At 52.4% G+C, this 461,373-nt stretch carries 417 protein-coding genes, 13 tRNA genes, 1 other RNA gene, 5 pseudogenes, 1 riboswitch and 1 other annotated feature (2 of these 438 running past the window's edge); of the genes and pseudogenes, 221 read left to right on the top strand and 215 right to left on the bottom strand.

Features of this window, described 5'->3' with window-relative positions:
- From phoB to malZ, 5 genes are all read left to right on the top strand, one after another.
- On the top strand, positions 1 to 356 hold the 3' portion of the coding sequence (gene phoB / locus LY264_RS18730; RefSeq protein ID WP_003830970.1) for a phosphate response regulator transcription factor PhoB. The gene continues 334 nt to the left of window position 1, outside the view; only the last 356 of its 690 coding nucleotides appear in the window; the start codon falls outside the window, past its left edge; it ends in the stop codon at positions 354 to 356.
- A 50-nt stretch (positions 357 to 406) separates the two neighbouring features.
- On the top strand, positions 407 to 1,702 hold the full coding sequence (gene phoR, locus LY264_RS18725; RefSeq protein WP_003830971.1) for a phosphate regulon sensor histidine kinase PhoR: 1,296 nt from the start codon (positions 407 to 409) through the stop codon (positions 1,700 to 1,702).
- Between the two features lie 405 nt (positions 1,703 to 2,107).
- Complete coding sequence (gene brnQ, locus LY264_RS18720) at positions 2,108 to 3,427, top strand: branched-chain amino acid transporter carrier protein BrnQ (protein WP_048226310.1); 1,320 nt, start codon at positions 2,108 to 2,110, stop codon at positions 3,425 to 3,427.
- 81 nt (positions 3,428 to 3,508) lie between these two features.
- Positions 3,509 to 4,882 carry a proline-specific permease ProY gene (proY, locus tag LY264_RS18715; RefSeq protein ID WP_003021504.1) on the top strand — a complete coding sequence of 458 codons (1,374 nt, stop codon included), beginning with the start codon at positions 3,509 to 3,511 and terminating at the stop codon, positions 4,880 to 4,882.
- Between the two features lie 138 nt (positions 4,883 to 5,020).
- Positions 5,021 to 6,838, top strand: coding sequence for a maltodextrin glucosidase (gene malZ / locus LY264_RS18710; protein WP_048226308.1), 1,818 nt, complete (start codon positions 5,021 to 5,023; stop codon positions 6,836 to 6,838).
- Here malZ and LY264_RS18705 read toward each other — a convergent pair.
- Positions 6,832 to 7,734, bottom strand: coding sequence for a LysR family transcriptional regulator (locus LY264_RS18705; RefSeq protein ID WP_003830973.1), 903 nt, complete (start codon positions 7,732 to 7,734; stop codon positions 6,832 to 6,834). The genes malZ and LY264_RS18705 overlap by 7 nt on opposite strands.
- 273 nt (positions 7,735 to 8,007) lie before the next feature.
- On the opposite strand from LY264_RS18705, the gene LY264_RS18700 reads away from it, so the two are divergent.
- The 3 genes from LY264_RS18700 (at position 8,008) to LY264_RS18690 (ending at position 11,258) form a co-directional block, all read left to right on the top strand.
- Positions 8,008 to 8,649 carry a hydrolase gene (locus LY264_RS18700; protein ID WP_003021513.1) on the top strand — a complete coding sequence of 214 codons (642 nt, stop codon included), beginning with the start codon at positions 8,008 to 8,010 and terminating at the stop codon, positions 8,647 to 8,649.
- Positions 8,650 to 8,822: 173 nt separating this feature from the next.
- Positions 8,823 to 9,368: an antibiotic biosynthesis monooxygenase gene (locus LY264_RS18695; RefSeq protein WP_003830975.1), complete on the top strand. Its 546-nt coding sequence runs from the start codon at positions 8,823 to 8,825 to the stop codon at positions 9,366 to 9,368.
- A gap of 21 nt (positions 9,369 to 9,389) precedes the next feature.
- The gene (locus LY264_RS18690) at positions 9,390 to 11,258 is read left to right on the top strand and encodes an amidohydrolase (protein ID WP_048226306.1); all 1,869 of its coding nucleotides are present in this window, start codon (positions 9,390 to 9,392) and stop codon (positions 11,256 to 11,258) included.
- Positions 11,259 to 11,325: 67 nt separating this feature from the next.
- Here LY264_RS18690 and LY264_RS18685 read toward each other — a convergent pair whose 3' ends face one another.
- Both LY264_RS18685 and acpH read right to left on the bottom strand, forming a co-directional pair.
- The gene (locus tag LY264_RS18685; RefSeq protein ID WP_003021524.1) at positions 11,326 to 11,928 is read right to left on the bottom strand and encodes a peroxiredoxin; all 603 of its coding nucleotides are present in this window, start codon (positions 11,926 to 11,928) and stop codon (positions 11,326 to 11,328) included.
- A gap of 168 nt (positions 11,929 to 12,096) precedes the next feature.
- A complete protein-coding gene (gene acpH, locus LY264_RS18680; protein ID WP_048226304.1) occupies positions 12,097 to 12,678 on the bottom strand; it encodes an ACP phosphodiesterase in 582 nt (193 codons plus the stop codon).
- A gap of 90 nt (positions 12,679 to 12,768) precedes the next feature.
- Here acpH and queA point away from each other — a divergent pair, with 90 nt between their 5' ends.
- From queA to LY264_RS18645, 7 genes are all read left to right on the top strand, one after another.
- On the top strand, positions 12,769 to 13,833 hold the full coding sequence (queA, locus tag LY264_RS18675) for a tRNA preQ1(34) S-adenosylmethionine ribosyltransferase-isomerase QueA (protein ID WP_032942525.1): 1,065 nt from the start codon (positions 12,769 to 12,771) through the stop codon (positions 13,831 to 13,833).
- Between the two features lie 208 nt (positions 13,834 to 14,041).
- A complete protein-coding gene (gene tgt / locus LY264_RS18670; protein ID WP_003021535.1) occupies positions 14,042 to 15,169 on the top strand; it encodes a tRNA guanosine(34) transglycosylase Tgt in 1,128 nt (375 codons plus the stop codon).
- Between the two features lie 22 nt (positions 15,170 to 15,191).
- Positions 15,192 to 15,524, top strand: a complete 333-nt coding sequence (gene yajC, locus LY264_RS18665; RefSeq protein ID WP_003021544.1) for a preprotein translocase subunit YajC — start codon at positions 15,192 to 15,194, stop codon at positions 15,522 to 15,524.
- Positions 15,525 to 15,551: 27 nt separating this feature from the next.
- A complete protein-coding gene (secD, locus tag LY264_RS18660; protein ID WP_003021547.1) occupies positions 15,552 to 17,399 on the top strand; it encodes a protein translocase subunit SecD in 1,848 nt (615 codons plus the stop codon).
- Between the two features lie 10 nt (positions 17,400 to 17,409).
- Complete coding sequence (gene secF, locus LY264_RS18655; protein WP_003021550.1) at positions 17,410 to 18,381, top strand: protein translocase subunit SecF; 972 nt, start codon at positions 17,410 to 17,412, stop codon at positions 18,379 to 18,381.
- Positions 18,382 to 18,551: 170 nt separating this feature from the next.
- A complete protein-coding gene (locus LY264_RS18650) occupies positions 18,552 to 18,917 on the top strand; it encodes a VOC family protein (protein ID WP_048226302.1) in 366 nt (121 codons plus the stop codon).
- Between the two features lie 23 nt (positions 18,918 to 18,940).
- Complete coding sequence (locus LY264_RS18645; protein WP_048226300.1) at positions 18,941 to 19,633, top strand: helix-turn-helix transcriptional regulator; 693 nt, start codon at positions 18,941 to 18,943, stop codon at positions 19,631 to 19,633.
- Between the two features lie 45 nt (positions 19,634 to 19,678).
- Here the strand turns inward: LY264_RS18645 and LY264_RS18640 are convergent, their stop codons facing one another.
- A complete protein-coding gene (locus tag LY264_RS18640; RefSeq protein ID WP_003021561.1) occupies positions 19,679 to 20,542 on the bottom strand; it encodes a nucleoside-specific channel-forming protein Tsx in 864 nt (287 codons plus the stop codon).
- Positions 20,543 to 20,840: 298 nt separating this feature from the next.
- A complete protein-coding gene (locus tag LY264_RS18635) occupies positions 20,841 to 21,380 on the bottom strand; it encodes a SadB/YajI family lipoprotein (RefSeq protein WP_020996578.1) in 540 nt (179 codons plus the stop codon).
- A 153-nt stretch (positions 21,381 to 21,533) separates the two neighbouring features.
- Here LY264_RS18635 and nrdR point away from each other — a divergent pair, with 153 nt between their 5' ends.
- From nrdR to pgpA, 6 genes are all read left to right on the top strand, one after another.
- Complete coding sequence (gene nrdR, locus LY264_RS18630) at positions 21,534 to 21,983, top strand: transcriptional regulator NrdR (protein WP_003021571.1); 450 nt, start codon at positions 21,534 to 21,536, stop codon at positions 21,981 to 21,983.
- A 3-nt stretch (positions 21,984 to 21,986) separates the two neighbouring features.
- The gene (gene ribD, locus LY264_RS18625; RefSeq protein WP_008783929.1) at positions 21,987 to 23,090 is read left to right on the top strand and encodes a bifunctional diaminohydroxyphosphoribosylaminopyrimidine deaminase/5-amino-6-(5-phosphoribosylamino)uracil reductase RibD; all 1,104 of its coding nucleotides are present in this window, start codon (positions 21,987 to 21,989) and stop codon (positions 23,088 to 23,090) included.
- Positions 23,091 to 23,180: 90 nt separating this feature from the next.
- Positions 23,181 to 23,651 carry a 6,7-dimethyl-8-ribityllumazine synthase gene (ribH, locus tag LY264_RS18620; RefSeq protein ID WP_003021575.1) on the top strand — a complete coding sequence of 157 codons (471 nt, stop codon included), beginning with the start codon at positions 23,181 to 23,183 and terminating at the stop codon, positions 23,649 to 23,651.
- Between the two features lie 19 nt (positions 23,652 to 23,670).
- The gene (gene nusB, locus LY264_RS18615) at positions 23,671 to 24,090 is read left to right on the top strand and encodes a transcription antitermination factor NusB (protein WP_000801129.1); all 420 of its coding nucleotides are present in this window, start codon (positions 23,671 to 23,673) and stop codon (positions 24,088 to 24,090) included.
- Positions 24,091 to 24,167: 77 nt separating this feature from the next.
- Positions 24,168 to 25,145: a thiamine-phosphate kinase gene (gene thiL, locus LY264_RS18610; protein ID WP_008783930.1), complete on the top strand. Its 978-nt coding sequence runs from the start codon at positions 24,168 to 24,170 to the stop codon at positions 25,143 to 25,145.
- Positions 25,123 to 25,641 carry a phosphatidylglycerophosphatase A gene (pgpA, locus tag LY264_RS18605; RefSeq protein WP_003021578.1) on the top strand — a complete coding sequence of 173 codons (519 nt, stop codon included), beginning with the start codon at positions 25,123 to 25,125 and terminating at the stop codon, positions 25,639 to 25,641. Before thiL ends, pgpA begins: the two co-directional genes overlap by 23 nt.
- A 99-nt stretch (positions 25,642 to 25,740) precedes the next feature.
- Here pgpA and yajO read toward each other — a convergent pair whose 3' ends face one another.
- From yajO to xseB, 4 genes are read right to left on the bottom strand one after another with little or no spacing between them, the layout of a single operon-like run.
- Positions 25,741 to 26,715 (bottom strand): 1-deoxyxylulose-5-phosphate synthase YajO, encoded by a 975-nt coding sequence (gene yajO / locus LY264_RS18600; protein WP_008783931.1) that lies wholly within the window; start codon positions 26,713 to 26,715, stop codon positions 25,741 to 25,743.
- 56 nt (positions 26,716 to 26,771) lie between these two features.
- On the bottom strand, positions 26,772 to 28,634 hold the full coding sequence (gene dxs, locus LY264_RS18595; protein ID WP_003830996.1) for a 1-deoxy-D-xylulose-5-phosphate synthase: 1,863 nt from the start codon (positions 28,632 to 28,634) through the stop codon (positions 26,772 to 26,774).
- 24 nt (positions 28,635 to 28,658) lie between these two features.
- The gene (gene ispA, locus LY264_RS18590) at positions 28,659 to 29,558 is read right to left on the bottom strand and encodes a (2E,6E)-farnesyl diphosphate synthase (protein WP_048226298.1); all 900 of its coding nucleotides are present in this window, start codon (positions 29,556 to 29,558) and stop codon (positions 28,659 to 28,661) included.
- Positions 29,559 to 29,801, bottom strand: a complete 243-nt coding sequence (xseB, locus tag LY264_RS18585; protein WP_003021586.1) for an exodeoxyribonuclease VII small subunit — start codon at positions 29,799 to 29,801, stop codon at positions 29,559 to 29,561.
- Positions 29,802 to 29,997: 196 nt separating this feature from the next.
- On the opposite strand from xseB, the gene thiI reads away from it, so the two are divergent.
- On the top strand, positions 29,998 to 31,446 hold the full coding sequence (thiI, locus tag LY264_RS18580) for a tRNA uracil 4-sulfurtransferase ThiI (RefSeq protein WP_008783933.1): 1,449 nt from the start codon (positions 29,998 to 30,000) through the stop codon (positions 31,444 to 31,446).
- Positions 31,447 to 31,511: 65 nt separating this feature from the next.
- On the opposite strand, the gene LY264_RS18575 is transcribed toward thiI, so the two are convergent.
- From LY264_RS18575 to panE, 3 genes are read right to left on the bottom strand one after another with little or no spacing between them, the layout of a single operon-like run.
- The gene (locus tag LY264_RS18575; protein WP_048226296.1) at positions 31,512 to 32,594 is read right to left on the bottom strand and encodes a hypothetical protein; all 1,083 of its coding nucleotides are present in this window, start codon (positions 32,592 to 32,594) and stop codon (positions 31,512 to 31,514) included.
- A gap of 32 nt (positions 32,595 to 32,626) precedes the next feature.
- Positions 32,627 to 33,217 carry a protein deglycase YajL gene (yajL, locus tag LY264_RS18570; RefSeq protein WP_008783935.1) on the bottom strand — a complete coding sequence of 197 codons (591 nt, stop codon included), beginning with the start codon at positions 33,215 to 33,217 and terminating at the stop codon, positions 32,627 to 32,629.
- Positions 33,180 to 34,091, bottom strand: a complete 912-nt coding sequence (gene panE / locus LY264_RS18565; protein ID WP_032942532.1) for a 2-dehydropantoate 2-reductase — start codon at positions 34,089 to 34,091, stop codon at positions 33,180 to 33,182. Before panE ends, yajL begins: the two co-directional genes overlap by 38 nt.
- Positions 34,092 to 34,265: 174 nt before the next feature.
- Between panE and LY264_RS18560 the strand changes: the two genes are divergently transcribed.
- Positions 34,266 to 34,757 carry a YajQ family cyclic di-GMP-binding protein gene (locus tag LY264_RS18560; protein ID WP_003831002.1) on the top strand — a complete coding sequence of 164 codons (492 nt, stop codon included), beginning with the start codon at positions 34,266 to 34,268 and terminating at the stop codon, positions 34,755 to 34,757.
- Between the two features lie 46 nt (positions 34,758 to 34,803).
- Here LY264_RS18560 and LY264_RS18555 read toward each other — a convergent pair whose 3' ends face one another.
- The 8 genes from LY264_RS18555 to LY264_RS18520 all read right to left on the bottom strand — a co-directional run bounded on the left by LY264_RS18555 (position 34,804) and on the right by LY264_RS18520 (position 43,742).
- Positions 34,804 to 36,168, bottom strand: coding sequence for an MFS transporter (locus LY264_RS18555; RefSeq protein WP_032942533.1), 1,365 nt, complete (start codon positions 36,166 to 36,168; stop codon positions 34,804 to 34,806).
- 221 nt (positions 36,169 to 36,389) lie between these two features.
- On the bottom strand, positions 36,390 to 37,280 hold the full coding sequence (gene cyoE / locus LY264_RS18550) for a heme o synthase (protein WP_003831005.1): 891 nt from the start codon (positions 37,278 to 37,280) through the stop codon (positions 36,390 to 36,392).
- An 11-nt stretch (positions 37,281 to 37,291) separates the two neighbouring features.
- The gene (locus LY264_RS18545; protein ID WP_003831006.1) at positions 37,292 to 37,621 is read right to left on the bottom strand and encodes a cytochrome o ubiquinol oxidase subunit IV; all 330 of its coding nucleotides are present in this window, start codon (positions 37,619 to 37,621) and stop codon (positions 37,292 to 37,294) included.
- On the bottom strand, positions 37,621 to 38,235 hold the full coding sequence (locus LY264_RS18540; protein ID WP_003831007.1) for a cytochrome o ubiquinol oxidase subunit III: 615 nt from the start codon (positions 38,233 to 38,235) through the stop codon (positions 37,621 to 37,623). The genes LY264_RS18545 and LY264_RS18540 overlap by 1 nt, the downstream gene beginning before the upstream one ends.
- Positions 38,225 to 40,216 (bottom strand): cytochrome o ubiquinol oxidase subunit I, encoded by a 1,992-nt coding sequence (gene cyoB, locus LY264_RS18535; protein WP_003831008.1) that lies wholly within the window; start codon positions 40,214 to 40,216, stop codon positions 38,225 to 38,227. Before cyoB ends, LY264_RS18540 begins: the two co-directional genes overlap by 11 nt.
- Before the next feature lie 19 nt (positions 40,217 to 40,235).
- On the bottom strand, positions 40,236 to 41,183 hold the full coding sequence (cyoA, locus tag LY264_RS18530) for a cytochrome o ubiquinol oxidase subunit II (protein ID WP_032942534.1): 948 nt from the start codon (positions 41,181 to 41,183) through the stop codon (positions 40,236 to 40,238).
- 460 nt (positions 41,184 to 41,643) lie between these two features.
- Positions 41,644 to 43,119: a muropeptide MFS transporter AmpG gene (ampG, locus tag LY264_RS18525; protein WP_048226292.1), complete on the bottom strand. Its 1,476-nt coding sequence runs from the start codon at positions 43,117 to 43,119 to the stop codon at positions 41,644 to 41,646.
- Between the two features lie 44 nt (positions 43,120 to 43,163).
- Positions 43,164 to 43,742 (bottom strand): lipoprotein, encoded by a 579-nt coding sequence (locus tag LY264_RS18520; RefSeq protein WP_032941838.1) that lies wholly within the window; start codon positions 43,740 to 43,742, stop codon positions 43,164 to 43,166.
- Positions 43,743 to 44,048: 306 nt separating this feature from the next.
- Between LY264_RS18520 and bolA the strand changes: the two genes are divergently transcribed.
- The 9 genes from bolA to fadM all read left to right on the top strand — a co-directional run bounded on the left by bolA (position 44,049) and on the right by fadM (position 54,470).
- The gene (gene bolA / locus LY264_RS18515; protein WP_003021619.1) at positions 44,049 to 44,366 is read left to right on the top strand and encodes a transcriptional regulator BolA; all 318 of its coding nucleotides are present in this window, start codon (positions 44,049 to 44,051) and stop codon (positions 44,364 to 44,366) included.
- 344 nt (positions 44,367 to 44,710) lie between these two features.
- Entirely contained in the window at positions 44,711 to 46,009 is a 1,299-nt protein-coding gene (gene tig / locus LY264_RS18510; protein ID WP_003021622.1) for a trigger factor, read from the top strand.
- A 247-nt stretch (positions 46,010 to 46,256) separates the two neighbouring features.
- Positions 46,257 to 46,880 (top strand): ATP-dependent Clp endopeptidase proteolytic subunit ClpP, encoded by a 624-nt coding sequence (gene clpP, locus LY264_RS18505; RefSeq protein ID WP_003021624.1) that lies wholly within the window; start codon positions 46,257 to 46,259, stop codon positions 46,878 to 46,880.
- Positions 46,881 to 47,006: 126 nt separating this feature from the next.
- Positions 47,007 to 48,281, top strand: coding sequence for an ATP-dependent protease ATP-binding subunit ClpX (gene clpX / locus LY264_RS18500; RefSeq protein ID WP_003831013.1), 1,275 nt, complete (start codon positions 47,007 to 47,009; stop codon positions 48,279 to 48,281).
- Positions 48,282 to 48,465: 184 nt separating this feature from the next.
- Positions 48,466 to 50,820 carry an endopeptidase La gene (gene lon, locus LY264_RS18495; protein WP_003831014.1) on the top strand — a complete coding sequence of 785 codons (2,355 nt, stop codon included), beginning with the start codon at positions 48,466 to 48,468 and terminating at the stop codon, positions 50,818 to 50,820.
- 208 nt (positions 50,821 to 51,028) lie between these two features.
- Positions 51,029 to 51,301 carry a nucleoid-associated protein HU-beta gene (hupB, locus tag LY264_RS18490; protein WP_003021629.1) on the top strand — a complete coding sequence of 91 codons (273 nt, stop codon included), beginning with the start codon at positions 51,029 to 51,031 and terminating at the stop codon, positions 51,299 to 51,301.
- Positions 51,302 to 51,569: 268 nt separating this feature from the next.
- Complete coding sequence (gene ppiD, locus LY264_RS18485) at positions 51,570 to 53,444, top strand: peptidylprolyl isomerase (protein WP_048226289.1); 1,875 nt, start codon at positions 51,570 to 51,572, stop codon at positions 53,442 to 53,444.
- Positions 53,445 to 53,590: 146 nt separating this feature from the next.
- Positions 53,591 to 53,965: a helix-hairpin-helix domain-containing protein gene (locus tag LY264_RS18480; protein WP_048226287.1), complete on the top strand. Its 375-nt coding sequence runs from the start codon at positions 53,591 to 53,593 to the stop codon at positions 53,963 to 53,965.
- Positions 53,966 to 54,071: 106 nt separating this feature from the next.
- Positions 54,072 to 54,470, top strand: coding sequence for a long-chain acyl-CoA thioesterase FadM (gene fadM / locus LY264_RS18475; RefSeq protein WP_003021636.1), 399 nt, complete (start codon positions 54,072 to 54,074; stop codon positions 54,468 to 54,470).
- 105 nt (positions 54,471 to 54,575) lie between these two features.
- On the opposite strand, the gene queC is transcribed toward fadM, so the two are convergent.
- Positions 54,576 to 55,271: a 7-cyano-7-deazaguanine synthase QueC gene (queC, locus tag LY264_RS18470; protein WP_003021638.1), complete on the bottom strand. Its 696-nt coding sequence runs from the start codon at positions 55,269 to 55,271 to the stop codon at positions 54,576 to 54,578.
- Positions 55,272 to 55,336: 65 nt separating this feature from the next.
- Entirely contained in the window at positions 55,337 to 57,037 is a 1,701-nt protein-coding gene (locus LY264_RS18465; RefSeq protein WP_071692493.1) for an SgrR family transcriptional regulator, read from the bottom strand.
- 144 nt (positions 57,038 to 57,181) lie between these two features.
- On the opposite strand from LY264_RS18465, the gene cof reads away from it, so the two are divergent.
- A complete protein-coding gene (gene cof / locus LY264_RS18460) occupies positions 57,182 to 58,000 on the top strand; it encodes an HMP-PP phosphatase (protein ID WP_032942541.1) in 819 nt (272 codons plus the stop codon).
- A gap of 50 nt (positions 58,001 to 58,050) precedes the next feature.
- On the opposite strand, the gene LY264_RS18455 is transcribed toward cof, so the two are convergent.
- Entirely contained in the window at positions 58,051 to 59,106 is a 1,056-nt protein-coding gene (locus tag LY264_RS18455; protein ID WP_122984023.1) for a PLP-dependent cysteine synthase family protein, read from the bottom strand.
- Between the two features lie 116 nt (positions 59,107 to 59,222).
- Between LY264_RS18455 and decR the strand changes: the two genes are divergently transcribed.
- The 5 genes from decR (at position 59,223) to amtB (ending at position 65,174) form a co-directional block, all read left to right on the top strand.
- Entirely contained in the window at positions 59,223 to 59,681 is a 459-nt protein-coding gene (decR, locus tag LY264_RS18450; protein WP_003831023.1) for a DNA-binding transcriptional regulator DecR, read from the top strand.
- A gap of 44 nt (positions 59,682 to 59,725) precedes the next feature.
- Positions 59,726 to 61,498: a SmdA family multidrug ABC transporter permease/ATP-binding protein gene (locus LY264_RS18445; RefSeq protein ID WP_020996575.1), complete on the top strand. Its 1,773-nt coding sequence runs from the start codon at positions 59,726 to 59,728 to the stop codon at positions 61,496 to 61,498.
- Positions 61,491 to 63,269: a SmdB family multidrug efflux ABC transporter permease/ATP-binding protein gene (locus LY264_RS18440; RefSeq protein WP_008783952.1), complete on the top strand. Its 1,779-nt coding sequence runs from the start codon at positions 61,491 to 61,493 to the stop codon at positions 63,267 to 63,269. Before LY264_RS18445 ends, LY264_RS18440 begins: the two co-directional genes overlap by 8 nt.
- A gap of 248 nt (positions 63,270 to 63,517) precedes the next feature.
- Complete coding sequence (gene glnK, locus LY264_RS18435) at positions 63,518 to 63,856, top strand: P-II family nitrogen regulator (protein ID WP_003021657.1); 339 nt, start codon at positions 63,518 to 63,520, stop codon at positions 63,854 to 63,856.
- Positions 63,857 to 63,887: 31 nt separating this feature from the next.
- Complete coding sequence (gene amtB / locus LY264_RS18430; protein WP_008783954.1) at positions 63,888 to 65,174, top strand: ammonium transporter AmtB; 1,287 nt, start codon at positions 63,888 to 63,890, stop codon at positions 65,172 to 65,174.
- 50 nt (positions 65,175 to 65,224) lie between these two features.
- On the opposite strand, the gene tesB is transcribed toward amtB, so the two are convergent.
- Positions 65,225 to 66,085 carry an acyl-CoA thioesterase II gene (gene tesB / locus LY264_RS18425; RefSeq protein ID WP_003831027.1) on the bottom strand — a complete coding sequence of 287 codons (861 nt, stop codon included), beginning with the start codon at positions 66,083 to 66,085 and terminating at the stop codon, positions 65,225 to 65,227.
- A 212-nt stretch (positions 66,086 to 66,297) separates the two neighbouring features.
- Between tesB and LY264_RS18420 the strand changes: the two genes are divergently transcribed.
- Positions 66,298 to 66,867, top strand: a complete 570-nt coding sequence (locus LY264_RS18420; RefSeq protein ID WP_003021666.1) for a YbaY family lipoprotein — start codon at positions 66,298 to 66,300, stop codon at positions 66,865 to 66,867.
- A gap of 31 nt (positions 66,868 to 66,898) precedes the next feature.
- Here LY264_RS18420 and LY264_RS18415 read toward each other — a convergent pair.
- Positions 66,899 to 67,288: pseudogene (locus tag LY264_RS18415) on the bottom strand (MGMT family protein).
- Positions 67,289 to 67,372: 84 nt separating this feature from the next.
- Here LY264_RS18415 and ffs point away from each other — a divergent pair.
- The 3 genes from ffs to LY264_RS18400 all read left to right on the top strand — a co-directional run bounded on the left by ffs (position 67,373) and on the right by LY264_RS18400 (position 68,134).
- An RNA gene (gene ffs, locus LY264_RS18410) (signal recognition particle sRNA small type) lies at positions 67,373 to 67,469 on the top strand.
- Between the two features lie 198 nt (positions 67,470 to 67,667).
- Positions 67,668 to 67,919 (top strand): hypothetical protein, encoded by a 252-nt coding sequence (locus LY264_RS18405; protein ID WP_048226285.1) that lies wholly within the window; start codon positions 67,668 to 67,670, stop codon positions 67,917 to 67,919.
- Complete coding sequence (locus LY264_RS18400; protein WP_249457364.1) at positions 67,916 to 68,134, top strand: hypothetical protein; 219 nt, start codon at positions 67,916 to 67,918, stop codon at positions 68,132 to 68,134. The genes LY264_RS18405 and LY264_RS18400 overlap by 4 nt, the downstream gene beginning before the upstream one ends.
- A 59-nt stretch (positions 68,135 to 68,193) precedes the next feature.
- On the opposite strand, the gene yczR is transcribed toward LY264_RS18400, so the two are convergent.
- Positions 68,194 to 69,621: a MocR-like transcription factor YczR gene (gene yczR / locus LY264_RS18395; RefSeq protein WP_048226282.1), complete on the bottom strand. Its 1,428-nt coding sequence runs from the start codon at positions 69,619 to 69,621 to the stop codon at positions 68,194 to 68,196.
- Between the two features lie 86 nt (positions 69,622 to 69,707).
- Between yczR and yczE the strand changes: the two genes are divergently transcribed.
- Both yczE and LY264_RS18385 read left to right on the top strand, forming a co-directional pair.
- Positions 69,708 to 70,337: a membrane protein YczE gene (yczE, locus tag LY264_RS18390; RefSeq protein ID WP_048226280.1), complete on the top strand. Its 630-nt coding sequence runs from the start codon at positions 69,708 to 69,710 to the stop codon at positions 70,335 to 70,337.
- 64 nt (positions 70,338 to 70,401) lie between these two features.
- The gene (locus LY264_RS18385; RefSeq protein ID WP_048226278.1) at positions 70,402 to 70,755 is read left to right on the top strand and encodes a DUF1428 domain-containing protein; all 354 of its coding nucleotides are present in this window, start codon (positions 70,402 to 70,404) and stop codon (positions 70,753 to 70,755) included.
- Between the two features lie 51 nt (positions 70,756 to 70,806).
- Here the strand turns inward: LY264_RS18385 and LY264_RS18380 are convergent, their stop codons facing one another.
- A complete protein-coding gene (locus tag LY264_RS18380; RefSeq protein WP_071692491.1) occupies positions 70,807 to 72,360 on the bottom strand; it encodes an EAL domain-containing protein in 1,554 nt (517 codons plus the stop codon).
- A 188-nt stretch (positions 72,361 to 72,548) separates the two neighbouring features.
- Between LY264_RS18380 and LY264_RS18375 the strand changes: the two genes are divergently transcribed.
- A complete protein-coding gene (locus LY264_RS18375; RefSeq protein WP_008783961.1) occupies positions 72,549 to 72,809 on the top strand; it encodes a type B 50S ribosomal protein L31 in 261 nt (86 codons plus the stop codon).
- A 1-nt stretch (position 72,810) separates the two neighbouring features.
- The gene (gene ykgO, locus LY264_RS18370; RefSeq protein ID WP_005125190.1) at positions 72,811 to 72,951 is read left to right on the top strand and encodes a type B 50S ribosomal protein L36; all 141 of its coding nucleotides are present in this window, start codon (positions 72,811 to 72,813) and stop codon (positions 72,949 to 72,951) included.
- A gap of 78 nt (positions 72,952 to 73,029) precedes the next feature.
- On the opposite strand, the gene LY264_RS18365 is transcribed toward ykgO, so the two are convergent.
- The 6 genes from LY264_RS18365 to acrA form a co-directional block, all read right to left on the bottom strand.
- Positions 73,030 to 73,500, bottom strand: coding sequence for a YlaC family protein (locus LY264_RS18365; protein ID WP_020996574.1), 471 nt, complete (start codon positions 73,498 to 73,500; stop codon positions 73,030 to 73,032).
- A 116-nt stretch (positions 73,501 to 73,616) separates the two neighbouring features.
- A complete protein-coding gene (gene maa / locus LY264_RS18360; RefSeq protein WP_003835924.1) occupies positions 73,617 to 74,168 on the bottom strand; it encodes a maltose O-acetyltransferase in 552 nt (183 codons plus the stop codon).
- Between the two features lie 181 nt (positions 74,169 to 74,349).
- A complete protein-coding gene (locus LY264_RS18355) occupies positions 74,350 to 74,568 on the bottom strand; it encodes an HHA domain-containing protein (RefSeq protein WP_002892050.1) in 219 nt (72 codons plus the stop codon).
- Positions 74,569 to 74,595: 27 nt separating this feature from the next.
- Positions 74,596 to 74,970, bottom strand: coding sequence for an Hha toxicity modulator TomB (tomB, locus tag LY264_RS18350; RefSeq protein WP_003021733.1), 375 nt, complete (start codon positions 74,968 to 74,970; stop codon positions 74,596 to 74,598).
- A gap of 488 nt (positions 74,971 to 75,458) precedes the next feature.
- Positions 75,459 to 78,608 (bottom strand): efflux RND transporter permease AcrB, encoded by a 3,150-nt coding sequence (gene acrB, locus LY264_RS18345; protein WP_008783964.1) that lies wholly within the window; start codon positions 78,606 to 78,608, stop codon positions 75,459 to 75,461.
- A gap of 22 nt (positions 78,609 to 78,630) precedes the next feature.
- Positions 78,631 to 79,824, bottom strand: coding sequence for a multidrug efflux RND transporter periplasmic adaptor subunit AcrA (acrA, locus tag LY264_RS18340; RefSeq protein WP_048226274.1), 1,194 nt, complete (start codon positions 79,822 to 79,824; stop codon positions 78,631 to 78,633).
- Between the two features lie 141 nt (positions 79,825 to 79,965).
- Between acrA and acrR the strand changes: the two genes are divergently transcribed.
- Both acrR and mscK read left to right on the top strand, forming a co-directional pair.
- On the top strand, positions 79,966 to 80,616 hold the full coding sequence (gene acrR / locus LY264_RS18335; protein WP_003831045.1) for a multidrug efflux transporter transcriptional repressor AcrR: 651 nt from the start codon (positions 79,966 to 79,968) through the stop codon (positions 80,614 to 80,616).
- Between the two features lie 128 nt (positions 80,617 to 80,744).
- Positions 80,745 to 84,110 (top strand): mechanosensitive channel MscK, encoded by a 3,366-nt coding sequence (mscK, locus tag LY264_RS18330; RefSeq protein WP_048214782.1) that lies wholly within the window; start codon positions 80,745 to 80,747, stop codon positions 84,108 to 84,110.
- Positions 84,111 to 84,181: 71 nt separating this feature from the next.
- Here the strand turns inward: mscK and rsmS are convergent, their stop codons facing one another.
- Entirely contained in the window at positions 84,182 to 84,346 is a 165-nt protein-coding gene (rsmS, locus tag LY264_RS18325; protein WP_071692490.1) for a pleiotropic regulatory protein RsmS, read from the bottom strand.
- Between the two features lie 14 nt (positions 84,347 to 84,360).
- Complete coding sequence (gene priC / locus LY264_RS18320) at positions 84,361 to 84,888, bottom strand: primosomal replication protein N'' (RefSeq protein WP_048214780.1); 528 nt, start codon at positions 84,886 to 84,888, stop codon at positions 84,361 to 84,363.
- A gap of 69 nt (positions 84,889 to 84,957) precedes the next feature.
- Between priC and LY264_RS18315 the strand changes: the two genes are divergently transcribed.
- The 8 genes from LY264_RS18315 to hemH all read left to right on the top strand — a co-directional run bounded on the left by LY264_RS18315 (position 84,958) and on the right by hemH (position 93,198).
- On the top strand, positions 84,958 to 85,335 hold the full coding sequence (locus LY264_RS18315; RefSeq protein WP_048226271.1) for a DUF454 family protein: 378 nt from the start codon (positions 84,958 to 84,960) through the stop codon (positions 85,333 to 85,335).
- A gap of 193 nt (positions 85,336 to 85,528) precedes the next feature.
- Entirely contained in the window at positions 85,529 to 86,080 is a 552-nt protein-coding gene (gene apt / locus LY264_RS18310; RefSeq protein ID WP_003021759.1) for an adenine phosphoribosyltransferase, read from the top strand.
- A 210-nt stretch (positions 86,081 to 86,290) separates the two neighbouring features.
- Positions 86,291 to 88,219 carry a DNA polymerase III subunit gamma/tau gene (gene dnaX / locus LY264_RS18305; RefSeq protein ID WP_003831049.1) on the top strand — a complete coding sequence of 643 codons (1,929 nt, stop codon included), beginning with the start codon at positions 86,291 to 86,293 and terminating at the stop codon, positions 88,217 to 88,219.
- Positions 87,552 to 87,616 (top strand) — a sequence feature (DnaX frameshifting element). It overlaps the preceding gene by 65 nt.
- A 57-nt stretch (positions 88,220 to 88,276) precedes the next feature.
- The gene (locus tag LY264_RS18300; RefSeq protein WP_003021764.1) at positions 88,277 to 88,606 is read left to right on the top strand and encodes a YbaB/EbfC family nucleoid-associated protein; all 330 of its coding nucleotides are present in this window, start codon (positions 88,277 to 88,279) and stop codon (positions 88,604 to 88,606) included.
- Positions 88,606 to 89,211, top strand: a complete 606-nt coding sequence (gene recR / locus LY264_RS18295; RefSeq protein ID WP_003021767.1) for a recombination mediator RecR — start codon at positions 88,606 to 88,608, stop codon at positions 89,209 to 89,211. Before LY264_RS18300 ends, recR begins: the two co-directional genes overlap by 1 nt.
- A gap of 110 nt (positions 89,212 to 89,321) precedes the next feature.
- Positions 89,322 to 91,196, top strand: coding sequence for a molecular chaperone HtpG (htpG, locus tag LY264_RS18290; RefSeq protein ID WP_032942554.1), 1,875 nt, complete (start codon positions 89,322 to 89,324; stop codon positions 91,194 to 91,196).
- 231 nt (positions 91,197 to 91,427) lie between these two features.
- Complete coding sequence (adk, locus tag LY264_RS18285; protein ID WP_003021773.1) at positions 91,428 to 92,072, top strand: adenylate kinase; 645 nt, start codon at positions 91,428 to 91,430, stop codon at positions 92,070 to 92,072.
- A gap of 163 nt (positions 92,073 to 92,235) precedes the next feature.
- Positions 92,236 to 93,198, top strand: a complete 963-nt coding sequence (hemH, locus tag LY264_RS18280) for a ferrochelatase (RefSeq protein ID WP_003831052.1) — start codon at positions 92,236 to 92,238, stop codon at positions 93,196 to 93,198.
- On the opposite strand, the gene aes is transcribed toward hemH, so the two are convergent.
- Positions 93,195 to 94,154 (bottom strand): acetyl esterase, encoded by a 960-nt coding sequence (gene aes / locus LY264_RS18275; protein ID WP_003831053.1) that lies wholly within the window; start codon positions 94,152 to 94,154, stop codon positions 93,195 to 93,197. The two genes, hemH and aes, sit on opposite strands and share 4 nt — an antisense overlap.
- Before the next feature lie 152 nt (positions 94,155 to 94,306).
- Between aes and gsk the strand changes: the two genes are divergently transcribed.
- On the top strand, positions 94,307 to 95,611 hold the full coding sequence (gene gsk / locus LY264_RS18270) for an inosine/guanosine kinase (protein ID WP_071692489.1): 1,305 nt from the start codon (positions 94,307 to 94,309) through the stop codon (positions 95,609 to 95,611).
- 45 nt (positions 95,612 to 95,656) lie between these two features.
- Here gsk and ybaL read toward each other — a convergent pair whose 3' ends face one another.
- Positions 95,657 to 97,336, bottom strand: coding sequence for a YbaL family putative K(+) efflux transporter (ybaL, locus tag LY264_RS18265; protein ID WP_048214776.1), 1,680 nt, complete (start codon positions 97,334 to 97,336; stop codon positions 95,657 to 95,659).
- Positions 97,337 to 97,561: 225 nt separating this feature from the next.
- A complete protein-coding gene (gene fsr, locus LY264_RS18260) occupies positions 97,562 to 98,782 on the bottom strand; it encodes a fosmidomycin MFS transporter (protein ID WP_003021788.1) in 1,221 nt (406 codons plus the stop codon).
- A gap of 174 nt (positions 98,783 to 98,956) precedes the next feature.
- Between fsr and ushA the strand changes: the two genes are divergently transcribed.
- Positions 98,957 to 100,609 (top strand): bifunctional UDP-sugar hydrolase/5'-nucleotidase UshA, encoded by a 1,653-nt coding sequence (ushA, locus tag LY264_RS18255; RefSeq protein WP_048226268.1) that lies wholly within the window; start codon positions 98,957 to 98,959, stop codon positions 100,607 to 100,609.
- Between the two features lie 107 nt (positions 100,610 to 100,716).
- Here ushA and ybaK read toward each other — a convergent pair whose 3' ends face one another.
- The 3 genes from ybaK to copA all read right to left on the bottom strand — a co-directional run bounded on the left by ybaK (position 100,717) and on the right by copA (position 104,846).
- On the bottom strand, positions 100,717 to 101,196 hold the full coding sequence (gene ybaK / locus LY264_RS18250) for a Cys-tRNA(Pro)/Cys-tRNA(Cys) deacylase YbaK (protein ID WP_003831056.1): 480 nt from the start codon (positions 101,194 to 101,196) through the stop codon (positions 100,717 to 100,719).
- A 200-nt stretch (positions 101,197 to 101,396) separates the two neighbouring features.
- Positions 101,397 to 102,191, bottom strand: a complete 795-nt coding sequence (locus LY264_RS18245) for a TraB/GumN family protein (RefSeq protein ID WP_048226266.1) — start codon at positions 102,189 to 102,191, stop codon at positions 101,397 to 101,399.
- 153 nt (positions 102,192 to 102,344) lie between these two features.
- The gene (gene copA, locus LY264_RS18240) at positions 102,345 to 104,846 is read right to left on the bottom strand and encodes a copper-exporting P-type ATPase CopA (protein ID WP_032942557.1); all 2,502 of its coding nucleotides are present in this window, start codon (positions 104,844 to 104,846) and stop codon (positions 102,345 to 102,347) included.
- Positions 104,847 to 104,955: 109 nt separating this feature from the next.
- Between copA and cueR the strand changes: the two genes are divergently transcribed.
- Entirely contained in the window at positions 104,956 to 105,366 is a 411-nt protein-coding gene (cueR, locus tag LY264_RS18235; protein WP_048226264.1) for a Cu(I)-responsive transcriptional regulator, read from the top strand.
- Here the strand turns inward: cueR and LY264_RS18230 are convergent.
- From LY264_RS18230 to LY264_RS18215, 4 genes are read right to left on the bottom strand one after another with little or no spacing between them, the layout of a single operon-like run.
- Positions 105,363 to 106,079 (bottom strand): DUF3142 domain-containing protein, encoded by a 717-nt coding sequence (locus LY264_RS18230; RefSeq protein ID WP_048226262.1) that lies wholly within the window; start codon positions 106,077 to 106,079, stop codon positions 105,363 to 105,365. The two genes, cueR and LY264_RS18230, sit on opposite strands and share 4 nt — an antisense overlap.
- Complete coding sequence (locus LY264_RS18225) at positions 106,049 to 108,193, bottom strand: PA5441 family protein (protein WP_048226261.1); 2,145 nt, start codon at positions 108,191 to 108,193, stop codon at positions 106,049 to 106,051. Before LY264_RS18225 ends, LY264_RS18230 begins: the two co-directional genes overlap by 31 nt.
- Positions 108,194 to 108,212: 19 nt before the next feature.
- Positions 108,213 to 108,671 (bottom strand): NfeD family protein, encoded by a 459-nt coding sequence (locus LY264_RS18220; protein ID WP_048214771.1) that lies wholly within the window; start codon positions 108,669 to 108,671, stop codon positions 108,213 to 108,215.
- The gene (locus tag LY264_RS18215; protein WP_003831073.1) at positions 108,668 to 109,585 is read right to left on the bottom strand and encodes an SPFH domain-containing protein; all 918 of its coding nucleotides are present in this window, start codon (positions 109,583 to 109,585) and stop codon (positions 108,668 to 108,670) included. Before LY264_RS18215 ends, LY264_RS18220 begins: the two co-directional genes overlap by 4 nt.
- Before the next feature lie 133 nt (positions 109,586 to 109,718).
- Between LY264_RS18215 and fetA the strand changes: the two genes are divergently transcribed.
- Entirely contained in the window at positions 109,719 to 110,396 is a 678-nt protein-coding gene (fetA, locus tag LY264_RS18210) for an iron efflux ABC transporter ATP-binding subunit FetA (RefSeq protein WP_048214770.1), read from the top strand.
- Entirely contained in the window at positions 110,383 to 111,162 is a 780-nt protein-coding gene (gene fetB, locus LY264_RS18205) for an iron efflux ABC transporter permease subunit FetB (protein ID WP_048214769.1), read from the top strand. The genes fetA and fetB overlap by 14 nt, the downstream gene beginning before the upstream one ends.
- A 106-nt stretch (positions 111,163 to 111,268) precedes the next feature.
- Here fetB and LY264_RS18200 read toward each other — a convergent pair whose 3' ends face one another.
- From LY264_RS18200 to tesA, 3 genes are all read right to left on the bottom strand, one after another.
- Positions 111,269 to 112,123, bottom strand: a complete 855-nt coding sequence (locus LY264_RS18200; RefSeq protein ID WP_048226259.1) for a co-chaperone YbbN — start codon at positions 112,121 to 112,123, stop codon at positions 111,269 to 111,271.
- A gap of 58 nt (positions 112,124 to 112,181) precedes the next feature.
- The gene (locus LY264_RS18195) at positions 112,182 to 112,952 is read right to left on the bottom strand and encodes an SDR family oxidoreductase (RefSeq protein WP_003835790.1); all 771 of its coding nucleotides are present in this window, start codon (positions 112,950 to 112,952) and stop codon (positions 112,182 to 112,184) included.
- A 163-nt stretch (positions 112,953 to 113,115) separates the two neighbouring features.
- Positions 113,116 to 113,733 (bottom strand): multifunctional acyl-CoA thioesterase I/protease I/lysophospholipase L1, encoded by a 618-nt coding sequence (gene tesA / locus LY264_RS18190; RefSeq protein ID WP_087051704.1) that lies wholly within the window; start codon positions 113,731 to 113,733, stop codon positions 113,116 to 113,118.
- Between tesA and ybbA the strand changes: the two genes are divergently transcribed.
- The 6 genes from ybbA (at position 113,701) to LY264_RS18160 (ending at position 120,965) form a co-directional block, all read left to right on the top strand.
- Positions 113,701 to 114,387, top strand: a complete 687-nt coding sequence (gene ybbA / locus LY264_RS18185) for a putative ABC transporter ATP-binding protein YbbA (protein WP_008783992.1) — start codon at positions 113,701 to 113,703, stop codon at positions 114,385 to 114,387. The genes tesA and ybbA overlap by 33 nt on opposite strands.
- A complete protein-coding gene (ybbP, locus tag LY264_RS18180; protein WP_048226255.1) occupies positions 114,384 to 116,798 on the top strand; it encodes a putative ABC transporter permease subunit YbbP in 2,415 nt (804 codons plus the stop codon). The genes ybbA and ybbP overlap by 4 nt, the downstream gene beginning before the upstream one ends.
- Before the next feature lie 186 nt (positions 116,799 to 116,984).
- The gene (locus LY264_RS18175; RefSeq protein WP_008783995.1) at positions 116,985 to 118,118 is read left to right on the top strand and encodes a porin; all 1,134 of its coding nucleotides are present in this window, start codon (positions 116,985 to 116,987) and stop codon (positions 118,116 to 118,118) included.
- Between the two features lie 284 nt (positions 118,119 to 118,402).
- Positions 118,403 to 119,233 carry a MetQ/NlpA family ABC transporter substrate-binding protein gene (locus LY264_RS18170; RefSeq protein ID WP_038638419.1) on the top strand — a complete coding sequence of 277 codons (831 nt, stop codon included), beginning with the start codon at positions 118,403 to 118,405 and terminating at the stop codon, positions 119,231 to 119,233.
- Between the two features lie 63 nt (positions 119,234 to 119,296).
- On the top strand, positions 119,297 to 120,313 hold the full coding sequence (gene sfbB / locus LY264_RS18165; RefSeq protein WP_048226253.1) for a virulence-associated ABC transporter ATP-binding protein SfbB: 1,017 nt from the start codon (positions 119,297 to 119,299) through the stop codon (positions 120,311 to 120,313).
- Entirely contained in the window at positions 120,306 to 120,965 is a 660-nt protein-coding gene (locus LY264_RS18160; protein WP_003831085.1) for a methionine ABC transporter permease, read from the top strand. The genes sfbB and LY264_RS18160 overlap by 8 nt, the downstream gene beginning before the upstream one ends.
- Here LY264_RS18160 and mnmH read toward each other — a convergent pair whose 3' ends face one another.
- Both mnmH and allS read right to left on the bottom strand, forming a co-directional pair.
- Positions 120,966 to 122,060, bottom strand: coding sequence for a tRNA 2-selenouridine(34) synthase MnmH (gene mnmH, locus LY264_RS18155; protein WP_048226251.1), 1,095 nt, complete (start codon positions 122,058 to 122,060; stop codon positions 120,966 to 120,968).
- A 69-nt stretch (positions 122,061 to 122,129) separates the two neighbouring features.
- Positions 122,130 to 123,056, bottom strand: coding sequence for an HTH-type transcriptional activator AllS (allS, locus tag LY264_RS18150; RefSeq protein WP_003831088.1), 927 nt, complete (start codon positions 123,054 to 123,056; stop codon positions 122,130 to 122,132).
- 227 nt (positions 123,057 to 123,283) lie between these two features.
- Here allS and allA point away from each other — a divergent pair, with 227 nt between their 5' ends.
- From allA to glxK, 10 genes are all read left to right on the top strand, one after another.
- Entirely contained in the window at positions 123,284 to 123,766 is a 483-nt protein-coding gene (gene allA / locus LY264_RS18145) for an ureidoglycolate lyase (RefSeq protein ID WP_048226465.1), read from the top strand.
- A gap of 75 nt (positions 123,767 to 123,841) precedes the next feature.
- Positions 123,842 to 124,663: an HTH-type transcriptional repressor AllR gene (allR, locus tag LY264_RS18140; RefSeq protein ID WP_237857272.1), complete on the top strand. Its 822-nt coding sequence runs from the start codon at positions 123,842 to 123,844 to the stop codon at positions 124,661 to 124,663.
- 84 nt (positions 124,664 to 124,747) lie between these two features.
- Positions 124,748 to 126,529, top strand: coding sequence for a glyoxylate carboligase (gcl, locus tag LY264_RS18135; RefSeq protein ID WP_048226247.1), 1,782 nt, complete (start codon positions 124,748 to 124,750; stop codon positions 126,527 to 126,529).
- A gap of 12 nt (positions 126,530 to 126,541) precedes the next feature.
- Positions 126,542 to 127,318: a hydroxypyruvate isomerase gene (gene hyi / locus LY264_RS18130; protein WP_048226245.1), complete on the top strand. Its 777-nt coding sequence runs from the start codon at positions 126,542 to 126,544 to the stop codon at positions 127,316 to 127,318.
- 101 nt (positions 127,319 to 127,419) lie between these two features.
- Positions 127,420 to 128,298 carry a 2-hydroxy-3-oxopropionate reductase gene (gene glxR, locus LY264_RS18125; RefSeq protein WP_048226244.1) on the top strand — a complete coding sequence of 293 codons (879 nt, stop codon included), beginning with the start codon at positions 127,420 to 127,422 and terminating at the stop codon, positions 128,296 to 128,298.
- A 68-nt stretch (positions 128,299 to 128,366) separates the two neighbouring features.
- On the top strand, positions 128,367 to 129,617 hold the full coding sequence (locus tag LY264_RS18120) for an MFS transporter (protein WP_048226242.1): 1,251 nt from the start codon (positions 128,367 to 128,369) through the stop codon (positions 129,615 to 129,617).
- Positions 129,618 to 129,714: 97 nt separating this feature from the next.
- Positions 129,715 to 131,175 carry an allantoin transporter gene (locus tag LY264_RS18115; RefSeq protein ID WP_048226240.1) on the top strand — a complete coding sequence of 487 codons (1,461 nt, stop codon included), beginning with the start codon at positions 129,715 to 129,717 and terminating at the stop codon, positions 131,173 to 131,175.
- Between the two features lie 74 nt (positions 131,176 to 131,249).
- Positions 131,250 to 132,611, top strand: a complete 1,362-nt coding sequence (gene allB / locus LY264_RS18110; RefSeq protein ID WP_048226238.1) for an allantoinase AllB — start codon at positions 131,250 to 131,252, stop codon at positions 132,609 to 132,611.
- 58 nt (positions 132,612 to 132,669) lie between these two features.
- Positions 132,670 to 133,968: a uracil/xanthine transporter gene (locus tag LY264_RS18105; RefSeq protein ID WP_048226236.1), complete on the top strand. Its 1,299-nt coding sequence runs from the start codon at positions 132,670 to 132,672 to the stop codon at positions 133,966 to 133,968.
- A 20-nt stretch (positions 133,969 to 133,988) separates the two neighbouring features.
- Positions 133,989 to 135,137, top strand: a complete 1,149-nt coding sequence (glxK, locus tag LY264_RS18100) for a glycerate 3-kinase (protein ID WP_048226234.1) — start codon at positions 133,989 to 133,991, stop codon at positions 135,135 to 135,137.
- Positions 135,138 to 135,216: 79 nt separating this feature from the next.
- On the opposite strand, the gene allE is transcribed toward glxK, so the two are convergent.
- The 3 genes from allE to allD are packed head-to-tail and all read right to left on the bottom strand — an operon-like array spanning position 135,217 to position 138,319.
- Complete coding sequence (gene allE, locus LY264_RS18095; RefSeq protein WP_048226232.1) at positions 135,217 to 136,002, bottom strand: (S)-ureidoglycine aminohydrolase; 786 nt, start codon at positions 136,000 to 136,002, stop codon at positions 135,217 to 135,219.
- A gap of 10 nt (positions 136,003 to 136,012) precedes the next feature.
- A complete protein-coding gene (gene allC / locus LY264_RS18090; protein WP_048226230.1) occupies positions 136,013 to 137,248 on the bottom strand; it encodes an allantoate deiminase in 1,236 nt (411 codons plus the stop codon).
- A 21-nt stretch (positions 137,249 to 137,269) separates the two neighbouring features.
- Complete coding sequence (gene allD, locus LY264_RS18085; RefSeq protein WP_048226228.1) at positions 137,270 to 138,319, bottom strand: ureidoglycolate dehydrogenase; 1,050 nt, start codon at positions 138,317 to 138,319, stop codon at positions 137,270 to 137,272.
- Between the two features lie 316 nt (positions 138,320 to 138,635).
- On the opposite strand from allD, the gene LY264_RS18080 reads away from it, so the two are divergent.
- From LY264_RS18080 to LY264_RS18065, 4 genes are read left to right on the top strand one after another with little or no spacing between them, the layout of a single operon-like run.
- A complete protein-coding gene (locus LY264_RS18080) occupies positions 138,636 to 140,303 on the top strand; it encodes an acyl-CoA synthetase FdrA (RefSeq protein ID WP_048226226.1) in 1,668 nt (555 codons plus the stop codon).
- A 9-nt stretch (positions 140,304 to 140,312) separates the two neighbouring features.
- Entirely contained in the window at positions 140,313 to 141,572 is a 1,260-nt protein-coding gene (locus LY264_RS18075) for a YlbE family protein (protein WP_071692488.1), read from the top strand.
- Positions 141,573 to 141,583: 11 nt separating this feature from the next.
- Entirely contained in the window at positions 141,584 to 142,393 is an 810-nt protein-coding gene (locus LY264_RS18070; protein WP_048226221.1) for an oxamate carbamoyltransferase subunit AllH family protein, read from the top strand.
- Between the two features lie 3 nt (positions 142,394 to 142,396).
- Positions 142,397 to 143,290, top strand: a complete 894-nt coding sequence (locus LY264_RS18065) for a carbamate kinase (protein WP_048226219.1) — start codon at positions 142,397 to 142,399, stop codon at positions 143,288 to 143,290.
- 38 nt (positions 143,291 to 143,328) lie between these two features.
- On the opposite strand, the gene purK is transcribed toward LY264_RS18065, so the two are convergent.
- The 4 genes from purK to ppiB form a co-directional block, all read right to left on the bottom strand.
- On the bottom strand, positions 143,329 to 144,396 hold the full coding sequence (gene purK / locus LY264_RS18060; RefSeq protein ID WP_048226217.1) for a 5-(carboxyamino)imidazole ribonucleotide synthase: 1,068 nt from the start codon (positions 144,394 to 144,396) through the stop codon (positions 143,329 to 143,331).
- Positions 144,393 to 144,902 carry a 5-(carboxyamino)imidazole ribonucleotide mutase gene (gene purE, locus LY264_RS18055; RefSeq protein WP_048226215.1) on the bottom strand — a complete coding sequence of 170 codons (510 nt, stop codon included), beginning with the start codon at positions 144,900 to 144,902 and terminating at the stop codon, positions 144,393 to 144,395. Before purE ends, purK begins: the two co-directional genes overlap by 4 nt.
- Positions 144,903 to 145,140: 238 nt before the next feature.
- Positions 145,141 to 145,863 (bottom strand): UDP-2,3-diacylglucosamine diphosphatase, encoded by a 723-nt coding sequence (lpxH, locus tag LY264_RS18050; RefSeq protein WP_048214761.1) that lies wholly within the window; start codon positions 145,861 to 145,863, stop codon positions 145,141 to 145,143.
- Between the two features lie 2 nt (positions 145,864 to 145,865).
- Positions 145,866 to 146,360: a peptidylprolyl isomerase B gene (ppiB, locus tag LY264_RS18045; RefSeq protein WP_003021875.1), complete on the bottom strand. Its 495-nt coding sequence runs from the start codon at positions 146,358 to 146,360 to the stop codon at positions 145,866 to 145,868.
- A 173-nt stretch (positions 146,361 to 146,533) separates the two neighbouring features.
- Between ppiB and cysS the strand changes: the two genes are divergently transcribed.
- Positions 146,534 to 147,919: a cysteine--tRNA ligase gene (gene cysS / locus LY264_RS18040; protein WP_003831109.1), complete on the top strand. Its 1,386-nt coding sequence runs from the start codon at positions 146,534 to 146,536 to the stop codon at positions 147,917 to 147,919.
- Positions 147,920 to 147,996: 77 nt separating this feature from the next.
- Here cysS and LY264_RS18035 read toward each other — a convergent pair whose 3' ends face one another.
- From LY264_RS18035 to folD, 3 genes are all read right to left on the bottom strand, one after another.
- A complete protein-coding gene (locus tag LY264_RS18035) occupies positions 147,997 to 148,521 on the bottom strand; it encodes a metal-dependent hydrolase (RefSeq protein ID WP_048214760.1) in 525 nt (174 codons plus the stop codon).
- A 125-nt stretch (positions 148,522 to 148,646) separates the two neighbouring features.
- Complete coding sequence (ybcJ, locus tag LY264_RS18030; RefSeq protein WP_003831111.1) at positions 148,647 to 148,859, bottom strand: ribosome-associated protein YbcJ; 213 nt, start codon at positions 148,857 to 148,859, stop codon at positions 148,647 to 148,649.
- A gap of 1 nt (position 148,860) precedes the next feature.
- Positions 148,861 to 149,727: a bifunctional methylenetetrahydrofolate dehydrogenase/methenyltetrahydrofolate cyclohydrolase FolD gene (gene folD / locus LY264_RS18025; protein WP_003831112.1), complete on the bottom strand. Its 867-nt coding sequence runs from the start codon at positions 149,725 to 149,727 to the stop codon at positions 148,861 to 148,863.
- A gap of 575 nt (positions 149,728 to 150,302) precedes the next feature.
- On the opposite strand from folD, the gene fimA reads away from it, so the two are divergent.
- The 6 genes from fimA to sfmF all read left to right on the top strand — a co-directional run bounded on the left by fimA (position 150,303) and on the right by sfmF (position 156,372).
- Positions 150,303 to 150,857 carry a type 1 fimbrial major subunit FimA gene (fimA, locus tag LY264_RS18020; protein ID WP_032934356.1) on the top strand — a complete coding sequence of 185 codons (555 nt, stop codon included), beginning with the start codon at positions 150,303 to 150,305 and terminating at the stop codon, positions 150,855 to 150,857.
- Positions 150,858 to 150,934: 77 nt separating this feature from the next.
- The gene (gene fimI, locus LY264_RS18015; RefSeq protein ID WP_032942585.1) at positions 150,935 to 151,468 is read left to right on the top strand and encodes a type 1 fimbrial protein subunit FimI; all 534 of its coding nucleotides are present in this window, start codon (positions 150,935 to 150,937) and stop codon (positions 151,466 to 151,468) included.
- Positions 151,469 to 151,509: 41 nt separating this feature from the next.
- Complete coding sequence (fimC, locus tag LY264_RS18010) at positions 151,510 to 152,202, top strand: type 1 fimbria chaperone FimC (RefSeq protein ID WP_048226213.1); 693 nt, start codon at positions 151,510 to 151,512, stop codon at positions 152,200 to 152,202.
- Between the two features lie 7 nt (positions 152,203 to 152,209).
- Positions 152,210 to 154,831, top strand: coding sequence for a fimbrial biogenesis usher protein (locus tag LY264_RS18005; protein WP_171846085.1), 2,622 nt, complete (start codon positions 152,210 to 152,212; stop codon positions 154,829 to 154,831).
- A gap of 4 nt (positions 154,832 to 154,835) precedes the next feature.
- A complete protein-coding gene (fimH, locus tag LY264_RS18000) occupies positions 154,836 to 155,843 on the top strand; it encodes a type 1 fimbria D-mannose specific adhesin FimH (protein ID WP_048226209.1) in 1,008 nt (335 codons plus the stop codon).
- A gap of 34 nt (positions 155,844 to 155,877) precedes the next feature.
- Positions 155,878 to 156,372 (top strand): fimbria assembly protein, encoded by a 495-nt coding sequence (sfmF, locus tag LY264_RS17995; protein ID WP_240498928.1) that lies wholly within the window; start codon positions 155,878 to 155,880, stop codon positions 156,370 to 156,372.
- Between the two features lie 49 nt (positions 156,373 to 156,421).
- Here the strand turns inward: sfmF and fimZ are convergent, their stop codons facing one another.
- The 3 genes from fimZ to fimW all read right to left on the bottom strand — a co-directional run bounded on the left by fimZ (position 156,422) and on the right by fimW (position 159,343).
- On the bottom strand, positions 156,422 to 157,054 hold the full coding sequence (gene fimZ / locus LY264_RS17990; RefSeq protein ID WP_003831119.1) for a fimbria biosynthesis transcriptional regulator FimZ: 633 nt from the start codon (positions 157,052 to 157,054) through the stop codon (positions 156,422 to 156,424).
- A gap of 586 nt (positions 157,055 to 157,640) precedes the next feature.
- Positions 157,641 to 158,363 carry a fimbria biosynthesis regulator FimY gene (gene fimY, locus LY264_RS17985; RefSeq protein ID WP_032942589.1) on the bottom strand — a complete coding sequence of 241 codons (723 nt, stop codon included), beginning with the start codon at positions 158,361 to 158,363 and terminating at the stop codon, positions 157,641 to 157,643.
- A gap of 386 nt (positions 158,364 to 158,749) precedes the next feature.
- Positions 158,750 to 159,343: a fimbria biosynthesis transcriptional regulator FimW gene (gene fimW / locus LY264_RS17980; protein WP_008784010.1), complete on the bottom strand. Its 594-nt coding sequence runs from the start codon at positions 159,341 to 159,343 to the stop codon at positions 158,750 to 158,752.
- Between the two features lie 34 nt (positions 159,344 to 159,377).
- On the opposite strand from fimW, the gene LY264_RS17975 reads away from it, so the two are divergent.
- Both LY264_RS17975 and LY264_RS17970 read left to right on the top strand, forming a co-directional pair.
- Complete coding sequence (locus LY264_RS17975; protein WP_048226205.1) at positions 159,378 to 159,557, top strand: hypothetical protein; 180 nt, start codon at positions 159,378 to 159,380, stop codon at positions 159,555 to 159,557.
- A 39-nt stretch (positions 159,558 to 159,596) separates the two neighbouring features.
- Positions 159,597 to 159,673 (top strand) — tRNA-Arg (locus LY264_RS17970).
- 37 nt (positions 159,674 to 159,710) lie between these two features.
- Here LY264_RS17970 and torS read toward each other — a convergent pair.
- Positions 159,711 to 162,476, bottom strand: coding sequence for a TMAO reductase system sensor histidine kinase/response regulator TorS (gene torS, locus LY264_RS17965; protein ID WP_071692486.1), 2,766 nt, complete (start codon positions 162,474 to 162,476; stop codon positions 159,711 to 159,713).
- 82 nt (positions 162,477 to 162,558) lie between these two features.
- Between torS and torT the strand changes: the two genes are divergently transcribed.
- Positions 162,559 to 163,590, top strand: a complete 1,032-nt coding sequence (gene torT / locus LY264_RS17960; protein ID WP_048226203.1) for a TMAO reductase system periplasmic protein TorT — start codon at positions 162,559 to 162,561, stop codon at positions 163,588 to 163,590.
- On the opposite strand, the gene torR is transcribed toward torT, so the two are convergent.
- A complete protein-coding gene (gene torR, locus LY264_RS17955; protein WP_020996565.1) occupies positions 163,563 to 164,255 on the bottom strand; it encodes a two-component system response regulator TorR in 693 nt (230 codons plus the stop codon). The two genes, torT and torR, sit on opposite strands and share 28 nt — an antisense overlap.
- A 131-nt stretch (positions 164,256 to 164,386) precedes the next feature.
- Between torR and torC the strand changes: the two genes are divergently transcribed.
- From torC to torD, 3 genes are read left to right on the top strand one after another with little or no spacing between them, the layout of a single operon-like run.
- Complete coding sequence (torC, locus tag LY264_RS17950; RefSeq protein WP_003831126.1) at positions 164,387 to 165,565, top strand: pentaheme c-type cytochrome TorC; 1,179 nt, start codon at positions 164,387 to 164,389, stop codon at positions 165,563 to 165,565.
- The gene (torA, locus tag LY264_RS17945) at positions 165,555 to 168,095 is read left to right on the top strand and encodes a trimethylamine-N-oxide reductase TorA (protein ID WP_048226201.1); all 2,541 of its coding nucleotides are present in this window, start codon (positions 165,555 to 165,557) and stop codon (positions 168,093 to 168,095) included. The genes torC and torA overlap by 11 nt, the downstream gene beginning before the upstream one ends.
- Positions 168,092 to 168,706 (top strand): molecular chaperone TorD, encoded by a 615-nt coding sequence (torD, locus tag LY264_RS17940; protein WP_048226199.1) that lies wholly within the window; start codon positions 168,092 to 168,094, stop codon positions 168,704 to 168,706. Before torA ends, torD begins: the two co-directional genes overlap by 4 nt.
- A gap of 55 nt (positions 168,707 to 168,761) precedes the next feature.
- Here torD and uspF read toward each other — a convergent pair whose 3' ends face one another.
- Complete coding sequence (uspF, locus tag LY264_RS17935; protein ID WP_003831130.1) at positions 168,762 to 169,190, bottom strand: universal stress protein UspF; 429 nt, start codon at positions 169,188 to 169,190, stop codon at positions 168,762 to 168,764.
- A 530-nt stretch (positions 169,191 to 169,720) separates the two neighbouring features.
- Here uspF and LY264_RS17930 point away from each other — a divergent pair.
- The gene (locus LY264_RS17930; protein WP_008784017.1) at positions 169,721 to 170,815 is read left to right on the top strand and encodes a NapC/NirT family cytochrome c; all 1,095 of its coding nucleotides are present in this window, start codon (positions 169,721 to 169,723) and stop codon (positions 170,813 to 170,815) included.
- 20 nt (positions 170,816 to 170,835) lie between these two features.
- Complete coding sequence (locus tag LY264_RS17925) at positions 170,836 to 173,280, top strand: trimethylamine-N-oxide reductase 2 (protein ID WP_048226197.1); 2,445 nt, start codon at positions 170,836 to 170,838, stop codon at positions 173,278 to 173,280.
- 69 nt (positions 173,281 to 173,349) lie between these two features.
- On the opposite strand, the gene LY264_RS17920 is transcribed toward LY264_RS17925, so the two are convergent.
- The 5 genes from LY264_RS17920 to cusR all read right to left on the bottom strand — a co-directional run bounded on the left by LY264_RS17920 (position 173,350) and on the right by cusR (position 177,689).
- The gene (locus tag LY264_RS17920) at positions 173,350 to 174,153 is read right to left on the bottom strand and encodes an MBL fold metallo-hydrolase (RefSeq protein ID WP_048226195.1); all 804 of its coding nucleotides are present in this window, start codon (positions 174,151 to 174,153) and stop codon (positions 173,350 to 173,352) included.
- An 83-nt stretch (positions 174,154 to 174,236) separates the two neighbouring features.
- The gene (locus LY264_RS17915) at positions 174,237 to 174,740 is read right to left on the bottom strand and encodes a hypothetical protein (protein ID WP_048226193.1); all 504 of its coding nucleotides are present in this window, start codon (positions 174,738 to 174,740) and stop codon (positions 174,237 to 174,239) included.
- A gap of 372 nt (positions 174,741 to 175,112) precedes the next feature.
- A complete protein-coding gene (locus LY264_RS17910) occupies positions 175,113 to 175,439 on the bottom strand; it encodes a hypothetical protein (RefSeq protein WP_048214749.1) in 327 nt (108 codons plus the stop codon).
- A gap of 125 nt (positions 175,440 to 175,564) precedes the next feature.
- A complete protein-coding gene (locus tag LY264_RS17905) occupies positions 175,565 to 177,016 on the bottom strand; it encodes a Cu(+)/Ag(+) sensor histidine kinase (protein ID WP_048226191.1) in 1,452 nt (483 codons plus the stop codon).
- Positions 177,006 to 177,689 (bottom strand): copper response regulator transcription factor CusR, encoded by a 684-nt coding sequence (gene cusR, locus LY264_RS17900; protein ID WP_048226190.1) that lies wholly within the window; start codon positions 177,687 to 177,689, stop codon positions 177,006 to 177,008. The genes LY264_RS17905 and cusR overlap by 11 nt, the downstream gene beginning before the upstream one ends.
- A gap of 195 nt (positions 177,690 to 177,884) precedes the next feature.
- On the opposite strand from cusR, the gene LY264_RS17895 reads away from it, so the two are divergent.
- From LY264_RS17895 to LY264_RS17880, 4 genes are all read left to right on the top strand, one after another.
- Positions 177,885 to 179,267 (top strand): efflux transporter outer membrane subunit, encoded by a 1,383-nt coding sequence (locus LY264_RS17895; RefSeq protein WP_048226188.1) that lies wholly within the window; start codon positions 177,885 to 177,887, stop codon positions 179,265 to 179,267.
- Positions 179,268 to 179,299: 32 nt separating this feature from the next.
- Complete coding sequence (gene cusF / locus LY264_RS17890; RefSeq protein ID WP_048226186.1) at positions 179,300 to 179,647, top strand: cation efflux system protein CusF; 348 nt, start codon at positions 179,300 to 179,302, stop codon at positions 179,645 to 179,647.
- A gap of 76 nt (positions 179,648 to 179,723) precedes the next feature.
- On the top strand, positions 179,724 to 181,016 hold the full coding sequence (locus tag LY264_RS17885; protein WP_008784024.1) for an efflux RND transporter periplasmic adaptor subunit: 1,293 nt from the start codon (positions 179,724 to 179,726) through the stop codon (positions 181,014 to 181,016).
- 11 nt (positions 181,017 to 181,027) lie between these two features.
- Positions 181,028 to 184,171 (top strand): CusA/CzcA family heavy metal efflux RND transporter, encoded by a 3,144-nt coding sequence (locus LY264_RS17880; protein WP_048226184.1) that lies wholly within the window; start codon positions 181,028 to 181,030, stop codon positions 184,169 to 184,171.
- 52 nt (positions 184,172 to 184,223) lie between these two features.
- Here the strand turns inward: LY264_RS17880 and rclR are convergent, their stop codons facing one another.
- Positions 184,224 to 185,078, bottom strand: a complete 855-nt coding sequence (gene rclR, locus LY264_RS17875; protein WP_048214745.1) for a reactive chlorine-specific transcriptional regulator RclR — start codon at positions 185,076 to 185,078, stop codon at positions 184,224 to 184,226.
- A 237-nt stretch (positions 185,079 to 185,315) separates the two neighbouring features.
- On the opposite strand from rclR, the gene rclA reads away from it, so the two are divergent.
- The 6 genes from rclA (at position 185,316) to LY264_RS17845 (ending at position 190,354) form a co-directional block, all read left to right on the top strand.
- Positions 185,316 to 186,641, top strand: a complete 1,326-nt coding sequence (gene rclA, locus LY264_RS17870; protein ID WP_048226183.1) for a reactive chlorine resistance oxidoreductase RclA — start codon at positions 185,316 to 185,318, stop codon at positions 186,639 to 186,641.
- 171 nt (positions 186,642 to 186,812) lie between these two features.
- Positions 186,813 to 187,043 carry a reactive chlorine resistance periplasmic protein RclB gene (gene rclB / locus LY264_RS17865; RefSeq protein WP_048226462.1) on the top strand — a complete coding sequence of 77 codons (231 nt, stop codon included), beginning with the start codon at positions 186,813 to 186,815 and terminating at the stop codon, positions 187,041 to 187,043.
- 11 nt (positions 187,044 to 187,054) lie between these two features.
- Complete coding sequence (gene rclC, locus LY264_RS17860) at positions 187,055 to 187,615, top strand: reactive chlorine resistance membrane protein RclC (protein WP_008784029.1); 561 nt, start codon at positions 187,055 to 187,057, stop codon at positions 187,613 to 187,615.
- A gap of 572 nt (positions 187,616 to 188,187) precedes the next feature.
- A complete protein-coding gene (locus LY264_RS17855) occupies positions 188,188 to 188,883 on the top strand; it encodes a flagellar brake protein (protein ID WP_048226180.1) in 696 nt (231 codons plus the stop codon).
- A gap of 21 nt (positions 188,884 to 188,904) precedes the next feature.
- A complete protein-coding gene (locus LY264_RS17850) occupies positions 188,905 to 189,486 on the top strand; it encodes a helix-turn-helix transcriptional regulator (protein ID WP_171846098.1) in 582 nt (193 codons plus the stop codon).
- 100 nt (positions 189,487 to 189,586) lie between these two features.
- Positions 189,587 to 190,354, top strand: coding sequence for a putative bifunctional diguanylate cyclase/phosphodiesterase (locus LY264_RS17845; protein ID WP_048226179.1), 768 nt, complete (start codon positions 189,587 to 189,589; stop codon positions 190,352 to 190,354).
- 145 nt (positions 190,355 to 190,499) lie between these two features.
- Here LY264_RS17845 and LY264_RS17840 read toward each other — a convergent pair whose 3' ends face one another.
- From LY264_RS17840 to LY264_RS17830, 3 genes are all read right to left on the bottom strand, one after another.
- Entirely contained in the window at positions 190,500 to 199,844 is a 9,345-nt protein-coding gene (locus tag LY264_RS17840; protein ID WP_048226177.1) for an autotransporter outer membrane beta-barrel domain-containing protein, read from the bottom strand.
- A gap of 196 nt (positions 199,845 to 200,040) precedes the next feature.
- Positions 200,041 to 200,619 (bottom strand): helix-turn-helix transcriptional regulator, encoded by a 579-nt coding sequence (locus LY264_RS17835; RefSeq protein WP_008784033.1) that lies wholly within the window; start codon positions 200,617 to 200,619, stop codon positions 200,041 to 200,043.
- A gap of 617 nt (positions 200,620 to 201,236) precedes the next feature.
- A complete protein-coding gene (locus tag LY264_RS17830; protein ID WP_048226175.1) occupies positions 201,237 to 202,412 on the bottom strand; it encodes a coiled-coil domain-containing protein in 1,176 nt (391 codons plus the stop codon).
- 300 nt (positions 202,413 to 202,712) lie between these two features.
- On the opposite strand from LY264_RS17830, the gene LY264_RS17825 reads away from it, so the two are divergent.
- The 6 genes from LY264_RS17825 to LY264_RS17800 all read left to right on the top strand — a co-directional run bounded on the left by LY264_RS17825 (position 202,713) and on the right by LY264_RS17800 (position 210,010).
- Positions 202,713 to 203,798, top strand: coding sequence for a YncE family protein (locus tag LY264_RS17825; RefSeq protein ID WP_048226174.1), 1,086 nt, complete (start codon positions 202,713 to 202,715; stop codon positions 203,796 to 203,798).
- Positions 203,799 to 203,944: 146 nt separating this feature from the next.
- On the top strand, positions 203,945 to 205,339 hold the full coding sequence (gene pheP / locus LY264_RS17820) for a phenylalanine transporter (RefSeq protein WP_008784036.1): 1,395 nt from the start codon (positions 203,945 to 203,947) through the stop codon (positions 205,337 to 205,339).
- Positions 205,340 to 205,518: 179 nt separating this feature from the next.
- Entirely contained in the window at positions 205,519 to 206,760 is a 1,242-nt protein-coding gene (locus tag LY264_RS17815) for an MFS transporter (RefSeq protein ID WP_048226172.1), read from the top strand.
- 15 nt (positions 206,761 to 206,775) lie between these two features.
- Entirely contained in the window at positions 206,776 to 207,804 is a 1,029-nt protein-coding gene (locus tag LY264_RS17810) for a sugar phosphate isomerase/epimerase family protein (RefSeq protein ID WP_048226170.1), read from the top strand.
- On the top strand, positions 207,801 to 208,952 hold the full coding sequence (locus tag LY264_RS17805; protein WP_048226168.1) for a Gfo/Idh/MocA family protein: 1,152 nt from the start codon (positions 207,801 to 207,803) through the stop codon (positions 208,950 to 208,952). The genes LY264_RS17810 and LY264_RS17805 overlap by 4 nt, the downstream gene beginning before the upstream one ends.
- 77 nt (positions 208,953 to 209,029) lie before the next feature.
- Positions 209,030 to 210,010: a LacI family DNA-binding transcriptional regulator gene (locus LY264_RS17800; RefSeq protein ID WP_003831159.1), complete on the top strand. Its 981-nt coding sequence runs from the start codon at positions 209,030 to 209,032 to the stop codon at positions 210,008 to 210,010.
- A gap of 3 nt (positions 210,011 to 210,013) precedes the next feature.
- Here LY264_RS17800 and LY264_RS17795 read toward each other — a convergent pair whose 3' ends face one another.
- From LY264_RS17795 to LY264_RS17780, 4 genes are all read right to left on the bottom strand, one after another.
- On the bottom strand, positions 210,014 to 211,258 hold the full coding sequence (locus LY264_RS17795) for a mechanosensitive ion channel family protein (RefSeq protein ID WP_048226165.1): 1,245 nt from the start codon (positions 211,256 to 211,258) through the stop codon (positions 210,014 to 210,016).
- Between the two features lie 65 nt (positions 211,259 to 211,323).
- A complete protein-coding gene (gene nfsB / locus LY264_RS17790; RefSeq protein ID WP_048226163.1) occupies positions 211,324 to 211,977 on the bottom strand; it encodes an oxygen-insensitive NAD(P)H nitroreductase in 654 nt (217 codons plus the stop codon).
- A 119-nt stretch (positions 211,978 to 212,096) separates the two neighbouring features.
- Complete coding sequence (locus LY264_RS17785) at positions 212,097 to 212,465, bottom strand: MmcQ/YjbR family DNA-binding protein (RefSeq protein WP_048226161.1); 369 nt, start codon at positions 212,463 to 212,465, stop codon at positions 212,097 to 212,099.
- Entirely contained in the window at positions 212,465 to 213,046 is a 582-nt protein-coding gene (locus LY264_RS17780) for a TetR/AcrR family transcriptional regulator (RefSeq protein ID WP_048226159.1), read from the bottom strand. Before LY264_RS17780 ends, LY264_RS17785 begins: the two co-directional genes overlap by 1 nt.
- 190 nt (positions 213,047 to 213,236) lie before the next feature.
- On the opposite strand from LY264_RS17780, the gene LY264_RS17775 reads away from it, so the two are divergent.
- Both LY264_RS17775 and LY264_RS17770 read left to right on the top strand, forming a co-directional pair.
- Positions 213,237 to 214,349, top strand: coding sequence for an MBL fold metallo-hydrolase (locus tag LY264_RS17775; RefSeq protein WP_048226157.1), 1,113 nt, complete (start codon positions 213,237 to 213,239; stop codon positions 214,347 to 214,349).
- Positions 214,350 to 214,366: 17 nt separating this feature from the next.
- Positions 214,367 to 214,708, top strand: coding sequence for a RamA family antibiotic efflux transcriptional regulator (locus tag LY264_RS17770; RefSeq protein WP_003021996.1), 342 nt, complete (start codon positions 214,367 to 214,369; stop codon positions 214,706 to 214,708).
- Positions 214,709 to 214,729: 21 nt separating this feature from the next.
- Here the strand turns inward: LY264_RS17770 and LY264_RS17765 are convergent, their stop codons facing one another.
- Both LY264_RS17765 and LY264_RS17760 read right to left on the bottom strand, forming a co-directional pair.
- Positions 214,730 to 214,978, bottom strand: coding sequence for a DUF1158 family protein (locus tag LY264_RS17765; RefSeq protein ID WP_048214732.1), 249 nt, complete (start codon positions 214,976 to 214,978; stop codon positions 214,730 to 214,732).
- A gap of 66 nt (positions 214,979 to 215,044) precedes the next feature.
- On the bottom strand, positions 215,045 to 216,163 hold the full coding sequence (locus tag LY264_RS17760; RefSeq protein ID WP_048226155.1) for a YbdK family carboxylate-amine ligase: 1,119 nt from the start codon (positions 216,161 to 216,163) through the stop codon (positions 215,045 to 215,047).
- A gap of 142 nt (positions 216,164 to 216,305) precedes the next feature.
- Here LY264_RS17760 and LY264_RS17755 point away from each other — a divergent pair.
- Together LY264_RS17755 and LY264_RS17750 are read left to right on the top strand one after the other, a co-directional pair.
- Positions 216,306 to 216,995 (top strand): annotated as a pseudogene (locus LY264_RS17755) (GNAT family N-acetyltransferase); the annotation flags it as partial.
- On the top strand, positions 216,987 to 218,003 hold the full coding sequence (locus LY264_RS17750; protein WP_326929193.1) for an alpha/beta hydrolase: 1,017 nt from the start codon (positions 216,987 to 216,989) through the stop codon (positions 218,001 to 218,003). The pseudogene LY264_RS17755 and the gene LY264_RS17750, both read left to right, overlap by 9 nt.
- Here the strand turns inward: LY264_RS17750 and entD are convergent.
- Both entD and LY264_RS17740 read right to left on the bottom strand, forming a co-directional pair.
- The gene (gene entD / locus LY264_RS17745) at positions 217,993 to 218,646 is read right to left on the bottom strand and encodes an enterobactin synthase subunit EntD (RefSeq protein ID WP_048226153.1); all 654 of its coding nucleotides are present in this window, start codon (positions 218,644 to 218,646) and stop codon (positions 217,993 to 217,995) included. The genes LY264_RS17750 and entD overlap by 11 nt on opposite strands.
- Before the next feature lie 48 nt (positions 218,647 to 218,694).
- On the bottom strand, positions 218,695 to 220,968 hold the full coding sequence (locus LY264_RS17740; protein WP_071692485.1) for a TonB-dependent siderophore receptor: 2,274 nt from the start codon (positions 220,966 to 220,968) through the stop codon (positions 218,695 to 218,697).
- Positions 220,969 to 221,221: 253 nt separating this feature from the next.
- On the opposite strand from LY264_RS17740, the gene fes reads away from it, so the two are divergent.
- The 4 genes from fes to wzz(fepE) all read left to right on the top strand — a co-directional run bounded on the left by fes (position 221,222) and on the right by wzz(fepE) (position 227,938).
- Positions 221,222 to 222,439, top strand: coding sequence for an enterochelin esterase (fes, locus tag LY264_RS17735; protein ID WP_075552826.1), 1,218 nt, complete (start codon positions 221,222 to 221,224; stop codon positions 222,437 to 222,439).
- A 30-nt stretch (positions 222,440 to 222,469) separates the two neighbouring features.
- A complete protein-coding gene (locus LY264_RS17730) occupies positions 222,470 to 222,688 on the top strand; it encodes an MbtH family protein (RefSeq protein WP_048226149.1) in 219 nt (72 codons plus the stop codon).
- Positions 222,685 to 226,575, top strand: coding sequence for an enterobactin non-ribosomal peptide synthetase EntF (gene entF, locus LY264_RS17725; RefSeq protein ID WP_071692484.1), 3,891 nt, complete (start codon positions 222,685 to 222,687; stop codon positions 226,573 to 226,575). The genes LY264_RS17730 and entF overlap by 4 nt, the downstream gene beginning before the upstream one ends.
- Positions 226,576 to 226,804: 229 nt before the next feature.
- Complete coding sequence (wzz(fepE), locus tag LY264_RS17720) at positions 226,805 to 227,938, top strand: LPS O-antigen length regulator Wzz(fepE) (protein WP_048226145.1); 1,134 nt, start codon at positions 226,805 to 226,807, stop codon at positions 227,936 to 227,938.
- 46 nt (positions 227,939 to 227,984) lie between these two features.
- Here wzz(fepE) and fepC read toward each other — a convergent pair whose 3' ends face one another.
- Genes fepC through fepD form a run of 3 tightly spaced genes read right to left on the bottom strand, consistent with a single transcriptional unit; the run spans position 227,985 to position 230,775 of the window.
- Positions 227,985 to 228,782, bottom strand: a complete 798-nt coding sequence (gene fepC / locus LY264_RS17715; protein ID WP_032942652.1) for an iron-enterobactin ABC transporter ATP-binding protein — start codon at positions 228,780 to 228,782, stop codon at positions 227,985 to 227,987.
- Complete coding sequence (gene fepG, locus LY264_RS17710; protein WP_008784056.1) at positions 228,779 to 229,771, bottom strand: iron-enterobactin ABC transporter permease; 993 nt, start codon at positions 229,769 to 229,771, stop codon at positions 228,779 to 228,781. The genes fepC and fepG overlap by 4 nt, the downstream gene beginning before the upstream one ends.
- Positions 229,768 to 230,775, bottom strand: coding sequence for a Fe(3+)-siderophore ABC transporter permease (gene fepD, locus LY264_RS17705; protein ID WP_048226143.1), 1,008 nt, complete (start codon positions 230,773 to 230,775; stop codon positions 229,768 to 229,770). Before fepD ends, fepG begins: the two co-directional genes overlap by 4 nt.
- Before the next feature lie 109 nt (positions 230,776 to 230,884).
- Between fepD and entS the strand changes: the two genes are divergently transcribed.
- Positions 230,885 to 232,120 carry an enterobactin transporter EntS gene (entS, locus tag LY264_RS17700; RefSeq protein WP_003831193.1) on the top strand — a complete coding sequence of 412 codons (1,236 nt, stop codon included), beginning with the start codon at positions 230,885 to 230,887 and terminating at the stop codon, positions 232,118 to 232,120.
- Positions 232,121 to 232,180: 60 nt separating this feature from the next.
- On the opposite strand, the gene fepB is transcribed toward entS, so the two are convergent.
- Entirely contained in the window at positions 232,181 to 233,137 is a 957-nt protein-coding gene (gene fepB / locus LY264_RS17695; RefSeq protein WP_048226141.1) for a Fe2+-enterobactin ABC transporter substrate-binding protein, read from the bottom strand.
- A gap of 187 nt (positions 233,138 to 233,324) precedes the next feature.
- On the opposite strand from fepB, the gene entC reads away from it, so the two are divergent.
- The 7 genes from entC (at position 233,325) to LY264_RS17660 (ending at position 240,735) form a co-directional block, all read left to right on the top strand.
- Positions 233,325 to 234,500: an isochorismate synthase EntC gene (gene entC / locus LY264_RS17690; protein ID WP_048226140.1), complete on the top strand. Its 1,176-nt coding sequence runs from the start codon at positions 233,325 to 233,327 to the stop codon at positions 234,498 to 234,500.
- Between the two features lie 31 nt (positions 234,501 to 234,531).
- Complete coding sequence (gene entE / locus LY264_RS17685) at positions 234,532 to 236,142, top strand: (2,3-dihydroxybenzoyl)adenylate synthase EntE (protein ID WP_048226138.1); 1,611 nt, start codon at positions 234,532 to 234,534, stop codon at positions 236,140 to 236,142.
- A gap of 13 nt (positions 236,143 to 236,155) precedes the next feature.
- Positions 236,156 to 237,013: an isochorismatase gene (locus tag LY264_RS17680; RefSeq protein ID WP_048226136.1), complete on the top strand. Its 858-nt coding sequence runs from the start codon at positions 236,156 to 236,158 to the stop codon at positions 237,011 to 237,013.
- On the top strand, positions 237,013 to 237,768 hold the full coding sequence (gene entA / locus LY264_RS17675; protein ID WP_048226134.1) for a 2,3-dihydro-2,3-dihydroxybenzoate dehydrogenase EntA: 756 nt from the start codon (positions 237,013 to 237,015) through the stop codon (positions 237,766 to 237,768). The genes LY264_RS17680 and entA overlap by 1 nt, the downstream gene beginning before the upstream one ends.
- A gap of 2 nt (positions 237,769 to 237,770) precedes the next feature.
- Positions 237,771 to 238,184, top strand: coding sequence for a proofreading thioesterase EntH (entH, locus tag LY264_RS17670; protein WP_003022055.1), 414 nt, complete (start codon positions 237,771 to 237,773; stop codon positions 238,182 to 238,184).
- Between the two features lie 184 nt (positions 238,185 to 238,368).
- Complete coding sequence (cstA, locus tag LY264_RS17665) at positions 238,369 to 240,474, top strand: pyruvate/proton symporter CstA (protein ID WP_008784063.1); 2,106 nt, start codon at positions 238,369 to 238,371, stop codon at positions 240,472 to 240,474.
- A gap of 63 nt (positions 240,475 to 240,537) precedes the next feature.
- Positions 240,538 to 240,735 (top strand): YbdD/YjiX family protein, encoded by a 198-nt coding sequence (locus tag LY264_RS17660; protein WP_008784064.1) that lies wholly within the window; start codon positions 240,538 to 240,540, stop codon positions 240,733 to 240,735.
- Positions 240,736 to 240,844: 109 nt separating this feature from the next.
- Here LY264_RS17660 and LY264_RS17655 read toward each other — a convergent pair whose 3' ends face one another.
- Complete coding sequence (locus tag LY264_RS17655; RefSeq protein ID WP_048226132.1) at positions 240,845 to 241,933, bottom strand: oxidoreductase; 1,089 nt, start codon at positions 241,931 to 241,933, stop codon at positions 240,845 to 240,847.
- Between the two features lie 132 nt (positions 241,934 to 242,065).
- Here LY264_RS17655 and LY264_RS17650 point away from each other — a divergent pair, with 132 nt between their 5' ends.
- Positions 242,066 to 243,226, top strand: coding sequence for a pyridoxal phosphate-dependent aminotransferase (locus LY264_RS17650; RefSeq protein WP_048226130.1), 1,161 nt, complete (start codon positions 242,066 to 242,068; stop codon positions 243,224 to 243,226).
- Here LY264_RS17650 and LY264_RS17645 read toward each other — a convergent pair whose 3' ends face one another.
- The 4 genes from LY264_RS17645 to dsbG form a co-directional block, all read right to left on the bottom strand.
- Positions 243,227 to 243,844 (bottom strand): IbrB-like domain-containing protein, encoded by a 618-nt coding sequence (locus LY264_RS17645; protein ID WP_048226128.1) that lies wholly within the window; start codon positions 243,842 to 243,844, stop codon positions 243,227 to 243,229.
- Positions 243,829 to 245,052, bottom strand: coding sequence for a phosphoadenosine phosphosulfate reductase (locus LY264_RS17640; RefSeq protein ID WP_048226126.1), 1,224 nt, complete (start codon positions 245,050 to 245,052; stop codon positions 243,829 to 243,831). The genes LY264_RS17645 and LY264_RS17640 overlap by 16 nt, the downstream gene beginning before the upstream one ends.
- Before the next feature lie 160 nt (positions 245,053 to 245,212).
- Entirely contained in the window at positions 245,213 to 246,109 is an 897-nt protein-coding gene (citR, locus tag LY264_RS17635; RefSeq protein ID WP_048226124.1) for a DNA-binding transcriptional repressor CitR, read from the bottom strand.
- A gap of 203 nt (positions 246,110 to 246,312) precedes the next feature.
- A complete protein-coding gene (dsbG, locus tag LY264_RS17630; protein WP_048226122.1) occupies positions 246,313 to 247,059 on the bottom strand; it encodes a thiol:disulfide interchange protein DsbG in 747 nt (248 codons plus the stop codon).
- 374 nt (positions 247,060 to 247,433) lie between these two features.
- Between dsbG and ahpC the strand changes: the two genes are divergently transcribed.
- Together ahpC and ahpF are read left to right on the top strand one after the other, a co-directional pair.
- Entirely contained in the window at positions 247,434 to 247,997 is a 564-nt protein-coding gene (gene ahpC, locus LY264_RS17625; RefSeq protein WP_002894394.1) for an alkyl hydroperoxide reductase subunit C, read from the top strand.
- 154 nt (positions 247,998 to 248,151) lie between these two features.
- Positions 248,152 to 249,717, top strand: a complete 1,566-nt coding sequence (gene ahpF / locus LY264_RS17620; RefSeq protein ID WP_048226121.1) for an alkyl hydroperoxide reductase subunit F — start codon at positions 248,152 to 248,154, stop codon at positions 249,715 to 249,717.
- 82 nt (positions 249,718 to 249,799) lie between these two features.
- Here the strand turns inward: ahpF and uspG are convergent, their stop codons facing one another.
- Together uspG and rnk are read right to left on the bottom strand one after the other, a co-directional pair.
- A complete protein-coding gene (gene uspG / locus LY264_RS17615; RefSeq protein ID WP_003022101.1) occupies positions 249,800 to 250,228 on the bottom strand; it encodes a universal stress protein UspG in 429 nt (142 codons plus the stop codon).
- Positions 250,229 to 250,411: 183 nt separating this feature from the next.
- Complete coding sequence (rnk, locus tag LY264_RS17610) at positions 250,412 to 250,822, bottom strand: nucleoside diphosphate kinase regulator (RefSeq protein ID WP_005120853.1); 411 nt, start codon at positions 250,820 to 250,822, stop codon at positions 250,412 to 250,414.
- Between the two features lie 275 nt (positions 250,823 to 251,097).
- Here rnk and LY264_RS17605 point away from each other — a divergent pair, with 275 nt between their 5' ends.
- Positions 251,098 to 251,928 (top strand): alpha/beta fold hydrolase, encoded by an 831-nt coding sequence (locus LY264_RS17605; RefSeq protein ID WP_003831266.1) that lies wholly within the window; start codon positions 251,098 to 251,100, stop codon positions 251,926 to 251,928.
- Between the two features lie 96 nt (positions 251,929 to 252,024).
- Entirely contained in the window at positions 252,025 to 252,648 is a 624-nt protein-coding gene (locus tag LY264_RS17600) for a flavin reductase family protein (RefSeq protein WP_048214703.1), read from the top strand.
- A 41-nt stretch (positions 252,649 to 252,689) separates the two neighbouring features.
- Here the strand turns inward: LY264_RS17600 and rna are convergent, their stop codons facing one another.
- The 8 genes from rna to citC all read right to left on the bottom strand — a co-directional run bounded on the left by rna (position 252,690) and on the right by citC (position 260,344).
- Positions 252,690 to 253,496, bottom strand: coding sequence for a ribonuclease I (rna, locus tag LY264_RS17595; RefSeq protein WP_048226459.1), 807 nt, complete (start codon positions 253,494 to 253,496; stop codon positions 252,690 to 252,692).
- Between the two features lie 110 nt (positions 253,497 to 253,606).
- Entirely contained in the window at positions 253,607 to 255,070 is a 1,464-nt protein-coding gene (gene citT, locus LY264_RS17590) for a citrate/succinate antiporter CitT (protein ID WP_048226119.1), read from the bottom strand.
- A 25-nt stretch (positions 255,071 to 255,095) separates the two neighbouring features.
- On the bottom strand, positions 255,096 to 256,001 hold the full coding sequence (citG, locus tag LY264_RS17585; RefSeq protein WP_003831272.1) for a triphosphoribosyl-dephospho-CoA synthase CitG: 906 nt from the start codon (positions 255,999 to 256,001) through the stop codon (positions 255,096 to 255,098).
- Positions 255,970 to 256,524 (bottom strand): citrate lyase holo-[acyl-carrier protein] synthase, encoded by a 555-nt coding sequence (gene citX, locus LY264_RS17580; RefSeq protein ID WP_003831273.1) that lies wholly within the window; start codon positions 256,522 to 256,524, stop codon positions 255,970 to 255,972. Before citX ends, citG begins: the two co-directional genes overlap by 32 nt.
- Positions 256,525 to 256,527: 3 nt before the next feature.
- Positions 256,528 to 258,060, bottom strand: coding sequence for a citrate lyase subunit alpha (citF, locus tag LY264_RS17575; protein ID WP_048226115.1), 1,533 nt, complete (start codon positions 258,058 to 258,060; stop codon positions 256,528 to 256,530).
- 9 nt (positions 258,061 to 258,069) lie between these two features.
- Positions 258,070 to 258,978 carry an aldolase/citrate lyase family protein gene (locus LY264_RS17570; protein ID WP_003831275.1) on the bottom strand — a complete coding sequence of 303 codons (909 nt, stop codon included), beginning with the start codon at positions 258,976 to 258,978 and terminating at the stop codon, positions 258,070 to 258,072.
- Positions 258,975 to 259,271: a citrate lyase acyl carrier protein gene (gene citD / locus LY264_RS17565; protein WP_003831276.1), complete on the bottom strand. Its 297-nt coding sequence runs from the start codon at positions 259,269 to 259,271 to the stop codon at positions 258,975 to 258,977. The genes LY264_RS17570 and citD overlap by 4 nt, the downstream gene beginning before the upstream one ends.
- Complete coding sequence (gene citC, locus LY264_RS17560; protein WP_048226113.1) at positions 259,268 to 260,344, bottom strand: [citrate (pro-3S)-lyase] ligase; 1,077 nt, start codon at positions 260,342 to 260,344, stop codon at positions 259,268 to 259,270. The genes citD and citC overlap by 4 nt, the downstream gene beginning before the upstream one ends.
- A gap of 391 nt (positions 260,345 to 260,735) precedes the next feature.
- On the opposite strand from citC, the pseudogene dpiB reads away from it, so the two are divergent.
- Both dpiB and dpiA read left to right on the top strand, forming a co-directional pair.
- A pseudogene (dpiB, locus tag LY264_RS17555) lies at positions 260,736 to 262,398 on the top strand (sensor histidine kinase DpiB).
- Positions 262,367 to 263,047: a two-component response regulator DpiA gene (gene dpiA, locus LY264_RS17550; RefSeq protein WP_003831279.1), complete on the top strand. Its 681-nt coding sequence runs from the start codon at positions 262,367 to 262,369 to the stop codon at positions 263,045 to 263,047. The pseudogene dpiB and the gene dpiA overlap by 32 nt, the downstream one beginning before the upstream one ends.
- Positions 263,048 to 263,163: 116 nt before the next feature.
- On the opposite strand, the gene dcuC is transcribed toward dpiA, so the two are convergent.
- Positions 263,164 to 264,549, bottom strand: coding sequence for an anaerobic C4-dicarboxylate transporter DcuC (dcuC, locus tag LY264_RS17545; RefSeq protein WP_003022136.1), 1,386 nt, complete (start codon positions 264,547 to 264,549; stop codon positions 263,164 to 263,166).
- 462 nt (positions 264,550 to 265,011) lie between these two features.
- Between dcuC and pagP the strand changes: the two genes are divergently transcribed.
- Together pagP and cspE are read left to right on the top strand one after the other, a co-directional pair.
- Positions 265,012 to 265,575 carry a lipid IV(A) palmitoyltransferase PagP gene (gene pagP, locus LY264_RS17540; RefSeq protein WP_003831280.1) on the top strand — a complete coding sequence of 188 codons (564 nt, stop codon included), beginning with the start codon at positions 265,012 to 265,014 and terminating at the stop codon, positions 265,573 to 265,575.
- A gap of 189 nt (positions 265,576 to 265,764) precedes the next feature.
- A complete protein-coding gene (gene cspE / locus LY264_RS17535) occupies positions 265,765 to 265,974 on the top strand; it encodes a transcription antiterminator/RNA stability regulator CspE (protein ID WP_000034825.1) in 210 nt (69 codons plus the stop codon).
- A gap of 52 nt (positions 265,975 to 266,026) precedes the next feature.
- Here the strand turns inward: cspE and crcB are convergent, their stop codons facing one another.
- A complete protein-coding gene (gene crcB, locus LY264_RS17530; protein ID WP_003831281.1) occupies positions 266,027 to 266,410 on the bottom strand; it encodes a fluoride efflux transporter CrcB in 384 nt (127 codons plus the stop codon).
- 90 nt (positions 266,411 to 266,500) lie between these two features.
- On the opposite strand from crcB, the gene LY264_RS17525 reads away from it, so the two are divergent.
- Both LY264_RS17525 and tatE read left to right on the top strand, forming a co-directional pair.
- Entirely contained in the window at positions 266,501 to 267,289 is a 789-nt protein-coding gene (locus LY264_RS17525) for a deaminated glutathione amidase (RefSeq protein ID WP_048214698.1), read from the top strand.
- 128 nt (positions 267,290 to 267,417) lie between these two features.
- Complete coding sequence (gene tatE, locus LY264_RS17520) at positions 267,418 to 267,621, top strand: twin-arginine translocase subunit TatE (protein ID WP_003022699.1); 204 nt, start codon at positions 267,418 to 267,420, stop codon at positions 267,619 to 267,621.
- Between the two features lie 98 nt (positions 267,622 to 267,719).
- Here the strand turns inward: tatE and lipA are convergent, their stop codons facing one another.
- From lipA to LY264_RS17470, 10 genes are all read right to left on the bottom strand, one after another.
- The gene (gene lipA / locus LY264_RS17515; RefSeq protein ID WP_003022702.1) at positions 267,720 to 268,685 is read right to left on the bottom strand and encodes a lipoyl synthase; all 966 of its coding nucleotides are present in this window, start codon (positions 268,683 to 268,685) and stop codon (positions 267,720 to 267,722) included.
- A 206-nt stretch (positions 268,686 to 268,891) separates the two neighbouring features.
- A complete protein-coding gene (gene lipB / locus LY264_RS17510) occupies positions 268,892 to 269,533 on the bottom strand; it encodes a lipoyl(octanoyl) transferase LipB (protein WP_003831286.1) in 642 nt (213 codons plus the stop codon).
- Between the two features lie 114 nt (positions 269,534 to 269,647).
- Positions 269,648 to 269,911, bottom strand: coding sequence for a DUF493 family protein YbeD (ybeD, locus tag LY264_RS17505; protein ID WP_003022706.1), 264 nt, complete (start codon positions 269,909 to 269,911; stop codon positions 269,648 to 269,650).
- Positions 269,912 to 270,017: 106 nt separating this feature from the next.
- On the bottom strand, positions 270,018 to 271,229 hold the full coding sequence (dacA, locus tag LY264_RS17500) for a D-alanyl-D-alanine carboxypeptidase DacA (RefSeq protein WP_003022711.1): 1,212 nt from the start codon (positions 271,227 to 271,229) through the stop codon (positions 270,018 to 270,020).
- Between the two features lie 142 nt (positions 271,230 to 271,371).
- Entirely contained in the window at positions 271,372 to 272,481 is a 1,110-nt protein-coding gene (gene rlpA, locus LY264_RS17495; protein ID WP_032942683.1) for an endolytic peptidoglycan transglycosylase RlpA, read from the bottom strand.
- Positions 272,482 to 272,491: 10 nt separating this feature from the next.
- Positions 272,492 to 273,604 carry a peptidoglycan glycosyltransferase MrdB gene (gene mrdB, locus LY264_RS17490; RefSeq protein ID WP_003022718.1) on the bottom strand — a complete coding sequence of 371 codons (1,113 nt, stop codon included), beginning with the start codon at positions 273,602 to 273,604 and terminating at the stop codon, positions 272,492 to 272,494.
- Between the two features lie 2 nt (positions 273,605 to 273,606).
- A complete protein-coding gene (mrdA, locus tag LY264_RS17485; protein WP_003831292.1) occupies positions 273,607 to 275,508 on the bottom strand; it encodes a peptidoglycan DD-transpeptidase MrdA in 1,902 nt (633 codons plus the stop codon).
- 30 nt (positions 275,509 to 275,538) lie between these two features.
- Positions 275,539 to 276,006 carry a 23S rRNA (pseudouridine(1915)-N(3))-methyltransferase RlmH gene (gene rlmH / locus LY264_RS17480; RefSeq protein WP_003022725.1) on the bottom strand — a complete coding sequence of 156 codons (468 nt, stop codon included), beginning with the start codon at positions 276,004 to 276,006 and terminating at the stop codon, positions 275,539 to 275,541.
- Positions 276,007 to 276,009: 3 nt separating this feature from the next.
- On the bottom strand, positions 276,010 to 276,327 hold the full coding sequence (rsfS, locus tag LY264_RS17475; protein ID WP_003022728.1) for a ribosome silencing factor: 318 nt from the start codon (positions 276,325 to 276,327) through the stop codon (positions 276,010 to 276,012).
- A gap of 254 nt (positions 276,328 to 276,581) precedes the next feature.
- Positions 276,582 to 277,193, bottom strand: coding sequence for an adenosylcobalamin/alpha-ribazole phosphatase (locus LY264_RS17470; RefSeq protein ID WP_048226110.1), 612 nt, complete (start codon positions 277,191 to 277,193; stop codon positions 276,582 to 276,584).
- Between the two features lie 96 nt (positions 277,194 to 277,289).
- Here LY264_RS17470 and cobD point away from each other — a divergent pair, with 96 nt between their 5' ends.
- Positions 277,290 to 278,384 (top strand): threonine-phosphate decarboxylase CobD, encoded by a 1,095-nt coding sequence (gene cobD, locus LY264_RS17465; protein WP_048226457.1) that lies wholly within the window; start codon positions 277,290 to 277,292, stop codon positions 278,382 to 278,384.
- On the opposite strand, the gene nadD is transcribed toward cobD, so the two are convergent.
- The 4 genes from nadD to leuS are packed head-to-tail and all read right to left on the bottom strand — an operon-like array spanning position 278,359 to position 283,229.
- The gene (gene nadD, locus LY264_RS17460; protein ID WP_103015104.1) at positions 278,359 to 279,000 is read right to left on the bottom strand and encodes a nicotinate-nucleotide adenylyltransferase; all 642 of its coding nucleotides are present in this window, start codon (positions 278,998 to 279,000) and stop codon (positions 278,359 to 278,361) included. The genes cobD and nadD overlap by 26 nt on opposite strands.
- Before the next feature lies 1 nt (position 279,001).
- On the bottom strand, positions 279,002 to 280,033 hold the full coding sequence (gene holA / locus LY264_RS17455) for a DNA polymerase III subunit delta (RefSeq protein ID WP_032942687.1): 1,032 nt from the start codon (positions 280,031 to 280,033) through the stop codon (positions 279,002 to 279,004).
- Positions 280,033 to 280,632, bottom strand: a complete 600-nt coding sequence (gene lptE, locus LY264_RS17450; protein ID WP_249457361.1) for an LPS assembly lipoprotein LptE — start codon at positions 280,630 to 280,632, stop codon at positions 280,033 to 280,035. Before lptE ends, holA begins: the two co-directional genes overlap by 1 nt.
- 14 nt (positions 280,633 to 280,646) lie before the next feature.
- Complete coding sequence (gene leuS, locus LY264_RS17445) at positions 280,647 to 283,229, bottom strand: leucine--tRNA ligase (RefSeq protein ID WP_122984021.1); 2,583 nt, start codon at positions 283,227 to 283,229, stop codon at positions 280,647 to 280,649.
- Positions 283,230 to 283,464: 235 nt separating this feature from the next.
- Between leuS and LY264_RS17440 the strand changes: the two genes are divergently transcribed.
- Entirely contained in the window at positions 283,465 to 283,947 is a 483-nt protein-coding gene (locus LY264_RS17440) for a zinc ribbon-containing protein (RefSeq protein WP_003022748.1), read from the top strand.
- Between the two features lie 106 nt (positions 283,948 to 284,053).
- On the opposite strand, the gene rihA is transcribed toward LY264_RS17440, so the two are convergent.
- The 10 genes from rihA to miaB form a co-directional block, all read right to left on the bottom strand.
- The gene (gene rihA, locus LY264_RS17435; protein WP_048214692.1) at positions 284,054 to 284,989 is read right to left on the bottom strand and encodes a pyrimidine-specific ribonucleoside hydrolase RihA; all 936 of its coding nucleotides are present in this window, start codon (positions 284,987 to 284,989) and stop codon (positions 284,054 to 284,056) included.
- A 116-nt stretch (positions 284,990 to 285,105) separates the two neighbouring features.
- Positions 285,106 to 285,831 (bottom strand): glutamate/aspartate ABC transporter ATP-binding protein GltL, encoded by a 726-nt coding sequence (gene gltL / locus LY264_RS17430; RefSeq protein WP_003022754.1) that lies wholly within the window; start codon positions 285,829 to 285,831, stop codon positions 285,106 to 285,108.
- The gene (gltK, locus tag LY264_RS17425; RefSeq protein ID WP_038638772.1) at positions 285,831 to 286,505 is read right to left on the bottom strand and encodes a glutamate/aspartate ABC transporter permease GltK; all 675 of its coding nucleotides are present in this window, start codon (positions 286,503 to 286,505) and stop codon (positions 285,831 to 285,833) included. The genes gltL and gltK overlap by 1 nt, the downstream gene beginning before the upstream one ends.
- Positions 286,505 to 287,245, bottom strand: coding sequence for a glutamate/aspartate ABC transporter permease GltJ (gene gltJ, locus LY264_RS17420; protein WP_003831316.1), 741 nt, complete (start codon positions 287,243 to 287,245; stop codon positions 286,505 to 286,507). Before gltJ ends, gltK begins: the two co-directional genes overlap by 1 nt.
- Positions 287,246 to 287,404: 159 nt before the next feature.
- Entirely contained in the window at positions 287,405 to 288,313 is a 909-nt protein-coding gene (gene gltI, locus LY264_RS17415; RefSeq protein ID WP_003022762.1) for a glutamate/aspartate ABC transporter substrate-binding protein GltI, read from the bottom strand.
- Between the two features lie 412 nt (positions 288,314 to 288,725).
- Positions 288,726 to 290,264, bottom strand: coding sequence for an apolipoprotein N-acyltransferase (gene lnt, locus LY264_RS17410; RefSeq protein WP_048226106.1), 1,539 nt, complete (start codon positions 290,262 to 290,264; stop codon positions 288,726 to 288,728).
- A gap of 24 nt (positions 290,265 to 290,288) precedes the next feature.
- A complete protein-coding gene (gene corC, locus LY264_RS17405) occupies positions 290,289 to 291,167 on the bottom strand; it encodes a CNNM family magnesium/cobalt transport protein CorC (RefSeq protein ID WP_003022770.1) in 879 nt (292 codons plus the stop codon).
- 158 nt (positions 291,168 to 291,325) lie between these two features.
- Positions 291,326 to 291,799 carry an rRNA maturation RNase YbeY gene (gene ybeY, locus LY264_RS17400; protein ID WP_048214688.1) on the bottom strand — a complete coding sequence of 158 codons (474 nt, stop codon included), beginning with the start codon at positions 291,797 to 291,799 and terminating at the stop codon, positions 291,326 to 291,328.
- Positions 291,796 to 292,842 carry a PhoH family protein gene (locus tag LY264_RS17395; RefSeq protein ID WP_003022776.1) on the bottom strand — a complete coding sequence of 349 codons (1,047 nt, stop codon included), beginning with the start codon at positions 292,840 to 292,842 and terminating at the stop codon, positions 291,796 to 291,798. The genes ybeY and LY264_RS17395 overlap by 4 nt, the downstream gene beginning before the upstream one ends.
- 206 nt (positions 292,843 to 293,048) lie before the next feature.
- Entirely contained in the window at positions 293,049 to 294,479 is a 1,431-nt protein-coding gene (gene miaB, locus LY264_RS17390) for a tRNA (N6-isopentenyl adenosine(37)-C2)-methylthiotransferase MiaB (RefSeq protein ID WP_003831327.1), read from the bottom strand.
- Between the two features lie 145 nt (positions 294,480 to 294,624).
- Here miaB and ubiF point away from each other — a divergent pair, with 145 nt between their 5' ends.
- Positions 294,625 to 295,800, top strand: coding sequence for a 3-demethoxyubiquinol 3-hydroxylase (gene ubiF / locus LY264_RS17385; protein WP_048214686.1), 1,176 nt, complete (start codon positions 294,625 to 294,627; stop codon positions 295,798 to 295,800).
- A gap of 104 nt (positions 295,801 to 295,904) precedes the next feature.
- Here ubiF and LY264_RS17380 read toward each other — a convergent pair.
- The 12 genes from LY264_RS17380 to nagB form a co-directional block, all read right to left on the bottom strand.
- A tRNA-Gln gene (locus LY264_RS17380) sits at positions 295,905 to 295,979 on the bottom strand.
- Positions 295,980 to 296,015: 36 nt separating this feature from the next.
- Positions 296,016 to 296,090: transfer RNA gene (locus tag LY264_RS17375), tRNA-Gln, on the bottom strand.
- 43 nt (positions 296,091 to 296,133) lie between these two features.
- Positions 296,134 to 296,210, bottom strand: a tRNA-Met gene (locus LY264_RS17370).
- Between the two features lie 21 nt (positions 296,211 to 296,231).
- Positions 296,232 to 296,306, bottom strand: a tRNA-Gln gene (locus LY264_RS17365).
- 37 nt (positions 296,307 to 296,343) lie between these two features.
- A tRNA-Gln gene (locus LY264_RS17360) sits at positions 296,344 to 296,418 on the bottom strand.
- A gap of 23 nt (positions 296,419 to 296,441) precedes the next feature.
- Positions 296,442 to 296,526, bottom strand: a tRNA-Leu gene (locus tag LY264_RS17355).
- Between the two features lie 8 nt (positions 296,527 to 296,534).
- Positions 296,535 to 296,611 (bottom strand) — tRNA-Met (locus LY264_RS17350).
- Between the two features lie 223 nt (positions 296,612 to 296,834).
- Positions 296,835 to 298,499, bottom strand: coding sequence for an asparagine synthase B (gene asnB / locus LY264_RS17345; RefSeq protein WP_008784099.1), 1,665 nt, complete (start codon positions 298,497 to 298,499; stop codon positions 296,835 to 296,837).
- Positions 298,500 to 298,750: 251 nt separating this feature from the next.
- The gene (gene nagD / locus LY264_RS17340; protein WP_003022792.1) at positions 298,751 to 299,503 is read right to left on the bottom strand and encodes a ribonucleotide monophosphatase NagD; all 753 of its coding nucleotides are present in this window, start codon (positions 299,501 to 299,503) and stop codon (positions 298,751 to 298,753) included.
- 57 nt (positions 299,504 to 299,560) lie between these two features.
- Positions 299,561 to 300,781, bottom strand: a complete 1,221-nt coding sequence (gene nagC, locus LY264_RS17335) for a DNA-binding transcriptional regulator NagC (RefSeq protein WP_003022796.1) — start codon at positions 300,779 to 300,781, stop codon at positions 299,561 to 299,563.
- Between the two features lie 8 nt (positions 300,782 to 300,789).
- Entirely contained in the window at positions 300,790 to 301,938 is a 1,149-nt protein-coding gene (nagA, locus tag LY264_RS17330; protein WP_048226105.1) for an N-acetylglucosamine-6-phosphate deacetylase, read from the bottom strand.
- Between the two features lie 61 nt (positions 301,939 to 301,999).
- On the bottom strand, positions 302,000 to 302,800 hold the full coding sequence (nagB, locus tag LY264_RS17325) for a glucosamine-6-phosphate deaminase (protein ID WP_048226101.1): 801 nt from the start codon (positions 302,798 to 302,800) through the stop codon (positions 302,000 to 302,002).
- A gap of 342 nt (positions 302,801 to 303,142) precedes the next feature.
- Here nagB and nagE point away from each other — a divergent pair, with 342 nt between their 5' ends.
- The 4 genes from nagE to LY264_RS17305 all read left to right on the top strand — a co-directional run bounded on the left by nagE (position 303,143) and on the right by LY264_RS17305 (position 309,172).
- Positions 303,143 to 305,092, top strand: a complete 1,950-nt coding sequence (gene nagE / locus LY264_RS17320; protein ID WP_003831342.1) for a PTS N-acetyl glucosamine transporter subunit IIABC — start codon at positions 303,143 to 303,145, stop codon at positions 305,090 to 305,092.
- A 187-nt stretch (positions 305,093 to 305,279) separates the two neighbouring features.
- The gene (gene glnS / locus LY264_RS17315; protein WP_048226099.1) at positions 305,280 to 306,947 is read left to right on the top strand and encodes a glutamine--tRNA ligase; all 1,668 of its coding nucleotides are present in this window, start codon (positions 305,280 to 305,282) and stop codon (positions 306,945 to 306,947) included.
- A gap of 436 nt (positions 306,948 to 307,383) precedes the next feature.
- Positions 307,384 to 308,790 carry a chitoporin ChiP gene (chiP, locus tag LY264_RS17310; protein ID WP_008784105.1) on the top strand — a complete coding sequence of 469 codons (1,407 nt, stop codon included), beginning with the start codon at positions 307,384 to 307,386 and terminating at the stop codon, positions 308,788 to 308,790.
- Between the two features lie 49 nt (positions 308,791 to 308,839).
- Entirely contained in the window at positions 308,840 to 309,172 is a 333-nt protein-coding gene (locus LY264_RS17305; RefSeq protein WP_008784106.1) for a ChiQ/YbfN family lipoprotein, read from the top strand.
- A 51-nt stretch (positions 309,173 to 309,223) separates the two neighbouring features.
- Here LY264_RS17305 and tcuC read toward each other — a convergent pair whose 3' ends face one another.
- From tcuC to ybfF, 9 genes are all read right to left on the bottom strand, one after another.
- Positions 309,224 to 310,519, bottom strand: coding sequence for an MFS transporter (tcuC, locus tag LY264_RS17300; RefSeq protein WP_048226097.1), 1,296 nt, complete (start codon positions 310,517 to 310,519; stop codon positions 309,224 to 309,226).
- 53 nt (positions 310,520 to 310,572) lie between these two features.
- A complete protein-coding gene (tcuB, locus tag LY264_RS17295) occupies positions 310,573 to 311,712 on the bottom strand; it encodes a tricarballylate utilization 4Fe-4S protein TcuB (protein WP_048226096.1) in 1,140 nt (379 codons plus the stop codon).
- Entirely contained in the window at positions 311,699 to 313,102 is a 1,404-nt protein-coding gene (gene tcuA / locus LY264_RS17290) for an FAD-dependent tricarballylate dehydrogenase TcuA (protein ID WP_048226094.1), read from the bottom strand. Before tcuA ends, tcuB begins: the two co-directional genes overlap by 14 nt.
- 97 nt (positions 313,103 to 313,199) lie before the next feature.
- Positions 313,200 to 314,126 carry a tricarballylate utilization LysR family transcriptional regulator TcuR gene (tcuR, locus tag LY264_RS17285; protein WP_048226092.1) on the bottom strand — a complete coding sequence of 309 codons (927 nt, stop codon included), beginning with the start codon at positions 314,124 to 314,126 and terminating at the stop codon, positions 313,200 to 313,202.
- A 128-nt stretch (positions 314,127 to 314,254) separates the two neighbouring features.
- Positions 314,255 to 314,701, bottom strand: a complete 447-nt coding sequence (gene fur, locus LY264_RS17280) for a ferric iron uptake transcriptional regulator (RefSeq protein ID WP_003022836.1) — start codon at positions 314,699 to 314,701, stop codon at positions 314,255 to 314,257.
- Complete coding sequence (locus LY264_RS17275) at positions 314,694 to 314,780, bottom strand: ryhB-regulated fur leader peptide (protein ID WP_100247215.1); 87 nt, start codon at positions 314,778 to 314,780, stop codon at positions 314,694 to 314,696. The genes fur and LY264_RS17275 overlap by 8 nt, the downstream gene beginning before the upstream one ends.
- A gap of 210 nt (positions 314,781 to 314,990) precedes the next feature.
- Positions 314,991 to 315,521 carry a flavodoxin FldA gene (fldA, locus tag LY264_RS17270; protein ID WP_003022839.1) on the bottom strand — a complete coding sequence of 177 codons (531 nt, stop codon included), beginning with the start codon at positions 315,519 to 315,521 and terminating at the stop codon, positions 314,991 to 314,993.
- Between the two features lie 155 nt (positions 315,522 to 315,676).
- Entirely contained in the window at positions 315,677 to 315,964 is a 288-nt protein-coding gene (gene ybfE / locus LY264_RS17265) for a LexA regulated protein (RefSeq protein WP_003831362.1), read from the bottom strand.
- A gap of 128 nt (positions 315,965 to 316,092) precedes the next feature.
- Positions 316,093 to 316,866 carry an esterase gene (gene ybfF / locus LY264_RS17260; protein WP_048226455.1) on the bottom strand — a complete coding sequence of 258 codons (774 nt, stop codon included), beginning with the start codon at positions 316,864 to 316,866 and terminating at the stop codon, positions 316,093 to 316,095.
- A gap of 194 nt (positions 316,867 to 317,060) precedes the next feature.
- Here ybfF and seqA point away from each other — a divergent pair, with 194 nt between their 5' ends.
- Together seqA and pgm are read left to right on the top strand one after the other, a co-directional pair.
- Positions 317,061 to 317,603, top strand: a complete 543-nt coding sequence (seqA, locus tag LY264_RS17255; RefSeq protein ID WP_048214679.1) for a replication initiation negative regulator SeqA — start codon at positions 317,061 to 317,063, stop codon at positions 317,601 to 317,603.
- Positions 317,604 to 317,627: 24 nt separating this feature from the next.
- Entirely contained in the window at positions 317,628 to 319,268 is a 1,641-nt protein-coding gene (pgm, locus tag LY264_RS17250) for a phosphoglucomutase (alpha-D-glucose-1,6-bisphosphate-dependent) (protein WP_048226090.1), read from the top strand.
- A gap of 96 nt (positions 319,269 to 319,364) precedes the next feature.
- Here the strand turns inward: pgm and kdpE are convergent, their stop codons facing one another.
- Genes kdpE through kdpF form a run of 6 tightly spaced genes read right to left on the bottom strand, consistent with a single transcriptional unit; the run spans position 319,365 to position 327,146 of the window.
- A complete protein-coding gene (gene kdpE, locus LY264_RS17245; RefSeq protein ID WP_048226088.1) occupies positions 319,365 to 320,042 on the bottom strand; it encodes a two-component system response regulator KdpE in 678 nt (225 codons plus the stop codon).
- Positions 320,039 to 322,723 (bottom strand): two-component system sensor histidine kinase KdpD, encoded by a 2,685-nt coding sequence (gene kdpD, locus LY264_RS17240; protein ID WP_032942706.1) that lies wholly within the window; start codon positions 322,721 to 322,723, stop codon positions 320,039 to 320,041. Before kdpD ends, kdpE begins: the two co-directional genes overlap by 4 nt.
- 10 nt (positions 322,724 to 322,733) lie before the next feature.
- The gene (gene kdpC, locus LY264_RS17235; protein ID WP_048226085.1) at positions 322,734 to 323,300 is read right to left on the bottom strand and encodes a potassium-transporting ATPase subunit KdpC; all 567 of its coding nucleotides are present in this window, start codon (positions 323,298 to 323,300) and stop codon (positions 322,734 to 322,736) included.
- Positions 323,301 to 323,308: 8 nt separating this feature from the next.
- Complete coding sequence (kdpB, locus tag LY264_RS17230) at positions 323,309 to 325,357, bottom strand: potassium-transporting ATPase subunit KdpB (protein ID WP_048214675.1); 2,049 nt, start codon at positions 325,355 to 325,357, stop codon at positions 323,309 to 323,311.
- A 20-nt stretch (positions 325,358 to 325,377) separates the two neighbouring features.
- Positions 325,378 to 327,057, bottom strand: a complete 1,680-nt coding sequence (gene kdpA / locus LY264_RS17225; protein ID WP_048226084.1) for a potassium-transporting ATPase subunit KdpA — start codon at positions 327,055 to 327,057, stop codon at positions 325,378 to 325,380.
- Complete coding sequence (gene kdpF / locus LY264_RS17220) at positions 327,057 to 327,146, bottom strand: K(+)-transporting ATPase subunit F (RefSeq protein WP_001670793.1); 90 nt, start codon at positions 327,144 to 327,146, stop codon at positions 327,057 to 327,059. The genes kdpA and kdpF overlap by 1 nt, the downstream gene beginning before the upstream one ends.
- 308 nt (positions 327,147 to 327,454) lie before the next feature.
- Here kdpF and LY264_RS17215 point away from each other — a divergent pair, with 308 nt between their 5' ends.
- From LY264_RS17215 to phrB, 3 genes are all read left to right on the top strand, one after another.
- Positions 327,455 to 327,661 carry a YbfA family protein gene (locus LY264_RS17215; protein ID WP_003022870.1) on the top strand — a complete coding sequence of 69 codons (207 nt, stop codon included), beginning with the start codon at positions 327,455 to 327,457 and terminating at the stop codon, positions 327,659 to 327,661.
- Positions 327,662 to 327,758: 97 nt separating this feature from the next.
- Positions 327,759 to 328,313 (top strand): DUF1722 domain-containing protein, encoded by a 555-nt coding sequence (locus LY264_RS17210; protein WP_100247216.1) that lies wholly within the window; start codon positions 327,759 to 327,761, stop codon positions 328,311 to 328,313.
- An 18-nt stretch (positions 328,314 to 328,331) separates the two neighbouring features.
- A complete protein-coding gene (gene phrB, locus LY264_RS17205) occupies positions 328,332 to 329,750 on the top strand; it encodes a deoxyribodipyrimidine photo-lyase (RefSeq protein WP_048226082.1) in 1,419 nt (472 codons plus the stop codon).
- 253 nt (positions 329,751 to 330,003) lie between these two features.
- Here the strand turns inward: phrB and LY264_RS17200 are convergent, their stop codons facing one another.
- Positions 330,004 to 331,485 (bottom strand): MFS transporter, encoded by a 1,482-nt coding sequence (locus LY264_RS17200; protein WP_048226080.1) that lies wholly within the window; start codon positions 331,483 to 331,485, stop codon positions 330,004 to 330,006.
- Between the two features lie 289 nt (positions 331,486 to 331,774).
- Between LY264_RS17200 and ybgI the strand changes: the two genes are divergently transcribed.
- The 8 genes from ybgI to nei are packed head-to-tail and all read left to right on the top strand — an operon-like array spanning position 331,775 to position 338,070.
- Positions 331,775 to 332,518 carry a radiation resistance protein YbgI gene (gene ybgI / locus LY264_RS17195; protein WP_003831390.1) on the top strand — a complete coding sequence of 248 codons (744 nt, stop codon included), beginning with the start codon at positions 331,775 to 331,777 and terminating at the stop codon, positions 332,516 to 332,518.
- 15 nt (positions 332,519 to 332,533) lie between these two features.
- Positions 332,534 to 333,190 (top strand): 5-oxoprolinase subunit PxpB, encoded by a 657-nt coding sequence (pxpB, locus tag LY264_RS17190; protein WP_003831391.1) that lies wholly within the window; start codon positions 332,534 to 332,536, stop codon positions 333,188 to 333,190.
- On the top strand, positions 333,184 to 334,116 hold the full coding sequence (gene pxpC / locus LY264_RS17185) for a 5-oxoprolinase subunit PxpC (RefSeq protein ID WP_048214672.1): 933 nt from the start codon (positions 333,184 to 333,186) through the stop codon (positions 334,114 to 334,116). The genes pxpB and pxpC overlap by 7 nt, the downstream gene beginning before the upstream one ends.
- A complete protein-coding gene (gene pxpA, locus LY264_RS17180; protein ID WP_008784130.1) occupies positions 334,106 to 334,840 on the top strand; it encodes a 5-oxoprolinase subunit PxpA in 735 nt (244 codons plus the stop codon). Before pxpC ends, pxpA begins: the two co-directional genes overlap by 11 nt.
- 55 nt (positions 334,841 to 334,895) lie before the next feature.
- Positions 334,896 to 335,618 carry a DUF969 domain-containing protein gene (locus tag LY264_RS17175; RefSeq protein ID WP_003831395.1) on the top strand — a complete coding sequence of 241 codons (723 nt, stop codon included), beginning with the start codon at positions 334,896 to 334,898 and terminating at the stop codon, positions 335,616 to 335,618.
- A complete protein-coding gene (locus tag LY264_RS17170) occupies positions 335,615 to 336,610 on the top strand; it encodes a DUF979 domain-containing protein (protein WP_008784131.1) in 996 nt (331 codons plus the stop codon). Before LY264_RS17175 ends, LY264_RS17170 begins: the two co-directional genes overlap by 4 nt.
- 9 nt (positions 336,611 to 336,619) lie before the next feature.
- Positions 336,620 to 337,264, top strand: coding sequence for a pyroglutamyl-peptidase I (gene pcp, locus LY264_RS17165; protein WP_003831398.1), 645 nt, complete (start codon positions 336,620 to 336,622; stop codon positions 337,262 to 337,264).
- 14 nt (positions 337,265 to 337,278) lie between these two features.
- Positions 337,279 to 338,070 (top strand): endonuclease VIII, encoded by a 792-nt coding sequence (gene nei, locus LY264_RS17160; protein ID WP_048214670.1) that lies wholly within the window; start codon positions 337,279 to 337,281, stop codon positions 338,068 to 338,070.
- On the opposite strand, the gene LY264_RS17155 is transcribed toward nei, so the two are convergent.
- The 3 genes and pseudogenes from LY264_RS17155 to LY264_RS17145 all read right to left on the bottom strand — a co-directional run bounded on the left by LY264_RS17155 (position 338,067) and on the right by LY264_RS17145 (position 340,886).
- Positions 338,067 to 339,113 carry an AbrB family transcriptional regulator gene (locus tag LY264_RS17155; RefSeq protein WP_048226078.1) on the bottom strand — a complete coding sequence of 349 codons (1,047 nt, stop codon included), beginning with the start codon at positions 339,111 to 339,113 and terminating at the stop codon, positions 338,067 to 338,069. The two genes, nei and LY264_RS17155, sit on opposite strands and share 4 nt — an antisense overlap.
- 175 nt (positions 339,114 to 339,288) lie before the next feature.
- Positions 339,289 to 340,572: a citrate synthase gene (locus LY264_RS17150; RefSeq protein ID WP_008784136.1), complete on the bottom strand. Its 1,284-nt coding sequence runs from the start codon at positions 340,570 to 340,572 to the stop codon at positions 339,289 to 339,291.
- Positions 340,573 to 340,775: 203 nt separating this feature from the next.
- Positions 340,776 to 340,886, bottom strand: a pseudogene (locus LY264_RS17145) (hypothetical protein).
- 383 nt (positions 340,887 to 341,269) lie between these two features.
- Here LY264_RS17145 and sdhC point away from each other — a divergent pair.
- From sdhC to sucD, 8 genes are all read left to right on the top strand, one after another.
- Complete coding sequence (gene sdhC / locus LY264_RS17140; protein WP_003831406.1) at positions 341,270 to 341,674, top strand: succinate dehydrogenase cytochrome b556 subunit; 405 nt, start codon at positions 341,270 to 341,272, stop codon at positions 341,672 to 341,674.
- Positions 341,668 to 342,015, top strand: coding sequence for a succinate dehydrogenase membrane anchor subunit (sdhD, locus tag LY264_RS17135; RefSeq protein ID WP_003831408.1), 348 nt, complete (start codon positions 341,668 to 341,670; stop codon positions 342,013 to 342,015). The genes sdhC and sdhD overlap by 7 nt, the downstream gene beginning before the upstream one ends.
- Complete coding sequence (sdhA, locus tag LY264_RS17130) at positions 342,015 to 343,781, top strand: succinate dehydrogenase flavoprotein subunit (protein ID WP_003831409.1); 1,767 nt, start codon at positions 342,015 to 342,017, stop codon at positions 343,779 to 343,781. Before sdhD ends, sdhA begins: the two co-directional genes overlap by 1 nt.
- 15 nt (positions 343,782 to 343,796) lie before the next feature.
- On the top strand, positions 343,797 to 344,513 hold the full coding sequence (gene sdhB, locus LY264_RS17125; RefSeq protein WP_003022921.1) for a succinate dehydrogenase iron-sulfur subunit SdhB: 717 nt from the start codon (positions 343,797 to 343,799) through the stop codon (positions 344,511 to 344,513).
- Between the two features lie 264 nt (positions 344,514 to 344,777).
- Positions 344,778 to 347,579 carry a 2-oxoglutarate dehydrogenase E1 component gene (sucA, locus tag LY264_RS17120; RefSeq protein WP_003831411.1) on the top strand — a complete coding sequence of 934 codons (2,802 nt, stop codon included), beginning with the start codon at positions 344,778 to 344,780 and terminating at the stop codon, positions 347,577 to 347,579.
- Positions 347,580 to 347,593: 14 nt separating this feature from the next.
- Complete coding sequence (gene odhB, locus LY264_RS17115) at positions 347,594 to 348,817, top strand: 2-oxoglutarate dehydrogenase complex dihydrolipoyllysine-residue succinyltransferase (protein WP_003022925.1); 1,224 nt, start codon at positions 347,594 to 347,596, stop codon at positions 348,815 to 348,817.
- 90 nt (positions 348,818 to 348,907) lie between these two features.
- Entirely contained in the window at positions 348,908 to 350,074 is a 1,167-nt protein-coding gene (sucC, locus tag LY264_RS17110; protein WP_003022927.1) for an ADP-forming succinate--CoA ligase subunit beta, read from the top strand.
- Positions 350,074 to 350,943, top strand: a complete 870-nt coding sequence (gene sucD / locus LY264_RS17105; RefSeq protein WP_003022929.1) for a succinate--CoA ligase subunit alpha — start codon at positions 350,074 to 350,076, stop codon at positions 350,941 to 350,943. The genes sucC and sucD overlap by 1 nt, the downstream gene beginning before the upstream one ends.
- 97 nt (positions 350,944 to 351,040) lie before the next feature.
- Here the strand turns inward: sucD and LY264_RS17100 are convergent, their stop codons facing one another.
- From LY264_RS17100 to otnK, 8 genes are read right to left on the bottom strand one after another with little or no spacing between them, the layout of a single operon-like run.
- On the bottom strand, positions 351,041 to 351,694 hold the full coding sequence (locus LY264_RS17100; protein WP_048214664.1) for an aspartate/glutamate racemase family protein: 654 nt from the start codon (positions 351,692 to 351,694) through the stop codon (positions 351,041 to 351,043).
- Entirely contained in the window at positions 351,691 to 352,110 is a 420-nt protein-coding gene (locus LY264_RS17095) for a GlcG/HbpS family heme-binding protein (protein ID WP_032942726.1), read from the bottom strand. Before LY264_RS17095 ends, LY264_RS17100 begins: the two co-directional genes overlap by 4 nt.
- A 5-nt stretch (positions 352,111 to 352,115) precedes the next feature.
- Positions 352,116 to 353,462, bottom strand: coding sequence for a bile acid:sodium symporter family protein (locus LY264_RS17090; protein ID WP_020996543.1), 1,347 nt, complete (start codon positions 353,460 to 353,462; stop codon positions 352,116 to 352,118).
- Between the two features lie 21 nt (positions 353,463 to 353,483).
- Positions 353,484 to 354,296: a beta-keto acid cleavage family enzyme gene (locus tag LY264_RS17085; RefSeq protein WP_008784143.1), complete on the bottom strand. Its 813-nt coding sequence runs from the start codon at positions 354,294 to 354,296 to the stop codon at positions 353,484 to 353,486.
- A gap of 28 nt (positions 354,297 to 354,324) precedes the next feature.
- Positions 354,325 to 355,101 (bottom strand): hydroxypyruvate isomerase family protein, encoded by a 777-nt coding sequence (locus LY264_RS17080; protein ID WP_020996542.1) that lies wholly within the window; start codon positions 355,099 to 355,101, stop codon positions 354,325 to 354,327.
- The gene (locus LY264_RS17075) at positions 355,082 to 355,891 is read right to left on the bottom strand and encodes a DeoR/GlpR family DNA-binding transcription regulator (protein WP_008784145.1); all 810 of its coding nucleotides are present in this window, start codon (positions 355,889 to 355,891) and stop codon (positions 355,082 to 355,084) included. The genes LY264_RS17080 and LY264_RS17075 overlap by 20 nt, the downstream gene beginning before the upstream one ends.
- 6 nt (positions 355,892 to 355,897) lie before the next feature.
- The gene (gene otnC, locus LY264_RS17070) at positions 355,898 to 356,542 is read right to left on the bottom strand and encodes a 3-oxo-tetronate 4-phosphate decarboxylase (RefSeq protein ID WP_048226074.1); all 645 of its coding nucleotides are present in this window, start codon (positions 356,540 to 356,542) and stop codon (positions 355,898 to 355,900) included.
- Positions 356,539 to 357,795 (bottom strand): 3-oxo-tetronate kinase, encoded by a 1,257-nt coding sequence (gene otnK, locus LY264_RS17065; RefSeq protein WP_048226072.1) that lies wholly within the window; start codon positions 357,793 to 357,795, stop codon positions 356,539 to 356,541. The genes otnC and otnK overlap by 4 nt, the downstream gene beginning before the upstream one ends.
- 372 nt (positions 357,796 to 358,167) lie before the next feature.
- On the opposite strand from otnK, the gene LY264_RS17060 reads away from it, so the two are divergent.
- On the top strand, positions 358,168 to 359,061 hold the full coding sequence (locus tag LY264_RS17060) for a PocR ligand-binding domain-containing protein (protein WP_048226070.1): 894 nt from the start codon (positions 358,168 to 358,170) through the stop codon (positions 359,059 to 359,061).
- On the opposite strand, the gene cobA is transcribed toward LY264_RS17060, so the two are convergent.
- Positions 359,040 to 359,828, bottom strand: a complete 789-nt coding sequence (gene cobA, locus LY264_RS17055; RefSeq protein ID WP_003831416.1) for a uroporphyrinogen-III C-methyltransferase — start codon at positions 359,826 to 359,828, stop codon at positions 359,040 to 359,042. The two genes, LY264_RS17060 and cobA, sit on opposite strands and share 22 nt — an antisense overlap.
- A gap of 405 nt (positions 359,829 to 360,233) precedes the next feature.
- Here cobA and LY264_RS17050 point away from each other — a divergent pair, with 405 nt between their 5' ends.
- The gene (locus LY264_RS17050; RefSeq protein ID WP_003022936.1) at positions 360,234 to 361,136 is read left to right on the top strand and encodes a LysR substrate-binding domain-containing protein; all 903 of its coding nucleotides are present in this window, start codon (positions 360,234 to 360,236) and stop codon (positions 361,134 to 361,136) included.
- Positions 361,137 to 361,218: 82 nt separating this feature from the next.
- Here the strand turns inward: LY264_RS17050 and cobO are convergent, their stop codons facing one another.
- The 10 genes and pseudogenes from cobO to glmS form a co-directional block, all read right to left on the bottom strand.
- Entirely contained in the window at positions 361,219 to 361,821 is a 603-nt protein-coding gene (gene cobO, locus LY264_RS17045; protein ID WP_003022939.1) for a cob(I)yrinic acid a,c-diamide adenosyltransferase, read from the bottom strand.
- Between the two features lie 9 nt (positions 361,822 to 361,830).
- Positions 361,831 to 363,483 (bottom strand): class I fumarate hydratase, encoded by a 1,653-nt coding sequence (locus LY264_RS17040; RefSeq protein ID WP_048226068.1) that lies wholly within the window; start codon positions 363,481 to 363,483, stop codon positions 361,831 to 361,833.
- A 109-nt stretch (positions 363,484 to 363,592) separates the two neighbouring features.
- Positions 363,593 to 364,594, bottom strand: coding sequence for a glutaminase A (glsA, locus tag LY264_RS17035; RefSeq protein WP_032942734.1), 1,002 nt, complete (start codon positions 364,592 to 364,594; stop codon positions 363,593 to 363,595).
- Between the two features lie 119 nt (positions 364,595 to 364,713).
- Positions 364,714 to 365,995, bottom strand: a pseudogene (locus LY264_RS17030) (dicarboxylate/amino acid:cation symporter); the annotation flags it as partial.
- Between the two features lie 169 nt (positions 365,996 to 366,164).
- The gene (locus LY264_RS17025; RefSeq protein WP_003831425.1) at positions 366,165 to 366,482 is read right to left on the bottom strand and encodes a DUF4387 domain-containing protein; all 318 of its coding nucleotides are present in this window, start codon (positions 366,480 to 366,482) and stop codon (positions 366,165 to 366,167) included.
- Positions 366,479 to 367,849 (bottom strand): acyclic terpene utilization AtuA family protein, encoded by a 1,371-nt coding sequence (locus LY264_RS17020; RefSeq protein ID WP_003022951.1) that lies wholly within the window; start codon positions 367,847 to 367,849, stop codon positions 366,479 to 366,481. The genes LY264_RS17025 and LY264_RS17020 overlap by 4 nt, the downstream gene beginning before the upstream one ends.
- A gap of 3 nt (positions 367,850 to 367,852) precedes the next feature.
- Positions 367,853 to 369,094 (bottom strand): methylaspartate ammonia-lyase, encoded by a 1,242-nt coding sequence (locus tag LY264_RS17015; RefSeq protein WP_008784155.1) that lies wholly within the window; start codon positions 369,092 to 369,094, stop codon positions 367,853 to 367,855.
- Positions 369,094 to 370,539, bottom strand: a complete 1,446-nt coding sequence (locus tag LY264_RS17010; RefSeq protein WP_003831428.1) for a methylaspartate mutase subunit E — start codon at positions 370,537 to 370,539, stop codon at positions 369,094 to 369,096. The genes LY264_RS17015 and LY264_RS17010 overlap by 1 nt, the downstream gene beginning before the upstream one ends.
- A gap of 18 nt (positions 370,540 to 370,557) precedes the next feature.
- Positions 370,558 to 371,946, bottom strand: coding sequence for a methylaspartate mutase accessory protein GlmL (glmL, locus tag LY264_RS17005; RefSeq protein WP_003831429.1), 1,389 nt, complete (start codon positions 371,944 to 371,946; stop codon positions 370,558 to 370,560).
- Positions 371,946 to 372,395 (bottom strand): methylaspartate mutase subunit S, encoded by a 450-nt coding sequence (glmS, locus tag LY264_RS17000; protein ID WP_003022963.1) that lies wholly within the window; start codon positions 372,393 to 372,395, stop codon positions 371,946 to 371,948. The genes glmL and glmS overlap by 1 nt, the downstream gene beginning before the upstream one ends.
- A 1,217-nt stretch (positions 372,396 to 373,612) precedes the next feature.
- On the opposite strand from glmS, the gene cydA reads away from it, so the two are divergent.
- The 18 genes from cydA to pnuC all read left to right on the top strand — a co-directional run bounded on the left by cydA (position 373,613) and on the right by pnuC (position 385,487).
- Complete coding sequence (gene cydA / locus LY264_RS16995; RefSeq protein ID WP_008784156.1) at positions 373,613 to 375,181, top strand: cytochrome ubiquinol oxidase subunit I; 1,569 nt, start codon at positions 373,613 to 373,615, stop codon at positions 375,179 to 375,181.
- Positions 375,182 to 375,196: 15 nt separating this feature from the next.
- A complete protein-coding gene (gene cydB, locus LY264_RS16990) occupies positions 375,197 to 376,336 on the top strand; it encodes a cytochrome d ubiquinol oxidase subunit II (RefSeq protein WP_048226067.1) in 1,140 nt (379 codons plus the stop codon).
- 14 nt (positions 376,337 to 376,350) lie between these two features.
- On the top strand, positions 376,351 to 376,464 hold the full coding sequence (cydX, locus tag LY264_RS16985) for a cytochrome bd-I oxidase subunit CydX (protein ID WP_003022970.1): 114 nt from the start codon (positions 376,351 to 376,353) through the stop codon (positions 376,462 to 376,464).
- Positions 376,464 to 376,757 (top strand): cyd operon protein YbgE, encoded by a 294-nt coding sequence (ybgE, locus tag LY264_RS16980; RefSeq protein ID WP_048214655.1) that lies wholly within the window; start codon positions 376,464 to 376,466, stop codon positions 376,755 to 376,757. The genes cydX and ybgE overlap by 1 nt, the downstream gene beginning before the upstream one ends.
- A gap of 275 nt (positions 376,758 to 377,032) precedes the next feature.
- Positions 377,033 to 377,437 (top strand): tol-pal system-associated acyl-CoA thioesterase, encoded by a 405-nt coding sequence (ybgC, locus tag LY264_RS16975; protein ID WP_003831439.1) that lies wholly within the window; start codon positions 377,033 to 377,035, stop codon positions 377,435 to 377,437.
- Positions 377,434 to 378,126 carry a Tol-Pal system protein TolQ gene (gene tolQ / locus LY264_RS16970; protein WP_003022976.1) on the top strand — a complete coding sequence of 231 codons (693 nt, stop codon included), beginning with the start codon at positions 377,434 to 377,436 and terminating at the stop codon, positions 378,124 to 378,126. The genes ybgC and tolQ overlap by 4 nt, the downstream gene beginning before the upstream one ends.
- Positions 378,127 to 378,129: 3 nt before the next feature.
- Entirely contained in the window at positions 378,130 to 378,558 is a 429-nt protein-coding gene (gene tolR / locus LY264_RS16965; protein WP_003022978.1) for a colicin uptake protein TolR, read from the top strand.
- Positions 378,559 to 378,622: 64 nt separating this feature from the next.
- On the top strand, positions 378,623 to 379,879 hold the full coding sequence (gene tolA / locus LY264_RS16960) for a cell envelope integrity protein TolA (RefSeq protein WP_008784157.1): 1,257 nt from the start codon (positions 378,623 to 378,625) through the stop codon (positions 379,877 to 379,879).
- Between the two features lie 128 nt (positions 379,880 to 380,007).
- A complete protein-coding gene (tolB, locus tag LY264_RS16955; protein ID WP_003022981.1) occupies positions 380,008 to 381,300 on the top strand; it encodes a Tol-Pal system beta propeller repeat protein TolB in 1,293 nt (430 codons plus the stop codon).
- Positions 381,301 to 381,334: 34 nt separating this feature from the next.
- Positions 381,335 to 381,853, top strand: a complete 519-nt coding sequence (pal, locus tag LY264_RS16950) for a peptidoglycan-associated lipoprotein Pal (protein WP_003022983.1) — start codon at positions 381,335 to 381,337, stop codon at positions 381,851 to 381,853.
- A gap of 9 nt (positions 381,854 to 381,862) precedes the next feature.
- Positions 381,863 to 382,654, top strand: coding sequence for a cell division protein CpoB (cpoB, locus tag LY264_RS16945; RefSeq protein WP_003831441.1), 792 nt, complete (start codon positions 381,863 to 381,865; stop codon positions 382,652 to 382,654).
- 165 nt (positions 382,655 to 382,819) lie between these two features.
- Positions 382,820 to 382,895, top strand: a tRNA-Lys gene (locus LY264_RS16940).
- 137 nt (positions 382,896 to 383,032) lie between these two features.
- Positions 383,033 to 383,108, top strand: a tRNA-Val gene (locus LY264_RS16935).
- 3 nt (positions 383,109 to 383,111) lie between these two features.
- Positions 383,112 to 383,187: transfer RNA gene (locus LY264_RS16930), tRNA-Lys, on the top strand.
- A 45-nt stretch (positions 383,188 to 383,232) separates the two neighbouring features.
- Positions 383,233 to 383,308 (top strand) — tRNA-Lys (locus LY264_RS16925).
- A 32-nt stretch (positions 383,309 to 383,340) separates the two neighbouring features.
- Positions 383,341 to 383,416, top strand: a tRNA-Lys gene (locus LY264_RS16920).
- Positions 383,417 to 383,697: 281 nt separating this feature from the next.
- On the top strand, positions 383,698 to 384,741 hold the full coding sequence (nadA, locus tag LY264_RS16915; RefSeq protein ID WP_048226064.1) for a quinolinate synthase NadA: 1,044 nt from the start codon (positions 383,698 to 383,700) through the stop codon (positions 384,739 to 384,741).
- Positions 384,742 to 384,767: 26 nt separating this feature from the next.
- Complete coding sequence (gene pnuC, locus LY264_RS16910) at positions 384,768 to 385,487, top strand: nicotinamide riboside transporter PnuC (protein WP_048214653.1); 720 nt, start codon at positions 384,768 to 384,770, stop codon at positions 385,485 to 385,487.
- Here pnuC and zitB read toward each other — a convergent pair.
- Together zitB and LY264_RS16900 are read right to left on the bottom strand one after the other, a co-directional pair.
- Complete coding sequence (gene zitB, locus LY264_RS16905; RefSeq protein ID WP_048226062.1) at positions 385,484 to 386,425, bottom strand: CDF family zinc transporter ZitB; 942 nt, start codon at positions 386,423 to 386,425, stop codon at positions 385,484 to 385,486. The genes pnuC and zitB overlap by 4 nt on opposite strands.
- Before the next feature lie 113 nt (positions 386,426 to 386,538).
- Positions 386,539 to 386,913, bottom strand: a complete 375-nt coding sequence (locus LY264_RS16900) for a YbgS-like family protein (RefSeq protein ID WP_003022994.1) — start codon at positions 386,911 to 386,913, stop codon at positions 386,539 to 386,541.
- A 317-nt stretch (positions 386,914 to 387,230) separates the two neighbouring features.
- On the opposite strand from LY264_RS16900, the gene aroG reads away from it, so the two are divergent.
- Entirely contained in the window at positions 387,231 to 388,283 is a 1,053-nt protein-coding gene (gene aroG / locus LY264_RS16895; RefSeq protein ID WP_003831449.1) for a 3-deoxy-7-phosphoheptulonate synthase AroG, read from the top strand.
- Between the two features lie 108 nt (positions 388,284 to 388,391).
- Here aroG and gpmA read toward each other — a convergent pair whose 3' ends face one another.
- From gpmA to modE, 7 genes are all read right to left on the bottom strand, one after another.
- Positions 388,392 to 389,144 carry a 2,3-diphosphoglycerate-dependent phosphoglycerate mutase gene (gene gpmA / locus LY264_RS16890; RefSeq protein WP_003022999.1) on the bottom strand — a complete coding sequence of 251 codons (753 nt, stop codon included), beginning with the start codon at positions 389,142 to 389,144 and terminating at the stop codon, positions 388,392 to 388,394.
- Between the two features lie 232 nt (positions 389,145 to 389,376).
- Positions 389,377 to 390,417, bottom strand: a complete 1,041-nt coding sequence (gene galM, locus LY264_RS16885; protein ID WP_048226060.1) for a galactose-1-epimerase — start codon at positions 390,415 to 390,417, stop codon at positions 389,377 to 389,379.
- On the bottom strand, positions 390,411 to 391,559 hold the full coding sequence (gene galK / locus LY264_RS16880) for a galactokinase (protein ID WP_042309665.1): 1,149 nt from the start codon (positions 391,557 to 391,559) through the stop codon (positions 390,411 to 390,413). The genes galM and galK overlap by 7 nt, the downstream gene beginning before the upstream one ends.
- 3 nt (positions 391,560 to 391,562) lie before the next feature.
- A complete protein-coding gene (galT, locus tag LY264_RS16875; protein WP_032942745.1) occupies positions 391,563 to 392,609 on the bottom strand; it encodes a galactose-1-phosphate uridylyltransferase in 1,047 nt (348 codons plus the stop codon).
- 9 nt (positions 392,610 to 392,618) lie between these two features.
- Complete coding sequence (gene galE / locus LY264_RS16870) at positions 392,619 to 393,635, bottom strand: UDP-glucose 4-epimerase GalE (protein ID WP_003831462.1); 1,017 nt, start codon at positions 393,633 to 393,635, stop codon at positions 392,619 to 392,621.
- A 217-nt stretch (positions 393,636 to 393,852) separates the two neighbouring features.
- A complete protein-coding gene (gene modF, locus LY264_RS16865; protein WP_048226056.1) occupies positions 393,853 to 395,325 on the bottom strand; it encodes a molybdate ABC transporter ATP-binding protein ModF in 1,473 nt (490 codons plus the stop codon).
- Between the two features lie 67 nt (positions 395,326 to 395,392).
- Positions 395,393 to 396,181, bottom strand: coding sequence for a molybdenum-dependent transcriptional regulator (gene modE / locus LY264_RS16860; protein ID WP_032942748.1), 789 nt, complete (start codon positions 396,179 to 396,181; stop codon positions 395,393 to 395,395).
- 129 nt (positions 396,182 to 396,310) lie between these two features.
- Here modE and LY264_RS16855 point away from each other — a divergent pair, with 129 nt between their 5' ends.
- The 4 genes from LY264_RS16855 (at position 396,311) to modC (ending at position 399,168) form a co-directional block, all read left to right on the top strand.
- Positions 396,311 to 396,460: an AcrZ family multidrug efflux pump-associated protein gene (locus tag LY264_RS16855; RefSeq protein ID WP_020996536.1), complete on the top strand. Its 150-nt coding sequence runs from the start codon at positions 396,311 to 396,313 to the stop codon at positions 396,458 to 396,460.
- A gap of 184 nt (positions 396,461 to 396,644) precedes the next feature.
- Positions 396,645 to 397,418, top strand: a complete 774-nt coding sequence (gene modA, locus LY264_RS16850) for a molybdate ABC transporter substrate-binding protein (protein WP_032942749.1) — start codon at positions 396,645 to 396,647, stop codon at positions 397,416 to 397,418.
- On the top strand, positions 397,418 to 398,107 hold the full coding sequence (gene modB / locus LY264_RS16845; RefSeq protein WP_008784169.1) for a molybdate ABC transporter permease subunit: 690 nt from the start codon (positions 397,418 to 397,420) through the stop codon (positions 398,105 to 398,107). Before modA ends, modB begins: the two co-directional genes overlap by 1 nt.
- Positions 398,108 to 398,109: 2 nt before the next feature.
- Positions 398,110 to 399,168 carry a molybdenum ABC transporter ATP-binding protein ModC gene (gene modC, locus LY264_RS16840; protein WP_048226054.1) on the top strand — a complete coding sequence of 353 codons (1,059 nt, stop codon included), beginning with the start codon at positions 398,110 to 398,112 and terminating at the stop codon, positions 399,166 to 399,168.
- On the opposite strand, the gene LY264_RS16835 is transcribed toward modC, so the two are convergent.
- Positions 399,169 to 399,987: a pyridoxal phosphatase gene (locus LY264_RS16835; protein ID WP_048226052.1), complete on the bottom strand. Its 819-nt coding sequence runs from the start codon at positions 399,985 to 399,987 to the stop codon at positions 399,169 to 399,171.
- 165 nt (positions 399,988 to 400,152) lie between these two features.
- On the opposite strand from LY264_RS16835, the gene pgl reads away from it, so the two are divergent.
- A complete protein-coding gene (gene pgl / locus LY264_RS16830; protein WP_020996535.1) occupies positions 400,153 to 401,148 on the top strand; it encodes a 6-phosphogluconolactonase in 996 nt (331 codons plus the stop codon).
- A gap of 56 nt (positions 401,149 to 401,204) precedes the next feature.
- Here pgl and LY264_RS16825 read toward each other — a convergent pair whose 3' ends face one another.
- The gene (locus tag LY264_RS16825) at positions 401,205 to 402,155 is read right to left on the bottom strand and encodes a LysR family transcriptional regulator (protein WP_048214645.1); all 951 of its coding nucleotides are present in this window, start codon (positions 402,153 to 402,155) and stop codon (positions 401,205 to 401,207) included.
- Positions 402,156 to 402,333: 178 nt separating this feature from the next.
- On the opposite strand from LY264_RS16825, the gene LY264_RS16820 reads away from it, so the two are divergent.
- The 3 genes from LY264_RS16820 (at position 402,334) to LY264_RS16810 (ending at position 407,232) form a co-directional block, all read left to right on the top strand.
- Complete coding sequence (locus LY264_RS16820) at positions 402,334 to 403,386, top strand: 4-oxalomesaconate tautomerase (RefSeq protein ID WP_048226050.1); 1,053 nt, start codon at positions 402,334 to 402,336, stop codon at positions 403,384 to 403,386.
- A 79-nt stretch (positions 403,387 to 403,465) separates the two neighbouring features.
- Complete coding sequence (locus tag LY264_RS16815; protein WP_048214643.1) at positions 403,466 to 404,899, top strand: anion permease; 1,434 nt, start codon at positions 403,466 to 403,468, stop codon at positions 404,897 to 404,899.
- Between the two features lie 68 nt (positions 404,900 to 404,967).
- Positions 404,968 to 407,232 carry a hydratase gene (locus LY264_RS16810; protein WP_048226048.1) on the top strand — a complete coding sequence of 755 codons (2,265 nt, stop codon included), beginning with the start codon at positions 404,968 to 404,970 and terminating at the stop codon, positions 407,230 to 407,232.
- A 95-nt stretch (positions 407,233 to 407,327) separates the two neighbouring features.
- Here LY264_RS16810 and LY264_RS16805 read toward each other — a convergent pair whose 3' ends face one another.
- The gene (locus LY264_RS16805; protein ID WP_048216339.1) at positions 407,328 to 408,611 is read right to left on the bottom strand and encodes a putative acyl-CoA thioester hydrolase; all 1,284 of its coding nucleotides are present in this window, start codon (positions 408,609 to 408,611) and stop codon (positions 407,328 to 407,330) included.
- A 224-nt stretch (positions 408,612 to 408,835) separates the two neighbouring features.
- On the opposite strand from LY264_RS16805, the gene hutI reads away from it, so the two are divergent.
- The 5 genes from hutI to hutH all read left to right on the top strand — a co-directional run bounded on the left by hutI (position 408,836) and on the right by hutH (position 415,148).
- Positions 408,836 to 410,059, top strand: a complete 1,224-nt coding sequence (gene hutI, locus LY264_RS16800) for an imidazolonepropionase (protein ID WP_048226045.1) — start codon at positions 408,836 to 408,838, stop codon at positions 410,057 to 410,059.
- Positions 410,056 to 410,997, top strand: a complete 942-nt coding sequence (hutG, locus tag LY264_RS16795; protein ID WP_071692380.1) for a formimidoylglutamase — start codon at positions 410,056 to 410,058, stop codon at positions 410,995 to 410,997. The genes hutI and hutG overlap by 4 nt, the downstream gene beginning before the upstream one ends.
- Before the next feature lie 87 nt (positions 410,998 to 411,084).
- Positions 411,085 to 411,804: a histidine utilization repressor gene (locus LY264_RS16790; protein WP_003831502.1), complete on the top strand. Its 720-nt coding sequence runs from the start codon at positions 411,085 to 411,087 to the stop codon at positions 411,802 to 411,804.
- A gap of 136 nt (positions 411,805 to 411,940) precedes the next feature.
- On the top strand, positions 411,941 to 413,626 hold the full coding sequence (gene hutU / locus LY264_RS16785) for a urocanate hydratase (RefSeq protein ID WP_048226042.1): 1,686 nt from the start codon (positions 411,941 to 411,943) through the stop codon (positions 413,624 to 413,626).
- Between the two features lies 1 nt (position 413,627).
- A complete protein-coding gene (gene hutH / locus LY264_RS16780; protein WP_048226039.1) occupies positions 413,628 to 415,148 on the top strand; it encodes a histidine ammonia-lyase in 1,521 nt (506 codons plus the stop codon).
- 95 nt (positions 415,149 to 415,243) lie between these two features.
- Here the strand turns inward: hutH and LY264_RS16775 are convergent, their stop codons facing one another.
- On the bottom strand, positions 415,244 to 415,720 hold the full coding sequence (locus LY264_RS16775) for a kinase inhibitor (RefSeq protein ID WP_048214637.1): 477 nt from the start codon (positions 415,718 to 415,720) through the stop codon (positions 415,244 to 415,246).
- 57 nt (positions 415,721 to 415,777) lie between these two features.
- Complete coding sequence (bioA, locus tag LY264_RS16770) at positions 415,778 to 417,067, bottom strand: adenosylmethionine--8-amino-7-oxononanoate transaminase (protein ID WP_048226038.1); 1,290 nt, start codon at positions 417,065 to 417,067, stop codon at positions 415,778 to 415,780.
- 76 nt (positions 417,068 to 417,143) lie between these two features.
- Between bioA and bioB the strand changes: the two genes are divergently transcribed.
- Genes bioB through bioD form a run of 4 tightly spaced genes read left to right on the top strand, consistent with a single transcriptional unit; the run spans position 417,144 to position 420,768 of the window.
- Complete coding sequence (bioB, locus tag LY264_RS16765) at positions 417,144 to 418,184, top strand: biotin synthase BioB (protein WP_048226036.1); 1,041 nt, start codon at positions 417,144 to 417,146, stop codon at positions 418,182 to 418,184.
- The gene (bioF, locus tag LY264_RS16760) at positions 418,181 to 419,338 is read left to right on the top strand and encodes an 8-amino-7-oxononanoate synthase (protein ID WP_048214635.1); all 1,158 of its coding nucleotides are present in this window, start codon (positions 418,181 to 418,183) and stop codon (positions 419,336 to 419,338) included. The genes bioB and bioF overlap by 4 nt, the downstream gene beginning before the upstream one ends.
- Positions 419,322 to 420,077, top strand: coding sequence for a malonyl-ACP O-methyltransferase BioC (gene bioC / locus LY264_RS16755; protein WP_048226034.1), 756 nt, complete (start codon positions 419,322 to 419,324; stop codon positions 420,075 to 420,077). The genes bioF and bioC overlap by 17 nt, the downstream gene beginning before the upstream one ends.
- Positions 420,070 to 420,768, top strand: coding sequence for a dethiobiotin synthase (bioD, locus tag LY264_RS16750; RefSeq protein WP_048214633.1), 699 nt, complete (start codon positions 420,070 to 420,072; stop codon positions 420,766 to 420,768). The genes bioC and bioD overlap by 8 nt, the downstream gene beginning before the upstream one ends.
- Here bioD and LY264_RS16745 read toward each other — a convergent pair.
- On the bottom strand, positions 420,734 to 421,456 hold the full coding sequence (locus tag LY264_RS16745) for an ABC transporter ATP-binding protein (RefSeq protein ID WP_048214632.1): 723 nt from the start codon (positions 421,454 to 421,456) through the stop codon (positions 420,734 to 420,736). The genes bioD and LY264_RS16745 overlap by 35 nt on opposite strands.
- Before the next feature lie 768 nt (positions 421,457 to 422,224).
- Here LY264_RS16745 and uvrB point away from each other — a divergent pair.
- Complete coding sequence (uvrB, locus tag LY264_RS16740) at positions 422,225 to 424,246, top strand: excinuclease ABC subunit UvrB (protein ID WP_008784186.1); 2,022 nt, start codon at positions 422,225 to 422,227, stop codon at positions 424,244 to 424,246.
- Positions 424,247 to 424,403: 157 nt separating this feature from the next.
- On the opposite strand, the gene yvcK is transcribed toward uvrB, so the two are convergent.
- On the bottom strand, positions 424,404 to 425,312 hold the full coding sequence (gene yvcK, locus LY264_RS16735) for a uridine diphosphate-N-acetylglucosamine-binding protein YvcK (RefSeq protein WP_003831525.1): 909 nt from the start codon (positions 425,310 to 425,312) through the stop codon (positions 424,404 to 424,406).
- Between the two features lie 329 nt (positions 425,313 to 425,641).
- Positions 425,642 to 425,787: riboswitch (molybdenum cofactor riboswitch) on the top strand.
- Between yvcK and moaA the strand changes: the two genes are divergently transcribed.
- From moaA to LY264_RS16705, 6 genes are all read left to right on the top strand, one after another.
- Complete coding sequence (moaA, locus tag LY264_RS16730) at positions 425,775 to 426,764, top strand: GTP 3',8-cyclase MoaA (RefSeq protein WP_043015675.1); 990 nt, start codon at positions 425,775 to 425,777, stop codon at positions 426,762 to 426,764. Its footprint overlaps the riboswitch before it by 13 nt.
- Positions 426,765 to 426,783: 19 nt before the next feature.
- Entirely contained in the window at positions 426,784 to 427,296 is a 513-nt protein-coding gene (gene moaB / locus LY264_RS16725; RefSeq protein WP_043015676.1) for a molybdenum cofactor biosynthesis protein B, read from the top strand.
- 2 nt (positions 427,297 to 427,298) lie between these two features.
- On the top strand, positions 427,299 to 427,784 hold the full coding sequence (gene moaC / locus LY264_RS16720) for a cyclic pyranopterin monophosphate synthase MoaC (protein ID WP_003035188.1): 486 nt from the start codon (positions 427,299 to 427,301) through the stop codon (positions 427,782 to 427,784).
- The gene (moaD, locus tag LY264_RS16715; RefSeq protein WP_048226032.1) at positions 427,777 to 428,022 is read left to right on the top strand and encodes a molybdopterin synthase sulfur carrier subunit; all 246 of its coding nucleotides are present in this window, start codon (positions 427,777 to 427,779) and stop codon (positions 428,020 to 428,022) included. The genes moaC and moaD overlap by 8 nt, the downstream gene beginning before the upstream one ends.
- A 1-nt stretch (position 428,023) precedes the next feature.
- The gene (moaE, locus tag LY264_RS16710) at positions 428,024 to 428,476 is read left to right on the top strand and encodes a molybdopterin synthase catalytic subunit MoaE (RefSeq protein WP_008784190.1); all 453 of its coding nucleotides are present in this window, start codon (positions 428,024 to 428,026) and stop codon (positions 428,474 to 428,476) included.
- Positions 428,477 to 428,517: 41 nt separating this feature from the next.
- Positions 428,518 to 429,222: a Bax inhibitor-1/YccA family protein gene (locus tag LY264_RS16705; protein WP_003831536.1), complete on the top strand. Its 705-nt coding sequence runs from the start codon at positions 428,518 to 428,520 to the stop codon at positions 429,220 to 429,222.
- Positions 429,223 to 429,263: 41 nt separating this feature from the next.
- On the opposite strand, the gene LY264_RS16700 is transcribed toward LY264_RS16705, so the two are convergent.
- Genes LY264_RS16700 through LY264_RS16690 form a run of 3 tightly spaced genes read right to left on the bottom strand, consistent with a single transcriptional unit; the run spans position 429,264 to position 432,225 of the window.
- Positions 429,264 to 430,226, bottom strand: coding sequence for a lysylphosphatidylglycerol synthase domain-containing protein (locus LY264_RS16700; protein ID WP_048226030.1), 963 nt, complete (start codon positions 430,224 to 430,226; stop codon positions 429,264 to 429,266).
- Positions 430,226 to 431,467: a cardiolipin synthase ClsB gene (clsB, locus tag LY264_RS16695; protein WP_048226028.1), complete on the bottom strand. Its 1,242-nt coding sequence runs from the start codon at positions 431,465 to 431,467 to the stop codon at positions 430,226 to 430,228. Before clsB ends, LY264_RS16700 begins: the two co-directional genes overlap by 1 nt.
- Positions 431,464 to 432,225, bottom strand: a complete 762-nt coding sequence (locus tag LY264_RS16690) for an endonuclease/exonuclease/phosphatase family protein (RefSeq protein ID WP_048226026.1) — start codon at positions 432,223 to 432,225, stop codon at positions 431,464 to 431,466. Before LY264_RS16690 ends, clsB begins: the two co-directional genes overlap by 4 nt.
- Before the next feature lie 132 nt (positions 432,226 to 432,357).
- On the opposite strand from LY264_RS16690, the gene LY264_RS16685 reads away from it, so the two are divergent.
- Complete coding sequence (locus LY264_RS16685; protein ID WP_003831542.1) at positions 432,358 to 432,768, top strand: YbhQ family protein; 411 nt, start codon at positions 432,358 to 432,360, stop codon at positions 432,766 to 432,768.
- Here LY264_RS16685 and LY264_RS16680 read toward each other — a convergent pair.
- The 5 genes from LY264_RS16680 to cecR all read right to left on the bottom strand — a co-directional run bounded on the left by LY264_RS16680 (position 432,730) and on the right by cecR (position 438,476).
- Entirely contained in the window at positions 432,730 to 433,836 is a 1,107-nt protein-coding gene (locus LY264_RS16680; RefSeq protein WP_008784194.1) for an ABC transporter permease, read from the bottom strand. The two genes, LY264_RS16685 and LY264_RS16680, sit on opposite strands and share 39 nt — an antisense overlap.
- Before the next feature lie 115 nt (positions 433,837 to 433,951).
- A complete protein-coding gene (locus LY264_RS16675) occupies positions 433,952 to 435,085 on the bottom strand; it encodes an ABC transporter permease (protein ID WP_003831545.1) in 1,134 nt (377 codons plus the stop codon).
- Positions 435,078 to 436,814, bottom strand: coding sequence for an ATP-binding cassette domain-containing protein (locus tag LY264_RS16670; RefSeq protein ID WP_003831546.1), 1,737 nt, complete (start codon positions 436,812 to 436,814; stop codon positions 435,078 to 435,080). Before LY264_RS16670 ends, LY264_RS16675 begins: the two co-directional genes overlap by 8 nt.
- Positions 436,807 to 437,802 (bottom strand): secretion protein HlyD, encoded by a 996-nt coding sequence (gene hlyD, locus LY264_RS16665; RefSeq protein WP_048226024.1) that lies wholly within the window; start codon positions 437,800 to 437,802, stop codon positions 436,807 to 436,809. The genes LY264_RS16670 and hlyD overlap by 8 nt, the downstream gene beginning before the upstream one ends.
- Positions 437,799 to 438,476, bottom strand: coding sequence for a transcriptional regulator CecR (gene cecR, locus LY264_RS16660; protein ID WP_003831550.1), 678 nt, complete (start codon positions 438,474 to 438,476; stop codon positions 437,799 to 437,801). The genes hlyD and cecR overlap by 4 nt, the downstream gene beginning before the upstream one ends.
- A gap of 221 nt (positions 438,477 to 438,697) precedes the next feature.
- Here cecR and rhlE point away from each other — a divergent pair, with 221 nt between their 5' ends.
- The 4 genes from rhlE (at position 438,698) to LY264_RS16640 (ending at position 444,537) form a co-directional block, all read left to right on the top strand.
- Positions 438,698 to 440,044: an ATP-dependent RNA helicase RhlE gene (gene rhlE, locus LY264_RS16655; protein WP_003831551.1), complete on the top strand. Its 1,347-nt coding sequence runs from the start codon at positions 438,698 to 438,700 to the stop codon at positions 440,042 to 440,044.
- Positions 440,045 to 440,140: 96 nt separating this feature from the next.
- Positions 440,141 to 442,291: an ATP-dependent DNA helicase DinG gene (gene dinG, locus LY264_RS16650; protein ID WP_048226022.1), complete on the top strand. Its 2,151-nt coding sequence runs from the start codon at positions 440,141 to 440,143 to the stop codon at positions 442,289 to 442,291.
- 29 nt (positions 442,292 to 442,320) lie between these two features.
- A complete protein-coding gene (ybiB, locus tag LY264_RS16645; RefSeq protein WP_071692211.1) occupies positions 442,321 to 443,289 on the top strand; it encodes a DNA-binding protein YbiB in 969 nt (322 codons plus the stop codon).
- A 162-nt stretch (positions 443,290 to 443,451) separates the two neighbouring features.
- Positions 443,452 to 444,537, top strand: coding sequence for a malate/lactate/ureidoglycolate dehydrogenase (locus LY264_RS16640; protein ID WP_048226018.1), 1,086 nt, complete (start codon positions 443,452 to 443,454; stop codon positions 444,535 to 444,537).
- A gap of 97 nt (positions 444,538 to 444,634) precedes the next feature.
- On the opposite strand, the gene ybiJ is transcribed toward LY264_RS16640, so the two are convergent.
- From ybiJ to mcbA, 5 genes are all read right to left on the bottom strand, one after another.
- A complete protein-coding gene (gene ybiJ, locus LY264_RS16635; RefSeq protein WP_003831561.1) occupies positions 444,635 to 444,895 on the bottom strand; it encodes a DUF1471 family protein YbiJ in 261 nt (86 codons plus the stop codon).
- A 300-nt stretch (positions 444,896 to 445,195) separates the two neighbouring features.
- Positions 445,196 to 445,462, bottom strand: coding sequence for a DksA/TraR family C4-type zinc finger protein (locus LY264_RS16630; protein ID WP_032942775.1), 267 nt, complete (start codon positions 445,460 to 445,462; stop codon positions 445,196 to 445,198).
- Between the two features lie 75 nt (positions 445,463 to 445,537).
- A complete protein-coding gene (gene ybiX / locus LY264_RS16625; RefSeq protein ID WP_048226017.1) occupies positions 445,538 to 446,215 on the bottom strand; it encodes a PKHD-type hydroxylase YbiX in 678 nt (225 codons plus the stop codon).
- Positions 446,216 to 446,258: 43 nt separating this feature from the next.
- Positions 446,259 to 448,544, bottom strand: a complete 2,286-nt coding sequence (locus LY264_RS16620; RefSeq protein WP_048226452.1) for a catecholate siderophore receptor Fiu — start codon at positions 448,542 to 448,544, stop codon at positions 446,259 to 446,261.
- A 294-nt stretch (positions 448,545 to 448,838) separates the two neighbouring features.
- A complete protein-coding gene (gene mcbA, locus LY264_RS16615) occupies positions 448,839 to 449,099 on the bottom strand; it encodes a DUF1471 family periplasmic protein McbA (RefSeq protein ID WP_003035239.1) in 261 nt (86 codons plus the stop codon).
- Between the two features lie 210 nt (positions 449,100 to 449,309).
- Between mcbA and rlmF the strand changes: the two genes are divergently transcribed.
- Positions 449,310 to 450,236, top strand: coding sequence for a 23S rRNA (adenine(1618)-N(6))-methyltransferase RlmF (gene rlmF, locus LY264_RS16610; protein WP_048226015.1), 927 nt, complete (start codon positions 449,310 to 449,312; stop codon positions 450,234 to 450,236).
- On the opposite strand, the gene ybiO is transcribed toward rlmF, so the two are convergent.
- The 6 genes from ybiO to rhtA form a co-directional block, all read right to left on the bottom strand.
- On the bottom strand, positions 450,233 to 452,470 hold the full coding sequence (gene ybiO, locus LY264_RS16605; protein WP_071692212.1) for a mechanosensitive channel protein: 2,238 nt from the start codon (positions 452,468 to 452,470) through the stop codon (positions 450,233 to 450,235). The genes rlmF and ybiO overlap by 4 nt on opposite strands.
- Positions 452,471 to 452,588: 118 nt before the next feature.
- Complete coding sequence (gene glnQ, locus LY264_RS16600; RefSeq protein ID WP_048226011.1) at positions 452,589 to 453,311, bottom strand: glutamine ABC transporter ATP-binding protein GlnQ; 723 nt, start codon at positions 453,309 to 453,311, stop codon at positions 452,589 to 452,591.
- Entirely contained in the window at positions 453,308 to 453,967 is a 660-nt protein-coding gene (gene glnP, locus LY264_RS16595) for a glutamine ABC transporter permease GlnP (protein ID WP_003035248.1), read from the bottom strand. The genes glnQ and glnP overlap by 4 nt, the downstream gene beginning before the upstream one ends.
- Positions 453,968 to 454,104: 137 nt before the next feature.
- Positions 454,105 to 454,851, bottom strand: coding sequence for a glutamine ABC transporter substrate-binding protein GlnH (gene glnH / locus LY264_RS16590; protein ID WP_048226008.1), 747 nt, complete (start codon positions 454,849 to 454,851; stop codon positions 454,105 to 454,107).
- Positions 454,852 to 455,216: 365 nt separating this feature from the next.
- Positions 455,217 to 455,720 carry a DNA starvation/stationary phase protection protein Dps gene (gene dps / locus LY264_RS16585; RefSeq protein ID WP_003035253.1) on the bottom strand — a complete coding sequence of 168 codons (504 nt, stop codon included), beginning with the start codon at positions 455,718 to 455,720 and terminating at the stop codon, positions 455,217 to 455,219.
- Positions 455,721 to 456,023: 303 nt separating this feature from the next.
- A complete protein-coding gene (gene rhtA, locus LY264_RS16580) occupies positions 456,024 to 456,911 on the bottom strand; it encodes a threonine/homoserine exporter RhtA (protein WP_008784209.1) in 888 nt (295 codons plus the stop codon).
- A gap of 411 nt (positions 456,912 to 457,322) precedes the next feature.
- Between rhtA and ompX the strand changes: the two genes are divergently transcribed.
- On the top strand, positions 457,323 to 457,838 hold the full coding sequence (gene ompX, locus LY264_RS16575; RefSeq protein WP_048214619.1) for an outer membrane protein OmpX: 516 nt from the start codon (positions 457,323 to 457,325) through the stop codon (positions 457,836 to 457,838).
- A gap of 140 nt (positions 457,839 to 457,978) precedes the next feature.
- Here ompX and LY264_RS16570 read toward each other — a convergent pair whose 3' ends face one another.
- Positions 457,979 to 459,559 carry a phosphoethanolamine transferase gene (locus tag LY264_RS16570; protein ID WP_048214618.1) on the bottom strand — a complete coding sequence of 527 codons (1,581 nt, stop codon included), beginning with the start codon at positions 459,557 to 459,559 and terminating at the stop codon, positions 457,979 to 457,981.
- 276 nt (positions 459,560 to 459,835) lie between these two features.
- Complete coding sequence (gene mntS / locus LY264_RS16565; RefSeq protein ID WP_048226006.1) at positions 459,836 to 459,964, bottom strand: manganase accumulation protein MntS; 129 nt, start codon at positions 459,962 to 459,964, stop codon at positions 459,836 to 459,838.
- Positions 459,965 to 460,150: 186 nt separating this feature from the next.
- Here mntS and mntR point away from each other — a divergent pair, with 186 nt between their 5' ends.
- Together mntR and LY264_RS16555 are read left to right on the top strand one after the other, a co-directional pair.
- Positions 460,151 to 460,624 (top strand): manganese-binding transcriptional regulator MntR, encoded by a 474-nt coding sequence (mntR, locus tag LY264_RS16560; protein ID WP_003831586.1) that lies wholly within the window; start codon positions 460,151 to 460,153, stop codon positions 460,622 to 460,624.
- Positions 460,621 to 461,373 carry the 5' portion of an anion transporter gene (locus tag LY264_RS16555; protein WP_048226004.1) on the top strand. 357 nt of this gene lie beyond the right edge of the window, so 753 of the gene's 1,110 nt are visible here — the first part of the coding sequence; the start codon lies at positions 460,621 to 460,623; its stop codon lies beyond the right edge, outside the window. Before mntR ends, LY264_RS16555 begins: the two co-directional genes overlap by 4 nt.

The raw sequence follows: 461,373 nt of genomic DNA, 5'->3' as shown, positions 1-461,373 counted from the left end.
TGGTGGCGCGTATTAAAGCTGTGCTGCGTCGTATTTCCCCCATGGCGGTGGAAGAGGTTATTGAGATGCAGGGGCTGAGTCTTGATCCCACTTCGCATCGCGTGATGACCGGCGAAGAACCGCTGGATATGGGGCCGACCGAATTCAAACTGTTGCACTTCTTTATGACTCACCCCGAGCGCGTCTACAGCCGTGAACAACTCCTCAATCATGTCTGGGGAACCAATGTCTACGTAGAAGACCGGACAGTGGATGTGCATATCCGCCGCTTACGTAAAGCGCTGGAGCACAGCGGACACGATCGAATGGTGCAGACAGTTCGCGGGACGGGATATCGTTTTTCGACCCGCTTTTGACTGACAAGAATCAGGGCCTGATGGATTAGGCCGTTTATGGAGTAAGACGTTTGCTAGAACGATTGTCATGGAAAAGGTTGGTACTGGAGCTGATCCTGTGCTGCATACCGGCATTTATCCTTAGCGCTTTTTTCGGTTACCTGCCCTGGTTTTTACTGGCGTCGGTAACGGGCCTGCTTATCTGGCATTTCTGGAATCTATTACGTTTATCCTGGTGGTTATGGGTCGACAGAAGTATGACGCCGCCGCCGGGGCGAGGCAGTTGGGAGCCGTTGTTATATGGGCTGCATCAAATGCAGCTTCGCAACAAAAAGCGCCGTCGAGAACTGGGTAACCTGATTAAACGTTTTCGCAGCGGGGCGGAATCCCTACCCGACGCGGTGGTGTTGACCACCGAAGAAGGCGGTATCTTCTGGTGTAACGGACTGGCTCAGCAGGTTCTGGGACTGCGTTGGCCGGACGATAGCGGGCAAAATATTCTTAACCTGCTGCGCTACCCGGAATTCACACAATATCTGAAAACGCGCGATTTTAGCCGGCCAATCAATCTGGTGCTCAATACCGGACGGCATCTGGAAATTCGCGTGATGCCCTATACCGATAAGCAATTGTTGATGGTGGCGCGCGACGTTACCCAGATGCACCAGCTGGAAGGTTCACGGCGTAACTTTTTCGCCAACGCCAGCCATGAGTTGCGCACACCGCTGACGGTGCTGCAAGGCTACCTGGAAATGATGCAGGAGCACCCGCTGGAAGGGACAACGCGCGAAAAAGCACTGCATACCATGCGTGAACAAACGTACCGTATGGAAGGCCTGGTGAAGCAGCTGCTGACGCTGTCAAAAATTGAAGCTGCGCCGACGTTGCAGCTGAATGAGAAAGTCGATGTGCCCATGATGCTGCGCGTGATCGAGCACGAAGCGCAAACCCTGAGCCAGCATAAACATACGTTTACCTTTGATGTCGATAACAGCCTGAACGTGCGAGGCAACGAGGAGCAGTTGCGTAGCGCTATCTCGAATCTCGTGTACAACGCGGTGAACCACACACCAGCGGGAACGCACATTACCGTACGCTGGCAGCATGTGGCGTCGGGGGCGGAGTTTTGCGTGGAAGACAACGGTCCGGGCATTGCCCCCGAGCATATTCCACGTTTGACTGAACGTTTTTATCGTGTGGATAAGGCGAGATCGCGACAAACGGGCGGTAGCGGGCTGGGTCTGGCTATCGTGAAACATGCGCTGCATCATCACGACAGCCGTTTGAACATCGAAAGCGAACCAGGCAAAGGGACGCGATTTAGTTTCATGATCCCGGAACGTTTCATTGCCAAAAGTAACGGCTAAGACGTATTCGTAAGATAATCTTTCCAAAAGCCAGCGCAAGCTGGTTTTTTTTATGTGGTCAATAGATGCCTCCTGAATTTCACGACGTTTGATTGTTTTTTGTTCGAACTATTACCCATACCTTTTTCCATGAAATGGTGTTTTGTGCTAACCCTATTTTTCATATCGCTATATTGTTCTGGTTTTTGGATCCCACCTTGCTTTAAAACGTTATAAGCGTTTAAATTGCGCTCCAGGTGCTGTCATACCGACTGCATTTACGCGGTAAATCGAAAAACTATTCTTCGCCGCGCCAGGTCGGGAGTGTTTCCCGCTGGAATTGAGCAAAAATGCCGCTGTATTGTCCCCCAGGGAAAGGCAAAAATTTACTATTTTCAACACCACATCCACAGGCAGTAAGACTTTATGACCCATCAGTTAAAATCGCGCGATATTATCGCTTTGGGATTTATGACATTTGCACTGTTCGTTGGTGCAGGTAACATCATCTTCCCCCCAATGGTTGGTTTGCAGGCAGGTGAACACGTCTGGACTGCGGCTTTTGGCTTTTTGATTACGGCCGTTGGCCTGCCGGTACTTACCGTTGTCGCGCTGGCGAAAGTCGGCGGTGGTGTGGACCGACTGAGCACGCCTATCGGTAAAGTTGCCGGTCTGCTGCTGGCGACCGTTTGCTATCTGGCCGTTGGGCCGTTATTTGCTACCCCGCGTACCGCGACGGTCTCTTTCGAAGTCGGGATTGCACCGCTGACTGGTGACTCTGCGCTGCCGCTGTTTATCTATAGCGTTATCTATTTCGCGATTGTCATTCTGGTTTCGCTTTATCCGGGCAAACTGCTGGATACGGTGGGCAATTTCCTGGCACCGCTGAAAATTCTGGCACTGGTGGTCCTGTCTGTCGCTGCAATCATCTGGCCAGCTGGCCCGATCAGTAATGCGATGGAAGCCTATCAAACTGCGGCGTTTTCTAATGGCTTCGTGAACGGGTATCTGACCATGGATACGCTGGGCGCGATGGTGTTTGGTATTGTTATCGTTAACGCCGCTCGCTCGCGTGGTGTTACTGAAGCGCGTCTGCTGACCCGTTACACCGTTTGGGCGGGTTTAATGGCGGGTGTGGGCTTAACGCTGCTGTATCTCGCGCTGTTCCGTCTGGGTTCAGATAGCGCGATTCTGGTCGATCAGTCTGCTAACGGCGCGGCGATTCTGCATGCGTATGTTCAGCACACCTTTGGCGGTGCAGGAAGCTTCCTGCTGGCGGCGCTGATTTTCATCGCCTGTCTGGTCACCGCGGTTGGCCTGACCTGTGCGTGCGCAGAGTTCTTTGCCCAGTACGTTCCACTGTCTTATCGTACGCTGGTATTTATCCTCGGCGGCTTCTCGATGGTGGTTTCTAACCTGGGTCTGAGCCATCTGATTCAGATCTCTATTCCGGTGCTGACGGCTATCTATCCGCCATGTATCGCACTGGTTGTATTAAGCTTTACCCGCTCATGGTGGCATAATTCTTCCCGCGTCATTGCACCTGCGATGTTTATCAGCCTGATTTTTGGTATCCTTGATGGCATTAAAGCTTCTGCAATTGGCGACGTGTTACCGGCCTGGACCCAGCGTTTACCGCTGGCGGAGCAGGGGCTGGCGTGGTTGATGCCAACAGTCGTGATGGTGGTCCTGGCAGTTATCTGGGATCGCGCCGCGGGTCGACAAGTGACCTCCAGCGCACACTAATATCACTGACAATAAGTTTTAACCACGGGGCTATTAACATGGCCCCGTGGTTTTTTTATTGTGTTAACAGGTTAGGAATCGATGGAAAGTAATAACAAGCTAAAGCGTGGGCTGAGCACCCGGCACATCCGCTTTATGGCATTAGGTTCAGCAATTGGTACCGGGCTGTTTTACGGCTCGGCCGACGCTATCAAAATGGCGGGGCCAAGCGTATTGCTGGCCTATATTATCGGCGGTGTCGCGGCGTACATTATTATGCGTGCGCTGGGCGAAATGTCTGTTCATAACCCGGCAGCCAGCTCCTTCTCGCGCTATGCGCAGGAAAACCTCGGACCGCTGGCAGGCTACATTACCGGCTGGACCTACTGTTTTGAAATCCTGATTGTCGCCATTGCCGACGTGACAGCCTTCGGCATATACATGGGCGTCTGGTTCCCGGCGGTACCGCACTGGATTTGGGTACTCAGCGTGGTGCTGATTATCTGCGCCATCAACCTGATGAGCGTGAAGGTATTTGGTGAGCTGGAGTTCTGGTTCTCGTTCTTCAAAGTCGCCACCATTATCATCATGATTGTCGCCGGTTTCGGTATCATCATTTGGGGGATTGGCAACGGTGGGCAACCTACCGGTATCCATAACTTATGGAGCAACGGTGGCTTCTTCAGCAACGGCTGGCTCGGCATGGTGATGTCGCTGCAAATGGTGATGTTTGCCTATGGCGGGATTGAGATTATCGGGATTACCGCAGGCGAAGCCAAAGACCCGGAAAAATCTATTCCGCGCGCCATCAATTCCGTACCAATGCGTATCCTGGTGTTTTATGTGGGGACGCTGTTCGTCATTATGTCTATCTACCCGTGGAACCAGGTGGGTACCGACGGTAGCCCGTTCGTTATGACGTTCCAGCATATGGGCATTACCTTTGCTGCCGGGATCCTCAACTTTGTGGTTCTGACTGCGTCGCTGTCGGCTATTAACTCTGACGTCTTCGGTGTGGGGCGTATGCTGCACGGCATGGCGGAGCAGGGCAGTGCCCCGAAAATGTTCGCCAAGACGTCGCGTCGTGGCGTGCCGTGGGTGACGGTAATGGTGATGACTATCGCGCTGCTGTTTGCGGTGTATCTTAACTACATCATGCCGGAAAACGTCTTCCTGGTGATCGCCTCTTTGGCGACTTTCGCCACGGTATGGGTGTGGATTATGATCCTGTTGTCGCAGATTGCTTTCCGTCGTCGTCTGCCGCCGGAAGAGGTCAAAGCGCTGAAATTTAAAGTTCCGGGTGGGGTAACGACGACCGTTGTTGGCCTGATTTTCCTGGTCTTTATCATCGCGCTCATCGGCTATCATCCGGATACCCGTATTTCGCTGTACGTCGGCTTTGCGTGGATTGTCCTGCTGCTGGTCGGATGGGGATTCAAGCGCCGTCGCGAGCGCCAACTGGCTGAAGCACAGTAATATTTTTGCCGGGTAGCTTTGCGTTACCCGGCAAGTTTCTCCTCCCCCGAACTCCTCCCCCAATAAACGTTAAGATGATGAGTGATCCTGCACTTCGCTATGGCAAGGTGACGTCATTATCATCAAAGGGGATACGTGATGTTGAACGCCTGGCACCTTCCGGTTGCCCCATTTGTTAAGCAAAACAAAGATCAACTGACGATTACATTATGGTTGGCGGGGGAAAATCCACCCCAGCGGGTGACGCTACGCGCAGAAAACGATAACGAAGAGATTTCGCTGGCTATGCACAAGCAGCGTAGCCAGCCGCAGCCGGGCGTGACCGCGTGGCGAGCGGCGATCGATCTCTCCAGCGGGCAGCCTCGTCGACGCTATAGCTTTAAATTACTTTGGCCCGATCGTCAGCTATGGTTCACCCCGCAGGGATTCGGCCGTTTTCCGCCTGCTCGTCTGGAGCAGTTTGCGGTTGATGTGCCGGATAATGGTCCGCAGTGGGTTGCCGATCAGATTTTCTATCAAATTTTCCCGGACCGTTTTGCCCGCAGCCAGTCGCGTGAAGCGGGACAGGATAATGTCTATTACCACCACGCCGCCGGACACGACATCGTGCGGCGCGAATGGGACGAACCGCTTACGGCTCAGGCCGGTGGCTCTACGTTTTATGGCGGCGATTTGGACGGCATCAGCGAAAAGCTACCGTACCTGAAAACGTTAGGGGTCACGGCGCTGTATCTGAATCCTGTATTTACCGCCCCGAGCGTGCATAAATACGATACCGAAGATTACCGTCATGTTGATCCGCAATTTGGCGGCGACAGGGCGCTACTGCGTCTGCGGCACAACACCCAACAGCAGGGCATGCGTCTGATTCTCGACGGCGTCTTTAACCATAGCGGCGATTCGCACGCCTGGTTTGACCGACATAATCGGGGAACAGACGGGGCGTGCCATAACCCAGAATCCCCCTGGCGCGATTGGTATCATTTTTCAGCCGACGGCGTTGCGCTCGACTGGCTGGGATATTCCAGCTTACCTAAGCTGGACTTTTCCTCGGAAAGCCTGGTGAATGAAATTTATCGTGGTGAAGACAGTATCGTCCGCCACTGGCTGAAAGCGCCGTGGAGTATGGACGGCTGGCGTCTTGATGTGGTGCATATGCTGGGAGAGGCCGGAGGCGCACGTAACAACCTACAACATGTGGCCGGAATTACGCAGGCGGCAAAAGAAACCCAGCCAGAGGCGTATGTGGTGGGTGAGCATTTTGGCGATGCGCGCCAGTGGTTGCAGGCTGATGCAGAAGATGCCGCCATGAACTATCGCGGCTTTACTTTCCCCCTCTGGGGATTCCTCGCCAATACCGATATCTCATACGACCCGCAATCCATTGATGCCCAGACCTGTATGGCGTGGATGGATAACTACCGCGCGGGGTTGTCGCATCAGCAACAGCTGCGGATGTTTAATCAGCTCGACAGCCATGATACCGCCCGCTTTAAATCTCTGCTCGGTAAAGACGTCGCACGGTTACCGCTAGCGGTGGTATGGCTGTTTACCTGGCCTGGCGTGCCCTGTATTTACTACGGTGACGAAGTGGGGCTGGACGGGAACAACGATCCGTTTTGTCGCAAAACGTTCCCGTGGCAGCCTGAAAAACAGGACGCTACTCTGCTGGCGTTGTATCAGCGGTTGGCAAAATTACGCCACCAGAATCAGGTGCTGCGCCACGGTGGTTGTCAGGTGATTTACGCCGAGGATAACGTGGTGGTGTTTGTTCGCGTGCTAAACCGACAGCGCGTACTGGTGGCGATTAACCGTGGCCACGCTTGTGAAGTGGTCCTGCCAGCCTCGCCATTACTGAGCGTGAGTCAATGGCAGCACAAAGAGGGCAACGGCATGCTTGCCGACGATATCCTGACGTTGCCGGCGATTTCCGCCTCAGTATGGATAGGTCATTGATATAAGCGCGCAATTTCCGGGCTTGCCAGCAGCGTTTCCCGCCACCACCGCTGTGCCAGCCCATCGCGGTTATTGCGCCATGCCATATAAGCCACGTCTTTTTGGCGAAATGAGATAACCGTTTTTTCCACCAGCTCGCCCGTGGTAAGCCACGGGCTGGCAATATGGCGGGGGAGAAATCCGCAGCCCATACCGGCTCGTAGTAGCATCACCTTACTGTGGAAGTCATCGACGCGGATTTGCGCCTGTTCCTCCATCAGATTGGTTTGTAACGGATGGCAGAAGCGGGCGCTGTCGCTGATAACAATCGCCCGATGCAGGCATAACTGTTCGTTGGTCAGGCCGTCTGCTGCTGCTGCCAGCGGATGCTCAGGCGCAACGACAAACACATTGTCCAACGTGCCGAGCATTTTATAGGACCAGGCTGCAGACGTTGGCGGTTCATTAATTGCCCCCAGAATAATATCGGCTCCATTATGGGTCAGCTCTTCCCAGGAGCCCGCCAGCGTATGGTGGGTAAAACTGAGGCGAGTTTGTTTATTCAGCGCATGAAATTCATCGATAATGGGCAACAGCGCGGCGAAAGGGAAGGAGTCGTCCAGCGCAATTGCCAGCTCTTTTTCCCAGCCTGAACTCAGCTGTACCGCCTGCTTTTCGAGATCTTTTGCCGCATTCAGCAGCAAACGCCCTTTTTCCAGCATCATCTGTCCGGTATCGGTAAATTTTGCCCGGTGCCCGGAACGGTCAAGCAGCTCGATATTCAAATCGCTTTCCAGCTTTTGAATCATATAGCTGAGTGCGGCAGGGGTTTTAAACAGCGACTCGGCCGCTGCGGCAAATGAACCCTGTTTGTCGAGTGCGTCGAGAATAAGCAAAACATCCAGATTAATGCGCATAAGCAGAAAATATCCTGAAAATTAAACCCTTCTGTTGTACCGAATGAAGAAAAACAATGCCAGTGAATAAATTAGATGAGTCATGCGCATTTTTTTGATGTTGTTTAGGATATATCGCAACACAAAATTAATAGTTTCACAGGATGGTAAGTTTTCTTTAATAACTCGTTAGAAATTTCCCGCTATACTCAACAAGCTTTCTGATTCAGGATCCTGCTGCTGACGGCAGATACAGACCGTTGCCTTTTAACTTATTGATTAAGAAGGTGTGCTATGTCTATTCGGGAACTGATTGACCCTCAAAATTCTACGCTTATTTTTATTGATCATCAGCCGCAAATGTCATTCGGTGTGGCGAATATTGATCGCCAGACTTTAAAAAATAATACCGTTGCATTAGCGAAAGCCGGGAAAATATTCAATGTTCCGGTGATTTATACTTCTGTAGAAACTAAAAGTTTTAGCGGATATATCTGGCCGGAATTGTTAGCGGTTCATCCTGATGTCAAACCCATTGAACGCACCTCAATGAACTCCTGGGAAGATGCGGCGTTTGTGAAAGCGGTGGAAGCGACCGGGCGTAAAAAACTGATTATCTCCGCGCTGTGGACCGAAGTATGCCTGACTTTTCCGGCGCTAATGGCACTGGAGGCAGGCTATGAAGTTTATGTGGTAACGGATACCTCCGGCGGCACGTCCGTAGATGCTCATGAGCGTTCTATCGACCGCATGGTACAGGCAGGTGCCGTACCCGTAACCTGGCAACAGGTTCTTCTCGAGTACCAGCGCGACTGGTCCCGCAAAGAAACCTACGACGCCGTAATGGATCTGGTACGCGAGCACAGCGGCGCCTACGGTATGGGCGTGGATTATGCCTATACCATGGTGCATGGCGCGCCGGAACGTAAAGCTTAAATACACGTCATCCTTCATGTTGCATCTTTGTTGGCTTCGCTTGCGTACCCCGGTCACTTACTTATGTAAGCTCCCGGGGATCCACAACCTTGCCGCCTCGATGCACCATGAATGATTTTGTGTATTGCTTTTCTGGCCTAAGTGGCCTGTTTCCTCTCAACAAGGAACCCTTCATGGCTCAGAACAAACATGTGACGTTGGTAATTACTCATACTCTGCTACCTGAGCAGGCGCAGAGGTATGAGCAGTGGCTGGGGAAAATCATGCCTGTAGCGGCTGAATTTCCCGGTCATCTCGGGGCGAACGTGATTCGCCCGGCAGATGGCAACAACCTGTGGAACATCATTATCCGCTTCGACACGCTTGAGCATCTGTATAGCTGGACCCAGTCCGATACGCGCCGCGTGTTGGTCGAAGAGATTGCTCCACTGCTGGCTGAAGGTGACAAAACCGAAATTCGCACCGAAGCAGCATTCTGGTTTACGCCGCCCGCGCCCCATGTACGCCAGCCCAAACGCTGGAAACAGTTTCTGATAACCCTGCTAGTGATATTTCCCAGCACCAATCTGGTGCCGTGGTTGACCGGCATTGTGCTGCCTGCAATGAAGGGCTCGTTACTCCTGCATCTCATCAATGATGCCTTTGTGGTTGCGCTGGTGGTCTGGTTCTGGATGCCCATCGTAACCCGTCTGTTTGCCGGATGGCTGAAAAAAGCCTGACCGGTATCTCAGGAGATTGTTATGTCTCAAACTGCCACACTGATTCTGACACACGGAAAAATTCATACTCTCGACAGGCAAAGTCCGCAGGTCGAGGCGGTGGCGATCGCCAACGGAAAGATCCTGGCGACCGGTAGCCACGAACGGGTAATGAGCTTTGCCGCCGAAGGGACGCAGGTTGTCGATCTGCAAGGACATACGGTGATTCCGGGCCTGAACGATTCGCACCTGCACCTTATTCGTGGTGGACTGAATTACAACCTGGAATTGCGTTGGGAAGGCGTACCGTCACTGGCGGACGCGCTACGCATGCTCAAAGACCAGGCTGACAGAACGCCGTCGCCACAATGGGTACGCGTGGTGGGCGGCTGGAGTGAATTCCAGTTTGCCGAACGTCGCATGCCAACCCTCGAAGAACTGAATGAAGCCGCTCCGGATACTCCGGTTTTTGTTCTGCATCTCTACGACCGGGCTTTGCTCAACCGCGCCGCGCTGAAAGCGGTTGGCTATACCAAAGCGACGCCGGATCCGGCGGGCGGTGAGATTGTGCGTGATAGCAACGGCAACCCGACCGGAATGCTGATCGCTAAACCGAACGCGATGATCCTTTACTCGACGCTGGCAAAGGGACCAAAACTGCCGCTGGAAATGCAGGTTAATTCGACCCGCCAGTTTATGCGTGAACTGAACCGTCTGGGACTGACCAGCGCCATCGATGCGGGAGGCGGCTTCCAGAACTACCCGGAAGATTACGAGATCATTGAGCAGTTACACGCCAACAAACAGATGACGGTGCGTATTGCCTACAATCTGTTTACCCAGCGTCCAAAGCAGGAACTGGAAGACTTTGAACGCTGGACCGATATGCTCAAGCCAGGGCAGGGAACCGACTTCTATCGTGCCAACGGGGCAGGGGAAATGCTGGTCTTTTCTGCAGCGGATTTTGAAGACTTCCTTCAGCCACGTCCGGATCTGCCGGAGGGTATGGAAGATGAGCTGGAGCGCGTGGTTCGTCACCTGGTGGAGCATCGCTGGCCGTTCCGCCTGCACGCCACCTACGATGAATCTATCAGCCGAATGTTGGACGTATTTGAGAAAGTTAATCGTGATATCCCGTTCAATGGCCTGCACTGGTTCTTCGATCACGCCGAAACAATTACCGAACGGAACATCGAGCGTGTAAAAGCACTGGGCGGCGGGATTGCGGTCCAGCACCGTATGGCGTTCCAGGGAGAGTATTTTGTCGATCGCTACGGCAAAGACGCGGTTAAACATACGCCGCCGGTGGCGAAAATGCTGGCGGCTGACGTTCCGGTTGGGCTGGGGACTGACGCCACCCGCGTGGCCAGCTACAACCCGTGGACCGCGCTGTACTGGCTGGTTTCGGGCCGTACCGTTGGCGGGATGGCAATGTACGATGATAACAACCGTCTACCGCGTGATGTGGCGCTGGAACTGTGGACGGCCGGTAGCGCCTGGTTTTCCAGCGAACAGGGTAAGAAAGGGCGCATCGAGAAAGATCAACTGGCCGACCTGGTGGTGCTGTCTAAAGATTACTTCAGCGTGCCGGAAGAAGAGATCAAAGGTATTGAGTCGGTGATGACCGTTGTTGATGGCAAAGTGGTTTACGCCGCCGGGCATTTCACCCCGCTGGCACCACCTGCTATTCCGATTGTGCCGGACTGGTCGCCAGTGGTGAAGGTGCCGGGGCACTATCGCTCAGCGCCACCTGCTGCGGCGAAAATTGGCGCAATGGTGCAGATGCACCAGTGCTGCGGTAGCTGCGATGTACACGGTCACCAGCATGATATTGCGCGGAAATCGGGGATTCCGGTGTCAGATGACCGGGCTTTCTGGGGCGCGCTTGGCTGTTCCTGCTTTGCGTTTTAATCGCTTATCGGATCTGCTAACAATAAAAAAGGCCCGCATTTGCGGGCCTTTTGTCGATTCATGCCAATTACAGGCTGGAAACGTTCTCGGTCAGGTATTTTGCCACGCCGTCCGGAGACGCGTTCATACCTTCTTTACCTTTTTCCCACTGTGCCGGGCAAACGTCGCCGTGCTCTTCGTGGAATTGCAGCGCGTCAACCATGCGCAGCATTTCGTCGATGTTACGACCCAGCGGCAGATCGTTAACCACCTGGTGGCGAACAACGCCGTTAGCGTCGATCAGGAAAGAACCGCGCAGCGCAACGCCCGCTTCCGGGTGCTCGATGCCGTAGGCTTTCTGGATTTCGCGTTTGATGTCAGCAACCATTGCGTATTTCACTGCACCGATGCCGCCTTTGTCGACAGGGGTGTTACGCCATGCGTTGTGGACAAATTCAGAGTCGAAGGAAACACCAACAACTTCAACGCCGCGCTTCTGGAATTCTTCGTAACGTTTGTCGAATGCGATCAGTTCTGACGGGCAAACGAAGGTGAAGTCCATCGGCCAGAAGAACAGAACGGTAGTTTTACCGTTGGTATGCTGTTTGAAGTTGAAGTTTTCAACGATCTCACCGCTACCCAGTACCGCAGCTGCTGTGAAATCCGGAGCCTGACGAGTTACCAGTACCATATAATTCTCCTGCAATGTTAAGGGTTTTTTGGAACGCAACGCGGGCCAGTATAGAGAGTGTTCGTGAATAAGACAAAGAGGCGCTGGCAATCAATGAGACAGGTTTTGTCTATCAATCTTTTGCCGGACGGCGGCTACAGCTTATCCGGCGGGGAATGCGGGCTGCGATCAAAGGGTTCTACGTCGCGCCTGTTCCATCATTTGCGGATAAAACTGCCAGAATCGTTCTTCTAACGCATCGTAATGCGTATCGAGGTCATACCATGAGTCGCGTAGGGCATCGAGCCGTGGACGGCGGCTGGCCATGCCGTTCAGGACGTTCTGGATAAAATCCATATCCCGATAACGCTCAAGCCATTTTTCTGACCATATATAGTTGTTCAGATTGATAAAGCGCGGCGGCGATTCCGGCAAAATAGTGGTTACCTGGGTACGGGCATAGCGCACAAAGTCCGTCAGCGGGAAGTCAGGGGAGATTTCCGACCAATGACGCGACAGAAAATGATCCCACATAACGTCCAGCGTAATCGGCGCGACACGGCGTGTTTCGCTACGAAACCACTCTTTGGCTTCACGCACCTGCGGTAAGTTATCGGTCATCACGTCGATACGACGATGCATGAAGATGCCTGCTACCACATCAGGCGAGTAGTGCGTTTCCGGATTACCCCGGACAAAATCGGCCAGCAGATTGCCGGAAAGCGAGCTATCGGCAAGATGAGCGAGATGCAAATGTGCAAGAAAATTCATAGTTAAACGTTTATCCAGAGGGGTAAAGGTTGCAGGGAGAACGCCCCGGCACTAGACTACCCGCCTCTTATTTTAGTCTGAGTCAGTGTCATGCGCGTTACCGATTTCACCTTTGAACTACCCGAATCCCTGATTGCCCACTATCCGCAAGCTGAGCGCAGTAGCTGCCGCTTGCTGTCTTTGGACGGGCCGACGGGCGCGCTGACGCACGGTACTTTCACCGATTTGCTCGATAAGCTCAACCCTGGAGACTTGCTGGTCTTTAACAACACCCGCGTAATTCCTGCGCGTCTGTTTGGTCGTAAAGCCAGCGGCGGCAAGATTGAAGTGCTGGTCGAGCGTATGCTGGATGACAAACGTATTCTGGCGCATATTCGTGCCTCGAAAGCGCCGAAACCGGGTGCCGAGCTGCTGCTGGGGGACGACGAAAGTATTAAAGCGACGATGGTCGCCCGCCATGACGCGCTGTTTGAAGTTGAGTTTAACGACGAACGCAGCGTGCTGGATATCCTCAACGCCATCGGCCATATGCCGTTGCCGCCGTATATCGACCGTCCGGATGAAGACGCCGACCGCGAGCTGTACCAGACCGTATACAGCGAAAAACCGGGTGCCGTCGCTGCGCCGACCGCGGGTCTGCATTTTGACGATCCGCTGCTGGCTAAACTGCGCGATAAAGGCATTGAAATGGCGTTCGTCACCCTGCACGTTGGAGCGGGTACTTTCCAGCCGGTGCGCGTAGACACCATCGAAGACCACATTATGCATTCTGAATATGCGGAAGTGCCGCAGGATGTGGTGGACGCGGTGCTGGCGGCGAAAGCGCGCGGTAATCGCGTGATAGCCGTGGGAACAACGTCCGTTCGCTCACTGGAAAGTGCGGCGCAGGCGGCCAAAAACGATCTCATCGAGCCGTTCTTCGGCGATACGCAAATCTTTATTTATCCAGGCTATAAATATCAGGTGATTGATGCTCTGGTCACCAACTTCCACCTGCCGGAATCGACGCTGATTATGCTGGTTTCCGCATTTGCTGGTTATAAAAACACCATGCACGCCTATCATGAAGCGGTAAAAGCGGAATATCGCTTTTTTAGTTACGGGGATGCCATGTTTATCACGTACAATCCGCAGGCTATTTCTGAGCGACCGTGAGAAGGCTATCTCACTTGCCATTTTGATGTCGGGCAGTGCTCGCCATCCTCACGTACTGCGTGTACGCTCCGGTGGCTGTGCGCTGGTCGCCCCCAAACTGGCTGCGCCGATTGCGCCTTCGCCAGTGGGTTAATATATTTTTACTCCGTGGAGTGATTCCGTGGGGAAAGTTTAATCATCAGACTGTCTCTCTGATGCAGGAGAAAAAATGAAATTTGAACTGGATACCACAGACGGTCGCGCGCGCCGCGGCCGCCTGGTTTTTGATCGTGGCGTAGTAGAAACGCCTGCTTTTATGCCAGTCGGTACTTACGGCACAGTAAAAGGCATGACGCCGGAAGAAGTTGAAGCGACCGGCGCACAGATTATCCTCGGCAATACTTTCCACCTGTGGCTGCGCCCGGGTCAGGAAATCATGAAACTGCACGGCGATCTGCACGATTTCATGCAGTGGAAAGGGCCGATCCTCACCGACTCCGGCGGCTTCCAGGTGTTCAGCCTGGGCGATATCCGTAAGATAACCGAGCAGGGCGTGCATTTCCGTAACCCGATCAACGGCGATCCGATTTTCCTCGATCCTGAGAAGTCAATGGAGATTCAATACGATCTCGGTTCCGATATCGTGATGATCTTCGACGAATGTACACCGTATCCGGCCGACTGGGACTATGCTAAACGCTCAATGGAGATGTCTTTGCGTTGGGCGAAGCGCAGCCGTGACCGTTTTGATAGCCTCGGCAACAAAAATGCGCTTTTTGGCATCATTCAGGGCAGTGTTTACGAAGATTTACGTGATATCTCCGTCAAAGGTCTGGTAGATATCGGCTTTGATGGCTACGCTGTCGGCGGTTTGGCTGTCGGTGAGCCGAAGGAAGATATGCACCGCATTCTGGAACATGTTTGCCCGCAGATTCCGGCAGATAAACCGCGTTACCTGATGGGCGTCGGCAAACCAGAAGATCTGGTTGAAGGCGTGCGTCGCGGTATCGATATGTTTGACTGCGTGATGCCAACGCGAAATGCCCGTAATGGTCATTTGTTTGTGACTGACGGCGTGGTAAAAATTCGTAACGCGAAACATAAAAGCGACACCAGTCCGCTCGATGCTGAGTGTGATTGTTACACCTGTCGCAATTATTCGCGCGCTTACTTGCATCATCTCGACCGTTGCAACGAAATATTGGGCGCGCGACTCAACACGATTCATAACCTTCGCTACTACCAGCGTTTGATGGCGGGTTTACGCAAGGCTATTGAAGAGGGTAAATTAGAGAGCTTCGTGACCGATTTTTACCAACGTCAGGGTAGACCAGTTCCACCTGTGAACGTTGATTAATTTTAATAATGAGGGAATTTGAATGAGCTTTTTTATTTCTGATGCGGTAGCGGCAACAGGTGCTCCGGCGCAGGGCAGCCCGATGTCTCTGATTCTGATGCTGGTGGTGTTTGGTCTGATTTTCTATTTCATGATCCTGCGCCCACAGCAAAAGCGTACCAAAGAACACAAGAACCTGATGAACTCCATTGCGAAAGGCGATGAAGTACTGACTAACGGTGGTCTGGTGGGTCGCGTGACTAAAGTAGCAGAATCTGGCTACATCGCTATCGCGCTGAACGACACCACTGAAGTGGTTATCAAACGTGATTTCGTAGCTGCCGTTCTGCCGAAAGGCACCATGAAGGCGCTGTAATTTATTGTTTTCCCAAAGGGAACTGCCGTGTTAAACCGTTATCCTTTGTGGAAGTATGTCATGCTGATCGTCGTTATTGTCGTCGGTCTGCTCTATGCGCTTCCCAACCTGTATGGTGAGGATCCGGCTGTTCAAATCACTGGCGTGCGCGGTGCCGCCGCCAGTGAGCAAACGCTGATCCAGGTCCAGAAAACGTTACAAGAAGATAAAATCACACCTAAGTCTGTGGCTCTGGAAGAGGGTGCTATTCTCGCGCGCTTCGACTCCACTGATACCCAACTGCGCGCACGTGAAGTATTAATGGGCGTACTGGGCGATCAGTACGTCGTGGCGCTTAACCTTGCTCCGGCAACCCCGCGCTGGCTGGCTGCCATTCACGCAGAACCGATGAAACTCGGTCTTGACCTGCGTGGCGGCGTTCACTTCCTGATGGAAGTGGATATGGACACCGCGCTGAGTAAGTTGCAGGAACAAAATATCGATAGCCTGCGCAGCGATCTGCGTGAAAAAGGCATTCCTTATACTACCGTTCGCAAAGAAGATAACTACGGTCTGAGCATCACTTTCCGTGATAGCAGCGCCCGTGATGAAGCGATCTCTTACCTGAGCAAACGTCACCAGGATCTGGTTATTTCCAGCCAGGGCAGCAATGCTCTGCGTGCGGTAATGACCGATGCGCGCCTGAGCGAAGCCCGTGAATACGCAGTACAGCAGAACATCAACATTCTGCGTAATCGTGTTAACCAACTGGGTGTTGCTGAGCCCGTGGTACAACGTCAGGGTGCTGACCGCATTGTGGTCGAACTGCCGGGTATTCAGGATACCGCGCGTGCGAAAGAAATTCTGGGCGCAACCGCGACGCTGGAATTCCGTCTGGTAAATACCAACGTTGACCAGTCTGCTGCGGCATCCGGGCGTGTACCGGGTGATTCGGAAGTGAAACAATCTCGCGAAGGTCAGCCGGTTGTGCTGTACAAGCGCGTGATCCTGACCGGTGACCATATCACCGACTCCACTTCCAGCCAGGACGAATACAATCAGCCGCAGGTTAACATCTCGCTGGATAGCGCAGGTGGTAACATCATGTCCAACTTCACCAAGGACAACATCGGTAAGCCGATGGCGACCCTGTTCGTGGAGTACAAAGACAGCGGTAAGAAAGATGCCAACGGTCGTGCAGTACTGGTGAAACAGGAAGAGGTGATTAACATCGCCAATATCCAGTCTCGCCTGGGTAACAGCTTCCGTATCACCGGTATCAACAACCCGAACGAAGCACGCCAGCTTTCCCTGCTGTTACGTGCCGGTGCGTTGATTGCGCCGATTCAGATTGTTGAAGAACGTACCATCGGCCCAACCCTGGGTATGCAGAACATTAAACAGGGTCTGGAAGCATGTCTGGCCGGTCTGGTGGTGTCTATCCTGTTCATGATCTTCTTCTATAAGAAGTTCGGTCTGATTGCGACCAGTGCGCTGATTGCTAACCTGGTGCTGATTGTCGGTATTATGTCGTTGCTGCCGGGGGCTACGCTGAGTATGCCGGGGATTGCGGGGATCGTCTTGACCCTTGCCGTCGCGGTCGATGCGAACGTACTGATCAACGAACGTATCAAAGAAGAGTTGAGTAACGGGCGCTCGGTGCAGCAGGCCATCAATGAAGGTTATGCGGGCGCATTTAGCTCCATCTTTGATGCGAACATTACGACGCTGATCAAGGTCATCATCCTGTACGCAGTTGGCACCGGGGCAATTAAAGGGTTCGCGATTACTACCGGTATTGGTGTGGCGACGTCGATGTTTACCGCGATTGTCGGTACACGTGCCATCGTAAACCTGTTGTATGGCGGCAAGCGCGTCAAAAAGCTGTCAATCTGAGGAGTGCGAAGTGGCACAGGAATATACTGTTGAACAATTGAACCACGGCCGTAAAGTCTGGGACTTTATGCGCTGGGACTACTGGGCTTTCGGCATTTCAGGTTTCCTGCTGATTGCGGCCATCGTGGTGATGGGCGTACGCGGGTTTAACTGGGGTCTCGATTTCACCGGTGGTACGGTTATTGAAATCACGCTGGAAAAACCGGCCGATATGGACGTGATGCGCGATGCGCTGGAGAAAGCGGGCTTTGTTGACCCGCTGCTGCAGAACTTCGGCAGCAGCCACGACATTATGGTGCGTATGCCGCCAACTGAAGGCGCAGACGGCGGTCAGGTGCTGGGTAGCAAAGTGTTGAGTGTGATTAACGAATCCACCAACCAAAACGCTGCGGTGAAGCGAATTGAATTCGTGGGGCCGAGCGTGGGTGCAGACCTGGCGCAAACCGGTGCAATGGCGCTGATGGCGGCGTTGATCTCAATCCTGGTGTACGTCGGTTTCCGCTTTGAGTGGCGACTGGCGGCAGGGGTAGTTATCGCGCTGGCGCACGACGTGATTATCACACTTGGGATCCTGTCGTTGTTCCATATCGAGATTGACCTGACTATCGTCGCATCACTGATGTCGGTAATCGGTTACTCGCTGAACGACAGTATCGTTGTATCTGACCGTATTCGTGAAAACTTCCGCAAAATTCGTCGCGGTACGCCTTACGAAATCTTTAACGTGTCACTGACTCAAACGCTGCACCGTACGTTGATTACGTCCGGTACAACGTTGATGGTTATTCTGATGCTGTTCCTGTTCGGTGGTCCGGTACTGGAAGGCTTCTCGCTGACGATGCTGATCGGTGTTTCCATCGGTACTGCGTCTTCTATCTACGTGGCATCGGCGCTGGCGCTGAAGCTGGGTATGAAGCGTGAGCACATGCTGCAGCAGAAGGTCGAGAAAGAAGGGGCGGATCAACCGTCGATTCTGCCTTAACCCATCCAGGAGTGTAGATACTGGAATCCCGATCGCAAGGTCGGGATTTTTTTTGCCTGTGAATTAGCGACAGGTAATTATCTTTTCCTGTCGCCACACTACTGACAGTATGCTGTCAGTAGCCCTGTCATATAGTCCTCCTGAGATTACCCACACAGGCAGGAGGAAGTATGAGCAATGTAATTAATTGGTTTGAAATCCCCGTGGTACAAATGGATCGCGCCATCGCTTTTTATGAGCCAGTAATGCAGGTTTCTTTGCGCCGGGAGAACATGGACTGCGCTGAGCTCGCCGTATTTCCGCATCAGGATCCCGCTCCCGGCGGGGCGCTGGCTAAATTTGACGGTATTACGCCTTCAGCGCAGGGCACTATTATTTATCTGCATACGGACGATTTGGCTGCAACGCTTGAACGCGTCGCCACTGCTGGCGGTCAGTGTGTGTTTGGCCCACTCGAACTGGGGCAGGACATTGGTACGATTGCGCTATTTACTGACAGCGAAGGCAATCGTGTTGGTTTACATCAACCCGCGTAATATTTTCAGCACTGAGGATTAAAATGAGCAGACGCGCCGACCGCTTGTTTCAGATTGTGCAAATCCTGCGTGGCAGGCGAGTGACAACGGCGGCGCTGCTGGCAGAGCGTCTTGAGGTTTCTGAACGGACGATTTATCGCGATATCCGCGATCTCTCTTTATCCGGTGTGCCTATTGAAGGCGAAGTGGGCAGCGGATACCGCTTAATGGCCGGGTTTGATCTACCGCCGTTGATGTTAACGCATCACGAATCAGAAGCATTGATGGTAGCGATTCGATTGCTGAAAACATGGGGTGGGGATTCACTCTCACAGGCGTTGGAATCCGCGCAGGAAAAAGTGTTGGCGATATTGCCGCCAGAGAGTCGGCGCAGAGCCGAGCAAACGCGGATTTTCGCGCCAGATTTTGGTAATCAGCCGCATTCACGTAGTGCCTTCGATCTCATACATCGCGCGGTTTCAGCACAGCAGGTGCTGGCGCTGCATTATCGTGATGAGTCCGGGAATCTCACCTGGCGCGACGTTCAGCCGCTGGGATTATTTTTCTGGGGCGAGCACTGGCTGCTGGTTGGCTGGTGCGAGAAGCGTGACGATTATCGTTGCTTTCGCGTTGATCGATGTCTGAAGATTACGCCACTCGACAGGCATTTTCGCGAATCGGCAGATCGCTCGCTAAGTGACTTTTTGCGTAAAGTACGCTGTGAAGACCAGCCATAAAAAAGCCAGCGGTTAAGCTGGCTTGTCTGCGAAACAGTGTCTGGATTAGAAGTTGTAACCTACGACCAGGTAACCACCCCAACCGGTAGATTTCGCGCTGAAGTCGCCTTCGCCCCAGTTCAGGGTATCTCCACCTTTCCACTGGCCGCCGTTATGGAAGTAACGCGCTACGACGGAGTAGTGCCAGTGATCGTAGTTCAGCGCCAGGACGTGGCTGGATGCGATAGAGTTGCTGGTGCGGTTCGGATCATCACCCAAATCTGAGCCCCAGTCGAAGTTGGTGAAGCCGATGTAGGTCAACTGGCCGCCCCAAACCTGGGTGATCGGCACAAAGTATTTAACTTTGAAACGGTAGCCATCCCACTCGTTTTCGTTGGATGCGCCATAGTTCTGCCACTGGTATTTAGCATATACGTTCAGGGACAGACCCATCGGCAGACCGGTATCGATATCGGTACCCAGACCCATATACCAGGTGCTCTGGCGGCTGGCTTTGTTATCACCCATATCGTAGATGTAGTTGTTGGCGAAATACCATTCTTTGAACGGACCAAAGCTCAGGTCAGCACCGGTCAGTTTGTCGATGGAGAAACGCGGTTCGATTTCCATAAACAGCGGGGAACCGTCAGACCAAATACCTTTATCGTTGCCGTTACCCCAGTCGAAGGTTTTCGGAATATCGATGTAGCCATAGAAGTCAAACCAGTCTTTTTTGGCAAACGCTTCGTATTCCAGATACACGTCGTTGTTCAGTTTCGGGGAGAAACGGGTGTGATAGCTACCCACCACGTTGACACTCTGGTGCCACCAGTCGGACAGATATTGCGGTTTGTCATTTTCTGCTGCGTTGGCAGTAAAAGACGAGGAGAGCGCCAGCACTGCACCGGCTGCAAGTAATGTTTTTTTCATATGTATGCCACTGTTTGAAATCCCTTTCGGGAGTGAAAAATGCGCAATTTGCGTTTCTAAATATTTCGTAATTCTTCGGAGCCTATTATAAAAATCATTGTTCACAAAAATATGTCTTGTTTCACAGTTCTATCATTTACGTAATCGATTGCGTTCACGTTTGCGTACTTTAGGCGGCGAATTGTACTGGCTCCCATGAATGTTGCCAAGTTTTACCAGAAATATCGGTTATGTCAGGGGAGTAACAAAAAGAAGCAGAGTGATGTTGCGGAACGCACAAAACGTTCCGCAAAAAAGTTTATTGGCTAACAGGCTGGACGTCGTGGATGCGCACAAATCCTAACTGATCTGGAGTGAGGCCATTTATCTGTAACGGAATGTCTACGTCGCTGGGAGCAAGAATACTCGCCGGAGCGTTGACCAATTGGTTATGAACGTTCACTTCCTGATAGTTGTCCGTGGTGCCCTGAATTTGCCCGTACTCGACGGTGGCGCTAAAGGCGGGTAAAGGCGTGTTGGATTCACCCTGAATTCGTAGAGTCAGGCGAGTACCATCAGCGTTCGGCGCAATGTTCACCAGCGACATGCGTAAGGTGCCAATCTGGCTGTCCAGTCGTGCCGGGGTTTTGGAGCCGGGCAGCAGATAGGCACCGCTGGTTGATTTTGCATTCAACATATTTTGTTGCGTAATTTTTACCGTTTCCTGATTAAGCTGCGTCATCTCTTTATTCAACGTGCTAACGCTTTGATGCATCTGGCGTACTTCGCTTTGCTGTGCGCAGGCGCTAAGACTAAAGAGACTTCCCACCAGGAGAATTCTTAGGTAACGTCTTGTCATTGTGATTACTTCCTTCATTGTCGCGATAGCATAATGGTAGTGTGCACTGAGCACGAAGGCATCGATCCTTTGTCTCAAAAGCGCAGCGCCTTTGTTGTCACGGCAGATCAGGGTAAAATAGATTCTGTTAACCACTGAGGTACAGGACGCCGTATGCATTGCCCATTCTGTTTCGCCGTAGACACTAAGGTAATTGACTCTCGTCTTGTAGGCGAGGGCTCCTCGGTACGCCGCCGTCGGCAGTGTCTGGTTTGTAACGAACGTTTCACCACTTTTGAAGTGGCTGAACTTGTCATGCCGCGCGTTGTGAAAAGCAACGATGTGCGTGAACCCTTTAATGAAGAAAAGCTGCGCAGCGGCATGCTCAGAGCGCTTGAGAAACGGCCTGTCAGCGCAGATGACGTCGAAATGGCGTTAAACCATATCAAATCACAGCTGCGTGCGACGGGTGAGCGTGAGGTGCCGAGCAAGATGATTGGCAACCTGGTGATGGAGCAGTTGAAAAAGCTCGATAAAGTCGCTTACATCCGCTTTGCCTCTGTCTACCGGAGTTTCGAAGATATCAAAGAATTTGGCGAAGAGATTGCTCGCCTACAGGACTAAGCCATGCAGGATGAATTGTACATGGCGCGCGCGCTAAAGCTTGCTGCGCGCGGACGTTTTACCACTCACCCCAACCCCAACGTGGGCTGCGTGATTGTGAAAGATGGGGAGATCGTCGGTGAAGGATATCATCACCGCGCGGGCGAACCGCATGCAGAAGTTCATGCTCTGCGGATGGCTGGAGAAAAAGCGCAGGGGGCAACTGCCTACGTGACGCTTGAACCCTGTAGTCATCATGGTCGCACGCCGCCGTGTTGCGATGCGCTGATTGCGGCGGGGGTGTCGCGTGTGGTTGCGGCGATGCAGGATCCCAATCCGCAGGTCGCAGGACGTGGGCTCTACCGTTTGCAGCAGGCGGGTATCGACGTCAGCCACGGGCTGATGATGAGCGAAGTTGAGCAATTGAATAAAGGCTTCCTCAAGCGCATGCGTACGGGATTCCCATATCTTCAGCTTAAGCTTGGCGCGTCGCTTGATGGCCGTACAGCGATGGCCAGCGGTGAAAGCCAGTGGATTACCTCGCCACAGGCGCGCCGCGATGTGCAACGCTTGCGCGCGCAAAGTCATGCCATTTTAACCAGCAGTGCGACGGTGCTGGCAGACGACCCTCAGCTTACCGTGCGTTGGTCGGAGCTTGGGGAGTCAACTCAGGCGAGTTACCCGCAGGAAGAGCTGCGTCAGCCAATCCGCATTGTTCTTGATAGCCAGAATCAGGTCACACCGGCGCACCGAATTGTGCAACAGCCTGGAGAAACCTGGATTGTCCGGACTGAAGACGACCCTCGTAGCTGGCCGGAGACGGTGCGCAGCCTGAAGGTGCCGGAACATAACGGACATCTGGATCTGGTGGTGCTAATGATGCAACTGGGCAAACAGCAAATTAACAGCATTTGGGTTGAAGCTGGCCCAACGCTCGCCGGGGCATTATTACAGGCCGGTTTGGTCGATGAGCTAATCGTGTATGTTGCGCCTAAACTGTTAGGCAGCGATGCGAGAGGATTATGTGTGCTTCCAGGCCTTGAGAAACTGGCTGACGCACCCCATTTCAAATTCAATGAGATACGCCAGGTGGGCCCGGACGTTTGCCTGCATTTAACGACTGCGTGAGGCTTTCTGATTTAGAGGAAGCAGCGCACAGAATATTATGATAAAATCCGCCCCCCTTACGGGGCCATAAATCGAACCCGAAGGAAGAATATGAACATTATTGAAGCTAACGTTGCTACCCCGGACGCTCGCGTCGCCATCACCATTGCGCGTTTCAACAACTTTATCAATGACAGCCTGCTGGAAGGTGCTATCGACGCCCTGAAACGTATTGGCCAGGTTAAAGATGAAAACATTACCGTTGTTTGGGTTCCAGGTGCATATGAGCTGCCACTGGCCGCTGACGCACTGGCAAAAACCGGTAAATACGACGCGGTGATTGCGCTCGGTACGGTGATCCGTGGCGGTACCGCGCACTTCGAATATGTGGCTGGCGGTGCAAGCAATGGCCTGGCGCATGTCGCTCAGGACAGTGGCATTCCGGTAGCCTTCGGTGTTCTGACCACCGAAAGTATTGAACAAGCCATCGAACGTGCTGGCACTAAAGCCGGTAACAAAGGCGCAGAAGCTGCACTGACTGCGCTTGAAATGATTAATGTATTGAAAGCCATCAAGGCCTGATTTTTGTAAGGGGAAATCCGTGAAACCTGCTGCTCGTCGCCGCGCCCGTGAGTGTGCCGTCCAGGCGCTCTACTCCTGGCAGTTGTCCCAGAACGACATCGCTGATGTTGAATACCAGTTCCTGGCGGAACAGGACGTTAAAGATGTCGACGTTCTGTATTTCCGTGAACTGCTGTCCGGGGTGGCGACTAACAGCGCGTACCTGGATGGATTAATGAAGCCTTACCTGTCTCGTCTGTTGGAAGAGCTGGGTCAGGTAGAAAAAGCCGTACTGCGTATTGCGCTGTTTGAATTGTCTAAACGTAGTGATGTGCCGTACAAAGTGGCCATCAACGAAGCGATTGAACTGGCAAAAACCTTCGGCGCTGAAGATAGCCACAAATTCGTGAACGGCGTACTGGATAAAGCAGCACCTGTGATTCGCCCCAACAAAAAGTAATCCCGAGGCCGGCTGGATGGTGGAACCTGTTTCCGCTGTCCCCGGCTTTTTCTTTTTTTTCTGCTGAGGCATAACGTATGGCATGTGGCGAGTTTTCCCTGATTGCCCGTTATTTTGACCGCGTAAGAACTTCTCGTCTTGATGTCGAAACCGGTATTGGTGACGACTGCGCACTTCTGAACATCCCTGAAAAACAAACGCTGGCGATCAGTACCGATACGCTGGTGGCAGGCAACCACTTCCTCCCCGACATTGATCCGACCGATCTCGCCTGGAAAGCGCTGGCGGTGAATTTGAGCGATCTGGCGGCGATGGGGGCGGATCCTGCGTGGCTGACGCTGGCGCTCACGTTACCTGACGTCGATGAAGCCTGGCTGGAAGCCTTCAGCGATGGCCTGTTTGAACTCCTCAATTACTATGATATGCAGCTGATTGGTGGTGACACCACGCGTGGGCCGCTGTCGATGACGCTGGGTATCCATGGCTACGTCCCCGTTGGGCGGGCCTTAAAACGTTCCGGCGCGAAACCGGGTGACTGGATTTATGTTACCGGCACGCCGGGCGACAGTGCGGCCGGGCTGGCGATTTTGCAGAACCGATTGCAGGTTGCAGATGCAACAGACGCGGACTATCTGCTGCAACGCCATCTGCGTCCCACGCCGCGTATTTTGCAGGGACAAGCCCTGCGCGATCTGGCCAGTGCGGCTATCGATCTCTCCGATGGCCTGATTTCCGATTTGGGACACATCGTTAATGCTAGCGGCTGTGGCGCACGGGTTAACGTTGATGTGCTGCCATACTCCACGGCATTGTCACAGCACGTTGAGCCGGAACAGGCCCTGCGTTGGGCGCTCTCGGGAGGTGAAGATTATGAGTTATGCTTTACCGTACCGGAAATTAATCGTGGTGCGCTGGAAGTGGCGCTGGGAAATCTCGGCGCAGCGTTTACCTGCATTGGGCAGATGAGCGCGGACGTGGAAGGCATTCACTTTACGCGCGATGGAAAACCCGTCACGTTTGACTGGAAAGGATATGACCATTTTGCCGCGCCTTAAAAAAGATGTCGCCAAAAGCCGCCTGAGTATGCGCAATCCGTGGCACCTGTTAGCCACCGGTTTTGGCAGCGGGCTGAGCCCAATTGTTCCAGGCACGATGGGATCGCTGGCGGCGATCCCTTTTTGGTATTTAATGACTTTTCTGCCGTGGCAGCTGTATTCGCTGGTGGTGATGTTATCTATCTGTATCGGCGTTTATCTGTGCCATCAAACGGCGAAAGATATGGGCGTGCACGATCACGGTAGTATTGTCTGGGACGAGTTTGTCGGGATGTGGATTACCCTGATGGCGCTGCCGACCAACGACTGGCAGTGGGTTGCCGCCGGATTTGTGATTTTCCGTATTCTGGATATGTGGAAGCCGTGGCCGATTCGTTGGTTTGATCGCAACGTGCATGGCGGGACGGGGATCATGATCGACGATATTGTGGCCGGGATACTCTCTGCCGGAATTTTGTATTTTATCGGTCATCACTGGCCGGTAGGTATCATTTAACCCTTTTCAGCGGCTATTGTAGGCCCGATAAGCGCCGCGACATCGGGCGATCAGTGCCGGATGCGCTATGCTTATCCGGCCTACAATCTACAACCTCGCTTATTTAAATCCCACCACCGGATGCTGTTTGTACGGCGTTTCCAGCTCGGCAATCTGCTCCGGCTTCAATGTTAAATCTACCGCGTTGAGCAACTCATCCAGCTGTTCCTCACGCGAAGAGCCAATAATTGGCGCTGCCACGCCGGGTTTGCTCAGCAGCCAGGCCAGCGCAACCTGTGCCCGTGTTACACCCAGCTCTTCACTGACACCGGTCAGTCGTGCGGCGATTTGCGCGTCGTTTTCATCGCTCTCGTTGTACAAATTTTTACCGACTTCATCGGAAACCAGACGTGCGGTTGTTTCTCCCCAGGGACGCGTCAGGCGACCGCGCGCCAGTGGGCTCCATGGGATAACAGCCACGCCTTCCTGATAGCAAAGCGGTAGCATTTCGCGTTCTTCTTCGCGGTAGATTAGGTTGTAGTGATCCTGCATGCTGACGAACTGCGCCCAGCCGTGTTGCTTCTGTAAGGCCAGAGCCTGGGCAAACTGCGAAGCGTGCATGGATGAGGCGCCAATATAGCGAGCTTTACCGGCTTTCACGACGTCGTTTAGAGCCTCCAGCGTTTCTTCGATTGGCGTGTTGTAATCCCAGCGGTGAATTTGCAGGATGTCCACATAGTCCATACCCAGGCGTCTGAGGCTATCGTCGATTGAGCGCAGGATTTGTGCGCGGGATAAACCTTCCGCTAAATCATCCACCTGGTGAAAAACCTTGGTAGCGACCACGACATCTTCGCGGCGGGCGAAATCACGCAGCGCGCGGCCGACAATCTCTTCGCTGCTGCCAGCGGAGTAGCTGTTGGCGGTATCGAAAAAGTTAATGCCACCCTCAAGGGCGTGTTTGATTATCGGGCGGCTGCTTTCTTCAGGTAGCGTCCAGGCGTGATTGCCGCGATTGGGTTCGCCAAATGTCATGCAACCCAGGCAAAGGCGGGAGACCCGTAGGTCGGTTTTTCCTAAGATGTTGTATTTCATCAATCCACTCCTGCTTAGCTCGTGATGAATTAAGCATAGCAGGAGCGGGGAGGGGATTATGCCAGCCAGGCCTTGATTTTGGTCTCAATTCCGGCGGCATTCAAACCCAGATCGGCACGGGCTTCATCCTGAGTTCCCTGCGGGATGAAGAAGTCTGGTAGGCCAATGTTCAGCACCGGGACGGGCTTACGATGGGCCATCAGCACTTCGTTTACGCCGCTGCCAGCACCACCCATAATGGCGTTCTCTTCAATGGTAACCAGCACCTCGTGTTGGGCAGCCATTTCAAGGATCAACGTTTCATCCAGTGGTTTTACAAAGCGCATATCGACCAGCGTGGCGTTCAGCGACTCTGCGACCTGAGCGGCTTCCGGCATCAGGGTGCCGAAGTTGAGAATCGCCACTTTTTCCCCGTGACGTTTCACGATGCCTTTACCAATTGGCAGTTGTTCCAGCGGGGTCAGCTCAACGCCTACCGCGTTGCCGCGTGGATAGCGCACGACCGTTGGACCGTCGTTGTAGTGATAGCCGGTGAACAGCATCTGGCGGCATTCGTTTTCATCACTCGGGGTCATGATGACCATTTCCGGGATGCAGCGCAGGAAGGAGAGATCGAACGCCCCCTGGTGGGTTTGCCCATCTGCGCCAACAATCCCTGCCCGGTCAACGGCGAACAGGACCGGCAGTTTCTGGATGGCTACATCGTGCAGCACCTGATCGTAGGCGCGTTGCAGGAAGGTCGAGTAAATGGCTACCACCGGCTTGTAGCCGCCAATCGCCAGACCGGCAGCAAACGTCACCGCGTGCTGCTCGGCAATCGCCACATCGAAATAGCGATCCGGGAACTTACGTGAAAACTCCACCATTCCGGAACCTTCGCGCATCGCCGGGGTGATTGCCATCAGCTTATTGTCTTTCGCTGCGGTCTCGCACAGCCAGTCACCGAAAATTTTTGAATAGCTCGGCAGGCCGCCACTGCTTTTCGGCAGGCATCCGCTGGACGGATCGAATTTTGGTACCGCGTGGAAGGTTATCGGATCTTTTTCCGCAGGCTCATAGCCACGACCCTTTTTGGTCATGATGTGCAGGAACTGCGGGCCTTTCAGATCGCGCATGTTTTTGAGCGTAGTAATAAGCCCCAGCACGTCGTGACCGTCCACCGGACCGATATAGTTAAAGCCCAGTTCTTCAAACAGAGTTCCCGGCACAACCATACCTTTAATGTGTTCTTCGGTACGTTTAAGCAGTTCTTTAATCGGCGGCACGCCGGAGAAGACTTTCTTCCCGCCTTCGCGCAGCGAGGAGTAGAGTTTGCCTGAGAGCAGCTGTGCCAGATGATTGTTCAGCGCGCCAACGTTCTCTGAAATCGACATTTCGTTGTCGTTGAGGATAACCAGCATGTCGGGCCTAATATCGCCCGCGTGGTTCATCGCTTCAAACGCCATCCCTGCGGTAATGGCACCATCACCAATCACACACACGGTACGGCGCTCTTTACCTTCTTTCTCGGCGGCAACGGCAATACCGATACCTGCGCTGATGGAGGTTGAAGAGTGCCCAACGCTCAGTACGTCATACTCGCTTTCACCGCGCCATGGGAACGGATGCAGGCCGCCTTTCTGACGAATGGTGCCGATTTTATCGCGGCGACCAGTCAGAATTTTGTGCGGATAAGCCTGATGTCCCACATCCCAGATTAACTGGTCAAACGGGGTGTTGTAGACATAGTGCAGCGCGACGGTGAGTTCCACCGTGCCCAGACCAGAGGCGAAGTGCCCGCTGGAACGGCTTACGCTGTCGAGCAAATAGCGGCGCAGTTCGTCGCAAAGCTTTGGCAGGCTCTCTTTTGGCAGCAGACGTAACTCCTGGGTGGAGTCGACCAGCGCCAGGGTCGGGTATTTGGCTATATCAAAACTCATCGCAAGCTCATGGGATATGTTGGTTTATTTATCACGCTGGATTATGTAGTCCGCTAGCGCTTCCAGTGCCGAGGTATCGAGTGACTGTGCGGCCAGCAGACTTAGCGACTGGCGGGCGTCCTCGATTAAATCCCGGGCTTTATTCTGGGCTTGCTCAAGACCCAGAAGTGCAGGATAGGTACTTTTGCCAAGCTGCTGGTCAGCACCCTGACGTTTACCCAATGTTGCAGTATCGCCTACCACATCCAGGATGTCATCCTGAACCTGGAAAGCCAGACCGATGCTTTCTGCGTATTTGTCGAGTATTGGCAGGCATTCTCGCCCTTTATCGCCAGCACTTAATGCCCCCAAACGCACGGCGGCGCGAATCAATGCTCCGGTTTTATGGCGGTGAATCCGCTCCAGCGCATCCAGCTCAACCTGCTGACCTTCCGCTTCCAGATCCAGCGCCTGACCGCCGCACATACCGGCGATGCCACTGGCCTGAGCCAGTTCAGAGATCATCGCGATGCGGTCACGGTCAGTGACTTCCGGCATTGGGGCGTCGCTGATAATGGAGAATGCCAGCGTTTGTAGCGCATCTCCGGCCAGGATCGCATTTGCCTCGCCAAATTTTACGTGGCAAGTCGGCAGACCGCGTCGCAGGTCATCGTCATCCATCGCGGGCAAATCATCGTGCATCAGCGAATAGGCATGAATGCATTCGACGGCGGCAGCGGGAGCATCAAGCGTACTCAGGCTGACCCCAAACATCTGACCGGTCGCATACACCAGGAACGGGCGCAGGCGTTTACCGCCTAATAATGCGCCATATTGCATGGTTTCTACCACGGGAGTGTTCTGAAAGGGCAGTGGCGCGATAAAACGGCTCAGTGCCTGGTTGGCCTGCTCAACGCAAGCCTGTAGCTGCTGCGTAAAATCCATTTACTCATTATCCGGTGTAAAAGGCGTAAGGGCGGCGTCTTCAGTATCTGACAGCAGGATTTGTACGCGCTGTTCAGCCTGTTGCAATTTGACCTGTCCCTGACGCGCCAACTGTACGCCACGTTCGAATTCGTTCAACGCTTCTTCTAACGGCAGGTCGCCGCCTTCCAGACGGGTAACAATTTGTTCCAGCTCGCTCAGCGCGGTTTCAAAACTGGCGGGCGCTTCATTTTTCTTCGGCATAATGAATGTCTGACTCTCTGTATTGGCAGCACAAGACTATGGTAACGGACTCGCACTGATAAGCAAATAACGCGCAATGTGCACAGTAGCCGCGTGATGGTGATATACTTGCGCGCCTGGATGCAGTCGCGGGTATGGGCTGCTGTATTTTTTTCCATTACAAGTCATTCAGACTTGCCTAAGAACCATTGCCGCCATGAAGTTTATCATTAAATTGTTCCCAGAAATCACCATCAAAAGCCAATCTGTGCGTTTGCGCTTTATAAAAATTCTGACAGGGAACATTCGTAACGTTTTAAAGCACTATGATGAAGACCTTGCCGTTGTTCGTCACTGGGATCACGTTGAGGTTCGCGCTAAAGATGAAAGCCAGCGCCTGGATATTCGCGACGCGCTGACCCGTATTCCGGGTATCCACCACATTCTCGAAGTAGAAGACGTGCCGTTTACCGATATGCACGATATTTTCGAGAAAGCACTGGTTCAGTATCGCGATCAACTGGAAGGTAAAACCTTCTGTGTTCGCGTGAAGCGTCGCGGGAAGCATGAGTTTAGCTCCATTGAGGTGGAACGTTATGTTGGCGGTGGACTGAACCAACATATTGAATCTGCACGCGTGAAGCTGACGAAGCCGGATGTGACCGTTAATCTTGAAATCGAAAACGACCGTCTGCTGCTGGTTAAAGGCCGCTATGAAGGTATTGGTGGTTTCCCGATTGGTACGCAGGAAGACGTACTGTCGCTGATCTCCGGTGGTTTCGACTCCGGCGTATCGAGCTACATGCTGATGCGTCGCGGCTGCCGCGTACACTATTGCTTCTTCAATCTCGGCGGCGCCGCGCATGAAATCGGTGTTCGTCAGGTGGCACATTATCTGTGGAATCGCTTCGGTAGTTCGCATCGCGTGCGTTTTGTTGCTATCAACTTTGAACCGGTGGTCGGTGAGATCCTGGAGAAAGTTGATGACGGCCAGATGGGCGTGGTTCTCAAACGTATGATGGTACGCGCGGCGTCGAAAGTCGCTGAGCGCTACGGCGTACAGGCGCTGGTAACCGGTGAAGCACTGGGCCAGGTGTCCAGCCAGACGCTGACCAACCTGCGTCTGATCGATAACGTTTCTGACACCCTGATCCTGCGCCCGCTTATCTCCCATGATAAAGAGCACATCATCAACCTGGCGCGTGAAATTGGTACCGAGGACTTTGCCCGTACCATGCCGGAATACTGCGGTGTGATTTCAAAAAGCCCGACGGTGAAAGCGATCAAAGCGAAGATTGAGGCCGAAGAAGAAAACTTCGATTTCTCTATCCTCGATAAAGTGGTTGAAGAAGCGAACAATATCGATATTCGCGATATCGCCCAGCAGACGCAGCAGACCGTGGTAGAAGTGGAAACCGTGAGCGGTTTCGGCCCGAATGACGTAATCCTTGATATCCGTTCTGTGGATGAACAGGATGATAAACCGCTGAAGGTTGAAGGTGTGGACGTCGTTTCTCTGCCATTCTACAAGCTGAGCACTAAATTCGGCGATCTGGACCAGAGTAAAACCTGGCTGCTGTGGTGTGAACGCGGGGTGATGAGTCGCCTGCAGGCGCTTTATCTGCGCGAGCAGGGCTTTGAAAATGTGAAGGTGTATCGCCCGTAATTGAGTAAACATCGTGTTGTAGGCCGGATAAGGCGGTTACGCCGCCATCCGGCAATATAACGATATTATTCAAAACGAACGGGAAGCGTCTTCCCGTTCGACTCCCAGACCCCCTGATAGACACCGTCTTTTAACTCTAGCGTTATCTTCTCTTGCGTTTGTTCAGCCGCAGATGTCTTCAGTTCATAATGTTGATTGTCGGCTGTGTCGCATTTGCCGGTCAATTCAATCGGTGCGCCAAATTTTTGGTAAAAGTAAGCCCCTTCAAAAAAATCACCGTATTTGCAGTCCACCTTCAACACAATACGCATGCTTTTTCCCAGCGTGCCGTACATGACTTTGCCGTCAATGCCGGGCGCTGGCGAAACTGGTGTTGTACTCTTTGCGGTAGTCAGATATTGGCCGTACGGTGTGAGCTGATTTTGCAGTTCCGCGGTTGGGATTTTCGTTGTGAAATCACCCAACTCGTCGAGCGCACGGCTGGCGTGGTTGCTACAGCGTCCGTTCAGGAAAGCCAGGTGGTCTTTTTGCAGGGAGAATTTGTCGATGTAGTACAAACCGTCGGTGTAGGTTGCGCACGATGCGTAGAATTCGGCATAGTTAAAATCTTCACCTTTATCTTCTTTTATTTGTTCTGGTGTTTGCGAATTATGCGCCGTAACAAAGGTATCGATTTGGCCGCGGATATCTTTTCTGATGCGGGTGTTTAATTCGGCGATTGTAGCCCGGGAAAAGAGATCGTTAAGGGTAATTGCCGCACCGCTGGCTAAATCGAAGCTAATCGGCACATTGTACGACTCGCAATACGCCCCGCAACCTTCGCTAAACATGTTGAGCGTCAGGATTTTTGCGTCGCGATACTCAACCGTGTAGTCAAGGTTTGCGGTGGGATTCATGGCTGATTTCGCAAACTGATTTACTGTTGCCTGTGGAGTATTGCCCGGTAGCTGATTGATAAAGCTTGCGAAAATATAATCGTTAATGCGTTTTGCAACGTTGGGGTTATCCGTCGAGGAAAACCATGGCAAGCGATACTGCATTTCAGTGCTTCCGGGATAGCGATATTCAATACTCTTTATTTCGAGTTGTGTCGCTGTGGCATAACCGGAAAGGAGCAGTAAAGCCACTCCACTCAGATATCCTTTCATTATGATTCCTTATAAGGGAGTGGCTCGAAGATTTACTCGTAATAGTTATAGATTCCCGCGGCCATCACCAGTTGTGACGCCACCTCGTGAGCTTTTTCGCGACTCACCAGAAGATCAATGATTTTCAAACCGAAATCAATGGAAGTCCCCGGCCCCTGGCTGGTTAACAGGTTGACGCGAGGATCCCATACGACGCGCTTGTCCTGCCACTGGTCAGCGGGAATTTGGTCTTTCAGCGCCGGAAAACCGGTCATGTTACCGATGGGGAAAATATCGTGTGGGACGAGTACGGTGGCGGCCGCGGCGCAAATTGCCGCGACAATGCGCCCGGAGCGATGAAACTGTTTCACGGTTTCGATAAGCAGCGGGCTGTCGCGAAAACACTCGGCGCCTTTAATACCGCCCGGCAGCACGATAATGTCGAAATCGCCGTCAGCAACTTCGACTAATGGCGCATCCGCCAACAGCTTCACTCCGCGTGAGCAGACGATCGTCAGGTCGCCATCGCTGGCGACGCTGGCGGTCGTGACCTTAATTCCGCCGCGAACCAGCAGATCGATAGTGGTGACCGCTTCGGTCTCTTCACTACCAGGGGCGAGACATACCAGTGCTTGAGCGCTCATACTCACTTTCCTTTCTCTTTACCATTTCAAACAGTTGGGCGTTTTCCGGGACGGCGATGCCGTGCGCGCGGGCGCGTTTTAACAAATATCCGGTAATGTAGTCGATCTCTGTATGACGCAGGGCACGAATGTCTTGCAGCATTGATGAGATATTTTCCGCCGTACTGTCAATCACTTGCTCGACATAATAGCGTAAATCATCCACAGATGTATGGTGGCCTTCGCGTTCAATGACCGCGGCCACTTCCTCGCAGATGAGTGCTATTTTTTCAGGATGATGGCGTAACTCGCCGTTTGGGCAATCCCATAATGCGGTCAGCGGGTTAATGACGCAGTTGACGGCCAGCTTTCGCCACAGTTCGGCGCGAATAGTGTCGTGCCAGGCGACGTCCGGTAGCACCTCTTGCAGGACTTCAGCCAGATAACTGAAATCACCGTCTTGTTCACGCGCAGGACCAATGCGCGTTGTTCCCTGAGCGACATGAATGATGACGTTGCCGTCACGGCGTGCTGCGTGGGTGGTGGTACCTATCAGCAGAGGTTGCTTAATGTTATGCAGCTCTTCAATTGTCCCCATGCCGTTGTGAATCAGCAGAATGGGAGTGGTTTCAGGCAGAATTGCGGCCAGGCCTTTTACCGCATCAGAAACCTGCCAGGCTTTCAGGGTGACCAGTAGCAGGTCGCTTTTTGCCAAAAAGTCGGGGTCGTTTGCCGTCAGGGATTCATTAAAAACTGACCCATCCGTGTCGATCAGGTTTACGCTGCAATAGGGTTGCGGTACGCGTAGCCACCCTTGCACCTCATGTCCATGTTTGCATAGCGCGGTAAGCCAAAGCTGTCCTAGCGCTCCACATCCCAGTACGGTAATTTTCATTCTTCCTCCTCACCTGCAACAGCACCAGGTGTTAATCCATATCGGCCGTACCCCATTATTGTTCGCAGGTATCAGCACCACGTACAATTAAAGGATACAGCCTAGTATAGCGCTGTCTGTTGGGTAACTTTGCAGGTATTATGCTTCGCATCAAAAATGAAGGGAGAGGAAAAGATGCCATCTTTCGATATTGTCTCTGAAGTTGATCTTCAGGAAGCCCGTAACGCGGTAGATAACGCCAGCCGCGAAGTGGAGTCACGCTTTGATTTTCGTGGCGTTGAAGCGACTTTTGAGCTGAATGAGTCAAATAAGACGATTAAGGTGCTGAGCGAATCTGATTTTCAGGTCAATCAGTTGCTGGATATTCTGCGTGCCAAGCTGCTCAAACGCGGTATTGAAGGCACGTCGCTGGACGTACCAGAAACCTTCGTGCACAGCGGTAAAACCTGGTTTGTTGAAGCTAAGCTGAAACAAGGCATTGAAAGCGCAGTGCAAAAGAAAATCGTTAAGCTGATCAAAGACAGCAAACTGAAGGTGCAGGCGCAGATTCAGGGCGAAGAAATCCGTGTAACCGGCAAGGCGCGAGACGACCTGCAATCCGTTATGGCGCTGGTTCGCGGCGGCGACCTCGGTCAACCGTTCCAGTTCAAGAACTTCCGCGATTAAGTCGTTATGTCAGATGGCGTAAGCCGCCATCTGACAAATCTCATCTTTACGCTTGCCTGATGGCCTGCTCAACCTCAAATCGATTGGTGACTTTGCTGTCGATTTTCACGTAGGCCGAATGTTCTTTCGCGACAATTAACACTTCGCTTATCCCTTCTTTAGCCAGCAGACGCTGCTTCAGGGTGTCATCCGCAGCAATTTCAGGTGGGATTTCCACCCGCAGGCTGCTGACATACGGCGGCTCTTTCATTGTACTCGCCACCAATAACCACACTGCCGCCAGAAGCGCACCGGCCAGGAATACGGCCTGACCATCAAACATTTCAACCACCCAACCGCCGAGCGAACCGCCAATCGCCACGCCAAGAAACTGGCTGGTGGAGTAAACGCCCATTGCCGTGCCTTTATAGCCCGCCGGAGACTCTTTACTGATAAGCGAGGGGAGGAGGGCTTCCATCAGGTTGAAGGCGAGGAAGAATATCTGCACGCCCGCAATCAACCCCCAGAAACGCACGTTAGCGCTCCACAATACAATCTCTGCAATAAGTATCAGTAACACGCAGGCGAGGAACACGCGTTTCATGCGGCGCTTCACTTCGGCGTAAATGATGAACGGCACCACGGAAACAAAAGACAGCAGCATCGTCACCAGATAAATTTTCCAGTGCTCTGCGGCGGGGAAGCCTGCTTTCGCCAGTTGGCCCGGTAAGGCGACGAAGGTAGACATCAGCAAAATGTGCAGACACATGATGCCGAAGTTGAGCTTAAGCAGTTTAGGTTCCGCCAGCACTTTGCTGAAGCTGCCTTTTACCATGCCCGACTCGCGGTTCAGCACGTGGGTAGTGCTATTGGGAACGACCCAAATGGTCAGCACGATACCTGTGGTAGCAAGGGCTGCAATCATCCAGAACAGCGCGTGTAGCCCCAGCGCATGGGTAACGATTGGTCCCAGCACCATCGCAATGGCGAAGGTGATACCAAAGCTGACACCGATAAACGCCATCGCTTTGGTACGGTTTTGCTCACGGGTTAAGTCGGAAAGTAGCGCCATTACGGCAGCAGCAATCGCGCCAGAGCCTTGCAAGGCCCGGCCAAGAATAATTCCCCAGATTGAATCGGAGAGAGCAGCAATTATGCTGCCGAGAACAAATACCGCCAGCCCGCCGACAATAAGCGGCTTACGACCGATGCGGTCAGAGAGCAGGCCAAAGGGGATCTGGAAGACGGCTTGAGCCAGACCATATATGCCGATGGCAAGGCCTATCAGCGCTTCGCTGGCACCCTGTAGCGCCATACCGTACGTGGTCAGAACTGGCAGGACCATAAACATGCCAAGCATGCGCAACGAGAATACGGTCCCTAAACCCCAGGTGGCGCGCAACTCACCGGGCGTCATTTTGTAATCGTTCATTCCCACCTCTGTATTAATTTCGCGCCTAGTGTAAAGCGCTAAGCAGGCTGGGTAAATATGCGCTTTATTAACAAATGTTGGGGTTGTGAGGGGCGTCGGCTGGAAACGAAAATGCCGGATGACGATACTCACGTATCTTACCCGGCCTACAAGCAATGTGCTTTTTTGTAGGCCGGATAAGGCGTCAGTCGCCATCCGGCATAGAAGATGTGACGATTAACTTACCAGACGTAAGTCAGCAGGTTCTGCGAGTTTGGCACCATAAAGTCGACGGACATCATCACGGAAAGCGCGGTAATGGCGATGATGGAGAAACCGAACAGCTTGCGCGCCCAGACTCTGTCATCTTCCACTTTATAACCACGTAGCGCCATGCCCAACCACCAGACGCTCACCGCCGCGGCAACAATCAGGTATTTATAACCTGCATAGCCGCCCAGGGTTAGCATCAGCGTGGCGATAGCAAACGCCACGATGTACAGCGTGATATGGTTCTTCGCGACCGAAATACCTTTCACCACCGGCAGTACCGGGATGTTGGCAGCCTGATAATCCTTGAAGCGGAAAATCGCAATCGCGTAAGAGTGCGGCATCTGCCACAGGCTGAAAATAGCCAGCAGAATCAATGCACCGCTATCGAACTCACCGGTTACGGCACAGTAGCCAATCACCGGCGGCGCAGCGCCGGAGAGTGAGCCAATCAGCGTGCCATAAACGGAATGGCGCTTCATGTACAGGCTATAAACGCCCACATAGACCACGAAGCCCATTACCCCCAGCCAGCAGGCCAGAGGGTTCGCGCCAAACCACAGTAGCATAAAGCCAGCAATACCCAGCAGGGTGGCGTATACCAGCGAGACCGCAGGGGAAATCAGACCTTTAACCAGCACGCGGTTTTTGGTCCTCTCCATCTTCCTGTCGATATCCCTGTCGATGTAGTTGTTAAATACACAACCCGACGCCACAACCAGTGACACCCCAACCAGCGTGTAGATAAACAGGGGATAATCAATGCTGCCTTTCGAGGCCAGCAGGAATCCCCCAATCACCGAGATCAGGTTGCCAAAGATGATGCCTGGTTTCGTTACTTGCAGGTATTGCTTAAACATCATAATCGCCGCTCTTAGTGCATCATCATGTTGTAGTTAAGGTTCCACATAATCCAGATGGAGCCCACAACCAGGATGGCGATGATTAGCACAGTAAAGACAAAGGCCGTCATGTTCCAACCTTCATCAGATTTGCTATTCATGTGCAGGAAGCACACCAGGTGCACCAGAATCTGTACCACTGCCATTGCCAGAATAGTTCCCAGAATGACGGCCGGTGAGGCAGAACCTGTCATCACCATCCAGAACGGAATGACCGTCAGGATGATCGACAGGATAAAACCTGTCATGTAGGTTTTTACGCTGCCATGGGATGCGCCGCCGCTCTCGTTAGAATGACTCATTACATCGCCCCCATCAGATAAACAACAGTGAACACACAGATCCACACCACATCCAGGAAGTGCCAGAACAGGCTCAGGCACATGATGCGGGTACGGTTAGTACTGGTCAGACCGCGACGAGCAACTTGTACCATCAGCACCGCCATCCAGATAAGACCGGAGGTGACGTGCAGACCGTGCGTACCGACCAGCGCGAAGAACGCAGACAGGAAGCCGCTGCGATCCGGGCCCATACCGTTAACAATCAGGTGATGGAATTCATAGAGTTCCATCCCGATGAATCCGGCACCGAACAAGAAGGTCAACGCCAGCCAGGAGATAACCTGGCTCTTGTTGTTCTTGTACATGGCAATCGCTGCCATGCCGTAAGTAATGGAGCTGAATAACAGCAGGAATGTTTCAACCAGAACGAACGGCAGTTCAAAAATGTCCTTACCTGTCGGGCCACCTGCGGTGCCGTTCACCAGAACGGCATAGGTTGCAAACAGAATAGAGAACAGAATGCAGTCGCTCATCAGGTAGACCCAGAATCCGAAGATCTTGGTCTGGCCTGCATCGTGGTGCCCGTGTTCGTGCGCGTGGGCAGTCGCGTGCGTTAAAGTATCAGTTGCCATTTTTCAGCCCTGCCTTAGTAATCTCATCGAAATGCTGATTTTCCAGTTTTTCGACTTCCGGGACCGGCACGTAGTAATCCACGTCTTCATCAAAGCTTTTCACAATCCAGCTGATGATCATGCCTGCGAAGCTTGCAATCGCCAGCCACCAGATATGCCAGATCATGGCGAAACCAAACAGTGTCGCGAAGGCGGTAATGACGATACCGGCACCGCTGTTCTTCGGCATATGAATTTCTTCATAGTGCGCAGGCTGCTTGTACGCTTCACCTTTTTCTTTCATTTCCCAGAAGGCATCACGCTCGTGAACGTGCGGCACAACGGCAAAGTTATAGAACGGAGGCGGGGAAGAAGTTGCCCACTCCAGCGTACGACCACCCCATGGGTCACCGGTCAGGTCACGGTTCTGCTCGCGGTCGCGAATAGAAACGAAGATCTGAATCAGCTGGCACAGGATACCCAGTGCAATCAGCGCGGCGCCGCATGCGGCAACGACCAGCATCGGATGGAACTGTGGATCAATCTGCTGGCTGAGGCGACGGGTCATACCCATGAAGCCCAGCACGTACAGTGGCATAAATGCTACGAAGAAGCCGATGATCCAGAACCAGAATGCGCGTTTACCCCAGGTTTCGTTCAGCGTGAAGCCAAACGCTTTTGGCCACCAGTAGGTCATACCAGCGAAGCATCCAAATACGACGCCGCCGATGATAACGTTATGGAAGTGCGCAATCAGGAACAGACTGTTGTGCAGAACGAAGTCCGCACCCGGCACCGCCAGCAGTACACCGGTCATGCCGCCGACTGAGAAGGTGACGATAAAGCCAATCGTCCACAGCATTGCTGAGTGGAATACGATACGGCCCTGATACATGGTGAACAGCCAGTTGAAGATCTTCACCCCGGTCGGGATGGCGATAATCATGGTGGTGATACCGAAGAAGGCGTTTACGTTAGCGCCTGCACCCATGGTGAAGAAGTGGTGCAGCCAAACAACGAACGACAGAACGGTGATACACACGGTTGCCCACACCAGCGAGGTGTAACCAAACAGACGTTTACGTGAGAAGGTTGCCGCGATTTCGGAGAACACACCGAAGACTGGCAGAACCAGAATGTACACTTCCGGATGGCCCCAGGCCCAAATCAGGTTGATGTACATCATCATGTTGCCGCCCATATCGTTGGTAAAGAAATGGGTGCCCAGATAGCGATCCAGGGTCAGCAACGCGACGGTAACCGTCAGGATTGGGAAAGAAGCGATAATCAGGATGTTTGCACACAGAGATGCCCAGCTAAACACCGGCATCTTGAACATGGTCATTCCTGGTGCACGCATCTTAATGATGGTCACAAAGAAGTTGATACCGGTCAGAGTTGTACCAATACCGGACAACTGGACTGCCCATATCCAATAGTCGACCCCGACGCTTGGACTGTACTCTATTCCTGAAAGCGGCGGATACGCCAGCCAACCGGTCTGCGCGAATTCACCCACGCCCAGAGAAAGGTTAACCAGGATTACGCCGACAACGGTGAACCAGAAGCTCAGGTTGTTCAGGAACGGGAATGCAACGTCACGTGCGCCGATCTGCAGCGGAACCACCAGGTTCATCAGACCGATAACAAATGGCATTGCCACGAAGAAGATCATAATCACGCCGTGAGCCGTGAAGATCTGGTCGTAGTGGTGAGGAGGCAGGAAGCCCGCTTCACCTGCAGAAGCCAGCGCTTGCTGACTACGCATCATGATGGCGTCGGCAAAGCCACGAATCAACATGACGATTGCGACGATGACATACATGATGCCAAGGCGTTTGTGGTCAACAGAAGTCAGCCACTCTTTCCACAGGTAGGTCCACTTACCGAAGTAAGTGATAAGGCCCAGTAAGGCCGCACCACCGATGATAATGGCAGCAATCGTAACCATGACAATAGGTTCATGGAACGGAACTGCATCCAGCGTCAATTTTCCGAACATCGTATTCTTCCTCGGCCCCTTAGTGAGCGGATTCCGCGTGGCTCATGTCCATGCCTTCCATTCCTTCGTGTGCGCTGTGCTCACCTTCGGGTTGGGTCATGTCCATGCTCTTACCGTGAGCCATAAATTTGTTAATAACGTCTTTAAACAAATCCGGTTTCACGTTGGAGAAGTATTCCACCTGGTTGTATTCGCTTGGCGCAGCCACTTTCTCGAACGCTGCCATGTCGCTCATGGTGTTCGTGGACTGTTTAGCTTTAGCAACCCATTGGTCGAATTCGGCGCGGTCCTTTGTTGCGATAGCCTTGAACTTCATACCGGAGAAGCCTGGTCCGCTATAACTTGCGGAGATACCATCATAAGTACCGACTTCGTTGGCGATCAGATGCAGTCGAGTCTGCATACCGGCCATGGCATAAATCTGGCTACCCAGACGCGGGATAAAGAAGGAGTTCATCACGGAGTTGGAAGTCACTTTGAATTCAACCGGAGTATTCGCCGGGAAGGCGATTTCATTCACGGTAGCGATACCCTGTTCCGGATAGATGAAGAACCATTTCCAGTCCATGGAAACCACTTCGATGGTAATGGGCTTCTCGTCATGCGCCAGCGGTTTGCTTGGCTCAAGAGCGTGAGTGGTTTTCCAGGTCAGAACGGCAAGGAAAATGATGATTAAGATCGGCACCGTCCAGACCACAGCTTCCACTTTATTGGAGTGTGACCAGTTCGGGCTGTACTTCGCATCTTTATTGCTTGCACGATACTTCCAGGCAAAACCAACAGCCATCAAGATGGCGGGAATAACGACAATCAACATCAGGCCAAATGCCGTCAGTATCAATGACCGTTGTTCCAGTCCAATCTGTCCTTTAGGGTCAAGCAGCGCAGAATTACAGCCACTGAGTAATGCAGTGCCTGCAATTAATGACAACCATCCCAAACTTTTATTGTATTTCCTGAGTCTCATTTAACGACCTCAATTCCACGGGACCGGGTGGCGTTTAAAGTGTGAGGGCATTTTACGGGAAGGTTACATTACTGTAAACATCTCTAGATCTGTGTTACTGGGTTCTGCCGTGCATGTCACATATGTTGCAATATATGTCGCTTTGGCTTTAAGAACCTGTTGCAACATCACGTTATAACGAAAGCGGGCAGGTGGGGGGCGTACTGAGGGCAATTGGTATAACCAATACGAAAATAAAACAATTGCTTAACAATTGATTATCAATAAACGGACAATTGAGGAACAAAAAATAAATCTTTCGTGGCTGAATCGAGTAAGGAAAATAGTATATATAAAAGGCGTCAATAATTTCCAAATTCTTTGGCGCACAAAATAACAAATATTATTTTTAGTAGTTGTTGCTTATTTCGCCGTTATAATTACGCAGGGTGATTACAACGGCAATATTAATGCGGTTTTTTTACGCCAGACGGGTTTTGCGCAATGCCAGATAATCAAGCAATCCACCAAAAACGACCCCGCAGACCGCGACCACCACTGAGACTTCAAGCAGTTCCGGCAGGAAGGAGAAGTTGGTGTAATCCAGCGCGTTCATGGTTAACAGCAGCAGCCAAACCAGCAGCAGGCAGCAGCCCGCAACTAGCGTCATTAATGCCAGACTGTATGCTCCACGAAATTCCGTGCGCGGAATGAAGCTTTCATTTTGCCAGCTATGTTCCAGGGTCTGGCGACATACCAGCAGCAGTATCAGACCGGGGATCGCGGCAAACACGGAGAACAGATAAAACGTCGGCCAGCCGTGTGCTTCGACAAACCAACCCGCTACCGGGCCAACGTAAACGCGACCAACGGCTGAAAGCGCGGAGAGCAGGGCGAACTGGGTCGCTGAGAAGGACTTATTGCACAGCGTCATTAATAAAGCGACAAATGCCGCCGTGCCCATTCCGCCGCACAGGTTTTCAAAGAAGACGGCCGCCGCCATGCTGAACATGTGTTTGTCAGTGATGGACAGTAGCCAGTAGCCCGCATTCGACGCCCCTTGCAGGATGCCGAAAATAAGCAATGCGCGGAACAGAGAAAGGCGCTGCATCAGGATCCCACCGTACAGCGCGCCAACAATGGTGGCCAGTAGCCCCAGTGTCTTATTCACCACGCCAACTTCACCCGCATCAAACCCAACGCCGCGGATTAAAAAGGTGGTGGTCAGGCTCATGGCGAAAGCATCCCCGAGCTTATACAGCACAATAAGCAGCAGGATCAGCCATGCGTTGTTACGACCAAAGAAGTCTCGCAGCGGAGCCGCAACCGCCTGTTCCAGCGTTTTAGGCGCCGGAATGGTGTCAGTCGGTTCAGGTGCTAACAGGGTGGCGATGATACAGGGAATCAACAGCGCAGCCATCAGCCAGTACATCCCTTGCCAGCCCAGCCAGCGATCGGCCATCCATAAGGCCAATCCGCCTGAAACCAGCATCCCTAGTCTATAGCCCAGCACGCTAATAGCCGCGCCGGTGCCGCGGTCTTCTGCGGGCAAAACGTCGGTTTTCCAGGCATCAAAGACGATATCCTGCGATGCCGAGCAAAAAGCGATCACTACTGCGAGTGCGGCCATCCAGCGTAACTGTGTGCCAGGCTCCAGAAAGCCCATCGCGGCGATAGAAATTAACAACAGCACCTGGGTCGCCAGCAGCCAGCCGCGACGTCGACCTAAAAACGGTGGCGTGTAACGGTCCATCAACGGGGACCAGAGAAATTTAAATACGTAGGCCTGACCGACCAGGGAAAAGAAACCGATGGTTTTAAGATCGATATTCTCGACGGTCATCCACGCCTGAAGCGTACCGGAGGTGAGTGCGAGCGGTAAACCGGAGGCGAACCCCAGAATGAGCAGGATAGCTGAACGTGGTTGCTGAAAAATACGTAAGTATTGACTGGACATGGGCTTCTATAGGCCCGACGAACGCCGGGCCATATGGGCAGAAATTAACGAGCGTTCTGCTTGATGAAATCGTGAACGCTGGTGTCCTGAGACATATCAGCGATGGTGTCGGTCAGTACGCTGTTAACGGCGTTAGCGATATTTTTGTTAGAGGCCTGCAGGGCACCTTCAACAGAATAGCTTGCGCGGTAGTTTTTGGTCATCTTGTTGCCATTAGCGGCGGTCGCGATGATGGCGATGTCTGCTTTGGTGGCGATGTTATAGCGCACGCTACCCTGAGACACGTCAGCATACAGCTGGTTAACAATGATTTGCAGGTTGACTGCACCGTTTGGTCCAATCATATAACCACGTGCTGTCATCTGTTTTTCCAGTACTTCTTGCAACAGGAAACGCAGGTCGCGGGACGCGGTCAGGGTCACCAACTGGTTGTCGCGGGTGACTTTTGCCAGCGCTTGATCCTGGCGCTGGTCGGCTCCGTTGATGCTAACGGTCACGCCCATCAGGCTCGGGTCCTGCTGTGGCAGGGTAATTTTCGGGGAGACTTCAATAGTGGTCGGCGGTGTTGCGCATCCAGCTAACATAAACAGCGCGACAAACGGGACGAGGATTTTTTTAAACATGCCAGGGCTCTCAGCGAATCTAAATTGTATGGTTAGAGAAAATTCCCGCCATCATAACATCGCCAACGATGAGGGGAAGTGGGTAACGCATGTAAATTCATTGTGTTGTCCGTTTTATGACTTTGTGGAGACTATAAACGGACTTTTTGCAATAAATTGGAGTGAGGAATCAGTGAACTTCATCCGTTTGAATGAGAAAATCAGACAAGCGCTAATTTTTTGTTGCTAAGGTGTAATGAAAACGGTAAAAGCGGCTAGTATTTAAAGGGATGGGTGACATCTCAGCGTTGTCGGAGGAAAAATTTCATGATGATTCGTGAGCAAATAGAAGAAAAATTAAGGGCAGCGTTCGAACCCGTGTTCCTCGAAGTTGTGGATGAAAGCTATCGTCACAATGTCCCGGCTGGTTCTGAAAGCCACTTTAAGGTTGTACTGGTTAGCGATCGCTTTACAGGTGAACGTTTTCTTAATCGTCATCGGATGATTTACAGCACGTTAACGGCGGAGCTTTCCACAACCGTTCATGCGCTTGCCCTGCATACCTACACTATTAAGGAGTGGGAAGCGTTGCAGGATACGATTTTTGCATCGCCTCCGTGTCGTGGAGCGGGAAGCATCGCGTAAAAACGGATTTGCAACAACCGACGCTTTTCCAGTATGTTGCTACAGATTATGTGAAAACGGCCTGCGGGCCGTTTTGTTTTGTCTGAATTCTGGGGCTGTCGTACAGTATTCAGACAAAAATTAGCCGGGAATTGTGAAAAAAGCCGCAGCAACGCGCGATAACCGTTCTCGACTCATAAAAGTGATGCCGCTATAATGCGCGTCTTATTTTTCGGAATGTCTTCGGGATGATTCTGACGACAGGGAATGTGATTGCTTATGAGAACATCCCAGTTCCGCGAAGCCAACAACCTGTGCTTGCGGAGAAGAGTTGACCGAGCACTGTGATTTTTTGAGGTAACAAGATGCAAGTTTCAGTTGAAACCACTCAAGGCCTTGGCCGCCGTGTAACGATTACTATCGCTGCTGACAGCATCGAGACCGCTGTGAAAAGCGAGCTGGTCAACGTAGCGAAGAAAGTGCGTATTGACGGTTTCCGCAAAGGAAAAGTACCGATGAATGTTGTTGCTCAGCGTTATGGCGCGTCTGTTCGCCAGGACGTTCTGGGTGACCTGATGAGCCGCAACTTCGTTGACGCGATCATCAAAGAAAAAATCAATCCGGCTGGCGCACCGAACTACGTTCCGGGCGAATACAAACTGGGTGAAGATTTTACTTACGCGGTAGAGTTTGAAGTTTACCCGGAAGTTGAGCTGACTGGCCTGGAAGCAATCGAAGTTGAAAAACCGGTTGTTGAAGTTACCGACGCTGACGTTGACGTAATGCTGGACACCCTGCGCAAGCAGCAGGCTACCTGGAAAGACAAAGACGGCGCTGCTGATGCAGAAGACCGTGTAACCATCGACTTCACCGGTTCTGTAGACGGCGAAGAGTTCGAAGGCGGCAAAGCGTCTGACTTCGTACTGGCGATGGGCCAGGGTCGTATGATCCCGGGCTTTGAAGAAGGCGTTAAAGGCCACAAAGCTGGCGAAGAGTTCACTATCGACGTGACCTTCCCGGAAGAGTACCACGCTGAAAACCTGAAAGGTAAAGCTGCGAAGTTCGTTATCAACCTGAAGAAAGTTGAAGAACGCGAACTGCCAGAACTGACTGAAGAATTCATCAAACGTTTCGGCGTTGAAGATGGTTCCGTAGCAGGTCTGCGCGCTGAAGTCCGTAAAAACATGGAACGCGAGCTGAAAGGCGCTGTGCGTAACCGCGTTAAGTCTCAGGCGATCGAAGGCCTGGTAAAAGCTAACGACATCGACGTTCCGGCTGCTCTGATCGACAGCGAAATCGACGTTCTGCGTCGTCAGGCTGCGCAGCGTTTCGGCGGCAACGAGAAACAAGCTCTGGAACTGCCGCGTGAACTGTTCGAAGAACAGGCTAAGCGTCGCGTAGTTGTTGGTCTGCTGCTGGGCGAAGTGATTCGTACCAACGAACTGAAAGCTGACGAAGATCGCGTTAAAGGCCTGATCGAAGAGATGGCTTCTGCTTACGAAGATCCGAAAGAAGTTGTTGAGTTCTACAGCAAAAACAAAGAGCTGATGGACAACATGCGTAACGTCGCTCTGGAAGAGCAGGCTGTTGAAGCCGTTCTGGCGAAAGCTAAAGTGACTGAAAAAGCCACTTCCTTCAATGAACTGATGAACCAGCAGGCGTAATTCGTCGCTTTTTTAGCTCGAATTTCGTACGCAAGCCCGTCACCTTTTGGTGGCGGGTTTTTTTTTGTCACGCATTTTGCATGGGAAGAGTGCGAAAACAGCGTTTCAGTGTTAGCGTTACAACAAAAGATTGTTATGCTTGAATTATGGCGATGTCGTACCCATTACTGAGGGACTAGCTGATAATCCGTCCATAAGGTTACAATCAGCACAGCAGGTTTTTTCAAATTTTATCCAGGAGACGGAAATGTCATACAGCGGCGAACGAGATAACTTTGCACCCCATATGGCGCTGGTGCCGATGGTCATTGAACAGACCTCACGTGGTGAGCGCTCTTTTGATATCTATTCTCGTCTACTTAAGGAACGCGTCATTTTTCTGACCGGCCAGGTCGAAGACCATATGGCTAACCTGATCGTGGCGCAGATGCTGTTCCTGGAAGCAGAAAACCCAGAAAAAGATATCTACCTGTACATCAACTCCCCTGGTGGAGTGATCACTGCCGGGATGTCTATCTATGACACCATGCAGTTTATTAAGCCGGACGTCAGCACCATTTGTATGGGCCAGGCGGCCTCAATGGGCGCGTTCCTGCTGACCGCCGGGGCGAAAGGCAAACGTTTTTGCCTGCCTAACTCTCGCGTCATGATCCACCAGCCTCTGGGCGGTTACCAGGGCCAGGCAACGGATATTGAAATTCATGCCCGTGAAATCCTGAAGGTAAAAGGGCGCATGAACGAACTTATGGCGCATCATACGGGTCAATCTCTTGAGCAGATTGAACGTGATACCGAGCGCGATCGCTTCCTCTCCGCTTCTGAAGCGGTAGAGTACGGTCTGGTTGACTCGATTTTGACCCATCGTAATTAATGCCCAGTGCGCAGGTGTGCCGCTATAATTACCTGGAGCGGCACAACGCTGACTAGCGTCTTGCGCCTGAGAATGGCATTTGCGTCGTCGTGTGCGGCACAAAGAACAAAGAAGAGGTTTTGACCCATGACAGATAAACGCAAAGATGGCTCGGGCAAATTGTTGTACTGCTCTTTTTGCGGCAAAAGCCAGCATGAAGTGCGTAAGCTGATTGCCGGTCCATCCGTGTATATCTGCGACGAATGTGTTGATTTATGCAACGACATCATTCGCGAAGAGATTAAGGAAGTAGCACCGCACCGTGAACGCAGTGCGCTGCCGACGCCACATGAAATTCGCAACCACCTGGACGATTACGTTATCGGTCAGGAGCAGGCGAAGAAAGTGCTGGCGGTCGCGGTATACAACCATTACAAACGTCTGCGCAACGGCGACACCAGCAATGGCGTCGAGTTGGGCAAAAGTAACATCCTGCTGATTGGCCCGACGGGTTCCGGTAAAACGCTGCTGGCTGAAACGCTGGCGCGCCTGCTGGACGTTCCGTTCACCATGGCTGATGCCACCACGCTGACCGAAGCCGGTTATGTGGGTGAAGATGTTGAAAATATTATTCAGAAGCTGTTGCAGAAGTGCGATTACGACGTGCAGAAAGCACAGCGAGGGATCGTCTATATCGACGAGATCGACAAGATTTCGCGTAAGTCTGATAACCCATCTATTACCCGTGACGTTTCCGGCGAAGGTGTACAGCAGGCGCTGTTGAAACTGATCGAAGGGACGGTTGCTGCCGTTCCGCCACAGGGTGGTCGTAAACATCCTCAGCAGGAATTCCTGCAGGTTGATACCTCCAAGATCCTGTTTATCTGCGGTGGTGCCTTTGCCGGTCTGGATAAAGTGATTGCTAACCGTGTTGAAACCGGCTCCGGCATTGGTTTTGGCGCAACGGTAAAAGCACAGTCTGATAAAGCCAGCGAAGGTGAACTGCTGTCGCAGGTTGAACCGGAAGATCTGATCAAATTTGGTCTGATCCCTGAGTTCATCGGTCGTCTGCCGGTTGTGGCAACGCTGAGCGAGCTGAGCGAAGAAGCGTTGATCCAGATCCTCAAAGAGCCGAAAAACGCCCTGACCAAGCAGTACCAGGCGCTGTTCAATCTTGAAGGTGTCGATCTGGAATTCCGTGAGGAAGCGCTGGATGCGATCGCTAAGAAAGCGATGGCGCGTAAAACCGGTGCTCGTGGTCTGCGTTCTATCGTCGAAGCCGCGCTGCTCGACACCATGTACGATCTGCCTTCTATGGAAGACGTCGAAAAAGTGGTGATCGATGAGTCGGTGATTGGCGGTCAGAGCAAGCCATTACTGATTTACGGTAAGCCGGAAGCGCAGCAGGCATCTGGCGAATAATTCATCAATTCATACAGACATTTAATTAAAAAGGGGGGATTTTATCTCCCCTTTTATTTTTCCGTAAACATGGCGTTGAATGTGTGGGAAACATCCCCATATACTGACATACATGTTAAAGGTGGTGTGAAGCACAGTCGTACCACCTGATTACCTGGCGGAAACTAAACTAAGAGAGAGCTCTATGAATCCTGAGCGTTCTGAACGCATTGAAATCCCCGTATTGCCGTTGCGCGATGTGGTGGTTTATCCGCACATGGTCATACCCTTATTTGTAGGGCGGGAAAAATCTATCCGTTGTCTGGAAGCGGCTATGGACCATGATAAAAAAATCATGCTGGTCGCACAGAAAGAAGCGTCAACGGATGAGCCGGGTGTAAACGATCTTTTCACCGTCGGGACCGTGGCCTCTATTTTGCAGATGCTGAAACTGCCTGACGGCACCGTAAAAGTGCTGGTCGAGGGGTTACAGCGTGCGCGTATTTCTGCGCTGTCTGACAACGGCGAGCATTTCTCTGCGAAAGCAGAGTACCTTGACTCGCCTGCTATTGATGAGCGCGAACAGGAAGTGCTGGTGCGTACCGCTATCAGCCAGTTCGAAGGCTATATCAAGCTGAACAAGAAAATCCCACCAGAAGTGCTGACGTCGCTGAACAGCATTGACGATCCTGCACGTCTGGCGGATACCATCGCTGCACACATGCCGCTGAAGCTGGCTGACAAGCAGTCCGTGCTGGAGATGTCCGACGTTAACGAACGTCTGGAATATCTGATGGCGATGATGGAGTCTGAAATCGATCTGCTGCAGGTTGAGAAACGCATTCGCAACCGCGTGAAAAAGCAGATGGAAAAATCTCAGCGCGAGTACTATCTGAACGAGCAGATGAAAGCTATTCAGAAAGAACTCGGTGAGATGGACGATGCACCGGACGAAAACGAAGCGTTGAAGCGTAAAATTGACGCGGCGAAAATGCCGAAAGAGGCAAAAGAGAAAGCGGAAGCAGAACTGCAGAAGCTGAAAATGATGTCTCCTATGTCGGCGGAAGCGACCGTGGTGCGTGGCTACATCGACTGGATGGTACAGGTGCCGTGGAATGCGCGTAGCAAGGTCAAAAAAGACCTGCGTCAGGCGCAGGAAATCCTCGATACCGACCATTATGGTCTGGAGCGCGTCAAAGACCGTATCCTTGAGTATCTCGCGGTTCAAAGCCGTGTAAATAAAATCAAGGGGCCGATCCTGTGTCTGGTTGGACCGCCGGGGGTAGGTAAAACCTCTCTGGGGCAGTCCATCGCTAAGGCAACTGGGCGTAAATACATCCGTATGGCGCTGGGCGGCGTGCGTGATGAAGCCGAAATTCGCGGTCACCGCCGGACCTATATCGGTTCTATGCCGGGTAAACTGATCCAGAAAATGGCCAAAGTGGGCGTTAAAAACCCGCTGTTCCTGCTTGATGAGATCGACAAAATGTCTTCCGACATGCGTGGCGATCCGGCTTCCGCACTGCTTGAAGTGCTGGATCCAGAGCAGAACGTGGCGTTCAGCGATCACTACCTGGAAGTGGACTACGATCTCAGCGACGTGATGTTTGTTGCGACCTCTAACTCCATGAATATTCCGGCACCGTTGCTGGATCGTATGGAAGTGATCCGTCTGTCCGGTTATACCGAAGACGAAAAGCTGAACATTGCCAAACGTCACCTGTTGCCGAAACAGATTGAGCGTAATGCGCTGAAAAAAGGTGAGCTGACGGTCGACGATAGCGCCATTGTGGGCATTATTCGTTACTACACCCGTGAAGCAGGTGTGCGTAGTCTGGAACGTGAAATCTCTAAACTGTGCCGTAAAGCGGTGAAACAGCTGCTGCTGGATAAATCGCTGAAACATATTGAGATCAATGGCGACAACCTGCACGACTATCTGGGTGTACAGCGCTTTGACTATGGCCGCGCGGACAACGAAAACCGCGTTGGTCAGGTGACGGGTCTGGCGTGGACGGAAGTTGGCGGCGATCTGCTGACCATCGAAACCGCCTGCGTACCGGGTAAAGGTAAGTTGACCTACACCGGTTCTCTGGGTGAAGTCATGCAGGAGTCGATTCAGGCTGCGCTGACCGTGGTGCGTGCGCGTGCGGAAAAACTGGGTATTAACCCGGACTTTTACGAAAAACGCGACATCCATGTTCACGTACCTGAAGGGGCTACGCCGAAAGACGGTCCAAGTGCGGGTATTGCTATGTGTACTGCGCTGGTTTCTTGTCTTACCGGTAACCCAGTTCGCGCCGACGTGGCGATGACGGGTGAGATCACTCTGCGTGGTCAGGTTCTGCCTATCGGTGGTTTGAAAGAAAAACTGCTGGCGGCACACCGTGGCGGCATTAAGACGGTCTTAATTCCCGATGAGAACAAACGTGACCTGGAAGAGATTCCGGACAACGTAATTGCCGATCTTAATATTCACCCGGTGAAACGTATTGAGGAAGTTCTGACTCTTGCGTTGCAAAATGAACCCTCTGGAATGCAGGTTGTGACGGCAAAATAGTGACCTCGCGCAAAGAGCATTAATAAAAACAGGGCTGGCAGGCCATTTCGGGCTTGCCAGCCTTTTTTTGTATAGCTAATTTAGATAACGGATTGGGCTTGCCATCATTAACGGGTGTTGTAAGGGCATGGCAGGCCTGATATAACTGCTGCGCGGTCGCACTTTGAAGGATTCAGGTGCGATATAAATTATAAAGAGGAAGAGAAGAGTGAATAAATCTCAACTGATCGACAAAATTGCTGCAGGGGCTGATATCTCTAAAGCTGCGGCTGGACGTGCGTTAGATGCAATTATTGCTTCTGTTACTGAATCTCTGAAAGAAGGTGATGACGTAGCGCTGGTAGGTTTTGGTACTTTTGCCGTTAAAGAGCGTGCTGCCCGTACTGGTCGCAACCCGCAAACAGGTAAAGAGATCACCATCGCCGCGGCTAAAGTACCGGGCTTCCGTGCAGGTAAAGCACTGAAAGACGCGGTAAACTAAGTGATTTCCCCTTTGGGGATGTGACGAAGTACAAGGGCGCATCGACTGATGTGCCTTTTTTATTTGTAATTCCGGTACTTTCTACGCGTTGTGGGCTGACAATTGCCCCTGTTTCTTGTCACAATAGACCTTTGTGCGCAGCGTTCAGGAAACGCTATGCTGCGTGAAGCATATATACTCAAAATCCTTGTTGCCGTTGTTGTCATCAACGCGGGGGCAGCAGAAAGGATAACGCGTATAGTCATCTACAGCGGAGTGTGGTTACACCATGATGGACAGCTTACGCACGGCTGCTAACAGTCTCGTGCTCAAGATTATTTTCGGTATCATTATCGTGTCGTTCATTTTGACCGGCGTGAGTGGTTACCTGATTGGCGGGGGCAATAACTTCGCCGCCAAAGTGAATGGCCAGGAGATAAGCCGCGGGCAGTTCGAGAATGCGTTCAACAGTGAACGTAACCGCATGCAGCAACAGCTGGGCGATCAATACTCCGAGCTGGCCGCGAACGAAGGTTATATGAAAACGCTGCGTCAGCAGGTGCTGAATCGTCTTGTTGACGAAGCACTGCTGGATCAGTATTCCCGCGAGCTTAAGCTCAACATCAGCGACGATCAGGTTAAACAGGCCATTTTCGCCACGCCTGCGTTCCAGGTGGACGGCAAGTTTGATAACAACCGCTACAACGCGATTGTCAATCAAATGGGAATGACTGCAGACCAGTACGCTCAGGCATTACGTAATCAGCTTACGACACAGCAGCTGATTAACGGTGTTGCCGGTACGGACTTCATGCTGAAAGGCGAAACGGACGAACTGGCGGCGCTGGTCGCGCAGCAGCGTATCGTGCGCGAGGCGACGATTGACGTTAACGCACTGGCCGCGAAGCAGTCTGTTACCGAGCAGGAAGTTGCCAGCTACTACGAGCAGAATAAAAACAACTTTATGACGCCGGAACAGTTCCGCGTGAGCTACATCAAGCTGGACGCTGCTGCTATGCAGGAGACGGCCAGCGATGCTGATATTCAGTCTTACTATGACCAGCATCAGGATCAGTTCACTCAGCCGCAGCGTAACCGCTACAGCATCATTCAGACCAAAACGGAAGATGAAGCCAAAGCGGTACTGGGCGAGCTGAACAAAGGCGGTGATTTTGCTGCGTTGGCGAAAGAAAAATCTGCCGATATCATCTCTGCCCGTAAAGGCGGCGATATGGGATGGCTGGAAGATTCCACCACCCCGGATGAGCTGAAAAATGCTGGTCTGAAAGAAAAAGGCCAACTGTCTGGCGTAATTAAGTCTTCCGTTGGTTTCCTCGTTGCACGTCTTGACGACGTACAGCCCGCGCAAGTTAAACCGCTGAGCGAAGCCCGTGACGAAATTGCGGCAAAAGTGAAGCAGGAAAAAGCGCTGGATGCGTACTATGCGCTGCAGCAGAAAGTCAGCGACGCGGCCAGCAATGATAACGAATCTCTGGCGGGTGCAGAGCAGGCTGCGGGTATGAAAGCGGTTGAAACGGGCTGGTTTAGCCGTGACAGCCTGCCGGAAGAACTGAATTTCAAACCAGTCGCTGACATCATTTTCAATGGTGGTCTGGTTGGTGAGAACGGTACGCCTGGCAGTAACTCCGATATCATCACCGTGGACGGCGATCGTGCGTTCGTGCTGCGTATTGCAGAGCACAAAGCTGAAGCCGTGAAGCCACTGGCTGAAGTGAAAGAGCAGGTAACTGCGCTCGTTAAGCACAATAAAGCAGAGCAGCAGGCGAAGCTTGATGCCGATAAACTGCTGGCGGATCTGAAAGCCGGTAAAGGCGATGAAGCGATGAAAGCGGCGGGTCTGAGCTTTGGCGAGGCGAAAACGCTGAGCCGTACGGGTCAGGATCCGCTGAGCCAGGCTGCCTTTGGTCTGAGCCTGCCGGCGAAAGACAAACCGAGCTACGGCGTCGCGAACGACATGCAGGGTAACGTTGTTCTGTTGGCGTTGGACGAGGTGAAAGCCGGTTCTATGCCTGAAGCGCAGAAGAAAGCGATGGTTCAGGGGATCACTCAGAACAACGCGCAGATTGTCTTCGAAGCGCTGATGAGCAACCTGCGTAAAGCCGCAAAAATTAAAATCGGTGATGCGCTGGAACAGCAGCAATAACCGAGGCAGTTCGCAAAAAATTGCAAAAAGTTGTATCTACCAAAGGCCGCTTTCGCGGCCTTTTCCATTTCTGATATTTGCCGTTTGTCTGCCGTTCTGCACCTCGCTATCGTGATTCCACTGTTAACAAACAAGGAGAAAACAGTATGAAACATGGAATCAAAGCTCTGCTTATCACTCTTTCATTGACCTGCGCTGGTATGGCCCAAACCGCATTGGCGGCTGAGCCTGTCGCCAAAAGCCTGGCGACTCAAACCAAAGCGGAAAACTCAGGGGCGGCACAAAGCAAAGCCACACTGCCCGCTAAAGCAAGTGACGATGAAGGCACCAGGGTAAGCATCAACAGCGCTTCTGCGGAGGATTTAGCGCGAGTTATGAATGGCGTGGGTCTAAAGAAAGCGCAGGCGATTGTGAGCTATCGTGAGGAGTACGGGCCGTTTAAAACGGTGGACGATTTAAAGCAGGTGCCGGGCATGGGTAGTTCGCTGGTTGAGCGTAATCTGGCAGTTTTAACACTTTAATAACTTGCAGAGCGCTGAAAGTTTGCCAGACTGTAGAGGTCATACCAGTTATGACCTCTTTACCCTAAAGTCTGTTCCTATAAAAACAACGTAAGGCTCCTGCGCTATGCAAACACAAATCAAAGTTCGTGGTTTTCATCTTGATGTCTATCAGCACGTTAACAATGCCCGCTATCTGGAGTTTCTGGAAGAGGCCCGCTGGGATGGTCTGGAAAACAGCGACAGCTTTCAGTGGATGACCGCACACAACATCGCTTTTGTGGTCGTGAATATTAATATCAACTACCGCCGTCCTGCGGTGCTGAGCGACCTGCTGACTATCACCAGTCAGGTTCAACAGTTAAATGGCAAAAGTGGTGTGTTAAATCAGACCATTACCCTGGAGCCGGAAGGGCAGGTGGTGGCTGATGCGCTGATTACGTTCGTCTGCATTGATTTGAAGACGCAAAAAGCGCTGCCGCTGGAAGGGGAGTTGCGCGAAAAACTGGAGCAGATGGTGCAGTAGTGGCTGCGACTGCCGGAAGGCGACGCTCAAGCGTCTTATCCGGCCTACAAGAGTTGCTGCAACTGCATGTAGGCCGGATACGCAAAGCGCCATCCGGCAATACAATCATTTTAACCCGGTTTTCTGTTTCATTGCCGCCATCACTGCCGGTTTATCCGCCAGATAATGGTTCAGGCCGTTGGCACGCAGATTACACGCCGCACAGTGACCACAACCGTCACCTTTGATGCCGTTATAGCAGGTCAGCGTTTCTTCGCGTACCAGGTCCAGCTTGCCCCAGTAATCGGCCAGTGCCCAGGTTTCGGCTTTATCGATCCACATCAGTGGGGTTTCAAAGCGAATATCTTTCGCCATCCCCAGGCTTACAGCATGGTTCAGGGCTTTAACGAACTCATCGCGACAGTCCGGATAGCCGGAGAAATCGGTCTCACAAACGCCGGTAATGACCGCCTCTGCCTGCACCTGGTACGCGTAAATTGCTGCCAGCGTTAAGAACAGAATATTGCGTCCTGGCACAAAGGTATTGGGAATGCCGTTCGCATCCGGTTCGTAATCGGGTACCGGAATGTTATCGCGGGTCAGGCTGCTGACAGCCAGTTCACTGAGCAATGTGACATCAAGTACTTTGTGCGCTCGCGCGCCAAGTTTTAAGGCCAGGTCACGTGCGACATCAATCTCAGCGCGATGGCGCTGACCATAATCAAAGGTCACGCAGTGCACTTCATCATACTGATGCAGCGCTTGCGCCAGACAAGTCGTGGAGTCCTGACCTCCACTGAATACAACAACGGCACGTTTCATGGCTTTTCCTGACAAAATAACGAAGCCCTTATGGTAGCGCCTGGGCGTGCCGCCCACCAGCTTCTTCACGCTGAAGGAGGTGGCAGCCAGGCTTCGGTAAACTCGAACCAGCCACGAGGATTCAGGCGTACGCCGTTCACGCCCGGTGGCGCGCTGATGCGATAGTGATAATTGAATAGTGGCGTCAGGGTAGCGTCATGCATTAGCGTAGCGAAAACTTGCTGTAAAGCCGCGTGGCGATCGTCCTCATCGGCCTGAATTTGTAGGGCATCCAGGGTCGTTTGCAAATGTGTGTATGCGGGCGCATTCAATACATGTGACCAGAGCTGATCGCAGCGCAACCACTGTTCGAGAGTATATTCAGGTGCCTCACCAATCAGCCTGTCGCCCATCATCAGGTCGGCCTGGGCTAAGGGATGATCGCCATCCCAGTTTTTAGCATTATGAAAAATAAGCGTTAATTCACAGCCGAGCAGCGCCAACGCCTGGCGAAGCTGTTCAGCCATAGCGTGAAGTTCTACCGGCAGGTGATAAGCCAGCGTCAGCTTTTCCGGTAATGCCACCTCATCGAGTTCATCCCATTGCGGGATAGTCCATCCGGGGAGCAGTGCATTGCTTGGCGTGATCAGATTTTCATCCACTTCAAGCGTTTGTAGCAGGGAAGAACGGTGGATGATATTGATCAGTCTACGGGCCTGCTGCGTATTCAGGCGCGCGCTTTTTCTGAGCGTGAGATAGCAAAAACCAAGACTGATCCCGCTGCTTACCTGGCTTAGCATAGGCAACTCTTCGGGTTTACCAATCGCAATTTGCACCGGATGGCGACAGCTGGTGCCCAAATCCTGGGAGAAGAGCAGCGGGGTTATCCAGTATTCAATGGCTTTTAGCAGCGGATGACTCAGATGGTAGTGATCGTGACTCTCGATACGCACCAGCTCAGGAGTAAACAGCGTCAGCCGGAACGGGCCGGTACCCACAAACGGGTGCTCAGGATGCGCCAGGTGACTGCTGTAGCTTGCCAGACGGTGCGCCAGCCAGAAGTCGGGACGATGCAGAATAAAGGTCAGACACTGGGGATGCGTCACCTCAATGCGCTTTACGCTGATAAACAGCTTATTCAGCGCGGGGAGTTCTAACAGCTTCAGCAACTGCTGATGTAGCTGTGTGCTGCTGACCGCATCGCCGTTATGCCAGTACAGGGTGGAACGAATATAGAAATCCCAGCGCAGGCCGTCAGCGGAGATATTCCAGTGGTGGGCTAAGTCTCCACAGGGACGTTGCGTAGTGCTGTCAAACCGGGTCAGGCCAGAGAAAACTTGTCCAGCGAGGTGTTGCTCCGCGCGACCGGGGAGAAAACCGGGGTGCAAGGGGTCGAGCGGGCGGTAATAGGGTATACGCAGGGTTGGCGTGTCGTTTTGCCACTGACCGCCCATAAACGGTTGTAGCAGTGTTCTCAATTCGCCCGGGGCCAGCTGAGCCAGTTCCAGTACGCTAAGCTGCTCGCCCTTTTGCAGGGCCTGTTCCATCATGGTGTTGCGCAGTGAATCTGGCGTCACTAAAAACCGCAGCTGCCCGCGTTTCCCGCGCCCCGACTGGGCATGCCACTCCAGCCAGCCCGCATCCTGCGCTTGCTTTAGCAGGGTACGCACATGGCGTTCGCTACAAAAACAGCGTTCGGCCAGTTCCCCGACGGTCACCGACTGCGGTTCGCCGTTCGAGGGCAGCCATAGGCGTTGGTACTGGTTCAGGCGATTAAGCAGACGCATTAATACTTTTTCCTTCAGGATGTTCGTTAACGGTGTATGCGTAGAGAAACCCGGAACAATTCATTTTATCTATTCACTATTACTTCCGTATATCTCAGGTGATACTGGATCACAAGTTAACCGCGTCACAGTGTGGAGAAAGAAATGGCTCGTCTGGCTGCATTTGATATGGATGGCACCCTTTTGATGCCGAATCACCATTTAGGTGACGAAACGCTTTCAACGCTGTCGCGCCTGCGTGAACGCGATATTACTCTGACATTTGCTACCGGCCGACATGTGCTAGAGATGCGCCATATTTTAGGCTCGATCTCACTGGACGCCTTTTTGATTACGGGTAACGGCACGCGCATTCACTCTCTTGAAGGCGACGTGTTACACCGTCAGGATCTGGATCCGAATGTTGCGGATATTGTGTTGCATCAGAAGTGGGACACTACCGCAAGCATGCATGTCTTTAATGACAATGGCTGGTTCACCGGACAAGAGATCCCCTCACTGCTGCAGGCGCATGTGTATAGCGGATTTCGCTACCAGATCGTCGATGTGAAACGTATTCCGGCGCATCAGGTCACGAAAGTCTGTTTCTGCGGCGATCATGACTCTCTGATCCAATTGCGCATTCAACTGAATGAAGCGCTGGGTGAACAGGCGAATCTCTGTTTTTCCGCGTTTGATTGCCTTGAGGTGCTGCCGCTGGGCTGTAATAAAGGATCGGCATTGGCGGTGTTGAGCGACTATTTAGGTTATTCAATGGCCGAGTGTATGGCGTTTGGCGATGCCATGAACGATCGCGAAATGTTAGGCAGCGTTGGGCGCGGCCTGATTATGGGTAACGCGATGCCGCAACTGATTGCTGAACTGCCTCATTTATCGGTGATTGGACATTGCCGTAATCAGGCAGTGTCACACTTTTTGACGCATTGGCTGGACAATCCACATCTACCTTATTCCCCCGAATGAGAGATCCCTTCCAGCAAGCCAGACTTCGCGTCTGGCTTTTTTTTATCCTATTAATGGGTGTTCAGTAGTCGGGCGAGCTCCGCTTTCCACGGCGTTAAATCACCGATGTGTGCATCGACCCACTGTGGGTTGTAGTAGGTTTCCAGATAGCGTTCGCCGCTGTCACACAACAGCGTCACCAGTGAGCCGCTTTCTCCAGCATCGCGCATACGGGCGGCAAGTTGCAGCGTTCCCCACATATTGGTGCCAGTTGAAGCGCCGACTTTGCGGCCCAACTGCGTTTCCAGCCAGTGTGCGGTGGCCACGCTTGCGGCATCCGGCACGCGCAGCATTTCATCGACCACGTCAGGAATGAAAGACGGTTCGACACGCGGGCGGCCAATGCCTTCAATTTTACTTCCTACCGGACTGCGTAACGTGGCATCGCGATCCTGCCAGAAGGGCAGAAAGACCGAGTTTTCCGGGTCTACCACCATCAGTTGAGTATCGTAGCCCTGACAGCGAATATAGCGGCCAATGGTTGCTGAGGTGCCACCGGTTCCGGCGCTCATCACAATATGGCGGGGAACGGGGTTGGGCTCGCACTGCATCTGACGAAAGATGCTGTCGGCGATATTATTATTGCCGCGCCAGTCGGTGGCGCGCTCAGCGTAAGTGAACTGGTCCATGTAATGACCGTTCAGCTCACGCGCCAGTTGCTCAGAGGCCGCATAGATTTCGCAGGCGCTTTCCACGAAATGACAGCGACCGCCGTAAAATTCAATCTGTTCAACTTTACGTTTTGCCGTACAGGAAGGCATGACGGCAATAAATGGCAACCCTAACAGTCGAGCGAAATAAGCTTCAGAGACCGCCGTTGAACCGGACGATGATTCAATGATGGTGGTGCCTTCTTTGATCCAGCCATTGCACAATCCGTACAGAAACAGTGAGCGTGCCAGACGATGCTTCAGACTCCCGGTCGGATGCGTGCTCTCATCTTTTAAATAGAGCTGAATGCCCGGGAACGCCGGTAGCGACAGGCGAATGAGATGCGTATCCGCAGAACGCTGATAATCCGCGTTGATTTCATTGATGGCGTTTTTAACCCAGGAGCTATTCATCATTAATAGATATCCATTTGTCATTTTGTGCCCAGAATAGCGAAAAGCACGGAAAAAATTGTTGCCATTTAGCCTTTAAAATAGAATGTAAGGAGAAAATTCTTCTCTGTGGAGTGGATATGTTAGACAAAATTGACCGCAAGCTACTCGGCTTACTGCAACAGGACTGCACCCTTTCTTTGCAGGCATTAGCAGATGCCGTTAATCTGACTACCACCCCCTGCTGGAAACGTCTCAAACGACTTGAGGATGACGGTATCCTGCTGGGCAGAGTCGCCCTGTTGGATCCAGAAAAACTGGGGCTGGGACTCACCGCGTTTGTGCTGATCAAAACTCAGCATCACAGCAGCGAATGGTATTGCCGCTTTGTCACTGAAGTGACCGGAATGCCCGAGGTTCTGGGGTTCTGGCGTATGGCAGGGGAGTATGACTACCTGATGCGAGTGCAGGTTGCTGATATGAAAAGCTATGATGAATTCTATAAGCGCCTGGTGAACAGCGTACCGGGCCTGTCTGACGTCACCTCCAGCTTTGCCATGGAACAGATTAAATACACAACTGCTCTACCTATTGAATAATTCTCCCGGCGCTTATTGCCGGAAATCTTGTCAGGACATAACGCGTGCGATTATTTGCTCAATTAAGCTGGTACTTCCGCCGGGAGTGGCGTCGCTACCTCGGGGCAGTGGCCCTGCTTATCATCATCGCTATCCTTCAGCTTATTCCGCCGAAAGTGGTCGGGATCATTGTGGATGGCGTGACGACTCAACGCTTCACCACCGAGCGGCTGCTGATGTGGGTGGGGACAATTGCCCTGATTGCCGTGGTGGTTTATTTGCTGCGTTATGTCTGGCGCGTGCTGCTGTTTGGCGCATCCTACCAACTGGCGGTTGAGCTGCGGGAAGATTATTACCGTCAGTTGAGTCGCCAGCATCCAGAATTTTATCTGCGGCACCGTACGGGCGATCTGATGGCGCGGGCAACCAACGATGTCGATCGCGTCGTATTTGCCGCCGGAGAAGGGGTGCTGACGCTGGTAGATTCGCTGGTTATGGGGTGTGCGGTGCTGATCGTGATGTCAACGCAGATAAGCTGGCAACTGACGTTGATTGCGCTGCTGCCGATGCCGGTGATGGCGTTGATGATCAAACGTTACGGCGATCGACTCCATAACCGTTTTAAGCTGGCGCAGGCGGCGTTTTCCAGTCTCAACGATCGTACTCAGGAAAGCCTGACCAGTATTCGTATGATCAAGGCCTTTGGGCTGGAGGATCGGCAGTCGGCATTATTTGCCGCAGATGCTGAAGATACCGGTAAGAAAAACCTGCGTGTGGCGCGCATTGACGCCCGCTTTGATCCTACGATTTATATCGCCATTGGTATGGCTAACCTGCTGGCGATTGCCGGGGGAAGCTGGATGGTGGTTCACGGCTCGCTGACGCTCGGGCAGCTCACCAGCTTTATGATGTATCTCGGTCTGATGATTTGGCCGATGCTGGCGCTGGCCTGGATGTTTAACATCGTCGAACGCGGCAGCGCCGCGTATAGCCGAATTCGCGCCATGCTGGCAGAAGCGCCGGTAGTGGATGACGGTACTGAACCGGTGCCGGAAGGACGCGGCGAGCTGGCGGTGGCGATTCGCGAATTTTGTTACCCTCAAACCACCCACCCGGCGCTGGAAAATGTGAATTTCCAGCTCAAACCTGGACAGATGCTGGGCATCTGTGGTCCGACCGGCGCGGGAAAAAGTACGGTACTGTCGCTGATCCAGCGTCATTTTGATATCACCCAGGGCGATGTGCGCTTTCATGATATCCCATTAACGCGCTTACAGCTGGATAGCTGGCGCAGCCGACTGGCGGTTGTCAGCCAGACACCATTCCTGTTTTCCGATACCGTCGGTAATAACATCGCCTTAGGACGCCCGCAGGCCACGCAGGAAGAGATCGAGCATGTGGCGCGCCTTGCCAGCGTTCATGAGGATATTTTACGTCTTCCTCAGGGCTACGACACCGAAGTGGGCGAACGCGGGGTGATGCTGTCTGGCGGGCAAAAACAGCGTATTTCTATCGCTCGAGCGTTACTGCTGAACGCTGAAATTCTGATTCTGGATGATGCGCTGTCGGCGGTGGATGGTCGTACCGAACATCAGATCCTACATAACCTGCGCCAGTGGGGCGAAGGCAGAACCGTGATTATCAGCGCACACCGTTTATCGGCTTTGACGGAAGCCAGCGAGATTATCGTGATGCAGCATGGGCATATTGCTCAGCGCGGTGAGCATGAATCTTTAGTGCAACAGCCCGGTTGGTATCGCGACATGTACCGCTATCAGCAACTTGAAGCGGCGCTGTCTGATGCACCAGAGATAAACGAGGAGGCGGCTAATGCGTAGTTTCGGGCAATTATGGCCAACTCTGAAAAGACTGCTGGCGTATGGTTCCCCATGGCGAAAACAGCTGGCGATTGCGGTCGTCATGTTGTGGGTGGCTGCGGCGGCGGAAGTCAGCGGTCCGCTGCTGATTAGCTATTTTATCGATAACATGGTGGCGAAGAACAATCTGCCATTGGCGATGGTTGCCGGGCTGGTTGCGGCCTATGTCGGTCTGCAACTGCTGGCGGCAGGTCTGCATTACGCGCAGTCATTGCTGTTTAACCAGGCGGCGGTTGGCGTAGTACAACAGTTACGCACCGACGTAATGGACGCTGCGCTGCGCCAGCCGCTCAGCGCTTTTGATACTCAGCCCGTCGGGCAGCTTATCTCCCGCGTGACCAATGATACTGAAGTTATTCGCGACCTGTACGTGACGGTGGTCGCAACGGTCCTGCGCAGTGCGGCCTTAATCGGCGCGATGTTGGTGGCAATGTTCAGCCTGGAATGGCGCATGGCGCTGGTGGCAATGGCCATTTTCCCGGCCGTGCTGGTGGTGATGGTGATTTACCAACGCTACAGCACCCCGATTGTGCGTCGGGTACGCGCTTATCTGGCGGATATTAACGATGGCTTTAACGAAGTCATCAACGGCATGAGCGTTATCCAGCAGTTCCGCCAGCAGGCAAGATTTGGCGAGAGAATGGGCGAGGCAAGCCGCTCGCACTATATGGCGCGTATGCAAACCCTGCGACTGGATGGTTTTTTGCTGCGTCCGCTGCTGAGCCTGTTCTCGGCGCTGATCCTCTGCGGTTTGCTGATGCTGTTCAGTTTTACCTCTGGCACCTCCATCGAGGTTGGCGTGCTGTACGCGTTCATCAGCTACCTCGGCCGTTTGAACGAACCGCTGATCGAGTTGACCACCCAGCAATCAATGCTGCAGCAGGCGGTTGTCGCTGGTGAGCGAGTGTTCGAACTGATGGACGGGCCTCGTCAACGCTATGGTGAAGACGATCGCCCGCTCAAAAGCGGAGACATTGAGGTGGATAACGTTTCATTTGCCTATCGCGACGACAACCTGGTGCTGCAAAACATCAGTCTGTCCGTGCCTTCGCGCAGCTTTGTGGCTTTGGTCGGACACACAGGCAGCGGCAAAAGCACGCTGGCCAGCCTGCTGATGGGATATTACCCGCTGACGCAGGGGGAAATCCGCCTTGACGGACGTCCGTTGTCTTCTCTGAGCCACGGTGCGTTACGTCAGGGCATCGCGATGGTGCAGCAGGATCCGGTGGTGATGGCGGATACCTTCCTGGCAAACGTCACGCTGGGTCGCGATATCTCAGAAGAGCGGGTCTGGCAGGCGCTGGAGACTGTGCAACTGGCAGAACTGGCTCGGGGTTTGAGCGAGGGGATCCATACCCGGCTGGGCGAGCAGGGCAATAATCTCTCCGTTGGGCAGAAACAGCTGCTGGCGCTGGCGCGGGTATTGGTTGAAACGCCGCAGGTGCTGATCCTCGATGAAGCCACGGCCAGTATTGATTCCGGTACTGAACAGGCCATTCAGCACGCGCTGGCAGCGGTCCGTGAACACACTACGCTGGTGGTGATTGCGCATCGGTTATCGACGATTGTCGATGCGGATACCATTCTGGTGCTGCATCGCGGTCAGGCGGTTGAGCGTGGTACACACCAGCAATTACTGGCGGCGCAAGGCCGTTACTGGCAGATGTATCAGCTGCAGCTGGCGGGCGAAGAGTTAGCCGCCAGCACGCAAGAGGATTCTGTTATCGCCTGACGGCGCAGTGCTTATCCGGCCACGCGGTATCGTAGGCCGGGTAAGGCGTTTACGCCGCCATCCGGCAATCAACAATCTGGTGCAAAAATGTAACGCACTATGCACCGTTATAGTGCGTTTTTTCTTTTTCTCTCCCGATAGTACCCGGCGAACCTGAATCATTCCGCGTTTTTCATTCCTGGCACACCCCTTGCAATATTCCTCTCGTGTATCTGCAGCCACTACTGAATTCTGACTGGAGGGGATCTATGAAGCTGGTTACCGTGGTAATCAAACCGTTCAAACTGGAAGACGTCCGTGAAGCACTGTCGTCTATTGGTATTCAGGGGCTGACCGTCACCGAAGTGAAGGGGTTTGGCCGACAGAAAGGTCATGCTGAGCTGTACCGTGGGGCTGAATATAGCGTCAATTTTCTGCCAAAGGTGAAGATTGATGTGGCGATTGCCGACGACCAACTGGATGGCGTGATTGATGTCATCAGTAAGGCGGCATACACCGGAAAAATTGGCGACGGCAAAATCTTCGTCGCCGAGCTGCAACGTGTGATTCGTATTCGTACCGGCGAAGCCGACGAAGCCGCACTGTAACTTCTGGCACACAGTGATAGGAAACCAAAAAATGAAGATAGCAACGATGAAAACGGGTATTGCTTCACTGGCACTACTGCCGGGACTGGCGATGGCGGCACCGGCGGTTGCGGATAAAGCAGATAACGCTTTTATGATGATCTGTACCGCGCTGGTGCTGTTTATGACTATCCCTGGCATTGCGTTGTTCTACGGCGGTTTGATTCGCGGTAAGAACGTACTGTCGATGCTGACTCAGGTGACGGTGACATTCGCTCTGGTTTGTATTCTATGGGTGGTTTATGGCTACTCACTGGCCTTTGGCGAAGGGAATAATTTCTTCGGCAACTTCAACTGGGTATTGCTGAAGAACATCGCGCTGACGGCGGTCACGGGGAGCTTCTACCAGTACATTCACGTTGCTTTTCAGGGATCTTTTGCCTGCATCACCGTTGGGCTGATTGTCGGGGCGCTGGCTGAGCGTATTCGTTTCTCTGCGGTGCTGATTTTTGTGGTGGTGTGGTTAACGCTGTCGTACATCCCCATTGCACATATGGTCTGGGGCGGCGGATTGCTGGCTTCTCACGGCGCACTGGATTTTGCCGGCGGGACGGTCGTGCACATCAACGCAGCGATTGCCGGTCTGGTTGGTGCGTATCTGATTGGTAAACGCGTCGGTTTTGGCAAAGAAGCCTTTAAACCGCATAACCTGCCGATGGTCTTCACCGGTACCGCTATTCTCTACATTGGTTGGTTTGGCTTTAACGCCGGTTCAGCGGGAACGGCGAATGAAATTGCCGCACTGGCCTTCGTCAATACCGTGGTCGCCACCGCCGCCGCCATCCTCGGATGGATCTTCGGTGAATGGGCGCTGCGTGGCAAACCGTCTCTGCTGGGCGCCTGTTCTGGCGCTATTGCGGGTCTGGTGGGCGTAACACCTGCATGTGGCTACATCGGTGTCGGCGGGGCGCTGATTATCGGTGTGGTTGCGGGGTTGGCTGGCCTGTGGGGCGTAACCATGCTGAAGCGTTTTCTGCGCGTGGACGATCCGTGTGATGTGTTTGGCGTGCACGGCGTGTGCGGTATTGTTGGCTGCATCCTGACCGGGGTTTTCGCTGCCAGCTCACTGGGCGGCGTGGGCTTTGCTGAGGGAGTGACCATGGGGCATCAGCTGCTGGTGCAACTGGAAAGCGTGGCGATCACCATCGTCTGGTCCGGCGTGGTGGCCTTCATTGGCTATAAGCTGGCGGATATGACGGTGGGTCTGCGCGTACCGGAAGAGCAGGAACGCGAAGGTCTGGATGTGAACAGTCACGGCGAGAACGCTTACAACGCTTGATGTTTCAATCTGCCGGATGGTAACGCTTTTGCGCCACCATCCGGTAATTCTCAATTGCGATTACGCATTACCCCTTCCTGCACGGTAGAGGCGACCAGCACGCCGTCCTGCGTATAAAACTCCCCGCGTACAAAACCTCTGGCACCGGAGGCAGAAGTACTCTCGACGTTATACAACAACCACTCATTAATATTGAACGGACGGTGGAACCACATTGAATGGTCAATGGTGGCGATCTGAATCCCTTTTTCCAGAAAACCAATCCCGTACGGCTGCAGCGCTACAGGCAGGAAGTTCAGGTCTGAGGCATAACCCAGCAGATATTGATGGACGCGCAGATCGTCCTGCAGCTCGCCGTTTGCACGGATCCATACCTGGCGCGCCGGAGGTGCGACGTGACCTTTTAAGGGGTTATGAAATTCAACCGGGCGCACTTCCAACGGACGATCGTTGATAAATTTTTCTTTCAACAGCGGCGGCAGTAAATGCGCCACTGAGCGGGCAATTTCTGTTTCTGATTTCAGCTCATCGGGACCCGGCGCATCCGGCATGGTTTTCTGATGTTCAAATCCGTCTTCCGGTGCCTGGAAAGAGGCGGTCATGTAAAAAATGGGTTTACCATTCTGAATTGCGGCAACGCGGCGCGCGCTGAAGCTGTTACCATCACGCAAGACTTCAACATCATAGATGATAGGCTTTTGGCTATCGCCGGGGCGTAAAAAGTAGCTGTGGAAGGAGTGCACCAGACGCTCTTCCGGTACGGTTTCTTTGGCGGCATACAGCGCCTGACCGACAACCTGTCCCCCAAAAACCTGACGTAACCCTAAGTCTTCACTTTGGCCCCGAAAGAGTCCTTCTTCAATTTTTTCCAGATTTAACAATGTCAGCAAATTTTTCAGCGCCAGACTCATACGTGCTCTCCAGGTTATATCGATCTCGCAGCGAGGTAGGCAGAGTATAACGCAATTTTGAAAGTGGTCCGATGGGTGCAATTGTCTGAATTAAAGGCCTATTACAGGCAAAAACAGCTGTCTTGTGCCACACTTAGTCACGTTATGTTTTTGTTAACCACTCTTCTGGCGAGGATAGTTCTCGCTGGTGCATAGATGATAAGGAGAATTTAATGAAACTCGTGCACATGGTAAGTGGTTTAGCGGTTGCGGTCGCTCTGGCGGCCTGTGCTGATAAAAGTGCAGATATTCAGACACCTGCGCCAAGCCCTAATACGTCAATTGCTGACACACAGTCTAAAATTCAACAGCCAAACGTTTCTGGTACGGTATGGATCCGCCAGAAAGTGGCCTTGCCACCCGATGCGGTGCTGACCGTCACGCTGTCAGATGCGTCGCTGGCCGATGCACCGTCAAAAGTGCTGTCGCAAAAAGCGGTCCGTACTGAAGGTAAGCAGGCGCCATTCAGCTTTGTATTACCATTTAACCCGGCAGATATTCAGCCTAACGCCCGTATTCTGCTGAGTGCGGCAATTACGGTTAATGACAAACTGGTCTTTATTACTGATACCGTTCAGACGGTCATTAATCAGGGTGGTACGAAAGCTGACCTGACGCTGGTCCCTGTACAGCAAACAGCAGTACCGGTTCAGGCAAGCGGTGGGGCAGCCACCACGGTGCCGTCAACGTCACCAACCCAGGTAAATCCCTCTTCTGCCGTTCCTGCTCCCACGCAGTACTAAGGCAGTCGTAACCCTCTCCGTCTGGAGAGGGTTAGTACACCCAGCGATAGCGCTGTAAATCTATCTGCCCGCTTCCTGAAACCACTATTCCTTCTGCCAGCAACGCCTGACGCTGCCGTTGTAAGTCGGGGCCGGTCAGCGAAATGGCACCATGACGATTAACCACCCGATGCCAGGGCAAAGTGCTGCCTTCGGGGAGACGCTTAAGCACGCCGCCGACCTGGCGCGCAGCGCGCGGCGAACCGGCAAGCCTGGCAACATCGCCATACGTGGTGACGAAACCTTCGGGGATTGACGCGACGATTTGCCAGACGCGTTGGGGGAAAGTGTCTTGTATATCCATTATTTATTCCTGCGCTAATCCTCCAGCATAATGCCGAATGGCGAGGGAGTGAAGCCGCATTGCACAAGAAAACAGCATCCGATGCTGGATGGGTTGCAATTACAGGGTGCAGCAGTGATAATGCGCCTGCGCGTTGGTTAACAACGCTCTCAATGGGGGCTCTGTTGGTTCTCCCGCAACACTACTCTGTTTACCAGGTCAGGTCCGGAAGGAAGCAGCCAAGGCAGATGACGTGTGTGCCGGGATGTAGCTGGCAGGGCCCCCACCCAATTCTGCCGTCCGGCAATTTCCCTTCCGCTTATCTTCTTTTCTTTGTCATCGTATTGTCATTTTATTGTCATCAAATGCTGTCAATGTGTTTCGGGGATGTTATTTGATGCTTTTGCCGCCGCCATCGCGCTGTAACGACAGGGTCTTACATTCGGTGTGTTTTGGCTGACCACAAGGATTTTCTACGATGTTGACCGCTGTATTGAATGTCAAAATTGATGAGGCGCTAAAAGAAAAGCTTCGCCATTACGCTGAAGTGCATAACGAAAATTTAAGTGTTGCGACGGAAAAACTGCTGCTGATTGCGTTTACCGCCGTTGAAGAGGCGGGAGTCTCCGCTGAAGATATCGATAGCCAGCATACGGAAGAGTCCGTAGTTGAAGCACTGACTCCTAAAGAAATCAAAGCGTTGCGCAGACTACTGAAGAAGAAAAAATGAAACAACAACCGCTCTCAACTGCCTGTAATTACGGCGAAGCTTGTGATTTACTACGCTCCGGTTATGTGAAACATGTTAGTCTGAGCTGGAACGTCGGCAGCGATGAGTTCTTCCGTATTGCCTCAGACTGGTGTGATGCCGGGGCAAAAATTAAGAAAGACGGTGAAAATTTCGTGATTTCACTGAAGGGTTTTCCGGTTCCCCCTCAGCGGTAATATCACCGGGACTCTCTCATCCATCCCGGCTTATAAGGGCGAGTCCTTTGACTCGTCGCTTAAATTATTTTGCGTACTTTCCCGCTGTTGGCCTGCAAACGCAGGTTATCCCAAATGGGTTGTAACACCCTGAAGGCGGCACGCGCTGTGTCATCCGGCAACGTGAAAGGCATACGCAAAAAACGATCGAATGCGCCATCAAGGCCAAACCGCGTACCGGTTCCTAACTGAATGCCTACGCTTTCGGCGCGCGTAGCGAACAGCGTTGCCAGCGTATCGGGCAGTTCAACCCAAAAAGAGAGTCCTCCCTGTGGCTGGGTAAACTGCCACTCCGGGAAATGTGCGTTCATCAGGCTCGAGCACAGATCGCGCTGCGATGTGAGTAGCCGTCTTCTGTCAGGAAGAAAGTCGGCGGCGTTATCCAGCAGCCAGCTGGTGGCGAGTTGTTCAAGCACCGGGGAGCCTAAATCGAAGATGTCGCGGGTTTGTACCAGCGCCGCAATGGTTCGCGCCGACGCCCGGATCCAGCCCAGACGTAATCCCCCCCAAAAGCTTTTCCCGGCCGAACCCAACAGAATGATCGGCGCGTCGCGATTGAATGCGGCAAGTGGCGGCGGCGGCGGGGCGTCATACCACAGGTTCACCATCGTCTCATCGACCACCAGGGTTGTGCGGGTTCGTTCGGCAATATCCGCCACGACCTGGCGAGTTGCAGCGTCCATGCAACGCCCGGTCGGATTGTGAAAGTCCGGCATCAGGTAGGCCATTCTCGGTGCGGTTTGCGCGATGGTGGCGACCAGACCCGCGGTATCCCAACCGTGCTCGGGTAGCGACACACCGACGGGACGACAGGATGCGCCTTGAATCGCGGCAATCGCCAGCGGATAAGTAGGGTGATCAACCACCACGCGATCGCCGGGGCCGGTGAGCAAACGCAGGATCAGCGCCAGGCCGCTGACTGCACCATTCACGACCATGATTTCATCGGGCTGCGTCGGGAGCCCGCGATCGCAATAATGCCGGGCGATGGATTCACGTAATACCGACAACCCCTGCGGCAGATACCCGGAGCTCAGCAAATGCTGTGGCATAGCAAACAGCGCCTGCTGGTAAGCCTGATGAATTTCGGGACCGGCACTTAGCGCCGCCGTGGACAAATCAAGTGCTGTGCCGGTACTGGTCCGGGTTGGCACATGGCGAATATGTTCCGGCAGGATCACCCGTGAGCCGCTACCATGACGGCTTTCCAGATATCCCTCTTCACGCAGTTGCGCCATAGCGCTGGCGACGGTAGTTCGACTTACTTGCAGGACTACGGCGAGCTCGCGTTCACCCGGTAAGCGGCTATCCAGCGCCAGTCGACCATCGAGAATAAGCAGACGTAACGCTTCTGCCAGCTGTCGCCAGATGGGCGTTCGCGAGGGGCTTTCCAGCCAGTGTCCGAGCAGGCGTTGCAAAGACTGACTTCCATAACGGCGAGATGACATAGCAGTCCACTTTTTGAAAACTGGACATTAATCATAGTGCCAATTGCGGTGAAGATGAAAGTTATCCGAGAGTGGGAGGGAAATGCATGCTGCGTCGTTTACTTCAGTTATATATCGGGCTGACACTGTACGGTGTATCGACGGCGATGTTTGTCCGTGCTGATTTAGGGGCCGATCCGTGGAACGTGTTTCACCTGGGTGTAGCCAATTTATTGTCGATGAATATCGGCGTGGTGATTATTGCCGTGGGCGTGTTGGTGTTGCTGGCGTGGATACCGCTGCGCCAGCGTCCAGGCTTTGGCACGCTGAGCAACGTGATTATGATCGGGCTGGCGGCAGATGCCGCGCTGCTGGTGATTCCTGGATTTGAATCTCTGCTGGCGCGCAGTGGGCTGCTGGTGTCAGCGGTAATATTGAATGCGTTAGCAACCAGTCTGTACATTGGCGCAGGTTTTGGTGCCGGTCCGCGTGATGGTCTGATGACCGGTATCCACGCGCGTACCGGCTGGCCAGTACGACGAATTCGAACCGCAATCGAAGTGTCGGTGCTGCTTATCGGTTGGTTGCTGGGTGGAACCGTGGGCGTTGGTACGGTGCTGTATGCCTTGGCTATCGGACCGTTGATTCAGCTTTGCCTGCCGTGGTTTCGGCATCAGCCGCAGTCATGTACGCGTATCAGGAATGCACCTGGGGCGCGATCGCCTACTGGCGACTAAACTTAACCTCGACTGACGCGGCCGGAATCGGCTTGCCGCGCAGTACACTTCGGAGGTTTTTCTCATGAAGTATGTTGATGGCTTTGTGGTTGCCGTACCCGCTGAAAACAAGGAGGCGTACATTGCGATGGCGGCAAAAGCAGCTCCGCTTTTCAAGGAGTTCGGTGCATTGCGCATAGTGGAGTGCTGGGCAGATGATGTCCCCGACGGCAAACTGACCGATTTTCGCATGGCTGTGAAAGCACAGGAGCATGAAGAAGTGGTATTCAGCTGGATTGAATACCCTTCCAAAGAGGTCCGCGATGCGGCGAATCAGAAGATGATGTCCGATCCCCGTATGAAGGAGTTCGGTGAATCTATGCCATTTGACGGCAAGCGAATGATCTACGGTGGATTTGCGCCCATTATGGAAGAGTGATGTGACTGGCTGTGCGGCGTGCCGCCAGCCATCTCAACATCAACAGCAATGTTAAAGCCGTTTTTCTGCCCACAGAATAAATTCCGCCTTCGGCAGCGCTTTGCTGTAAAGCCAGCCCTGACCGTACTGCACGCCATGCTGGCGTAGCCAGGCTTCCTGATTCTCGGTTTCGATACCTTCCGCCACCATCTCCAGCTTCAACGTTTTCGCTATCTCGATGATATGCGGCGTCACGTTGTTGTACTCCAGTGCATCAACGAACGATTTGTCTATCTTCAGGATGTCGACATCCAGATCCTGTAAATAGCTCAGGCTGGAATAGCCGGTGCCAAAGTCATCAATATAGATTGAATGACCCGCCTGACGGTATTTGGCAATAAACGGCGCGCTGTTTTTCGGGTCGGCAAACTCGCGTTCGGTTAGTTCCAGCGCGATTTGCGTAGGCTTAAGTTGCCAGTGGTTCACTTTCTGACTTAACAGAGCAGGAAGCGTTTCGGAGGCCAGATCGGCTGACTCAAGATTGATGGATATATGCTGGTCTGGATGCTGACGCAGCCATTTACCTAAATCTTCAAATACGCTTTCAATAATCAACCGTGTGAGAGGCTCTGTCAGCCCGGTTTCATGCGCCAGCGCGACGAAAACTTCCGGCGACAGATAGCTTCCGTCGGCCTGCTGCCAGCGAGCCAGCGCCTCTGCTCCAACCACTTTCCCCGTTTTGAGCGAGATAATTGGTTGGTAGTGGACTTTGATGTCCCGATGCTGGATAGCGTCCTGTAATTGGTGATGGGGCGACTGTAAGCGGCGCAAAATACGCAAAACAAAGGCGGCGGTGAGCAAGCCTATAAGAATGCCTGCCGGGAGCCAGATCAGTGCCTGCCGGTGCCAGGTTTTTTGCAATGGCAGGGTAGATGCCCAGGTTACGATCGTAATACCCAACTCAGGAAAGGGGCGGGCGTTATAAATGCTGCCATCTTTTTTAAAATGAGTAATCGATTTTTCTTGCTGTACATGCTGCAAAACGTCCGATGGCAGATCGGCGCTACTGGCAACAACAACGTTGCGCACGGTGCCAATGATAGTCACTTCAATCGGCCATGAGCCAAAAGGGATGACGTCAATGAAAGAACCCGGATCGACCATCACAACATAATGTTCGCTCCCTAATGCTGCCATAAAGCGCTTGATGCCCAAATCATTTTGCGTGGTAAGCCATGCGCGATATCCATCAGGCGTGACTTTCATTGCGGGTGGAAATGCGTCTGCCTGGCTTCTTTTTTCCAGAGATGAGCATTGCGGAACATTATCTTTGAGGTACAGCACTTCCTGAATATAGCGGTAGCTATAGGACAAACGACGCATTTCCAGCAAATGCTCGTCACTGCAAGGCACCCCCTGAAATGCTTCAATATGGCGTAATGCTTTTTTCGCCTGCTCGCCTACGCGTTCCGTACGTAATGCGACTCGTGTTGAGAACATGTCGAGTTCATCGATAAATTTCGTTTCGACCTGACGATGTGCCAGCCACAGGCTTAAACCTACCGGCGCGAGGATAGAAAGGAACAGTACCCCAGTCACCAGGCTTATCAGATGTCGTGTTGTCACAGTGATATCCTTATTTACACAGCGTAGGGAAAGTATATCCGAAACCCCAAAAAGCTATTCGATTGGCATCATATATTTACGGCCATTTATCATCCCGTTTGACTCCCTGTAGCGTAAATCAGGTTGTGGTTTGTACAAGAGTGGTGTATTTTGATGGTTATGTTATAACGTATCAAATTGAGGTTGCCATGAAACCGGATATTCATCCTTTTTACCGTACCGTAGTGTTTCACGATACCAGTGCCAATGAATTCTTTAAGGTCGGTTCGACCATCAAGACTGAGCGTGAAATTGAGTTTGAGGGGAAAATGTACCCGTACGTGACCCTCGATATCTCTTCTAAATCACATCCGTACTATACCGGGAAACAAAAAACCTTTGATAATGAAGGTAGTGCAGCACGTTTCCAAAAACGTTTTGGTCATTTTATTGGCGTTAAGCGGGGTTAAAATGCAGGTACTCAATTCACTTCGCAGCGCAAAACAGCGCCATCCTGACTGCCAGATAGTAAAACGCAAAGGGCGTTTGTACGTTATCTGCAAAACGAATCCGCGCTTTAAAGCAGTACAGGGGCGTAAAAAAAGGCGTTAGTTTCTTTGCCAGCATTTCAGGGATTAAAGTGCGTTACCTTCGCAGGAACGCACTTTTTTTATCTGTGCTGAGATATCGTTACTGGCTGGTCTGGGCGCGGGTAAGCGTAAAGACATCGTAAAACGAGAGTTCGCCTTTGCGCGATATCATCTTTTGCAGCTGTGCTTTATGTTCGCTATCCACGGACGGTGAGTGCAGGATAGTATCGATGAGAGAGGAGGGGACAAAGCGCGTGTTGTACCATTCTCCGTTATAGCAAACTCTAAAATCCAGAACGTCGATATCTTCAAAGCGGTATCGTGGCGCAACGTCGAAAAAGAAAAAGCCGTTGAGTACAACGAACAGTACCACCAGCAGCCATACCGAATCGACTAACGTTTCTGACTGTAGCATCACCGCCAACGTGGCAAACCACGCAACATACATACCGATAAACAGCCCTGGGTGTTTGCGAATAAAGCTGATGCTAAAGCGCGGTTTGTTGTCGCGCTTCTCGCGAATATTTAAGTCGTCGATTGTTTCAGTAAGCAGGCGCTGTATTTCTGTCATCTCTTGCCTTCGTGATATCTGCAAAATTCAGGAGGGATCGCCTTATTTTAAAAGGGGATACCCTTTGAAGAAAGTAACAGATTAACCGCAATTTAGCATAACAGTTACATTTAAGATCACAGCGTTTTGATGATCCTTGCGGGATTGCCCCCAACCACGGTGTTTGCCGGAACGCTTTTAGTGACCACTGCGCCTGATGCCACAACCACGTTATCGCCCAGCGTGACGCCGGGATTGATCACTGCACGGCCACCTATCCAGACATTATTGCCGATAGTCACGGGCTTCCCGAACTCCAGGCCACTGTTGCGCTCGGTAGCATCCAGCGGATGGGTCGCGGTATAGATATGAACGCCTGGTGCCAGCATGCAGTTGTCGCCAATATGAATTGGACAGACGTCGAGCATAACGCAGTCGAAATTAGCGTAAAAGTCTTTACCAAGATAGATGTTATAACCGTAATCACAACGGAAAGAGGGTTCAATATAGGCTCCCTCACTCTGACCTAACAGATCGTGCAGGATTGCCTGACGCTCATTTTTTTCATCGGGTGCGGTGAGATTGTAGCGATGGATCAACTGACGAGCGCGTAGTCGGTCACTGCGCAGCGTTTCATCTGCCGGGCGATAGTATTCGCCGGCGATCATTTTTTGCTTTTCATTACGCATTACGAATTCCCTGTGTACTGAAGGTTATTTCAGCACAGTAAAACGTAATGCAGAAAAGGGGAACGTTCCCGCTTCTTTGCTGTGATCATAGTCACGCGATTTTAATTAAATAACCATTGTAAATACGAAAATGGTCAGCCAGACAACTGTACCGCTATACCTGACTTAACCTTGAGTGCAATTAGCGAATGAATTTCCAAACAGAAGTTGGAATCTTGTCGTAAAGCTTATTCATGGTCAATTCAGCAAGGCGATGATCTGCTGCTGAGTAAAATACAGCCAGTTCGTTGTCGGACAATTCATATTTATTTTTTTCAATAACGCGCTCTAGCGTATCAATTGTCTGGCAACGTCGCAGGCGCATCAAATAATCTGTTTTAGTTAATGGTTTATCGGACATAACTCTTACCTATGATTGTAATAATTTTTAACAAGACAAACTTACAGGATTAGCCCTGGTGGCATTGACAAAACAGCGAAACAGTCGATTACCTGACTTCCGCCATTTCTGCAGATCCTGCGTATTAATACCATAACTGCTGAACAACATAAAAGTGTCATCCAGGTATTCATCTATCTGCGCGATCAGCTTATTGTCCTCATTGTACTTAATTTTATAATTAAGTGCGAAGGTTGCAATATGCTCTATCAGTTCATTGAGCTGCAAGCTGGTTGCAGAGGTAGGGTCATTAACCCAGCCATGGTTACTTTGTTCAAGGTTTGCAAGACAGTCATGATACAGAGTTTCGCAGAGAAATTTAAGCTGCGCGATATCATGTCTTTTGGGTGAGTACTCATCCATAACGCATCCCCTTCTTAGTGGCTTAAACTAACCGAACACCTTTCGGGATGGATACAACAACTACCTGGAACTTGCCCGCGACTCCTGATGATTTAACTATAATCTACTCTAAAAAAGATTTCATCGTCATATCACGAAAAATTACAATTATGTAAAATTATGATGCTACGTCATTTTTACATTTTAACAGATAAATGCCGCTATTCGAAATGGGACAATTTCTTTATTCTTCGGGCAATCATCGGGTTATCTTGTTTAGGTTTAGCAACGAAAGGCAACAACCGACAATGTGAACCAGTGGATAGGATTAATCTTAATATTTATTAAAGTAAATAAGAACTCTCGCTGTTTTTTTAAGAATAGCCTTTAAGGCTGCAAGGATTATATCGCTTATTTATCCGATAGAAAATAAACGGAATGGCAATAAGTGATTTTTATGATTTTTCCAGAAAAAAGGCCGCTTGCGCGGCCTTATCTTTAGAGATGTATCAATGATGCTCTACTGAGTGGCTATGCTCAATATCTTCATTTTTGCGGCTAAAGCGGCGGCGTACCACCACAAAGAACACCGGAACAAAGAAGATAGCCAACACGGTAGCCGTCACCATCCCGCCCATTACGCCAGTACCAACGGCGTTCTGTGCACCGGAACCTGCGCCGGAACTGATGACCAGCGGCATTACGCCCAGAATAAAGGCCAGTGACGTCATCAGGATTGGACGTAAACGCATGCGTACTGCGTCCAGCGTCGCCTCTATCAGACCTTTACCCTCTTTATCCATCAAGTCTTTGGCGAATTCGACGATAAGTATCGCGTTCTTCGCCGACAACCCAATGGTTGTGAGCAGGCCTACCTGGAAGTAAACGTCGTTGGTCAGGCCGCGGAACGTTGCTGCCAGCAATGCACCGATAACACCCAGCGGTACAACCAGCATTACGGAGAACGGAATTGACCAGCTCTCGTACAGCGCTGCCAGACACAAGAACACGACGATCAATGAAATGGCATACAGGGCAGGGGCCTGGTTGCCGGACAGTCGTTCCTGGTAGGACATACCGGTCCAGTCATAACCGATACCGGATGGCAGTTTGCTGGCCAGTTGCTCCATCATGGCCATGGCTTCACCGGTACTTTTACCCGGAGCGGCCTGACCTAAGATTTCCATGGACGGCAGACCGTTATAGCGTTCCAGACGCGGTGAACCGTATTCCCAACGTGAGGTAGAGAAGGCGGAGAACGGTACCATCTGTCCATCGCTGCCGCGGACATACCAGTTTCCAATATCTTCCGGCAACATACGGTATTTCGCTTCAGACATGACGTAAACTTTCTTCACACGACCACGGTCGATGAAGTCATTCACGTAGCTTCCGCCCCATGCTGCACCCAGCGTTGTATTAATATCACTAATGGAAACGCCCAGAGCCTGCGCTTTTTCCTGATCGATATCGATCTTGAACTGCGGCGTATCTTCCAGACCGTTAGGACGAACACCGACCAACAGATCAGGATGCTTCGCGACTTCACCAAACAGTTGGTTACGCGCCTGAGTCAGCTTCTCATGGCCCAGACCAGCCTGGTCAATCAACTGGAAGTCGAAACCGGTCGCGGTCCCTAACTCCACAATCGCTGGCAGGTTAAAGGCAAAGACCATCGCGTCTTTGATCTGCGAGAATGCGCCCATTGCACGTTGAGTAATCGCTTCAACTTTGTTCTCTTTACCTGGACGTTCACTCCAGTCTTTCAAAGAGACGAATGCGATACCGGTGTTCTGACCACGACCTGCAAAACCGAAGCCGTTAACGGCAAACACCGATTCAACGTTCGCTTTTTCTTTGGTCAGATAGTAATCCGTCATTTCGTCCAGCACCTTCTGGGTACGCTCTTGCGTTGCACCCGCAGGCAGCTGAGCCATAGACAGGAATACCCCCTGGTCTTCGTCTGGCAGGAACGAACTTGGCAGACGAACGAACAGATAGGCCATGCCCACGACGATGATCAGATACAGCGCCAGATAACGACCGGTGCTGCGCAGAATACCGCCTACGCTATCGGTGTAATGGTGCGTACTCTTATCGAACATGCGGTTAAACCAGCCGAAGAAGCCTTTTTTGCCTTCTCCGTGATCGCCTTTAGCAATCGGTTTGAGCATGGTCGCACACAGGGCAGGGGTCAGAATCAACGCCACCAGCACAGACAACGCCATCGCGGAAACAATGGTGATGGAGAACTGACGGTAAATTGCACCGGTAGAACCTCCGAAGAACGCCATTGGGATAAACACCGCTGACAGTACCATCGCGATACCCACCAGTGCGCCCTGAATCTGGCCCATTGATTTACGCGTTGCTTCCTTCGGCGGTAGTCCTTCCTCAGCCATTACACGTTCAACGTTCTCGACCACAACGATGGCGTCATCCACCAACAGGCCGATGGCGAGTACCATCCCGAACATCGTCAGGGTGTTTATCGAGAAGCCGAAAATCGCAAGGACGGCAAACGTACCCAAGAGCACCACCGGCACGGCGATAGTCGGAATCAGCGTCGCGCGGAAGTTCTGCAGGAACAGATACATTACCAGGAACACGAGGATGATTGCTTCCGCCAGCGTTTTCACTACTTCGTGAATAGAGATTTTCACGAACGGTGTGGTGTCATACGGGTAAACGATCTTCAGACCTGACGGGAAGAACGGTTCCATCTTCTTCAGTTCATCGCGGATAGCGTTTGCTGTATCCAGGGCGTTAGCACCTGTTGCCAGCTTGATACCCAGACCGGATGCCGGTTTACCGTTGAACTTCGCAATGATGTCGTAGTTCTCACCGCCCAGTTCCACTTTCGCCACGTCACGCAGACGAACCTGGGAACCATCCTGATTCACTTTCAGCAGAATCTTGCTGAACTCATCAGCGGAGGTCAGACGGGTTTGCGCGATGATAGACGCGTTAAGCTGCTGGCCTTTCACCGGTGGCGTACCACCTAATTGACCGGCTGCAACCTGGGCGTTCTGCGCTTTGATGGCGCTGATTACATCAACCGGCGTCAGCTGGAAGTTGTTCAGTTTGTTCGGATCCATCCAGATACGCATCGCGTACTGAGAACCGAACAGCTGAACATCACCCACACCTGAAGTACGGCTGATGGCATCCTTCATGTTGGCGCCAACGTAGTCGGAAATATCCTCCTGCGTCATGGTGCCGTTGGTGTTGATAACACCGACAACCATCAGGAAGCTGCTGGATGACTTCTCAACGCTAACCCCTTGTTGCTGTACTTCCTGAGGCAGCAACGGCATGGCCAGCTGCAGTTTGTTCTGCACCTGTACCTGCGCGATATCCGCATCAGTACCAGACTGGAAGGTTAGGGTGATCTGCACGGTACCCGTGGAGTCACTGTTAGAGGACATGTACATCAGGTTATCGATACCGTTCATATTCTGTTCGATAACCTGCGTAACAGTATCCTGTACTGTTTTGGCATCAGCGCCAGGGTAGGTCGCGGAGATCGTCACTGCTGGCGGTGCAATAGTCGGATATTGCGCTACCGGCAATTTGAGGATCGCGAGCCCCCCTGCCAACATGATGATAATGGCGATCACCCACGCAAATATTGGGCGATCGATAAAGAAATTAGGCATGTCTTAACGGCTCCTGTTTAAGTTAAGACTTGGACTGTTCAGGCTGGCTACCGCTTTCGCCTTGCTGGTTGTTATCAGCGGTGATTTCCTGCGCTTTTACCTGCGCGCCAGGACGTACTTTCTGCAGCCCAGTAACAATCACGCGGTCGCCCGGCTTAAGTCCATCAGTGACTAACCATTTGTCACCAATCGCTTGTGCGGCGACAATTTGACGAGTTTCAACTTTGTTGTCTGCACCGATAACTAATGCACTGGCATCGCCACGCGGTGTACGGGTAACACCTTGCTGTGGAACCAGTAATGCAGTTGGGTTAATCCCTTCTTCCAGACGTGCACGGACGAACATACCCGGCAGTAAGGTGTGATCCGGGTTAGGGAAGATGGCGCGTAACGTAATCGACCCGGTGGTTTGATCAACCGTCACATCAGAAAACTCCAGCGTACCGGACTGCGGGAATTTAATGCCGTCATTGGTTACCAGTTCGACTTTCGCTTTGCCATTCTCTTGCTTCAGCGTGCCGTTGGCCAGCTCCTGTTTCAGGCGCAAGAAGTCGTTGCTTGACTGCGTCACGTCCACGTAGATCGGGTCCAGCTGCTGAACGGTCGCCAGTGCGGTCGCTTGACCGTTTTGCACCAGAGCACCTTCCGTAACGGATGATTTACCAATGCGGCCGCTGATCGGCGACGTCACTTTGGTATAGGCCAGATTGATGCGTGCAGTTTCTACTGCGGCTTTCGCGGCGACAACGGCGGCATTTGCCTGCTGTGCGTCTGCCAGCGCGCTATCGTAATCCTGTTGACTGATGTACTTAGTACCCAACAGTTTCTGATAACGTTTAACCGTCAGTTGAGCGATATTTGCTGCGGCTTGTGCTTTGGCCAGATCGCCTTTTGCGCTTTCATAAGCGGCCTGGTAAGTCGCAGGATCAATCTGATAGAGAGATACACCCGCTTCGATGTCACCACCTTCAGTGAAATTACGCTTCAGGATAATACCGCTAACCTGAGGGCGAACTTCTGCAATGCGAAACGCACTGGTGCGACCCGGAAGCTCGGTTGTTATCTGTAGAGGTTCAGTTTTGAGTGTAACAACTCCAACCTCTGGCATCTGCTGGCCCCCTTGTTGGGCCTGTTTGTCGTCACATCCTGTTAGCGCTAAGCTGCCTGAGAGCATCAGAACGACTGCCAGAGGCGTTAACCCTCTGTTTTTGTTCATATGTAAACCTCGAGTGTCCGATTTCAAATTGATCAATGGCTTAAAGCCCATAAACCCATTGCTGCGTTTATATTATCGTCGTGCTATGGTACATACATTCACAAATGTATGTAAATCTAACGCCTGTAAATTCACTGACATATGGCACGAAAAACCAAACAACAAGCACAGGAAACACGACAGCATATTCTCGATGTTGCTCTGCATTTGTTTTCGCAACAAGGGGTATCATCCACCTCGCTTGCGGAGATCGCAAAAGCCGCTGGTGTCACGCGTGGCGCAATCTATTGGCATTTCAAAAACAAGTCGGATTTATTCAGTGAAATCTGGGAGCTAGCAAAACCTAACATTGATGAGTTAGAGACTGAGTATCAGGCAAAATTCCCCGACGATCCACTATCAGTATTAAGAGAAATTTTAATTTACGTTCTTGAAGCTACCGTGACAGAAGAACGCCGACGTTTGTTGCTGGAAATTATATTCCACAAATGCGAATTTGTCGGGGAAATGGCCTCTGTTCAGTTAGCTCAACGCCATCTTTGTATTGAAAATTACGATCGTATCGAACAAACATTGCGGCACTGTATGGATGCCAATATGCTGCCGGAAAACCTGAACACACGTCGCGTGGCGGTCCTGTTGCGTAGCTATATTACCGGAATCATAGAAAACTGGTTATTTGCCCCCGAATCGTTTGATCTGAAAAAAGAAGCTCGGGAATACGTCGCAGTGCTGCTGGAGATGTGCCTTATGTGCCCAACTCTGCGGCTTGGCGTGGCTGAAATCCACTAAATGTTTTGGGCCTGTACCAGGAATTCTCCTGGTCGTTTTGCCTGCTGCTATTCTGCCGGTCACAGCCGTGATATTCTTGCCGCTTGACTATTTTCGGTCACTTTTCCGGTTCAGAAACGTTCATTCTCATGACTATGTTGCAGCTCTATAAACGTTCACAGCATCTTATTGCTATTACCATTCTTTTCTTCATTCTCTTGCTATCTTGCCAGTCGTCTGCTTTTGCGCGGGCGCAACAGAGTGGTGAACTGCCGACGAAAGCGGATATTCAGAGCCAACTGGATGCACTGAGTAAACAAAAAGATCTCTCCGCGCAGGATAAGCTGGTCCAACAGGATCTCCTCGATACCATCGCCACGCTGGATAAAATCGATCGCGTGAAAGATGAGACCGTACAGCTTCGTCAGAAAGTTGCCCAGGCGCCGGAGAAAATGCGTCAGGCGACGGATGCGTTAAATTCGCTCAGCGATGTCGATAACGACGATGAAACGCGAAAAACGCTGAGTACACTCTCCTTACGACAGCTTGAGTCGCGCGTGGCACAGGTTTTGGATGATCTGCAAAGCTCGCAAAACGATCTTGCTGCCTACAACAGCCAATTGGTGTCGCTGCAAACGCAGCCAGAGCGTGTGCAGAATGCGATGTACACCGCGTCGCAGCAAATGCAGCAAATCCGCAATCGACTCGATGGCACCAATGTGGGAGAGGCGGCGTTACGCCCCAGCCAGCAGGTGTTGCTGCAGGCGCAGCAGGCGCTGCTGAATGCGCAGATCGACCAACAGCGTAAGAGCCTCGAAGGTAATACTGTTTTGCAGGATACCTTGCAAAAACAACGTGATTACGTAACAGCTAACAGTAACCGGCTTGAACATCAGCTCCAGCTTCTGCAAGAAGCGGTGAACAGCAAACGACTAACGTTAACCGAAAAGACGGCTCAGGAAGCGGTAACGCCGGATGAAGCCGAACGTATTCAGTCAAACCCGTTAGTGAAGCAGGAACTGGACGTTAACCATCAGCTCAGCCAGCGTCTGATTGCCGCGACCGAAAACGGCAACAACCTGATGCAGCAGAATATCAAAGTCAAAAACTGGCTTGACCGCGCGCTGCAATCCGAACGCAATATTAAAGAACAGATCGCCGTCCTGAAAGGCAGTCTGCTGCTGTCGCGTATTCTGTATCAGCAACAACAAACACTGCCGTCGGCGGATGAACTTGCCGATATGACCAACCGGATCGCCGATTTGCGTCTGGAGCAGTTTGAAATCAACCAGCAGCGTGATGCGCTATTCCAGAACGATGCGTTTGTCGCCAAACTGGAAGAAGGGCACAGCAACGAAGTCAATGGTGAAGTCCATGATGCCCTGCTGCAGGTTGTGGATATGCGCCGTGAACTGTTGGATCAGCTGAACAAGCAGCTGGGCAACCAGTTGATGATGGCGATTAACCTGCAAATCAATCAACAGCAGCTAATGAGCGTGTCGAAGAACCTGAAAGGGATCCTCACGCAGCAAATCTTCTGGGTTAATAGTAACCGTCCGATGGACTGGGACTGGATCAAAGCCTTCCCGCAAACGCTAAAAGACCAGTTTAAGTCGATGAAAATCACGGTGAACTGGGAAAAAGCCTGGCCCGCCGTCTTTATTGCGTTCCTGGCGGGGCTACCGCTGCTGCTTATTGCCGGGTTAATCCGCTGGCGTTTGAAATGGTTGAAAGAGTATCAGGCGAAATTAGCCGCCGCAGTAGGGAATCTGCGTAATGACAGTCAGCTCAATACGCCAAAAGCGATTCTGATCGATCTGATCCGAGCGTTGCCGGCGTGCCTGATTATCCTCGCCGTGGGCCTGATTCTGCTTACCATGCAGTTGAATATCAGCGACCTGCTGTGGGCGTTCAGTAAGAAGATGACAGTCTTCTGGCTGGTGTTTGGTCTGTGCTGGAAGGTGCTGGAAAAAGATGGCGTGGCAATTCGTCATTTTGGTATGCCAGCGAAGCAGACCAGCCACTGGCGCCGCCAGATTGTGCGTATTAGCCTGGCGCTGTTACCGCTCAACTTCTGGTCGGTCATTGCTGAGCTGTCGCCGCTTAATTTGATGGACGATGTGCTGGGTCAGGTAGTTATTTTCCTCAACCTGCTGCTGATCGCCTTCCTGGTATGGCCAATGTGTCGTGAAAGCTGGCGCGACAAAGAGTCGCATGGCTTGCGTCTGGTTACCATTACTGTCCTCTCAATTATCCCGATTGCATTAATGGTGCTGACGGCGACAGGGTATTTCTACACCACGTTGCGCCTGGCCGGTCGTTGGATTGAAACGGTCTATCTGGTTATCCTCTGGAACCTGCTGTATCAGACGGTACTGCGTGGATTGAGCGTGGCGGCACGGCGTATCGCCTGGCGCCGTGCCTTAGCGCGTCGTCAGAACCTGGTGAAAGAAGGGGCGGAAGGAGCCGAGCCGCAGGAAGAACCGACCATTGCGCTTGAGCAGGTGAACCAGCAAACGCTGCGCATCACCATGCTGGTAATGGTTGCCCTGTTTGGTGTTCTGTTCTGGGCTATTTGGTCTGATTTGATAACTGTATTCAGCTACCTCGATAGCATTACGCTCTGGCATTACAACGGCACCGAAGCGGGAGCTGCGGTGGTGAAAGACGTCACCATGGGCAGCCTGCTGTTTGCGATTATTGCGTCAATGGTCGCGTGGGCGCTGATCCGTAACTTACCCGGCCTGCTGGAAGTGCTGGTGCTGTCGCGACTGAAGATGCGTCAGGGCGCTTCGTATGCGATCACCACGATCCTTAACTACGCGATCATCGCCATCGGCGCGATGACGGTCTTCGGATCGCTCGGTGTTTCGTGGGACAAGCTACAGTGGTTGGCAGCAGCCCTGTCGGTTGGTCTTGGTTTTGGCTTGCAGGAAATCTTCGGTAACTTTGTTTCGGGTCTGATTATTCTGTTTGAACGCCCGGTCCGCATCGGCGATACCGTGACTATCGGTACGTTCTCAGGAACGGTCAGCAAGATCCGTATCCGTGCCACCACCATTACCGACTTCGATCGCAAAGAGGTGATCATCCCGAACAAAGCATTTGTGACGGAGCGTTTGATCAACTGGTCGCTTTCCGATACCACCACGCGCCTGGTGATCCGCATCGGCGTGGCCTACGGTTCGGATCTGGATAAAGTGAAGAAAGTGCTGTTGCAGGCGGCGATGGAACACCCGAAAGTGATGCACGATCCAGAGCCTGCGGTGTTCTTTACCGCCTTCGGCGCCAGCACGCTGGATCATGAACTGCGTTTATACGTGCGTGAACTGCGCGATCGTAGCCACACGGTTGATGAACTGAACCGTGCGGTCGATCGTTTATGCCGTGAAAACGACATTGATATCGCCTTTAACCAGCTCGAAGTGCATCTGCATAACGCAAAAGGTGATACCGTGACCGAGGTTAAGCGTGACATCATTAAAGGTGATGATCCGACGCCTTCGGTAGGTTAATAGAAAAACTCATCAGGCCTGCGAGCTTCGATTCATTCGTAGGCCTGATAAGTGCAACGCTATTAGGCATTTCAGCTATGGCGCTTTTTTGAAGAAGAGAGCTGTTTCTTTTCGTAATCCCGTTTAACAATCTCCAGCGCCTTCAGTACGGTTTCAGGCGCAACCTGATTTTCCTCAAGTAAAACAATCAAATCGACGGCCAGTTTGACCTCGTCCGGGGCGTTCTCTAATGACATAAATTCTCCGGGGATTAACGGGTTAAACGCGCCAGCACGTTTTCTATTCTTGCCAGAGCATGGCGACAGCGCGCCAGTCGCGCCTCGAATGCTTCTACTTCACGATGCAGTTTTTGCTGTTCTTCAAAGCCGGTAGCTTGAGCCAGACGCTCTTTGCGTTCACGCGTCATTTCAACCAGACGGCGTTCAAATTCCTGATGTTGGACCCGTTTGCGCTGCCAGCGCGCCAGACCTGGAGAAGCGCTGTCCCACTCTCGAAGGGACCAACTGGCGGTTTCACGTGAAATCGCCTCTAACTGTGAGGCAAGGTGTTCCGCAAGCCAGGTGATTTGTGGGAGTTGCTGCTGCTCAACTGCGCGGCGCAGGGCAGTAAGATTATCGTCAGCTTCTTCCAGGCAGGCCTGCAGCAACGTGCTGCGCGTGTGAAACAGATGCCTGTCAAAGCGGGCGCTAAGCGTTGTGTGGTGCGCCAGCGGGGCGCAATGTTGTCGCAAGCGGTTAAGCTGGTTTTCGAGCGTCTGTAACAGCATGGCGGTTTTCACAACAACACTCCGATGAAAATGAGAACCGTTATGCTAAAGTAGCGATTCTCTGTGTTAAGTACTCATATTATGCAACGCATTATTCTAATCATCATTGGCTGGATAGCGGTAGTGCTAGGTACGCTGGGCGTTGTATTGCCTCTGTTGCCGACGACGCCGTTTATACTGCTGGCCGCCTGGTGTTTTGCCCGCTCATCGACGCGTTTTCACGACTGGTTGCTTTACCGTTCGTGGTTCGGCGGGTATTTGCGCCACTGGCAAAAACACCGTGCGATGCCGCCGGGAGCAAAACCGCGCGCTATTTTGTTGATCCTGGTGACGTTTGGCATTTCACTGTGGCTGGTCAATATGATGTGGGTGCGCGGCCTGCTGCTGGTTATTCTCGCCTGTTTACTGATTTTTATGTGGCGGATCCCGGTGATTGATGAAAAACAACAAAAGCAGTAAAGCGCAATAATCGCTGTTGCAATTGTCTCTCACAGCCAGTAAATTCGACCGTTTTCGAGCACAGGCGCAGGTGGTCAAAGGTTAAGCAAGTGTAACCTTGGCTCTTATATAGACACAAAATCATTCAAGATACGTCGAGGATGAAGTGTTTAGTGCGCAGTGAAGTAATACTGTATTAATCAGGCACAAACTTATGACCGCGACAGCACAGCAGCTTGAGTTTCTCAAAAATAGCATCAAAAGCATCCACGACTACCCAAAACCGGGCATTCTCTTTCGTGATGTCACCAGTTTACTGGAAGACCCGAAAGCCTACGCCCTCAGCATTGAATTGCTGGTTGAACGCTACAAAAATGCGGGTATCACTAAAGTGGTTGGCACCGAAGCGCGTGGCTTCCTGTTTGGCGCGCCGGTAGCGTTGGGGCTGGGCGTCGGCTTTGTTCCGGTACGCAAACCCCGTAAGCTTCCGCGTGAAGTTATTGCTGAGACCTATGAGCTGGAATACGGCACCGATCAGCTGGAAATCCACGTTGATGCCATCAAACCTGGCGATAAAGTGCTGGTTGTGGACGACCTGCTGGCAACTGGCGGCACGATTGAAGCGACCGTGAAGCTGATCCGCCGTCTGGGTGGTGAAGTTACCGATGCTGCTTTTATCATTAACCTGTTTGATCTGGGCGGCGAACAGCGTCTGGAAAAACAGGGGCTGACCTGTTATAGCCTGGTTCCATTCCCGGGCCACTAATTTAGGGCTATCTTTTTTGCCATTTTGGCCCCGGTCAGTGCTCGAAATCCTCACGTACTGCGTGTACGCTCCGGTTTCTGTGCGCTGCCCGAAACCAAACTGACTGCAACGATAACGCCCGAATATAACGTGTCAACCTCGCCGTCTCTGCGAGGTTGTGTTAGCATTATCCCCCTGTGAATCCACCCTCCAGCCTTTCAGAGCCTGCCAATGAGTTATCAGGTCTTAGCCCGAAAATGGCGCCCACAAACCTTTGCTGACGTCGTCGGCCAGGAACATGTGCTGACGGCACTGGCGAACGGCTTGTCGTTAGGGCGTATTCATCATGCTTATTTGTTTTCCGGCACCCGTGGCGTCGGGAAAACCTCTATCGCCCGCTTGCTGGCGAAGGGATTAAACTGTGAAACCGGCATCACCGCTACGCCGTGCGGCGTGTGCGATAACTGCCGGGAAATCGAGCAGGGGCGTTTTGTCGATCTGATTGAAATCGACGCCGCCTCACGCACCAAAGTCGAAGACACCCGTGACCTGCTGGATAACGTCCAGTATGCGCCTGCGCGCGGTCGCTTTAAGGTCTACTTGATCGACGAAGTGCACATGCTGTCGCGCCACAGTTTTAATGCCTTGCTGAAAACGCTCGAAGAGCCGCCCGCGCACGTTAAGTTCCTGCTGGCGACTACCGATCCGCAGAAGCTGCCGGTGACTATCCTGTCGCGCTGTCTGCAATTCCATCTTAAAGCGTTGGATGTCGAACAGATTCGCCATCAGCTTGAGCATATCCTCAAAGAAGAGCATATCGCCCATGAACCACGTGCACTGCAACTGCTGGCTCGCGCCGCGGACGGCAGCCTGCGTGATGCGCTGAGCCTTACCGATCAGGCGATCGCCAGCGGCGATGGTCAGGTCTCGACCGAGGCGGTAAGCACCATGCTCGGCACGCTGGACGACGACCAGGCGCTCTCGCTCGTTGAAGCGGTTGTGGCTGCGGACGGCGAACGCGTTATGGCGCTGGTAAACGACGCCGCCGCGCGCGGTATCGAATGGGAAGCGCTGCTGGTTGAGATGTCGGCTTTGCTGCATCGTATTGCCATGGTTCAGCTTTCGCCTGCCGCGCTCGGCAGCGATATGGCCGCCATTGAACAGCGTATGCGTGAACTGGCGCGAATTGTTCCGCCAACCGATGTGCAGCTTTACTACCAAACTTTGTTAATCGGCCGCAAAGAACTGCCGTATGCGCCGGACAGGCGAATGGGCGTCGAAATGACGCTGCTGCGTGCGCTGGCTTTTCATCCGCGCATGCCGCTCCCGGAACCTGAAGTTCCACGACAGTCATTTGCCCCGGTCGCACCCACTGCGGTGATGACCCCGACGCAGGTGCAGCAGCAGCCTGCGCCTGCACAACAGCAACAGAATGTGCCGCTCTCCGATGCCACCAGTCAGGTGTTGGCGGCGCGTAGCCAGTTGCAACGCGCTCAGGGAGCAACCAAAGCAAAAAAGAGTGAACCGGCAGCCGCTTCCCGCGCGCGGCCGGTGAATAATGCTGCGCTGGAAAGACTGGCTTCGGTGTCGGAACGTGTTCAGGCGCGTCCGGCGGTCTCTGCGCTGGAAAAAGCACCGGCGAAGAAAGAAGCGTATCGCTGGAAAGCGACCAATCCTGTTGCAGAAGTTAAAGAAGTCGTTGCCACGCCGAAAGCGCTGAAAAAAGCGCTTGAGCATGAAAAAACGCCGGAACTGGCGGCAAAGCTTGCGGCTGAAGCCATTGAACGCGACCCGTGGGCCGCCCAGGTGAGTCAGCTCTCGCTGCCTAAACTGGTGGAGCAGGTGGCGCTTAATGCGTGGAAAGAAGAGAATGGCAACGTGGTTTGCCTGCACCTGCGTTCCACGCAGCGACACCTAAATTCCAGCGGCGCGCAGCAAAAACTGGCTGAAGCACTGAGTTCCTTAACGGGGTCAACGGTTGAATTGACCATCGTTGAAGATGATAATCCAGCGGTGCGTACGCCGCTGGAGTGGCGTCAGGCCATTTATGAAGAGAAGCTCGCGCAGGCGCGTGAGTCGATTATTGCGGATAATAACATCCAGACACTGCGTCGTTTTTTCGATGCGGAGCTGGACGAAGAGAGTATTCGCCCCATTTGATCGTGAGCCTAATGGTTTGACGGTCGTCATCCCTTAACGTGATTGAGAGAGAAGCCTATGTTTGGTAAAGGCGGTCTGGGTAACCTGATGAAACAGGCCCAGCAGATGCAAGAAAAAATGCAGCAGATGCAGGAAGAAGTCGCCAAGCTGGAAGTGACCGGCGAATCTGGCGCGGGTCTGGTAAAAGTGACCATTAACGGCGCGCACAACTGCCGTCGCGTGGAGATCGATCCAAGCCTGTTGGAAGACGACAAAGAGATGCTGGAAGATCTGGTTGCTGCGGCATTCAACGACGCGGCGCGTCGCATTGAAGAGACGCAGAAAGAGAAGATGGCCTCTGTTTCCTCCGGAATGCAGCTGCCGCCTGGCTTTAAGATGCCGTTCTGATGCAAACCAGCCCGCTGTTAACTCAGCTTATGGAAGCACTGCGCTGTCTGCCGGGCGTTGGCCCGAAGTCGGCGCAGCGCATGGCGTTCACGCTACTTCAGCGCGATCGCAGCGGCGGGATGCGTCTGGCACAGGCGTTAACGAAGGCAATGTCGGAAATCGGCCATTGTGCCGATTGCCGCACCTTCACAGAGCAAGACGTCTGCAACATTTGCTCGAACCCGCGTCGCCAGGAAAACGGTCAGATTTGTGTGGTGGAGAGTCCGGCGGACATCTACGCCATTGAGCAAACCGGGCAATTTTCCGGACGTTACTTCGTGCTGATGGGACACCTGTCGCCGCTGGACGGTATTGGCCCTGATGATATCGGGCTGGATCGTCTCGAACAGCGACTGGCGTCTGAGCAAATCAACGAACTGATCCTGGCGACCAATCCCACGGTCGAAGGAGAGGCGACCGCCAACTATATTGCTGAGCTTTGCATGCAATATGGCGTTGAAGCCAGCCGTATCGCCCATGGCGTTCCGGTAGGCGGCGAGCTGGAAATGGTCGATGGCACCACGCTGTCGCACTCTCTGGCAGGGCGACACAAGATTAAATTCTGAACAAACGGAGGCCGCGACGGCGGCTTCCGCTTGAAATCCTTCCCGCTTGTCCCCATTTCACCCTCAACGTGTTTTTACCATTGAAAATGGCATTGTTGAGGTAGATCTACATGAAAGGACAAGAAACTCGTGGTTTTCAGTCAGAAGTAAAACAGCTTCTGCACCTGATGATCCATTCTCTGTATTCCAATAAAGAAATCTTCCTGCGTGAGCTTATCTCTAACGCCTCGGATGCGGCAGACAAGCTGCGTTTCCGCGCCCTGTCTAACCCGGACCTGTATGAAGGCGACGGTGAGCTGCGTGTACGTGTTTCCTTCGATAAAGATAAGCGTACGTTGACCATTGCCGATAACGGCGTGGGGATGAACCGTGATGACGTTATCGATCATCTGGGGACCATTGCGAAATCCGGTACTAAATCTTTCCTCGAATCCATGGGATCCGATCAGGCGAAAGACAGCCAGTTGATCGGCCAGTTCGGGGTGGGTTTCTACTCTGCGTTCATCGTGGCGGACAAAGTCACCGTGCGTACCCGCGCTGCGGGCGATAAGCCGGAAAACGGCGTGTTCTGGGAATCTGCGGGCGAAGGTGAGTACACCGTTGCCGACATCACCAAAGACGATCGCGGCACCGAAATCACCCTGCATCTGCGTGAAGGCGAAGATGAGTTCCTTGATGACTGGCGCGTACGTTCCATCATCAGCAAATATTCCGACCATATCGCGCTGCCGGTAGAGATCGAAAAATCCGAAGAAAAAGACGGCGAGACCGTGGTTTCCTGGGAAAAGATCAACAAAGCGCAGGCGCTGTGGACCCGTAACAAGTCGGAAATCAAAGACGACGAATACAACGAGTTCTACAAGCACATCGCCCACGACTTCACTGACCCGCTGACCTGGAGCCACAACCGTGTGGAAGGTAAGCAGGAGTACACCAGCCTGCTGTACATCCCGTCCCAGGCTCCGTGGGATATGTGGAACCGCGATCACAAGCATGGTCTGAAACTGTACGTCCAGCGTGTGTTTATTATGGACGACGCCGAGCAGTTCATGCCGAACTACCTGCGCTTTGTGCGCGGTCTGATAGATTCCAACGATCTGCCGCTGAACGTTTCCCGTGAGATCCTGCAGGACAGCACCGTCACCCGTAACCTGCGCAGCGCGCTGACCAAACGCGTACTGCAGATGCTGGAAAAACTGGCGAAAGACGACGCGGAAAAATACCAGACCTTCTGGAAACAGTTCGGCCTGGTACTGAAAGAAGGCCCGGCGGAAGATCACGCCAACCAGGAAACGATCGCTAAGCTGATGCGCTTCGCGTCTACGCACACTGACTCCTCCGCACAGACCGTGTCGCTGGAAGACTACGTGTCGCGGATGAAAGAAGGGCAGGAGAAAATCTACTACATCACCGCAGACAGCTATGCGGCAGCGAAGAGCAGCCCGCACCTGGAACTGCTGCGTAAGAAAGGCATCGAAGTGCTGCTGCTTTCTGACCGCATCGATGAGTGGATGATGAACTACCTGACCGAGTTCGACGGTAAGGCATTCCAGTCTGTTGCCAAAGCTGACGAGTCCATCGACAAGCTGGCGGATGAAGTTGATGAATCGGCAAAAGAAGCGGAAAAAGCGCTGACGCCGTTCGTTGAGCGCGTGAAAACCCTGCTGGGCGACCGCGTGAAAGAAGTGCGTCTGACTCACCGTCTGACCGACACGCCAGCCATCGTCACCACCGATGCGGATGAAATGAGTACCCAGATGGCGAAACTGTTTGCCGCTGCGGGCCAGGCCGTACCGGAAGTGAAATATATCTTTGAACTGAACCCGGACCACGTGCTGGTAAAACGCACGGCGGATACCCAGGACGAAGCGCAGTTCAAAGAATGGGTCGAACTGCTGCTGGATCAGGCGCTGTTTGCTGAGCGCGGCACGCTGGAAGACCCGAACCAGTTCATCCGTCGTATGAACCAGTTGCTGGTGTCCTGATACCCGTAATGTAATGCCGGATGGCGTTAACGCTTATCCGGCCTACAGCATCTCGTAATAGTATGCCGGATACGGTGTTTCCACCGCCATCCGGCATTTTCTCGCCTTATTTTTAATTTTCCCACCGTTAACCGTTTCAGCGTCGGGCGTCTTTCTTGAGCCAATTGCGTGATGGTGGTATCGTTTAGCGCTTTTTAAAAAATATCGACAACCTTTAAGGGGATTTTCGTAATGCGTATCATTCTGCTTGGCGCTCCGGGCGCGGGTAAAGGAACTCAGGCTCAGTTCATCATGGAGAAGTATGGTATTCCGCAAATCTCCACCGGTGATATGCTGCGTGCCGCCGTGAAATCTGGCTCCGAGCTGGGCAAACAAGCGAAAGACATCATGGACGCCGGTAAGCTGGTGACTGATGAGCTGGTGATCGCGCTGGTAAAAGAGCGTATTGCTCAGGAAGACTGCCGTAATGGTTTCCTGCTGGATGGCTTCCCGCGTACTATTCCGCAGGCAGACGCCATGAAAGAAGCGGGCATCAACGTGGACTACGTTCTGGAGTTCGATGTTCCTGACGAACTGATCGTTGACCGTATCGTGGGTCGTCGCGTACACGCTGCTTCTGGCCGCGTTTACCACATCAAATTCAACCCGCCTAAGGTTGAAGGTAAAGACGACGTGACCGGCGAAGAGCTGACCACCCGTAAAGACGATCAGGAAGAAACTGTACGTAAGCGCCTGGTGGAATACCATCAGATGACCGCTCCGCTGATCGGCTACTACTCTAAAGAAGCGCAGGCGGGTAACACCAAATACGCGAAAGTTGATGGCACTCAGGCCGTTGCTGACGTGCGCGCAGCGCTGGAAAAAATCCTCGGCTAATTTTTTCGCGTAATAAATCTCTTATCAGGCCTGCCATTATCGCGTAGGCCTGATAAGCGTAGCACCATCAGGCAAATTCTCGTCTTACCTCTCACAGCAATTAGTTCTTCTTTATCGCTTTTCCGCTACAATTATCAACAATTTGAATCGATAAGAGGCGGTAATGCGTCAGACGAAAACCGGTATCCTGCTGGCAAACCTCGGCACTCCCGATGCCCCAACCCCCGAAGCCGTTAAGCGCTACCTGCGCCAGTTTTTAAGCGATCCACGCGTAGTTGATACGTCACCTGCACTGTGGTGGCCGCTTCTGCGCGGGGTGATTTTACCGTTGCGTGCGCCACGCGTAGCCAAGCTGTACCAGTCAATCTGGATGGAAGACGGTTCCCCGCTGATGGTTTATAGCAAGGCACAACAGCGGGCGCTGGCAGAACGCCTACCAAATACCCCTGTTGCGCTGGGAATGAGCTACGGTTCGCCGTCGCTTGAAAGCGCGGTCGATGAACTGTTGGCAAGCGGGGTTGAACACATGGTGGTGTTACCGCTGTACCCGCAATATTCCTGTTCGACGGTGGCGGCCGTCTGGGACGAGCTAGCGCGTATCTTAGCGCGTAAACGCGGTATTCCTGGCGTTTCATTTATTCGTGATTACGCCGATGACAGCAGCTACATCGATGCGCTGGCGAAGAGTGCCCGGGATTCATTTGCTCAACACGGTGAACCTGATTTGCTGCTGCTCTCCTATCACGGCATTCCGCAGCGTTACGCCGATGAAGGCGATGACTACCCGCAGCGCTGTCGCGATACCACTCGTGAACTGGTTTCAGCGCTTGGCCTGCCGCCAGAAAAAGTAATGATGACCTTCCAGTCTCGCTTTGGTCGCGAACCGTGGTTGACGCCGTATACCGACGAAACGTTAAAAATGCTGGCGGAGAAAGGGACACAACATATCCAGGTTATGTGTCCGGGCTTCTCGGCAGATTGCCTCGAAACGCTGGAAGAGATAGCGGTACAAAACCGGGAGATTTTCCTCGAAGCTGGCGGTAAGCAATATGAGTATATTCCGGCGCTTAATGCCGCACCGGAACATATCGAAATGATGGTTAAACTGACCGACGCTTACCGTTAAAGCTGGGCTCTGAAGTAACGAGCGCCTTCCCGTAATGCATCGTCGGCGGTTTTCATCATTCGCGAATAGTGCAGGAAGGCGTGCAGCGTACCGGGGTACATTTTGTACTGGCAGGGCTGCTGATGCGCCTGCAACGTCTGGAATAGTAAGCGGCTATCGTCAATCAGCGGATCAAACTCAGCGCCAGCGATAAAACACGGTGGCACGTCACGCGTCAGATCGTTATTAAACAGGCAATAATACGGTGACTCGCGATCGTCAGCGCTACGCAGGTACGCGTTTTCGTACATCTGCAAGTCCTCGCGGGTTAACCCATCCCACGCTCCGCCCATCAGCCGTCGACTCAGTGAATCTTGCAGGCCGTAAAGCCCATACCACAACAGCACTCCAGCCACCTTGCCGCAGACAATGCGTTTATCCCGTAGCCACAGCGCGCTGGCAAGCGCCAGCATGGCTCCGGCGGAATCGCCCGCAAAACCGATATGATTCACATTAAGAGAATAGTCGCCAGCGTGCTGATGAAAATACTGGCAGACGGCGGCAATCTCTTCGATGGCTTGCGGGAAACGGGCTTCTGGCGCAAGCGAATAGTCGATACCAATTACCGTGCACTGCGTATAGCGCGCCAGCAAGCGCATAATACGGTCGTGGGTATCCAGATTACCGAGAATAAAACCGCCGCCGTGCAGATAATACAACGTTGCCAGGCTATGAGGCTGCGGTGAGTAAATACGTGTGGCCACGGGGCCGCATGCGGTAGAAATAACGCATTCGCGGGTATTCATCTCTGGGGCATCGGCATTCCACAACTGCCGTTCATGAATGTAGTGTTGGCGCTGGGCCACGAAGTCATCTGCAGCGGGCCACGGCGGCAGATCGTCGCGATGAAAATTCACCACGCTTTTCATTTCATCCGAAATTCTGTCGAGTACGGGGATCTTGTTTTCCGGCTTCATAAAACGCTCCTTGTGAAGGTGAGTTATTGTAGAAATTAATCCCGTATAAACTGCGATCTCACCGTCTGATATTGAAACTTAGCGCCGCATCGCATGCGTGGCAGGGAATGTGCTACCATGCATCGCTCAGTTAACCACCCGTAAAATCGACCATGAAATTTCCCGGTAAACGCAAATCCAAACACTATTTTCCCGTCAGCGCGCGCGATCCGTTGCTGCAACAAATTCAGCCAGAAAATGAAACCAGCGCAGCCTGGGTGGTAGGTATCGACCAGACGCTGGTGGATATTGAAGCCAAAGTGGATGATGACTTTGTAAAACGTTATGGATTAAGCGCCGGGCATTCTCTGGTGATTGCCGATGATGTCGCAGAAGCGCTCTACCAGGAACTGGTGCGTGAAAATTTGATCACCCATCAGTTTGCGGGCGGTACTATCGGTAACACGATGCACAACTACTCCGTACTGGCGGATGACCGCTCGGTGCTGCTGGGCGTGATGTGCAGCAATATCGAGATTGGCAGCTATGCGTACCGCTATTTATGCAATACCTCCAGCCGTACCGACCTGAACTACCTGCAAGGCGTTAACGGACCGATTGGCCGCTGCTTTACGCTGATTGGCGAGTCAGGTGAGCGTACCTTCGCAATCAGCCCTGGGCATATGAATAAACTACGGGCGGATAGCATCCCTGAATCGGTGATTGCCGGCGCGTCCGCGCTGGTGCTGACGTCCTATCTGGTGCGCTGCGAACCGGGTGAGCCGATGCCGGAAGCGACCATGAAGGCGATTGAATATGCCAAAAAACACAATGTGCCGGTGGTTCTGACCCTGGGCACCAAATTCGTCATTGCCGATAACCCGCAGTGGTGGCAGGCATTCCTGAAAGAGCATGTCTCTATTCTGGCGATGAATGAAGAAGAGGCTGAAGCGCTGACCGGCGAGAACGACCCGCTGCAGGCGTCTGATAAGGCGCTGGATTGGGTGGATCTGGTGCTGTGCACGGCGGGTCCGGCGGGTCTGTATATGGCGGGCTTTACGGAAGAAGAAGTTAAACGTAAAACCCAGCATCCGCTGCTCCCTGGTGCTATTGCCGAATTTAACCAGTACGAATTCAGCCGCGCCATGCGCCATAAAGACTGTACCAATCCGCTGCGCGTGTATTCGCACATTGCACCGTATATGGGCGGGCCTGAGAAGATAATGAACACCAACGGCGCAGGTGACGGCGCGCTGGCGGCATTGCTGCATGATATTACCGCCAACAGCTATCACCGCAGCAACGTGCCTAACTCCAGCAAGCACAAGTTCACCTGGCTGACCTATTCGTCGTTAGCCCAGGTGTGTAAGTATGCTAATCGCGTGAGTTATCAGGTGCTGAACCAGCATTCACCGCGCCTGACGCACGGTTTACCGGAACGTGAAGACAGTCTCGAAGAGTCGTACTGGGACCGTTAAATCTTGCATAGGCCGGATAAGCGATAACGCTATCCGGCACGGACATTAACTGGCCGTAGCAACTTCACCTGCAGGCGGCGTTTCAATCAGCTCCAGCATGGTGCGGGCGATTTCACGCTCACCCATGACGACCTGGTTGGCGCCGCGTTCGGTAATATATTCCACCTCATCGTCATAATGCGCGCGGGCGATAATCTCAATCGACGGGCATTTCTCACGTGCAGAAGCGACAATTTCACCCGCTTCATAACCATTGGGAATGGTCAGCAGCAGCCAGCGCGCGCAATCCAGATGCGCCAGATTCATAATCTCTTCGTTGGCGGCATTTCCCAGTACCGCGCGGATCCCACGCTCGCGCAGTTCATCCACCCGGGTACGTGAGGTTTCGATCACCACCAGCGGGATCCCCGCAGCCATCAATTTCTCACCCAGCAGGCTGCCGACGCGACCAAAGCCAACCAGCAAGGCATGATTGCAGATATCCACCGGAATTTGCTTCTCTTCTTCGATGGCCTCTTCCAGCGTCTGCTCTTCCAGCGTTTCTGTTTTGGCGAGGTATTTTTCTAACACCGCAAATAGCACCGGGTTGAGCATGATGGACAGGATTGCCCCGGCCAGCACCAGATTCTGTCCGGCCTGCGGCAGCAGGTTCAACGCCATTCCCAGACCCGCCAGGATAAAGGCAAATTCACCAATCTGCGCCAGGCTGGTGGCAATGGTGAGCGCTGTGCGTTGGGAGTGACCAAACAGGCGCACCAGGAAATAGGCGGCAAGGGATTTACCAAAGATGATAATCGCCAGCGTGCCCAGTACCGCCAACGGCTGCTGGATCAGAACTAACGGATCGAACAGCATCCCGACGGAAACGAAGAACAACACGGCGAACGCATCGCGCAGCGGCAGAGTATCATGCGCCGCACGGTGGCTTAGTTCAGATTCATTTAGCACCATACCGGCGAAGAACGCGCCCAGCGCAAAGGAGACATCGAACAGCTCTACTGCGCCAAAGGCGATACCTAAGGCGAGGGCGAGGACAGAGAGGGTAAACAGTTCACGTGAACCGGTTGCGGCGCTGCGGGCCATAATCCACGGTACCAGGCGACGACCCACCAGCATCATAATCGCGATAAACGCCACCACCTTGCCGATGGTAATGCCCATATCGACGGCCAGCGAGGCGAAGCCGACGTCTTCTTTTTCCAGCATCCCGGCGACGGCTGGCAGGAGAACCAGCGTCAGCACCATCATCAGATCTTCGACAATCAACCAGCCAATGGCAATTTGCCCGCGCTGGCTGTCAATGAGCTGTCGTTCTTCAAGCGCGCGCAGTAGCACCACGGTACTGGCGGTTGAAAGACACAGACCAAACACGATCCCCACCATCAGTGACCAGCCCAATATGGCGGAAAGCGCCATACCCAGCAGCGTTGCCACCGCTATCTGGGCAATCGCGCCGGGAATGGCGATAGACTTTACCGCCATCAAATCCTTCAACGAAAAGTGCAGCCCCACGCCAAACATCAGCAGAATAACGCCAAGCTCGGCCAACTCAGGCGCGAGCTTAGTATCAGCAACAAAACCAGGTGTAAATGGACCGGCCAGAACGCCCGCTAACAGATATCCCACCAGAGGAGAAATACGTAGTTTATTGGCAATCATGCCTAATATAAAAGCGAGCACAAGGCCGCCGACAATGGTGGTGATAAGCGGGGTGGCGTGATGCATTCCGTCTCCTTTGGTTGCTGTGATGATCCTAAAAACCCAAACTACGAGTAATAGTTTATGACAATTTTAATGTTTATGTTTATGAATAATTATTGAATTTTGAAGAAAACGGGATTTTACGCGCAAAAAAGCACGGATCGGAAAAGTACGGTGATATGTGAGAGGTAAAGGCTGATGGCTACTGCAAGTAATGACGGCCAAAATTTACTTTTGGCCGTCAGAAAATCAGGCTTTGTGTCGGTTATCAGGTAAGAATATGGTCAGTATCCCCAGAAGTGGCAGGAAAGCACATATTTTGTAGACCAAATCGATGCTGGTATGGTCGGCTATTAGCCCTAGCACCGCGGCTCCCAAGCCGCCCATGCCGAAGGCAAACCCGAAAAATAGCCCAGAAACCATGCCGATACGCCCAGGAAGCAGCTCCTGCGCGTAGACCAAAATAGCAGAAAACGCCGATGCGAGGATAAAACCAATGATCACGGTTAAAATCCCGGTCCATTCCAGCGTTGCGTAGGGTAAAACGAGGGTAAATGGCGCAACTCCGAGGATAGAGCCCCAAATAACATATTTTCTGCCAATTTTATCGCCTAATGGTCCGCCAATCACCGTCCCGGCCGCGACGGCAAACAGGAAGGCAAACAGATGAAACTGGGCGTTTTGTACCGATAATCCGAATTTTTGCATCAGATAAAAGGTGTAATAGCTGCTGATGCTCGCCATATAGAAGTATTTGGAGAAAATCAGCACCAGCAGGATGCTTACCGCCAGCACCACTTTATTGCGCGGTAACGGATTTACGATGGCGACTTTCGGTTTTCCTTTACTCATCCGATGCTGCGCGGCATACCAACGGCTGATTTGTGCCAGGACGACAATCGCTAATAACGCAGCCAGAACAAACCAGGCCACATTACCCTTACCATATGGCGCTATGATGACAGCTGCCAGCAAGGGCCCCAGAGAGCTGCCGAAGTTGCCGCCAACCTGGAAAATTGACTGCGCCAGGCCGTGACGACCGCCGGAGGCCATGCGCGCCACGCGGGACGATTCCGGATGAAATACCGAAGAGCCGGTGCCAACCAGCGCCGCGGCGAGCAGCACCATATGGAAGCTGCCGGCCATGGCCAGCAAAACAAGTCCGCTCAGCGTGAAGCACATCCCAATGGGCAGCGACCACGGCATCGGGTATTTGTCCGTCCAGTAACCCACCACCGGTTGCAGCAGCGAGGAAGCAAGCTGGAAGGTTAGGGTGATCATCCCGATCTGCATAAACGTTAGCGAGAACTCTGACTGCAATAGCGGATAAATCGCCAGGATCAGCGACTGAATCATATCGTTTAGCAGATGGGAGAGGCTGATCGCTCCTAAAATGCCAAATGAGGTGCGTGCTTTAGCAACCGACGCTGACGCGCCAGCCACAGGCTGGGTTGGTTCACTTATTGCCATAGAAAGTCACTTCTGTTTGGGTTGCGATTATGAGGGTAATCTATTTTGTTATTATTACCTGACTAACATACCTGCGGAAGGTGTTTGAAGGAAGTCTCATTTCTGAAAACATTTTCGACTATTATTTCATATCATTGTAATTTCAGTCGTTGATTTTGGCTCAGGGAGAGAAATATGAAGTTTTTAAAACGGGGCGTGGCGCTGGCGTTATTAGCCGCATTTACGCTGGCAGGTCAGCCAGCGCAAGCGTACGAAAAAGATAAAACCTACAAAATTACCATTCTGCATACCAACGATCATCACGGTCACTTCTGGCGCAGCGAATACGGAGAATACGGACTGGCGGCGCAAAAAACGCTGGTGGACAGTATTCGTAAAGAGGTGGCAGAGGAAGGGGGAAGCGTACTGCTGCTTTCCGGTGGCGACATTAATACCGGCGTACCGGAGTCCGATCTGCAGGATGCGGAACCTGATTTTCGTGGGATGAACCTGATTGGCTATGACGCAATGGCGGTCGGAAACCACGAGTTTGATAATCCCATGACCGTACTGCGCCAGCAGGAAAAATGGTCCAAATTCCCGTTTCTCTCGGCCAATATCTATCAGAAAAGCACTGGCGAGCGTTTGTTTAAGCCGTGGGCCATCTTTAAGCGCCAGGATTTAAAAATTGCCGTACTCGGTTTAACCACCGACGATACGGCAAAAATAGGCAACCCCGAGTTCTTTACCGATATTGAGTTCCGTAAACCTGCTGATGAAGCCAAACTGGTTATCCAGGAACTGAATATGGGTGAAAAGCCAGACATCATTATCGCGACCACCCATATGGGACATTATGACAACGGCAACCACGGCTCGAACGCCCCTGGCGATGTCGAAATGGCGCGTAGCCTGCCGGCGGGATCGCTGGCGATGATTGTCGGTGGTCACTCGCAGGATCCGGTGTGTATGGCTTCAGAGAACAAGAAGCAGGTTGATTACGTACCGGGTACGCCGTGTGCGCCAGACAAGCAAAATGGGATCTGGATTGTGCAGGCGCACGAGTGGGGGAAATATGTGGGCCGGGCGGACTTTGAGTTCCGTAACGGCGAAATGAAAATGGTCAACTACCAGCTCATTCCCGTCAACCTGAAGAAAAAAGTGACCTGGGACAACGGTAAAAGTGAGCGCGTACTCTATACCCCGGAAATAGCTGAAAATCAGCAAATGCTTTCGCTGCTGACGCCGTTCCAGAATAAAGGTAAAGCGCAGCTCGACGTGAAAATTGGTAGCGTCAATGCGCGCCTCGAAGGCGACCGAAGCAAAGTCCGTTTCGTGCAGACCAACATGGGACATTTGCTGCTGGCTGCGCAAATGGCGCGAACCAGCGCTGATTTTGGCGTGATGAGCGGCGGTGGCATCCGTGATTCCATCGAAGGCGGTGATATCACCTATAAGAGCGTACTGAAAGTACAGCCGTTCGGAAACATCGTGGTGTATGCCGACATGAGCGGGAAAGAGGTGATTGACTATCTGACCGCCGTGGCGCAAATGAAGCCGGACTCCGGGGCCTATCCGCAGTTTGCCAACGTCAGCTTTGTGGCGAAAGACGGCAAGCTTAACGATTTGAAAATCAAAGGCGAACCCGTTGACCCAGCCAAAAATTATCGTATGGCGACCCTGAGCTTCAACGCAACCGGCGGCGATGGCTATCCGCGCATTGATAATAAACCAGGCTATGTGAATACCGGGTTTATTGATGCGGAAGTGCTGAAAGAGTTCGTGCAGAAGAACTCACCGCTGGATGCCAGTGTGTATGAGCCGAAGGGTGAAGTTACCTGGCAGTAACAGGGCGGAGTGCCGGATGGCGGTGCGGGCACCTTATCCGGCCTACAGGTCAGTGCGATTTGTAGGCCTTAAAGCTGCGCGCCATCAGGCAATCATTCTATAACCGCTTAATCGCGACGAGCGATGTCGGCGAATTTCGCATCCAGAATTTTCGCCAGATCGCCGGCTGCCAGTTCGATATCCAGCCCGCGTTTGCCGCCGGAAACATAAATGGTGTCAAACGTCTGGGCAGGGGCATCAATGAGCGTTGGCAATCTCTTTTTCTGTCCTAATGGGCTGATCCCCCCCACCAGATAACCGGTGGTTCGTTGCGCAACCATTGGATCGGCCATATCGACCTTTTTAGCCCCCAGCGCCTTAGCGACCTTTTTGAGATCCAATTGACCGGCTACAGGCGTGACCGCAACCGCCAGATGCTTCATATCGCCATTCACGGCAACCAGCAGCGTTTTGTAGACCTGGTCCGCATTCAGACCTAACTTGCGCACCACTTCATCACCAAAGTTCGTCTCGGACGGATCGTGATCGTAGGTGTGGATCTGGAAAGAAATTTTGTTTTTTTCGAGTAATTTAACGGCGGGTGTCATAGCAATTTTCCTGGACCAGACAAAATACGACTCAAGCATACGCCTGATGTCTGTCTAAAAAATAGTACCATCTTGCGCAATAGTATTGGCAGGATGATGACTTTGAGCGACAATCGAACTACACCGATGCTTTAAGCATTGGGATCATAATAATGATGAAATTCCTCTTTGACGGGCCAATAGAAATATTGGCCATTTTTTTACCTTAACATCTCCGGCAAATTTCCTTCTCCGTACAGATGCAACGCGCCAACGGCCACGACGTAATGACCAGCAGGCATCGCTCTGAGCCGATCGCGCCAGGCTGTGTTGCGTTGATGCATCAATACGTCATACAACGACTGGCTAAAGGTATTGGGAAGCGTCAGTTCGCTATTGCGTGGCGGTGTTTTAAGCCACCAACCCATCATCTGTTGCAACAATCTGGCATTGGTATGCCAGTGCGTCAGAGTATCGTCCAACAAGGCCAGCCCGTTATCAGGCAACTGACATAACAGCTCGATTTGGCTGGATGCGCCTTCCAGTTCGATGACGGGTTTGTGCGCTTGTTTTGCCGCTTTCAGCAATTGGTAATCAATTCCGTATTCCGCCCGTAGCCCCAACTGCTGTGCCTGTGTCGCCTGTAATACCATGGCGATTTGCCACAACGGCTGAGTAGATAACAGGGATGGGGAAATGCCCAGTTCGTTGGTGACTTTACGCAGGTTTTCTAACTGCTCCGGGCTGATACGTTCTTCGAGTGCGGCAAATGCAGGAAGGTTAGCAAACGGCGCGTCGTCACCGGAAACATCTGCTTCGACAATCAGCGCGTCGGCATGGTTGAGTTTTTTGAGTAATTTGGCAGGCAGAGGTGCCATATCGCGACTGCCCATGTGAATACTGCCAATCAGATGAAAATGGCGGTTGCCGGGCAATGAAATGTCGATGGCAGGCCAGGTATAGTGGTTGCCGCGCAGCGCGGTGAAAAATGTTTTTACCCGGTATAACAGATCCATACGACCTCCCTAAGTAGACTTTCATGCTAGCGCGTGGTCCTGGAAGGTGCAATGCGAGAATCGCCGGATGGCGACGCGAAATCGTCTTATCCAGCCTACAATGTTACCTGCACTTTGTAGGCCGGATAAGCGAGAGCGCCATGCGGCAGAGGGTTACTCTTTCGGTTTGAAGCGCAGCAGTCGGTTAGCGTTGCTCACCACAGTAATGGAGGAGAGCGCCATCGCCGCCCCAGCAACGACCGGATTCAGCAGTGTTCCGGTGAACGGCCACAGGATCCCAGCGGCAACGGGGATACCGATGCTGTTATAAATAAACGCGCCGACCAGATTCTGCTTCATATTACGCAGCGTTGCCCGGGAGATAGACAGTGCATCCGCAACGCCCATCAGGCTATGACGCATCAGCGTAATCGCGGCGGTTTCAATCGCCACATCGCTGCCGCCACCCATGGCAATTCCGACATCGGCCTGAGCCAGCGCAGGTGCATCGTTGATACCGTCACCCACCATGGCAACCTGACGTCCCTGGCTTTGCAGACGTTTAATCGCCTCGGCTTTACCATCCGGCAGAACACCGGCTATCACCTCATCAATACCGGCTTCTTTGGCAATAGCGTTAGCCGTGGTTGGGTTGTCACCGGTAAGCATCACCAGACGATACCCGTTGCGGTGCAGGCGCTGAAGTGCTGCCACGCTGTCGCTACGCAGTGGATCACGCACCGCTAACAGCGCCGCCGCTTTGCCATCAATCGCCAACAGGACCGGGGTTGACCCCTGGGATGCCTGAGCGGTGATTTCAGCTTCCATTTCAGTGGTATCTACCTGCTGTTCATTAAGCAGCGCCTGGTTACCCAGCAGCAGCGTATGACCTTCCGTTTCGCCACTGACGCCTAAACCACGCAGCGTACGGAAACCATTGACCTGTGGCAGCGTAACATCACCGGCTTTGTCCAGTATCGCTCTGGCCAGCGGGTGGCTGGAGCCCTGTTCAAGGGCCGCAGCCAGACGAATTGCCAGCGCTTCATCGGTGTTGCCAAACGTTTTGATGGCGACAACCTGCGGTTTACCTTCTGTCAATGTCCCGGTCTTATCAAACACGACGGTATCGAGCGTGCTGGCGCGCTGCAGCGCATCGGCATCACGTACCAGAACCCCAAACTCAGCGGCACGACCCACACCGGAAATAATCGACATCGGCGTCGCCAGGCCCAGCGCACAAGGGCAAGCAATAATCAGTACGGTGGTGGCTATCACCAGCGTATAAACAATTTGTGGTGCCGGCCCGAAGAAATACCAGATTGCCGCACTCACCAGCGCAATGACGACGACGACCGGAACGAACACTGAGGAGATACGGTCAGCCAGTTTACCAATCTCCGGTTTACTGCTTTGCGCCTGGCGCACCATACGAATAATGCGTGACAGCGTGGTGTGGCTGCCAACGGCACTGGCGCGGAACAGCACGCTGCCGTCCTGTACGACCGTACCGGCGTGGACGCTATCGCCTTCGCCTTTTTGTTGCGGAATAGGCTCTCCGGTCAGCATGGCTTCATCCAGCCAGGCTTCGCCCTGAGTGATTTCGCCATCTACCGGAACGCGGTCACCGGTGGTCAGGCGCAGCAACATTCCCGCCTGAACGTCTGCCAGCGGCACGTTCTTTTCACCTTCGTCGGTAACAACACGCGCGGTCGGCGGCGTCAGATCGAGTAATTTTTCCAGTGCTTTGGACGAGCGCTGACGAGCCCGCGCTTCCAGCATGTGCCCGAGGTTAATCAGACCGATAATCATCGCACTGGCTTCATAATAGAGGTGTCTTGCTTCCATCGGGAACCATTGCGGCCAGAGGTTGACGCTCATGGAATAAAGCCATGCCACCCCCGTACCCAGTGCCACCAGTGTATCCATGGTCGCGGTGCCGTTCATCAAGCTTTTCCACGCATTGCGGTAAAAATGACCGCCCGCGAAAACCATCACGGCAAGCGTTGCCAGACCAATCGTCAGCCACAGGCTGCGGTTGTCGGCAGTGACCATCATGTTTTCACCAATCATTCCCCATACCATGACAGGGATACCTAACAGCAGAGCGACGGCCGCCTGCCAGCGAAAACGTTTCATGGTTGCCACGGCGGTTTCTTGCTGACGCTCGCGGCGCTTAACATCATCTTCAATGGCTTCTGCGCCGTAGCCCGCTTTTTCCACCGCTTTCACTAACTGGTCGGCGGACGCACTGCCCATTACCAGCGCAGTACGTTCCGCCAGGTTTACCCGTGCCTGCGTGACACCCGGTACGCTTTGCAGAGCATCTTGTACGCGGATAACACAGCTGGCGCAGCTCATGCCGTTTAACAGCAACTGTTGGCTGTCATCATCAGCCGTAGCTGCCGGAAGCTCGGAAGGGACCGCTGCCAGTGCTTCCGACGGGATTGATGACTCCGTCAGCGGTTTAGCCTTTGGGTGGCTTAACTCCGCGCCGTAACCGGCTTGTTTGATGGTTTCAATCAGCGCTTCAGCACTGGCGCTCCCGGTGATGTGCGCTTCAGTCACAGTGACATCCGCTTGCTCAACGTCCGGGCGTTGCTCCAGACTCTCTTTAACGCGTTTTACGCAGTGACCACAGGACAAGCCGTCCAGGGTTAGATCGATGGTTTGAGACATAACAAATTTCCTCTATGATTGGTCTGAGATTCATTGACCTTAGCAATCGTTTTGACTAACTGTTATAAAGGTTAAACCTTCCATCAAGGGGAAGGTCAAGGGGGGAGATGTGAATATATCCGATGTTGCTAAAAAAACCGGTTTAACCAGTAAAGCGATTCGCTTTTATGAAGAGAAAGGGCTGGTGACGCCGCCGCTGCGTGGTGAAAATGGCTATCGCACATACAGCCAAAAGCATTTGAATGAACTGATGCTGCTGCGTCAGGCGCGGCAGGTTGGGTTTAACCTGGAAGAGTGCGGCGAGCTGGTAAACCTGTTTAACGATCCGGCGCGTCATAGCGCGGATGTGAAAAAGCGCACCCTGGAAAAGGTGGCTGACATTGAGCGGCATATCAGAGAATTGCAGGCCATGCGCTTGCATTTGCTGGCGCTGGCAGACAGTTGCCCTGGCGATGACAGTGCTGAATGTCCGATCATGGATAATCTCTCCGGTTGCAGTCATCACAAAGCGAAGGCTTAACGGCGAGAGGGATTAAGCATAAACACCACCGTGCCGCGGTACCACGGGGATTTCTCAAGCTGCGCTTCAGCCAGTGGGTCCCGGTTACCGTTTTGCACCAGTCCCAGCTTAAATGGAATGCGCAGGCGGCTCAGCGCGGGTAGATACGCCTGATAATTCGTCACTGTGTGACGCCCCTGATAGCTTTGCACCACCAGTTCATCGACCGCCAACGCGTTCAGCGTAGCGACGTCGCCCGTTTTTGCCCAATCCAGTAGTCCGGTTACGCCTAGCGCAAACTCGGCCGGGAGCTGTTGGCGCAGTTGCTGCAGAAAGTGGGCGTAGTCGGTCAGTTGATGGGTCGCTGCGTCAAAATCAACCTGCAGGCCAACGACGTGATTCCCGGCGGTCTGCCAGCGCTGCATCAACCGTATGATACGCGCCGGGATCTCTTCCGGTACGTCGAGGGTTGTAAAGCGTACGGTCAGCCAGATTGAGGGAAAAGACAGACGACTGACCGGCAGTCCGAGGCGCTGGAACACCACGTTACCGGAACGAACCAGTACCTCGCCCTGGTGCAGATAAACCGTTTGCGCGTCTTTCAGCTCGTCACTGGCTTTCACCCCAGACCACAGCCAGAAGGCTGAATGTTCACGGGCGGCGACGATATCCGCTGCCTGTGCCTGGCCGAGAAGCAGTGCGGTTACCAGTAATATTTGAGTTTTTGCGCCCACGGGCTTCCCGGATACTGCGTTTTCAGTTGGGTGAACCAGCCCTTACGCTGCAGTTTATCCACGTCTTCACCGCCGCATTCGTTAGCGCCTGATGGCGCATAGCACATGATGGCGCGATACAGCGCGAAGCTCTTATCTTCGACTTCCGCGGTGGGCGAGGTAATTACCTGCTGATAGTAGCTTTGCCTGTCGAACTGGCCGAAAGGTTTCTTGCGCGAGATAGCTGATTCAAGCACATCGTTGCCAGCGCTGTTTTTCCACAGATCAACATGTGTTTGCGTGGTGCGGAAGAATTCGCCAAGGCAGTTCAGCGCGTGAGCATCATCCGCTTTTTTGCTCAATACCGTTACCGTTTCATTGAGGCTGCGGCACGTATAACCCGCCTGCGCCGTGTCGCCATTCCAGTCGAATATGCTCAGGTTAACGTCATCAAACGCTTCGCCAATGACCGGTGATGTAATCGCGCTGGCCAGTTTTCTGTCAGTAAGCCAGTCGCCAAAACGATTCTCTGTAAGATCCCGCACCAGCAGCGTATGCAGCGCAATGGTACGCTCTTCGTTATTCGGGCCATGAACGGCCTGCTGGCGCAGCAGTTCTGGCGTGGCCTGCGTTTTCAGCACCTGCGAGCGAAAGCGCAGGTTGGTCACCGCGCTATTCGGTGCGAAAACTGCCGCCACATCGCCGTTATATACCAGCGTGGCGGCAAGCTTAGCCTGCACATATTGCTGCTGTTCGTTATCCTGGCTGAGTTTTAACAACTGCTGCCAAAAATCGCGCGCCTCGGCCCATTTCTTCTGGCCCATCAACGCTTCGCCGTACAGCACCTGTTCGCTGAAGGCGAGGGTATCGTGAGCGGCAAGTTTCTGCGCTGGCGTAACTGTCTGAATAATTGCCGCGTAGTTGCCCGTTGCCAGCCACAGATTCAGTTGCAGGTCGCGCCATAGCGGCAGTTTTTGGCTCTGTTCAAACACCGGTTTGCTGGCGTCGAGCTGTGCCTGCGTCAGCGTGGGTTTGCTGTTGTTATCCAGGCGCAGCGCGCGTAGCAGTTCGATATAGCTGACTCGCGGCGCGTCGGGGAAGGCCTCAACGACGGACTGGTCGTAGAACGCCATGCCATAGACATTATCGTATTCGATGACATTTTCGCGCAGTTGCCGTGCGTCAGCCGACTGCTTCAGCGTCTGTTCATACAACCCGGCCAGCTGCGGCCATGACTGTAAATACCAGTTGATGCGACGCAACATGCCTCGTGAAGAGTCAGCGTAGAGTCCTTGGGGAAAACTCTGCAGATAGGCCTGCGCCAACTCTTGAGCCTGAGTGGCATCCTCGCGATTAATTTTCGCAATATCAAAATCGCCGTACTCGCCCACGCTGTTCTGACTGCTCTTGTTCAACGCCGTGCGCATCAGCATGTATTGCGCGGTCTCTGCCAGCCACGGACGGTCGCTTGTAGCAAGCTGAGTGAAATCCCGTTCGGCACTGGCATAATCACCGGCATAGAAACTGGCTGCTGCTGCCAGATAGCTTTTATAGGGCAGAGCTTGAGAATCTGCCGGGAAGGTGGCAAGAGAAGACTCAATTTGCTCGCGGGTTGCTCCGGAAAGCAGTCCTGTACGCGCCTGGGCTAAGGCCTGACGCTGTTCCGCTGTTAATGTGGAATCGGCCAACAGCGCGGCAAAAAAGGCGCTAACGCTCTCGGCGTTATTCGAAACATGACGGTTCTCTAGCTCAGCGTCATTGATGTTTATTTCGTCGGCGCTAATGTTCAGCTCGGCCATCTGTCGGGAGAGAGGGCTGTCCGCGGCGGATGCCTGAGCTGCCGCTGTTTGCGGGGCAGCCTCATCCCATTGCGGGTGATAGGCAAAATAGAAATCGCGGGAGCGAGTGATGTCTGCGGGCATCGACTGCACGGGCAGAGCAAATGATTTTTCCTGGCTCAGCAGCCGCAGCAGGTTGTCGCGGCTGTCGTTTTCAGGGTTAAAGGTTGGCGTGCCTTTCAGCAGGCAGCTGTCGTCGCTCCATTTGCAGTCTTCCATATCGAACGAAGCGAATGCCTGCGGGGCGGCGGTCAGCAATGTGCAAAGGGCAAAGGCAAGGGGTGTCTTCCTGACCATAGTCTTATTTCCTGTCTTTTTAGTGTGATACCGCTTTTATAATCAGGGTGATTCCCTCAACGGCAATGACTTCAACCTGCGTTCCGGCGCTCAAATCGTCACGGGCGCTAACGGGCCAGGAACTGTCGCCGACGCGCATATGTCCGCGACCATTGACCAGGTCAGTTTCCAGAGTAAATCGACGGCCAACTAACTGTTGTCCACGTTGGTTAAGATGGCTATCGGCTGGCTGCTGCTCCTGAACGCGCCTTGCCAGCCACTTCCACCACAGCCAGGCCGCCAGCAGGGTGAGGGCAGCGAACATTGCCCCCTGCCACGCCCAGTCTAGTGGAACGAGCCAGATGACCAGACCGGTAATCACCGCTGCCACGCCGCTCCACAGCAGATAGCCGTTGCCGCCCAGCATCTCGGCGGCCAGTAACAGACCACCGAGGCTGAGCCAGAAGATATGCGGGTGCACCAGAATCATCGCTATCATGATTTTTTCCGCTCGCTGGCGCTGTCCTTAACCAGTTCGGCGATCCCGGCAATGGAACCCATCAGGCTGCTGGCATCCAGCGGCATCATCACCACTTTGCTGTTATTCGACGAGCCGATATGCTGCAGCGCTTCGGTGTATTTCTGAGCCACGAAGTAGTTCACGGCCTGAATATCCCCGGCGGCAATGGCTTCAGACACCATCTGTGTTGCGCGGGCTTCTGCTTCTGCGGAACGTTCACGCGCTTCAGCCTGTAAAAATGCGGACTGACGTTCACCTTCCGCGATGAGGATTTTCGACTGCTTCTCACCTTCGGCCTTAACGATTTCTGCCTGACGGATCCCTTCGGCTTCAAGAATGTAGGCGCGCTTGGTACGTTCGGCTTTCATTTGCGCGTTCATGGCGTCGATAAGTTCTGCCGGAGGACGCACGTCGCGGATCTCAATACGGGTGATTTTGATGCCCCAGGGATTGGTTGCCTCATCAACGATATGCAGCAGGCGCGTGTTGATGTTGTCGCGCTGGGAGAGCATTTCATCGAGCTCCATCGAGCCGAGAACAGTACGAATGTTGGTCATGGTCAGGTTGATGATCGCCAGTTCCAGGTTGCTGACTTCATACGCGGCTTTCGGCGCGTCGATCACCTGAATAAAGCACACAGCATCAATCGAGACGTTGGCGTTATCTTTGGAGATGACTTCCTGAGAGGGGATATCAAGCACCTGTTCCATCATATTGATCTTACGACCAATGCGGTCCATGAACGGTACAACAAGGCTTAAACCCGGTTGCAGAGTTTTGGTGTAACGGCCAAAACGCTCTACCGTCCACTGATATCCCTGCGGGACGATTTTGACGCCTGCGCCGACGATCACCAGCGCGACAAAAATAAGAATAGGAATAAAAATGAGCATTGATGAAACCTCCTGTTGTGCTGTCCTTTACTGCCTCATTAGTCAAATTATACCCGATTTATCAAGGTGGGCTCCCCTATAATAAATTACAGGGATAGACTATCTGCACGAAAGATGTAAAAAGGGATTGGTAATGGAAGAAAGCAGCATTCTGCTTCAGTTAAAAAATGTCGCATGGCAGGCAGGGGCGACGCAGATTCTTAATAACATCTGTTTTGATCTCCGCGCCGGAGAATTTAAGCTGATTACCGGCCAGTCCGGCTGCGGTAAAAGTACGTTACTCAAGATAGTCGCGTCGTTAATTAGCCCGAGTTCCGGTGAAATCCTTTTTGAGGGTAAGGAGATATCAACGCTTAAGCCTGAAGCTTATCGCCAGCAGGTCTCTTATTGCGCGCAAACGCCCGCTTTGTTCGGTGATACCGTCTACGACAACCTCATTTTTCCCTGGCAAATCCGCGATAAACGCCCGGAACCGGATGTGTTTCTGGAAGATCTGGCTCGTTTTCAGTTGCCCGAGACGATCCTGAAAAAAAATATCAATGAGCTATCTGGTGGCGAAAAGCAGCGCGTCTCGTTAATTCGTAATTTGCAGTTTCTGCCGAAAATCCTGCTGCTTGATGAAATCACCAGCGCACTGGATGAGTCCAACAAACGTAACGTGAACGAATTAATTCACCACTATGTTCGCGACAAGAATATTGCCGTGCTGTGGGTGACGCACGATAAAGATGAGATTAATCACGCGGATAATGTCATCACTCTTCAACCGCACGCCGGAGAAATGCAGGAAGTCAGCAATGAACGAGCATAATATTACCAATGAATCCCTGGCGTTAGCGATGATGCTGGTGGTGGTCGCGATACTGATCAGCAACAAAGAAAAGCTGGCGCTGGAAAAAGATATTCTCTGGAGCGTTTGCCGGGCAGTGGTTCAGCTTATTATCGTGGGCTACGTGCTGAAATATATTTTTGGCGTCAACCATAGCATTCTGACCTTATTGATGGTGCTGTTTATCTGCTTTAACGCGGCCTATAACGCGCAAAAACGCAGTAAATATATTGATAAAGCTTTTCTCTCGTCGTTTATTGCCATTACGGCGGGGGCGGGGCTAACGCTTTCGGTGCTGGTTCTGTCAGGCTCTATCGAGTTCACGCCGATGCAGGTCATCCCGATCTCCGGCATGATTGCAGGTAATGCGATGGTGGCGGTGGGGCTGTGTTACAACAATTTGGGGCAGCGGTTTAACAGCGAGCAGCAGCAAATTCAGGAAAAACTCAGCCTCGGCGCAACGCCGAAGGTGGCTTCTGCGCCGCTGATTCGCGACAGCATTCGCGCCTCGCTGATTCCGACTATCGATTCAGCGAAGACCGTGGGGCTGGTGAGTTTACCGGGGATGATGTCGGGATTGATCTTTGCAGGTATTGACCCGGTAAAAGCGATTAAGTATCAGATTATGGTGACGTTTATGCTGCTTTCCACCGCCAGCCTGTCGACCATTATTGCCTGCTATTTAACCTATCGGAAGTTCTATAATTCGCGCCACCAACTGGTGGTGACGCCATTAAAGAAACCGTGATGTGATGCCGTATGGCGGCTACCGCCATAATCCGGCCGACGGGAATGAGGTGTTGGTTGTGTTTGTAGGCCCGATAAGCGTAGCGCCATCGGGCATGATGAACCAATTAGTACAGCAGCGCGTACAGCTGACGACGGTATTTGGAAGCCAGCGCATCGCCGGTTCCTAATGCGGCAAGGATCTCCTGGAAGGTCTTACGTGCCTGACCATCGGCAGCCGTAAGATCTTTCTTCAGGTGGCTGAACAGTAATTCCAGCGATTCCTCGTTGCGCCCGACCTGGTGCAATTGAATAGCCAACTGCGTTGCCAGCGCCGCATCCTGTGGATTGCTGGCGACCTGCTGTTGCAACTGTTGGATTTCCGGCGTATCAGCGGCCTGCTTCAGCAGTTCGATCTGTGCGATAAGCCCTTGATAGCGGGTGTCCTGATCCTGCAACGGAATGGTTTTCAGTACCGCTTCGGCTTCATCAGAACGGTTCAGGGCGATTTGCGTTTCCGCCAGCAGCAGACCGATTTCGCTGCTCTGGTTGGAGATCTGCCAGGCTTCTTTCAGCAGTGGCAGCGCATCCGCGTGATTACCGGCTTCGATGAATTCGATAGCCTGGCGTGCTTTCAGCTCTTCTTCGCTCGGCAGCACTTTCTCCAGCAGTGCGCGAATAACCTCTTCCGGTTGCGGGCCCTGGAATCCATCCACTGGCTGGCCGTTCTGGAACAGATAAACCGTAGGGATCGCGCGCAGACCAAACTGGGAGGCGATCATCTGTTCGGCGTCGCAGTCCAGCTTAGCGAGAATAAATTGACCGTTATACTGGGCGGCAAGGCTCTCCAGTACCGGCGTTAATTGCAGACAATGCTGGCTGCGCTCAGACCAAAAATAGAACAGGACCGGGGTGGTCATCGACTGTTCAAGGGTCTGCTGTAGGTTCGATTCGTTAATGTTAACAATATTCTGTGTGGACATGGAGTTACTCTCTTTTGTCGATTTCTTGTTACATGGGGGCTGACGCGCGAGCTTCAACTCAACCCTGTAAAATTTTGTCCATTATGCGGCCTGGCAGCAGGCGTTTAAGCAGCATCACTGCCCACGTCACCAGCGTAACCGGATAACGTAGCTTTGGTTTATCGCTCTCAAACGCATGACGCACTTTGGCGACAACCGCTTCTGGTCCCAGCGTAAAACGCGCGGCAATGCCGGGATTTTCCACGGGAGCATCGCTCTGGGTCTGGTTGACGTTTTCGGTAAAGCGGGTACGGATGGGGCCGGGTTCAATCAGGCTGACCTTAATCCCGCTGTGGCGCAGTTCCATACGCAGTGCGTCGGACCAGGCTTCCAGTGCATATTTGCTGGCGGCATAGGCGCCGCGTCCCGGCGTTGAGATCAATCCCATCACCGAGGAGGTCATCACAATGCGCCCTTCGCCGTGGGGTAACATGGCAGGCAACAGGCGCATGGTAAGCTGATGTGCGCCAAAGAAGTTGGCGGAAAACTGCTGTTCCATCTGTTCACGGCTGATGGTGGGCAGTGGACCATAGACACCGTATCCGGCGTTGTTAAAGATCCCATATAAACGATTATCGGTCAGGGCGATCACTTCATCGGCGGCACGATCCACGCTTTCGGGTGAATCCAGATCCAGCAACACGCCAGTGAATCCCATGCTGTTCATACGCGCGACATCGTCAGGTTTGCGACAGCCTGCCAGAATTTGAAAACCCTGGCGCTTTAGCTCAAGCGCACTTTCCAGGCCGATTCCGCTGGAACATCCTGTTATTAAGACCGATTTTTGCATAACTTTACCTGTCAGGATCTCCGTTGAATTACGAGTCGTGATTTACTATATCCGTCATACTTCAAGTTGTCTGCGCGTTGGCTACGCTCGCTCACCCCAGTCACATAGTTATCTATGCTCCTGGGAACTCTCTCACTTGCCGCCTTCATACAACTCGAATTATTTAGGATAGAAAAGGGGTGAGATGTTGCGCCATCCAGTCGGCGATAAACGGCTGGGCGTCACGGTTAGGATGAATACCATCATCCTGCATCCACTGGGGTTTCAGATAAACCTCTTCCATGAAAAATGGCAGCAGAGGAATATCAAACTCTTTGGCGAGCTTTGGATAAATCGCGCTAAAGGTTTCATTATAACGGCGACCGTAGTTTGCCGGCAGACGAATTTGCATTAGCAGCGGTTCGGCATTTGCCGCTTTCACGTCCTGCAAAATTGTTCGCAGAGTTTGTTCGGTTTGCGCAGGCGCAAAGCCGCGCAGGCCGTCGTTGCCGCCAAGTTCGACCAGTACCCAACGCGGCTGGTGCTGCTTGAGTAATGCAGGCAGACGGGCCAGGCCCTGCTGCGAGGTGTCGCCGCTAATGCTGGCATTCACCACTGGCGTTTTGGTTTGCCATTTATCATTAAGTAGCGCAGGCCACGCGGCGCTGGCGGACATTCGGTATCCGGCGCTCAGGCTGTCACCCAGAATTAATAACGTGTCCGCTGCGGCGGCGCGGAAAGTTAACAGGACCAGGAACAGGAAAGGCCAATGCCAGCGGAAAACATTGTTGAAGTTCATCATCTTAAGAAATCCGTCGGTCAGGGTGATCATGAGCTATCCATCCTTACCGGAGTTGAACTGGTTGTCAAACGCGCCGAGACCATTGCGCTGATTGGCGAGTCGGGATCGGGGAAATCCACGCTGCTGGCGATCCTCGCCGGGCTGGACGATGGCACCAGCGGTGAAGTCAGCCTGGTGGGGCAGGCGCTGCACACCATGGACGAAGAAGCCCGGGCGCAGCTGCGGGCGCGGCACGTGGGTTTTGTCTTCCAGTCATTCATGTTAATTCCGACCCTCAACGCGCTGGAAAACGTCGAACTGCCCGCGCTGTTGCGCGGCGAAAATAGCGGAAAAAGTCGTGACGGGGCAAAAACGCTGTTGGAACAACTGGGACTGGGAAAACGTCTTGATCATCTTCCGGCCCAGCTTTCCGGCGGGGAGCAGCAGCGCGTGGCGCTGGCGCGAGCGTTTAACGGGCGTCCGGATGTGCTGTTTGCCGATGAGCCGACAGGCAACCTCGATCGCCAGACCGGAGACAAAATAGCCGACCTGCTGTTTTCTCTGAACCGGGAACACGGCACCACCCTGATTCTGGTGACGCATGACCCGCAGTTGGCGGCGCGTTGCGACAGGCGCTTACGTCTGGTGAATGGACAGTTGCAGGAGGAGGCATGATTGCACGCTGGTTCTGGCGCGAATGGCGCTCGCCTTCATTACTGATTGTCTGGCTGGCACTAAGCCTGGCGGTAGCCTGTGTGCTGGCGCTGGGCAATATCAGCGATCGTATGGAAAAAGGGCTGAGCCAGCAAAGCCGTGAGTTTATGGCGGGCGATCGGTCGCTACAAAGTTCGCGTACCGTGCCGAAAGCGTGGATTGACGAGGCGCGACAGCGTGGCCTGAAGGTGGGCGAACAGCTCACCTTTGCCACCATGACTTTTGCCCGGGATACGCCGCAGCTGGCGAACGTCAAAGCGGTAGATGATGTGTATCCGATGTACGGCACACTGCAAACCAACCCGCCGGGACTGAAACCGCAGCCGGGCTCGGTGCTGTTGGCCCCACGTCTGATGGCGCTACTCAACTTAAAAGTCGGTGATTCCATCGACGTTGGCGATGCCACGTTGCGTATTGCCGGGGAGGTGGTGCAGGAGCCGGACTCTGGTTTTAATCCGTTCCAGATAGCACCGCGTCTGATGATGAACATGGCGGATGTCGAAAAAACGGCGGCGGTCCAGCCGGGAAGCCGCGTGACCTGGCGCTATAAATTTGGCGGGACGCCATCGCAACTGGAAGCCTATGAAAAGTGGCTGCTGCCACAGTTAAAGCCTGAACAGCGCTGGTATGGGCTGGAGCAGGATGAAGGGGCGCTGGGGAAATCACTTGAGCGTTCGCAACAGTTCTTGCTGCTGTCGGCGCTGTTAACGCTGCTGCTGGCGGTCGCCGCGGTTGCCGTGGCGATGAGCCATTATTGCCGCAGCCGTTACGATCTGGTGGCTATTCTGAAAACGCTCGGTGCGGGCAGAGTGCAACTGCGCAGGCTGATTGTTGGTCAATGGCTGATGGTGCTGGCGCTGTCTGGCTTGACCGGCGGGCTGTTCGGACTGCTATTTGAGCGCGTGCTGGTGCTACTGCTCAAGCCGGTTCTGCCTGGAGAACTACCGCCTGCAAGCCCCTGGCCGTGGCTATGGGCACTAGGCACCATGACGGTGATTTCGCTGTTGGTCGGGTTACGCCCTTACCGCCTGCTGCTGGCGACGCAGCCGCTACGGGTGCTGCGCCGTGACGTGGTGGCAAACGTCTGGCCGCTGAAGTTTTATTTGCCGGTGGTAGTGATAGTCGTGATTGCACTGCTTGCTGGACTGATGGGCGGAAGTCCGCTGCTGTGGGCGGTACTGGCTGGTGCGGTGGTACTGGCGCTGTTGTGCGGGGTGCTCGGCTGGATGCTGCTCAACGTGCTGCGTGGTCTGACGCTCACCTCGCTGCCGTTGCGTTTGGCGGTCAGTCGACTGTTGCGCCAGCCGTGGTCAACGCTCAGCCAGCTATCGGCATTTTCGCTTTCCTTTATGCTGCTGGCGTTGTTACTGGTACTGCGCGGCGATCTGCTCGACCGTTGGCAGCAGCAAATGCCGCCGGAAAGCCCGAACTATTTCCTGATCAACATTGCCACCGAGCAGGTGGTTCCGCTGAAGGCTTTCTTGTCGGAACATCAGGTGATCCCGGAATCGTTCTATCCGATTGTTCGGGCGCGTCTGACGGCGATCAATGAGAAGCCGACCGAAGGCAATCAGGATGAGGCGCTGAACCGCGAGCTTAACCTGACCTGGCAGGATACCCGACCGGATCATAACCCGATAACTGCCGGAAGCTGGCCGCCAAAAGAGGGCGAAGTGTCGATGGAAGAGGGGTTAGCGAAACGGCTGAACGTCAAACTCGGCGATCGAGTGACTTTTATGGGCGATACCCAGGATTTCAGCGCCACGGTCAGCAGTCTGCGCAAAGTGGACTGGGAAAGCCTGCGGCCCAACTTCTTCTTTATCTTCCCCTCCGGCGCGCTGGATGCTCAGCCGCAAAGCTGGTTAACCAGCTTTCGCTGGGAGAACGGCAACGGCATGTTGACGCAGCTTAACCGCGAATTCCCGACCATCAGCCTGCTGGATATTGGCGCCATCCTCAAACAGGTGGGCCAGGTGCTGGAGCAGGTAAGTAGAGCGTTGGAGGTGATGGTGGTACTTGTCACCGCCTGTGGCATGTTGTTGCTGTTGGCGCAGGTTCAGGTGGGGATGCGTCAACGTCATCAGGAGTTGGTGGTCTGGCGCACGCTGGGAGCAGGTAAGAAGCTGCTGCGTACCACGCTGTGGTGCGAGTTCGCCATGCTCGGGATGGTTGCCGGACTGGTGGCGGCCATCGGTGCGGAAACAGCGTTGGCGGTACTGCAAACCAAAGTGTTTGATTTCCCGTGGGAGCCAGACTGGCGACTGTGGGTAGTATTACCATTTAGTGGAGCATTGCTGCTCTCTTTATGCGGCGGATGGCTCGGTTCACGTCTGCTAAAAGGTAAAGCGCTGTTCCGTCAGTTCAGTAGTTAATTCATATTCGTGATGATTACGCACCGATTTTAAAATCGGTGCGTCTTTTTTTCTATGTAGCACAAATTGATAACTCCTTGATATTTAACAGCACAGAACAATAAAAACCCAACAACACGAGAGTATTAATAAACGTTAATATTTGTGTGCTGAATAATTGGCAGGCTATCTATCAAGGTATAAATAATGACTATAAAAAAAACAGCGCTGGCGGTATCGATCGGCGCAGCAGTGGCATTAACGACTTTCGCTTCACAGGCGGAAATCACGGTCCTGAAACAAGATCCGCAGGCGGGCAACCCGCTGAGTCGTCTTAACTTCACCGTCGGCGGCAGTATTCGTCCGCAGTTCCAGAATATGGCCGGTGACGATGGTAAGAATGGCTACAAACGTAATGGCTTCGATGGCGGTACACGTTTCCGCTTTGCCGCTGACTACTATCTGTTTGATGATATTAGTTGGGTGAGCTACTACGAGCTGGGCGTTAACTTCCCGGCGATGTTCAACTGGGATAACCACTACGCTGACGGCGCCAACGACACCACGCGACGTATGTTGTACACCGGTCTGAAGAGTGCAACCTGGGGTACGCTGACCTTCGGTCAACAGAACAGCATTTACTATGATGTAGTCGGTGCGAAAACGGATATCTGGGACTATGACATGATCGGTCAGGCGCCAGGTAACGGTATTAATGGCGACTATGATGGTTCCTACCGTACGCGCAAATCTCTAAAGTATAAGAATACCGTTGGTGATGTGGATCTCTACGCCTCTTATCTGTTCAGTGATGATTACAACCCGAACAACGGTCTGCGCTACAAGCGTAAAGGCGGCGGCTCACTGGGTGTGGATTATCACATTACCGATGACCTGACCTGGGGTACGGCGTGGAACTACACTCGCGCGGAAATGCGTGGCAACACCAGCAAAACCTACGATCAAAATATCGTCGGTACCGCACTGAGCTGGAAACCGGATAACTGGACCTTCTCAATGGGCGGCGGCTGGTATCAAAACTTCATGACCACCAAAAAAGTTTCGGTTAACGACTACTTTGCCGGTGATGCGTGGGGGCTGGAATACTTCGCGGGTTATACCTTCCCGGTTGGTCAGTATGCGCTGAAATCTGTTCAGCCTTACTTTATGGGCGATCGTATCGAATACGTGAATGGTCGTAACTATCTGCGTACCGACAACGGTGTGGGTATCAGCTTCCAACTGGATTACGGTTTCCGTGTGGATTACGAACACGTCTTTACCTCCAGCACCGACAACCTGGGCGATATGAACCTGGTGCGTCTGCGTTACGACTTCTAATCGAACGCCTGTCAAACGGAACGCCCGATGCGCTTGCGCTTATCGGGCCTACGGGAGCAGGGTGATCACGTTATGTGTAGGCCGGATAAGGCACTTGTGCCGACATCCGGCTTTTTCATGTCTTCTCTCATTTGAAAACACATTTCGCAACATCATGAAATAATTTCAAGGACAGCGGGTTGTGATCTGTGTCATGTTAGAAATCTGCCTGTTATCAGGCCAATGAGAACAACGCCGCCTGAACGGCGTGAGACATGACACCACAACGTTAAAATGGAGAAAATATGGGATTGCGTCAGAGTTTACGCGTCGCGACCGGGGCGCTGTTACTGGCCTGCGGATTACAATTTGCTCATGCGAATAGTGACCCGCATACCATCGTGTTTGGCGTCGCGCCCGGGCCGTATGGCGATATGGTGAAACAGGCCATTGCCCCTACGCTGAAAGAGAAAGGCTATAAGGTAGTGGTGCGCGAATTCAGCGACTATGTGCAGCCGAACATGGCGCTCTCCAACGGCAGCATTGATGCCAACCTGTTCCAGCACTCACTCTATTTTGACAAGTTCACCGCCGATAAAGGGCTGAAGCTGAGCAAGCTGATTGTGGTCCCGACGGCCGGGATGGGGTTTTACTCGCACAAAATCAAAAGCCTGGATGAGTTGAAAAAAGGGGATGTGATCACGCTGTCCAACGATCCGACCAACCTGGCCCGCGGTCTGCGTTTCCTGCAATCCATTGGTCTTATCACCATCAAAGACAATATCGATCCCACGAAAGCCTCCGAGCGTGATATCGCCAGCAATCCGAAAGGGCTGGTGTTTAAACCCCTGGAAGCGGCACAGCTGCCGCGCACTTTGGACGGTGTGACCGGCGCGCTGGTCAACGGTAACTTTGCCGTGGCGGCAAAACTGGATCTTTCCAGTGCCATCAAGCAAGAACATCTGGACGAAAACCTGAAAAATATCATTGCGGTACGCAGTGAAGATGCGGATAAACCGTTCGCGAAAGATATTGTTGAAGCGGTGAAGTCGCCGGCGTATCGCGCGGTGATCGACGATCCGCAAAACATCTACAGCGCCTTCCAGAAACCGGAATGGATGTCGGCAGCCCAATAATCGCTGCATGCAAGGGTTAACAGGGGCAGCGGCGACTGCCCTTTTCGCATTTCTGAGGTGGATATGATTGAGATTGAAAAGGTTTGCGTGGATTTCACCGCAGGCCGTGGACCCTCAACCCGGGCGGTTGATGACGTCAGCTTGCACATTGGCGCGGGCGAGATATTTGGTATTGTCGGGACCAGCGGCGCGGGGAAAAGTACGCTACTGCGCACCTTGAACGCCTTAACGCGTCCGAGCCAGGGAAGCGTGAAGGTAAACGGCGTAGAAATTTCTGCGCTGGAAGGAACGCAGTTACGTAAAGCGCGTCAGCGCATTGGCATGATTTTTCAGCACTTTAATCTGATGCATACCCGCACCGTAGCGCAAAACGTCGCCTTTAGTCTGAAAGCTGCCGGATGGGAACGCAGCAAAATTGGTCCACGCGTCACGGAGATTCTGGCGCTGGTCGGACTGTCTGATAAGGCGAACCGTTTTCCGGTTCAGCTCAGCGGGGGTCAGAAGCAGCGCGTTGGCATTGCCCGTGCGATTGCCAATCACCCGGATGTGTTGTTGTGTGATGAACCCACTTCCGCGTTAGATCTTGAAACCTCGGCCACGATTCTGGCGCTGCTTAAGCAGATCAACCAGCAGTTGGGGATCACGATCGTGCTGATCACTCACGAGATGAACGTGATCAAATCGATTTGCGATCGCGTGGCGGTAATGTCCGGTGGCAAGGTGGTGGAGTCTGGTGAGGTGTTTGACGTTTTTGCTCATCCGCAGCACGCGTTTACGCAGCAACTGGTGTCGCATACCCTCAATTTGACGCTGCCCGAGCGTCTGCGCCAGCATCTGCCCGGCCAGTTGCTAAAAATTCTGTTCATCGGCGATTCGGCGGAACAGCCGGTGTTGTCAGAAGTCGCGGTTAAATTTGGCGTGGCGGTGAACATTCTGCACGGCAAAATTGAATATATTGGCGAACGTGCGCTGGGGATTCTGGTCGTGCAGCTGACCGCGCCGCATAACCCTTCAGCGGTGGAAGTCGCCGTGGAACATATTCGTCAACGTACTGCACAGGTGGAGGTGATTCGTGGATGATTTATTGCCTGATTTGACGCTGGCGTTTAATGAAACCTTCCAGATGCTGAGCATCTCTACGGTGCTGGCAATTATTGGTGGTCTGCCGCTCGGTTTTCTGATTTTCGTCACCGACCGGCATTTATTCTGGCAAAACCGTTTTGTGTATCTGCTCAGCTCCGTGCTGGTGAATATCATTCGTTCGGTACCGTTTGTGATCCTGCTGGTTCTGCTGCTGCCGCTAACCCAGTTTTTGCTCGGGAATACCATTGGCCCGATTGCGGCGTCGGTCCCGCTCTCAGTGGCGGCAATCGCCTTCTATGCCCGTCTGGTTGATAGCGCGCTACGTGAAGTCGATAAAGGGATTATTGAAGCGGCGGAAGCGTTTGGCGCCAGCCCGATGCGCATCATCTGCACCGTTCTGTTACCTGAAGCGAGCGCGGGTCTGCTGCGTGGGTTGACGATAACGCTGGTGAGTCTGATCGGTTACTCCGCGATGGCTGGGATCGTTGGCGGCGGTGGAGTCGGCGACCTGGCGATTCGCTTTGGTTATTACCGCTACGAAACCCAGGTCATGATCGTCACTGTGGTGGCGCTGATTATTTTGGTGCAGGTCGTTCAGGTGCTGGGTGACTGGCTGGCAAAACGCGCAGATAAGCGCGACAGACACTGATCACTGTGCGTTAAGCCAGTCGGCAACGTCCTGCCATGTGCCGCGAAAAACGATTTTCGCGGCTTTCTTTTCCAGCTGATAACGATACATCGGGTCGTAATATTCGTTGAGCAACGGTACCAGCCAGCCCATATGGGCGTCGGTGCTGCCCGTTGCCTGCTGTTCGCGCAGAGCCTCGTCGAGCAGGGTGGTCAGCTCGGCAAAACGTTGTAAACCCAGACGACGGCGTATAGCAAACAGGCCGTGGTGCAGATACTCGCTGTACTCCTGCCAGCCCTGGCTCTCGCCATAAGCGTGGGTAAAATCGTGGTGCATCTTCACGAAATACTCTTCGCGTAGTCGCTCCAGACGACGCTCAAAAGGATCGTCCACCACTGCAATTGATGCCTGGGTCATGCGCTCGCGCAGGCATTCGGGCAGATGATTAGCCCCGATCATGCGGCCTTCATCTTCCAGTAACCACAGACTTAAATCCTGACGGCTATCGGTTTTGAGCATTTCAACCGCCAGCAGGTTTTCAAAACTCGCCTGACTCAATTGAGGTTCAACGGTGCGCCCAAACGAGGAGCCGCGATGGTGCGCCAGACCTTCGAGATCCACACCGTTTGGCTGTTGTTGCACCAGTTGGGTTTTGCCGTTCCCGGTACAGCCGCCAATTAAGACGATCGGCTTTTGCACTAATTCTTCAGTCAGCTGTATCACTGCCTGGCGCAGGGCTTTGTAACCGCCTTTAATCAGCGGATAGTCAATGCCGGACTCATGCAGCCACTGCTGCACAATATGCGAACGCTGACCGCCACGCGCGCAGCATAAATAGCCTGCAGGATTTTGACGGCAGGCATCCTGCCAGGCATGCATGCGCTGTTGGCGGGTCTCCCCCGAGACCAGTTGATGGCCGAGCGCGAGGGCGGCTTCGGGCCCCTGACGTTTATAACAGGTCCCGACGGTGGCACGTTCGTCATCGTTCATTAAGGGAAGGTTGATTGCGCCCGGCATTGCGCCCTGCTGAAATTCCACGGGGGCGCGTACATCGATTAAAGGCGTACCGGCAAGCAAAATTGCGCGGTAGTCTTGTGTTGTTTGTGTGTCTTGCATAGTAAAAAACGAAACCTCAAATCATCCTGCGTACTATTTTACGCGCCAAATGAGAGGATGACTTGATTTTCAATCGCGTGCATTGTTGAAAATTGCCAAAAATCCGGCAATTTCCGGTTTTCGCTGGGTAAACAGCGTCACAATATCGTCAACTGCTTTACCTGCGCCAAACTTATGCCATGCGAGGCTTAAGGGAGAGGGGGGACGCATGGTCGGGATGATGCTACTAACCAGTTGCCCGCTATCCAGCAGCGGCTGGCAGAGCGGCTGCGGAACGAAGCCGATACCCACCCCCGCAAGATGCGCCGCAAGCTTGGTTTCCATGTCCGGGACGATTATCTCTTTTTGACCTGGAAGGCGCCATGCGACCCGTTTGGTCAGGGTCCGTGCGCTATCCTCAATGTTAATTGCCGGAAAACGGCGCAGCTGCGCTTCCGTTAATGGACCGCTGATGTTTGCCAGCGGATGATCTGCCGACATGACAAATCGCCACTGAACAGAACCCAAAGGATCGAGGGTAAAGGTGTTTGCCATTGGTTCAGTGCCGGTGACGCCGATAGCCAGTGAAAATCCTTCGTACAGCAGAGAATCCCACACGCCCATATAAATCTGCCGGGAAAAGTGAAACTGAGTAAAGGGGTAGCGTGCGTTAAGCCAGGATAACAGGCGAGCGACGGCTTCAGGGCTGTACAGCAGATTGTTGACCACAATATTCACCTGGCGCTCTACGCCGTCGTTCACTTGTTGCAACTCGCTGGGCATGCTGTCCAGCCAGGCGAGCCAGTCTTTTGCCTGAGAAAGGAGATGAGAACCGGCGGCGGTTAACGTCACGCTTCGGGTGGTGCGAAAGAACAGCGCGACGCCGGTATTTTCTTCCAGAAGTTTAATACGGTAGCTGATGGTGGCTGTGGTTTTACACAAGCGGTCCGCCGCCCTGGAGAAACTTCCCGTTTCGGCGACGCCGATAAAGGTACGCAGTGTTTCCGGGTCAAACATCGTCAGCTACTCCCTCAATGATCTTCTACAAGCCTGATTTCTTGTTCTCTGATTTATAAGTATTTTTGCATAATAGCCTTGTTTGAATTGTGGTCTAAATCTAGTTTTGGAAAAATTTTCCAATTTTTGTGTTGATGTTAAATCACGAAGGTTTTAGATTGCATGGTATTGAAACCGCCAAGTGTTCTGACTGCGGTTCAGCGGAATTCAGTTACGAGGAAATGATGATGAAACTTGAGGTATTACCGTTAAATCAGCACACGTTCAGCGCCTATGGCGATGTCATAGAAACTGATAAACGTGATTTTTTTCATATCAATGATGGGCTCGTTGAGCGTTATCACGACCTGGCCAATGTCGAGGTCCTGGAGCAGGATCGTACGCTCATCAGTATTAATCGCGCGCAACCAGCGGCTATGCCGATTGTTGTGCATGAACTGGAGCGCCACCCGCTAGGCACCCAGGCATTTATGCCCATGAATGGCGAAGCGTTTGTGGTGATTGTCGCGCTTGGCGAGGACAAACCCGATCTTTCCACCTTAAAAGCTTTTATCACCAATGGCCAACAGGGTGTGAATTACCACCGAAACGTCTGGCATCACCCGCTGTTTGCCTGGCAAACCGTGACTAATTTTCTGACCGTCGATCGCGGTGGTAGCGATAATTGCGATGTTGAAAGTATCCCGGCACATGAACTCTGTTTTGCGTGACGCTATCGGCCTTCTTGCTTAATATGAGCATATTGTTCATTGTTTATGCTCATATTTTGGGCCGGAGTAAATGTAGTGGAGACGGAAGTAAGACGGCGTGGCAGGCCAGGACAGACGGAGCCGGTCGCGCAGAAAGGCGCTCAGGCGCTTGAGAGAGGCATTGCAATTTTGCAGTATCTCGAAAGAAGTGGAGGCAGTTCGTCAGTGAGCGATATTTCCGGCAGTCTGGATTTGCCGCTCTCCACGACTTTTCGCCTGTTGAAGGTTTTACAGGGTGCTGATTTTGTCTATCAGGATAGCCAGTTAGGTTGGTGGCACATCGGTTTAGGCGTATTCAACGTGGGCTCAGCGTATATTCATAATCGCGATGTCCTGTCGGTTGCCGGACCGTTTATGCACCGATTAATGCTGCTGTCGGGCGAAACGGTTAATGTCGCGATTCGCAATGGCACCGAAGCGGTGTTGATTGGTCAGAAGGAGTGCAAATCGATGGTCAGAATGTGCGCACCTTTGGGTAGTCGTATGCCGCTACATGCTTCTGGTGCGGGAAAAGCACTGCTTTATCCGTTGATGGAAGAAGAGCTAATGGACATCGTCGTGAAAACGGGTTTGCAGCAATTTACGCCGACCACGTTGGTAGACTTTCCGACTCTGCTGCGCAATCTGGAATTGGCGCGTGAGAATGGCTATATCGTCGATCACGAAGAGCATGTTATTGGATTGAATTGCATCGCTTCTGCTATCTATGACGATGCAGGCAGTGTCGTCGCTGCCATCTCTATTTCGGGGCCCGCATCCAGACTGACGGAAGATCGTTTTATCAGTCAGGGGGAGCTGGTACGGGATACCGCACGAGATATCAGTACGGCGCTTGGTTTAAAAGCACCCGTAGCGTAAGTCGCAGCCCGCTCAGAGGAGCGGGACTTTTTTGGATTTTTTAAAAGTTGGAAAATTTTTCCAATAAATAGAGGTAGAAAGAAAATGGCAAAAATGAGAGCCGTTGACGCGGCAATGTATGTGCTGGAAAAAGAAGGCATCACCACCGCATTTGGGGTTCCAGGAGCGGCAATTAACCCGTTCTACTCCGCGATGCGTAAGCACGGGGGTATCCGTCACATTCTGGCTCGTCACGTTGAAGGTGCTTCCCATATGGCGGAAGGCTATACGCGTGCAACGGCAGGAAACATTGGTGTCTGCCTTGGCACTTCCGGTCCGGCAGGTACTGACATGATCACCGCGCTGTATTCCGCTTCTGCCGATTCTATTCCTATTTTATGCATCACTGGCCAGGCCCCTCGCGCCCGCTTGCATAAGGAAGATTTTCAGGCTGTTGATATTGAGTCTATTGCCAAACCGGTTAGCAAAATGGCGGTAACGGTGCGTGAAGCGGCGCTGCTTCCTCGGGTTTTACAGCAGGCATTCCATGTTATGCGCTCTGGTCGTCCTGGCCCGGTGTTGATCGATTTACCTTTTGATATTCAGGTTGAAGAAATCGAATTCGATCCAGAAATGTATGAGCCTCTACCGGTGTACAAACCTGCAGCCAGCCGCAAACAGATTGAGAAAGCGCTGGAAATGCTGATTCAGTCTGAGCGTCCGGTCATCGTAGCTGGAGGGGGGGTGATTAATGCGGACGCTTGCGAACTGCTGCAACGCTTTGCTGAACTAACCAACGTACCGGTAATTCCTACGCTGATGGGCTGGGGATGTATCCCGGACGATCATGAGTTAATGGCCGGAATGGTGGGATTACAAACGGCGCATCGTTACGGAAACGCCACGTTGCTGGCCTCCGATATGGTGTTCGGTATTGGTAACCGCTTTGCTAACCGACACACCGGTTCCGTCGCGAAATATACTGAAGGGCGCAAAATCATTCATATCGACATTGAGCCGACACAAATTGGTCGCGTTCTTTGCCCGGATTTAGGCATCGTTTCCGACGCCAAAGCCGCGCTGACTTTGCTGATTGACGTTGCTCAGGAGATGCAGAAATCAGGACGTTTGCCTTGCCGGAATACCTGGGTTGATGAATGCCAACAGCGTAAGCGGACGTTACTGCGTAAAACCCACTTCGACAATGTCCCGCTTAAGCCGCAGCGCGTGTATGAAGAGATGAATAAAGCCTTTGGTCGCGACGTTTGCTACGTCACCACCATCGGGTTATCGCAAATTGCCGCCGCGCAAATGCTGCACGTATTTAAAGATCGTCATTGGATCAACTGTGGCCAGGCAGGCCCTCTCGGTTGGACACTGCCAGCGGCATTAGGAGTTTGTGTTGCCGATCCAAAACGCAATGTCGTCGGGATTTCGGGGGATTTTGACTTCCAGTTCCTGATTGAAGAATTGGCCGTAGGCGCGCAATTCAACATTCCTTACATCCATGTGCTGGTCAACAACGCCTATCTGGGATTGATTCGTCAGTCGCAGCGCGCGTTTGATATGGATTACTGCGTGCAACTGGCATTCGAAAACATCAACTCCAGCGAAGTAAACGGCTATGGCGTCGATCACGTCAAAGTGGCAGAGGGATTGGGCTGTAAAGCCATTCGCGTATTCAAACCTGAAGATCTTGCTCCGGCATTTGAACAAGCCAAAGCCCTGATGGCGCAGTATCGCGTTCCGGTTGTCGTCGAAGTGATCCTTGAACGTGTGACGAACATCTCTATGGGCAGTGAACTGGATAATGTGACCGAGTTTGAAGAGATTGCAGACGGTGCTACCGATGCGCCAACCGAAACCTGTTTTATGAAATACGAATAGATGAGGTGAAAGATGTTACGTTTCTCGGCCAATCTTTCCATGCTGTTTCTGGAATACAGTTTTCTTGAACGCTTCGATAAAGCGGCACAATCGGGATTTCGTGGCGTAGAGTTTATGTTTCCCTACGATTACGACATTGACGTATTAAAGGAAAAGCTGCAGACCAACCAACTGGAACATACGTTGCATAATCTCCCTGCCGGAGACTGGGCGGCGGGTGAACGCGGTATCGCCTGTATTCCGGGGCGCGAAGAAGAGTTTCGCGAGGGCGTGGCGGCAGCTATTCGCTATGCGAAGGCGCTTGGCAATAAGAAAATCAACTGCCTAGTGGGTAAAACGCCAGCGGGGTTTTCCGCCGAACAGATCCAGCAGACGCTGGTGGAAAATCTGCGCTATGCGGCAAATATGTTAGCGCAAGAAGATATTTTATTGCTGATTGAGCCGATCAATCATTTTGATATGCCGGGTTTCCATCTTACCGGAACTCATCAGGCGCTGGCGTTAATTGACAGCGTCGGCTGCAATAATATCAAAATTCAGTATGACATTTATCACATGCAGCGCATGGAGGGAGAATTAACCCAAACCATGACCACGTGGGCAAATAAAATAGGTCATTTGCAAATTGCAGATAACCCTCGTCGCGGAGAGCCGGGCACAGGGGAAATTAATTATGACTTTATTTTTAAGTTTATCGATAAATCAGGTTATGACGGCTGGGTTGGTTGTGAATATAAACCGCTGACCACCACCGAAGCGGGATTAACGTGGATTAATCAATATCGATAATTTGTAAGGAATTTCAGGCATCGCTATTTTTTTCCACTTTGTTGGAAGGGGTTTGTGTTGCCTGAATTCGGGAAAACCGGCAGATATATAAGAGGTTAAAAATGAAACTGGGATTTATTGGCCTGGGTATTATGGGATCGCCAATGGCGATTAATCTGGCTCGCGCTGGACATCAGCTACATGTGACGACCATTGGTCCGGTAGCGGAAGAACTGCTGTCATTAGGCGCGGTAAATGTTGAAAATGCACGTCATGTAACTGATTTTGCAGATATTATCTTCATAATGGTTCCGGACACGCCGCAGGTCGAAGAAGTGCTTTTTGGCGAGCACGGCTGCGCTAAAACCTCATTGCAGGGAAAAACAATTGTTGATATGAGTTCTATTTCTCCTATCGAAACCAAACGTTTTGCTAAGCAGGTTAATGAACTGGGCGGTGACTATCTGGATGCGCCAGTCTCTGGTGGAGAAATTGGTGCTCGCGAAGGTACCTTGTCTATTATGGTTGGCGGTGAGCCAGAGGTATTTGAACGGGTCAAACCGCTGTTTGATATTCTGGGTAAGAATATCACTCTGGTAGGTAGTAATGGTGATGGCCAAACCTGCAAAGTGGCTAACCAAATTATCGTTGCCTTAAATATTGAAGCTGTTTCTGAAGCGCTGGTATTTGCCTCAAAAGCGGGGGCAGATCCGGTTCGCGTGCGCCAGGCACTAATGGGCGGGTTTGCCTCTTCTCGTATTCTGGAAGTTCATGGTGAACGAATGATTAAACGCACCTTTGATCCCGGTTTCAAAATTGCATTGCATCAAAAAGATCTTAATCTTGCATTACAAAGTGCAAAAGCGCTCTCATTGAATTTGCCTAATACGGCTACTTGTCAGGAATTATTTAATACCTGTGCCGCGAATGGCGGTAGCCAGTTGGATCACTCGGCAATGGTTCAGGCACTTGAGTTAATGGCAAATCATAAATTGTCATGATCGTAGGTATCGCTGCACTCTTTGCAGCGATACATTTTAATCAGACACACTTTGGAAAGGTGCATGTCATGAGTGAAAAGAACAAATCCGGTATTGAATACTGGAAGAAGATCGTCGTTGTAATGAGTCTGGGTTGGGTGGCGATATGGATTTATCGCACCGTATTGACTCCTATTTATCCTGAGATTCAGGCATCGTTGGGGAATGTCAGCAATGCTGAAATTGGCGCCATTGCCAGTTTTTATTTCTTCGCTTATTGCAGTATGCAAATTCCCTGCGGAATTTTGGTCGATAAACTTGGCCAGAAAATTATGCTGATGTGTGGGTTTACGCTTTTTATTATTGGTACGCTCAGTATTGCAAAAGCCACGGGATTGGTGATGATCTATGCTGGTTCGTTAATGGCGGGAGCGGGCTGCGCCTCTTTCTTTAGTTCAGCGTATTCACTCTCTTCGGCAAATGTCCCGCAGGCTCGTCGAGCACTGGCAAACGCTATTATTAATAGCGGTTCAGCAATTGGGATGGGGATTGGTTTGATTGGTTCCAGCGTGCTGGTAAAAAGCATGAGTATGGCCTGGCAAAACGTTCTGTTCCTTGTTGCCGCTGTGCTGGTTGTGATGCTGTGCGTATTTACATTGGTAATCCGTGGCAAGGCAAAAAGCGAAACGCCTGCGTCAGACCAGAAAGCACAGACGGCTATGACGACAGAAGAGAAGAATCCACCGCTGTTTTCGGGTCTGTTGTGCAGCGTCTACTTCCTCTACTTCTGTACCTGCTATGGTTATTACCTGATTGTGACCTGGCTTCCGTCTTATCTGCAGACTGAGAGGGGATTTGACGGTGGTGCAATTGGAGTGGCTTCAGCGCTGGTTGCCGTAGTGGGTGTTCCTGGCGCATTGTTCTTTAGCCATCTGTCCGATAAGTTTCGCAACAGCAAAGTCAAAGTTATTCTTGGACTGGAAATTATGGCCGCAGCCATGCTGGTATTTACAGTGTTATCGCCGAATACCACGATGCTGATGGTCAGCCTGACTCTGTACGGTTTACTCGGCAAAATGGCGGTGGATCCGATTCTGATCTCCTTTGTCTCTGAACAGGCGTCGTCAAAAACGCTGGGCAGAGCATTCAGCCTGTTTAACTTCTTTGGCATGAGTTCAGCGGTTATTGCGCCAACATTAACCGGATTTATTTCTGATTTAACGGGTTCAAAAGAAATAAGCTTTGTCATCTCTGCTTGTCTGGTGGTAACCGGAACGCTGATTTTTGCTGGTGTTACGTTATATAAAAAGAAAGCAACACAAATTATTGCTGCTGCATAAAATATTATAAAAATTATTTGCATTATTTTCTTTATTGTTTTTGTTCCGCATAGCTAAACCCATTACAACGTTATCCGATACGTGACGAGAGGGATTTATGGAACATCAAAGAGATCTATACCAACAACGTGGTTATAGTGACGACTTATTACCAAAAACGGCCGAACAACGAAACTGGAAAACATTCAATTATTTTACATTATGGATGGGTTCTGTGCATAACGTACCTAATTACGTTATGGTCGGAGGGTTCTTTATACTTGGACTTTCCACATTTAGCATCATGCTGGCTATTATTATCAGTGCATTGTTTATTGCGTTAGTCATGGTAATGAATGGTGCCGCTGGAAGTAAATACGGTGTACCTTTTGCAATGATTCTGCGTGGCTCGTATGGCGTACGTGGAGCGCTTTTTCCCGGATTATTAAGAGGCGGCATTGCAGCAATTATGTGGTTCGGGCTGCAATGTTATGCCGGATCGCTGGCTTTTCTTATTCTGATTGGCAAGATATGGCCTGGGTTTTTAACGCTGGGCGGTGATTTTACACTACTGGGGTTGTCTCTGCCGGGATTAATTACATTTCTTATCTTTTGGCTAATTAACGTTGGTATCGGTTTTGGCGGCGGTAAAGTATTAAATAAATTTACTGCGATCCTGAACCCTTGCATTTATATCGTTTTTGGCGGAATGGCTATCTGGGCGATATCCCTGGTAGGGATTGGCCCCATTCTGGACTACATTCCGGGCGGTGTGCAAAAAGCGGGAAACAGCGGATTCCTGTTCCTGGTAGTGATTAACGCCGTGGTTGCGGTATGGGCCGCTCCGGCGGTGAGCGCATCGGACTTTACGCAAAATGCCCACTCATTCCGTGAACAGGCGTTAGGCCAGACGCTGGGTCTTATTGTCGCATACGTGTTATTTGCGATTGCCAGCGTGTGTATTATTGCCGGTGCCAGTATTCATTACGGAATGGATACGTGGAATGTGCTGGATATCGTTCAGCGTTGGGACAGTCTATTTGCCTCGTTCTTTGCGGTACTGGTTATTCTGATGACAACTATCTCAACAAACGCTACGGGTAATATTATCCCGGCGGGTTATCAGATTGCCGCTATTGCACCGACTAAATTAACGTATAAAAACGGTGTATTGATCGCAAGTATTATTAGTTTGCTGATTTGCCCGTGGAAGTTAATGGAAAATCAGAACAGTATTTATCTGTTTCTGGATATCATTGGTGGGATGCTTGGCCCTGTTATTGGAGTTATGTTAGCTCACTACTTTGTGGTTATGCGTGGCCAAATCAATCTTGATGAATTATATACCGCGAGCGGTGATTACCAATATTATGATAATGGGTTTAACCTGACTGCATTCTCCGTAACGTTAGTTGCCGTAATTCTTTCACTGGGTGGCAAGTTTATTCCATTCCTTGAGCCGTTATCGCGAGTGTCGTGGTTTGTTGGGGTTATTGTCGCATTTGTGGCATATGCCTTACTGAAAAAAAGAACGGGTGTGCAGACGGCCGGCGCACAAAAAGTTACAGGCCAGATGTGATGAAATCAGTAAGCGCATTTTATTAAAAGTGCGTTATTTATAAAAACTATCTGTATCCATACAAGGAGTTCGTTATGTCTTTTGATTTAATTATTAAGAACGGTACTGTTATTTTAGAAAATGAAGCTCGTATTGTTGATATTGCTGTCCAGGCAGGAAAAATCGCCGCCATTGGTGAGAATCTGGGGGAGGCAAAGCAGGTAATGGATGCGACAGGTCTGGTGGTTTCACCGGGCATGGTCGATGCGCATACCCATATCTCTGAGCCGGGCCGTACACATTGGGAAGGCTATGAGACCGGAACGCGTGCCGCGGCAAAAGGCGGTATCACCACGATGATAGAAATGCCTCTCAACCAACTGCCAGCGACGGTGGATCGTGAAACTATCGAACTGAAATTTGATGCGGCTAAAGGCAAGTTGACTATCGATGCCGCGCAGCTTGGCGGTCTGGTCTCATATAACCTCGATCGTCTGCACGAGCTGGATGAGGTCGGTGTCGTCGGCTTCAAATGCTTTGTTGCCACCTGCGGTGACCGCGGTATCGATAATGATTTCCGTGATGTTAACGACTGGCAGTTCTACAAAGGCGCGCAGAAGCTAGCTGAAATGGGCCAAACGGTACTGGTGCATTGCGAAAACGCGCTCATCTGCGATGAGCTTGGCGAGGAAGCTAAACGCGAAGGCCGTGTGACGGCGCATGATTATGTGGCCTCACGTCCGGTATTTACCGAGGTGGAAGCTATTCGTCGCGTGTTGTATCTGGCAAAAGTCGCCGGTTGTCGCTTGCACGTCTGTCATATCAGCAGCCCGGAAGGTGTGGAAGAAGTGACCCGCGCTCGCCAGGAAGGTCAGGATGTGACCTGCGAATCTTGTCCACATTATTTCGTGCTGGATACCAATCAGTTTGAAGAAATTGGCACTCTGGCCAAATGCTCTCCGCCGATCCGCGATCTGCAGAACCAGCAAGGTATGTGGGAAAAACTGTTCAATGGTGAGATTGATTGTCTGGTTTCCGACCACTCTCCATGCCCTCCGGAAATGAAGGCCGGTAATATCATGCAGGCGTGGGGCGGCATTGCCGGACTGCAGAGCTGCATGGACGTGATGTTTGATGAAGCTGTGCAAAAACGCGGTATGTCACTACCGAAGTTCGCAAAATTGATGGCAACCAACGCCGCAGATATTTTTGGTCTGAAGCAGAAAGGACGTATCGCCCCGGGTAAAGATGCTGACTTCGTCTTTATTCAGCCGGACAGCAAATACGTTCTGAAAAATGAAGATCTGGAATATCGCCATAAAGTCAGCCCGTATGTTGGCCGTACAATTGGCGCGCGCATTACGAAAACCATTCTGCGTGGTGATGTTATTTATGACATCGAGCAGGGTTTCCCTGTATCGCCAAAAGGTCAATTTATCCTTAAACATCAACAATAATGTGATGTGAATTAATGCCCGTCATGCTGGCGGGCATTCTCTATTTTAAGGTATGAATATGCTTCCTGTTATTAACCGCGAAAGTTTGTTATCCGGCTTTCAGTGGTTTTTCTTTATTTTTTGTAATACGGTCGTGGTCCCGCCAACGCTGGTTTCTGCTTTTCATCTCCCCGCGAACAATCTGCTAATGCTTACGCAGTACGCTTTTTTAACGACGTCGCTGGCCTGTCTTGCCCAGGTAATTTGTGGCCATCGCCGTGCCATTATGGAAGGGCCAACCGGTTTATGGTGGGGAACCATTCTGACGATTACTCTGGCTGAGGCGTCACGAGGAACCCCGCTCAATGATATCGCCACCAGTCTGGCCGTTGGAATTGTGATTTCCGCTGTTCTGACGATGATTATCGGCTTTAGTGGCTTAGGGCATCGATTAGCCCGGCTTTTTACCCCGACGGTTATGGTCTTTTTTATGCTGCTGCTCGGCGCGCAGCTGACCACCATCTTTTTTAAAGGCATGCTGGGTTTACCCTTTGGCATTGCTGATACTAGCGTCAAAATTCAACTGGCTCGCTTTAGCCTGGCAGTTGCCGTGATGTGCTTCATCCTTGCGATGATCATCTTTTTACCGCAGCGGATCTCACGCTATGCCCTGTTGGTGGGCGCAGTCGTAGGGTGGGGGCTTTGGCGATTGTGCTTTCCATCGACATCCCTACCGTCCAGCGAATTAAGCTGGCAGTGGTTCCCGTTAGGCAGCCATGGCAGACTGTTACCGGGCATTATTCTGACTGCGGTTATCACCGGTCTGGTGAATATCAGTAATACCTATGGAGCGGTGCGCGGCACAGATGTTTTTTATGCGCAGCAAGGCTCCAGCAGCTCGCGTTATCGTCGCAGTTTTATCATTTCCGGCTTTATGACGCTGGTGACAGTACCCTTTGCGGTGATTCCATTTTCACCTTTCGTCTCTTCTATCGGCCTGTTAACACAAACTGGCGACAGCTCGCGAAAATCATTTATTTGCGGCAGCGTATTATGTTTATTCGTGGCGATAGTGACGCCGCTAACCCGCTTATTTTGCGCCATTCCGCTGGCGATCAGCAGCGCCGTGATGCTGGTTTCTTATCTTCCGTTGCTTTATTCCGGTCTGGTATTTAGCCAGCAAATCACATTTACCGCACGAAATATTTATCGACTGGCGCTCCCGCTGTTTGTCGGCATTTTTTTGATGGGGCTGCCTCCGGTTTATTTACAAGATCTTCCGCTGACTATTCGGCCATTACTGAGCAATGGCTTGCTGGTGGGGATTTTACTGGCAGTGCTTATGGAAAATCTCATTCCATGGGAACGCATTAAATAACATGATGAAAAGGATTGATAATGAAAATTGTAATTGCGCCAGATTCATTTAAAGAGAGCTTAAGCGCCGACCAATGCTGCCAGGCAATTAAAGCCGGATTTTCAGCCATATTCCCTGATGCAGAATATATTTGTTTGCCGGTTGCTGACGGTGGAGAGGGAACCGTGGATGCAATGGTGGCGGCAACAGGGGGAAAAGTTATCTCTGTGGAAGTCTGCGGGCCGATGGGGGAAAAGGTCATGGGGTTTTATGGCCTGACCGGTGACGGAAAGACCGCAATTATTGAAATGGCGGCGGCGAGTGGGCTGATGTTGGTCGAACCGCAGGCGCGTAATCCTCTCCTGGCCTCAAGTTACGGTACCGGTGAGCTGATTCGGCATGCGCTGGATGCAGGTATTCGTCATATTATTCTTGGTATTGGCGGGAGTGCCACGGTTGATGGCGGTATGGGGATGGCTCAGGCGCTTGGCGTGCGTTTTCTTGATGCGCAGGGTGTGTCATTAAATGCAGGAGGCGGTAGTTTGTCTCGTCTGGCGAGCATCGACCTGCAACAGTGCGATCCGCGACTGAAAGCATGTCGCATTGACGTTGCCTGTGATGTGGATAACCCGTTGGTTGGCCCGCGCGGTGCCGCAAGGGTATTCGGCCCGCAGAAAGGGGCGACGCTTGAGATGGTTGAGATACTGGAAGAAGGGTTACTCAACTATGCCCGTGTGCTGCAAACACTGACCGGTGAGGATGTTGCTCAGGTTGCGGGCGGTGGGGCGGCCGGTGGAATGGGGATTGCAGCGGTTATCTTCCTGCAGGCCAGCATGAAGCCAGGTATCGAGATTGTGCTGCAGGCAGTACAGCTGGAGCAATCCATCAAAGATGCGGCGTTGGTTATCACCGGCGAAGGGCGTATTGATTCACAAACGGTCGGCGGTAAAGCGCCAATTGGCGTAGCGTCGGTGGCCATGCAGCATAACGTTCCCGTTATTGGTATCGCTGGGGTGTTGGGAGAAGGCGTGGAGGTGGTTCACGATCACGGTATTGATGCGGTATTCAGTATTTTGCCGCGCCTCGCTCCGTTAGCCGAAGTGCTGGCGAGCGGCGAAACCAATCTCTATCACTGTGCGCGTAATATCGCCTGTGCAATGAAACTGGGCCAGGTTGTGAATCAGCGTTAAGCATAAAAAAAGCCACGGTATTAACCGTGGCAAAACCCAACATAGCTAAATAAAAAATTATCAGGCGGGCTGTACGCCGTTAGATCTCAACATCCCGGTTGCAATCTTTAGAATAGATATAGCTGAATGCTTCACCACGACCCACGCCGTATCCGGCCTGCAGGGAATAAGCGCCCATAAAGATGTAGTCGCCTTTTTTCACAGGTATCCACTGATTGTCGAGGTTATAAACCCCCTGGCCTGAGAGAATATAGGCACCGTGTTCCTGTACGTGCGTTTCGATATAACCGTGGCTGGCGCCCGGCTCGAACGACAGAATGTGCATATTCATATCGAAGCCCAATTCTTTAGGCAGGAAATCCAGCAGGATCACGTCATCCATGCCTTCATAATGAATACGTTCTAACTGGTTGGCGTTACCGGAAACCAGCCACGGCGAATGACCTGCTACTGGTGTATAACGACGTTTATATAAAAACAGCTGGCTGTCTTCTGTTTGGGCATTGCTAAAGGTGAGCAGCTCGCCAGGCGGGCAATACAGGTATCCACCCTGAGTTAAAGCGAACGTTTTACCCTCTGCTTTTGCCTCAATTTTTCCGGAAATAACATAAACGAACGTTTCAATGCCTTCACCGCCGAAACCACTCTGGTTGCCACCGTTCTGGTGCAGTGTCACCAGATAATCAACAAACGATGCGCCCAGTTTTGGCGTTGACAGGATGGTGACGTCACAGTTTTCAAAACCCGGAATGATATTTTTAACCAGTCCATCGGGGGTTAAGAGGGCGAAGTTACCGTGTTTTACAATTGCGCGGTTAGCCAGTAAATCATCGCGGTAACCCGTGACGTTATTCAGATATCCCATTGTTGACTCCTTATTTCTGCCAGGCAAGTTGATGAAGCATTAATGCCAGAGTTTTGACCCCTTCGGCAAGGTCGTTAATATTTGTTCGTTCAGCGGGGTTGTGGCTGATACCGTTAATGCTGGGCATGAAAATCATGCAGGTCGGCACACGGGGAGCGAAAATTTGCGCATCGTGGCCCGCACCACTGTGCATCACCCGGTAGTTCAGCTGTTCCTTTTCACACAGCTCAGTCAGAGTGGCGACCAGTTTTGTGTCCATCGGGACCGGCGTTTCGTCCATCCACAAATCGATATCAATGCCGATATCCATTTCATCGCAGATGGCGCGCATGTCATTTTCCAGTTGCTGAGTAAAATCACGCAGCACTTCGGCGTCGGTATGACGGCAATCGATCGTGAAAGTCGTTTTTCCTGGCACCACGTTGACGGTGTTTGGCTGCGGCTCAACTTTGCCAAAGGTTAGTACCAGAGGATCGCCATGTTTTTTGGCTTTCTCAATCGACTGGCTACAGATACGGCTGAAGGCGTAAACGGTGTCGCGACGGTAGCTCAGCGGCGTTGTCCCCGCATGGTTGGATTCGCCGTTCAGCGTTACCGTATAGCGGCGCTGCCCGACAATCGCGCTGACAACGCCGATGGATTGACCATTGCTTTCAAGCACGCACCCTTGCTCGATGTGCAATTCAACAAAGGCTTTGATGTCAGTGCGAGCGTGAAGTGATTCTGCGGGGAGCGTAAAGCCGCAGGCGTTCATCGCATCAACAAAACGTGTGCCTTTGGCATCCTGGATGTTGCGAACGTCATCGGGATTTGCCAGCCCGAAGATGTTCTTACTGCCCCAGAAGACATACGGGAATCGACTGCCTTCTTCTTCTGCCATAGAAACTACTTCGACCGTTTTCAGCGGCGCGCCGTAGGTGGTCTTAAGCCAGTCAATCGCTAGCCACGCAGCCAGTGCGCCAAATTGGCCGTCAAGATTGCCGCCGTTGACGACGGTATCAATGTGCGAGCCACTTAAAATTACCTGTTCCGGGGATTCGCTCCCGCGCAGGCGACCGTATAAATTGCCCACTTCATCAAAACGCGTTTCCAGACCGCTGGCGTCCATCCGTTTTTTGAATTGCTGTTGTGTTTCAAGCCATTCTGGCGAGTACAGCAAGCGTGTCATCCCACCTGTAGGATCTGCGCCAAAGGAAGAGAGCCAGGGGAGGGTTTCTTCTATTGCGTGACGAAAATGGTTGATCATATGAAATTCCTGTTTCAATAATTATTGCGCAAAGGGATTTTTTGTTTCGTATGACTTCAAATAAAGGGCATCGGAAATCAGGTATTGATAGATATCGTCAACGATGTCGATACCATGGACCGCAGCATTGCGTTGATTAATATCTTGATCTTGCCCAGGGTAATAAACTTGTTTAAAACCAGGTGCAGGCGTAACGGCATTTAACTCTTGCATGGTTTGGCTGAGATGCTGACGAAATAATTGGCTGGAGGAAAAAAACTCGGGATTAATAACCAAATGCAGTTGGCCTAAATTACGCCCCGCATGCAAATCTTCATACATGGAACTGACCTGACGACCAAATGGTAATCCCAGCAGAATGCCGGATAGCACATCGATCATCATCATCAGGCCATAGCCTTTTGGCCCAGCTGCAGGTAGCAATGCATTGACAGCAAAAGGGTCGGACGTCGGCGCACCGTTTTTATCGACAGCCCAGGTATCGGGAATCGGTTCGTTACGCGAGCGGGCATCGAGAACTTTACCCCAGGCTTGCACCGTTGTGGCCATATCAAATGTCATGACATCGTCACCTTCTCCAGGTGCCGCGAAGGCTAATGGGTTGGTTCCGTAGTAAATATCCGCGCCGCCGAAAGGTACAACCATCGGGTCGGACTGGCAAACGGAGAGGCCGATAAGTCCAGCATGGGCGGCTTGTTGCACGAAGTAAGAAATGGCTCCACTGTGTCCCATTCGGCTAATTCCGACAACGGCGACACCATTTTTTTTAGCAATTTCAATTGCATGCTCCATACCAATTTTTGCAGCGACTTGCCCGGCGGCGTTATCGGCATGCAAAATCGCTGTGCAGGGACCGGTATCTTCAAAACGAAATGTGGGTTCGCGGTTGGTACCGCCTTTTGAAATGCGCTCGGCATAGTATTCAACGCGTACGGCACCATGAGAGTGAATGCCTCTGGCATCGGCATAAACCAATACCTCGGCAACCGTTGCGGCGTGCTCACGTTTTAGTCCGGCCTTGCAAAGCTTATTCTCGATAAGCTGGTGGAGTGTTTCCCGACTGATTTTCATCTGTCTTCCTTTTTAACGACGGTGTGAAGCATGACTGCCGTTAACATACCGGGAATATAAATAGAATATGTGATCCAGATACGCAAAAAAATATAGTTAGAATTTATTTGATAATCAGAGGGGATTTTCCATTTCTTTTTAAATAAATATTGCCGTTAGAAAATAACATGTAATCCTCTGGTGGTTATTAAAATTCTTTTGCTAATAAATTGTATGTGATATTAGTCACTCTATTTGTGATGCCGGATATATACCTTGAGCGACACATTAACACTACTCGTGCAATTGCCATGGGTGCAATTATTAAGGGGTTGTTATGATTCACGCCTTTATTAAAAAAGGGTGTTTTCAGGACTCTGTCAGTTTAATGATTATTTCACGCAAGCTGAGTGAGTCCGAAAATGTAGATGATGTATCGGTCATGATGGGAACGCCAGCGAATAAATCGTTGTTGGAAACGACCGGGTTCTGGCATGACGATTTTAATCAGGCGACGCCGAATGATATTTGCGTGGCGATCCGAACTGAAACTGCCGATCAAAGTATTACCCAAGCTATTCTGCAACAGCTGGATGAGTCGTTGCAGCAGTTGGCGCAGGCCACCGGGGGGAGTCAAGCGCTCCTGCAGGTCAGACGCTGGGAAAGCGCGTGTCAGAAACTGCCTGAAGCGAATATGACATTAATTTCTGTTGCTGGCGAATATGCGGCGGAACTGGCGAACCAGGCACTGGATCGCAACCTGAACGTCATGATGTTCTCCGATAACGTTACCCTGGAAGATGAAATCGCTCTGAAGCGCCGTGCGCAGGATAAAGGTCTACTGGTGATGGGACCTGACTGCGGAACTGCCATGATCGCCGGTACGCCGCTGGCTTTTGCCAACGTGATGCCGGAAGGCAATATCGGTGTAATTGGCGCCTCCGGTACAGGAATCCAGGAACTCTGTTCACAAATTGCGTTGGCCGATGAAGGTATTACTCATGCTATTGGCTTGGGGGGGCGCGATCTGAGCGCCGAGGTGGGCGGGATTAGTGCACTTACCGCACTGGAGATGCTTGGGGCAGACGACAAAAGTCAGGTGCTGGCTTTTGTGTCAAAACCACCGGCAGAAGCTGTTCGTCAGCGTATTGTTACTGCGATGAAAGCTACGGGAAAACCTGTTGTAGCACTGTTTTTAGGTTATACCTCAGCGGTTGCCAGAGACGAGAACGTCTGGTTTGCAGCAACACTGGATGATGCAGCCCGTCTTGCCTGTTTACTGGCGCGAGTGACTGCGCGACGCAGTGCGCTTTTCGCTACAGGAGATGGCGTAATCAGGGGGCTGTATACCGGAGGTACGCTGGCTGCTGAAGCGGCGGGGTTGCTGGCCGGTCACCTGAATGTCCCGGCGGATGCGGAACACCACCACGGGATGATGCTGGATGCCGCCGGGCATCAGATTATCGATCTGGGTGATGATTTTTACACTGTCGGGCGTCCGCATCCGATGATCGATCCCGCATTACGTAATCAGCTTATTACAGATCTGGGTTCGCAGCCGCAGGTGAGGGTGCTGCTGGTGGATGTTGTGATTGGCTACGGTGCGACAGCCGACCCGGCTGCATCACTGGCCCAGGCCTGGCAGAAAGCGTGTGCTGCGCGAGCTAGCGAGCAACCGCTGTTTGCCATTGCGACGGTCACCGGCACTGAGCGCGATCCGCAGTGCCGTTCACTGCAAATTGCCACGCTGGAAGATGCCGGTATCGCCGTGGTGAATTCACTGCCCGAGGCAACACTACTTGCCGCTGAACTGATTCGACCAGTTCAACCGTTATCTCATCAATCCGCACCTGCGCTACTGGAAAAAGTGGCGGTTATTAATGCCGGGTTACGCAGTTTTGCACTGGATTTACAGGCGGCAGAAAAGCCTGTGGTGCATTACCAGTGGGCGCCTGTCGCTGGCGGTAATAAAAAACTGGCTCGTTTATTAGAACGTTTGCAATAAGGGGTTCCAATGTTTACATCAGTGGCGCAAGCCAACGCTGCAGTAATCGAACAAATTCGTCGTGCGCGTCCGCACTGGCTGGATGTGCAACCAGCTTCCTCGTTAATCAGTGAACTCAATGAAGGGAAAACACTGCTTCATGCAGGACCGCCAATGCGTTGGCAGGAAATGACTGGCCCGATGAAAGGTGCCTGCATTGGTGCATGCCTGTTTGAAGGATGGGCCAATGATGAAATAGGCGCGCTGGCTTTACTGGAGCAGGGAAAAGTCAATTTTGTACCTTGCCATCATGTTAATGCCGTGGGCCCAATGGGCGGAATCACCTCTGCCAGCATGCCGATGCTGGTGGTGGAAAATATCACCGAAGGGAACAGGGCTTACTGCAATCTCAATGAAGGCATCGGCAAAGTGATGCGCTTCGGCGCGTACGGTGAGGATGTCCAGCAGCGTTTACGTTGGATGCGTGATGTTCTGATGCCGGTCTTAAGCGCAGCGCTGGGCACTCTGGAGCAGGGTATTGACCTGACCGCCATGATGGCACAGGGCATTACGATGGGCGATGAGTTCCATCAGCGCAATATTGCTTCTTCAGCCCTGTTGATGCGTACGCTGGCCCCGCAAATTGCCCGTCTGGAACATGATAAGCAGCAGATTGCTGAGGTGATGGATTTCCTTAGTGTAACCGACCAGTTCTTCCTTAACCTGGCGATGGCTTACTGCAAAGCGGCAATGGACGCCGGAGCCCAGGTGCGTTCTGGCAGTATTGTGACGGCAATGACCCGTAATGGCGACATGTTCGGTATTCGCGTAAGCGGACTTGGCGATCGCTGGTTTACCGCGCCTGTTAACACCCCGCAGGGATTGTTCTTTACCGGTTTTTCACAGGAACAGGCTAACCCGGATATGGGTGATAGCGCCATCACTGAAACCTTTGGTATCGGCGGTGCGGCGATGATTGCCGCGCCTGGCGTAACGCGTTTTGTCGGTGCCGGAGGAATGGAAGCCGCAAAATCCGTCTCCGAAGAGATGGCGGAAATCTATCTGGAGCGCAATATGCAGCTACAAATCCCCGGCTGGGATTTCCAGGGGGCCTGTCTGGGACTTGATATCCGTCGCGTGGTCGAAACAGGGATTACGCCGCTGATTAATACTGGTATTGCCCATAAAGAGGCCGGTATTGGCCAGATTGGTGCCGGTACAGTCCGTGCACCGCTCGCTTGCTTTGAGCTGGCACTGGAAGCGCTGGCTGAAAGCATGGGCATTAGCTAACAGAGGCGCGCATGATGATCATCCACCCTCTGATGGGCAGCCAGCAATCTGCGGATTTTCGCCAGTCATGGCAATTGTCTGGTGTCTGGCGACGCTCGATTAACCTTGTAGCCGAAGGGGGCGCATTGTTAACGCTGCACCGCCAGGGAAGCGGCTTTAGCCCAGGGGGATGGGTGATCCGTGCACATGACTTTGATGCGCTGCGTACGTCGTTAAGTGGTAGTGAAACCCCTCTGGCTGTCCCCGAGGGGATTGTGTTGGGACCGTATCTTTTACGTCAACCTCAGCGCTGCTGTTCATTGCAAATAACCTATCGCCCTCATGCCGCGCGCCTTGCACCGGCCTGGATGGAGCGCGGCGAGGAAACGGGATTATTTGGACCGTTAATGCTGGCGGCAAGCCTGCCTTTGTGCCCCGAGCTACGTCAGTTCCGCCACTGTTTCTTCTCGGCGCTTGCCGGTTTGTCGACAGACTGGCGGCAGTGGTTGGGCAAGGGACCTGGTTTAACGCCCAGTCATGATGACACGTTGACTGGCATGCTGTTGGCCGCCTGGTATTTTGGTGCGTTGAATAAGGATTCCGGTCACCGTTTCTTTGATTATTCCGGCAACCTTGAACAAGCGACGACCGTGGTTAGCGTGAGCTATTTGCGCTACGCGGCACTAGGGTACTTTGCTTCACCTTTACTCCACTTCACCCATGCTCTGCATCGCCAGGAAAGGCTGGATGCGGCGATAAATTCGCTGTTGGCGCTTGGGCATACCTCCGGCGCAGACACCTTGTTGGGGTTCTGGCTTGGACAACAAATCATAGAAGGATAGGGAATGAAAACGCTGGTTGTTGCTCTTGGTGGCAACGCATTATTGCAGCGCGGTGAGGCGCTAACGGCAGAAAATCAATATCGTAATATTGCCAGCGCCGTACCCGCCCTGGCGCGTCTGGCGCGTTCGTATCGCCTGGCTATCGTACATGGTAACGGACCGCAGGTTGGCCTGCTGTCGTTACAGAATCTTGCCTGGAAGGAGGTTGAACCTTACCCGCTGGATGTGCTGGTGGCAGAGACTCAGGGCATGATTGGTTATATGTTGGCGCAGAGCCTGACCGCAGAACCGGAAATGCCGCCGGTGACCACGGTGTTAACGCGGATTGTGGTATCCGAGAATGATCCCGCGTTTATGTCGCCGGAAAAATTTATCGGCCCGGTGTATTCGCCCGAAGAACAAACGCAACTGGAAGCGACTTACGGCTGGCATATGAAGCGTGACGGCAAATACCTGCGGCGTGTTGTCGCTTCGCCAGAACCTCGCCAGATCGTAGAAAGCGATGCTATTAAGCTCTTACTCAAAGAAGGGCATGTGGTGATTTGTAGCGGGGGCGGCGGCGTGCCCGTCACTGGCGAAGGATTAGGGTCTGAAGCGGTCATTGATAAGGACCTGGCGGCGGCGTTGCTGGCTGAACAGATCGATGCCGATGGTCTGGTCATTCTGACCGATGCCGATGCGGTCTATGAAAACTGGGGGACGCCGGAGCAACGCGCGATCCGTCAGGCCTCTCCTGATGAGCTGGCGCCGTTTGCTAAAGCTGATGGTTCGATGGGCCCAAAGGTTACTGCCGTAAGTGGATATGTGAAGCGACGTGGAAAACCGGCATGGATTGGCGCGCTGTCACGCATTGAAGATACGCTGGCGGGCAAAGCCGGAACCTGTATCCGTCTGTAAAAAAAGGGGGGGCGTTTATATGCACGCCCCCTATTTTCTTATTTCAGCTTTGACTGCGCCCAGATAATACTGCTGGCATATTCCGGCGGCAGCAGGGGGATAAGCGCTTCCAGCGTCGCGCTAAGGCGCGCGGTATCGCTGTCGCTCAGGTTCAGGTGACCCACCTTACGCCCTTCACGCACCTCTTTGTCATACCAGTGCAGATGCACCAGCGGCAGCTTCAGCCAGTCGTAGTTCAGGTCGCTACCAATCAGGTTTACCATCACCGAAGGGTGGTTCACCACCGGCGTCGGTAACGGCAGGTCGGTAATGGCACGTAGATGCAGCTCAAACTGGCTGATGCTGGCGCCGTTTTGCGTCCAGTGCCCGCTGTTGTGCACGCGCGGAGCTAGTTCGTTAATCAGCAGACCTTCCGGGGTGATGAAACACTCCATCGCCATCACGCCAACATAGCACAGCTCCTGCATGATGGCAGAGAGCATTGCTTCAGCTTGTTCCTGCTGTCTGGCGTTAGCCTGCGGGAACACCACGCTGGTGCGCAGAATGCCGTCCTGATGCAGGTTATGGGTCAGCGGATAGAAAACGGTGCTGCCGTCGTGCGCACGAGCGCCAACCAGTGAGACTTCTCCGGAGAAGTTGATTCCCCGCTCGACGATGCACTCGCCGTAGCAGTCGTCCGGCAGTTGCTCAGTTTCATTTGCGCGCAAGCGCCACTGTCCACGTCCGTCGTAGCCGCCGACGCGACGTTTCACAATCGCCAGCTCGCCAAGTTTGTCGAATATCGCAGACCATTCGCTTTTATCTGCCAGCAGTTGCCATGGCGCGGTCGCCAGACCGAGCTTGTCAAAAAGCTGCTTTTGCGTCAGACGGTCGGCAATAATCGGGAAGACGTCGCGGTTAACAAACGCCGGGTGGCGTGCCAGTTCGCGGGTGAGTGCCGTTTCCGGCCAGCGCTCAATCTCAGCGGTGATCACGCTTTGCTGAAAAGGGACCGCAGCCGGTTCAGCGTCCAGCCCGACGGGCCAGACCGCTATGCCCAGTGGCTCACCGGCCTGGCGCAGCATGCGCCCTAGCTGTCCGTTGCCAAGTACGCAGACCTGCTTCATGCGACACCTCGCGGGTCCGGGTTCTCCAGCACCTCGTCGGTTTGCGCTTTACGCCACTCAGCCAGACGCTGATGCAGTTCTTTGTCGTGTGTTGCCAGAATTTGTGCTGCCAGCAGGGCCGCATTTGCCGCCCCCGCTTTGCCGATCGCCAGCGTGCCGACCGGAATACCGCGCGGCATTTGAACGATAGAGTAGAGGCTATCTACGCCGCTCAGCGCTGCGCTTTGCACCGGAACGCCCAAAACTGGCACCAGCGTTTTCGCCGCAATCATGCCAGGCAAATGCGCTGCGCCACCGGCCCCGGCAATAATCACCTGATAACCGTTCTCTTCAGCGCTTTCGGCGAAGCTAAACAGTTTGTCTGGGGTGCGGTGGGCGGAGACGACTTCAACATGATGCGGAACGTCCAGGATTTCGAAGATTTCGGCGGCGAACTGCATGGTAGCCCAGTCGCTTTTGGACCCCATCACGATGGCGACACGCGCCGGATTATTGCGGGAAGACATGCGTCTGAAAACTCCTGTGGTGCACTACACTCGACTTTTGAGGCCACAGAGAATAGCATAATTCACCGCCAAGGAAAACGATTGCGCGCTTTGTACTTCACTCTTCAAGCTGCCTCTTTGTTGGCTGCATCTGCTCACCCCAGTCACTTACTTTTGTAAGCTCCAGGGGACTCACAGATTTGCCGCTTTGATGCAACTCGAATAGTTTTGTGTAAAGAGGAACTGGGTATCTGCAGAATTAAAACGGAAAGGCGATCAGTTCAACGTCGTCAGGGGTGACTTTGATCATCGAACCTTCGGTGTGCCATGCGCCTAATACCACGCGGAAAGCGGGTTGCTCATTGGCCGTAAGTTTGTGGACGGCAGGGCGGTGGGTATGGCCGTGAATTAACCACTGAACCTGATGTTTTTCCATCTCGCTAATCACGGCCTGCTGATTCACATCCATGATTTCCAGCGATTTGGTGGTGTTGGCTGCTTTGCTGTTGGCACGCATTTTCGCAGCGATTCGCTGGCGAACGAACAGCGGCAGAGCGAGGAACAGCTTCTGTAACCAGGGTTGATGCACTTTGGCGCGAAATGCCTGATAGCCTGCGTCGTCGGTGCATAAGGTGTCGCCATGCATGATCAGCACCTTGCGGCCATACAGGTCGAGCACTTTTTCTTCGGGAAGCAAGGTCATGCCGCTCGCACGGGCAAAACGTTTACCGAGCAGAAAATCACGGTTGCCGTGAATAAAAAAGCAGGGAACGCCGGAATCAGTCAGTGATTTTATCGCCGCGGCCATTTCACGATGCAGCGGATTAGGATCGTCGTCGCCAATCCAGGCTTCAAACAGGTCGCCAAGAATGTATAGCGCATCGGCCTTTCGCGCATCACCGGCTAAAAAACGCAGAAAACCGGCGGTGATCGCCGGTTCTTCTGTGCAGAGGTGAAGATCTGCAATAAACAGTGTCGCCACGATTACTCGCTGACGGTCACGTTTTCGATGATAACGTCTTCTTTTGGCACATCCTGATGCATACCGCTGCGACCAGTGGAAACGCCTTTGATTTTATCAACCACGTCCATGCCTTCAACAACTTCAGCGAACACGCAGTAACCCCAACCCTGCATGCTTTCGCCGGAGAAGTTCAGGAAGTCGTTGTCTGCAACGTTGATGAAGAACTGTGCGGTTGCGGAGTGCGGAGCCTGAGTACGCGCCATCGCCAGCGTACCACGAGTGTTTTTCAAACCGTTGTTCGCTTCGTTTTTGATCGCTTCTTTCGTGGCTTTTTGCTTCATGCCTGGCTCGAAACCGCCGCCCTGGATCATGAAACCGTTAATAACACGGTGGAAAATGGTGTTGTTGTAAAAACCTTCGCGGCAGTAGTCCAGGAAGTTTTTAACTGTTTCAGGCGCTTTATCATCAAACGTTTTGATTACGATATCGCCGTGATTAGTGTGGAAAGTAACCATTTTTGCATCCTGTTCCGATAGATTGGTGCTTCGACCCCGTCAAGGGTCAGAGTTAGGGGTGTGTTATAGCATAACCGCAAGCTGCGATCACCTCGCAAAGTGTGCTGCTTCCGGTCTAAATTATGGGTATTATACAGACTTTACTATCCACACACGTCTACACGGAATCTTCGATGTTAAAAATCTTTAATACACTGACGCGCCAAAAAGAGGAATTCAAACCTATTCATGCCGGGGAAGTCGGCATGTACGTGTGTGGTATTACCGTTTACGATCTCTGTCATATTGGCCACGGACGTACCTTCGTTTCTTTCGACGTCGTTGCGCGTTATCTGCGCTTTCTCGGCTATAAGCTGAAGTATGTGCGCAACATTACCGATATCGATGACAAAATCATCAAGCGCGCGAATGAAAACGGCGAAAGCTTTGTGGCGTTGGTCGACAGAATGATCGCGGAAATGCACAGCGATTTCGATGCGCTGAATATTCTGCGCCCGGATCTGGAGCCGCGTGCTACGCACCATATCGCTGAAATTATCGAAATCACTGAACAGCTGATTGCCAAAGGTCACGCTTATGTTGCCGATAACGGCGACGTGATGTTCGACGTGCCGACTGACCCGAACTACGGCCAGCTGTCGCGCCAGGATCTGGATCAGCTGCAGGCAGGCGCGCGCGTTGACGTGGTTGATGTGAAGCGCAACCCGATGGACTTCGTGCTGTGGAAAATGTCCAAAGAAGGCGAGCCGAGCTGGCCGTCTCCGTGGGGCGCAGGCCGTCCGGGCTGGCACATCGAATGTTCGGCAATGAACTGCAAACAGTTGGGCAACCATTTCGATATTCACGGTGGCGGTTCGGACCTGATGTTCCCGCACCATGAAAACGAAATTGCTCAGTCCACCTGTGCGCATGACGGTGAGTACGTTAATTACTGGATGCACTCAGGGATGGTGATGGTTGACCGCGAGAAAATGTCCAAATCGCTGGGCAACTTCTTTACCGTTCGCGATGTGCTGAAATACTACGACGCCGAAACCATTCGCTACTTCCTGATGTCTGGTCATTACCGTAGCCAGTTAAACTACAGCGAAGAGAACCTCAAGCAGGCGCGTTCTGCGCTGGAGCGTCTGTATACCGCGCTGCGTGGTACCGACAAATCCGTTGCGCCAGCCGGTGGCGAAGCCTTTGAAGCGCGCTTTATTGAAGCGATGGACGACGACTTCAACACCCCGGAAGCCTACTCCGTATTGTTTGATATGGCACGTGAGGTAAACCGTCTGAAGGGTGAAGATATGGCGGCGGCTAACGGCATGGCTGCGCATCTGCGTAAGCTTTCCAGCGTACTGGGCCTGCTGGAACAGGATCCAGAAGCGTTCCTGCAAAGCGGTGCGCAGGCGGATGACGGTGAAGTCGCTGAAATTGAAGCGTTAATCCAACAGCGTCTGGATGCGCGTAAGGCGAAAGACTGGGCGGCAGCTGACGCCGCGCGTGACCGTCTCAACGAGATGGGCATCGTGCTGGAAGACGGCCCGCAGGGTACCACCTGGCGTCGTAAGTAACTCTGTAATGCCCGGTGGCGCTTACGCTTACCGGGCCGTGTAGGCCGGATAAGACGCATCGCGTCGCATCCGGCAGATTAATATTTCCGATACCACCACAGCACACCCATCATTACGATTCCCGGCAGCCATACCCACATCAACTCCGACATGATCACCTGGTGCCCGTACGGCGTGGCGTAGCGTGACAGCGCGAACGGCGCGACTTTAATCACCTGCCACGGCGCGAAAAAGCGTTCATCCGACCACGGCCACAGCCAGCCGACGCCTTTGCCGCCGGTGGTGACAGAATCCAGCAGACTGTGCGACAGCAGTGAAACCGTCAGGAATAGCCAGCAGCGAATCAATCCCGCCTTAAACCATCGTCGGCCAATCAAGACGCAGAGCAGCGGTACCACGAAGGCGAACAGCAGTGAGTGGGTAAATCCCCGGTGGCCAAACACATTGCCGTAGGCGACGCCGAACTTAAATGACAACACGTCGGCATCTGGCAGCATGGCCAGAACGACGCCAGCAAACAGTAATCGTGGGGGGATGACTTTAAGTCCGAGACCTAACCCTAAACAGAGCGGAACGGCCGCGTGGGTAACGATAGTGGGCATGATGATCGCTTCGTGAGGAAAAACAACATGCTATCAGTTCACTGTGAAGTGGGGATGAAGTCATTATCTGAAAACGAGAGGGGGAAGTGGCCGGATACGGTGTTAACCTCATCCGGCACTTAGGGTCACGCCACGACGTTAATGCTGTGGCCTTCAAAGCTGACGGTCTGTCCGGCAACGATTTTGCAGCGTTTACGCGTTTCAACAACGCCATCGACCTTCACTAACCCTTCGCCAATAGCAATTTTTGCCTGGGCGCCGCTTTCGCTCCAGCCTTCCAGCTTCAGCAAATCGCAGAGTTCAACGTGTGGGTGTTTACCCAGTGAAAATGTGGCCATCTTAAACGTCCTTTACATCATGATATTCAACACACGCCTGCAGCGTGTTTTCGATAAGTGTGGCGACCGTCATTGGGCCTACGCCGCCGGGGACCGGCGTGATATATGACGCTCGTGCGGCCGCATCGTCAAAGACCACATCGCCAACAACCTTACCATTCTCCAGACGGTTGATGCCGACATCAATCACAATCGCACCTTCTTTGATCCACTCACCAGGAATAAAGCCCGGTTTACCGACGGCAACAATCAGCAGGTCAGCATTTTCTACGTGGCGGCGCAGATCTTTAGTGAATCGGTGGGTGACGGTGGTGGTGCAGCCAGCTAGCAGTAGCTCCATACTCATTGGGCGACCGACAATATTCGAGGCACCAATGACCACGGCATTCAGACCGTAGGTATCGATGTTGTAACGCTCAAGCAGGGTAACGATACCGCGCGGAGTACATGGGCGCAGACGCGGCGCGCGCTGGCACAGGCGACCGACGTTATACGGGTGGAAACCGTCAACGTCTTTATCCGGTGCAATACGTTCCAGCACTTTCACGTTGTCGATACCCGCCGGCAACGGCAGTTGTACCAGGATACCGTCGATGGTGGTATCTGCATTGAGCGTATCGATCAGCTCAAGAAGCTCCGCCTCGCTGGTGGTTTCAGGCAGGTCATAGGAGCGGGAGACAAACCCCACTTCGTCACAGGCTTTGCGTTTACTCGCAACATAAATCTGCGAAGCCGGGTTGCTACCTACCAGCACAACAGCCAGGCCTGGGGCGCGTAATCCAGCCGCTAAACGCGCCTGAACTTTTTGAGCAACCTCAGAGCGCACCTGCTGCGCAATCGTTTTACCGTCAATAATCTTTGCTGCCATCAGAGAGAGAATTCCGTCTGTTACGTTAAACCGAAGGGGATGTCACTATTTTGTCAGAAGCGGGGCGTGCTGTCAGTTTTCGTTTGCGTTTTTACGTGCGATAACGGGTGCCATGGTCAGAGCATGGGATCAGCACAGAGGCTGAAGTCTCCCAGGTAATTAATGAGCATGCGAATTAAAATTAACGTGAATGAAACAATTCATCACCCTGGTGTTTTCAGGGGTAATGCGCCATAAACCAGTCTGTTACGTACCTTTATGGGAGCATTTAAGTAATATTCACCCAGATTTTTCTTAGGTCCCAATAAGAATTGGCCAGGGTCAATAAAAGGATTTGCAGGTATTTTTCATTAATTGAAATGTTTAATTTAACCCTGTGACGAATAGTCATATTCGCGAAGATTAATTAGTGAATCAAATACTCAGGAGAGTTGGGGTAAAAGGTTAGCTAATTCTCTTGCGATATATATCTTTACAGGATGCAGAGATAATTAGCCTGACATTTAATGTCGATAATGATTCAAACGGATCCCGCAGGACGCCGGAGCCGGATGTGTGTAATTCAAGGGAAATCCATGAAACGTAAATTAATGACCTCTTCTGTTATTGCCAGCCTGATGTTAGTTGCAGGTGCAGCGGTTGCAGCCGATCCGGTAAGCGTTAGCGGCGGTACTGTGCATTTTGAAGGTGAACTGGTCAATGCAGCCTGTGCAGTCAGTACTCAGTCATCCGATCAGGTTGTCACCTTAGGCCAGTATCGTACCGCCAGTTTTACCGCAGTTGGCGATACAACGGCGCAAATTCCGTTCTCAATCGTGCTAAACGACTGTGACCCGAAAGTTGCCGCAACCGCAGCCGTGGCTTTCTCTGGTCAATCCGATATTACCAACAACAACCTGCTGGCTGTCACTTCTGCAGATAACGGTACTACTGCCAGCGGTGTCGGGATTGAAATCCTGGACAATACGTCCACCGCACTGAAGCCGGATGGAGCCACCTTCTCTACCGCTCAGGCGCTGGTAGAAGGGACCAACACCCTGCGTTTCTCTGCGCGTTACAAAGCCACAGCCACCAGCGCTACGCCGGGTCAGGCAAATGCCGACGCGACGTTCATCATGAAGTACGAATAAGCCGTTCTGATTTGCGCAAGGATGACGTTCGCCTCACTGGATGAGGCAATTTCCGGGGATGATGAAGGATGCGGCAGATGATAGGGAAAGGCGTGGCGCTGGCGGGAATGCTGTGCGTACTGCCTGTGTTTGCACATACGGTAATACTGGAAAGTGGCCGCCTTCACTTACGGGGGCAGCTCGTCAATGGTGCCTGTACGGTCGCTACCGACAGCCAAAATTTGCGGGTGCAAATGGGGCAGTATCGCACCAATGCTTTCTCCGGGACGGGAAGCTTTGCCTCGACCAGCGTGCCGTTTTCACTGCGCTTAACGTCATGCAGCTCCGATGTTTACGACCACGTTGGGATTGCGTTTGCAGGTGTGACACCAGCAGAAGATCCGCAGGTTTTTCTTGCCAGTGGTGATGCGTCTGCGGCTTCGGGGATCGGTCTGGCGTTATTTGATGAGCGCCAACGGCAAATTATTCCGAATGCGCTGCCGCTTCATTATGCACCGATTATAACGCAAGAGATGACGTTTCATTTCACTGCTCGTTATCGGGCTGTCTCGGAAAATATAACGCCGGGAACGCTTCGTTCAGACGTGTGGTTTACGTTGGTTTATCCCTGATTAATTTCCCAACGATAATCACACCAAAGGTATTTGTAGCTATGTTTAATTATCTAAAATCAGGTTTTATCCTTTTACTGGCCTTATTTTCTGCTGCCAGTGTTCAGGCTGCCGGCGGTATTGCATTAGGCGCTACCCGCGTTATTTATCCAGCTGATGCCAAACAAACGTCCCTGTCTATTAGCAATAGTGATACCAAAGAACGTTTCCTGGTCAATTCATGGATCGAGAATAGCTCAGGCGTTAAAGAAAAATCGTTTGTGGTTACGCCTCCGCTGTTCGTCAGCGAACCCAAAAGCGAAAACACGCTGCGTATCATCTATGCAGGTGTTCTGCTGCCCAAAGACCGTGAATCGCTGTTCTGGATGAATGTGAAAGCCATTCCGTCAGTCAATAAAAACAGCCTTGAGGGTAAAAACGTTCTGCAACTGGCGATTCTGTCCCGCATCAAGCTTTTTGTCCGTCCGAATAATCTGCCGCAAATTCCGGAAGATGCGCCCGGGATGCTGAAATTTTCCCGTACCGGCAACCACCTGAAAATCAATAATCCGTCAGCGTATTACGTCACCTTGGTCAATCTCAACGTGGGGAAAACGAAGGTTGATAACGTGATGGTCGCGCCGAAAAGTGATGCGCAGGTCCTGCTACCAACGGGCGTTCAGGGCAACGTCACGTTCCAGACGGTCAATGATTATGGCGCCGTGACCCCGGCCCAAACGGTTAGCGTGCGTTGAGATAACGATGAATAAGACAACGTATTTTCCTGGCCTGTTACCGGGGGTTACGCCACCGCTGGCGGGGGTGGCGTTGTCCACGCTGGCGGCGCTCTTTCCCTCTTTAAGCCATGGGGAAAGCTATTTTAATCCGGCCTTTTTATCTGCGGATACGGCAACCGTGGCGGATTTATCACGTTTTGAAAAAGGCAATCATCAGCCTGAAGGCGTTTATCGTGTGGATATCTGGCGCAACGATGAGTTTGTTGCCACTCAGGATATTCGTTTTACGAGCAGTGCGGGAAAAACCGGGGAGAAGTCTGGTGGGCTGATGCCGTGTTTTGGACTCGACTGGGTGAAGCGCCTTGGCGTCAATATCGCTGCATTTCCGGCACTCAGTAAGGATCCGAACGATACTTGCATCAATCTACCGGAGGCGATTCCAGGCAGCGAGATTGCATTTGATTTTTCTACCCTGCGCTTAAACGTCAGCCTGCCGCAGGCGTCAATGTTAAACAGCGCGCGTGGCTATATTCCGCCGGAGGAGTGGGATGAAGGGATCCCGGCTGCGCTGGTCAACTACAGCTTTACCGGCAGCCGCGGCAGTGACACTGACAGCTATTTCTTAAGTATGCTCAGTGGCCTGAATTATGGCCCCTGGCGCTTGAGAAATAACGGCGCATGGAGCTATTCCAAAGGTGACGGATACCACTCACAAAGCTGGAAAAATATCGGTACATGGCTTCAGCGCGCGATTATCCCGCTGAAGGGTGAACTGGTGATGGGCGACAGCAACACTGGCAACGACGTTTTTGACAGCGTCGGATTTCGCGGGGCGCGGCTCTATTCCTCAGACAGTATGTATCCCGACAGCTTACAGGGCTACGCGCCAACCGTTCGCGGCATTGTGCGTACCGCAGCGAAACTGACCATTCGTCAGAATGGCTATGTGATTTATCAAAGCTATGTGTCACCGGGCGCTTTTTCGATAACCGATCTCAACCCGACGTCATCCAGCGGTGACCTTGAGGTGACGGTGGACGAAAAGGACGGCAGCCAGCAGCGCTATACGGTGCCGTACTCCACGGTTCCCTTGTTACAACGAGAAGGGCGTTTCAAATACGACGTGGTTGCCGGGGATTTTCGCAGCGGCAATAGCCAGCAATCTTCACCGTTCTTTTTCCAGGGAACATTAATTGCCGGGTTACCAGAAGGCTACACCGCTTATGGCGGTACGCAGCTGGCCTCACGTTACACCGCGGTAGTTTTAGGCACCGGCCGAAACCTGGGGGACTGGGGGGCGGTTTCTGTGGATTTAACCCATGCGCGCAGTCAACTGGCGGATGACAGTACGCATCAGGGGCAGTCTTTGCGTTTTCTGTATGCAAAATCGCTGAACAACTTTGGTACAAACTTCCAGCTGTTGGGATATCGCTACTCAACGCGCGGCTTCTATACCCTTGATGACGTCGCGTATCGCAGCATGGAAGGGTATGAGTATGAATACGACAGCGAAGGCAATCGCCACGACGTGCCCGATGTGAAGAGTTACCACAACCTGAGTTACAGCAAAAAGGGCCGCTTCCAGATTAACATTTCGCAGAACCTGGGAGACTACGGCTCGCTGTATGTTTCGGGGAGTCAGCAAACGTACTGGAATACCTCAGACACCAATACCTGGTATCAGGTGGGCTATGCCAGCGGCTGGCAGGGGATTAGCTATTCACTCTCCTGGTCGTGGAATGAATCGGTAGGCATCTCCGACACCGACCGTATTCTGGCATTCAATATGTCAGTGCCGTTCAGCCTGCTAAGCGGACGGCGCTACTCGCGTGATAACGCGCTCGATCGCACCTACGCCACTTTTAATGCCAACCGCAACAGCAACGGACAAAACAGCTGGCAGAGCGGGATCGGCGGTACATTACTGGATGGGCGCAACCTGAGCTACAGCGTGAATCAGGGGCACAGCAGCACCAACGGTTACAGCGGAAACGCCAGCGCCAACTGGCAGGCGGCTTATGGCACGCTGGGCGTGGGATACAACTACGATCGCGATCAACATGACTATAACTGGCAGCTCTCCGGCGGCGTGGTGGGGCATGCGGACGGTATTACCCTCAGTCAGCCGCTGGGGGACACCAATGTGCTGGTTAAAGCACCTGGCGCGCAGGGTGTGCGGATAGAAAACCAGACCGGCGTGCAAACCGACTGGCGCGGATACGCGGTGATGCCGTATGCCACCGTTTATCGCTATAACCGCGTCGCGTTAGATACCAATTCAATGAACAACAATACCGATGTGGAAAATAACGTTAGCAGCGTCGTGCCAACGCAAGGGGCATTGGTGCGAGCAGCGTTTGATACACGTATCGGCGTGCGGGCACTGATAACCGCGAAATATGCAGGTAAACCTGTGCCATTTGGATCCGTTGTGCGTGAAAACACCAGCGGCGTGACCAGTATGGTGGGCGAAGACGGACAAATCTACCTGAGCGGCTTACCGCTAAAAGGCGAATTGCTGATCCAATGGGGGGAAAGCGCTAACGCTCGCTGCGTGGCGCACTATGCCTTGCCTGAGGAGAGTCTGAAACAGGCGGTGACGCTCACGAACGTGACGTGCGAATCTCCAACGGCACGACAGGAATAATACGATGAAACGACAAACAGGTTTGTTACTGGGAAGCGCTTTACTGCTGATGGCTAATTCGTCCTGGGCGACGGTCTGCCAAAACTCGAATGGCACACCAACGGATGTTTTTTACGATCTGTCGAACGTCTTTAACAGCAGCAATAATCAGCCGGGGCAGGTGGTGACGTTACCGGAAAAATCGGGCTGGGTTGGCGTTAATGCCACCTGTCCGGCTGGGACAACGGTGAATTACACCTATCGAAGCTATGTCACTGAACTTCCGGTTCAAAGTACCGAGGGTGGTTTTCAGTATCTGAAGCTCAATGACTACCTGCTGGGGGCCATGAGCATCACCGACAGCTATGCCGGGTTGTTTTATCCTCCGCGAAATTATATCCGTATGGGCGTTGACTCGAACGTTTCGAAGCAGAAGCCTTTTGGCGTACAGGATTCAAACCTGGTGTTTAAACTCAAAGTGATCCGCTCGTTTATTAACATGGTGCCGATCCCGCGCCAGACCATGTTCAGAGTCTATGTCACGACCAGTACCGGAGATGCGCTAAGCACGCCGGTTTATACCATCAGCTACAGCGGTAAGGTGGAGGTTCCACAAAACTGTGAGGTGAACGCAGGGCAGATTGTCGAGTTTGATTTTGGCGATATTGGCGCATCGTTGTTCAGCAAGGCGGGGGCAGGAAACCGTCCCGAAGGCATTAATCCGCAGACCAAAACGGTGGCGATAAAATGCACCAACGTCGCAGCACAGGCCTACTTAACCATGCGGGTAGAGGCCGAGAAAGCCTCCGGGCAAATGATGGTATCGGACAATCCTGACTTAGGGTTCATTGTCGCCGACAAAACCGGTAGACCGCTGACGCCCAATAATCTGTCCAGCACGATCCCATTTCAACTGGATGATAACGCCGCGGCAAACGTGAGTATTCGGACTTGGCCGGTCAGCGTGACGGGGAATAAACCTACCGAAGGGCCTTTTACTGCCCGTGGCTATCTGCGAGTAGATTATGACTAACAAGCAAACGCCAACTTCATGGGCGCTTCTGGTGATGCTGCCCATACTGACATTCAGCTCGTTGTGCCATGCGGCCTCATCGCTGGGCGAAATCAATATTGAACTGCGCGGAAACGTGGTGGACTTTACCTGTGCGGTGATTGCAAGTGACAGCAATAAGTCGGTTGAATTGGGCACCTGGCCAACAAAGCAGTTACAGACCAGCGGGGATACTACCCAACCAGTCGCGTTTACGCTGAAGCTGGAAGGCTGCCCGCCGGGATCCGCGTCAATAACGTTTTCTGGTACTCCGGCCCCGGGTACGACGTTGCTGGCGCTTGATGACGCGGTGATGGCGCAAAAGGTGGCGATCGAACTGCATGACAGCGACCGTACGCAATTACCGCTCGAGCAGGCCAGCCAAACCGTAGGGATTGATGAGAACGGCAATGCCACGCTGACCTTTTTCGCCAACTATATCGCGTTAGCAGACGGGGTTCAGCCTGGCCTCGCCAGGGCCGATGCCACATTTATGATTAACTATAACTAATCAATGCGCGGATAAAACGCTCCCGAACGAAGTCTCGCCGGGAGTGCTATTACATTAATTCATGCATTTTTGCGTAATCGATCAGCTCAACGATAGTATGTAAGCCGAGTTTGGCGTAGATGTTAGCTTTGTGAGCACTAATCGTTTTATTGCTGAGTAACAGCTGCTCAGCAATTTCCTTATTAGAAAGGCCATTTGCCAGATAACGCAAAACCGTAACTTCGCGATTAGAGAGCGGCATGTCATTCAATACACCTTTTTTCATATTTATATTGTTAATGAAGTTAAGGGTGTCTGAAGGGAAAAAAGAATATCCCGATAAAATCATTTTTACCGCATTGTAGATATCATTCAAATCCTTTCGTTTACTGACAAAACCATTTGCACCGGCCCGGATAGCACGCCCGGCATAAAAAGACTCCGATTTGGAGGAGAGAAACAGCACCCGAGTATTCTCCTGCAGAGACTTTATTCTCTTGAGTAATGTAAATCCATCTGAACCAGGTAGTTCAATATCCAGAATGACAAGATCGACAGGGTAAGTGCGCAGGTGCTCTATTGCCGTACGGCTGTCATCGGTCTTCAACACAACCTGGATATTACTGTTTTTTTCAAGTAGTACTTCTATCGACATTCTGACAATAGGGTGTTCGTCCATAATGATAACGGATGCTGGTTTCATTGTTGTATGCCTCAAACTGTATGCGTATCTTGATAATTTTATAAAACATCAGGCGTTATAATATTGTCAAATAGCCAAGGGTTGTTCTGAGGGAGAGTCGAATAAATATTATTTCATCCTTGTTTATTCGGTTGCTCTTCTACAGAACAATGAATTTGTGGAAAATCCATTTCACACTGGGAAAACTAACAATTAATCAGAAAACTATGGGGATTATACCTGCTCTGTTCTTTCGGAAAAGGCTTACAACATTCAGGTTGTTAATGTCAGTTAGGATGTTCTAAAAGATCCAGATGTGTTAATGACTATTGGCATTATTTTACTGCTGTTTGAATTATGGCAGACTGAAAAAAATTTTTAAATGGTAAAAACAATACAATAAACTAATTGTTTAGGATTTGTTAAGGTGGGAATGACGCTATTTGTGCTGATATGCACAGAATCAGTATGGTTTACTGGGGTGGTGGAAGTTAGCATAATACCAGGAATAGTTGTAAATATTAAATAGTTGTGAAATTTAGATCTTTTATCTCATATAAAAATAAGTAATTTCCTAAAAAATCTTATGGCACATAGGGTTAGGGTGTTAAATTAAATGAGCAGAGGTAACGCTGAGGCGATGTATCAGGTGCAAAAAACGCTGCCGGTTTGCTAAGCCCAGACGCGCAATCAGCTGGTTCAGGCGATAGATGATACGGTGGTAGGGGCGAGCTTGTAACAAAGCAATCTCTTTTAAGGAGTTACCTTGTAAGAGTAATTCCACCATCTCCCAATCGAGCTGGTTTATGTGCCTGGAGTGAATATAGTTAAGGACTGGCGACAATAAAGCGCGGCGCATCTCCGGGAGGCGCAGGCTACGTGACAAGATATAAAATGGACCGGACAGAGAAATAAAAGGGATTAGGTCTTCATCGTGGCGGGAAAGTAATATGAAGATTTGGATGTTATTCCGCGGTTTAATTAGCTGGCGCAGATACTCCAGAACATCAAAATAAGAGATTGTTAAACCTTCCATATCAACCACTAACTGACTAATTACCGACTCTCGCAGGCTGATTTTTGCCGATTCAATGGTCTGGAAGATCGCGGTACGTGCTCCTGAAAATAAATGTCGACCCAGCGCATAGGCCAGATAGTAATCTGTCGTAATAATCGCCTGAGATATAGTGTCACTCGGTAATGTGTATTCGAGTTTTTGCGTCAGATACTCAAGTTGGTCAAATACCTGTGATGTGTAGTGAGGATATTGCCAGGTACAGTTAGTGTTTCGTATACGGCGATGTCGATCCCGGCGTTTTGCGCTGTGCATCCTTTTCCATTCCATTTCTGTTGCGGCAGGTCTGGATAAATTGCTGGCTATAAACATCCCTGACCCAAATTTTCTCCAGCGTAAAGGCGAGTTTCCTTGTGCTGTTGGGTTTCAATGCTTCAGCAATCATCAGACTGGCAATTGCGTATCCCATCAGAATAATCTGCCGGAAGTTTTCTGATGTCTTACTCAATGCCCAAAAAGTCGTTTTATCCAGTTCAACCTCTCTATGGGATTAGATAAAATATTACCGGGTGTGTCTTTCTGTTACCCTGGAAATAGTAAGCCAGGATTATTCTGGCAGCATGGAGATAGGTACAGTAGGTGTCGATACTTAATTGGTGATGAGATTTTTCTCAATAAAAAATCAGGCAGAGAGATGCCACCTAATTTTGTAGAAAGTTCAGATGCGCCCGGATGTATCTTAAGAATTGCTGATCGTTTTTCACATGCAGCTTTTTCATAATGCTGCGACGGGTGGCTTTGGCCTGAATTTCGCTTACCGAGAGCAAGTGGGCCGTTTCGGCTAAGGTATAGCCGCTGGCGAGAAACATTAAGAACTGACGTTCTTCGATAGAAAAGTTACGAGTGGTGCAGTAATGGCAGATAGTTGCGGGCACGTTGTTGCGCAGCGCACGTTTTTGCAGGATAAGGACTAATTTTTTAGTCATTTCCTCAACGTCATCTTCCCGATAGATCAGTGGCAACATGTACAGGCAGGGCCGGAACATCAGCTTATCTTTATCGTTTCTGTTGCAGATGACAACCCGGTGTTGGCGGCGGGTATGGACCGGAATCTGATAGCAATCGGCGCTGAGCCAATCTTCATCCAGGGAAATAAACGCGATGTCAGCGCGATCGATATCCTCGACAGGCAAAAAGCAAATCTCCTGATGCCACTGATTTGCTAAATGGGAGATGATAATTTTTAGTCCATGTTCGAAGTGACTGTTTTCTTCCTTGATGGCGATACTTAACATTAAAGAGTTCCTGAACCGCTGGAGGGGTAAGGGAATGTTAAGCAAAATCATAAATATTCTAAATACATGTATCCCTAAATCTGGCGTTTCGTGGGCTGAGTTGTTACCAGGCGATTTCCTGGATACCCTTGAACAAGCAGAAAAAATCAACATTCGTTCACTTCGCCAGCAACTGAAACAAAAGGCATTGACTCAGCAGGCGCTGGCCGTATAATTCACGCGTTTCATCTGCATGAAGTAATCACTTCGCAATGCGCCCTTAGCTCAGTTGGATAGAGCAACGGCCTTCTAAGCCGTAGGTCGTAGGTTCGAATCCTACAGGGCGTACCATTCAAAATCAGTCTCTATGCTCAGCTTCAACGTACCGTTACGCGCGGGACGGTTTTTCTTTTTCCAGCCAACGTTCTACCTCATAAAGACTTTGTTGGATCTCCTCTCTGAGTGAAAAATCACCCAACGGCTGCTGTTCAAGTGCTGCACACATCGTGCTGGCTGAGCGCATTCCCATGCTGGCGCAGCTGCTTTTTAGCTGATGCGTCAGACGTTTTATCCGCTCGTCGTCATGTGCTGCGCGGGCAGCGTCAATCTCAGCTAATACAGGAAGAGTGTGTTGCTTAAAGAGCGCTAACCATTCGTGCACCTTTTGCCACCCCATAACCTGGATATCTCCAGCCAATTGCTGAAAATCTAACCGTTTGTTGTCATTTTCTGATGCAAGCGGGAGAGTCGTACTACCGTGCAGATAATGCGTAATAAGTCGACTGAGTTCATCCCGGGGGACTGGTTTTTGAATAATGCCAAGGAACAGGGTGCTGGTTCTTTGGCTTAGCGTTTCGTCGATGACGTGCGCGCTAAAGCCGATCAGGTTAAGTGCCGGATAGTCGTGGGCTAACTGCTGCGCCAGCGTGATCCCGTCGATATCAGGAAGATCGAAATCAACCAGAGCAGCATCGTAGCGTGTATCTTCCTGCAATATTTTTAGCGCCTCAGCGGCACTGCTGGCAGCAGTAACCTGTGCGCCATTGAGGATGAGCATTTCAGTACTGATACTTTGTGTAAGAGGATTATCCTCGATAAGCAATAAGCGTAAGCCCTGTAACGATATGGAGCGTTGTGCGGGTTTCATGATGGGCATCGTGGTTGCCCGCAATGGCAGACGCAACTGGAAACAACTCCCGACGCCGGGTGTGCTGGTGACGCTCAGCTCTCCCTGCATTGCCTGAGCGAGACTGGCGCTGATGGTTAGTCCGAGTCCGGTTCCACCTCGTTTACTGCTTACCTGAACAAACGGCTGAAAAATATCGTGCTGGCGGGCAGGGTCAATTCCACATCCCGTATCTTCAACCTCGATGTACCAGTTTTTGCCCTCACATCGGCTACGCAGGATGATGCGTCCCCGATCGGTAAAGCGTAGTGCGTTGTTTAATAAATTAGTAATGATTTGCCGGATGCGGCGCGGATCACCACGCAGGGAAGCGGGAACATCATCGGCAAAATCCGCAACCAGCACGACCGGGCGACCAGCAACGCGGCTGTTCATGAGTTGAAGCGTACTTTCCAGCAAGGGGTTGGGTTCAAAAGGCTCATCGCCTATCGCCACATTTTTTCCACCGGCTTCGATGGCGGAATAGTCCAGGATATCGTTGAGGATGGTCAGCAAAGACTCGCCCGAATCGGTGATTGCGCGTAGATTTTCCCGATGCTGTGCCAGGGAGGGATTGTCTGAGAGCAACTGCGCAGTGCCGAGGATACCATACAGCGGGGTGCGTATTTCATGGCTCATGGCGGCAAGAAACGCCGATTTTGCCTGGTTAGCTTTTTCAGCTTCTGCACGGGCCTGTCGGTGTTCAGATACCATAGAACGCAGCTCGGCGGTGCGAGCTTTAACCTGTGCGGCCAGATGTTCGCGATGGCTATTGAGGGCGTGAACGCTGCCGCGAAAGGCATCCATCAACCGCCCGATGGTATCCAGTTCACGAACGCCTGCGGTTTCCGGGAATGGGGAGTCAATATCCCCCTCGAGCAGACGCTGTAACGCCTGGGTTTGCTGTGCCAGTGGTCGAGTGACTGAGCGATAAACCACACGCCAAAGTATAAGAATCAGCAAACATAATGACACGCCACTTAACAGCAGCAGCAAGTGTTGCCCGCGCTGGCTGGTCTGTTTGAGATGCGCCAGTCCACTTTGATTACGCTGGCCGATGGTTTCCACCAACTGGCTGACTTCGCTACTGAAACGGGTAAATTGCTCGATATTATTCTGCGATAAGATCTGCAATTGGGTCGTGATGTCATTATCCTGGCGATAAAGGGACAGCAGCTCAACATATTGGCTAATCGTATTGACGGTGTTGGCCACCTGAGTGCGCACCACGGGATCTTCAATACGTAGTTGTCGGCGCTGAAGTACTCTGACGGCGGCATTCAACTGGTTTTCCAGCGCAGCCAGGTTATTCTGCGCCTGGTTATTCCCCAGGTTCATGACCATTTGCTGCACGCGTAGCGCACTCAGGCGCAGTTCATTCATCTGGTTATAATATTCCAGATCGATATCGATGAGCCTGTCCAGCGCGTGTTCAGCGGCCTGCCCCTGATGGCTCTCAATCAAATCGTAAATGCTGGCCTGTGTCGCACCCGCCGACGTGGCGGCATTACTGGCCTGTCCGCGTGCCATTTCGGCAACGTCAGCGGTGGCCTCAATAATTTGCTGGCTGAGTTGTTGCTGTTGAGCACGTAATTTCAGGCGTTCGCCAACCATCTCCCCCTGATGGCTTAACGATCGGGCGATTTCTTTCTCCTGCTGTTCAATGGCAGAAGTATCAAAGCCCTGTTCACGAAGGGTTTTGAGTAATGTGGTTATTTTCAGGCTCTGGGCGGTTAACATTCTCCCCTGAGCCAGCCACATATTTTCATTGTCTGCGGTGGTCAGATTTTGTGCGGAAAACAGTTCCCAGGCGCTGGCCTCGCTGAGCTGGCGCGCCATATCCATGGTTGGAATTAGCGCCTGGGTATTGGCCTGCTCAACCTGGCTGACAAAACGCAGGTTATACCAGCCTGTCAGCGTACTGATGAGAGTCAGTGCCGCCATCAGCGCAAAGCCTATCCACAGTCGTTTGGTCAGAGATAAATTCACTGTCTGGTCGCCACAGATTAAAAAGGTTGAGTCCAAAAGAGGAAAGCAACTAGGATAAAGCCTTATCAATGTTGAGGCTATCATGCGCGTATTGGTTTTCCTGTTAATCACGCTTTTTCCCGGTTTGAGTCATGCGGCCGGGTCCGCATTGCTGCGCTGGCAGGATACGCAGCAGGCAGTCCCGGAACTGCAATCGGACGTTACTGCAAACAAAGTCTGGAAACTGTGCGCACTGTATCCCAGCCTGAAAGACTCCTATTGGCTTTCCGTGAATTACGGCATGCTTGAGGCGGCGAGAAAATACGGGGTAAGTCTGAAGGTGTTAGAGGCGGGAGGGTATCGTCAGTTCTCCACGCAAAAAACACAAATCGCCCAGTGCCAGCAATGGGGAGCAGATGCCATATTGCTGGGTAGCAGCACGACGACCTTCCCGGATCTTTCCGCGCAGGTAGGCGCGTTGCCGGTCATTGAGGTAGTGAATGCGATACACGATCCGACGGTGAAAGCTCGGGTCGGCGTTCCGTGGTTCCAGATGGGGTATCAGCCGGGCCGCTATCTGGTCAAGTGGAGCGGCGGCAAACCGTTAAAGGTTCTGCTATTGCCAGGACCTGATGACGCCGGAGGCAGCCGCGAAATGGTGGCAGGATTCCGTCAGGCGATTGCCGGTAGTCAGGTGAACATCGTGGATGTGGCGTTGGGGGATAATGATATTGAAGTTCAGCGCAACCTATTGCAGGAGATGCTTGAGCGTCACCCGGATGTCGATGTGGTTGCCGGTACGGCAATTGCTGCTGAAGCGGCGATGGGAGAGAAGCGGAATCCGGGGACGCCGCTAATCGTGGTCTCTTTTTACCTGTCGCATCAGGTATATCGCGGACTTAAACGCGAAAGAATCATTATGGCTGCCAGCGATCAGATGGTCTGGCAAGGTGAACTGGCGATTCAACAGGCGATCAGGGTACTACAAGGGCAACCGGTACCGGAAAATATCAGTCCGCCGATCCTGGTGCTCACCCCGAAAAATGCCGACAGCCAGCATGTTCAACGCTCGCTGTCTCCTGGCGGGTTCCGTCCGGTTTATCTGTATCAGTACACGTCGGCCGCTAAAAAATAACCTTCGCCGTGCTGCGTCACCAGTAAATCAGCCCGTAGCTTGTGGCGCAAACGGCGGATCAGTACATCTACGGTGCGTAAGTCTGGATTGTCTACCCGTCGTGCCGAAAGCATACGCAGTAAACGTTCGCGGCTGAGAATTTCCCCCGGATTGGTGACAAAGGCGACCAGCATTTCATACTCGGCGCGGGTGAGTTTGATCGTCTCATCGCCCAGCTCCAGGGTATGCCGGGAGACATTCAGACAGTATCCGGCAAACTGATAGCAGTTATCTTTGGTCTCCGGCTGTGCCTGGCGGGCAAGATCGATACGCCAGAGCAAATTTTTAACCCGAACCACCAGTTCACGTAGCTCCAGCGGCTTGGTGACATAATCATCAGCGCCCATTTCCAGGCCAACGATCCGGTCAATTTGATCGCTACGACCTGTCACCAGAATGATCCCCACCGTTGAGCGTTCGCGCAGGGCGCGGGTCAGCATTAAGCCATTTTCGTCCGGGAGGTTGATATCCAACAGAATGAGATCGACAGGATGTTGTGACATTATTTCACGCAGACCAGCTCCGCTGGCGGTGACAGAGACATGATAACCTTCCTGTTCAAAATATGCCTGTAACCTCGCCTGGGTGACGGGTTCATCTTCAACAATGACAATGTGATGCGGCATCTTGATGGCGTTCTCTTTCTGTTCATATCTGTTCACATTGTGCCGTAAGCCATTCATCCTGACCAGTGTTGCTGTTCACATTTGAGAAATAAGATCCTCTGTAACTAAACCATAAGATTACAGGGGCTATTATGCGGAAACTATGGAGGGCGCTGCTCAGACCGAGCGCACGTTGGTCAGTGTTGGCGCTGGTCGTTATCGGGATTGTGGTCGGTATTGCGCTGATCGTCTTGCCGCACGTTGGTATTAAATTAACGAGTTCTACCGAGTTTTGCGTGAGCTGCCACAGTATGCAGCCGGTTTACGAGGAATATAAACAGTCTGCGCATTTTCAGAATGCCTCCGGGGTGCGCGCAGAATGTCATGACTGCCACATTCCATCCGATATTCCAGGCATGGTGAAACGTAAGCTGGAGGCCAGCAACGATATTTACCAAACCTTTGTTGCCCACTCTATTGATACTCCAGAGAAATTCGAAGCCAAACGCGCTGAGCTGGCGGAGCGCGAATGGGCGCGAATGAAGGAGAACAACTCCGCGACCTGTCGTTCTTGTCATGACTATGATGCGATGGACCACGCGAAACAACATCCTGAAGCTGCGCGCCAGATGAAGATTGCGGCCAAGGACAACCAATCCTGTATCGACTGCCATAAAGGTATTGCACACCAGCTTCCCGATATGAGCAGCGGTTTCCGCAAGCAGTTTGATGAGTTACGCGCCAGGGCGAACGACGATGGCGAGACGCTCTACTCTCTGGACATCAAACCTATTTATGCCGCCAAAGGTGATAAAGAACCTGCAGGCTCACTGCTGCCCGCTTCTGAAGTGAAAGTGTTAAAGCGTGATGGTGACTGGCTGCAAATTGAAATTGTGGGCTGGACCGAGAGTAATGGGCGTCAGCGCGTGTTGGCGCAACTGCCGGGCAAGCGCATTTTTGTGGCTTCCATTCGTGGCGACATCCAGCAGCACGTGAAGACGCTGGAGCAAACCACCGTTGCGGAAACGAATACGCCATGGAGTAAATTGCAGGCCACTGCCTGGATGCAGAAGGGCGATATGGTTAACGATATCAAACCTATCTGGGCTTATGCCGACTCGCTCTATAACGGAACCTGTAACCAATGCCACGGTGCACCAGAGAAAGAACACTTTGATGCTAACGGTTGGATTGGCACGTTGAACGGCATGATTGGATTTACCAGTCTGGATAAACGTGAAGAACGTACCTTGCTGAAATATCTGCAAATGAATGCCTCTGACACTACGGATAAGCCGCATGGCGATAAGGGAGAAAGCAATGAAAAATAACGATCTCTTTCAGGCATCGCGCCGACGTTTTTTGCTGCAACTGGGCGGCTTGACCGTAGCTGGTATGTTAGGGCCTTCGCTGCTCACGCCGCGTAGCGCTAATGCTGCAGAGGTGCAGGGGGCAGGCGTCAAAGAGGGGATTCTGACCGGTTCTCACTGGGGGGCGATTCGTGCCACCGTGGTTGACGGTCGTTTCATTGAGGCCAGGCCGTTCGAGCGCGATAAATACCCGTCAAAAATGATTGCCGGACTCCCGGATCACGTACATGGTGGAGCGCGTATTCGCTACCCGATGGTCCGCGTGGACTGGTTGCGTAAACGCCATCAGAGCGACACCTCGCAACGTGGAGATAACCGCTTTGTGCGCGTTTCGTGGGATGAAGCGCTGGATTTCTTCTATCAGGAGCTGGAGCGCATTCAGAAGACTTATGGTCCGAGCGCGCTGCTAACGGCCAGCGGCTGGCAATCGACCGGGATGTTCCACAATACTTCCGGGATGCTGGCGCGTGCCATTGCGCTGCATGGCAACAGCGTGAGTACGGGGGGCGACTATTCCACCGGTGCCGCTCAGGTCATTCTGCCGCGCGTGGTGGGTTCAATGGAGGTATATGAACAGCAGACCTCCTGGCCACTGGTACTCGAAAACAGCAAAACCATTGTGCTGTGGGGTTCTGACCTCATCAAAAACCAGCAGGCGAACTGGTGGTGCCCGGATCATGATGTCTACGAATACTACGAGCAACTGAAGGAAAAAGTGGCACGGGGCGAGATTTCGGTCATCAGCGTTGACCCGGTCGTCACCTCGACTCATGACTACCTGGGCCGCGACAAGGTTAAGCACATCGCCGTGAATCCGCAGGCTGATGTGCCGCTACAGCTGGCGCTGGCACACACGCTGTATACCGAGAAGCTCTACGATAAGCATTTCCTCGAGAACTACTGCGTTGGGTTTGAGCAGTTTCTGCCTTATCTGCTGGGAGAAAGTGACGGACAGCCTAAAGATGCTCAGTGGGCGGAAAAAATCTGCGGGATTGATGCTGAGACAATCCGTGAACTGGCGCGGCAGATGGCGGGGGGCAGAACGCAAATTATTGCTGGCTGGTGCGTGCAGCGTATGCAGCACGGGGAACAGTGGGCTTGGATGATCGTAGTGCTGGCCTCAATGCTTGGGCAAATTGGCTTACCCGGGGGGGGATTTGGCTTTGGCTGGCATTACAACGGCGCGGGCACCCCAGGTCGTAAAGGCGTTATCCTGAGCGGATTTTCTGGTTCTACCACCGTTCCACCGGTACATGACAGCACCGATTATAAGGGCTACAGCAGTACCATTCCGATCGCGCGTTTTATCGATGCGATTCTGGAGCCGGGCAAGAGCATTAACTGGAACGGTAAAACCGTCAAGCTGCCACCGTTGAAGATGTGCGTTTTTGCCGGGACCAATCCGTTCCATCGTCACCAGCAGATCAACCGTATTATTGAGGGCTGGCGTAAGCTGGAAACCGTTATCGCCATCGACAATCAGTGGACCTCGACCTGTCGATTCGCTGATATCGTATTGCCGGCGACGACCCAGTTTGAACGTAACGATCTCGACCAATATGGCAACCACTCCAACCGCGGCATTATCGCTATGAAGCAGCTGGTGCAGCCGCAGTTTGAAGCGCGTAATGATTTCGATATTTTCCGCGATCTTTGCCGCCGCTTTAATCGTGAAGAAGCCTTCACCGAAGGGCTGGATGAGATGGGTTGGTTAAAACGGATCTGGCAGGAAGGTAGCCAGCAGGGGAAAGGGCGCGGCGTCCATCTCCCGGCTTTCGACGTTTTCTGGAATCAGCAGGAGTACGTTGAATTCGAACATCCGCAGATGTTTGTCCGTCATCAGGCCTTCCGCGAAGATCCCGACCTTGAACCTCTGGGGACGCCGAGCGGTTTGATCGAGATCTATTCGAAAACTATTGCCGATATGCAATATGACGATTGCCAGGGGCATCCGATGTGGTTTGAGAAAATCGAACGTTCACACGGTGGGCCTGGATCGCAGCGTTGGCCGCTGCATCTGCAATCCGTCCACCCGGATTTCCGTCTGCATTCACAGCTCTGCGAGTCCGAAGCGCTGCGTAAGCATTACGCGGTAGGTGGCAAAGAACCGGTGTTTATTAACCCGCAGGATGCCAGCGTCAGGGGGATCCGCAACGGCGATATAGTTCGTGTATTTAACGCGCGTGGACAAGTGCTGGCCGGCGCGGTTGTCTCCGATCTCTACTCGCCGGGCGTGGCGCGCATCCATGAAGGTGCCTGGTACGATCCTGATAACGGAGGAGAAATCGGAGCGCTGTGTAAATACGGCAATCCGAACGTGTTAACCCTAGATATCGGTACGTCTCAGCTGGCGCAGGCGACCAGTGCGCATACTACGCTGGTGGAAATTGAGAAATATACCGGTAAGGTGGATAACGTGACGGCGTTCAGCGGCCCGATAAAAATGGTGGCGCAGTGCGAATATGTCCCGGCGGAGAAGGTGACGTCATGATGAAACACACCTCCCTGACGACAGAACAGATGGCCTGTGTTTATGCATGGTTGGCGCAAATGTTTTCCCGGGAGCGTGACGGTGAGGGATTAGCGCAATTGCAGTCCAGCGAAATGACTGAGTGGTTCACCGTACTCAAAGGTGAACCGTCGCTTGAGGCGGATGTTCTTTTGCTGGAAGCGAAAATTGCCGCGCTCAAGGTACGTGAAGACGCTACCCTGGAACTGGCGGCTGATTTTTGCAGCCTGTTCCTGATGTCGGATAAACACGCCGCGTTACCCTATGCGTCGGCTCATCTTGAAGAAGGGCCAAACTACGGGGTCATTAAACAACTGTTATCTGATGCGGGCATGCAGGTAAGCGATACGTTTAGCGAATCAGCCGATCATCTGGCGATTTTTATCGAATTGCTGAGTCATCTGCATTTTTCTCTTGGTGAGCCAGGGGGTAGCCGTCAGCGTATTGATGCGTTGCGCAGAGAAACGCTGGCGGGGCTGTTACGCTGGTTACCGGAGTTCACCGCTAAATGCCGCCGATATGATGACTTTGGTTTCTACGCTGCGCTGAGCCAGCTGCTACTGGCATTTGTCAGGCTGGATCATCAGAACTGAGTGATGGCCTGAGCCACAGAAAAACGGGAGCACATTCGCTCCCGTTTTAACCTTATCACCGCACAACCAGCACCGGGCATTTCGCGTGGCGGACTACGGCTGCCGCCGTTGAACCCAGTAAATAAGTGCTAAACCCCGGCTTGTGTGAGGCGATGACGATAAGCTCGGCGTCAACCGCCTCCGCCAGCTTGAGGATCTGATCCTTCGGCGGGCCGTAAACAACGTGGGTCTGAGTCCTGCCGGCAGGAATATTGAACTGCTTAATAATCTCTTCGAGTTTTTCGCTGGCCTTGGCCTGCAGACCACTTCTGTCCGGAAATTCGGTAGAGTAGGCCAGTCCCAGCGAGGCATAGAACGGAACGGTAGGAATAACTGCTAAAAAGTGGACCTTCGCGGTTTTGGCATGCGCCTGGACCTGCGGCACAACATGACGAGTGAGATCGGCTTCAGAGATATCAATGGGCACCAGAATTGAGCGATACATATTCACTACCTCCTGTTTGTTTTACCTCTACCCTGAGTGTAGCGAAAGTTGTTTCTGTATAATAAGTGACCAGATCAAGAATGTGTGCATCAGTGCGGGCCAATGAAATGTGTGTGTGTCGTATGTCTGGCCGTAATGTATATGTGAGCGAAATAGTAAGACAGATATCTTCATTAATACGTGTAATCGCAAAATAGAAAAGGGTTCTTTTTTATATGCTTTCATTGTATATTTAATTATATAGCGAGTGTTAACGCGGGATTAACTTCAGCGACTTTTACTGTTTATAGAATTTTTATTCTGAAGTTTGTGTGGTTAATGGATAATCAAACCTTGCATGTAGAATAAAACTCTAATTTTAAACGAAATTTGATATTTACATTTCATTCTCACTAATTATGCGAGCCCCTTCAAACTTACCCATTGGCTGATTCTTATTTCTCTCTTTGCTTGATGAATATCAATAAATAGCTGCTTTAGGATATTTATTGTCTACCTCTAAAAGGGTATTCGTCTGATGGAAATAAAAGATGAGAAAAATAAATAAAACTATCCTATGGACGATGCTGCTGTGCATTGTTCTTGGCGCAGTTATTGTTTTGGCGGGGCAATGGACATTACATAAAACCTCGAGTACAGAATTCTGTTTGTCTTGCCATACGATGCAGGCGCCCTACGAAGAATATACCGGCTCGGTTCACTTCCAGAATCAGAAAGGCATTCGCGCAGAGTGCGCGGACTGTCATATCCCGGAGGGCGGTCTGGATTTTCTGGTGGCTAAGCTGCGGGCCTCAAAAGATGTTTATCATCAGTTCATCACCAAAAAGATCGATACCCCGGAAAAATTTGAAGAACACCGTCTGGAGATGGCGCAAACCGTTTGGGCACAGCTCAAGGCTAATGATTCTGCGACCTGCCGTAGCTGCCACAGTATGGACTCCATGGATCTTGCCGCACAAAGCGCGGATGCTCAGAAGATGCACAAAATGGGCATCGCGGAAAAGCAAACCTGTATTGATTGCCATAAAGGCGTCGCCCATTTCCCACCTGAAATAAAAATGGATGACAGCGCGCTTAAAGGGCTTGAAGCGCAGTCAGCCTCCACCCCAGCTTCAGCAACTGAACTTTATGCTGTAAGCAACACCGCGTTGGGTGATCTGGGAACCGTTTACCCGGCAACAAAAATGCAGGTCCTGAAAACAACGGACAACGCGCGACTGGTCGAGATTCGCGGTAGCCAGATGCAAGGAAGTGAACAGGTTATTTACTACGCAGCAGGGCAGCGTTTGATTCTTGCCAGCCTGAGTGAAAAAGGTCAACAGTCGCTGAAGATCCTCTCCGACTGGAAAAAAGATGACTACGGCAATGCGTGGCGAGATGTCGTGCTACAGGGGGAATGGAGCGGTTCCGCTCTCGCCAGCCGCGAACCAATGTGGGATTACGCGCGCAAACTCGACAATGTGTACTGCGCAGGCTGTCATGCGCCAATTCCGGCGAATCATTTCACGCTCAACGCCTGGCCTTCAGTAGCCAAAGGGATGGGCGCTCGCACCAATATCAGTGAAACCGAACTGGATATCCTGAGCCGTTACTTCCAGTACAACGCTAAAGACATGAATAAATAAGCGATCAATCAGGAGAAATCATGAAACTCACAAGACGTGACTTTATTAAGACGGCTGGCGCGGCAACCGGGACAATGGCGATTTCTTCGGTGATCCCAATGCCAGCCTGGGCCGAAGGCCAGAATGGCGGAGCAATCCTGACGGCAGCACGTTGGGGGGCGGTATACGTGGAAGTAAAAGACGGAAAAGTGGTTTCCTCAAAAGGTGCGTTGCCGAAAACGGTGCCGAACTCATTACAGCAAACTGCGCCAGATCAGGTTCATACCAATATCCGCGTTAAGTATCCGATGGTGCGCAAAAGCTATCTGGAAAACCCGGGTAAAGCGGATGGCAAACGCGGTAACGATCCTTTCGTGCGGGTCAGCTGGGAGCAAGCGCTGAAGCTCATTCATGAACAGCACAGCCGGATCCGCAGCAGCTATGGTCCCGCTTCGATATTTGCCGGTTCTTATGGCTGGCGATCAAGCGGCGTTCTGCATAAGGCGCAAACCTTACTGCAACGTTATATGAGCATGGCCGGTGGCTACGCTGGGCATACCGGAGATTATTCAACCGGTGCCGCGCAGGTGATCATGCCTTATGTTGTGGGATCGGTTGAGGTCTATGAGCAGCAAACCACCTGGCCGATGGTGCTTGAGCACAGTCAGGTCGTGGTGCTGTGGGGGATGAACCCGCTCAACACCCTTAAGATTGCCTGGAGCAGCACGGATGAACAAGGGATCGAATACTTTAATCTGCTGAAGAAATCAGGGAAAAGCGTCATCGCCATCGATCCGATGCGTTCTGAAACCATTGAGTTCTTTGGTGAGAATGCGACCTGGATTGCGCCACATATGGGGACCGATGTGGCAATGATGTTAGGGATCGCCCATACGCTGGTGAAGAAAAACCTTCACGACAAAGCCTTCCTGGAAAAATACACTACCGGATATCCGCAGTTTGAAGAGTACCTGCTCGGCAAGAGCGATAAAGTAGAGAAAACCGCCGAGTGGGCATCTGGCGTGTGTGGCGTGCCTGCTGAGCAACTGGAAAAGCTGGCGGAAATTTTCTCCAGCAACAAAACCATGCTCATGGCAGGTTGGGGGATTCAGCGCCAGCAATACGGTGAGCAAAAACACTGGATGCTGGTGACACTGGCGGCGATGCTGGGGCAAATTGGTACCGAAGGCGGCGGCTTCGGGTTCTCTTATCACTATTCCAACGGCGGTAATCCAACGCGCATCGGTGGAGTCTTACCGGCGATCTCCGCCAAAATTGAGGGTGGGTCATCGGCAGGTAATGACTGGGCGGTTTCCGATGCGGTGACCAGCCTGCCGGTAGCGAGAATTGTCGAGGCGCTGGAAAACCCAGGCGGCAAATATCAACATAACGGTAAAGAGCAAACCTTCCCGGATATCAAAATGATCTGGTGGGCGGGCGGCGCTAACTTTACCCATCATCAGGATACCAACCGCTTAATCAAAGCCTGGCAGAAGCCTGAACTGGTTGTCATCTCTGAATGCTACTGGACCGCTGCGGCCAAACACGCCGATATCGTTCTGCCAATCACCACCTCGTTTGAGCGTAACGATCTGACCATGACCGGTGATTACAGTAACCAGCATCTGGTACCGATGAAGCAGGTCATTGAGCCGCAGTTTGAAGCGCGTAGTGATTTTGACGTCTTTGCCGATCTGGCTGAGATGCTCAAGCCGGGGGGGAAAGCTGTCTACACCGAAGGCAAAGATGAAATGGCGTGGCTGAAGCAGTTCTATGACGTCGCGCAAAAAGCCGCCCGCGCCCAGCGTGTTGCCATGCCTCAGTTCAACGCGTTCTGGCAGCAGAATAAACTGATCGAAATGCGTGAGAATGAAAAGAATAACAAATATGTGCGCTACGCGGATTTCCGCAGCGATCCGGTGATGAACGCACTCGGAACGCCGAGCGGCAAGATAGAAATCTACTCGAAAACGATTGAAGGCTATCAGTATAAAGACTGTCCGCCGCATGCGTCCTGGATTGAACCGGATGAATGGAAAGGAACTGCGGATAAAGATCAGCTGCAGCTACTGACGGCGCACCCGGCACATCGTCTGCATAGCCAGCTGAACTACGCGTCGCTACGTAAAGAGTACGCGATTGCCAATCGTGAACCGGTGACGATTCATCCGGATGACGCAAAAGCCAGAGGGATTGCCGAGGGCGATCTGGTCCGCGTATGGAATGCTCGTGGACAGGTTCTGGTTGGGGCGCACGTCAGCGACGGCATCAAACCGGGTATCATCTGTATTCATGAAGGCGCATGGCCGGATATTGAAAACGGTATCTGTAAAAATGGCGGCGCGAACGTGCTGACGGCGGATATCCCGACTTCAAGACTGGCGAACGGCTGTGCCGGGAATACCAGCCTGGTATACGCAGAAAAATACACCGGTGAAGCGCCAAAACTCACCGTCTTTGATGAGCCAGCAATTGTCACCATGTAGTGATGACTGATAAACGGGGGCCGTAAGGCTCCCGTTTTTTATTGCTGTTTGGGCTGCTTTTTACTGTTGTTACTCAGCCAGCACAATCACATCTCCCGTTGCCGGGGCGTCAGTTCCCGGTAGCCACAATCGCCCCCACGAACCGGTGCAATGACAGCCGAGCAGTTTTTCGGGTTGTTGTTGCTGAATAAATTGTCGAGTCCGCCATAGCTTAGCGGGGGAGGCGGCGCGTAAATGAAAGCCACCGACCAGGGCATAAATTTTGTTAACCCCGGTGATTTTCTGGCAATGGCGTACGATGTTTTCTATTCCCCGATGCCCGCAACCGGTAATGATGACTAACCCGCGTGCAGATTTATAGATCAATACGCCTTCGTCACTGATGTAATCTGGCTGGAGTGTTTTCTCGCTAATCACGCCATAGGACTGTGGCGTGGGGACACTGATTTCCCCGGACCACAAAAAGCGATCGCTGATAGCCAGCGGCTCGCGGGTGTATTCCATTATGAATCGAGAGTAGTTGTTATCACGCGAGAGTTTTTTTATTTTTCGTGGTGTTCCCGCAACCGTAACTGAGGCGTACCGTTCGCAGGCTATTTGGGGATGGCAAATGATACGGCTGTTATCCGCAAGCCATGGCACGCCGCCGCAGTGATCATAATGACCGTGCGACAGCACTACGGCGGTTAATTGGGTCAGGTCTACGCCCATTTGCGTAGCGTTGTGCATGAAGCTGCCATCCGGCCCGGTATCAAACAATATTGTGGTTGTTTCATCCTGAACTAACAGACTTAATCCAGGCTTGGCCAGTATTGATTTTTCTGCGCCAGCAGCGCGTCGGTTTTCAAGCAGCACCGTGAGGGTTAAAGCCATGCCTGACTCCCGTATTAAAACGGCATACTGTAATGCATCGCTTTTGAGAGCGCTGTGATCTCAGCGCTCTTTAGCGTTATCCGTTATTCACGCACAATTTTGCCTGCGTTTCCTGCATCGCTGTCATTCCAGCTACCGTGACCATTTGTTTTAATCGTATAGGTGGCATAGCCGACACGGAAGGTCATCGTATCCTTATAGGTATTTACGTCACGCACTTCATTACCATTGACGTAAACGCCGGAATCTTCGACGTGAATATCAACACTGCGTTGACCATTGGCAAATTTGGCTACGTAATTTCCGCTGAATTTGCCATCAATACCGGCATTATCGTGGTTATCCGTGTTAGTGGTATTTTGCTGTTTTTCACCATGATGATGACGATTCTGCTGGCCGTTGTTGTTCTCAATAAAGCCATGATCGCGGTTCCACTGATAGGATTTATTCACATCACAGCCATTGAGTTCGCTCATTTGCGTACAACCTGAACGCTCATACTTTTTCTGCATTGCCGGGGTAATTGCACATGCCGTAGTGGCCGTTGTCAGGCCAAGGACCAGGAGGGTCAGCAGACGTTTATTCATTTTTCACTCACTATCATCATTAAGTTTATTTATAGGAATACGAACTTTTTGGCTGTCATGTTTACGACGACGGCAGTCTCCCATTAAATATTAACGACGCATACCAGGGGGAATCCTAATTTATAATTAGGGTGAGGTGATAAATGTTGTAATACGCAACATAATAAGCAGCTGATTTACGATTTTTATACAATCTGAATAGATAGTTGGAAGGTGTTTACTTGTTAATGTGATATTTAATGAATTATTAATATTGACATTAACGATGAACAAGGACGCGGGCTTGTATATAAACAGACCCGCGTGGGGAGAGTAGTCCACAATATTCAAACTTCGCGTATTTATGGATGTCGTTGTCAATATAGTTCGTCTTTACCCCTGAGTGGAGATCTGCGCGCGGTGCTGCTCGGCCTGTACCTCATGAGCGAATGAATGGCCGTTGTTTACCGATTGGTGAACAACCATCGCTTTTTCATGTTCATTCATTTGTGAAAATGATTTCGCATTGGTTGATATTGACGATGAATTATTTGCCTGCGCGGCGTGTGCTTGTGCCATTTGTTGATGTGCAGGAGCATCGCTGTTATTCATCATTTCATGAGCCATTGCGGCCTGCTGATGCATTTTGGGTGTTTCTGCCGCATTAACGCCAGCTGAAATAAAAAACGCGATAGCTAAAAAAGAGGACATCTTATTCATCATATTTCTCCTGTTTGGGTTTACGGAAGAAAGTATAATTAATAGGGGCTGTCAGTGGCGTGACAGGATTATGACGGTTGTGTCAGACAACAGGTGATGACGGGTATAAGCGTCATCACCATAAATTACATCGCGTGCTTGGGCAGCGTCAGAATAAAGCGAGTGGCATGAGGGTCGGAAGTCACCGAGACTTTTCCTTGATGAGCAGTCACAATCGATTTCACAATCGCCAGACCAATGCCGCTGCCTTCGCCCTTACGCTGTCGTGAAGGGTCCACTCGATAAAAGCGGTCAAAGAGTCGCGGAAGATGTTGCGGGGGAATGGGGTTTCCGGGATTCTCAACGACTATCTGCACCTGGCCATCCGCCTCTTTCACCCGTACGGTTACCGACTCGCCTTTTGGCGTATAGCGCATGGCATTTGACAGCAGATTACTCATTGCCCGGCGTAACATTAATGGGTCGCCTGAAACCCAGCATGCGCGTCCTTCAAACCGTAAACCAACCTCACGCTCTTCAGCCCAGGCTTCGAAAAAGTCGAACACTTTACCGACCTCATCAGCCAGATTGAGCGCTTTTTTTTCTGGGATCAACTGATTGTTATCCGCCTGCGCCAGAAACAGCATATCACTCACCATCTTCGACATACGGCCAAACTCTTCGAGATTGGAATACAGCACATCTTCCAGTTCTTTTTGGCTGCGGGTCTGGCTGAGCGCAATTTCCGTTTGGGTGACGAGGTTAGTAATTGGCGTGCGGATCTCATGGGCAATATCCGCTGAGAAGTTCGACTGGCGTTTAAATACGTCCTCGATGCGTTCGATCATGTGATTAAACGAACTCACCAGCTGTTCCAGTTCAATAGGAACAGCTTGCGGATCGAGGCGTACATCGAGATCTTTCGAGGTGATATTTTGGATGCGACGACTGACGTTACGAATCGGTTCATGACCTTTGTATACGGCGAACAACACGATAAAGACAATCATCATGCTAATCAGCGATGCTGTCATAATCAGCTTGTTTTTCAGATCGTTAATGTAGTGCAGATGAAAGTCGATCGATAATGCCAGATACAGCGTATACGCTGGTTTTCCATCGGCAAGTTGTCCTACCGGCAGGCGAATCATTCGCCAGTTAGACGATGTTTTCTGTCCGTGGATATGTTTGGAGGTTTGCAGTGTGGGGCCTGAGATAATAAAAACATCGCTGGCATGAGCATTTTTATCGGGCCTTGCACTGGCGATAAACTGCCGGAGATCCGGCGCATTGGGCGAATGGAAAATGGCCTTCTGGTTGCTATCTTCCAGAGAAATAATGACGTTCGAATAACCCGCCACCACATTTTTTAGCGTTTCCAGGCGGCGTGATTCGAGCTCGTTGGGTTGGTTAATAATCCTCTCCAGCGTGGCGCTAATCTCTTGTAAATCGTTGATGTCCTGCTCGGCGAAGTGGACTTTCACGGAGTGGATCATTATCCATGCAAAGGCGAAAAATGAAGCAATTGTCGCCAGGCTGATAAAAAAGGTCAGTCGTGTCGCCAGCGAAAAAGGGCGTCGCCATCGTTTACTGGCCATCAGGAACCTCAAGCATATATCCCACACCGCGCACGGTCTGAATCAGTTTCGGCTCAAAATCGTTATCAATTTTGGCGCGCAGACGCTTAACGGCGACGTCGATGGCATTAGTATCGCTGTCAAAATTCATATCCCAGACCTGGGAGGCGATCAGTGAGCGGGGTAAAACTTCCCCCTGATGGCGCAGGAAAAACTCAAGCAGCGTAAACTCTTTGCTGGTCAGGGTGATGCGCGTACCGCTGCGGGTGACTTTCCTGCTGACCAGATCGACCATTAAATCCGCGACCTGAAACTGGCTTTCAACAATCACCGCAGCGCCCCGGCGCAGCAGCGTTCTGACCCGTGCCAGCAGTTCGGCGAAGGCAAACGGTTTAACCAGGTAATCATCAGCACCCAATTCCAGACCTTTAACCCGATGTTCAATGGTACCCAGTGCGGTGAGGAGAAGAATGGGCATTCCTTTGTTGGCGGAACGCAGCATCCGCACGATATCCCAGCCGTTTACATCCGGCAGCATGATGTCGAGTATGAGCAGGTCGTAATCGCCGGTCATCGCCAGGTGATACCCGTTCAGGCCGTTATCCGCCAAATCCACAACAAAACCCGCTTCCGTCAGGCCTTTCGTCAGGTATTCACCGGTTTTTTTCTCATCTTCGACTATCAAAACCTTCATCGCATTCTCCTTCTCGCGCTGGTTGTGCGGACTTTCAATTCTAGGGAAGCGGGATCGGATAGCAATCTGTTATTGGGAAAATGACAGTTTTGTCATTTTCCTGTCACCGGTTAAACAGAGTCACTTCGTTAAAGTACAAGACTATAAATTCCTACTTATTTTAGGGACATCAGTCCGGTCAGGACGAGAAGAACTATGAGCAAATTTAAGCTTCTTACTCTCAGCGCTATATTCGTGCTCGCTGGTTGTTCATTGGCGCCGGACTATCAGCGCCCGGCCTTGCCGGTGCCACAGCAATTTTCTTTAAGCCAGAATTCCCTGGTATCGGCTCCTGGTGAATACCAGGACACGGGGTGGCGAACCTTTTTTGTTGACGACCAGGTGAAGGCGTTGATTGGTGAAGCGCTGATCAATAACCGTGATTTACGCATGGCGACGCTGAAGGTTCAGGAAGCGCGAGCGCAGTATGGCGTCACGGACGCTGACCGTTATCCGCAAATCACGGCAGGCTCCAGCGGTACCTACAGCGGTAAATTAAAAGGTGATAGCAGCACCGATCGTCAATTCGAAGCTGGACTCAATCTCAGTTTCGACCTGGATTTCTTTGGGCGGCTTAAAAATATGAGTGAAGTCGAACGGCAGAACTTCTTCGCCAGCGAAGAGGCGCGTCGGGCGGTGCATATCTTATTAATTTCCAACGTATCGCAAAGTTATTTCAACCAGCGTCTGGCTTACGCGCAGTTGCAAGTTGCCGAAGAAACGCTGCAAAACTATCAGCGCTCTTACGCTTTTGTAGAGAAGCAACTGGTAACCGGTAGCACCAACGTACTGGCGTTGGAACAAGCGCGCGGCGTGATTGAAAGTACGCGTAGCGAAATTGCCAAGCGTAAAGGTGAGTTGGCACAGGCCAATAACGCGCTGCAACTGTTGCTGGGTACATACGGGAAATTACCCGATGACCAGGCGCGCAGCCGTGGGGATATTAAACCGGTAACGCTGCCGCCATCGCTTTCGTCGCAAATACTGTTGCAGCGCCCGGATATTATGGAAGCTGAGCACGGATTATTGGCGGCAAATGCCAATATCGGTGCTGCACGGGCGGCATTTTTTCCGTCGATAACGTTGACCAGTTCCGTGTCCAGTAGCAGTAGCGATCTTTCCAATTTATTTAATGCCTCCAGCGGCATGTGGAATTTTGTCCCCAAAATAGATATTCCAATCTTCAATGCCGGACGTAATCAGTCCAATCTCGACCTGGCAGAAATTCGCCAGCAACAGTCGGTAGTGAATTACGAACAAAAAATTCAGAACGCGTTTAAAGAAGTGGCGGATGCACTGGTGTTACGCCAAAGCATTGCCGATCAAATTAGTGGGCAGCAGCGTTATCTGGATTCATTGCAAATCACACTACAGCGCGCCAGAGCGCTTTATCAGAATGGCGCAGTTAGCTATATCGAAGTATTAGACGCAGAACGTTCTTTATTCGCTACGCGGCAATCGCTGCTCGATCTTAATTACGCCCAACAGGTTAATGAAATTAAACTGTTTGCTGCCTTAGGCGGCGGTTGGGTGGAGTAATCCTTAATATTAACTTTTCAGGAGCATGATGTATGAATACTACCGCCAAAGCCGTACTGTTTAGCCTTTTCTCTGTGGTTATGTTTAACGCCCAGGCCAATGAAAATCAGCATGGCGAGATGATGAATATGCAGCCAGCGGCTCAACAGGAACAACGTATTAGCGCTACCGGGGTGATTGAAGCTGTTGATATGGAGAGTAAAAAAATCACGATCAAACATGACCCTATTCCAGCGGTGAACTGGCCGGCCATGACGATGCGCTTTACGCTGGTTGCTGATACGAAGGCTGATGATATTAAGCCAGGCGATAAGGTCGCGTTTACGTTTGTTCAGCAGGGAAATCTCTCTGTGTTACGCGATATTCACATCAGTAAATAACGTTCTCGCTGGTCTCTTTTATTCTTGCCCGGGTTTTTGCGAACGCGGGCGAGACTATCGCGCAATGGAAATCACTATGGCGTCTTTAAATATTAAAAATACCGCGCTTATTCTCGGTAGCATGATTGCCGGCGGGATTATTTCTGTCGGTGTTTATACTTATTATTCATCGGCAAAAATATCGTCTGTAGCCGGACCAGTTCAGCAAAAAGAAGCCAGAAAAGTGTTGTTCTGGTATGACCCCATGTATCCGAACACGCGCTTTGATAAACCGGGTAAATCACCGTTTATGGATATGGATCTGATCCCGAAATATGCCGATGAAGAGACCGCGAACGCATCATCACCAGGCGTGCGCATCGATCCTACACAGACCCAGAACCTGGGGCTGAAAACAGAGCCAGTGCGTCGTGGACCACTGCACTACGCGCAAACTTTCCCGGCCAACGTTAGTTATAACGAATACCAGTTTGTTATTGTCCAGGCACGCTCTGCGGGCTTTATCGAGAAGGTTTACCCGCTGACCGTGGGGGACAAAATTAAGAAGGGTTCGCCGCTGATCGACCTGACTATTCCTGATTGGGTTGAGGCGCAGAGCGAATATTTATTGCTGCGGGAAACGGGCGGCAGCGCGACGCAGGTGGAAGGGATTCTGGAGAGATTACGTCTGGCTGGAATGCCTGAAGCGGATATTCAGCGCTTAAAATCGACGCGTAAAATTCAGACCCGCTTTACTCTGAAAGCGCCTATCGATGGGGTGATCACCGCATTCGATTTGCGTACCGGTATGAACATTTCCAAAGACAATGTGGTCGCGAAAATTCAGGGTATGGACCCGGTATGGGTTAGCGCGTCGGTCCCGGAATCTATCGCCTGGCTGATTAAAGATGCCTCGCAATTTACCATCACCGTGCCCGCCTGGCCGGATAAGCCTTTCACCATCAGCAAGTGGAGTATCTTACCAAGCGTTGATGCTACCACGCGTACGCTCCAGCTCCGTTTACAGGTCGATAACCCCGACGAGGCGCTCAAGCCCGGGATGAATGCTTACCTGCAACTGAAAACACAAAGCGAGCCAATGCTGCTGATCCCGTCTAAAGCACTGATTGATACGGGTACCGAGCAGCGGGTCATCACCGTTGATAACGAAGGCCGATTTGTGCCGAAACAGGTTGCGGTATTCCATGAATCCCAGGGGCTGACGGCTATCCGCTCCGGCCTGACCGAAGGCGAAAAAGTGGTGTCCAGTGGCCTGTTCCTGATTGATTCTGAAGCGAATATCTCTGGCGCACTGGACCGTATGCGCGCCCAGAACAGTAAGGCGCAAGACGCAGCCGCCATGCCAGCCCAGGCGACCCATTCACACTGAGGACATGATAAATGATTGAATGGATTATCCGTCGTTCGGTGGCAAACCGTTTTCTGGTGATGATGGGGGCGCTGTTTCTTAGCGTCTGGGGAACCTGGACCATCATCAATACGCCGGTTGATGCGCTGCCCGATCTCTCTGATGTTCAGGTGATCGTCAAAACCAGCTATCCGGGGCAGGCGCCGCAAATTGTTGAAAATCAGGTGACCTACCCGCTGACCACCACCATGCTGTCGGTACCCGGCGCGAAAACCGTGCGCGGTTTCTCGCAGTTTGGTGATTCCTACGTGTACGTCATTTTCGAAGATGGTACCGATCCTTACTGGGCGCGCTCGCGCGTACTGGAGTATCTCAACCAGGTTCAGGGAAAATTACCGGCTGGCGTTAGCGCGGAAATGGGACCGGACGCCACGGGCGTCGGCTGGATATTTGAGTACGCGCTGGTGGATCGCAGTGGGAAACATGATCTGGCGGAATTACGTTCTCTTCAGGACTGGTTTTTAAAGTATGAGTTAAAAACGATTCCTAACGTGGCGGAAGTAGCTTCGGTAGGCGGCGTGGTTAAACAGTATCAGGTCGTTATCGATCCGATGAAGCTGACGCAATATGGCATCAGCCTGGCGGACGTGAAATCGGCGCTGGATACGTCGAATCAGGAAGCGGGCGGCTCATCTGTTGAGATGTCTGAAGCGGAATATATGGTCCGCGCCAGTGGATATCTGCAAACGCTCGATGATTTTAATAACATCGTCCTGAAAACAGGGGCCGACGGTGTACCTGTTTACCTGCGCGATGTGGCGCGCGTACAGATTGGGCCGGAAATGCGCCGTGGGATCGCCGAACTGAATGGCGAAGGCGAAGTCGCGGGCGGGGTGGTTATCCTGCGTTCCGGTAAAAATGCGCGTGAGGTGATCTCTGCCGTTAAAGCCAAACTCGACACGCTGAAAAGCAGCCTGCCGGAAGGCGTAGAGGTCGTTACAACATACGATCGCAGTCAGCTCATCGATCGCGCCATTGATAACCTCAGCTACAAGCTGCTGGAAGAGTTTATCGTCGTGGCGCTGGTGTGCGCACTGTTCCTGTGGCATCTACGTTCGGCGCTGGTGGCGATTATTTCCTTGCCGCTGGGGCTGTGTATCGCGTTTATCGTGATGCATTTCCAGGGTTTGAACGCCAACATCATGTCGCTAGGGGGAATTGCCATTGCCGTCGGGGCGATGGTTGATGCCGCAATCGTGATGATTGAAAACGCCCATAAGCGGCTCGAAGAGTGGGGCCATCAGCATCCGAATGAAAAGCTTGATAACGCAACGCGCTGGAAGGTTATTACTGACGCCTCGGTAGAAGTCGGCCCGGCATTGTTCATCAGCCTGTTGATCATCACGTTGTCGTTTATCCCCATTTTCACGCTTGAGGGGCAAGAGGGGCGACTGTTCGGTCCGCTGGCGTTCACCAAAACGTATGCGATGGCAGGCGCGGCGTTTCTGGCCATCGTGGTTATCCCGATCCTGATGGGATTCTGGATCCGCGGAAAAATACCGGCAGAAAGCAGCAACCCGCTTAACCGTTTCCTGATCCGTATTTACCATCCGCTGTTGCTGAAGGTGCTGCACTGGCCCAAGACCACTATTCTGGTGGCGGTGCTTTCAATACTGACGGTTATCTACCCGCTGAATAAAGTTGGTGGTGAATTCCTGCCGCAGATTAACGAAGGCGACCTGCTGTATATGCCTTCGACATTGCCGGGGATCTCAGCGGCGCAGGCAGCGGACATGCTGCAGAAAACCGACAAGCTGATCATGACCGTTCCGGAAGTGGCGCGCGTGTTTGGTAAAACCGGTAAGGCAGAAACCGCAACAGACTCCGCGCCGCTGGAAATGGTTGAAACGACGATCCAACTGAAGCCGCAGGACCAGTGGCGTCCGGGGATGACGATGGACAAAATCATCGCCGAGCTGGACAAAACAGTACGCTTGCCGGGCCTGGCGAATCTGTGGGTTCCGCCGATTCGTAACCGTATCGACATGCTCTCTACGGGGATCAAAAGCCCAATTGGCATTAAGGTGTCGGGTAATGTTCTGGCAGATATCGACGCCACGGCCGAGCAAATTGAAGAGGTGGCCAGAACCGTGCCGGGTGTATCTTCGGCGCTGGCCGAGCGTCTGGTGGGCGGACGCTATCTCAACGTAGATATTAATCGTGAAAGAGCGGCCCGGTACGGCATGACTGTAGGTGCTGTGCAGCTGTTTGTCACTTCAGCGGTAGGAGGGGCAATGGTGGGCGAAACGGTGGAAGGGATTGCACGCTATCCTATCAACCTGCGCTATGCGCAGAGCTATCGTGATAGCCCGGAAGCATTGCGTAATCTGCCGATTCTGACGCCCATGAAACAGCAAATTACGCTGGCGGATGTCGCCGATGTGACGGTGGTTTCGGGGCCTTCGATGCTGAAAACCGAAGATGCGCGACCAACCAGTTGGATTTACATCGACGCCCGAGATCGTGACATGGTCTCAGTGGTGAACGATCTGAAAAAGGCTATTGCTGAAAAGGTCCAGTTAAAGCCGGGGACCAGTGTGGCGTTTTCGGGGCAATTCGAGCTGCTTGAGCGCGCCAGCCATAAGCTCAAGTTGATGGTGCCAATGACGCTGATGATTATCTTCGTATTGCTTTATCTGGCCTTCCGTCGCTTTGGCGAAGCGCTGCTGATTATCACCAGTGTGCCTTTTGCGCTGGTGGGCGGTATCTGGTTCCTTTACTGGATGGGGTTCCATATGTCGGTTGCAACCGGAACCGGATTTATCGCCCTGGCAGGTGTTGCTGCGGAGTTTGGCGTGGTGATGCTGATGTACTTGCGCCACGCTATTGAAGCCGAACCCGCGCTGGAAAATCCGCAAACCTTTACGGCGGACAAGCTGGATGAAGCGTTATATCACGGTGCTGTGCTGCGCGTGCGGCCAAAAGCGATGACTGTGGCGGTGATTATCGCGGGTCTGTTACCTATCTTGTGGGGGACGGGAGCAGGCTCAGAAGTCATGAGCCGCATAGCCGCGCCGATGATTGGCGGCATGATCACCGCACCATTGCTGTCGCTATTCATTATTCCGGCTGCGTATAAGCTGATGTGGCTGCACAGACACCGCGGTCAAAAATAATACTCTAAAGCGCGCGCCTGCATTCGGATTTGTTGCCGAAGCAGGCGCCGCGTTATACCTCCAGTGCCTTCACGCGTTTGCGGTACTCACCCGGCGTGCAGCCAAATTCCCGTAAAAAGACTTTATGGAATGACGATTCGCTGGCGTAGCCTACCGACTCGGCCACCACAACCAATGGCTGCGACCCACGTGACAGCATCTGGGCAGCGAATTGCAGGCGTAAAGTGGTTAATACTGCGAGCGGCGTGGAGTTTGAGACTTCACGAAATAGCTGCGCGAAGCTGGCCCGCGACATATGTGCACGTTTCGCCAATTCTTCGACGGTCCAGGCAAACGCCGGTGACTCCAGCATCATGAAGACGACAGCCCCTAGTTTGGGATGAAGCAGTAGATTCAACACGTTTTGAACGGGGGTCGCCTTGGTTAACCATTCGCGAACGGCTAAGGCGAACAGTGTGGCGCATTGTTGACTGCAGACTACACTGGAACCTGGCAGAGTACTCATGGATTCCTGTTGCATCAACGCAATCATGGCCTTGAGCCAATGGCTGACAGGGCTATTTTCATCAGGTGCCAGAACCAATACTTCCGGTAACGCAGTTAAAAAATAGCGTGAGGAAGCGTGCAATCGAAGGCTGCCACAAACAATGTGTGTTTGTTCATCGCCAGACTGGCAGAGCCGATGTGCGGAGTTTTGCGGCAGGATCACGATAGTACCGGGCCGCAGAGTAAAAGATGTCCCATCGGGCATGTCCAGTTGGGCTGCCCCTTGTGTGACCGTATGCCAGCGGATAATGGACAATTCACCTGCTGCGTGCGGCAGTTGCCAGTCCCTGCTCAGCAGGCAATTTTGATCGATCGAGCCTTGTGGGTCGTTAAGCATCAGTAATCGGCTAAGGGCATCCATGGAGACTCCTGAACATTTTTTGTTGTCGTTTATTGAAACGATATTATCTCTTTATTTTATTATTATATTAATACCTTCAAAGTGTTAGTGTAATAATTCATTCTCGAAATGTTAGTCATCTTTAAGGCTGATTTAGACGATCTGACAGTTATTGGCGAGTTGTGGATACATTGTTCTGGCAGAGTTAGAGCTATATTTCAGTTCATCAAACGAACAGTGACTTGGCGGAGAGACAGCATGAATCAGTATCAGGCGATTATTATTGGATTTGGCAAAGCGGGTAAAACGCTGGCGGCAACACTGGCCAAAACGGGTTGGCGGGTAGCGATTATTGAACAGTCAAACACCATGTATGGCGGGACATGCATCAACATCGGCTGTATCCCAACCAAAACCCTGGTACATGATGCTGAACTTCAGCATGACTTTGCCGAAGCAATGCAACGCAAGGCCTCTGTTGTCAGTTTTCTGCGCGATAAAAATTTCCATAATCTTGCCGATCTGGAAAACGTGGATGTGATTGAAGGTCGTGCTGAATTCGTTGATAACCATACTGTGCGAGTCGTGCAGTCAACAGGCGAGATTGAGCTGAGCGGCGAGAAAATCTTTATTAATACTGGCGCCCAGTCAACGATTCCAAACGTTGAGGGATTAACCACGACACCTGGCGTATTTGACAGCACCGGGCTGTTGAATTTGACGCAACGTCCAGAGCGTCTGGGCATTTTGGGCGGTGGGTATATCGGCGTTGAATTCGCATCGATGTTTGCCAACTTTGGTAGCAAAGTCACTATTTATGAAGCAGCTCCGCAGTTTTTGCCTCGTGAGAACCGGGATATTGCTGACGCTATCGCCAACATTTTACGCGACAAAGGTGTCGAGTTGATCCTCAATGCCAACGTGCAGTCGGTCTCCTCTCATGATGGTGCAGTACAGCTGCACATGCCGGAGGGGACCCAGACGGTGGATGCGCTGTTGGTAGCATCAGGTCGCAAACCGGCGACAGAAAACCTGCAATTGCAGAAAGCGGGTGTGGATGTAAACGATCGTGGTGCCATTGTTGTGAATAAATATTTGCGTACATCGGCAGACAATATTTGGGCAATGGGCGATGTCACTGGTGGATTACAATTTACCTATATTTCGCTGGATGACTTCCGTATTGTGCGCGACAACCTGCTGGGCGAGGGGTTACGTAACACGGGCGATCGTCAAAATGTACCGTATTCCGTCTTTATGACGCCGCCGCTTTCCCGCGTAGGAATGACTGAAGAACAGGCTCGCGCCAGCGGTGCGGCGGTGCAAGTCGTGACGTTGCCGGTAGCGGCTATCCCGCGAGCGCGGGTGATGAATGATACGCTTGGTGTTCTTAAAGCGGTGGTGGATAGTGAAACGAAACAAATATTAGGCGTATCGCTGCTGTGCGTGGATTCTCATGAAATGATTAATATCATCAAGACGGTTATGGACGCGGGGTTACCTTATACCACATTGCGTGACCAGATATTTACCCATCCAAGTATGAGCGAATCATTAAACGATCTCTTTTCTCTCATAAAATGATAATAACGTAGTCTGCATATTTGCCCCACCCGTGTGGGGCTTTTTTTATTTGTTTTTTATACTCCTGATACTAATTGACAGTTATTCTGGCGTTACGGATGAAATAAAATAAAGTGACATGTTTTATTATATTCCCACTGAAATAACTCGTTAATGGAAATAGAAATGAACATGTTTAAGTCTACGTTACTAATGACTGCGTTACTGACTGCTCCGGTGACATTTTCCGCGTTAGCGCAAACAGAGGTTGCCCACGTTAGCGTATCAGCCGTGTCTGGCTCTCCTTCCGTGATGGAAGATGCCATTGCGAAACTGGCGCAGGAAAAGAATGCGACTTCCTGGAAAATTACCTCAATGCGCATTGATAGCAGCACTCACGCAACGGCAATTTTGTACAAGTGAGGAGAGCCGGGATGGAAAAGTATCTTCGTATATTGGGCAAAGGCGATAGAGTTGGATTAACCTTGATTCGCCTGAGTATCGCGATTGTTTTTATCTGGATTGGTTTATTAAAATTTGTACCTTACGAAGCCGACAGCATTACGCCGTTTGTCGCCAATAGTCCGGTAATGTCATTTTTTTATGAGCATCCAGAAGAATACAAACAACATTTAACCCACGAAGGTGAATTCAAACCGCAGGCTCGTGAATGGCAGACGGCGAATAACACGTATACGTTCTCAAATGGCCTGGGCGTAGTCGAAGTTCTTATCGCTTTGCTGGTGCTGGCTAATCCTGTTAGCCGCTGGTTGGGATTAATTGGCGGCGTTCTGGCATTTGCCACACCAATTGTTACCTTATCATTTTTAATAACCACACCAGAAGCGTGGGTAATGCCGCTGGGTGATTTACACCACGGATTTCCGTACTTGTCAGGCGCCGGGCGGTTGGTGTTGAAAGACACGTTAATGTTGGCGGGAGCAGTGATGATCATCGCAGATTCATCCCGATCAATAATTAAGCAGCGGTATTGAATTTTTAACGTTGTGCCCTCTGTAAGATAGCAAGCCACTATAGTTCGATTCGGTACTTACCGGGCCAGCAGGATGCTGGCTTTTTTTCTGACTTAAGGTAAATTTATTAAGTATATATAAATTGCAATTATTCAATTTAGAAGCATAACGAGTCAGAGCTATATTTTTAGTTAATGATAGAGTGCAGTAAACATCTTCTCTTATCCCCCCGCGATAGCACGCCAACCCGCATGTTGCTTAGCCCCTCCATCATGATGGCTTTATTTTTTTCTGTACAATTCTTGCTATTTGTTATCTCAAAACCTCATTTTAAAAAATTTTGTTATTCGCTTTTGTTATAGCCAGTACGCAAGTTCGCGTGGTTTAAGGCCTGGCTTGAGCTAGAATTAATCCTGATTAAATGTTTTTACGTATCAATAACTGACTAAAGATAGTTAAAAACTTAACTTTTAACCAACTGTTTGACATGGAATCCACTATGGTAATTAAGCACCAGGGGTGGATGCTGATCTCGCGTTTTGTGAGTAACCAAAAGCGGGACATATCTTAAATATGGAAATAAGGGTTTTAGAATGAGCTTTGGCTTAGCAAAGGAAGACAAGTTTGAAATCATCGCTATCCTTCGTGAAGAGCTTCATAAGAAAACGAAACTGGAAATCCTGTGTGGAGACAGTAGCGTTATCACGCAGTTAGAGAAAGTTGATTTCGAACGGTTTGTCATCTCCGGACACGGAGACATTGTTCCTGAAAAGGTCCAATACTTTATCCTGCACAGCGAAAGCGGGATTGTAAAATTTACTGCCAGGTTCGAACAAACCTCGTCAGCAGGTGCGGAAGCAGGATTATCCTACTTCATCCCGGATATGATTTTCTTTGCCCAGCAGAGACAAAATCAGCGTTTTTCATTCCTGAAAGGCTATGACTTTTTCTGTTTTGGTCGTTACAAAAATGGAGAAAACTACTCTCTCAAGATTAAAAATATCTCGCAGGGTGGTTGTGCGTTAATCGTTAAAGATGTAAACGCCCGTTTTCTTTATAAAGATGCGGTGATTAAAAATGCATCTCTGGATTTCGATACATTTGGCAGTTTACAACTGGACTTAAAAGTGATCGATGTCGTCCCGATCAATGAATTTGATGAGGATAACCAGTTGTATTCCTGTCATCAGATCTCATGTGAGTTCGACTTTAAAAATCGTCGTGAAGAGACTGAAGTCGAGAAAATCATTATTAAATTTTTAATGAGTAACAAGATTAGAAGCTTATAAGGAACGGTGAACAGGATGTTGATGTGTGGCAGTGATAATTTTGTGGGCAATGGTATGTTTGCCTACCTGACCAGCAAACATGTACCGATACAAACATTCCAGTTTGAGGATATGTTGCATCAGTCATCATTATGCCAGCATCAAACCATGGTTTTTAATATCATTGATAATGAACAAGCGTGTTCAGACATTGTTCAGTTTTTGAATAAAAACCGATTCAAATTTTATAATAACGTCGTGGTGATTGTTGCTGATAGTTTGGTGGCGAAATTATGCGTAGAGTTATTATATGTCGAAAAAACAATAGTTTTGACTGAAAAATCTTCACTGCGTGATTTTGGTCAATTGGCAACATTATCAGTCGGGAAATGGAACCCCCGACTGTATCGTTCGCAGAAGAGATTAACCGAAAGAGAACAGCAGATCCTGAACTTACTGGTAAGTGGTTATACAGCCAAAGAAATTTCTGAGTTAGTTAGCCTGAACTATAAAACGATTCAGGCACATAAGATGAGAGTCGTCGCCAAGCTTGGCCTGACCAATACCTCTGATTTAAATAAGTTAATTGTCAGATTTACCCATCCTATGTCTTTTTTACCCTAACCTGACCATTCTTTTCTGATGTAATACACCTAATAGTAGATACAATTTGGGAGTGATTTTGACTGGTTTTTAATTTTATGATTTGTAGAGGGAGAGGGGAATGTTTAATTCCAATGAGGTGCTAACTGCGCTTGAAAAGGCTTTGAATACCAGTCAACTTTATATGGTTTATCAGCCTATTTTCAATTTGCATGCCCAGCGTATAAGCGGATTTGAAGCATTAATGCGTTGGAATAGTCCTCAGATGGGTATGATCTCTCCCGATGTTTTTATTACCTTACTGGAAGATAGCGGCAATATTATTTCCATTGAAGATATGGTTACTCACTCTCCGTGGGATGTTGCAACTTCCTGGCCTGACCCCATTGTATTATCCGTCAATATTTCCGCGCTTGAATTCTGCGATCCTCTGTTACCCCAACGCGTCAGACAAAATCTTGCCACTTCCGGATTGCCGGTCCATCGATGCCAAATAGAGGTCACGGAAACGTCACCGCTGTGTGACAGCCAGATTGCGGCTAAAAATATGAAAGAATTAAAGGCGATAGGGGTCAAGCTTGCACTTGATGATTTTGGAACCGGCCATGCTAATCTTAATTACCTGTTGAAATATCCTTTTGACACCTTAAAGATTGATAAGGAATTTGTCACCGGTATTGAGCCCGACACCCGATCAACAAAGATTGTTGAGGGTATTATTTCACTGGCGCATAATTTTGGCATTGAAGTTCTTGCCGAAGGGGTGGAAACCCAGTCCCAGCTGGAGCGGTTGATGCAGATTGGTTGTGACAAAATTCAAGGCTTTTTCATTTCTCCCCCAGTGCTGGCAGAAGAGATCCCTTCACTCTTAGCACAATATAATCGTTAATCCCTCCTTATTTACGTTTCCCAAATCCTTGATTGTTCCGCGTTGCTGTTAAGTCTGTAGGCCTGATAAGCGTAGCGCATCAGGCGGCTTTGAACGGCAAAAAAAAGCCCCCTGCAGAACAGGGGGCTGGTGAGTTTATGTCAGCTTAGAACGATTTCTTAAAGCCGATAGAGGCATTGACCGGCGCTTCTACCTGCGACTTACTGCCGCCGTTGCTGAATTGCGTACCCAGCTCACCGTAGACCTGCAGGTTTCTGTCGATGGACCATGACAGGCCGGCTGCAACTTCAGTGCTGGAGTACTGCTGTGAAGATTCCAGCGTGGTGGTGGCTACCGCATTGCTAAAGTGCGTTTTGTCTTTTGAACCCAGACCCTGCCAGACGTTTACCCTGCCGTACGGCTGGAATTTGCCATGGTTGGTGTCATAGTCAGCGACCAGACGCACGCCCAGACGCGCGGTAAAGGAATCCGCAGTATCCATTTTCACTTTCGTTGGGGTCACACCATCCAGCGTGCTGTTATCAAAGTCGCTGTACTGGTAGATCAACTGAGCCTGAGGTTCCAGACTCCATACGCTGGCACCTAAACGGAACGATTTACCCACCTCTGTCGACGCCGTCAGCGTGTTGCCTCTGACCGTATACGAGCCGTTGTTCCCGGTCGCCTCCAGGCGGGATTTATGGTTACCGTACTGCAGGACGTTATCAACATACATACCGTCACCCGAGAACCAGGTAGCATAGCCGCCGACGTAAAATGCGTTGTCGTCGATGTTACCGCCTTTGCCATCGCTGCCTGTCTTCGTGCCTTTCACGTTGCTGTCGATATCAAGGATGCTGGTATACATCCCGGCTTTCCAGCTTTCGTTAGCATACATATCAACGCCGACCTGAATGCCCATGGTATGGGAGCTGGTTTGCGTACCGGCCGCATCATCCAGTTTGGTTTTACCGGAGTAGCCAATCATTCTTGCCCAGGCGCGATTGTCTTCATCAATGCCCGGTTTAACCTCGTCACCCATACGTTGGTGCATGTTACCCAACAGGCTAATATCACCCTGACGTACGACGCTGGCGAGGCCAGAATACAGCATGGTTTCTGGACGGTATTCACTTCTCAGATACCAGTTTTCACCCTGGCCCTGAGCATTACCCGCATGCAGTTGGTACTCAAACGCACCTGCAGCCATACGATCGGCGGCAAGATGGAAGGCATCCCGCGACGTTTGTGCGGTGGTGGTTGCGCCATTGAGCGCTGTCACCACTTCGATACCATCCCCAATGGTCGGCGCGCCGAGACCAGAACCATCGACATCCAGCAGCGTGCTACCGCTGGCTTTACCGCCATCGATAATCAGACGGTCGGCAATGCCTGCGCCGCTACCATTCTGGATAGCCGCCATGTTGATAGTCCCTTTTTCGCCGGTGTAATCCCCTTTGACGGTTAAGGTTGTGCCAGTCTGCTGACCGATGAGCGAGACATCGCCACCGTTGCTCAGGCCCGCTACCGTTTGGTTGTAACCCTGAGTGTTCAACGTGGTGTCTGCGACCACATAGTGGTGAGATGCGCTACTCAGGGTGTTGGCATTACCCGCTTGCAACACGCCGTTGGCGATCAACGTCGCGCCGCTGTAGCTGTTTTCACCTTGCAGCTCGGTAATGCCGCTACCGGTCTGATGCAACTGGCCTTTACCACTGATATTGCCGGTCAGCGCCAGGGTATCGCCACGATTGACGTTGAGTACGCCGTTATCAACGACATCCCCCTGAATGCTGCCGATATCGCCGCCGTTACCCAACTGTAAAACGCCTTGTTCGATGGTGGTGCCACCGGTGTAGGTGTTATCCAGCGTCAGGGTGAGGGAACCTTTACCGGTTTTGGTCAGTTGACCATTACCTTCGACTTCCGTTAGCAGAGAAACGTCATGCCCGTTGGTGTCGAATGTCCCGCCGCCGGATTCCAGCGTCACCTGACGGGCAGTATCAAACGCTTCGCCATACTTCAGCGTACCGCCATTAAAGGTAATTCCCGTATTTGCCGCACCCAGGTTGGTATCGCCCGCTACCTGCAGCGTCCCGGAGGTGATGGTCGTTCCGCCGCTGTAGGTGTTGTCACCCGTGAGGATGAGGGTACCGAGATCGCCTTTATTCAGGCCGCCGGTACCGCGGATCACGCTGTCGATAGTCGCGGTGTAGTTGGCGCCGTCTACTGTGCCATCGCCAACGCGAATCAGGGTGTTGGCCGTATCGGTGGTAATGGCTTCGCCGCCCACGCGATAACCATCGGTGGCGAACTGCGCGCCGCTGATAATGACGTCGCCTTTGCTGTTATCGACGGTCACGTTGCCTGCTTCACCCTGGAAGACGGCAAACGCAGCATCGGTAAACGGTGCGTTCAGCGCGCCTTCCGGCGTTGATTCATCGGTCGTCCAGTTGTCGTTACCCTGGCTGGATTGCCAGATACCGTCGCCGCCGTTGATGACGCCGTTGTTTTTCAGCTCGCCATTTTCACCACCGGTGCCGTCCCAGAAGCGCAGCGTTAGTCCTGCGTGGTTGACCAGGTTGACCTGATTTTTCACCGATGTCTGCACGTACAGGCTGTCAGCCGCTTCCGGCGCGTTAGCAATATCCATCACATTGTTGGTCAATGTGCCGGTGTAGTTGATGACGCGATAGACGCCGACATCAAAGCTGCCGCCCGGTGAGGTTTCAATGTTGAGCTTACCGTCGAGCGTCAGATCGCCATTAACGTCAATCAAGTCGTTGAAAGCACCGCCCGGGGTGTAAGCCTGACCAAACTGATAATCCAGCTGTGCGTTATCACTGAGCGTCAGCGAACCGGTAGTCAGTTTACCCACGCTGTTGATAGCTGCACCCGCGGTAATATGAGCGTCGTCCAGTACATCAACCGCGCCGCCAATAATCCCGTTACCGCCGAGCGTTGCCCCGGATTTCACTGTCACCTGGCCGGTAGCCGCAGACTGATTACCGTTGACCAGCAGTACGCCTTCATTGACGTCCGTGGTGCCGGTGTATGTGTTGTCGCCGGTCAGCGTTAACGTGCCGTCACCGATTTTCACCAGGCTGCCGTCGTTGCCGCTGATAATGCCGCTGATGGTGTCATCAAGATGTAGATTACCCAGCGACAGCTCTTTATTGCCCAGTTCGACATTACCCGCGCCGGACAACGAGCCGATCGATGTTGCGCTGTCGACTGCGCTGATATCGACCTTACCGCCCGCCAGGTTTTTAACGACGGTATTTTCTGCCATCGCCAGGTCAGCAAAGGTCATCAGCCCGCTGTTGTTCACGGTGGCATTGCCGCCGCTGGCGTCTTCTTCCAGCGCCAGAGTACTGTCTTTTGACACGTTAACCGTCGCGTTGCCCGCGGTGGCGTTGTTGGTTAACACCGCTTTCGCCGTGCCCGTCAGGTTCAGCATTGCGCTCGCTGCGGTGACGTTATCTGCCAGCGTTAACAGGCTGTCGGCGATGTTCATGGTCAGGGATTTCAGGCTGGTATCTGTCCCGCTGACATTGAGCGTCGCGCCCTTATTGACGTTCACTGTGCTGCTTTCGTTACTGCCAAAGGCTCCGGTTTTGCTGACGTTGACCGTCACATTGTTGGCGTTTCCGGTACCGGCAATTTCTGTGTCGCCTTTGTAGCTGTTTGCGCGGTCGAGCGACAAGGTGCTGCCCGCATCGCTAGAGCTGCTGGTGACTTTCAGTTTACCGTCGCCGGTAATCTCACCAGTTGGCGTGAAGTGATGCGAATTGAGATCGAACACCGCTGCGTTCTCATTCGCTCCCAGCTCGATGGTGCGATTGCTGGTCAGGTCCGCGCCCAGTTGCAGCGTTGAACCGTTATTGATTGCCAGGTCAGTTCCGCTCTGGCCGAGATTGCTGTCGGAGGAGATCTGCAACGTGCCGCCATCAATGCGCGTGCCGCCGCGATACTCGTTGTCACCGCTGAGAATCAGACGGCCAAGGTCGGTTTTCACCAGCGTCAGCTTATCAGCAGTACTGGCTTCGCGGATAACAGACTCAATGGTCGCGGTATAGTTTTGCCCCGCGCCACCGGCGCCAACGCGCAGCAGCAGTTCGCCAGTTCCTGGCGTCTGGCCTGCGTGGGTCGCGTTTTCCGTGGTGGCATACGCGTTAAGCGCATCGCCTTTAACGACATAGCCATCGGCATCAAACTGTGCCCCGGAGAAGTTAACTTCTCCCGCGGCGTTGTCCACGGTAACTGTACCGCCTTTGGTGGTGAAGACGGCGAAGGACTTCTGTGCCCAAGGGGCGTTACCTTCACCGGTTGCGGTGGTCCAGTTGTTATCACCCTGGCTGCCGATTGCCATCCATTTGCCATCGCCACCGTCAATTTTGCTGTCGCCTTCAATGCCCGACGCGCCGTGGCTCTGATTGACGGTTGCGCCGTCCCAGAACTGCAGGGTAACGCCGTTGGCGTTCACCAGGTTGACCTGTTTGTCGATGGAGGTCTGGACAAAAATATTGCTCTTATCCTGACTCTCCGGTATTGCGCCTAATTCCAGCGTCTGGTTATCCAGCGTGCCGCCGTAGTTATAGATACGGTACACGCCCGGTCCGAAGTTACCGCCCTGTGAAGTGGTGACATCCAGAGTCCCGTCCAGTTGCAGATCGCCCGCGACGTTAATCAGATCGTTTAGCGCGCCGCCTGGCGTATAGGCCTGACCCAGTTCGAAAGCGGAAGTCGTTTTGCTACCAAGCTGCAGATTACCGTTAATGGATAACGTACCCGCACCACCGTCACCGGCGCTGAGGGTCGTGGCATCGTTCATCAGCACGTTGCCGCCGATAGTGCCATTACCGCCAAGTGTGGACGTGCCGCTAACGGTGGTGGCACCGCGCGCCGCGCTTTGATCGCCATTCACCAGCAGCGTGCCGTTGGTAACGGTGGTGTCGCCGGTATAGGTGTTGTTGCCGTTCAGACGGGTAATGCCGCCGCCGATTTGCTGTAGCGCGCCAATACCTGAGATCACGCCGTTGAGCAGCACGGTGTTGGCGCGATTAATCGCCAATATGCCGTTGTCGATAATGTCTGACACGGCGCTGACTTCGCCTGTATTTCCGCCGTCACCCAACTGCAGCGTACCGGTTTGAGCGATAGTGGTAGAGCCGGTGTAGGTATTGTTAGCTGTGAAGATCGTGGTACCGCCCGCCGCACGTTCGAACTTCCCGTCACCGCTGATGATACCGCGATAAATTTGCGCCGCTGAAGCATCACCCTGGGTATCGAAGATAACCCGGCTGCCTGTGCCCTGGGTCGTAACATTGTAATCGCCAATGCTTGCTGCAGTACTGGTCGGCTCGACGTGGTCGCCGGTGCTCAGGGTTGCGCCATTGTTTACGGCAATGGTTTTGCTTGCCAGTGTCAGGTTTTCTACGACGCGGACATCCGCGTTTGAGCCGCTGATGGTCAGCGAATCCCAGCCGGTGCCGATGTTGGTGCCAGTGGTCAGATTGTCGCTCGCCAGCGTACCAATCTTCGCACCTTTTGTATCGGTGAAGGTGAGGGCGTTGCCGCTACCAGCTTCAGTAGTGATGTGGCGTGTTTTATCCAGCGTCACATTGCCGATGTTGGCTTTATTGTTACCGCCAGTACCGGCGAAATTCACTTCACCCGCATAGGAGCCACTACGCCAGTTAAAGATGTCTGCACCTTCGCCGGTATTGATTACGCCGCTGGTTACACCGCCGCTGATATCAATGGTGTCATTGCCTTTGCCGGACTGAATGGCCACGGCCGTGTCGTTGATGGCCTGCAGGGTTCCCGTGTTGGTAATGGTTTTACTGCTGTCGCCGCTGGCGTCAATTACCGGTGAGGTGGTGCTGGCAGAGATAATCTTGCCGCTGTTGGTCAAGGCGCTGACGTTTTTCGCGATGATCGCCGAACCGCCTGCGTCGTTATGCACGTTAATGTCGGCATTGGTGGTGACATTACCGTTGGTATTAGCGCGGATACCGCTGCCTTCGCTGTTCAGCACCTCAATGGTGTAGCCTTTGCCGATGGTCAGATCGCCCGTCACCGAGCCGCCGTCGCGTTGTTCAAAAGCGAAGCCGGTACCTTTCCCGTTGACGTTGAGGATATTTCCAGCGCTGTCTTTATCGGTCATGGTCAACGCCACGCTGGTGCGGATGCCTGCGCCATCGTTGGAGTTTATGGTGACGTTTCGTAACAGGATATTGTTATTGTTAGCATCGTTTTGAATGCCAGCACCGTCACCCTTTGCACTGATCTCCACATTTTGCGCGGACAGAGCGCCAGCGCCTTCGGCCAGACGAATACCGTCAGCGGTGCCATCGGTAGTAATACTGTCGCCAGAAATACCGTTAATTAGCAGGCTGGCTCCTTGGGTGAGCAGAACCCCGGCAGTACCATTATCAACCTGAACTTTGCCCAGTGTATTGATCTGTGCGCTGGCACCTGAAGCTCTAACACCGATGCCGTTGCTGACATGCAGAGCGCTGGAAGAGTTATTGGTTAAGCTCCCGCCTTGTTGAACATCAACACCGATGCTGTCGACGCTGGCCAGATCAATAATCGAGTTGGTATCCAGGATCAGGTTGCCCTGATTCCTCGCCACATAGGCGATAACCTCATTGCCGCTAGCTTCAGAGGTAATCTTCGCGTTCGAGGTGAGGGTGGTGCTAGTAGGATCACCCTGCGTGCGACCATTCAACTGGTGAGCCTGACCATCCACAACCCCGGCAATGGTTCTTTCGCCGGTTAAATTGATGGTGGTTTTATCACTGATGGTCCCTTTTGCGCCGCCTTCGATTACCAGTGCCGCTGAGTCGCTGCCCTTAACGGCAAACGTTGCTTCACCAGTATCTACGCTACTGCCAGCGCCGGTGGCGAGAACGCCCACGGAATTCTTACCGTTGAGGGTAAGATCAAGGTTGGAACTGGACTGATCTTTCGGGTTAGTCGTGTTACCGGCCAGCAATGCGCCATTGGCGATACGGAAAATGGTGGTGCGATCCTGACCATTGTCATTCATCACCGCCTGACCAATATTGGCGGTAGCGCCTTTACCATACAGGTAATAACCAATCTGATCGGTGTTGTTGAATGTCGGGCTACTCAGACTGTCAACGTTAGCGATGGCGTTATCACGTACGTGCACACCGATGTTACCGGCTTTATCCAGCGTAATGTTGGAGTAAACGTTGACCACTGCCTGGCCGCTGCTGCCACCTTCAGCCCAAATAGCGTAGTTACGGTTACCGACGCCGCCTTCTCCGTCCACCACGATAGAGCCCGCAGCGCTGGTGGTGACTTCGGCATTTTTGTTATTGGCGCTAACGTGGATCCCCACGTTGTTGGTGCCATTTACGTTAATCTTGCCGTCGTTGCGGATTTCCTGATTATTTTCCGCGCCGCTGTCGCGTACGGAGATGCCGTAGTTTTTACTGCTGCCCCCGTCAGAACCTCCATTGATCACGATATTGCCGGTATTGAGAACGTTGCCTGTGGCATTCCCGACCAGAATTCCCGCGGCGTTGCGTATCCCGGTTCCCAGCGTGATCAGACCGTTGTTAATCACCTCTTTGGCACTTTTGGTCATGATCCCGGCGCTCAGACTAGAGCCGCCAGCCATCGTGACATCTTTAGACGGATCGCTTGCGTCGCGACCAAGATAAATTGAGGCATCCTGAGCGTTAGTGAAAGTGGCATTCCCGGCGACTTCTACGCCATAAGCGGTGCCTTTGGCAAAGGATGCACCGTTTTTGCGCCCGTCCACGACGTTGATATCACCGTTGTTGACCCCTTGCGCATCGTCAGACAATTGCATACCAATAGCCAGCGTCAGCGAAGAATCTGGCTCATCTTTACTCCAGGGATCGGCTGCCGACGCGGTACCAAAGTTATCGGTGGTGATCGCCTGGTTAATGGTGCCGTTGTTTGCTATTTGGCTGGCGCCTTGCCCCTGCATGCCAAATGCGCCATAGCTGTTGACGTTTTGGTTGCCGTCTTTGTCGATAAACAGCCCGGAGTTGATGATCCCGTTGTTGGTTGCCGTCGCGTCTTTTGCCAGCATGCCAATCGCCAGACTCTGCCCGGTAGACGTGCGTAATGCGTTCAGCTCGCCAAGGTTAGTGATAACCCCGCCATTAAGAGCTTTCATTACGCCATTGATACTGCCGTCAACGGCAATAATCGCATCTTTGTTCAGGGTGCCGGAGGTGCCTGCACCGTTGGCGTAAATAGCATGCAGCTCACCGCGGCCAGCGGTCGCGTTATTGCTATGCGACAAGCCGTCGGTCCAAACGTCGTAATCCCAGGTAAGCACGTCTGAAGACTTGCTGGAGTTGATCAAGCCATCAATCAGCTCCGCGTATTTTGTCTGCGCGGCGGCGACGGTTGTGATATCACCGTTTTCAACATCCAGCCACAACTGCAGTTGGCTGACCTTTTGCCCTTCAGGGTTTTCTGCTGCGTCGCTGCTTTTACCCAACAGCCAGTCGTTAAAATCGGCCAGCTCCTGCGTGCTGGTAATGTTAAATGTGCGCGTACCCGTTTCGACTACTTTACCGTCTGCATCATAGCCGTAGGACATGAGTGTTACATCATCGCCAAACACGGAGGTTTGCGCTGAACCGGCGAATGTTTTTTCAGGGATAACTGGGGCGGCGTTAAATTTTATATAGTTATCGGATTGCCAGTTAACCTGACTACCTGCGTCCTGAGCCTCAAGCAAGGAGGAGTCTTTGGCCAGTAACTCAATGGTATTGGCTTTGTCCCGGACATTGAGCGTGTCGTTGCCAATATCCAGATTGGCTATGGAGCCATTTGTCGCCAGCGCGATGCCAAATTGTTTATAGATTTTAGACAATGTTGGATCGTAGGTGTTTAATACCGAATCGCCAATCTGGGATTCAGTAAGAAAATTACTTAACTCATTGGTGTCAAATACTTTAATAGTTGTAGGTTCGCCAGGGAACGCCGGGTCGTTAATATCAAATTCTGTGCTCTGTGAAGGCGTCGACGACCGATTGTACGTCAGGTATTCCGCCAGTTCTTCAGCGGTAGTAATCGTTTTTACGCTCTGGTCAGGGCTGGTGGCCTTAAGAGTGATTTTGTTTGTTTGCAGCAGTTCTCTGATGGTCGTTGATTCAACAACGCCACTTTGACCCGGACCGATCGTTGGGATCGCGCCGCTGATATTGAGCGCCTGACCAGCAGTGATATCTTTATATAAGAACCCGTAGTCGTGGATACCCGTATAATCCCCAACGGAAATACCTGCCTGGTAGTCGGTGAAAATATTGTGATCACCGGTGTCGATAATCGGATCAGCGGAAACCTGCATTGAAGCAGCGCTTAATGCACCCGCTGCCAATACCGCAACCGTTTTACGCGAGCTGCTTTTTTTCTTTCCTTTGGTTAATTCAGAAACGACCACCCAGATACCGAGCGCCGCGTTCCAAATAATGCTGTAAACTTTGTTCATATATAACCCTCGTCTACATTCCTGTTATGCATGTGTTAATACATTGAGTTGTTGGCTATGGTTGGCACGCGGATGTGCTACCCGGTAATAGATTTTTGGGAATAGGGTTTCCTTCCGTGCGATGCGGAATTAAAAAGCGAGTCGAAAGAAAACCTTTTTAAATAATAACCGTGATAATTGTCCTTAAATAAGTCAGTTACGGCTGGCTATAGTGGGAAATGGTGTACTTGAGTCGGGTGTTATTTTTGCCGAGTTTTCTGGCAATATTGCTTTTGTACGCCCCGATGGTTTTTTCACTTTTTTGTGATGCCCCGGCGATTTGTGTCAGTGACCATCCTCGGGCAAGCATCATCATTACGTTGAATTCGTTTGCTGTGATCTTGTTGTGTAATGCTTTGATATTTTGTTGGTTATTGTTCTTTGTGATACGTGTAACGGCATGGTGTAGCCGATCAAGACTGGCATCTTGATCAAGAAACAGCATGTTCTTCCCACAAACGGTTTGAAAAAGAGTAAAAGTAGCTTCATCTGCCAAAACAATAATTTTGGTGACAGGTCGTAAAGCCATGTTGCGGATAATCCTGGCATATTTTAAAAAATCTGATTTGTCAGGATTAATGATGATGCAATCCGTTTCATAAGGAAGCATTTTGACAGCAGAGAGCGTCTGGGAGGAGTAATACGCGATATCAATATATAATGATGAGCCACGTAGGATTTCTCGCATGCCTAGCCAAGGGTAAATTGAGTCACCCAAAAAAATAGCCTTTGACATAACGATCTCCTTGAAATTTTGGTGCAAGCAGCCGCCTCTTTTTGTAGGTTAAAAAAGAGTTTCTTGCGACGCGTGAAATGTTAATTAAATCTCGTATTACGTTCTGTGTTGTGAACGTATCCTTATTAATTCCAGATTAAACAGATATTCTCTGTATTTATTAGAATCATTAACTATTCTTAAAGTAGATATTACACTTTGTTAAAATTTAAGATAAATCGTTTATTTCAGCTCTGCGTAAATGATTGATAGATTTCGCTTATGAATCGCATGAATAATGATTGAGTGGTTTCTATAAAGACAGGGTATTCCTATCTGTTTTGGAGGGAATTTACATGAAAAACATTATATTTCAGATGGATATACGTTTTTCTTAATGGGCTTACTGGTGGGTAGGAGAATTCTTAATCAAGACCAGGACAAAGTGAAGGGGCGTCGAGGGGAAGAGAGAAATATCGCTAAATTTGCAGTTATCGACCTGAAACTCGAGTATCCAGGTTGATAATTCTTAGCGTTGTGAGGTTTTTAGGGAATTATCCTATTTTTAGCTTTTTGTGCTTAATTTTAAAAACTCACTTGAAGAGGTTATTTTTTCTGATTGCTATTGCTGATAGGGCTTAGCCCGCCAACAGTTCCTGTTCAACCTGATGTACCTGCTGTTCCAGTGTATTGCGGATTTCCGTAAGCGCCCGTTGTTGATCGGAGAAGTAGGCTTCTTTATCTGTCACGGAGGTGGCAAGCCGCCAGGCGTTTTCGGCTTCCAGTTCGGTAATCTCTTTGAGCAGCGCGTTAATTTGTTCTCTGAGCTGCTGTATTTTGCTGCGTAAATGCTGCAAATCGTTCAATCGGTCACTGGCCATCATCGGTTCGAGGCCGCTTTGCAATTGAGTCAGTAGCGCCCGGACGGTGGCAAGATCGGCATTTTGGCGCGCCTGGTTAAGCTGCACCATCATCTGATGCGCTTTCTCTTTCAGATCATCGGCTACCACGTCCGGGTGGCAAAGACGGCTTGCCTGACGCCACAGGCGTTTTAACTCATTACGTTCATCAGAGGAAAGCCGCTGGTCACGGCTAAAACGATGCTGTGCATCCTGCTGCTGCTCCTGATATTCATCATATTCATGGCTGGCCTCTTCCTGTGCCTGACGGGTTGCGCTGTCATCCTGGCGAGAAAAGTCGTTTTCCAGCTCACGAATCTCCGCCAGCAGGGCGGTAATCAGTTCAGTTTGCTGCTGAATACGTTGGCGTGTTTCCACCGATTCGCGCGAATCTGAATTCTGGTTCATCCAGTGCTGCTTGAGCCTGGCTAGTTGATCAACAGCCTGGGAAATATAGTGCTGACAGGATTGATAGTCTTTTTCCCGGCGTTTTTGCTCCGCTTCCTGTTTGCGCTGGGCACTGGCGGCGAGCTGTTTACGCAGTTCGAGAATGCGGCTCATCAGCGGTCCAAGACGAAGGTGATACAGATCGTTGAAATCATCGAGGATTTGAATGCGCGTGTTACGCTTATCGATCAGGTCACGCAACTGTGTTTCGAGTGCTTTGAGTTCCAGCTTACTGGCGGCAATGGCGGGATCCTGCCACGTAGAGACTGCCCGTTGAGATTGCAGCCAGGCTGAGATTTCCCGCAGGGCATCACCAAAGCGTCGTTCTTCGATCGCCTGCACAATGGTGCCAGGTACGACTGACAAAGGCTCATTTTTAAGATGCGCCACCTGCTGGAAAATAATCTCCTCATCTTCCAGTTCAATAGCGCTTTTGACGATTTCCAGTCGTTTGATGATCTTATTCATGACAGTCATTGCCTGGCTTGGCTAAAAAACGAGTGGCTGAAGTACAACAGGTTCACCCGTTTGAAAATGTTAGAAAAACAGTAAAGCGCATTCTGTGGCCTGCGATGCCTTTTCGTCCAGAATAATTCACTGTAATTATGAAAAACCGGAAGTCGCGCGCACCTGTCTGCATCTTCAAACCTCTGTTTCATGTTTTTTTACTCTCGGGTAATTATTCTTGATTCAGTAAAGATAATGCGTATAGTTCTCATTCTCTTTTGTTATTAACTCCCTGTATTACTTCTGGTAAGGATCCCGACAATGAAAAAAACAACATCCGCGCTGGCATTGCTGATTGCTGCGGCGTTAAGCGGTTGTGCGGCGCATACCACGCCAGCCAGCAACGCCAGCGTTACGGAAAAAACAGCGCAACCTGCCGTCAGTGATGTGCAACAACGCGCGCTGGCGGATGGGTTATATGAAATGGCGCTTAGCCCGGCAGGGGATGCGTTGTACGTTGCAAGCGCCGAAGGATTTAAAGATGTGCAGGGCGGCGTGGTTTACAAGCTGGATCCAAAAACGCTTAAAACGCTCGGCTTGAGTCATACCGATATGAAAAACTTTGGTATGGCTATCTCGCCGGACGGTAAAACGGTGTATGTCACCAACTCATTGGATGGTGGCCTGAGCGCGCTGAATACCGCTGACGGCAAAGTGAAAAATCGCGTACTGTTCCCGGAACGTAACTCAGAAGGTTTCCCGTATGGTGCGCGGCAGGTGCTGCTGCATAACGGTTTGCTCTATATTGGTGCCGTGGCGGATCCGGCGGTGATTTGGGTGGTTGACGCTGAAACCCTGAAACAAAAAAACCGCATTAAAAATACGGGTAAATGGATGACCGGACTGCATTATTCAGAAGTGACGCAGCGAATTTATGCAGCTAACGGCGGCGGTGAAATTCTTGTTATCAACCCGCGTAATCAGCGCGTAGAAAAACGCTGGCAACCGCTGGGGGAACAACCTGCGCTGTTGCTGAATATGGCGGAGGACGCACAAACGGGTCGCCTGTTTGTCACCGACAACTCGAAAGCGAAGACTACCCTGGTGCTGGATATCCATACCGGTAAGCTGCTGAAAAAATTGGATGTGGGTGATTCGCTGGCGGTGAAATTTAACGCAAAACGCAACGAAATCTATATTACCCAGCGTGATTCAGGGAAATTGCTCAGCCTGAATGCGACCGATTACAGCGTGAAGAAAAGCTGGGATTTACCACCTAACCCTAACAGCTTGCTGCTCTCGGCGGATGGGCAAACCCTGTTTGTCACCGTGAAACAGAAATTTAATAAAGACCACTCTACGTCTGCGCCAGATAACGTGGTACGTATTGACCTGAATAAACAATAACAGCTCGCCTTCTTTCTATTGTTTTTCTCCCGAGCCTCGGTGCGTTGGGCAAGGAAGCCCGGCGTATCCAATCGATTGCGCCTTGCGACAACCAGGTTGAAATGTTAAAAGAAGCCCCTTCAATAAAAACCACACAGGGGAAGGGCGTGAAAAACGCGTCAACTGCATCTGACACCAGCGTGTCTGATGCCGCGTCGACGAACGAGCCGACGCTTCAACGAGGGTTGCAAAACCGCCATATTCAGTTAATTGCGCTGGGCGGCGCAATTGGTACCGGCCTGTTTTTGGGCATTGGCCCGGCTATTCAAATGGCGGGACCTGCGGTGTTACTGGGTTACGGCGTTGCCGGGATCATCGCTTTTTTGATTATGCGTCAACTGGGCGAAATGGTGGTCGAAGAACCCGTTTCCGGATCGTTTGCCCATTTTGCCTATAAATACTGGGGACCGTTCGCGGGTTTTCTGTCCGGCTGGAACTACTGGGTGATGTTTGTGCTGGTCGGCATGGCTGAACTGACAGCGGCAGGGATCTACATGCAGTACTGGTTGCCCGATGTTCCAACCTGGATTTGGGCCGCGGCATTCTTCGTGATCATCAACGCCGTCAATCTGGTCAACGTACGTCTGTATGGCGAAACGGAATTCTGGTTTGCGCTGATTAAAGTACTGGCCATTATCGGCATGATTGGTTTTGGCGTGTGGATGCTGTTTTCCGGTAACGGCGGGGAACATGCAAGCATCGATAATTTGTGGCGTTACAACGGCTTTTTTGCTACCGGCTGGAACGGATTAATTCTGTCGCTGGCAGTGATTATGTTCTCCTTTGGCGGGCTGGAGCTTATCGGGATTACTGCCGCGGAAGCGCAGGATCCACAGAAAAGCATTCCAAAGGCGGTAAACCAGGTGGTGTACCGTATTCTGCTGTTTTATATCGGTTCTCTGGTGGTGCTGTTGGCGCTGTACCCGTGGGTGGAAGTGAAATCCAACAGCAGCCCGTTCGTAATGATTTTCCATAATCTCGACAGCAACGTAGTGGCTTCTGCGCTGAACTTTGTCATCCTGGTGGCTTCGCTGTCGGTGTATAACAGTGGCGTCTACTCTAACAGCCGTATGCTATTTGGTCTCTCGGTTCAGGGTAACGCGCCGAAGTTCTTAACCCGCGTCAGCCGTCGCGGCGTACCGGTGAACTCACTGATCCTTTCCGGTGCTATTACGTCGCTGGTGGTACTCATCAACTATGTACTGCCGCAAAAGGCCTTTAGCCTGCTGATGGCGCTGGTGGTGGCAACGCTGCTGCTGAACTGGATTATGATTTGCCTGGCACATCTGCGATTCCGGGCGGCGATGCGTCGTAAGGGACGTGACACGCAGTTTAAAGCGCTGCTGTATCCGGCAGGGAACTACCTGTGTATTGCTTTCCTTGGCATGATTCTGGTGCTGATGTGTACGATGGATGAGATGCGCCTGTCAGCTATCCTGCTGCCAGTGTGGATCCTGTTCCTGTTTGTTGCCTTCAAACTGCTGCGTCGTAAGTCCCGCTAAGTTTCTACCGATCTTGTTATTACCGATCCCATCGTCAGGGTGGGATCGGATCCTCACTCAACGTTTATCGTGACCGTTCTCGCAATTTTGCTGCTGCTGACAGGATCTTTGTTTTGTAATCGATTACTTTTCTATTGAATCTAATTTGTAATCGATTACTTTTTAAGGATGGGGCAAAAATGGTGTCAACAACCGAAAGTAGTGGAAAACAGAGCGTACAGTACCGGCTGCTGGTCCCCCGGCTGTCGCTAATGATGTTCTTACAGTTCTTTATCTGGGGAAGTTGGTCCGTCACGCTGGGGCTGGTGATGAGCCAGCACAACATGTCGCTGTTGATTGGCGATGCGTTCTCAGCCGGGCCCATTGCCTCTATTCTGTCGCCATTCGTCTTAGGGATGCTGGTAGACCGCTTTTTTGCCTCGCAAAAGGTGATGGCGGTGATGCACCTTGCTGGCGCGGCAATCCTGTGGTTTGTTCCGCAGACATTGGTGGCGCAAAACGGTGCACTGTTGATTGGTCTGCTGTTTGGCTACACGTTGTGCTACATGCCAACGCTGGCGCTTACCAACAATATTGCTTTTCATAGCCTGTCGGATAAGGACAAAACCTTCCCGGTGGTGCGGGTGTTTGGCACCATTGGCTGGATTGTCGCGGGGATCTTTATCGGTGTAACCGGAATTTCGGACACCACCGGCATCTTTACGCTGGCGGCGATTATCTCTGTGATTCTGGCGCTCTACAGCCTGACGCTGCCCAACACGCCTGCACCGGCGAAAGGACTGCCGGTGAAAGTTCGTGATCTGTTTTGTGCGGATGCTTTTGCCTTACTCAAGGTCCGTCACTTTTTTGTCTTCTCGCTCTGCGCGACGCTTATCTCTGTACCGTTGGGAACCTATTACGCGTATACCGCGTCGTTTCTTGCTGATGCGGGCGTCGGCGACGTCAGTACGGCGATGTCGTTTGGTCAGATGTCTGAAATATTCTTCATGCTGGTGATCCCGTTCCTGTTCAGACGCTTGGGCGTGAAATACATGCTGTTAATCGGGATGTGCGCCTGGTTCGTGCGTTATGCCTTCTTTGCCCTCGGCATCAGCGAAGAGGGGCGATTCCTGCTGTATCTCGGCATTCTGCTGCACGGCGTGTGCTACGACTTCTTCTTCGTGGTCGGCTTTATTTACACCGATCGTATCGCCGGGGAAAAAGTAAAAGGTCAGGCGCAAAGCATGATCGTCATGTTTACCTATGGGATCGGTATGCTGCTGGGCTCGCAAATTTCAGGCGCACTTTACAACCGGCTGGTAGCGGGGCAAACCGTGCCTCAGGCGTGGACCACATTCTGGTGGATCCCGGCAGTCGCTGCCGCAGTGATTGCCGTGATTTTCCTTTTCTCTTTCAAGTATGACGACAAAGAGCAGGCGTAATTTTCAGGAGGGGTTATGAAAACCATCAAGGGGCCTGGCATTTTTCTGGCGCAATTTATCGGGGATCGCCCGCCATTTAACACCCTGGAGGGCGTGGCAAAATGGGCGGCGGAGTTGGGCTATAAGGCATTACAAATCCCGTGTAATCACAAGTCGCTGTTTGATGTCGAACAAGCTGCTGTAAGTCAGGCCTATTGTGATGATATTCGCGGGATGCTGGCCGGATATGGGTTAGTGATTAGCGAATTATCTACCCATCTTGAAGGTCAACTGGTTGCCGTCCATCCGGCTTACGATGACGCTTTTGACGGATTTGCTCCGCCGTCTGTACGCGCTAATCCGCAGGCCAGACAGGCGTGGGCCATCGAAACCCTACACCAGGCTGCTGCGGCTTCGCAAAGACTGGGGCTGACGGCACATGCCACGTTTTCAGGTTCGCTCACCTGGCCTTTCTTTTATCCGTGGCCACCGCATAATCGTCAGCGCTTTGAAGAGGCTTTTCTGGAGCTGGCGCGCCGCTGGAGACCGATTCTCGATCGCTTTGATCACCATGGGGTGGATGTTTGCTTTGAGATCCATCCCGGCGAAGATCTGCACGATGGCGTGACGTTCGAGCGTTTTCTTGCGCTGGTTGATAATCATCCTCGCTGCAACATTCTCTATGACCCGAGCCATCTGTTATTGCAGCAGATGGATTATCTTGGGTTTATCGATGTCTATCACTCGCGTATTAAAGCGTTCCACGTCAAGGACGCTGAGTACCATGCCAGTAGCCGCAGCGGTGTCTATGGCGGTTATCAGCCGTGGCTCGATCGCGCCGGGCGCTTCCGTTCTTTGGGGGACGGGCAGGTCGATTTCAAAACGATCTTCAGCAAGCTCACACAATATGATTTCCCTGGCTGGGCGGTGCTGGAATGGGAGTGTTGCCTGAAAGACGCGCAAACCGGGGCGCGTGAGGGGAGTGATTTTATACGGCGCCATATTATTCCGGTTTCTGCACGTGCATTTGATGATTTCGCCGCTGGCGATGAGGTACGCAAATGATACAGGTTGGCATTATTGGCAGCGGATTTATTGGGCCTGCACATATTGAGGCGTTGCGTCGACTCGGCGGTGTGAACGTGGTGGCGCTCTGTGATAGCTCACTGGCGGTTGCCCAGGAACGCGCAGATGCTCTTCATATTCCTCATGCCTACGGCAGCGTTGAAGCGCTGCTGGCGCATCCCGGACTGCAGGTAGTGCATAACTGTACACCGAATCATCTGCATGCCGACATCAATCGGCAGATTTTACGCGCGGGTCTGCACGTGTTTTCAGAAAAGCCGCTGTGTATGACGCCGGATGAGGCTCGTGAACTGGAAACGCTGGCACAGCAGGCTGGAGTGGTGCACGGCGTGAGCTTTGTCTATCGCCAGTTTGCAATGGTGCAGCAGGCGGCCAGTATGGTCAGAAGCGGCAGCGTGGGCAATCTGTTTGCCGTACAGGGGAGCTACCTGCAGGACTGGATGCTGCTGGAGACTGACTACAACTGGCGGGTCGATGCCGCACAGGGCGGCGATTCACGGGCGGTAGCGGATATCGGTTCGCACTGGTGTGATACGGTGCAATTCGTGACTGGAAAACGTATTGTCGAGGTGATGGCCGATTTGGCTATCGTCTGGCCGGTTCGTAAAGCCAGCATTGCCAGTAACGCCACGTTTGGCCAGCAAACGGCTGATGTGCAATTTGAGGATAAAGCGGTTACGACGGAAGATCGTGGGTCGGTGCTGGTACGTTTTGATGATGGCAGCAAAGGCTGCTTTAGCGTTTCGCAGGTGAGTGCCGGGCGCAAGAATCACCTGAGCTTTGAAATTAACGGTAGCCACTGTTCACTGCACTGGGATCAGGAAACGCCGCAACAGCTTTGGGTCGGGCACCGTCAGCAGGCGAACCAGATCCTGACGGACGACCCAGGATTGATGAATGCTGATGTAGCTGCCAGTGCGCACTTTCCGGGTGGGCATATTGAGGGCTGGCCGGATGCGTTCAAGAATATGATGCAGCAGTTCTATCAGGCTGTGTTGGCAGGCAAAATGCCCGCAACGGCGGAGCGTCGATTTGCGTCTTTTTCTGATGGTGCGGATGTGATGTATGTTATTGATGCAATTATAAAAAGCCATCAGCAGCAGCGTTGGGTATCAGTACAGCGCTAAACACGCATCCGGTTCGCCAGTCGGCGATTTTATGGTAGCCTCAACGCAAAGCGTAAACCGCAGGATGTGTCGTCGTTATGTCTATTCAAAAAATCGCCCAGCTTGCCGGTGTGTCGGTGGCGACGGTATCGCGTGTGCTGAATCACAGTGATACCGTCAAAGCCAAAAATCGCGAGCGCGTGCTACAGGCTATTAAAGAAAGCAATTATCAGCCCAACCTGCTGGCGCGTCAGCTACGTACAGCGCGCAGCTCGATGATTCTGGTGATGGTTTCCAACATTGCCAACCCTTTTTGTGCAGAGGTTGTGAAAGGCATTGAAGAGGAGGCGGAGAAGAATGGCTATCGCATTTTGCTGTGTAATTCCGGCTCGGATACAGCCCGCTCAAAATCAGCGTTGAAGCTGCTGTCGGGGAAAATCGTTGATGGCATTATCACCATGGATGCATTCTCAAAATTACCGGAACTGACTACGCTGATTGGCGATGCGCCCTGGGTTCAGTGCGCGGAATATGCTGACAAAGGCGCGGTTTCCTGCGTGGGGATTAACGATGTTGACGCCGCACAGTCGGTGATATCTCACCTGGTGGATAAGGGCTACCGACGAATTGCCTTAATCAATCATGACCTGAGTTATAAATATGCTCGTTTGCGCGAACGCGGCTATAAAGCGGCGCTGCATGCGCTGTCGCTTGAATATCAGGCTGTGGAATATGCCAGTGAATTAAGTTCCAGTGCAGGAATTGCGGCGATGAAAACACTACTTGCCGCAGAGGTGAAACCCGACGCGGTGTTTGCCGTATCGGACACGCTAGCCGCTGGTGCGATGCGCGCTATTTTCGATGCCGGATTACAGATCCCGCAGGATATCGCCGTTGTTGGTTTCGACGGTACGGAACTTGCAGAAATGGTTTCTCCACAGCTTTCGACCATTGAGCAGCCGTCACGGGATATAGGCCGCAAAGCGGTAGGATTATTGCTGAATAAAATAGAAAATCCTGACGCGCAGACGGAAAGGGTGATGATGGACTGGCGCTATATTTCACGCGCCAGTACCTGAGCTTTATCGCTGAAACGCGCCAGACAGCGCACGAATATCATTTCCGGTAGGCGACTGATGAATGCGCAAGCCAAACTCTTCAACTACGGCAAATATATGGTCGAAGATATCAGCCTGAATACTTTCATATTCCAGCCAGACCACCGTATTGGTAAAGGCATAAATTTCAATCGGTAATCCGTGATCGTCCGGCGCAAGTTGGCGCACCATTAACGTCATATCTTTGCGAATACGCGGATGATGACGCAAATACTCGTTCAGATAAGCGCGGAAGGTGCCAATATTGGTCATCCGGCGGTGATTCAATACCGATTCAGGCGCATCTAACTGCTGATTCCACTCGCTGATTTCCTGGTGACGTGTGGTTAAATACGGTTTCAGCAGGTGGGCTTTATGCAGCCGCTGACGTTCATCCTCATCAAGAAAATGGATGCTGGTGGCATCAATGCTGATGCTGCGTTTAATTCTCCGACCGCCTGAAGCCGACATTCCGCTCCAGTTTTTAAAAGAGTCTGATACCAGTGACCAGGTGGGGATAGTGGTGATAGTGTTATCCCAGTTGCGCACTTTGACGGTGGTTAAGCCAATATCGATAACAGCACCGTCTGCACCGTATTTCGGCATTTCCAGCCAGTCGCCAAGCTTTAACATATCGTTGGCGGAGAGCTGTATTCCGGCCACCAGACCGAGAATAGGGTCTTTAAACACCAGCATTAACACGGCGGCCATTGCACCCAAACCGCTTATCAGTATTGCCGGTGACTGGCCAATCAGCAGGGAAATCATCAATATTCCGACGAGGATTGCGCTGATTAGCTTGATGCCCTGAAATATGCCTTTTAGCGGCAGTTGCGACGCAGCAGGGAGTTTTTGCGACAGATTGAGAATAACGTCCAGCAGAGAAAACTGTGACAGCAGGGCGTACATCATGATCCACAGCTGTGCGCAGTTCACTAATATTTCCGCGGCTTCGCTGCCTTTCTGTAGCCAGAGTGCGGCCTGTATATTGACAATGATACCCTGCAGGGTGAATGCCAGCCGGTGAAATAACTTGTTCTGCGTGATGATTTGTAGCCACAGGCGGGAGCTGGCGTTGGCGCGCTTTTCAAATGCGCGTAATACCACCCAGTGCAAAATAACGTGAACAATAATGGCGGTGATAAAAATAATGCCAAAAATCATCACCAGCGAGGTGGTGTGATTTATTTCAATGCCGAGTTCTTCTACCTGAGATATCAATTCCTGCATAATGTCTCCTTAATAAACAGCGGTCTATGATGACCGCTGTGCGGAGCTTATGCAAATGCGGAGGATTAGACTTCCGTCAGCGTCGTTTCCAGCGGCAGACGAGATTTCGGCAGCGCGGCGTTGAAATCTTCTACGCTGTGATGACCCACAGGAACCACCACTACGCTGGTGAAACCTTTTTCTTTCAGGCCAAATTCTGCATCCATGACTGCTGAATCAAAGCCTTCGATAGGCACAGCATCCAGGCCCATCGCCGCAACGCCCAGCAGGAAGTTACCGACGTTCAGGTACACCTGTTTTGCCATCCAGTGGTTGTCATCTTTCAGTTCTTTGCGATGCATGTCGGCAAAGAAGGTGCGGCCTTTGTGGTTTGCGGCTTTCGCTTCAGGCGTGGCGAAACGACCATCGCTTTCTTCTTGATCCACCACGCGTTCCAGCCACGCATCGTCCATCGCCGTTTTGGCGCAGAACACCACGACGTGGGAAGCATCCAGCATTTTACGTTCGTTGAATACAAAGCTGCCGGCTGCGGATTTAGCCACACGCGCCTTACCTTCGTCAGTGCTGGCGACAATAAAGTGCCATGGCTGAGAGTTGGTGCTGGACGGGCTAAACTGCAGCAGCGTTTTTAATTTTTCGGCCTGCTCAGAGGTCAGTTTTTTATTAGGATCGAATGCCTTAGTGGAGTAACGTTTTAAGGCGACAGAAACAATATCCATAACTACTCCTGGTGATTTTCCATACCCTGCGGGTGCGTTTTGTTTCAGCAGGGTACAGGGTTAGCAGGAAAAAGATAAGACAGGAAAATGCAAAAACACTTATCGGGGTTAGCGATAAATCAACCTGGACGCAGGCGTTTTTGATCCCGCTTCGGCAAGCCATCGACGACGCGGTGCCAGGAATCATTCACCAGCTCTGCCAGTAATGACTCGGTAATATCGTCACCAGGATAGACTGAGATCCAGTGCTTTTTATTCATGTGATAACCGGGCTTAATGCTGGGGTAGATCTGTTGATTTAACAGTGATTTTTGCGGATCGGATTTCAGGTTAACCAGCGGGCGTCCGTGATGTTCAAACACCAGCATGAAAATCTTGCCGCCGACCTTGAACACGTCGTATTCCGGGCCAAAAGGCCAGCAGTGCTCGGTGAAAGGCAGTTCTAGCGCAAGGCGCTTTGCGCAGGCATGCAGTGTCTTTCCGTCCATTATTTTTCCTCGCGAGTCAGGGCGCGCCACATGGCTTCAAACCCCAGCGAAATGTATTCAGCCGCGCGGGCAGGATTGCGGGCAGCGAATTCCATGGTTGTTTCTGCAAGTGTTAAAAAAAGCCCGTCGCCAAAGGCGCGATACTCGTCCGACATAAATTCAGGTCGCACGGAGCGATGGCAAAGATCGCGCAGTTCCGGGAACATATCGTCAGCCTTCTGTTCTGTTTCTTTACTGATTTTCTCGCTGACGGCCAACTGGCGAATGGTGCGATGTCCGCAGGTATGATTCAGACCCCAGCTAATGTAGCTATTCCAGATGTAGTGAGTCATGGTTTTGGCATCGGTCACTGAGCGATCCAGATTTGCCATCATCGACTGACAAAGGTCTTGCTTCAAAAAGAGGTAAAGCTCGTTGATCAAATCATCTTTGGTCGCGAAATAGCGAAACAACGTTCCCTCCGCAACCCCTGCATTACGGGCTATCACGGCGGTCGAAGCCGCAACACCTGATTGTGCAAATGCTGTGGTTGCAGCTTCCAGTAATGCCAGTTTTTTGTCTTCACTCTTCGGACGAGCCACTACACTTTACCCTTAAGTCTGTAAAAAACATGATTGAATCACGGCGTTTGCTGCGCCGCAACGGCGAATGTCAAAGATTGAAAATCATCTTGACGGAGAACTTTCGATTTCTATAATGAGTGCTTACTCACTCATAATCAAGAGTCAGTCGCGCAAACCAGCGGAAAGGGGGCGCGTTTAAGGTCAGGATATGAAGCGTCTCACAGTTTGTGTGGTTGTTATTATGCTTATTGCTGCAGCTGCAAGTTTACCGTTTGTACTCAATGCCGGGTTTGGTCAGGCGCCGCAAGGGGCACAACTGAGTCAGGTTGAACAGTCACCGCACTATCGTGATGGACAGTTTCATAACCAGGTGCCGACACCGGGCTATACCGGCAACAAAGGCATGCTGGCGGCATGGTGGGAGTTTCTGGTCGCTAAGCGTGAAAATGCACGACCAGCACAACCGTTACCTATGGTCGCGACCGATCTCGCCGGGCTTTCGCCGCAGCAGGATACCCTGGTCTGGCTGGGCCATTCTTCGTGGTATTTACAGCTGGCGGGTCAACGAATCCTGATTGATCCGGTGTTCAGCAATTATGCCGCACCGTTTTCGTTCCTGAACAAGGCCTTTGCCGGTGATTATCCATGGACTGCGCAGACGATGCCGGAGATAGACCTGCTCATCATCTCGCACGATCACTATGACCATCTGGATCTCGCCACTATCAAGGCGCTAATGCCGAAAATTAAGCGGGTGATTACGCCGCTCGGCGTCGGGTCGCATCTGCGTTACTGGGGGATGCGCAGCGAGATAATCGAAGAACGGGACTGGAATCAGTCCGTCAGAGTGACGGATTCGCTGATCGTTCATGTGCTGCCTGCTCGTCATTTCTCGGGACGCGGTATCAAACGCAACCAAACGCTATGGGCGAGCTTCATGTTCGAAACGCCGGAGCAGAACGTTTATTACAGCGGCGATTCCGGCTATGGACCGCATTTTAAAGCCATCGGCGAGCAGTTTGGCTCTGTCGATTTGGCGATTATGGAGAACGGTCAGTATGACCAGGACTGGAAGTTTATTCACATGATGCCGGAAGAGACGGCTCAGGCCGCGGCAGATCTGCATGCGAAAGCCGTGTTGCCAGGGCATGCCGGCCGTTTCGTTCTGGCGAAACATACCTGGGATGATCCTTACAAACGACTGGCGCTTGCCAGCCGTCATCAGGATTACCGACTGCTGACGCCAATGCTGGGTGAACCGGTAATACTGTCCGAATCGGACCAACCGTTTACGGCCTGGTGGCAACAGGTGACACAATGAATACAGGGGAGAGCATGATGACGATTTCTGCTCAGGTAATTGATACGATTGTTGAATGGATTGATGATAATTTGAATCAGCCATTGCGCATTGATGATATTGCACGCCATGCGGGATATTCCAAATGGCACCTGCAGCGTCTTTTTATGCAGTACAAAGGCGAAAGTCTTGGGCGTTACATCCGCGAGCGCAAGCTGCTGCTGGCGGCGCGCGATCTACGCGATACCGACCAGAAAGTGTACGACATCTGTTTGAAATACGGATTCGATTCGCAGCAGACCTTTACGCGTATTTTCACCCGTACGTTCAGCCAGCCGCCGGGAGCTTATCGCAAAGAAAATCATAGCCGAACGCATTAACGGCAACGGGTTCTCGCGGGCCTAATCCGCCAGCGAGAACCAGCGCCGCCAGATAAAACGCAGCAGCAAATATTCAAGCACGCCCAGCAGTAAAAACCACAGACAAAACAGCAAAGTATAAAACTGGTTGAGATCCATCAGATGAAAAATGGCGACGAGTTTTTGCGCCAGCACCAGGCCAAGTGAGGGCGCGGGCAGCAGCAGGCAAGACAAAAAAGCCAGTAGCAGGATCCCTGCGACAGTCATCAGTGATTCAAGCGGGTGTTTCATGGCATTGTTAAACTTGAGTTAAAAAACCATTGTCCGGGATCTCTGCGGACAACGCAAATCCCACGCTTACAACCCCGCCCAAATCTCACAATGCTTTTTCACCAGACCACTCAACGATCCCCCTTCCGCCACGAAATCACGCATATTCTGTGCTTCGTCATGACCATGTTTAACCTGTAGGCGTAAGGCTTCAATCGCGCTGGTTGCGCCTACTTTATCTGCAGAGGTAGCGATATTCTCCAGTAGTCGCAATGTGTCTTCTGACAGGCGGCAACCGTCGCCGGTATTGACGTCGGTGACGATTCCCGCCATACCAAAGCGACAGGCCTGAAAACGATTGAATTTATACAAGAGGTAATCACGCTCCTGGTGTTTGAACGGGCGTTTGGTGAGTAACCAGTGGGCGGTAGCCTGAATAAGTCCTGCCATATTGACCGCATGATCAAGGGTCAGCGGTGTATCCATTACCCGAACCTCTACCGTGCCAAAGTGCGGGCTGGGGCGGATATCCCAGTGTAAATCTTTAATGCTATCAATCATGCTGGTGTAAGCCAGTCGACGGAATAGCCCCTCGAATTCCTGCCAGTTATTCACCCATGGCATCGGGCCATTATCGGGAAATCCGGAGAATATATTCAGTCGCGCGCAGGCAAACCGCGTGTCGGAGGTCTGCATATAAGGAGAAGCAGCCGAGAGCGCAATAAAATGGGGAACAAATCGCGACAGGCCGTGCAGGAGGTAAATTGCATCGTCGCCGTTTGCGCAGCCGATATGCACATGCTGGCCAAACACCGTCGCCTGCTGGATAAGATAGCCAAAATTTTCCAGGTTGCGCCGATAGCGTTCGTCATCGCAGACTTCCTGACGTTGCCATTTTTGAAATGGATGTGTGCCACCGCCACAAATGGCGAGGTGATGCTCTGCAGCAACTCGCATAATTATCTGCTGCATAGCGGACAATTCAGCATCAGCCTGGTCGATATTGCGGCAAACTCCGGTCGCCATCTCCAGCATACTTTCGGTGATATCGTGCTTCACTTCTCCGGCGGTGAGCTGCGGTTTTACGGCATCAATCAGCCGGGAGGAGTCCTGACTCAGGTCGTAACCTGGCGGATTGACCACCTGCATTTCCAGTTCAATGCCTAACGTAAAAGGGTCGGAAACATGAAAATCGGGTAGTGGCATAAGGCTCTCTTCCGCGTTGATTTTTAATCAGTATAGAAGGACTGCTGATTTTCTGTTCGTCGTCAAAATCACCCTTGTGACGCTTTGAAGGTGTAATGGCCGGTGTTATAACTATTTTTTACTTCGCTACTGGGGTTGAATCGTGCCGGAAATAAATCTTTATGGGCAGACCGTCGGCGATGTCGTGCCGGACTGGAATGGCGCTGCCGTACTGCCACGGGAAACGCTGATAGGGCAATATTGTCGACTGGTTCCCCTGGATGCCGACAGCCATGCCGCCGATCTGTTTGATGCCTACGCGCAGGCGCCGGACGATCGCGACTGGACCTGGCTTGCAAGCTCTCGCCCCACAAGCGTTGAGGCCGCAGCTTGCTGGGTGCAGGGGAAAGTTACTGATGCATCTCTGGTTCCCTATGCCGTCATTGAACAGCGTTCAGGACGAGCTGTCGGACTGGTGTGCTTTATGGCGATTGAACGGGAGCACGGTTCGGTCGAAATTGGTCATGTGACCTGGTCACCGCGTATGAAAAATACGGTTCTCGGCACCGAAAGCATCTGGCTGCTGTTACGCCAGGCATTTGCGTTGGGCTATCGTCGCGTGGAGTGGAAATGCGATTCTCTGAACACCGCTTCTCGACGGGCAGCGGAACGCCTTGGGTTTATCTTTGAAGGTCGCTTTCGCCAGAAGATTGTGCGCAAGGGGCGTAATCGCGACAGCGACTGGTTATCAATGATTGATAGCGAATGGCCCCAGTGTGACGCCGTGTTACAGCGCTGGTTGGCCGCAGAGAACTTTGATGAAAACGGCCGACAACGCCAGTCGATGGCAGAGTGCTTTTCCTGTGAGACAGCCAACGCTGAGACTGTGCAGATGCAACAGCAAGGCTATCAACAGCGCTGGCAACAGGAACACGGCTCGCTGACGCAAACACCGCCCGCGCTTCTGGCTGATTTACTCGCCGCACAACCTCGCAATCCCAACCTTTGCTACGACACGCTCAGCTCAAGAGCAGGGTTAGCAGCACTGACAAAAGCAAATGTGTCCACCTCAGAACCGATGGCGGCGATTATCAATACGGAAGTGGATACCGGAGAGCGTCGCATCCCGGTACGGATTTATCGCCCGGCACTGACCGGAGAGCCGAAGGTGGTGCTGTTTATCCATGGTGGTGGGCATCTGAGCGGTTCCGTGGAAGTGTATGACCCGGTTGCCCGTCATCTGGCGATGGCGACAGGGAATATCGTTGTGTCGGTTGATTATCGACTTGCGCCAGAAAACCCGTATCCGGCTGGTCTTTCCGATGCTAAAGCCGTAATAGAAAACGTCTGGTCGCTGCTCGAAAGTCAGCATATTCCTTACACTCGCCAACTCACGCTTATCGGCGACAGCGGTGGCGGTGCATTTAGTGCGACGCTGACGGCCTACTTTTCCCGCGAGCAGCCAGGATTTATTCATCGCCTGGTGATGATTTATCCGAGCCTGGACTACACGCTGAACTGGCCGTCGGTGCAGGAGAACGGCGCAGGAAAGCTACTGGATGAAAGCAAAATACGCTGGTATTTTCAGCAATATTTCCGCAATGGAGAAGATCGTAAACAGACGTCTCCGCTTTACCTGCCGTTGAGCCAGAATTTTCCACCCACTCTGGTAGTCAGTGGTGGGTTGGATCCTTTACGGGATGAGAATTTTGCTTTTGTCGCCAGACTGCAAGCTGAGAGGATACCCGTACAGCATGTTCACTTTCCTGGGATGACGCATGCTTATCTGATGCTGGAGGATAAAGTCCCGCAGGAAGCAAAAGCCACCTATCTGGCGATTGGTGACTTTGTTAAAAAGTAAAGTCGCACAGAGTAATGACATGGTAATCGCGTTGAAACCAATGCACGTTAATTTCCTGATTGGCGAGGTTAGGCGAAAATGATGGCATGATTTGCAATGTTAATTGCTGATTTGTGAGTGCGGTAATTTTTGCGCTGGTGAAACCTGGTAACCCGGATGCCTGAGTGGAAAACGCCTTATACAGGCTCTCCTTGGCGCTGAATGCCAGAGTTAAGGCGAGTGGAAAGGGCAATTCAGAATGATGCAAGATCGGTCGTTCGTGGTTATCGATAATACCGTCAGCCAGCTCAACTGCGGTTTGTGGCGTAAAAATAGCTTCTATATCCAGCCCTACGGGATGCGTCGATACCACCGCCAGCGCAGTTGACGCACTGTGGCTAATGCTGCCAAACAACGTTTGTGGCCACAGCGGTTGTCGCTGCCCGCCGATGCCGGGTACGGTTTTGTGACCAAATTCACGCAGCGCGTGTACTGCGGCAATACGCCCAGCTAAGTGCTCAGCTTTACGCTTACGTCCACAGGACTGAAGCTGAGAGTGGTGGGGGAGCCAGAGCAGGTCGTGCTCATAGAAGCTGTCGGGATCGAACTCGACAATGTGCAGCGTGTGGTATGCGAAAGTGAGCGGTGTGTGCGTGGTGTGCATGATAGTTATAATTTCCCTCTCCTCGCAGCGAGGAGAGGGAAAGCTTTATCAGAAGTGGGTGTTTACGCTCATGAACCACGTCCGGCCCGGTTCGTTATAGGTATTCGCGCCAGCGCCCGCCATATAGTTCCCGGTTACAATATCGCCCGTGGTCTGGGCATTACCTTCACGCCACAGACGTTTGTCGAAGACGTTATCCACGCCGCCGGTCAGGCTGACGTTTTTCGTCACATCCCAGGTCGCGCTCAGGCCGACGATGCTGTACGGGCTGACTTCACTCGCCGAACTACCGGTTACCGGTTTATCCTGGTAATCGTATTTCTTCGGCTGCTGTTTGCCGTACCAGGTGAAGGTGGACTGCAGCGACAAATCTTCGCGTGCCTGCCAGCTCAGAGTCGAGTTCAGCGTGTACTCAGGAATAATCGACAGGCGTTCGCCGGTCTCTTTATTCTTACTTTGCAGCATGTAGGTAATGTTGTTGGTCCAGTTAACGGTTTCGCTAACCGGTACGTTCAACGTCCCTTCCAGACCTTCAACCACCGCTTTAGGAATATTTTCCCACTGATAGATATCGGTGTAAGTCGTCTTGCCTTTATTGGTGATCGACGTTCTGTCGAACGGTACCGTACCTGCTTCAATTTTGTTGCGGTAATCGTTACGGAACCAGGTTACCCCAGCCAGCCAACCGTCACGCTTGAACTCAAGACCAATCTCTTTGTTGATACTGGTTTCAGCCTTCAGGTCATCGTTGCCCATCATGTAACAACCAATTCCGGTCGCGGAACCGGTGGCGTAGCAACCCTGGCCTTTACTGTACAGAATGTAGTTCGGGTTGAGCTGGTACAGGCTTGGTGCTTTATAGGCGCGCGCAATCCCCATCTTCAGGGTGAAGTCATCGCCCAGCCCCTGGGACAGGTTCAGAGATGGGCTCCAGTTGTCGCCAACGATGCTGTGGTGGTCGAAGCGCAGACCCGGCGTCAGCATGGTGCTGTCGGTCAGTTCCATGTTGTTTTCAGCAAACAGGGAGAAAATCTCTGCGTCTGAGTACGGGCTACGGTTGGTGCTGCTCGAACCGGGGATATCGCCGCCCATAAAGGTCTGCGAATTGGACAACATGTCCTTCATGCGTTGCTGGTTCCATTCAGTACCCAGCGTCAGGTTTTGGTTCACCAGCAGATCAAACGGAATGCTGATTTCACTGTGCAGCATGACGTCATTCAGGTCGGCATCGACATATTTTTGTGACGCATTCGGGTCGAAGATCCCTTCCGTACCTCCTGCCAGGCCTTCTGGTGTACGGGAGTTACGCGTATGTTCATACTGCACCCAGTTGCTGGTGGTGACGCCGTTATCCCAACCGCCGTTCCAGGTCAAAGAGTAGTTCTGGCGGTAAAGACGGTTGGTCTCTTTCCCGTAGTTATCTTTCACCAGTTGGTTGGTGTTGGTGTTTTGGGTGTCACCCGCATACAGGTTGCCCTGACGGCTATAACCGGCTTCCAGTTCCAGTGACTGGAGCGGGGCGAAATCCCAGCGCACCACGCCGTTAATGTCCTTGTTGATCACCCCTTCACGACCGGCCGGTAAGGTGTTGGCGTAAGTGCCGGTACGTTCTGACTGATGGCCCTGGTTGATGTCCCATGCGTCGGCCTGGGTTTTATCAAGATTACCGTACAGGCGGAAGCTGAAATCCCCGCCCATTGGACCATTCAGGCTAAAGTTGGTGCGTTTGGTCGAACCTTCGTCTTTGTGTTCCGGGGCGTTGAAATAGGTATCCCAGGAGCCGTGCCATTCATTACTGCCCTTTTTGGTGATGATATTCACCACACCGCCAGCTGCACCGTTGCCATAGCGTGCCGCGGCAGGACCACGCAGCACTTCAATACGCTCAATCATTTCCGGTGGAACCCAGGCGGTATCGCCACGGGTATCACGCTCGCCGCGCCAGCCCTGACGCACGGAGTTACGGCTGGTAACCGGTTTACCGTCGATCAAAATCAGGGTGTTTTCTGGCCCCATGCCGCGAATATCGATCTGGCGGTTGTTGCCGCGCTGACCGCTGGTTGAGTTACCGGTCAGGTTAACGCCAGGCATGGTTCGGATGATTTCCGACACATCGCGAGCGGGAGGGTTCTTACGAATTTCATCAGCGGTAATGGTTGAAACGCCCGGCGCCTGCAGGTTCTGCTGGGCGGCGGTAACGACGATGGTGTCTTCAGGAGAGACAGCGACGCTATCGGTTTGATCTTCTGCCATTGCTGGCAGGGCTACCCCGTAAATCCCTAAATTGACCAATAAGGCCAGTGAATGAATCTTGTTGTTCATTGTATGTCCTGCTGTTCTTTTAGCCACGAGTACCAATGTGCCGTGGTGCGGCATTTGGCCTGATGTCGCCCGCATCTGCGTAAACTATCCATTCCAGAAAAAGTACGCAGCGCCAGGTCGGTTTATAAGTGGTGAAAAACTGTACGCGCTTCCCACAGCGCGACAATACGCTATTGCAAATGCAAATAGTTATCAATAATATTATCAATATATTTCACGCTAGATCATAAAATTTCACAATAAACATGGGGTTATGGCTGTGACGACGTTAAAGATGGGAAGCGAGGCGTGGTGGCAGTCAAAAAAAGGCCCGGAGTGGGAGCGTGAAGACAACGGAAATTATCAGGTAACCTTCTGGTGGCGTGACCCGCAGGGAACGGAAAATGAGTCAGCCATTCATCGCGTTTGGGTTTATATCACCGGCATCACCGACCACCATCAAAGTGCCACCCCTCAGTCGATGCGACGCATTGATGGAACAAATGTTTGGTGCTGGAGTGTTTCCCTCAGCGCCAACTGGCGTGGCAGCTATTGTTTTATCCCAACAGAGCGCAACGATATCTTTTCCTCGCTTGTGGCAGGCGAAGCACCTGACAGAAACGTGCTGCGTGAAGGCTGGCGGCAATTGCTGCCACAGGCCATTGCCGATCCCCTTAATTCGCTGAGCTGGCAGGGTGGTCGTGGCCACGCGGTGTCTGCGCTGGAAATGCCGGAGGCACCCGTACAGCCTGGATGGGAGCGACCTGAAAACCCAGATTCACCCGCAGTTTGCTTGCAATGGCATAGCGCCAGGCTCGGCAATACGCGTCGCGTATGGGTGTTTACCACCGGTGATGCTCAACCCGAAACGCGTCCGTTGGCTATCCTGCTGGACGGACAGTTTTGGGCACAGAGTATGCCGGTCTGGCCTGCGTTGACTTCACTCACGCATCGCGGACACCTTCCTTCTGCCGTTTATCTCCTGATTGATGCCATTGATACGGCTCACCGCAGCCATGAGCTACCGTGTAATGCGGATTTTTGGTTGGCGGTGCAGGAGGAGCTATTACCACTGGTGAAGACAACGACCGCGTTTAGTGACGATCCGCAGCGCACCGTGGTGGCTGGGCAAAGTTTTGGCGGGTTGTCATCGCTGTATGCCGGGCTGAACTGGCCCGCGCGCTTTGGCTGTGTGCTTAGCCAGTCGGGCTCTTACTGGTGGCCGCATCGTGGTGGTCATCAGGACGGGGCGATCGTCGAGCAACTGAAAAGCGGGAAGGTGAGTGCTCAGGGGCTGCGTATTGTCCTGGAAGCGGGGATCCGCGAGCCCATTATTTATCGCGCTAATCAGGCGTTATATGCCCAGTTACCTTCTGCACCACAGTCTATTTTCTGGCGTCAGGTTGATGGCGGACATGATGCGCTTTGCTGGCGCGGCGGTCTGATGCAAGGGCTAATGACGCTCTGGAAACCGCTTACCGACACGATTTAACCGGACGATGTTCCACGACAGGAGTTGAGTATGGAATTCAGTAACCCCTTCGATAATCCGCAGGGCCAGTTTTACATTCTGCAAAATCCCCAGCGTCAGTTTAGCCTTTGGCCGCGACAATGCTCACTTCCTGCTGGTTGGACGGTCGCGTGCGAACCCCAATCCCAGGAAGCCTGCCAGCAATGGCTGGAAGCAAACTGGACCACGCTGACGACCGCGAACTACGTCGATGTGCAGGAGGCTCCATGACTCAGCGTTTACCGTTAGTGGCGGCTCAGCCGGGGATCTGGATGGCCGAAAAACTCTCCACATTGCCCTCGGCGTGGAGCGTGGCGCACTACGTAGAGTTAACTGGCGAACTGGACGCGTCGTTGCTGGCGAAAGCCGTTGTGGCGGGCCTGGAGCAGGCCGATACCCTGCGGATGCGGTTTAGCGAAGATAACGGTGAGATCTGGCAATGGGTGGATTCTGCGCTCGCCTTTGCGCAACCTGAAATTATCGACCTGCGCGAAAAATCCAATCCACATGAGGCGGCGCGTGCGTTGATGCAGGCAGACCTGCAGCAGGACATACGTGCTGATGGCAATAAGCCGCTGGTTTTTCACCTGCTTATACAGGTGGGAGAAAAGCGTTGGTATTGGTATCAGCGTTACCATCATTTGCTGGTCGATGGCTTCAGTTTTCCGGCCATTACCCGCCAGATAGCCGCAATTTATCGCGCATGGCTACACGGCGAGCCTACGCCAGATTCGCCTTTTACGCCGTTCGCCGAGGTGGTGGAAGAGTATCAACAGTACCGTCAAAGCGATGCCTGGCAACGCGACGGCGCTTTCTGGAGCGAGCAGCGAAAGCAACTCCCGCCTCCTGCCTCGCTGTCGAACAATCCGTTGCCGGGACGATCGGCCAGCGCGGATATTATTCGTATGAAGTTAACCGCGCCTGAAGGGGCGTTTCGTCGGCTTGCGGCACGTATGCCTGACGTTCAGCGTGCGGATCTGGCCCTCGCGCTGGTGGCATTGTGGCTGGGACGTTTATGCAGCCGAATGGATTATGCCGCCGGGTTTATCTTTATGCGGCGCATGGGGTCGGCGGCGTTGACCTCCACAGGACCGGTTTTAAACGTACTGCCATTTGGTGTGAGGCTGGATGCGGCAGAAAGCTTGCCTGTGCTTGCACAACGACTGGCCGGACAGTTGAAGAAAATGCGTCGGCATCAACGTTATGATGCCGAACAAATTGTTCGCGACAGCGGGCGTGCAGCTGGTGCTGAGCCGCTGTTTGGCCCGGTGCTGAACGTGAAAATATTCGACTATCAGCTGAATATTCCCGGCGTTCAGGCACAAACCCACACGCTGGCGACAGGGCCGGTGAACGATCTTGAGCTGGCGTTATTCCCGGATGAAAACGGTGGGCTGAGTATTGAAATTCTGGCCAATAAACAGCGCTACGATGCAGTAACGCTGGCGCAGCATGCCTCGCGTTTAATCGGGCTTATCGAGCAGTTTGCCGACAATCCGGCGCTATGCTGCGGCGACGCCGGGATGCTGTTGCTAACAGAACATGAGCGGCTGGCGAAGATTAATGACACCACCGTGGAGATCCCGTCCACTACGCTGAGCGGGCTGGTGGCACAGCAGGCCGATAAAACGCCGGATGCCCCGGCGTTGGCCGATGCCCGCTATCAGTTTAGCTATCGCGAAATGCGCCAGCAGGTCGTGGCGCTGGCGAGCCTTTTGTGTGCACGCGGCGTCAAGCCTGGCGACAGCGTCGCCGTGGCATTACCGCGTTCCGTGTTCCTGACGCTGGCGCTGCACGGTATCGTGGAAGCCGGTGCAGCCTGGCTGCCGTTGGATACCGGATACCCGGACGATCGCCTGCGGATGATGCTCGAAGACGCGAAGCCAAAATTGTTGATCGCGACCAATGAGCAACTGGCGCGCTTTAGCGATATTCCTGGGCTGGAAAGTCTGTGCTATGACTCGCCCCTGCCAGCAGAAGATGCTGCTCCGCTGGCGCTATCTCAGCCCAATCATACTGCCTATATCATTTTTACTTCCGGTTCTACCGGTAGACCAAAAGGGGTGATGGTTGGGCAAACCGCCATCGTTAACCGTCTGCTGTGGATGCAAAATCACTATCCGCTGACCGCAGATGATGTGGTGGCGCAAAAAACACCGTGCAGTTTTGACGTCTCGGTATGGGAGTTTTTCTGGCCGTTTATTGCCGGGGCAAAGCTGGTAATGGCAGAGCCTGAGGCGCACCGCGATCCGCTGGCGATGCAGCAGTTCTTTGCCCAATATAGGGTGACGACCACGCACTTTGTTCCCTCTATGTTGGCCGCTTTTGTCGCTTCACTGACGCCGGAAACCGCGTGGGAGAGTTGTGCCTCGCTGAAACGAGTATTTTGCAGCGGCGAAGCCTTGCCTGCAGATTTATGCCGTGAGTGGGAACAGTTAACTCATGCGCCACTGCACAATTTGTACGGACCAACGGAAGCGGCGGTTGATGTGAGCTGGTATCCGGCCTGGGGGGAAGACCTTGCTGCTGTAACCGGCAACAGCGTGCCGATTGGCTATCCGGTATGGAATACCGGTTTACGTATTCTGGATGCCATGATGTGCCCGGTGCCTTTCGGCGTGGCTGGTGACTTATATCTGACAGGGATCCAACTGGCGCAAGGTTATCTGGGCCGTCCGGATCTGACCGCAAGCCGCTTTATCGCCGATCCGTTTAACGTTGGCGAACGCATGTACCGTACCGGGGATGTGGCGCGCTGGCTGGAAAATGGCGCGGTGGAGTACCTTGGACGCAGCGATGACCAGCTTAAAATTCGCGGACAACGCATTGAGCTCGGCGAGATTGACCGGGTGATGCAGCAGTTGCCTGATGTCGAGCATGCCGTTGCCCACGCTTGCGTATTCAACCAGGCGGCGGCGACAGGCGGCGATGCGCGTCAACTGGTGGGGTATCTGGTGTCACAATCGGGTTTACCGCTGGATACGTCAGCGTTGCGGGAAAAGCTGTGTGAAAAACTGCCTGCGCATATGGTGCCGACGGTATTGTTGCAGCTGGCGGAGCTGCCGCTTAGCGCGAACGGTAAACTGGATCGTAAAGCGCTGCCGATGCCGCAGTTGACGTCGCGTACTTCCGGGCGTGCGCCGCGAGCAGGGACTGAAACCACCATCGCGCAGTCTTTTGCGGCTTTGCTGGGTTGCGAGGTGAATGACGTGGCGGCAGACTTCTTTGCGCTTGGCGGACATTCGTTGCTGGCGATGAAGCTGGCGGCACAGTTGAGCCGGGTTTTTGAGCGTCAGGTGACGCCGGGGCAGATTATGGTGGCCTCTACCGTTGAACAACTGAGTGCTCTACTGGAGAGCACTGATGATGAGCAGTCGCAACATATGGGATTTGAGGCACTGCTGCCGCTGCGTGAAAGTCACGGCCCAACGCTGTTCTGTTTCCATCCGGCGTCGGGTTTTGCCTGGCAGTTTAGCGTGCTGTCACGATATCTCAGCCCGCAGTGGTCGATTATTGGCATTCAGTCGCCACGACCGGATGGCCCTATGCAGACGGCGGAAAATCTTGATGCGGTATGCGAACATCACCTGACAACGTTGCTCAGTCAACAGCCTCACGGACCTTACTATTTATTAGGTTATTCGCTGGGCGGCACGCTGGCACAGGGGATCGCCGCGCGCTTACATGCCAGAGGAGAGACGGTTGCATTCCTCGGACTGTTGGATACCTGGCCGCCAGAAACGCAAAACTGGCAAGAAAAAGAGGCTAATGGGTTGGATCCAGCGGTACTGGCAGAGATCGAGCGTGAACGCGAAGCGTTTCTGGCGGCGCAGCATGGGAATGCGTCAGAGGCTTTATTTAACGCAATCGAAGGCAACTATGCCGATGCGGTTCGCCTGCTCACCACGGCACACAGCGTGCCGTTTGCAGGTCACGCTACGCTGTTCGTTGCTGAGCGCACGTTAGTACCGGGTGTCAGTCCTGAACGCAGCTGGTCGCCGTGGATATCCAGTCTGGATGTTTACCGCCAGGATTGCGCGCATGTTGATATTATTTCCCCTGCCTCATTTGAGGCGATAGGGCCTGTAATAAATGCACTGATTAATAAATCTGTGTAACAAGACGAATATTGCTATCGCGGTGATCAAACAATTCCATAATGTAAAAAATATGTTATGGAATTGTTTATTTTTGTGCGGTGCAAGGTGATGAAAGGGGTGAATAAATTCCGAATATAATTTTTGGTAGGGCGACAAGCACAAAGATTGTTTCGGATAATTCTGACTAGCTGGTAGACTTCTCCCACAGGAATGTTTTTCTTTTAGGAAAGTTTTCAGGTCACGCAACATGTCATCATTAAATATAAAGCAAGATAACGTTTCGGAATTTACTGGGTATCCTCAGCCAACGGCAAACGCAAATGAAATCGATTTAGTGAATCTAATCGAAATCTTATGGCGTGCAAGAACGAAAATTATAGCGACCGTTTTCGCCTTTGCCTGTGTGGGTATTCTGGTCTCTTTTCTGCTGCCACAAAAATGGACCAGTCAGGCCATCGTGACGCCGGCGGAAGCGGTTCAATGGCAGGGACTCGAGAATACGCTGACCAAATTGCGCGTGCTGGATATGGATATTAGCGTTAGCCGTGGTGATGTGTTTAACCTGTTTATCAAAAAATTCCAGTCGCCTTCATTGTTAGAAGAGTATCTGCGTTCTTCGCCTTACGTAATGGATCAATTGAAAGGTGCTGATATCGACGAAATGGAGTTGCATCAGGCAATTGTCAGGCTCAGTGAGAAAATGAAAGCGGTTGATACTAACCTGGGTAAGAAGAACGAAACTTCGCTGTATACCGCATGGACACTGAGTTTTACCGCACCTCAGGCCGAAGAAGCCCAGTCAGTGCTGAAGGGATATATCCAGTATATTTCTGCCCTTGTGGTGAAAGAAACGCTGGAAGATATTCGCAATAAATTGTCCATCAAAACCAGTTATGAAAAAGAGAGACTGGAGATGGATCGCGTCAGGCTCAAAAACCAGCTGGAAGCAAATATCCAGCGACTGAACTACTCGCTGGAGATCGCCAATGCAGCCGGGATTAAAAAGCCGGTCTACAGTAATGGCCAGGCCGTGAAGGATGACCCCGATTTCTCTATTTCACTGGGTGCTGACGGCATCGAACGTAAATTAGAAATAGAAAAATCAGTAACGGATGTTGCTGAAATTAACGGTGAATTACGTAATCGCCAGTATCACGTTGAGCAACTGTTAGCGATGAATGTGGGTGACGTAACATTTACGCCGTTTAAATATCAACTCTCACCTTCGCTGCCGGTTAAAAAAGACGGTCCGGCTAAATCAATGATCGTTATTCTGGCCGCATTACTGGGGGGAATAGTGGCGTGTGGTGGCGTTCTGCTGAACTATGCCATGGTGTCGCGTAAGCAAAAAATGACGTTTATTGATCAGCAACTGGTGTGATGAATTGTCGTATGGCGGCAAGCTGGCCGCCATACTGTAACGCGTGTTATTTGTTGCGTCCAAGCGGCACCACTAACGGCGTTCCGGCAACCGGATCGTCGATAATCATACAGCGCAGTCCATAGATTTTTTCAATAAGCTGCGCGGTGACGATCTCCTTCGGTGCACCCTCGGCAATTATTTTTCCGTCACGCAGCGCGATCAGATGTGTTGCATAGCGACAGGCCTGATTCAGGTCGTGCAAAACGGCGGCCAGCGTATAACCTTTTTCCCGATTTAGCTCACTCAACAGTTCCAGCAGATCGATCTGATGACTGATATCCAGCCAGGTGGTGGGTTCATCGAGCAGCATAATCGACGTTTCCTGCGCCAGCACCATCGCAATCCATGCACGCTGACGTTGTCCGCCGGAAAGGGTATCCACACTTTGTGATGCCAGATGGGTGATACCCGTCGCCTGCATGGCGTTTGAGACCGCAGTTTCATCCTCTTTCCGCCAGCGGGTAAACAGCGGCTGGTGCGGGTAGCGTCCGCGGGCAACCAGCTCCTGTACCGTAATATCTCCCGGCGTGGTGGCGTTTTGCGCCAGCAAACCTATTCTGCGGGCGACTTCTTTGCTGGCATAGTGCTGAATATGCTCGCCATCGAGCCAGACCTTGCCGTGCGCGGGCGTCATCAGACGACTCAGCGTGCGCAGTAGCGTTGATTTCCCGCAGCCGTTTGGCCCGATAATCGCGGTGAAATGGCCGTCGGGAATCGATACATTGAGGTTTTCCGCCACGGTAAACTTGCCATAACCCAGCGTTAACTGGTCGCCACGCAAACGGGCTACTGATTCGATCATTTTTTGCGGGACTCCTGAATTAACAAGACGATAAGATAAATACCGCCGAGGCTTACGGTGACAACGCCCACCGGAAGTTGATAAGGCATAAACAGCTGTTGGGCGCATAAATCCGCCATCAGCAACAGCAACGCGCCGCACAGCGCCGACAGGGTTAATCCCCAGCGCGATGTACCGCTTATACGTCGCGCGATATGCGGCGCGACAAGAGCAATAAACGAGATAGGACCGGCCAGCGCGGTGGCGGCAGCGGTCAGTACCACCGCAACCAGCATCATCATCAGACGTGAACGCTCAACGCTGACGCCAAGCGCACAGGCGCTGTCATCACCCATTTCCAGTAAGCGCATCCGGCGTACCAGCAGCGCGGCGCACACCAGCATGATGATAATCAGCGGGGCAGAAGGCCAGGTTTTGGCCCAGGTCAGGCCATTGAGCGATCCGGCGTTCCACAGCCCGGCCGTCAGCGCGGTTTCTAATGATGCTTTCAGCAGTAGCCAGGTGTTGAACGCCACCAGCATGGCGCGAATGCCGATACCGATAATAATAAGCCGGAAGGTGTCGATCCCATTGCGCCAGGCGAGCGCCCAGACCACCAGAGAGGTCAGAATCCCACCCAGCATGGCCGCCAGCGCGATAGCGGTGAGATGCTGTCCGAACAGCACCATTGCCACCAGCACACCGCTCCAGGCTCCGGTATTGAAACCCATCACATCCGGGCTGCCCAGCGGGTTGCGCATCAGCGACTGAAATATTGCGCCGCTCACGCCGAGCGCCGCGCCAATCAATAGCGCCATGAGCACGCGTGGCAAGCGCCATTCGGTCACCACCAGCGTAATACTGCGCGGCGCATCGCCGAGCAGGGCGGCAATAATTTGCTGGGTTTCCAGCGTAACAACGCCGCTACGCAGGCTCCACAAACCAATGACGAGACAACCTGCAACCAGCAGCAGGCTGCTGATTATCAGGCGGCGGGAGAGGTGCATCATGCGCCACCCCCGCGCGATTTACGGCGTACCAGAAAGATAAGCACCGGTGCACCGATAAAAGCACTGACTACCGACACGCGCAGCTCGCCGGGGACAATCAGGCGACCGATTATATCGGCAATCAGTAACAGAGTAGGCGTTGCCAGTAGGGTTACGGGCAGTGACCAGCGGTGATCCGCCCCCACCAGCCAGCGCGCCATGTGCGGCATCATCAGGCCGATAAAGGCGATAGGACCAACAATCGCGGTCGCACTGCCGCACAGTACGGTAATAACCAGCAGGCCAATAAACTGCGTGCGAGCGACTTTACTGCCAAGCGCGGTAGCGGTGTCGCTGCCAAGGCTCAGGCTATTCAGTGCCCGGCTGAGGAATAACGCGACAGCCGCAGCAATCAGTACCGGTACCAGAACAACCTTTAGCGTTTGCAGGCTACGGATATCCAGTGAACCGGCCTGCCAGAAACGCAACTGGTCGTAGACGTCCGGATTGAGCAGGGCGATGCCGGTAGATAATCCTTCTAGCACCGCGCCCAGCGCTACGCCCGCCAGCGTCAGACGTACTGGGCTTAACTGCCCGCCGCCCTGACTACCGGTAAAAGCTACGATCAGCGATGCAGCCAGCGCACCGCAAAAGGCCATCAGCAGCTGTTCTTGCGCAGAGGAAAAGCCGAACAGCGCGGCCCCCAGCACAATAGCGAAGCTGGCGCCGGAGTTGACACCCAGAATGCCGGGATCGGCGAGAGGGTTACGCGTGAGCGTTTGCATTAGTGCGCCAGCCAGGCCCAGCGCACCACCGGCGAGCAGCCCCGCCAGCGTGCGCGGCAGGCGCGCGTCCAGCACGATGGTGCAATCAGCACTTTGACAACTGCCGGTGAGCGCATCCAGCACCACGGAGGCAGGTAGCGACTTGGCGCCAATAACCAGACTTAATACCGTGGTGAGAACAAGTAATAACAATAGTCCGGGCACGGCGAAGGTGCGTGTCGCGGAAACAGAGCATGACATATCAACTTCCCTGATAATGATAGTAATTATCGTTATCGATCTTATTTGGATATGTTAGCATGTGCAGCCATCGAATGGATATTGAAAAAGTACCTGGTAAGGCTCTGTAATGAATCGACAATCCTGGCTGCTCAATCTCAGCCTGTTAAAGACCCACCCAGCATTTCGCGCTGTCTTCCTCGCCCGTTTTATTTCCATTGTCTCTCTGGGGCTACTCGGCGTGGCGGTTCCGGTACAGATCCAGATGATGACCCAGTCGACATGGCAGGTGGGTTTGTCGGTGACGTTGACCGGTAGCGCAATGTTTATTGGCCTGATGGTGGGCGGAGTGCTGGCCGACCGCTATGAGCGTAAAAAAGTGATCCTGCTGGCGCGTGGAACCTGTGGTATTGGCTTTATTGGCCTGTGTCTGAATGCGCTGCTGCCCGAACCGTCGTTGCTGGCGATTTATCTGCTTGGCTTATGGGACGGTTTCTTTGCCTCGCTGGGCGTGACCGCTTTGCTGGCAGCGACGCCAGCGCTGGTTGGGCGCGAGAATTTGATGCAGGCCGGGGCGATTACCATGCTGACGGTGCGTCTGGGATCGGTAATTTCACCGATGCTTGGTGGGGTGCTGCTCGCGACTGGCGGCGTGGCCTGGAACTACGGACTGGCGGCGGCGGGAACCTTCATTACCTTACTACCGCTGCTGAGCCTTCCTGCGTTGCCGCCTCCGCCGCAGCCGCGCGAGCATCCGCTGAAATCGCTGCTGGCAGCATTTCGCTTTCTGCTTGCCAGCCCGCTGATTGGCGGCATTGCGCTGCTCGGTGGTCTGTTAACCATGGCGAGCGCCGTGCGTGTGCTGTATCCGGCGTTGGCGATTAACTGGCACATGTCGAGTGCGCAAATTGGCCTGTTGTATGCGGCTATTCCGCTGGGGGCAGCCGTGGGCGCATTGACCAGCGGACAACTGGCGCACAGCGTTCGCCCGGGACTGATTATGCTGGCATCGACCGTGGCTTCATTTCTGGCTATCGGCCTGTTTGGCTTGATGCCTGTCTGGCAGCTTGGTGTGGTTTGTCTGGCGCTGTTTGGCTGGTTGAGTGCGGTCAGCTCTTTGTTGCAGTACACCCTGTTACAGACGCAGACACCGGAAGCGATGCTCGGGCGAATTAACGGTTTGTGGACGGCGCAAAACGTCACCGGCGATGCGATTGGCGCGGCGTTGTTAGGTGGGCTGGGCGCGATGATGACGCCGGTTGCTTCGGCAAGCGTGAGTGGATTCGGGCTGGTGATTGTCGGTCTGCTACTGCTGCTGTTGTTGGGAGAAGTGCGCCGATTCCGGCAGGTCCCCGTAAATGTCTGATCGCGTTGTGCTCTACGGTTGTAGGCCGGATAAGGCGTTAGCCGCATCCGGCGCTGACCATTAAAACAGAGCCGACAGACGTTGCAGCAGCAGCGTGGCGCTGTAGTAGTCGAGACGGAAGGTTTCCGTACCCAGGGCGTAAACGCGTTTATTCTGCACGGCTGGCAGATGCGCCAGAAGCGGATTGGCGTAAATAGCGTCGGCATCTTTGCTGTCGCCAGCAAACAGGAACAGCGCTTCGCCGTTCAGGCCTGCCGCCAGGTTCTCACCGCCAAGCTGGATGATATCGTGGCGTTTGCCCTGACTCTGGCTGGTGTGCAAGTTGGCAGGCAGCGTTGCCAGCGTGAACCCTAACTGCTCCATCAGCTTGCCTTGCGCTGACTCAGGCGTCCACAGGTTGGCGCTGTGCGCCGCGGCGGTATATACCAGCGCGCTGACCGGCTGTGGTGGCAGGGTAATATGTTGCTTAACCGCCTGAAGTTGCTTATCAAACTCGGCAATTCGCGCTGCTGCCTGTTGCTCCTGACCGGTAATTTCACCTAACTGGGTCAGCAGCGACTGCCAGCTTTTATCGTCGTAATTAATGATGAGCGTTGGCGCAATGGTGGACAGCTGATCGTATAGCGCGAGGGCAGAATCTCCCCCTGTGGCGCTTACCAGAATAAGATCTGGCATTTGAGCTGCGACGGCTTCGGCGCTTGGTTCGCCGATATACAGGCGACTCAGTTTGCGTTCTTTTGCCACTTCGCTCCATTGGCGTAAAAAGCCCTGCGCATCGCCGATGCGATTGTTCGGCGTAGTAGCGCCGCTGGCAATGACCGGGGCATCAATCGCCAGCAGCGAGCCGGTGAGGGTCACGCTGGTGGAGACAATTCGCTGCGGTTTATGTTCCAGCGTATGCGTGCCGCGGCTGTCAGTAACCTGACGCGGCCAGTCGGCGGCGTGACCTGAAGAAATTCCTGAAAGAGATAAACCTGCCAGTAAGAGCGCGGTATGGCAAAAAGAGGGGAGACTCACGAATCAGCTTCCTGTTATCAGTATGAGTAATGCTTCTCATTTTCATTGTTAGCGAGCAAGGATGCAAGCCAAAGTCGCACATTGTGCTACCACAAGAGTTGACATACCGCCGCTTTGCTTTTAGGTTAGCGACCGAAAATATAAATGATAATCATTATTAGAGCCTTTATCATTTTTGGAGGATGATATGGATATGTCACTGGCCGAGGAAAAAACGCAGACTATGCCGACGCTCGCTCCCGACAGTTTTTTCTTTATGTCGCCGTACCGTAGTTTTACGACGTCAGGATGCTTCGCCCGCTATGCGGAACCGGCAATTGATGGCGATTCGCCAGACAGCCCTTTCCAACAGAAAATGAACGCACTGTTTGCTGATGCCAAATCGCAGGGCATCGCGAACCCTGTCATGGTCGGGGCGATTCCCTTTGATACCCGCCAGCCATCATCGCTGTTTATTCCCCAATCATGGCAGAGCTTCTCTCGCACGGCGAAGCAGCAATCATCACGTTACTTTACCGCGCATCAGTCGCTGAACGTCGTTGAACGTAAATCGATCCCGGAACAGGACTTTTTTGAAGATATGGTCGCCCGGGCGGCAGCGCTGACGTCCACTCCAGAAGTCGACAAAGTGGTGTTGTCACGCCTGATCGATATCACCGCCGATGCCAACATTGACAGCGGTGCGCTGCTGGAGCGTCTGGTGGCGCAAAATCCAGCGAGCTACAACTTCCATGTACCGATCGAAGACGGCGGCGTATTGATTGGTGCCAGCCCGGAACTGCTACTGCGCAAAGAAGGCGATCGTTTCAGTTCTCTGCCGCTGGCGGGCTCAGCACGTCGTCAGCCTGATGATGTGCTGGATCGCGAAGCTGGGATCCGCCTGCTGGCGTCTGAGAAGGACCGCCATGAGCACGAACTGGTGACGCAGGCGATGAAAACGGTATTGCGCGATCGCAGCCGTGAACTGCAACTGCCTTCTTCTCCACAGCTGGTTACCACGCCGACGCTCTGGCACCTCGGCACGCCGTTTGAAGGTAAAGCCAACCCGCAGGAAAACGCCCTGACGCTGGCGTGCCTGCTGCATCCGACGCCTGCGCTAAGCGGCTTCCCACATCAGGTTGCGCGCAAGCTTATCGCCGAGCTGGAGCCGTTCGATCGTGAATTGTTCGGCGGTATTGTCGGCTGGTGTGATGCCGAAGGTAACGGTGAGTGGGTGGTGACGATTCGCTGTGCGAAGCTGCTGCGCAATCAGGTGCGTTTTTTTGCCGGAGCAGGAATTGTTCCAGCCTCTTCCCCGGTTGCGGAATGGCGTGAAACGGGGGCCAAGCTCTCCACGATGTTGAATGTTTTTGGACTGCATTAAGAGCCTTGTGGACTGGCTTTAAGGAGCAATAATGAGTATTCCTTTCACCCGCTGGCCGGAAGAGTTTGCCCGCAGGTATCGTGAAAAAGGTTACTGGCAGGATTTGCCGCTGACCGACATTCTGACCCGTCACGCCGACAGCGACCATACGGCGGTTATTGATGGTGAATGCCATCTGAGCTATCGCCAGTTGAATCAGGCCGCTGACAATCTTGCCTGCAGTTTGCGTCGCCAGGGGATCAAACCTGGCGAAACCGCGCTGGTACAACTGGGCAATGTGGCTGAGCTGTACATCACCTTCTTTGCGCTGCTCAAGCTGGGCGTGGCTCCAGTGCTGGCCCTGTTCAGCCATCAGCGTAACGAACTCAACGCCTATGCCAAACAGATTGAGCCGGCACTGCTGATTGCCGATCGCCAGCATACGCTGTTTAGCGGCGACGATTTTCTTAACGCTTTTGTGGCCGAACACAATTCAGTGCGTGTGGTGCAACTGCGCAACGATGAAGGTGAACACAATCTGCAAACGGCGATAAACCAGCCTGCGACAGATTTTTCCGCCACGCCATCGCCTGCTGATGAGGTGGCGTACTTCCAGCTTTCTGGCGGGACGACCGGGACGCCAAAACTGATTCCTCGCACTCATAACGATTACTACTACAGCGTGCGTCGCAGCAATGAGATTTGCCGCTTCACCGGGGAAACGCGTTATCTGTGCGCGATCCCGGCGGCGCATAACTACGCCATGAGTTCGCCAGGCGCGCTGGGCGTATTCCTGGCCGGCGGCACTGTGGTGCTGGCGGCTGACCCGAGTGCCACTCTGTGTTTCCCGTTGATTGAACAGCATCAGGTTAACGTCACGGCGCTGGTGCCGCCTGCGGTGAGCCTGTGGTTGCAGGCGATTGCGGAGTGGGGCAGTAATGCGCAACTGGCTTCGCTGAAACTGCTTCAGGTCGGTGGTGCGAGACTTTCCGCCACGCTTGCGGCACGTATTCCAGCCGAGATTGGCTGCCAGTTGCAGCAGGTCTTCGGCATGGCGGAAGGGCTGGTGAACTATACCCGTCTGGACGACAGTCCTGAGCGCATCATCAATACCCAGGGTCGCCCGATGTGTCCCGATGATGAAGTCTGGGTAGCAGACGCTGACGGCAACCCTTTAGCCCAGGGAGAGACCGGACGCCTGATGACGCGTGGTCCGTACACCTTCCGCGGTTATTTCAAAAGTCCTGAACATAATGCCAGCGCCTTTGACGCCGACGGCTTTTACTGTTCCGGCGATCTGATCGCTATCGATCCGGATGGTTACATCACCGTTCAGGGGCGTGAAAAGGATCAGATCAATCGCGGCGGGGAGAAGATCGCCGCTGAAGAGATTGAAAACCTGCTACTGCGCCATCCAATGGTGATCCATGCCGCGCTGGTCAGTATGGATGACGAACTGATGGGCGAGAAAAGCTGTGCCTGGCTGGTGGTGAAAGAGCCGCTGCGCGCGGTGCAGGTGCGCCGTTTTCTACGCGAACAGGGCATAGCGGAATTCAAATTACCCGATCGTGTTGAGTGCGTTGAGTCATTACCGCTGACTCCAGTGGGGAAGGTAGATAAAAAACAATTACGTCAGTGGCTGGCATCACGTTCACTGGCCTGAAGGAGAAATAGAAATGGCAATTCCTAAACTGCAGGCTTATGCGCTACCAACGGCGCTCGATGTTCCGGTGAACAAAGTCGACTGGGCATTTGACCCTGAACGCGCCGCGCTGCTGATCCACGACATGCAGGATTATTTTATCGGCTTTTGGGGCAATAACTGCCCGATGATGGAGCAGGTCGTCGCGAACATCGCCGCGCTGCGCCAGTACTGCAAAGAGCATAACATTCCGGTGTATTACACCGCTCAGCCGAAAGAACAGAGTGATGAAGACCGCGCTCTGCTCAATGATATGTGGGGACCGGGCTTGACGCGTTCCCCGGAACAACAAAAGATCGTTGAGGCGCTGGCGCCGGATGAAGCGGATACCATTCTGGTGAAATGGCGTTATAGCGCATTTCATCGCTCCCCGCTGGAACAGATGCTCAAGGAAACCGGACGTAATCAACTGATCATTACCGGGGTGTATGCGCATATCGGCTGTATGACCACCGCAACGGACGCCTTCATGCGTGACATCAAGCCGTTTATGGTTGCCGATGCGCTGGCGGACTTTAGCCGTGACGAACACCTGATGTCGCTGAAATACGTGGCGGGACGTTCCGGGCGTGTGGTAATGACCCAGGAATTATTGCCGACACCGGTCCCGACCAGTAAAGATGCGTTGCGCAGCGTTATTCTGCCGTTGCTGGATGAGTCTGAAGAGCCGATGGATGACGAAAACCTGATCGACTACGGGCTGGATTCCGTGCGCATGATGGCGCTGGCGGCGCGCTGGCGTAAGGTTCATGGTGACATTGATTTCGTGATGCTGGCGAAAAAACCGACCATTGACGCATGGTGGGCACTGCTCTCCCGTGAGGTGAAGTAATGGCTGGATTTGATTTTGCCGGGAAAACCGTCTGGGTAACCGGCGCGGGTAAAGGGATTGGCTACACCACGGCGCTGGCATTTGCGAAGGCTGGTGCTGAGGTGACAGGATTCGATCGCGAATTTCCTCAGGATAACTACCCGTTTGCGACCGAAGTGCTGGATGTGGCGAATGCCGGACAAGTAGCTGAAGTGTGCCAGCGCGTCTTCAAAGCGCGCGAGCGTTTAGATGTGTTGGTCAATGCCGCAGGTATTTTGCGTATGGGGGCCACCGATGCGCTGAGCGCTGAGGAGTGGCAGCAGACGTTTGCGGTTAACGTTGGCGGGGCGTTCAATCTGTTTCAGCAGACGATGGCGCAGTTTCGTCGCCAGCAGGGCGGGGCGATCGTGACCGTCGCGTCGGATGCGGCGCACACGCCGCGTATCGGCATGAGTGCTTACGGCGCGTCAAAAGCCGCGTTGAAAAGTCTGGCGCTGACCGTCGGACTTGAACTGGCGGGCAGCGGTGTGCGCTGTAATGTGGTGTCGCCAGGCTCGACCGACACCGATATGCAGCGCACGCTGTGGGTTAGCGATGACGCGGAGCAACAGCGCATTCGTGGATTTGGCGAACAGTTTAAACTCGGGATTCCGCTGGGGAAAATCGCCCGGCCGCAAGAGATCACTAACACTATTTTATTCCTCGCTTCCGATCTGGCCAGTCACATTACGTTACAGGATATCGTGGTGGACGGCGGTTCCACGCTGGGGGCATGACGATGATCTGGAAGCGTCATTTAACGCTGGATGAACTCAATGCCACCAGCCAGAACACGATGGTGGCGCATTTAGGCATGGTCTACACCCGGCTGGGTGATGATGTGCTGGAAGCCGAAATGCCGGTGGATAGCCGTACGCATCAGCCATTTGGCCTGCTGCACGGCGGCGCATCCGCGGCCCTGGCGGAAACGCTGGGTTCGATGGCGGGTTATCTGATGACCCGCGACGGGCAGTGCGTGGTGGGGACGGAACTCAACGCCACGCATCATCGGGCGGTATCGCAGGGGAAAGTGCGCGGTGTTTGCCAGCCGCTGCACCTTGGGCGTCAAAATCAAAGCTGGGAAATCGTCATCTTTGATGAGCAAGGACGACGCTGCTGCACCTGCCGTTTAGGCACTGCGGTGATGGGGTGAGATCACCCGGCAAAGTAAAATGAAATTGCAGAGTTAACAGGTAAATGAAGTGATCTAGTTAACAATGCAATGTAAATACTCAGTGATACTTCTGGTTTGCATGGTTGTCAGGTTGTTAAATTCAGAAAAGATGTTATAGAAACAAAATGTAACATCTCTCTGGATCGGACAACGGATAACAACTATGAACAAATCAGGGAAGTACCTCGTCTGGACAGTGCTCTCCGTTATGGGAGCATTTGCCCTCGGCTATATCGCATTAAATCGTGGTGAACAGATCAACGCGTTGTGGATAGTCGTGGCGTCGGTCTGTGTCTACCTTATCGCTTACCGTTTCTACGGCCTGTACATCGCGAAAAATGTACTGGCGCTTGACCCGACGCGTATGACGCCAGCCGTGCGCCATAACGACGGTCTGGATTATGTTCCCACCGATAAAAAAGTGCTGTTTGGTCACCATTTTGCGGCAATTGCCGGAGCGGGTCCGTTAGTTGGACCGGTGCTGGCGGCGCAAATGGGCTATCTGCCGGGGATGATCTGGCTGCTCGCCGGGGTGGTACTGGCGGGTGCGGTGCAGGACTTCATGGTGCTGTTTGTTTCTACCCGTCGCGATGGTCGTTCCCTTGGCGAACTGGTGAAAGAAGAGATGGGCCCAACGGCGGGCGTTATTGCGCTGGTGGCCTGTTTTATGATCATGGTGATTATTCTCGCGGTACTGGCGATGATCGTCGTGAAAGCGCTGACCCACAGTCCGTGGGGAACCTACACCGTGGCGTTCACCATCCCGCTGGCGATCTTCATGGGGATTTATCTGCGCTATCTGCGCCCGGGCCGCATTGGCGAAGTGTCGGTCATCGGTCTGGTGTTCCTGGTGTTTGCCATTATTTCCGGCGGCTGGGTGGCTGAAAGCCCGACCTGGGCACCGTACTTTGACTTTACCGGCGTACAGCTGACGTGGATGCTGGTGGGCTACGGTTTTGTTGCCGCCGTCCTGCCGGTGTGGCTGCTGCTGGCCCCGCGTGATTACCTCTCTACCTTCCTGAAAATCGGCACCATCGTTGGTCTGGCGGTAGGGATTCTGATCATGCGTCCGACGCTGACCATGCCAGCGCTGACCAAGTTTGTTGACGGTACTGGCCCGGTCTGGACCGGTAACTTGTTCCCGTTCCTGTTTATTACCATTGCCTGTGGTGCGGTATCTGGCTTCCATGCGCTGATCTCCTCCGGCACCACGCCGAAGATGCTGGCTAATGAAGGGCAGGCCTGCTTTATCGGCTACGGCGGAATGCTGATGGAATCCTTTGTCGCCATTATGGCGCTGGTTTCCGCGTGCATCATCGATCCGGGCGTGTACTTTGCGATGAACAGCCCGATGGCGGTGCTGGCTCCTGCGGGCACGGTTGACGTAGTGGCTTCTGCGGCGCAGGTAGTCAGCAGTTGGGGCTTTGCCATTACGCCAGACACCCTGCATCAAATCGCCAATGAAGTGGGTGAGCAATCCATCATCTCCCGCGCAGGTGGTGCGCCGACGCTGGCCGTCGGGATGGCGTACATTCTGCACGGCGCGCTGGGTGGCATGATGGATGTGGCGTTCTGGTATCACTTCGCCATTCTGTTTGAAGCGTTGTTTATTCTGACGGCGGTAGATGCCGGTACACGCGCCGCGCGCTTTATGCTGCAGGACTTGCTGGGCGTGGTATCACCGAGCCTGAAACGTACCGATTCGCTGCCTGCAAACCTGCTGGCTACAGCGCTGTGCGTGCTGGCCTGGGGTTACTTCTTACACCAGGGCGTGGTGGATCCTCTGGGTGGTATTAATACCCTGTGGCCGCTGTTTGGTATCGCTAACCAGATGCTGGCCGGTATGGCGTTGATGCTCTGTGCTGTGGTGCTGTTCAAGATGAAACGCCAGCGCTACGCGTGGGTGGCGCTGGTGCCAACGGCCTGGTTGCTAATTTGTACCCTGACCGCTGGCTGGCAGAAAGCGTTTAGCCCGGATGCGAAAATCGGCTTCCTGGCTATCGCCAACAAGTTCCAGGCGATGATCGACAGCGGTAACATTCCGGCGCAATACACCCAGTCGCAGCTGACGCAACTGGTGTTTAACAACCGCCTGGATGCGGGTCTCACCATCTTCTTCATGGTCGTCGTTGTGGTGCTGGGTCTGTTCTCCATCAAAACTGCGCTGGCAGCATTGAAAGAGGACAAACCAACGTCGAAAGAGACACCGTACGAGCCGATGCCTGAGAATGTCGAAGAGATCGTGGCGCAGGCGAAAGGCGCGCACTAATATTCTCTTAACCAACCAGCCCTCTCCTGAACGGGGAGGGCGTTTGTACGACAGGGAAACACTATGTTTGAAACACTCGCCAAAGCCGGGAAGTATTTAGGTCAAACCGCCCGATTAATGATAGGTATGCCGGATTACGACAACTATGTTGAACATATGCGCGTCACGCATCCGGACCAGACGCCAATGACCTATGAAGAATTTTTCCGTGAGCGCCAGGATGCACGATATGGCGGGAAAGGTGGCGCGAAGTGCTGTTGATTTTTTGCCGGATGGCGCTGACGCTTATCCGGCCTACAACATCGTATTGGCGTAATTTGCGTCGTAGGCCTGATAAGGCGAAGCCGTCATCAGGCAACCCGCACCATAATCACACCGTAAACGACTCTACCTTTTCGAATGCTGCGCGCAGTGTCTCCGGCGTTAACGTTACCGGCAGGGCGTGAATGGACTCCACCGGGCGCAGAGTGTGCGCAATCACTTTGTCGATTTCGGCGCGGTTATTGATGTCCACTTGCAGTTGAGCTAACCGGGTTGGCAGGTTGAATCGCTGATAAGCAGTAATTAACTGCGCCAGCACATCATCTTGTCCCAGCAGCGCGCTCTGCACCAGGATGCCGTACGCCACTTTGGTGCCGTGTAAAAACTTCTCGGTTTGTGGGAGGACGGTCAGGCCATTGTGAACAGAATGCGCTGCCGCCACGCGTGTGTAGCGCTCGCCCAGACCACCAACCATGCCGCCTCCGGCAATAATCGCATCTACCACATCGCAAAACGTGCGGCTTAGCGTGCCTTGTTGTTTGTCTGCCAGCGCCTGCTCGCTGCTTTCCAGCAGGACGTCGCGGATGGTCTGCGCAGCTTGAATACCCAGACGTACTGTCAATGGCAGTGTTTCCGGCTGAGGTGCGAGCACGACGGCTTCATACCACTTTGCCAGCGTGTCGCCGATCCCCGCCAGTAAGTATTCTTCTGGTGCATTGAGAACGATCCCGGGTTCGACCAGCACGAGGAAGTTCGCGTCAGCGAAAATTTCGAAATGTAGTGCCTGGCCCGCATCGTTATACCAGACGGAGAGCGGCGTCCAGGCAGCGCAGGTCGCCGCGATAGTAGGAATACCGACAAACGGCAGATCCAGACGACGGGCCAACGCTTTAGCGGTGTCGAGCAATGTACCGCCACCTACGCCAATCACCACACTGCGATCCTCTCCCGACTCTTTTGCCAGTTGAGCAACATCGGTTTCGCTGCAATGTCCCGTAAACAGCAGGCGTTTAGCCTCGGCAAGATGAAAAGCCTCTGGCAGGTAAGGGCAGGCTGCATCGATGGCGCGTTCACCATAAACCCACACGGCGCGTGAAAGTTGGTCGACAGAGAAAAATTCGTTCAGTCTCGACAGGCTGCCGGGATGGGAAAAATAGTTGGCTGGGCCGGTGACGACGCGAATCTCGGTATTACTCATGTTGTGTTGTCCTTTTGGCTGTCCTGTCCAGGCAGGTTATTTTTATATAGACGTCTGAACGTCTTGATTGCCAAATACTAGCATCGTGCTATAGTGGCTTCAACCACAACATCACACGCTGGGATAACAATAATGAGTAATAACCCGCTGATTCCGCAAAGCAAACTGCCTAATCTGGGCACCACTATCTTCACGCAAATGAGTGCGCTGGCGCAGCAGCATCAGGCCATTAACCTCTCGCAGGGATTTCCTGATTTTGACGGTCCACTCTTTTTGCAAGAGCGTCTGGCGTATCACGTCGCGCATGGCGCAAACCAGTATGCGCCGATGACGGGCGTGCAGCCGCTGCGCGAAGCCATCGCGGATAAAACGGCAGACCTGTACGGCTATAAACCTGACGCGAATAGTGAAGTGACTATCACGGCGGGGGCAACGGAAGCATTGTATGCCGCGATCACTGCGCTGGTGCGCCCAGGTGATGAGGTGATTTGTTTCGACCCGAGCTACGACAGCTATGCGCCAGCGGTTGAATTATCCGGCGGTGTGGTTAAACGTATCGCCCTGCAACCACCGGCTTTTCGCGTCGACTGGCAGGCGTTTGGTGCCTTACTCAGCGACCGTACCCGATTGGTTATCCTGAACACGCCACATAATCCTTCTGCCACCGTGTGGCATCACGCCGATTTTGACGCGCTGTGGCAGGCGATTAAAGAACGCGAGATCTTTGTCATCAGCGACGAAGTTTATGAGCATATCTGTTTCGCCAAACAGGGGCATGCCAGCGTGCTGGCACATTCAGAGCTGCGGGAACGCGCTGTTGCTGTTTCATCGTTTGGTAAGACCTACCATATGACTGGCTGGAAGGTCGGATACTGCGTTGCGCCAGCCGCCATTAGCGCTGAGCTACGAAAAGTGCACCAGTATCTGACGTTTTCCGTCAACACGCCGGCTCAGCTCGCACTGGCGGATATGCTACGAGAAGATCCGGCACACTACCGCGAGCTCCCCGCGTTTTATCATAAAAAACGCGACGTGTTGGTGAACGCGCTGCGTGACAGCCGGCTGGAAATTCTGCCATGTGAAGGTACGTATTTTTTGCTGGTCGATTACAGCGCCGTTTCCACGCTTGGCGACGTTGAGTTTTGCCAGTGGCTGACCAAAGAAGTGGGCGTTGCGGCGATCCCGCTATCGGTTTTCTGCGCCGATCCTTTCCCGCATAAGCTGATTCGCCTATGTTTTGCCAAGCAGGAATCGACGCTGATAGCGGCAGCCGAACGTCTGGTTTCGCTGTAGCTATTTAACCGTCCAGGCTTTGGAGAAGCGACGGTCGGCAAATAATTCTTGCAGGCCGTTAATTTGTTTCAGGCGTAAAACCTCGTCGCTGTCCATACCAAGATCCTTGCCAATTCTTTCTTCACTCCATCCCAGTTGCGATAGCTCGCGGACAATCTCGGACATGGCGTGGATTTGATGACGCCCGCGAGCGCGGTTGTGGCGAATGGTTGCCGCCATACGCTCATGGCGTTCGCGTTCTAAACAGGCAACCGGCAGATATCCTTTCAGCCTGGGCCTCAGTGAGGCTTTGGCTTTACCTAACTCGTGGCGGTGGAAACCATCGACAATTTCGTATTCTTCAGCCGTGGAGTGGACCACCACGATGGGCTGCGTGAATCCGTCAGCTTCCAGAGATTTCAGCAACAGCTTTTTCTCCGGTGGCGCAACGTTATTGGGGTTGTAGTCATTAGGTGAAATGTGATCATTTTTAACCCACAGCACGCAGTCTACAGGCTCTTCGCGAAAAGGACTGACGCTGTGTATCGCCTGCCTGAATTCATTGATGGCTTCAATTCTCTCTTTTTCTGACAGATTAGAAAGAAAGCCAACGAGTTCCTGAGTTAATCGTTGTTGCATAAGATCCCCCATTCCTGGCGTTTGGTTTTCATGCGTTCGTTATAACGTTGGTAGTTTTTGGGTTTTGTTGGGCTGAATGACAGCGCCCGACACCAGTAGTCGTTATTCAGCAGGACCTTACAGATACGCCGCCACGACGGAATATCCGCTGAGCCAATATCTCTTTCCTGAGTTTGCGGAATATTTTCCATGCCCTTTTTCTTATACCACTGCAAATAGACGGCGATTTTATTGCGATAATGTTCGGCGGTCGTTTCCGGCATGCTGTTGAGCAGCAGCATGGCATATTCCTGCCAGCTTAAATGTTCGGGTTTCAATATTTTGCGATGGCCATAAAAATGGTTATCGAGACCCGCATAAATCCCGCCGCTTTTTACACCGCTGACGCGCGCGCACATTGTCGCCCAGCGTTCAGGCTCAATAACATGGTAGAGCCACAGTCCCTGACGCTGCTCTGGCCCAAAGGGTTCGCAGATGCGCATATATCGTGTAGGAACACCGGCCTGATACATCAGGTTATACAAGGGGTTGCATGGCAACTGGGTTTTAGCAAACCAGGTCCAGATGTCGGCGGTTTTCCAGTCATAAAGTGGATAAATATACCAGGTATGCCCGCCGGGGGCGCTGGTGGTCCAGGGTTTATCATCGGCAAAGCGTTGTTTTTTCGAGTTCGCAATGGCGACAAAACGATTATATGACTCATCGGCGCGGATCCCGACCATCATCGCGGCTGGTCGTTTCTCTGAATACCAGTCAGCGAACTCGCGAACAAATTGTTCAAACGTCATGCCGGGCTGGTAAAAAGAGAAATACTCAGGATCGGTTATGGCATCTTCCGGAGGCTGGCGAACCCACGGCGTGCCCGGTTCCCAACACTGCCATTCAGGTTGAAATTGGGAGAGGGAATTTTGCGTAGTGAGCGGTAATGCGACCCAATAAAAGCGTTCGATGACATCAGAATAACGTTCGCGAAGCGCCTGTACATAGTCGATAGTGCAGGAAAACTGGGCTTCCCAGTCGATAAATAACACGTCAATTTTTTTACCTGACTGGCGGGCGCTTATGGCCGTCAGATGTAACATCAACCCAGAATCTTTACCCCCAGAGAAAGAAACGCAAATGCGTGGCAGAGCCTCAAGCGTCCAGGCAATACGTTCCTGTGCGGCTTCGAGAACGTTTTGATTCAGTGGTATTTTATAAACAGACATATCAAGTCCATATCCAGATTTTATTATTTACAGCTATAGTAAATACTTTCAATAAGATATGCTAATTTCACAAGGATGCAATACTTAAACATATTCATGGTTTAAATATTGCCGTCTAATTTATAAGAAATATATATTGTTGTGTTGTTATTTACAGAACTTATGGGGTGATTGTTTTAATGTACTCAGCAAATGATTTGTTATTAAGTGAGGAGCGATTATACATTAGAAATAGCTTAACTGACGGTAATTTGAAATCAACACTGATTTCTTTCAGGTTAAGCGCTGCGGCGTTTTGCTCATATATTATTTTGGGAATGAGACCAATAATATCTGTGCTGGCAATAATATTGGTAATAGAAGTCAACGAATCACTACTAAAACCTATTTTACGATTGAGAAAGAGATTATTAGCTGCTGACTGTTGTTCCTGGATGCTTGGTTGAGTCGTGATAAGCAATGTAAACTGCTCGCGCATGATGTCTTCAAGCGTACTGTGTTCAACCATTCTGGGATGATTGCTGCTGCATACTAATACACTTTCAACTGTTTTAAACAGGGTACATACGATAGAGCGGTTGTGCACAGGTACTGTCGAGATGATCAGATCAGCCTTGCGGTACGCCAGAATATTTTCTGCGGTTTCTGTCGACATTAATATATCGTGGTGTTCGATTTCGACATCGGAGTTTTTTCTTAATAAATTTATTAATTCCGTTACGCCCAGCGTGGTGGTGATTTGTGGACTGTAGATTACGAATTTATTTTTCAGGCTGGAACCGTGCATAATATTAATGGTTTGTTCCAGTTTATTTAAATTCTGCTCAAGGTGCTGATGAAGATTGACGCCTGTCACCGTAGGCGTAATGCCTTTGCCTGAGCGAATAAACAGGGGATCGTTAAACTGTGTACGCAGTCGCTGTAATGACTGGCTGACGGCTGAAGGGGTGATATACAGTGTTGCCGCAGCTTTACTGATGCTCAAATGTTGATAAATACATTCAAAAATTACCAACAGGTTAAGATCGAATTTTTTGAGGTCATAGAGGTTAGCCATGCATACCTTCCTGTGATGGTAATGTATTGGGTAATTCAATTATTGAATAATTTAAATTCTAATCATTCTTAGAATTTATGTTTATAGCTTAATGTATGATTAACTTAAACTAAAATAACACAGATTGCTTGATAGTTAAGATAAAAATATATTTAAAAGAGTGATTGAAATGAGAACCATAACAATCACTCATTTTGTTACCTTTATTTATTCCCCATAATAATATTTAATTTTTCCTTATCGGGTAATCCCACTTCCTGTTGTAACGTATCGTCTTTGCTCATGTAGTAGATCGCGGGCGTCACATTAGCACCTAAATCATCCATGATTTTTTGGTTGATATTCAGTACCTTCATCTGTTCTGGATGGACTGAAGCCGGGATTTCCAGCTTCATTTTCCCGCCGGATGCTTCATAGTCATGCCAGGTTTTGGCCGGATCTTTGGATGCCAGGATCGCAGCAGCAGTTGCCGGGCTTTCAGGCTTGATCACGCCAACCAGCAGCGTACGCAACTGAACTTTACCGGAATCTACCCATGGGCGCGCCTGCTGCCAGAACTGTTTGCAATAAGGACAGAAGGGATCGGCAAACACGTAAACGATGACCGGGGCCTCTTTTTTCCCGTCCAGAATCCACGACGCTTTTTCCATTCGCTGCCACATCTCACGTCCGGCAGGGGCATAGATCTCTTTTTCTATGAGCGCATTACTGAGGTTTTCGCCTTTTTCATTATACATGTAGCCGGAGATGGCATGTTTACCGTCAGGCGTGACATAGATAGTGACCCCCATGTCCTGGTATTTTCCCAGATAGCCTTTCATTCCACCCGGTGCGTCGAAGGGCTTCAGGATGGTAATTCCCTGTTTCTCAATGGCTTTAACAGGGGCAGGGAGCTCCTCTGCGTGCACGATAGCGGGGAGAAGAGTTAAGAGTAAGGTGCGTTTAAACATTGATTTTCCTTATAAAATCAGCAGGAAAGTGGGCTTAATTGCAAAACCTATCACAGCCATAGGTAAGATCGACGGTCTGTCGATTGCCCTTTCTTTAGTTGGGTGATGTAATCCCCATCGCTGTTACGACCTTTGTTAAGGTAATGTAGAGCGCAACACATAGCCAGCTCTGCTGGCACTGACGTTACCTGCGGGTAGCTCGGGTAATGAGGCTCCCTGCAAAGGGGGCCTTTTTTACTTTTATCTTTAGGTTCACAACATGAGTTTGAGTGAGTTGTTAGTTAACGCTTATTGATTTGATAAAGGAAACGCATTAGCCCTGCGAAGAGATTTTCGTTAACTTATCTCTCAACGAAAACACGGAGGAAGTACAGATGTCTTTGATTAATACCAAAATTAAACCTTTCAAAAACCAGGCGTTCAAAAACGGTGAGTTCATCGAAGTAACCGAGAAAGATACCGAAGGTCGCTGGAGCGTCTTCTTCTTCTACCCGGCTGACTTTACTTTCGTATGCCCGACCGAACTGGGTGACGTTGCAGACCATTACGAAGAACTGCAGAAACTGGGCGTAGATGTGTATTCCGTTTCTACCGACACCCACTTCACCCACAAAGCATGGCACAGCAGCTCTGAAACCATCGCAAAAATCAAATACGCGATGATCGGCGACCCGACTGGCGCCCTGACCCGTAACTTCGACAACATGCGTGAAGATGAAGGTCTGGCTGACCGCGCAACCTTCGTTGTTGACCCGCAGGGTATCATCCAGGCAATCGAAGTTACTGCTGAAGGTATCGGCCGTGATGCGTCTGACCTGCTGCGTAAAATCAAAGCCGCACAGTACGTCGCTTCCCACCCAGGTGAAGTTTGCCCGGCGAAATGGAAAGAAGGTGAAGCAACCTTAGCGCCATCTCTGGACCTGGTTGGTAAAATCTAAGTCGCGTAGTTTGTAGGCCGGATAAACGTAGTGCATCCGGCATTCCACAGGCGCAAATTTGCGCCTGTTTCATTCCAGCACCATGACGCAAGTTGCATTAATGCAGTCCCGCAAAATCGGCTTGCATGATGATGTTTTCAGAGAGGGAAGAAGAATGCTCGACACAAATATGAAAACCCAGCTCAGGGCTTACCTTGAGAAACTGACCAAACCTGTTGAGCTGATTGCGACGCTGGACGACAGCGCTAAATCGGCAGAAATCAAGGAACTGCTGACTGAAATTGCTGAACTGTCAGAAAAAGTCACCTTCAAAGAAGACAATACTCTGGCGGTGCGTAAGCCATCGTTCCTGATTACCAATCCTGGCTCTCATCAGGGGCCGCGCTTTGCGGGTTCTCCGCTGGGCCATGAGTTTACCTCTCTGGTGCTGGCGCTGTTGTGGACCGGTGGCCATCCGTCAAAAGAGGCGCAGACGTTGCTGGAGCAGATCCGCGATCTCGAGGGTGATTTTGAATTTGAAACCTATTATTCACTTTCCTGCCATAACTGCCCGGACGTGGTGCAGGCGCTGAACCTGATGGCGGTGCTGAACCCACGTATCAAACATACGGCGATTGACGGCGGTACTTTCCAGAACGAAATCACCGATCGTAACGTGATGGGCGTTCCGGCGGTATTTATGAACGGCAAAGAGTTCGGTCAGGGGCGTATGACGCTGACTGAGATCGTGGCGAAAGTGGATACTGGCGCAGAAAAACGTGCGGCTGAAGAGCTGAATAAGCGCGATGCTTATGACGTATTGATTGTCGGTTCTGGTCCTGCAGGTGCGGCGGCAGCGGTGTACTCTGCACGTAAAGGCATTCGCACCGGTCTGATGGGCGAACGTTTTGGCGGTCAGGTCCTTGATACTGTTGATATTGAAAACTATATCTCAGTACCGAAAACTGAAGGTCAGAAACTGGCAGGCGCGCTGAAAGCACACGTTGATGATTATGATGTCGATGTGATTGACAGCCAGAGCGCGAGCAAACTCATTCCAGCAGCGCAGGAAGGCGGTTTGCATCAGATTGAAACGGCCTCCGGCGCGGTGCTGAAAGCACGTAGCATTATCATCGCCACCGGCGCGAAATGGCGCAACATGAACGTTCCGGGTGAAGATCAGTATCGCACCAAAGGCGTAACCTACTGCCCTCACTGTGATGGCCCGCTGTTTAAAGGCAAGCGTGTTGCGGTGATTGGCGGCGGTAACTCCGGCGTTGAAGCGGCTATCGACCTGGCAGGTATTGTTGAACATGTGACGCTGCTGGAGTTTGCTCCTGAAATGAAGGCCGACCAGGTGCTGCAGAATAAGCTTCGCAGTCTGAAAAACGTCGACATCATTCTGAATGCGCAAACGACAGAAGTGAAAGGCGATGGCAGCAAAGTTACTGGCCTGGAGTATCGTGACCGTGTGAGCGGCGATGTTCACAATGTGGAACTGGCCGGTATTTTTGTTCAGATTGGGCTGCTACCGAACACCAACTGGCTGGAAGGTGCCGTTGAACGTAACCGTATGGGTGAAATCATCATCGATGCCAAGTGCGAAACCAGCGTGAAAGGCGTTTTCGCTGCCGGTGACTGCACCACCGTACCGTATAAGCAGATTATCATCGCGACAGGTGAAGGCGCGAAGGCCTCGTTAAGTTCGTTTGATTATCTGATTCGCACGACAGTAGCATAAAAAAAGTAAGACTCACCTGCACTATAAAAACCCCTGTCAGGCGTTAACCTGGCAGGGGTTTTCTTTAGCAAATCAGTGGCTGTTAACGAACAACCAGCACTGGCAAAGTCGCGTGTCGAACAACGCTGGAAGCGTTAGAGCCGAGCAGATGGGTGCTGATTGATGGGTTACGCGACCCAATGACAACGACATCCGCATTCAACTCTTCACCCAACTCGTTGACCACGTCACGGACGCTGCCAAAGCGGACGTGTTGTTTAATACGGGAAGGATCGATGCTGAAGTGACCGACCATCGTTTGCAGACGGGTTTCCGCTTCGTGTTGCAAATGCTCTTCAAAACGACGGACATCGGCCGCAAAGCGGTGCAGGCTTAAGCTCGCTGAGCCTGGCAGCACATGCAGCAGATGGATAACCCCTTTATCCTGGGCCAGAAATTCTGCATGGCGAATAGCCTTGTCGCTCAGTTCCATTTCGAATACATCAACAGGCATTATGATTGTGTTGTACATAAACATTCTCCTTGTCATTACATGAACACATAACAGCATAGTATTAAAAATGATTCTGTCAGTCACGACACAGATTTATGTTTTGCGAACAGGAAAGAAAGCGAGGAGCAGGGAAATCTAACCGGAAAGAGGATGCGGATGCATCCCCTGTAAGATAAAGCGCGTGGCTTTGATAAGACAGAGTTAGCGCAGGTAGTCGCCTGCAGCTTCAGGCTGGTACTCAAGCTCGATGACTTCGAGGTGCGTTGAGGTCCCGCCAGGCAGTTCCCAGTGAATAGTGTCGCCAACGCGCAGGCCCAGAAGTGCAGCGCCGACAGGTGCCATTACCGAAAGCTGTGTGCTGCTGTCAGTCATATTGGCCGGATACACCAGGGTACGCACACGGACTTCGCCATCACTCAGATTGCGGAATTTCACGCGGCTGTTCATGGTTACGACATCGTGCGGCATGGTTTCTGGAGAACACATTTGGGCACGATCCAGCTCGGCGTTCAGGGCGTCGGCAATCGGTAAACCAGCAAACGCAGGTTGCTCCAACAGGCGGTCAATGCGTTCCGCATCGAGGTCGTTAATGATGATAGTTGGTCTGGACATTTATTACTCCATGTCGTCGAAACTGCGGGTGCGCAGGTAAATAATCCCAAAAGAAAACCCTCACCGTCAGGCGGCAAGGGTTTAGCTTTTATGATGATACTGAGACTTACCCCATGTTTGAAGTGATTTAGTTCACATTCAGGTAAATCATCAATATTGTCGCATATGGTGTGATTTTAGCCGAAAAACGTGATCGTTCTCCAATTTGCATTATGCTTTTTAAGCGCTCGCTGCGGGCGCGTCAAACAACTCAGTGTTCCGCGACAGGAGATCTCATGAGCCAGTACGACAAACTTACCTTGAAAGACGGCAGCTATTTGCATTTTAAAGACTGGGGAAGTGGACAACCTATTGTGTTTAGTCACGGTTGGCCGCTGACGGCAGACGCGTTTGAAGATCAGATGCTGTTCCTTGGATCGAAAGGATTTCGTGTGATCGCCCATGACAGGCGCGGACATGGGCGTTCGGCCCAACCCTGGGATGGACATCATATGGATCAGTATGCTGACGACCTGGCTGAACTTACCGCGCATCTCAATCTTAAAGATGCCGTACATGTCGGACACTCTACCGGCGGTGGGGAAGTGGCTCGTTATATTGGCCGGCATGGGACGCAGCGGGTGGCAAAAGCGGTGTTAATTGGCGCGGTGACGCCCATCATGATCAAGACTGACTTTAACCCAAATGGCGTGCCGAAAGAGGTATTCGATGGCATCCGTGAGGGGGTTGTGAACGATCGCGCCGCCTTTTTCTATGAACTGACCGCTGCATTCTATGGCTACAACCGTCCGGGCGCAAAAGAGTCGAAAGCCGTCAGGGAAAGTTTTGTTGAACAAGGCTTACAAGGTTCCATCAAAGCGTTGTACGACTGTATACACGCGTTTTCGGAAACAGATCTGCGTGAAGACCTCAAAAAGATGACCATCCCGACGCTGGTGATCCACGGTGATGACGATCAGATTGTCCCGTTTGAAACCTGCGGAAAGGTCGCGGCGGAAATACTGCCGGACTCGCAGTTGAAGGTATATGTCGGCGGCTCGCATGGCATTTGCACCACCCATAAGCAACAGATCAACGGTGACCTGCTCAACTTTATTCAGTCGTAATCGTTGGCAGATTGTTCTACGCTGATCTTCTTTTTCCAGGGGGATGAGCGAAGCATAATTTGTGCTGCGCTGACGTTAACTTCAACAGGGAACGCTATGTATTTCTATCAACCGTCACAGGGACACGGCTTACCGCATGATCCGCTAAATGCCATCATTGGACCGCGCCCGATTGGCTGGATTGCGTCGCGTGACGGCAACGGTCGGCACAATCTGGCACCATACAGTTTCTTTAACTGTTTTAACTATCATCCGCCGATTATCGGTTTCGCCAGCAGCGGCTGGAAAGACAGCGTGCAGAATATTATCGAAACTGGTGAATTTGTCTGGAACCTGACGACTCTTGAGCTGGCCACTGCGATGAACGAAACGTCAGCCAGCTTGCCGCACGGTGAGGACGAGTTTTTTGCCGCCGGGCTTAGCAAGGCAGATAGCCGGATAGTCAACGTGCCGCGCGTGGCGCAAAGCCCGGTCAATTTTGAGTGCCGCTTATCGCAAAGCCTGCAACTGACTACCGCTGATGGCTCACCGGTTGAAACCTGGCTGGTGTTGGGGGAAGTGGTAGGCATTCACATAGATGAAACGCTCCTGGAAGACGGCATCTATCAGACGGCGAAAGCGAAGCCGGTACTGCGTGCAGGTGGGCCAACGGCGTATTATTCGATCAGTGAAACACACCGTTTTGATTTAGTTCGCCCGGATGCCCGTGCAAAACGCTAAGCTTACGAACCGACGCCAGCTTGCAGCGTCGGTCACGAGTTTCAGTATCCCACTTTGTCGATAATAAACTGTTTACCGCAGTTACCCGGATGCGGTTGCGGTAAGAATGACTGGGCAGATAACGTCTGGTTGATGTTGTCGGCTTTCAGGGATAACTGGATCTCAGTGAGATACGCTGGATTGCCGTGGCAGCTTAGCTTCACAGCTTTGACGTTCTCTTTGCCCCAGCTTTTGGCAACGGCGGCGTCAAATGCGTTACGGTTGACGGTTTTGCCGTAGTTTTCCGCCAGGAATTTGCCCACCTCGCTGTTCTTAACCTCATTATTCAGCCGTACCATCGTGCCGAAGTACGCGTCGGGATCAAAACCGAAACACGCGCCATGTTTGGCATACTCGTAACGTTCCAGACAGGATCTCCCTCCAGCGCCGGGCATTACGGCGCTGAGTTTTGCCGCGCTTTCCAGCGACAGCCCGGTTTCGGGGGCCGCACATTTACGGCTGGCGCGGGCTTCAGGCAGGTTGGGAATAGGGCGAGTCGCGCAGCCAAAACGCATCCAACGGCGATTGTCTACTCCACGGGCGGCAATGGATTTAGGCAGGCTGGGCCATAAACCGTGAACGGTCAGGAAATCCGCTTTGTCTGCGCTCTCTTTTTGCAAACGACATTCGTCAGGCTCCTGACGATTACGCTCGTGTTGGCTCTGACAAAATCCGGTTTGCCAGGAGAGAGCCAGCACGTAGCTGTCAAAATCAGCGTACTGTTTTGCCTGAAGTTCATCGGCCTGAGCTGCAGAAACTGGCAGCAGGAGTGCTGCCAGCAACGAAGAATAACGCCATGTTGATGTCATGATGATTTCGGACACTTATATAAATTCTGAATATCATCTATTTAATCATAAAAAATGCCAGTCAGGTTTAGCTGACTGGCATCATTTTCATCAGGCGTGAACAGGAATGATTAGCTCCACATTGCCAGAATCGGCCAACCGACCAGCAGAAGCATAGCGATGTAGATAACGCCGAAGATAGCACCCAGACGCCAGTAGTCTTTGGACTTCACATAACCACAGCCGTAGATGATAACGCCTGGGCCTGTTGCATATGGAGTCAGACAGCCCATGATACCGATGGACAGTACCAGCAGGATACACAGGTGTTCCATCGGCACGCCCGGGATACCTTTACCGACGGCCAGAATAACCGGCAGCATGGTGGCGGTGTGAGCGGAAAGGCTGGCGAACAGGTAGTGAGCAAAGTAGAACACCAGCACCAGAACGATCACGGTCGCGTTAGGCGAGAAGCCTTCCAGGTGCGTGCTCATAGTGTTGGCGAACCAGTCGATGAAGCCTGAACGGGTTAAACCATTCGCCATAACGACCAGCGTGGCGAGGTTAACCAGAGTGTTCCATGCGCTGTTATAACGGGTAATGTCTTTCCACGGTACAACGTGCAGCGCCAGCATCAGGGAAACGGCCAGCAAACCCACTGCGGTTGCATCAATCAGTTTACCACCGAAGACCCACAGGCCCAGGCTGAGCAGTACCAGACCAATCAGAGTTATCTCTTTACGGCTCAGTTTACCCATGCCTTTCAGTTCATCACCGGCCCAAGCGGCAACTTCAGCACTGTGAGTAACTTCTGGTTTGTACAGAACGTATGACAGCCACGGAGCAACGATCAGCAAAATAATACCGACCGGCAGGAAACTGAGGAACCACTGCAACCAGCTGATTTGAATACCGGCAATTTTATTGACGAATTCCAGCCCCAGTACGTTTGGCGCAGCGCCGGTCACGAACATCGAGGAGCTCAGGCTGGTACTGATGACCATCATCCACATCAAATATCCACCGATACGGCGCGCGGAAGGATCGTTCGGGAATGATTTAAACAGCGGCGGCAGGTTTTTGATAACCGGGAATACGGTGCCACCGGTACGCGCGGTGTTAGATGGAGTAAACGGTGCCAGCAGAATGTCGATGATAACAATCGCATAGCCCAGCGTCAGGGTACGTTTACCCATGAATTTCACCAGGAACAGCGCGATACGACGACCCAGACCGGTGACTTCATAACCCAGTGCGAAGATAAACGCACCAAACACCAACCACACGGTGGTGCTGGAGAAGCCAGCCAGACCCCATTTCAGCGCTTGCTTACCCGCTTTAAACGCCGGGTCGGCCAGTTCTGAAGCATCAAACAGCAGATAGTTGCTGCCGATAACGCAGATCGTTACGGCGATAAAGCTGATCGCTGTTGCCGGAATTGGCTCCAGGATCATACCGACGATCATCGCCACAAACACGGCAAAGTAGTGCCAGGCCTGTGGAGGCATTCCATCAGGGACGGGGATAAGAAACATGACACCCATGACGACCAGGGGGGCCAATAACTTCCATATTTTATCTTTTGCTAAAGACATGTGTGTGATTCTCCGGAAAGGATCTTTAATTGTGATAATGATGAACTTGTGAAATCTGAGCTAAGAACCAGGTGACGATCAGCAGATCGGCGCAACCTCCGGGACTGAGGTTGCGTTCAATGCACTGTTGGTCGAACTGGTGTAGATATTCGAGATCGGCAGGGGTACGAATCCCCCCTTGCTGCATCAGGGCGGTGGCCTGCTGCTGTAGCCAACGCAGACCTTCTGCGCCGCCACGTGAAGCCACGTTGGTGTCGCCGTTGATAGACATCAGCAGCAATAATGTGTCGAGTAACGCCAGTTCAGGGTCGCGGCCCTGAGTCAGCAGTGCGCGGTAGTGCGGCAGGGCATGCTGGATGACTAGCGGATATCCCGCTTCGGCTTCGCCCCGTGCGCCGGTTAATCCCAATTGCTGATAAAGACGTTGGCCAGCCGTGAGTTGTTGATTGTTCTGGCGCAGTTCGCGCTCGGTCAGGCCACGGCAAAATGTTGCTGCCGTAGAGCAAATGGTTTCAGCGGTAACAGTGAGTTGGAGCTGGTGCAGGCGGCCAATGGCGGCGCACAGCAGTCCCAGTGAAAAGATGCTCCCTTTATGGGTGTTCACCCCGGCGGTGGCGCGGAACATATCGGCTTCGCAGGCCATGCCCAGCGGGCGCAGTCCTTTCAATACATCTTCAGGCGACAGCTGTGCGCTAAACGCCCCATATTCAATAAAACGTGGCAGCCATGATTGAATCGCTTCAGCGCTGCGATGAAAATCTTCCAGCGCCATATCTTTATGCGCGCCGTTGTTAATACGATCTACCAGACCGGGTTTGGGCGACAGGTTGACTTCAGTCAACATGGCGCGCCACGCAAGCGTTGCGTAAGCATCAGGCAGATCCAGAGGGAGGACTGCGTTATTGGTTGATGTTGCGGGAATCGGCATCATGCAGCAGTGCCTCCATCTGAGTGAGTAAGTCGGAAAGCGCGTGGGTTTTACCCCGCGCACAGTCGGCAGCACTTTGCTCGCACAGCAGACAGCGGCGGGCAGGGAGTGCGAAATGACGCCGGGACAGAATTTCCCCTTCAGGGGTCAGGACATCGATGTCCCATAGCCGTCCCAGCGGGTGTGAATGCTCAAGTTCAATGGTGGCGAGCTTGAGGTCGTGGGCCGGAGCCTCAATAGACAAAAGACCTTCTGGACCGCTGGCAGAAACCAGCGCTGTTTGCTCCCTGACAATCCAGGTGGATTGTTTCGCCAACGCGAGCAAGGCGGTTACGCCGTGATTAAAGATGCGACGGGTTAATTCGCTGTCTTTAATCGGTCCCGGTGCGACGACGGTAAACGAGACCAGCGGCGCAGAGTGGCGTGTCAGCCACTCCTGTTGCCTTGCCTGTCTCTCATCGCGGCTGGCTAGCAGCTCGGGAATGGAAACCGCGTGTTGGGTGGCGTATTCAGGGAGCAGGTGCATGGTTTATTCCTTCACCTGATGCACAACGTCAATCACTGAACCATCGCGGTAACGCACAACGGCAATCACGCGGTCAGTGAATTCGATAGCGCGTGGCTGACCGGTGAGCTGCTGTGCACGTTCGCGCAGCCATTCAATGGACACCACTTTCATACCGGCGTCTTTCAGACGTTCTGCCAGTTCCGGACGTGCAGGGTTGACGGCGATACCGTGGTCAGTGACCAGAATGTCAACGCTGGAGCCTGGGGTTACGCAGGTCAGCACGTTATCAACCAGGGTCGGGATGCGTCCGCGAACCAGCGGCGCGACGATGATAGACAGCGCAGCGGCAACCGCGGTATCGCAGTGACCACCGGATGCGCCGCGCAGTACGCCGTCAGAACCGGTCAGTACGTTAACGTTGAAGCTGGTATCAACTTCCAGCGCGCTGAGCACCACGACGTCCAGACGATCGACGGATGCGCCTTTTGAGCCCCAGTTGGCATACTGGTTGGCACTGATCTCAATGTGGTTTGGATTGCGGGCCAGCGATTCTGCGGCATTACGGTCAAAGCTCTGAACGTCCAGCAGTTTGCGAATCAGACCTTTTTCGTGCAGGTCAACGATGGTAGCGGTAATGCCGCCCAGCGCGAAGTCGGCACGGATATCGCGGCTGCGCATTTTGTCTTCCAGGAAACGCGTAACGGCCAGAGAAGCGCCGCCGGTTCCTGTCTGCAGTGAGAAGCCTTCGTTGAAGTAGCCGGAATTTGCAATGACCTCAGCCGCGCTACGGGCGATTAACAGTTCACGCGGGTTGGTGGTCATGCGGGTCGCATCGGCACCAATTTTGTCAGCATCGCCAACCTGATCGATCTGCACGATCAGATCTACCTGGTCCTGCGTAATGCTGGCCGGGTTATGCGGATAGGTCAGCAGCTGTTCAGTCAGCAGGACAACCTGTTTCGCGTTTTCGGCATCTACGCGGGCATAGCCCAGTGAGCCGCAGCACGCTTTACCGGTATAACCGTTGGCGTTGCCAAACTGGTCGCAGGACGGCACGCCGAGGAACGCCACATCAATGCTGAGCTCGCCACTTTGCACCAGGTGCACACGGCCACCGTGGGAGTGAATTTGTACCGGTTCGGCCAACAGGCCACGTGAGATTTCTTCCGCCAGCGGACCACGCAGACCGGAGGTATAAATGCGGCTAACCACGCCCTGACGGATGTGCTCAACCAGTGGAGCATGGCAGTCGCTCAGAGAGCTGGAGGCCAGCGTCAGATTTTTAAAGCCCATATTGGCGATGGCGTCCATCACCAGGTTAATCGTCAGATCGCCACCACGAAAAGCGTGGTGGAAAGAGATGGTCATACCATCCTGTAAACCTGAACGACGAATAGCGTCCTCCAGGTTAGCGCACAGCTTTTTGTCGCGCGGTTTTTGCGCCTGCAATTCTACTTTTGCGGTGCTCTGATAAGCGGAAAGCTCACTTTCTGCATGACGGCTCCAGGTCGCCACGCGATCCTGGCGTTGAGACTGTTCGATTTTCTGCGTCATTTTTTTGCCTTATTCTTCGCGAATGCCGGAAAGTTCTGCACGGGAGATAACCAGAAGGGCGCGCTCGATAACCGGGCTGTCGACCATTTTGCCGTTCAGGGAAACTACGCCACGACCTTCGCGAGCAGCGGCTTCAGCGGCTTCCACAACCAGACGGGCGTGAGCCAGCTCTTTGCGCGTTGGGGCGTACAGGTTATGCAGGAGTTCGATCTGGCGCGGGTTGATGAGCGATTTGCCGTCAAAACCCAACTGCTTGATGTGTGCGGCTTCGTGCAGGAAACCGGCTTCGTTGTTGGCATCGGAATACACGGTGTCGAACGCCTGAATACCGGCAGAACGTGCAGCCTGCAAAATAGAGCAGCGGGCAAACAGCAGTTCAGTACCTTCCGGGGAGCGCTCAGTGCGCAGGTTACGTACATAGTCTTCCGCACCCAGGGCAATACCGATCAGACGTTCGGAAGCATGGGCAATTTCTACCGCGCGAGTAATGCCTAACGGCGATTCGATGGCGGCTAACAGACCGGTGCTGCCGGGTTCACGGCCACAGGCGTTTTCGATGCGCAGAATTTCGCTTTCGATGTCGATGACATCCTGCGCGGTATCGGTCTTTGGTAAACGTACGATGTCAGCACCGCCACGTACCACGGCTTCAAGGTCGTTGATGCCCCATTCGGAGTCGAGGGCGTTTACACGCACGATGGTTTCAACGTCGTGATACAGCGGATGCTGCAGCGCGTGGTACACCATGCGGCGAGCGGTATCTTTTTCACGCAACGCGACGGAGTCTTCCAGGTCGAACATCAGTGCATCTGCCGGGTAGATGAACGAGTTGCTGACCATGGCGGCATTGGCGCCCGGTACGAACAACATGCTGCGGCGAGTACGGGTTTTACGTTGTTGCAAAGATTCGGAAATCACTGGCAATCCTCCCATGGCAGTGCCGGAATACCGCCAGCGCGGGCCAGTAGTGCTTCCAGTCGCGCACGTAAAATGCAGTCCAGTGCGCCTTTATCATCAACATTCAATTGCACGCCGCGTACGTTGTAGCGGGACAGAACGTCCAGAATGGTGGCCCGGATGGCATCACCGAACTGCTTTTCGACGCTACTGTTAACCTGCAGGTCAATATCCTGCGAATCGAGTGGGGCGATGCGAATCATCACATCACCGGACTCGAGTGTGCCTGCGACGGCTGCCTGGTTTATTTTCATTTTTCACCTGTTGCTAATGCGGGGGTATTTTGGCGGACTGTCGCACCCGATGAGGCTCGCTCAACCATGCTTTGCAGATACTGCAGCGTGGCGTCAGGGACCAGGGATGCGATAGCCGTGAGATCTTTTTTAACCAGCAGCTTGCGCACCCAGGAGGCGGAAATCGGCATCTCCTGGAAGCACAGCCGCTCAATTTCCACCAGTTCAATCGGTGGGGCGGGAAGCATTGGGGTCTCCAGCCAGTAACGCATATCATTGTTATACTGGGAGGTGACGGTGCAATACGGCTCAGTACCGACGAAGCGGTGCGTGACGCCGAGAGCCGGAGCCAGATACTGGCGGAAGATTTTCAGGTCTATTTCGGTGTAGCAGTGGTTAATAACGCTCTGCTCTTTGATGAAGTAACACGGGAAGGTGGCGCGGGAAATGATGTACTCCGAACCGCGATGCACGGTTAAACGCGGAATGTCTTTTGTTCCTTTAAGCACCAGATCCAGGCGGTCTTCATACGGAAAACGTGAGGTATCTTCTTTCACCAAAAACAGATGCAGCCAGTCACATTGCGCGGCCGCCTGTTGGATCAGAAAACGGTGTCCGTTGGTGAAGGGGTTGGCGTTCATGACGATACAGCCAATTTTTTTCCCATCATGACGCTGTTTTGCCAGTGACTCGGCGTAGCGTTTCAGACGTGTGGTGCTGTTTTCCATCAATACCATAATGCCGGGAACGCTGGTGAGCGTAGAAAAACCGCACTGTTTAAACAGCGATTCGTACTCGGTTTTGGTATAGATGAAGAGGTGCGTACAATGGCGTTCATAGGCAAGGTTGATTAACTCAGTCGCCAGCGTTAGCGCTAAGCCCTCGCCACGGACAGATTCACAGATTGCGACACACTTAATAATATTCCCAGCGATACCACCGCAGGCAATCAGACGGTCGTCACGGGTGACGGTGATAAATACTTCGACGGTCGTATCTACGCTCAAATCATTCTCTTTCAGAAATTGTGCGATAGCCGCCATCTTTTTATTTTCTGAGCGTTTAACTTGCGTGAATATATTATTACCGAACATAGTGAATAGAGCCCCGATGCTATATTTGTTACTGGGTTTCTGTTTTTGTTGCTCTGTTTAGCAACCTGATAACGTTTTGTTTGCAATTGAAGGGAATGGTTTTTTATTACGGAGTATTTCTTTTTTTCCCTGATGCATACATCGTAAGGGGTATTTTGGAGGTAATTTTTGATTTATTTCACAATAAGTTAGAAGGTTTTAATGTGTTTTATGGTTTTAAGTTTTTTAATTAATTTAACCCTAAAATAAGGTGTGGTTTTAATTTGTTTAATTGATTTAAGGTGGGGAATCTGCAACGATCTTGTTTTATACCATAACGTGTAAATAGAACATTTTAATTACAACTACAATGAGAAATTAGTTTTAGTTAACGTCGGTGAGGAAAAATGTGATGGCAGAACAGAAAAATAAAACACGGTTTCCTTTTTTCCGCAGTCTGGCGTTTCCTTTACGTATCTTTCTGCTCATTCTGGTCGTTTCTGTTTTTATCATTGCCGCCCTGGCACAATACTTCACCGCCAGCTTTGAAGATTATCTGGCAACGCATGTCCGCGATATGGCAATGAATCAGGCCAAAATCATCGCCTCTAACGACAGTATCATCACGGCGGTTAAGCATCGTGATTACAAGCGATTGGCGACGATTGCCGACAAACTGCAGAGCGGAACTGACTTCGACTACGTGGTTATCGGGGATACCAACTCCATTCGTCTATATCATCCGAACCCGGAAAAGATTGGCTATCCGATGCAGTTCACCAAACCCGGTGCGCTGGAAAAAGGGGAGAGCTACTTTATTACCGGTAAAGGCTCCATTGGGATGGCAATGCGCGCTAAAACGCCCATCTTTGATGACGATGGCAAAATCATTGGCGTGGTCTCAATTGGTTATCTGATCAGCAAAATCGATAGCTGGCGATCGGATTTCTTACTGCCAATGGCCGGTGTGTTTATCCTGCTGCTGTTGGTTCTGATGCTGCTCTCCTGGTTTTTCGCTGCCCATATTCGTCGGCAGATGTTGGGTATGGAACCGAAACAAATTGCGCGGGTGGTACGCCAGCAGGAAGCGTTGTTCAGCTCGGTATATGAAGGGTTGATTGCCGTGGATCCCGATGGATATATCACCGCAATAAATCGCAGTGCGAGGAAAATGCTGGGGCTGTCTTCACCTGGGAGAAAGTGGCTTGGAAAACCGGTGAGTGAGGTAGTTCAGCCAGCGGACTTTTTCACCCAACAGATTGCGGAAAAACGACAGGACGCGATGGTCAACTTTAATGGACTGAGCGTTATCGCCAACCGTGAGGCGATTCGCTCCGGTGACGAACTGCTTGGGGCAATCATCAGTTTTCGTAGTAAAGATGAAATTGCTACTCTTAATGCGCAGTTAACGCAGATCAAACAGTATGTAGAGAGCCTGAGAACGCTGCGTCATGAGCATCTGAACTGGATGTCGACTATCAATGGTCTGCTGCAAATGAAAGAGTATGACAAGGTTCTGGCCATGGTGCAGGGGGAATCCCAGGCGCAACAGCAACTGATTGACAGCCTGCGCGGCGCGTTTGCCGATCGTCAGGTAGCCGGTCTGTTGTTTGGCAAGGTGCAGCGCGCGCGGGAACTGGGTCTCACCATGACTATTGTTCCGGGCAGCCAACTGCATCAACTCCCCGAGGGGCTGGATAGCACAGAGTTTGCAGCAATTGTTGGCAATCTGCTTGATAATGCATTTGAAGCGAGCTTGCGCACCCAGCAAGGCAACAAGGTCGTCGAACTCTATTTAAGCGATGAAGGGGATGACGTGATCATCGAAGTTGCCGATCAGGGATGCGGTGTGCCGGAAGCATTGCGTGAAAAAATATTTGAACAGGGTGTGAGCACCCGTACCGATGAACCAGGTGAACATGGCATCGGTTTGTATCTTATTGCAAGTTATGTGAGGCGCTGTGACGGGGTGATTACGCTTGAAGATAACTCCCCCTGCGGCACCTTATTTTCTTTATTTCTTCCGAAAGTGAAAAAAAAACAATGACGGAACCATTAACGCTATTGATCGTTGAGGATGAAACGCTACTGGCGGAAATGCATGCTGAATATATCCGCCATATACCCGGCTTCAGCCAGATTTGGCTGGCGGGTAATCTTGCGCAGGCGAGGATGATGATTGAGCGTTTTAAGCCCGGTTTGATTCTGCTCGATAACTACTTGCCGGACGGCAAGGGAATTACGTTATTGCATGAGCTAACCCAGGCGCGTTATCCGGGCGGTGTGGTGTTTACCACAGCGGCCAGCGACATGGAAACAGTCTCCGAAGCTGTGCGCAGCGGCGCGTTTGATTACCTGGTCAAACCCATTGCCTACGAGCGGCTGGGGCAGACCCTGACGCGTTATCAACAGCGTCGACGCATGTTGGCCGGTAATGATAGCGCCAGTCAAAAGCAGATTGATGAGATGTTTAATGCCTACGCGCGGGGCGAGCCGAAAGGGGATTTACCGACTGGGATTGATGCGTTAACACTGAATGCAGTGCTGAAATTATTCGCCGATCCGACGGTACACCATACAGCAGAAACGATCGCCCAGGCGCTCACCATCAGCCGAACGACTTCCAGACGCTACCTGGAGTACTGTGCCAGCCGTCATTTGATTATTGCGGAGATTATTCACGGTAAGGTGGGTAGGCCGCAGCGTATCTATCACGGCGGCTAAATGCTGATTTCTGACGTAGGCCGGATAAGATGCTTTAGCATCGACATCCGGCAACGTTGCAATCGAAATGCCGGATGCGGCGTGAATGCCTTATCCGGCCTACATTTCTCTGAGTATCAGCCGCCAACGACGGCTGAAGAAGAGCCTGGTACCATCACTTCAGTTGCGATAATCACAACCAACAGCCCAACCAGAACCGGAACCGAGGTACGTTTCACCACTTCGAACGGAGAAATCTTCGCCATACCAGCAACAGCAACCACCACGCCGGAGACCGGGGAGATTGTGCGTCCAAGGTTTGACGCCTGCAGCATCGGGATAACAAGGTAAGCTGGGTTAATACCGGAGGAATGCGCCAGCTTAGGGATCATCTCAACGAAGGCATAGAACGGGGCGTTACCGGAACCCGTAGTCATTGCCGCCAGCATAGTCAGGATCACCAGCACCATCATCAGAATAATGCTCGCCGAACCAAACGAGGTAGCGATAGAAATCAGACTCTGAATAAAGCCGATTGTGCTCAGGCCCTGGGCAAAAACACCTGCAGCGACTAACAACATCACCACGTTAGCAAAGGCATCCGCCATGCCACGGTAAGCGACTTCCAGACCAGAGAAAACCTTTTGGGTATTGAACCCACGTACGAACTCCAGAATAGCCGCGATGAGCATGCACAGTACCAGAATCGTAATGATATGCAGCTGTGGACCCCATTTACCATCAAAAATCAGGACGCCAACAATCGGGGTAAACGGCAGAATGGCGTAAAATGACGGGGCAGTCGTGGTGATTTCAGCCACATCTAACATTTCATGAGAAATGTTCTCTTTTTTATCCAGAAAACGCTGCCAGAAAAAGTGGGCAATCGCCATAGCAATGATGGCGGCAATGGAAATTGGCAGCGTGGTTTTAAAGGCGAAATCGATCAGCGGCATTTCCGCAGCTTTTGCCGCCAGCACCACATCACCGGATGTTGGTGAAAGAATAATTGCAGCAGGGGAGGCACAAATGGCCGCTGCGGCGCCACGGCTGATCCCAACATTAACCATGACCGGGAACAGTGTTGCCATCAGCAATACGCCCAGACCGGTTGCTGAAGAAACCGCCAGTGACATCAGGCAGGCGACAAAATAGGCGGCAATCATTAGCAGGTAAGGAGAGTTGATGTATTGCAGAGGCTTGGAGGCCAGCTTAACGACCATATCGTTCGCGCCAATATGGGTCATATAAGCGGCAAAACCACACAGCATCATGATCATCATGCCGAGATCGCCACCACGGCTCATCAGCAAAATTTTAATATATTCAACAATGTCTGTTGCCGTATAGCCCGTCGATGCCGCGCTGGACGGCAAAACTTTATGCCCCATCAGCGCACTGATAATCAGCAAAACCAGACCGCCAACAAACAGTACGCCTGTCGCGGAATAACCTTTAATGATGTAGCGCGCTACACCCACAATAACCACAACTCCAATAAGGAGTTCAATAAATGTCAACATCGTTTCCCCTGTCGCATTGCTGCCCAGAAAGTAAAAAAACTAAAAAAAGTAAAAAGTGGTGACAGAATGTGCCTAATAAACCGATAACTCTTGCTGATTAAAATCAATAAAAATACGGATTCAAGCGATGGTTAAGCCGTTTTTTCAGCATCGTGGTTAAAAAAAGAATCTCACAATAAGAAACTGTGAAGCGCAGCGCTGATGTGTGTGTTTTGTGGCGATGATGAATATCAATTGTTAATTTATTGTGATGCTATTTAACTTTTTTCGCAGGAAAGAACAATTTATTGGCAATAAAGAGAAAATAGTTCCTATTAGATGGCTCAATAAACTCATGGATAATTATCTTAAAAATTATAGGCTGAGGATTATTCTGATTTTTTAGCTGCGCATTTTTGTTAAGCTAACATTAAGGTTGGGTTTGCTACAATTAATAATAAATCCCAGGATGGTAATTAAGTTGTGATTGTCGCTAAACGATATTTTCTCATTTTTTCATTTCTTTTTATTCAGTTAGCTTTCATTCCCCAGGGCGCTGCTGAAGATAAAGGTTGGTTCGCTACTTTTAAAGACAATGTCAGTGAAACCTGGCAGCAGCCAGAACATTATGATCTGTACGTGCCGGCTATTACCTGGCATGCTCGTTTTGCTTATGATAAAGAAAAAACGGATCGCTACAATGAACGCCCATGGGGGGCGGGCTTTGGTCAATCCCGTTGGGATGATAAAGGTAACTGGCACGGGCTTTATATAATGGCCTTTAAGGACTCCTACAATAAATGGGAACCCATTGGTGGTTATGGCTGGGAAAAAACCTGGCGACCGCTGGCAGATGAAAATTTCCACACAGGTCTCGGTTTTACCGCTGGTTTTACCGCGCGCGATAACTGGAACTACATTCCGGTACCCGTGCTGTTACCGCTGGCATCGATAGGGTATGGTCCGGCAACGTTCCAGATGACCTACATTCCGGGAACGTACAACAACGGTAACGTCTACTTTGCATGGATGCGTTTCCAGTTTTGATGGACTACCTGTATTGTCAGGTGGATTATTAAAAAGTCTTTTAAAAACAGTGTGATATTAACTTTAACTGAAAAATAACGCGACATTTATCACTTTTTGATAAAGTTCGACTGGACAAAGTCCACCACAATTGTTGTACTGATACCCGACACAGCATTTGTGTCTATTTTTCATGTAAAGGTAATTTTGATGTCTAAGATTAAAGGTAACGTTAAGTGGTTTAATGAGTCCAAAGGATTCGGTTTCATTACTCCGGAAGATGGCAGCAAAGACGTGTTCGTACACTTCTCTGCAATCCAGACCAATGGTTTTAAAACTCTGGCTGAAGGTCAGCGTGTAGAGTTCGAAATCACTAACGGTGCCAAAGGCCCTTCTGCTGCAAACGTAATCGCTCTGTAAGCATACGACAGCAAGCATTCAAAACCCGCTTAATTGCGGGTTTTTTTTCGCTTCAGTGCGCGGGAGAGGCCGAAACCAGCCAGAATGCCAGGGCGGTCATCGCAAATGATCCCAACAGATTAACCAGTACATTCACCATAGCCCAACCAAAGCGTCCTTCCTGTAGCAAAAACACCACCTCAGCTGAGAAAGTGGAAAACGTTGTCAGTCCCCCGCAAAAGCCAGTGGTAATCAGTACCTTCCACATTGGATCAATGTTTGTCATGCGATTAAACCATGCCAGACCCATACCAATGATAAATGCGCCAAGTAAGTTTGCAGCCAGCGTGCCGAATGGGATGGCCTGATGTAGCGGGTTAAACCTCATGCTCAACATCCATCTTGCTACACTACCTGTACCACCACCGATAAAAACCGCTAAAAGGAGTTGTAACACTGCATAATCCTGCTATTTGATTGTATATAGGATGAGTGTAACGCTGAATAATCGTGGTTGGCGAGCCTAACAACGTTTTCTGGAGGGAATATGTTCGTTGCAGCAGGGCAATTTGCCGTGGGACCTTCATGGGAAAAAAATGCAGAAACCTGCGTCTTATTGATGTCACAGGCTGCAGGAGAGGGGGCGTCGCTGCTGGTATTACCGGAGGCGCTTCTGGCCCGTGACGATCTGGACCCAGACCTGTCAGTGAAATCAGCTCAACTGCTGGAGGGCGGATTTTTAACGCGCTTGCTGCGAGAAAGCGCGCAAAACGAGATGACGACAATCCTGACGATTCATGTTCCTTCTGTGCCAGGCCGGGCGTTTAACATGCTGGTGGCGCTACGGGCAGGTCAGGTCGTGGCCCATTACGCTAAATTACATCTCTATGATGCCTTTTCGATTCAGGAGTCACGTAATGTTGATGCAGGGGACGCCATAGCGCCGCTGCTGGACGTAGACGGGTTAAAAGTAGGGTTAATGACCTGTTATGATCTGCGCTTTCCTGAGCTGGCGCTGGTGCACGCATTGCAGGGAGCGGAAATTCTTGTCTTACCCGCAGCCTGGGTTCGGGGATCGCTTAAAGAGCATCACTGGGCTACGCTTTTGGCGGCAAGAGCGTTAGATGCGACGTGTTACCTGATTGCGGCGGGAGAGTGCGGTAACAAGAATATAGGCCAAAGCAGGGTCATCGACCCCTTTGGTGTGACCATTGCTGCTGCGGCAGAAACGCCCGCGCTAATTATGGCCGAGGTTTCCGCCGAGCGGGTGAGGCAGGTTAGGGCACAACTCCCGGTGTTAAGTAACCGACGCTTTGCGCCACCGCAATTATTATGACGTTTTTTTAAACAAGGCTTGATTCACCTTGTTACAGATTGCTATTGTGTGCGCGCGTCGAAAGGCCGTTAATATTCTCAGGTTAATATGGCGCTTTATGCAGCCTGGTTTAAGTCAAGAAGGTATCTATGGGTGAGATTAGTATTACCAAACTGCTGGTGGTTGCCGCACTGGTTGTTCTGCTGTTTGGTACCAAGAAGTTACGTACACTGGGTGGAGACCTGGGAACGGCAATCAAGGGCTTCAAGAAAGCAATGAACGACGATAATGCCGATGCTAAGAAAGATGCTGATGGTAGCGTTCAGGCTGAGAAGCTTTCTCATAAAGAGTAATGTCAGGAGCATGATGTTCATACTGCATACTCTGCATGAAAAAAAACCGGCAATTTGCCGGTTTTTTTATTGCTGATATGTAAGTGAGTATTACACGATTACTTCACTTCCAGCCCTTTGGCCTGCATGTCAGCATGGTAAGAAGAGCGAACGAATGGACCGCAGGCTGCATGGGTAAAGCCCATTGCCATAGCTTCGGCTTTCATCTCATCGAACTCATCCGGGCTCACATAGCGTTGAACCGGCAGGTGATGGCGGCTTGGCTGTAAATACTGCCCCAGCGTCAACATAGTTACACCATGACTGCGCAGGTCACGCATGACCTCAATAATTTCCGCATTGGTTTCGCCCAGACCGACCATCAGACCTGATTTAGTCGGAATCTCCGGGTGCGCTTCCTTGAAACGTTCCAGAAGCTTCAGTGACCAGTTGTAGTCAGCCCCGGGGCGTACATTGCGATAAATACGTGGTACGTTTTCAAGGTTGTGGTTAAACACATCCGGCGGAGTGGCGGTGAGAATATCCAGCGCGCGATCCATACGACCACGGAAGTCAGGCACCAGCGTTTCGATTTTAATCGACGGGCTTTTCTCACGAATAGCGGTGATGCAGTCAGCAAAGTGCTGAGCGCCGCCGTCACGCAGATCGTCGCGGTCAACGGAGGTAATGACGACATAGCGCAGCGCCATGTCAGCAATCGTCTGAGCAAGTTTTAACGGCTCGTTAGCATCAGGAGCAACCGGACGGCCATGGGCAACGTCACAGAATGGGCAACGGCGGGTACAGATTGCGCCGAGGATCATAAAGGTTGCAGTTCCGTGATTGAAACATTCAGCCAGGTTAGGGCAGGAAGCTTCTTCGCAGACAGAGTGCAGGCCATTTTTGCGCATTGCCGCTTTGATGCCCTGGATGCGAGTGGAGTCCGCTGGCAGTTTTATTTTCATCCATTCCGGTTTACGCAGCAGGGCTTCACGCTCTGTTGCCACATTTTTTACCGGGATAAGAGCCATCTTATCGGCATCGCGGTATTTAACACCGCGTTCCATCACAATGGGTTTACTCATAGCTTGCGTGTTCCAGTTGCGAATTACGAAGGAAAGCGTTTCAATTCAAGGGAATGTTGCATTTATCAACTATTTTTGAATTAGTGATACGCAGTATATCATTGAAACGGGCCAGAAAGCAGCCTGACAGGCTGGCAAAATGTAAAATAGTTGTTGTTTTGTGCCATTTGCCACAACATATGCCGTGGCAAAGTATGCGCGTATTTTCAGTCCGCGATGTACTCGTGCGGTGGGTTACCCAACAGCGCCAGAATGTTGGCCAGCAGCCTTGGGCGAATGCTCTCGGTCGTGGCTGTGCTATCCCACTGCGATACCTTCGCCATTTCCATACCGGCATAACCACAAGGATTGATACGCAGGAAAGGCGACAAGTCCATATCCACGTTGAGCGCTAAGCCGTGAAATGAACATCCTTTACGAATACGTAACCCCAAAGAGCAGATTTTCTTCTCTCCAACGTATACGCCAGGCGCATCGGCTCGCGGGTGGGCGTCAATACCGATTTCCGCAAGGGTATTCACAACGGTTTGCTCCAGCAGCGTAACCAGTTCGCGAACGCCAAGTTTACGACGCTTCAGGTTCAACAGCACATACATGACCTGCTGGCCCGGCCCGTGATAAGTCACCTGACCGCCACGATCGCTCTGGATCACCGGAATATCTCCCGGCATCAGTACGTGCTCTGCTTTACCTGCCTGACCCTGGGTAAAAACAGGATAATGCTCTACCAGCCAGATTTCGTCATAACTGTTTTCATCGCGGGTATCGGTGAATTCGTGCATGGCCAGAGAAACTGGCTCGTAAGGTTGAAGACCGAGCTGGCGGACAAGAATTTTATCCTGATACAAAACGGCATCTCCGTAGATACTCACATAGAGTAGAGAATATAAAAGAGGGGGAAAAGTATATCACAGGAGGGAGGGGTTACCCGAGCGGGGATGCAGCGGGTAACCAACAGGTTTTTACAGTACCATGCGTACGATATCGATATTGCCTAATTCTTCGTACAGCGTTTCAACCTGCTCAATGTGTGTAGCAGTAATAGTGATTGAGACCGAGTGGTAGTTGCCTTTGCTGCTCGGTTTTACCGTCGGAGAGTAATCACCTGGCGCATGGCGCTGTACCACTTCAACCACCTGATCAACCAGCTCAGGCAACGCCTGCCCCATTACTTTGTAAGTAAATGGAGTAGGGAATTCAAGCAGTTCGTTAAGTTTGGTTTTCATGTCAGCTCCGGCGTTACATCAATAAATAATAACTCCCACAGCGCGTGGGAGTTATCTGGATACCTAGTATATGGGGACGTAAATCACACTTTCAAGTGTTCGATTTTTAGCCAAACCAGTGATGGAACATTAATTTAATGTAATCAATGATTTTCCCAAAGAAGTTGCCTTCAGGGATTTCCTGCAGGACTACCAGCGGGCGTTGCTCAATGGTTTTGCCATCCAACTGGAAGTTGATGGTGCCGACAACCTGGTTTTTCTGCAGCGGTGCGTGCAGTTCTGTGGTGTTCAGCACATAGCTTGCTTTCAGATCTTTCATGCGGCCGCGCGGAATAGTCAGGTAGACATCTTTATCTACGCCTAACGATGCACGATCGGTATTACCAAACCAGGCGGGCTCTGAAGCAAACTCTTTACCGACTTTCAGTGGGTTCACGGTTTCAAAGAAACGGAAGCCCCAGGTAAGCAGTTTTTTACTTTCGGTTTCACGACCTTTATAGGTGCGGCCACCCATGACGGCGGAGATCAGACGCATCTGACCTTCGGTTGCGGATGCAACGAGGTTATAGCCAGCCTTGTCGGTATGACCGGTTTTGATACCGTCGACATTCAGGCTGTTATCCCACAGCAGACCGTTACGGTTTAACTGACGGATGCCGTTAAAGGTGAACTCTTTTTCTTTATAGATAGAGTATTCGTTAGGCACGTCGCGAATCAGCGCCTGACCAATCATCGCCATGTCGCGAGCCGAGCTGTATTGACCGTCAGCGTCGAGACCATGAACGGTCTGGAAGTGGGTGTTTTTCAGGCCCAGCGCGTTCACATAGCTGTTCATCAGACCGACGAAAGCATCCTGGCTGCCGGCTGCGAAGTCCGCCATTGCTACGCACGCGTCATTACCGGATTGCAGGTTGATACCACGGATAAGCTGAGAAACAGGAACCTGCATGCCAGGTTTCAGGAACATCAATGATGAACCTTTAAAGACCGGGTTACCTGTAGCCCAGGCGTCATTGCCGACGGTGACCAGATCGGTTTCTTTGAATTTCCCGGCTTTCATCGCCTGGCCGATGACGTAGCTGGTCATCATTTTGGTCAGACTGGCGGGATCGCGGCGAGTGTCAGCGTTCTGTTCTGCCAGAACTTTGCCTGAATTGTAATCAATCAGGATATATGACTCCGCATCGATCTGCGGAACACCTGGGATCATGGTTTTAATATTCAGGTCATCGGCATGGGCAGCAGAGAGAGAAGCTGCGCAGAGAGCCGCGGTGAGCGCCATACGCTGCACGAAACGAGCGGAAAAAGTGGTCTTCATGGTCTGAACTACGACGTCCGTGATGAAATTAAAAAAAGTGCCCTACTATAGCAAATGCAAAACGGGCAGGCATCTGACTTTCCGCGTGACTTTGTTAATGTCATTTACAGAAACTGACAGTTCAGATACCTGATTTACGTTATTACACGCCGGTGATGAAGGACTGTAATTGCGCCTCGGCTTGAAGACGCTGCTGCAATGTGGAGGCTTCAGCTTTGCTGGCGAACGGCCCCATCTGGATACGCCAGACTGCGCCGTTTTGTACCACCCGACCTGGGACGCCAAATTGCTGGCTTAAACGTTTTTGATACTGCTGCGCACGCGACTGCTCGCTGACTGCGCCAACCTGAACCACGTAGCGTCCGTTGGCTACTGCCGCTGGCGCAGGTGCTGCGACGGCGGCTGGTGTTGCTGCTGGTGCGGTTGGCGTTACCGGTGCGGTGGTGGTCGGTTGCGGAGCCGGAGTCGGCTCGCTACCTTCCAGCACGCCTGCAGCGAGCGTGGTCGGCGCACCGAGGAATCCACTGCTGTTCACTGGCGCACCGGTTGTATCATCGCTTTTCAACGTGGAATTGCTGATCGGACGAATATCGCCTTGCGGCTGACCCGCATCCGATGGCGCAGGCATGCTGCCCATATTGCCACCGCCGCTTAAATCAGGACGCGCGGGCAGGGCATAGGTTTGTTTCGCTACCGTGGTACAAGCCATTCCCGGCCCGGACAAGGAACCATCCTGGGCGACGATGATCGGGTCGATACGCACTTTGGTATTGTTGGAGGTATTCAGACGGTCGGCTGCTGCACGTGAAAGTGAAATCACGCGATCGTTGCCATAAGGGCCGCGATCGTTAATGCGCACGACAATCATCCTGCCATTAGCCAGGTTAGTTATTCTGGCATAGCTTGGGACTGGCAGCGTCGGATGCGCTGCGGTTAACTGCATCGGGTCGAACGCTTCACCAGACGCGGTTAAGTTGCTTCCGGGTTCCGCATCATAGATAGCGGCAAGCCCTGCCTGGCTAAAGCGGGAAGGGTCCTGGACGATTTTGTAGCTCTTACCATCACGCTGATAGTCCTGATTCGCCGTTGGGTTCAGGGGTTCAAAGCGCGGATCGGCCCCGCTGATTTCAACAATCGGACCATTACACACCGCAGGCTGCGGCGCGACAGCACCCTGTTGCTGACCATCATCACTCGAACACGCCGCGAGCATTCCTGCTGCGATGCAGATACCAAGCCACTGCTTACGCATTGCGTACCCCTTACACGCTTTTCGACAACATTTTTCTATGGGTATGGATCGACATAACAATCCCGAACCCAGCCATCAGCACAATAAGTGCCGAGCCTCCGTAACTGACCAGTGGGAGAGGAACGCCAACCACGGGCAGAATACCGCTCACCATACCAATATTTACGAAGACATAAACGAATAATATCAACATTAAACCACCCGCCATGACGCGACCAAAGGTGGTTTGCGCGTGGGCAGCGATCCATAATCCGCGCATAATCAGCAAAATGTACAGCGCCAGCAGAATTAAGATCCCTACCAGACCCAGTTCTTCCGCTAATACCGCGAAGATAAAATCTGTATGGCGTTCGGGTAAAAACTCAAGCTGCGACTGCGTACCGTGTAGCCAGCCCTTACCACGTAGACCGCCGGAGCCAATAGCAATTTTAGACTGAATGATGTGGTAACCCGCACCCAGCGGATCGGTTTCCGGATCGAGTAACATCATGACGCGCTGACGTTGATAATCATGCATCAGGAAGAACCACAGTATCGGGATAAACGCCGCAACCAGGACCACCGCAACACCGATTAAACGCCAGCTCAAACCAGAAAGGAACAGAACAAACAGACCGGAAAGGGCGACCAGAATTGAAGTTCCGAGGTCTGGCTGGGCGGCCACCAGCAGGGTGGGCATAAATATCAGCACCAACGCAATGGCGGTATTTTTTAGCGATGGCGGGCAAACATCACGGTTGATGAAGCGCGCGACCATCAGCGGCACGGCAATCTTGGCGATTTCGGAAGGCTGAAAACGCACAATCCCCAAATCCAGCCAGCGCTGCGCGCCTTTGGAGATAGCGCCGAAGGCATCTACTGCCACCAACAAAATGATGCAAAAGATGTAGAGATAGGGAGCCCAGCCCTCATAAACCCTGGGCGGGATTTGCGCCATCACCACCATGATGACCAGGCCCATCGCGATCTGACCGACCTTGCGCTCCATCATGCCAATATCCTGGCCGCTGGCGCTCCAGATGACCAGCGAGCTGTAAACCAGCAGCGCCAGCAAAATAAGCAACATCGTGGGATCGATGTGGATTTTGTCCCAGAATGTTTTTTTGTTCGGATTATCCGTCACGATTATTGGTCCTCCGCTGCTGCAACCGCGGGGTTTTCTGCAGGCAGATTGGTGTTATTGTCGCCCAACATAATGTGGTCAAGTATCTGGCGCATAATGGTACCCACAGCCGGGCCCGCGCCACCGTTTTCAAGGATTATGGCGACAGCAACCTGGGGCTTATCATAGGGTGCGAAGGCCGTCATCAGCTTGTGGTCACGTAAGCGCTCGGCGATCTTATGTGCGTTATAGGTTTCATTGGCTTTCAGGCCAAAGACCTGTGCAGTACCGGATTTCGCCGCAATTTTGTAAGGTGCGCCAGCGAAATATTTGTGTGCAGTACCGTTAGGACGGTTGGCTACACCGTACATGCCGTCTTTTGCGATTTCCCAATAACCGGAATGAATGTCACCAACGGGTGGTTCGTGTGGCTGGATCCACGGCACTTGCTTGCCGTTTTCTGCCGTACTCATCAGCAGATGCGGGACTTTTACCAAACCGTCGTTGATAAGGATCATCAGCGCTTTACTCATCTGGATAGGGGTTGCCGTCCAGTAACCCTGACCGATGCCGACCGGAATGGTATCACCCTGGTACCATGGCTTTTTAAACCGTTTTTGCTTCCACTCGCGGGTTGGCATGTTTCCGGCGCGCTCTTCGGCAAGATCGATGCCCGTATATTGGCCGTAGCCAAACTTGCTCATCCATTCTGAAAGGCGGTCTATCCCCATATCATAGGCGATTTGATAGAAAAACGTATCCGCCGACTCTTCCAGAGAACGGGTGATGTTCAGATGGCCGTGCCCCCATTTTTTCCAGTCGCGGTAACGTTTTTCAGAGCCCGGTAATTGCCACCAACCCGGATCGAACAGACCAGTATTGCGGGTGATGACGCCTGCACTTAATGCAGAAACCGCGACGTAAGGTTTAACCGTCGAAGCAGGGGGGTAGACACCCTGAGTCGCGCGGTTAACCAATGGGGTATTCGGGTCATTGAGCAACCCGGAGTAATCTTTACTCGAGATACCATCGACAAACAGGTTCGGGTCGTAGCTCGGCATGGACACCAGTGCGAGAACGCCACCGGTACGCGGGTCGGTGACTACCACCGCGGCACGACTGCCCGCCAGCAGCGTTTCGATGTACTGCTGGAGTTTCAGGTCAAGGGTGAGATAGATATCGTGCCCGGCCTGCGGCGCCACTTCTTTCAGTTGGCGAATGACGCGGCCACGGTTGTTCACTTCAACTTCTTCATAACCAGTCTGGCCGTGAAGTACGTCTTCATAATAGCGTTCAATACCCAATTTACCGATGTCGTGCGTCGCCGCGTAGTTGGCCAGCTTGCCGTCTTTGTCCAGGCGGTCCACGTCTTTATCGTTGATCTTCGATACGTAGCCAATGACGTGGGTCAGCGCAGAGCCGTAGGGGTAATAGCGGCGTTTATAGCCTTTAACTTCGACGCCGGGAAAGCGATATTGATTAACGGCGAACCGTGCCACCTGAACTTCACTCAGGTTAGTTTTTACCGGAATGGAGGTGAAGCGGTGTGAACGGGCGCGCTCTTTTTTAAAGGCGGCAATGTCGTCGTCCGTCAGGTCTACGACGTTACGCAGCGCGTCGAGGGTATCCTGAACGTTGTCGACCTTTTCCGGCATCATTTCTATCTGATAAATGGTGCGGTTAAGGGCGAGCGGAATTCCGTTACGGTCATAAATGATGCCGCGACTGGGGGCGATAGGCACCAGTTTGATGCGGTTTTCGTTCGAGCGAGTCTGATAATCAGTAAAGCGAACGATTTGCAGATTATAAAGGTTGGCGATCAGCACGCCGGTGAGCAGCAAAATCCCCAAAAAAGCGACCAGCGCCCGGCGCACAAACAGCGCGGACTCAGCCGAATAGTCGCGAAAAGAATTCTGTAGTTTCATCCGCTGCTTAATCTACTCAAGAATCAATGATCACTCACGGTGATAAGGATGGTTGGTGGTGATGCTCCACGCCCTGTACAGACTCTCCGCGACCAGAACCCGAACAAGAGGGTGAGGAAGGGTTAACGCAGAGAGTGACCAGCTTTGTTCCGCTGCCGCTTTACAGGCAGGAGAGAGACCTTCCGGCCCGCCAATCAACAGACTGACGTCACGACCGTCCAGTTTCCAGCGTTCCAGTTCAGTCGCCAGCTGCGGCGTGTCCCAGGGTTTACCAGGGATATCAAGGGTGACGATGCGGTTTTTGCCTGCGGCAGCCAGCATCTGCTCACCCTCTTTGTCGAGAATGCGTTTAATATCCGCGTTCTTGCCGCGTTTTCCTGCCGGGATTTCGATCAGCTCAAAGGGCATATCTTTCGGAAACCGACGGAGATACTCCGTAAACCCGGTTTGCACCCAGTCAGGCATTTTCGTACCCACAGCGACAAGTTGCAGCTTCACGCATTAACTCCAGAGTTTTTCCAGTTCATACAGGCGACGGCTTTCTTCCTGCATCACGTGGACAATCACATCACCGAGGTCAACGACGATCCAGTCTGCAACGTTCTCGCCTTCTACGCCGAGCGGCAGCAAACCAGCAGTGCGGGACTCCTGAACAACGTGGTCTGCGATAGACATTACATGGCGGCTGGACGTGCCGGTGCAGATAATCATGCAATCAGTGATGCTGGATTTGCCCTGAACGTCTAAGGCGATGATGTCTTGACCTTTCAGGTCATCAATTTTGTCGATTACAAAATCCTGAAGTGCTTTACCCTGCAAGTGTTCCCCCTGGGTGAAAAGAGTTAAAAACGTCTGTTAGTATACCTGAACCAGAGGCGATATCGGGACAAATGTCTCCGAAAGCGCTTTTGAAGTGCGCTATCATCCCACCCCACGCCGCAGAATGCATCGCCATTTTTGTAAAACAATTTCTGCAAAGCTCTGAAGGGCGGGAAAAGTCAGGTTGCGGAGAATAACAGCCTGTCATGGGGTGTCAATGGGAGAGAAGCCCTTCGGTAGAAAAAACAGTGTGTTCACTCCCCGTCGTGCCATACAGCCCGGCTGTTGAGCACTTTCAGAACCGCAAAATTGTCGCAAAAATCAATTGCGCTCCAGCAACCTTGTTCGACGCGAAAATGCCACATTGCTGCAGCCGGCATGGACAGCAGACGGGCGATCAACACGCTCAGAACACCCTGATGGCTCACCACCAGCAGGTTTTGGCACGTTTTGTAATCAGCGAGCTGAGCAATAAAGCGTTCCACGCGCTGGGAAAACGCCTGAAAGCCTTCACCATTGGTTGGCGTCGCATTCTGCCAGTCGTTACACCACGCGGCGTAGTTTTCGGCGTCTTCTCGTGCCAGATCGCGATGATGGCGCATTTCCCAGTCACCAAAAAACATCTCATTGAGCTCAGGCATGTTGCGCACAGGGACCTCACGATCGCCTAAGATCAACTGCGTTGTATGGCGGGCACGTTCCAACTCGCTGCACAGAACGTTGTCGACAGGCACATTGCGTAACAGCGTACCCAGTGTTTGCGCCTGAGCGATACCCCGTTCCGTTAGCGGTGTGGGGGCATGGCCGCTGTATAAACCAGCGACATTGGCTTCAGTTTCTCCATGACGTACTAACCAGAGTCTCATTTTTTCCTCTTGAGGTTATTCGCACAAAACATGATGTTTGCCCTGATTGCGCAGAGATTTTTCACTAAAATACCTTTTTTTGCGTGGAGCGGCACGATGTCTTTATTGAAGAGCGCGCATGGTGGCAATACCCGAGAAGCCGCCGAACTGTTGGGCATCTCGCCTGAACAATTGTTGGATTTTAGCGCGAATATTAATCCGCTGGGTATGCCGGCAAGTTTAAAACGCGCGATCCTCGACAACCTGGACTGCGCGGAGCGTTACCCGGATGTTGATTACGCTAAACTGCACGCGGCGCTGGCGGAGCATCATCAGATTCCTGCCTCATGGATACTTGCCGGAAACGGCGAGACTGAGTCGATTTTCACTTTGGTGCAAGGACTTAAACCACGCCATGCGATGATCGTGACGCCCGGGTTTGCTGAATATCGTCGGGCGCTGCAATGGGGAGACTGTACGATCCATGAGTTTGCGCTGTGCGAAGACGATGGCTGGCAGCTTACCGATGCAATCCTCGATGCGTTATCCTCAGAGCTGGACTGCCTGTTTATCTGTACGCCCAACAATCCCACTGGCTTGCTGCCCGATAACCGCCTGCTGCGCGAAATAGCCGCGCGTTGTGAGTTGCTTGGGATCAATCTGATCCTTGATGAAGCGTTTATCGATTTTATTGCCGGGGAGCCGGGGTTTATTCCGCTGCTTCGTGATAACCCGCATATTTGGGTGCTGCGCTCTCTCACCAAGTTCTATGCGATACCGGGGCTGCGGTTAGGGTATCTGGTCAACAGTAATGAACAGGCTGTGGCACAGATGCGCCGTCGACAAATGCCGTGGTCAATTAACGCATTTGCTGCACTGGCAGGCGAGATTATTTTACACGACAGCGCATATCAGCAGGCAACGTGGAAGTGGCTGGAGCAAGAGGGCGCGAGGTTTGATCGGCAGTTGAAAGAACTGCCCGGCCTGACGGTGTATCCTGGCAGGGCAAATTATCGCTTATTGCGCTGCGAGCGGGCGGATTTTGATCTGCAACGCGCAATGCTGGAACAACATGTCTTGATTCGCAGTTGTGCTAATTATCCGGGGCTGGATGCGCGCTATTATCGGGTAGCCGTTCGCAGCCAGGAAGAGAATAACCGCCTGTTGGCGGCTTTACGCAAGGTGCTTAGCGGTACAACCCCTGCTGATTGATATAGTCAAGCACTGCAGCTGGCATCAGGTCGTCGCACGGCTCGCCTTTTTCCAGACGCTCACGGATGAGCGTGGCGGAGATGTTAAACCACGGCGTTTCAGCCAGATAAATTTTCCCGCAAGGCAAGTTGTGCAGGTCATCTGGCGAATGGGTCAGATGATCCTCCAGCCACTGCTGGTGCTTTTCCTGCGCCATTTCGAGCGGATAGCCCGGACGTCGGCAGACAATGAGGTGGGTGTTACCCAGTATCGTGTGGTAGTCATGCCAGGACGGAAAGGTAAGCAGTGAGTCCTGGCCAATAATAAACGCTAATGGTACGTCCGGTCCTTGCTCCTCGCGCCACTCTTTGAGCGTTTGCGCAGTGTAGGAGGCAGTATCACGTTTCAGTTCGCGTTCATCAAGGGAGAACAGCGGCTTATCGGCAATGGCCAGTTCAACCATGCGTTGACGTTGTTCGCCGGACGCTTCGGGTTGCGCACGATGCGGCGGCACGTTATTGGGCATGATAATGACCCGGGAAAGGCCAATCAGATTCGCCAGAATTTCAACCGGTTTAAGATGACCATAATGCACCGGATCAAAGGTGCCACCGAACAGAGCCTGCAATGATTTCATATCAACCATCAATAAAAACATCGGCCAGCGATTTATGGCAGAGTAACAGGGAAAGCCCCTCAAGTTCCGCCCACACTGACTGACCATAGTCTTGTTTAAGCGTAATTTCCGTACGCGTTAACAGCGTTACCGCCTGACGCAACTGCGCAGGGTTCAGCCGGTTTAGCGCGTCTCCCATCATACCCCGGCGATTTTGCCACACCCGGTGTTTATCAAACAACGTGCGTAAAGGCGTATGGGCTGACTGCCGTTTTAAGTTGACCAACAGCAGTAATTCACGCTGTATCGTACGTAGCAAAATAACCGGCTCACTGCCTTCCAGACGTAACTGTTGCAGAATGTGCAGCGCGCGTTTGCTTTTGCCCATCAGCAGCGCATCCACCCAATGGAACGGGGTAAAGTGCGCGGCATCGTTAACGGCTTTCTCCACGCGAGGCAGCGTTAGTTTGCCATCAGGCCAAAGCAATGCTAGCCGTTCCAGCGCTTGCGCCAGTGCTAACAGATTACCTTCATAGCAATAGCACAACAGCTGATTGGCTGCGTCATCCAGTTGTAGATTGTTAAGCTTCGCTCTGGCGGCGACCCAACGAGGAAGCTGTGCTTGCTCCGGCGTCTGGCAGCTTACCTGCACCGCATTATTGGCAAGTCCGGTATACCATGCGGCGTTTTCCTGCGCTTTAGTCAGTTTGTTGCCGCGAACAATCAGCAGCAGGTCGTCATGTAGCAGTGTGACGAGTGAAGCGAGCTGTTCGTTAATGGCGGCATTGGGGCCATTTTCAGGCAACTGCAGGAGCAGGGTTTGACGGCTGGCAAACAGGCTCATCGCCTGGCAGAGTGAAAAAATCTCTCCCCAGTCGGTGCTGTTGTCCAGGGTGAAAGCGTGGTGTTCTTCGAATCCTTGCGTTGCTGCTGCCTGACGGATAGCGTCCTGGCTTTCCTGCAATAAGAGAGGATCGTTACCTAAGAGCAAATACGCCGCGCGCAGCCCTTCATTGAGCTGTGCGCGGAGTTGTTCAGGGTACAACTTGAGCATCAGTTACCCAGCGTGGTGGAAACACGCGCCGGAGATGACGCAGGCTCTGCGGTTTTTGTCGCCGCTGGCTTAGCATCATCATCAGCATTGGATGACAGAGTATCGGCCAGATGTACGCTTGGCAGCTTACGAATTAACTGTTCAGCCGCTTTGTCATACATCTCTTTGATGATCATGTCCTGCTCGTTATCCTTCGCCAGTGCAGCCTGTGGGTTGTCAAAGAACGAACGATAAACTTTGGCGCTGATTGGATAAATATCATGACCTGGGATCAGCACGGATGCACTCACGGACATCACCATCTGGTATTCAGCCGTTTGACCGTTCTGGAATACCGACGCCGTATCCTGCGAAATGCTGACCGCGCCAAGACGCAAGGACGTCACATCTTTACGCATTGTACCGTCTTCAAGCAGCGTAACGCCGTTCAGACGCAGCTGATTACGAACCGCGCGGCTTAATGGGCCGTTCGGATCACCAGAGTTCAGGATCATGGTTTTCATTGAGGGTGGGACCTGCGTAGTATTACGCAGATGCCAGCCACACCCGGCGGTGACAAGCACCGCCAGAGATAACAACAATGTTGTCAGAAGTCGCACGCTTCCTCCCGCGCTTAGCCAACGACCAGATTGAGGAGTTTACCCGGTACATAAATCACTTTACGTACGGTAACGCCATCAAGATATTTTGCCACCAGATGCTCCTGGCCAGCACGTTCACGAACCTGTTCTTCTGTCGCATTTACCGGAACGGTAATTTTGCCACGGACCTTACCGTTCACCTGAACTACAACCAGCGTCGAGTCTTCAACCATTGCGGCTTCGTCCGCCACCGGCCACGGTGCGTTGTCGATATCGCCTTCGCCTTTCAGTGCTTCCCACATCGTGAAACAAACGTGTGGGGTGAACGGGTTCAGCATGCGAACGACGGCCAGTAACGCTTCCTGCATCAGGGCTCTGTCTTGTTCGTCTTCCTGCGGTGCTTTCGCCAGCTTGTTCATCAGCTCCATAATCGCCGCAATTGCGGTGTTAAAGGTCTGACGACGACCGATATCATCGGTAACTTTAGCAATGGTTTTATGTACGTCGCGACGCAGCGCTTTTTGATCTTCGCTCAACGCATCAACGTTCAGGGCAGCTACATCGCCTTTGGAAGTATGTTCGTAAACCAGCTTCCATACACGTTTCAGGAAGCGGTTCGCCCCTTCAACGCCGGATTCCTGCCATTCCAGCGTCATATCAGCCGGAGAAGCGAACATCATGAACAGACGTACCGTGTCAGCGCCGTAACGCTCAACCATCACCTGCGGGTCGATACCGTTATTTTTCGACTTGGACATTTTGCTCATGCCGGTATAGACCAGTTCATGGCCTTCTGCGTCCTGAGCTTTGACGATACGACCTTTTTCGTCGCGCTCAACGATGGCATCAACCGGAGAAACCCAGTTACGCTCGCCGTTTGCACCAACGTAATAGAACGCATCAGCCAGCACCATACCCTGGCACAGCAGCTGTTTGGCCGGTTCGTCAGAGTTGACCATGCCCGCATCGCGCATCAGCTTGTGGAAGAAGCGGAAGTAGAGCAGGTGCATGATGGCGTGTTCAATACCACCAATGTAGATATCAACTGGCAGCCAGTAGTTTGCGGCTTCTGGATCCAGCATCCCTTCGTTGTACTGCGGGCAGGTGTAGCGCGCGTAGTACCAGGAGGATTCCATAAAGGTATCGAAGGTGTCGGTTTCGCGCAGCGCAGGCATGCCGTTAACGGTGGTTTTTGCCCACTCCGGATCGGCTTTGATTGGGCTGGTGATGCCGTCCATAACCACGTCTTCCGGCAGAATAACCGGCAACTGATCTTCTGGCGTCGGCAGTACGGTACCGTCTTCCAACGTCACCATCGGAATTGGCGCACCCCAGTAACGCTGACGGGAAACACCCCAGTCACGCAGACGGTAGTTCACTTTACGCTCACCCACGCCTTTCGCTACCAGCTTGTCAGCAATGGCGTTGAAGGCAGCTTCAAAGTCGAGGCCGTCAAACTCGCCGGAGTTAAACAGCACGCCTTTTTCGGTCAGAGCTTGTTCGGACAGATCCGGCTCTGCGCCTTCAGCGGTCAGAATTACTGGCTTGATGGTCAGGCCATATTTTGTCGCAAACTCGTAATCGCGCTGATCGTGGCCCGGAACGGCCATGACAGCGCCCGTACCGTATTCCATCAGGACGAAGTTTGCTGCCCAAACGGGGATTTCTTCGCCAGTCAGCGGGTGAACGGCTTTAAAGTCCGTGTCGACGCCTTTCTTCTCCATGGTTGCCATTTCGGCTTCAGCAACCTTGGTGTTGCGGCATTCGTCAATGAAGGCGGCCAGTTCTGGGTTATTTGCAGCAGCTTTCTGCGCCAGCGGGTGACCTGCGGCAACGGCCAGATAGGTCGCACCCATAAAGGTGTCCGGGCGGGTGGTGTAAACGGTTAGCGTGTTGTCGTAACCGTTCACATCGAAGGTGATTTCCACGCCTTCAGAACGGCCAATCCAGTTGCGCTGCATCGTTTTCACGGTGTCAGGCCAGTGATCCAGGTTATCCAGGTCACGCAGCAGTTCGTCAGCGTAAGCGGTAATTTTAATGAACCACTGTGGGATCTCTTTACGCTCGACTTTGGTATCGCAACGCCAGCAGCAGCCGTCGATAACCTGTTCGTTCGCCAGTACGGTCTGGTCGTTCGGGCACCAGTTGACCGCAGACGTTTTCTTGTACACCAGGCCTTTTTTGTACAGCTCGGTGAAGAATTTCTGTTCCCAACGGTAGTATTCCGGGGTGCAGGTCGCCAGCTCACGGCTCCAGTCGTAACCGAAACCCAGCATTTTGAGCTGGTTTTTCATGTATGCGATGTTGTCGTACGTCCACGGTGCTGGCGCGGTATTGTTTTTAACCGCAGCACCTTCTGCAGGCAGACCGAACGCATCCCAGCCAATTGGCTGCAGTACGTTTTTGCCCAGCATGCGCTGGTAGCGGGCGATCACGTCACCGATGGTGTAGTTACGTACGTGGCCCATGTGTAGTCGACCAGAAGGATAGGGAAGCATAGACAGGCAGTAATACTTCTCTTTGCTCTCGTCTTCGGTAACTTCAAATGTGCGCTTCTCATCCCAGTGAAGCTGTACTTTGGATTCTATCTCTTCCGGGCGGTATTGCTCTTGCATGGCAGCCAGTGGTCCTGTTTTCAATACAGCTACAAACGTAGCTCTAGATGTGGTGTTTCAGATCCGCATAGCATAGCCCAAACGCCCGCGCCAAAACAGCCTTTCGCGCATTCAGCGTTGAATTCCCGCAAGGATAATTCTTGCACGAATTTACACACTCTGTGGACAGTCTTGCAAAGCGTAGCGTAAATAACGTCTATTATTATAGACAGTTAACGACCCAGGAGGCGAAGCGATGAACAAGGTTGCTCAATATTACCGTGAACTGGTGGCTTCACTGAGCGAACGTCTGCGTAATGGCGAACGCGATATTGATGCGTTGGTGGAGCAGGCGCGTCAACGAGTTATGCAGACCGGGGAGTTAACGCGAACCGAGGTGGAAGAGCTCACCCGGGCCGTCAGACGCGACCTGGAAGAGTTTGCTCTGAGCTATGAAGAAAGTCTCGATGAGGAGACAGACAGCGTCTTTATGCGGGTTATCAAGGAGAGTATCTGGCAGGAACTGGCCGATATTACAGATAAAACCCAGCTCGAATGGCGCGAGGTGTTCCAGGACCTCAGTCATCACGGGGTTTATCACAGCGGCGAGGTGGTCGGATTAGGTAATCTGGTCTGCGAGAAGTGCCACTTCCATTTAGCGGTTTACACCCCGGATGTGCTGCCGCTGTGTCCGAAATGCGGACACGATCAGTTCCAGCGCCGACCGTTTGAGCCGTGATGATTAGGCGTGCCAGAAGTTATTTGTAGGCCTGATAAGATGCGCCAGCATCGCCATCAGGCAATATGCCGGATGGTGGCGCAAGCGCCTTATCCGGCCTACAGTTTTACGCGTAATATCTTAAACGTTCTGCCAGCAAATCGACAAACCCTTCGCGATCCACGTCTACCATTACGGTGGCGTTTGGCTTATTGCCGCTCAGGAAGTAGTAATCCACCACGGTCATTCCCTGGGTATATTTACCCTGAGTTTCCACGCCGACCCAGCGTTCAACGGTGGTAAACAGTTCAGGTTTCAGCAGCCAGGCAATGGTGCATGGATCATGCAGCGGTGCGCCGATGAATCCCCATTTTTCATCTTTGTGATATTCAAAGAAGAAGTCGAGTAGTTCAGCAACGATCGTCGAAACAGGGTTGCCGATAGCGCGGAATCGTTCGGTATCTTCGCGATGTATTTGCGCTTTATGCGTGACGTCCAGACCAGCCATCACCACTGGAATGCCAGACTGGAATACGATTTCAGCGGCTTCAGGATCCACGAAAATATTGAACTCGGCGGCGGGCGTCCAGTTTCCGAGTCCCATCGCACCACCCATGATCACGATACGGGCGATTTTGGCGTGCAGCTCAGGATGGCTATTCAGGAGCAATGCGACGTTAGTTTGCGGCCCGGTGGAGACAATCGTCATCGGTTCCGGGCTTTCACGCAGGGTTTTCGCCATCAGTTCCACGGCGGTACAGTCTTGTGGCGCAAAAGCGGGTTCCGGCAGCGCCGGGCCATCCAGCCCACTCTCGCCGTGAACGTTATCGGCGATAATCAGATCGCGCATCAGTGGTTTCACTGCGCCACCAGCCACTGGGATATCCGTACGGTTGAGCAACGTTAACATGCGCAACACGTTACGCAGCGTTTTGTCAGGTGTCTGGTTACCGGCTGATGAGGTTATCGCTTTCACATCCAGTTCTGGTGAGGCGAGGGCGAGCACAATTGCGATAGCGTCGTCATGACCCGGATCGCAATCAAACAGGATAGGAAGTGCCATTGTTGCTCCTTGTAAGTGGGACTTTGTGACAAGGTTAACGCTGGGCTGTATGTGTTTCGAGAGGCGAAGGGATAAAGCGTGAGGTGGCGCGCACATGGAGATGCGCGCCAGCAAGATTAGTGCAGTATTTTCGCGAGGAAGTCTTTGGCGCGGTCCGATTTCGGATTAGCGAAAAACTCTTCTTTCGGTGAGTCTTCAACAATTTTCCCTTCATCCATGAAGATCACCCGGTTCGCCACTTTACGCGCAAAGCCCATTTCGTGGGTAACCACCATCATGGTCATCCCTTCATTGGCCAGTTCAACCATAACATCCAGTACTTCGTTGATCATTTCAGGATCAAGCGCCGACGTCGGTTCGTCAAACAGCATGGCGATAGGATCCATGCACAGCGCCCGGGCGATAGCGACACGCTGTTGCTGGCCCCCTGAGAGCTGAGCTGGAAACTTCTCCGCATGTGCTGACAGACCAACGCGTTCCAGTAACTTTTGCGCTTTGTCGCGGGCCGGTTTTTTATCGCGCTTGAGCACTTTTACCTGCGCCAGAGTCAGGTTCTCAATGATCGACAGATGCGGGAACAGTTCAAAGTGCTGGAACACCATACCAACGCGAGAGCGCAGTTTGGCCAGATCGGTTTTTTTGTCGTTCACCACGGTACCATCAACGGTGATGACGCCTTGTTGTACCGGCTCCAGCCCGTTCACCGTTTTGATAAGCGTTGATTTACCGGAACCTGACGGGCCGCAGACCACAACCACTTCCCCTTTTTTCACTTCCGTGGAGCAGTCGGTCAGCACCTGAAAGTGACCATACCATTTAGAAACATTTTTCAGGGTAATCATTAAACTGTCCTTTTCTTCAAATAGCTGACCAACAACGATGCGCTCAGACTGAATACAAAATAAACGGCGCCAGCAAACAGGATCATTTCAACCTGTGTGCCGTCACGCTCGCCAATGGTGGAGGCGGTACGGAAGAAGTCTGCCAGACTTAATACATAGACCAGCGAGGTATCCTGGAAGAGTACGATGCCCTGGGTTAGCAGCAGCGGTACCATCGCGCGGAATGCCTGCGGCAGAATAATGAGCTTCATCGACTGCCAGTGGGTCATCCCTAGCGCCAGCGCGGCGCTGGATTGCCCACGAGAAATACTCTGGATACCGGCACGGATAATCTCGGAATAGTACGCGGCTTCAAACATCGAAAACGCGACCATTGCTGAGATCAGGCGAATATCGGTTTTTGGCGACAGACCCAGTACGTTTTGCAGGAAGCCGGGCACAATCAGGTAGAACCACAGCAGCACCATGACCAGCGGAATAGAACGAAATACGTTGACGTAGCCTTTCGCAAACCAGGCTATCGGCGCGAAGCTGGACAGACGCATGACAGCCAGGATAGTTCCCCATACGATACCAATGACGACCGCCGTGACGGTAATTTTCAGCGTGATCATCAGCCCATCCAGCAGATACGGCAGGGAAGGGACAATAGAACTCCAGTCAAATTCGTACATTATTTGCCTCCCAAATTGCCAGGCAGGCGGATTTTACGTTCAACGAGATTCATCACCAGCATGATGACGGCGTTAATCAGGACGTAAGCCAGAGTGATAGCGGTAAACGATTCCCATGCGTGGGCGGAGTAATCCAGCAGTTTGCCCGCCTGTGCCGCCATATCGACCAGGCCGATGGTGGAGGCGATCGCGGAGTTCTTCACCAGGTTCATCATCTCTGAGGTCATTGGCGGAACAATCACGCGGTATGCGTTTGGCAACAGAACATAGCGGTAGGCCTGCGGTAACGTCAGCCCCATCGCCAGTGCGGCGTTTTTCTGCCCACGAGGCAGAGACTGAATAGCGGCGCGAACCTGTTCGCAGACGCGCGCGGCGGTAAACAACCCCAGACAAAGCATCGATGAAAGGAAGAACTGGATGTTGGGATCCAACTCAGCCTTGAACCACATCCCAATGTTTTCCGGCAGCAGTTCAGGAATAACCAGATACCAGGTAAAAAACTGGACGATGAGCGGAACGTTACGAAACAGCTCAACGTACAGCGTGCCGATCCCAGAAAGGAAACGATTTGGAACGGTACGTAAGATGCCGAATAAAGAGCCTATGAGGAAAGCGATAATCCATGCGGTGATGGATAACGCGACAGTGACCTGGAAACCACTCCAGAGCCAGCCGAGATAGGTGGTGTTGCCGAACGGGGCTTGTTGTAAAAAAATACCCCAGTTCCAGTCTATAGACATAAATCTACTCCAGAAAAAAAAGGGTAGCAGCGCTACCCTCGAAGATTGTTATTCGGCGTTTTGCGGTTTTCAGGCCTGATGGGGAACGACCATCAGGCTTATAGTCTGTCCGTGCCGAGTAACAATCGAGAGGGAGGGGAAGCCTCCCATTTATTTTAGTTAGTTAAGCGCTTTATCATTCGGTTCTTTGAACAGGGCTTTCATCTCGTCTGACAGTTCGAAATTCATGTTCAGGTTCTTCGGCGGAATTGGATTTTTAAACCACTTATCAAACCATTTCTCAGCTTCGCCTGAGGTTTGCGCCTTGGCGATAGTGTCGTCCATCAGCTTTTTGAACTCAGGATCATCTTTGCGCAACATACAGCCGTAGGCTTCCTGAGACTGTGGCTTGCCGACGATCTCCCAGTTGTCTGGTTTCTTCGCTTTCGCGCGCTCACCAGCCAGCAGGGCGTCATCCATCATAAAGGCAACGGCGCGACCGCTTTCCAGAGTACGGAAAGAGTCACCGTGGTCTTTCGCGCTGATGATGCGCATATCCATTTTTTGTTCTTCATTCAGCTTGTGCAGCAGAACTTCGGAGGTGGTACCCGAAGTCACGACTACGGCTTTACCTTTCAGATCGGCGAAATCTTTAACGTCGCCGCCTTTTTTCGCCAGCAGACGGGTGCCGACAACGAAAATGGTGTCAGAGAAAGCGGCTTGTTTTTGGCGTTCGACGTTGTTGGTGGTGGATCCACATTCAAAATCGAAGGTGCCGTTTTGCAGCAGCGGGATACGGTTTTGTGAAGTAATCGGGATCAGTTTCACCTGCAGATCAGGCTTGTTCAGCTTTTTCTTCACGGCTTCAACGATCGCGTTGGAGTAATCCTGTGAATAACCGACCACTTTTTGCTGATTATCGTAGTAAGAAAACGGTACTGATGATTCACGGTGGCCGACAACGATCACGCCATTTTTGGCGATCTTATCCAGCGTGCTGCCTGCCGCTGGTGCTGCGTCTTCTGCGTGCGCCAGACCGGCGGACATTCCCATGACCAGCATGGCAGTGGCGAGCTTACGTAATTGCATATCCAACTCCTTTATCGTCTGCGCCAGGGACGCATTGATACCCATTGTGATGTTGTTATTGTTTGCTACTAAAACGTGCAGTCTTGTATGTGTTTGTTAACATTTAGTTTGGATGAATGTAAAGAATTTGCTGTGTTATTGTTTATTTTTGCGAAGTGCGCCGCACCATTTGGGGGCAAAAATATCTTGTTGCACTTTTCAGGTGCTACCGGCGCTCAACTTTGGTGCGACCAGGTTGCACATTCAGCCAAAACAGCGTTTGCCTTGTAGAACAAAGCAATAGACGTGCCAGAATGGTCTTTTGGAGGGGGGAAGTAGGCCTGATAAGCGTAGCGCCATCAGGCACGATGCTGCACAACTGCCGGATGGCGGCGTACCGCCTTATCCGGCCTGCATTTGATGGGGCACTGTTTTACTTACGACGTTGGCGCAGACTCATTACCACTGCGCCAAAGCCAAACAGCGCGGTTAGCAGCCAGAGCGGCCAGTTTCCGGTACGGGCATAAGGGGTTAAGCCCGTCGTTGGCGTCACGCTGGTGGTCAGCACCTGACGGGTAAACTGCGGGATCATCGCCTGAACTTCGCCCTGTGGACCAATCACCGCCGTAATACCGTTGTTGGTGCTACGCAGCAGAGGTCGCGCCAGCTCCAGGGAACGCATACGCGCCATCTGGAAGTGCTGCCACGGGCCAATAGATTTACCAAACCATGCATCGTTAGAGATAGTCAGCAGGTAGTCCGTATCCGGGCGGAAGTTATCCCGTACCTGTTCGCCAAGAATGATTTCGTAGCAGATGGCAGCGGTCAGCTTAAAGCCGTGTGCATGCAACTGTGGCTGTACATAAGGACCGCGGCTGAACGAAGACATTGGCAGATCAAAGAATGGCGCTAGCGGGCGCAGGATAGATTCAAGCGGGACAAATTCGCCAAACGGTACCAGATGGTTTTTGTTGTAGCGGTTGTTGGAGTCGTAGCTGTATGGGCTGTCTTTACCCAGTGTGATGATGGTGTTGTAGGTGTCGTAACGATTCTGCTTGTTCAGACGCGCGTCTACAATACCGGTAATCAGCGTGCTGTTTTTCGATTTCAGCAGGTCATCCATCATGCTCAGAAAACGCTGCTGGTTAATTTCCAGGTCCGGAATAGCGGATTCTGGCCAGATGATGAGCTGTGATTTGCCCATCTCAGGCTGGGTGGCGTCGAGATAAATCTTCAGGGTGTTGAGTAATTGGCCTTCATCCCATTTGAGCGACTGCGGGATGTCACCCTGCACCATCGAGACCTGGGTGGTTTTTTCCGGCTCCAGCGTGTACCACTGAATATAACGTAGCGGGAAGGGCAGAGCGAAAAGCACCACGGCGGCAGCCAGCGGCTTCCAGTTACGCGTTACCAGTGCAAGTGCCAGCAGGCCGCTAACCATCATCAGCAGGAAGTTTATCGCCTCAACGCCCATTACCGGCGCCAGCCCTTTTAACGGGCCATCGATCTGGCTGTAGCCGAATTGCAACCACGGAAAACCGGTCAGTACCCAGCCGCGTAGAAATTCAGTGATTTGCCAGACTACCGGCGCGGCAATCGCTACACGTATCCAGGTAGTTTTCGGCCACAGACGCGCCAAAACGCCGGCAAACAGGCCAGTGTAGAGGGAAAGGTAAGCAGCAAGCAGAACCACGAGGAAGACGTTAACGGGGCCCGGCATACCGCCAAACTGCGCGATACTGACGTAAACCCAGTTGATGCCTGAGCCAAACAGTCCCAGTCCCCAGAAGTAGCCGATAGCGGCAGACTGGAGCGGACGGCGGTTGAAGGTGAGAGCCTGCAGACCCATCAGCGAAACAATCGCAGCGGGCCAGATGTCATACGGTGAGAAAGCCAGTGTCCCGCAGGCACCGAATAATAACGCCAGCAGCAGGCGAATGCGCTGGCGTTCAATTAAAGGGGCAAATGCCATGTAGTCTTAGATCCAGTTTCGGGTTTATTCGTCCAGTTTGGGCTGGGGTGAGTCGTCCGGAATTCTGACATGAACCTGAATAATACGACGGCTGTCGGCCATTGCCACTTTGAACTGGTAACCATCAATGTCGATGGTCTCTCCACGCGCGGGCAGATGACCGAAGGCCTGCATGACCAACCCGCCAATGGTATCCACTTCTTCATCGCTGAAATGCGTGCCGAAAGCTTCGTTGAAGTCTTCAATTGGCGCCAGCGCGCGAATAGTCCAGGTGTGGCGACTGAGTTGACGGAAATCAATATCGTCTTCTTCGTCGTACTCATCTTCAATTTCACCGACAATCAGTTCAAGGATGTCCTCAATGGTCACCAGACCTGAGACACCGCCGAACTCGTCGATGACGATAGCCATATGATAACGCTGGGAGCGGAACTCTTTCAGCATGCGGTCAACCCGCTTGCTTTCAGGGACGACAACCGCCTGGCGTAACACTTTCTCCATGCTGAAGGCTTCGGCATCGCTACGCATAAATGGCAGCAGATCTTTGGCCATCAGAATCCCTTCAATGTGATCCTTGTCTTCGCTAATTACCGGGAAACGCGAGTGGGCAGACTCGATAATGACATCGAGGCATTCGTCCAGAGTTTGGTTGCGTTTCAGGGTAATCATCTGGGAGCGAGGGATCATGATGTCGCGAACGCGTTGGTCCGCAATATCCATTACCCCTTCGAGCATATCGCGCGTATCTTCATCGATAAGGTCGTTTTGCCCGGAATCACGGATCAGCTCCAACAGTTCGTCGCGGTTTTTCGGTTCACCGTGGAAAAGTTGGCTCAGTAACAGGGAAAAAAATCCCTTTTTGCTGTTTAAGGTGTCACTACTGTGTGAATTGTCGTCGCTCATGGCGTCGTATGGGTTCTCATGTTAGTTAATACAAAGCGCGTCATGCGTTTACTCAGCTGTTGACGGCATGTTTTGCCTGATGGCGCTACGCTTATCAGGCCTACGAAAGGCATGAATGTAGGCCGGATTAGGCGCAAGCGCCGCCATCCGGCAAGCTACTATTCTGCAATCTTCTCGGCAATGTACGGATCCTCATAGCCCAGAGCAAGCATAATCTCTGTTTCGAGGGATTCCATCTCTTCCGCTTCATCGTCTTCAATATGGTCGTAGCCGAGTAAATGCAGGCTACCGTGCACCACCATGTGCGCCCAGTGGGCCTCAAGCGGTTTGCCTTGCTCCTGCGCTTCTTTCTCGACCACCTGACGGCAGATGATCAAATCGCCCAGTAGCGGCATTTCAATGCCCGGCGGGGCTTCAAAAGGGAAAGAGAGCACGTTGGTGGATTTATCTTTCCCGCGATAGGTCAGGTTCAGGTCATGGCTTTCCGCGTCATCAACCAGACGAATCGTCACTTCAGACTCTTCCTGAAACTGCGGGATCACCGCATCCAGCCAGCCCTGAAACTGACTTTCTGTTGGCAAACCGGATTCGTCTTCACATGCCAGCTGTAAATCGAGGATAACCTGACTCATTTTTGTTCCTGCTCCTGAGCTTCGCGCTTGCGTTCTGCAGCCTGCTCGGCTTTGCGTTTCTGTTCTGCTTCTTCCCAGGCTTCATACGCCGTGACGATACGGGCGACCACCGGGTGGCGCACCACGTCTTCGCTATGGAAGAAATTAAAACTAATTTCGTCGACTTCAGCCAGCACTTCAATGGCATGACGCAGACCGGATTTGGTGCTACGCGGCAGGTCAATCTGGGTGATATCGCCAGTGATGACCGCTTTGGAGTTAAAGCCGATACGGGTCAGGAACATTTTCATCTGTTCGATGGTGGTGTTCTGGCTTTCATCAAGAATGATGAACGCATCGTTCAACGTACGACCGCGCATGTAGGCCAGGGGCGCAACTTCAATGACGTTACGCTCAATCAGCTTTTCAACCTTTTCAAAGCCGAGCATTTCGAAAAGCGCGTCATACAGCGGTCGTAAATACGGATCGACTTTCTGGCTGAGATCTCCTGGCAGGAATCCCAGTTTTTCGCCCGCTTCCACTGCCGGACGGGTCAGCAGAATGCGACGGATCTCCTGACGCTCAAGCGCATCAACCGCAGCGGCAACCGCGAGATACGTTTTACCCGTACCCGCAGGGCCAACGCCAAATGTGATGTCGTGGTCGAGGATATTCGCAATGTACTGTGCCTGGTTCGGCGTGCGCGGCTTAATTACTCCACGCTTGGTTTTGATGTTCACCGCTTTGCCAAATTCAGGCACGCTGTCTGCGCTTTGCTCAAGCACACGCGCTTCTTTGATCGCCAGATGAATTTGTTCAGGCTCGATGTCCTGCGTCTGACCGCGCATTGGGGCGGTATCGACGTACAGGCTACGTAAAATATCTGCCGCAGCGGTGACGCAAATTGGACGACCGGTCAGTTTAAAGTGGTTATCACGGCGGTTAATTTCGATGCCGAGGCGACGTTCCAGCTGTTTGATGTTGTCATCAAATGGGCCGCAAAGGCTCAACAGGCGGGCGTTGTCTGCGGGTTCAAGGGTGATTTCGCGAGTGTCTATGTTCAAACTGTTCCTCTTATGCATGTCTCGCCGGACGCTGAACATTTACCGGCATCTAAGGAAATTATTCACGCCATGGGGGAAAGGCGCAAGCATTGCAGCAAATATGGGGATGATAGGGCAGATTACAAGACCCGCCGGGACAGCGAGCCCAGGATTGTAGGCCCGATAAGTGTAGCGGTATCGGGCCTTTTTTACGTTTTTCAGCAGGATTAAGGCTGATAAATACCGACGCCCAGATCGTTTTCTTTGCGGGTACGCGCAATGACCGATTCAGGGGATTCTGCGATACGCAGACCCATTTCGTCCTCGGTACGCACCACTTTACCGCGCAGGGAGTTAGTCCAGACATCGGTAATTTCTACGTCTACGAACTTACCGACCATATCCGGGTTGCCTTCAAAGTTCACCACACGGTTATTTTCGGTACGGCCTGACAGTTCCATGATGCTTTTACGCGATGTGCCTTCAACCAGAATGCGCTGGGTCGTGCCGACCATACGGCGGCTCCAGGCCATAGCTTGCTGGTTGATACGCTCCTGTAGAATGTACAGACGCTGTTTCTTCTCTTCTTCCGGTACGTCGTCAACCATATCGGCGGCAGGGGTGCCAGGACGCGCAGAGAAAATAAAGCTGTAGCTCATGTCAAAATTGACGTCAGCAATCAGCTTCATGGTCTGCTCGAAATCCTGCGTGGTTTCACCCGGGAAGCCAACGATGAAGTCGGAGCTAATCTGGATATCCGGACGCGCAGCGCGCAGTTTGCGGATGATCGCTTTGTATTCCAGCGCGGTATGGGTGCGCCCCATCAGGTTCAGTACGCGGTCTGAACCGCTCTGTACCGGCAGATGCAGGAAGCTCACCAGCTCTGGCGTATCGCGATAAACTTCAACGATATCATCGGTGAATTCGATCGGATGGCTGGTGGTGAAGCGGATACGATCAATGCCGTCGATCGCTGCGACCAGACGTAACAGATCGGCAAAAGATCCGATCGTGCCGTCGTAGTTCTCACCACGCCATGCGTTCACGTTTTGCCCCAGCAGGTTCACTTCACGCACGCCTTGGGCTGCAAGCTGGGCGATTTCAAACAGAATATCATCCGCCGGACGGCTGACTTCCTCACCGCGGGTGTAGGGCACCACGCAGTAAGTACAATATTTATTACAACCTTCCATGATGGACACAAACGCGCTTGGACCTTCAGCACGCGGTTCCGGCAGTCGGTCGAACTTTTCGATCTCCGGGAAACTGATATCAACCACCGGGCTACGGGTCGTGCTTCCACGCACTTTGTTGATCATTTCCGGCAGGCGGTGCAGCGTTTGCGGCCCAAAAATAATATCGACGTAATGCGCGCGCTGGCGAATATGATCGCCTTCCTGAGACGCAACACAGCCACCGACCCCAATGATGAGCTTGGGGTTTTTCTCTTTTAACAGTTTCCAGCGGCCCAGTTGATGGAACACTTTTTCCTGAGCCTTCTCACGGATTGAGCAGGTATTCAGCAGCAGCACATCCGCTTCTTCCGCCACGTCAGTCAGTTGATACCCATGAGTGGCATCCAGCAGATCGGCCATCTTCGATGAATCGTATTCGTTCATCTGACAGCCCCAGGTTTTAATATGGAGTTTTTTGGTCATCGACTTGCTCTTGCGAAATTGTGGCTGAAATGCAGGGCGCATAGTGTACTGCTTTGGCGCGGTTGTGACCAGTATGACGGATGTCAGCCTCAAGGGGTAAAAAATCCTGTAAACTTACACAATACATGTAACTGGATAATTGACCATGACAAATCAACCAACGGAAATTGCCATTGTCGGCGGGGGGATGGTCGGCGGCGCGCTGGCGCTTGGACTGGCGCAGCATGGATTTACGGTAACGGTCATCGAGCATGCCGTTCCCGCGCCGTTTGTGGCTGACGGACAGCCTGATGTCAGAATTTCTGCCATTAGTTCCGCGTCGGTGTCGTTGCTAAAAGGGCTGGGCGTCTGGGATACGGTGCAGGGGATGCGCAGCCATCCTTATCGTCGACTGGAAACGTGGGAGTGGGAAAATGCCCATGTGATGTTTGATGCCGCCGAGCTTAAGCTGCCTCTGTTGGGCTATATGGTGGAAAACACGGTCCTGCAACAGGCGCTCTGGCAGGCGCTGCAAGCTCACCCTAAAGTCACGCTGCGCGTACCGGCGTCCCTGATTTCTTTGCATCAACATAACGATCGACATGAGCTTGAGCTGGCAGGTGGCGAAACTATTAGCGCGAAGCTGGTCATCGGCGCCGATGGTGCCAACTCTCAGGTGCGAAAAATGGCCGGGATTGGTATCCATGCCTGGCAGTACGCGCAGTCCTGTATGTTGATAACCGTACAATGCGAAAATTCACCGGGAGACAGCACCTGGCAGCAATTTACGCCTGACGGCCCGCGCGCGTTTTTACCGCTGTTTGATAACTGGGCCTCGTTGGTGTGGTACGACTCACCGGCTCGCATCCGCCAATTGCAAGCGCTGAATATGCCGCAATTGCAGACGGAGATTGCTAAACATTTTCCATCGCGACTCGGTAAGGTGATGCCAGTGGCTGCGGGGGCGTTCCCGCTTACGCGTCGTCATGCGCTGCAATATGTGCAACCGGGGCTGGCGCTGGTAGGTGATGCCGCGCATACCATTCATCCGCTGGCGGGGCAGGGCGTTAATCTGGGCTTTCGTGATGTCGATGCGTTGATTGATGTGCTGGTGAACGCGCGCAGCTACGGTGAATCCTGGGCCAGTCAGCCGGTGCTCAAGCGCTATCAGAATCGCCGTATGACTGACAATTTCATCATGCAAAGCGGTATGGATCTGTTCTATGCCGGATTCAGCAATAACCTGCAGCCGCTGCGCATCATGCGTAATCTCGGGCTCATGGCCGCAGAGCGCGCTGGCGTACTGAAACGTCAGGCACTGAAGTATGCGTTAGGGTTGTAATTCAGGCAGGCCTACGGGGAAAATACGTAGGCCTGATAAGCGGAGCGCCATCAGGCGATAAATGCAGAAAAGCAAAAAGCTCGCCGAGGCGAGCTTTTTTAATATGGCTGGGGTACGAGGATTCGAACCTCGGAATGCTGGTATCAGAAACCAGAGCCTTACCGCTTGGCGATACCCCAACGGGTGCACCCACAGAGTGGACGACTTTTTGAAATTGGCTGGGGTACGAGGATTCGAACCTCGGAATGCTGGTATCAGAAACCAGAGCCTTACCGCTTGGCGATACCCCAACAATTTTTTGGATTTACCGAACGAGTCGATATGTCCTTAATATGGTGGCTACGACGGGATTCGAACCTGTGACCCCATCATTATGAGTGATGTGCTCTAACCAGCTGAGCTACGTAGCCAAATACTAACATTTTCTTCGATGGCTGGGGTACCTGGATTCGAACCAGGGAATGCCGGTATCAAAAACCGGTGCCTTACCGCTTGGCGATACCCCAATGACCGTTGCGGTGAACCGCTATATCGAAGAAAAAATGGCTGGGGTACCTGGATTCGAACCAGGGAATGCCGGTATCAAAAACCGGTGCCTTACCGCTTGGCGATACCCCATCCGTGCAACGCTTACGGGTGAATGGTGCGGGAGGCGAGACTTGAACTCGCACACCTTGCGGCGCCAGAACCTAAATCTGGTGCGTCTACCAATTTCGCCACTCCCGCAAAAAAGATGGTGGCTACGACGGGATTCGAACCTGTGACCCCATCATTATGAGTGATGTGCTCTAACCAGCTGAGCTACGTAGCCATCTTTTTTTCGCGTAACCTTATCGGCGTTGCGGGGCGCATTATGCGTATTGAGCCTTGAAGCGTCAACCCCTTTTTCATTGAAAATAGCTGGAATGTGACTGTTTGGTTAGGTTGCGAACAGCATGACGCAATATTCGGCAATTATTAGTTATTAATTGTTTTTTTGCACAGAAAACAAACATAAAAAAAGAGCCCCGCAGGGCTCTTATCTAAGGATTAACTTATTTATAAGCGGACTGATGTACGCCAACGGCACGGCCAGACGGATCGTTCATGGTTTTAAACGCCTCATCCCATTCGATCGCCTTAGCAGAAGAACAGGCAACCGACGGCCCGCCCGGCACACATTCGGCAGCGCTTGCTACCGGGAACAACTCTTCGAAAATCTCACGGTACAAATACGCTTCTTTAGACGATGGCGTGTTGTACGGGAAACGGAAGCTGGCAGTTTCCAGTTGTTGGTCAGAAACTTGTTCTGCAGCCACCTCTTTCAGAGTGTCAATCCAGCTGTAACCGACACCGTCAGAGAACTGCTCTTTCTGACGCCATGCGACGCTTGCCGGCAGGTAGGACTCAAAACATTCGCGCAGAACGTGTTTTTCCATTTTGCCGTTGCCGCACATTTTGTCCTGTGGGTTGATGCGCATCGCCACATCAAGGAATTTCTTATCCAGGAAGGGCACGCGGGCTTCTACACCCCAGGCCGACATGGCTTTGTTGGCACGGGCGCAGTCGAACATATGCAGCGCTTGCAGCTTGCGCACGGTTTCTTCGTGCAGTTCTTTTGCATCTGGCGCTTTGTGGAAATAGAGATAGCCGCCAAACACTTCGTCCGAACCTTCACCCGACAACACCATTTTAATGCCCATCGCTTTAATTTTACGCGACATTAAGTACATTGGCGTCGAGGCGCGAATCGTTGTGACATCGTAAGTTTCGATGTGGTAAATCACGTCGCGGATCGCATCCAGACCTTCCTGCACGGTGAAGTGGATCTCATGGTGCACGGTCCCCAGATGGTTCGCCACCTCTTGCGCAGCTTTCAGATCCGGAGCGCCTTCCAGGCCGACGGCGAAGGAGTGCAGCTGTGGCCACCAGGCTTCGCTACGTTCCTGATCTTCAACACGGCGTGCCGCGTATTTTTTAGTTATCGCGGAAATGACGGATGAATCCAGACCGCCGGACAGCAGCACTCCATAAGGAACATCTGACATCAGGTGGCTTTTCACCGCATCTTCCAGTGCCTGGCGCAGCTCGTTTTTATCAGTAACGTTGTCTTTGACGGCATCGTATTCAAACCAGTCGCGCTGGTAGTACTGACGAATTTCACCGTCTTTACTCCACAAATAGCTACCGGCCGGGAATTCTTTGATTGTGCGGCAGACGGGAACCAGCGCTTTCATTTCAGACGCAACGTAGAAGTTACCGTGCTCGTCGTAACCCATATACAGCGGGATGATCCCGATATGATCACGACCGATCAGGTAGGCGTCCTGCTCGCTGTCGTACAGGGCAAAAGCGAACATCCCTTGCAGGTCATCGAGGAACGCGGGTCCTTTTTCCTGATACAGGGCGAGGATAACTTCGCAGTCGGAACCGGTCTGGAACTGGTAGCGATCGCCGTATTCAGCACGCAGTGTCTGGTGGTTATAAATTTCACCGTTAACCGCCAGGATATGTGTCTTCTTCACGTTGTACAGCGGCTGAGCACCGGCATTGACGTCGACGATGGACAGACGTTCGTGCGCCAGAATGGCGTTATCACAGGCGTAAATACCTGACCAGTCCGGGCCGCGGTGGCGCATCAGACGAGACAGTTCCAGGGCTTTTTTACGCAGTTCAACTGCGTCAGTTTTAATATCGAATACGCCAAAAATAGAACACATAACCTTCTCCGTTAACCTGTTGCGTGATGCTTTTTATGTTTGCTTGATAAAGAAAATGCCGCAAAGCTGGAGAGGGCGCAAGCGAATTACGGGGCAGAAAATAAAAAACGCAATGGTCATTGCTGATTGATGAAAAAAGATTATGTAATGAACGCTATTATTGATGAATCAACAGTGAAGTGGTGATTTTATTGAATGGATGTATTTTTCAGGCCGGATAACTTGCAGATGTTGTTATCCGGCTAAAGAGATTAAATGACGTCTATTTCAGCAACGGACGGGTAAATCCAGCTTGGTCTGAACGGCATGTTGTCAATATCATCAAGCTTGGATACGCCAGACAGTACCAGGATAGTTTCCAGACCCGCCTGAAAACCTGCCAGAATATCGGTACGCAGGTTGTCACCAACGATAACGGTTTCTTCCGAGTGCGCCTGCATTTTGTTGAGAGCCGCGCGAATAATCCACGGGCTGGGTTTGCCGACATAAAACGGTTTACGACCTGAGATCTTCTCAATACCGGCACAGAGTGCTCCACAGGCGGGATAAAAGCCGCGACCGTGGGTATCCGGGTTAGTGGCGATAAAACGCGCGCCGTTGGCGACAAAATAGGCTGCTTTATGCATCATGTCCCAGTTATAGGAACGTGTCTCGCCAACAATCACAAAATCGGGGTTCACGTCGGTAATGGTAAATCCAGCTTTATAAAGTTCGTGAATTAACGCGCCTTCACCCACCACGTAGGCCTTTTTCCCTTCCTGGCGACGAAGAAAATCAGCGGTAGCCATCGCGGAAGTATAAAAGACGCTATCAGGGACATTCACACCCGCGGTGGCGAAGCGGTTTGCCAGATCTTGCCCGGTTTGCGAAGGGTAGTTAGTCAGCAGGACTAACGGCAAACCTTTTTCCAGGATCCCAGTCAAAAATTCTGCCGCACCCGGTACAGCAACATTGTCGTGCATCAGCACGCCGTCGATATCACAAATTACATTCTTAATGGCCATGGAATACCCAGGGAATTCGTTATGAGTCTGATAGTAATCGACTACTATATGAGAGCATTAGCTTTCCAGCAAACGTTGCAGCAATGTCCCGTTGAGCATTGCGCGCTTCACCAGCGCAAAGGCGCCAATGGCGGAGCGGTGATCCAGCGTGGACCGAACCACCGGTAAATTATGGCGAAACGCTTTCAACGCCTGCGTGTTGATACAGCTTTCTATCGCAGGCAGCAGCACCTTATCCGCCTCGGTAATTTCGCCCGCAATGACGATTTTTTGCGGGTTAAACAGGTTGATGGCAATGGCGATAGTTTTACCCAGGTGGCGACCAACGTGCTCAATAACTTCTGCTGCCAGATTATCGCCTTTATTCGCGGCCTTACAGATGGCTTTGATGCTGCAATCATCCAGCGTGAGTCGACTTGGATAACCCTGCTTCAGTAAGTTCTGCACGCGATGTTCAATAGAAGCATTGGCGGCAATGGTTTCCAGGCAGCCGAAATTACCGCAGTGACAGCGCTCACCCAGCGGCTCTACCTGAATATGACCAATCTCGCCGACGTTGCCATTGCGACCGATGAAAATTCTGCCATTGGAGATGATGCCCGCGCCGGTTCCGCGGTGCACTCGCACCAAAATGGAGTCTTCGCAATCCTGGCTTGCCCCGAAATAGTGCTCAGCCAGCGCCAGGCTGCGAATATCATGACCAACAAAGCAGGTGACTTTGAAGCGTTTTTCGAGCGCTTCGACCAGTCCCCAGTTTTCGACCTGAATGTGTGGCATATAGCGGATGACGCCGCTTTCAGGATCGACAAGGCCTGGCAGGATGACAGAAATTGCGATCAGCTCACGGATTTTCCGCTGGCAGCTCTCAATAAAGATGGCAATGGTGTTGAGCAGCGCATATTCCAGCGTTTCCTGGGTGCGCTCCGGGAGGGGGTAATGCTCTTCGGCGACAACTTTACTGCTCATATCATAGAGCGTGAGCGTTGTGTCGTGGCGACCCAGTCGTACGCCAATGGCGTGGAAATTGCGAGTTTCTGTGACGATAGAGATAGCGCGGCGGCCCCCGGTGGAGGCCTGCTGATCGACTTCTTTGATCAGCCCGCGTTCGATCAACTGACGCGTAATTTTGGTTACGCTGGCGGGGGCAAGCTGGCTTTGCTCGGCAATTTGAATTCGCGAGATTGGCCCATGCTGGTCAATCAGGCGATAAACCGCCGCGCTGTTAAGCTGTTTTACGAGATCAACATTACCTATTTGAGCTTGTCCGCCTGGTGTCATTCTTTCTCTTACTCAGTAACGACCTCGTTGCCATTAACGATGGTCTTGATAATTTTAAAGTCGTGCGTGAACGCAGTCAGGTTGGCTACTTTGCCTGGCGCGATGCTGCCGAATTGTTTGTCGACGCCAATGGCGCGAGCAGGGTAGAGCGTTGCCATGCGTAAGACTTCGTCGAGGGCGATATTTGCATGCTCGACCAGATTGCGTACGCCTTCAATCATGGTTAATGATGAACCGCTCAACGTACCGTTCTCATCAACACACAGTCCATTACGGTAGTATATTGTTTTACCAGCGAAAATGAACTGTTCAATGTTTGCACCTGCTGGCGCGGTCGCGTCAGTGACCAGGCACAGCTTGTCGCCTTTCAGGCGCTTAGCATTACGAATGTTAACGTAGTCAACGTGCAGGCCATCGGCGATGATACCGCAGTAGATATCTGCTTCATCCAAAATAGCGCCCGCCAGACCGGGTTCGCGGCCGGTAATGTACGGCATCGCGTTGAACAGATGCGTTGCAAAGGTAATCCCTGCACGGAATCCGATTTTTGCTTCTTTTACCGTTGCATTGGAGTGACCCGCAGAAACCACGATACCCGCATTCACCAGTTTGGTGATGACCTCTACCGGGACCATTTCTGGTGCCAGTGTGACTTTGGTGATCACATCCGCATTATCGCACAGGAAATCAACCAGTGCAGCGTCCGGCTGACGGACAAATCCCGGATTATGGGTACCTTTTTTCACCAGGTTCAGCCACGGGCCTTCAAGATGAAGTCCTAATGCCTGATTGGGGTGTTTCGCCAGGTATTCACGCATCACGCGAACACCTTGTTTCATCAGGTCATCGCTGGTGGTGATAAGCGTTGGCAGATAGTTGGTGCAGCCAGATTTTTCATTGGCTTTCTGCATGATTTCCAGCGTTTCAACGGTTACGGCTTCTGCCGTATCGTTAAACTGCACACCGCCGCAGCCGTTCAGCTGTACATCAATAAAACCGGGGGAAACAATGGCCCCATTCAGTGAGCGCTGTTCAATCCCTGACGGTAATTCAGCCAGTGGGCAAACGCTGTCGATCAGGCCATTGGCGACAACAATCGCATGGTCATCAAGAATTTCGTGACCGGTAAAGATCCGGCCCTGGGTTAAAGCATACATTCCGACCCCCGATTTCAAAAAAATGCCGCCCTGCAACTTATCGACAGGGCGGAGACATCAATTACAGACCTTTAATATTTTCCGCTTCTAACTCGTTGAAGTATTTCAGCGTCTTCACTTTCAGTTCCATGGTGGAAGGCTCATCGCAGACCACAACGGCTTTTGGATGCAACTGCAGGCAGCTGATGGTCCACATGTGGTTAACGTTGCCTTCAACGGCAGCTTGCAGCGCCTGTGCTTTCTGGTGACCCAGAACCAGGATCATCACTTCTTCAGCATCCAGCAGGGTGCCCACGCCAACGGTCAGGGCATATTTAGGCACCTGGCTTACGTCGCCGTCAAAGAAGCGTGAGTTAGCAACACGTGTGTCGTGAGTCAGCGTTTTGATGCGGGTACGGGAAGCCAAAGAGGAAGCGGGTTCGTTGAACGCGATGTGACCATCGTTGCCTACACCGCCCATAAACAGGTGGATTTTACCGTAAGAACGGATTTTTTCTTCATACTGACGGCATTCTGCATCAATATCCGGCGCGTTACCATTGAGGAGGTTGATGTTTTCTGCTGGAATATCAACGTGATCAAAGAAATTGCGGTGCATAAAGCTGTGGTAGCTTTCCGGATGCTCTTTCGGTAGGCCAACATATTCGTCCATGTTGAACGTAACAACATGCCTGAAGCTCACCTGGCCCGCTTTGTGCATTTCAACCAATGCTTTATAAGCTGTCAGTGGAGTACCGCCAGTCGGCAGGCCCAGAACGAACGGACGATCTGCCGTTGGTTTGAACGCGTTAATACGGTTAACGATATGGCGAGCAGCCCATTTGCCGACTTGTTCAGCGGTATTCAGGGGGATCAGTCTCATTCTTCACCTCAAAAGTAAAAGTAAGCAGTTGGCGGATTGAGTCTCTGTGCAGTATTAAGCGTAACCTGGTTTTGCATCGGTAAGGATCAATCCGTTTCGATTTTTTGAATGATAAAATAAGTTTTCGTAGTTAGCCAGTGAAAGGGAGGGTTAATAACGATATTTGGTGACTGTAATCACAAAAAACACGCGTTTAATTTGCGATACGAATTAATTTTTCACACACTCTGAATGTAGATGAATGGTTAATATCGTTGTTCCAGAATCTTGCTGTCAGGAATGGTCGCACAATAAAAATATGGCTTCAAAGAAGCCTAATCGGGGTCTCGTAGGGGGAATAAAATGAATATTTTAGGTTTTTTCCAGCGGCTGGGTAGGGCGTTACAGCTCCCCATCGCTGTGCTGCCAGTCGCGGCACTGCTGCTGCGATTCGGCCAACCAGATTTACTTAACGTACCCTTCATCGCGCAAGCGGGTGGGGCCATCTTTGATAACCTCGCGTTAATTTTTGCGATCGGTGTTGCTTCCAGCTGGTCAAAAGACAGCGCAGGTGCAGCAGCGCTGGCAGGTGCGGTCGGTTATTTCATATTGACCAAAGCAATGGTTACCATTAACCCTGCAATCAATATGGGCGTGCTGGCTGGTATCATCACCGGTCTGGTCGGCGGTGCCGTGTATAACCGCTGGTCTGGTATCAAACTGCCTGACTTCCTGAGCTTCTTTGGCGGCAAACGCTTTGTGCCGATCGCCACTGGCTTCTTCTGTCTGGTGCTGGCTGCTATCTTCGGTTACGTATGGCCGCCGGTACAGAACGCCATCCATGCGGGTGGTGAGTGGATCGTGGGCGCTGGTGCGCTGGGTTCCGGTATCTTTGGTTTCATCAACCGTCTGCTGATCCCAACCGGTCTGCATCAGGTGCTGAACACCATCGCCTGGTTCCAGATTGGCGAATTTACTAACGCTGCAGGTACCGTATTCCACGGTGACATCAACCGCTTCTACGCGGGTGACGGCACTGCGGGTATGTTCATGTCTGGCTTCTTCCCAATCATGATGTTTGGTCTGCCGGGTGCGGCGCTGGCAATGTACTTCGCGGCTCCGAAAGCACGTCGTCCGATGGTTGGCGGTATGCTGCTGTCCGTTGCGATCACCGCGTTCCTGACCGGTGTTACCGAGCCGCTGGAATTCCTGTTCATGTTCCTGGCTCCACTGCTGTATCTCCTGCACGCACTGTTAACGGGTATCAGCCTGTTCGTTGCAACACTGCTGGGGATCCACGCAGGCTTCTCCTTCTCCGCAGGTGCTATCGACTACGTGTTGATGTACAACCTGCCGGCAGCAAGCCAGAACGTCTGGATGCTGGTGGTGATGGGGCTGGTGTTCTTCGTTATCTACTTTGTGCTGTTCAGCGCGGTTATTCGTATGTTTAACCTGAAAACGCCGGGCCGCGAAGATAAAGAAGACGATATCGTTACTGAAGAAGCCAACAGCAACACTGAAGAAGGTTTGGCTCAACTGGCAACCAACTACATTGCAGCGGTTGGTGGTACTGATAACCTGAAAGCGATTGATGCCTGTATCACTCGTCTGCGTCTGACCGTTGCCGACTCCGGTCGCGTAAACGATGCGATGTGTAAGCGTTTAGGCGCATCTGGGGTAGTTAAGCTGAACAAGCAAACTATCCAGGTCATCGTGGGTGCGAAAGCCGAATCCATCGGCGACGAAATGAAGAAAGTTGTCGCGCGTGGCCCGGTGGCAGCAGCATCTGGTGAAAGTGCGCCAGCAGCAGCGGCTCCAGTAGCAAAACCGCAGGCTGTAGCGAATGCAGTCACCGTTGAAGCGCTGGTTTCTCCGATTACTGGTGACGTAGTTGCTCTGGAGCAGGTTCCTGATGAAGCCTTCGCCAGCAAAGCAGTAGGCGACGGCGTGGCAGTGAAACCAACGGATAAAATCGTGGTTGCTCCGGCTGCGGGCACCATCGTGAAAATCTTCAACACTAACCATGCGTTCTGCCTGGAAACTGTTAAAGGCGCGGAAATCGTGGTCCATATGGGCATCGATACCGTAGCGCTGGAAGGCAAAGGCTTTAAGCGTCTGGTCGAAGAAGGTGCGGAAGTTACTGCAGGCCAACCGATTCTGGAAATGGATCTGGAGTTCCTGAACGCTAACGCACGTTCCATGATAAGCCCGGTTGTGTGCAGCAACAGCGATGATTTCGGCGCTCTGGTTATTAAAGCCGAAGGTCATGTGGTTGCCGGTCAAACACCACTGTATGAGATTAAAGGTAAATAACTGCTCCTGAGTAAAGTGAGTTAAGTGCCTTAAGCGGCGGGGGATATTCCTCCGCCGCTTTTTTTTGCAGCAAATGCCCTCATATATCCTGTTGAAACACCTTTTTTGTGCAACTAATAGTTGTCTCCTGACGTCGCTTATAAGATCATACTCCGTTATACGTTGTTTACGCTTTGAGGAATCCACGATGAGTGAGGCTGAAGCCCGCCCGAGTAACTTTATTCGTCAGATCATCGATGAAGATCTGGCCAGTGGTAAGCACACCACTATCCATACCCGTTTTCCGCCGGAGCCAAATGGCTATCTGCACATTGGCCACGCGAAATCCATTTGTCTGAACTTTGGCATTGCGCAAGATTACCAGGGCCAGTGCAACCTGCGTTTTGATGATACGAACCCGGTTAAAGAAGATATCGAGTACGTTGAGTCGATTAAAAACGACGTTGAATGGTTAGGTTTCCACTGGACTGGCGACATTCGCTACTCTTCGGATTACTTCGATCAGCTTCACGCCTATGCGGTAGAGCTTATTAATAAAGGCCTGGCGTACGTTGACGAACTGTCAGCGGACGAAATCCGTGAATACCGCGGCACGCTGACTCAGCCTGGCAAAAATAGCCCGTACCGCGATCGTAGCGTCGAAGAGAACCTGGCGCTGTTCGAAAAAATGCGTGCCGGTGGTTTTGAAGAAGGTAAAGCCTGCCTGCGTGCGAAAATCGACATGGCGTCGCCGTTTATCGTGATGCGCGATCCGGTGCTGTACCGTATTAAGTTCGCCGAACACCACCAGACCGGCAACAAGTGGTGCATCTACCCGATGTACGACTTTACCCACTGCATCAGCGATGCGCTGGAAGGCATTACGCATTCCCTGTGTACGCTGGAGTTCCAGGATAACCGTCGTCTGTACGACTGGGTGCTGGACAACATCACCATTCCGGTTCATCCGCGTCAGTACGAATTCTCGCGCCTGAATCTGGAATATACCGTGATGTCCAAGCGCAAGCTGAACCTGCTGGTGACCGACAAGCACGTTGAAGGCTGGGACGATCCGCGTATGCCGACGATTTCTGGCCTGCGTCGTCGCGGTTACACCGCTGCCGCGATCCGTGAGTTCTGCAAACGCATTGGCGTGACCAAGCAAGACAACACCATTGAGATCGCTTCTCTGGAATCCTGTATCCGCGAAGATCTGAACGAAAACGCCCCGCGCGCGATGGCGGTTATCGATCCGGTTAAACTGGTTATCGAAAACTATCCGCAGGGCGAAAGCGAATTGGTCACCATGCCTAACCATCCGAACAAACCGGAAATGGGCAGCCGCGAAGTGCCATTTAGCGGTGAAATTTGGATCGATCGCGCAGACTTCCGTGAAGAAGCCAACAAGCAGTACAAGCGTCTGGTGATGGGCAAAGAAGTACGCCTGCGTAATGCTTATGTGATCAAGGCCGAACGTGTTGAGAAAGATGCGGAAGGGAATATCACCACCATTTTCTGCACCTACGATGCCGACACCCTGAGCAAAGACCCGGCCGATGGTCGTAAAGTCAAAGGCGTTATTCACTGGGTGAGCGCGTCCCATGCGCTGCCGATTGAAATCCGCTTGTATGATCGTCTGTTTAGCGTGCCAAATCCAGGCGCGGCGGAAGACTTCCTGTCCGTTATTAACCCGGAATCGCTGGTCATTAAGCAGGGTTACGGTGAGCCGTCGCTGAAGGCAGCGGTTGCAGGTAAAGCGTTCCAGTTTGAGCGTGAAGGTTACTTCTGCCTGGACAGTCGTTATGCAACGGCTGACAAGCTGGTGTTTAACCGTACCGTTGGTCTACGTGACACGTGGGCTAAAGCGGGCGAATAAGCCGTAACACATCCTCTCTAAACGCCGCTTCATGCGGCGTTTTTTTTCGCAAAAAAAACGTGTTCCAGGCTCCGTTTGCGGAGCGAATTAATTACATGTCCGTAATAATGGGCTGGGCGAATGTTTTTACGTTTAAATAACTTACCTCAATATGAAATGGGCTGAAACCGATTTCATCTCCATGGAAAACAAGCGATTTTTTAATTTTTTCAACGCTTTTTTATCTTCCGATGAAAATGTAACAGAAAGCAATCAAATATGTGCGGTTGCTCATACTATTACATACTCGTTACAGAAAGAGATTGATAATTCGCGTCGCGAAAAATAGTCTATTCATTGTAGTCACTGAGGTTTTCTTAGCGCTACTTTTTTATTTTTTGTTTTTTCGCTGTCCGCTTTTGTCGGCAGCATTTTATATGTCAAAGAGGATTAACATATGCGTACGTTTAGTGGCAAACGTAGTACGCTGGCGCTGGCTATCGCCGGTATCACAGCAATGTCGGGTTTTGTTGTCGCTCCGCAGGTACACGCCGAAGGATTTATTGATGACTCAACCTTAACAGGTGGCATCTATTACTGGCAGCGTGAGCGTGACCGTAAAGATGTGACCGATCATGACAAATATAAAACCAACCTTTCTCACTCCACCTGGAACGCTAACCTCGACTTCCAGTCCGGTTATGCGGCCGATATGTTTGGTATTGATATCGCAGCATTTACCGCTATTGAAATGAACGAAAGTAGCGAAAGCGGCCATCCAAACGAAATCGCATTTTCTTCCAAAAATAAAGGCTATGACGAGGATTACTCCGGCGATAAGAGCGGGATTAGCCTTTATAAAGCAGCAGCCAAATTTAAATACGGCCCAACCTGGGCGCGCGCCGGTTACATTCAACCAACCGGGCAGACTCTGCTGGCACCGCACTGGAGCTTTATGCCAGGTACCTATCAGGGTGCTGAAGCCGGTGCCAACTTCGATTACGGTGATGCTGGCGCACTGAGCTTCTCCTATATGTGGGCTAACGAATATAAAGCACCGTGGCACACCGAAGTCGATAAATTCTATCAGGCTGATAAAAAGACCAGCGTTGATTACCTGCACTCAATTGGCGCGAAATATGACTTCAAAAATAACCTCTTGCTGGAAGCGGCATTTGGTCAGTCTGAAGGTTATGTCGATCAGTACTTCGCAAAAGCCAGCTACAAATTCGATTTAGGCGGTAACCCATTTACCACCAGCTACCAGTTCTACGGTGCACGCGACAAGGTTGATGATCGTACCGTGAACGATATTTATGATGGCACTGCCTGGTTGCAGGCGTTGACCTTTGGCTACAAAGTGGCAGAAGTCGTCGACCTTCGTCTGGAAGGGACCTGGGTTAAAGCGGACGGCCAGCAGGGTTACTTCCTGCAGCGTATGACCCCAACCTACGCCTCTTCAAATGGCCGTCTGGATGTCTGGTGGGATAACCGTTCTGACTTCAACGCCAACGGTGAAAAGGCAGTCTTCTTCGGCGCAATGTATGACCTGAAGAACTGGAATCTGCCGGGCTGGGCGGTAGGTGCGTCCTACGTTTACGCATGGGATGCTAAGCCATCAACCTGGCAGCTCAACCCGGATGCGTACTACGACAAAAACCGGACTATCGAAGAATCTTCTTACAGCCTGGATGCGGTCTACACCCTGCAGGAAGGTCGTGCGAAGGGCACCATGTTTAAGCTGCACTTCACTCAGTACGACAACCATTCAGACATTCCGAGCTGGGGCGGTGGTTACGGCAACATGTTCCAGGATGAGCGCGACGTGAAGTTCATCGTTATTGCTCCGTTCACCATCTTCTAATGCCAACAGCGGCAGGTCGGGTGCCTGCCGCATCGTTGAGGAAAGTGCTATGAAAAAACTGATACTCATCGCCGTTATGGCATCAGGGCTGGTGGCGTGTGCGCAATCTCCTGCGCCGAAAGAGGACAGCCGTCTGAAAGAAGCCTACAGCGCGTGTATTAATACCGCGCAGGGATCGCCGGAGAAAATTGAAGCCTGCCAAAGCGTGTTGAATGTGCTGAAGAAAGAAAAACAGCACCAACAGTTTGCCAATGAAGAAAGCGTACGCGTGCTGGATTATCAGCAGTGTATCCAGGCCACGCGCACGGGTAACGGTCAGTCCGTCAATGCTGATTGTGACAAGGTCTGGCAGGAAATACGCAGTAAGAATACTGCGCAGTAAATTGAAAAAATGAAAATACAACGGGCGGAGAATTCTCCGCCCGTTTGCATGTCAGAGTTTCTGTTCGGCCGGTTGATAATGACGACTCAGGCGGACAAACAGCATTGCCGTGGCGGCGAGTCCGCAAAGTGCCGCGCACATCAGCCACCATCCCGGCGAGCTTTTATCTCCGGTTAGCTGGACCAGCGCCGTGGATATGACGGGTGTCAGACCGCCAAAAATCGCCGTAGCCAGACTGAAGGCCAGTGAAAAACCCACCGTACGGACATAGACAGGCATCACCTCGGTGAGTGCCGCGACCATTGCCCCATTGTACATACCAAAAAAGAACGAGAACCAAAGCAGGACCAGCGTCATACGCGTAAAATCTGGTGCGGCGGTGAGCCAGTGCATTACCGGCCAGGTGGTGATCAGTGCGAGTAGGGTAATCCCCATCAATACCGGACGACGACCAATTCGGTCAGAAATCGCCCCGCCAATCGGCAGCCAAATAAAGTTAGAAATACCGACCAGCATGGTGACTATCAGGCTATCACGGGCGCTCAGGTGGAGTACAGCCCTGCCGTAGGTCGGGGTATAGACGGTTATGAAGTAAAACGTCGTTGTGGTCATCGCTACCAGCAGCGTACCTGCTGAGATAAGACGCCAGTTTTTGAGGATAGTGGTGAAAATCTCCCTGGTGTCGGGACGGTGCGTGCGTTGTAAAAATGCATCGGTTTCCTGAAGCGAGCGGCGCAGGACGAAGATCAACGGAATAATCATACAACCAATAAAGAACGGAATGCGCCAGCCCCATTCAGAGATTTCATCGTGCCCCAGCGTGGCATTCAGGCCGTAGCCAATCAGCGCTGCCACCACAATGGCAACCTGTTGGCTGGCGGACTGCCAGCTGGTGTAGAAACCTTTATTGCCAGGCGTGGCGATTTCAGAAAGATAAACCGAAACGCCGCCCAACTCTACGCCCGCAGAGAAGCCCTGCAATAATCGACCGACTAATACCAGCACAGGAGCCAGCAGGCCAATACTTTGATAACCGGGAACCAGGGCAATCAGCAGGGTCCCGCAGCCCATGATCGCCAGCGTCACCATCAGTCCTTTGCGTCGGCCAATTCTGTCGATATAAGCACCCAGCACTATTGCGCCAACGGGCCGCATTAAAAAACCCGAACCGAAAACCGCAAAGGTCAACATGAGCCCGGCAAACTCACTCTCCGCGGGGAAGAACGTCTTTGCAATATAGGTGGCGTAAAACCCGAACAGAAAAAAGTCGAACTGTTCGAGAAAATTACCGCTGGTTACCCGCAGTATTGCGCCGAAAGTTCCGGCGCGCGATGGTTGTTGTGTCATTGGGTTTGCTCCACTGTCTTATCATAATATTTATAGAGGTAAGAGTTTGCGGGTTAGTCGCCTGTGACCCCCGCCTGTTTGCCGCGCCGTTTCTCAATCGCCCACTTGAGTAAGGCTGCGCAGCGGTAAAATCCGTGGGCAAATTTTCCGTAAGGAATGGTCAGAAAAAGCGCCATGACCACACCGAGATGAATGGCCAGTAAAATAGCCATCCATGAAGTGTCCCTTCCCGCCAGCAGCGCCAGACCGGTCAGACTGGTCAGCAGCAGCAGCAAAATAAAACCGCGATCCATCGGTTTTTGCCGTGCGTCGCCATGTAGCGGTGAGCGCTTAAGATTAAGCCATAGCAAGCCAGCCGGGCCGACAACCAGGCCAATGCCACCCAACGTGCCCAGCATGACCGGAACGCTGAAGAACGGGTAGGGCGCTTCTATGCCTGCAAAGTAGTGATAGCCTGTTGCCACCACGGTGGCGGCAAAGCAGAGCATAAAACCGTAGAAGGTAAAGTGGTGGAAACGGCGGCGCATCAGGGTGAAGGCATCATCCGCTTCGTTACAACCTTTGCCGTGGCCACCATCGAGATATTTCAGCGTCAGCGCATCGTGTGAGGCTTCAGCGATCTCGGCGGAACGCGGCATACCCGGAGAGATCTCGCGCCAGAAGCGGATCACGCCCGCCATCAGCAAACCGATCGCCAGAATAAACACCGAACCAAACATCCAGGCCAGCAGGTTATGCGGGAAAATTTGATAGAAATCCCCGGCCAGTGGAGGATGGAATAATGAACCTTTCAAACCTATAGCGAGGAGTAAAAACAGGATCAGACCGAAAACCAGCGCCAGCGTCACGGTTACGCCTGCGCGACGATAAAGCGTGCCAAAGGCGGCGGGTTGCGCGTAATGCTGATAGGTTTCGAGCCGGACTTCCGCCATCGCTTTCGGCACGTTGATGGCAAATTCATGAGGTGGGGCATACTGACACGCGTGCAGGCAAGCGCCGCAGTTATGGCACAAGTTTGCCAGATAATTGATATCCGCTTTACCGAATTCCAGACGCTGCGTCATGGCCGGGAACACGGCGCAAAAGCCTTCACAATAGCGACAGGCATTGCACACCTGCATTACACGTTCAACTTCCGCTTCCGGTTCGGTGATAATTTGTGCATCGATGATCAGTTTCTCAAGCTGCTTCATGACGTGTCTCCTTACGTGCGGCCAGCGCGGCTTCTTTTCCGGCAATGCGGCCAAAGGTGGTGCCGATCGACATCCCCACGCCTGCGGTGTAACCCTTGCCCAGCACGTTGCCCGCCATCATCTCTCCGGCGACGAACAGGTTACGGCTTGGAAGCCCGGCAAAATGCACAGCGGCGCGTTCGTTCACTTTTAACCCAAGATAAGTGAAGGTGATCCCTGGCCGCAGGGCATAGCCGTAGTATGGCGGCAGGTCCAGCGGTCGCGCCCAATGCGTTTTCGCGGGTAGCAAATCTTTAGTGGCGCAGTTATCCAGAACGGTATGGTCGAACTGACCTGGCTGGCAGGCGTTGTTGTACTCTGTCACGGTGTGGGTAAAGCGTTCGGCATCCAGTCCTAACTGAAGGGCCAGTTCTGCCAGCGTATTGGCCTGCGTGCCAGGAAAGACCGGAGGCATGAAGTGTCCGATAGCTTTACTGTCGATGATGGAGTAGCCAATCTGTCCTGGCTGTTGAGCGACCAGACGTCCCCAGATGGCGTAGCGTTTGGGCCAGAAATCTTCACCTTCATCATAAAAACGCTCAGCGTCCCGGTTCACCACAATACCGAGCGAGACGCAGTCCACGCGAGTGCAAATCCCGCCGTCATATAATGGCGCTCTGGCATCAATTGCCACACAGTGTGACTGGGAGGGATCGCCAATAATGTCTGCGCCAGCATCCATCATAAATTTGAGCAGTACGCCCTGATTAAAACGCGTGCCGCGAATCAGAAAGTTATCCGCAGGCCACTCGCCGCGGGCATTTTCCCCCCAGGCTTCGCGCAACCACTCCCGGTTAGATTCGAATCCGCCAGCGGCAAGCACGCAGGACTTAGCGGTGATGCGCTCTTCGCCTGCCAACGCCGCCACGAACTCGCCATTACGCAGTTCAAGCGCCTGAACGGGGGTGTTATAGCGAATTTGAACGCCCAGCTTTTCTGCGCTGCGATAATAGGCATTCACCAGGGCCTTTCCACCGCCCATAAAAAAGGCGTTGGTTCGCGCCACGTGCAAAGCGCCGGAGAGAGGAGGTTGAAAGTTAACGCCGTGCTGACGCATCCAGTCACGGCATTGTGAAGAGGTACGGATCACCAGACGCGCCAGCGCTTCGTTGGTATTCCCTTCCGTGACGCGCCACAGATCCTGCCAGAATTCTTCTTCAGGATAGCTTTCCACCAGCACATCCTGCGGCGCGTCATGCATACAACGTAAATTACGTGTGTGTTGGGAGTTTCCTCCGCGCCATTCACGGGGAGCCGCTTCGAGCAGGAGTACCGAAGCTCCTTGCTCGCGGGCAGACAAGGCAGCGCATAACGCGGCATTGCCACCACCAATCACCAGAACATCAACCATCGTATACTCCATTACCATTTAACCATTTGTTAAATTTGTAATTAAAATGTATACGCACGGCTTGTGCGGGCGCTATGACGTGGTGCTAAACGGTACTTTAGTTATTGTAAAGGATGGCGCCAGGCCAGCTTCCTGCTTCCACCAGTTGATGCATCACTTTCGTCAGCACCACGCGGGCCGCGAGGCCTGCCGGGGTGAGTTCATCGTCTGAGAGACTCACCAGAAAGTTGGGGCGGCTAAGTATTGGATTGTGGACGCCGATCACTCTTAGCGTCTCTTTATCGAGATGGGAAATTGCCGCGCCGGGCTGGAGAGTGGCACCAATGCCACTGCGCACGGCGCGCATGAGTAGCGCCAGACCATCAATTTCCGTGGCGATCTCAATGTTCAGCGCGTGTTCCTGACAAATCGCTTCCAGCCTGCCGCGCAGACCGTGGCCCGGGCTTGGCATTATCAATGGGATACTTGCCAGCTGGGCTGGAGCAATATTGTCATCGGCAATATCAGCCAGTAAGGCATGAGTCCCAATCAAAAACAGCCGCTCTTCGAGAATCGGTATGGCGCTCCAGCGCAGGATCTTTTCTTTCTGAAACACGACAGCCAGATCAATCTGGCGGGTATTAATCATCCGCTCCAGATTGCCAGAGAGGCTTTCCACCACATGCAGACGGACATCACTGTAGCTTTCCCGCATGGCGTTGATAAACGGCATTCCGAGAACGGAAGCAGTACTGGGAGCCATGCCGACGCTGACGTGCCCGGAAAGCCGGGACTCGCGTGCGGCGAGGATCGCGTCGTCTGCGTGACGAAGCGCCAGCTGCGCCTGGGAGTAAAAAGCCAGCCCGGCGCTGGTGGGTGTCACACCGCGCGAGGTGCGCTGCAGCAGGCGAATAGCGAGTTCGCTTTCCAGACGCGACATTTGCTGGCTGAGTGCCGAAACCCCGATATTGAGATCGAGTGCCGCGCTACCCATGCTGCCGGTTTCTACAATGCGCACAAAATAGCGTAGCTGGCGAAGTTCCATTTCGACTCTCCGGAAGGGGCAATTGATTTTTACATTAAAGCAACACAGGAGCGGAGGGAAGGGGAAAAGGGCAGGTAATGCCCATAAAAAAAGCCAACCGGAAGGTTGGCTTTTCAAAAAGCATTACATTATTTGCCGTCGTGGGCATGCTCATCTTCGCGGCAATCGCCTTCAGCGCAGTGGCCGTAGAGATAGAGACTATGGTTGGTTAAACGAATACCATGTTTAGCCGCAATCTCACGCTGGCGCGCTTCGATGGAATCATCGCTGAACTCGACTACTTTGCCGCAGTCGAGACAGATGAGGTGATCGTGATGATGCTGTTGAGTCAGTTCGAAGACGGATTTACCACCTTCAAAATTATGGCGGGTCACGATACCGGCATCATCAAACTGGTTCAGCACACGATACACGGTCGCCAGACCAATTTCTTCACCCATATCGATCAGGCGTTTGTATAAATCTTCCGCACTGACGTGATGGTTATCCGGTTCCTGAAGAACTTCCAGAATTTTTAAACGAGGAAGCGTTACTTTCAGGCCAGCCTTCTTTAATGCGGTATTGTTGTCAGTCATGCGGAATCTGTCCTGTAGCTAAACGATTCACTTCATTAACAGAAGTGACAGAAATTGCACTTGAGATAATGCGTATCATTATAGAACTGCCATGGCTAAATGAAAACTGCAAGTCTCTGGCATATATTGTTAATCAAAACGTGGTATCGCCGACAAACACACTGTGCAACACCCGATTGGCATCCAGCCATTGTACAGGGTCAGACGAAAAAGTTACAAATTTGTAGCAATTATTTTGATTGGTTTTATCTATTGATGCGGCGCAGATGGAAATCTACGCCGCACGAAATCAGGCATTAATGATTTCGTCGAGGTGCAGCTCTTCAGAGATCTGCTTAACCCATTTTTCTACGCGTTCTGCTGTCAGTTCTGGCTGGCGATCTTCATCGATAGCCAGACCGACAAAGTGGTCGTCGTCAGCCAGGCCTTTAGACGCTTCAAAGTGATAACCCGCCGTCGGCCAGTGACCAACGATGGTTGCGCCGCGCGGTTCGATGATGTCGCGAATGGTCCCTAACGCATCGCAGAAATATTCTGCGTAATCTTCCTGGTCGCCGCAGCCGAACAATGCAACCAGTTTGCCATTAAAATCAATGTCTTCGAGGGTAGGGAAGAAGTCGTCCCAGTCACACTGCGCTTCACCGTAGTACCAGGTTGGGATGCCGAGCAGCAGAATGTCATAACCTTCGAGGTCTTCTTTGCTGCTTTTTGCAATGTCATGAACATCGGCAACGTCTTTACCAAGCTGTTTTTGAATCATTTTTGCGATGTTTTCGGTATTACCGGTGTCGCTGCCGAAAAAGATGCCAGTGATTGCCATGAGTTAAATAACCTCTTGAAACTTATTGAAATGGTGGTGGCGCATTGCCCACGGATAAGGGCAATCATAGCAGAACAGTCAGGCATGCGGAAACAGCAAACACGCAGGACTGCACTCTGTGCTACACGATTTATGATTTAGAGCAGAAATTCAGACTATGCCTGACCGCGCAATGTGCTGAGTTGGGTCATCAGCATCTCTTCGATGAGTTCACTGCGACTCATGTTGCGCGCCTCGGCCAGCTCGTTCAGAGCGTCAACGGCATCAGCGTTCAGTTTCAGTTCGACACGCTTAAGCCCGCGAACTTTGTCACGCTTAAGCTGATTACGTTTATTAATACGTAACTGTTCATCACGCGAGAGCGGATTAGTTTTGGGTCGTCCCGGGCGACGCTCCTGCGCGAACAGATCTAATGTCGTACGGTCCGTTTGTTCTTTGGCCATGATCTTGGTGACTTCGGGGAAACAATCAGCCAGGCGTCTGCCCGGATGGATAGCGCGCCATAATACATCAGCAGGGGTGACACGCCAACGCCCACGCGCGTAATCGCGCGCAGACGCTGAGTTTTTAATCAGTTAGCCTGTTCGTTCAGATAACGACGGATGGCGCGCAGCACCGCCTCCGGTTTTTCCGCATGCACCCAATGACCGGCTCCTGCAATAACATGCGCCCGAGCCTGTGGGAATTGCGCCAGCAGTTGTTCGCGATACGCTTCGGTAACATACGGTGAGTTGCCGCCAGGGATAAACAGCGCCGGGTGCTCCCACGCAGGAATGGTTTCCCAACCGACGATATGAGGATACTGATCCCACAGCACGGGAACGTTAAAACGCCATTCGCCGTCGACGAAAGATTTCAGCAGAAACTGGATTACGCCTTCCTCATGCAGATGTTGACGCATGACGCTGGCCGCCTGCTGACGCGAAGTGGCCTGGGCATCGGTTACGGCATTAATAGCGGTAAAGATCGCATCGTGACGGCGAACATGATAGTCGACCGGAGCAATATCAATGGCCACCAGTCGATCGATACGATCAGGAGCCAGTGCGGTTAACGCCATGACGGCTTTTCCCCCCATCGAGTGACCAATAAAGGTCGCCTTTTCTATTTGCTGAGCGTCCAACGTATCCAGCAAATCTTGCGCCATGGCCGGATAATTCATCTCAGTGGAACGAGGGGAGAGGCCATGATTTCGCATATCGACCTGGATGATATCGTGATCGACCACCAGATCGCGCGCCAGGATCCCCAGGTTATCCAGACTGCCAAACAGGCCGTGAACCAGGACGATGGGAGAATTATTGTGCAGGTTTTGCGCAGATTGCGCTCGGATATTCAATTTCATGGCAAAGTTCTTTTTTTCACACTCACGGGTTAGGGTATCATGTTGACCATTCTGCCACATGGCTGCAACAACTACGGTTACTCTGAGTTTTGCTGGCCACCAGGCTTGACGCTATCCGCTGTTGGGATTTGCCTTTACACTACGTGTGTTTACCCCGACAACTTGTATTCAGCTAAACACTGCACTGGATTAAGATGAAAACGATTGAAGTTGATGATGAACTCTATAGCTATATTGCCAGCCACACCAAGCATATTGGCGAGAGCGCATCCGACATTTTACGGCGTATGTTGAAATTTTCCGCCGCATCACAGCCTGTCACTCCGGTAGTCAAAGAAGTCCGCGCTGTGCAACCTGTCGTGGAAGCTAAGCCGGTTAACCCCGTAAAAGATAAAGTGCGCGCGATGCGTGAACTGCTGCTGTCCGACGAATACGCGGAACAGAAGAAAGCAGTAAATCGCTTTATGCTGGTGCTGTCTACACTCTATTCACTGGATCAAAACGCGTTCGCCGAAGCAACGGAATCGTTGCATGGCCGTACGCGCGTTTATTTTGCAGCGGATGAACAGACGCTGCTGAAAAATGGTAATCAAACCAAACCGAAACACGTGCCAGGCACGCCGTACTGGGTGATCACCAACACCAATACCGGCCGTAAATGCAGCATGGTTGAACACATCATGCAGTCAATGCAATTCCCTGCGGAATTGATTGAAAAGGTTTGCGGAACAATTTAATCCTTGCATTAGAAGGACCAGGCAATGGCAATCCACAACCGTGCAGGTCAACCTGCGCAACAGAGTGATTTGATTAACGTCGCCCAACTGACGGCACAGTACTATGTACTGAAACCAACAGCAGGGAACGCTGAGCACGCCGTTAAGTTCGGTACGTCCGGACATCGTGGCAGTGCAGGTCGTCATAGTTTTAACGAGCCGCATATTCTGGCTATCGCTCAGGCGATTGCTGAAGAACGTGCGAAAAACGGGATTACTGGCCCGTGCTATGTGGGCAAGGATACCCACGCGCTGTCTGAACCGGCTTTTATCTCTGTACTGGAAGTGCTGGCGGCGAACGGCGTTGACGTCATCGTGCAGGAAAATAACGGCTTTACGCCAACCCCTGCTGTGTCGAATGCTATCCTGGTCCACAACAAAAAAGGCGGCCCGCTGGCTGACGGCATTGTGATCACGCCGTCCCACAACCCGCCGGAAGATGGCGGCATTAAATATAACCCGCCAAACGGTGGTCCGGCAGATACCAACGTCACCAAAGTGGTGGAAGACAGAGCCAACGCGCTGCTGGCTGACGGTCTGCAAGGCGTGAAGCGCATGTCGCTGGATGCTGCGCTGGCATCTGGTCATGTAACAGAGCAGGATCTGGTTCAGCCGTTTGTTGAAGGACTGGCTGACATCGTCGACATGGCAGCGATCCAAAAAGCGGGTCTGACACTGGGTGTCGATCCGCTGGGCGGTTCCGGTATCGAATACTGGAAGCGTATTGCTAAGCACTACAACCTGAACCTGACTATCGTTAACGATCACGTTGATCAGACTTTCCGTTTCATGCATCTCGACAAAGATGGCGCAATCCGCATGGACTGCTCCTCCGAGTGCGCGATGGCGGGCCTGCTGGCGCTGCGCGACAAGTTCGATCTGGCCTTTGCCAACGACCCAGACTACGACCGTCACGGTATCGTCACCCCGGCAGGGCTGATGAATCCGAACCACTATCTGGCGGTGGCGATCAACTACCTGTTCCAGCATCGTCCGCAGTGGGGCAAAGATGTTGCCGTTGGTAAGACGCTGGTGTCCTCGGCAATGATTGACCGCGTGGTGAATGATTTGGGGCGTAAACTGGTCGAAGTGCCGGTTGGCTTTAAATGGTTTGTTGACGGTCTGTTCGACGGCAGCTTTGGCTTTGGTGGTGAAGAGAGCGCGGGGGCATCTTTCCTGCGTTTCGACGGTACACCGTGGTCGACCGACAAAGACGGCATCATCATGTGCCTGTTGGCGGCAGAAATTACCGCAGTGACCGGTAAGAATCCGCAGGAGCACTACAATGCACTGGCTGCCCGCTTTGGTGCGCCGAGCTACAACCGCCTGCAGGCAAGTGCGACCTCCGCACAGAAAGCGGCGCTGTCTAAGCTGTCTCCGGAAATGGTGAGTGCCAGCACGCTGGCGGGCGACCCGATCACCGCTCGTCTGACGGCGGCACCGGGCAACGGTGCTTCTATCGGCGGTCTGAAAGTGATGACTGACAACGGCTGGTTTGCCGCTCGTCCGTCCGGCACCGAAGACGCTTATAAAATCTACTGCGAGAGCTTCCTCGGTGAAGAACACCGCAAGCAGATCGAAAAAGAAGCGGTTGAGATCGTCAGCGAAGTGCTGAAGAACGCGTAAACCGTAGGCCGGATAAGACGCTAGCGTCGCTATCCGGCATGAATTAAAAAGCCGGATAGCTTTGCGCTGATCCGGCTTTTTTTATTCGGCTTAGATTCACGGCATAAACCGATAACCAATCCCGGTTTCGGTCAGAAAATGACGCGGACGCGCCGGGTCCTGTTCCAGCTTCTGGCGCAGGTGTCCCATGTAAATTCGCAGATAGTGACTGTGTTCGACGGCATTCGGTCCCCAAACCTGATTTAACAGCTGGCGTTGCGTTAGTACCTTTCCGGCATTATTCAGCAGTACCGCTAACAGGCGAAACTCAATCGGCGTCAGATGAATCTCTTCATCACCACGATGTACGAGCCGGGCGGCGATATCTACTTTTACGTTGGAAAAATGCACCACCGGCTCGGGAGACGCGCCGCTGGCGTGGCGGCGCAATGCCACGCGTAATCGCGCCTGTAGCTCGCCAATACCAAAGGGTTTACTGAGATAGTCATCGGCACCGGCATCCAGGGCAGCGATTTTATCGCTTTCTTCGCTGCGGGCTGAGAGCACAATTACCGGTATCGCGCTCCATTGTCGCAGGTCACGAATAAAATCAATGCCGTCACCGTCCGGCAGACCGAGATCGAGAATGATGAGATCGGGTTTTCGCGTGGCGGCTTCCAGCAGACCACGTTGCAGCGTTTCCGCTTCATATACACGCAGACCATCGGCTTCCAGCGCGGTGCGCAGAAAGCGACGGATAGCCTGCTCATCTTCAACAATCAGTACGTTCGTCACATATCCTCATGAAAATCTTCAAGTTCAGGGGGGATTTCCTGGGGCAGTGTAACACGGAAACATGCTCCCCCCTGTGCGCGATTGTGGACGGAAATCGTACCGCCGTGCACGTCCACAATGGCCTGACAGATTGCCAGCCCCAGCCCAACGCCCGGTACCGATGACTCTTTGTTTCCCCGGGAAAACTTGTCAAAAACTCGCTGCTCCATACCCGATGGAATGCCGGGGCCATTATCCCAGACGTCCAGTTGCAGGTGTTCGCCATCGACGCTGGCATCAATACCGATTTGCGCCGCTGGACCTGCGTATTTAACGGCGTTTTCCAGCAGATTAATCAGCACCCGTTCAAAGAGTGGGCCATCGACGTGGATCAGCGTTAACGGTGCTGGTAGCGACAAATTAATAGGAGCAGAGAGTCCTGGCTCCAGCATCTGCAGGGCGCTGCCGACCACCTCTTCCAGTGTTAACCACTCCTTCTTAAGATTAAAGCCGCCAGACTGAATTCGCGCCATATCCAGCAGGTTATTAACCAGTCGGGTGGTATTCAGGACGTGCTGGCGAATCTCGCTGGCCTGGCGCGCATGCGGCGATCCTTCGCTGGCCAGATCCAGCGTTAAGATCTCTGCCTGACCGAACAGCACCGTTAGCGGTGTACGTAAATCGTGGGAAAGGGCGGCGAGCAGCGCGTTGCGAATGCTTTCACGCTCGCTGGCAAACCGGGCTTGCTCTTCGCTGGCAGTCAGCGTCAGACGCTCCAGCGCACTGGCGACCAGTAAAGTGAAAGTTTCCAGCAGGCGTTGCTGTTCGGGGATCATCAGCTGGCGTAAATTTCCCGGTTCCACAACCAGCAGCCCATGCGTTTTGTCGGCACTTTTTAACGGTAAAATTTGATACGGCACACCTGGCAAAGTGTCAGTACCCGCGCCTGCCGGTTGCCCTTTATCAAAGCTCCATTGGGCAATGGCATCATCCCACGGCGTCATGCCCTGTTGATGGGTGAGAGGGGCCAGCTTACCGTTCTCACCGGGCAGTAAAACCTGGCTGCGGGCCTGGAACGTTGAGGCAATAAACTGTTCGCTGGTGGCTGCGATATCTTGCTGACTCCGTCCGACGGCCAGCGCTTTCGACATCTCATACAAATGGCGCGTACGTTGTTCACGATAACGGGCCACCCGCGCCTGATAACGCACTCCGGCGGTCAGATTACCGATTACCAGCCCTACCGTTAGCATCACGGCGAAGGTGAGCAGGTACTGGACGTCGGAAACGGCCAGCGTGCCACGCGGAGCAATAAAGAAGAGATCGAAGCTGGCGACGTTAATAAAAGTTGCCAGCACCGACGGCCAGCGTCCGTAAAAGAGGGCGATAACCACCACGCCCAATAAATAGATCATCACCAGGTTGGCGGCGTCAAAGGCCATCAACCACTGCATGGCAATCAACGTAATGATGGCGCACAGCGCGACGGCAACCACACAACCCTGAATTTGTACCCGCCATTTATCCTTAAAGGTGCGGTTATCTGCAGTTTGTAGCACAGGGCGCGAAGGTGGCTCATCGAGCGCAACAATCATCAGGTCGAGATCCGGTGCGCGATGGGCCAGTTTGTCAGCAAAAGAATCACTGCGCCACCAGCGTCGCGTAGTCGGACGTCCTAGGACAATTTTTCCCAGATTATGCTCACGGGCGTAGCGGATTACCGCCTTGTCTTCAGCGGGATCGGAAAGGGTGGCGGTTTCTGCACCCAGCTCCTGGGCTAACCGCAGAGCGCTTAGGATTGCCCGGCGCTGTTTTTCGGGCAGTCGGTGCAGCGCTGGCGTTTCGACATACACTGCATGCCAGACGCTGCCGAGGCGCGCTGCCAGACGCGCGGCAGCACGCACCAGCTTTTCGCTGCCGGTATTGTGTCCAATGCACAGTAAAATGGCGTCACGGGTATGCCAGACTTTTTCTTCCCCCGGACGCCCTCGCCAGGCACGCATCTGATCGTCAACCCGATCGGCCGTGCGGCGCAGGGCCAGCTCACGTAGCGCGATCAAGTTCCCTTTGCGAAAGAAATGCTCGATGGCTCTTTCCGCCTGACCGGCGATATAGACCTTGCCTTCGTTCAGGCGTTGGCGCAAATCGTCGGGGGGAAGATCGACCAGCACCACATCGTCGGCGGCATCGAAAAAAGGATCGGGGACGGTTTCGCGAACCTGAATGCCTGTGACGCCGCTGACCACATCATTGAGGCTTTCCAGATGCTGCACGTTGACGGTAGTAAAAACGTCAATACCGGCTTCGAGCAGTTCTTCAATATCTTGCCAACGCTTAGGGTGGCGTGAGCCAGGCGCATTACTGTGCGCCAGTTCATCCATCAAAATGAGCGCCGGACGGCGGGCCAGCGCCGCGTCGAGATCGAACTCGCTGATATGACGACCATGGCGCGCCTGTCGCTTTAGCGGCAGGATGCTGAGACCGTCCAGCAGCGCGGCGGTCTCTTTGCGTCCGTGGGTTTCCACCACGCCAATCAGCACATCTAACCCCTGCGCCCGCAGCCGCTGGGCCTCTGCCAGCATGGCCCAGGTTTTACCGACGCCTGCACACGCGCCGAAGAAAATTTTCAGTTTTCCGCGGTGCGGGGCAGCGGTCTGCTCCAGCAGGCGATCGGGATCGGGGCGTAAGGGTTCGTTATGCATGTCCTTTTTCTCAGTGCTTATCCAGCGCTAAATTAAGTTCTACCAGGTTCACCACCGGCTGGCCGATAAAACTGACCAACGGCTTTTGCGTGTATTGTGCAACCAGGCGCGTGACTTCTTCAACGCTGAGGTTGCGAGCCTGCGCCACGCGGGGGATTTGCCAGGCCACCGCGGCGGGTGTCAGGTTGTTGTCCAGCCCGCTGGCAGAAGCCGTTACCAGCTCTACCGGAACGGCAGGATTTGCCTGCGGGTTGGCGGCACGCAGCGCGGCTATCCGGCTTTGCAGCTGTTTATCCAGTTCCGGGTTGCTGGCTGCCAGATTGCTGCCGCCTGAAGCCATTGGATTATAGGGCATTTCTGCTGTAGCAGACGGGCGTCCCTGAAAATAACCGGCCGCGGTAAAATGTTGCCCAATGAGCGCAGAGCCGCGAACGACCTGACCTTCACGCAGAAGCGAGCCGTTAGCCTGGTGGGGAAACCACCACTGCCCCAACGCGGTGGTCAACAACGGGTAAGCCCCGCCGGTGATAAGCATCAGGAAAATCAATGTTGATAATGCAGGACGTAATCCACTCATCTGAAACCTCACACCAGACCCAGCAGGGTCAGCAGTAAATCAATTGCTTTGATACCGATAAACGGCACAACCAGACCACCCAGACCATAGATCCACAAATTACGGCGCAGCATTGCGGATGCGGATAACGGTTTGTAGCTCACGCCTTTAAGCGCCAGCGGGATCAGAAAAACGATAACCAGCGCATTAAAGATAACCGCGCTGAGGATCGCCGAGTCCGGCGAATGCAGACCCATCACGTTAAGCGCATTGAGCTGCGGGTAGGTGGCGGCAAACGCGGCCGGGATAATGGCGAAATACTTCGCCACGTCGTTGGCGATACTGAAGGTGGTCAGCGAACCACGCGTCATCAGCATCTGTTTACCAATGTGCACCACTTCAATCAGCTTGGTGGGGTTAGAGTCGAGATCCACCATGTTGCCCGCTTCCTTCGCCGCCTGGGTCCCGGAGTTCATGGCGACCGCCACGTCGGCTTGCGCCAGCGCCGGGGCGTCATTGGTTCCGTCGCCGGTCATCGCCACCAGACGACCTTCCGCCTGATACTGACGAATCAGCGCCAGCTTGGCTTCCGGCGTGGCTTCAGCTAAGAAGTCATCTACCCCGGCTTCTGCCGCAATCGCGGCGGCGGTTAAACGGTTATCGCCGGTGATCATCACCGTTTTGATGCCCATTTTGCGTAGTTGGGCAAAACGTTCTTTGATTCCGCCTTTTACGATATCTTTCAGGGCAATCACGCCCAGTACGTGGGAGCCTTCGGCAACCACCAGCGGTGTAGCGCCTAGGCGTGCGACGTTTTCGACCTTCTGCTCCACGTCGGCAGGGAAGTGGCCGCCGTTGGCTTCGACGTGACGACGAATAGCATCGACCGACCCTTTGCGGATCATGCGGTTGTCGATGTTGATCCCGCTCATCCGACTTTGGGCGGTAAACGGTACAAAGGTGGCGTGTAGCGATTGCACGTCGCGAATACGCAGATTAAAGCGCTGTTTTGCCAGAATCACGATACTGCGGCCTTCAGGGGTTTCATCGGCCAGAGATGAAAGCTGCGCGGCGTCGGCCAGCGTTTTTTCGTCTACGCCCTGGGCGGGCAGGAAATCTGAAGCCTGGCGGTTACCCAGCGTAATGGTGCCGGTTTTGTCCAGCAGCAGTACGTCCACGTCACCTGCAGCTTCTACTGCACGTCCGCTGGTGGCGATGACGTTCGCGCCCAGCATGCGGCTCATCCCGGCGACGCCAATTGCGGAGAGTAGCCCGCCGATGGTGGTGGGGATCAGACACACCAGCAGGGCAACCAGTACCGTGACGCTAACCGCGCTACCACCCCAGGCGGAAAATGGCCACAGCGTAGCGGTCGCCAGCAGAAAAACGATGGTCAGGGCTATCAACAGGATCGTCAGGGCGATTTCATTCGGCGTTTTACGCCGCTGCGCGCCTTCAACCATGGCGATCATCCGGTCGAGGAACGTTTCACCAGGGTTCACGCTACATTCGATCACCAGCCAGTCGGAGAGGATGCGGGTCCCGCCGGTGACGGAGGCGAAATCACCACCGGATTCACGAATGACCGGCGCGGATTCACCGGTAATGGCGCTTTCATCTACCGATGCGCCACCTTCGATGACCTCGCCGTCACACGGGATAATATCGCCCGCTTCTACTAACACGATATCTCCTTTGCGCAAATCCTCCGCCGGAACGTGATCCATGGCGGCACCGTATTTCGGTTCGCGGAGTTTGCGAGCAAAAGCGGTTTTTTTCACTCCTTTCAGACTGTTAGCCTGAGCCTTACTGCGTCCTTCCGCCAGCGCTTCGGCAAAGTTGGCGAACAGAACGGTGACCCACAGCCACAGACTTATCGCGCCGGTAAACCACGGATTGCCTTGCATATGGCCTGTGGCCATTGCCAACGTTAACAGGGTTGTCAGCAGACTGCCCAGCCAGACGATAAACATCACCGGATTGCGCCACTGGGTATGTGGGCTTAATTTTTTCACGGCGTCCATCAGCGCCTGTGCGACCAGAGAGGGTTCGAACAGCGCCAGTTGCTTGCGACTCATAGTCATGTGCTCCGCATCACTCAGTGTAATGACAGGTATTCTGCGACCGGGCCAAGCGCCAGGGCAGGAACAAAGGTGAGGGCGCCAACCAGTAACACCGTACCGATTAACAACCCGACAAACAGTGCACCGTGGGTAGGCAGCGTGCCTGGACTTGCTGGCTGGATCTTTTTACTGACCAGCGATCCGGCAATTGCCATCACGGGGATGATCACGCCGAAACGGCCGAAGAACATGCACAGGGCCAGCAGACAGTTCCAGTACGGGCTGTTGGCGCTTAATCCGGCGAAGGCGCTGCCGTTGTTGTTCGCGGCAGACGATACGGCGTACAACACCTCACTAAAGCCATGTGGACCAGGATTGAGCATGGCGCTGCGTCCGGCATCGCTCATCATCGCTATCGCCGTACCGAGCAGGACCAGCGCAGGGGTGACCAGAATCGCCAGCGCGGTCATTTTCATTTCACGCACGTCTATTTTCTTACCCAGATATTCCGGCGTGCGACCAATCATCAGGCCCGCGATAAACACCGCCAACAACACGAACAGCAGCATGCCGTACAGGCCCGAACCGACACCACCGAAGACCACTTCGCCAATCTGCATTAGCCACATCGGCACCATCCCGCCCAGCGCGGTGAAGGAGTCATGCATCGCATCGACAGCGCCGCAAGATGCCGCTGTCGTCACGATGGAAAAAAGACTCGTAGCCAGCACGCCAAAGCGGCTTTCTTTGCCTTCCATGTTGATATTACTGTCTGCACCGAATGCCATCAGGTGTGGGTTGCCTTGAACTTCGGCCCACATCACCACGGCTACGCAGACTACAAATATCAGCGACATGGCCCACAGCAGGGTCCGCCCCTGGCGACGATCGCCAACCACATCACCAAAGGCAAAACACAGCGCGGTAGGAATTAAGAAAATGGCCAGCATCTGTACCAGATTGGTCAACGCGGTAGGGTTTTCAAACGGATGTGATGAGTTAGCGTTAAAGAAACCGCCCCCGTTAGTGCCAAGCATCTTAATCGCTTCCTGTGAGGCGACGGGCCCCATCGGCAGCAGCTGTTTCACCCCTTCAAGGGTAGTCATGGGCTGATAGGGCAACACGTTTTGCAGCACACCTTGCTGAATGAAGAACAACGCAATGAGCAATGCAATGGGGAGCAGGATCCACAATGTAATGCGAACCAGATCGACCCAGGCATTGCCCAGCGTGTTCATGCTCTGGCGAGTAAAGGCACGGGCCAGGGCAAAAATCACCGCAATCCCGGTTGCCGCTGACAGGAAGTTCTGCACGGTCAGCCCGACCATTTGGCTGAAGTAGCTTAAGGTGGTTTCGCCAGCATAGGATTGCCAGTTGGTATTAGTGACAAAACTCACCGCTGTGTTGAGCGCTAAATCCCACGAAAGCCCAGGTAGCTGTTGCGGATTTAGCGGCAGCAGGTTTTGCGCCATCAGCATTGAAAACAGGACCAGCAAACCCAGCACATTGAGCACGAGGATCGCCAACAGATACTGCCGCCAGTTCATCTCCTGCTGCGAGATGCCCAGACCGCGCCAGAGCAGATGTTCCACGCCAGCCAGACCCGGCAGGGACGTATTATTGATCAGCCGAGCCAAGCCAAAACCCAGCGGTCTGGCGATGATAAACAGTACCAGCAAGAAACTGGCAATGAGTAAAAATCCTTGGGCCGCCATCAGAACGCCTCCGCATTAATCAGGGCATACACCAGATAACCTAATAATAAAAAGACCAGCACAATGCCGGTTATCACGCCTGCACTCACGGTGCACCTCCAGTGGCATAAATGTGATAACCAGAGCGTAGATTTTTGCTTGCAAAGATTTCGCAAAAATCAGTGGGAGGGGTGTAAAAAAAGTATAAAAATGGCAAAGACCATTATTTAACTAATGATTAGTATTAATTTAACTTTTATGTAACTTAATTACGGTTTTTAGCTAAACGGAGCATCAATAGATAAAAATAAGTGGTCGGATGAGTAGCAAAATTACACACAAGGCGGTATTATTTTCATCAGTTAACCAAGTTTATTTTTCCGGTGCGATTCACCGAACAGATATATGGGAGAGGATTATGGACTTTTATAAAGAATATCCAGCACACATTGTTTTCTTGCGCCGTACCTTTGCCGTTGTGGCGGGCGTGCTGGCGCTGCCGGTCATGTTGTTCTGGAAAGACCGCGCCCGTTTTTACAGCTATCTGCACCGCGTCTGGTCCAAAACCAGTGATAAACCGGTGTGGATGGAGCAGGCTGAAAAAGCCACCTGCGACTTCTATTAAGTTGTCGTTATTGTTCAAGAAAACCGCCAACAGCAATGTGGCGGTTTTTTTATACGCCGACGTCTACACTTATCTGAGTAACGGATAAGGAGTGGCGATGAGCACGAGAATTCCTGTTGGTATCCGCACCTGTCTGACCACAGAAGCGAGTGAGGCACCTCAGTTCGACGAAAATACATTAATACGTGTTTACGCTTTGCATGAATTGCACCGCCTGCGTCAGCGAAAATTAACGCGGGGCGCATTAATTGACTATCATACCCGCTACAAACTGGTACTACTGGCGCATTCCCAGCCAGAGTATCGGGAGCTTGGCCCCTTCGTTGCCGCAATCCATGAATGGCAAGATCTCGATGCTTTTTTTACCGAGTATCGCCTACGATTGATCCATCTGTTATTAAATCCTGCTACCCGGCGTAACCATACCAATGTATTGATGCACGTACAGGGCTATTTCCGTAATCAGCTCGATCTGCGTCAACGTCAGGAATTGACCTCGATAATCGATAACTATCGACGCGAGGCGCAGCCGCTACTTGCACCCTTAATGCTCCTCAAACACTATATGGCTGAGCACCCGAACACCTGGTTGTCCGGGCAACGTTATTTTGAACTCTGGCCTGCGATTTGGCGTTTACAGGGCAATGATTAATTTTTATCAGGGAGTTTTATGACCACGCATCTGGTCTGGTTTCGGCGTGATTTACGTCTGCATGACAATCTCGCGCTGGCGGCGGCTTGTCGGAATCGTTCTGCACATGTACTCGCGCTCTATATCTCCACGCCTGAACAGTGGAAGGCGCATGATATGGCCCCACGTCAGGCGGCATTGGTTAATGCGCAGCTGAACGCGTTGCAAACGGCGCTGGCAGAAAAGGGCATCCCGCTTCTGTTTCATGAAGTTGCTGATTTTGCGACCAGTGTGGAAACCGTCAAAAACGTCTGCGTACAGCATGGCGTCAGTCGAATATTTTATAACTATCAATATGAAATAAACGAACGCCAGCGTGATGCTGCCGTCGAAAAGTCATTACCTCAGGTGGTGTGCGAAGGGTTTGACGACAGCGTGATCCTGCCTCCGGGGGCGGTCATGACCGGTAATCACGAGATGTATAAAGTCTTTACGCCGTTTAAAAATGCCTGGCTGAAGCGGATAAAAGACGGGATCCCGGAATGTGTCAGTGCGCCGAAGGTGAGAGAAAGCGGTGCTCTTGACTCTCCATTAACATCCATCGCGCTGAGCTACCCGCAGCAGGATTTTGATACGCAGCAATTTCCGGCAGAAGAAAAATTGGCCATCGCGCAGTTACGCCATTTTTGCCAGCAGGCCGCCGGAGAATATGAACAACTGCGTGACTTTCCGGCGATTGACGGGACCAGTCGATTATCCGCGAGCCTGGCGACAGGTGGACTATCACCGCGCCAGTGCCTGAATCGACTGCTCGTGGAGCAGCCGCAGGCGCTTGAGGATGGGGCAGGCAGCGTTTGGTTGAATGAGCTTATTTGGCGCGAGTTTTATCGCCACTTGATGACTTACCATCCGGCGCTATGTCGGTATCAACCTTTTATTCGCTGGACCGAACGCGTGCAATGGCAGAATAATCCGACGCATTTCCAGGCCTGGAAAACAGGGAATACAGGCTACCCCATTGTGGATGCGGCCATGCGTCAGCTCAACGCCACGGGCTGGATGCATAATCGTTTACGCATGATTACCGCCAGTTTTTTAGTGAAAGACCTGCTGATCGACTGGCGTAAAGGCGAACAATATTTCATGTCGCAACTGATCGATGGCGACCTGGCGGCCAATAACGGCGGCTGGCAGTGGGCAGCCTCAACCGGAACCGACGCCGCACCGTATTTCCGTATCTTTAACCCCACGACTCAGGGCGAAAAATTTGATCGTGGCGGTGAGTTTATCCGCCAGTGGCTGCCGGAACTGCGTGACGTGCCGGGGAAAGCTATTCATGAACCGTGGTCATGGGCTGAAAAAGCGCAGGTGACGCTTAACTATCCTCGTCAGATTGTCGATCATAAACAGGCAAGGCTGGCGACGCTGGCGGCATATGAGGCGGCGCGTAAGGGATAAGCGCGCAGCGGATTTCTGCGTAAGACCTTCCAGTAGAATGAATATGTTGCAGTGGTGGGGCATTTAGCGCTGAAGCGTGTACGCAAGGCTGCTAATGCCTTGATGAAGGTGTTTTCCGCCAGCAGTAAAGTGCCGTCATCTTCAACCAGAAACAGCTTTCTGGTTACAGGTCTTTCTGAAGAGGAGTTGACTGCCAGCCATGCGTAATTCCTGAAAAAAAGCCCGAATCAGATTACATCATCGGGCCCTACACTCAGGATTCTACCGCCAGCGGACGGTTTCTGAACTTAAGCGACTGGTACAGCCAAATCAGCAGCACCAGCACCACACAGGCCAGCGCGCCCCAGGTAATTTCACTAAAGACATCAATATAGGCATTGATGGAGTAGTTGATAGCGCCGGCAGCATCAAACGAGCCTTGTGAGGTCTGATCGGCGATAACACCTGCCAGGTAATTGGCGATGGCTCCGGAAAGCAGCATATAAATGCCGGTTAATACGCCGGTAACACCAGGGATCTCAATACGTGTAATTTGTGACATTGCCACCGGATCGATAAACAGTTCGGCAAAGCCCATGACCGCCAACCCAAGTACCATCAGCGGCATGGAAGAGTGGCCGTAAGCTGCGGACCAGCGAGCGCTCAAGGTTAGAATACAGAACCCAGCGCTCATTAAGCCGAGGCCAAGGGCAAATTTACCCCAGATACGTACGGTACGATTGCCACTCACGCTCTCTTTGACTACCCATGCCAGCACGATACCGCACAGCATCACGGCAAAAGCGTTAACCGACTGGAACATCGCTGTAGGGACGGAATATCCCATGATATCGCGGTTAACGAAGCGGTCGATATACAGGCTAATCGAGCTGCCGCCCTGTTGAGCAAAGGCCCAGAACAACAGGCTGAAGAAGGTCAGGGTGACGATAAGCCCCAGTTCTTTGCGCTGTTTCTGCGTCTGTGCCTGGCGGTAAATCTTTGTCAGAACCGCCAGACCAATAATGGTGGCAACAATCAGTGCGTAAACGGACCACTCTTTCCAGAACAGCACGGTAATCAGCAGCGGTGCGGCAACCAACAAAACTAACAGCCAGGCCCAGTTTGGCAGAATAAAGGTTTTAGCACACAGAACGGCCTTGTTGACGCCGGTGGTGTGGGCGAAATGGCGATTACCACATAAGAATATCACCAGCCCTGCCAGCATGCCGATGGCAGCCAGCGCAAAGCCCATCGCCCAGCTGTATTCTTCCTGCACGTAGCCACAGGCAATAGGGGCAATAATCGAACCGATGTTACCAGCAGCGTAAAGCAGAGAGAATCCACCGTCGCGACGCGGGTCTTCAGGTTGATACAACTCGCCCAACAGGCAACTGATATTTGATTTAAACAGACCGTAGCCGCAGACAATTATCGCCAGCGACAAATAGAGGAACGCCGGGGCCATTTCGCTGGCACCCAATACCAGATGTCCTACCGCCATTAAAAATGCGCCGATCATCACCGCCATTCGATTGCCGAGCACTTTATCGGCCAGGTATCCCCCGAGAATAGGGGTGACATAGACCAGCGAGCAGTAGGCGCTGAACAGTTCATATGCGTGATTATCGTCGTACTTAAGCTGGTTAGTGAGATACAGGATCAGCAGCGCACGCATGCCGTAAAAACTGAAGTATTCCCAGATTTGTAGCGCGACAACGTAGTATATCGCCCGTGGTTGAGATGCTTGTTTATTCATTATTTTCTCGAAGTAAATGCCTCGCGACTGGCTGAACGTGCTGCGCGAGTGTGTTTCCTTAAAGTTGTAACTTTGATACAGATCTGATTATTTTTGCAATATGCTGTCTGATTGCATAAATATACATGAATTAGATCGCGTAGTGGTAAGCAAATCACGTTCAAAGCGGGTGTGATTGTTTCTTTATGTGTCAGTGAAATGGCTATCGACGAACGCAGGCGGGGACGCTATTTTAACCTAAGCTGTGTTGCTGATTGGGCAGGCAGAAATGATGACTACGAGGACGATGATGAAAAACACCGAACTGGAACAACTGATCAACGACAAACTAAACAGCGCCGCCATTAGCGATTATGCGCCGAATGGTTTGCAGGTTGAGGGCAAAGAGACGGTGCATAAAATCGTGACCGGTGTGACTGCAAGCCAGGCATTGCTGGACGAGGCGGTACGCCAGCAAGCGGATGCGGTTATTGTTCACCACGGCTATTTCTGGAAAGGCGAATCTCCGGTTATTCGCGGCATGAAGCGCAATCGTCTGAAAACGCTGTTAGAAAATGATATCAACCTGTATGGCTGGCACTTGCCGCTGGATGCACATCCGGAATTGGGGAATAACGCGCAGTTGGCCGCGCTGTTGGGAATCACCGTTATGGGGGAAATTGAACCGCTGGTGCCATGGGGAGAACTCTCCATGCCTGTTCCGGGGCTGGAGCTGGCATCGTGGATTGAAGCGCGTTTAGGTCGTAAACCGTTATGGTGCGGTGATACCGGGCCGGAGAAAGTTCAGCGCGTTGCCTGGTGTACCGGGGGCGGTCAAAGTTTTATTGATAGCGCAGCCCGATTTGGTGTCGACGCCTTTATTACCGGTGAAGTCTCTGAGCAAACCATTCACTCAGCCCGCGAGCAGGGGCTGCATTTTTATGCTGCCGGTCACCATGCGACCGAACGCGGCGGCATTCGCGCATTAAGCGAATGGCTGAATGAAAATACCGATCTGGACGTAACCTTTATCGATATACCTAATCCAGCGTAATAAAGAGGGATGAAAGTGCAGCGAGCGCGTTGTTATCTGTTAGGTGAAACGGCGGTGGTTCTCGAACTGGAGCCCCCCATCACGCTGGCGACTCAGAAACGCATCTGGCGTCTGGCTCAGCGTTTAGTTGACGCCCCGAATGTGCTTGAAGCTATTCCGGGAATGAACAATATCACGGTTACTCTACGCGACCCGCAAACGCTGGCGCTGGATGCGATTGAACGCCTGCAGCGCTGGTGGGAAGAGAGCGAAGCACTGGAGCCGGATTCACGTTTTATTGAAATACCTGTGACCTATGGTGGTGAGTTTGGCCCTGATCTGGCAGAGGTCGCCCGACACAGTGGATTAAGCGACAAGCAGGTCGTCGAACTTCATGCGTCAGTTGACTATGTGGTGTGGTTTATCGGTTTTCAGCCGGGATTTCCCTATCTCGGGAGCTTACCTGAACAGCTGCATACCCCCAGACGTGCGGAACCGCGTTTGCTTGTTCCGGCAGGTTCTGTCGGTATCGGTGGATCTCAAACGGGGATCTACCCGCTTGCCACACCCGGTGGATGGCAATTGATTGGGCGTACCTCCGTTTCGTTATTTGATCCAAAACGGGAGGAGCCGATTCTGTTACGGGCTGGCGATACCGTGCGTTTTGTCCCGCAGAAGGAGGGGATATGTTAAACATCATCCGCGCTGGCATGTACACCTCAGTACAGGACGGGGGACGCCATAGTTTTCGTCAATCCGGAATTAGTCACTGTGGCGCGCTGGATAAACCGGCGCTGAACGTGGCTAACCTGCTGGTGGGTAATGATGCGAATGCCGCAGCGCTGGAAATCACGCTGGGGCAACTGGTGGTGGAGTTTGAAGCCGATGGCTGGTTTGCCCTGACCGGTGCCGGATGCGAAGCGCATCTGGATCGAACTCCCGTATGGAGCGGATGGCGGTTACCAGTAAAAGCCGGGCAGCGCCTGACGCTAAAACGACCTCTTCATGGTATGCGCAGTTATCTGGCTGTAGCGGGCGGTATTGATGTTCCCGAAGTGATGGGTTCGCGTAGTACAGATCTGAAAGTGGGCATTGGTGGGTTTGAAGGGCGTCTGCTGCGTGATGGCGATCGACTGGCGATTGGCGTATCGACCCGGCAATTCAGCGGGCCACAAGGTGTAAAACAACTGATGTGGGGTAATCTCATTCGTGCACTGCCCGGCCCTGAATATCAGGAGTTTGATGAGGTATCGCAGGCCTCTTTCTGGCGCTCGCCGTGGCAGCTTAGCCCACAAAGTAACCGTATGGGGTATCGTCTTCAGGGGCAGCCGCTGACGCGCACGACCGATCGCGAGCTGCTGTCGCATGGTTTGCTCCCCGGCGTGGTGCAGGTTCCGCATAATGGTCAGCCAATCGTGCTGATGAACGATGCTCAGACGACGGGTGGCTATCCGCGCATCGCCTGTATTATCGAGGCAGATATGTATCATCTGGCGCAGATCCCGCTCGGTCAGCCGATTCATTTTGTGCAGTGTTCGCTGGAGGAAGCGCTGAAGGCGCGGTACGACCAGCAGCGTTATCTGGAACAGTTAGCATGGCGACTTAACAATGAAAATTGATCTCAATGCAGACCTCGGTGAGGGATGTGCGAACGATGCAGCGTTGCTGCAATTGGTGTCATCGGCCAACATCGCCTGTGGGTTTCACGCCGGCGATGCGCAAACTATGCTCTCAAGCGTGCGTGATGCGTTAAAAAATGGTGTGGCGGTAGGTGCGCACCCCAGCTTTCCGGATCGGGAAAATTTTGGTCGTAGCGCCATGACCCTGCCTGCACAAACGGTGTATGCACAGACGCTGTATCAAATTGGCGCGCTGGCTGCCATCACGCGGGCAGAAGGCGGCGTGATGCGCCATGTCAAACCGCATGGCATGCTCTATAACCAGGCGGCGAAAGATCCTCAATTGGCTGATGCGATTGCGAAAGCGGTTCATGCCTGCGATCCGTCGCTGGTTCTGGTCGGGCTGGCGGGAAGCGAACTGATTCGCGCTGGAGAACACTATGGCTTGATAACGCGTCAGGAGGTTTTTGCCGATCGGGGTTATCAGGCCGATGGCAGTCTGGTGCCACGTAACCAGCCGGGTGCACTGATTGAGGATGAAGAGCAGGCGCTGGCGCAAACGTTAGAAATGGTGCAATCCGGCAGAGTAAAAAGCCAAAGTGGAACATGGGCAAGCGTGACCGCCCAGACGGTATGCATTCATGGGGATGGCGAGCACGCACTCGCTTTTGCCCGTCGCTTGCGTAGCGCCTTTAATGCATGCAATATTGAAATTGGTGCATAAGATTTACCATACAAAACAACAATATATTACACAACAACATATACGGGAATGAATTATGGGAGAGGTAATTTCTCTCTGGCCATTGACGGGGATCGCCGTCATCGTGGTCGGATTTCTTTTACGTTTTAATCCGGTATTGGTGGTTATTATTGCCGGGATCGTCACGGGACTGGCGGCGCATATGCCGATCGCCACCATCCTCGAGAAGCTGGGTGAAGGTTTTCTTAACACCCGCAACCTGCCGTTTATCCTGCTGATCCCGCTGGCGGTTATTGGCCTGCTGGAACGTCACGGACTCAAAGAGCGTGCTCAGGCGTGGATTGCGAAAATCCGCAGTGCCACCAGTGGCCGTCTGCTTATTGTCTATCTGTTCATTCGCGAAGCGACCGCTGCGTTAGGGTTGACCAGTCTGGGGGGGCATCCGCAGATGGTGCGCCCGCTGCTGGCGCCAATGGCGGAAGGGGCCGCCGAGAAAAATCACGGAGAGATACCCGGCGCGGTTCGCTATCGCCTGCGCGCAATGTCAGCGGCGACCGATAACGTCGGGCTGTTTTTCGGTGAAGATATCTTTGTTGCCTTCGGCGCGATCATATTCATGCACAACTTTATGCTGGAGTCTGGTGGGATCCAGACCGAACCGCTGCATATCGCCTTGTGGGGGATCCCAACGGCAATTTGTGCTTTCCTGATCCACGGCACGCGTTTGTGGCGTCTGGATAGCTATTTGCAACGTGAGGTGGCGAAAGCAAATGCCGCAGCGAAAGGGGAAGCGAAATGAATTTTCAACAAAGCTATCTCTATTGGCTGGCAGGTGCGGTATTACTGATTGTGGCGCTGATGTCCTGGCAGGACAAAGCAAACCCGCGCCGTTTCACCACAGGCCTGTTTTGGGGCATATATGGCGTACTGTTTCTGCTTGGTGACTGGACATACTCGCTGTTTGGCGATAAACGCGCAGTGCATATTGCCGTCGGCGTTGCGGTGGTCGTGCTGGCCCTGATCGCGGGTTTTGGCGGTGTGAAGCTGGGAAGCTACCATCAACGCACGCAGCAACAGCGCGAAGAAAGCGCCAGCCGCCTGGGCAACCGCCTATTTTTCCCAGCGTTGGCGATCCCGGTGGTAACGGTCATTGGCGTACTGATGTTCAACCATATTCCGGGCTTACAGGATGCGCTGTTCGGGCCGGGTAATCACGCCACTCTGGTGACGCTCTTTTCAATGACAGCGGGTTCGTTGATTGGTCTGGCGATGGCGATAAAAATGACCCATGAGCGGGTGCATCAACCGATTCAGGAGGCACGCCGTCTGCTGGACTCCATTGGCTGGGCGTTCATTTTGCCGCAGATTCTGGCTACGCTTGGGCTGCTGTTTACAGCGGCGGGTGTCGGTAGCGGCATTTCATACCTGACGCAGGAATATCTGGCGGTGGATAGTCGCTTTATCGCGGTGGCGGTGTACACCATCGGCATGGCATTGTTGACCATGGTTATGGGTAATGCGTTTGCTGCTTTCCCGATCGTGACCGCTGGGATTGGCATTCCGATCCTCGTACTGCAACACGGCGGCAACCCAGCGGTAATGGCGGCGATAGGTATGTTCTCCGGCTATTGTGGGACGCTGATGACGCCGATGGCGGCGAACTTTAATATTGTTCCTGCAGCGTTGCTGGAACTACCGGACAAAAATGCGGTGATTAAAGCGCAGGTGCCAACCGGCGTACTGCTGCTACTGGTCAACGTGTTCCTGATGTATTTCCTGATGTTCCTGTAAGGAGGAAGGATGAAAACAGTACTCATCACGGGATTTGAACCCTTTGGCGGCGAGTCAGTTAACCCTTCCTGGGAAGTGGTCTCGAGCCTCGACAATGCTATTATCGGCGGATGCCGTGTTATTGCCCGCCAACTACCGTGTGTCTTTGGCGAGTCTCTCGCTGTACTCAACGCCGCGATTGACGCGTTGTCGCCATCACTGGTGCTGGCGGTGGGGCAGGCGGGTGGTCGTACGGATATCACCGTGGAACGCGTGGCGATTAACGTTGACGATGCGCGTATTGCGGATAATCAGGGGCAACAGCCGGTCGATGTGCCGATTGTGGTCGATGGCCCGGCGGCATGGTTTAGTACGTTGCCGATTAAAGCGATGGTTGTCGCCATGCGCAACGCGGGAATTCCGGCCTCGGTTTCCCAGACTGCGGGTACTTTCGTGTGTAACCACGTGATGTATGGCCTGCTGCATAAACTACGCGACGTACCGGCGGTGAAGGGCGGCTTTATTCATATCCCTTATTTGCCGCAACAGGCTGCACAGCATCCCGGGGCGCCAAGTATGGCGACAGAAACGGTGCGCCGTGCGCTGGAGATTGCGATTGCCACCGCCTTACAGGTGGAAAGCGATATCGCAGTGACGGGCGGCGCAACACATTAACAAAGGACAGTATTATGCCTGAAGGCCCGGAGATTCGCCGCGCGGCGGATAACCTGGAGGCGGCAGTCAAAGGCAAACCCCTGACGGATGTCTGGTTTGCCTTTGAGCAGTTAAAACCGTATCAATCTCAACTAATTGGGCAACGTGTTACCCAGCTTGAAACGCGGGGGAAAGCATTACTGACCCATTTTTCTAATGGCCTGACGCTGTACAGTCACAATCAGCTCTATGGCGTGTGGCGAGTGGTGGATACCGGCAAAATTCCGCAAACTTCGCGGGTACTGCGTGTCAGGCTGCAGACACACGACAAAACTATCCTGCTCTATAGCGCGTCTGATATCGAAATGCTAACGCCAGAACAGCTCTCCACCCATCCGTTCCTGCAACGGGTAGGGCCGGATGTGCTGGATTTACGTTTAACGCCCGATGAGGTTAAAGCGCGTCTGTTATCTCCGCGTTTTCGCAATCGCCAGTTTTCTGGTCTGCTACTGGACCAGGCATTTCTGGCGGGATTAGGTAACTACCTGCGGGTAGAGATCCTCTGGCAGGTTGGGTTGACCGGGCAGCATAAAGCGTCGCAGCTTAGTGATGAGCAACTGGATAAACTGGCACATGCGCTGCTTGATATTCCGCGGCTGTCTTATACTACCCGCGGCCTGGTCGATGAGAATAAACATCACGGTGCGTTGTTTCGCTTTAAGGTCTTTCATCGGGATGGCGAAACCTGTGAGCGTTGTGGTGGAATAATCGAGAAAACGATGCTCTCTTCGCGCCCCTTTTACTGGTGCCCGGGTTGTCAGCACTAAGCGGGTTGTTTTGGTGCGTGCACCGAAATAAACCGCGCGACTGCGGGGCCAGTTAACAAAATGCTGAACAGTCGCAGGGTTTGCATCGCCATGATGAGCGCCATATCAGCGTGGCTTCCTGCGGCGATCACCGCAACAGAATCCACGCCTCCAGGACTGGTTGCCAGATAGGCAGTGAGAAAGTCGATCTGCATGTAATGCGCCAGTCCCCAGGCCATGGCTGCGCAGATCGCCATCAGTGAAAAAATGGACAACAGGATCTGTGGCAGTGGTCGTAATGCCATCAAAAAGATCTGCTTGTCAAAGCCAAGACCGATTTGCCAGCCAATTGACATGTAGGCTATAGCCAGTAGCCATTCCGGCAGTTCAATCACCATCACTCCGCTTGCATTCAGCATGGCACCCACCAGCATTGGCAATAGCATAACGCCAGAGGGAATACGCAGTAGGCGTCCAGCCGTGCCGGCAACGGCGGCCAGTATCAGAGTGCTGAAAAGATTGCCGCTTAGCGGCGGAAACCAGATGATTTGTTCACTGATTGTTTGGGCCTGGTCGCCCATCACCAGCCGGGTGACCAGCGCCGCCGCGCCGACCACCAACAGTACGCGCAGATACTGCATAAACGCCACCAGCCGGATGTCGGCGCCATAATCCTGGGCCATTGCGACCATTGCCGCTGCACCGCCTGGTGACGAGCCCCACGCACCGGTATTCCCCGGTAGATTACTATAGCGAACCAGCAGCCAGCCGATTATCGCGCTGCTGATAAGGGTTGCCAGCAGGATAACAATCACCATCGGCCAGTGGGCTGCAAGGGTTGTAAAGATTGAACCAGTCAGATTTTGGGCAATCATACAGCCGAGAATCGCCTGTGCGCCAAGAAATGTGCAGCGAGGAGGGTGCAGCGAGATGCCGCGCATACTGAAGATGATGCCGACGATCATCGAACCGAGCAGCAAGGGGCCTGGAAGATGGATAAACAGAAAGAGCAGGGAAAGAAGGAGCGATAGCACAAACAACAGGCTCCACTGCAAAACAGGCATCCCATGCTCCTGAGTAAAATGTGAGAAATCTCAGTAAATCATAGAGAAAGCACGATAAGAATAAAATAATGTGGATCAAATAAAAACAGGCCGGACATAGGCATCACTGCTTTATCCGGCCTGGGAGCGTTTATAACTTTAAGCCGGACAAGCGCTAGCGCCATCCGGCAGACAATTAACGCTTAATATCAGACTTAAAATCGCGCTTGTCGTAGCCGGTGTACAGCTGACGAGGACGGGCGATTTTCATGCCGTCGGTGTGCATTTCGTTCCAGTGTGCAATCCAGCCAACGGTACGTGCCATGGCGAAGATAACGGTGAACATGGAGGACGGAATACCCATCGCTTTCAGGATGATGCCGGAGTAGAAGTCTACGTTCGGGTAGAGTTTCTTCTCGATGAAGTACGGGTCGTTGAGCGCAATGTGCTCAAGTTCCATCGCCACTTCCAGCAGATCATCTTTGGTGCCCAGTTCTTTCAGTACTTCATGGCAGGTTTCACGCATGACGGTAGCGCGCGGGTCATAGTTTTTATAAACACGGTGACCAAAGCCCATCAGGCGGAAGGAATCATTCTTATCTTTCGCGCGGCGAACAAATTCCGGAATGTGTTTAACAGAGCTGATTTCTTCCAGCATTTTCAGCGCAGCTTCGTTTGCGCCGCCGTGTGCCGGTCCCCACAGGGAAGCGATACCAGCCGCGATGCAGGCAAACGGGTTAGCGCCAGAAGAGCCCGCGGTACGTACGGTAGAGGTTGAGGCGTTCTGTTCGTGGTCAGCGTGCAGGATTAAGATACGGTCCATTGCGCGTTCCAGAATCGGATTCACTTCGTATTTTTCGCACGGCGTAGAGAACATCATGTTCAGGAAGTTACCGGCGTAGGAGAGATCGTTACGTGGGTACACGAACGGCTGCCCGATGGAATATTTGTAGCACATCGCTGCCATGGTTGGCATTTTGGACAGCAGGCGGAAGGCGGCGATTTCACGGTGGCGTGCGTTGTTTACATCCAGCGAGTCATGATAGAACGCTGCCAGCGCTCCGGTAACACCGCACATAACGGCCATCGGGTGAGAGTCGCGGCGGAAACCGTGGAACAGACGGGTGATCTGCTCGTGGATCATGGTATGGCGAGTGACTGTGGTTTTGAACTCGTCGTACTCTTCCTGCGTCGGTTTTTCGCCGTACAGCAGGATATAACACACTTCCAGATAGTTGGACTCGGTCGCCAGTTGGTCAATCGGGAAGCCGCGATGCAGCAAAATACCTTCGTCACCGTCGATGAAAGTAATTTTGGATTCGCAGGATGCGGTAGAGGTGAAACCTGGGTCAAAAGTAAACATCCCTTTTGAGCCGAGGCTACGAATATCAATAACATCTTGACCGAGCGTACCTTTCAGCACATCCAGTTCAATAGCAGCGTCACCATTTAGAGTGAGTTTTGCTTTAGTATCAGCCATTTACGGTCTCCTTAGCGCCTTATTGCTTAAGACTGCCGGAACTTAAATTTGCCTTCGTGCATCAATAAACCGTTACCAGTTTGTTATTTGGCTCGCCGCTCTGCGAAAGAGGGGATGACCTGGGTACAGAGCTATGGGCGCTTGCAGGTAAAACGGTCTTTTCATGGCGAATAAACTGCAAATCAAGAACTTAGCAATCCGAATTATTTAACCTGTCTATCACTAATAACTGTCCTGAAGGTATTGGTCAATACTTCCACACTGTTACATAACTAAATCTCCGGTGAAAGAGTGACCCCATAACTTTTACGCATTATATGCTTTTTCTGGTGTCGTTTGTAACAACTTTGTTTAATGATTGTCAAATCAGATGATTAAAAATTAAAATAATGTTGTTATCGTGACCTATGTCACTGTTCGGGATAAAACCCGACAAACTATATGTAGGTTAATTGTAATGATTTTGTGAACGTCCTATACTGCCGCCAGGTCTCCGGAATACCCTGCAATCCCGAGCCAACCAGCGTTGTAACGTGTCGTTTTAGCATCTGGAAGCAGTGTTTTATATGACGCGTAGTTATAGTAAGGACGCTGTCTGACCCGCACGCAGACCGGAGGAAGGAAATCCCGTCGTCTTTCAGGCTACAGGTGTCTTCATCTTCTGTACCCGAAGTCTAAAGGGAATAATAAGAACAGCATGTGGGCGTTATTCATGATAAGAAATGTGAAAAAACAAAGACCTGTCAATCTGGATCTGCAAACGATCCGGTTCCCAATCACGGCGATAGCGTCCATTCTCCATCGCGTATCCGGAGTGATCACCTTTGTGGCGGTCGGGATTCTGTTGTGGTTATTGGGTACCAGCCTTTCCTCCCCTGAAGGTTTCCTCACCGCGTCATCCATTATGAATAACTTCTTTGTGGAGTTAATTCTGTGGGGGATCCTGATTGCGCTGGCATATCACGCCGTAATGGGCATTCGCCATCTGTTGATGGATTTTGGCTATATCGAAGAAACCCTCGAAGCAGGGACACGCTCCGCCAAAATTTGTTTCGTTATCATTGTCGTGCTTTCACTTCTCGCAGGAGTCCTCGTATGGTAAGCAACGCCTCCGCATTAGGACGCAACGGCGTACATGACTTCATTCTGGTCCGTGCTACCGCTATCGTTCTGACGTTATACATCATCTATATGGTCGGTTTCTTCGCCACCAGCGGCGAGCTGACGTATGAAGTCTGGACCGGTTTCTTCTCATCGGCATTCACCAAAGTCTTCACCCTGCTGGCACTTTTCTCCATCTTGATTCATGCCTGGATCGGCATGTGGCAGGTGTTGACCGACTACGTTAAACCTCTGGCTGTGCGCCTGATTCTGCAACTGGCTATCGTTGTTGCGCTGGTGGTTTACGTCATTTATGGATTTGTTGTGGTGTGGGGTGTGTAATGAAACTGCCAGTCAGAGAATTTGATGCTGTTGTGATTGGTGCCGGCGGCGCAGGTATGCGCGCGGCGCTGCAAATTTCCCAGAGCGGTCAGACCTGTGCGCTGCTCTCCAAAGTGTTCCCAACCCGTTCCCATACCGTATCCGCGCAGGGTGGCATCACCGTTGCGCTCGGTAATACCCATGAAGATAACTGGGAATGGCACATGTACGACACCGTTAAAGGGTCGGACTACATTGGTGACCAGGACGCTATTGAATATATGTGTAAAACCGGTCCGGAAGCGATTCTGGAGCTGGACCACATGGGGCTGCCGTTCTCTCGCCTCGACAATGGCACAATTTATCAACGTCCGTTTGGCGGCCAGTCGAAGAACTTCGGCGGCGAGCAGGCGGCACGTACTGCGGCAGCGGCCGACCGTACCGGTCATGCACTATTGCACACGCTGTATCAGCAGAACCTGAAAAACCATACCACCATCTTCTCCGAGTGGTATGCGCTGGACCTGGTGAAAAACGCCGATGGCGCCGTTGTCGGTTGTACCGCGCTGTGTATCGAAACCGGTGAAGTGGTTTACTTCAAAGCCCGTGCGACCGTGCTGGCGACCGGTGGTGCTGGCCGTATTTATCAGTCCACTACTAATGCCCACATCAATACCGGTGACGGTGTTGGTATGGCTATCCGCGCTGGCGTGCCGGTGCAGGATATGGAGATGTGGCAGTTCCACCCAACGGGTATCGCCGGTGCAGGCGTTCTGGTAACAGAAGGCTGCCGTGGTGAAGGTGGCTACCTGCTGAACAAACATGGCGAGCGCTTCATGGAGCGTTATGCCCCGAATGCGAAAGACCTGGCGGGTCGTGACGTGGTGGCGCGTTCCATCATGATCGAAATTCGCGAAGGTCGCGGCTGCGACGGCCCGTGGGGTCCGCACGCCAAACTGAAACTCGACCACCTGGGTAAAGAAGTACTGGAATCCCGTCTGCCGGGTATTCTCGAACTGTCCCGTACCTTTGCTCACGTTGACCCGGTCAAAGAGCCGATTCCGGTTATCCCAACCTGCCACTATATGATGGGCGGTATTCCGACCAAAGTAACCGGTCAGGCGCTGACCGTGAATGAGCAGGGCGAAGATGTGGTGATCCCTGGGCTGTTTGCCGTCGGCGAAATCGCCTGCGTATCGGTTCACGGCGCCAACCGTCTGGGCGGCAACTCGCTGCTGGACCTGGTCGTATTTGGTCGTGCGGTTGGTCTGCATCTGCAGGAATCAATCGCCGAGCAGGGTGACCTGCTGGATGCGACCGAAGATGAAATCGACGCTTCTCTGGCGCGTCTGAACCGCTGGAACGGTAACCGTAACGGTGAAGACCCGGTGGCGATTCGCAAAGCGCTGCAAGAATGTATGCAGCATAACTTCTCGGTATTCCGCGAAGGCGATGCGATGGCGAAAGGTCTGGAAGAGCTGAAAGCGATCCGCGAACGCCTGAAAAATGCCCGTCTGGACGATACCTCCAGCGAGTTCAACACCCAGCGCGTTGAGTGTCTGGAGTTGGATAACCTGATGGAGACCGCGTACGCCACTGCAGTATCTGCAAACTTCCGTACCGAAAGCCGTGGTGCGCATAGCCGCTTCGACTTCCCGGAACGTGATGATGAAAACTGGCTGTGCCATTCCCTGTACCTGCCAGAGTCGGAATCCATGACGCGACGTCAAGTCAATATGGAACCGAAGCTGCGCCCGGCATTCCCGCCGAAGATTCGTACTTATTAATGCGGAGACAGGACAATGAAACTCGAGTTTTCAGTTTATCGCTATAACCCGGATGTTGACGACGCTCCGCGCATGCAGGATTACACCCTGGAGGCGGAAGAAGGGCGTGACATGATGCTGCTGGATGCCTTGATGCAGCTGAAAGAAAAAGATCCGTCGCTGTCGTTTCGTCGCTCCTGCCGTGAAGGGGTTTGTGGCTCCGACGGTCTGAACATGAACGGCAAAAATGGACTGGCCTGTATCACTCCTATTTCCGCACTGAATCAGCCGGGCAAAAAAATTGTCATTCGCCCGCTGCCGGGTTTACCGGTTGTGCGCGATTTGGTGGTAGACATGGGGCAATTCTACGCACAGTATGAGAAGATTAAGCCTTACTTGTTGAATAATGGGAAAAATCCGCCAGCTCGTGAGCATTTACAAATGCCAGAGCAGCGTGAGAAGCTCGATGGGCTGTATGAATGTATTTTGTGTGCATGCTGCTCAACGTCCTGCCCATCATTCTGGTGGAACCCGGACAAGTTCATCGGTCCGGCTGGTCTGCTGGCCGCGTATCGCTTCCTGATCGACAGCCGCGATACCGAGACCGACAGCCGCCTGGAAGGTTTAAGTGACGCTTTCAGCGTATTCCGCTGTCACAGCATCATGAACTGCGTCAGCGTATGTCCTAAGGGGCTGAACCCGACACGTGCTATCGGCCATATTAAGTCGATGCTGCTCAAGCGTAGTGCGTAAGTTGTTGTAGTGGTTGCCGGATGGCGACGTAAACGTCTTATCCGGCCTACAGGTACAATCCCGTAGGCCTGATTAGCGAAGCGCCATCAGGCAATATAAGTGCAGGAAACCTCTAAAAACTGCCACATTATTAGACAGTTTTTAAAGGTTCCTTAGCGGACGCAGATGACACGACAGTCCGCAACAAGTGAACCCCGGCACGCACATCGGTGTGCGTGGTAGTATCCACGGCGAAGTAAGCATACAAATGCTTAAGGGATCACGATGCAGAACAGCGCTTTGAAAGCCTGGTTGGACTCTTCTTACCTCTCTGGTTCTAACCAGAGCTGGATAGAACAGCTCTATGAAGACTTCTTAACCGACCCTGACTCGGTAGATGCTAACTGGCGTTCGACGTTCCAGCAGTTACCTGGTACCGGAGTCAAACCGGATCAACTTCACTCAAAAACACGTGATTATTTCCGTCGACAGGCGTTGATTACCCCACGTTACTCTTCTTCTATTTCCGACCCTGATGCCAATGTGAAGCAGGTTAAAGTCCTGCAGCTCATTAACGCCTACCGTTTCCGCGGTCATCAGCATGCGAATCTTGATCCGCTGGGACTGTGGCAGCAAGAAAATGTGGCCGATCTGGACCCGTCTTTCCACGATCTGACCGATGCGGATTTCCAGGAAAGCTTTAACGTAGGTTCTTTTGCCGGCGGCAAAGACACGATGAAGCTGAGTGACCTGGTTGTTGCGCTGAAACAAACCTACTGCGGCCCAATTGGCGCCGAGTATATGCACATCACCAGCACCGAAGAAAAACGCTGGCTTCAACAGCGTATCGAGTCTGGCCGTGCCGCATTCAGTAGCGAAGAGAAAAAACGCTTCCTTAGCGAACTGACTGCAGCAGAAGGTCTGGAACGCTACCTGGGCGCGAAATTCCCGGGTGCAAAACGCTTCTCGCTGGAAGGCGGTGATGCGTTAATCCCAATGCTCAAAGAGATGATCCGCCACGCCGGTAACAGCGGTACCCGTGAAGTGGTACTGGGCATGGCGCACCGTGGTCGTCTGAACGTTCTGGTTAACGTACTGGGCAAACGCCCGCAGGAACTGTTCGACGAATTTGCGGGCAAACATAAAGAACACCTCGGCACCGGTGACGTGAAGTACCACATGGGCTTCTCGTCTGATATCGAAACCGAAGGCGGCCTGGTACACCTGGCGCTGGCGTTTAACCCGTCGCACCTGGAAATCGTTAGCCCGGTGGTTATCGGTTCCGTACGTGCACGTTTGGATCGTCTGGACGAGCCGAGCAGCAATAAAGTCCTGCCAATCACCATTCACGGTGATGCGGCAGTTACCGGGCAGGGCGTGGTTCAGGAAACCCTGAACATGTCGAAAGCGCGTGGTTACGAAGTGGGCGGTACCGTTCGCATCGTTATCAACAACCAGGTGGGCTTCACTACGTCTAACCCGCTGGATGCGCGTTCTACACCGTACTGTACCGACATCGGTAAGATGGTTCAGGCGCCGATTTTCCACGTGAACGCGGATGACCCGGAAGCGGTCGCTTTCGTGACGCGTCTGGCGCTGGATTTCCGTAATACCTTTAAACGCGATGTCTTCATCGATCTGGTGTGCTACCGCCGTCACGGCCACAACGAAGCCGACGAGCCGAGCGCAACCCAGCCGCTGATGTATCAGAAAATCAAAAAGCATCCGACCCCGCGCAAAATCTACGCTGATAAGCTGGAAGCGGACAAGGTCGCCACGCTGGAAGATGCGACCGAGATGGTCAATCTGTACCGTGACGCGCTGGATGCTGGCGAATGCGTAGTGAAAGAGTGGCGTCCAATGAACATGCACTCCTTCACCTGGTCGCCGTACCTCAACCACGAGTGGGATGAAAACTACCCGAACAAAGTTGAGATGAAGCGTCTGCAGGAGCTGGCAAAACGCATCAGCACTGTACCTGAAGCGGTTGAAATGCAGTCGCGTGTTGCCAAGATTTACGGCGACCGTCAGGCCATGGCCGCAGGCGAGAAGCTGTTTGACTGGGGTGGTGCAGAGAATCTGGCTTACGCCACGCTGGTTGACGAAGGCATTCCGGTCCGTCTGTCGGGTGAAGACTCCGGTCGCGGAACCTTCTTCCACCGTCACGCGGTGATTCATAACCAGGCGAACGGTTCAACCTACACGCCGCTGCAGCATGTGCATAACGGACAGGGCACCTTCCGCGTATGGGACTCCGTGCTGTCTGAAGAAGCCGTGCTGGCGTTCGAGTACGGTTATGCCACAGCAGAACCGCGCACGCTGACCATCTGGGAAGCACAGTTCGGTGACTTCGCTAACGGTGCACAGGTCGTTATCGACCAGTTCATCTCTTCCGGCGAGCAGAAATGGGGCCGTATGTGCGGTCTGGTTATGCTGCTGCCGCACGGCTATGAAGGTCAGGGTCCAGAGCACTCCTCCGCGCGTCTGGAACGTTATCTGCAACTTTGTGCTGAGCAAAACATGCAGGTTTGCGTCCCGTCTACCCCGGCGCAGGTTTACCACATGCTGCGTCGTCAGGCGCTGCGCGGTATGCGTCGTCCGCTGGTGGTGATGTCACCGAAGTCGCTGCTGCGTCATCCGCTGGCGGTGTCTACGCTGGACGAACTGGCAAATGGTACTTTCCTGCCAGCCATTGGCGAAGTAGATGAACTTGATCCTAAAGGCGTGAAGCGTGTAGTGATGTGTTCTGGTAAGGTTTATTACGACCTGCTGGAGCAACGCCGCAAGAACGACCAAAAAGATGTCGCCATTGTGCGCATCGAACAGCTCTATCCGTTCCCGCATAAAGCGGTGCAGGAAGCGCTGAAACCATTTGCTCATGTACATGATTTTGTCTGGTGCCAGGAAGAGCCGCTCAACCAGGGCGCATGGTACTGCAGCCAGCATCATTTCCGTGAAGTAATTCCATTTGGGTCAGCTCTGCGTTATGCAGGTCGCCCGGCCTCTGCCTCTCCGGCAGTAGGGTATATGTCCGTTCACCAGAAGCAGCAACAAGATCTGGTAAATGACGCGCTGAACGTCGATTAAATAAAGGATAAATAATGAGTAGCGTAGATATTCTTGTTCCCGACCTGCCTGAATCCGTAGCGGATGCAACGGTTGCAACCTGGCACAAAAAACCGGGCGATGCAGTACGTCGTGATGAAGTACTGGTAGAAATCGAAACTGACAAAGTGGTACTGGAAGTACCGGCATCAGCGGACGGTATTCTTGATGCGGTTCTGGAAGATGAAGGGACAACCGTCACTTCTCGCCAGATCCTCGGTCGCCTGCGTGAAGGCAACAGCACCGGTAAAGAAACCAGTGCTAAGTCTGAAGAGAAAGATTCTACTCCGGCACAGCGCCAGCAGGCGTCTCTTGCTGAGCAGAACAACGATGCCCTGAGCCCGGCGATCCGTCGCCTGCTGGGTGAGCATAACCTCGAAGCCAGCGCTATCAACGGCACCGGTGTCGGCGGTCGTATCACCCGTGAAGATGTTGAAAAACATCTGGCGAAAGCTCCGGCTGCGAAAGCCGAAGCAAAAGCGCCGGCTGCAGCACCTGCACCGCAGGCTCAACTGGGCGCGCGTGGCGAAAAACGTGTTCCGATGACCCGTCTGCGCAAACGCGTAGCCGAGCGTCTGCTGGAAGCGAAAAATTCCACCGCCATGCTGACCACGTTCAACGAAGTCAACATGAAGCCAATCATGGACCTGCGTAAGCAATACGGTGATGCGTTCGAGAAACGCCACGGTATCCGTCTGGGCTTTATGTCTTTCTACGTGAAAGCGGTTGTTGAAGCGCTGAAACGCTATCCGGAAGTGAACGCGTCCATCGACGGCGATGACGTGGTTTACCACAACTACTTTGATGTCAGCATGGCGGTCTCCACGCCGCGTGGCCTGGTCACGCCGGTCCTGCGTGATGTGGATCTGCTGGGTATGGCTGACATTGAGAAGAATATTAAAGAACTGGCAGTTAAAGGTCGCGACGGCAAGTTGACGGTCGAAGATCTGACGGGTGGTAACTTCACCATCACTAACGGTGGTGTGTTCGGTTCCCTGATGTCCACGCCGATCATCAACCCACCGCAGAGCGCCATCCTGGGTATGCATGCCATCAAAGATCGTCCGATGGCGGTAGACGGCAAGGTTGAAATCCTGCCGATGATGTATCTGGCGCTGTCTTATGACCACCGTCTGATCGATGGTCGTGAGTCAGTAGGCTTCCTGGTAACCATTAAAGAGTTGCTGGAAGATCCAACGCGTCTGCTGCTGGACGTGTAGTTAATAAGAGTATCACCTGCCCCGTAGGTCTGGACGCTTATCAGACCTACGGGTAAAAGATAACGATTACCTGAAGGATGGACAGAACACATGAACTTACATGAATATCAGGCAAAACAACTTTTTGCCCGCTATGGCTTACCGGCACCGGTGGGTTATGCCTGTACTACTCCGCGTGAAGCCGAAGAAGCTGCATCTAAAATCGGCGCTGGCCCGTGGGTAGTGAAATGTCAGGTTCACGCTGGTGGCCGTGGTAAAGCGGGCGGTGTGAAGGTGGTAAACAGCAAAGAAGACATTCGCGCTTTTGCTGAACACTGGCTGGGTAAACGTCTGGTCACTTACCAGACAGACGCTCATGGCCAACCGGTAAATCAGATTCTGGTTGAAGCCGCGACCGACATTGGTAAAGAACTTTACCTCGGCGCAGTTGTTGACCGTAGCTCCCGTCGCGTGGTCTTCATGGCCTCTACCGAAGGCGGCGTGGAAATCGAAAAAGTAGCGGAAGAAACCCCGCACCTGATCCACAAAGTGGCGCTCGATCCGCTGGCAGGCCCGATGCCTTACCAGGGTCGTGAGCTGGCGTTCAAACTGGGTCTGGAAGGTAAACAGGTTCAGCAGTTCACCAAGATCTTCATGGGTCTGGCGACTATCTTCCTGGAGCGCGATCTGGCGCTGATCGAAATCAACCCGCTGGTGGTGACCAAGCAGGGTGACCTGATCTGCCTCGACGGTAAACTGGGCGCTGACGGCAACGCACTGTTCCGCCAGGCTGATCTGCGCGAAATGCGCGACCAGTCTCAGGAAGATCCGCGTGAAGCGCAGGCTGCACAGTGGGAACTGAACTACGTCGCACTGGACGGTAACATCGGTTGTATGGTTAACGGTGCGGGCCTGGCAATGGGCACCATGGACATCGTTAAGCTGCACGGCGGCGAACCGGCTAACTTCCTCGACGTTGGCGGCGGTGCGACCAAAGAGCGTGTAACCGAAGCGTTCAAAATTATCCTCTCTGATGACAATGTTAAAGCCGTACTGGTTAACATCTTCGGCGGTATCGTACGTTGCGATCTGATCGCTGACGGTATCATCGGCGCGGTAGCAGAAGTAGGTGTAAACGTTCCGGTCGTGGTACGTCTGGAAGGTAACAACGCTGAACTCGGCGCGAAAAAACTGGCTGATAGCGGCCTGAATATTATTGCAGCGAAAAGTCTGACGGATGCAGCTCAGCAGGTTGTTGCCGCAGTGGAGGGGAAATAATGTCAGTTTTAATTAATAAAGATACCAAGGTTATCTGCCAGGGCTTCACCGGTAGCCAGGGGACATTCCACTCCGAACAAGCGATCGCTTACGGTACGCAAATGGTCGGTGGCGTTACGCCGGGCAAAGGCGGCACCACGCATCTGGGTCTGCCAGTGTTCAACACCGTACGTGAAGCGGTAGAAGCGACCGGCGCAACTGCCACCGTTATCTACGTTCCGGCGCCGTTCTGCAAAGATTCCATTCTGGAAGCAATCGATGCAGGCATCAAGCTTATCATCACCATCACCGAAGGTATCCCAACACTGGATATGCTGACCGTGAAAGTGAAGCTGGATGAAGCTGGCGTACGCATGATCGGCCCGAACTGCCCAGGCGTTATCACTCCGGGTGAATGTAAAATCGGTATCATGCCGGGCCACATTCACAAGCCGGGTAAAGTGGGTATCGTTTCCCGTTCAGGTACCCTGACCTATGAAGCGGTTAAGCAGACCACCGACTACGGTTTCGGCCAGTCTACCTGTGTGGGTATCGGCGGCGACCCGATCCCAGGCTCTAACTTCATCGACATCCTGAAGCTGTTCCAGGAAGATCCGCAGACTGAAGCGATCGTCATGATCGGTGAGATCGGCGGTAGCGCGGAAGAAGAAGCTGCTGCTTATATTAAAGATCATGTGACCAAGCCGGTTGTGGGTTACATCGCGGGTGTGACTGCGCCGAAAGGTAAGCGTATGGGTCACGCGGGTGCGATCATCGCGGGTGGTAAAGGTACAGCGGATGAGAAATTCGCTGCGCTGGAAGCCGCAGGCGTGAAAACTGTTCGTAGCCTGGCCGATATCGGCGAAGCGCTGAAAACCGTTATTAAGTAAGAAATAAAAAAACAGCCCTGACTCTCTGCATAGTCAAGGGCTGGTCCCGTTTCGACATGGTTGGCCATCTGATGATGGCCTTTTTTTTGCCGAGAATTTAGCGTTCAGCCAGCGTTTTCAACCAGCGAATTCCACTTTCCGGTGAGGTCATTACCGGCACCGGCGGGGAAGGGAGCTGTTGTAAAACGCGCGCCATCGAAGCCTGCGCCAGCATCACGACATCCGCCTGGGTAAAGGCGCTCTGTAACCCTTCACTGACGATACGGTCATGGGTATCCATATCTCCCGCCAGCAGCGCGTGGAATGCATCCTCCATTAATACAGGCGTAATGGTTCGTGATTTACCGCTTTGCTGAACTTTACGCTGGACGTAATCCAGCGTTGGCTTCAGCGTGGTTGCCACGGTTGCTAACACGGCGATCCGTTCGCCTTTTTCAATCGCCTCTTCCACCATCGCGCAGTCAATGCGCGCGAGCTGGAGTGGGGTCATAAACTGGCATTGCTCCACCGCAGTACCAATTGAAGAGCAGGCGGTAATAAAGATATCGCAGTCCGCCTTTTCAGCAATATGCACATAGTCGGCGATGCGGGCGGCAATATTTGGCGATACGCCTCCGGCTTTCATCACCTGTTTAATCATAGATTCTTCAACCAGGTGCATCACTTCGACCTCCGGCATGATGTCGGCGATCAGCTGTTGCATTATCGCAAGCGTGGCTGCACTGGTATGCAGCATGGCGACCTTTTTCATTGGGCAATCTCCTTAAGTAACGTTTCCGCGACGGACAGCGCCGCATCATGATCTTCCTGCGCGGATAAACCGCCCACCGCGACGGCTCCAAGGCATTTCCCCTGGTGCAGAATCGGGATCCCGCCCGGCAGCGCCGTAAAACGCGGATCGGCAAAATAGCTAATATCCAGCTGCTCTTTTTGCAGACGCTGTAAAAATGCCTGCGTGGTGCAGCCCAGGCGGCTGCTGGTGCGCGCTTTACGCTGGGTTAACTCGATGGTTAACAGTTTGGCGTTATCCATCCGCGCAAAGCTGAGCAGTTCTCCATTGGCATCGCATACGGCCACGCTTAACGGGCGATTTGCATAACGTGTTTCGGCGAGTTCGAGCGCATAGGTTACGGCGCGCAGGGCGTGTCCCAGAGTGAGAGTTGTCATCGTGATTATCCTTTCGACAGATTTTCGCAAGCAGGTTGAACGGGATCTTTGGCTGCTGCTACTTGCGCCTGTCTGGCGTCTTTTTTGCGCCAGTAGTTAGCGAGCAGCGAGCCGCTAACGTTACCCAGCGGTGTCATCACCGCTGATGCGAGTCCAACCGTTGCCAGTTTGCCCATCGCGGCGGCAAGCCCTGACGCCATACCGCCGTTTTGCAGGCCGACTTCAAAGGCCACGGTACGGGCAGACTGCACGTCCATGCGGAAGATCCAGCGGCTCATCAGATAACCAATCAGGAAGCCGCCGAGGTTATGCATCAACATGGCGAAGCAGAGCAGGAAACCGACCTGCACCAGGTTGTCGCGCCCGGCGGCGGCGGCGGTGGTGGTAAAGAAAATGATCCCCATCATTGAGATGGTTGGCATGACCTTCTTCACGCCCGCCACGCGGCCATACAGCCAGTTGTAGAACAATGCCCAAACGAGGCCGCCTGCTACGAAGTTGAGGACCACCGCGTACATCTGCGCTTCGGCGCTGGCATGACCAAACAGCGCGTCCCAGCCGCCGGCAATCATATACAGCAGCCAAATTGCGCCGATCCCGGCCAGCATCTGGACAACACGGCGTCCGCGCACGCCTGCATAGGTTTTCAGATAGTCATGCAGAATTGCTGCTCCGATGGGAATTAATACGATTTTCACCACGTCCATCACCATCGCGGTGAGCTGGATATCGATCATCGAACCCGCCAGCAGATTAACCCACAGTGGCGTCATTACCGTTGCCGCCAGCGTTGAGACTGCGGCGATTGACACCGCCAGCGCGAGGTTGGCGTTGGCGATGTAAACCATCACCGTCGACGAGAGACCGCTGGGGCAAGCGCCAATCAACAAAATGCCCACCGCCACTTCAGGCGGAAAATCAAAGATCAGGGTAATGCTCAGGCCGAGCAGGGGCATGATCACGAAATGGCAGAAGGTACCGATAAAAACTGCCCACGGCATTTTGGCGACATCAATAAAATCCTGGATCGTTAGCTTGGTGCCCATGCTGAACATGGTGGCCTGAATCACAAGGAACACGATCCATTTATGAGTGATATTGAAACCGCCCCAGACGATCAGATCCGTAGACCAGGTCATGGCGGCAACAAAACCAGCGATGATCCACAGCGTAAACTGATAGCTGCGTAAACCAGGCCAGTAGCCTGCACCGGCGGCGAATCCGACGGTGAACATCACCAGCCCCGGCTGCCACAGCGCCGTGGACTGGATGAGCGCGCCGATAATCGCCAGCACCACGCCCGCAACGCTGACGCCGAGTCCGGTTTTGTGAATAACAGTGGTCATAGTCATGTTGAAATGTCCTTGCTGTTGTTATTGCTGCCGGGGTGGAATAGATAACATGCGCCGCGCAATTTCCGGCGTAGCAACTTTTTTATCCATACTGCGAATGAGCGTAGCGAGTTTGGCTACCTGCTGATAATTATGCTGCGCTTTTTCTTCGGCGCTTAAATAATAACTATCTTCATAGCCGATTCGCACTTCACTGGCACCCATAGCGACCGCGGCAGCGATAATATCGAAATTCCTTCTGCCAAAATGAGTAATTCCCCATAAGGCGTCGCGTGGGATCATGCTACGCAGAGCAATTAATGCATCAACGGTTGCAGGCGTACTGCCGCGGTGACCGAGAACAATATTAAAGAGCATAGGTTTTTGAAATTTTATTTTATCTTCAAGGTTCAGGATGTTATTTATCATGCCGATTTCAAAAACTTCAAACTCTGGAATAATATTGCGTTCAGTTATTTGCCGTGAACAATATTCCACGTCCGGACCGGGATTAAAATACACCGCATCACCGAGGTTAACGGAACCGACGTTCAGCGAGGCCATCTCCACGCCGGGGCAGGCCAGTGGCGCGCAGCGCTCGGCGATGGACATCGAAGAGACGCCGCCGGTAGAAGCCTGAATAATCAGGTTTGAATGGCGCATAACGCGGTCAATTGTTGCCTGAAAGTCGGTAGTATCTGGCGTCAGGCGTCCCTGTTTATCGCGAACGTGTAAATGGACGATGGACGCGCCATGTTCTACGCTGGCGAGTATTTCCTGCGCCAGTTCTTCGGGTATAACTCTGGGGCAATCCGCGGCAACGGGTGCCAGCGAAATAATAACAGTATCCGACATTTTTTCCTCCGGTACAGAGATATTAAAATTATAGGTAAGGCGTTATCCAGCGTAATGATTCCGGCCCTGATGTTGATGGTTGATATTCACAGCCAATCCAGTCCTGGTAATTCATTTTTCTTATAAAATTAAATAGCCATGCTTCATTTAACTCCCCGGTTCCCGGTTCATGGCGATAAGGAACAGAAGCGATTTGAAAATGTTTAATAAGGGTAAAATAGCGTTCGATATTTTTTGCCACGTTGCCATGAGTTTTCTGACAGTGGTAAATATCAAACTGTAAGCCGATATTCTTCTTACCAACCTCGTGAATGATAGATTCAGCCAGCGGGAAACTGTCAATAAAATAACCGGGCATATCCTGCGAATTTAATGGTTCAATCAGTACATCGATTTCCGCGTCTGCCATCACATCGCAGGCGATGCGCAGTCGATTCGTCAGGAGGTCGCGCTGGGCGTGCAGCGTCAGGTCATTGCAGCGCAAGCCGGACATAACGTGAACCCGGCGACAACCCAGTGCCGTGGCGTAATCTCGCGCCACGTTCAGGCTGTGATGAAATTCCTGGTCTCGACCGGGCAATGCTGCGAGTCCCCGTTCACCCTGTGCCCAGTTGCCAGCCGGGGCGTTCATTAGCACCACCGGCAGAGAAGTTTCCCGCTGAGCGGCCCGCAAATGCTCCAGCGGGTGCTGCCAGAGAAACAGCCCTTCTACGCCGCGAAAACCGGCTGCTTTTGCCGCCTGAAATCGACCCGCTATCGGTAAATCAGTAAATAACCAGTCGAGGTTAGCCGCTAACTTCAGCATGGCGTGCACCCTCCCGGCCATCAACCAGATGCAGCTTAACGCCCTGGCTGACAATAGTCTGCTGCGCATTTTCCGGTAACCGGTTATCAGAAATAATGTCGGTTAACTGCTCCAGCCCACAGATGTGGAACATGCCGTATTTGCCAAATTTACTGCTGTCACAGACCAGCACCCGACGCCGGGAGACGGTAAGCACCGCTTCTTTGACCGAGGCTTTCCCTTCACTCGGCGTCGACATGCCGCGCTCGGTATCCCACGACGATGAACTGAGAAACGCCACATCAATATTAATGGTGCGCAGAAAACTGGCGGCGCTTTTGCCAAGACATGAGCGGTTACGCTGATCCACCAGACCGCCGGTGTGATAGAGCGTAATGTGTGGCATATCCATCAGATAGTGGCTGATGGAAAAATCGTTGGTGACTACCGTCAGATTGAAACAGTGGCTGGCGGCTACCGCTTTCGCCACTTCAAACAACGATGTTCCGGCATCCAGATACAGCGTTTGTCCGGGCTCAATGAGCATTGCGGCGAGCTGGCCCATTTTGCGCTTCACATCATGATTCAACTCGGCTTTTTCCCGCCACGGCAGTTCGGATTTCAGCAGGTTATTGAGCTTCACGCCGCCGTTAATGGCGATAACTTTGCCTTCTTCTTCCAGCAACTGAATGTCGCGACGTACGGTCATATGCGACACGCTCATTAGATCTGCCAGTTCATTAAATGAGGCGGCATTTTTTTCGTGCACGTAGCGGTAGATAAAATCACGTCGTTGCTCGGGGATCATCATGTCACCTCACGCTTGCCGGGAATGTTCAAGTTCGGCCACCGCCTCTTCTGAGAGCGGAACATAGCCGAGCGGTTTTAATGTCAGCCAGATGCGGGCGCTGTCTTCTAGTTCCTCGGCGTTAAATACCGCCTCACGCAGCGAGCAACCGCTTACTACCGGCCCGTGATTGGCCAGCAACGCAGCCGTATGATCTGCCGCGATTTCACTCAGTGCGCTGGCAATGCCTTCATGGCCGGGCTTGAAATAAGGCAGCAGCGGTAGCTGTCCGACGCGCATCACATAGTATGGCGTTAGTGGCGGTAGACAGTTTTCTGGTGTGGAGCAAGGCAGACAGGAGAGCGCGGTCAGCCATGGAGAATGCAGGTGCACAACCGCGCCGCAGGATGGCCGATGCCGATACCACGCCAAATGCATGGGCACCTCTTTTGACGGTTTGTCGCCGCTAAGATGCACGCCGTTGGCATCCAGCCTACTTAGCGTGGCAGGATCAAGCTCACCCAGGCAGGAGTTGGTCGGGGTCACCAGATAGCCGCCATCCGGCAATTTGACGCTGAGGTTGCCGGAGCCGCCGCTGCTGTAACCACGCATAAACAAGGAACGGCCATAGTGGACGAGTAGTTCGCGTAGTTGGTGTTCACTCACCGGATTCATAATGCGTACTCCTGGGCTGTAAAAAAGAAATCTTCGTCACCAAAGTTGCCTGACTTCAGCGCCAGCGCCAGACCGGAGGAAAATACCCACGGCACGCCAGGCGCAATGGCTTTGCCAACGGACAGACGCTTCACCTGCAGTGCCTCTACCACGGTGCCGGATGTTTCTCCGCCTGCGACGATAAAGGTGTTTACACCTGCAACTTGTAGCTTTGCGCTCAGTCGGGAAAAAGCGTGTTCGATCGCCTGGCTGGCAGTCTGTTCGCCGTACTCTTGTTGAATGCGTTGGAGTACGTCTGGCGGCTGGGTGGCGTATATCATCGGCGCGAATGGGTCGTTGATATGCGTCATCGCCCAGGCACACAGTTCATCAGTGTAGCGTTCTGTATCAGACAGGCAGCGGGCCACGTCGAGTACACGAGAGGCTGCTGCGGCCTTATAGAGATTGACCTGACGATTACTCATTGCAGAACAGCTACCGGAGAACACCACCGTTTTAGCGGGTAGTGGAAAAGCGTCCAGCGGCATGGTTTGCTGAGTTCCGGTGCAGGCGGCCAGTGCGCCACCGAGCCCGGAGCCCCCGGCTAACAGAGGGCTGGCATGGAGTGCCTGCGCCAGCGTGGTGAGATCTGCTTCATCCAGCGTATCGACGATAACGTGACGCATACCTTCAGCCTGAAGTTGGGCCAGAGCGTCAGTGACCGCTTCCACACCTTGACGCAGCGTCGTGAGGTTGATGCAACCAACCTTGCCTGGCGTTTGCGCGCTCAGCAGGCGTGGCAGGCTGGCATCGGTCATAGGATTAAGCGGATGCTTTTCCATCCCGGATTCGTTAAGCAGTACGCCGTTTACAAAAAGATGGCCATGCACCACCGTGCGCCCGTTTTGCGGCAGGGCGGGGCAGTGGACGATCACGGGTGTACGCAGGTCGTTCATCAACGCATCGCTGACCGGTCCAATATTGCCTGTTGGCGTGGAGTCGAACGTCGAACAATATTTAAAATAGATCTGGCGGACACCTGCCTTTTGTTTCAGCCAGCGGGCACAGGACAGAGATTGTGCGATGGCCTGTTCTGCGGGTAATGAGCGGCTTTTCAGCGAGATGACGATAGCGTCAACCTCTTCATTCCAGCATTGAGTGGTATCAGGCATTCCGGGCAGGAGTGCAACGCGCCACCCCTGCTGCGCCATAAAGCTTGCAATGTCCGTTGCGCCGGTGAAATCGTCGGCGATAACGCCTGTGGTGACGGCCATGGATCAACTCCGTTCAGATTGTTTGCTAATTGAACATATTATTCAGGAGGGCCTTTCACATTCACATGATGATTATCACAAATAAGCACATCATTGATTCACAGTAAAAATGAGTAATCTATTGAAAATAATGGATAAAGATGTTTGGTGTTGCGAAAAGAGTCTCACAAGAGAGTGTGAAGATTCGTTAATCTTTGAGAAAGCGAAGTCAGTAGTATGCAGCGGAGTATTATCGAGTTCGCTTTAACTCTCTTGCCAATTGATCATAATCATCTGCATAAATGAGATTATTTTTTGCGGTGAGCATCATTCTTTCTCTTGATTAATTTCTGCATATTACCGGCTTTAATTTCATTAATGCCGGAGGATACCGTGTCGTTGAAAATCCAGGATGATTATCTACAACGTTTTTTCTCGATAGCAAAAGTATTCTCCAGTGCGACTGGATTAGCCACGGTTGTGGTTGATGTTAACGGAAAAACTCTCTCGGATTGCCATAACTTTAATTCGTTCTGCACATTAATGCGGGCGGATGAACGATATTGTACGAGTTGCCAAAAGTGTGAAAAATATTGTGCTTTTGAAGGATTAAAACACCTTAAACCCAGAATACTCAGCTGCCACGCAGGGCTAAGTCTGTTTTCTATGCCATTAATTCGCGATGGGCATCTGTACGGTTTTATGCTCTGTGGGCAGGTGCGGGCAAAATATCAGGAATATAAAACTATCGTTATTGATAATGAATGCTCATGGATGGATGAACCAAAAATAAAAGCTGAATGGAGTCAGGTGGCGGTAGTCGATAATAATACGCTGGTGGCATCAGCTAATTTATTAAATTTTATTGTTGATAATTTTGAGACAGAACAGCAACAACCTGATGAGTTTGTTATCCCGCCGACCAGTTACATGCGTCATTATTTTACAGAGCCTTCCCGACACGAGAAAAAGCTTCTGGCAGCGTTGCGTTATATTGATGAGAATTTATATAGTGAATTATCACTGGAATCCGTAGCAGCTCACGTTTGCTTAAGCGCAAACTATTTCAGCCGTTTTTTTAAGAAACGGCAGGGCGTTAACTTTAAAACCTGGGTGAATCAGAAAAAAATGCAAAAAGCGGGGGAGTTATTGCACGATCCCGTTCATTCAATAGACAGCATTGCCCGGAAACTCCAATACGCACAAACCAGTTACTTTTGCCGCGTTTTCCGGGCGGCGCATCAAACGTCGCCCCAGTCTTTTCGTCATGCCAGACTGTCGCAGTAAAGGTTTTCTGGCAGCGTAATGGCTTCAGGGATAAAAGAGAGCCGATCACTCAGGGTTACCACATCACCAATCACTATCAGCGCAGGGGGGAGAATGTTAGCTTCTTGCGCCTTGCTCAGTAGTGAACCGAGCGTACAGGTCAGTCGGCGTTGGTTATCCCGGGTGGCGGACATAATTAGCGCTGCAGGCGTATCTGCTGATTTTCCACCCATCAATAATTCCTCACAGATAAACGCCAGATTGGCGATACCCATGACGATAACCAGCGTACCATTCAGTTTGGCCAGCTGACGCCAGTCCTGCTGTTGGTTGCCCTCCCGCGTATGACCGGTTACCACGTGAAATCCCGAGGCGAAATCGCGGTGTGTTACCGGAATCCCGGCATAGGTCAGGCCACCAATGGTTGAGCTGATACCCGGCACCACTTCAAACGGGATGCCCGTCTCGACGAGATCCTCAACTTCTTCAGCCCCACGTCCAAAAACATACGGATCGCCGCCTTTCAGACGCACAATATTATTGTGCGTTTGGGCATACTGGACAAGCAGTGCATTGATTTCATCCTGCGGTACACAATGGAAACCTGGGTTTTTGCCGACATTGATAAGAAGACAATCAGGTAATGCCCATTCCAAAATTTTAGGATTGACCAGCCGATCGTAAATAATGACATCAGCCTGTTTAATGCACATCATTGCTTTGAGGGTAAGTAATGAAATATCACCGGGACCTGCCCCAACGAGCCAGACCTTTCCGAAAGTTTTCACATTGTGTCCTTTATCACATCATTCAAAAAAAGGCAGAAACTACATCAAGGAATGATAAAAAGCAGTCGTTTGCCCGTAAGTTATAACGTGAAATTATCCAAAATTATCGCACTGATAATATTGATTAATCTCGCAAAGTTTTTTCTGCAATAAACAAGATAACTTGAAAAATTATTAAGAACTTATTGGCACCATTTGCTTAGGTTTAACCTTATTTAAATTGTGTTTATTGCTGCTCTTGAGTATTATTGGTTAATATTTATCCGCCATCAGTGTGAGTAAATCATGGATTGGATCAATGACATTAATGGATGAAATAAAATATAACTCTCGGTGCTTATCTGGGTAGCTTGAATTATTTTTTATAAATTAAACTATTTTTGTACGCTGCATATGGAAGAGGTTATGAGAGGAAAAATACCCAAGACGGAGTTGCTGGTAACTTTTGAAGTTGTTGCGCGTCACGAAAGTTATACTCGGGCAGCTGAAGAGCTGGCTTTAACACAAAGTGCTGTTTTCCGCCAGGTAAATGCACTGGAGGATTTTCTCAATACCGCGCTATTTAATCATGCCAAAAAACGCATTTTTTTAAATGCGGCCGGTAAACACTATTTAAGTATCGTTAAAGAAACGTTAAATAAACTTGAACGAGATACGACGACGATAATGACCTGGCAGCCGACGGTACAGGTTATTGAGCTGGCGGTGAATCCGACGTTCAGCACGCACTGGCTGATCCCAAACCTGCGTGAATTTAACAAACTTAATCCTGATATTATCGTGAACATTCATTCCCTGGCGAATATTGGTGATTTTCTCAATCGAGAGTATGACGCGGCAATCATGCGCGAAGACTTTTATTCTCCATGGTCAGGGGTTGAGTACCTGTTTGAAGAGGAAATTCTGCCGGTTTGCAGCCGCTGTTTGCTGGCCGAACCGGAACGAAAACTGGCGGTGAACGAATTACTAAACGAATTTCCGCTCTTGCACCAAAGCACGCGCATCAAAGGGTGGCAGGAGTGGTTTGCGCTGTCAGATGTCAGCAGTCCGCTGGTGAATAAAGGTCCGAGATTTGATTTGTTATCGATGCTGATCGCGGCGGTCCGCTCTAATCTGGGCGTTGCGCTGCTCCCACGTTTTGCCATTCAGCACGATCTGGACAGCGGTGATATGGTCATTCCTTGCGATGTTCCAATGCGTACCGGGAATCGATTTATTATGACGTGGCGTGAAGAGAAATCGGAATCCGAGCATTTACAGATTTTCCGTAACTGGTTGCTCAGTAAGTCCGTGGTATCGGCTGCCTGAGGATGGCTTGCGCCTTATCAGGCCTACAACGATGGGTAGGCCGGATAAGACGCGTTAGCATCGTTATCCGGCAAAAAAACGGCTACCAGTCGATCCCAATCTGTGCCTGAATACCGCGGTCAAACGCGTGTTTGACCGGGCGAATTTCACTGACCGTATCGGCCAGTTCCAGCAACAGTGTGTGGCATCCGCGTCCTGTGACGATAACGCTCTGACCGGCAGGGCGATTTTCGATGGCGCTGATAACCTCCTGGGTATCCAGATAGTGGTAAGCAAGCATGTAGGTGAGTTCATCCAGCACCACTAGATCGTAATGCGCATCAGCCAGCATGCGCTTACTTTCTTGCCAGACAACCGTTGCCGCCTCGATATCCGCTTGCCGGTTTTGGGTTTCCCAGGTAAACCCGGTGCCCATAATATGGAATTCAACGCCGAGTGGTTGCAGGGTGTTGTACTCGCCATTATCCCACTGACCTTTGATAAACTGCGCGATGCCAACGGTTTTTCCGTGACCCACTGCGCGCGTTGCCGTGCCAAAGGCTGCGGTGGATTTCCCTTTACCGTTGCCGGTGAAGACAATCAGGATCCCTTTCTTCTCCGTTGCCGCCGCCACGCGGGTATCAACCTGTTCTTTCAGTTTCTGCTGACGCTGGCGGTGTCTGTCATTATTGGCTCGCGCTTCCATTGAGGCTCCTTAATGTCCTGCCGGACAGGTTGCGCAGCGATGCTGCTGCTCAAACTGACTAAAGAAGTTATTGCCTTTGTCATCCACTAATACGAAGGCCGGCATATTTTTAACTTCCATCATCCATACGGCTTCCATTCCCAGTTCGGGATATTCAAGGCACTGCAGGCTTTTCACGTACTGCTGCGCCAGCAGGGCTGCTGCACCGCCAATGCTGCCGAGGCTAAATCCACCGTGTTTGTGACAGGCATCAGTGACCTGCTGGCTGCGGTTACCCTTGGTGAGCATAATGAGGCTGCCGCCTTGTGCCTGGAAAGCATCGACATACCCATCCATGCGCCCGCCGGTGGTGGGCCCCATTGAGCCACAAGCCTGATTTTCCGGGGTTTTGGCGGGACCCGCGTAGTAAACGATATGCTTTTTCATGTATTCCGGCATCGGTTCGCCGTTATCCAGTCGTGATTTGATGTTCGCGTGGGCGATATCGCGAGCGACAACAATCGGGCCGCTTAACGACAGGCGTGTACCAATGGGCAGAGCGGAAAGGTCATGCAGGATGTCACGCAGCGGACGGTTCAGATCCAGTTGTACGGTCTGAGCGCCGTTTTCTACCCGGTGAGAATCGGGGATAAATTTGCCCGGATTATGCTCGAGTTTTTCCAGCCAGATACCGTGTTTATTAATTTTGGCCTTAATGTTGCGGTCGGCAGAGCAGGAGAGGGCCATCGCGATTGGGCAGGAGCCGCCGTGGCGCGGTAAGCGAATTACGCGGATATCGTGGGCAAAGTATTTGCCGCCAAACTGCGCCCCGATGCCAAACTCGCGGCTGGCATTGAGCAACTCGGCTTCCAGCGCCGTATCACGGAACGCCTGGCCCAGCTCGTTCCCGCTGGTGGGTAGATTATCGTAATATTTGGTTGAAGCCAGTTTGGCGGCTTTCAGCGCCTGGTCGGCGGATAAGCCCCCAACCACAAAAGCGATGTGATACGGCGGACAAGCGGCTGTCCCCAGTGATTTCATTTTTTCGATCAGGAACGCAGTGAGTTTTTCCGGCTGTAGAATGGATTTGGTTTCCTGGTACAGCGCCGCTTTGTTAGCTGAGCCGCCACCTTTATTGACGAACAGGAAACGGTATTCGTTACCTGGGGTGGCGCTAATATCGATTTGTGCGGGCAGGTTGGTCTGGGTATTGACCTCGGTATACATATCCAGCGGGGCATTTTGTGAGTAACGCAGGTTGTTTTCGGTAAAGGTGGAATACACGCCTTTGCTTAATGCTTCTGCGTCATCGCCGCCGGTCCAGACATGTTGTCCTTTGCTGGCCACAATGGTTGCCGTCCCGGTATCCTGGCAGTTGGGCAGAACGCCTTTAGCTGAAACCTCTGCATTGCGCAGCAGCTGCAATGCGACGTACTTATCGTTACTGCTGGCCTGTGGGTCGTGCAAAATGCTGGCAATCTGTTTTAAATGTCCGGCGCGCAGGAAAAATGAAGCCTCATAAAACGCCTGCTGTGCTAACAAGGTTAACGCTTCCGGTGCAACCTTGATCACTTCCTCTCCGTCTAACTCCGTTACCGTAACGTGCTGGTTACTAAGTAATTCATACTCGGTACTATCTTTACTCTGAACAAAGAGTTCCTGCCAGACAAATGGTTTAGACATGTTTACTTCTCACCTCTTCGTGTTGTTTACCGAATGGCGCTTCGCTTATCCGGCCTACGATTAACGCATTGATGTAGGTCGGATAAGCGAAGCGCCATCCGGCGTAAAGTTATTTGGCTAAAAAGACATTGGCTTTTGTCGCTTCGGCGACATATTCGATAGTTTTCTGGGCACGAACGCTGTTTCCGGCTTCATCAAGCGGCGGAGAATAGACCGCAATCGCATATTCGCCTGGGACAACGGCAACCATGCCGCCGCCGACGCCGCTTTTCGCCGGGATGCCAACGGTGTACAGCCATTTACCGCTACCGTCGTAAAGCCCGGCAATTGCCATTTCTGCCAGCACCTGCGGAACATATTTCTCATTCAGCAACTGTTTACCGTTGAACGGAGATTTGCCTTTGTTCGCGAGCACGGCACCCATTTTGGCCAGTTGCTCAACGGTGATATCCACCGAGCACTGGCGGGTATAAATTTCAACGGCTTCGTCAGTGTTGCCATAGAAGCTGTTATAGGATTCCATCAGTTTGGCCAGCGCCTGATTGTGCTGGTTGGTTTCCATTTCAGATTTGAAAACCGGTTCGTTCACGGTGAGAGTGGCATCGGCCCAGACGTTCAGGTTGTCGAGGATTTTGTTCCAACGATCGGTTTTGTCTTTGGCTTCGATCAGGCTAACGGTGCTCATGGCCCCGGCGTTTACCAGAGGGTTTTCAGGCGCGCCTTTGGTCAGTTCAACGGCTAAACCTGAGTTGAATGGCATTCCGGTGGCATTGGCGCCAAGTTTATCCAGCACTACCTGAGGACCGTGCTGCTCCATGGCGAGCGCCATGGTGAACACTTTACTCAGGGATTCCATAGGGAAAGGTTTGTTAACATCGCCAACCTGGTAGATCTTGCCGTCCACCGTCGCAATGGTGATGGCAAAATTTTTCGGGCTATAGGTCGCCAGAGCAGGGATGTAGTCGGCGACTTTTCCATCGTTGTTACTTTTGTACTTCTGATGAGCCTGTTCTATCAGCTTGGCGTAGTCGGGCGTGGTTTGCGCGAATGTGGTTGCGCTAAACAAGACGCTGAAAGAAAAGAGACTCACGCCGAGAATTGTTTTATTCATTATGCATTCCTGTTGGTGTTGTTGGGAAAACTATCCTGTAGGCCGGATAGGGCGTTCACGACGCCATCCGGCCTACGATTAGTTGTTGTTCTATTGTCAGGACAAAGCGATTTCCGTTTCGGTAACCGGACGTTCCTGCTCCGGGGACTTCACTGGTGCAGAGCCACGGCAACCCTGGCCGAAGTGTTCACCTTCCCAACGGCTGACAATGGCTGCTCCCATTGCGTTACTCATAACGTTCGTGGCGGAACGACCCATATCGAGGAACGGATCGACACCCATCAGCAGAATCAGACCTGCTTCTGGAATGTTGAACTGGTTCAGAGTTGCAGCGATAACCACCATTGATGCGCGCGGTACGCCTGCCATTCCTTTCGAGGTGAGCATCAGGATCAACAGCATGGTGATTTGCTCGCCCATGCTCAGTTCGATGTTGCACGCCTGGGCAATAAAGACGGTGGCAAATGAGCAATAAGCCATGGAACCGACCAGGTTAAAGGAATAACCGATAGGCAGAACGAAGCTGGCAATTTTTGACGAAACACCGAATTTTTCCAGCTTGTCCAGCGTACCCGGGAAGGCGGCTTCAGAGCTTGAAGTGGTAAAGGCCAGCAGAGCGGGTTCGAGGATTGATTTCGTTAAACGCGCGATGCAAGGCCCGACGATCATCGTAGACAGGCCAATCAGGATCGCCCACAGCATACCCAGCGTCAGGTAGAACTCACCCATGAAGATCCCGGCGCTAACCATCACACCCAGACCACGTTCGGCAATCAGGCCTGAAATAGCGGCAAAAACGGTCAGTGGTGCAAACAACATGACGTAACCCGTCAGCTTCAGCATGACGTGCACCAGTGAATCCAGCACTTTCACGATAGGATCGGCTTTTTCACCAATCGCAGCGAGGCTGCAACCAAGGAAGATTGAGAACACGACGATCTGCAGAATTTCGTTACGCGCCATCGCATCGACAATACTGGTCGGTACCGCGTGTGAGATGAATACTTTCAGCGTGAATGGCTCTGACTTAACGGCGGCAACGGCTCCGACGTCATGTGGCACAAAGTTGATACCTGCGCCTGGCTGGAAGATATTAACGATAACCAGACCCAGTGCAATTGACACCAGAGAGGCGCAAATAAACAGGAAGAAGGTTTTCGAAAATATACGTCCCAGCGTTTTGGCATCGCCCATTTTGGCAATACCTACAACCAGAGTTGAAATAACCAATGGAGCGATAATCATTTTCACCATACGTAAGAATATGGTGGTGAAAATGGAAATGTCTGCTGCATAAGATTTTGCTGTTTCAGCCGCGGCCATATTATTTATGGCCACCCCGGCAATCATGCCGAGTATCAGGCCTAATATGATCATCTTCGTTAAACTAATTTTCTTCATGTGTACTCCATCGGATAAAGGCTGGTAATTGGAATTGTGTAGGGTGGCGTGCGCCTGAACCTGGACAGCAGCTCAGACGCACGCCTGTTGTGACCAACCGCATGAATAATTCGAAGCACTGTGATACAGCTGAATTCTGTGCTCCAATGGTTGTTATTGTGTTTTTTTGTTACAAGTCGAACTCAATACTTAATAATGGAGCGTGTTGCTGCGCACCATAAACATCATTGTCACCGACGTTGCCGGAAATAATATCTCGTGGCATGACGATTTTTACGGCATTCGCTGGATCGAACCAGACGATATTGTGAATGAATTCAGGCTCAACATTATATAAACCGGCAATAAGCTGCGGTGTTAATTGCTCGCAGGCTTTTACCCGCTGATAGTCTTCCCTTGTTTTAAATAAAATATCTAAAACCAGTTCGTACGGTCCGGCGTTTTTGGAACGAATTACTTGCGCCAGTGAACAAATTGAGTGTTTCATGCCTGAACTCCTTCTGGCGTCACCTGTTCAATGTGGAAATCAAAACGCAGCGCATCGCTCGCTTCAATCAGGTGATAGATCGAGAACTCATACACCGGTCCACTCTGAATATCAGATGGCGAGAACGGGAAGGCGAGGTTGCCCGCAGTCGCAATACGATTTTCATAGCCGTAGTGCAGCAGGGTAGAGCGCACCAGCGAGCAAACGCTGTTAGCGATATCCTGCGTTGGCGCAACGACATCCAGTAAAATTCCCAGTTCATGGCCCGCAGTTTTCATCGGCTCATGGTTGCCCATCACACCGTTCTTACCGTAAAGGTGGAACGTCATGCGGATACTGTCGTCATTCAGTGAGAGGTTACGTGCAACGCTTGCCTGTACCTCTTCAAGAATCGTGTCAATCCCGGCAATCATAATAGGGTCACGTGTTCCGGCGATGGTCAGGCAACGGAAGCCAACCTGGCGTGCACCTTCCAGTTTCAACGCATACGGTGTTTCTTCATGGCGTGAACCGCTGACATACACTTCACCCTCGTTAACCTGGGTGAAAGTGCATGCCTTCAGGTTCAGCACACCGCCTGGCCCTGGCAGGAAGTACGGATCTGACTTCTCGTACAGGGTGTGCGCTGCTGCGGAAGTCTCGGTGAACTTACGCTTGGGATTGAACGCCTTCAGCGTAAAGCCGTTATCGTCAATGATTCCCATCGCACAATCTGAGCCGGAGCCAGGGGTGGCGGCAATGGCTGCACACTCAAGGATCTTACCGCAATGAAGCGCCAGACCTTCATCAAAGCCCTGCATAATCGGCAGCGCGGCGAAGCAGGCCGGATCGTAGGCACGTCCGCCCAGGACCACCTGCGCACCGGCTTTCAGCGCACGCTGGAAAGGTTCGACGCCCATCTGCGCGACAATGTAGGTGCTCTCTTCAATGGCCTCGTGAGTCAGTTCAGGCACAAAATCGAGCGCGGTGATTTTGCCGTTATCCAGCGCCTGATGAACGATTTCTTTGTCGACATCAGACGGAATCAGCGCCATTGAGAAAGACAGTTTTTCTTCCTGCGCGATCTCATGGATTATCTGGCGACACCACTCCAGATGCGGAGCTGCACCAGAACCACCGGCTGTGCCGATCACGACAGGGATGTTGTTCTTAACGCCTGCCACAATCATATAGCGCAGATCGCGTTTCACACCGGCCCTGTCAGTAAAGGGTTTACCTGCCCCCAGGTAGTGAGGGCCAGGATCGGAGGAACCTGCGTCAACAGCAATAAGATCCGGTGACTCTTCCATGGCTTTACGAAAACTTTCTTCCGGGAAGCCATAACCCAGGATAGCCGTAGGCGATAAGATCTTAAATGTGCGTGCCATCTCTTAATCCTTAGTTTGCAACAGCGCGATGGTGCGGTTCATTTCGTTAAACACGATGTTGAGACCTTCATCGAAACCCATACCCGGTTTGATCAGCATGCGCATTGGACGCGCGGCCAGCGCGACGTGTACGCAGGTACGAGCACTGATTTCCGTTTCGTTACAGGTACCGCCCTGATAGGCTTCCATTCCGTGTTTGTTGCAATACAGCACTGCATCAACGATGTTGTGAATGCCGCCCAGGTCCGGGGTTTTAATCTGCACCATGTGGCAGCTGCCCGCGTCGGTGAAGTCCACGATGTCCTGATAGGTGTTACACCATTCATCCGCAACAATTTTCACGCCGGAACCCAGACGAGTCAGCTCCTGAGTGATCTCGGTTAACATGCGGATCTGATCCGGCTTGTTACCGGCATCAACCGGACCTTCAATGTACAGCGGCAGGCCTTGCGCTTCGGCTTCCAGGCTGGCGATGTATTCGGCGCAACGCACTGGATCCATATCGAAGATCAGACCGATGGTGCCGTAGACATCAATGTGCAGCGTCGGGTGATAGCTTTCGTTGGTGCGCAGGCTCAGGATGCGGTTAGACAACCAGCGGACGTACTCACGCAGTTTTTCACCTTTAAAGCCCAGCTTCTCTTCAACGTTATTGATCAGCGCATGCGGCAGGACATCCACACCTTTGAGGATCATCTTGTCGACGGCGATATAACGGTCGTCGCCGCTCTGACCAAATAACGGAATGGCTTCCGGGACACATGGCAGTTGCCATTCATCACAAACCACTTCGGCTTTCAGACGACCGGTAGCCAGTGCCGCCGCGTCCAGCAGCGCCTGAGACAGACCATAACGTACGGCGGTATGCAGCAGATGGCCGTCAATACGCAGTTCGTCAAAGAAACGGGCGTTGGTCAGGAACGAATCAACGTCACGACCTTCCAGTAACGGCTTGATGTGGTCGTTGAGGAACGGAATGAAGTTTTCAGCCAGGAACAGTGGGTCACGACCGCCTGCACCTGAATATTGCACCGCTGCGCAATCGCCCACAGCCACCGCGCCGTTTTCCAGAATCAGCTGTACGGAAACACATTCACCCGCCTGACGAACAGACGTAAATCCTGGCGTTACCGGATCGCCGGTATAGATAAACCCGTCATGACCGGCGCCGTTTTTGATGGCCTGCTGATCGTCAAAATAAAATGAGGAGTAGCCAGCTGTGAAAAGGGCCTGTTTAATTTTCATTATGGTCTTCCTATTAATTTACTGTGGGATACGGCGTTGATGTCATCAATGACCATCTGGAAAGAAGGCTTGCGACCTTCGAAATGTGCGCGCTCTGCAACGTAGTCGTGGTGCAGGGCGAGAATATCTTTCGGCAGCGGCACGGCACCGGCTTCAAGAATACGGATTGCGCCTGTGTTATCGCGAACAGGCAGGATCTTACCGGCGTTACAGGCGGCAGGAGCGAAAGGCACATCCAGCACGCCAGCTTCAAAGGCCAGCACCGTACCGCGCGCAATGTCGCCATTGCCCAGTTCGAAGACTTTCTTCAATACCGCGCGGACTTCGCTCTTAATCAGGTCAACTTCCTGCTCCACGGCAGCGCACTGCGGGAATTTCTGATCGCTGACCATGTTGAGCATCTGGCGTGACGCTTTCAGACCCTGGGCGTTAGCTGCCGCGGTTGGGATACCGAATGCTTCGTGCGGACTTTTGGTAATGACTTTTGTGGCACCAGACATACCGGCAACCGCTGCGCCCCAGGCGATAACGGAGAAGGCTTTTGCTTCATCTTCCGGGAATCCGCCCATCCACTGGTGGAAAACGGTGCTCAGCTCGTAATCGTCGAAGCCATGGTTATGGAAGTATTCGTGGGACAGTTCACGCAGTGCCTGAATAGCAGCGATATCCTGTGTCAGGCTACCGACCTGGCCGTAACCGACGGTAATAGACTTCACGCCCTGCTCCAGCGCCAGCAGACCTTCGATAATCGCGACTGAGTGGGACATGAACGGCGGGATTAGCGTGCCGGTCAGCGGACCAAACGGTTCACGGTTGATGCGAATGCCGTTCTCTTCGTACAGACCCATCAGACGGTCGCAGTACTGCCAGTCGCGGATGGATTTTTCCAGGGTGACGCGTTTGGCGTAAGGGATGTTGTAGGAGATACCGCCGCCTTCGTAGCTGGTAAAGCCACTGGCCATGGCGATTTCTGCCAGCAGACGCGCATCCGGTGTACCGTGGCGAACCTGGATCGGTTTATCCAGCGATTCAGTCATACGACGGCAGGCAGCAACCCCGTGATTGACGACCGGTAAACCATTCAGCTTGGAAGTACCTGCTTCGATGGATTTTTGGATCCCGACAGCGGCTTCTTCATAGCGGTTCAGACGGGTATAGGCATCGATAGTACTTGGCAGGAGGTCGCACTCTTCCTGCAATGTTTTGAGTAGCGCAATATGCTCATCCATTAATGCTACGCCTGCGCGCGGCTGGCTCAGAGTTTTACCTTCCTGATCGGCCTTCAGCAGGGCGAGGGAGAAACGCTTTTTCTCTGGAATTGATTGCTGGTACTTCACGCCATCTTCGAAGTTCTCAACGTCTTTGCCGGTTTCCCAGGTTTGTAACACCTGATGCCTTTCGGTCATGAATTCGTCGTGGGTCAATTTTTTATTTCGAAGTTCCATTCGTAGCTGCCTTAAGTTTTATAGGGTTAAACACTGAATGCTGGTGCGAGCAGCGGCTTGCGGGTACAGCCTGGCGACGTTTGCCAGTAGAGGGAGCAGGCCATTTGAATCGCGGTAATACTCAAACTGATTCGGTAACAGAATTCTTTTACCCTGGTCGTCCAGCTCCCTGTATTTGAGCCAGTTATGGATATCGAACTGGCTGGCGCGAGAGAGCCATCCCCCTGAACCGACGACTTTGCGTACGGTGGTGAGATCGCGACCCATCTGTAAATCCACATTACCCACGCAGGTGCAAACCTGCTTTTTAGTGCCCGCGTGGCGCTCAGCGGCATAGCCCACGCATAAACCTGCCAGCAGGGTGTCGAAATATTTCTCTTCCTCGCTGAGTGGCAGGTAATCCGGTTGCCCAACCAGGTGGCGTAGATAGCGGTAAAACGCTTCCTCGCGCTGTGGCTGCTGGGCGAAGATGACTTTCACCATATCCTGCGTGCTTTCTCCCACCACAACGGCGGAAACGCGCATTCCAAGGTCGCCTTCAACGGTACGTTTGACGAACGGTTCAGGAACACCATGCAGGACGGTATCGGGGGAGAGGGTATTCGCGCTGGCCGAATAGACATCCGTGGTGGCTCCGCCCATATCAATCAGCATGAATTCCTTCCATGCGCTGTCGTAATCGCTAATGGCTTTGACTAACTCATATACCGTCCATGGCGTCGGCATAGGTTCTTCGCCTGTTTCGCCGACGATAACGTCCAGACCTTTGCCTTTGACGATGCGTGACAAGAACACATCGCAAATCGCCTGACGCGCGGCAAACGGATTCGGGTGATCGAGGTCCGGCAGAATGTTGTCTACCGTGGTCAGATCCTTATGTCCCAGAATCGTTTGTATTTCGTCCTGAATGTCCCGGTTTCCGGCGTAGATAATGGCGCAATCAAGCTTTGAGCCTGCCAGCGCGTGTGCATTCGCCAGGCCGTAACTTTCTTCGCCACCGTCTGTCCCGCCGGTAAACAACAGAATGTCTGGCGGTGATGATTCCAGCTCCTGGATGTCATGACGGTTCAGCTTGTACGAATAATATTGCGCGATTTTCGCTCCTGCCGAATGGGCGGTAACTTTTGCCGACTCCAGCGTAATGGAAGGCACCAGCCCCATTGCTGCAACGGCGAGCCCACCTTTCGCTGAGGAGGAGTATTTCAACTGCACTTCACCACTTTTCAGTAACGGGCGAGCATCGGCAACATTCAGCACCTGATTCAGGCTGGCAAAAAAACCGTCTGCCAGATGATGTGTGGTGGTTGGGGTCAGGACATGGTTTACCAGGGTTAATTCCTCGCCTTCATGTGCGAAGAGGGCTGCCTTGGTCCATGTCGAGCCGATATCGACAGAAACTGTTTGCATCAGATGGCCTCTTCCAGGCAACGCTGTTCGAGGCCATTGTGTTGGTGAATATCATTAGTGATAAGCGCGCAAACATCTTCCAGATCGTGGCTGGGGGCGAAGACCCGGTTAAAGCCCATCTCTTTAAACTTCACTTCCACGTCGGCGAAGTCATGTTTACCGACGACCAGGTTGCCGCCGACGTACAGCAGAATGTCGCCAAGGCCGCGTTCGATGCAGCGCTCACGTAGTCCGAGGCAGTCAATGTCGCCATGACCGTAGATAGAGGACACCACGATGGCATCGGCGCCTGTTTCAATCGCAGCATCAATATATTCATCCTGGCTCACCATCACCCCGAGGTTGATTACGTGAAAATCATGAGCAGTAAAAACGCGATCCAGAACTTTATTACCTACTGCATGGCAGTCAGCACCGATGACGCCAATAACAAGTGTAGATTTCTTCATGGGTAATCCTCTGTAGGGCTGATGGTCAATAAGTGAAATTATTTTCTAATATTTAGAACATGGATTGTGACAACCTCTTAATAGGGTTGGAGTTTCTGTGGAAGCGAAAAAGGAAGCAATTGATCTATTTTCAAAATATCCTGAGAAAAATGATTGTTATATTTGTCATCTATAAAATCCGTTCATAATCAATGTGATGAGTTATCTTTTCTTAGCTTTGTTTAATTTATTAGGGAATTTGGTAATAAATGACTTGCCATGTTTGTGATCGAAATCTTATTTTGTTATGCGCGCCATTTATGACGTGTTTTAAATAATTTCAAAAATCCCAATTACTAATTAACTTGTGAACGACATAACGGTTTTTTATTTTTTAATCTTATATGTCACAATTCATTTTTGTTAAATTTAGGATAAAAATGATAAGGAAATGTTTGTGGCATATTTAATCTTTGCCACATAAGAGAGGAGGGGGTGTTAATGATAACTTTCAGTGATGATTTAAGCGAAACGTCAGCGTTCTCTCGCAGAACGACAAACGCAATGCATCGGTCATTGTGGAACGTTTTCGCTTCCAGTTGAGATAGTTACATTTCGGTGTTAATTATAAGTAAAATTTAAATGAACAATTTGTATGAAATAACAAATCCATGACTTGCTAAACAAAAAACTGTGAGCTACCCAGCATTAGTGATTCTTTATCTGCTATCAATTTTGTCAGCCGGGCTGGTTAAAAGATCGTGTACATTTAAATAAATATCCTATCATTTGTAGTAACGGCAATTACTCATTGGAAAACATGTTGTTAACATCGCGTTTACTAGTAGCGTGAGTGCTAAACACTATTAACATTAAATTTGAAAATTGATTTAAATCAATGTTTAAAACTTGGAAAACAGCACCAAAAGAGGTTAAATTGCTTCAGATCAAATTGGTCTGAAAGTGGTAAATTAGCTATAAATTGATCACTATCGAAAAATGCAAATTTGTCTCGATAAAAACCTGTTTATTGTAAGGATTTTACGGCGTAATATAATTGCGGGATCAATTTGAGTGTTTTATTAACATGTTTGTAACCTTTCATCATTGTCCTTTCTTCAAATGAGAGGAAAGGGTAGCGGCGGAAGGAAGCAGATAAATTTGTATTGGGGCATGCGTGTGACCCTTTCTAACGGGGTTCACTCTCGGAGTCTTCATGCGATGAGCAAGGAGTCATGATGTTAGATATAGTCGAACTGTCGCGCTTACAGTTTGCCTTGACCGCGATGTACCACTTCCTGTTTGTGCCACTGACGCTCGGTATGGCGTTCTTGTTGGCCATCATGGAAACGGTCTACGTCCTTTCCGGCAAACAGATTTATAAAGATATGACCAAGTTCTGGGGCAAGTTGTTTGGTATCAACTTCGCTCTGGGTGTGGCTACCGGTCTGACCATGGAGTTCCAGTTCGGGACTAACTGGTCTTACTACTCCCACTATGTAGGGGATATTTTCGGTGCGCCGCTGGCGATCGAAGGTTTGATGGCCTTCTTCCTCGAATCCACCTTTGTAGGTCTGTTCTTCTTCGGCTGGGACCGTTTGGGTAAAGTCCAGCATATGTGTGTCACCTGGCTGGTGGCTCTGGGTTCTAACCTGTCCGCGTTGTGGATTCTGGTTGCGAACGGCTGGATGCAGAACCCAATCGCAGCGGATTTCAACTTCGAAACCATGCGTATGGAGATGCTGAGCTTCTCTGAACTGGTGCTCAACCCGGTAGCACAGGTGAAATTTGTTCACACTGTGGCATCTGGTTATGTATGTGGCGCGATGTTCGTTCTGGGTATCAGCTCCTACTATATGCTGCGCGGTCGTGACTTCGCGTTTGCTAAACGTTCTTTTGCTATCGCTGCCAGCTTTGGTATGGCTGCTATTCTGTCTGTTATCGTTCTGGGTGATGAATCTGGTTACGAAATGGGCGACGTGCAGAAAACCAAACTCGCTGCGATTGAAGCAGAATGGGAAACTCAGCCTGCACCGGCTTCCTTCACGCTGTTCGGTATTCCGGACCAGGATGCGCAGGAAAACCATTTTGCGATTCAAATTCCTTATGCGCTGGGCATCATTGCCACCCGCTCTGTTGATACACCGGTCATTGGTCTGAAAGATCTGATGGTGCAGCACGAAGAGCGTATCCGTAACGGGATGAAAGCGTATCAGTTGCTGGAAGAACTGCGAGCTGGTACTACCGACCAGGCCGTTCGTGACCAGTTCAACAGCATGAAGAAAGACCTGGGTTATGGTCTGCTGTTGAAACGCTATACGGACAAAGTTACCGACGCGACCGAAGCGCAAATTCAGCAGGCAACGAAAGATTCTATTCCTCGCGTTGCGCCGCTGTACTTCGCTTTCCGTATCATGGTGGCATGCGGCATTCTGATGCTGGCAATTATCGCGGTGTCCTTCTGGACTGTGCTTCGTAACCGTATCGGTGAGAAAAAATGGCTGCTGCGCACCGCGCTGTATGCGATTCCTTTGCCGTGGATTGCTATTGAATCCGGTTGGTTTGTTGCAGAGTACGGTCGTCAACCGTGGGCGATTGGTGAAGTGTTACCAACAGCCGTAGCGAACTCTTCGCTGACTGCTGGCGACCTCATCTTCTCGATGCTGTTGATTTGCGGCCTGTATACCCTGTTCCTGGTGGCTGAACTGTATCTGATGTTTAAGTTCGCACGCCTTGGGCCGAGTAGCCTGAAAACCGGTCGTTATCACTACGAGCAGTCCACTGTGACTTCTCAGCCGGCACGCTAAGACAGGAGTCGTCAAATGATCGATTATGAAGTATTGCGTTTTATCTGGTGGCTGCTGGTTGGCATTCTGCTGATTGGTTTTGCAGTCACTGATGGCTTCGACATGGGGGTGGGCATGCTCACCCGTTTCCTCGGTCGTAATGATACCGAGCGTCGAATTATGATTAACTCCATCGCCCCGCACTGGGACGGTAACCAGGTTTGGCTCATCACCGCGGGTGGCGCACTGTTCGCTGCCTGGCCGATGGTGTATGCCGCTGCGTTCTCCGGTTTCTATGTGGCGATGATTCTGGTACTGGCATCGTTGTTCTTCCGTCCGGTCGGTTTTGACTACCGCTCTAAGATTGAAGACATGCGCTGGCGCAACATGTGGGACTGGGGCATCTTCATTGGTAGCTTCGTGCCACCGCTGGTGATTGGCGTGGCGTTCGGCAACCTGCTGCAAGGGGTTCCGTTCCACGTAGATGACTATATGCGTTTGTACTACACCGGTAACTTCTTCCAGTTGCTGAATCCGTTTGGTCTGCTGGCGGGTGTCGTGAGCGTTGGGATGATCATCACCCAGGGTGCGACCTATCTGCAGATGCGTACGGTAGGTGAACTGCATCTGCGTGCTCGTGCAACTTCACAGGTTGCGGCGCTGGTGACTCTGGTCTGCTTCGCGCTGGCCGGTGTATGGGTGATTTACGGTATTGACGGTTATGTTGTGACCTCCGCACTGGATCACCATGCCGCCTCAAACCCGCTGACCAAAGAAGTGGCTCGCGAGGCTGGCGCATGGATGGTGAACTTTAACAATGCACCTATTCTGTGGTTGGTTCCTGCTCTGGGCGTGGTTCTGCCGCTGTTGACCATCCTGACTTCTCGCATGGAGAAAGGGGCATGGGCGTTCGTCTTCTCCTCACTGACGTTAGCCTGCATCATCCTGACTGCCGGTATCGCAATGTTCCCGTTTGTGATGCCATCCAGCACCATGATGAACGCAAGTTTGACCATGTGGGATGCCACCTCCAGCCAGCGTACATTGAATCTGATGACCTGGGTCGCGGCGGTGTTTGTACCGATTATTCTGCTGTACACCAGCTGGTGTTACTGGAAGATGTTCGGTCGCATCACTAAAGAAGATATTGAAAGCAACACCCACTCTCTGTACTAAGTAAGGAGCTTAAAATGTGGTATTTCGCATGGATTTTGGGAACGCTTCTTGCCTGTGCATTTGGGATAATCACAGCGCTGGCGCTTGAGCACGTTGAATCAGGCAAAGCCGGGCAAGAAGATAGCTAATGACCAACATTATCGCGATGGTATACAACGCGATGGACAAGCGCCCCTTGCGGGCGCTTTCATTTGTGCTGGCAATCGTGTTGGCTGGCTGCATATTCTGGGATCCGTCACGTTTCGCGGCCAAAACCAGTGAGCTTGAAATCTGGCATGGTTTCCTGCTGATGTGGGCGGTCTGCGCAGGTATTATTCACGGCGTAGGCTTCCGTCCTCGTGCCGTACACTGGCAGGGTATCTTCTGCCCGCTGATCGCGGATATCGTCCTCGTTGTTGGACTGTTTTTCTTCTTCTTTTGAATAAGAAACATCCTTAAATATTTATGGGCTTGCATAAGCCCATAATTTTTTACTCTCCGTTTACTTTCCCCCATTCCAAAGCACCATTCCCGCGCGTATAGTAGCGAAGTTTGAAAGCACTAACCTTTTGTTGCATTACCGGGATGTACAGTGAAGACAGCGCGATATACAACGACATTCTTGATGCATCGCGGCGGCAAGAACGCGAATCACCAGACGCTTACAAAGGTAAGTAACTGGTGTGAGTGGGCGAAGCCAACAAAGAGGCAGTAGGAATGAATAAGTATATGTTTCGATGGCCGGTTCGTGTCTATTATGAAGATACCGATGCCGGTGGGGTGGTTTACCACGCCAGTTACGTCGCTTTTTATGAAAGAGCACGCACAGAAATGCTTCGTCATCATCACTTCAGTCAGCAGGTCCTGTTGGCCGAACGTGTAGCCTTTGTGGTGCGCAAGATGACCCTCGAGTATTTTGCGCCTGCCCGGCTCGACGATATGCTCGAAGTTCAAACCGAAATTACGTCAATGCGTGGCACCTCATTGGTTTTCACGCAACGCATTGTCAACGCAGAGAACACCGTGCTGAATGAGGCCGAAGTTCTGATTGTTTGCGTTGATCCACTCAAAATGAAGCCTCGTGCGCTTCCCAAGTCTATTGTCGCGGAGTTTAAGCAGTGACTGACATGAATATCCTTGATTTGTTCCTGAAGGCAAGCCTTCTGGTTAAACTTATCATGTTGATTTTGATTGGTTTCTCAATCGCATCCTGGGCCATCATCATCCAACGGACCCGTATTCTTAATGCTGCTTCACGTGAAGCCGAAGCATTTGAAGACAAGTTCTGGTCCGGCATTGAATTGTCGCGCCTGTACCAGGAAAGCCAGGGGCGTCGTGATAATTTGGCGGGCTCGGAACAAATTTTCTATAGCGGATTCAAGGAATTTGCGCGTTTGCATCGAGCAAATAGCCACGCGCCGGAAGCGGTCGTTGAGGGGGCTTCCCGTGCGATGCGTATCTCGATGAACCGTGAACTGGAAACGCTGGAAACGCATATTCCATTCCTCGGCACCGTTGGCTCCATCAGCCCGTATATCGGTCTGTTCGGTACCGTTTGGGGGATCATGCACGCATTTATCGCGCTGGGCGCGGTAAAACAGGCCACGCTGCAAATGGTCGCACCGGGTATCGCAGAAGCGTTGATTGCAACGGCTATCGGTCTGTTTGCGGCAATTCCAGCGGTTATGGCCTACAACCGTCTGAACCAGCGCGTGAACAAACTGGAACTGAATTACGACAACTTTATGGAAGAGTTCACCGCGATTCTGCACCGCCAGGCGTTTACCGTTAGCGAGAGCAACAAGGGGTAAGCCATGGCCAGAACGCGTGGACGAGGTCGTCGCGAACTCAAGTCCGAAATCAATATTGTACCGCTGCTCGACGTACTGCTGGTGCTGTTGCTGATCTTTATGGCAACCGCGCCGATCATTACGCAGAGTGTGGAAGTCGACCTGCCGGATGCGACCGAGTCGCAAGCCGTCAGCAGTAACGACGAACCCCCGGTCATTATTGAAGTTTCCGGTATTGGGCAATACAGCGTGGTGGTTGAGAAAGATCGTATGGATCAACTGCCGCCGGAGCAGGTTATCGCGGAGGCGAAAAGCCGCCTGCAGACCAATCCGAAAACGGTCTTTTTAATCGGTGGTGCGAAAGACGTGCCTTATGATGAAATAATTAAAGCGCTGAACTTGTTACACAGTGCAGGCGTAAAATCGGTTGGCTTGATGACGCAGCCAATCTGATGACTGCGTTTTGCTGGCTTGAAAGATAGCACGTAACAGGCGAACAGTTTTTTGGGAACCGAGAGTGTCAAAGGCAACCGAACAAAACGACAAGCTCAAAAGGGCGATAATTATTTCAGCGGTGCTGCATGTCATTTTATTTGCAGCGCTGATCTGGAGTTCGTTCGATGAGCACATTGATGCTTCAGCCGGCGGCGGCGGCGGTTCGTCCATCGACGCCGTTATGGTCGATCCTGGCGCCGTTGTGCAACAGTACGACAGGCAGCAGCAACAGCAGGCAAGTGCGAAACGTGCTGAAGAGCAGCGTGAAAAGCAGGCGCAGCAGCAAGCTGAAGAACTTCGCGAGAAGCAGGCAGCTGAGCAAGAGCGACTGAAGCAGCTGGAAAAAGAACGTTTAGCCGCGCAGGAAAAAGTGCGCGAACAGGCGGAACAGCAGAAGCAAGCTGAAGCCGCCGCAGCGAAAGCGCAAGAGCAACAGAAACAGGCTGAAGAGGCTGCGGCGAAGGCTGCTGCAGACGCGAAGGCTAAAGCTGATGCTCAGGCGAAGCAAGCGGCAGATGCCGCGAAGAAAGCCGCTGCGGACGCACAGAAAAAAGCTGAGGCTGAAGCCGCTAAAGCCGCCGCTGATGCGAAGAAAGCTGCAGAAGCACAAGCTGCTAAGGCAGCTGCGGACGCTGCGAAGAAAGCACAGGCTGAGGCCGCTAAGCAAGCTGCAGCCGAGAAAGCTGCTGCTGAGAAAGCTGAAAAAGCCGCTGCCGCGAAAGCTGCCGCTGCTGAAAAAGCGGCGGCTGATAAGAAAGCCGCTGCAGAAAAAGCAGCGGCAGACAAAAAAGCTGCAGCTGAGAAAGCCGCTGCCGATAAGAAAGCTGCGGCAGATAAAGCAGCTGCTGCTAAAAAGGCTGCGGCCGAAAAAGCCGCTGCAGCCTCTGGCGTTGACGACCTGTTGGGCGACCTGAGCTCCGGTAAGAATGCACCGAAATCGGGCGGTGGAGCGAAAGGAAACGGCCAACCGGCGAAAGATAGTGGTACAAGTGGTGCCAATGGCGGTGCATCTGGCGCTGATATCAGTGCTTACGCATCTCAAATTCGTAATGCGATCCAGAGCCGTCTGTATGGTGCAGATTTGTATGCAGGTAAATCTTGCGTATTACATATCAAGTTAGCACCCGATGGTCTGTTACTGGATGTGACCGAAGAGGGCGGGGATCCGGCATTGTGTCAGGCTGCGCTGACGGCTGCGAAAACCGCCAGAATTCCTAAACCGCCTAGCCAGGCAGTTTATGAAAAAGTAAAAGATGCCAAACTGGACTTCAAACTGTAATAACGCCCCCTGAGAAATCAGGGGAAACGGTCTAAGGTTGAGGCAGAGTTCTGGTAGTTTTGTGTATTTGAGTTTGTTAACATTCTGCTAAATTATCGTGGGCTTTCCGTCCAGATAAGGGAGATATGATGAAGCAGGCATTACGAGTAGCATTTGGTTTTCTGATGCTGTGGGCAGCGGTGCTGCACGCAGAAGTACGTATCGAGATCACCCAGGGGGTGGACTCGGCGCGCCCGATTGGTGTTGTCCCCTTCCAGTGGGCAGGACCGGGTGCTGCACCTGAAGATATCGGTGGTATCGTAGGTGCTGACCTGCGTAACAGCGGTAAATTTAACCCGTTAGACCGTTCTCGTCTGCCTCAGCAGCCCGGTACCGCGCAGGAAGTTCAACCTGCCGCTTGGTCTGCGCTGGGCATTGATGCCGTAGTCGTCGGCCAGGTTACGCCGAACCCGGATGGTTCTTACAGCGTTGCCTATCAGCTGGTTGACACCGGTGGCGCACCGGGTACCGTACTGGCACAGAACACCTATAAAGTGAACAAGCAGTGGCTGCGTTACGCGGGCCATACTGCAAGTGACGAAGTGTTTGAAAAACTGACCGGCATTAAAGGTGCATTCCGTACCCGTATCGCTTATGTTGTTCAGACCAACGGTGGTCAGTTCCCGTACGAATTACGTGTGTCCGACTACGATGGTTACAACCAGTTCGTGGTACACCGTTCTCCGCAGCCGCTGATGTCTCCGGCGTGGTCCCCGGACGGTTCAAAACTGGCGTACGTTACCTTCGAAAGCGGTCGTTCTGCACTGGTTATTCAGACACTGTCTAACGGCGCGGTTCGTCAGGTAGCCTCGTTCCCACGTCACAACGGTGCGCCTGCGTTTTCTCCGGATGGCAGCAAACTGGCGTTTGCCCTGTCTAAAACCGGTAGCCTGAACCTGTATGTCATGGACATTGGTTCCGGTCAGATCCGTCAGGTGACGGATGGTCGTAGCAACAACACGGAACCTACCTGGTTCCCGGACAGCCAAAACCTGGCCTTTACGTCTGACCAGGCCGGTCGTCCGCAGGTATATAAAGTTAACGTCAACGGCGGTGCTCCGCAGCGCATTACCTGGGAAGGTTCGCAAAACCAGGATGCGGATGTGAGCAGCGACGGTAAATTTATGGTAATGGTAAGCTCGGCCAACGGTCAGCAACACATTGCCAAACAAGATCTGGTAGCGGGTGGCGTACAAGTTCTGTCGTCAACGTTCCTGGACGAAACGCCAAGTCTGGCACCTAACGGCACTATGGTAATCTACAGCTCTTCTCAGGGGATGGGATCCGTGCTGAATTTGGTTTCTACAGATGGGCGTTTCAAAGCGCGTCTTCCGGCAACTGATGGACAGGTTAAATTCCCTGCCTGGTCGCCGTATCTGTGATAATAAATAATTGATTAATAAAGGAATCATTGAAATGCAACTGAACAAAGTGCTGAAAGGGCTGATGATTGCTCTGCCTGTTATGGCTATTGCAGCGTGTTCTTCTAACAAGAACGCCAGCAATGACGGCAGCGAAGGCATGCTGGGTGCCGGCACTGGTATGGATGCAAACGGCAGCGGCAACATGTCTTCTGAAGAGCAAGCGCGTCTTCAGATGCAACAGCTGCAGCAGAACAACATCGTTTACTTCGATCTGGACAAGTACGATATCCGTTCTGACTTCGCTGCAATGCTGGATGCTCACGCTAACTTCCTGCGTAGCAACCCGTCTTACAAAGTCACCGTAGAAGGTCATGCGGACGAACGTGGTACTCCTGAGTACAACATCTCCCTGGGTGAGCGTCGTGCGAACGCCGTTAAGATGTACCTGCAGGGTAAAGGCGTTTCTGCTGACCAGATCTCCATCGTTTCTTACGGTAAAGAAAAACCTGCAGTACTGGGTCATGACGAAGCGGCTTACGCCAAAAACCGTCGCGCCGTACTGGTTTACTAAGAGAATTGCATGAGCAGTAACTTCAGACATCATCTGTTGAGTCTGTCGTTACTGGTTGGCATAGCGGCCCCCTGGGCCGCTTTTGCACAGGCGCCAATCAGTAGTGTCGGTTCTGGCTCGGTCGAAGACCGTGTCACTCAACTCGAGCGTATTTCTAACGCTCACAGTCAGCTTTTAACCCAACTCCAGCAACAACTCTCCGATAATCAGTCCGATATTGATTCCCTGCGCGGTCAAATTCAGGAAAATCAGTATCAACTGAATCAGGTTGTTGAACGCCAGAAGCAGATATTGCTGCAGATGAATAATCTTGGCAGCGGTAGTGCACCTGCGGCGCAATCTGCGGGCGGCGATCAGAGCGGGGCAGCAGCAACCCCTGCACCTGATGCGGGTGCAGCGGCAGCGTCAGGTGCTCCGGTACAAACTGGCGATGCGAATACCGATTACAATGCGGCCATTGCTCTGGTGCAGGATAAATCCCGCCAGGATGACGCGATTGAAGCATTTCAGAACTTCATTAAAAAGTACCCAGACTCAACTTACCTGCCAAATGCGAATTACTGGCTGGGTCAGTTGAATTACAACAAGGGGAAAAAAGATGATGCAGCGTTCTATTTTGCTTCAGTAGTCAAAAACTTCCCGAAATCACCAAAGGCTGCAGACGCGATGTATAAAGTCGGCGTCATCATGCAGGACAAAGGTGATAAAGAGAAAGCGAAAGCCGTTTATCAGCAGGTTATCACTAAATACCCTGGCACTGATGGCGCGAAACAAGCGCAAAAACGCCTTGGCGCGATGTAATGAACACCATGCGACCAGAAATCGTGTTAATTCTGGTCGCGTCGTGTGATTCCTAAGCAGTTGAGTTATTTACATCGAAATTTTTGTTGCGCTAAAATCTGAAATCAGTAATATATGCCGCCGTTGCCAAGGGATATCAAACAGCCCGAAAGCGGCAAAAAAAGTGGGTCGTTAGCTCAGTTGGTAGAGCAGTTGACTTTTAATCAATTGGTCGCAGGTTCGAATCCTGCACGACCCACCAATCGTTCTGGTGGAACGCGATAGTAAAACGTGAAGGATAACGTTGCGTAAGCAACGGCCCGTAGGGCGAGACGAAGTCGAGTCATCCTGCACGACCCACCACTAACTTAGTTAGTAAGTAGTATCCAGCGCAGTATCGGGTGATTAGCTCAGCTGGGAGAGCACCTCCCTTACAAGGAGGGGGTCGGCGGTTCGATCCCGTCATCACCCACCACTCGGGGCGTTAGCTCAGTTGGTAGAGCAGTTGACTTTTAATCAATTGGTCGCAGGTTCGAATCCTGCACGCCCCACCAATTTATTGGTGGCACCGAGTAAAAATTTTCAGGTTATACCCGAGCGGGTCGTTAGCTCAGTTGGTAGAGCAGTTGACTTTTAATCAATTGGTCGCAGGTTCGAATCCTGCACGACCCACCATCCTGAAAGTATAAAGAAGTAAACCCCATACGGGGGCGTTAGCTCAGTTGGTAGAGCAGTTGACTTTTAATCAATTGGTCGCAGGTTCGAATCCTGCACGCCCCACCAGTGTAAAAAGGCGCCCTAAAGGCGCCTTTTTGCTATCTGCGATTTATAAGATTCGAAGCTGCTTGCCTGATGCGCTTCGCTTATCAGTCCTACAGACGACACTATTCACGTAGGCCGGATAAGACGTCAGTCGCCTTCCGGCATTCCTCACACGCAATTATTGTGACTTTCTTACGCCAATCCGCTATCTTGTTTAGCATATAAAACAAATCTAACCGAATACGGCGTGCGTCACGCTTTTAATCGGTTATTTCGTTAAGCCAGTAAAACGAGAAAGCAAGATGAGCGTGATGTTTAATCCAGAAGCAGCAATTTATCCGTTTCCGCCGAAGCCAGCCACGCTGAGTGTGGATGAAAAGCAATTTTATCGTGAAAAAATCAAGCGCCTGCTGAAAGAGCGTGATGCCGTTATGGTCGCGCACTATTACACCGATCCCGAAATTCAGCAGTTGGCCGAAGAGACCGGTGGTTGTATTTCTGATTCTCTGGAGATGGCGCGTTTCGGCTCAAAACATTCTGCCTCTACGCTGTTGGTTGCAGGCGTGAGGTTTATGGGGGAAACCGCCAAAATCCTCAGCCCGGAAAAGACCATCCTGATGCCGACCCTACAGGCGGAATGCTCATTAGATCTGGGCTGTCCGATTGATGCGTTCAGCGCGTTTTGCGATGCGCACCCCGATCGTACCGTGGTGGTTTACGCCAATACCTCAGCCGCCGTTAAAGCACGTGCGGACTGGGTCGTCACATCCAGTATCGCGGTAGAACTTATTGAGCATCTTGATAGTTTAGGTGAAAAAATCATCTGGGCTCCGGACAGACATCTGGGCAACTACGTCCAAAAACAGACCGGTGCAGATGTTATTTGTTGGCAGGGGGCCTGTATCGTCCATGACGAATTTAAGACTCAGGCTTTAACACGCATGAAAGGGCTTTACCCTGATGCCGCGGTGTTGGTGCACCCGGAGTCCCCTCAGTCTATCGTTGATATGGCCGATGCGGTTGGCTCAACCAGCCAGTTAATCAACGCCGCTAAATCGTTACCGCATCAACAGCTAATTGTGGCGACTGACCGGGGCATATTTTACAAAATGCAGCAGGCCGTTCCGGATAAAGAATTGCTTGAAGCGCCGACGGCTGGTGAGGGGGCAACCTGCCGCAGCTGTGCGCATTGTCCGTGGATGGCGATGAACGGCCTCAAGGCGATTGCTGAGGGCCTGGAACAAGGCGGAGCGGCTCATGAGATACATGTTGATGCTGCGCTGCGAGAAGGGGCGTTGTTGCCGTTAAACCGCATGTTGGAATTTGCGGCTACACTTCGAGCTTAATTAATTATTTTGCTCTGGGGGAAAAGATGGACTTTTTTAGCACGCAGAACATTCTGGTACATATTCCGATTGGCGCTGGCGGTTACGATCTGTCGTGGATCGAAGCTGTGGGGACGATCGCTGGGTTGCTGTGTATTGGCCTGGCGAGCCTTGAGAAAATCAGCAATTACTTCTTCGGCCTGATAAACGTCACGCTGTTTGCGATTATCTTCTTTCAGATCCAGCTCTATGCAAGCCTGTTGCTGCAAGTTTTCTTCTTTGCCGCCAACATCTACGGCTGGTATGCCTGGTCCAGGCAAACCAACCAGCATGAAGCGGAACTGAAAATTCGCTGGCTGCCGTTACCAAAAGCGATCGGCTGGCTGGCGGCTTGCGTGGTGGCGATCGGCCTGATGTCGGTCTATATCGATCTGGTCTTTGCGTTCCTGACCCGCATTGCGGTGAACATTATGCAGGCATTAGGATTGCAGGTTGTTGTGCCTGAGTTGCAACCCGATGCATTCCCGTTCTGGGACTCCTGCATGATGGTGTTGTCGATTGCGGCGATGATCCTGATGACGCGTAAGTACGTTGAAAACTGGCTGCTGTGGGTGATCATTAACGTAATAAGCGTAGTGATTTTCGCCCTGCAAGGCGTATATGCCATGTCGCTGGAATATGTGATCCTGACGGTTATCGCCCTGAACGGTAGCAGAATGTGGATTAACAGCGCGCGCGAGCGGGGTTCCCACGCGCTGTCCCATTAATAGTGATGGTGTGAATGGCCGGATACCCCCTGATACAGGTGGCAGTCCGGCCCATTACACGGCTGATACTCCATCTGGATCGTGGCGTGTTCAATCTGGTAGTGATGGATAAGGAAATGCTGAATACGCTCCAGCAGCGCGTCGTGATCGTGCGGCGGGACCACCTGCACATGCAGCGTCATTACCGGTTTTTCACCCACCATCCAGACATGGACATGGTGCACATTGCGGACTTCGGGGATATCCCGGCTGAGATGGCGCTGCAGTGCGGCGATATCCAGCGTCAGCGGGGCGCCTTCCAGTAATTCATTAACGCTATCCTTTAACAGTCGCCAGGCGCTACGCAGTACCAGCACGGAAACCAGAATCGAGAGAATCGGGTCCGCAGGCGTCCAGCCCGTCCAGATAATAATCAGCGCAGCGATGATCGCCCCGACCGAGCCGAGTAAATCGCCCATCACATGTAGTGCCGCGGCGCGGACGTTCAGGTTTTTCTCCTCACTGCCGCGGTGTAGAACCCAAAAAGCCAGCACGTTAGCCAGTAAACCCGCGACAGCTATAACCATCATCATGCCGCCAGCCACGGGGCGGGGCGTATGGAAGCGCTCAATGGCTTCCCAGACGATTAAAATGGTGATCACGACCAATGCGATGGCATTAACAAACGCGGCCAGTGTCGTGAGCCTCAGCCAGCCGAAGGTGTGTCGTATTGTGGGCGGGCGATGGGAAAACCGGACGGCCAGTAGCGCAAAAAGGAGCGCTGCGGCATCAGTGAGCATATGCCCGGCATCGGCCAACAAGGCCAGTGAACCTGAAAGTATTCCACCCACCACTTCAACCAACATAAATCCGGCTGTAATGCAGAATGCAAACATCAAGCGGCGGGCATTATTGTCCTTGGGTTGCTCAGAAGAAGTATGAGTATGCGAGTGCGCCATTATGCCATCCCTTTGTTATTCTCATCTTTACTGTATGCCATCATACCGTTTTTGGGATGATAAAATTAAAAAGGAGAGCTATTGCTCTCCCATTATTAGCTTTATTTTCAGCGTTACTGCGTAGTGCCATCAGTTTTTGTCTCAGCATCATTGTTAATGCCGTTTCCGGTCTCAACCTTCTTATTCACATCAGGGCAGCGACCGTCCTTACACATGGTGTTTTTGTGCATCTCATCTTTGGTCATCCCTTCATGGTTCATTGATGAACCGTTCGGGTGCAGCATTGTGCCACCCGAATTCACGTTACTGTTGTCGACATTATTTGGTGCCACGTTTTCGCGTGCGTCTGGGGCGACCTGACCGGCATCCGCCGAGGAATTTGCCTGGCCGTTATTGGACTGCGTATTGGTTTCAGCTGCCAGCGCCGCGCCGCTGGCGAGGCTGAGTGTAGCGGTAAGAAAGAGTGAAGCCAGCTTTGTCATATGCATAATATGCTCCTGTTATGGTCGATATGTCGGATAACGTCTTCCAACAGTGCATGTGCCAGTTACATCATCAATATGTGGTTAATAGTTTTGCCAGAGAAATTAAACCCAGCATAGAATCTTGAAATTTATGAAAATTAAAGCTGTTACAGTTATAAATTGTAGGTTGGATCTCGTTTTTCGCTACTTTATTGCGTTTTTTTGGCCAATTCCAGGATTAATCCGTCCAAAGTGTAAAACCCCGTTTACACTTTATGACTGAAGATATAGATTGGAGGGATTGCATTCATTTATATAAGTATGGCAACGCTGGAATAATCATGAATTATCAGAACGACGATTTACGCATTAAAGAGATCAACGAGTTATTACCGCCAGTCGCATTGTTGGAAAAATTCCCCGCTACTGAAAATGCCGCAAACACGGTGGCTCATGCCCGTAAGGCGATTCATAAAATCCTGAAAGGGAGTGACGATCGCCTGTTGGTAGTGATTGGGCCTTGCTCTATTCATGATCCGGCAGCCGCCAAAGAGTATGCCGCTCGCCTGCTGGCACTGCGTGAAGAGTTAAAAGGCGAGCTTGAAATCGTTATGCGCGTCTATTTTGAAAAACCGCGAACTACCGTAGGCTGGAAAGGGCTTATCAACGATCCGCACATGGACAACAGCTTCCAGATCAACGATGGGCTGCGCATTGCGCGTAAACTGCTGCTGGATATCAATGACAGCGGATTGCCTGCAGCGGGTGAATTCCTCGATATGATTACGCCGCAATACCTCGCCGACCTGATGAGCTGGGGCGCGATTGGGGCACGTACCACAGAATCTCAGGTGCATCGCGAATTGGCGTCTGGTCTGTCCTGCCCGGTTGGCTTTAAAAACGGTACTGATGGCACGATAAAAGTAGCGATTGATGCGATTAACGCCGCAGGAGCGCCGCACTGCTTCCTGTCTGTGACCAAATGGGGTCATTCGGCGATCGTAAATACCAGTGGTAATGGCGATTGCCATATTATTTTGCGTGGCGGCAAAGAGCCGAACTACAGTGCTCAGCACGTTGCCGACGTGAAAGAAGGTCTGATCAAAGCAGGGCTTTCAGCGCAGGTGATGATCGACTTTAGCCATGCCAACTCCAGCAAGCAGTTCAAAAAGCAGATGGATGTCGCGAAAGATGTTTGCGGACAAGTTGCTGGGGGCGAAAAAGCAATTATTGGCGTGATGATCGAAAGCCATCTGGTAGAAGGTAATCAGAACCCGGATAGCGGTGAGCCGCTGACTTACGGTAAGAGCATCACCGACGCCTGCATTGGCTGGGAAGATACCGATGCGGTGTTGCGCCAGCTGGCGGATGCAGTAAAAGCGCGCCGCGGTTAAAAAATTCATCCGGGCTACGCTCGGTAGGCCGGATAAGGCAACGCCGTCATCCGACAATAAAAAAGCGTGGAGCATTCCACGCTTTTTTCGTTTGACCCGGGATGAAAATTACTTCGCTTTACCCTGGTTCGCAACGGCTGCCGCTTTTGCTGCGATCTCGTCAGCGTTACCCAAATAGTAGTGTTTGATTGGTTTGAAGTTTTCGTCGAACTCATATACCAGCGGTACGCCGGTTGGGATGTTCAGTTCAAGGATCTCATCTTCGCCCATGTTATCCAGGTATTTAACCAGCGCACGCAGAGAGTTACCGTGAGCGGCGATAATTACGCGCTCACCGCTTTTCATGCGCGGCAGAATGGTTTCGTTCCAGTAGGGGATAACGCGATCGATGGTCAGCGCCAGGCTTTCGGTAACCGGTAACTCTTTGTCGGTCAACTTCGCATAGCGCGGATCGTGACCCGGATAACGCTCGTCATCTTTGGTCAGTTCCGGTGGCGTTACCGCAAAGCCGCGACGCCATTGCTTAACCTGCTCGTCACCGTATTTTTCAGCGGTTTCCGCTTTGTTCAGACCCTGCAGCGCGCCGTAATGACGTTCGTTCAGTTTCCAGGATTTTTCAACCGGCAGCCAGGCCTGATCCAGTTCGTCCAGTACGTTCCACAGGGTGTGGATGGCACGTTTCAGCACAGAGGTATAAGCAAAATCGAAGCTGTAGCCTTCTTCTTTCAGCAGTTTACCTGCCGCTTTTGCTTCGCCCACGCCTTTCTCTGACAGATCAACGTCATACCAACCGGTAAAACGGTTTTCGTTGTTCCACTGACTTTCACCGTGACGTACCAGAACCAGCTTAGTTACAGCCATACACTCACTCCTATAAATCATATTGAATGATAATAATTCTCATTATATTGCCGTAAAGCGTCAGCGGCAATGCTTACGCATAACCATAGCGAAAATAGCGCCACAGTGTAAGGTTCTTGTGAATTCAAGGTTGCGATTTTGTCTTTGAGTGGTGGGGATTTGAGCGGTTCTACTGTGATAAACAAATAACAGGCCCGCTACGTTACGTCATCGGGCCTGTGAGGGGAAAGGATCAGACTGGAATAAACTGATATTCCGTCACGCTGGCATACTCTTCACCCGGGCGTAAGAAGCAGTCCGGCTGCTGCCACTCTGGATGGTTTGGGCTGTCCGGGAGAAACTCACTTTCCAGCGCCAGACCTTGCCAGTCTTCGTAGGCGTCTGGTCCGCGAGATGGTGTACCGCCGAGGAAGTTGCCGGAGTAAAACTGCAATGCCGGGGCGGAGGTGTATACCACCATCTGCAGTTTTTCATCCTGGGACCACAGTCGAGCGACCGGTGTACGCGCATTGCCCTGTGCCTGAAGCAGGAAGGCGTGATCGTAACCTTTCACCTTGCGCTGATCGTCATCGGCAAGAAATTCACTGCTGATAATTTTAGGCGTGCGGAAATCGAAAGTGCTACCAGCTACGGATTTCAGCCCGTCATGCGGGATGCCCATTTCGTCTACGGGTAAATACTCGTCCGCCAGAATTTGCAGCTTGTGCTGGCGCACATCTGTTTTGTCACCGTCTAGATTAAAATAGACATGATTCGTCAAATTTACCGGGCAGGGCTTATCAACCGTGGCACGGTAGGTTATCGAAATCCGATTATCGTCAGTCAGGCGATACTGCGCGGTGGCGCAAAGATTACCAGGGAAACCCTGGTCGCCATCGTCAGACGTTAAGGCAAACAGCACCTGACGGTCATTCTGATTCACTATCTGCCAGCGACGTTTGTCGAAACCGTTCGGTCCGCCGTGCAGTTGGTTATCACCCTGGCTTGGCAGCAATTCAATGGTTTCGCCGTCAAAGGTATAGCGGCTGTTGGCGATACGGTTAGCGTAGCGACCAATTGAAGCGCCCAGAAACGCAGCCTGCTCCGGGTATTGTTCCGGACTGGCGCAACCGAGCAGGGCTTCGCGCACGCTACCATCGCTAAGCGGAATACGTGCAGAGAGCAGCGTTGCGCCCCAGTCCATGAGCGTGACGACCATCCCTGCGTCATTGCGCAGGGTGAGCAGGCGAAACGGCTGACCGTCCGGAGCCTGCACAGGGATTTCGTTTAACATTGTCCGGCTCCTTGTGAAGGTTTACAGACGTAAAATGTTTCTTTAATACCGGTTTTGGCTTCATACTGTTCGGCGACAGCCTGCTGTACGGCCGGCACCAAATCTTGCGGGATCAGTGCCACGATGCAGCCGCCGAAGCCGCCGCCGGTCATACGGACACCGCCTTTATCGCCGATGGTCGCTTTGACAATCTCGACCAGCGTATCAATTTGCGGCACGGTAATTTCAAAGTCATCGCGCATTGAGGCGTGAGATTCCGCCATCAGCTGGCCCATGCGCAGCAGGTCACCTTTTTCCAGCGCCTGTGCGGCTTCAACGGTACGCGCATTTTCCGTGATCACGTGACGAACGCGTTTGGCGACAATCGGATCCAGTTCGTGAGCAACTGCGCTAAAGGTTTCAAAGCTGACATCACGCAGGGCAGGTTGCTGGAAGAAACGCGCCCCGGTTTCACACTGTTCGCGACGGGTGTTGTACTCGCTACCCACCAACGTACGTTTAAAATTGCTGTTGATGATTACCACCGCCACGCCTTCAGGCATGGAAACGGCTTTGGTGCCCAGCGTACGGCAGTCGATCAGTAGCGCATGATCTTTCTTGCCAAGCGCCGAGATCAACTGATCCATAATGCCGCAGTTACAGCCGACAAACTGGTTTTCAGCTTCCTGGCCGTTCAGGGCAATCTGCGCCCCGTCGAGCGGCAGATGATAAAGCTGCTGGAACACGGTGCCTACTGCCACTTCCAGCGAAGCCGAAGAGCTTAAGCCTGCGCCCTGAGGCACATTACCGCTGATCACCAGATCCGCGCCGCCAAACGCATCGTTGCGTTTTTGCAGATGCTTCACCACGCCACGCACGTAGTTTGACCACTGCTGGCTGTCATGAGCGATTATTGGCGCGTCCAGAGAGAACTCGTCCATTTGATTATCGTAGTCAGCCGCGATAACGCGAACTTTTCTGTCATCGCGTGTCGCACAGCTAATCACGGTTTGATAGTCGATAGCACAGGGCAGAACGAAGCCGTCGTTATAATCGGTATGTTCGCCAATCAGGTTTACACGGCCCGGTGCCTGAATAGTATGGGTGGCAGGGTAGCCAAATGTTTCAGCAAACAGAGATTGTGTTTTTTCTTTCAGACTCATTATTTAAACTCCGGATTCGCGAAAATGGATGTCGCTGACCGCACGCAGTCGTTCAGCCGCTTGTTCTGCCGTCAGGTCGCGCTGGGTTTCTGCCAGCATTTCATATCCGACCATAAATTTACGCACGGTTGCGGAACGCAGCAGCGGTGGATAAAAGTGTGCGTGCAACTGCCAGTGTTGGTTTTCTTCTCCGTTAAACGGCGCGCCGTGCCAGCCCATGGAGTAGGGGAATGAGCACTGGAACAGATTGTCGTAACGACTGGTCAGTTTTTTCAACGCCAGCGCCAGATCAGCGCGCTGTTCGTCGGTCAAATCGGTGATACGCAGAACATGCGCTTTCGGCAGCAGCAGCGTTTCGAACGGCCATGCCGCCCAGTAGGGCACGACTGCCAGCCAATGCTCAGTTTCAACGACCGTCCGACTACCGTCCGCCAGTTCACGCTGGACGTAATCAACGAGCATCGGCGCGCCTTGTTCGGCGAAGTATGCTTTCTGCAGGCGATCTTCACGTTCGGCTTCGTTAGGCAAAAAGCTGTTGGCCCAAATTTGTCCGTGTGGGTGCGGGTTCGAGCACCCCATCGCTGCGCCTTTATTCTCAAATACCTGCACCCAGGGATAGGTTTTGCCTAAGTCTTCGGTCTGCTCCTGCCACGTTTTCACTATTTCTGTTAGCGCAGGGACGCTGAGTTCCGGCAGCGTTTTGCTGTGATCGGGCGAGAAGCAAATTACACGGCTGGTACCGCGCGCGCTCTGACAGCGCATCAACGGATCGTGACTGTCCGGCGCGTCCGGGGTATCGGACATCAGCGCTGCAAAGTCATTGGTAAAGACATAGGTCCCGGTGTAATCCGGGTTTTTGTCGCCGGTAACGCGCGTATTGCCAGCGCACAGGAAGCAGTCCGGGTCATGTGCAGGCAGTACCTGCTTAGACGGAGTTTCCTGCGCCCCTTGCCACGGGCGTTTGGCGCGATGTGGTGATACGAGGATCCACTGCCCGGTGAGCGGGTTAAAACGGCGATGTGGATGATCGACAGGATTGAATTGCGTCATGATTGGTCCTTAATCCGAATATCCCTGCGGGTGGCGTGACTGCCAGTGCCAGGTATCTTGTGCCATTTCATCCAGTGTGCGGGTCACGCGCCAGTTGAGCTCGCGATCGGCTTTGCTGGCATCCGCCCAGTAGGCCGGAAGATCGCCATCACGGCGCGGGGCGAAATGGTAATTCACCGGTTTACCGCAAGCTTTGCTGAAGGCGTTAACCACGTCCAGCACGCTGCTGCCGATGCCTGCACCGAGGTTGTAAATATGTACGCCCTGTTTACCCGCCAGTTTTTCCATGGCAGCAACGTGGCCGTCGGCGAGATCCATCACGTGGATGTAGTCGCGTACGCCGGTGCCATCTTCAGTAGGGTAGTCATTGCCAAATATGGCAAGAGACTCGCGGCGGCCAACGGCAACCTGCGCGATGTAAGGCATCAGGTTGTTTGGAATACCTTGCGGATCTTCCCCCATATCTCCCGATGGATGAGCGCCAACCGGGTTAAAGTAGCGCAGCAGGGCAATGCTCCAGTCGGGCTGCGCTTTTTGCAGATCGGTCAGGATCTGTTCCACCATCAGCTTGCTTTTGCCGTACGGACTTTGCGGCGTGCCGGTGGGGAAGCTTTCAACGTAAGGAATTTGCGGCTGATCGCCATAGACGGTCGCGGAGGAGCTGAAAATGAAGTTTTTCACGTTAGCAGCGCGCATTGCATTCACCAGACGCAGAGTGCCGTTGACGTTGTTGTCATAGTACTCCAGCGGTTTGGCAACGGATTCTCCAACGGCTTTTAAACCGGCAAAATGGATGACCGTATCAATGGCATGATCGTGCAGAATTTCGGTTATCAGCGCTTCGTTACGGATGTCTCCTTCCACGAAGGTCGGATGCTTGCCGCCTAAACGCTCAATGACGGGCAGTACGCTGCGCTTGCTGTTGCAGAGATTGTCCAGGATCACCACTTCGTGACCGTTTTTCAGCAACTGCACGCAAGTGTGGCTTCCAATGTAACCGCTACCACCTGTAACCAATACTCTCATAATTCGCTCCGTTAAGCCTATGGTATGCAATAACCATAGCATAACAAAGATGCGAAAAGTGTGACACGGAATAAATTAGTGGAATCGTTTACACTCCGGTGTTTTCACTCGATACTGCCAGTTACTTTATTATAAATCATTATGTTAGGTTGTTATTTCAGCACTTGTCTGAAAAAAAAGCAGAAAAAAGGGCGTGATAAACGCCCTGGCATGAAAATTAACGCAGAGAGGTTTGTCGATAGGCGTAGATATCACCCTCGGGTACAAACTCTAGCCGATGGGTAATGCAGGCAGGGGCATCTTCGGCGTGATGAGAGACAAACAAAAGCTGAGTTTCACCTTCACCGATCAGGACATCCACAAACCGACGGATCAGTTGACGGTTGAGCGGATCTAATCCTTGCAACGGTTCATCGAGGATCAGCAACGTAGGATGTTTCACCAGTGCACGAACAATCAATGCCAGCCGCTGCTGCCCCCAGGAAAGACTATGAAATGGTGCATCCGCGGTATGTTTATCGATGCCCAGAATATCCAGCCACTGTTGTACCAGCTTGTGCTGCCTGTCGGAGACGGCCTGATAAATGCCGATTGAATCGAAATAACCGGAGAGAATAACGTTGCGAACTGTCGTGCTTACCCGGTAATCCAGATGCAGGCTGCTGCTGACATAGCCAATATGTTTTTTGATATCCCAGATAGTTTCACCGCTGCCCCGGCGGCGGCCAAACAGGGTCAGGTCGTTGCTATATCCCTGGGGATGATCGCCGGTGATTAAACTGAGCAGGGTTGATTTCCCCGCACCGTTGGGGCCGATGATTTGCCAGTGTTCCCCCGGATTTACCCGCCAGCTCAGATGATGCAGGATAGGGCGATCGTTATACGAGACGGTGCCGTCGTTAAGCACAATGCGCGGCTCGTTATCTGACAGCGTGTGGCGCACCGAAGGCTCATCCGGTTCGGGTAACTGGATGCCTTCCAGCCGCTCGCTATGGGCAAGCTGAGCGATTAATGCCTGTTGCAGAAGGTCGGGTTTTGCACCGGTTTCCGTCAGCGTGCAGTCGGCAAGTACGCCGGCAAACTGCACGAACTCAGGAATTTCATCAAAGCGATTAAGCACCAGTACCAACGTTAAACCGGCCTGGTGCAACTCAGCGAGCAACTCTGCTAACTGGCGACGGGACGCCACGTCCAGCCCGTCAAAGGGTTCATCAAGGATCAGTAAATCCGGTGTGGACATTAATGCCTGGCAGAGTAGGGTTTTGCGCGTTTCACCGGTGGAAAGGTATTTGAAACGCCTGTTAAGTAGGGATGAAATGCCAAACTGCTGCGCCAGTGCAGCGCAGCGGGCGGGGTCGTGAACTTCGTCCTGAATGATTTCTGCGGTAGTGCGCCCGGTGTCGTCTTCACCGGGACTAAGAAGATCGGTGTTGTTTCGCTGCCACTCGTCGCTGACCAGCTTTTGTAGCTGCTCAAAAGAGAGTCGGGTAATACGTGTGAACTGACAGTGACGTTCGCCTTTCAGAAGCGGTAACTCGCCCGCCAGCGCGCGGGCCAGCGCAGATTTCCCGCTGCCGTTAGAGCCAACAAACGCCCAGCTATCACCCGCGTTTAACGTCAACGCATCTAACTGGAGCGTTTTTGTGTCGCTAAGACGAAACGTGCCTTGCGAAATTTGCAACGATGACATTTTGTATCCCATTATTTGCAGCGATGAATAACAGGGATACGTGTTCTTCAGGCTGATGTCAATTAACTCAGCACAGTGTGGCGATAATCACCCTGTCCGCATTAAAATATGCTGTGACGTTAGCGCCTTCCGTTAATGTGTGGGCCTGCTCTATCGGCAAAGTCGCGCACAGCGTCTGGCCGTCTGGCAAGGTCATCAACACTTCACACTGCTCCGCTCCGCGTTCGATATGGCTAATCGTGCCCTGCAACTGGTTATCGGCGGCCTGAGCGATCGCGTCGTCCTGAGTGATTCCCACCCATGGCGCTTTCAACAGAATCAGTACTTCTTTGCCTTCTTCAAGCCCGAGACGCTCGCCGCTTTGCGCAGTGATTGCCACTTTCAGGCGCGTTTCGCCATCCGCCAGCAGCACGTCGACATGCTGTTGAACCTGATCGTGGTCGCGGGCGGTAATGGTGCCAAACCACTGGTTACGGGCGCTGGTTTGCAGCGAAAAGCGAGAGATCGCCGCCAGCAGGCTATTGAGTGGCAGGGCATCGTCATCGCTCAAAACATCGAAGGCTTTCTGTTGGATTTGCGCCAATAAATCATACAACTGGATTAAGCGTTGGCCGTAGCGCGTTAACACCGCGCCGCCGCCGCCTTTGCCGCCAGTGGCGCGCTCAACCAGCGTCTGCTCGCTGAGTTGATTCATTTCGTTAATCGCATCCCAGGCGCTTTTATAGCTGATACCTGCATCCTTCGCGCCCTGACTGATGGAGCCGGAAAGCGCAATGTGCTTAAGCAGAGAAATGCGGCGGGGATCGGCAAACAGTTTTTGCTGAAGTTTCAGCGTAAGAAGGATTTCGGCCTGCATCACAAGCTCCTGGCAAAAGGGGTATTGTGACGGAAAACCGCGCGCGCGCAAAGCCAACCGCACAAAAGGGGAGTGCTTTTCTGTGTTATGTGGTTAGAATACAACTAAGGACTATATCTGGAGTTGACCATGTTAGAGTTATTGAAAAGTCTGGTATTCGCCGTAATTATGGTTCCTGTGGTGATGGCTGTCATCCTGGGGCTGATTTACGGACTGGGTGAAGTGTTCAACATCTTCTCCTCTATCGGTCAGAAAGACCAGTCCAGACAGAATCATTGATTCCCCAAACGCCCGCTCAGTCGGGCGTTTATATTTTTTGCCTGCCAACTCGTTTTCTCAAGATCTTGCTTTCCCTGCCGATATTTTCTTTGTGTAACCTCTAATTGGTATCAATAACCACTGGGAAAATCCTGGTTTACTCGTTATATTTTCGCCTACATAACGAAACACAAAGGAGTTACAGATGGCACGTACATGGTTACGCTTGTTTGCAGGGGCAACACTTTCTCTTACCGTGGCCGGGCATGCGCTGGCGGATGAAGGAAAGATTACCGTTTTTGCAGCGGCTTCGCTGACCAACGCGATGCAGGACATTGCAACGCAATATAAAAAAGAGAAGAACGTTGATGTTGTCTCCTCTTTTGCTTCTTCTTCCACGCTGGCGCGTCAGATTGAAGCAGGCGCACCGGCCGATCTGTTTATTTCTGCCGATCAGAAATGGATGGATTATGCGGTAGACAAAAAATCGATTGATACCGCCACGCGTGCAACGCTGTTGGGTAACAGTCTGGTGGTGGTTGCGCCGAAAGCCAGCGCGCAGAAAGACTTCACCATTGACAGCAAAACCAACTGGACCAGTCTGTTGAATGGTGGACGCCTGGCTGTCGGCGATCCGGAACATGTTCCGGCGGGCATTTATGCCAAAGAAGCGCTGCAAAAACTGGGTGCATGGGATACCCTGGCGCCGAAACTGGCTCCTGCTGAAGACGTGCGCGGTGCGCTGGCGCTGGTAGAGCGTAACGAAGCGCCGCTGGGGATCGTCTATGGTTCCGATGCTGTCGCCAGTAAGGGCGTAAAAGTTGTTGCGACTTTCCCGGAAGATTCGCACAAAAAAGTGGAATACCCTATCGCGATTGTTGATGGGCACAAAAACGCAACGGTTAGCGCGTTCTATGATTATCTGAAAGGACCGCAGGCTGCTGAAATCTTTAAACGTTATGGATTTACGACCAAGTAATGATACTGACCGATCCTGAATGGCAGGCAGTCATCCTGAGCCTGAAAGTTTCTTCCCTGGCTGTGTTGTTTAGTTTGCCGTTTGGGATCTTCTTTGCCTGGCTGCTTGTGCGATGCAAGTTTCCGGGCAAAGCGCTGCTCGACAGCGTCCTGCATTTGCCACTGGTTCTGCCGCCGGTCGTGGTAGGCTATCTGCTGCTGGTCGCCATGGGGCGGCGCGGATTCATTGGCGAATGGTTGTACGACTGGTTTGGCATTACCTTTGCCTTTAGCTGGCGCGGAGCTGTGCTGGCTGCGGCGGTGATGTCTTTTCCTCTGATGGTACGGGCAATTCGTCTGGCGCTGGAAGGTGTCGACGTCAAGCTGGAGCAGGCGGCCCGCACGCTGGGAGCCGGACGCTGGCGTGTATTCATGACGATTACGCTACCGCTGATGCTGCCCGGCATTATTGTCGGTACGGTGCTGGCGTTCGCGCGTTCCCTCGGGGAATTTGGCGCAACCATTACTTTTGTTTCCAACATTCCTGGCGAAACCCGCACCATTCCTTCGGCGATGTATACCCTGATCCAGACTCCCGGCGGCGAAAGCGCGGCGGCGAGGTTGTGTATCATTTCTATTGTGTTGGCGCTGATTTCGCTGCTGATTTCTGAATGGCTGGCGCGTATTAGCCGTGAGCGGACGGGGCGATAATTATGCTGGAACTCAATTTCTCCCAGACGCTGGGGACGCATTGCCTGACGCTCAACGAAACGCTGCCAGCCAGCGGCATCACCGCTATTTTTGGCGTTTCCGGCGCGGGCAAAACCTCACTGATTAACGCCATCAGCGGCCTGACGCAGCCGCAGTCAGGACGCATCGTGCTCAACGGTCGGGTCTTAAACGACGTCGAGAACGGTATCTGTTTAACGCCGGAAAAACGCCGGGTGGGCTATGTTTTCCAGGATGCGCGCCTGTTCCCGCACTATAAAGTGCGCGGCAACCTGCGTTACGGAATGGCGAAAAGCATGGCCGGACAGTTTGATAAGCTGGTGTCGCTGTTGGGCATTGAACCGCTGCTTGACCGTTTGCCCGGCGGTCTTTCTGGCGGTGAAAAGCAGCGTGTCGCCATCGGTCGGGCGCTGCTGACCGCGCCTGAGTTATTGCTGCTTGATGAGCCGTTAGCCTCGCTGGATTTACCGCGTAAACGCGAACTGCTGCCTTACCTGCAACGCCTTGCACGTGAAATTAATATTCCGATGCTGTACGTCAGCCACTCGCTTGATGAGATTTTGCACCTGGCGGATAAAGTGATGGTGCTGGAGAACGGGCAGGTCAAAGCGTTCGGTTCGTTGGAAGATGTCTGGGGTAGCAGCGTGATGCACCCCTGGCTGCCTAAGGAACAGCAAAGCAGTATTCTGAAAGTCAGCGTGCTGGAACATCATCCACACTATGCGATGACCGCGCTGGCGCTCGGCGATCAGCATCTGTGGGTCAATAAGCTGGAGCAACCGCTGCAAACCGCGCTGCGTATTCGTATTCAGGCCTCTGATGTTTCACTGGTGCTCCAACCCCCCCAGCAGACCAGTATTCGTAACGTTCTCCGGGCAAAAGTCGCGCAATGTTATGACGATAACGGTCAGGTGGAAGTTCAGCTTGAGGTGGGCGGTAAGACGCTGTGGGCAAGGATCAGCCCGTGGGCCAGGGATGAACTGGGTATCAAACCTGGCCTGTGGCTGTACGCGCAAATTAAGAGCGTATCGATTACCGCCTGATTACAGCAGGTGGGAGTAGATAAATTTCGCAATGCTGTCTGTGGTGTTGTCACCAATCACGAAGTTGGCGCGGGCTTTGACCGCGTCATCCGCGTTGCCCATCGCCACCCCGGTACCTGCGGCTTCCAGCATGCTGATGTCGTTAAAGTTATCGCCAAAGGCAATCACGTTTTCCATTGACCCGCCCTGTGCTTCAATCCACTGGGTCAGGCGTCGTCCTTTGCTGTTGCCTTTACGGGCAATGTCGACCTGATCGTGCCAGGACCATTCACACTCCAGCCCCAGCTGTTGCTCGACGTGCCGACCAAACTGCTGCAATTTCGGAATATCTTCATCGGTCAGGGCAAATTTCCAGACGGCGTTAACGTCATGCGCGGCCTGCGCCAGCGAAGGAACCTGGGTGAAGGTCGGGCGCTGTTCCGGCGGCAGAGTTTGTGCCCAGTTAGCGGTACGCACCACATGCCCGGTTGGGCGCTCATACAGCATGGCCTCATCCACATACATCAGCCCGTGGATCTGATGTTCATCCAGCATTTCGATCAGCTGTAATGCCTGGTCAACCGGGAGGGGATCGGATTCCAGTACCTTTTTTGCCTGATAATCATACAAGTAGGTACCGTTACAGCAAATTGCAGGTGTATCCAGCGCCAGTGCCTGATAAAAAGGATGAATAGCAACGTGATGGCGACCTGTGACAATGATAAGTTGGTAGCCTGCTTCTCTGGCGCGCGAGAGCGCTTCGAGAGAGGATGGCAGCAAGGTTTTTTTCGGGGTCAACAGGGTACCGTCTAAATCCAGGGCAATCACGCGTGCGGTCATAGTTTTTTCCAGATTAAGGTTGAGAATTTTGTCTGCTGGAATGGTACACCGAGACGGGAGCCGGACAAAATTCTGAGCCTTAATTAAGCATTCACCGTTAAAAGCGTCTACCTTAGGCGTGTGTCAGGCAATTGCAGCCACCTGCCAAAAAGCAAAGGAGTATTCATGAAGCAAACCGTTTATACCGCCAGCCCTGAAAGTCAGCAAATCCACGTCTGGAGCCTGAATCACGATGGTTCTCTGACGCTGACGCAGGTGGTTGATGTACCGGGTCAGGTACAGCCGATGGTCGTCAGCCCGGATAAGCGTTACCTCTATGTTGGTGTGCGCCCGGAGTTTCGCGTGTTGGCTTATCGTATTGCGCCTGATGACGGAGCGCTGACCTTCGCGGCAGAGTCTGCGCTGCCGGGTAGCCCGACGCATATTTCTACCGATCATCAGGGACGTTTCGTGTTCGTAGGCTCTTATAATGCGGGTAGCGTGAGCGTCACGCGTCTGGAAGATGGCCTGCCGGTGGAACTGGTTGACGTGGTAGAAGGTCTGGATGGTTGCCACTCAGCCAACATCTCTCCGGATAACCGTACCCTGTGGGTTCCGGCGTTGAAACAGGATCGTATCTGCCTGTTTGACGTTAGCGATGATGGCCATCTGGTTGCGCAGGAACCAGCTGAAGTGACTACCGTTGAAGGCGCGGGCCCGCGTCATATGGCGTTCCATCCGAATAAGCAATATGCCTACTGCGTGAATGAACTGAACAGCTCTGTTGATGTCTGGGAGCTGAAAGATCCTTACGGCAAGATTGAGTGTGTGCAGACGCTGGATATGATGCCTGCTGATTTCGCGGATACCCGTTGGGCAGCAGATATTCACATCACACCGGATGGTCGTCATCTGTATGCCTGTGATCGTACCGCCAGCCTGATTACGGTCTTTAGCGTCTCTGAAGATGGCAGCGTGCTGACCAAAGAAGGTTTCCAGCCTACCGAAACTCAGCCGCGCGGTTTTAATATCGATAACAGAGGTAAATACCTGATTGCAGCCGGGCAAAAATCGCACCATATCGCGGTATACGAGATTGCTGGCGAACAAGGACTGTTGACGGAGAAAGGTCGTTACGCGGTAGGACAAGGCCCGATGTGGGTGGTGGTTAACGCGTACTAAAACGCCAGGCGTTACAAACGATCCGCAATCTTGTGAAGATTGCGGGTTTTTTTTGCTTATTTAGCAAACGACATGTTTTCCTGACACTTAGCCACAGATGTCCAAAGGCTATCTGTATCATCTGCCCATAAATTAAGCAGAAGAGAGAAGAAACGTTCAGCGGGAGGGGAGAGGATAGCGTCTTTACGCCGAATAACTCCCAGCGTGCGTCTAATCACAGGCTCAACCAGTGGGATCCCTATCAGCGTTGGATGCGGCGTTTGCGGCATTGCTAACCCTGGTAATGCGGAAACACCTAGTCCAGCTTCAACCAGACCCAGCGAAGTGGACAGATGACGAACCTCGTAAAACCAGTTCAACTTCCACGGTTTGTCGGACAAATGTTGTTCAATCAATAATCGGTTACCGCTTGAGGAACGAACGCCTATCAGTTTGTAATTCAGCAATTCTTGCCACTCAACCAACTGCTTACTAGCGAGCGGATGATCGCGTCGACAAGCCAGAACAAATGGTTCATTAACCAGTGGAGTGAACTCGATAGAGGAATTTGTGATGTTGTTCATGTTTATTCCAAAATCTGCCTCATTACAAAGTACGGATTCCATACAATTATTCGTACCTTGTTCAATAATTCGCACTTTGATATTGGGATATCGTTCATTAAATTTTCCAATTGCCAACGGCAAGAAATAGAAAACCGCGGTAGGAATACAGGCTAATGTCACTATACCGTGATGATGAACATTCATTTCACTGATGTTAAAAATGGTCTCATCCAACGCTCTAATTAATTCTCTGGCTTCAGGTAAAAGCATTGCCCCCGCTTTTGTTAATGTGACTTTGCGAGTTGTTCTTTCAAATAGCTGGGTGTGTAAATACTCTTCCATTTTTTTAATCCTGCGCGTTAATGCAGGTTGCGTAATATTGAGTAACTTGGCGGCATTGTTAAAAGAATCGGACTCTGCCAACGTAACAAATGCCTTCATGCTCGATAGTTCGTGTTTCATTTTGACTCCGGACTCAATCAGGGAAGCCCCTGTCTAAGATGAAAGTGTCCAGTGTATCCGCAATTCATAAATTTTAATTAATAAAAATAAATCACTAATCACACAAACAAAGTCATTAGCCACCCTATTCATGACATGCAACCATGTATGTAGTGGAAATAATATTGAGAGCATTGTTATGAAAAAAATACCTTGCGTTATGATGCGTGGAGGAACCTCCAGGGGTGCATTTTTATTAGCACAAGATTTACCAGAAGAAGAAAAACAGCGGGATGAAATATTGATTGGGATTATGGGTTCTGGCAATGCGTTGGAAATAGATGGCATTGGCGGTGGCAATCCGTTAACCAGTAAAGTCGCGATTATTAGTCTTTCAAACGACCCCAACGCTGATATCGATTATTTATTTGCTCAGGTACTGGTACATGAGCAACGGGTCGATACCACACCCAACTGTGGCAATATGCTTTCCGCCGTTGGTGCGTTTGCTATTGAAAAGGGGTTGATTGCTGCTTCTACGCCGACCACCCGCGTACGCATTCGCAATGTGAACACCAACACGTTTATCGAAGCTGATATACAGACGCCGCATGGTGTTGTTGAGTATGAAGGAACGGCAAGAATTGACGGTGTCCCGGGAACATCGGCCCCTATTGCGTTGACGTTTCTTAATGCCGCAGGTTCTAAAACCGGGCATATTTTTCCGACGGGCCAACACATCGATTATATCAACTCAGTTCCGGTGACCTGTATGGATATGGCGACACCTGTCGTAATTATTCCTGCCGAATACCTTGGGAAAACGGGCTATGAATCAGCGGAAGAACTGGATGCAGACAACGAATTATTGTCGCGCATTGAGTCTATTCGTTTACAGGCCGGTGAAGCTATGGGGCTGGGTGATGTCAGCAATAAGGTTCTCCCAAAACCGATTCTCATCTCTGCACCTCAACACGACGGCGAAATTAATGTTCGTTATTTTATGCCGCACTCTTGCCATAAAGCGCTGGCGATTACCGGGGCGATAGCTATCGCCAGCAGCTGTGTCATTAACGGTACTGTTTCGCGTCAGGTAACGGCGGGGGCGCATTACGGGAATATCACTATCGAACATCCTGGCGGCACTCTTGATATTCATTTAACCAATAAAGGGGATGAACCTGAAACTATCAGAGCTTCGGTTATTCGGACCGCCAGAAAAATATTCGCTGGTGATGTTTTCCTTCCCTGACAGCATTGGCCTCATTTCTCTGCGATCGCAGAAAAACGAAAATACTGTATTGCCTGTACAGATTATTCAGGATTAATAAATGAACGTTAAATCATTATGGAAGCTAATTTTAATATTAGCGATCCCCTGTATTATTGGTTTGATTCCTGCCCCAGCGGGATTAAGTGAACTAGCGTGGGTGCTGTTTGGTATTTATCTTGCGGCCATTGTCGGACTGGTGATCAAACCGTTTCCTGAACCGGTGGTGTTACTGATTGCCGTTGCCGCCTCTATGGTAGTTGTCGGAAATTTAGGCCACGGGGTACTGAAAACCAGCAGTGTGTTGAGCGGTTATGCTTCCGGTACTACGTGGTTGGTTTTCTCGGCATTTACGTTAAGTGCTGCTTTTGTGACGACGGGGCTGGGTAAGCGCATTGCTTATATTCTGATCGGTAAAATTGGTAACACCACGCTTGGTCTTGGCTATGTGACCGTATTCCTTGATCTGGTATTAGCTCCGGCAACACCGTCAAATACCGCGCGAGCGGGAGGAATTGTATTGCCCATTATCAATAGCGTGGCGGTGGCGCTGGGCTCTGAGCCAGATAAGAGCCCGCGCCGTGTCGGTCACTACCTGATGATGACGGTCTATATGGTTACCAAAACGACCAGCTATATGTTTTTTACTGCGATGGCAGGAAACATTCTGGCGTTGAAAATGATCAATGATATCTGTCATTTACAATTGAGCTGGGGGGGATGGGCACTTGCAGCAGCTTTGCCTGGACTGGTTATGCTGTTGGTAACGCCTTTAGTTATCTATTTTATGTATCCCCCTGAAATTAAAAAGGTTGATAACAAAACTATTGCTAAAGCCGGGCTTCAGGATTTAGGGCCAATGAAAGGGCGCGAAAAAATGCTGCTGGGTATCTTCGTCCTTGCGTTATTGGGATGGATTTTCAGTAAAAGCCTTAGCGTTGATGAATCAACGGTAGCGATTGTCGTAATGGGTATGATGCTTTTGTTGGGCGTGGTTACCTGGGATGATGTGGTTAAAAATAAGGGCGGCTGGAATACCTTAATCTGGTATGGCGGTATTATCGGGTTAAGTTCGTTATTATCGAAAGTGAAATTCTTTGACTGGTTAGCCGAACTATTCAAAAACAACCTCGACTTTGGTAATCACGGCAATGTGGCGTTCTTCGTTATTTTGTTCCTGAGCATTATCGTTCGATATTTCTTTGCGTCAGGCAGTGCATATATTGTGGCAATGATGCCGGTATTTGCCATGCTGGCGAATGTCTCCGGCGCACCATTGATGTTAACCGCGCTGGCATTACTCTTCTCTAACTCCTATGGTGGAATGGTCACCCATTATGGCGGTGCCGCGGGTCCGGTTATTTTTGGCGTTGGCTATAACGATATTAAATCGTGGTGGCTGGTGGGAGGCATGCTGACCTTACTGACCTTTATTGTCCATATCACCCTGGGCGTGTGGTGGTGGAGCATGTTGATTAACTGGAACATGCTGTAAACCATAAGCCAGATTCAAATTATTAATTGACTGCGCACTAATATAAGTACGGGATTACGGAGTATCAAATGATTACGTTGTATGAAAAAGGAGTTTATCTCTCCGATAATAATGAAGTTGTAGCTGAGGATTCTTTGCCAGGGCATATCTGCAAAGAGGATGCGAAAAAAGGAACTATAGCGTGGTCGATTCTCTCCGCACATAATACGTCCGGTGATATGAATAAGCTTAAAATTAAGTTTGATTCATTAGCCTCACACGATATTACCTTTGTCGGTATTATTCAGACTGCAAAAGCCTCTGGTATGGAACGTTTTCCGCTGCCGTATGTTCTGACTAACTGCCATAACTCATTATGTGCAGTAGGGGGAACTATTAATGGTGACGATCATATGTTTGGTCTGTCTGCGGCACAGCGTTACGGTGGAATCTTTGTGCCGCCACATATTGCTGTTATCCATCAATACATGCGTGAAATGATGGCGGGCGGCGGCAAAATGATCCTTGGCTCAGACAGCCATACACGTTACGGCGCATTGGGTACGATGGCGGTAGGAGAGGGGGGCGGTGAGCTGGTCAAGCAGCTGCTAAACGACACCTGGGACATTGATTATCCTGACGTCGTTGCCGTTTATCTGACCGGGAAACCCCCAGCAGGTGTTGGTCCACAGGATGTGGCGTTAGCGATCATTGGCGCGGTATTTAAAAATGGCTACGTCAAAAATAAGGTCATGGAGTTTGTCGGCCCTGGTATTCGCCATCTCTCAACGGATTTTCGCAACAGCGTTGATGTTATGACCACCGAAACCACCTGTTTGAGCTCCGTCTGGCAAACGGATGACGAAACTCGCAGTTGGCTGGCATTACACGGTCGCGAACAAGACTATCGCCAGCTCAGTCCGCAGCCTATGGCCTGGTACGACGGTTGCATTCATGTTGATTTGAGTGCGATTAAGCCGATGATTGCGCTGCCATTCCATCCAAGTAATGTCTATGAGATTGATACTCTCAATGAGAATCTGACGGATATTCTCCGGGAGATTGAAGTTGAATCTGCACGTATCGCGCAGGGTAAAGCCAGCCTCTCGTTGTTGGATAAAGTAGAAAATGGCCGCTTAAAAGTACAGCAGGGGATCATTGCTGGATGCTCGGGCGGCAACTATGAAAACGTGATTGCTGCGGCGCAGGCATTACGTGGTCAATCCTGCGGTAATGATGCTTTCTCGCTTGCTGTCTACCCCTCGTCACAACCGGTGTTTATGGATTTAGCACAGAAAGGTGTCGTTACAGATTTACTGGGCGCGGGGGCTGTCATCAGAACCGCATTCTGCGGTCCATGCTTTGGCGCAGGCGACACGCCAATCAACAATGGTCTTAGCATCCGCCATACCACGCGCAACTTCCCTAACCGTGAAGGCTCGAAACCGGGCAATGGTCAAATGTCAGCCGTTGCGCTGATGGATGCGCGATCAATTGCGGCTACGGCAGCCAACGGAGGATTCCTCACTGCTGCGACGGATCTGGACTGCTGGGATACGGTGCCAGACTATGCGTTTAATCCTGCACCTTATAAGAGTCGCGTATACCAGGGATTCGTAAAAGGGGCAACGCAGCAGCCGCTCATTTACGGCCCGAACATTAAAGACTGGCCGGAACTGGGCGCATTAACGGAAAATATTCTGCTGAAAGTGGCCTCGAAGATCCTTGATGATGTGACAACAACGGATGAACTTATCCCGTCCGGTGAAACCTCATCGTATCGCTCTAATCCACTAGGACTGGCGGAATTTACGCTGTCTCGACGAGATCCTGGGTATGTGGGAAGAAGTAAAGCGACGTCGGAGCTGGAAAAAAGGCGCGTGGAGGAGGGCGATGTCAGCGAACTGGCGTCAGTTTTCGAACGCATCCAACAGATTGCCGGTCAGGAAAATGTGCAACCGTTGGATACTGAGATTGGTAGCATGATTTACGCCGTCAAACCTGGCGATGGCTCGGCGCGCGAGCAGGCGGCGAGCTGTCAGAGAGTGATTGGCGGCCTGGCAAATATTGCCCAGGAATATGCCACCAAGCGTTACCGTTCCAACGTTATCAACTGGGGTATGCTACCGCTCCAGATGGCAGAGCAACCTTCATTTGAAGTGGGTGACTATATCTATATTCCCGGTATTCGCCGCGCGTTAGATGAGTGCAGTAAAGAAATCGAAGCGTATGTGCTTCACGATGATGGTGCGGTGAGTGAAATCAGTGTGTATATGGAAAGTCTGACCGCAGAAGAGCGTGAAATTATTAAGGCAGGGAGTTTGATTAACTTTAATAAGTCGCGTTTGGTGTAACACTAATTGTATGCCGGAGAGGGCGATTTTCGTCGCCATCCGGCACATTGCCCGGCAGAGCATGAATCTGCCGGGTTTACATCAGAGAATGACGTTTACTGCTTAGGTTCAGCAACCACTTTGCTACCGATACCGCGGTTGTTGTATTCCCACATACGGTTGAAGTTGGTGTCGTTCAGGTTACGCTGGATTTCACCTTTGTCATCTTCCGCACCGGTATTACCGGCAAACGGGCGTTTTGCGATAACGCTGTCAGCCCATGGTTTTGCCATGTTAAAGCCTTCGTTAATCACGCTGTCACGAATCACGACCTGACCGTTAGTGTTGGAATCGACATCCAGCGAGCGGCCTAACTGCGCCACGCCATCGCCACTTGCCGTGAAGCGACTATTAATCGCCAGGAAACCGTAGTAGATGTTTGACAGGGTAGCCGGTGCGAACACATAGGCTTCCTGCTGGGTACGGGAGTTCACTACGCGGAAATCGGTGTTATCGAACACTACGGCACCGCGACCGGAAACGATATCCACATCGCCTTCAATGTAGCTGTTGGTAACCAGCGTACGCGGCTGACGATCGTTTTCCAGACGGTTTTGTACGCCGCTATTGGTCACGAAGAAGGTATTCTGGCGGCCCAGGATATTGACCTTGTTGATCTGCACTTTATCGCCATCGGTACGCAGTGCAACGGCCGGGTGGTTACCCGCATCAACGCTGTCACCCAGGTTGTTTTCGATGGTCAGGTTCTGCAATTGCAACCCGTTGTTTTGCGACCAGACGACAGCAGAACACATCACGCCAATATTCGTGCCGCGTTTGTTCTGGCAATTATCAAACATATACCACGCAGGTTTACCCGGCATGTATTTACCGGCTGGGTTCACCGTACGACGCCAGTCAGCGGTGCTCATTTCACCGTCAATGGCCTGGCCAATTTTCACATCAAGCGGTTTTTCGCCCATGCCGTACAGCGTCAGGCTACCTGTTGCTGCCGGGATATATACCGTGCCCTGGTACTCGCCTGGCATAATCGCGATGTACTGACGTTTGTTAGTACGTTTGATGATTGCTGCATCAACAGCGGCCTGAATGCTGGTATGGGTGACGCCCTGAGTCCCTGCCGGGCCAACGACGAAGTCAGGCTGTGCAGGCAGAGAAATAGAAGAAGGGCTCCACGGCGCGGTGTTTGGCGTCAGCGCGGAAAAATAGTGCGCAGTAACGAAGTTTTTCGCTTCATTGGCCGACAAAATTGGGCGCGAAGAGGTTCCTGGCGCGGTTTGATCGGAAGGAATTTGATCGGGCGGCGTAGAGCTACAGGCGGTCAGCGTCACGCCAAAAGCCATTGCCAGCGCCAGACGGGAAACTGATGATATGTTCACAGGTTGCTCCGGGCTTTGAAAGTTATCCATTAAAGCCTGCTTTTTTATACTAAGTTGAGCGAAACGGGAAGGCGAAAAGGTAAAAAGTTGTTTTTTATCGCAGCAATGTCTGGCGCGGAGAGTCTTTATATCACAAATAGATAACAATTATGGTTCTTCAGGTTGACAACATCCCTATAATCAAAAATAAATGTCTATACAACCTATGACAAGTGGTGAGTCGAATGCAGCAATTCTTCCCTGATGATGTTATCTGGCGCAATGTTCGTCTGGCGACTATGGACCCTGAACGTGGTACCCCATATGGGCTGTTGGATGGTCACGCGCTGATCGTCCGCCAGGGCAAGATTCGCGATATCGTCCCGGAATCATCGTTATATCTCACGCATGACAATACTTTTGATATGCAGGGCAGGCTGATTACGCCAGGCCTGATTGATTGCCATACGCATCTGGTCTTTGGCGGAAACCGCGCAGGTGAGTGGGAGCAGCGACTAAATGGTGTCTCCTACCAGCAGATAAGCGCTCAGGGTGGGGGGATCAATGCCACCGTATCGGCGACCCGCAGCGCCACGGATGAACAACTCTTTCACGTAGCCCATCAGCGGATGGAACAGCTGATCAAAGAAGGTGTTACGCTGCTGGAAATAAAATCCGGCTACGGCCTGGATTTGCCGACAGAAGAGAAAATATTGCGCGTGGTGGCAGCGCTGGCGGCAGAGAGTATCGTTGAAATCAGCCCGACGCTGTTGGCCGCGCATGCAACTCCAGCGGAATACCGGGATGATCCTGACGGCTATATTACGCTGGTGTGTGAGACCATTTTGCCGCAATTGTGGGAACAAGGGCTGTTTGAGACCGTCGATCTGTTCTGTGAAAGCGTTGGTTTTTCGTTGGCGCAGAGTGAGCGGGTGTTTCAGGCTGCACAGGCGCTGGGCATCCCGATTAAAGGCCATGTCGAACAACTGTCATTGCTTGGCGGCGCACAGTTGGTAAGCCGCTACCAAGGGCTATCCGCCGATCATATTGAATACCTCGATGAAGCGGGCGTGGCGGCGATGAGCCAAAGCGGTACGGTCGGCGTGCTGCTGCCCGGCGCATTCTATTTCCTCAAAGAGCAGCAGCGCCCACCGGTAGCGTTGCTGCGTCAATATCAGGTACCGATGGCGGTAGCGACAGATTTTAACCCCGGTACCAGTCCGTTTATCAGCCTGCACTGGGCAATGAATATGGCCTGTGTTCAGTTTGGCCTGACGCCGGAAGAAGCATGGGCGGGCGTAACCCGTCATGCGGCCCGGGCGCTTGGGCGTCATGCCACCCACGGTCAATTGAAGGCCGGGTTTGTGGCCGATTTTGTGGTGTGGGATGCAACCCTCCCGGTCGAGATCCTGTATGAACCCGGGCGCAATCCGCTCTACCAACGCGTATTCAAAGGACAAATAGCATGACCAACTGGCAACCCGTTTCTCCTGCGCTATGGCAGGGTCGTGATGACCGCGCCGAATCGCCGAATGCGCTGCGCCTGTTTCAGACTATCACCCTGAGCCCGACGTTTAGCCCAGAAATATACCGCGAGCAGATAGCGTTGCTCGGGTTTGCCTGCGACGAAGGCGTTAAACGTAATCAGGGGCGCACGGGCGCTGCCGGAGCACCCGATGTGCTGCGCAAGGCGCTGGCGAATTTAGCCAGTCATGATGGGCATTATCGGCTGGTGGATCTGGGAAATATTGTGGCGCAGGCTCCCGATCTTGAGGGCGCGCAGCAGGCGTTACGCAATGCGGTACAGCACTGTCAGCACGAGAATATGCGTACCTTCGTTTTGGGCGGAGGACACGAAACCGCCTTTGCGCACGGCGCAGGCGTACTGGACGCGTTCCCGCAGGCGAAGGTGGGGATAGTCAACTTCGATGCGCATCTCGATTTGCGCAAAGCTGAACAAGCTACATCCGGTACGCCATTTCGCCAGCTGGCGCAGCTTTGCGATGAACAGCAGCGTGAATTTCACTATGCCTGTATCGGCGTCAGTCGGGCGGCAAACACCCAGGCGCTTTGGGATGAGGCCCAGCGGCTCGGTGTTACCGTGGTGGAGGATCTGCATTGCGATACGGCGCAGGCGCAGTTAGCGCAGTTCATTGCCAATCTGGATGTCATCTATCTGACAATCGACCTCGACGTGCTGCCGGTGTGGGAAATGCCCGGCGTGTCGGCCCCCGCCGCGCTTGGCGTACCGTTGGCGACGCTGCTGAGACTGATTGAGCCTCTGTGTCGTAGCGGTAAACTCCTGGCGGTGGATATGGTTGAATTTAATCCACGCTTTGACGATGATGGCAGAGCAGCACGCGTGGCGGCGCGATTAGGCTGGCAAATCGCCCACTGGTGGCACTGATATACCTGATGGCGTTGCGCTTATCAGGTTCGGGTAATGCCTGTAAACTCTACCCACTCACATTTTCAGCTTAAGGAAGGCTCACGCATGCTCCCATCCCGTTCTGCTCCGGCTCCTTTTTACGAAAAGGTCAAACAGGAGATCAGCGAAAAAATTGCCAGCGGTATCTGGCAGCCTCACGATCGCATTCCTTCTGAGGCAGAGCTGGTGGCGCAATATGGTTTCAGCCGCATGACTATCAACCGGGCGCTACGTGAGTTAACGGATGAAGGTTTACTGGTGCGTTTGCAGGGCGTCGGGACGTTTGTCGCCGAGCCAAAAGGCCAGTCCGCGCTGTTTGAAATCCGCAGCATCGCGGATGAAATCAACGCCCGTCAGCATCAGCACCGGTGCGAAGTGCTGACGCTGGAAAAAACCCAGGCCAACGCGCAGCAGGCTTTGGTGTTAAACGTCAAAGAAGGCACATCCATTTTTCACTCTGTCATGGTGCACTACGAGAACGATCTGCCGGTACAGATTGAAGATCGCTGCGTGAATGCCGAAATTGTGCCGGAGTATCTGGCGCAGGATTACAGCCAGACCACGCCGCACGCATACCTGTCGCTGATCGCCCCGCTGACGGAAGGTGAACATATTGTTGAAGCGGTACGTGCCAGCGCTGAAGAGTGCGCGCTGCTGAATATCAAAGAACACGATCCCTGCCTGCTGATCCGCCGTAAGACCTGGTCTGCATCGTCCATAGTCTCTCATGCCCGCTTGCTGTTCCCGGGTTCCCGCTATCGCCTGCAAGGGCGGTTTATGTCCTGATACAGGACATGAAAACCGTGATTGCTGACGCAATATAATAAAAATGTATCTTAATTGTTAAAATCACCCTTGCGATGACTTGTATAGACAAGTATATGTTTCTTATCTATCCGACGTTCGCGAGGAGTTTTCTGTCATGTCCCATAGCAAATATCGTCAGCAGGATATTCGTGCCCCACGCGGCACCACCTTAACGGCCAAAAGCTGGCTGACCGAAGCGCCGCTGCGCATGTTAATGAATAATCTGGATCCCGATGTGGCGGAAAATCCGCATGGGCTGGTGGTATACGGTGGGATTGGCCGCGCCGCGCGGGACTGGGAATGTTATGACGCCATCGTCAACGCGCTGACCAAACTGGAGACCGATGAAACTCTGCTGGTCCAGTCCGGAAAACCGGTAGGCGTATTCAAAACTCACGACAACGCACCGCGCGTGCTGATTGCCAACTCCAATCTGGTGCCACATTGGGCTACCTGGGAACACTTCAACGAACTGGACGCCAAAGGGCTGGCGATGTACGGCCAGATGACCGCCGGGAGCTGGATCTACATCGGCAGCCAGGGCATCGTGCAGGGGACTTATGAAACCTTCGTTGAGGCCGGGCGTCAGCATTATCAGGGTAACCTCAGCGGACGCTGGGTGCTGACCGCCGGGCTGGGCGGCATGGGCGGAGCACAACCGCTAGCCGCTACACTTGCGGGTGCGTGTTCGCTGAACATTGAATGCCAGCAAAGCCGAATTGATTTCCGTCTGCGTACCCGTTACGTCGACGAGCAGGCGACATCGCTTGACGATGCGCTGGCGCGTATCGACAAATACACCCGCGAGGGTAAAGCTGTCTCCATTGCGCTGTGTGCTAATGCCGCCGACGTTGTGCCGGAACTGGTGAAGCGCGGTGTGCGCCCGGATATGGTCACCGACCAGACCAGCGCCCACGATCCGCTGCATGGTTATCTGCCGTGCGGATGGAGTTGGGAAGAGTATCAGGAAAAAGCGGTGTCCGATCCGCAGGGCACGGTGCAGGCGGCGAAACGTTCAATGGCAACGCACGTTGAGGCGATGCTGGCGTTTAGCAAAATGGGCGTGCCGACGTTTGATTACGGCAACAACATTCGCCAGATGGCCAAAGAGATGGGCGTGGAAAACGCCTTTGATTTCCCCGGCTTCGTACCTGCTTATATTCGCCCCCTGTTCTGTCGCGGTATAGGCCCGTTCCGTTGGGTGGCACTGTCGGGCGATCCGCAGGATATTTATAAGACAGATGCCAAAGTGAAAGAGATCGTGGCTGATGATAAGCACCTTCATCACTGGTTGGATATGGCGCGTGAGCGGATCAACTTCCAGGGCTTACCAGCGCGTATCTGCTGGGTCGGCCTGGAGTGGCGACAAAAGCTGGGGCTGGCGTTTAATGAGATGGTGCGCAGCGGTGAAGTATCTGCGCCGATTGTTATTGGCCGTGACCATCTGGACTCCGGTTCTGTTGCCAGCCCAAACCGCGAAACAGAAGCTATGCGCGACGGTTCAGACGCCGTATCCGACTGGCCGCTGCTGAACGCGCTGCTTAACACCGCCAGCGGAGCGACCTGGGTGTCGCTGCATCACGGCGGCGGGGTTGGCATGGGCTTCTCTCAGCATGCCGGGATGGTGATTGTTTGCGATGGCACCGATGAAGCCGCGGCGCGCATCGCCCGAGTCTTACATAACGATCCGGCTACCGGGGTGATGCGCCACGCCGACGCCGGGTATGACATTGCGGTGGAGTGCGCCGTTGAAGAAGGGCTGAATTTGCCAATGATTGCTGCGACGCAGGAGAAACGCTGATATGAACACCATGACACTCACGCCGGGCCAACTGAGTTTTACCCAGCTACGTGAAATCTGGCAGCAGCCGGTCAAACTGAACCTGGATGCCGGGGCGATTGATGCAATCAACGCCAGCGTCGCCTGCGTCAATAATATTGTCGCTGAAGGCCGTACGGCGTATGGCATTAATACCGGCTTTGGCCTGTTGGCTCAGACCCGTATCGCCACGGAAGATTTGCAGAATTTACAGCGTTCGCTGGTGCTTTCGCATGCGGCAGGCGTTGGCGAGGCGCTGGATGACGCAATGGTTCGCCTGATTATGGTGCTGAAAATCAACAGCCTGGCGCGTGGTTTTTCCGGCATTCGTTTGAGCGTGATTGAAGCGCTGATTGCGCTGGTGAATGCCGAGGTGTATCCACTGATCCCGGCGAAAGGGTCGGTGGGCGCATCGGGCGACCTGGCGCCGCTGGCACATATGTCGTTGACGCTACTGGGCGAAGGTAAAGCGCGCTGGCAGGGGGAATGGCTCCCGGCTACCGACGCGCTGAAAAAGGCCGGACTGGAGCCGATCACGCTGGAGGCGAAAGAGGGACTGGCGCTGCTCAACGGCACTCAGGCTTCCACCGCCTTTGCACTGCGCGGGTTAATTGAAGCTCAGGAACTGTTTGCGTCTGCGACGGTGTGCGGGGCGCTGACCACAGAAGCCGTGCTGGGCTCCCGTCGTCCGTTTGACGCCCGTATTCATGCCGCGCGAGGGCAGCGTGGGCAGATTGATGCCGCAACGCTGTACCGTCATGTGTTGACCGACTCCAGCGCGCTTTCGCAGTCGCATCATAACTGTGAAAAAGTGCAGGATCCGTATTCTCTGCGCTGTCAGCCACAGGTGATGGGGGCATGTCTGACACAAATGCGCCAGGTGATGGATGTCCTGCTGGTTGAAGCCAACGCGGTTTCCGACAACCCGCTGGTGTTTGCCGAAGAGGGCGATGTGATCTCCGGTGGGAATTTCCATGCTGAACCGGTGGCGATGGCGGCAGATAATCTGGCGCTGGCGATTGCGGAAATCGGCTCGTTGTCAGAGCGGCGCATTGCGCTGATGATGGACAAACATATGTCGCAGTTGCCGCCGTTCCTGGTGAAAAATGGCGGGGTTAACTCCGGCTTTATGATTGCTCAGGTAACTGCCGCCGCACTGGCGAGCGAGAACAAAGCGCTGGCGCATCCGCACAGCGTGGACAGCTTGCCGACATCTGCTAACCAGGAAGATCATGTTTCTATGGCTCCGGCGGCGGGGCGCAGACTGTGGGAGATGGCAGCAAATACGCGCGGCGTGATTGCCGTGGAGTGGCTGGCGGCGTGTCAGGGGATTGACCTTCGTGAAGGGTTAACCTCCAGTCCGTTGCTGGAGCAGGCGCGACAGGCGCTGCGCGAGCAGGTTGCCCACTACACGCAGGATCGCTTTTTTGCCCCGGATATTGAGTGCGCGACCGAGCTGTTAGCGCAAGGAACGCTGCTGCAATTGCTGCCTGAATTTCTGTAGAAAATTGCCTGATGTCGACGCTGACGCGTCTTATCAGGCCTACGGTCTGCTTTGTAGGCCGGATGAGGCGAAACCGACATCCGGCACAACACAGCTTAGCTAAACATCGCCGTAATCGAGGCGCTGGCGAGCGAGTGGAAATGGACGTTAAATCCAACCATCGCGCCGCTGGCACCTTCATCGACATCAATACGCTCCACATCCAGGGCGTGAACCGTAAAGATATAGCGGTGGGTTTCCCCCTTCGGCGGCGCAGCGCCACCATAACCAGCTTTACCAAAATCTGTACGGGTCTGAATCACCCCATCCGGTTGTGCAACCAGCCCGGAGCCGAATCCTTGCGGGAGTACGCGGGTATCAGCCGGCAGATTTACCACCACCCAATGCCACCAGCCGGAGCCGGTTGGCGCATCAGGATCAAAGCAGGTCACGACAAAGCTTTTGGTTCCTGCGGGTACGTCATCCCACGCCAGGTGGGGGGAAATATTATCCCCGTCATACCCCATGCCGTTAAAGACGTGGCGATGCCCAAGCTTATCGCCATCGCGCAGATCGTTACTGATTAGTTTCATGCTGACTCCTCTCGTTAGCCAAAAAGTGTAGCCAGAAACCGTAGAGCTTACCGCTGATTAATCGCTAAAAAATGTTGCATTGCGCACAGCCTCGTTCACGGCCTGCGTCAGGCGACGCAACTGATCGGGCTGGATGATGTACGGCGGCATCAGGTAGATGAGCTTGCCAAACGGTCTTATCCACACGCCCTGTTCGACAAAGAACTTCTGTAACGCTGCCATATTCACCGGATGCGTGGTTTCGATGACGCCGATGGCGCCGAGCACGCGTACGTCCGCGACCCAACTGGAGTCCGCCGCCGGGGCGAGTTCTGCCCGCAACTGCGCTTCAATGGCCGCTACCTGCGCGCGCCACTCGCCGGTTTCGAGTAACGACAGGCTGGCGGAGGCGACGGCGCAGGCCAACGGATTGCCCATAAAGGTTGGGCCGTGCATGAAGCATCCGGCTTCACCGTTGCTGATGGTTTCTGCGACCTGACGTGTGGTCAGGGTTGCTGAAAGGGTCATTGTCCCGCCGGTTAACGCTTTGCCCAGGCATAAAATGTCCGGAGTGATGTCGGCATGCTCGCAGGCAAACAGCTTGCCTGTACGACCAAATCCGGTGGCGATTTCATCGGCAATCAGCAGGATCCCTTCACGGTCGCACATCTTACGGATGCGTTTTAACCATTCGGGATGATACATGCGCATACCGCCAGCGCCCTGTACGATTGGCTCAAGGATCACCGCCGCAATTTCGTGGCGGTGTGCGGCCATCAGACGGGCAAAAGGCACCATATCCAGTTCGTCCCACTCGCCGCCCATGCGGCTTTGTGGGGCAGGCGCAAACAGGTTATCCGGCAGATACCCTTTCCACAGACTGTGCATTGAGTTGTCGGGATCGCAGACCGACATCGCGCCGAAGGTATCACCGTGATAACCGTTACGAAATGTCAGGAAACGCTGGCGGGATTCGCCTTTAGCCTGCCAGTATTGCAGCGCCATTTTCATCGCGACTTCTACGGCGACCGATCCTGAATCCGCGAGAAAAACGCACTCCAGCGCCTCTGGGGTCATCGCTACCAACTGGCGGCACAGCGCAATGGCCGGGGCGTGGGTAATGCCGCCAAACATCACATGCGACATGGCATCAATCTGCGTTTTCATCGCGGCGTTCAACTGCGGGTGATTGTAACCGTGGATTGCCGCCCACCAGGATGACATGCCGTCAATCAGCTTCTCACCGCTGGCTAAAATCAGTTCGCAACCTTCGGCGCGCGCCACCGGATAAACCGGCAACGGGGAGGTCATGGAGGTGTATGGGTGCCAGATATGGCGTTGGTCAAACGCAAGATCGTCCGTTGTCATAATCGACTTGTAAACCAAATTAAAAAGATTTAGGTTTACGAGTCTACACCAAACTAACAACGAAACGTATACCAATATGGCTCACTCTTCTCGCTGGAAAATGTCGCAAGTCACCGAATTATTTGAAAAACCGCTGCTGGATCTGCTGTTTGAAGCGCAGCAGGTTCATCGTCAGCATTTCGATCCGCAGCAGGTTCAGGTCAGTACGCTGCTGTCGATTAAGACCGGTGCTTGCCCGGAAGATTGCAAATACTGCCCGCAAAGCTCCCGCTATAAAACCGGTCTGGAAACAGAACGGTTGATGGAGGTTGAACAGGTACTGGACTCGGCACGCAAGGCGAAGCAGGCCGGCTCAACGCGGTTTTGCATGGGCGCGGCGTGGAAGAACCCGCATGAGCGCGATATGCCGTACCTGGAACAAATGGTGCAGGGCGTGAAAGAACTGGGGCTGGAAGCCTGTATGACGCTGGGCACGCTGGACGAATCTCAGGCCCAGCGCCTGGCCAATGCGGGTCTGGACTACTATAACCACAACCTCGACACCTCGCCGGAATTTTACGGCAATATCATTACCACCCGCTCGTACCAGGAGCGCCTGGATACGCTGGATAAAGTGCGCGAGGCGGGCATTAAAGTTTGCTCCGGCGGGATTGTTGGGCTGGGTGAAACGGTGACCGACCGCGCGGGTCTGCTGCTGCAATTAGCGAATCTGCCGACGCCGCCGGAAAGTGTGCCGATCAACATGCTGGTGAAAGTGAAGGGCACGCCGCTTGCCGATAACGACGACGTAGATGCTTTTGATTTTATTCGTACTATCGCCGTGGCGCGTATCATGATGCCGACCTCATACGTGCGTCTTTCTGCCGGGCGCGAGCAGATGAACGAACAAACCCAGGCGATGTGCTTTATGGCCGGGGCCAACTCGATTTTCTACGGCTGCAAACTGCTGACCACCCCGAACCCGAACGAAGATAAAGATTTGCTGTTATTTCGCAAGCTGGGTCTTAACCCGCAGCAAACTGCGGTACTGGCGGGCGATAACGAACAGCAACAACGTCTGGAGCAGGCGCTGCGTACCCCGGATACCGACGATTACTACAACGCGGCAACCGTATGACCTGGCAGCAAAAAATTGACGATGCACTAACAGCGCGTCGTAGTGCTGATGCGTTGCGTCAGCGCTATGCGGTGACGCAGGGTGCCGGTCGCTGGCTGCAGGCCGACTGTCGCCAGTATCTGAATTTCTCCAGCAACGACTACCTCGGCTTAAGCCACCATCCGCAGATTATCTGCGCGTGGCAGCAGGGCGCTGAGCGTTTTGGCGTCGGCAGCGGCGGCTCGGGCCATGTCAGCGGTTATTCCGTTGCTCATCAGGCGCTGGAAGAAGAGCTGGCGCAGTGGCTCGGCTATTCCCGGGCGCTGTTGTTCATCTCTGGTTTTGCCGCCAATCAGGCGGTCATTGCCGCACTGATGGGAAAAGATGACAAGATTGTTGCCGACAGGCTCAGCCATGCCTCGCTGCTGGAGGCTGCCAGTCTTAGCCCTGCCGTGTTACGTCGCTTTACCCATAACGACTCGCAACATCTGGATCGTCTGCTGACAGCCCCCTGTCCGGGGCAGCAGCTGGTGGTCACCGAAGGCGTGTTCAGCATGGATGGCGACAGCGCGCCGCTGGCAGAAATCCACGCGGTGGCGAAACGGCAGGGCGCGTGGCTGCTGGTGGATGATGCGCATGGGATTGGCGTAAGCGGTGAGGAAGGGCGTGGTTCGTGCTCTCGACAGCAGGTGAAACCTGAGCTGTTGGTGGTGACGTTTGGCAAAGGGTTCGGCGTCAGCGGTGCGGCGATCCTGTGTTCTGATAGCGTGGCCGATTATCTGCTGCAGTTTGCCCGTCATCTGATCTACAGCACCAGCATGCCGCCAGCCCAGGCTCAGGCCTTGCGCGCCGCGCTGGCGGTGATCCGCAGCCGCGAAGGCGATGAGCGCAGAGAAAAGCTGGCGATGCTTATCCAGCGTTTTCGCGCAGGGGTGAATACTACGGATTTGACGCTGGCGCATTCAGACAGCGCGATTCAACCGCTGATCGTTGGCGACAATCATAAAGCCTTGCAACTGGCACAGACGTTACGGCAACAGGGATGCTGGGTGACGGCGATTCGTCCACCGACGGTGCCGGTTGGGACGGCCAGGCTGCGGATTACGCTGACCCAGGCGCATGAAGTCCAGGATATCGACAACTTACTGGAGGTGCTGCATGGCGCAGGTCAATAAGCAGGCGATTGCCGCTGCGTTTGGTCGCGCGGCCACGCACTATGAGCAACATGCGGAGCTTCAGCGTCAGAGCGCCGATGCGTTACTGGCACAACTCGATGGCCGGGCGTTCTCACGGGTTTTGGACGCGGGCTGTGGGCCTGGGCGTATGAGTCGCTACTGGCGGGAGCAGGGGAGCGAGGTCTGTGCTCTGGATCTGTCGGCGCAAATGCTTACGCAAGCGCAGCGTCACGATGTCGCCCATCACTATCTGCTGGCGGATATCGAAGCCATTCCGCAGGCCGCTGCCACTTTCGACCTGGCCTGGAGCAATCTGGCCGTGCAGTGGTGCAACGACCTGCGCGGCGCGTTACGCGAGCTATACCGGGTGGTGCGTCCTGGCGGGGCGGTGGCGTTTAGTACGCTGGCGCAAGGGTCGATGCCGGAACTTCGTCAGGCGTGGCGAGCAGTTGATGACCGGGAGCATGCCAACCGTTTTTTGCCCGTGGAGCAACTGGAAAACGCTCTGTGCGGCTGGGACGTTGAATACCAGTCTCATGCCGTCACGCTGTGGTTTGACGATGCGCTGAGCGCCATGCGCTCGCTGAAGGGCATTGGCGCGACGCATTTGCATGATGGACGCGAGCAGCGTGTGTTGACCCGCTCGCAGTTGCGCCAGTTACAGCTCGCCTGGCCCTGTCAGCAGGGTAAATATCCGCTGACCTATCATCTTTTTTTGGGAGTAATTCAACGTGACTAACACATATTTTGTCACCGGGACGGACACCGAAGTAGGTAAAACTATCGCCAGCTGTGCGTTGCTTCAGGCGGCGGGACAGCTGGGGTTGCGAACGGTCGGCTATAAGCCGGTGGCGTCAGGCAGTGAAATGACGGCTGAAGGTCTGCGAAACAGCGATGCGCTGGCTCTACAGCGCAACAGCGTTGTGGCAGTGGATTATGCGGCCATCAATCCGTATACCTTCGCCGAACCTACCTCACCGCATATCATCAGTGCTGACGAAGGGCGCCCCATTCAGGCCTCAGTGATGTCTGCGGGTTTACGCTTGCTTGAAGAACAGGCTGACTGGGTATTGGTGGAAGGCGCAGGCGGATGGTTTACGCCACTGTCGCCAACGCTGAGTTTTTCTGACTGGGTAAAAGCGGAACAACTGCCGGTGATTCTGGTGGTTGGCGTTAAGCTCGGTTGTATCAATCATGCCATTTTGACCGCCCAGGCAGTGCAGCAGGCCGGGCTGACGCTCGCCGGATGGATTGCCAATGATGTGATGCCACCTGGCAAGCGTCATGCTGAATATATGGCGACGCTAAAGCGTGCGCTTGCGGCTCCGCTACTGGGGGAAATTCCCTGGCTGGCAGAAGAGCCGGAACGAGCATCGACTGGTCGTTATATCGATCTTAGCGTTTTGTCTCTGGCATCCACCAGTCGTTGATTAGCGGGTCGCTGAATTGTGTTATTTGCCCTTGAGCCACGTTGCGTCCACGATGTAACAAGCAATAGCAGTCGGCGACCCGACGAATGAATGGCAGGCTCTGCTCCGCGAGCATAATGGCGATGCCAAGCTCCTGGCTTAGCCTCACAATCAGATTCCCCAGTTTGTGGATATACGCCTGGCCACTTCCTCGCGTCGGCTCATCGAGGATCAGCAGGCGCGGGCGAGTGACCAGTGCACTGGCGAGTGCAAGCTGGTGCTGATTTTCCTCCGACAATGCCACCCCTTTGGCCTGACGCAGTACAAACAGCTGTGGAAACAGGCGGTAAATATCGCTGCTGTTCATCGCTTCGCTTTCCTCAACCGCCTGGCGCGCAATGTGCAGATTTTCCTCTACCGTCAGCTGCGAAAAAATTCGCCGTTCCTGCGATACACAGTTAATACCCAGCGCAATGCGCTTTGCCGCCGGAATCTGAAGCAGATCGCAAGGTGGTGCGCCAGCCTGATGCCAGAACATGGTTCCGCTCTCAATCGGTAAATTGCCTGTGATGCAATTGGCCAGCGTGGTTTTTCCCATCCCTGGAAGACCCAGCACGGCGGTACATTTGCCGGGCAACAGGTCGAGATCGACATCCCAAAGCGAGTGTTGATTACCGTAATAGTGATTCACTGCACGAAGACTCAACATAGATTTCTCCCTCATGATGATATCCGCCTCGCGGGCTGATGGTCGGGAGAAAACTGCAAATCTCTTGCCAGAAGCGGAATTAGGGGAAAATACAGCAGAATAGCGTATTGAGCGGGTTGCGGTATCCGGCTTGTTGTGGATGAGAGCCGCAGTGTGCACATTGTCAGTGCCTGGTGGCGTTGTGATGGTGCAGGCAGGAAAATGATGAAAATGCGAGCAAGATCTCGGCTATCCCAGGTCGCTTCGTTAGCTGATAAATATCAAAAAATAGCGATAATTTTTTTTTATCCCACCAGAAAAGATCATCAGGACGTTTTTGCCAGGCTACAGTCCGTACGGGCTGGAGGCAGTTATCCACTATTCCTGTGGATAACCTTGTGTATTAGAGTTAGAAAACACAAGGTAAGCGAGAGAAGACGCGGCCTGCGACTAAATTGATGCGAAAGACGGCTTGAGATAATAATCATTAAATTACAGTGTGTTAGATAAATGCAATGGCTGTCGCAGAAGTGTCATGTGTTGCCACAAAACTTTCATCGGGTAGCTTGACAAATGTTAAAAAAGTCATTGGTTTGGGGATAACACATTTTTGCTGGTGTTTTATCTTGCCTGCGGACAAATTTTAGCCTGTAGTCACGGCCATTTTGCTGGCGTAACAGAAATATTCTGGCGCGTTACTGTTTTTTCATCCAGTATATTTTACTGGCAAAATATACTGCTGCGAGTAAAATTACACACCTGCCCGCCCATTGCTTCAGGTAGCTGCTCATGAGTAAACCGTTCAAACTAAATTCCGCTTTTAAACCCTCTGGCGATCAGCCTGAGGCGATACGTCGCCTGGAAGAAGGTCTGGAGGATGGTCTGGCGCATCAGACGTTGCTGGGGGTGACGGGGTCGGGGAAAACATTCACCATCGCGAACGTGATTGCAGACCTACAGCGCCCTACCATGGTGCTGGCCCCCAATAAGACGCTTGCCGCGCAGTTGTACGGTGAGATGAAAGAGTTCTTCCCGGATAACGCGGTGGAGTATTTCGTCTCCTACTACGACTATTATCAGCCGGAAGCCTACGTGCCAAGTTCTGACACCTTCATCGAGAAGGATGCTTCGGTTAACGAACACATTGAGCAGATGCGTCTGTCAGCAACCAAAGCGTTGCTTGAGCGACGGGATGTCGTCGTCGTAGCGTCGGTTTCCGCGATTTATGGTCTGGGTGACCCGGATCTGTACCTGAAAATGATGCTGCATCTGACGGTGGGGATGATTATCGACCAGCGCGCGATCCTGCGTCGTCTGGCGGAGCTGCAGTATACTCGCAACGATCAGGCATTCCAGCGCGGGACCTTCCGCGTGCGCGGTGAAGTGATCGACATATTCCCAGCGGAATCTGACGACATCGCGTTGCGCGTGGAACTGTTTGATGAAGAGGTCGAACGTTTGTCGCTGTTTGACCCACTTACCGGACAGGTCGAATCCACTATTTCGCGCTTTACCATCTATCCTAAAACGCACTACGTGACGCCGCGCGAACGTATTGTTCAGGCGATGGAAGAAATTAAGGTTGAGCTGGCAGAGCGGCGAAAAGTCCTGTTGGCAAATAACAAACTGCTGGAAGAACAGCGCTTAAGTCAGCGTACCCAGTTCGATCTGGAAATGATGAACGAGCTGGGTTACTGCTCGGGGATTGAAAACTATTCCCGCTATCTGTCCGGGCGTGGTCCGGGCGAGCCGCCGCCGACGCTGTTTGATTACCTGCCTGCCGATGGCCTGCTAGTGGTGGATGAATCTCACGTGACTATCCCGCAAATTGGCGGCATGTATCGCGGTGACCGGGCGCGTAAAGAAACCCTGGTCGAATACGGATTCCGTCTGCCGTCGGCGCTGGATAACCGTCCGCTTAAATTTGAAGAGTTCGAGGCGCTGGCTCCGCAAACTATCTATGTTTCGGCGACGCCGGGCAACTATGAGCTGGAGAAATCCGGTGATGATGTGGTCGATCAGGTCGTAAGACCGACCGGCCTGCTGGATCCGGTCATTGAGGTGCGCCCGGTGGCGACTCAGGTTGACGATCTGCTATCTGAGATCCGCACCCGTGCGGCGATTAACGAACGTGTGCTGGTCACCACGCTGACCAAACGGATGGCGGAAGACCTCACAGAATACCTAGAAGAACACGGCGAACGGGTGCGTTATCTGCACTCTGACATCGATACCGTGGAACGTATGGAAATCATTCGTGACCTGCGTCTGGGCGAGTTTGACGTGCTGGTGGGTATCAACCTGTTACGTGAAGGTCTGGACATGCCTGAGGTCTCCCTGGTGGCGATTCTGGACGCAGACAAAGAAGGGTTCCTGCGTTCTGAACGGTCACTTATTCAGACCATCGGTCGTGCGGCGCGTAACATCAACGGTAAGGCGATTCTTTACGGTGATAAAATTACCGCCTCTATGGCTAAAGCGATTGGTGAAACCGAACGTCGTCGTGAGAAACAGCAGCTCTATAACGAAGAACACGGTATTACGCCGCAGGGGCTGAACAAGAAAGTGGTCGATATTCTGGCGCTGGGTCAGAATATTGCGAAGACCAAAGCGAAAGGCAAAGGGAAGTCACGCGCAGGCGCGAAGTCTGAGGTTGTCGAACTGGATATGACGCCAAAAGCGCTGCAGCAGAAGATTCACGAGCTGGAAGGGCAGATGATGCAACACGCGCAGAATCTCGAATTTGAAGAGGCCGCGACAATCCGTGACCAGTTGCATCAGCTGCGCGAGTTGTTTATTGCGGCATCGTAAGGCGGTGTCGGATGCGGGGTAAACCCTTATCCGACCTACGGGGTAGATCGCCTTTGTAGGCCTGATAAGCGCAGCGCATCAGGCGTTGTTTGATGCCGGATGGCGGAGCCGAGCGTTTTTGTAGGCCTGATAAGCGAAGCGTATCAGGCAAATCCGTTCAGCCCAGCGCCTGCACTGCTTTCTCCAGCGCACTATGCAATAGCTGGCGGTCATGGCGGTAGGGAATATCGCTGGCTTCCAGCACTTCCTGGATCACAACGCGGTCGGTAACGGCGGAAGCATCCACTTTCGGCCCCACAACCACCGCATCAATCACTTTCTTCCCGACGTACTGTTCAATAATGGCCAGCTTATCGCTAAGCGTCAGGCTGGCTGCTGGCAGGCTTAATTCGCGCCCAAGATTGCCTATGTAGACCATCGGAGCCGGTGTGCGACGTAATGCCTGTGACATTTCATCGAGTAAAAGAATCGGCATCAGGCTGGTGTAAAAACTGCCGGGGCCTATCAAAATTAAATCCGCTTCAGCAATAGCCTCAACGGCCTCCCGTGTAGTCGGGACTTTTGGCGAAAGCATCAGTTCCTGAGGTGGGACGGTGAGCTGATCGATATTCACTTCGCCATAAACTTCGTGTCCCTGGTCATCAATGGCCATCAGATCCACCGGCAGCTCCGACATCGGAATTAAATGTGCGTCAACTTTCAGCAGGCTACGAATTAAATTGATAGCTTCCAGAGGCCGCACGCTGAGATGATCGAGCGCCTTTAACATTAGATTTCCGAGGTTATGCCCGGAAAGTTCGCCATTACCGCCAAAACGATACTCAAACATAGCGGATGCAACGCTGGGTTGGGTAATTAACTGGTTCAGACAGTTACGCATGTCTCCCCAGGCAATCCCTCCTTCAGAGCGACGAATACGACCTGTCGACCCGCCGTTATCGGTGGTGGTGACGATACCCGTCAGGCGGGAACCTAATGGGGAAAGAGAGGAGAGAACGCGTCCTAATCCATGCCCTCCGCCGAGAGCGACAACGCGGTCCAGATCTGCCAGCGTGCGAGTGCGCATATATTTTCCTGATATCAATTGATCGGCGCTACAGTAACGTAAATAGCGTGTTTTCAGCAATTATCCAGTCGGCATCTGCCGTAATTTTTTTCTGCGATCTACTCCTTTCTGACGACACCCACCTGATGGCAAGATGATGTATATCAATGCAAAACTGTGATTTTTGCTTATTCTGTAGCGAAATTGCACGATCATGTCGCTATGTACATATTTATACAGCGAAAGTGTGCATGGCAAAAGCGCCATTTACACGCTAGTATCGGCATAACCACAAAGTACTCTTAATAATTTGAGTTGTCGGAAGCCAACGCATCTGCAACTCGAAGTATGATGAGTATAAACACTCTAGCCTCTGCACCTGGGTCAAATGATACGGTGCTTTGGCCGTGACAAGACTTGAAAAAGTTTGTCACCAGGGCGCAGGAAGAAATGACTACGTCTCCCGTATTTGGAAAGGTGTACATGGGCTCTCAACTTACCGATGCTTTCGCACGTAAGTTTTACTACTTACGTTTGTCGATTACCGATGTGTGTAACTTTCGTTGCACCTACTGCCTGCCGGATGGCTATAAGCCCGGCGGTGTCACCAATAACGGCTTTTTAACCGTTGATGAAATTCGCCGTGTCACGCGTGCGTTCGCCAGTCTGGGAACGGAAAAAGTGCGTCTGACGGGGGGCGAACCTTCACTGCGTCGCGACTTCACTGACATTATCGCCGCCGTGCGCGAAAACGACGCCATCCGCCAGATTGCGGTAACCACTAATGGTTATCGTCTGGCGCGCGATGCTGCTGCCTGGCGCGATGCCGGACTGACCGCGCTTAACGTCAGCGTCGACAGCCTCGATGCCCGCCAGTTTCACGCCATTACCGGGCAGGATAAATTTCAGCAGGTGATGGCGGGCATTGACGCCGCCTTTGAAGCCGGTTTTGAAAAAGTGAAAGTCAACACTGTGCTGATGCGCGACGTGAATCATCATCAACTGGACACCTTCCTGGCGTGGGTTCAGCCCCGTCCTATCCAACTGCGCTTTATTGAACTGATGGAAACGGGCGAGGGCAGTTCTCTCTTCCGTAAACACCATATTTCAGGCCAGGTACTGCGCGATGAGCTGCTGCGTCGCGGCTGGATCCACCAGATTCGACAGCGCAGCGACGGCCCGGCTCAGGTTTTCTGTCATCCTGACTATGCCGGCGAAATTGGTCTGATCATGCCTTATGAGAAAGACTTCTGCGCCACCTGCAACCGTCTGCGCGTTTCATCTGTCGGCAAGCTTCATCTGTGTTTATTCGGTGAAGGCGGCGTAAGCCTGCGAGATTTGCTGGAAAACGACGCTCAGCAGCCAGCGCTGGAAGAACGCATTTCAGCCGCGCTGCTGGAGAAAAAGCAGACCCATTTCCTGCATCAGAACAATACCGGTATTACGCAAAACTTATCTTACATTGGCGGCTGATCGCTAAAAGGAGTTTTTCATGAGTCAGGTAAGCGCTGAATTTATCCCGACACGCATTGCTATTCTTACCGTTTCAAGCCGTCGCGGCGAAGAGGATGATACCTCCGGCCATTATCTGCGTGACTCGGCGCAAGAAGCGGGTCATCAGATTGTCGACAAGGCGATTGTCAAAGAGAACCGCTACGCCATCCGTGCCCAGGTTTCTGCCTGGATTGCCAGTGACGATGTTCAGGTGGTGCTCATTACCGGTGGCACTGGTTTAACCGAAGGGGACCAGGCGCCGGAAGCGCTACAACCGCTGTTCGACAGAGAAGTCGAAGGGTTTGGTGAAGTATTCCGTATGCTGTCGTTTGAAGAGATTGGCACCGCGACGCTGCAATCCCGGGCGATTGCCGGAGTAGCCAATAAAACGCTGATTTTCGCCATGCCAGGGTCGACGAAAGCGTGTCGTACCGCCTGGGAAAATATCATTGCGCCGCAGCTCGATGCCCGTACGCGTCCGTGTAATTTCCACCCACATTTGAAGAAATAAGTATGTCGCAACTGACTCATATTAACGCCGCTGGCGAAGCGCATATGGTGGATGTCTCCGCCAAGGCGGAAACCGTACGCGAGGCGCGTGCAGAAGCATTCGTGACCATGCGTAGCGAAACGCTGGCGATGATTATCGACGGCAGCCACCATAAGGGCGACGTTTTCGCCACGGCGCGTATTGCCGGTATCCAGGCTGCCAAACGCACCTGGGATCTTATCCCGTTGTGTCATCCGCTGATGCTGAGCAAGGTTGAAGTCAATCTGCACGCTGAACCGGAACATAACCGCGTACGCATTGAAACGCTGTGTCGCCTGACCGGTAAAACCGGCGTTGAAATGGAAGCGTTAACAGCAGCCTCCGTGGCGGCGTTGACCATCTACGATATGTGCAAAGCGGTGCAAAAGGATATGGTGATTGGTCCGGTGCGTTTGCTGGCAAAAAGCGGCGGCAAATCGGGTGATTTTAAGGTGGATGCACATGATTAAGGTTCTTTTCTTTGCTCAGGTACGGGAACTGGTGAACACCGATGCGTTAGAAGTTGCCGCCGGGTTTGCAACGGTAGAAGCGCTGCGCAAGCATCTGGCGGCGCAAAGCGATCGCTGGGCGCTGGCGCTGGAAGACGGCAAGCTGCTGGCGGCGGTGAATCAGACGCTGGTCAGTTTTGACCATCCTCTTAACGCGGGTGATGAAGTCGCTTTCTTCCCGCCGGTAACCGGAGGCTAAAATGGCTGAAACGCGAATTGTTGTTGGCCATGCGCCGTTCAGCGTCGGGGATGAGTATCCCTGGCTGGCAGAGCGCGATGAAGACGGCGCGGTCGTCACTTTCACCGGTAAAGTGCGCAATCACAATCTCGGTGACAGCGTTAAGGCGTTAACGCTGGAACACTATCCGGGAATGACCGAAAAAGCGCTGGCGGAGATTGTCGACGAAGCGCGTTCGCGCTGGCCGCTGGGTCGGGTGACGGTGATTCATCGCATTGGCGAACTGTGGCCGGGTGACGAAATCGTTTTTGTTGGCGTAACCAGCGCGCATCGCAGCAGCGCGTTTGATGCCGGGCAGTTCATTATGGATTACCTGAAAACCCGCGCGCCGTTCTGGAAGCGCGAGGCTACGCCGGAAGGTGAGCGCTGGGTTGATGCCCGCGACAGCGATAAGCTAGCAGCAAAACGCTGGTAGAGTACAATTGTTGTAGGCTCATACTGATTCAGGAGATTGTCATGGACCGATTCCCACGATCCGATTCTATTGTACAGGCCCGTTCCGGCCTGCAAACGTATATGGCGCAGGTGTACGGCTGGATGACCTGCGGACTGTTGCTGACGGCGTTTATCGCCTGGTATGCGGCAAATACGCCCGCGGTGATGATGTTTGTCTTCTCCAGCAAAATCACCTTCTTTGGCCTGATCATCGCTCAACTGGCGCTGGTGTTTGTCCTGTCCGGCATGGTGCAAAGGCTGAGCGCAGGTATGGCGACAACGCTGTTTATGCTCTATTCGGCATTAACCGGTTTGACGCTATCAAGCATTTTTATCGTTTATACCTACTCGTCTATCGCCAGCACCTTCGTGGTCACCGGCGGGATGTTCGGGATCATGAGTCTGTATGGCTACACCACCAAACGCGATTTGAGCGGCTTCGGCAATATGCTGTTTATGGCGCTGATCGGTATTGTGCTGGCCTCGCTGGTTAACTTCTGGCTCAAGAGCGAAGCGCTGATGTGGGCGGTAACCTATATCGGGGTGATTGTGTTTGTTGGTTTGACCGCCTATGACACGCAGAAGCTGAAAAATATCGGTGAGCAGATCGACCTGCGCGACAGCTCCAATCTGCGTAAATACGCGATTCTTGGAGCCCTAACGCTGTATCTGGACTTCATCAACCTGTTCCTGATGCTGCTGCGTATTTTCGGCAATCGTCGTTAATTCTCTGTTGCCGGATGCGGTTTAACGCCGCATCCGGAAAATCATTTCGCCATCGCCTTCTCGTTTTTTACCCGCAGCTTTTTCGCCCGACTCTCCAGCAGCAAATAACACACCAGCGCCAGCAATAGCGGAATAAAATAGTACAGCACGCGATACGCGAGCAGCGCGGCAATGATCGTGCCCTGAGACGTGTCCTCTCCTGCCAGCAGCGCCATAAACACCGCCTCCAGCACGCCAATTCCCGCCGGAATATGCACGATAACGCCGGCAATACTGCTCACCAGTAGCACGCCCAGCACGAAGAAATAGTTAATATTCTGACCCAGCAACAACCAGATAATCGCCCCCATAACCATCCAGTTAGTCCCGGATATCGCCATCTGCGCGAGGGCAAATTTCCAAGAGGGGAGCACCAGCTTTTGGCCCTTGATGGTGATGTGACGATGTTTAGCGAAGGTGCAAAACCACAGATAAACAACAATAATCAGCAGCAGCGCTATGCCTAAAATGCGCAATGTGCCTTCATCGATATACCAGTGAGCGGGCAGTTCGACGACGCCGAAGGTAAATATAAAACCGCCCAGCAGAATATAGCCCAGCCAGTTAGTGGTAATGCTCAGCGAAAAAATCCGCGTTATTGTGCCCCCCGGCAACCCGAGACGCGAGTAGAGCCGATATCGCATCCCAATACCGCCCACCCAGGTGCTTAACGTCAGGTTGAAAGCGTAACAGATAAACGACACCAGCATGACCTGGCGTTTTGCCAGCTTGTGCCCACAGTAGTAGCGCCCGAGCAGGTCATAACAGCCGTAAAGTAAATAACTGACGATCACCAACCCCACGGCGCTGAGCAGGGCGAGCCGGTTGTAATCGCGAATTACCGTCCACACTTCCTGCCAGTTGACTTTGCTGGCATAAACGACCAGCAACACGATCACCGCAATAAAAAATAACCATGTGAGGATCTTTTTCACTGACCGCCAGCGTCGGTGGTTTTTTGCCATCAGGTTTTCCCTCCTGCATCCTCAGTTTGTATGCGGTCCTGAGTTTCCAGAGCGGGCTGCGCGGGCGGCTCTACCTCGGCCAGGTGCGGGGTATGCGCCGGAAGCCAGCCGACCAGCGCCGGGAAGTGGCGTAAAAAGTGGAAGGCCAGCACGCTCTTAGTCAGGTTCCACCAGGTGCGTTTTGGCAGCATGGATTCATCAACCTGCTTGCAGTCCTGCGCAATAATAGGGTTCAGGTTGTCGCGCAGGGTCTGGTTAAACGTGCGGTCATGAATAATCAGATTCGCTTCCAGATTCAGCGACAGGCTCAGCGGATCAAGATTGCTGGAGCCCACCGTCGCCCAGTGATCGTCCATCAGCGCCACTTTGCCATGCAGAGGTTTACGGCGGTATTCGTAGACATGGACGCCACCTTTAACCAGATAGTTGTACAGTAGGCGGGCACCCACTTTCACAATCGGCATATCCGGTTCACCCTGCACAATGAGTTTTACCCGAACGCCGCGTCGTGCTGCTTTACGCAGGGCATGCAGCAGGCGATAACCGGGAAAGAAATAGGCATTGGCAATGATCACTTCCCGTCGGGCCTGGGTCAGCATTTTAAGATAGTGGCGTTCAATATCATCGCGATGCTCTTCGTTATCGCGCCAGACAAACAGCGCCTGCGCTTCGCCGGGGCGATGATTGTCGATTGCCCGGTGATGACGTCGCCACCAGCGCCGTACGGCGCTTTGCCCGGGCAGGTTTTCCAGTACAAAGTTCAGAATGTCAGCAACGACTGGACCTTCAACGCGCACGGCGTAATCTTGCTTAGCCTCCGGGCCGTAATCCGACATATGTTCAGCGGAGTAATTGATGCCGCCGACAAAGGCAACACGGTCATCAATGACCACTATTTTTCGATGCATACGGCGAAAGAGATTGGTGCGCATTCCAAAAAGACGCGGACGCGGATCGTAGTAGCGGAAAACAACACCGGCTACGGTCAGCTCTTCAACAAAACTGTCGCTCAGATCCGGCGAGCCGTAGCCATCCAGCAGCACCTCTGCTTTGATTCCTCGTCGGGCGGCTTCGAGCAACGCGGCATGCAGCTGTTTTCCTACCGCATCTTCAAACCAGATAAAAGTCTCAAGGATAATTTTTTGCTGTGCCTGCTCAATGGCGTCAAATACGGCGGGGTAGAATTGATCGCCGTTTTCCAGCAGTTGAATTTGATTGCCTTCACGCCAGCCATATTTCATAAATGAATCTCCGCACTCAGAGGGGCATGATCGGACAAATGTCGCCAGTGACGCAGCGCAAGCGTCGTTGGGGTACTGGCATTCGCGTTTTTCACATAGATCCTGTCCAGGCGCAGCAGGGGAAACTGCACCGGAAACGTTCGCGCCGGGCGACCGTGGGCGCGGGTAAAAATCTCGTCAAGGCCAGCTTTGGCTTTCAACGGGCGATTGGCCGTTTGCCGCCAGTCGTTAAAATCTCCTGCGATGACCACGGGTTCCGCGTCGGGCAGGGCGTTGACCCAGTCTGCTAGCATAGCGAGCTGGGCCTGGCGGTGAGCTTCACGTAGGCCGAGATGCACACACATCACATGAATGGGGAGGGAGAGCATTGGCGGTACGATGCGGCAGTAAAGGACTCCGCGCTTTTCACTCGCGCCGACTGACACATCACGGTTTTCATAATGCTCAATGGGATACCGCGACAACACCGCATTACCGTGATGTCCTTGCGGGTACACGGCGTTACGCCCGTAGGCGAAGTCGCTCCACATCGTGTCCGCCAGAAATTCGTAGTGCGTGGTGTCCGGCCAGTTTTCCACATGCAGTGGATGCACCTCGTGTGCGCCCATTACCTCTTGTAGGCACACAATGTCCGCACCGACCGTTCTGACGGCTTCTCGCAGTTCAGGCAAAATAAAACGCCGATTGAAGGCGGTAAACCCTTTATGAGTATTAATGGTGAGCACATTGAATGAAAACCGTTCTGTTTGTCTGGCCATGATTCTCCCGTTGGCGTCACTTTCCTGATTAAAATAGTGTAGTCGTCGTCACAAAAAGATGCGGTGTTGCGGAATTTTCCGTAAAGTCCGGTACTCTGAACAATTAGTCGAAAATCCTTCAGGAGAATAGCCATGAGGTGGCAACAACGTGTTCGTGTCGCAACGGGTCTAAGTTGCTGGCAGATAGTGTTGCATTTACTGGTAGTGGCGTTGCTGGTAATGGGCTGGATGAGCGGCAGACTGGTGCATGTCGGCCTGGGATTGTGCGTCGTGTACGGCGTTACGGTTTTATTGATGCTTGCATTGCAACGTCACCACGAACAGCGCTGGCGCGACGTGGCTGATGTGCTGGAAGAGTTGACCACGACGTGGTATTTCGGTGCCGCCATGATCGTGCTGTGGCTGCTGTCACGCGTGCTGCAAAACAACGTCTTGCTGGCACTGGCGGGGCTGGTCATCCTTGCCGGACCCGCCGTGGTCTCGCTGCTGGCGAAGGACAAAAAGCTACATCACCTTGCGTCTAAACATCGCATACGCCGCTGATCCGGTCGTGGCCGCTATCACTAATAGCGGCCACAAGCTTCCCCAGACAATCTGCAGACTCGCATCTTTCAGGTAAATCTGTTTCGTGATGTCCGTAAAATGGCGGATCGGGTTTATCCACGTCAGATTCTGCAACCAGACCGGCATGTTTTCGACCGGTGAGACATAGCCCGAGAGTAAAATCGCCGGCATCATAAACACAAATACCCCGATAAACGCCTGCTGCTGGGTGGCGCACAGTGACGAAATCAGCAGACCAAAGCCAACCAGCGACAGCCCGTAAATCACCATTGTGAAATAGAACAGCCCCAATGAACCGGCAAACGGAATGTGATAAGCCCAGATACCGATCGCCAGCACAATGGTGGCCTGAAAAGTAGCCACAATTAGCGCGGGTACAGCTTTACCGATGAAAATCTGCCAGGTGGTAAGCGGGGAAACCAGCAGTTGATCCAGCGTGCCTTGCTCGCGCTCGCGGGCAACCGAGAGTGAAGTAACGATCATTACGCCGATGGTGGTGATCATGGCGATCAGCGACGGAACCACAAACCATTTGTAATCCAGATTCGGGTTATACCAGTTACGCACTACCAGCTCGCTGTTGTTCGGTTTCGGCTTGCCGTCCATCAGCTCCTGCTGATACTCCTTAACGATTTGCTGCAGGTAATTCGCGGCAATTTGCGCGCTGTTGGAGTTACGTCCGTCGAGGATAATCTGCATGGGAGCCTGCTGGAAGGTATCCAGATTACGCGAAAAGTTGGCCGGGAAACGCACCAGTAGCAGGGCTTTTTGCGTGTCGATGGTGGGCTGGATCTCCTGCGGGCTTTTCAACAGCAGAACATGCGTAAAGGCGCTGGCGCGGGCGAAGCGCTGGGTTAGCTCTACCGAATGTTTACCGTTGTCTTCGTTATAGATAGCGATAGTGGCGTTGGTGACTTCCAGCGTTGCCGCGAACGGGAACAGGATAACCTGAATCAGCACCGGTAAAATCAGAATGGCTCGCGTCTGCGGTTCGCGTAACAGCGATTGCAGCTCTTTGCGAATTAATGTCCATAAGCGATGAAACATGCCTGTCCTCTCAGTCCAGTTTGTAGGCCTGATAAGCTAAGCGCATCAGGCATAATGCCGGATGGCGACGTGAACGCCTTATCCGGCCTACGGCTACAATTATCCATACACGAATTTAATCCAGCCGACGTTTGGTTTTAAGCCACGTCAGGCCAATAAACATCACCGCCGAAGCGATTAAAAACAGCACGTTGATAATCAGCACCACCGGAATATTTCCCGCCAGAAACAGGCTTTGCAGGGTGCTGACGAAATAACGCGCCGGAATAATGTAGGTTACCGCCCGGATAATCGCGGGCATGCTGTCTATCTGGAAGATAAATCCCGACAGCATAATCGAGGGCAGGAAGGCGGCGTTCAGTGCGACCTGCGCGGCGTTAAACTGGTTGCGGGTGATGGTGGAAATAAGCAACCCCATGCCGAGCGTACTGAGCAGAAACAGGCTGGTAATGAAAAACAGGATCAGCAACGAGCCACGGTAGGGCACGCCAAGAATAAACACCGACACCAGCATACACAGCAGCATCGCCAGCATGCCCAGAAAGTAATACGGGATCAATTTGCACAGCAGCAGCTCGACGCGGGTGACTTCGGTAGACAGCAGCGCTTCCATGGTGCCGCGCTCCCATTCGCGCGCCACCACTAATGAGGTGAGGATGGCGCCAATGACCGTCATGATGATGGTGACCGCCCCGGGAATAATAAAGTGCTGGCTGATGGCCGCCGGGTTAAACCAGTAGCGGGTTTGCACGTCGATCAAAGGTTTGAACGATTCCCCACGATCTTCTGCCCGCTGTTGCTGCCAGATTTGCCAGATGCCTTCGACATAACCCTGCACAAAGTTGGCGGTATTCGGTTCGCTGCCGTCGGTGATCACCTGGATCGGGGCGACATCGTTAGGTCGCGCCATCTGCTGGGCAAAATCCACTGGGATCACCACCAGACCGCGAATGCGCCCGGCCTGCATTTTCTCAATCAGTTCCTGGCGATTATCGCTGATGGTGGCGTCAATATACGGCGAACCGGTCATGGTATGGGTAAAATCCAGCGCCTCTTCACTCTGCTGTTCGAGCAAAATCCCTACCCGCAGCTTGCTGGAGTCGAGGTTGATCCCATAGCCGAAGATAAACAGCAGCAGCAGCGGGATCACCACAGCAATCAGCCAACTGCTGGGATCGCGGACGATCTGGCGCGTCTCTTTCACGCACAGCGCGCGGACGCGACGCCAGGAGAGAGCGGAGTTACTCATGCGTATGCTCCTTATCCCAGTCATTGATTAGCGTGATGAACGCCTGTTCCATGGTCGGGTCCGGCGTGTCGCTGTCGGCAGCCTGAGCCTTCAGGTCGTCTGGCGTACCGCTGGCTATCAGTTTGCCGCGATACACCAGCCCGATACGATCGCAGTATTCTGCCTCATCCATAAAGTGGGTGGTCACCATCACCGTGACGCCTTTTTCCACCATGCTATTGATATGCAACCAGAACTCACGACGGGTGAGGGGATCGACCCCGGAAGTGGGTTCATCAAGGAACAGAATGTCGGGTTCATGCATCAGCGAGCAGGCCAGCGCCAGACGCTGCTTAAAGCCCAGCGGCAGTTCGTCGGTGGCGTGGGAAGCGATACTTTTCAGGCCAAATGCCTCGCTCATACGATCGATTTTCTCCTTCTGCGCCCGACCGCGCAGGCCGTAGACGCCGGAGAAAAAGCGCAGATTCTGTTCAACCGTCAGGTTACCGTACAGGGAGAATTTCTGCGCCATATAGCCCAGATGCTGACGCGCTTTGCCGGAGCTGACTTTAAGATCCATATCCAGCACCAGCGCTTTGCCGGAGGTGGGGACCAGCAGGCCGCACATCATTTTAAAGGTGGTGGATTTGCCAGCGCCGTTGGGTCCTAACAGACCAAAAATCTCGCCGCGCTGCACAGCAAAGTCTACGTGGTCGGTAGCGGCAAAATCGCCAAATTTCTTGGTCAGCGCTTTGGCTTCGATCACCGTTTCGCCTGGCGTGCCTTCCACGGTATGCAGGATAGCGCCCAGTGGGGACTCCGATGTTCCGGCTCCGCCGAGTAAATCGATAAAGGCATCTTCGAAGCGGGGAGCTGTTTCGTTGATGGTTATCTCCGGCATGCCGTCAGCGTTTTGGATCTGCTGAGCCGTAGCCTCTTTTTTCAGGATTAAACGGACGGATTTCCCCTGAATCATTCCGTCGCTGACCAGCGGCAGTTTTAACGCGCGTTGCAGCAGTCGGCGGTTGTTTTCCTGTGGACTGCTCATCAGGAAGCTGCGACCCGCCATGGTTTGCGTAAGCTGAGTAGGATCGCCCTGGTATAATAGTTCACCTTCGTTCATCAGCAGCACATCACGGCATTGCTCCGCTTCATCCAGATACGACGTACTCCAGAGGATCAGCATGCCGTCCCCGGCCAGCTCGTGGACCATTTGCCACAGTTCGCGACGGGAAATAGGGTCGACACCCACGCCTGGCTCATCCAGCAGCAACACTTTGGGTTCGCCAACCAGCGTACAGGCAAGCCCGAGCTTCTGCTTCATGCCGCCAGAAAGCTTGCCAGCCAGTCGTCCGGTAAATGGTCCCAGCGAGGTGAATTCCAGGAGCCGGGCAAAGGTTTTTTCTCGCGCTTCACCGGTGACGCTGCGTAAGTCGGCATAGAGATTGAGGTTCTCCATGACGGTTAAATCTTCGTACAGACCAAATTTCTGCGGCATATAGCCCAGCACCGCATGTAGTGCGCTGTCGTCTTTGATGGGGTCAAAACCAATCACCGCAGCACTTCCGGCATCAGGTTTTAATAATCCCGCCAGCATTCGCATCAACGTAGTTTTGCCCGCGCCGTCCGGCCCGACAAGCCCGGTCACGTAGCCCGCATGAACGGTACAGTCGAGCGGGGCGACGGCCGGTTTTTCCATTCCGGCAAAGTTTTTCGTCAGCCCTTTAAGCGTAATGACGGCGTCATTCATGCCGTGCCTCATCGCCAAACTGTATCGTTACCGGCATTCCCTGGCGCAGCGAATCGTCCGCGTCGGTGACGACAATTCGCAGGCGATAAACCAGGTCGGTACGCAGGTCAGGAGTCTCGACCGTTTTCGGGGTAAATTCGGCGGTAGGAGAAACGAAGCCGATTTTGCCGTGATACGGTTTGTCCGGGCGGCCATCGGTATAGAGCAGGATCTCACGTCCTGGCTGCGCCTGGCTCAGATTTCGTTCGTCAACGTAAGCACGAACCCAAACCGGACGCGTGAGCGACAGCGTCAGTACCGTGCCCCCTTCGTTCAGCATGCTGCCGGGTTCAACTGCACGGGTGAGAAGCGTGCCGTCAGACGGCGAGGTCAGCGTGGTGTCATGCAAATTAAGCTCTGCCTGTGCCAGCTCGGCCTGAGCTTGTTCGAGCGTGGCTTTTGCCTGCTCGATGTCCTGCACACGATTACCGCTGCGATATTGCGTGAGTTTATCCTGCGCGGATTTCAGCGAAGCTAACGCCTGATCGCGAGATGAACGGGCGTTTTCCAGATCGTTGGCTGAAATGGTGCGGCTTTTCCACAATCCGACCTGCCGATTGTAAAAGTTCTGCGCGTAATCATAGGCGGCCTGCGCCTGTTTGACTGCCGCCGCGGTTTGCGCGATCTCTTCTTCGCGATACCCTGCCAGCATCAGATCGTATTGCGCCTGTGCGGCAGCTACATTGGCTTTTGCCTGCATCAATGCGTTTTCATACGGTGCGCGGTCCAGTTCACCCAGCACCTGGCCGGCGGTAATCGCATCGCCTTCGTCAACCGCCAGCGAGGCCAGCCTGCCGCCGACACGAAAACTCAGGTTGACGCTACGGATATCGACATTGCCGTATAGCGTCAGGCCGTTATCTTGCCGACTCTGATACCACCACGTTCCACCGGCAATCACGGCAACGAGGGCCGCGATAACCAGCCCGAGAACGACAGGTTTTTTCATGACTCCAGACTCCTTTGCGTTAAACCTTGCAGAATAAGATCGATGTGACAGGTGATCGTTTGGTCAATCAGCGCGGTTTTATCCTCATCAAATTGTGACCAGCCTGTACGCAACAGAATGGTTTCTTTCCCCAGACGAAAAGCCAGCACCTCGCCGAGTATGGCGTGGGTATGCAGAATCATTTGGGTATCATTGGCATCGCCGCCCGTATAGGCGGCAATCAGGCGCGTCAGATGTGTATGCAGCGGATTGATAACCTGGTCGTGCACCAGTTGATAAGCCGCGGTGGGGGAAAGCTGTTCGCGCGAGATAAATTTGCTCAGGTTAACGGTGTCGTCCTGAGTTAACAGCATGATCATATTTTTGCAGGCGCGCAGGATCAGTTCGCGCATCGCGCCACGGTCCGGCTCTGGTTGGGCGAATAAACGCTCGGCCTCTTCAGCGTGCGGGCGAAACTGTGCACCGATAAAATCCGCAATCCACTGGGCGCAGGCGAGATATAAATCCTCTTTTGAGCCAAAATAGTAGGTGATAGCCGCAATGTTTTGCCCGGCCTGTGCAGCGATATCGCGCGTCGTGGCGTGCAGACCATACTCGCCGAATTGCGCCAATGCGGCGGCAATGAGCTGGTTCTTCGCCTGTTCACCTTTGGTTGTCATGGTGGGTGTATTCATGGCACGACTCTGATCTTAATCAATCGATTGATTAAGATTATGACTGATGTGCAGCCTTGTCCAGTCCGAAGCATTATTTTCCAGTGAAGGGATAATTTATGCGGCACATCACAAAAACTGCTACACTCCGCCCCTTCATGACATTGTGGTTTTTGTCATCTCTATTGTATGTATCTCCCTGAAAACGACACCGGTAACGGTCAGGGCGGTTCGGAGTTGTTATGTCTTTTGATTCCCTTGGTTTAAACCCTGAAATTTTACGTGCCGTTGCCGAGCAGGGTTACCGTGAACCTACCCCTATTCAGCAGCAGGCTATTCCTGCCGTGCTGGAAGGCCGCGATCTGATGGCCAGCGCCCAGACCGGTACGGGGAAAACGGCAGGTTTTACCCTGCCGCTGTTACAGCACCTGATCACCAATCAGCCGCATGGTAAAAGCCGTCGTCCGGTTCGTGCGCTGATCCTCACGCCAACCCGCGAACTGGCGGCCCAGATTGGCGAAAACGTCCGTGATTACAGTAAGTATCTGAATATTCGCTCGCTGGTGGTCTTCGGCGGCGTCAGCATTAACCCGCAGATGATGAAGCTGCGTGGCGGCGTAGATGTGCTGATCGCCACTCCGGGTCGTTTGCTCGATCTGGAACACCAGAATGCGGTGAAACTGGATCAGGTTGAGATCCTGGTACTGGATGAAGCTGACCGCATGCTGGATATGGGCTTTATTCACGATATTCGTCGCGTTCTGGCAAAACTGCCGGCAAAACGTCAGAACCTGCTGTTCTCGGCAACGTTCTCTGATGACATTAAATCGCTGGCCGAAAAACTGTTGCACAACCCGCTGGAAATTGAAGTGGCGCGTCGTAATACCGCGTCAGAGCAGGTTACTCAGCACGTTCATTTCGTTGATAAAAAACGTAAACGCGAACTACTGTCGCAGATGATTGGTCAGGGCAACTGGCAGCAGGTGCTGGTGTTTACCCGTACCAAACACGGTGCGAACCATCTGGCGGAACAGCTGAATAAAGACGGTATCCGCAGCGCGGCGATCCACGGTAACAAATCTCAGGGAGCGCGTACGCGTGCGCTGGCTGATTTTAAATCCGGTGATATTCGCGTGCTGGTGGCGACCGACATTGCCGCGCGAGGTCTGGACATTGAAGAGTTACCGCACGTGGTGAACTACGAGCTGCCAAACGTCCCGGAAGACTACGTGCACCGCATTGGTCGTACCGGTCGTGCGGCCGCTACCGGCGAAGCGTTGTCTCTGGTGTGCGTCGATGAACACAAGCTGTTGCGTGACATCGAGAAGTTGCTGAAAAAAGAGATCCCGCGTATTGCAACGCCAGGCTATGAGCCAGACCCGTCCATTAAAGCTGAGCCGATCCAGAACGGTCGTCAGCAGCGTGGCGGCGGCGGTGGTCGAGGGCAGGGCGGAGCAGGGCGTGGACAGCAGCCGCGTCGTCAGGATGGCGGAGCGCCAAAAGCGAAACCGCGTAGCGGCGAAGGCAAACCGGCAGGTGATAAACCTCGTCCACCGCGCCGTCCGCGCAAACCGTCTGCAGCGCAGTAATTGCGAGCCCGGCCGAAAGGTCGGGCTTTTCTTTTTGCGACACGGGATAGAAAGTGCCACAATAGTGGCTGTTTATACAGTATTTCAGGTTTTCTCATGGCACTTACGGCTGCGCTAAAAGCGCAAATCGCCGCCTGGTACAAGGCGCTTCAGGAACAGATCCCCGACTTTATCCCCCGTGCGCCGCAGCGGCAGATGATTGCTGACGTCGCGAAAACGCTCTCCGGGGAAGAAGGGCGGCATCTGGCGATTGAAGCACCGACCGGGGTGGGGAAAACCCTGTCGTATCTGATTCCCGGTATTGCCATCGCGCGTGAAGAACAAAAAACGCTGGTGGTCAGTACCGCCAACGTCGCTTTGCAGGACCAGATCTACAGCAAAGATTTACCGCTGCTGCGCAAAATTATCCCCGATCTGCGTTTTACCGCTGCGTTTGGTCGCGGACGCTATGTCTGCCCGCGTAACTTAGCGGCGCTGGCCAGCACTGAACCCAATCAGCAGGATCTGCTGGCTTTTCTCGACGATGACCTGACGCCCAACAACCAGGAAGAACAAAAGCGCTGTGCCAGGCTAAAAGGCGATCTCGACAGCTACAAGTGGGACGGGCTGCGCGACCACACCGATATCGCCATTGATGACGGACTCTGGCAGCGTCTGAGCACCGATAAAGCCAGCTGTCTGAATCGCAACTGTCACTACTATCGTGAATGCCCTTTTTTTGTCGCCCGCCGGGAGATTCAGGAAGCTGAAGTGGTCGTGGCTAATCATGCGCTGGTAATGGCGGCCATGGAAAGCGAAGCCGTCTTGCCGGAGCCGAAAAACCTACTGCTGGTACTTGATGAAGGCCACCATTTGCCGGATGTGGCGCGCGATGCGCTGGAGATGAGCGCAGAAATCAGCGCCCCCTGGTATCGACTTCAGTTGGATCTATTTTGCAAATTAGTGGCTACCTGCCTGGAGCAGTTTCGCCCGAAGACCACGCCGCCACTGGCAAATGCCGAGCGTCTGAACGGTCACTGTGAGGAGCTGTATGAGCTGATTTCATCGCTCAATAACATTCTTAATCTGTATATGCCCGCTACCCAGGAGGCAGAACACCGCTTCGCGATGGGCGAATTGCCTACGGAAGTGATGGAGATTTGTCAGCGTCTGGCAAAGCTAACAGAAATGCTGCGCGGTCTGGCGGAACTGTTCCTCAACGATCTCAGCGAAAAAACCGGCACTCACGATATCGTGCGTCTGCATCGGGTTATTTTGCAGATGAACCGGGCGCTGGGCATGTTTGAGGCGCAAAGCAAACTGTGGCGGCTGGCATCGCTCGCGCAGTCGTCAGGCGCGCCGGTGAGTAAATGGGCGACGCGCGAGGTGCGTGACGGGCAGATCCACGTCTGGTTCCACTGCGTGGGGATCCGTGTGAGCGATCAGCTCGAACGACTGCTGTGGCGTAGCGTCCCGCATATTATTGTCACTTCCGCAACGCTGCGATCGCTCAACAGCTTCTCGCGTTTGCAGGAGATGAGCGGTCTGAAGGAAAAAGCAGGGGACCGGTTTGTCGCGCTGGACTCACCGTTTAATCACGTTGAACAGGGCAAAATCGTCATTCCGCAAATGCGCTACGAACCGTTAATTGATAACGAAGAGCAGCATATCGCGGAAATGGCCGCCTATTTTCGCGAACAGCTGGAGAGTAAAAAGCATCAGGGTATGCTGGTACTCTTTGCCAGCGGTCGCGCGATGCAGCGTTTTCTTGAGCACGTTACCGATCTGCGCCTGCTGTTGTTGGTGCAGGGCGATCAGCCGCGCTATCGTCTGGTGGAGTTGCACCGCAAACGGGTGGCCAACGGCGAGCGCAGTGTACTGGTTGGGCTGCAATCTTTTGCTGAAGGTCTGGATTTGAAAGGCGACCTGCTGACTCAGGTGCATATTCATAAAATCGCCTTTCCGCCAATCGACAGCCCGGTAGTGATCACCGAGGGTGAGTGGTTGAAAAGTCTGAACCGCTACCCCTTCGAGGTGCAGAGCCTGCCTGCGGCGTCGTTCAATTTGATCCAGCAGGTTGGGCGACTCATCCGTAGCCATGGCTGCTGGGGAGAAGTGGTTATTTATGACAAGCGTTTATTGACCAAAAGCTATGGCAAGCGTTTACTGAACGCGTTACCCATATTTCCGATAGAGCAACCTGCTGTGCCAGACGTTATAGTAAAACCAAAAGAAAAAGCGAAACCCACGCGCCGCCGTCGGCGTTAACGATGCGAGCAACAGGCAAGGAGTTATCGATGGATTACCGCAAAATCATTAAAGAGATTGGGCGAGGAAAAAATCACGCGCGTGACCTGGACAAGGATACTGCTCGCGGACTGTATACCCATATGATGAACGGCGACGTACCTGACCTTGAGATGGGCGGGGTACTGATTGCGCTACGTATCAAGGGCGAAGGTGAAGCGGAGATGCTGGGCTTTTACGAAGCGATGCAAAACCACACCATTCGCCTGACTCCGCCGGTAGACAAACCCATGCCGATTGTCATTCCCAGCTATAATGGCGCACGCAAGCAGGCGAATCTGACTCCGTTGCTGGCAATTTTACTGCACAAGCTGGGTTTTCCAGTAGTGGTGCATGGCGTCAGCGAGGATCCAACCCGCGTACTGACTGAAACCATTTTCGAACTGATGGGGATTACGCCAACGCTGCATGCCGGGCAGGCGCAGGCAAAGCTGGATGGTCATGAGCCGGTGTTCATCCCGGTGAGCGCGCTGTGTCCTCCGCTGGAGAAACAGCTGGCGATGCGCTGGCGCATGGGGGTGCGTAACAGTGCGCACACGCTGGCTAAATTAGCCACGCCGTTTGCTGAAGATGCCGCGCTGCGTCTTTCCAGCGTGTCCCACCCGGAATATGTTTCGCGCGTGGCGAAGTTCTTCGGCGATATCGGTGGGCGCGGCCTGTTGATGCATGGTACCGAGGGCGAAGTGTATGCCAACCCGCAGCGCTGCCCGCAGATAAGCCTGATAGATTCATCCGGTGTGCGAGTGCTACAAGACCGACAGAGCGAGATGCCTGACGAGCCGGTACCGCTACCGGTAGCAAAAGACCCGGAAACCACCGCGCGCTGGATTGAGCGTTGTCTGGCTGGCAGTGAGCCTGTTCCGGCATCGTTGAAAATCCAGATGGCCTGCTGCCTGGTGGCAACCGGTGAGTCCGCCTCACTGGCTGAAGGACTTGCCCGCGTCGAGCAAAGTTTCTAAACCATTTGTTATCCCGACGGGCCTGTTGCCTGGCCTGTCGGTTCTCTCTTTTCGGCAATGTGAAATTTCTGCACGTTTATTGACCTCCAGCGCACCGTGGCGCAGCATAGTTTGTTGAAAAATAAGAAACACAACAAACACGTGACACAACAGGAGATAACAATGAACAGTGGACATCGCTTCCATGTGCCAACGCTGCACGCCTTTATCCAGGCCGTTTTTCATCAGATGGGAAGCAATGATCAGGAGGCGCGGCTGGTGGCCGACCATCTGATAGCCTCTAACCTCGCCGGTCACGACTCCCATGGCATCGGTATGATCCCAAGCTATATTCGTTCATTCTCGCAGGGGCATCTGCAGATCAACCGTCATGCCAAAGTGGTAAAAGATGCGGGGGCGGTGATTACGCTTGACGGCGACTGTGCGTTTGGTCAGGTGGCGGCGCACGAGGCAATCACGCTTGGAATCGAAAAAGCGCGTCAGTACGGAATCGCTGCCGTGGCATTACATAATTCGCACCATATCGGCCGTATTGGCTACTGGGCGGAGCAATGTGCGGCGGCAGGTTTTGTCTCGGTACACTTTGTGAATGTGGTGGGGATCCCGATGGTCGCACCGTTTCATGGGCGCGATAGCCGTTTTGGCACCAATCCTTTCTGCGTCGTGTTTCCACGTAAAAATACCTTCCCACTGTTGCTGGACTATGCAACCAGCGCCATCGCGTTTGGCAAAACCCGTGTGGCATGGCATAAGGGCGAGCCGGTGGCTCCAGGATGCCTGATTGATGTGGCGGGTGTTCCCACTACCGATCCTGCGGTAATGCAGGTTTCTCCGCTGGGGTCGTTGCTGACCTTTGCTGAGCACAAGGGGTATGCGCTGGCGGCGATGTGCGAAATTATGGGCGGTGCGCTTTCTGGCGGTAAAACCACACATGAAGAGAGCCTGCAGACCAGCGCGGACGCCATCATTAACTGTATGACCACCATCATTATGAATCCACAACTGTTCGGCGCGCCGGACTGCGACAACCAGGTCGCGGCATTTGCTGAGTGGGTGAAAGCGTCCCCGCATGCTGAAGATGCCCCGATCCTGTTGCCTGGGGAGTGGGAGGTGAACACTCGCGAGGAACGGCTGGAACACGGTATTCCGCTGGATGCCGGAAGTTGGCAAGCGATTTGTGAGGCGGCACTGCAAATTGGGATGCCAGACGCCGTGTTGCAGGAATTCTGCCAACGGCTGAAACAATAGGCAAAAAAAAGCCCGTCCAGTGGCGGACGGGCAAACAAAGGGTAACAAACAGGGTCAATGAGGGTTGGAGCATTGGGTCGTACAGGTAATCTTTCGGTTATTTATAGATAACCGCGGTGCCGCTCATTTTGTCTTTGCCGATAGCGGAAGTGATGCTGTACCCAGTTGCGCCAGCAGCATTCGCTTTCTCAGCCAGTTTGGCTTCCAGTCCGTCCAGCGTAGTGGCGCCGTCAGCAGATACCACACCAATTTTGTTCATGTTTTGCGCCTGAGTAGAGGAAACCGGCTCGGCAGCGAAAACGCCAAATGACAGGGTGGACAGGGCGATGGCAGCAACAGCAAATTTGATATTTTTCATGATTAATCTCTCGCAGGGTTGTTCTGTTAGTCAGTGTTCTTTAAGAAGACGTTGTTCCGTCGATGTGATAAGTATCACGTTTTTTTTGGTGAGAGAAAATCTAATAGAATTGACGACATCAATCAAAAAAATTGAATGACAAATAACTTATTGAATATTAATAAATTCGAGTAAGGGATTTACAGTTCTTGTCATTGCGCTTTACAGAGAAGGCGACAACGGCACATTTTGCTACACAGGGTGCAAAAAAGCGTGCTCGTAAAGGAAATCGTATGCGCTGAAACTTTTGGTAAAGATAAGTCAACGTAGCTGGCTGTCTTTCGAACCCCTGCGATTATATCCTGAAAATGCTGAGTTATGTGAATCTTTATCCTGTTGGCAGGTGATGCATAAGCGTACCCCTGGCACGGCCTCACGTCTGGCCTGAGGGATAGGATTGCCGCATTCTTCGCATTCATACAGACTTTCCCCCGTCGGTAACTCACCGCGAGCGCGGGCAACAGCATCTTCAATAGTATTGTTGATCTGTTCGTTAACCGCGTCGTCATTTGCCCATCCGGATGCCATGTGTACCTCCTGCTGATGTCTACAGACTAAGTATAGCGAAGGTGATGGCTGAAAAACGACCACGCGCCAGCAGTATCAGATTTCAGACCATTCACGCAGCAGGTTATGGTAGAGATTGAGTAATGACAGGATCTCGCTGCTCTCCCCATGGCGAGCCTTCAGGGATTGAATGTTTTTATCCAGTTCAAAAAGCATGGCGCGATTTTTGTCGTCACGGACCATCGACTGTATCCACATAAAAGACGCTACACGAACGCCATGGGTCACTGGCGTGACGCAATGTAGGCTGCTGGAAGGGTAAAGCACCAGATCGCCTGCCGGAAGCTTCACCGCATGCTGGCCGTAAGAATCATTGACCAGCAGTTCTCCCCCTTCATAATCATTCGGGTTACTCAGGAATAAAGTTGCGGAAAGGTCCGTGCGCATCCAGCCGTTTTGCGGATGGCTACGCACCGCACCGTCAACGTGAAAACCGTAGGTCTCGTTGTCCTGGTAGCGATTAAACAGCGGTGTGGAGAGCGTTTTCGGTAGTGCTGCGGCGAAGAAAAGCGCGCTGTTATTTACCGCAGTCTGTACCGCCTGTTGTAAAACGCCGTAGCGTTCACTTTGCGTATTCACCTGCTGGTTGTTTTTAACCTGCGCCCCCTGAGCGCCGGTGGTTGCGCGGCCATCAACCCAGTCGGCAGCGTCCAGTTGTTCGCGAAACCAGGCTACATCCTGCGCCGACAGAACGCCGGGAATGTGGTACATCATCAGTGTTTCTCCTGAAAGTGGGGCTTACGCCCCACGCGATGGATTAGAAATGCATATTGGCGGTGAGCAGGAAAGTTCTTGGCTCGCCCGGATGATAGCGGTATCCACTCTTGTTTATGGAAGATACATAATCGGTGTCGAACAGGTTATAGACGTTTAGCTGGAAATCGAGATTGCGATTCACGCGATAGCCCAGTTTGGCGTCAGCGACCCAGTAACCTTCAGTGTAGGATGGCGTACCCACCGCACCGTCGGAACCGCGATGCATACTGCCCACGTAGCGAGCGCCTGCGCCAACGGAGATATCATCGGTAGCCTGATACTGGCTCCACAACGTGAACGCATGTTCAGGCGTATACGGCAGGGATGAAGAGCCATCCTGAGCAACATTTTTACCGCTGTGGATGGTCGCGCGTTGCTGGGTGTAGCCGCCAATAACCTGCCATGCGGGGGTGATGTTGCCTGCTACCGAGAGTTCATAGCCTTCAACGCGTTTCTCTCCGTATTGGGAATAGGTACCGTCGTCGTTCTGCTCAACTTCATTCTCAATATCCGTGCGGAAAATCGCGGCGGTTAACAGCAGGCGCTTATCCAGCACCTCCCATTTGGTGCCGATCTCGCTGGTTTTCGCTTTCTGCGGTTTGAAATCGGTACGGTTCGCACTGTTACCGCTGCCGCCCTGAGCAAGAGCAAAGTTGCTGCCGCCCGGCGGTTGCTGAGAAACGGCATAGTTGATGTACACGTTACCGTTATCGGTCAGGTGATACAGCGCGCCCGCTTTCCAGTTCACCAGATTGCCTGATTTGGCGGTATCCACAGTGGTGACCGGGGAACCTTTGGCCACACCTGTCGGGCACGCGACTGCGCCTCGACCGGAAGCGCCACAAGCGGTGGCACTGTCATATTCAGTGCGGTAATTGTCGAGGCGAATACCACCGTTCAGTTCGAACTCACGGGTAATTTGTAGCGTATCAAAAGCATATACGCCGAAGGTATCTGTTTGCCCGTTAGCATTGGCGCCGTTACGAGACAATCCGCCGATATTCACATTGCTGTCGGGGTGATAGATATTCACCGGTGGCGGGGTGATCGGGGCTACACCGTAGTTGGTTTGTGTTTCGCGCGTCAGCTCCACGCCGGTGCTGATGTCGTGACCGATGGATCCCGTGTAAAACTTTGAGGTCAGGTTGGTCTGGTTGGTCAGGATTTTATTGCTGACATCTTTTGTATTTGCCAGGCGTGACCAGGTCCAGGTGTCGACGCTGCTGGTGGGTTGGGTGATGTTAGACGCACCGCCCATCACCGCCGTCATCAGATAATCCTGTTTAATGCGCGACCAGCGGGTGGTGTTGCGAATAGTAGTGCTGTCGTTCAGGTCATGTTCAAAACGCATCGTCGCGGTATCGGTCGTCGAATCGTCGTAATCCGAGTTGGTACCGTAGAAATTATGCGTATCCACTTTTCCTGAATGATTTAGCGCAGAAGTCCCCGCAGAAGGCGCGGAATATCCCGGCAGACCGATGGTGGGGACACCGCCATCCGGCGTGTTGTGCTGGGTGACGTGCAGATAGTTCAGGTACAGTCGGTTCTCAGTGCCTAAGCCAAAAGCGAGAGAGGGGGCCACACCATAACGTTCATTCTTGACATTATCGCGACCAGCATCATGCGTTTTTTCACCCATCAGGTTTAAACGTGCGGCTGTGGTCTCGCCGATGACCTGGTTAATGTCCAGTGTACCCCGGCGGAACCATGCGCTACCGACGCTGGCTGAAGCATCGATGCCTGAGTCGGTGCGCGGCTGTTTGCTGATCATATTGATAGAGCCAGTCGGCGCGCTACGTCCATAGTCGGTGCCGGAAGGACCTTTGATCACTTCCACCTGTTCGGTATTGAAGGTGTCGCGCGTGACGCTGCCAATATCACGAACACCGTCGATATATATACTGTTCGAGGTATCCGCACCACGCATATAAACCGCGTCACCGGTGGTGGAGTTACCGTTCTCACCGGCGAAAAATGCGCCAACGCCTGGGACGTTTTTCAGCGCATCGGTCAGATTTGTTGCGCCTTGATCCTTAATCACCTGCTCAGAAATTACTGTCATGGTGCGGGTTGTATCCGCCACCGGACGGGAGAATTTAGGGTCGGCAGACTGTGTTGGGGCGTACAGCGAAGGTTTGGCCGCTTCAACGACCAGGGTGTCTTCTTGTTTTTTATCCTGGTCACCCGCAGCGACAGCCTGAGCTATCGGGGACAGACCAATGCACAGACCGGCAAAAAAAGTCAGTGAGTGGAAGCTACTGGACGGCAAGTTGCGATTTTTATCCATGTTAATGAGTGACTTATTATTTTTTGAGTGGACGGTTTCACTCACGCGAAGGGACATCTCTATGGATGTTATACCCTGCAGGCCTCGCGGAAATGAATGTGTAATTGATAATGATTTTGATAATCATTGCTAATCAGTGCGACGTTTTAGCATTCATTAATTCAAAAATAAATACATTTATTTACATTGTATTCAAAATGCCAACACATTGATTACAACTTGAGCTGCAAATGAAGTGAACAGCGCGCAGAAAACTGCATTCGGGATGAATGCAGTTAGGCTAAGGAAGGGGGGTTACTTATAGATAGTTGCGGTGCCGTACATCTGATTTTTACCGCCTGCAGAATTAACGACAAAACCTTTTGCCCCTTGCTCTTTCGCTTTCTCTGCCAGCTTGTCTTCGAGGTCGCTCAGGTTAGAGGCGCCGGTAGCGGATACTGTGCCGGAAGCTTGTAGCTGACCGGTAGCCGGGCTGGTGTATGGCTGTGCTGCAAAGGAGGCAAATGTCATGCCGGTAAGTACGGTAGCGGCAAGTAATGTGAGGCATTTCTTCATGGTGATATCCTCTGAAAAACAACAGGTGTGCCTGATAAGTTTAGGTCGTCAGCGGATGACATTTACCGCAAAAAACTGGTGATGAACTGTCTGTTTTTTGAACAATCCGCAAAGCATCAAACAGGCGTAAAAAATCAAATTTCCTTGTTGTGTGTGTTTACCGCGTGGCGTTATGCGGGTATCTTACGCCGCTGTTAAAAGGAGAATGCTATGTCCGCCCAGAAACCGGGATTACACCCACGCAACCGCCACAATGGCCGTTATGATCTTGCGACTTTATGCCAGGTTACACCCGAGCTGACGCAATTTCTCACCCTCACGCCCGGCGGCGAGCAGAGTGTTGATTTCGCGAATCCGCAGGCAGTAAAGGCGCTCAATAAAGCACTGCTGGCGCATTTTTATGCGGTGAAAAACTGGGATATTCCAGATGGTTTTTTGTGTCCGCCGGTGCCTGGTCGTGCTGACTACATACACCATTTGGCCGATCTGTTGGGTGAAACAAGCGGAACCATTCCGGCAAATGCGAGCGTGCTGGACGTGGGAGTGGGGGCAAACTGTATTTATCCACTGATCGGCGTGCATGAATATGGCTGGCGATTCACGGGTAGTGAAACCAGTAGCGAAGCGTTTAACAGCGCTCAGGCGATCGTCAACGCCAATCCGGGATTAACCCGTGCTATTCGTCTGCGTCGCCAGAAAGATGCAACGGCAATCTTCAACGGCATCATTCACAAAAATGAGCAGTATGAAGCCACATTGTGTAACCCGCCATTCCATGATTCTGCGGCCTCAGCCCGTGCCGGAAGCGAGCGCAAACGCCGTAATCTGGGACAGGACAAAGACGATGCGCTGAACTTTGGCGGACAGCAGCAGGAGCTGTGGTGTGAAGGCGGTGAAGTGGCGTTCATCAAGAAAATGATTGCTGAAAGCCAGGCCTTTGGTCGCCAGGTGATGTGGTTCACCACGCTGGTGTCGCGCGGTGAGAACTTGCCTCCGCTGTATCACGCGTTAACGGATGCGGGCGCGGTGAAAGTGGTCAAGAAAGAGATGGCCCAGGGGCAAAAGCAGAGTCGCTTTATTGCCTGGACCTTTATGGATAACGATCAGCGTCGTCGTTTTATGGCGCGTAAACGCTAAAGCGTTGGCTCGGTTGGCGGTAGTGGTTCGCTTGCCGCCGACGCAGGACCATTCCCTGGTGCAGGTAACACTTGATACGTCTGTACCGGGGCGCGTATGTTGGCCAGATCGAAGTATTTCTTCACCTGGCTGTCGAGCGCAAAACGTACCGTCCACTGCTTCAGCGGTAAGGTGGTAAACGAGACCCGTAGCGTGAATGCCGTATTGGTTAATCCTACAATCCCGGCAAACGACGGTTCGCCGATAATCAGCCCGCGAATATCATCTTTTTCCATCACCGCAGCAACCGCGTCTTTCAACGCCTGATTCGCTTTATCCGCATCCTCATGGCGGTCTACGTCGTAATTGGCGACGACCGATCCAATTCCACGCACAAAGTTGGCGAAGGTCGTTATCGATGACCAGGGAATAATATGGTACGCCCCGGTGTCCTGACGCACGCCCACAGAACGAATGGACATTCGTTCAACCGTACCGGTGAGTGGACCGATGGTCACCAGGTCGCCGGTGTTCATGCCATTTTCAAACTGAATAAAAATCCCGGTAATAATATCTTTTACCAGCGTTTGCGAGCCGAAAGAGATTGCCAGCCCCAGCGCCCCGGCCCCGGCCAGCAATGGGGCGATATTAACGCCAATTTCCGACAGCACAATCATGATGGTGATCGTGCTGATGATCACCGCCAGCGCGTTGCGAAACAGCGTCAACAGGGTTTGGGTACGAGCGCTGGGTAGCGGGCGGCCATGAATATCGGAAGCCAGACGATTTTCAATCAGGCTGGCGAGGATCGTCCAGCCGATGGCGGAGAAGAATAAAATCAGCGCGATACGGATCAGAATATCCACCGTTTTTTCTCCTGCGCCGTAATGCAGCCAGTTCCAGAAGTCGAACAGTCCCCAGGCATTCAATAGCAGCATCACCGCAACGCACACCGTCAGGATCCTGGCCACGCTTAACGCCGTCGACAGCCAGCCATTCAGCCGCTTTTGGAGTTCCGGATAGCTGCGCTGGGTGTGTGGCGAAAGGGTAATAGTTTTGGCTATCCAGCGGGAAAACATGCCGGAAACAAAGGCGGCAATTCCAATGATTACCAGGCTGCGCAGCGTAGCGCCCATCATGAATTTCAGGCTGTTACCCGGATCAAACAGCGAAAAGAAAAACAGCACAATGAAGTAGGCGCTGGCCAGCCAGTGCCATACCAACGCAAAGGCGCGGATAAACAGGCTGAAAAAAGCTAACGATCTTTCTGCCAGATTCTGTAAATGCAGCGTTATCTCTTTCTTGTTTCTGAAAATCAGGTACAGCGCCCATAGCGTGATACACAGCATGATGATGACGTTGGCCATCGCGCCGACCTGCACATTGACCTGATTGGAGATAATGGGAACGGCAACTATAAGCCCGTAACCAATCAAACTGCTTAATGAACTCAAACGCCGATTCCAGTAGCGCGCACCGGCATCCTGAATGTTAAACGGACGCAGTTCGGCCACTGTTGGGCAAAATATCAGACGCAGAATGGCTTTGAAGAACTCAATCAGGGCAAAGGCATTGAGAAACAGGCTTTGCTGAAAGGCGATGGTGCGACTGCCGGCGTTCATTCTGTCGCTCAGTATCTGCCCGACAAACAATGTCAGCGCCAGCAGAAGCAAATCAATAATGAATGCGCCAACGATCATTGCTGGAAGCTGCAGCCAGTTGCTGCGTTCGCGGTTTTTCCGCCGCGCCCATTGCCCCATTTTGCGATACAGCGGCAGCGCGCACAGGCGGATCAGCCAGTAAAACCCGAACACTGACGCCGCCAGCATTAAAAAATGAGTCAGGGCATTGGTGAACGTTTGCGGGTTAAAGGTCTTGTGCGGTGCATCGGTAATATTGCGATAAAGTTGGGCAAAGCGGCTGGAGAGCGCCTCACCGTAGTGCCGTGTGACATCCGTGACGTTTTCCAGCACCGTTTTTTCTTCTGTTAATGTGGGTGGAACAATGGTTGGCACCGGCTCGGCAGGGGGCGCTGTCGCCACTTTGCGTAACTGATCGATCAGTTCCTGACGTGAGGCGTCATTTTCCAGCACATCCGCCAGTGCGCCGTAGGCCGCTTTCTTCTGTTCAACATCCGGCTCTTTCGTTGGCGCGGCTTGTGCGTTGGTTGACGTTGGCGAGGTGACGCCAGGTATCGTCACTGCCTGAGTCGGAAGACTCAACAGACAAACAAAGATGAACAGGATCCAGCGCATGACTCCTCCCATGAGAAAATAAATTCAAAAGGATAAGTATAGATGTCAGAGCGGGAGGGAATTGAAATGAGAGGATTCTGGTGAAAAACCTCCCTTCGGGCGAAGGGAGGTTGAGCTATCAGGAAACGTGCTGCAAGAATTCCTGTAAGCGTTGGCTGGGGGGATTTTCAATCAGGGCCTGCGGATTACCGTCTTCGGCAATTCGTCCCTTATCAATGAAAATCAGGCGTGAAGCCACTTTTTCGGCAAAGCCAATTTCGTGGGTCACAATCACCATGGTCATCCCTTCTTCCGCCAAATCCTGCATCACTTTCAGAACTTCATGACGCAGTTCCGGGTCGAGTGCTGAGGTTGGCTCATCAAACAGCATCATTTTCGGTTTTACTGCCAGCGCACGGGCAATAGCCACACGCTGTTGTTGACCACCGGACAGTTCAGAAGGGTAGTGATGTGCACGTTCGGCCAGACCCACTTTTGCCAGCAGCTCTTTCGCCAGTTTCTCGGCCTGTTCTTTATTCGCCCCGCGTACGCGCTGCGGTCCGAACATGACGTTTTCCAGTGCCGTCAGATGTGGGAACAGGTAGAACTGCTGAAATACCATTCCGGCTTCCTGACGGATTAAGCGCTCGTCTACCTTCGGATCGTTTACTTTCAGACCGTCGACGATCAGATCACCGGAGGTTATCTCTTCCAGTTTGTTAATACAGCGCAGCAGGGTAGATTTACCGGACCCGGACGGACCGATAATCACCACCACTTCGCCCTGCTCAATGTTCAGGTCAATATTGTGCAGCACCTGAGTTGGACCAAAGTGCTTAGAAACGTTTTTAAATTCAATCACAGGATTTTCATCCTTCTTTCCAGACGACGCAGAATGAAGCTCAGCACCAGCGTAATGATCAGATAGAACACCGCAACGGCGCTCCAGATTTCCAGTGCGCGGAAGTTACCGGCAATGATTTCCTGGCCCTGACGGGTCAGTTCAGCGACGCCAATGACAATAAACAGCGAGGTATCTTTAATGCTGATGATCCACTGGTTGCCCAGCGGTGGCAGCATACGACGCAGTGCGAGGGGTAAAATAACGTGGCGGATAGTCTCTGTGCGTGAAAGTCCAAGCGCCAAACCGGCTTCGCTGAACCCTTTATGGATTGAGAGCACCGCACCGCGGGTGATTTCCGCAATATAGGCCCCGGAGTTGATCATGATGGTGACAACGGCGGCGCTAAAGGGGTCAATGCGTAAATCGTTAAATGCCATTGGCAGAGCGAAGTAAATAAACATTACCTGCACAACGATTGGCGTACCGCGAATGACCTCGATAAACACCAGCGCTACGTGGTTGGCGATCCAACCGCCGAAAGTGCGCGCAAACCCTGCTGCAAGTCCGATTATCAGACCGCCAGCCAGACCGAGGACCGAGATCCACAGGGTCATTTTGGCGCCTTCAATCAAAAGCGGGATGGCGGGCCAGATGGCACTCCAGTCAAACTGCATATGTCGTTCCTGTTACCGTGGTGTAAATATTCAAATGCCCGTTTTGCCGGATGTGCTGTGCTTATCCGGCCTACAGGTCTCAAAAATCCAGGCGTAGGCCCGGTAAGCATCACGCTACCGGGCAACGCTGCCGGTTATTATTTAGGTTCAGTACCGAACCATTTTTTGTAGATTTCGTTGTAAGTACCGTTCTCTTTCAGCGTTTTCAGCGCGCCGTTCACTTTCTCACGCAGGTCGTCGCTGCCTTTCGGGAAGGCGATACCGTACTGCTGGGCTTCCAGCGATTCGCCTACAGCTTTGAACTGACCATTGCCAGCTGTTTTGATGAAGTAAAGAATGTTTGGTGTGTCGTGCAGTACAGCGTCTGCGCGGTTGGTGCCCAGTTCCATATATGCGTTATCGATATTCGGGAACTGACGCAGGTCTTTGGTTTTGATATTCGCTTTCGCGTAATCAACGGAACCGGTGCCGCTCTTCACAGCGACGACTTTACCATCCAGATCTTTCACGCTTTTGACGTCGTTGTTATTCGTTTTCACCATCACTAACAGACCGCTTTTGTAGTAGCCGTCGGAGAAGTCGATCGCTTTTTTACGCTCATCGGTGATGGTGATACCTGCCAGTGCCAGGTCGATATTTTTGGTTTGCAGAGCCGGGATGATGCCGCTGAAATCCATTGGCTTCAGTTCATAATCCAGCTTCAGTTCTTTGGCCACGGCAGCCCACAGATCCACATCAAAACCAACGTATTTGTCACCCTGTTTGAATTCGAACGGTACAAACGCGGTGTCGGTTGCGACAACCAGTTTCTTATCTGCGGCATGGGAGGACACCGCAAAAGCCAGGGTAAGTGCAGCCAGTGAAACTTTTAATACAGACTTCATAGGATTTCCTTTTATATCCACGGGGCGATCCCCTGCGAGAACATATGGCTTAATGAAAAAATCGTGCCAATTTTGCAACTCATTGTTTTAACAAGAGGGTGTCTCGTTTCTCTGCACAATAAGTAGGGCATAGCGAATAATCTGCACTGTTTTGGGGCACTCATTTGGTGCGAACCAGTCACGGTGCAAACGGTATGACTATTTAGCGTAAAAATTGTTGATAAAACAATCTTTCGTTAACGATTGTGTGAGGTGATTATTACAAATAATTTACTTTGGAGTGACGAATGATCAATGTTATGCACCATAGATGTGCAAAACCCCCGCCGAAGCGAGGGTTATATAGGTAATTCTTATGTCTGCTGTTACTCAATGTTGGCTTCGATAAACCACAGGAATTTATCGAGGTCGCGAGAAGCTGCGGTAAAGATATCCGCGGTATCTTCGTCTTTTGCTTCGCTGATAGCTTTACGTACGCTGTTTGCAACTACGGCATAACGTTCGGCCAGCTCTTTTAAGTGGTCCTGTACGCTATGGATATCCAGCGGGTAACTTTTCAGAGGCGTTTTGCTGTTAATAACCTGAGTTGTGCCCAGTGCCACACCGCCCAACTGTACGGCGCGTTCAGCCATGGTATCGAGGTGATCGGTCAGAGCTGTACGGAAGCCATCCAGCATTTCATGTACTGCAATGAAGTTTGCACCGCGCATGTTCCAGTGAGCCTGTTTAGTGATCAATGACAGGTCAATGAACTGGATTACTTGCTGATTCAGCAGTTCTACGGTCGCTTTCTTTTCGCTATCAGACACATCGTTGCGGGTATAAAGGAGGGCGGATGCTTTTGTTTTTACCAGTTTCGCGGTACTCATATTTTCATATCCTCTTGATATTTATGTCCCAACTCTTCAACGGAATTAAGTATAGCGCTAAATTTGGATTTTTGTTTCCGGTGTTGCCTATCACTTTAATAGCGAAGAAGATGGTAAATATAAAATATCAAATAAAATCAATACAATGAGTATCTTGTTACTTGCGCGGTGTTATTTTTATGTTAATTTTAAGATTAAATGAAATATGCGGGTGAGAAAATTATATTTATTAGAATTATTATCACGCAGATTTACAATTGGATATTCTGCATGATTATGCAAACCATGCAGAATAATACGTGGTTAATTCACGTCGACTTGTTTTATTTGTGGCTCTTTACGAATAGTGAGCGTAGAGCCCATTGATGCGACAATAATGGCGCCCAGAGCAAGCGTCTGGATAAGCGTCAGCGTTTCACCGAGGAAGATCATTCCGGAAACCGCTGCCAGCGCGGGTTCCATGCTCATCAATGTACCGAAAGTACGTGTAGGCAGGCGCGTCAAAGCAATCATCTCCAGCGAATAGGGAAGCGCAGTAGAGAGGACTGCAATGGCCAGACCTAACGGCAGTATGGACCAGTGCCACAGGGCATCTCCGGCCTGGAGTGCGCCGATTGGTACAAATACCAGAGCTGCAATGAATGACCCTACTGCGACGGTTGCCGGACCGTGTTCCGCCCCGGCTCGCTGCCCGGTAAGAATATAGATGGCCCAGCAGGCGCCAGCCCCCAGCGCCAGCGCTGCGCCGGTTAAATCTACGTGAGAAACGTCCTGACCCAGAGGCAGCAGGAACCAGAGCCCGAGTACTGCCAACGCAACCCAAATGAAATCCACCGGGCGTCGGGATGAAAACAGCGCTACCGCGAGCGGGCCGGTAAATTCCAGCGCCACGGCGATTCCCAGTGGGACGGTTTGGATAGACAGGTAGAAAAGATAGTTCATCCCGCCCAGAGACAGGCCATAAAACAGTAGCGGCAGGCGTTGTTCTTTGGCGAATCGTAAACGCCAGGGCTTAAAGAAAGCGATAAGGATGAGCGTGCCCAGCGCAAGGCGCAGCGCGGTAACGCCCGGCGCACCGACGAGTGGGAACAAAGATTTTGCCAGTGATGCTCCGCTTTGAATGGAGGACATAGCAATAAGCAAAACCAAAATAGGCAACCAGACTGGCGCTTTACGTGACAACCCCGGCATCCTTTCTCCTGTCAAATGATGATTACACGTCTCCATCTGTGCCACGCTTCAGCATGGTTACGACGCAGATGATTTTATGTATAGAAAAGTAAAACAGCGAGTGTAATGGAATTACGCTCAACTGGTTGAGTATTCGTTGAAAAAAAAATTGCTCAGTTCCGTACAATGGCATGAAAATGATGGATTAATAATCTGTGTGATTAGGAATATTCTGGATGAATGTGCCATATTGTGCGCGCAATAATGGTATTTTCAGTTGAAAAAGTGATGTTAATTGAAAGAGATAGCGGGTTTTTGAAATGTTCTGTTACATGAAAGACCCCGTTAGACATCGCGAATCGCAAAGAGTTTCCCATCAATTTTTGGTATATTTAAAACTTAAGATTTACTTGAAGCACATTTGAGGTGGTTATGAAAAAAATTGCATGTCTTTCAGCACTGGCCGCTGTTCTGGCTTTCTCCGCAGGTACTGCTGTAGCTGCTACTTCTACCGTTACCGGTGGTTACGCTCAGAGCGATGCTCAGGGCGCAGCGAACAAAATGAACGGTTTCAACCTGAAGTATCGCTACGAGCAGGACAACAACCCGCTGGGTGTTATCGGTTCCTTCACTTACACTGAAAAAGATCGTACCGATGCTTCTGGCGACTACAACAAAACCCAATACTACGGCATCACTGCTGGTCCGGCTTACCGTCTGAACGACTGGGCAAGCATCTACGGTGTAGTGGGTGTTGGTTACGGTAAATTCCAGAACGCAGCATCTCCGGCTGACAACCACAGCACCAGCGACTACGGTTTCTCTTACGGTGCTGGTCTGCAGTTCAACCCGATCGAAAACGTTGCTCTGGACTTCTCCTACGAGCAGAGCCGTATTCGTAGCGTTGACGTTGGCACCTGGATTGCTGGCGTGGGTTACCGCTTCTAATCACTTCGGTGATATGAAAAATCCGCCTCTTGGGGCGGATTTTTTTTGCGTGTAATGCAGGAAGGAATGTCGTTGTAGGCCTGATAAGCGCAGCGCATCAGGCATCGGTAGCAAAATGCCTTATCCGGCCTACAAGCGTATTATTTGGTTGAGAAAATATCGGTACCCAGATGGTTGTAGTCCACCTTCTGCAGTTTGAAGTTGGTGATGTACACCGGCCCGGCTTTTTTCTCTGAGATAAAGCGGTAGCTGTTGGTGATTTCTTTTGCGCTTATCCCCGTCCACTGCGAGAAAAAGCTGAGGAAATCATTGGCGGAGCGACGGGCTTTAATCACCCGATGCGCTTTATCATCGCTCGACAGCACCATAAAAGGCACCTGGAAATTCTGCTGGAACTGATCGTCATGCGCCAGGTACTGCACCTCTTTTCCCCGCTCTTTAAACGCGAGGCCATGATCGGAGAAATAGACCATCGAGAAGCTATTACCGCTGTTACGTAACTGCTCGTAAAGCTGGCGCAGTAGGTCATCCGTCTGCGTCATGGTGTACAGATAACAAGATGTCTCTTTTGACTGGACGAAAGTCTCGTATTTACCCTGCGTTCGGTCACAGGCCTGCGGATGCGAACCCATTAAATGCAGCACGATGAGCTGTGGCTGGGTGCGCTCGGTTGCCAGCACCTGGGCAGTCATCTTCAACAGCGCTTCGTCACGGGTGTTTTTATCCGCTTCGAAGTCACCGCTTTTGAGGAACTGAACCTCATCAGCGCGCTTCGCAATGCTGGCGATGGCCGTATCGTATTCACCAATCTGTCCCTGATTGGAAAACCACCATGTCTGAAAGCCCGCGCGGTTAGCCAGGGTGACAAAGTTATCCTGGAACTGGGGTTTATTATCCACTACCCGATTAAGCGTTAAGCCGAGCGATTTTTGCGTTGAACCGCTGGCCGCAATGTAATCCGCGAAGATATAGCCGTTAACGGAGCTGGCAAACGGGGTGTTATCCCAGTGGCCGCCAAACGCCCCTAACGCATCGCGGCGGGCGCTTTCGCCGATCACCACGACGTAGGTGTGATACTTCGGTTTAACGGCGGTTACCGTCCAGCTGTCTTTTACGCTCGACAGTTTCGCCATACGCTCTTGTTCGTCGAGCACTTCGTTGTTATTGACGATAACGTCCTTGGCGAAACGGAAAACCGGATAGCCAGTGTCTTTCAGCTTGAACACGCCGCCCCAGGCCAGGTTTTGTACCGGGGTAACAAAGAATGCGACAACGCTAAACAGCAAACAAATGCTGTCGAACTTATTCCAGCTGCGCTGCTGCACATCTTTTTTACGGCGTACGGCGATAACGCCAAGGGCAAAAATAAACACTCCAACCAGATAACTGTACCAGGGGAAGATGGTCAGGATCTCGGTTGACTCTTCCATATTGGTTGAGTGCAGCGCCAGCAAGGTATTGAAGTTCGGTGAACCATAAGCCTGGCCGAACGGAAAGTACATTGCTGCAATGAGTGAGCAAATGCCAATCAGTGCTTTCTGCGCGCGCGGCGCGCTACGCCACAGCAGCATCAATATGCAGGTGAAAGCAACGCTATAGAGCAGGCTAAGCGGATAGCCCAGTGCAAGGTTGATCAGCAAAGACTGTAAGAAATAGAGGCCAGTCCACGGACTAATCGCTCGGCTACGAGCAATGATTGAATCTTTGAGGGTTAAATTCATATGCCACTGTTACAAAAACGCCATGTGCTTACCCTGGCGCTAAGGGTCATTGCCTGCCTGAGAGAGCGAGAAGAGGGATAGGGTCCGCATCCGCGAGCCGCAATATACGCAGGGCTGCGAAAAGATAGAGTGTGCGCAAGAGAAGGTCAACTACTACAAAGAAATTGTTTTGCGAGGGACGTGGCAAAACTGACAAAAAGAAGGGTTATTGAGACGAAAACCACCACTGTACCCGAATGACGGCAGGAAAATGAAGCGGCGTACCGCGACGCCGCATTATTTTTCTGAAGGTTTATCCTGCTCTGGTTTGCTGTTAATCATGTCACACAGCATAGAGATCAGCATCAACCGTACTTTAAAGGGAGAGTGGCTAAACACGTGTATACACCTCTTAAATTCATTCATGTAAACCTCCTGACTTCACGATCCCATCAGTCCTTGAGGGATGTCTTTATTATATACAGATATAGCACAGGCTATATTATATAGCTATTGCTAAAACGTTAATTTTTTGTGCCCACGCAACTCTGGTTTACAATGAGCGCTCTCTAATCAGATGCCGTTAACGCGTCACAGTAACGAGGAAGCAGAATGAGTCGTCGCGCAGGTATGCCAACAACAAAAAAAGTGACGCAATTGGTGAATGTCGAAGAACACGTTGAAGGATTTCGTCAGGTCCGGGAGGCGCATCGCCGCGAACTGATTGATGACTACGTAGAGCTGATTTCCGATCTCATTATTGAGGTAGGTGAAGCGCGCCAGGTGGATATGGCAGCGCGACTTGGGGTTTCCCAGCCGACGGTTGCTAAAATGCTTAAGCGCCTAGCTTCAGTCGGATTGATTGAAATGATCCCGTGGCGTGGGGTGTTTTTAACCGCAGAAGGTGAACGACTAGCCCAGGAGAGCCGGGAACGTCATCAGATTGTGGAAAATTTCCTGTTGATGTTAGGCATCAGCCCGGAAATTGCCCGTCGCGACGCGGAGGGGATGGAGCATCACGTCAGTAAGGAAACGCTGGAGGCTTTTAGCCGGTTTACGCAACAGCAAGGAACGGGCTCTGAATGAGTTTTCCTTTATTACGTGCTTTACAGCGCGATCGTTTTTTCCAGCTGTTAATCATCGTTGGGGTTGTACTGAGTCTGTTTACGCCATTTACGCCCCGGTCCTGGCCAGGGGCGATTGACTGGCACACGATAATCACGCTTAGCGGCCTGATGTTACTGACCAAAGGCGTGGAGCTAAGCGGTTATTTCGATGTGTTAGGTCGCAAGATGACCCGCCGCTTCAAAACAGAGCGCCAGCTGGCGATATTTATGGTGCTGGCGGCGGCGTTGTTGTCGACGTTTCTGACCAACGATGTTGCATTGTTTATTGTTGTTCCGCTGACCATCACCCTGAAAAAATTATGTGCCATTCCGGTGAATCGCCTGATTATCTTTGAGGCGCTGGCGGTAAACGCCGGATCGTTGCTCACGCCAATAGGTAATCCGCAAAACATTCTGATGTGGGGACGCTCAGGCTTATCGTTTACCGCGTTTACCTGGCAAATGGCGCCGCTTGCGGGGGCCATGATGCTGACGCTGGTGGTGCTGTGCTGGTTCAGTTTCCCGCATAAAGCGTTGCACTATCATACCGGTACGCGCGCGCCTGACTGGCAACCACGCCTGGTATGGAGTTGTCTGGCGCTGTATATCATCTTCCTGGCGGCGCTGGAGTTAAAGCAAGAGCTGTGGGGTCTGGCTATTGTGGCGGCAGGGTTCATGGTACTGGCGCGTCGCGTGATCCTCAGCGTGGACTGGACGTTGCTGTTAGTA

The organism is Citrobacter portucalensis (assembly GCF_023374935.1).
Taxonomy (GTDB): Bacteria; Pseudomonadota; Gammaproteobacteria; order Enterobacterales; family Enterobacteriaceae; genus Citrobacter; species Citrobacter portucalensis.
Note: the sequence above shows the minus strand (reverse complement) of the source record. Positions and strands in the feature narration are given on the sequence as shown.

What these genes read in the sequence shown, in the direction of transcription:
- nagD (WP_003022792.1), bottom strand. Translation starts at nt 299,503, where the DNA reads ATGGCCATTAAGAATGTAATTTGTGATATCGACGGCGTGCTGATGCAC.
- bioC (WP_048226034.1), top strand. Translation starts at nt 419,322, where the DNA reads ATGGCGCAGGTCAATAAGCAGGCGATTGCCGCTGCGTTTGGTCGCGCG.
- LY264_RS17655 (WP_048226132.1), bottom strand. Translation starts at nt 241,933, where the DNA reads ATGAGTAATACCGAGATTCGCGTCGTCACCGGCCCAGCCAACTATTTT.
- LY264_RS16700 (WP_048226030.1), bottom strand. Translation starts at nt 430,226, where the DNA reads ATGGCAAAAAACCACCGACGCTGGCGGTCAGTGAAAAAGATCCTCACA.
- yvcK (WP_003831525.1), bottom strand. Translation starts at nt 425,312, where the DNA reads ATGCGCACTCGCACGCTGGCAGATCTGGACCGCGTTGTCGCTCTCGGC.
- rna (WP_048226459.1), bottom strand. Translation starts at nt 253,496, where the DNA reads ATGACATCAACATGGCGTTATTCTTCGTTGCTGGCAGCACTCCTGCTG.
- otnC (WP_048226074.1), bottom strand. Translation starts at nt 356,542, where the DNA reads ATGAATCCGGTGAGTGAACACCAACTACGCGAACTACTCGTCCACTAT.
- LY264_RS16570 (WP_048214618.1), bottom strand. Translation starts at nt 459,559, where the DNA reads ATGAATTTAACCCTCAAAGATTCAATCATTGCTCGTAGCCGAGCGATT.
- ybeY (WP_048214688.1), bottom strand. Translation starts at nt 291,799, where the DNA reads ATGAGTCAGGTTATCCTCGATTTACAGCTGGCATGTGAAGACGAATCC.
- LY264_RS16690 (WP_048226026.1), bottom strand. Translation starts at nt 432,225, where the DNA reads ATGGCCAGACAAACAGAACGGTTTTCATTCAATGTGCTCACCATTAAT.
- rclB (WP_048226462.1), top strand. Translation starts at nt 186,813, where the DNA reads ATGTTTAAGTCTACGTTACTAATGACTGCGTTACTGACTGCTCCGGTG.
- rihA (WP_048214692.1), bottom strand. Translation starts at nt 284,989, where the DNA reads ATGGCACTTCCTATCCTGTTTGATTGCGATCCGGGTCATGACGACGCT.
- ampG (WP_048226292.1), bottom strand. Translation starts at nt 43,119, where the DNA reads ATGTCCAGTCAATACTTACGTATTTTTCAGCAACCACGTTCAGCTATC.
- moaE (WP_008784190.1), top strand. Translation starts at nt 428,024, where the DNA reads ATGGCTGAAACGCGAATTGTTGTTGGCCATGCGCCGTTCAGCGTCGGG.
- cusF (WP_048226186.1), top strand. Translation starts at nt 179,300, where the DNA reads ATGAATACTACCGCCAAAGCCGTACTGTTTAGCCTTTTCTCTGTGGTT.
- LY264_RS17170 (WP_008784131.1), top strand. Translation starts at nt 335,615, where the DNA reads ATGAATTTTCAACAAAGCTATCTCTATTGGCTGGCAGGTGCGGTATTA.
- mscK (WP_048214782.1), top strand. Translation starts at nt 80,745, where the DNA reads ATGACTATGTTGCAGCTCTATAAACGTTCACAGCATCTTATTGCTATT.
- cobO (WP_003022939.1), bottom strand. Translation starts at nt 361,821, where the DNA reads ATGGAAGCGCGAGCCAATAATGACAGACACCGCCAGCGTCAGCAGAAA.
- rclR (WP_048214745.1), bottom strand. Translation starts at nt 185,078, where the DNA reads ATGGATGCCCTTAGCCGATTACTGATGCTTAACGACCCACAAGGCTCG.
- fimZ (WP_003831119.1), bottom strand. Translation starts at nt 157,054, where the DNA reads ATGAAACCAGCATCCGTTATCATTATGGACGAACACCCTATTGTCAGA.
- maa (WP_003835924.1), bottom strand. Translation starts at nt 74,168, where the DNA reads ATGCGTAATGAAAAGCAAAAAATGATCGCCGGCGAATACTATCGCCCG.
- LY264_RS17525 (WP_048214698.1), top strand. Translation starts at nt 266,501, where the DNA reads ATGTTCGTTGCAGCAGGGCAATTTGCCGTGGGACCTTCATGGGAAAAA.
- LY264_RS16815 (WP_048214643.1), top strand. Translation starts at nt 403,466, where the DNA reads ATGAACGTTAAATCATTATGGAAGCTAATTTTAATATTAGCGATCCCC.
- LY264_RS17210 (WP_100247216.1), top strand. Translation starts at nt 327,759, where the DNA reads ATGAGCACGAGAATTCCTGTTGGTATCCGCACCTGTCTGACCACAGAA.
- cydX (WP_003022970.1), top strand. Translation starts at nt 376,351, where the DNA reads ATGTGGTATTTCGCATGGATTTTGGGAACGCTTCTTGCCTGTGCATTT.
- ushA (WP_048226268.1), top strand. Translation starts at nt 98,957, where the DNA reads ATGAAGTTTTTAAAACGGGGCGTGGCGCTGGCGTTATTAGCCGCATTT.
- acrR (WP_003831045.1), top strand. Translation starts at nt 79,966, where the DNA reads ATGGCACGAAAAACCAAACAACAAGCACAGGAAACACGACAGCATATT.
- modA (WP_032942749.1), top strand. Translation starts at nt 396,645, where the DNA reads ATGGCACGTACATGGTTACGCTTGTTTGCAGGGGCAACACTTTCTCTT.
- LY264_RS16640 (WP_048226018.1), top strand. Translation starts at nt 443,452, where the DNA reads ATGAACAGTGGACATCGCTTCCATGTGCCAACGCTGCACGCCTTTATC.
- entS (WP_003831193.1), top strand. Translation starts at nt 230,885, where the DNA reads ATGAATCGACAATCCTGGCTGCTCAATCTCAGCCTGTTAAAGACCCAC.
- brnQ (WP_048226310.1), top strand. Translation starts at nt 2,108, where the DNA reads ATGACCCATCAGTTAAAATCGCGCGATATTATCGCTTTGGGATTTATG.
- fimC (WP_048226213.1), top strand. Translation starts at nt 151,510, where the DNA reads ATGTTTAATTATCTAAAATCAGGTTTTATCCTTTTACTGGCCTTATTT.
- LY264_RS17150 (WP_008784136.1), bottom strand. Translation starts at nt 340,572, where the DNA reads ATGGCTGATACTAAAGCAAAACTCACTCTAAATGGTGACGCTGCTATT.
- LY264_RS17910 (WP_048214749.1), bottom strand. Translation starts at nt 175,439, where the DNA reads ATGAATAAGATGTCCTCTTTTTTAGCTATCGCGTTTTTTATTTCAGCT.
- aroG (WP_003831449.1), top strand. Translation starts at nt 387,231, where the DNA reads ATGAATTATCAGAACGACGATTTACGCATTAAAGAGATCAACGAGTTA.
- glnH (WP_048226008.1), bottom strand. Translation starts at nt 454,851, where the DNA reads ATGAAGTCTGTATTAAAAGTTTCACTGGCTGCACTTACCCTGGCTTTT.
- LY264_RS18170 (WP_038638419.1), top strand. Translation starts at nt 118,403, where the DNA reads ATGGGATTGCGTCAGAGTTTACGCGTCGCGACCGGGGCGCTGTTACTG.
- hutU (WP_048226042.1), top strand. Translation starts at nt 411,941, where the DNA reads ATGTCCCATAGCAAATATCGTCAGCAGGATATTCGTGCCCCACGCGGC.
- LY264_RS17305 (WP_008784106.1), top strand. Translation starts at nt 308,840, where the DNA reads ATGAAAAAACTGATACTCATCGCCGTTATGGCATCAGGGCTGGTGGCG.
- LY264_RS17850 (WP_171846098.1), top strand. Translation starts at nt 188,905, where the DNA reads ATGTGTGGCAGTGATAATTTTGTGGGCAATGGTATGTTTGCCTACCTG.
- citC (WP_048226113.1), bottom strand. Translation starts at nt 260,344, where the DNA reads ATGTTCGGTAATAATATATTCACGCAAGTTAAACGCTCAGAAAATAAA.
- LY264_RS18080 (WP_048226226.1), top strand. Translation starts at nt 138,636, where the DNA reads ATGATTCACGCCTTTATTAAAAAAGGGTGTTTTCAGGACTCTGTCAGT.
- LY264_RS17040 (WP_048226068.1), bottom strand. Translation starts at nt 363,483, where the DNA reads ATGTCTAAACCATTTGTCTGGCAGGAACTCTTTGTTCAGAGTAAAGAT.
- entH (WP_003022055.1), top strand. Translation starts at nt 237,771, where the DNA reads ATGATCTGGAAGCGTCATTTAACGCTGGATGAACTCAATGCCACCAGC.
- galE (WP_003831462.1), bottom strand. Translation starts at nt 393,635, where the DNA reads ATGAGAGTATTGGTTACAGGTGGTAGCGGTTACATTGGAAGCCACACT.
- ybbP (WP_048226255.1), top strand. Translation starts at nt 114,384, where the DNA reads ATGATTGCACGCTGGTTCTGGCGCGAATGGCGCTCGCCTTCATTACTG.
- sucA (WP_003831411.1), top strand. Translation starts at nt 344,778, where the DNA reads ATGCAGAACAGCGCTTTGAAAGCCTGGTTGGACTCTTCTTACCTCTCT.
- seqA (WP_048214679.1), top strand. Translation starts at nt 317,061, where the DNA reads ATGAAAACGATTGAAGTTGATGATGAACTCTATAGCTATATTGCCAGC.
- pgl (WP_020996535.1), top strand. Translation starts at nt 400,153, where the DNA reads ATGAAGCAAACCGTTTATACCGCCAGCCCTGAAAGTCAGCAAATCCAC.
- purK (WP_048226217.1), bottom strand. Translation starts at nt 144,396, where the DNA reads ATGAAGCAGGTCTGCGTACTTGGCAACGGACAGCTAGGGCGCATGCTG.
- ahpC (WP_002894394.1), top strand. Translation starts at nt 247,434, where the DNA reads ATGTCTTTGATTAATACCAAAATTAAACCTTTCAAAAACCAGGCGTTC.
- LY264_RS18065 (WP_048226219.1), top strand. Translation starts at nt 142,397, where the DNA reads ATGAAAACGCTGGTTGTTGCTCTTGGTGGCAACGCATTATTGCAGCGC.
- copA (WP_032942557.1), bottom strand. Translation starts at nt 104,846, where the DNA reads ATGTCTCAAACCATCGATCTAACCCTGGACGGCTTGTCCTGTGGTCAC.
- thiL (WP_008783930.1), top strand. Translation starts at nt 24,168, where the DNA reads ATGGCATGTGGCGAGTTTTCCCTGATTGCCCGTTATTTTGACCGCGTA.
- LY264_RS17215 (WP_003022870.1), top strand. Translation starts at nt 327,455, where the DNA reads ATGGACTTTTATAAAGAATATCCAGCACACATTGTTTTCTTGCGCCGT.
- galT (WP_032942745.1), bottom strand. Translation starts at nt 392,609, where the DNA reads ATGACGCAATTCAATCCTGTCGATCATCCACATCGCCGTTTTAACCCG.
- phrB (WP_048226082.1), top strand. Translation starts at nt 328,332, where the DNA reads ATGACCACGCATCTGGTCTGGTTTCGGCGTGATTTACGTCTGCATGAC.
- glnS (WP_048226099.1), top strand. Translation starts at nt 305,280, where the DNA reads ATGAGTGAGGCTGAAGCCCGCCCGAGTAACTTTATTCGTCAGATCATC.
- allB (WP_048226238.1), top strand. Translation starts at nt 131,250, where the DNA reads ATGTCTTTTGATTTAATTATTAAGAACGGTACTGTTATTTTAGAAAAT.
- xseB (WP_003021586.1), bottom strand. Translation starts at nt 29,801, where the DNA reads ATGCCGAAGAAAAATGAAGCGCCCGCCAGTTTTGAAACCGCGCTGAGC.
- yczR (WP_048226282.1), bottom strand. Translation starts at nt 69,621, where the DNA reads ATGTCATCTCGCCGTTATGGAAGTCAGTCTTTGCAACGCCTGCTCGGA.
- citD (WP_003831276.1), bottom strand. Translation starts at nt 259,271, where the DNA reads ATGAAAATAAACCAGGCAGCCGTCGCAGGCACACTCGAGTCCGGTGAT.
- cof (WP_032942541.1), top strand. Translation starts at nt 57,182, where the DNA reads ATGGCTCGTCTGGCTGCATTTGATATGGATGGCACCCTTTTGATGCCG.
- modB (WP_008784169.1), top strand. Translation starts at nt 397,418, where the DNA reads ATGATACTGACCGATCCTGAATGGCAGGCAGTCATCCTGAGCCTGAAA.
- torR (WP_020996565.1), bottom strand. Translation starts at nt 164,255, where the DNA reads ATGCCGCATCACATTGTCATTGTTGAAGATGAACCCGTCACCCAGGCG.
- dsbG (WP_048226122.1), bottom strand. Translation starts at nt 247,059, where the DNA reads ATGTTTAAACGCACCTTACTCTTAACTCTTCTCCCCGCTATCGTGCAC.
- ahpF (WP_048226121.1), top strand. Translation starts at nt 248,152, where the DNA reads ATGCTCGACACAAATATGAAAACCCAGCTCAGGGCTTACCTTGAGAAA.
- yajC (WP_003021544.1), top strand. Translation starts at nt 15,192, where the DNA reads ATGAGCTTTTTTATTTCTGATGCGGTAGCGGCAACAGGTGCTCCGGCG.
- LY264_RS18650 (WP_048226302.1), top strand. Translation starts at nt 18,552, where the DNA reads ATGAGCAATGTAATTAATTGGTTTGAAATCCCCGTGGTACAAATGGAT.
- mntR (WP_003831586.1), top strand. Translation starts at nt 460,151, where the DNA reads ATGAGTCGTCGCGCAGGTATGCCAACAACAAAAAAAGTGACGCAATTG.
- LY264_RS17905 (WP_048226191.1), bottom strand. Translation starts at nt 177,016, where the DNA reads ATGGCCAGTAAACGATGGCGACGCCCTTTTTCGCTGGCGACACGACTG.
- tcuC (WP_048226097.1), bottom strand. Translation starts at nt 310,519, where the DNA reads ATGACACAACAACCATCGCGCGCCGGAACTTTCGGCGCAATACTGCGG.
- LY264_RS18405 (WP_048226285.1), top strand. Translation starts at nt 67,668, where the DNA reads ATGTTGACCGCTGTATTGAATGTCAAAATTGATGAGGCGCTAAAAGAA.
- LY264_RS18195 (WP_003835790.1), bottom strand. Translation starts at nt 112,952, where the DNA reads ATGCAAAAATCGGTCTTAATAACAGGATGTTCCAGCGGAATCGGCCTG.
- galM (WP_048226060.1), bottom strand. Translation starts at nt 390,417, where the DNA reads ATGTTAAACGAAATCCCTGTGCAGGCTCCGGACGGTCAGCCGTTTCGC.
- LY264_RS18315 (WP_048226271.1), top strand. Translation starts at nt 84,958, where the DNA reads ATGCAACGCATTATTCTAATCATCATTGGCTGGATAGCGGTAGTGCTA.
- fetA (WP_048214770.1), top strand. Translation starts at nt 109,719, where the DNA reads ATGGAAGAAAGCAGCATTCTGCTTCAGTTAAAAAATGTCGCATGGCAG.
- LY264_RS16790 (WP_003831502.1), top strand. Translation starts at nt 411,085, where the DNA reads ATGCTCCCATCCCGTTCTGCTCCGGCTCCTTTTTACGAAAAGGTCAAA.
- cpoB (WP_003831441.1), top strand. Translation starts at nt 381,863, where the DNA reads ATGAGCAGTAACTTCAGACATCATCTGTTGAGTCTGTCGTTACTGGTT.
- LY264_RS17785 (WP_048226161.1), bottom strand. Translation starts at nt 212,465, where the DNA reads ATGGACGGAAAGACACTGCATGCCTGCGCAAAGCGCCTTGCGCTAGAA.
- nagC (WP_003022796.1), bottom strand. Translation starts at nt 300,781, where the DNA reads ATGACACCAGGCGGACAAGCTCAAATAGGTAATGTTGATCTCGTAAAA.
- LY264_RS17855 (WP_048226180.1), top strand. Translation starts at nt 188,188, where the DNA reads ATGAGCTTTGGCTTAGCAAAGGAAGACAAGTTTGAAATCATCGCTATC.
- htpG (WP_032942554.1), top strand. Translation starts at nt 89,322, where the DNA reads ATGAAAGGACAAGAAACTCGTGGTTTTCAGTCAGAAGTAAAACAGCTT.
- fepG (WP_008784056.1), bottom strand. Translation starts at nt 229,771, where the DNA reads ATGATGCACCTCTCCCGCCGCCTGATAATCAGCAGCCTGCTGCTGGTT.
- lnt (WP_048226106.1), bottom strand. Translation starts at nt 290,264, where the DNA reads ATGGCATTTGCCCCTTTAATTGAACGCCAGCGCATTCGCCTGCTGCTG.
- fes (WP_075552826.1), top strand. Translation starts at nt 221,222, where the DNA reads ATGGCTGTGACGACGTTAAAGATGGGAAGCGAGGCGTGGTGGCAGTCA.
- hutG (WP_071692380.1), top strand. Translation starts at nt 410,056, where the DNA reads ATGACCAACTGGCAACCCGTTTCTCCTGCGCTATGGCAGGGTCGTGAT.
- LY264_RS18245 (WP_048226266.1), bottom strand. Translation starts at nt 102,191, where the DNA reads ATGGATCTGTTATACCGGGTAAAAACATTTTTCACCGCGCTGCGCGGC.
- fldA (WP_003022839.1), bottom strand. Translation starts at nt 315,521, where the DNA reads ATGGCAATCACTGGCATCTTTTTCGGCAGCGACACCGGTAATACCGAA.
- dcuC (WP_003022136.1), bottom strand. Translation starts at nt 264,549, where the DNA reads ATGTTGACATTTATTGAACTCCTTATTGGAGTTGTGGTTATTGTGGGT.
- rhlE (WP_003831551.1), top strand. Translation starts at nt 438,698, where the DNA reads ATGTCTTTTGATTCCCTTGGTTTAAACCCTGAAATTTTACGTGCCGTT.
- LY264_RS18420 (WP_003021666.1), top strand. Translation starts at nt 66,298, where the DNA reads ATGAAACTCGTGCACATGGTAAGTGGTTTAGCGGTTGCGGTCGCTCTG.
- yczE (WP_048226280.1), top strand. Translation starts at nt 69,708, where the DNA reads ATGCTGCGTCGTTTACTTCAGTTATATATCGGGCTGACACTGTACGGT.
- galK (WP_042309665.1), bottom strand. Translation starts at nt 391,559, where the DNA reads ATGAGTCTGAAAGAAAAAACACAATCTCTGTTTGCTGAAACATTTGGC.
- ybgC (WP_003831439.1), top strand. Translation starts at nt 377,033, where the DNA reads ATGAATAAGTATATGTTTCGATGGCCGGTTCGTGTCTATTATGAAGAT.
- cyoE (WP_003831005.1), bottom strand. Translation starts at nt 37,280, where the DNA reads ATGATGTTTAAGCAATACCTGCAAGTAACGAAACCAGGCATCATCTTT.
- ubiF (WP_048214686.1), top strand. Translation starts at nt 294,625, where the DNA reads ATGACAAATCAACCAACGGAAATTGCCATTGTCGGCGGGGGGATGGTC.
- fur (WP_003022836.1), bottom strand. Translation starts at nt 314,701, where the DNA reads ATGACTGACAACAATACCGCATTAAAGAAGGCTGGCCTGAAAGTAACG.
- nadD (WP_103015104.1), bottom strand. Translation starts at nt 279,000, where the DNA reads ATGAAATCATTGCAGGCTCTGTTCGGTGGCACCTTTGATCCGGTGCAT.
- mcbA (WP_003035239.1), bottom strand. Translation starts at nt 449,099, where the DNA reads ATGAAGAAATGCCTCACATTACTTGCCGCTACCGTACTTACCGGCATG.
- LY264_RS17885 (WP_008784024.1), top strand. Translation starts at nt 179,724, where the DNA reads ATGGCGTCTTTAAATATTAAAAATACCGCGCTTATTCTCGGTAGCATG.
- LY264_RS18220 (WP_048214771.1), bottom strand. Translation starts at nt 108,671, where the DNA reads ATGATAGCGATGATTCTGGTGCACCCGCATATCTTCTGGCTCAGCCTC.
- LY264_RS18215 (WP_003831073.1), bottom strand. Translation starts at nt 109,585, where the DNA reads ATGCTCATTTTTATTCCTATTCTTATTTTTGTCGCGCTGGTGATCGTC.
- clpX (WP_003831013.1), top strand. Translation starts at nt 47,007, where the DNA reads ATGACAGATAAACGCAAAGATGGCTCGGGCAAATTGTTGTACTGCTCT.
- pal (WP_003022983.1), top strand. Translation starts at nt 381,335, where the DNA reads ATGCAACTGAACAAAGTGCTGAAAGGGCTGATGATTGCTCTGCCTGTT.
- acpH (WP_048226304.1), bottom strand. Translation starts at nt 12,678, where the DNA reads ATGAATTTTCTTGCACATTTGCATCTCGCTCATCTTGCCGATAGCTCG.
- LY264_RS17075 (WP_008784145.1), bottom strand. Translation starts at nt 355,891, where the DNA reads ATGATGATCCCCGAGCAACGACGTGATTTTATCTACCGCTACGTGCAC.
- fimI (WP_032942585.1), top strand. Translation starts at nt 150,935, where the DNA reads ATGATAGGGAAAGGCGTGGCGCTGGCGGGAATGCTGTGCGTACTGCCT.
- LY264_RS18520 (WP_032941838.1), bottom strand. Translation starts at nt 43,742, where the DNA reads ATGTTTAAAAAAATCCTCGTCCCGTTTGTCGCGCTGTTTATGTTAGCT.
- ybiB (WP_071692211.1), top strand. Translation starts at nt 442,321, where the DNA reads ATGGATTACCGCAAAATCATTAAAGAGATTGGGCGAGGAAAAAATCAC.
- LY264_RS17730 (WP_048226149.1), top strand. Translation starts at nt 222,470, where the DNA reads ATGGAATTCAGTAACCCCTTCGATAATCCGCAGGGCCAGTTTTACATT.
- LY264_RS17680 (WP_048226136.1), top strand. Translation starts at nt 236,156, where the DNA reads ATGGCAATTCCTAAACTGCAGGCTTATGCGCTACCAACGGCGCTCGAT.
- glnP (WP_003035248.1), bottom strand. Translation starts at nt 453,967, where the DNA reads ATGCAGTTTGACTGGAGTGCCATCTGGCCCGCCATCCCGCTTTTGATT.
- ispA (WP_048226298.1), bottom strand. Translation starts at nt 29,558, where the DNA reads ATGGATTTTACGCAGCAGCTACAGGCTTGCGTTGAGCAGGCCAACCAG.
- LY264_RS17830 (WP_048226175.1), bottom strand. Translation starts at nt 202,412, where the DNA reads ATGAATAAGATCATCAAACGACTGGAAATCGTCAAAAGCGCTATTGAA.
- tig (WP_003021622.1), top strand. Translation starts at nt 44,711, where the DNA reads ATGCAAGTTTCAGTTGAAACCACTCAAGGCCTTGGCCGCCGTGTAACG.
- LY264_RS18070 (WP_048226221.1), top strand. Translation starts at nt 141,584, where the DNA reads ATGATGATCATCCACCCTCTGATGGGCAGCCAGCAATCTGCGGATTTT.
- gcl (WP_048226247.1), top strand. Translation starts at nt 124,748, where the DNA reads ATGGCAAAAATGAGAGCCGTTGACGCGGCAATGTATGTGCTGGAAAAA.
- dnaX (WP_003831049.1), top strand. Translation starts at nt 86,291, where the DNA reads ATGAGTTATCAGGTCTTAGCCCGAAAATGGCGCCCACAAACCTTTGCT.
- gltK (WP_038638772.1), bottom strand. Translation starts at nt 286,505, where the DNA reads ATGTACGAATTTGACTGGAGTTCTATTGTCCCTTCCCTGCCGTATCTG.
- cecR (WP_003831550.1), bottom strand. Translation starts at nt 438,476, where the DNA reads ATGAATACACCCACCATGACAACCAAAGGTGAACAGGCGAAGAACCAG.
- entA (WP_048226134.1), top strand. Translation starts at nt 237,013, where the DNA reads ATGGCTGGATTTGATTTTGCCGGGAAAACCGTCTGGGTAACCGGCGCG.
- asnB (WP_008784099.1), bottom strand. Translation starts at nt 298,499, where the DNA reads ATGTGTTCTATTTTTGGCGTATTCGATATTAAAACTGACGCAGTTGAA.
- clsB (WP_048226028.1), bottom strand. Translation starts at nt 431,467, where the DNA reads ATGAAATATGGCTGGCGTGAAGGCAATCAAATTCAACTGCTGGAAAAC.
- rsmS (WP_071692490.1), bottom strand. Translation starts at nt 84,346, where the DNA reads ATGTCATTAGAGAACGCCCCGGACGAGGTCAAACTGGCCGTCGATTTG.
- rnk (WP_005120853.1), bottom strand. Translation starts at nt 250,822, where the DNA reads ATGTCCAGACCAACTATCATCATTAACGACCTCGATGCGGAACGCATT.
- proY (WP_003021504.1), top strand. Translation starts at nt 3,509, where the DNA reads ATGGAAAGTAATAACAAGCTAAAGCGTGGGCTGAGCACCCGGCACATC.
- tcuA (WP_048226094.1), bottom strand. Translation starts at nt 313,102, where the DNA reads ATGGTTGATGTTCTGGTGATTGGTGGTGGCAATGCCGCGTTATGCGCT.
- gsk (WP_071692489.1), top strand. Translation starts at nt 94,307, where the DNA reads ATGAAATTTCCCGGTAAACGCAAATCCAAACACTATTTTCCCGTCAGC.
- glmL (WP_003831429.1), bottom strand. Translation starts at nt 371,946, where the DNA reads ATGCAAACAGTTTCTGTCGATATCGGCTCGACATGGACCAAGGCAGCC.
- LY264_RS16685 (WP_003831542.1), top strand. Translation starts at nt 432,358, where the DNA reads ATGAGGTGGCAACAACGTGTTCGTGTCGCAACGGGTCTAAGTTGCTGG.
- ybgE (WP_048214655.1), top strand. Translation starts at nt 376,464, where the DNA reads ATGACCAACATTATCGCGATGGTATACAACGCGATGGACAAGCGCCCC.
- sucD (WP_003022929.1), top strand. Translation starts at nt 350,074, where the DNA reads ATGTCAGTTTTAATTAATAAAGATACCAAGGTTATCTGCCAGGGCTTC.
- LY264_RS16820 (WP_048226050.1), top strand. Translation starts at nt 402,334, where the DNA reads ATGAAAAAAATACCTTGCGTTATGATGCGTGGAGGAACCTCCAGGGGT.
- sdhB (WP_003022921.1), top strand. Translation starts at nt 343,797, where the DNA reads ATGAAACTCGAGTTTTCAGTTTATCGCTATAACCCGGATGTTGACGAC.
- LY264_RS16630 (WP_032942775.1), bottom strand. Translation starts at nt 445,462, where the DNA reads ATGGCATCCGGATGGGCAAATGACGACGCGGTTAACGAACAGATCAAC.
- LY264_RS16705 (WP_003831536.1), top strand. Translation starts at nt 428,518, where the DNA reads ATGGACCGATTCCCACGATCCGATTCTATTGTACAGGCCCGTTCCGGC.
- glmS (WP_003022963.1), bottom strand. Translation starts at nt 372,395, where the DNA reads ATGAAGAAATCTACACTTGTTATTGGCGTCATCGGTGCTGACTGCCAT.
- torD (WP_048226199.1), top strand. Translation starts at nt 168,092, where the DNA reads ATGATGAAACACACCTCCCTGACGACAGAACAGATGGCCTGTGTTTAT.
- LY264_RS18540 (WP_003831007.1), bottom strand. Translation starts at nt 38,235, where the DNA reads ATGGCAACTGATACTTTAACGCACGCGACTGCCCACGCGCACGAACAC.
- LY264_RS17275 (WP_100247215.1), bottom strand. Translation starts at nt 314,780, where the DNA reads ATGATACGCATTATCTCAAGTGCAATTTCTGTCACTTCTGTTAATGAA.
- torT (WP_048226203.1), top strand. Translation starts at nt 162,559, where the DNA reads ATGCGCGTATTGGTTTTCCTGTTAATCACGCTTTTTCCCGGTTTGAGT.
- hutI (WP_048226045.1), top strand. Translation starts at nt 408,836, where the DNA reads ATGCAGCAATTCTTCCCTGATGATGTTATCTGGCGCAATGTTCGTCTG.
- ybgI (WP_003831390.1), top strand. Translation starts at nt 331,775, where the DNA reads ATGAAAAACACCGAACTGGAACAACTGATCAACGACAAACTAAACAGC.
- uspG (WP_003022101.1), bottom strand. Translation starts at nt 250,228, where the DNA reads ATGTACAACACAATCATAATGCCTGTTGATGTATTCGAAATGGAACTG.
- citT (WP_048226119.1), bottom strand. Translation starts at nt 255,070, where the DNA reads ATGTCTTTAGCAAAAGATAAAATATGGAAGTTATTGGCCCCCCTGGTC.
- LY264_RS18375 (WP_008783961.1), top strand. Translation starts at nt 72,549, where the DNA reads ATGAAACCGGATATTCATCCTTTTTACCGTACCGTAGTGTTTCACGAT.
- pgpA (WP_003021578.1), top strand. Translation starts at nt 25,123, where the DNA reads ATGACCATTTTGCCGCGCCTTAAAAAAGATGTCGCCAAAAGCCGCCTG.
- kdpC (WP_048226085.1), bottom strand. Translation starts at nt 323,300, where the DNA reads ATGAGTGGATTACGTCCTGCATTATCAACATTGATTTTCCTGATGCTT.
- ybeD (WP_003022706.1), bottom strand. Translation starts at nt 269,911, where the DNA reads ATGAAAACCAAACTTAACGAACTGCTTGAATTCCCTACTCCATTTACT.
- glxK (WP_048226234.1), top strand. Translation starts at nt 133,989, where the DNA reads ATGAAAATTGTAATTGCGCCAGATTCATTTAAAGAGAGCTTAAGCGCC.
- entE (WP_048226138.1), top strand. Translation starts at nt 234,532, where the DNA reads ATGAGTATTCCTTTCACCCGCTGGCCGGAAGAGTTTGCCCGCAGGTAT.
- LY264_RS17810 (WP_048226170.1), top strand. Translation starts at nt 206,776, where the DNA reads ATGAAAACCATCAAGGGGCCTGGCATTTTTCTGGCGCAATTTATCGGG.
- zitB (WP_048226062.1), bottom strand. Translation starts at nt 386,425, where the DNA reads ATGGCGCACTCGCATACTCATACTTCTTCTGAGCAACCCAAGGACAAT.
- tgt (WP_003021535.1), top strand. Translation starts at nt 14,042, where the DNA reads ATGAAATTTGAACTGGATACCACAGACGGTCGCGCGCGCCGCGGCCGC.
- amtB (WP_008783954.1), top strand. Translation starts at nt 63,888, where the DNA reads ATGAAGATAGCAACGATGAAAACGGGTATTGCTTCACTGGCACTACTG.
- entD (WP_048226153.1), bottom strand. Translation starts at nt 218,646, where the DNA reads ATGCACACCACGCACACACCGCTCACTTTCGCATACCACACGCTGCAC.
- sfmF (WP_240498928.1), top strand. Translation starts at nt 155,878, where the DNA reads ATGCTGCCCATACTGACATTCAGCTCGTTGTGCCATGCGGCCTCATCG.
- LY264_RS18555 (WP_032942533.1), bottom strand. Translation starts at nt 36,168, where the DNA reads ATGAACGATTACAAAATGACGCCCGGTGAGTTGCGCGCCACCTGGGGT.
- LY264_RS18355 (WP_002892050.1), bottom strand. Translation starts at nt 74,568, where the DNA reads ATGTCCGATAAACCATTAACTAAAACAGATTATTTGATGCGCCTGCGA.
- cspE (WP_000034825.1), top strand. Translation starts at nt 265,765, where the DNA reads ATGTCTAAGATTAAAGGTAACGTTAAGTGGTTTAATGAGTCCAAAGGA.
- LY264_RS16825 (WP_048214645.1), bottom strand. Translation starts at nt 402,155, where the DNA reads ATGAAACACGAACTATCGAGCATGAAGGCATTTGTTACGTTGGCAGAG.
- LY264_RS17795 (WP_048226165.1), bottom strand. Translation starts at nt 211,258, where the DNA reads ATGCAGGAATTGATATCTCAGGTAGAAGAACTCGGCATTGAAATAAAT.
- fetB (WP_048214769.1), top strand. Translation starts at nt 110,383, where the DNA reads ATGAACGAGCATAATATTACCAATGAATCCCTGGCGTTAGCGATGATG.
- LY264_RS18175 (WP_008783995.1), top strand. Translation starts at nt 116,985, where the DNA reads ATGACTATAAAAAAAACAGCGCTGGCGGTATCGATCGGCGCAGCAGTG.
- LY264_RS17915 (WP_048226193.1), bottom strand. Translation starts at nt 174,740, where the DNA reads ATGAATAAACGTCTGCTGACCCTCCTGGTCCTTGGCCTGACAACGGCC.
- uspF (WP_003831130.1), bottom strand. Translation starts at nt 169,190, where the DNA reads ATGTATCGCTCAATTCTGGTGCCCATTGATATCTCTGAAGCCGATCTC.
- pcp (WP_003831398.1), top strand. Translation starts at nt 336,620, where the DNA reads ATGAAAACAGTACTCATCACGGGATTTGAACCCTTTGGCGGCGAGTCA.
- bioB (WP_048226036.1), top strand. Translation starts at nt 417,144, where the DNA reads ATGGCTCACTCTTCTCGCTGGAAAATGTCGCAAGTCACCGAATTATTT.
- sdhC (WP_003831406.1), top strand. Translation starts at nt 341,270, where the DNA reads ATGTGGGCGTTATTCATGATAAGAAATGTGAAAAAACAAAGACCTGTC.
- bioA (WP_048226038.1), bottom strand. Translation starts at nt 417,067, where the DNA reads ATGACAACGGACGATCTTGCGTTTGACCAACGCCATATCTGGCACCCA.
- ybaL (WP_048214776.1), bottom strand. Translation starts at nt 97,336, where the DNA reads ATGCATCACGCCACCCCGCTTATCACCACCATTGTCGGCGGCCTTGTG.
- cobD (WP_048226457.1), top strand. Translation starts at nt 277,290, where the DNA reads ATGTCTTTATTGAAGAGCGCGCATGGTGGCAATACCCGAGAAGCCGCC.
- cusR (WP_048226190.1), bottom strand. Translation starts at nt 177,689, where the DNA reads ATGAAGGTTTTGATAGTCGAAGATGAGAAAAAAACCGGTGAATACCTG.
- otnK (WP_048226072.1), bottom strand. Translation starts at nt 357,795, where the DNA reads ATGGCCGTCACCACAGGCGTTATCGCCGACGATTTCACCGGCGCAACG.
- fepC (WP_032942652.1), bottom strand. Translation starts at nt 228,782, where the DNA reads ATGATCGAATCAGTAGCCCGTTTGCGTGGCGACCAGTTAACGCTGGGT.
- yajL (WP_008783935.1), bottom strand. Translation starts at nt 33,217, where the DNA reads ATGAGCGCTCAAGCACTGGTATGTCTCGCCCCTGGTAGTGAAGAGACC.
- hyi (WP_048226245.1), top strand. Translation starts at nt 126,542, where the DNA reads ATGTTACGTTTCTCGGCCAATCTTTCCATGCTGTTTCTGGAATACAGT.
- dacA (WP_003022711.1), bottom strand. Translation starts at nt 271,229, where the DNA reads ATGAAGACCACTTTTTCCGCTCGTTTCGTGCAGCGTATGGCGCTCACC.
- LY264_RS17095 (WP_032942726.1), bottom strand. Translation starts at nt 352,110, where the DNA reads ATGACAACTCTCACTCTGGGACACGCCCTGCGCGCCGTAACCTATGCG.
- LY264_RS16675 (WP_003831545.1), bottom strand. Translation starts at nt 435,085, where the DNA reads ATGAGTAACTCCGCTCTCTCCTGGCGTCGCGTCCGCGCGCTGTGCGTG.
- LY264_RS17050 (WP_003022936.1), top strand. Translation starts at nt 360,234, where the DNA reads ATGAGAGGAAAAATACCCAAGACGGAGTTGCTGGTAACTTTTGAAGTT.
- ybcJ (WP_003831111.1), bottom strand. Translation starts at nt 148,859, where the DNA reads ATGGCCACATTTTCACTGGGTAAACACCCACACGTTGAACTCTGCGAT.
- LY264_RS18545 (WP_003831006.1), bottom strand. Translation starts at nt 37,621, where the DNA reads ATGAGTCATTCTAACGAGAGCGGCGGCGCATCCCATGGCAGCGTAAAA.
- LY264_RS18695 (WP_003830975.1), top strand. Translation starts at nt 8,823, where the DNA reads ATGGCTCAGAACAAACATGTGACGTTGGTAATTACTCATACTCTGCTA.
- moaA (WP_043015675.1), top strand. Translation starts at nt 425,775, where the DNA reads ATGGGCTCTCAACTTACCGATGCTTTCGCACGTAAGTTTTACTACTTA.
- moaD (WP_048226032.1), top strand. Translation starts at nt 427,777, where the DNA reads ATGATTAAGGTTCTTTTCTTTGCTCAGGTACGGGAACTGGTGAACACC.
- mntS (WP_048226006.1), bottom strand. Translation starts at nt 459,964, where the DNA reads ATGAATGAATTTAAGAGGTGTATACACGTGTTTAGCCACTCTCCCTTT.
- allC (WP_048226230.1), bottom strand. Translation starts at nt 137,248, where the DNA reads ATGATCAACCATTTTCGTCACGCAATAGAAGAAACCCTCCCCTGGCTC.
- ybiX (WP_048226017.1), bottom strand. Translation starts at nt 446,215, where the DNA reads ATGATGTACCACATTCCCGGCGTTCTGTCGGCGCAGGATGTAGCCTGG.
- LY264_RS17175 (WP_003831395.1), top strand. Translation starts at nt 334,896, where the DNA reads ATGGGAGAGGTAATTTCTCTCTGGCCATTGACGGGGATCGCCGTCATC.
- allE (WP_048226232.1), bottom strand. Translation starts at nt 136,002, where the DNA reads ATGGGATATCTGAATAACGTCACGGGTTACCGCGATGATTTACTGGCT.
- decR (WP_003831023.1), top strand. Translation starts at nt 59,223, where the DNA reads ATGTTAGACAAAATTGACCGCAAGCTACTCGGCTTACTGCAACAGGAC.
- LY264_RS16680 (WP_008784194.1), bottom strand. Translation starts at nt 433,836, where the DNA reads ATGTTTCATCGCTTATGGACATTAATTCGCAAAGAGCTGCAATCGCTG.
- uvrB (WP_008784186.1), top strand. Translation starts at nt 422,225, where the DNA reads ATGAGTAAACCGTTCAAACTAAATTCCGCTTTTAAACCCTCTGGCGAT.
- aes (WP_003831053.1), bottom strand. Translation starts at nt 94,154, where the DNA reads ATGAAGCCGGAAAACAAGATCCCCGTACTCGACAGAATTTCGGATGAA.
- fimA (WP_032934356.1), top strand. Translation starts at nt 150,303, where the DNA reads ATGAAACGTAAATTAATGACCTCTTCTGTTATTGCCAGCCTGATGTTA.
- LY264_RS16855 (WP_020996536.1), top strand. Translation starts at nt 396,311, where the DNA reads ATGTTAGAGTTATTGAAAAGTCTGGTATTCGCCGTAATTATGGTTCCT.
- LY264_RS17750 (WP_326929193.1), top strand. Translation starts at nt 216,987, where the DNA reads ATGGCAGAGTGCTTTTCCTGTGAGACAGCCAACGCTGAGACTGTGCAG.
- folD (WP_003831112.1), bottom strand. Translation starts at nt 149,727, where the DNA reads ATGGCAGCAAAGATTATTGACGGTAAAACGATTGCGCAGCAGGTGCGC.
- cydB (WP_048226067.1), top strand. Translation starts at nt 375,197, where the DNA reads ATGATCGATTATGAAGTATTGCGTTTTATCTGGTGGCTGCTGGTTGGC.
- LY264_RS16745 (WP_048214632.1), bottom strand. Translation starts at nt 421,456, where the DNA reads ATGTTGAGTCTTCGTGCAGTGAATCACTATTACGGTAATCAACACTCG.
- rclC (WP_008784029.1), top strand. Translation starts at nt 187,055, where the DNA reads ATGGAAAAGTATCTTCGTATATTGGGCAAAGGCGATAGAGTTGGATTA.
- rclA (WP_048226183.1), top strand. Translation starts at nt 185,316, where the DNA reads ATGAATCAGTATCAGGCGATTATTATTGGATTTGGCAAAGCGGGTAAA.
- tatE (WP_003022699.1), top strand. Translation starts at nt 267,418, where the DNA reads ATGGGTGAGATTAGTATTACCAAACTGCTGGTGGTTGCCGCACTGGTT.
- LY264_RS18705 (WP_003830973.1), bottom strand. Translation starts at nt 7,734, where the DNA reads ATGCGCATTAATCTGGATGTTTTGCTTATTCTCGACGCACTCGACAAA.
- allS (WP_003831088.1), bottom strand. Translation starts at nt 123,056, where the DNA reads ATGTTTGACCCGGAAACACTGCGTACCTTTATCGGCGTCGCCGAAACG.
- LY264_RS17775 (WP_048226157.1), top strand. Translation starts at nt 213,237, where the DNA reads ATGAAGCGTCTCACAGTTTGTGTGGTTGTTATTATGCTTATTGCTGCA.
- LY264_RS18105 (WP_048226236.1), top strand. Translation starts at nt 132,670, where the DNA reads ATGCTTCCTGTTATTAACCGCGAAAGTTTGTTATCCGGCTTTCAGTGG.
- torC (WP_003831126.1), top strand. Translation starts at nt 164,387, where the DNA reads ATGCGGAAACTATGGAGGGCGCTGCTCAGACCGAGCGCACGTTGGTCA.
- dpiA (WP_003831279.1), top strand. Translation starts at nt 262,367, where the DNA reads ATGACGGAACCATTAACGCTATTGATCGTTGAGGATGAAACGCTACTG.
- LY264_RS17605 (WP_003831266.1), top strand. Translation starts at nt 251,098, where the DNA reads ATGAGCCAGTACGACAAACTTACCTTGAAAGACGGCAGCTATTTGCAT.
- gltJ (WP_003831316.1), bottom strand. Translation starts at nt 287,245, where the DNA reads ATGTCTATAGACTGGAACTGGGGTATTTTTTTACAACAAGCCCCGTTC.
- rhtA (WP_008784209.1), bottom strand. Translation starts at nt 456,911, where the DNA reads ATGCCGGGGTTGTCACGTAAAGCGCCAGTCTGGTTGCCTATTTTGGTT.
- LY264_RS17650 (WP_048226130.1), top strand. Translation starts at nt 242,066, where the DNA reads ATGAGTAATAACCCGCTGATTCCGCAAAGCAAACTGCCTAATCTGGGC.
- dinG (WP_048226022.1), top strand. Translation starts at nt 440,141, where the DNA reads ATGGCACTTACGGCTGCGCTAAAAGCGCAAATCGCCGCCTGGTACAAG.
- LY264_RS18035 (WP_048214760.1), bottom strand. Translation starts at nt 148,521, where the DNA reads ATGCCCACTATCGTTACCCACGCGGCCGTTCCGCTCTGTTTAGGGTTA.
- nadA (WP_048226064.1), top strand. Translation starts at nt 383,698, where the DNA reads ATGAGCGTGATGTTTAATCCAGAAGCAGCAATTTATCCGTTTCCGCCG.
- entF (WP_071692484.1), top strand. Translation starts at nt 222,685, where the DNA reads ATGACTCAGCGTTTACCGTTAGTGGCGGCTCAGCCGGGGATCTGGATG.
- citG (WP_003831272.1), bottom strand. Translation starts at nt 256,001, where the DNA reads ATGATGCCGATTCCCGCAACATCAACCAATAACGCAGTCCTCCCTCTG.
- LY264_RS17930 (WP_008784017.1), top strand. Translation starts at nt 169,721, where the DNA reads ATGAGAAAAATAAATAAAACTATCCTATGGACGATGCTGCTGTGCATT.
- panE (WP_032942532.1), bottom strand. Translation starts at nt 34,091, where the DNA reads ATGAAAATTACCGTACTGGGATGTGGAGCGCTAGGACAGCTTTGGCTT.
- moaB (WP_043015676.1), top strand. Translation starts at nt 426,784, where the DNA reads ATGAGTCAGGTAAGCGCTGAATTTATCCCGACACGCATTGCTATTCTT.
- sucC (WP_003022927.1), top strand. Translation starts at nt 348,908, where the DNA reads ATGAACTTACATGAATATCAGGCAAAACAACTTTTTGCCCGCTATGGC.
- rlmF (WP_048226015.1), top strand. Translation starts at nt 449,310, where the DNA reads ATGTCCGCCCAGAAACCGGGATTACACCCACGCAACCGCCACAATGGC.
- allD (WP_048226228.1), bottom strand. Translation starts at nt 138,319, where the DNA reads ATGAAAATCAGTCGGGAAACACTCCACCAGCTTATCGAGAATAAGCTT.
- LY264_RS18455 (WP_122984023.1), bottom strand. Translation starts at nt 59,106, where the DNA reads ATGATGAATAGCTCCTGGGTTAAAAACGCCATCAATGAAATCAACGCG.
- LY264_RS18480 (WP_048226287.1), top strand. Translation starts at nt 53,591, where the DNA reads ATGAAACATGGAATCAAAGCTCTGCTTATCACTCTTTCATTGACCTGC.
- LY264_RS17600 (WP_048214703.1), top strand. Translation starts at nt 252,025, where the DNA reads ATGTATTTCTATCAACCGTCACAGGGACACGGCTTACCGCATGATCCG.
- lipA (WP_003022702.1), bottom strand. Translation starts at nt 268,685, where the DNA reads ATGAGTAAACCCATTGTGATGGAACGCGGTGTTAAATACCGCGATGCC.
- nagB (WP_048226101.1), bottom strand. Translation starts at nt 302,800, where the DNA reads ATGAGACTGATCCCCCTGAATACCGCTGAACAAGTCGGCAAATGGGCT.
- apt (WP_003021759.1), top strand. Translation starts at nt 85,529, where the DNA reads ATGACCGCGACAGCACAGCAGCTTGAGTTTCTCAAAAATAGCATCAAA.
- LY264_RS18640 (WP_003021561.1), bottom strand. Translation starts at nt 20,542, where the DNA reads ATGAAAAAAACATTACTTGCAGCCGGTGCAGTGCTGGCGCTCTCCTCG.
- modF (WP_048226056.1), bottom strand. Translation starts at nt 395,325, where the DNA reads ATGTCATCGTTGCAAATTTCGCAAGGCACGTTTCGTCTTAGCGACACA.
- entC (WP_048226140.1), top strand. Translation starts at nt 233,325, where the DNA reads ATGGATATGTCACTGGCCGAGGAAAAAACGCAGACTATGCCGACGCTC.
- LY264_RS18575 (WP_048226296.1), bottom strand. Translation starts at nt 32,594, where the DNA reads ATGAAAGGATATCTGAGTGGAGTGGCTTTACTGCTCCTTTCCGGTTAT.
- cyoA (WP_032942534.1), bottom strand. Translation starts at nt 41,183, where the DNA reads ATGAGACTCAGGAAATACAATAAAAGTTTGGGATGGTTGTCATTAATT.
- tcuB (WP_048226096.1), bottom strand. Translation starts at nt 311,712, where the DNA reads ATGAAGCAGCTTGAGAAACTGATCATCGATGCACAAATTATCACCGAA.
- ybfF (WP_048226455.1), bottom strand. Translation starts at nt 316,866, where the DNA reads ATGAAATTGAATATCCGAGCGCAATCTGCGCAAAACCTGCACAATAAT.
- clpP (WP_003021624.1), top strand. Translation starts at nt 46,257, where the DNA reads ATGTCATACAGCGGCGAACGAGATAACTTTGCACCCCATATGGCGCTG.
- gltI (WP_003022762.1), bottom strand. Translation starts at nt 288,313, where the DNA reads ATGCAATTACGTAAGCTCGCCACTGCCATGCTGGTCATGGGAATGTCC.
- LY264_RS17760 (WP_048226155.1), bottom strand. Translation starts at nt 216,163, where the DNA reads ATGCCACTACCCGATTTTCATGTTTCCGACCCTTTTACGTTAGGCATT.
- holA (WP_032942687.1), bottom strand. Translation starts at nt 280,033, where the DNA reads ATGCTCAAGTTGTACCCTGAACAACTCCGCGCACAGCTCAATGAAGGG.
- LY264_RS17770 (WP_003021996.1), top strand. Translation starts at nt 214,367, where the DNA reads ATGACGATTTCTGCTCAGGTAATTGATACGATTGTTGAATGGATTGAT.
- LY264_RS16670 (WP_003831546.1), bottom strand. Translation starts at nt 436,814, where the DNA reads ATGAATGACGCCGTCATTACGCTTAAAGGGCTGACGAAAAACTTTGCC.
- pxpC (WP_048214672.1), top strand. Translation starts at nt 333,184, where the DNA reads ATGTTAAACATCATCCGCGCTGGCATGTACACCTCAGTACAGGACGGG.
- LY264_RS17085 (WP_008784143.1), bottom strand. Translation starts at nt 354,296, where the DNA reads ATGTCGGATACTGTTATTATTTCGCTGGCACCCGTTGCCGCGGATTGC.
- kdpA (WP_048226084.1), bottom strand. Translation starts at nt 327,057, where the DNA reads ATGGCGGCCCAAGGATTTTTACTCATTGCCAGTTTCTTGCTGGTACTG.
- moaC (WP_003035188.1), top strand. Translation starts at nt 427,299, where the DNA reads ATGTCGCAACTGACTCATATTAACGCCGCTGGCGAAGCGCATATGGTG.
- nfsB (WP_048226163.1), bottom strand. Translation starts at nt 211,977, where the DNA reads ATGGATATTGTTTCTGTCGCCTTAAAACGTTACTCCACTAAGGCATTC.
- fimH (WP_048226209.1), top strand. Translation starts at nt 154,836, where the DNA reads ATGAAACGACAAACAGGTTTGTTACTGGGAAGCGCTTTACTGCTGATG.
- LY264_RS17920 (WP_048226195.1), bottom strand. Translation starts at nt 174,153, where the DNA reads ATGGCTTTAACCCTCACGGTGCTGCTTGAAAACCGACGCGCTGCTGGC.
- lon (WP_003831014.1), top strand. Translation starts at nt 48,466, where the DNA reads ATGAATCCTGAGCGTTCTGAACGCATTGAAATCCCCGTATTGCCGTTG.
- dxs (WP_003830996.1), bottom strand. Translation starts at nt 28,634, where the DNA reads ATGAGTTTTGATATAGCCAAATACCCGACCCTGGCGCTGGTCGACTCC.
- gpmA (WP_003022999.1), bottom strand. Translation starts at nt 389,144, where the DNA reads ATGGCTGTAACTAAGCTGGTTCTGGTACGTCACGGTGAAAGTCAGTGG.
- ybbA (WP_008783992.1), top strand. Translation starts at nt 113,701, where the DNA reads ATGCCAGCGGAAAACATTGTTGAAGTTCATCATCTTAAGAAATCCGTC.
- sdhA (WP_003831409.1), top strand. Translation starts at nt 342,015, where the DNA reads ATGAAACTGCCAGTCAGAGAATTTGATGCTGTTGTGATTGGTGCCGGC.
- sdhD (WP_003831408.1), top strand. Translation starts at nt 341,668, where the DNA reads ATGGTAAGCAACGCCTCCGCATTAGGACGCAACGGCGTACATGACTTC.
- LY264_RS17640 (WP_048226126.1), bottom strand. Translation starts at nt 245,052, where the DNA reads ATGTCTGTTTATAAAATACCACTGAATCAAAACGTTCTCGAAGCCGCA.
- torA (WP_048226201.1), top strand. Translation starts at nt 165,555, where the DNA reads ATGAAAAATAACGATCTCTTTCAGGCATCGCGCCGACGTTTTTTGCTG.
- ykgO (WP_005125190.1), top strand. Translation starts at nt 72,811, where the DNA reads ATGCAGGTACTCAATTCACTTCGCAGCGCAAAACAGCGCCATCCTGAC.
- malZ (WP_048226308.1), top strand. Translation starts at nt 5,021, where the DNA reads ATGTTGAACGCCTGGCACCTTCCGGTTGCCCCATTTGTTAAGCAAAAC.
- miaB (WP_003831327.1), bottom strand. Translation starts at nt 294,479, where the DNA reads ATGACCAAAAAACTCCATATTAAAACCTGGGGCTGTCAGATGAACGAA.
- LY264_RS18700 (WP_003021513.1), top strand. Translation starts at nt 8,008, where the DNA reads ATGTCTATTCGGGAACTGATTGACCCTCAAAATTCTACGCTTATTTTT.
- LY264_RS16620 (WP_048226452.1), bottom strand. Translation starts at nt 448,544, where the DNA reads ATGGATAAAAATCGCAACTTGCCGTCCAGTAGCTTCCACTCACTGACT.
- hemH (WP_003831052.1), top strand. Translation starts at nt 92,236, where the DNA reads ATGCGTCAGACGAAAACCGGTATCCTGCTGGCAAACCTCGGCACTCCC.
- ybiO (WP_071692212.1), bottom strand. Translation starts at nt 452,470, where the DNA reads ATGCGCTGGATCCTGTTCATCTTTGTTTGTCTGTTGAGTCTTCCGACT.
- LY264_RS17825 (WP_048226174.1), top strand. Translation starts at nt 202,713, where the DNA reads ATGAAAAAAACAACATCCGCGCTGGCATTGCTGATTGCTGCGGCGTTA.
- LY264_RS16835 (WP_048226052.1), bottom strand. Translation starts at nt 399,987, where the DNA reads ATGACCGCACGCGTGATTGCCCTGGATTTAGACGGTACCCTGTTGACC.
- LY264_RS18365 (WP_020996574.1), bottom strand. Translation starts at nt 73,500, where the DNA reads ATGACAGAAATACAGCGCCTGCTTACTGAAACAATCGACGACTTAAAT.
- LY264_RS17815 (WP_048226172.1), top strand. Translation starts at nt 205,519, where the DNA reads ATGGTGTCAACAACCGAAAGTAGTGGAAAACAGAGCGTACAGTACCGG.
- LY264_RS17470 (WP_048226110.1), bottom strand. Translation starts at nt 277,193, where the DNA reads ATGAGACTCTGGTTAGTACGTCATGGAGAAACTGAAGCCAATGTCGCT.
- gltL (WP_003022754.1), bottom strand. Translation starts at nt 285,831, where the DNA reads ATGATTACCCTGAAAAATGTTTCTAAATGGTATGGTCACTTTCAGGTG.
- LY264_RS17840 (WP_048226177.1), bottom strand. Translation starts at nt 199,844, where the DNA reads ATGAACAAAGTTTACAGCATTATTTGGAACGCGGCGCTCGGTATCTGG.
- corC (WP_003022770.1), bottom strand. Translation starts at nt 291,167, where the DNA reads ATGAGCGACGACAATTCACACAGTAGTGACACCTTAAACAGCAAAAAG.
- LY264_RS17090 (WP_020996543.1), bottom strand. Translation starts at nt 353,462, where the DNA reads ATGACTATGACCACTGTTATTCACAAAACCGGACTCGGCGTCAGCGTT.
- LY264_RS18115 (WP_048226240.1), top strand. Translation starts at nt 129,715, where the DNA reads ATGGAACATCAAAGAGATCTATACCAACAACGTGGTTATAGTGACGAC.
- fepD (WP_048226143.1), bottom strand. Translation starts at nt 230,775, where the DNA reads ATGTCATGCTCTGTTTCCGCGACACGCACCTTCGCCGTGCCCGGACTA.
- tolB (WP_003022981.1), top strand. Translation starts at nt 380,008, where the DNA reads ATGAAGCAGGCATTACGAGTAGCATTTGGTTTTCTGATGCTGTGGGCA.
- nrdR (WP_003021571.1), top strand. Translation starts at nt 21,534, where the DNA reads ATGCATTGCCCATTCTGTTTCGCCGTAGACACTAAGGTAATTGACTCT.
- kdpD (WP_032942706.1), bottom strand. Translation starts at nt 322,723, where the DNA reads ATGCATAACGAACCCTTACGCCCCGATCCCGATCGCCTGCTGGAGCAG.
- modC (WP_048226054.1), top strand. Translation starts at nt 398,110, where the DNA reads ATGCTGGAACTCAATTTCTCCCAGACGCTGGGGACGCATTGCCTGACG.
- pgm (WP_048226090.1), top strand. Translation starts at nt 317,628, where the DNA reads ATGGCAATCCACAACCGTGCAGGTCAACCTGCGCAACAGAGTGATTTG.
- tolR (WP_003022978.1), top strand. Translation starts at nt 378,130, where the DNA reads ATGGCCAGAACGCGTGGACGAGGTCGTCGCGAACTCAAGTCCGAAATC.
- tesA (WP_087051704.1), bottom strand. Translation starts at nt 113,733, where the DNA reads ATGATGAACTTCAACAATGTTTTCCGCTGGCATTGGCCTTTCCTGTTC.
- hutH (WP_048226039.1), top strand. Translation starts at nt 413,628, where the DNA reads ATGAACACCATGACACTCACGCCGGGCCAACTGAGTTTTACCCAGCTA.
- purE (WP_048226215.1), bottom strand. Translation starts at nt 144,902, where the DNA reads ATGTCTTCCCGCAATAATCCGGCGCGTGTCGCCATCGTGATGGGGTCC.
- LY264_RS17835 (WP_008784033.1), bottom strand. Translation starts at nt 200,619, where the DNA reads ATGTCAAAGGCTATTTTTTTGGGTGACTCAATTTACCCTTGGCTAGGC.
- LY264_RS17010 (WP_003831428.1), bottom strand. Translation starts at nt 370,539, where the DNA reads ATGGAACTTCGAAATAAAAAATTGACCCACGACGAATTCATGACCGAA.
- cydA (WP_008784156.1), top strand. Translation starts at nt 373,613, where the DNA reads ATGTTAGATATAGTCGAACTGTCGCGCTTACAGTTTGCCTTGACCGCG.
- LY264_RS17025 (WP_003831425.1), bottom strand. Translation starts at nt 366,482, where the DNA reads ATGAAACACTCAATTTGTTCACTGGCGCAAGTAATTCGTTCCAAAAAC.
- adk (WP_003021773.1), top strand. Translation starts at nt 91,428, where the DNA reads ATGCGTATCATTCTGCTTGGCGCTCCGGGCGCGGGTAAAGGAACTCAG.
- citF (WP_048226115.1), bottom strand. Translation starts at nt 258,060, where the DNA reads ATGACGCAGAAAATCGAACAGTCTCAACGCCAGGATCGCGTGGCGACC.
- LY264_RS17880 (WP_048226184.1), top strand. Translation starts at nt 181,028, where the DNA reads ATGATTGAATGGATTATCCGTCGTTCGGTGGCAAACCGTTTTCTGGTG.
- ppiB (WP_003021875.1), bottom strand. Translation starts at nt 146,360, where the DNA reads ATGGTTACTTTCCACACTAATCACGGCGATATCGTAATCAAAACGTTT.
- LY264_RS18635 (WP_020996578.1), bottom strand. Translation starts at nt 21,380, where the DNA reads ATGACAAGACGTTACCTAAGAATTCTCCTGGTGGGAAGTCTCTTTAGT.
- acrA (WP_048226274.1), bottom strand. Translation starts at nt 79,824, where the DNA reads ATGAACAAAAACAGAGGGTTAACGCCTCTGGCAGTCGTTCTGATGCTC.
- queC (WP_003021638.1), bottom strand. Translation starts at nt 55,271, where the DNA reads ATGAAACGTGCCGTTGTTGTATTCAGTGGAGGTCAGGACTCCACGACT.
- LY264_RS18400 (WP_249457364.1), top strand. Translation starts at nt 67,916, where the DNA reads ATGAAACAACAACCGCTCTCAACTGCCTGTAATTACGGCGAAGCTTGT.
- LY264_RS17805 (WP_048226168.1), top strand. Translation starts at nt 207,801, where the DNA reads ATGATACAGGTTGGCATTATTGGCAGCGGATTTATTGGGCCTGCACAT.
- bioF (WP_048214635.1), top strand. Translation starts at nt 418,181, where the DNA reads ATGACCTGGCAGCAAAAAATTGACGATGCACTAACAGCGCGTCGTAGT.
- leuS (WP_122984021.1), bottom strand. Translation starts at nt 283,229, where the DNA reads ATGCAAGAGCAATACCGCCCGGAAGAGATAGAATCCAAAGTACAGCTT.
- LY264_RS17080 (WP_020996542.1), bottom strand. Translation starts at nt 355,101, where the DNA reads ATGCTGAAGTTAGCGGCTAACCTCGACTGGTTATTTACTGATTTACCG.
- ompX (WP_048214619.1), top strand. Translation starts at nt 457,323, where the DNA reads ATGAAAAAAATTGCATGTCTTTCAGCACTGGCCGCTGTTCTGGCTTTC.
- tcuR (WP_048226092.1), bottom strand. Translation starts at nt 314,126, where the DNA reads ATGGAACTTCGCCAGCTACGCTATTTTGTGCGCATTGTAGAAACCGGC.
- LY264_RS18005 (WP_171846085.1), top strand. Translation starts at nt 152,210, where the DNA reads ATGAATAAGACAACGTATTTTCCTGGCCTGTTACCGGGGGTTACGCCA.
- kdpB (WP_048214675.1), bottom strand. Translation starts at nt 325,357, where the DNA reads ATGAGTCGCAAGCAACTGGCGCTGTTCGAACCCTCTCTGGTCGCACAG.
- glxR (WP_048226244.1), top strand. Translation starts at nt 127,420, where the DNA reads ATGAAACTGGGATTTATTGGCCTGGGTATTATGGGATCGCCAATGGCG.
- citR (WP_048226124.1), bottom strand. Translation starts at nt 246,109, where the DNA reads ATGGCTAACCTCTATGACCTCAAAAAATTCGATCTTAACCTGTTGGTA.
- LY264_RS18075 (WP_071692488.1), top strand. Translation starts at nt 140,313, where the DNA reads ATGTTTACATCAGTGGCGCAAGCCAACGCTGCAGTAATCGAACAAATT.
- LY264_RS18120 (WP_048226242.1), top strand. Translation starts at nt 128,367, where the DNA reads ATGAGTGAAAAGAACAAATCCGGTATTGAATACTGGAAGAAGATCGTC.
- thiI (WP_008783933.1), top strand. Translation starts at nt 29,998, where the DNA reads ATGAAGTTTATCATTAAATTGTTCCCAGAAATCACCATCAAAAGCCAA.
- LY264_RS17645 (WP_048226128.1), bottom strand. Translation starts at nt 243,844, where the DNA reads ATGCAACAACGATTAACTCAGGAACTCGTTGGCTTTCTTTCTAATCTG.
- tomB (WP_003021733.1), bottom strand. Translation starts at nt 74,970, where the DNA reads ATGGATGAGTACTCACCCAAAAGACATGATATCGCGCAGCTTAAATTT.
- glsA (WP_032942734.1), bottom strand. Translation starts at nt 364,594, where the DNA reads ATGAATAAAACAATTCTCGGCGTGAGTCTCTTTTCTTTCAGCGTCTTG.
- LY264_RS18690 (WP_048226306.1), top strand. Translation starts at nt 9,390, where the DNA reads ATGTCTCAAACTGCCACACTGATTCTGACACACGGAAAAATTCATACT.
- cysS (WP_003831109.1), top strand. Translation starts at nt 146,534, where the DNA reads ATGTTAAAAATCTTTAATACACTGACGCGCCAAAAAGAGGAATTCAAA.
- bolA (WP_003021619.1), top strand. Translation starts at nt 44,049, where the DNA reads ATGATGATTCGTGAGCAAATAGAAGAAAAATTAAGGGCAGCGTTCGAA.
- LY264_RS17895 (WP_048226188.1), top strand. Translation starts at nt 177,885, where the DNA reads ATGAGCAAATTTAAGCTTCTTACTCTCAGCGCTATATTCGTGCTCGCT.
- queA (WP_032942525.1), top strand. Translation starts at nt 12,769, where the DNA reads ATGCGCGTTACCGATTTCACCTTTGAACTACCCGAATCCCTGATTGCC.
- LY264_RS18465 (WP_071692493.1), bottom strand. Translation starts at nt 57,037, where the DNA reads ATGCGTCTGCTTAATCGCCTGAACCAGTACCAACGCCTATGGCTGCCC.
- LY264_RS18225 (WP_048226261.1), bottom strand. Translation starts at nt 108,193, where the DNA reads ATGGTCAGGAAGACACCCCTTGCCTTTGCCCTTTGCACATTGCTGACC.
- pxpA (WP_008784130.1), top strand. Translation starts at nt 334,106, where the DNA reads ATGAAAATTGATCTCAATGCAGACCTCGGTGAGGGATGTGCGAACGAT.
- cstA (WP_008784063.1), top strand. Translation starts at nt 238,369, where the DNA reads ATGAACAAATCAGGGAAGTACCTCGTCTGGACAGTGCTCTCCGTTATG.
- LY264_RS18685 (WP_003021524.1), bottom strand. Translation starts at nt 11,928, where the DNA reads ATGGTACTGGTAACTCGTCAGGCTCCGGATTTCACAGCAGCTGCGGTA.
- LY264_RS16810 (WP_048226048.1), top strand. Translation starts at nt 404,968, where the DNA reads ATGATTACGTTGTATGAAAAAGGAGTTTATCTCTCCGATAATAATGAA.
- yajO (WP_008783931.1), bottom strand. Translation starts at nt 26,715, where the DNA reads ATGAAATACAACATCTTAGGAAAAACCGACCTACGGGTCTCCCGCCTT.
- modE (WP_032942748.1), bottom strand. Translation starts at nt 396,181, where the DNA reads ATGCAGGCCGAAATCCTTCTTACGCTGAAACTTCAGCAAAAACTGTTT.
- allA (WP_048226465.1), top strand. Translation starts at nt 123,284, where the DNA reads ATGAAACTTGAGGTATTACCGTTAAATCAGCACACGTTCAGCGCCTAT.
- LY264_RS17800 (WP_003831159.1), top strand. Translation starts at nt 209,030, where the DNA reads ATGTCTATTCAAAAAATCGCCCAGCTTGCCGGTGTGTCGGTGGCGACG.
- LY264_RS18385 (WP_048226278.1), top strand. Translation starts at nt 70,402, where the DNA reads ATGAAGTATGTTGATGGCTTTGTGGTTGCCGTACCCGCTGAAAACAAG.
- LY264_RS17440 (WP_003022748.1), top strand. Translation starts at nt 283,465, where the DNA reads ATGAACAAGGTTGCTCAATATTACCGTGAACTGGTGGCTTCACTGAGC.
- LY264_RS18440 (WP_008783952.1), top strand. Translation starts at nt 61,491, where the DNA reads ATGCGTAGTTTCGGGCAATTATGGCCAACTCTGAAAAGACTGCTGGCG.
- LY264_RS17925 (WP_048226197.1), top strand. Translation starts at nt 170,836, where the DNA reads ATGAAACTCACAAGACGTGACTTTATTAAGACGGCTGGCGCGGCAACC.
- LY264_RS17765 (WP_048214732.1), bottom strand. Translation starts at nt 214,978, where the DNA reads ATGAAACACCCGCTTGAATCACTGATGACTGTCGCAGGGATCCTGCTA.
- LY264_RS17200 (WP_048226080.1), bottom strand. Translation starts at nt 331,485, where the DNA reads ATGAATAAACAAGCATCTCAACCACGGGCGATATACTACGTTGTCGCG.
- tesB (WP_003831027.1), bottom strand. Translation starts at nt 66,085, where the DNA reads ATGAGTCTGGCGCTGAAAAATTTGCTGACATTGTTAAATCTGGAAAAA.
- ribD (WP_008783929.1), top strand. Translation starts at nt 21,987, where the DNA reads ATGCAGGATGAATTGTACATGGCGCGCGCGCTAAAGCTTGCTGCGCGC.
- odhB (WP_003022925.1), top strand. Translation starts at nt 347,594, where the DNA reads ATGAGTAGCGTAGATATTCTTGTTCCCGACCTGCCTGAATCCGTAGCG.
- LY264_RS17020 (WP_003022951.1), bottom strand. Translation starts at nt 367,849, where the DNA reads ATGGCACGCACATTTAAGATCTTATCGCCTACGGCTATCCTGGGTTAT.
- ybfE (WP_003831362.1), bottom strand. Translation starts at nt 315,964, where the DNA reads ATGGCCAAAGAACAAACGGACCGTACGACATTAGATCTGTTCGCGCAG.
- citX (WP_003831273.1), bottom strand. Translation starts at nt 256,524, where the DNA reads ATGCACCTGCTCCCTGAATACGCCACCCAACACGCGGTTTCCATTCCC.
- LY264_RS17015 (WP_008784155.1), bottom strand. Translation starts at nt 369,094, where the DNA reads ATGAAAATTAAACAGGCCCTTTTCACAGCTGGCTACTCCTCATTTTAT.
- LY264_RS18645 (WP_048226300.1), top strand. Translation starts at nt 18,941, where the DNA reads ATGAGCAGACGCGCCGACCGCTTGTTTCAGATTGTGCAAATCCTGCGT.
- LY264_RS17660 (WP_008784064.1), top strand. Translation starts at nt 240,538, where the DNA reads ATGTTTGAAACACTCGCCAAAGCCGGGAAGTATTTAGGTCAAACCGCC.
- LY264_RS17155 (WP_048226078.1), bottom strand. Translation starts at nt 339,113, where the DNA reads ATGCCTGTTTTGCAGTGGAGCCTGTTGTTTGTGCTATCGCTCCTTCTT.
- pnuC (WP_048214653.1), top strand. Translation starts at nt 384,768, where the DNA reads ATGGACTTTTTTAGCACGCAGAACATTCTGGTACATATTCCGATTGGC.
- acrB (WP_008783964.1), bottom strand. Translation starts at nt 78,608, where the DNA reads ATGCCTAATTTCTTTATCGATCGCCCAATATTTGCGTGGGTGATCGCC.
- LY264_RS16775 (WP_048214637.1), bottom strand. Translation starts at nt 415,720, where the DNA reads ATGAAACTAATCAGTAACGATCTGCGCGATGGCGATAAGCTTGGGCAT.
- recR (WP_003021767.1), top strand. Translation starts at nt 88,606, where the DNA reads ATGCAAACCAGCCCGCTGTTAACTCAGCTTATGGAAGCACTGCGCTGT.
- cyoB (WP_003831008.1), bottom strand. Translation starts at nt 40,216, where the DNA reads ATGTTCGGAAAATTGACGCTGGATGCAGTTCCGTTCCATGAACCTATT.
- ybaK (WP_003831056.1), bottom strand. Translation starts at nt 101,196, where the DNA reads ATGACACCCGCCGTTAAATTACTCGAAAAAAACAAAATTTCTTTCCAG.
- glnK (WP_003021657.1), top strand. Translation starts at nt 63,518, where the DNA reads ATGAAGCTGGTTACCGTGGTAATCAAACCGTTCAAACTGGAAGACGTC.
- LY264_RS17100 (WP_048214664.1), bottom strand. Translation starts at nt 351,694, where the DNA reads ATGAAAAAGGTCGCCATGCTGCATACCAGTGCAGCCACGCTTGCGATA.
- chiP (WP_008784105.1), top strand. Translation starts at nt 307,384, where the DNA reads ATGCGTACGTTTAGTGGCAAACGTAGTACGCTGGCGCTGGCTATCGCC.
- fsr (WP_003021788.1), bottom strand. Translation starts at nt 98,782, where the DNA reads ATGGCAATAAGTGAACCAACCCAGCCTGTGGCTGGCGCGTCAGCGTCG.
- nagE (WP_003831342.1), top strand. Translation starts at nt 303,143, where the DNA reads ATGAATATTTTAGGTTTTTTCCAGCGGCTGGGTAGGGCGTTACAGCTC.
- LY264_RS18560 (WP_003831002.1), top strand. Translation starts at nt 34,266, where the DNA reads ATGCCATCTTTCGATATTGTCTCTGAAGTTGATCTTCAGGAAGCCCGT.
- LY264_RS18200 (WP_048226259.1), bottom strand. Translation starts at nt 112,123, where the DNA reads ATGTCCACACAGAATATTGTTAACATTAACGAATCGAACCTACAGCAG.
- rlpA (WP_032942683.1), bottom strand. Translation starts at nt 272,481, where the DNA reads ATGCGTAAGCAGTGGCTTGGTATCTGCATCGCAGCAGGAATGCTCGCG.
- hlyD (WP_048226024.1), bottom strand. Translation starts at nt 437,802, where the DNA reads ATGAAAAAACCTGTCGTTCTCGGGCTGGTTATCGCGGCCCTCGTTGCC.
- fadM (WP_003021636.1), top strand. Translation starts at nt 54,072, where the DNA reads ATGCAAACACAAATCAAAGTTCGTGGTTTTCATCTTGATGTCTATCAG.
- LY264_RS18300 (WP_003021764.1), top strand. Translation starts at nt 88,277, where the DNA reads ATGTTTGGTAAAGGCGGTCTGGGTAACCTGATGAAACAGGCCCAGCAG.
- mrdA (WP_003831292.1), bottom strand. Translation starts at nt 275,508, where the DNA reads ATGAAACTACAGAATTCTTTTCGCGACTATTCGGCTGAGTCCGCGCTG.
- sfbB (WP_048226253.1), top strand. Translation starts at nt 119,297, where the DNA reads ATGATTGAGATTGAAAAGGTTTGCGTGGATTTCACCGCAGGCCGTGGA.
- LY264_RS17740 (WP_071692485.1), bottom strand. Translation starts at nt 220,968, where the DNA reads ATGAACAACAAGATTCATTCACTGGCCTTATTGGTCAATTTAGGGATT.
- LY264_RS16900 (WP_003022994.1), bottom strand. Translation starts at nt 386,913, where the DNA reads ATGCATATGACAAAGCTGGCTTCACTCTTTCTTACCGCTACACTCAGC.
- fimY (WP_032942589.1), bottom strand. Translation starts at nt 158,363, where the DNA reads ATGCACAGCGCAAAACGCCGGGATCGACATCGCCGTATACGAAACACT.
- ppiD (WP_048226289.1), top strand. Translation starts at nt 51,570, where the DNA reads ATGATGGACAGCTTACGCACGGCTGCTAACAGTCTCGTGCTCAAGATT.
- nei (WP_048214670.1), top strand. Translation starts at nt 337,279, where the DNA reads ATGCCTGAAGGCCCGGAGATTCGCCGCGCGGCGGATAACCTGGAGGCG.
- LY264_RS17845 (WP_048226179.1), top strand. Translation starts at nt 189,587, where the DNA reads ATGTTTAATTCCAATGAGGTGCTAACTGCGCTTGAAAAGGCTTTGAAT.
- nagA (WP_048226105.1), bottom strand. Translation starts at nt 301,938, where the DNA reads ATGTATGCTTTAACCCAGGGCCGGATCTTTACCGGTCACGAAATTCTT.
- LY264_RS17975 (WP_048226205.1), top strand. Translation starts at nt 159,378, where the DNA reads ATGTTAAGCAAAATCATAAATATTCTAAATACATGTATCCCTAAATCT.
- mnmH (WP_048226251.1), bottom strand. Translation starts at nt 122,060, where the DNA reads ATGCAAGACACACAAACAACACAAGACTACCGCGCAATTTTGCTTGCC.
- fimW (WP_008784010.1), bottom strand. Translation starts at nt 159,343, where the DNA reads ATGTTAAGTATCGCCATCAAGGAAGAAAACAGTCACTTCGAACATGGA.
- ribH (WP_003021575.1), top strand. Translation starts at nt 23,181, where the DNA reads ATGAACATTATTGAAGCTAACGTTGCTACCCCGGACGCTCGCGTCGCC.
- ybiJ (WP_003831561.1), bottom strand. Translation starts at nt 444,895, where the DNA reads ATGAAAAATATCAAATTTGCTGTTGCTGCCATCGCCCTGTCCACCCTG.
- dps (WP_003035253.1), bottom strand. Translation starts at nt 455,720, where the DNA reads ATGAGTACCGCGAAACTGGTAAAAACAAAAGCATCCGCCCTCCTTTAT.